Source organism: Amycolatopsis sp. NBC_01307 (assembly GCF_035975215.1).
Classification (GTDB): Bacteria; Actinomycetota; Actinomycetes; order Mycobacteriales; family Pseudonocardiaceae; genus Amycolatopsis.
The window spans coordinates 3,368,556-3,829,928 of sequence record NZ_CP108403.1 but is presented as its reverse complement, the minus strand read 5'-3'; the positions used below and the strand labels follow the sequence as shown (position 1 = coordinate 3,829,928).

Genomic DNA, 461,373 nt, shown 5'->3' with positions numbered 1-461,373 from the left:
CCTGCGCGCTGATCTGACACTGAGCGGGTTCCCGCAGGTCCTCATGCGCGTCGGGTACAGCAGTGAACCGGATCCGGCCGGGCCACGCCGGGCAGTGGAGGAGGTCCTGCACCAGCCCTGAACGTGCGCGCCGGGGTGGCGGCGTCCGTCGTCCGGCTCGCTCGCCGGCGAAGGTTCCCGAGGTGCAGGACGATCGTCAGGATCACCAGCGGGACGTGGATGGCCGGCAGGTTCCTGGCGAGCCAGGGCGGCAGGTAGATGTCGGTGACCGAGCCGTGGTCGTCGCCGAGTGACTCGGCGACGTCGGTCAGGGGGCAGCGCAGCCTGTTGGCGATGAAGACCGCGCATTCGGTGGTGACCACGGCGCCGGCGATCGCGGCGCGCCGGTCGCTGCGCTTCGCGAATCCCGCGTACAGCAGGTAGGCCACGCACGACTCGACGGACAGCCAGACGAGAGTGTGGACGACCTTGATCGCGGTGAGTGCCCGGCTGGTCCGTGCGGCGCCGGTACGTCTCGGGTGTTCCCGGTTCCCGGTTGTCGGCATCGTTTCTCCCTGCCCATCTTCGTCGGCGAGCATGCGTCTCGGTGGCGGATCAGGGGCCGAGGGATTCGGCCTCGTGGAGGACGTGGCGGACGCCCAGCGAGTCGTCGAGGACGAGCACGTCGGCTCGGTCGCCGGGGCGTAGGAGACCCATTCCGCGGTCGGGCAGGAACCCGGCGGGCGACACCGCCGGTCACCGTGAACTCGACCGAGCCCATCCGGTAGGTCCCGTCCGGGCACCCGCCCGCGGCGAGGTCGTCGGTGACGAGGACGACCCGGCCACGTGCCGTCCGGAAGGCGAGCCGGATCGCCTCGGGCGAGAGGTGACTGGGATCGGCGATCACCCCGACCGCGACGTCGTCACGGGTCAGTGCCGCGCCCACGATTCCGGGGTCGCGGTGGGTGAACGGCCGCATCGCGTCGAAGAGGTGGGTGACCAGCCGGGCGCCGCGTCGCTGTGCCCGCAGGAGACGCGGACCCCGGTTCGCACCAGGAACACGACCAGTTCCAACGCCCCGGGCAGCTCCGGCGCCAGCGTCACCTGAGTGATCGACCCGGCGGCCAGCAGCCGTTCGGTCAGCTCGGTGTCCGGGGCGCGCAGCAGCTCCGCAGGATGGGTTCCGGCCCGTTTCGGGGACAGGAACGGCCCCTCCAAGTGGACGCCCAGGATCCATGCCCAGCCCGGGCACGACCGGGCCAGGTCCGCCGTCGTGATCGCGGCGATCGTCGACGCCGGCGAACCCGTTGACCTGCAGGTCGATCAGGCCGGGTACAGCCAGCCCGGATCCGGGGGCCGCGACCCCGATCGCGCTCACCCGTCCGGTTTCCCGGTCCACCTCGACGTCGCCCTTCCGGTACTCGCCAGCGACCAGCGCACCCGCGACACCCAACCGCATGATGTGTCCCCTTTCGAGCGTGTTCAGGTCGCGGTGCTGTGCGCGCGGTGGCCGGTCCAGACGAAGTCCATCCGGTTGCGGACGTCCACGACGCCGGCGACCGCGCGGGTCATGCGTTCCGCGGTCGCCACGTCGGCCTCGTACTCGAGCCGGCCGGTCAGCAGGACCACCCCGTGCTCGACGCTCGCGCGCACGTTGTCCCGGTTGGCGTGCAAGGCTTCGTCGAACACGGTGCGGTCGACGTCGGACTGCAGGTCGTCGTCGGTGCGCAGGAAGCTCCGGAGCACGTCGCGTCGAGCGATGACGCCGACCAGCTTCTCGTCCTGCAGCACGAACAACCGGCGGACCCCGCTCCGCGTGAGCAAACGCGCTGCCGCGGGCAAGGTTGTAGCAGGTGAGGTGGTGTCGGATGCCGTGGACATCAGTGTCGCCGCGGTCTGACCGGCGGCTTTGCGCCAGTCCTCTTTGGTCAGATGACCGGCGAAGTGCGGGCAGCCGGCACCGGGTACGTCGTCTTCGTGCGCTTGGCGGCAGAGCAGGTCCGCCTCGGTCACCACGCCGATCACGGCGCCGTCCGGGGTCACCACCGGCACGGCGCTGACGCCGTGGGTGACGATCACCTGGACGAGGTCCTTGAACGGCAGCTCCGGCGCGACGGTGATCACCTCGCGGGTCATCACGTCGCCGACCGTTGTCATGGCTTGCACGGTGTTCTCCTATGGTGTCGCATTGTCCTTTGTGGAGTAAAGGGGTCGTGCTCAGCGGAGCCAGGGGGTGCGGCGGACGAGGTCCAGTTTCGCCCAGCGGTGGCCGAGGCCCCAGGTGTCACCCGCGGCGAAGGCGGCCAGGGCGATGAGGACGACGAGGTAGACGAGGTGGTAGTCGATCAGGGGGTTGGTCGAGGACGTGGCCGTGCCGGCCGAGGTGGACTGGGCGAGTGGCCATTCGGCGATCCACATGAGTGCGAGCAGGATGGTGCCGGCGGCGGCGGCCGGGCGCAGGGCCACGCCGAGCAGGAGGGCGATGCCGAGGCCGAGCAGGGCGAGCATGAACAGCCAGTCGGCCCAGCCGGCGCCGGCCCAGTCGCGCAGCGTCGACTGCATGGGGCCGACTTGGACGTGGCCGAGGAATCCCTTGGTCGGGGAGCCGCCGCTGATCCAGGCCTGTGCCGGGCTGGTGGAGTAGCCCAGTCCGAACAGTTTGTCGAGGAAGGCCCAGAGGAACGTCAGGCCCATCACGATGCGCAGGACGGCCAGCGCCGGGCCGCGAGCGGCGGAGCCCGGCTGGCGCCGTTCGGCTGTTCGCGCTGTCTGGCTGGGGATGAAGGGGGTGGTCGGGGACGGGCTGCGGTCCTGGACGGACATCGTGGGCTCCTTTCGGTTGTGCCCCGAGCATGGGCCGTCGTGCGGGCCGGGCACTGGTGCCGAAATTCCCGGATCGCGGTGACTTTGGTGTACCGTCCGGCCGGTCGCGCGCGGGAAGCAGGGAAGAAAGTCACCGGGAAACGCGGTGGAATCCTCTGGTGCCCGGCTTTCCCGGAGGAACAGGCTCGGGTTCCAACCAGTTCGTGACACTCGAGGAGTTCCTCTCATGGCCGACAACACAACCAGGCAGCAGATCATCGTCGGCGTGGACGGTTCGGCTTCGGCGCTGCAAGCCGCGCGCTGGGCGGGCGACGAGGCCGCGCGCCGGCATCTGCCGGTGCGGGTCGTGCACGCGGTGTCGATGCCCGCGCTGGCCTACGGCGCCGGCGTCCGCCCACGGGACGGATTCTCCGAGGTCCTGGAAACGCAGGGCCGCCAGTGGCTCGCCGACGCCGAGGCCGCCATCCGGTCAGGCCACCCCGACCTGGAGATCCACGCCGACCTGGCGACGGGTAGCCCGGTGACCGAACTGCTCGAGGCCGCGGCGGACGCCCGCCTGGTCGCGCTCGGCTCCCGGGGACTGGGCGGGTTCAGCGGCATGCTGACCGGTTCCACGGTGGTGGCGATGGTCGCGCGGGGCCGGTGCCCGATCGTGGTGGTCCGTGGCGGCGGCCGTGAGAACGGCCCGGTGGTGCTCGGCATGGACGGCTCCCCGGCGAACGAGCCCGCGATCGCGGTGGCCTTCGACGAGGCGTCGTCGCGGGGAGCGGATCTGGTCGCCGTGCACAGCTGGCTGTCGGTCTCCGCGGGCACCGCACACACCCTCGGCCAGCAGCTGCTCGACGACTTCGACGCCCTCGAGGGCAACGAACGCGAACTCCTGGCGGAACGGCTCGCCGGCTGGCAGGAGAAGTACCCGGACGTCACGGTTCGGCGCGTCGTCGCGCGGGACCACCCGGTGCGCTGCCTGCTCGACCACTCCGCCGACGCCCAGCTGCTCGTGGTCGGGAGCCGCGGCCTCGGTGGCTTCTCCGGCATGCTGACGGGGTCGACGAGCCAGGCGCTGATCCACCACGCCACCTGCCCGCTTCTGGTCGTCCAGTCACCCACACCGTGAACTGAGCAGACCTCGAAGGCCGCTCACCGCGTCGCCGCCGGAACCAGGGGTTCCGGCCGGTCGGCGCGGTGCCGGCGTCCGGGGCGCCAGAGGAACTTGTCGACCTCGGCGACCAGGAACGTGGTGACGGCGAGGCCGAGCACCAGCAGCCACCCACCGACGGTCAGCGGCGCGGTGTGGAACAGCTCGTTCATCAGCGGGACGTAGAGGATCGACACCTGCAGCGCGATCATGACGGCGACGCCGCCGAGCACCCAGGGGTTCCAGCCCGTCGGCCGGAACCGGTCGAGGGACCGGCAGCTGAACAGGTACGCGATCTGCGCGAACACGAACACGGTGATCGTGACCGAGCGTGCGTCGGTGACGGACGCGCCGGCGCGCAGCTGCCAGGTGAACACCGCGAACGAACCCGCGACGAGGATGACCGAGACGAGCGTGATCCGCCTGAGCAGGTCGGTGGTCATCAGCGCCTGCCCCGGCGGACGGGGCCGGCGAGCCATGATGCCCGTTTCCTTCGGTTCGAAGGCCAGCGAGAGGCCGAGGAAGACCGCGGTGGTCATGTTGATCCACAGCACCTGGACCGGGAGCATCGGCAGCTGCGCGCCGAGCACGATCGCGACCAGGATGACCAGTCCTTCGGCGATGTTGGTCGGCAGTGTCCAGGCCATGAACTTGCGGATGTTGTCGAACACGGCCCGGCCTTCTTCGACGGCGGCCTCGATGGTCGCGAAGTCGTCGTTCGCCAGCACCATGTCGGCGGCCTCCTTGGCGACTTCGGTCCCGCTGCGCCCCATCGCGATCCCGATGTCGGCCTTGCGCAGAGCGGGCGCGTCGTTGACCCCGTCGCCGGTCATCGCGACCACGTCGCCGCGCTCCTGCAGGAGGGTGACCAGCCGCAGTTTCTGCTCCGGGGAAACGCGGGCGAAGACGTCCACGCCGGCGAGGGTGTCGTCCGGGGTGACGGCGATTTCGGCCCCGGTGAGGACTTTCGGTTCCCCGTCGGCCAGCGCGAAGGTCCGGGCGATCGCGCGTGCGGTTTCGCCGTGGTCGCCGGTGATCATCTTGACCGCGATCCCGGCCCGCCGGCACGCCGCTACGGATGCCACCGCGGCCGGGCGCGGCGGATCGTGCATGGCCTGGAAACCGACGAGGGTCAGTCCTTCCGGCGACGCCTCGCCGGGAAAGGCGTCGTCGCGCGCGGGGGTGAACGTCGCGAAGGCCAGTACCCGCAAACCTCGGCGGGCGAAGGTTTCCGCGGTCTCGCGTTGCGCACTCGTCGCCAGCGGCTCGACGGTCCCGTCATCCCGCAGCTGGTCGTGGCACAGTGCGAGGACCGTTTCGGGAGCCCCCTTCAGGTATCCGGTCAACCGGCCGTCGGCGGTCCGGTGCACCGTCGCCATCAGGTTCCGCCCGGACTCGAAGGGCAGCACGTCGACGCGCGGGCGGGCGGACCGTTCCGCGCCGATGTCCAGCCCGGCTTCCCGCGCCGCGGTGAGCAGGGCGGTTTCGGTCGGGTCGCCGATGGCCGCGGCGGTGCCGTCGGCCGGTTGCGCGTCGTTGCACAGCACCCCGGTGAGCAGGCACTCCCGCAGCGCAGGGGGGAGCGGGGCGTCGCCGGTCCACTGGTGGGTGCGGCCGCCGGCGAACACGGTGGTCACAGTCATCCGGTTGGTGGTGAGGGTGCCGGTCTTGTCGGTGCAGATGACGGTCGTGCTGCCCAGCGTCTCGACGGACGGCAGCCGCCGGACGATCGCGTCGCGCCGGGCCATCCGGACGACGCCGATCGCCAGCACGATGGACACCGCGGCCGGCAGGCCTTCGGGAATCGCGCCCACCGCCATCGTCACCGCCGCGGTGAACATCTCCCCGGCCCGGTAGCCCCGCAGCAGCCCGATGACGAACAGGACGACCGCCAGCGCCACGACGCCGACCGAGAGCCGGCGGCTGAACCCGGACAGCTTGCGCGTCAACGGCGTGGTCGGCACGCCGGTGGCGGTCATCAGCTGGTTGATCAGTCCCAGCTCGGTGCCCGCGCCGATCGCCACGACGACGGCCGCGCCCTCGCCCCGGGTCACGACGGTGCCCGCGTGCGCGATGTTCCGCCGATCGGCGAGCGCGGTGGCCCGGGGGAGCGCCCCGGGTGTCTTCGTGACGGGCGCGGCCTCACCGGTGAGCGCGGATTCGTCGATCTGCAGCTCGTGTGCCGACAGCAGCAGGTAGTCGGCCGCGACCTTGTCCCCGGCGCGGAGGTGCACGAGATCCCCGACGGCCAGCTTTTCCGTCCGGATCCGGACGGGGACACCGTCGCGCACCACCCGGACCTCAGTGGCCACCATGCCGGCCAGCGCGGCGAGCGCGTGCTCGGCCCGCGATTCCTGGAGCAGTCCGACGACCGCGTTGAGCAGCACGACGGCGAAGATCACGCTCGAGTCGACGAACTGGCCGAGACTCAGGGTCACGCCGGCCGAGACGAGCAGGACGTAGACGAGCGGATCGTTGAACTGGCGGAAGAACCGGCCGAGCGCGGAGGTGGCCCGGCCGGTCGGGAGCACGTTCAGTCCGTTGTGGACATTCCGTGCGGTGGCCTTGGCTTCGGTCAAACCGGTTTGCTCGTCGGTCTCGAGCAGGGTGATCGTCTCGGCCGCTTCGATCGTGTGCGCCGGCGGCCGGATGGCGGTGTCGATCACGGGGCGCACGGCCTGAGAGGTGTCGGCACTCGCATGATCGTGTCCCATCAATGGTGTGGCGAACATTCCATCCCGATTGTCCAGGTCGTCGCGTCGCCGGGCACAGGGCCGAACTGCTCCGCAGCCGTGGACAGAAGACCTCGTGTGCCTCGGCCGGCGGTGGCGTCGACGCGTCGCCTGACGCAGAAAGGACCGGGAGACCTGCTCCCGAGGGACCAAGGACTCTTCAGCCACCAGGGCGTCCGGTCGCAGAGTCCGGTCATGACTCTTGCCGAACGCCGGGGTACCCGGACCGGCAGGCCCGACGGACCGGTCCTGCGCCAGGCCGCCCTACCTCATGTCCGGCGCGCTCGCCACCGTGGCCACGGCCGTCGCGGTCGTGAGCTTGACGCTGCCATCGTTGTTGTCCGGAGTCGAGGCCGCCAAAGGAGACGACCATGACGGCTCATCACGATGATGCGGTGACAGCAAGGAAAGACCGGCTGTGGGTGGCCGGCGCGCTCGGTGTGTTGTTGCTCGCGGTGCCGGCCCTCAGGAAGTGGCAGCTGCGTTGGGGCGCCGACCATCACGAAGTCATCGCGGCCCTGGCCGGGGACGATCTCATCGCTGAGCCCGATCTCGTGGCGACCCGTGCCATCACGATCACCGCGCCCGCGTCACAAGTGTGGCCGTGGCTCGCTCAGCTGGGCCAGGCACGCGGCGGGTTCTACAGCTACGACGTCCTGGAAAACCTGGTGGGCTGCGACATCCACAGCGCCGAGCGCATCGTCGCCGCATGGCAGCACGTCGAGGTGGGCGACGAGGTGAAGCTCCACCCGGACGTCTCGATGGCCGTCGCCGGCCTCGAGGAAGGTCGGGCCCTGGTGCTGCGAGGCGCTGTGCCGATGGGAAAGGCCGCGGCGCCCTACGACTGCACCTGGGCTTTCGTCCTACGCGACCGACCGGACGGCTCGACGCGGCTGGTGATGCGCGAACGATACGGCTACTCGCGCCGCTGGGCGGGCTTGCTGATCGAGCCGGTCGAGGCGGTCAGCTTCGTGATGAGCCGGAAGATGCTCATGGGGATTCGGGACCGCGCCGAAGCCGGGCGCGCTCAGCACGAAACGACGAGGACGGGAGGCCGGCATGCGGGCGCATGACGACGAGAGCCGGCGACGGAGCACGCTGATCATCCCGATCGTGGACGTACTGCGGCAGGTGTCGCTGCGGATCGTGACGATGCCGATCCAGTCCCAGGGGATCATCACGCGGGGCAATGTGAGCGTCGACGTCTCGGCTGTCGCGACTTCCGCGTGGTCGATGTGACCAAGTCGGTCGTCGCGATCGAGAACGTCTATTCGCCGAGGCGCAGGGTCCGCAGGGGTGCTGTCCCGGTGCCGGCGGAGGTGCGGCGCAGCCGGGCGAGGAGTTCGTCGAGTTCGACGGGCTTGGGCAGGTGGTCGTCGGCGTCGAACCCGGCGACCCGGTCGGCGGTTTCGACGCGGGCGGTGAGCATGGGGATCGGTGTCTGGTCGCCTTCGGCGCGCAGGACGCACCGGCGGTGATCAGGGGAGATTACGATCTGACTGTGGGAGATCGGTGGCCAGATCGACGCGTCCTGCCGGCTTGAAACGATCATCGTTTCGAACGTTTTGTTGTCGACAACGTTGTCGCGATCAAGAACCTCGTAGCAGCCACCTGCTCAGTGCCCTGGACGGCAACGGCGTCAAACATGAATGTGTTGTTGGCATAGGGAGAACTAGAAGACGCCTTCCGGGTGGCGGCTCACTTCACTGTTCACTCGTTCGAGTGGATCACGGTCGCGACGAGTTGCAATGACGTCGTGTGAGTAGCTCTAATGGCTGATCCACACCGTTCGGGAGGTTGGCCGATGAGTATTCCTGGACACGTATTCCCAGCCATGCAGAATCGCGTGTCCCGCCAGCGGCCGATTCGCGCAGCTGATCGGAATCGCTTTCTTCTGTATGCTTTGGTCGTCCTGGCCGTGGTCCCGGCCGACGACAGCGGCACTGCGTGGGCGATGGTCGGGCTCGTCGCCACCGTGGCCCTGCTCTCGGTGGCTCGCCGGACGCTGCGCCGAGCCTCCGCGAAGATCGACGCGGCTCTGACGGACGAACTCGACACCCGGTGATCGCGCAGGCGCAGCCCGGCCCTGAGCCGGGACGGTCGCCGCGTCGAGCCGACGTGGCTACAGGTCGAAGTGGACTGTGCGAATCCGACAAGGTGCGCCTCGTCGCCGATCATGAGTACCGGTGATGCTGTCGACGTACTGCCATCAGCTCACAGACGGTGCTGAGGAGTGTCCCTTCAGGAGCTTGGACTCGGCCCTGGGCGACCGGCTTCCGCTCGGACCGGCCGCCGGGCGAGCCCGCCGCGGACTCGGCACCCGCACGCGCGCCGCCGGAACCTCCTCGTCCCCATCCGCTGGGCCGAGTGATGGCTTGCCGGTCTCGGTCGACTCGACCTCGGCCCGTTTCCGATGTGCCCGCGTGGTGGGTGCGTCGAGTACCGCCTCGATCCGGTCCAGCCGCCGCAGCAGGCGATCCAGCATCTCCCGGGACCGCGCCACCAGCTCGACGCGTCGCCGGATCTGCTCGGCAACCTTGGTCCTCAGTTCATCGGCCCGATCCCTGACGCGGGCCACCTCGTCCCGCCGATCACGCTCATCGGACTCGTTGTCACGGGCGTCAGCCGCAGCCTCACGCCGGCTCGGAGACTGAAACCTCGCCAGGTCTCGCTCTGGCTGGTCCATCCCATGACGGTACTGGTACGCCAGCCTGACCAGAAGGGTGGAAATCCGGCCGACCGTCGCCCGAGGCGAACTTGGCTCAGTAGGTACGGCAAACCGTCAAGCGCGTTCGCGGTTCCAGCCGGCCGGGTCGTGTCCAGCACCGTCGGGTGACAACCGCGCGGGCCATCTCGACCAAGGGCAAGCAGGCGGAATCGTCATGGCCCAAGAGAATCGTCCGCGCCTGCGTCGGAAGCAAGCGAGCCACAGCCACCTGAGGCCGGCGCTGTGGATGCCGCTCGGCGACACCACCGGACTCGCCACCCGCCATCAGCTTGAGTCGGGCACCCACCGAAGGCCGAATCGGCCGGATCAAGGCCCCTGCCTCATCCCGCACCTCCGGCGCGGCTCCTTCAGCCTCCCGGCGTGGTGGGTGTCACGCAACACGTCTCGTCAGGGGGTCCCGGCGCGCGGCAGGCAGGCACGTCGGGTTCGAGTCGTGGCTGAGCGGCGATCCGCAGCGGTCCAGGCCGCTGCTCGGGCTCACCCGGAGCTGTGGGCGGACGTGACGAAGTGCGTTGGAGGCGAGCCGCCACGGCGCTGCCGTTGTTGCGGTCACGGCTCCTGGCTGTGCTAGCGGCTCTGGCGACGACCGGCGGGGCGGCCTGAACGCTTGCCGGGCTGGTTGCGTACTGGCCTGGGCGCCGGCTCGGTCCAGTCCTCCGATGACACGCCGACGGACGGGGGCGGCGCGAGGAACAAGCTCCCGTAGCGATCATTCTGCGCTGTGGGATGAACCTGGGCCCGGGACTGCTGGACGACAGGGTGGCTGAACAGCGAACTGTCCGTTGTGGGAGTACTGATAGATAATCCTTTCGAGAAACGATGCAGGCCGGTGGCTGCCGCCTCCCCGGTCGAGCCGGAAGCGACGAGCGGTGTGCAGGACCTGCGGGACTGCGAGCGGCACCGGGGATCCCGGCCGGCAACACTGTCCTCGACCGCTGACACAAGTCGAGCCGGCCGGCGGAGACGACGCGGGTTGAGCGACCGCGTACGAATGCCTCCGAGTCAGACCCATGGTACCCCTAAGAGCCCTGTGGTGACGACTCAGCCGGCTGTGTTCGGTGTCGCGCCCGGGCTACGCGTCCGGACGTCGGACGGCGTGGTCGGTCCGGTTTCCGGCATCGAGTGCTTCGCCGACGGTGTGGTACAGCCGCAGCACGACATCGAGACCGGTGACTTCGATGGGGCGGATGACGGGGCTGTTGGAGTCCACGACGATGCGCAACGGTTTCCGGTGCGCATCTGCGTGTGTGTTGGCCGCGAGGAGCGCGGCGAGCCCGGCCGAGTCGAGGAAGCCGACCTGCGTCAGATCCAGGACGCAGGCGTCACCGGAGGTGCTGTCGATCGCGGTGGTGACCGCTGTCCGCAGGTGCGCCGCGGTTTCCCCGTCGATTTCGCCGGTCACCGTGACCACACAGGTGCCGTTCACGGCACGGTCGACGATGCCCAGCCCAGGCGGTGGCGCCTCGGCCGGCGGCCGGCTCGCGGTTGCGAGCGGTACCGGGCGGGCGAGGACGCGCCTCGCCTCACCGCTGCGGTATCCGACGCGCTCGGAGGACACGTCAGCGGGACCAGTCTTGGGCCGTGGCCAAGTGGGGAGCGTTGCCCGCGCGGTCCAGGGCGAGTTCGGCCCAGACGGTCTTGGTGTGGGCGTGGTGGGTCACTCCCCACGCCGGGGCGAGCCGGTCGACCAGCATCAGCCCGCGGCCACCGGTCTCGTCCGCGGTGCGGATGCGCGGCTGGTGCGGGGAGGCGTCATCCACTTCGACGCGGAGGGATCGACCCCGGCCGCCGAACGTGAGGCGGCAGGTGCGCGGCGACTGCCCGTGCTGGTGGGCGTTGCTGACCAGTTCGTCGATCACCAGGACCGCGTCGTCGACCGGGATCCCGCGGTAGCTCGCGAGCAGGTCGCGGACGTGCCGGCGAATCTCCCTGGTGGCGGTCGTGTCGAGGTCGTAGGTCGCGTCGCTCGTGCTGGACGTGCTGTGCTCGGATTCCCCCGGTTGCGCGGACATCCGTCCCACCCACCTTCGTCATGGCCGACACGGGCTTGTCGCGCCATGTGGCGCAGGTACCCACTGGTCGGAGGTGACCAAACGTCCGCGTCGTGGACGTCTCCGGCAGGCCGGTCGGGCTTGATCGCCCGCATCCGGCGGAGCTGCAGCTGAGCAGCGGCGTTTGCCGGCGGGTCCGCTCAGAAGTGGTCGCGCTCGGCTTCCCGGGCGACGACCTCGTCGAGGTCGGCCAGCCGGCGCAGGCCGTTCAGCGGCTGCCGCATCCGGTGGTTCCCGCGCAGCCGCTCGGTGTTGCGGTCGAGGAACGCCCAGTAGCCCGCGGTGAACGGGCACGCGCGCGGCCCCGTCCGCTGCTTCGGGTCGTAGACGCAGCCGCCGCAGTGGTCGCTCATCCGGTGGATGTACGCGCCGCCGGCGGCGTACGGCTTGGTCCCGACGATGCCGCCGTCGGCGTACTGGCTCATGCCGATCACGTTGGCGGGCATCACCCACGGGAAGCCGTCGACGAACGCCGTGGCGAACCAGGCGTTCAGCTCGGCCGGGTCGTACCCGCGCTGCAGTGCGTGGTTCCCGAGCACCATCAGCCGTTCGATGTGGTGGGCGTAGCCCCGGTCGCGGACGCCGGCCAGCGCGGTCCGCAGGCAGGCCGCTTCGACGGCGTCCGCGTCCAGTTGCCACCACCAGTCCGGTAGTTTGCGGCGGGCCTGCAACGCGTTGCGGCGCAGGTAATCCGGGCCCAGGTGCCAGTACAGGTGCCACACCCACTCGCGCCAGCCGAGCACCTGGCGGACGAAGCCCTCGACGCCTTCGAGCGGCGCCGTTCCGTCGCGCCACCGCGCCTCGGCCTGGCGCACGACGTCCAGCGGGTCCAGCAGCCCGAGGTTGAGCGGGACCGACAACAGGGCGTGCGCCATCGCCCAGTCGTGGGTCAGCATCGCGTCCTGGTGCGGGCCGAACGCGGCCAGGCGGTGGTCGAGGAAGCGGCGGAGCGCGCGCTGCGCCTCGTCGTGTCCGACGGCGAACCGGCGCGGGCCGTCGACGCCGACGGGGTGGATCGTTCCGGCGCGCTCGGCCTGGTCGAGTTCGGCGCGGACTCGCTCGTCGATCGGATTCTCCCGCGGCTGCCACGGTGCGGGGACGTCGAGGCGGGTGGTCTTCGGCGGCGGCTCGCGGTTGTCGCGATCGTAGTTCCAGTGCCCGCCCGCGGGCGAGCCGTCCGGTTCCAGGAGTATCTCGAACCGGCTGCGCTGGTCGCGGTAGAAGTCCTCCATGACGAACCGCTTCCGCCCGGACGCCCACTTCGCGAAGTCCTCTTTGGACCGGACGAACCCCGGTGTGGGCAGGATGGCCTCGACGACGCCTTCGTCCCGCAATCGGCGGACGAGTGCGTCCGCGGCGTGGGAGTTCGGCTCGTGCACCACCACCGGCCGCCCGAAGCGGCGCAGCCCGGTCCGGTAGTCCGGGGCGTCGAGCAGGGTGACGCGGTCGCCGAGGTCCTCGGCCAGCCGGTACAGGGCGGCCTGGACCAGGTGCAGCTTCTGCCGGTGGAACGGTTTCGCGGCGAACGCGGTGGCCGACCGGATCAGCAGCACCTCCCGGTCGTGGTGCTCCGGCGTGCTGTGGAAGTGGGGCCCGAGCTGATCGGCGAACAGCCACAAGGCCGCCTGTCCTCGCATACAGCGAACCCTAACGCGCACCGCGCGGCCGCGACGCTCCAGCCGGTTCGGACAAGCCCGCCAAACGGCACGAGCGGCGCGGCCGCCGGATGCGAGAGCACCCTGCAGCGAGCTGGTGTACTGGTGGTCGCCGCAGGCGTAGGTGCCGTCACCCAGCCCGACCGCGCGGCGAATCCCGTGCAGTGGGCGGGCAGGCCGTGGGCGATCTCGTCTCGCCGCCCGTCGTCCGGACGGAACCGGACGGCAGCCGCACGGCGCGGAACGCAGGAAGCTGTCTCCGGCCACGGGCCGGTCACCACCGTCGCGGATGGTGTCCCGGTCAGACGGAGATCTGCGTCGCTGCTGTGGCGACGAGGTTGCGCAGGTAGCGGTGTTCGGGATCGTCGTCGTGGATCGGGTGCCACCACATCGCCTCGAGCAGCGGGCTCACCTCGAACGGGCACTCCAGTGCCCGGACGCCGAGGGTCGCCGGGATCCGGTCCGCCAACCGCCGCTGCAACAGCGCCACGCGGCCGGAACCGGCGACCAGTCCGGGAATCGCGAGGAAGGACTCGGTGACGATCTGCACGCGCGGCTCGATGCCCAGCATGCGCATCTGCCGAGCGGCCGGCGTCGACGCGGTCGGTCCGTGGTAGGTGACCACCCACGGCATCGTTTCGAGCTGCCCGGCCGTGAGGGTGTCCCCGACCTCGGGGTTGTCGGCGGCGACGAGGCAGACCCACTCGTCGGTGTAGAGGTCCTGGTGCCGCAGCCCGTGGACGAAGCCGTGCGGCAGCAGCAACAGGTCGATCCCCGTCAGGACCTGTTCGGCGGTGTCGACCAGCCGCGGGGTGTTGGCCAGCATGCGCAGCTGCGCGCCGGGTGCCGCGGTGTCGAGCAGCGTGGCGAGGGCCGGGCCGAGCACGGCGGCGCCGTAGTCGCTGACCACGAACGAGAACTCCCGGGTGGTGGCGGCCGGGTCGAAGTCGGCCGCCGCGGTGAAGACCCGGTCCACCCCGGCCAGGGCGACCCGGACGCGTTCTTTCAGCTGGACCGCCAGCGGCGTGAGGCGGGACGTGTTGCCGACCCGGGTGAGCAGCTCGTCGTGGAAGTGCCGGCGCAGCCGCCCGAGCTGCGCGGAAACCGCCGGTTGGCTGAGGCCCACCTGCTCGGCCGCGCGGGTGACGCTGCGCTGCTGCAGCAGTGCGTCCAGCGTGACCAGCAGGTTCAGGTCCAGCGTGGCGAGATTCACCGCCGCAGGATATCCATGACGCTGATGTGGCGCATCAGCTGATTCGTCTTCCCGGATGGCGATCGAGGCCGCACAGTGAACGACGTGGAACGAAACGATCCCGAAGGCGCGATCGCAGCGGCGGCGAAACGATGCTCGAACCGGGGCCGCTGGGGGCCGGACGACGTGCTCGGCACGCTGAATCACCTGGACGCGGCCAAGCGCGTGGAAGGCGCCACGTCGGTCCGGCGCGGCGTGAGCTTCTCCCTGGCCCAGAGCTTCGACGCGAACGGCCCGCAGAAGGGCTGGCGCCGGCGCACGAACCCGGTGCACACCATGCTCGACACCGGCGTGGACGCCGAGCGCGGCACGCAAGGTTTCCCGCACGGGATCGGCGGCGCCGACGACGTCGTGTTCATGCCGCTGCAGGCCTCGACGCAGTGGGACGGGCTCGGGCACATCTTCGACCACGGCAGCGCGTACAACGGTCGCCGCGCCGGTGACGTCGTGACCAGCGAAGGGGACCAGGTCACCGGCATCGAGACGACGGCCGGGCTCATCGCGGGCCGCGGTGTGCTGCTCGACGTGGGACGGGCAGTCGGCGCGGACGGCGAGCTGCCGGACGGGTTCGCGATCACCGTCGACCACCTCGAAGCCACGATCGCCGCCCACGGCGACACGGCCCGGGTCGGCCGCGGTGACCTGGTCCTCGTGCGGACCGGCCGGCTCACCCGGGCGCGGCGCGAAGGCTGGGGCGACTACGCGGGCGGGGACTCACCCGGCCTGTCCTTCACCACCGCGCAGTGGCTGCACGACACCGACATCGCCGGGATCGCCACCGACACCTGGGGCGTGGAAGTGCGGCCGAACGAGTTCGACGTCGCCTTCCAGCCGCTGCACCAGGTCGCCATCCCGCACATCGGCCTGTTCCTCGGGGAGATGTGGGACCTCGACGCCCTCGCCGAAGACTGCGCGGCGGACGGCGTCCACGAGTTCTGGCTGACCGCCGCCCCGCTGCCGGTCACCGGCGCCGTCGGCGCGCCGGTCGCCCCCATCGCCGTCAAGTGACCGTCCGCTGAGGACAAAGGAGTCGTCGTGCCAGCCGTGAACAACGTCCTCGTCGTCGGCGGGGGATTGGCCGGATCGGCCACCGCGATCCACCTCGCCGCGCGCGGGATCGCCGTCGACCTGATCGACGTCATGCCCGACGTCGCGGTCCTCGGATCGGGAATCACCCTGCAGGGCAACGCCTTGCGTGAACTGCACCGCCTCGGCGTGTGGGAGCGGGTGCGGGAGGAGGGCTACAGCTTCGACAGTGTCGGCTTGCGTGCCCCGGATGGCACGCTGCTCGTGGAGATGCCCGATGCCCGCACCGGCGGACCCGACCTGCCGGCCGCCATGGGGATGCCGCGGCCCGCCCTGGCGCGGATCCTCTTGGAGCGGGCCGGGGAGGCCGGCGCCGAAATGCGGTTCGGGCTCGCCGTCACCGCGCTGGAGTGCGATCCCGCCGGTGTCGACGTGAGCTTCTCCGACGGATCGACCGGCCGGTACGACCTCGTCGTCGGGGCCGACGGCATCCGCTCGACGGTCCGGCGCCTGATCGGCGTCGAGACCGGCATCCGGGCCACCGGTATGGGGATCTGGCGGGCTTTCGGCCCGCGTCCGGCGTCGGTCACGCGGACCGATCTTTGTTACGGCGGGCCGTGCTACATCGCCGGGTACTGCCCGACCGGGGAGGATTCGCTCTACGCCTACCTGGTCGAGGACGCCCGGAACCGCGGCGCGCTCAGCGCCGGAGAACGCCTCGAGACGATGCGGGAGCTCGCGTCGGCCTACCACGGGCCGTGGGACGAGATCCGTGCCGCGCTCGATGATCCGGAACGCATCCACTACACGTGGTTCGAGACCCACGTCCTGCCGCCGCCCTGGCACCGCGGCCGGGTGGTGCTGGTCGGCGACGCCGTGCACTCCTGCCCACCGACCCTCGCCCAGGGCGGCGCCCAGGCGCTGGAGGACGCCGCGGTCCTGACCGAGCTGCTCGACAAGCACGACCGCGTGGACGAGCAGCTGTGGACCGCGTTCACCGACCGCCGCCACGCCCGCGCCAATGCCGTCGTCGAGGCGTCCAACCAGCTGGGGCAGTGGCTGCTCGACCGCGAGCAGGGCGACGTCCCGGGGCTGATGCGCCGGATCGCCGAACTCGTCTCCCAGCCCGCCTGACCCTCCGGAGGACTCCGTGACCGATCGCCTGATCACCCACCTGCGGCACGTCGACCTCGCCGTGCCCGACTTCGCCCGGCAGCAGGACTTCTTCACCGGCGCCTGGGGCCTGAGCACCGAACACGCCGACACCGGCATCGCCTTCCTCGCCGCGGAAGGCTCACCCGAGCAGTACGTCGTCCGGCTGCGCCAGGCCGACGACAAGCGGATCGACCTGATCGCCTTCGGCGCCGCCACTCCCGCGGACGTCGACACCCTCGCCGCGCGGCTGGCCACGTCCGGCGTCACCCTCGTGCACGAGCCGAAAACACTGGACACCCCCGGCGGCGGTCACGGGTTCCGGTTCTTCGACAACGAGGGCCGCACGATCGAGGTCAGCGCCGATGTCACGGTCCGCGCGCACCGCAGGATCGAGGCCGGGGAGTCCGTCCCCGTGCGACTGTCGCATGTGGTCATCAACTCCGCCGACCCGGAAGGCACCCGCGCGTTCTACGAACGCCACCTCGGGTTCCGCCTCTCGGACACGCTCATGCACCCGCGCATGGGCGAGATGATGTGGTTCCTGCGCATCAACGCCTGGCACCACAGCCTCGCGATCGCCCGCGGCCCGCACCCGTCGCTGCACCACGCGTCCTTCGAACTGCGTGGGCTCGACGAGTACATGCGGGGCACCGGCCGGCTGTTGCGCGCCGGAGTGGAGAAGATCTGGGGCCCCGGCCGGCACCTGGCCGGGAACAACACCTTCAGCTACTTCCTCGACCCGCACGGCAACACCCTCGAATACACCACCGAACTGGACGAGGTCGACGAGGACACCTGGCACCCGCACCTCTACGACTTCGGCAAGCCGGAGGTCTCCGACCAGTGGGGGACCGCGAACGCGATGAACGAGTTCGTCGCGCGGAAGTCGTTCAACGACCCCGACAAGGGCCTGTTCGTCGCACCGCCGGTGTGAGGCGGTCATGCGATTCGCCACCTACGAGAACAACGGAGCCGTCCACGCCGGTGTGGCCGGCGAGGACGGCCTGCACCCGTTGCCGGAGAACACCACCGTGCTCGACGTCGTGCGCACCGGGCTGCCCGCCGCGCTCGAAGCGGGCGCGGAAGCCCTGCGCCGTCCGGCCGTGCCGTTGGCCGGCGTGCGGTTGCTGCCGCCCCTGGCTCCGCCCACCGTCCGCGACTTCGTGGCCTTCGAGGAACACGTCGAAGGCGTCGTCGCGAGCGTGTCCGGCGGGGCCGGGGTGCCCCCGGAGTGGTACGAGGCGCCGACGTTCTACTTCACCAACCCCTACGCCCTGCTCGGCGCCCACGACGACGTGCCGGTGCCGCCCGGTTGTGAGCTGTTCGACTTCGAGCTGGAGGTCGCCGCGGTCGTCGGCCGCGACGGCGCGTCCCTGAGTCCCGAGCAGGCGCGGCAGGCGATCTTCGGCTACACGATCCTCAACGACTGGTCCGCCCGCGACCTGCAGCGTCGCGAGATGAAGGTCCAGCTCGGCCCGGCCAAGGGCAAGGACTCCGCCACGACGCTCGGGCCGTGGCTGGTCACCGCCGACGAACTGGCGGCGCACCACGACGAGGACGGCTTCCTCACCCTCGAGATGAGCGTCTCGGTCAACAGTGCGCGGATCGGGCACGACCTGCTGTCCAACATGGGCTGGCCGTTCGCCGAACTCGTCTCCTACGCCTCACGCGGTACCTGGGTTCGCGCCGGTGACGTCCTCGGCTCCGGGACCTGCGGCAACGGTGGCTGCCTGGCCGAGCTGTGGGGCCGCGGCCGGGACATTCCGGCCCTGGCGCCGGGTGACGTCGTCGAGATGACCGTCGAGGGACTGGGCACGATCCGAAACACCGTCGTCACCGGCACCACGCTGCCGCCGGTTCCCGCCGCCCGCCCGCGTTCGGGACGGCGAACGCGATGACAGTCCGCAGCACTTTCCCGACGAGAGGACGAACGTGTTCGAGTACTTCCCCGCGAACTACCCGTGGAGCCTGGGGGTCGTCGCGACCCTCAACAGCGGTGGGCTCATCGACGAGGTCGACCGGGCCTGCCGTCCCATCCGAGAAGCCGCCACCCGCGGCGAGGACGCCGGCACTCCCGACTTCCTGCACGCCTGGACCGCGTTGACCGACCAGCTCGTCAGCCAGGCGGAAGAGGCCGAGAAGGAGGGGCACCGCCGCACCGCCGGACAGCTCTACGCGCGCGCCACCAACTACCTCGCCCAGGCCGAACGCCTGCAGAGCGCGTCGGCCGCGGGACGGCTCGACAGCTACCGCCGCGTGCTCGAGCTGCAGCAGAAGGCGTTCGACCTCAAGGATCCCGGCCTCAGCCGCGTCGAGGTCCCGTACGAAGGCACCACGCTGCCCGCCTACTTCAGCGCCGCGGGCGAGAACGCCCCGGTGATGATCCTGTGGAACGGGCTGGACTCGACGAAAGAGCACATGTACGCCTCCGGGCACTGGGCCGAGCTGGCCGCGCGCGGGATCTCGTGCCTGATGGTCGACTGCCCGGGTTCCGGTGAGGCGCTGCGCGTGCAGGGACTCACCGCCCGGGTCGACACCGAGGCCTGGGCGAGCGCGTGCGTCGACTACCTCGAGTCCCGCGACGACGTCGACCCGGCCCGGATCGGGCTGGTGGGCTGGTCGCTCGGCGGTTACTACGCCCCACGGGCCGCGGCGTTCGAGAAGCGCCTCGCCCTGGTTGTCGCGTGGGGAGCGAACCACGACTGGGGTGCCGTGCAGCGGCGGCGCCTGGAACGCGAAGGCGAGCGCCCGGTCCCGCACTACTGGGAGCACGTCCTGTGGGTGTGGGGGCACGAGAACCTCGACGAGTTCATCACCTTCGCCGACCAAGTGAACCTCGACGGCGTCGTCGAGCACATCACCGTGCCGTTCCTCGTCTGCCACGGCGAGCGCGACCGGCAGATCCCGCTGGAGTACGCGCACCGCTCCTACGACCAGGCCGTGCACAGTCCCGAGCGGAAGCTGCGCGTGTTCACCGCCGGGGAAGGCGCCAGCGAGCACATCGGGCTGGACCACCTCGGCCACGTCAGCACCTACATCGCCGACTGGGTGAGCGACGTGTTCGCGGCGACGCGCTGACCGACGCAGCACCCGGTGGCGGAACTCGGCCGGTGCGCATGCCGGCAGCGCGTGCCCGCAGGAGGAGATGTGCACCGGCAGCCGCCCGGCGATCTGCGAAGTCGTCGTCCACTGTGGACACGACCGCACCCGCCGCGCCCGGCCGGCAGGGCGGCGTGGACGAGCTGGAAGCTGCGTGCTGGTGGTTCGCCCCGGACCGGCCGGCCGGATGCAGTGCCGGGCGTTCTTTCCGGATCCCGTCGCCCGCGCATCCGCAGCGCCATCGCCGGACGTAGTCCCTTCAGCCGGCACTCTCGCTGCCCGGTCCACGAGCACCAGCCGGGAGCCGACGATGCTGATGACCGAAGGTGTCGCCCCGCCGCCGCCTGCGGCTAGGGTGTCGTCCGTGTCCGACGATGGCGCGCCGAACGACCCGGCCGACGATCTCGGCCGGCGCTTCGCCGCCGGCGAGCCGGGGACCCTGCGCGCGGTGTTCGACCGCTACGGCCCCGCGGTGCAACGGCTGGCCCGGGCCGGTCTGCGCGACTCCGCCGACGTCGACGACGTCGTGCAGGCCACCTTCGTCTCCGCGTGGAGCGGCCGGCGGACCTACGACCCGGACAAGGCCGGGTTGCCGGCCTGGCTGCTCGGGATCGCCCGCCACCGGATCGTCGACCTGCTGCGGGCGCGGGGTCGCCGGCAGCGGGACAGCGACGCGATGGCCGCCGTCGCCCCGGCCGAGGAGGTCGTCGCCGAATCGCCGGACCGCGTCGTGGACCGCCTGGTCGTCGCCGACGGGCTGACCCGGTTGCCGGACGCGCAGCGGGAAGTGCTCCAGCTCGCCTTCTATGCTGATCTGACCCACACTCAGATAGCCGAGCGGACCGGACTGCCCCTGGGCACGGTGAAGAGCCACCTCCGCCGCGGGATGCAGAACCTGCGTTCCCAGCTCGACCGCACGCCGGAGGAGGTGAACGATGTCGCACCCGGACCCCGATCGTCTCGTGCTGCTCGCCCTTGACGAAGAACGTCCCGGCCCGGCCGACACCGCCCACCTCGATCACTGCGCCGACTGCCGGGAAGAGCTCGCCGCGCTGCGCGAGGTCGCCGGGCTCGGCCGGGAGACGAAGACGGAGACGTCGTTGCCCCCGGTGCGGGAAGCGGTCTGGGAGCGGATCGCGGCCGAAACGGGCCAGGCGACCGACGGGGGACAGGTGCGCCCGGGCGGCGAACCGGTTGGCACGCGGGGACTTTCGCGCGGAGTCCGGTACGCGATCATCGCGGCCGCCGCGGCCGCGGTCGGCGCGGCCGGCACCCTGATCGCCGTCGGCACGGGTGGCGCGGACGCCCGGATCGTCGCGGAAACCCGGCTGAACCCGCAGCAGTCCGCGCCCGCCGGCGCGGCCGGGAAGGTCCAGCTCATCGACACGGGCGCGGGCTCGTTGCGGCTCAAGGTCGAGCTGACCGGCATGCCCGCCCCGGCCGGGCTGTACGAGATCTGGCTCTACGACGGCGGCAAGACCATGATCCCGCTGGGGGTGACGGCCGGCAGCGAAGCCGATGTCGCCGTTCCGCCGAACATCGCGCTGAGTGGCTACCCCGTCGTCGACGTCTCCGTGCAGCAGCTGGGGCAGCAGGAGCACGGCGTCAGCATGCTGCAAGGCACTTTCGGCGCCTGAGCGGCCGGTTTCCTTTTCCTGCATCCGTTCGCTCGTCTTCCCGCGTACCCCTGGTGTCCGGGAAGCAACGAGAACGGAGTCATCTCATGCGTCTTCGCATGTTGGGGGTGTCCATCGCGGCCGCGGCGGTCATGGCCGGTGCCGTCGCCGCGCCCGCCCAGGCGGCCCAGTCGGTGAGCGCTTCGTCGCACACCGTCTCGCACCACCACTGGTACCACTTCGGCAAGGGGCGCACGGATCTGACCTTGGACGCCGCGGCCGGGGCGGCGCTCACGTCGCTGGGCGTGAAGGTTTCGCCGGTGCTGGCCAGGGTCAGCCATCCCGCGGGCAAGACGGTGTTCGGCTTCACGATCGTCGGCAACCCGAATGACGGGACGATCGAGCACGTCGGCGGCCTGGTGCTGCGCGCCGGCGGCAAATGCCTCTACCTGACCGGTTACACGATCGACCTCAAGCGCGGTGTGCTCAGCGGCCGGATCGACTTCGGGGCGCGTGCCGACCTGTTCACGATCGGCGCGGCCACACCCGACGGTGTCACCCTGGCGCTCACCGCGCCCGCGGCGGCCCTGCTGAACAAGACGTTCGGCGTCACCGCGTTCACGCGAGGGTTGGTCATCGGCTACGGCAACCCGATGATCCGCAAGTAGGGATCGGCGGGACGGCGAATGGCCGGTGGGGCGGCCGGAGGTTCGGTCACCCCCACCGGCCATTCGCCCGGATCCGCCGCGTATGGGTGGCGTCGGGGTGTCAGGCGGGCTCGGGAGTGGTGTCTGTTGCCGGGTCGACGGCGGCGACCAGGGACTGGGTGAGCCGGCGCACGGCTGTCTCGACGTCCGGCACGATCGTGATGTCGCGGTCCAGTCCCAGCAGGGTCAACGGTCGCAGCACCACGTACTGGCTGGTGGCCACCAGCATCTGCCGGCCGTCGCCGGTGATCCGCCGCCCGGCGGCCGGCAACTGCCCGAGGACGCACGAGCCGCAGAACGTCACCTCGGTCAGGTCGACCACGACCGGTCCGGCCGCGGCATCGGCCAGGGCCAGGGTCGCGCCGAGCAGCGGGTCGGCGGCCAGGTCCGGCTCGTCGCTGCCGCGCACCTGATTGTGACCTCCTGCTTCCGGAGAGTGGCCCTTCGGCGCGAGACAAGGCGTCGGTGCAGCCGGCTGCGGGAAGCGATGCCTCCGGCCGGCTCGACACGCACGCCGAGCCGTATTCCACAGTGGACTCCTCGGCGAGACCCGGACGATCGTGCTGCGGGAGAACGGAAGGCCACCGTCGTTTCGGGAGATCGCACCGAAGGTGGTCAGCGAGCCGTGTCCTGGCCGCTCTGCTCGACCAGCCACATCGCGACGGCGTGGAGTTTGAGGTTGGCGTGCTGTGAGGTGCGCACCAGCATGGAGAAGGCGTCCTCGACGCTGATCCGGTGGCGTTCCACGAGGATGCCCTTGGCGATTCCGATCGTGTCGCGGTGGCGGATCGCAGCCTGCAGGTGGTGTTCGGTCTGGGCTCCGACGAGTGCGACAGCGGCGTGGCTGGCGAACAGCAGCCCTTCGCTTTCCGCCTCGGCGCTGAAGGCGTCCGGTCGAGATGAGTACAGGTTGAGGGCGCCCAGGGTGGTGTCGGTGACGAACAACCGGTACGCCAGCATCGACCGCACTCCCAGACTGACCGCGGCCGGGCCGAACCGTGGCCAGCGCCGCTCGTGCTCCAGGTCTCCGGTGCGGTAGGTCTGGTGCTCGGCGATGGCGCCCAGGCATGGTCCTTCCTGGAAGCGGGCCTGCAGCTTGTCCACTGTGACCACGAGCTCGTCGGTCGGCGCCATGGTGCGGATCACGCCGTTCTCCCGCAGGCTCAGACCGGCCGCGTCGCCGCCGATGTGCTCCACGGCGGCGCGGGTGATCGCTTCCAGCGTCGATTCGACGTCGGGCTCGGCCTGCAGGGTGCGGGCGACCTCGCTGAGGATCGCGGCCAGCCCACCCGCGGCGGCAGGGCCGTCTCTTGTCGGGCTCATCCTTCTGGCTACCCCGTACGGCGGCCGGTCAAGCGGGAGCAGCGGCCGATCAGGCGTGTGCCGCCGCGATGGGCGGCAACGCCCGGTCGGTCTCGGCGACCTGTGTGAGCTTGGCCGTCAGCGGTGCGAGCTTCGGCGAGGTGAGAGCTTTGTCGAGCAGGCGGCGCAGGGTCAGGCCGAAGCGGGTCTGGGGGTAGGCGAAGGGCACGATCCACCGGGGGAGGTTCTGGACGTCGTCGACGAGGGGACGCATCCACTGCTCGTAGGCGGCGAGCGCGGCATCGAGCCGGTCGGGCTCGGTGGTGGACAGGGAAGCGGCGAGGACGTATCCGCTGACGAGTGCGAGTGAGGCGCCGCCGCCACCCATCGGGGTGACGCACCAGCCCGCGTCCCCGGCGAGGCACACCCGCCCGCGGTGCCAGGTGGGCATGCGGATCTGGGTGAGGTTGTCGATGTAGACGTCCTCGGAGCGGTCGAAGCCGTCGAGGATCCGGTTGGTTTCCCAGCCGGCGTCGGCGAAGCGGTCACGGACGCGGGCCAGGGCGTCGGCGCGGTCGAGCCGGCCGAGGTCTTCGGCCCGGGCGTAGGCGAGGATGGCGCGGGTGGTGCCGTGGTTGTCGGGCCGCAGGTGGACCTGCCGGCCGCCGACGGTGGTGAACCAGCGCCACCGGTCGTCGTCGCCGGTGGTGCGGGGGATCGTGCCGAAGACCATGGCGATGCCGAGGTCGCGGCGGTCGACCAGGTCACCGAAGAGCCGGTCGCGGGTGGCGGAGCGGACCCCTTCGGCGATGACCAGCAGGTCAGCGCGCAGGACACGCCCGGATGCGGTGGTCACCGTGACCGCGTCGGTGTCGTCCACGACCTCGGCGATGGGATCGCCGTAGCCGATCTCGACTCCCGCGGGCAGGTGCCGCAGGATCGTGCGGGCGAAATCGCCGCGCAGCACCTCGAGTTCGGCGGTCGCGCCGTCCGGACCGGAGGGCAGTTCCGCGGTCACCTTGCCCGAGGCGTCGACCAGAACCGTGCCGGTCTCGGTGGTGTTCTGCGCCCTGATCGCCTCGGTGAGCCCCATCCGTTCGAGCACGTCGCGGGCGACGCCGCGGACGTCGACGTTCTGCCCGCCGTCGCGGAACGCGCCGGACCGTTCCAGCACGGTCACGTCCCAGCCGGTGCGGCGCAGCCAGAAGGCGGCGGAGAGGCCGGCGATGCTCGCCCCGGAGATCACGGCGTGTCGCGTGGTCATGACTGCTCCTCTGCCTTGATTGCTTTATAGTAAAGCTACTATGGAGTGAAGGAGTTCGCATGGTGGACGTCGACCCGCTGTCGGTGGAGTGGACGGCGGCCCAGGTCGAGGTGATGCACCGCCTCCGCGACTGGGCGGTCGGTTTCACCGAGCTGAACCAGCACCTGGCGGCCTGGATGCGGCTGCCCGGGTCCGATGCCAACGCGCTGGGGCAGATCGTCTGGGCGGACGAGGCGGGCGCGCCGCTTTCGCCGGCGGAGCTGTCCCGGCTCATCGGCATGACCACGGGCGCGACGACCGTGCTGCTGAACCGCCTCGAGACCGCGGGCCACGTCCACCGCAGCCGCGAGAGCGCCGACCGCCGGCGGGTGACCCTGCGGCCGACTCCGGCGGCACGCGATCGGGCGCGTGAGTTCCTGGCGTTCGCCGGCGTCGAGATCGCGCAGACCTTGGGTGCGGCCGACCCCGACGAGCTCCGCGTCGCCATCGGTTTCCTGGCGAAGATCACCGCTGCCGCCGCGGCGGCCAACCACCGCCTCGGCCACACGAGGCGGCGCTGAGCGAAGCGGGAGTGTGCGGTGGCCGGCCGGTCCGGGTGCGTGTCGCCCGGCTCGGAGGAGCGTACCGATGTCCGGCTACGTCGGTCAGGACGGCGGAGCCGGGGCGACATCGGTCAGGGGGTCCCGAACCGCAGCAGGACCTTGCTCGACCGCTCCGGACGGCTCGCGACGGCCAGCGCCTCCGCCGCTTCGTCCACTGTGTACTCCGCGGAGACGATCGGGGCGAACAACGCCGGGTGCGCCGCGATCGTGGCCAGGGTTTCGGCCATCCCGCCCGCGAACCGGCTGGAGCCGGCGAACGTCAGCTCGCGGGGGACCGTGAGGTGCCACGGCCCCGCGACGCCGTCACCGGGCAGCTGGCCCACCTGGACCAGGGTGCCGCCGGGGAGCAGGGCGCCCAGTGCCGTCGCCACCGCCACCGGGGCGCCCGACGACTCGAACGCGACGTCCACCTGAGGCAAGGGCTCGCCGGCGGTCAGGGTGCCGGTCGCGCCGACTCGCCGCGCCACCGCCAGGGGCTGGGGGTGCAGATCGGTGACCGTCACCGCCGCCGCACCCTCGAGGTGCGCCAGGGCCACCACCAGCAGGCCGATCGGGCCCGCGCCGGTCACCAGGACGTGGCGGCCGCGCACCCCGCCGGCCAGCGCGGCCATGCGGGTCAGCGCGTGGCGGGCGACGGACGCCGGTTCGGCCAGGGCCGCCGTGCGCAACGGGAGCCCCGCCGGCACCGGGACGAGCCGGTGGCCGGGCACCAGCAGCCGGTCGGCGAAACCGCCGTGGGTGTGCGGGCGGCGGGCCGCGCTGCCCAGGTAGCGCAGGTGCGGGCACAGGTTGTCCCGGCCTTCGCGGCAGCGCGGGCACTCCCCGCAGGTCTGGGCCGGGTGGACGGCGACCGGCGTGCCGGCGGGCGGGCCCGAGCCGTCGGCGGCCGCGGTGCGGACCGTGCCGACGACTTCGTGGCCCAGCACCATCGGGTCGGCCAGCACGGACTCGCCGACCTCGCCCCGCTGCCAGTAGTGGACGTCGGAGCCGCAGACGCCGCCGTAGGAGACGTCGACCACCGCGTCGCCCGCGCCGGGGGAGACGTCCGGGAAGTCCTGTGTGGACAGCCGGCCCGCGCCGAGCACCGTCACGGCCCGGCCCATCGGGAGCACGGTCACTCAGATCACCGCCGTCAGGCCGCCGTCGACGTAGACGACCTGGCCGTTCACGAAGTCCGACGCGGCCGACGCCAGCCACACCGCCGGGCCGGTGACGTCCTCGGGGCGGCCCCACCGGCCGGCGGGCGTGCGCTGGGTGATCCACGCCGAGAACTCGGGGTCCGCCACCAGGGACGCGTTGAGCTCGGTGTCGAGGTAGCCCGGCGCCAGGCCGTTCACCTGGATCCCGTGGCCCGCCCACTCCGCGCACATCGACCGGGTCAGCCCGGCGAGCCCGGTCTTGGCCGCGGCGTACGGCGCCGTCGTCGGCCGGACCAGGTGCGTCTGCACCGAGCAGATGTTGATGATCTTCCCGCTGCCGCGTGCGATCATCCCGCGCGCCAGTGTCCGGCCGACGACGAACGCGCTCGTCAGGTCGACGTCGACGACCCGGCGCCAGTCCTCGACCGGCAGCTCGGTGAGCGGGCCGCGGACCTGGATCCCGGCGTTGTTCACCAGGATGTCCGGACACCCGTGCTCGGCCACCAGCTGCTCGAGGGCCGCCTCGGCCGCGTCGCTGTCGGAGACGTCGAAGGCGCAGGTGAGGACGCCGTCGCCCAGCTCGGCGGCCGCCGCGGCGAGCTGATCGGCGTCCGGGCTGTTGAGCACCACGCGGGCACCGGCGGCGAGGTAGGCCTCGGCGATGGCCCGGCCGATGCCGCGTCGAGAGCCGGTGACCAGCGCGAGCTTCCCGGTCAGGTCGAAGGACGTCACGTCAGTTCTCCTCTTCGGAAGCAGTGCCGAGGACCTCGGCCCGCGCCTCGCGCACGAGCGCGCGGGACGCCGCCTCCGCCGCGGCCTGGTCGCCGGCCGCCACCGCGTCGACCAGCTCGCGGTGCCGGTCGAGCGACACCGCCGTCTCGTCGTTGAACGAGCGGTGCCCGGTGTAGCGGGCGTGCAGAGTGGCCAGCACGGTCTGCACGAGCTGGCTGAGCACGTCGTTGCGCGCGCCGCGCAGCAGGGCTTCGTGGAACGCGGTGTCCGCGGTGGCGAAGTCGTGCGGTTTGCCGTCCTCGAACGCGGTCGTCATCCCGGCCAGGGCTTCGCGCAAGGTCGCCGTGGTCTCGTCGTCCCGGCCGGCCGCGGCGCTGCGCGCGGCCATCGGTTCGAGGGCCTCGCGCAGGGTGAGCAGCTCGCCGAGCTGGCGCCGGGAGTCGGGTCCGGCCGCGCGCCAGGTGATCACGCGCGGGTCGAGCAGGTTCCACGCCGCGACGGGCAGCACGGTGGTGCCGACGCGGTGGCGCGGCTGGACCATCCCGAGCCCGGTGAGCGTGCGCAGGACCTCCCGCACCACCGAGCGCGACACCCCGTGCTCCTGCTCGATCCGTTCCGTGGACAGCACCGATCCGGGGACCAGCTCGCCCGTGGCGATCCGGCTGCCGATCGCGTCGACCACCTGTGCGTGCAGGCCGCCCGGTCCGCTCAGCGGGTTCACTTCGCCTCCCATTTGAGTATGATAAATCATACTCTAGCGAAGGAGCGGGTATGCGGGTGACCGACGTCGAGACTTTTCTCGTCGCGCCGCGGTGGATGTTCGTCAAGGTCTCGACGGACGCCGGGATCCACGGCTGGGGCGAGGGCGGGCTCGAAGGATCGGCCGACGTCACCGCGGCGGCGGTCACGGCCCTGGCCGAGCGGGTCGTCGGCGAGGACCCCCGCCGCATCGAAGACCTCTGGCAGCGGCTCACCAAGGGCGGGTTCTACCGCGGCGGCCCGGAACGCTCGTCGGCGATCGCGGCGCTCGACCAGGCCCTGTGGGACATCGCCGGCCGGCGGCTGGGCGTGCCGGTGTACGAGCTGCTCGGCGGTCCGGTGCGCGACCGCGTCCGGGTGTACGGCTGGATCGGCGGCGACTCGCCGCACGACGTCGCCGCCGCGGCCACCGCGCAGCGCGAGGCCGGGATGACGGCGGTGAAGATGAACGCCACCGCGCAGTTCCCGCCGATCCCGAGCGCGCGCGACGTCGCGGCGGCGGTCGACCGGGCCCGGCAGGTGCGGGAGGCGCTCGGCCCGGACCGCGACTTCGCCGTCGACTTCCACGGCCGGGTGAGCGTGGCCGCCGCGCCACGCCTGATCGAGGCGCTGGAACCGTTCGACCCGCTGTTCATCGAAGAACCCGTGGTCCCGGAGCACAACCACACGAACCTGCGACGGCTCGTCGAGAGCACCAGCCGCCCGATCGCCACCGGCGAACGCCTCTTCTCCCGCGGCGACTTCCTCCCGGTGCTGGAGGCCGGCGTCCGGGTGGTGCAGCCCGACCTGGCCCACGCCGGGGGCATCTCGGAGGTGCGCCGGATCGCCGCCCTCGCCGAGACGTTCGGCGCGGTCCTCGCGCCGCACTGTCCACTCGGGCCGCTGGCACTGGCCGCGTGCCTGCAGGTCGACTTCGCCACCCCCAACTTCCTGATCCAGGAACAGTCGCTGGGGATCCACTACAACCGCACCGCCGAGCTGCTCGACTACGTCGTCGACCGGGAGGTCTTCACGTTCACCGGCGGGTACGTCGAACGCCCGCCCGGTCCCGGCCTCGGCGTGGAGATCGACGAAGACGCCGTCCGGAAGGCCCACGAGCACGGGATGCGCTGGCGCACGCCCGTGTGGACGCACGCGGACGGCTCGTTCGCGGAATGGTGATGTGCAGAGGGCGCAACAAAGCCACCGATTCGGCCCGGAAATCTTGACAGGAAAGGGGGCCCGGCGCAGTCTTCCGCGCTAGACGTGCTCACTGCGCACACGGGTGTGCAAATCGCGCAACAAAGGAGTTCGCCATGACCGTCAGCCGCGTCCTCATCACCACGACCGCACTCGCCGCCGCGACGGCACTCACCCTTTCCGGCTGCACGTCGGCGACCGACGACGCGAAACAGCAGTCCGGCCAGGCGGCCGCGAAACTGGCCGGCTCGACCGAGTTCAACGACGCGAAGCTGGGCGAGCTCGCCGGGAAGATCAAGCAGGCCGTGCAGGCCAAGGGTGCCGGCGGCGTGCGCGTCGCCATGGTGATCAACAGTCCGTCGGCGTACTGGACCGAAGGCCGTACGGGCATGGAGAACGCGGCGAAAGAGCTTGGTGTGCAAGCGAACTTCCAGGCTCCGGCGGGCGGTGACCTCAGCGCCCAGTTGTCCATCCTGGACACCCTGCGCTCGGACAAGGTGGACGGCTACACGGTCTCGGCCGTCGACCCCAAGGCCGTCGTCGGCTCGGTCGGCGCCGCGCAGAAGGCCGGGATCGGCGTGGTCGCGATCGACTCCCCGCTGTCGGGGACGCCGGATCCGGTCACCTACCTCGGCACCCCCAACACCGACGCCGGGCAAAAGGCCGGCGAATCGATGAAAACGCTGCTCGGCGGTTCCGGAAAGGTCGCCATCCTCACCGGTTCGCTGACCGCCGCGAACGCGACGCAGCGCATCGCCGGATTCAAGAAAGCGATCGAGGGATCCGGTATCCAGGTCGTCGACACGCTCAACGACGATTCCGACCCGTCGAAAGCGTTGTCGAACGCGCAGACCGTGCTGCAGGCGAATCCGGACCTCGCCGGGATCTACACCGTGTGGTCCTACGACGGCCCGGCGGCCGGGCAGGCGGTCAAGGCGGCGGGCAAGGCCGGCGCGGTGAAGGTCGTCGCCGACGACGCCGAGCCGAAGACCGTGGAGTTCGTGCGCGACGGCGTCGTCCAGGCGATGGTGCTGCAGCGGCCCTACCAGCAGGGCTACCTCGGGGTGTACCTGCTGACCGCGCTGAAGGTGCTCGGCAAGGACGCGACGGACCAGCTCCTGCGGCCGTACCTGGCCGAGAAGGACGGCGTCAGCACGCTGAGCTCCGGCATCGGCCTGGTCACCGGCGACAACCTGCAGACCTACCTGGACGACCTCAAGAAGCTGGGGGTCACGCAGTGACCGCCGTCCACGTCGAGGCGGCCGGTCTGCGCAAGCGGTACGGCACCGTCGAAGTGCTCAACGTCGACCGGCTCGCGTTGCGCGGCGGCGAGGTCGTCGCCGTGCTCGGCGAGAACGGCGCCGGCAAGTCGACGCTGATCCGGGTGCTGACCGGCGCCACGGCCGCCGACGAGGGCCGGGTGACCATCGGCGGTACGCCGTTGCGCAACGGCGACCCGGCCCACGCCCAGGACCTCGGCGTCGCGACCGTGTCGCAGGAGTTCCCGCTCGTGCCCGAGCTGTCGGCGGCGGAGAACCTCATGCTGGGCCGGCGGGCCGGCAGCGGACGTGTCGTGTTCGATCGCCGCGGGACCGAACGTGCCGCCCGCGCGATGCTCGCCCGCATCAACGCCGACATCCCGGTGCGCCGGCCGGTCGTCCGGCTGTCGGTGGCGCAGCGCCAGCTCGTGGAGATCGCGAAGGCGCTGGGCCGGGACCCGTCGGTGCTGGTGCTCGACGAGCCGACCTCGGCGCTCGGCCCGGTCGAGGCGCGCCGCGTGCTGCAGTGCGCGCGGGACCTGGCCGCGCAGGGCAAGGTCGTGCTCTTCATCGGCCACCGGCTCGACGAGGTGCGCGAGATCGCCGACCGCGTCCTCGTACTCCGCAACGGCCGGCTCGTCGCCGATCTGACGCCGGAGCAGGCGACGCACGAGGCGATGATCCGCGCGATGGCCGGCGACGAGGCCGAGGTCCTGGTCGACGGCGACCCGCCGCCGCCGGGCGACGAGCCGGTGCTGACCGTGCGGGCGCTGGAAGCCGCCGGGATCGGGCCCGTCGACTTCGAGGTGCGCCGCGGCGAGATCCTCGGCGTCGCCGGCCTGATGGGCTCCGGACGCAGCCGCCTGGTGCACGCCCTGATGGGCGCCACCCCGGTCACCGCGGGCTCGATGCGTCTCCACGGCCGCCCGTACGCGCCGAAGCACCCCGCCGACGCCGTCCGCGCGGGCGTCGGCCTGGTCCCGGAAGACCGCAAGCACCAAGGGCTGCTGCTCGACGCCCCGGTCCGCTGGAACATCTCGCTCGCCTCGCTGCCCCGGCTGGCGAAGCACGGCTTCTACCTCGGCCCGCGCGCGGAAAAGGCGTTCACCGACGAAGTGCGGCGCTCGGTGCGGGTCCGCTGCGCCACCCAGGAACAGCCGATCGGCACGCTCTCGGGTGGCAACCAGCAGCGCGCGATCTTCGGCCGCTGGTTCGCCACCCGCCCGAAACTGCTGCTGCTCGACGAGCCCACCCGCGGGGTCGACGTCGGCGCGAAGGCCGAGATCTACCACCTCGTCGAGTCCTTCGCCGCGCAGGGCATGGCCGTCGTGATCGCCTCCTCCGAACTGGAGGAGCTGATGCGGCTGACGCACCGGACCGTCGTGCTCGCCGGCGGCCGGCTCGCCGCGACCGTCCCGCGTTCGGCCTACAGCAAGCAGGCCCTGATGACCGCCGCCAACGACGTCCCGGAAGGAGTGGCTCCGTGACCGCCACGCAAACCGAACCGGCCCCGCCGGACACCGTGCCCGAGCGGGGCGGTCCCTCGTTCCTGCGCGGCAAGGAGATCGGCGTCGTCGGCGCCGTCGTGGTGGTGTTCGCCGTGTTCGCGCTCGGCAACGCCAACTTCGCCGGCCTGTCGAACCTGCAGACCATGGGCGTCGACCTGGCCCAGTACGGCCTGCTCGCGCTCGGCGTCAGCTTCGTCATCATCACCGGCGGCATCGACCTGTCGGTCGGCTCGGTGGTGGCGCTGTCGGGGGTGTGGTCGGCGTGGCTGAACGTCCACGCGGGCCTGCCCGACGCCGTGGCCATCGCCGTCACGCTGGTGACCGGCGCGGCGATCGGGCTGGTGCACGGCTTTTCGGTGACCATCCTCGGCGTACCGCCGTTCGTGACGACGCTGGTCACGCTCGTCGCGGCCCGCGGCGCGGCCCTGGCGCTCACTCAAGGCTTCCCGATCGACGGGGTCGGCGCGACCTTCACGAGCGTCGCGCAGTACCGGATCGCCGCGATCCCGGTGCCGGCGCTGCTGTTCGTCGGAGCGTGTGTGCTCGCGTGGTTCTTCCTCGAACGCACCCACGTCGGCCGTCAGCTCTACGCGGTCGGTGGCAACGCCGAAGCGTCCCGCCTCGCGGGGATCCGGACGCGGCGGCGCGTGGTGCTGGCCTACGTCGTCAGCAGCGTCCTCGCCTCGGCGGTCGGCGTCCTGGTCACCGCGCGGCTCACCGTCGGCCAGCCCAGTGTCGCCACCGGCTGGGAGCTCAACGCGATCGCGGCCGCGGTCATCGGCGGGATCAGCCTGAGCGGGGGAGTGGGCCGGGTGATCGGCGTCGCGTTCGGCGCGATCCTGCTGGTCTGCATCAACAGCGGCTTGGTGATCCTGCACGTTTCGCCCTACTACCAGCAGATCGTGCTCGGGGCGGTACTCGCCGTCGCCGTGGTCACCGACCGGTTGCGGGCCCGCCGGTCCGAGCGGAACCAGAGCTGAGGAGCCACCATGAGACGTCTCCTGTCCGCGGCGCTGGCGCTCGCGCTGGCCGCGACCGTCCCCACTGCCGTCCGCGCCGAAGCCGCGGACACCACGTTCACCATCGTCGAGGCGCAGAGCGGCAACGCGCTGGGCCTGACGCGCACCGGGACCGACCCGGTCGTCACCGTCGACCCCTACGCCGGGAACCGCGACCAGCTCTGGCGGCTGGTCGACCTCGGTGACGGCTACTCCGAGATCGTCAACGACGGGACCGGAAAGGCCTTGTCGACAGTGGACGGTCATGCCGACGACGGCGCCGTCGTGCACCTGTGGGACTACCTGGGCAGCTACCCCGACCAGCACTGGCGCGTCGCCGACGCGGGTGGCGGCACGGTCACCATCGCCAACCAGGGCACCGGAAACCGTCTCCTGTCCACCAAGGACGGTCAGACGGCGGCCGGCACCGAAACGCAGCTGTGGAGCCCGGTCGGCGGCCGCGCCGGGCAGACGTGGAAACTGGTCCCGACCACGGTTCAGCGCGTCGTCACCGTGCACGCCGACGTCGTGAGCCAGGCGCCGCGGACCGACGTCGCGACCGGTCTGGAGGACGTCAACCACGAGATCTACGGCGGCATCTACAGCCAGCTGCTGTTCGGTGAGGCGTTCCAGGAACCCGAGCACGACGCCGGCGTCAGCGGCATGTGGCGGCCCACCGCGTCCGGCGGAGCGCGGGGCACCTACGCCCTCGACACGACCACGCCGTTCAAGGGCCGCCAGGACCAGCGGATCACCTTCGTCTCCGGACGCGGCAGCGTCGGTGTCGAGAACCGCGGCCTCAACCGGCAGGGCATCGGGGTCGTGGGCGGCAAGCCGTACGAAGGCAAGATCACCCTGCGGACGACGCAGCCCGTGAGCCTCGCCCTGCAGAACGCGGACGGCACCAAGACCTACACCCGGACGTCGGTGCGTACGCAGGGCGCCGGCTGGCGCACCTACTCCTTCGCGATGACGCCGTCGGCGACCGACGCGCACGCGCGGTTCACCGTCGACCTCACCGAGCCCGGCAGCGCCGACGTCGGGTACGCGTTCCTGCAGCCCGGCGCGTGGGGCCGGTTCCAGGGCCTGCCCGTCCGCAAGGACGTCGCCGACGCGATGGTGCAGCAGGGCCTGCGCGCGATCCGGTTCGGCGGCTGCGCCAACAGCGGCTGCGGCGACGTCTCGGACTACAAGTGGAAGACGATGATCGGCGACCCGGTCACGCGGCCGGTCACCCGGGGCTTCTGGTACCCGTACGAGTCCAACGGCTGGGGCATCTTCGACTTCCTGCGCCTCGGCGAGGCGATGGGCATCGACGCCGTCCCGTCGCTGAACATCGACGAGACCCCGCAGGACATCGCCGACCTGGTGCAGTACCTGTACGGAGCCAAGACCACGACGTGGGGCGCTAAACGCGTCGCCGACGGCCATCCCGCGCCGTACACCGTGCACCGTCTCGAACTCGGCAACGAGAACGCCGTCGACGAGACGTACTGGACGAAGTTCAAGGCCCTGGCCGACGTCATCTGGGCCTACGACCCGACGATCAAGCTCGTCGTCGGCGACTTCACCTACAGCGACGTGATCACCGACCCGTTCCACTTCACCGGCGGCGGCAAGGTGAACACCCTGGCCGCGCACCAGAAGATCCTCAACCTGGCGAAGCAGTACGGGTCCCAGGTCCAGTTCGACATCCACCTGTGGACTCAGGACGCGGCGGGCGTGCCGTCCCAGCTCCGGGCGCTCGACAGCTACGTCGACCAGCTCGGCCGGATCGCCCCGGGTGCGGACTACAAGGTGGTCGTCTTCGAGCTGAACGCCGACAGCCACGACCTCGCCCGGGCCATCGGCAACGCCTACGCGATCAACGCCCTGCAACGCCGGCCGAAGGTCGACGTCGTCTCCTCGGCCAACGCGCTGCAGGTGGACGGCCAGAACGACAACGGCTGGGACCAGGGCCTGGTGTTCCTGAACCAGAACCAGGTCTGGGGCCAGCCGCCGTACTACGTCCACCGGATGAAGGCGGCGTCGTGGCAGCCCGGCGTCCTGCGCACCGATGTCACCGGCGGCGACGAGCTGTTCGACGTCACCGCGCTGGCGAGCGGCGCCAAGCTGTCGATCGACGTCGTCAACGCGTCGGATGCGCCGCTGACCTACACCCTCCGGCTCGACGGGACCCGGGGCAAGGCGGCGGTGAGCGTCCTGGAAGGACGGCCGAACGCCGTGAACACCGCCGGCAACCCGCGGAACACCCTCCCGGAAGAGTCCACTGTGGATTTGTCTGTCGGCTCGGTGACCCGGACATTTCCCGCCCATTCCTACACCTCCTTCCGGATCGGCTGATGCGTACCTACCAAGCTCAGGTCGCGTTCGACGAGCGTGCCGACCACGCGGAGGGCCCGCTCTGGGACGACGTCCGCGGCGAGCTGCTGTGGGTCGACCTCGACGCGGGGCTCGTCCGCCGCGCGACCTGGGATTCTCCTCGGCTTTCCTTGGTGGCGACGTATTCGCTGGGGGAGGCGGCCGGCGCGGTCGTGCCGTGCGCCGACCCGGCCGACGGCTGGGTCGTGGCGAGCGAGTTCGGCTTCGCCCGGCTGGGCACGGACGGCTCGCTGCGGAAACTCACCGAGCCCGAACGCGGCCGCCACGCCCGGATGAACGACGGCGCGGCCGACCCCCGTGGCCGGTTCTGGGCGGGCAGCATGGCCCGGGACCGCGCGCCGGGTGCGGCTTCGCTGTACCGCCTGGAGGGGACCGAAGCCGTCCGGGTGCTGGCGGACGTGACGATCTCGAACGGCCTCGCCTGGCGGAACCCGGACGAGTTCTACTACATCGACACGCCCACCCAGCGCGTCGACCTGGTGACCGCGGACGGCCGCCGTGAGCCCGCGTTCGCCATCGACCCGGGGCTGGGCGCACCGGACGGGATGACCATCGACGCCGAAGGCGCGCTCTGGGTGGCGCTGTGGGACGGCTCGGCCGTCGTCCGGTTCAGCCCGCGCGGCGAGGTGCTCGCCCGCGTTGACGTCCCGGCCACCCAGGTGAGCAGCTGCTGCTTCGGCGGCCCCGACCTGACGACGTTGTTCGTCACGACGTCTCAGGAAGGTTTCACGCCCGAGCAGTCCGCCGCGGAACCCCACGCGGGCAAGCTCTTCGCCGTCGAAACCGACGTCACCGGACTGCCCGCGGACCGGTACCGCCCGGAAGGAGAACGTCCGTGACCCGAGTGGCACTGGCCGGGTGCGGGGCGATGGGCGAGATCGTCGCCCGCACCGTCTACCCGGCCCTCGGCGGCCTCGCCGCCGCGATCGATCCCGACCCGGCGCGCGCCGCCGCGGTCGCCGAGCTGACCGGCGCCCGGCCGTTCACCTCGCTGGCCGAAGCACGGCGGGAAGCCGGGATCGACGCGGTCGACGTCCGCGTGCCCCACCACCTGCACGCGGCCGTGGTGCTCGAGGCGCTCGCGTCCGGGTGTCACGTCCTCGTCGAGAAGCCGTTCGCCACCACGCTGTCCGACGCCCACGCCATGGTCGCGGCGGCCGATGACGCCGGGCTCGTCCTGGCCGTCGCCGAGAACTACCCGCACCTGCGTGCGGTGCTCGACGCCCGGACGGCCTTGGCCGCGGGCCAGATCGGCGACGTCGTCGCGCTGCGCTCCACCCGTGCGTACCAGGTGGGCGGGGTGTGGGTGCGCGACGGCTGGCGCCACGGCGGCGGCCCGTCCGGCGGCATCCTGCTCGACCAGGGCACCCACCAGGTGAGCCTGCTGCGCCGCCTCGGCGGACCCGTCGCGGCGGTCGCGGCCGCCGGGGACGACGACACCGTCGCCCTCACGCTGCGGATGGCGAGCGGCGTCACCGCCCAGTCCCTGCTCACCTGGTCGGTCCCAGGGGCCGCCGCCCAGGCCGAGGCCACCGTGCTCGGCACCGGCGGCCGGCTCGACGTCGTCGTCGACTACGACGCCGACGAAGGCGGCTGCCACGTCTGGACCCCGGCGGGGAGCGAGCACACGGGCAAGGAGAACTACTACGACAGCCACCGCCTGATGGTCGAGGACTGGCTCGCCGCGATCCGCGCCGGCGCCGAACCCGTGGTGCCCGGCCGGGAAGGCCGTGCCGACCTCGCCGTGGTGCTCGCCGCCACGGAGTCCCTGGAGCGCGGCGGCGGCTTCGTGGAGGTCCCGTGACGCGGCCGGACGTCGTCTGCTTCGGCGAGAGCATGGCCCAGCTGCTGCCCGCCGACGGCGAACCGCTGCGCCACGCGACGCGGTTCACCCTCACCACCGCGGGCGCGGAGTCCAACGTGGCCCGGGCGCTCGTCCAGCTCGGCACCACCGCGTCCTGGGTGAGCCTGGTCGGCGACGACGCCCTCGGCGCCCGGCTGCTCGACGAGGTCGCCGCGGCCGGCGTCGACGTCTCGCTGACCCGGCGCCGCCCCGGACGGACCGGCTTCTTCGTCAAGGACCCGCACCCGGGCGGCTCCGCGGTCACCTACTACCGCGACGGCTCGGCGGCCTCCCGGCTCGGCCGCGCCGACGTCGACCGGGCGCTGACCGCGCGGCCGCGGCACCTGCACCTGTCCGGGGTCACGCCCGCGCTGTCGGAGTCGTGCCGCGACGCGGTCGGGTACGCGCTCGACGGCGACGTCGTGACCAGCTTCGACGTCAACCACCGTCCCGCGCTCTGGCCGGACACCGGCGAAGCCGCGACTGTCCTTCGTGGACTGGCGCGCCGCGCGGACGTCGTGTTCACCGGGCTCGACGAAGCGGCGGCGCTGTGGGGCGCCGAGACCGCCGCCGACGTGCGCGAGCTGCTGCCCGAGCCGCGTGTCGTGGTCGTCAAGGACGGCGGCACCGCGGCAACGAGCTTCACGGCGGACACCTCGTGCACCGAGCCCGCGCTGCCGGTGGACGTCGTCGAGCCGGTCGGCGCGGGCGACGCGTTCGCCGCCGGCTGGCTGCACGGGATGCTGACCGGCCTGCCGCACCCGGCCCGGCTGCGCCTCGGGCACCTGCTGGCCGGCGCCGCGCTGACGTCGCTGTCCGACCACTTCCCCCTCCCGCGCCCGTCCGCCGACCTGATCCGGGCCGCCGTCGCGCCGATCCCAGGGAGCTGAGATGTCCCAGTCCGTCGACCGGGCCGCCGTCATCCTCGACGCCTGCGCCCGCGGGCCACGCCGGCTCTCCGAGCTCGCGCAGGAACTCGACGTGCACCGCTCCACCGTGCTGCGGCTGCTGCAGACGATGGAGCGGCACCGGCTGGTGCGCCGGCTCGACGACCTCACCTGGGGCATCGGGTTCGGCCTGATCGGGATGGCGCTGGAGTGCCTCGACGCGATGGACCTGCGCACCGCCGCCCGGCCCCGGCTGGAACGGCTCGCCCGCGAAGCCGGCCACACGATCCACCTGGCCGAGCTCGCCGGCACCGACATCGTCTACGTCGACAAGGTCGAAGGCCACGGCGCGGTCCGGATGGCCTCGCGGATCGGCGCGCCGGTCCCGGTGCACACCGCGGGTGTCGCCAAGGCCATCCTGGCCGGCCTCGCGCCCGACCGGCGTGACGCGATCCTCGCGACCACGACGTTCGAGAAGTTCACCGCCTCGACGATCACCGGCCCTGGCGACTTCGCCGCCGAGCTGGCCCGGGTGCGCAAGCAGGGTTACGCCGTCGACGACGGCGAGTACGAAAGCTTCCTGGCCTGCATCGCGGTCCCGGTGCGCGACCACACCGGCGCCGTGCACGCCGGTGTGTCGATCACGGCGTTGTGCGCGATCGAACCGCTCGAGCGCCTCCGCCGGCACCTGCCGCTGCTGTGGGAACTGGCGTCGGAGATCTCGCAGAACCTCGGCTGGGACGGCACTTCGGGGGTGCGCCGCCATGCCGGCTGACGACTTCTTCGCCCGCCGCTTCACCGCGCTGCCGGTCATGGTGATCCTGCGCGGCCACGATCCCGCCACCACCGTGCGGCTCTGCCGCGACGCCAAGGCGCTGGGCGTCGAGCTGATCGAAGTCCCGTGGCACGGCGAGGAATCCGCGCGGTCGCTGGCGGCCGCCGTCGCGTGGGCGCGCGACGAGCCGGGCGCGTGCGTCGGCGCGGGGACCGTCACCACGCTCGACGCGCTCGACGCCGTGTGGAGCCTGGGCGCCGGGTTCACCGTCGCGCCGGGCTTCGACGCGCGCGTGGCCCGGACGAGCGTCGGGCACGGCCTGCCGCACCTGCCCGGCGTCGCCACCGGCAGCGAGGTGGGGGCCGCGCTCGCCGCCGGTTTCCGCTGGCAGAAGGTGTTTCCCGCGAGCGTGCTGACACCCGGCTGGATCTCCGCGCTGCGGGCGCCCTTCCCCGGCGTGCGGTTCGTCGCGACCGGCGGGATCGACGCCGGCAACGCGGCGGCGTTCCTCGGCGCGGGGGCCCGCGCCGTCTCCTTCGGCAGTTCCTTCACCGCGGCGGCCGTCCGCTCGGTTTCGACCCACGAGAACGGAGAACAATGATGTCCCAGCACTCTCGTCGTGTCTTCCTCGGTGCCGGCGCGGCGTTGGCCGCGGTGCCGCTGCTCCCGGGGGTGGCCGTGGCCGCACCGGCGCCCCGGCCCCGGGCCGGTGCCGAACTCCTGCGCGACACGTTCGGCCCAATCAGCGGCTGGGAGCGCCGCGGGACGGTGATGACCCAGACGTTGTCGTGGGAGACCTCGCTGCTGCAGGACCCGTGCCTGGTCTACAACCAGGGCGGTGGCCCGCGGTTCAAGATGTGGTACGGCTCGCTGTACTACGTCGGGTACGCCACCAGCGAGGACGGCGTCACCTGGACCAAGACGCCGGACCCGGTGCTCAGCCGCTCGATCGACACCGACCACAACAACCTCAACCAGCCCAGCGTCGTCTACCTCGACGGCACCTGGCACATGACCTACTTCGGCATCGACGCCGCCGGCAAGGGCCGCGTCCACTACGCGACCGCGAGTGCGCCGGCCGGGCCGTGGACCAAGCACGGCGTCATCCTCGAATCGACGATGCCGTGGGAGGACGATTACATCTACAACTCCGCGCTCTACTACGACCCCGCCGAGCGCACGTGGAAGATCTGGTACACCGCCGGGAAGATCGCGTCGGCGGGCGGGGAACCGGAGTACATCTGCTACGCCACCGCGAAGAACCCGGCCGGGCCGTGGACGAAGTACGCGGGCAACCCGATCCTGCGCCCGATGCGCGACGGCGGCTGGGCGTCTCTCGGCATCGGCGGCCCGAACATCCGCCGCACCGCCGACGGCGGCTACGAGATGCGCGTCGTCGGCTGGCAGGCCGACTACCCGTCCCGCGGCGGGAAGCTGCTCTCCCGCGACGGGATCCGCTGGGAGCTGACGCGGGCGAACCTGGAGCTGGACCTCGGCGTGGCCGGCGGCCCCGAGGACGCGATGGTGTACCGCCAGTTCGTCGTCACCCACAACGGCGCCGACCACGTCTTCTTCAACGCCAAGAACAACCGCCCCGGCTGGAACGAAACGATCGAGCTGGCGATCCGGCGCACCGGGCTGCAGATCGTCGACCCGGCGAAGTGGACGATGACCCAAGGCACGGAGATCCCGAACGGCGCGTCGTTCCAGGTCAGCGGCGGCCGCGCGACGACGCTGGGCAACGCGGTCGCGACCCAGACGTTGCAGGGCAGCGTGCCGATCCGCACGCTGGACTACGACCTGGCGGCCGAGGTGACTCCGCACAGCACGGCGCTGAACGACCGCGACGCGGTCCTGACGACGAGGTTCACCACCCGAGACAGCTACTACTACGCGGGCATCGCGTCCTGGGGCCAGAAGTACGCGATCGGTGTCGTGGACGCCGGGGTCAACACGAAACTGGCGGGCACGGGCGCGGCGGCGGACATCAAGCCGGAGGAGACGCACGCACTGCGCTTCGCTGTCCAGGCTCGAAGCTGACCCTCTACGACAGCGGCCGGGAGGTGCTGTCGGTGGTGGACCCGACGCTGGTCCCGGCGGAGAGCTTCGTAGGCCTGCAGAGTTCGACGGCGACGGGAAAGACCTCGTTCGGGAACGTGTCCGTACACGCTTTGTGAGTCGAACCCACGAGACCCGGATCGCGGTGGTGAGCCCGCAGTTCGCGTCGCACGCGCGTCCACCCGCGACGGTCGGCGCCGCGCTCGCGTTCGGGGACAACGCCGACACCGGCACCCGGTAGGAAGCTGTTGGAGCGGCCCGGCCGGCCGACGTGTTGCCCGACACCGGCGCGGAAGTTTCGACGACCGGTTACGGCCGGCTCGGTACCTTGTGGACCAGCCGGCCTACGCCGTCACCCTGGCGATCCACGGTCTGAGCGGCGTACTGCCCCGGTCACCCCGGCTACGTCCTGGAAGGTCCCGGGCGCTTCTTCGGGCTGCCGCCGTACTGGCCGGACGCGATCCGTCCCGACGCCGGGGAGCTGGCTCTGGCGGCCGCGACCGAAGTGAGGTTCTCGACGATGGCGCGGACGGCGGAGACCGTGGTCAGCGCCAGGGCATGTGCTGCAGGCACCAGGTGTTGCCGTCGGGGTCGGCGAAGTAGGCGTAGAACACGCCGCCCATGTCCTCGACGGCGCCGACCTCGACGCCACGTTCGACGAGCTGGGCGCGTGCCTGCTCGATGTCCGCGACTACCAGGTGCAGCCCGCGCACCGTTCCCGGCGGCATGGTGAGGGCGGGCACTCCCTCGGTGAGGGAGATCGAGCAAGCCGAGCCCGCCGGGGTGAGCTGGACGATGCGCACGCCGTCCACCGGGCGGACGTCCACGTCGAGGGCGAAGCCGAGTGCGTCGCGGTAGAAGCCGATGGCGCGGTCGATGTCCGTGACCGGCACGGGGACGAGTTCGAGCAGGTACGCGCCGGGGAGCACGGGCGGGTTGCCGGGATCGGCGGCGACAGCAGTCGGGTCGGCGGGGATTTCGGTGACGGGGTCGTTCATGAGTGGTCTCGTTTCTCGTGGTCGAGCAAGGATGCGAGGCGGTCGTACGCTTCGCCGGCGCCGCGCCGCATCGGGCTGCGCACGACCTGGTCGCGGATTTCCGGTGACGGGTACTGCGCGGTGACGGTCATCGTGGTGTGGCCGCCGGTCTCGGTCAGGACGGTGGTGACGAGCGCGGCGCCTTCGGGCCAGCCGCGGTGGATCTCGGTCTGTACGAGACGTACGGGTGGCTCGACTTCGCGGAACACGCCGTACATCTCCATTTCCGCGCCGTCGGGACCGTGGGAGACGAAGCGCCAGGCGCCCCCGGGGCGGAGGTCGACGTCGCAGCCGGTCAGGTGCCAGCCGTGGGCGCCGTGCCAGCGGCGTAGCAGCTCGGGCTGGGTGAGAGCGGCGTAGACGAGATCGGCGGGAGCGGCGAATTTCCGGGTGAGCACGAGCCCGGCGGCGCCCGCCTCGGTGACCTGAAGTCCCGGGAGGGTCATGGTTGCAGGTCTTTCAGGAGGTCGTCGAGTTGCTGGTAGCTGGCTTCCCAGTAGTCGCGGTAGCCGGCCAGCCAGGCTGTGGCGGCCTTGAGTGGTTCGGCCACCAGGTGGCACGGCCGCCGCTGGGCGTCCCGGCCACGTTTCACCAGCCCGGCCCGCTCGAGCACGCGGAGGTGTTTCGACACGGCGGGCTGGCTCATCGCGAACGGGACGGCCAGCTCCGTGACGGTGGCGTCGCCGGTCGCGAGCCGGGCGAGGATGGCTCGCCGGGTGGGGTCCGCGAGTGCGGCGAACGTCGCGTCCAGGGTGCCGCTCGTGCCCATACATAACCTCCTGGTTCTGTAACCATGTGGTTTATATAGGCTGTTCAGGGCCGCGTCAAGCGGCCTCGTCCACCGCTTCGACCGCGGACCTGGCGCCGCCGACATGAAACCCGCCGGTCAGGTCGGGGGCCTCGGCTCTGTCAGGCCCAGGTCGTAGGCGAAGATCACCGCCTGGACGCGGTCCCGGGCGCCCAGCTTCGCCAGCACCCGGCCGACGTGGGTTTTGACCGTGGATTCCGACAGCACCAGGCGTTCGGCGATCTCGCCGTTGGTCCACCCGTTGCCGATGGCCACGAGGATTTCCTGCTCGCGTTCGGTCAAGGACAGCCAGCGCGGATCCGTCCGGGTCGGCGGATCGGGCGCGTCGGCCGGGAGCCGCTGGGCGTAGGTGTCGAGGAGCCGCCGGGTCAGCGCGGGTGCGATGACGGCGTCGCCGCCCGCGACCGCCCTGATGCCGGCGAGCAGTTCTTCGGGGTGGGCGTCTTTGAGGAGGAACCCGCTGGCTCCGGCGCGCAACGCGGCGTAGGCGTACTCGTCCAGGTCGAAGGTGGTCAGGACGAGGACGCGGGATCGGCCGCCGGTGGCGAGGATCTGCCGGGTGGCTTCGATGCCGTCCATGCCGGGCATGCGGATGTCCATGAGGACGACGTCGGGACGCAGTTCCGCGGTCCGGCGCACGGCTTCGGCACCGTGCGCGGCTTCGCCGACGACGTCGGTGTCGGGCGTCGCGTCGAGCAGCATCCGGAAGCCGAACCGTTGCAGGGGCTGGTCGTCGACGATGAGGACGGTCGTCACAGCGCACCGCCGGGCGAGACGGGGATCGGGGTGAGGTCCAGGACGGCCTGTACGGCCCACCCGCCGCCGGCGGTGGGGCCGGCGGTGACCGTGCCGCCGTAGAGGGCCGCGCGTTCCCGCATCCCGGCGATCCCGTGCCCTTCTTCGACAGGCGGCTCGGGCGGCGTGACGGCGTCGGGCGGGCCGGTGTCCTGGACGCGGATGCGCAGCGCCGGACCCTCGACGGCGATCAGGACGTCGACCCGGGTGCGCGGACCGGCGTGCTTGAGCGTGTTGGTGAGCGCCTCTTGGACGATCCGGTAGGTCATCAGCTGCACCCCGCGATCGAGGGCGTCCAGCTCACCGGCGGACCGGAGGAGGATCTCCGGTCCGGCGGCGCGGATCCGCGTGCACAACGCCTCGACGTCGCCGATTCCCGGTTGCGGGGTCAGCTCCGGGGCGTCGGCTTTCTCCCTCAGAACACCCAGCATGCGCCGCAGTTCACCCAGGGCTTGGCGGCCGGTGTCGCCGACCAGCTCGAGTGCTTGCTTGCTGCGTTCGGGGGTGCGGTCGGCCGCGTAGGCGCCGCCGTCGGCCAGTGTGATGATGACCGACAGGTTGTGGCCGATGATGTCGTGCATCTCGCGGGCCATCCGGGTGCGTTCGGTGACGGCGGCCAGCTTGCTGCGCTGGTCCCGCTCGATCTCCCGCTGCCGCGCGCGGTCGCGCAGGCTCGCCAGCTGGGCCCGGCGGATCCGGACGGCCAGCCCGAGCGCGACGGCCGCGGTGACGGCGGTGAGCAGGAAGAACAAGGCCTCCCAGAAGGACACCGCGCGCGAGACCCGGGCCGCCACGGGGAGCAGGAGCGTGACCACCCCCGCACCCGCCCACGGCAGGTGCCGCAGCCGGGCGTGCAGGGTGACGCTGTAGAGCGCGACGAGCAGGGCGACGTCGGCGCGCAGGAAGACGTCGAGCGACCACTGGACGACGAACGCCGCCGCGGTCAGGGCCAGCGCGACCGAGGGGGCCCGGCGCCGCCAGAACAATGGCAGCAGCAACCCGGCCTGCAGCGCCAGCGTGCCGGCCGCCGGCAGGTGGGTGAACGTGAGCAGCAGCTCCTCGGGACCGTGCCCGTCGTCGCCGTCCGGGACCAGGTCCGGCGCGCAGAACAGCAGGAACAGCCCGGCGATCACCGCCAGGTCCAGGACCCACGGGTGGCGCCGGTCCCACTGCCGCAGCCGCTGGCCGTACCCCGTCAACCGGGCGACCAGCGGGGATCCGGTCCACGACGGCGTCGCGGCTTGGTCGTCGTGCACGGGTCTCACCTGCTCATCGTCGCGGAAAACCGCCGGCGCGGCACCAAGGCCGCACCGGCGGTGAGGCATCAGGCGTCGGACCGCGCCAGCCGGTAGGCGGCGCCGCCCAGCGCGAGGACCGTCCAGCCGACGAAGACCAGCATCCCGGCCGTCGGCGCCAGCGTGGTGGCGTCGCGGGTCAGCGCGAACATCGCCTGACCCGCGTTGCTGGGCAGGTACGGGCTGATGTCGCCCTGCCACGACTTCGGCAGCAGCGAGATCAGGCCCGGGATCAGCATCAGCGCGGCGACGAGGACCGAGATGCCACCGGCGACCGAGCGCAGGAGCGCACCGAGCGCCACCCCGATCACGCCGACCAGACCCAGGTAGAGCCCGGTGCCCAGCAGGCTGCGCAGCACGCCCGGGTCCGACAGCGACATCGCCGCGGGCGTCCCGGCCACGATGGCGTTGCCGAAGACGAAGGCGAGGAACGCGCCGACCGTGCCGACGAGCAGCGCGACGACGCCGAACACGGCCGACTTGGACCACAGCACCGGCAGCCGGCGCGGGACCCCGGTCAGCGTCGAGCGGATCATGCCGGTGGAGTACTCGCCGGCGGTCACGAGCACGCCGAGCACACCCAGCGCCAGCTGCGCGAAGTTCGTGCCGAAGAGCGACAGGCTCAACGCGGTGGCGCCGGCGAAGTCCGGGTCCATCGGCTGGCCCGAGCCGATGTTCGACTTGTACCGCGCGGCGGAGATCAGCCCGAACGCGACCAGGAACACCAGGCCGAGGCCCAGGGTGATCCAGGTGGAGCGCAGGGACCAGAGCTTGGTCCACTCCGAGCGCAGGACGTGGCGCCCGGTGACCCGGTAGACCGGGCGGACGGTGCGGGCGGGGGCTTCCGGGGTCAAGGTGGTCATGCCGCCCTCCCGAGCGCGTCGATGCCGGTGGTGACGCCGTGGTACTCGACGGCGTCGCGGGTCAGGTCCATGAAGGCCTCCTCGAGGGAGACGGTCCGAGCGGACAGCTCGAACAGTGTGATGCCGTGTTCGGCGGCCTTGGTGCCGATGACGCGCGCCGAGAGGCCCTTCACCTGCAGCTCCTCGGAACCGGTGCGGCCGGCGATCTCGACGCCGGGACCGGCCAGGACCTCGCGCAGGCGCGCCGGGTCCGCGGTGGCCACCTGGACGGTGTCGCCGCCGGCGTCGCGGACGAGGTCGTGCACGGTGGTGTCGGCGAGCAGCCGGCCCCGGCCGACGACGATGAGGTGCTCCGCGACCAGCGCCATCTCGCTCATCAGGTGCGAGGAGACGAACACGGTGCGCCCGTCGGCCGCGAGCCCGCTGAGCAGGTTGCGGATCCAGAGGACGCCCTCGGGGTCCAGGCCGTTGACCGGTTCGTCGAGCATGATCGTGGCCGGGTCGCCGAGCAGGGCCGCGGCGATCCCGAGCCGCTGGCCCATGCCGAGGGAGAAGCTCCCCGCGCGCTTCTTCGCCACGGACTGCAGCCCGGTCATCTCGATCACCTCGTCGACCCGCCGTCGCGGGATGCCGTGGGTTTGGGCCTGGGCGAGCAGGTGGTCGAACGCCGACCGTCCACTGTGGACGGATTTCGCTTCGAGCAGGACCCCGACCTCCTGCAGCGGCGAGGTGTGCTCGGCGTAGCGGCGGCCGTTGACCTTGACCGAACCGCTGGTCGGGGCGTCCAGTCCGACGATCATCCGCATCGTGGTGGATTTGCCCGCGCCGTTGGGCCCCAGGAACCCGGTGACGGTGCCCGGCCGGACGGTGAAGTCGAGGTGGTCGACCGCCGTCTTCTCCCCGTACCGCTTGGTCAGCTGGTGTGCCTCGATCATCGTTCATCCCCTGGATCCGCGGACCGGTCGCCCCGGGCCGTACTTCCTCAACGGTAGGAGGGGACTCGGGCCGCGACGTGGTACCGCGGGAGGCAATCCGGCGCGGCGAGTAGTACCGCGGTACGACAGCGCCGCACCGCCGGCTGTGCGACGTCAGGCACCGAACCGGCGTTGCCGCCCCGCGTAGTCGCGCAGGGCGCGGAGGAAGTCGATCTCGCGGAAGGCCGGCCAGTAGGCGTCGCAGAAGTGGGCGGTGACGTCATCGACGGTCAGAGTGTCCGCGACCTCCGTGAGCGTGCTGCCCGAGGTCGCGCGTTCGATGAGGAGGTCGCGGAGGCCGTCGACGATCTCCTGGCGGCCGCCGTAGCCTGCTTGCGCAGGCGTCGGGTGTACAGGTCGTAGAGGGGAGCGGTGGCGGGCCGCGGGTGTCCTCGACCGTCAGGTGTGCGGCGAACCAGCCGATACCGGTCACGATCACCGCCATCGCGGCCACCCGGGCCTGGCGCTGGGCGACCGAGCGGGCGGGCCGGACGGCGGGGTGCAGCCACACGTCGGCCGCGCTCGTGAGCAGGTTCGGCCACGACCGGGGGTGGTTCCGGACCTCCGCCGTCAGGTCGGCGCCCCAGCGGTCCCGGAACGCTCGCGGGTAGAGCCGGACCAGCCACTGGGCGACGGTCATGCCGGCCGGATGCCGAGCCGCCGGAGTCCGGCGTCGGCGACCCGGGCCATGGCGCGCAGTTCGCGCTCCAGGACGGTGCGTCCCTGATCGGTGATCTGCACCGGGCGCTGACGCCCTTCCCCGTCGAGGGCTTCGATCAGCCCTTTCGCCTCCAGGCGGGCGAGGGCGCCGTAGAGGCTGCCCGGCCCCAGCCGTTCGCCGGTCCGGTCGTCGATCGCGGTGTTGATGGCGTAGCCGTGCAGCGGGCCGTCGGTCAGCGCGTAGAGCACGAGGATCTGGGCGTCGTTCGGCATCCACGGCACACTGCTACGCGTCGAGTAGTACGCGCAGCGTAGTAATGGGGGATCAGTCGGACTGGTGCCCCGTCTGCGCCGATTCGATGGTGCTGCCCGCCACGTTGGGCAGGCCCCGCCGCCACGGCGACGAGTTCGCTTTCGGTGACCCGGCCACCTGGGGGCAACCCGACGTCGTCACCGAAACCACGACCCGGCTCTACGGTCCCGCGCTGATCCGGGCCTGGGACCGACTTCACCCGCGGCTGACCCACCGCATCGCCTGGGCCGGCCACGACGGTGCCCTGCCGATCATCGAAGGCACCGTGATCCGGCTGCAGGTCGAGCGCCTGCCCTCCGGCGCGACCGGCGAAACCCGTGTGGCTTTGGCACTCCCGAACCCTGGACCATCCCGAAACTTCGCTCGCCCGAGGCAGCCGACCGCTGGACCTGGCTGCTGCTGACCGCCTACACCCAGCTGCGTCTGGCCCGTGATCTCACAGCGGACCTGCGCCGCTCCTGGGAGAAACCCCGACCAGCCCACCGGCTCACCCCGGCCAGGGTTCGTCGAGGGTTTCGGAACCTGCGTCCACCGCTCGCCTGTCCGGCCGGTGTCCGAACCTTCACAGCCCGGCCCCGGCCGTCCCGCCGGAACACCCAACCAACGGCCCGCGTCACGCCATGACGTCCATACCGTCACCAGTACGAACACCCGAAAACCTAGGCGCAGCAAGAACACCAAGTCGAGCAACCCACGCCCCCGTCGAACGGGTTGAAACTCAAGCTAGCCGCGCCACGGTGATTCCACGCCTATCCGCAACATCGACATGTGACCGGCTGGGTGCGGGGGCACGCGCCGGTAGACCGGATCGGTGAGGTATCGGGCCGTGTAGATCGCGCGCGTGTGGGCCGCCCGACGCCGAGAGCGAAATTCTGGGTGTGCCTGCTCGAGGGCGTGGGCGACCCGTTTCACCATGGTCACCGGGCCGGCCGGATCACGCGTGCCGGGACCAGGTACTCGCATCCCAGCCAGGACAGCAGCGTCGGGGAGTTGTGCTCAGCCGAAGGAGTGGCAGCACCAGTCTCGCGGTCGGGACGCGTTACGGCCGTTCCTCCCAATTTCAGTCAGTGTGAGGCCGTCAGGCGCTGTGTTCCGTCGGATACGGCTGCAGGGCTAGGGCGGCGTAGGCGAGGTCTTGCAGGGCGATGCCGACCGAGTTGAACAGGGTGATCTGCTCGTGGCCGGTCCGTCCGGGTGCCAGCCCGGCCAGTACCGCGCCGAGTTCGTGCTGGAAGTCCTCCTCGGTCGTCGCGCCGTCGCGCAGCGACAGCAGGGCTTCGCCGGACTTGTGCAGCTGGATGGCGGTGCTGTCGACGAAGACGTCCGCGCGGGCCATGCCCTCGGAGTCGATCTCCCGGTGGTCGGGCCGGGGTGGCGCGCCGACGGCGTTGACGTGCAGTCCCGGCCGGAACCACGCGCCTTCGACGACGGGGACCCGGGACGGCGTCAGGGTGCAGAGCACGTCGGCTGTTTCGACTACCTGGCGCGGCCCCGAAGCCGTGATCACGTCGAGGGCCGGAACGCCGTCCGCGTGTTCCCGCCGGAGCAGCGCGCGGCGGAACTCGGCGACCCGGGCCGCGGAGCGGGACCAGACGACGACGGTGTCGATCGCCCGGACCGTGCGGATGGCGGCGACGTGCTCGACCGCGAGGGGCCCGGCGCCGACGAGTCCGAGAACCCGGGAATCGTTGCGGGCCAGCGTGTCCGTGGCCACGGCGCTGGCGGCCGCGGTCCGCATCCGGGTGCCGGTCCCGCCGTTCATGACGGCCAGGCGGGCGCCGGTCCGGGAGTCCAGCACCACCACGGTGGACTGCTGGGCCGGACCGTCGCCGTCCCGGTTGCCGGGTGCGTCGGTGAGGACCTTGACGACGGTCAGCCCGAGGCGGTGGGAGGTCGCCACCATCGGGAGCACGATGGTGGCGCCTGCCGTGGTGCTGATCGCCGGGATCGGCTGTTCGGCGAGCCCGAGAGCCAGGTCGACGTGCGCGGTGCGGACGGCGTCGATCAGGTCGCCGAGGTCGACGAGCCCGGCCAGGTCGTCGTCCGGCAGGACCGCGGTCACCGGTAGGCCTTCATGAAGCTGTCGTCGGCCAGGTCGTCGTAGGCCGGGACCCGGGTGAGCATCGCGCTTTCGGCGAGCATCCGCATCCACCGGTCGCTGCCCGCGGGATCGATCGCGACCGTTGCCCAGACCGCGCTCGCGGCCATCTGGGCGGTGGCGTCACGCAGGATCGCGAGGTCCTTGCCCGGCCAGCGCGCGGCGAGGATCCCGTCGATCGTCGCTGCTGGTGTCGAGGGAAGGTTCTTCATGGCCGCGTCGATGCAGCCGACGAAACGAGTGAACCGCTCTCGGAGCTCCTCGACCCGGTCGGTGCGGCAGTAGTAGACGCTGTTGGGCATGATCCCGCCCTGGTCGAGGTTGCGGAACACGATCCGTCCCTGGCCGGTGGCTTCGAGTTCGAGTGCCGAGACGAGGTCCAGGATGATCGCGTCGCCCAGCCCGGCGCCGAACAGCTCGACCAGCATCGGTGTCGAGAGGTCCCGGACGAAGGTGACGTCGTCCGGGTCGGTGCCCGCCTCCCGGATCAGCCCGGCGGTGACCGCGTAGGGCGCGCTGCCGCCGATGCCGGGGGCGAGGACGACCTTGCCGGTCAGGTCGGCCAGGGTGAAGCTTTCGGGCGCGCCGCGGTGCACGATGGCCTTGGGCGCTTGGTGGTTGAGCTGGCAGACCACCGTCAGCGCGCGGCTGCTGCCGGCGTACATGCCGGGCACCCACAGCCCGCCCAGCGCGAGGTCGGCCTCGCCGGAAGCCAGGTCGTCCAGGACACCGGTCCACGGGTCGCAGGCGCGGGCGGTCACCGCCAGGCCCGCGTCGCGGAACAGGCCGGTCGTGTCGGCGAGGTATTCGGGCAGGTAGTTGAGACCGTTGGCGGTCGCGGAGATGCGCAGGGTGTCCAAGGGGTTTCTCCTTCTCGGGTCAGGCGACGGCGGCGGGGACGTCTTCGTTGATCTCTTCCAGCGTCCGGTCCCGGGTCTCGGGCGCGAACCGGGAAGCCAGGACGAGCAGGGCGTACATCACCGCGACCATGCCGAAGACCCCGGCGAGGCCGAACGCGGCGAAGAGGGCGACGGCGAGGAACGGCATGACCGCGCCGGCGATGTTGCCGATGCCGTTGACGATCGAGGTGCCGGTCGCGCGGATCGACGTCGGGTACAGCTCGGGCGACCAGACCGCGAGCGTCGTGTTGGTGATCATCGTGAAGAACTGGAACAGGGCGCCGAGAACGAGGATCAGGACCGTCGAGTCCCCGAAGGCCGCGAACGCCGCGGCGGTGACGCAGCCGAGCGCGCCCGCGCCGCCGACGGCAGAGCGCCGGCCGACCCGTCCGGCCAGCAACGCGGCGGCGCAGGCGCCGAGCAGCGACCCGACGTTCATGATCATGGTGAAGAGCAGGCTGTCCGAAATGGAGTATCCGCGCTCCACGAGCAGCGTCGGCATCAGGAAGTTGAGGGTGACCTGCGCGCCGAAGGCCATCCAGGACGCGGCGCCGATCGAGAGCGTGCGGGGCAGGACGGCGCGGGCGAACACGGCCGCGGGGGAGGACTTGAGCTGGCGAGCGGGCACGTCCGCCATGGTCAGCGGGCCGCCGACCGGCGTCGCCGCGGTGCGCTTCAGAGAGCGGGAAGCCAAGATCGCGAGCGAGTGGTTGGCGTCCTCGACGCGGCCCTTGGCGAGCAGGAACCGCGGCGTCTCCGGGAGGCGGCGCCGGTAGAGGACCACCAGCAGCGCGGGGAGCGCGAGGAACAGGAAGGTCCAGCGCCACACGAGGTGGTCGCCGCCGAGTGCCGGGGCGAGCGGGCCGAGGAGCAGGAAGAACAGCCCGTAGGACAGGAAGTTGCCGACGCCGCCGGAGCCGATGTTGAGCGTCGCGACCAGCGCGCCCCGGTGCCGGGTGGCGACCATCTCGGCGAGCATCGCGATGCCGATGGTGAACTCGCCGCCCAGTCCGATGCCGACGACGAAACGGCTGGCCAGCATCATCTCGTAGTTCACGGCGGCCGCGCTGAGCAGCCCGCCGAGGGTGTAGAGCAGCAGGTTCAGCGACAGCGCCGCGCGGCGGCCGTACCGGTCGGCGAGCCACCCGCCGGCGAGCCTGCCGACGAGCCCGCCGAGCACGGTGGCGGTGTTGATCGCGGTCAGCTGGGTGTCGGTGATCCCGAGCGCGAGCTTGAGGTTGGCGCCCATCGCGCCGACGGAGTTCTGTTCGAGGGTGTCGAAGAACATCCCGGCGAGGATGAGCATGAGCACCCAGAACTGGGCGCGGCTGAAGCCGATGCGGTCGAGGTGCAGGGCGAGGGTGCCGGGGGTGGCGCGCTCCGGGGTGTGGGTCGAGGTCATGGGCTGAGCTCCCATCGGGAGAGACGGCCAAGCAACGAACCCCTGTTTTGTATACGAGACTTATTGCCGCGACGTTACCACGCGTGCCAGCGACGTGAACTAGTCGAACTGTGGAGATCTTTTGTATACGAGTCAGTCTGACGAGATGCTCTGACGGCGGTAGATCATCTCGTCCTTGAGGATGTGCTCGCCCATCAGGTAGCCCGCCTGGACCGGGGACCCGCCGAGGATCGCGGTGGCGATCGCGGCGTGGTCGGCCCACGACGTGTCGATGCGGTCCTCGATCTCGAGCTCGAATCCCCACGAGATCCGGCGCAGCAGCTCGTCGAGCATGCGGGCCAGCTCGGCGTTGCCCGACGCGCGGGCGACCACCTCGTGGAACTCCATGATCAGCGGTGGGAGCTCATTCACGGCGCCGTCCTCGCCGGCCTGGCGCCCGCGCGCCACGACCGCCCGCAGGTGCTCGGCCTGATCCCTGCCCCGGGCTTCCGCCGCGAGGGTGGCGGCGAGGACTTCCAGGCCGCGCCGGATCTGCATCAGCTCGACGACGTCGTGCTGGGACCGGGCGGAGACGGTCGCGCCCTTGTACTTCTCGGTGTTGATGAAGCCTTCGCTCTCGAGCTGGAGCAGGGCTTCGCGGATCGGGACGCGGGAGACCCCGAAGCGGGTGGCGATGGCCTCTTCCTTCAGGCGCGTCCCCGCGGCGATCGTGCCGTCGATGATCTCCGCACGCAGCACCGTCACGACCGAATTCGACTTGGCGACCACGAAACGAGGATAGGGGAACCGGTGAACTCGCGCTGCCGGCCCAGGTGCAGCGTCGTTCGTGGTCGCGTTGGCCAGGAGAAAGGTCCCGCACGAGTGATCCGGTTCGACCGCCTGAGGCGTCGACCAGGACGGTTCGGAGTGGCCGCCGTTGGCGAGTCTGGTGTCGCCATTGGCGGGGTTGATGCGGGCCGGCAGCACGGTCGCCATGAGGCCGGGCGTGATCGCGGCGAGGGCGTGGGTGATCAGGTCGGGGAAAAGTGGTAGTCGATCAGTTGCGTAGAGTTGGTGGCTGATCGAAGGTCTATGTCCACGATTCGCGATGAGCACAACGAGGAGATTCCCCCCAGTGGCTGAACACAAGTGGTGGGTCAGTGTCAATGCGGCCAACTTCAACGACGCACGTAAAGACGTTGAGGCGAACACCGACACGCTGATGTACCTGCCCTACGTCGCACTGAGTGAAGACCGTGAGATCGAGGACTTCCACACGCGCTTCCCCGAGGTGGACTGGATGGCACTCGACGAGTGTCTCCAGGACAACGAGGTCAGCGGCGCTGAGCTGTGGTTCGCCGAAATTGCGCCGTCGGAAAACCCTGGCGACCCGGTCAACAAAAGTGACCTTCGCCCTTACCTTGAGGTCTCGGGCGGCGTGGTCCTTCGTATGAAAGCCGCGCGGACCTCCCGCGTCATGCGCTACCTCGCCACCGTGGTCTGATCTCACCTCGCGGTGAGACCCCGCACATCCCACCTCCCGAGACGGTTGACCCGGCGAGCCCGCCACGGGTGCGCCGCATCGCGTCAACCGTCTCGGGAGGTGGCGCGGGTGATGCTGTCGGCCGGCAGCGCGTGCCCGCGTTCGCTCAGCTGGGTGGTTCCGTCTCCCCGGCACTCTCCTCGACATCCTGGGAGTCGGGCTCTTTGCGTTCGGCTCCCGGTACGTCGACGTCCAAGTCGACGTCAGGGCTGCCGGGAGTGCGGGGTACGTCGGGGGTGATGGGTCCGTCGTCTGTTTCGGTCATGCAGGGGGACTACCCGAAGAGCACCTGGGGCACGCGTCAGAGACGGCAGGGGGCTGAGGACCAGGTCTTCTCAAGCCGGCAGTCGGCAGAGCCACGGCATCGCGGACGATGCCGGGTGCGGAACCCTTCCTGGCTTCATCGGCCAGCCGGGCTCGACCGTCCGGTCGCCGGCGTCTTGGCGAGCGGCTTCCGGAATCGACGCGCCCAAGAACAACGCCGAGTGGCTGGATCGGCCAGCACCGCGCGCGGTACTTCCAGCGCAGTGTGTGCCGTTCACCGTCCACACAGGCCAGCAGGATTGGCGGGCGGTTACTGATGGGGGACAGGATGCGGTGCAGGGCCACGGCGATGGCCCAGGAAACCCGAGGACGAGGTTGATACAAGGGGCGGCGTCCGGCCCGCCGGGGGCATCGAGCGCAGGTCGGCAAAGCCGGTCCCAGGTCTCTGGCGAAAGTCACCGGCGGGCGCACCTTGCTCGGGAGTGGCTACCGCCGAGGACGAGTTCCGCCATGGGGCCGGGTCATCCCTGCGGTTGCTTGGGCTTCTCCGCCTTTTTCGATTCTTTCGCAGCCTGCTTTGACTCTTTCGCAGCCTGCTTTGCTGCCCGCTTCGCTGCTTGCTTGTCCGTCGCGGCTGTCCCACCGGCGCTGGTGGTCCCGGTCTGTTGCCCTGCCGCCGCGTCGCCCACGGACGACGACTCCGGCGTGGGTGGCACCGACGTGAGCTGCGCCTCCGACGAGGACCGCCGTTCACCGCCGGCCGGTACGTCCACCGTGGGCCGCGTTCCCACCGGTTGCGAGGTCGAGCCTTCGGCACCAGTCGCCGGAGGCGCGGGCGCGCTGTCGGACGTGCTCGCGCCGATCGCGACCGTCGTGACGAGCGCCGCGCTCGCGGCCGCCATCTTCGTCGCCGTGGCCCACGAAAGCGCGGAGGCCCCGGTGCTCGCGGCCGCTCCGGACGAGGCGACGGAGCCGGAAGCCGTCAGCCAGTGCGTTACGACCGGGATACCCAAGATGAGCGGCGCGACGGCGACGGGCAGTTCCTGATTGAGCTCCCGGAGGCCGGCGGCCAGCTTCCGGCAGTCCGGGCAGCGATCGAGATGGGTCGTGATCCGGTGCGCCTTGCGGTCGCCGACGGCGTCGCGCACCCAGCGGGCGAGCTGGCCGGAGACGACCCGGCAGGTGCGCCGCCGCACCTCGGGGAGGTGCTGGCCCAGGTACGCCTGCCGCAGTCCTTCCCGGGCGCGGTAGGCCAGCGCGGCGACGCCGTTGGGCGTCATCCCGAATTCTTCGGCGATCTTGGCCAGCGACTCGCCCTCGATCTCGGTTCGCCACAGCACCGCCCGCCACCGTTCCGGCAAGCTCGCGAACGCCCCTGCGGCGACGGTGCCGTGCATCCGGCTGTCCACCGGCTCGTCACTGCCTTCGCTCGGCAGAACGTCCGGCACCTCGGCGACCAGCGAGAGCACGGAGTCGCGCCGCCGCCAGCTGATCAGCGTGTTCCGGATGGTCGTGAGCAGATACGACCGGAATTCCTCGTCCGGGCCCTCTCCCGACCGCAGGATCCGCAGCACGCGGGTGAATCCTTCGGCGACGAGGTCGTCCCGCTCCGCCTCGCCCGACGCGATCGTGGCCGCCACCCGGCGGGCCGCGACCAGGTGCCGGTCATAGAGCCGGCCGTACGCGGCGTTGTCCCCGCCGCGCACCGCCCGGATCAAGACCGCGTCACTCGGGACGTCCACCGTCCCAGCGGTCGCCGGTGCCACCTCGGTCACCCCCAGCCTCGCTCGTGCGCTTGCACGTGCACAACGATCCGCGATCGTCGTACAACGGGAGCCCCGGCGCAAGGTCTCGGCCGTGAAAGGCCCCTTTCTTCCGCGATGAGCGTCCCTGACCCGTGTCTTGTCAGGTGACCGAGCACTCCGGCGCGGTTTCCGCCGTGTCGTTGCCCGTCGTGACCGGGCGGGTAGAGACCCAGTGCGGTGACCACTGCGCACGTGTTCGTTGGCGCGACGTCGGCGGCCGTTGTCCGGCCTGTTGGCCGCTCAGCTCATCTCGGTGCTGGGCACGTCGATGTCGGCGTTGGCGATCCCCTGGCTGGTGCTCACCTCAACTCGGTGCCCGTCGAATCTACGTACTGGGCAACGCCGCCGCAGCGTCGCGATATGCGCCATTCCGGCGCTTTACGCCGTCGACCTTCTCCCCTGGGGTGCACTCACCGGCTTGGTGGCCGCCGCCGGCGCGGTTCGGGGCCTCGCCGACTGCGCTGGGCAGGTCCTGGTGCCCGGCACTGCAGGTCTCGGGCGATAGCCCTGGAACGCGCCGCCGGGCTGCACGGCAGCGTGAGCCAGACCGGCCTGTTCGTAGGCGCCCCGGCGGCCGGGGTCTTGGTCACTGTCCTCGGCGCACCGACGGTCGTGCTCGTCGACGGCATCAGCTTCGCGCTCGCCGCCGTACTCGTCGCCCTGCTCGTCCCCGTGGCCGCTCAGCCACAACAGGCGGAACGGCAACTGCTTTCTCGTCCGCGCCGCCACTGCGCGCGGGGTCTACGAAAGCCTGCCGAAGGCCGTCCGCGGCGCCACCTGCACCCCGCTGAACGCGCGTGGCCGGAAGCGGCCGGCGGCGGCGAAGTCACGGCGTGGCGGGCGGTCCGCCCGCCGTTGCCGTGTCGTAGTTGCCGCTCAAGGAGCTGTGGTCACCGGCCCCCAGCGATCGACGACGAGCACGACTGCCCGCTACAAGGGGAGCGTCGCCGCCGGGCGCTGAGCGCTACCAGAGCCGCCGACCACGTCAGCGTGCCCTGGCGGCATCGAGCCCAGCAGTCGATGGCGTAGGTGCTCTACGGAACAGGCCTCGCTCGGCGCGTACACACTGTCCGGGTATACCGAAGCCGAGGACGCGAGCGGAACTTGCGCTTCACCAACTCCGTCTGCAACAGGTTCGGCGGCACGGATCAGGGAATGGTGGCCGTCAGGAAGTGGATGGCGTTGTCGATCTCCAGGTCGATCAACCGCTGCGCCTCGATGGTGCGGTTGTCGAAGATCCCGGTGAGCTCGAGACTGACGATCCCGTGGATCCGCGTCCAGATCACGATGGCGGCGGTCGCGGCGCGGGGTGCGGTGTCCGGCCGCTCCTGCGCCTGCGCCCATTGCCGCAGCTGCCCGTCGAGGGTGCGGTCACCGGTGGTGCTTTCGGCCGGTGCGGTGTCCTGGATGGCCACCAGCAGGTCGACGAGCAGGGCCATCGCCTGGTCCAGTGGAGTCTGTGCGGGTGTCTTCCCGGGCACGTCGTCAGTGCGCTCGGCGAAGAGCATTCCGTAGCGTCGTCGGTGGCTCAGTGCCCAGTCGCGGTAGGCGGCGACCAGGAGCCGTACTCGCGTGCGCGGCGCTCGCCGGGTGCCCTCGGCGGCTTGGCTCATCGCGGTGGCGAGCTGCTGGTAGGACAAGGTGACCAGGTGCGCGATCAGCGCGTCCCGTGAGGGGAAGTAGCGGTACACCGCCGGAGCGGACATCGCCATGCTGCGGGCCAGCGCGGCGATGGTCAGCGCGTGCACGCCCTCGGCGTCGATGATCGCGAACGAGGAGTCCTCGATCTCCTGGAACGTCTGGGCCCGGAGACGTTCACGCCGGTTCAGCGCCGGCGGCTGGTTGGTCATCATCGCATCGTAACGGACCGTATCTAGGTCGACGGGTAGTCCAATCTGTTATGGGTAGTCACGCTGTGGCGCCGTACCGGTGGCGCAGGCTGCCCAGCATCGCTTCGATCTCGGTCCGGTAGAGCAACGCGGTGTCGATCCCGGTGGCGGCCAGGTGGCCGCCCAGTTCGAGGCTGATCAGGCCGTGCAGCCGACTCCACCAGACCAGCCCGAAGTGCAGGATGCCGGCCGGGAGGGAGCGCTGGTCGCCGCCGTTCCAGCGCCGGATCTGCTGGTCCAGTGCGGCCGGGAGCGGCAAAGCGGGTGGCTCCCCGGCTTCGGCCACGACGCCCAGGAACACGTCCATGCACCGTTGCGCGGCCGACGCGATGCGGTCGGCGGCCTGATCGCGGGCCGAGCCGTAGGTCGTCTCATAGGCCAGGTGGTAGGCGTGAGGCTGGGCCAGCGCCCAGTCGCGGTAGGCGTCGGCGACCGCGCCGACCCGCGCCGAAGCGCACCTCTCCCGGGCGGAGGCGGCTTCGAGGGCATCCGCGAGGGCCAGGTGGATATCGACCGCCAGGTCGGCCAGGAGTTCGTCGCGGCCGGCGAAGTAGCGGTACAGCGCCGGCGCTGACATCGCCATGCTGCGCGCGATCGCGTTGAGCGACACCGTCTCCGCGCCACCCTCGCGCAGCTGGTCCATGGCGGCGGCCTTGATCTCGGCCACCGTCTGGAGCCGGTATCGCTCGCGCCGGGTCGGCTCCTGCTCGGGCATCGTGCAGCACCTCGTCTCATGCTATGGGTTGACGCAGTATGACATAGCAATGCATAGTTACGACCATTAACAGAGCAACTGAGCGTCGCACTACCTTCAGGAGTCAGCCATGACCGAGACGAACATCCCCATCGAGGCCACCGTGACCACCACCGAAGTGGTGCTGCCGGGCAAGGTCGACCCGTCCGGGTTCCAGGTGCTCCAGCGCTCACTGCCGGCGCCCGCGGCCGGCCAGGCCCTGGTGCGCGTCGAATCCACTGCGGTTTCCTTCGCGGAGAGCGCGATGCGCCGCGGCCGCTACTACGGCCAGCCGGAATTCCCGTTCGTGCCCGGGTACGACCTCGTCGGCGTCGTCGAGGCGGTCGGCCCGGACGTGGACCGCGCCCTGATCGGCAAGCGATTCGCCGCCCTGACCAAGACCGGCGCCTGGGCCACCGCCGTCCTGCTGCCCGCCGCCGACCTGGTGCCGGTCCCCGACGGCGTGAGCGCCGACGAGGCGGAGACACTGACGGTCAACGGGCTGACCGCCTACCAGATGCTGCACCACGTCGCGAAGGTGAAAGCCGGGCAGACCGTGCTCGTGCTGGGCGTCGGCGGAGGCGTCGGCACCCTGCTCGCCCAGCTCGCCCGCCACGCGGGAGCGCGGGTGATCGGCACGGCGAGCCCCCGTCACCACGAGGCCCTGCGTGAACTGGGTGTCGAGCCGGTCGACTACCGGGATCCCGACGTGTCCGCCCGGATCCGCGAACTCGTTCCCGACGGTGTGGACGCCGTGTTCGACCACCTCGGCGGGGCGAGCATCTCCCGCTCCTACCGATTGCTCAACAGCACCGGGACCCTCATCTGTTACAGCATCGCGAGCAAGCTCGACGACAGTACTCCCGTGGTGCTCAGCTTCCTGCACGTGCTGACAAAACTGACGTTCTGGAACTACCTGCCCACCCGCAAGCACGCGAGCTTCTTCGACGTGTGGGCGGGCGCGGGCAAGCCGGACTCGGCGAAGCGCGAGGCGTTCCGCATCCGGATCCGCACCGATCTCACCCACGTCTTCGGGCTTCTGCGCGACGGGGTGCTCACCGCGAAGATCGCCGCCCGCTATCCGCTCACCGAAGTGGCGACGGCCATGGAACTCTCCGAGTCCTCCGGCCGGACCACCCTCGGCAAGATCGTCCTCGTGCCGTGAAAGAGCCCGTAGTCACCCGGCAGCGGACCAGAACGTCAGCGGCGCCGGCGGGGGTTGCCGTCACGCTCGTGCTCAGTGCGCTGGTGTACGCGATCAGCGAGACCGTCACCGCTCGCGCCTGGTCAACACCGGTCTACAGCTACAGCGCGAACTACATCAGCGACTTGGGAAACCCGCAATGTGCTCTGTACGACGGGCGGACAGTCTGTTCTCCGTTGCACGCACTGATGAACTGGGGGTTCGTCGCCCACGGACTGCTGCTGGCCTGTGCCGTGCTGCTGGTCGGCCGGGTGGTTCGGGGCCGGACGCGAGCGGCGGTGCTCGGCATCGGCGCGGCGACCACCGCGGGCTTCGTGCTGACCGGAGCTACGCACAGTTCCCCCGATTCGGTGGCGCAGGGCACGTTGTGGCTGCACTACGCGGGCGCGACGATGGCGATCCTCGGCGGCAACGTGCTGGCGATCGTCCTCAGCCGTCAACGGCGCCGGCTGAGGATCCCCAGGGCCGTCGGCGTGGCGGGCGTCGTGCTGGGTGCCGCGGGCATCGTTGCCGCCTTGACGTGGTTGGCGACGTTCGGTGTGGTTCCACCAGGCATCCCGGAACGGACCGCCGTGTACGCCTTCGTGCTGTGGCAGCTCCTGGTCGGCGGGTTTCTCCTGCACGTCACCCAACCGTTTCGCGCCCTGCTCTCCCGGCCATCGCGTGCTGACAGCTGACCTTTCCCTTCACCCGCAAGGAATCCAGTGCCATGAAGATCATCGTGTCCGGCGCGTCCGGTCTCATCGGCGGCCGGCTCGTCGCGCGCCTGCGAGCGCGCGGCGACGACGTGACGACGCTTTCCCGTTCCGCGAGCACCGTCCCGTCCGTGTCACAGTGGGATCCGCTTTCCGGACCCGCCTCGATCGAGGCGCTCGCCGGCCGGGACGCCGTCGTCCACCTGGCGGGCGAACCCCTCGGCCAGCGCCTGACCGACGAGGTCAAGGACCGTGTCCGGCGCTCGCGCGTGTCCGGCACCCGCAACCTGGTCGAAGGCCTGCGGGCCACTCCCGAATCGGAACGGCCCCGGGTCCTCGTCTCCAGCTCGGGCGTCGCCTACTACGGTCCGCGCGGCGATGAGGAGGTCACCGAGGAGGCGCCGCCGGGGGAGACGTTCCTCTCGAAGGTTTCCCTCGAGTGGGAGCGCGAAGCGGCCAAGGCGGCCGAGTTCGGTGTCCGCGTGGTGAGGATGCGCACCGGTGTCGTCCTCGACGCCTCGGGCGGGACCCTGAAGTCACTGCTCGCGACCTACCGCGCCGGTTTGGGTGGGCCGATCGCGGGAGGTGCGTTCGCTGTGCCGTGGATCCACCTCGACGACATCGTGGGGTTGTACATCAAGGCGATCGACGACGCGTCGTGGAGCGGCGCCTACAACGGCACGGCACCCGAACCGGTCACCCAGCGGGAGTTCTCGAAGGCGCTGGGACGGGCACTGCACCGGCCCGCCGTGGTGCCGATGCCCGGATTCGCGCTCAGGATGGCGCTCGGCGAGATGGCGGACATGGTGACCACGGGCCAGCGCGCCGTTCCCCGCCGGGCACTCGATGGCGGTTACGTCTACGCGTACCCGCAGTTGGACGCGGCGTTGACGGCGGCGTTGAACCCTCCGAAGGAAAAGTCATGACGACCGCCGCGCTTCAGACGTCATCGACCCCTTCTCGACAAGCGCACGAAGGCGGTGTTCGACCGCGAGCAGGCGGCGGTGCGGCACATCCCGTCGGTGCTGGCGATCGACGCGGTCGAGACCCGCTCGGACGGCAGTCAGGTGCTGCGGCGTGAGCAGTGCCCGCAGTCGCTGGCCGAGCTGGTCACCCGCGGCGGTCCGCTGTCCGCGGCGGACGCGGTCGTCCTGGGCCGGACGCTGGCGACGGCGCTGGCCGGCATGCACAAGGCGGGCGTCGTCCACGGCGGTGTGAGCCCGCACAACGTGCTGTTCCGCGCTTCGGGCGAGCCGGTCCTGGTCGACGGTGGCCTGGTGCTGCGGCACATGTTCCCCCGTGATCCGTTGCACGCCATCGAGTTCCGCGCGCCCGAGGCGGCGCGCACGGAAGTGTTCGACGAGGCGAACGACATGTACGGCCTGGGCGCGGTGGTGCACTTCGCGCTGACGGGCGGTTGGCCGCACCCGGGCAAGCTGGGGGAGCGGCAGGGCGAGCGGGTGCTGCGGGTGCTGCGCGAGCCGGTGCCGGCGATCCACCGCGAGGACGTCCCGGTGGCCGTTCGCGAGTCCGAGGCACAGCGCGACGCCGCCGGTGCCGGCGGGGCCGGGTTCGAGGGTGGCGTGGGCGAGGCTGGCGTTGATCTCCGGTTCGCGGATGTGGACGCCGAGGCGGCGGGCGTCGGCGACCGGAGACTGCGAGCTGTAGAAGCCCATCGGCATCCGCGGCACTGTCCGCCGACCGTGGTTTTGGTTGATATCGCGACGCGAAGGCCGGGTCGACCGTCTGCGCCTGTTCCTTTCGGCGAACTGACGACCACTGCCGTGCGGTGTGGCTCCGCGCAGCACGCGCGCAATCCGACCCACTCATTCCCTTTCACCGCGCGGTTTGCGGGTCGGTGGCGATGGACGCGCGGTGCGAGTCGCCCGGCCGGGATCGGCGCTTCGCCGCCTGCGCGGCTTCAGCCGTTGCGCACGATTCGCCAGCGGGTGGCGGCCGCGCCGTTGTCCGGGCCTTGGACGGCGAACGCGCCGGTGGCCGTCGAGTTGTTCTCGATGGTCAGCAGCTTGCCGCTGTTGACGTTGCGGATCTTCGTCGTTCCGTCGCCCTGGTCGAGGACGGTCCAGCGGTGGTCGGCCGTGCCGTTGTCCGACCACTGCAGGACGCGGGCGTTGTCCGCCGTCGACATGTCCAGGACGCCGAGCACCTTGCCGCTGTTGGCGTTGCGGAACCGTACAGCGGTCCCGTCCGTGATGACCTCCCAGTTGTGGTCGGCCGTGCCGCTGTCCGACCACTGCAGCGCGCGGCCGCCGTCCGCGGTGGACATGTTCTCGATGCCCAGCACCAGCCCGCTGCCCACGTTGACCAGCCGGCTCGTCGTCCCGCCGGAGCCGCCCCCGGTGTTCCAGTAGACCGTGTAGTTGAAGCCCTGCGCGTCGTGGAACGGCACCAGGTTGACCGACGAGCCGTTGGCCTTCGCGCTGAAAGCGAGCGCGGTGGTGCTCGTCCGCGTGACCGAGTTCGGGTCGAGGGACGGCAACGCGCCGAGCGTGCTGCTGCCGTAGTTGCCGGCCAGGACCACCGGCCCGTAGGTCACCGCGGCGACGTTCGCGTTGTCGTTGGCCGCCTTAAGGGCGACCTTCATGGGCAGCCGGACGGTGACCGTGTCCCCCGAGGCCCACGACCGCGACAACGTCGCGTAACTGCCGGGCGTGGCGGTCACGTTCTGCGCGACGCCGTTGACGGAGATGGTCGCTCCGGTGGCCCAGGCCGGAATGCGGATGCGCATGGCCCAGGTGCCACTCACGCTCCCGCCGACCGTCAGCGTGGTGATGTCACTGGCCGGGTACGACGTCGTCTGCGTGACGGTGATGCCGCGCTGGGTCCAGGTGAGCACCGAAGGCAGGAACAGGTTCACGATCAACGTCGTGTCGCTGTAGAAGTAGATCGAGTCCGCCAGCTTCGTCTGGGTTTCCAGCCCGCTGCCCTGGCAGCACCAGAACGAGTTGTAGTCGGTGCTCCACGTGCCGCCGCCCCACGCCGGGCCGAGACCGCGCCGGCCGCCCGGGTTGAGGGAGCTGAAGTAGGTGACGTGGCCGTGGCTGTCGGCCGGGTTCTGCTGGCCGATCATCTGGTTGAGCAGTGCCCGCTCGTAGTAGTCGGCCAGGTCGGCGCGATCCGGGTAGAGCGCGATCAGTTCCCGGGTCAGCTTGAGCATGTTGTAGGTGTTGCAGCTCTCGCACGTGTCCTGGTTGAGGTACCCGGCGATGGCGTTGGGCGCGCGGAAGTGCTCGGCCTGGCTGTTGCCGCCGATGGCGTAGGTGTGCGCGCCGACGGTGATGTTCCACGCGTTGGTGGCGATGTCGCGGTAGCGCGTGGTGCCCGTGGCCTTGTACTCCCGCGCCGCGCCGATCCACTTGGGAATCTGGGTGTTGGCGTGCAGGCCGCTGAGCTGATCCCGGTTCGCCGCCAGCGGGTCGAACACGGCGGCGTGGTCGAACCGCTGCGCGACGGTCAGCCATCGTGCGTCGCCGGTGTACTGGTAGAGGTCGGTCAGCACCGCGTTCATGCCGCCGAACTCGGTGCCCAGCACGGATTGCTGCTGCGCATAGCTGAGCCGGCCGGTACGCCGGTCGACCCACGCCGCCAGGCTCAGCACCACGTCACGGGCTTGGGTGCTGTCGACGTACCGCCAGACGTCGAGCAGGCCCGCCATCGTCTTGTGGATGCAGTAGTACGGCACGTTACCGTTGGACAGGCGCCCGGCCTCGAGGTTGTCGAAGTCCGACTCGGGGAAGCCGGACAGGTACCCGGCGGTGAACCCGGCGGCGCCGTTGTTGGCCTGGCACTTGGCCAGTTCGGCGACCATGGAGGTGGCCTTGTCCCGGCACGTCGTGTCCCCGGTGACCGCCCACAGCTGCGCCCACGCCGTGAGGAAATGTCCCTGCACGTGGCCGCGGAACGGGAAGTTCGGCGCGTCCCAGCCCCCGTTGGTCGCGGCGCCGCCGGTGGAGAGCCGGTGGTTGGCCCGGAAGTTGTAGAGCAGCCGGCCGACATCGACGAACCGCAGGTAGTTCTGCGTCCGGTTCTGGTTGTCCAGCCACCGGCTCGCGGTCAGCCGCACCTGGCCGAGCTCGAACGGGAACGCGGACACCCCGGCCTCCGATCGGACCGGACCGGTGGCGGCGCCGGCGGCGGGAGCCCACCCGAAGGCGGAGCCGGCCGCGGAAACGAGGGCGCCGGCGCCGGCGGCTTGCAGCAACCGCCGCCGGGTGAAGGATGAGGTCACCGGGTTCTCCGTTCGGCAGGCATGGGAACGGAGGCGGACGTTAGTGCTGACATTCGTGTCTGTCACATACTGCGCGGCCGCTCGTGCTCCTGCGGGCCGACGATTACCGGCTCGTTCGCTGTTCAGGCGCGGTGACCACGGCAGGACAGGTCCGCAGCGGCGGGTGAAACTTACCCGGGCCGAAGCAGGCGCTGCCCACCGCACGCCCGCCTCCGCTCCGGCGGGCGTGCACGGTCCGCGGGACCGGCTGTCGATCCAGCTCACCCCGTCGCTGCTTCGTGGTCGACGCCCGCCCGCCGCGCGCCGGCGCGGGTTCACCCGGTGCCGCGGGGCAGACGCGGCTGCCCGTCGGTGAGCGTGCGGACGCTCCCGCCCAGCAGCAGACTGCCCGCCTTGTCGAGGACCGCAGTGGCCAGGCGCTTCGGCGGAGCAGTCAGAAGGTGTGAACGTAGACGCTGAGTTGCTGGAGCGGGCACGGTGTGAGGATCGGCGGCATGCGCGCCCGGGCACGATAAGCAGGGTCGCGGGAGGCGCTACGAGTTCGTGCTAGGCCCCCAGGGCCGGACGCCGTCGGGGCTGGTCCGCATTCACAGGACCAGCCCACGTCGTCACGGTGGTGGAGGACGTCCGCGACGTCGGCGACCTGCTTGAGGAACGCGTCGGATGGGCGGCCTTTGATCGGGTCGGTTCGGCGATGACGACCAGCTTCCCGTCCAGCCGCGACCGGTAGTGCTTTCCGGTGAAACGAAAGCCGCCCGCTTCGAGAATCTCCGTTGCGAACGGAGCCACGCAGGAAGAACTGCTGAACCTGTCCGAACGACTGGACGGCGCACCGCAGATCGTTCTTGATCTCCTTTTGCCGGAACGGGAGCCGGCGGAAAACTGTGAGCACCTTTCCTGCACCGGTTCGCGTACCCGGCCGGCGCGGTGCCGCTCCGGGGCCGATGGCACCGTGGCCCGGTACGCCGACTCTCGGGCGTGCACGTGCTCGGCTTGACGGATTGCCGCCGTTGATCACACGACGGGAAGGTCTGCCGGTCAGCACCCGCGCTCGGTGACAAGCGTGGTAGCAGGCCGATCGGCTGGCAGCAGGTGCTGGGGGACGGCCTCGGTGACCTCGATGAAACGGTAGCGCCAGGACCCTGACGCGCTGCCGTCGTGCCTCCCCGGCCGGCTGGGCGCTGAGCTACGGCCGCAGGACGAGCTTCCCGCCGGCGTGACCGCTCGCGCTCAGCTCCTGCGCCTTCGCGGCGTCCTCCAGCGGAAGGCTCTGCGCGACGCGCACCGTGAGCTTGCCGTCGGCTGTGAGGCGGGCGTACTCGCCGAGGCGGGAACCGAACGGGGCGCCGGGGCCGGAGAAGGTGACGCCCAGCTCGGCGGCCTTCGTATCGGCGATGGTGATGATCCGGTCGGTGCCGCCGCGCAGGTCGATCGACACCTCCAGGTCGCCTGCCCCCGCGGCGTCGTACACGGCGTCGATGCCCTGCGGTGCGGCCTCGCGGACCCGGTCGGCGAGGCCGGCGCCATAGGCGACCGGGATCGCGCCCAGCGAGCGCAGGTAGCCGTGGTTGCCGGGGGAGGCGGTGCCGATGACCGTGGCGCCGCGGGTGACCGCGAGCTGAACACCGACGGCGCCGGTCACACCCGCGGCTCCGTGCAGCAGGAGCGTGTCGCCTTCCCCGACGCCGAGGGCGTCGAGCACGCGGACCGAGGTCTCGACGGCGACGGGCACTGCCGCGGCGAGGTCCCAGCCGAGGTCTGCGGGCTTCGGGCCGAAGTCGACGGCCAGCGCGTGCTCGGCGTACGCGCCGGTGACGGTCCAGCCCAGGACCTCGTCACCCACCGCGACGCCGGTCACGCCTTCGCCGACCTCGTCGACGACGCCGGCCGCCTCCAGGCCGGGGATCACCGGGAACGGCGGCGTCACCTGCGGCCGCCACCCGTTGCGGATCTTGGAGTCGAGCGGGTTGACCCCTGCCGCCACGACCTTCAGCCGCACCTGCCCGGGTCCGGCGTGCGGCTCGTCGACTTCCTCGATGCGGAGGACTTCCGGGCCGCCGAACTCGGTGTAGGTGATCGCCTTCATGTCCTGCTCCAGTGCTCGTCGCTCTAGGTGGAAGATCAACTTGGCCGGGACCGGCGGCGGCCGCACCGGCACTTCGACCAGTTCCGGCTCGGAGGCTCAGGAACCCGCCACGGTCGTGGGCGCGGTCCAGCCGGTGGATCGGATCCACGCGGCCAGGTCGAGGGTGGCCGGCTCGATCGCCCGCACCACCGCAAGATCCGACGGGTGTTCCGCCGCCTTCGCGAACTGGCGGAACATCGCCCTGTCGAGGTCGCTGGGAAGCACGCTCAACGGGATGGCCTCGTACCGTGCCGGGAGCCCGGCGCGCGCGCCGAACGCCGCGGCGATCTGGGGGCCCGTCAGCTCGTCGCCGACGAGCTCGACGGCTCCGCCGGGTGCCTCCGCGGTGTCGAGCAGGAGCGCGGCGGCAACCCGGCCGACGTCCCTGAGCGAGATCATCTTCAGGGCGACGTCCTCCGGCAGCGGCAGCTTCACCACGATCTCGCCGTGCTCCAGGCTCGGTACCACTTCCTCCATGAAGGGGGTTGGACGAACCATCGCGGCCCTGAGGCCGGACTTCCTCAGGTGCTCCTCGATCGAGTGCTTCGAGTCATGGTGTGGCACACCCCGCTCCCGGTCCGCGCCGAAGACCGAGTTGAACACGACATGCGGGACGCGTGCCTCGACCGCCGCGTCGACGAGCGCGGTGCCGATGCGGATCTCCGTCTCGACCTCTTCGAGGCTGTTCGCCTCCGGGGTCATGAAGGAGAACCCCTCGACCGCCGTCAGCGCGGCGGCCAACGACGCCGGGTCGTCGGTCCGGATGGCCGCCAGCTCGACGCCGCGGGCGGCCAGCGCCTGAGCCCGGTCGGACTGCGGGTTGCGGACCAGGGCCCGCACCGGGGCCTGGTGGGCCAGCAGCGCGTCGAGCACCGCCCCGCCCTGTCGCCCCGTCGCGCCGAAGACCGCGATCGTGCCGGTCGTCTGTGCGCTCATCGCTGCCACCCTTCACTCAGGGCGTGAGCGAAGTGAGCACGAGTCCGGTGTTGACCTCGGCGGTCGGGGGAGGACGACGCGGGCGCGGCGTCCTCGAGCTTGATCTGTTGTGCCATGTCTCCACGATGCGTCTGCGGCCCCAGGCTTACCACCGGTATCGCGCCAGGTTCTCCCGATAACCCGCCAGTGTCGGGTAGCGTCGATCGCGTGTCCGACCCCAGCGGCGAGCCGAGCTTCTGCACCGACGATGCGCCGTTGTCGGCGCCGCTTGCCCATGGCTCCGAGGTGACCGCGCACTTCCACGACCACGGCCAGCTCCGCTACGCCGCGCGTGGAGCCCTGGTCACAGCCACCCAGGTGGGCACCTGGGTGGCGCCGGCCAGCCGGATCATGTGGGTGCCGCCCTTCGCGGTGCACAGCAGCAAGGCGTACGGCGAGACGGAGATCCGGGTGCTGTCGCTGCCCGTGACGCTGACCGGACAGCTGCCGGCCGAGCCGTCGGTCTTCGTGGCGAGCGCGTTGCTGCGCGAGGCCTATCTGGCGCTGATGAGCGAGGGCGAGCCGCTGGAGAGCCCCCGTGCGCGGCTGCTGATCGACGTCGTACTCGCCGAGCTCGCCCGCGCCGCACAGGAGCCGCTGCGCCTCCCGGAGCCGAGCGACCGGCGTCTCAAGGCGGTCACCGACCTGCTCCACGTGGACCCGGCAAGCCCGGCGACCCTGGCCGAGCTGGGCCGCCGCACCGGCGCCGGCGAACGCACCCTGAGCCGGCTGTTCGGCAGCGAGCTGTCGATGAGCTTCCACCAGTGGCGCACCCTGCTGCGCATCCAACGGGCGCTGGTCGAGCTCAGCGACGGCGCCTCGGTCACCGCCACGGCGATCCGGCTGGGCTGGTCGAACCCCAGCAGCTTCATCGACGCCTTCACCGAGCTGGTCGGCCAGACACCCGGGGGCTATCGCTCATCGGCTCGGTCCTCCGCAGCTCCCACGGGGGAGAGGTTGGCGGGGTAGCCGCAGTTCCTGGCACCAGCACCCGGTGGATCTCGGGCGGAGCGCCCTCGACGCGCAATGCGGTCAGCCGGTCCCGCGCGCTGTGCACGACGCGCGCTCGCCTCGGCAGGCTCGTTGACCTGCACGGACGTGCGTCCGGCGAACGAGCCGCTCGCCGAGGCCGCCACGAGGAGTTCGACGTCTTGGACGGGGGTGACGTGCAGGCGGGGCGTCTCCCCGTCCGGGGACCGGTGCGGCGGGCGGGAAGTCGCCGGCCGGGCGGATCGTCACGGTGACCAGCGGTGGCCACGAGATGGGGCGGCTGCACCTCGACGACCTCGCCTTCGCGAACCGGCGCTACCGCCGCTGGCGCGCCTACGCGCAGACGAAGCTTTCACGGTCGAACTCCAGCGGCGGCCGCGGGAGCACTCGCGATCGCGGTGGCCGCGCACGCCGGTGCCGCGGCACCGAATTCGGCCGCGACAGCGGGGGTCTCATGCGGGTGCTGTCCGCGCGACCCCTGCGGTGGGTGCCGGCGCCGCTCGTCACCACCGCGGCCGAGGGCGCGTTGCCCACCCTGCGGGCCGCGGTCGATCCCGAGGCGCGAGGTGGCCACCTGTACGGGCCCGCCGGGGTGCACGGCGTCAAGGGCCGGCCGGAACGGGTCGAGGTGTCCGCCGCGGCCCGCGACGAGGTGGCGGGCGCGACGCTGTGGGAGCGGTGCGAACAGCTCACCGGCGTGCGCTACCCGCTGCCGTGACCGGGAACTAGGACTCGCCGTCGAGGCGGTACTCCGCGTTCACCAGCTCGAGGAGCTCGGCCACCGAGGTGTCCGCGGACCGCCGGTCGAAGGTGATTTCCCCGTGCTGCAACAGGTTCACCCGGTCGCAGACGTCCATCACCTGCCCGTAGTTGTGGGCGATGAGGATGATCGCGATGTCGCCCCGCTGCTTCAGTTCCCGCAGCAGGCGCAGGATCACCGCGCTCTCCTTGGCCCCCATCGCGGCGAGCGGCTCGTCGAGCAGCAGCAGCTTCGCGTTCGAGTACACCGACCGGGCCACCGCGATTGCCTGCCGCTGGCCACCGGACAGCATGCCGACTTCGGCGGTCACCGACGGGATGTTGATGCCGATCGAATCCAGGGTCTCCCGGGCGCGGCGCTTCATCTCGCGGCGGCGCAGGAACGGCAGCGGACGGTGCGTCAGTTCGCGGTTCAGGTGCAGGTTCAGGTAGACGGGCAGGTCGTTGACCATCGCCAGGTCCTGGAACACCGTCTCGATGCCCAGGGACCTCGCGTGCACCACCGACTTCAGCGTGATCGGTTCGTCCTCGAACAGGATCCGCCCGCCGTCCGGCTGGTGGTAACCGGTGAGGATCTTGATCAGCGTCGACTTGCCGGCACCGTTGTCCCCGATGAGCCCGAGGATCTCGCCCCGCCGCACGCGCAGGGTGACGTCGGTGAGCGCGTCGACCGGGCCGAACCTCTTGCTGACGCCCTCGATCCGGATGACCTCGCCGGTCATGTCAGCTCCCGGGATCCGACGCGGTTGCGGGCGACGATCAGCGTCACGTTCAGCACCATGGCACCGAGGATGGCGGCGCCGAGCACCAGGTTGAACGCGTTCGCGCTGACGCCGGTGAGGTTGAACCCGTCGAACACGATGCCGAGCAGCAGCGCGCCGAGGAACGCGCCGACCACCGTGCCGGACCCGCCGAGCAGCGCCGTGCCGCCGATCACGGCCGCCGCCACCGCGAAGAACATCGTGGTGAACCCGCCGTTCGTCGGGTCGTACGAGCCGACCCGGGTGCCCTGCAGGATGCCGGCGAGCCCGGCCAGGGTGCTGGTGACCGCGAAGTTGACCACCGTCACCCGGTTGACCGCGATGCCGGACTCCGCGGCGCCGACCGGGTTGCCGCCGGTGGCCTGGGTGTGGATGCCGAACCGGGTCGCAGAGAGCACCACCTGCATGAGGACGACCACACCGACGGCCCACAAGAACTCGCTCCAGCGCGACCCGCCGAACACCTCGACCACCCAGCCGTCCTTCGGCGCACCGACCGGGCGGGCGTTCGAGATGATGAGAACCAGGCCCTGCAACAGGAACGCCATGCCGAGAGTGGTGATGAACGACGGGATCTTCAGCACCGTCCGGATCAGCCCGTTCACCACGCCGATCAGCGCGCTCACCACGATCGCGCCGAGCAGCGCGAGCCACAGCGGCCAGCCGTTGACGGAGAACAGCGTCAGCAGGAACGGGGAGAGGGTGAACACGAAGCCCGCGGACAGGTCGATCTCCCCGCAGATCAGCAGCATCACCTGCCCCGCGGCGATGATCGACCACGGCGCGACGTACTGCGCGATCGTCTGGTAGTTGTCCAGGGAGTTGAACGCGTCACTGGTCGCCGTGAAGTAGATCCCCGCGGCGATCGTGACCAGCAGGATGCTCAGCTCCTTGACCCGCATCACACCGAGCAGCAATGACCTCACCGGTATCGCCCGCTACCGGCTCAGCACCGACGCCGGCGGCAACGGGATCGAACCCGGCATGGCGATCACGTCCTTGTTGTCGCCGCCTTCGAACCTGCTGCGAGCCGTCGCGTACGGGCCGACGTTCTCCTTCGTGACGAACGTGAGGCCGGTGTCGGTGACCGGCGGCGCGACCAGCGTGCCGGACAGCCGGAACAGGTAGAGGTAGAGCACCGACAGGAACCCTTGCAGGTACGGGGACTGGTCGATGGTGAAGTCGAGCGCGCCGCTTTTCACCCCGGTGACCGTGTCGTCGAGCAGGTCGAACCCGCCGCCGCCGATCTTGCCGGACAGGCCGCGGTCGGCGATCAGCTTCGCGCACGCGGCGGTGCTGCCGGCGTCGACCGCGTAGATCCCTTTGACCCCGGTGTTCCCGGTGTACGCGGCGGTCATCGCGTTGAGCTCGCCCGCCTGCTCGGCGCCGGTGTTGACCGACCGGACGCGCACGCCCGGCGCGGCCTGCTTGAGCGCGTCGGTGATGCCGTCGAGCCGCGGCTGGACGTTGTTGCCGCCCGGCTGGGAGATGCCGACCAGGATGTCGCCGGAGGTGACCTTCTGCCCGATGCGCTGTCCCATCCGGAAACCGGACAGGTACAGGTCCTGGCCGACGTAGGTGAGCGGGTAGTTGCCGGCGGCGTCGGCGTTGTAGGCGAGCACGGGAATGCCCTGGCCCAGTGCCCGCTTGGTGAGGTCGACGAACGCGTTGTCGTCGGTCAGCGCGACCGCGATCCCGTCGGCCTTGCCGGTGATCGCGGTCTCCATGGCGCTCGCCATCTGGGCGACGTTGCCGTTTTCGGAGCCGGTCCACTGTGGCTCGGGGACCCCGAGCAGGGCCGCGGCGTCGGCGAGCCCGGTCCGCGTCGGCACGAAGAACGAGTTCGTGGTGACGTGGTTGACGAACACGAACCGCCAGCCCGGCGTGCCCGGGAAGGGGCCGGCGTGACCGCCGTTCTGGGCTTCCTGGACGCCGGTGCACGCCGCGAGCAGCGTGCTCGCGGTGATCGTCGCGCCGCCCGCGCCCAGGTACCTGAGCGCGGTCCTCCGGGAAGTGGTGCCGGTTCCAGCTCTCATCGTGACCCCGCATTCATCGCAGCGGCAGTGCTTCGTACGACGGGTCTCTCGTGGTGAGGCATCGACGACGGTAGCAGACGTATGATGTCTCGACTAGGTTCTCGCGGATCTGACCCCGCTTCTGGACTTTTCGGCGGCAAAAGCGTAGCCATACGTATGTTGTCTCATCGTTCGCTTGGTGAGAGGTGGCGGACTTGCCCGAAGTGATCAGCGCGATCGAGGCGCTCGACGTCCGCTTTCCGACGTCGCTGGACCTGGACGGTTCGGACGCGATGAACCCGGAACCCGACTACTCCGCCGCGTACGTCACCATCCGCACGAGCGCGGGGGCGGAGGGGTACGGCCTCGCGTTCACCGTCGGGCGCGGCAACGACGTGCAGGTCGCCGCCGTCCGGGCGCTGGTGCCCCTGGTCGCGGGCATGCCGGTGGACGACGCCCTCGCCGATCTCGGTGGCTTTTCGCGGCGCCTGACCGGGGACAGCCAGCTCCGGTGGCTGGGCCCCGACAAGGGGGCGATCCACATGGCGGCGGCCGCGATCGTCAACGCCGTGTGGGATCTGCGGGCCCGCCGGGAAGGCAAGCCGGTCTGGCGGCTCCTCGCCGAGCTGCCGCCGGCCGAGCTGGTTGACTTGATCGACTTCCGGTACCTGAAGGAAGCGCTTACCCGCGACGAAGCGCTGGACATCCTCCGGCGCGCCGAACCGGGCCGGGCGGCTCGCCAGGCGGACCTGCTCGCGTCGGGCTATCCGGCCTACACCACCACTCCCGGCTGGCTCGGTTACTCGCCGGAGAAGCTGGCTGCGCTCGCATCGGCGGCGGTCGCGGACGGGTTCACGCAGATCAAGCTCAAGGTCGGGGCCGACCTCGACGAGGACGTCCGGCGGCTGCGGCTGGCGCGCGAGGTCGTCGGCCCGGACGTGCGGATCGCGATCGACGCCAACCAGGCGTGGGGCGTCGAACAGGCCATCGCGTGGATGCGGCCGCTGGCTGAGTTCGACCCGTACTGGATCGAAGAACCGACCTCGCCCGACGACGTGCTCGGCCACGCCGCGATCCGCCGTGCCGTGGCGCCGATCAAGGTCGCCACCGGCGAGCACACGCACAACGCCGTGATGTTCAAGCAGCTGCTGCAGGCGGAGGCGATCGACATCCTCCAGCTCGACGCGAGCCGGGTCGCCGGCGTCACCGAGAACATCGCGATCCTCTTGCTGGCCGCGAAGTTCGGCGTGCCGGTGTGCCCGCACGCCGGTGGGGTCGGGCTCTGCGAGATGGTGCAGCACCTGGCGATGTTCGACTTCGTCGCGGTGAGCGGGACCCGGGCCGACCGGGTCATCGAATACGTGGACCACCTGCACGAGCACTTCGTCGACCCGGCACGCGTCGAGCGGGGGAGGTACCTGGCGCCGTCCCGGCCGGGCCTCGGCGCCCGCCTGCACCCCGAGTCCCTGGCGCGCTACCGGTACCCCGACGGTCCGGTCTGGCGCGCGGGAGCGGTGGTGGTCGCGTGACCACCGGCCCGAGAGTCCTTCCGCAGCCTGTCAATGAGGAGAGGTCATGAAGATCCGCTACCTGTGCTCGGCCGCGCTCGTCGCGGCCGGCGTGCTCGCCGGTTGCAGCGGCGGGGGCACCACCGCGTCCGGCGGCACCGTCATCGGCGTCGACTACCCCCGCTCGGACACCGACTTCTGGAACGCCTACATCAAGTACGTGCCCCAGCTGGCCGGTCAGCTGGGACTGGAACTCAAGACCACGAACTCGCAGAACGACGTCGCCACCCTGACCGCCAACGTGCAGACGATGATCAGCCAGGGCGTCAAGGGTGTCGTCATGGCGCCGCAGGACACCGCGGCGATCATCCCGACGCTGCAGCAGCTGGCCGGGAAGAAGATCCCGGTCGTGTCCGTCGACACCCGCCCCGACCAGGGCGACGTCTACATGGTCGTGCGGGCGGACAACCGCGCCTACGGGGAGAAGGCGTGCCGGTTCCTCGGCACGAAGCTCGCCGGCCAGGGGAAGGTCGTGATGCTGCAGGGCGACCTCGCGTCGATCAACGGGCGGGACCGCACCGACGCCTTCAACGACTGCATGAAGCAGAACTTCCCCGGCATCACGGTCTTCGGTGAGGCCACCAACTGGGACGCCGGCACCGCGGCCCAGAAACTCCAGACCAGGCTGACCGCGAACCCGGACATCAAGGGCGTCTACATGCAGTCCAGCTTCGCTCTCGCGGGGACGTTGCAGTTGCTGAAGCAACGGGGCCTGCTCGTGCCGGCCGCTGACCCGAAGCACGTGTTCATCGTGTCCAACGACGGGATTCCCGAGGAGCTCGAGAAGATCCGCGCCGGCGAGATGGACGCGACGGTCTCCCAGCCCGCGGACCTGTTCGCCAAGTACGCGCTGCAGTACGTCAAGGACGCCATCGCGGGCAAGAAGCCGGTGCCGGGCAAGACCGACCACGACAGCACCATCGTGGCCATCCGCGACGGCCTGATGGAGGACCAGCTGGCCGCGCCGCTGGTCACCGCGGACGGGGCCACCTTCGGTCCGGTCGCGAGCGTCAAGGTCGACGACAAGTCCCTGTGGGGCAACAGCAAGAGCTGACCGTGACCGGCTTCGGAGTGGAGGTGGACATGGGTACCGTGCCGGTCGTCGAAGCGCGGCAGGTGGTCAAGCGCTACGGCGCCACCGTCGCGCTGGACCACGCCGACCTCACCGTCCTACCGGGACAGACGCACGCGCTCGTCGGCCGCAACGGTGCCGGGAAGTCGACGCTCGTCTCCGTCCTCACGGGACTGGGTCAACCGGATTCCGGCTCGCTGAAGATGAACGGCGAGCCCGCGCCGGGACGGTCCGATCGGGACGCCTGGCGGTCGCTGGTCGCCTGCGTGTACCAGCACTCGACGATCATCCCGGACCTGTCGGTGGCGGAGAACCTGTTCCTGAACCGGCAAGAGACCGTACGCGGCTTCGTCCGCTGGTCCGCGGTGCGCCGGGCGGCCACCCAGCTGCTCGAACGCTGGTCGGTCGACGTCGACGTCCGCCGGCCCGCGGGTGAGCTCGGGGTCGAGCAGCGGCAGTTCGTCGAGATCGCGCGGGCGCTGTCCTTCGGAGCGCGGTTCGTCATCCTCGACGAGCCGACCGCGCAGCTGGACGGCGGCGCCATCACCCGGCTGTTCGGGCACATCGCCGACCTGCAGCGCCAGGGCGTGACGTTCCTGTTCATCAGCCACCACCTGCAGGAGGTGTACGAGATCTGCGACACGGTCACGGTCTTCCGCGACGCCCGGCACGTCCTGACCGCGCCGGTCGCCGAACTGCCGAAGGCCGCCCTCGTCGCGGCGATGACGGGGGAGAACGCCGTCGTGGCCGAAGAACGCGCGTCCTCGGCCCGGCTCGGGGTGCCGCCGGTGCTCCGGGTGCGCGGGCTGAGCCTCGCTCCCACGTACGAGGACGTCTCCTTCGACGTCGCGCCGGGGGAGATCGTCGGCCTGGCCGGGGCCGGCGGCAGTGGCAAGACCGAGGTCGCCGAAACGCTGACCGGGCTGCGAAAGGCCGGTTCGGGAACCATCCTCGTCGGGGAACACCGTCCTCGCCCCGGCGACGTCCCGGCGGCGCTCGCCGCCGGGATCGGCTTCGTCCCGGAAGACCGCCACCGCCAGGGACTCGTGCCCGAGATGTCGGTCGCGGACAACACCACCCTGTCCGTCATGGACCGGCTCGGTCCCGGCGTCTTCGTCCGGGCCGGTCTTCGCGACCGGCTGGCCGGGGCGCTGATCGACCGGCTGGAGGTGAAGACGCCCGGGCCGGAACTGGCGGTGTCGGCGCTCTCCGGCGGCAACCAGCAGAAGGTCGTCATGGCCCGGGCCCTGGCCGGCGATCCCCGGGTGCTCGTGCTGATCACCCCGACCGCGGGGGTGGACGTGCGGTCGAAGGAGTTCCTGCTCGGCAAGGTGGCCGAGGCCGCCGCCGGGGGCACCGCGGTGCTGATCGCCTCGGACGAGCTGGACGACCTGCGCCTCTGCGACCGCGTGCTCGTGCTGGTCCGCGGGCGGCTCACTGCGGAAATCCCCGCCGGCCGGCCGGACCACGAGGTCGTGGCCGCCATGGAAGGAGTCGATCTCGATGCCGGATAGCCCTGTCGCCGTGCGTGCCGAGGCACGGACCGAACCCGCCGCCACCCGGCCGCCGCGGCGGATCGCGCTGGCCCGTGTGCGCGACTTCGCGCTGGTACCCGGGATCGTCGCGATCGCCGTGGTCGGCCAGCTGGTGAACCCCGTGTTCCTCCAGTACGACAACGTGATCAACATCCTGCAGACCATGTCGGAGATCGCCCTGCTCGTGCTGGCCCAGACGCTGGTCCTGGTCGTCGGCCGGATGGACCTGTCGCTGGAGTCCACGTTCGGCCTGGCTCCCGGCGTGGCGGCCTGGCTGACGATCGACGGCGGACATTCGCTCGGCCTCCTGCCCGCGTGGACGGCGGTGCCGCTGGTGCTCGTCGTCGGAGTCCTGGTGGGTGCGCTCAACGCCCTGCTGATCGTCCGGTTCGGGCTGAGCGGGTTCGTGGTCACCCTCGGCATGCTGATCGTGCTGCGCGGCCTGCTGACCGGGATCTCCGGCGGCCAGACGTTCTTCGGCATGCCCGACGCGATGCTCTACCTCGGCACCACGCTGTGGGCCGGGATTCCGGCGTCCATCTGGATCTGCGTGCTGCTGTTCGCCGGCGGCGTCGTCCTGCTCGGCCACACCCGGTTCGGCCGCAGCCTCTACGCGATCGGCGGCAACGAAGACGCGGCGAAGGCGGCGGGCATCCGGACCGATCGGGTCGTGTGGATCGTCCTGATCGGGGCGAGTGTGCTGGCCGCGCTCGGCGGGCTGCTGCTCTCGGGCCGGCTCGCGTCCGTGGCCGCGGGGCAGGGCAACGGCTACATCTTCACCGTCTTCGCCGCGGCGGTGATCGGCGGGGTCAGCCTGAACGGCGGCCGAGGCACGCTTTTCGGGGCTTTCACCGGGATCCTGCTGCTGTACATGATCCAGAACGTGCTCACGCTGGCCGGGGTGCCCGCGCAGTGGATCGGGGCGCTCAACGGCACGATCATCCTGGTCGCGCTGGTGATGTCCCGGATCACCAGCGGCAAGCGGCAGAGCTGAGCCGCTACTGCTCGCCGAGGATCGGCAGCTCGGCCAGGTGGGCGCGCAGCCAGCGTTCGGACGTGTCCACGTGCATCAGCGCGGCCGCGGTGGCCACGGCGGGGTCGCGCCCGGCCAGGGCGTCGTAGATCGCCTTGTGCTGCGCCAGGGTCACGTGCGTGACGCCTCGGTCGACGGTGCCGCGCCAGATCCTCGCCCGCAGCGTGCGCGAGGAGATGCCGTCCAGCAGCGCGGTCAGGGTTTCGTTGCCCGACGCGGTGACCACCGCTCGGTGGAACGCGGCGTCGAGCACCGTCAGGCGCTCGACGTCCTCGACCGCCTCCTGCATCGCGTCGAGCAGTTCGGCGACGGTGCGGAGCTGGGCGTCGGTGATCCTGGTGGCGGCGACGCCGGTCGCGGCGGGCTCCAGGAGACGGCGCACCTCGGTCAGCTCGAGCACGCTGCCTTCCATCAGCGACACCGCGTTGCCCAGGCCTTCCAGCAGCAGGCTGGGCGCGAGGCTGGTGACGTAGGTGCCGTCACCGCGCCGGACTTCGAGGACCCGGGCCAGCTCCAGTGCCTTCACGGCTTCCCGGGTGGGGCTGCGGGAGATGCCCAGTTCGGTGGCCAGTTCGTGCTCGGGCGGCAGCCGGGAGCCCGCGGGGAACCGCCCGGACCGGACGAACTCCCGGATCCGGTCGATCGCGTCGTCGGTCAGAGACCTCGCCATGGTGCTCCTCGGGCAGTGAACTGCCCGAGATCCTAACAGCCATATGATGAATGTCGCGAGAGTAGTGAGTTTTTCGCCTGATTCGACGAGAACAAGGCGACTGGCTCGCTCACGGTTGCCGAGACATGTGATGTTCCATCAAGCCGGCGCTGTGGCGATCCACTCGCGGAGTGCCGCCGCCTTGTCCGGGTCCGCGTCCGGCACGGGCACGCCGTTGATCGTCGCGACCAGGGTCTGGTATCGGATCAGCAGCTTCACGCCGGCCGGCTCCGCAATCCCGGCGACTGGACCGTCCCGGTGAGCATCATCATTTCAGTTGGGCGTTGGGCTCGAAGAAGTTCCACCCGGCAGCACAAACTGCGATGGATGAAAGGGGGTCGCCCTGTGTCCGCCAAGGTCCGTAGTAGTTGGAGTAGTCGAAGCTGCCACTGGGAGTCAGGTACCGACAGCGGGCCACTGCTCGGAACTGCGTCCCCGAAGCTGACGCGTAGCAGTAGGCCGTCGTCCCGTTGTTGTACTTCGAGGCGCTGCAGTAGTTGGGAGCTGCGGATGCCGGCGACGCCAGGGGAAGGGACAACCCGGCAGTCGTGAGTGTCGCGGCGATCATGATCTTTGCGGTCCAGGATTTCATCGTTCCTGCCTTCTGGCGTAAGGACAGCTGCACGGCGTTCACTCCATCGGAAACAGGCTGGTTGAGTCGCCGGCCGGAACATCACACAGATGGACTAGTGCCCGATGGGCTCGGCGGCGACACTCCGCGTCAGGGCGGCGCGGCGACTCTTCGGAATTCTGCGGCGACCAACGATGTCCGCGTCGCCGCCGAGCGTCGACGTGCCGCCCAAACGACGACAGGTCGTAGGGTGTGTAGTCCAAGCTCAATGTGGTGAACGCGGTTCCCTCCGCGCGCCTGGTCGAGTTGGGCGGCGATACCAGATCTGGCTCGGAACTCGGGTCTGCGCGTACCGTCCGTCACGACAATTCATCCCGTGTCGGTCTCCTGCCTCCGTGAACAGCACGATTACGGGGACGAGCCAATCGGTCGGCAGCTTGCTTCCACCGCGCCCCTGCACCGCCTTCAGCATCGAGCGATCCGAGTAGGCGCAGGAGGCCGACGATGCGTTGGATTGCGGCAGCGGAGGCGGGTTGCAGGAGCCGACGGAGGTCCTGAAGACTCACTGGCGTAAGCGCATGCCGACGTCAGATGCCGGCTTCCGATCGCAGCTTTGAGGTGCTGGATGTAAATCGGGCCGAGCGGGCGAACCCAACCCGAGAGGAAGCCGGCGTCGTCGCTTCGCGCGATGTAACCTTCGGTCTCCACCCTGTTGATCAAGCCGGGCGCGATGGTCTGCCCCGTCCAAAGCTCCAACCATCGTCGGGCGATCGCCGGCCACGTGTTGAACTGGTCACCGAAGTAACTCGACCAGCGGGCTAGGTCCTCGAGGCTCTCTGTGGACGCTCGTCAACGGGCGTCATCTGGAGCAGGTGCTGGCCGAGTACGTCGATCACTTCAACCGGCATCGACCTCATCGCTCGTTGGGCCGACGACCGCCCGACCAGGTGCTGGTTCCCGTGCGGATGGCTGGCGTCGGGCGGGTTCGTCGGCGTGATCGGCTCGGTGGACTGATCCACGAATATCAGCAGGTCGCATGATGTGACAAAGTTTTCGGCACCCACAGGATCGACTTCGCGGGGCCCTGCCCGCCGCGGCCGGCCCAGCCCAGCCGCCGTCCGACGGCCGGAAGACCAAGGAGACCACGCCCACCGCCGCGACAGCCGGAACCCCACCCCACCGATCAGCACCGACCAAGGCAGCCGGGCGGGACGGACCGACGTCAAGCGCGAATCATCGAGGCTGGGACGCCCTGATTCACGGCTGCCCTAATTTGGTCGCGGCTTGTACGGCGCGCCCGAGAAGAACGGGACGGGATTGGTAAGCCTGGGTTGCCAGTGGGGAGTACCGACGTCTGCCCCGTCCACTCCCAGTACGCCGAGTCGCTCCAGCCGCCGGATGGCGGTCCTTCGTGGATCGGTGTCCGCCGAGGCGACCCAGTCCCGCCACGTCGTCCACTTCTCGTGGTCGTAGGAGTGTCCTGAGTAGTCACCGGTGAACAAGATGGCGTCCCGTACCATCTCGCCCTGTTCAGTGCCGCTCAGGGAGGGATTGAGGAAGTAGGAGGTATCCCACGCCAACCTGAGGTTTCCTCCTGCGGACGCATGCAACAAACCCGAGTGAAAGGCGACCACGTCGCCCGGCTCCGTTCCAATCGAATAGGAGGGTACGGGCCAATCGCGCCACCCTATCGGCAAGCCCTGCCGGTCCGGGTCCTGGCCCATGTGCTCCCAGAAGGCGGCCTGTGTCGGAATCAGGTGCGATCCGGGCATCACCTGGAGTTGACCCGATTCAGGAGAGCACGCATCCAGGTAAATCATGAACTTGACGCCCTGCACATCGGCGGCCATGTCGGCGTGCCACCTCGTGTTGGCGCGGTAGCACACCGCTGCGCTGTTGGTCGGGACGGTTGGCCCTCCCAACAGATAGTGCGATGCCTGCCAGAACCTGGGGTCGTCGGCCACGAGACTCGCGGCCAACGGAGTATCGGCGTTCATGGTGGGAATCACATAAGCGGGCACCGCGGCGACCTCGGCCTCGGTGCCGCCCCGCCAGACTTGATCGCCGTACCCGCCCGTCAGGGCCTCGACGGATTCGGCGCGAAGCTGCGCCGCCTCGGCCTTGGTCAGCAGCCCGCGGAGTACGACGAACCCGAAGGCCTTGAAATGCGACACGTACTTATGATCGATCATTGGGCTTCACCATGATCCCTTCGGCGAAATTCCGGTACCTGGCACCGACCCCGCTTCATCAGATCGGGTCAGAGGTCGAGCAGTTTCATCTGTGCTGGGGAGTAGCGATCTCCCAGTACGTACTGGTCGAGGTCCTCGAGCTGGGCGAGGAGCTCCGCCGGAACGGTCAGCTGTGCGGCCTGGACGTTGTCGCGAAGATGCTTGAACTTCGTGGTACCGGAGATCGGGACGATGTCCCGATCTCGGCTCCACAGCCATGCCAACGCCAACTGGGCGGGCGTGCACCCCGCAGCCTCGGCGATCGAGCGGACGCGCTCGGACAGCTTGAGATTCATGCGCAGGTTGTCTTCGCTCCACCGTGGACTTTGACGGCGATAATCAGACGGGCGCAAGGCTGATGGTGTGGAGAACTGCCCCGTGAGAAGACCGGCGCCGAATGGACGATAGGCGGCGATTCCAATGTTCAACTGCCGGCACACGCCCAGCAGTTCCCGTTCGGCGAAGCGGGTAAGCAGAGAGTACTCGATCTGGACCACGCTGATGGGGTGGATGGCGTGCGCGGAGCGCACGGTCTGGCTATTGACCTCGGACAGACCGATGTGCCGGACGTCACCGCGCCGCACGAGTTCTGCCATCGCGCTCACCGTTTCCTCGATCGGAATGTCGGCGTTCCGCCGGTGCAGATAGTAGAGATCCAAATAATCCGTGCCCAAGCGCTGCAGAGAATCGTGGCAGGCCTGTCGCGCCCATTCGGCGCTGCTGTCGACGCGGATGGCGCCCTGCTGTCCGAAACGAAGCCCAAACTTGGTAGCCACGACGATATCGCTACGCCGTGTGATTGCGCGGCCGACGAGACGTTCGTTCTCGCCGAGCTGGGCACCGTAGACATCGGCGGTGTCCAGCATTGTGACACCTAGCTCGACCGCCCGAGCGACATACCGCCGGACGCTGCGCGCGCCGGCGATTCCTCGAGCGGTAAGGCCGGCACAGCCGAGCCCGAGAGCTGACGTGGACAGTCCTGACCCCAGGATGGTGGTCCTCAATTTCGCACCCGCTCAGGAGAGGTAGTCCGCGGCCTCGGAGCCTTCGCGAACCGTGTCGAGTGTGAAGCAGTGCAGCCCACCGCCGAAGAGGCGTCGATGCCGGTGCCGGAACGTGCCGACAGTGAAACCGTGCCTTTCAAGTGTGCGGACGAGTTCCGGGTTGGCCTCGTTGGCCAGAACCGTGTCCGGGCCGACCGACAGGACGTTGAGGTCGATGTACTTGGTGGTGAGTACGAGGTCGTCGTCGTCGTACGTCGGGAAGTTGTTCTCCTGAGGTTCAGGTGCATAAATGACATCCCATTTCTGCAACTCATCTGGGAGCGCGTTGAAAATGGCCGGGGTTCGCACCAGTAACAGGCCAGGCCGAAGTGGAAGAATCATGCTGTCGATGTGACTGTCGGCCAGTGCGTAGACCGGCAGGATCGTGAAGCGATCGGCCAGGTGACGACGGAGCCAATCGCCGGCCATGCGGTGGTTCGCTGTGGTCATATTGACCAGGATGTGTTTGCCCAGTCGCACGCACTGTGCGGCGTCGAACATCATCTCGAAACCAACGTCTAGCGGGCCTGGTTGGGGATCGCGCACCAGTTCGACCAGGCCACCCTTGACATAGGAGGGATCGAACGACGAGTCGGTCATCAACGGTCGAGGCATCACCGTCCAGCGCGCCCCCTCGTTGAAGTACTTGTGGAAGATCGGCTTGAGGAACTGGGTCTCGAAATATCGCGACCGCAGCATGGGGGGAGTTTCGATGATCTCGTCGCCGAGAACCAGGGTATTGTCGCGGACGTTGAGCGGAGGTACTACGGACGCCGTCCAGGCTGGTGTCCGGACCTCGATATTGTCGTCCACTGCCAGCGGACGGTGCACCGTGACGCCCAACCCTGTCAACAGGTCTGCCATCCCCTCGACGTCTTCGTTGAGCTCTTCGACGTACTGCCTCTTGATGGGGAAGCGAGGGGGCGCTTCGGACTCGGCTTGCCCGGACAAGGGCGTCAGCCGGGGGTAGTACATGTGGTCGTAGAAGGACTTCTGATCGGCCAGCTGATCGTAGAAGAACATGTCGAAGGACAGGTCTCGCTCATGCATGGTGTAGTTCTGGGCAGAACCCAGGACAACTTCTTTGAGTGGGGACCATTCGTCAAAGCTATTGAGCTTCATATTTCTCCATTTGCATGCTGGTGACTGTGTCCGGAGGTTCGTCCCGTGTTTTCTCGATGATGGTTACCAACATCACGGCAGCGTTCACATATGCATTCTGGCCGCCGAACGATGTCGGTGTCAGCTGTGCTCTGCCGCCTCGCCCGGGGCGTCGACGGGGCGATCATCGCCGGTGAAATCGCGCAGTTCGCGGCTGAGCGCGGCGACGACTGCGGTCAGCACGAGCACGCAGCCGAGGACGATCAGTGCGTTCGCCCCGCCGATGGCCGCCGCGAGGAAGCCGCCGAGGGGTGGGCCAAGAGGTGCCAGCGACCGTTCGCACACGGTGAGCACGGCATCCATCCGGCCGAGCATTTCCTTGGGCACCAGTTGAACGAACACTGCGCCCATCACGACATTGAGCGCCGGTGTTGCCAGCGACAGACAGATCAGCGGGACCGTTGGCCACCAGGGTCCCAGCGGCAGCGCCATCGTGGCAAGGCAGGCGCCGAACGTCCCCAGGACTGCCAGCAGCAACTTCCCGGGCGGCAGGATGTTGCCGGTGCGGGGCGCTGCGATCGCGCCCACCAGCCCCCCGATCCCGATCCCGGCCAGCACGATCCCCGTGGCCACGTCACTGCCGCCGCGTTCCTGGACGAGCACGATGACCGGAAGCAGGAACGCGCCGCCGATCAGGTTGAGGATCAGCACCGCACCGGTGATGTTGCGCAGACCGCGCTGCCGCCAGATCCAGGTGAACGCTTCGCCGAGTTCCGCTCGCATGCTCGGCTTCCTGGCTTCCTCGGCGGAGCTGGCGGAGGAAGGTTCGGATGTCAGAACCGGGCGCCGGGGTACTTTGGCAAGTACGGCACAGATTGTGGCGGCGAGGAACGTGACCGCGTCGACGAGGAAGGGTATCGTGCGCCCGAAACTGTACAGGAGCCCGCCCAAGGGCGGCCCGACGAGCCGGGCGGCGAGGCTGCGCGCCTCTTCCTGCGCGAATGCCTGGCGGAGCTGCGGCGGAGGCACCACGCTACCGATTGCGGTAGTCCGAACCGGCCCAACGAAGCAGCTGCAGATCCCGTCCACCACCGCGAGCGGAACGAACGCCCAGATCCATTTCTCGCCACCAAGGACCGCCACCGCCAGGACTGCGGCCGTGCCGGCCTGAACCGCCTGGCTGGTTACCAGCGTTCTGCGGCGGTCCCATCGATCCACCCACACGCCGGCGGGGATCTGTGCGAGGAGAGCCGCCGCACTACGTGTTCCGGCGACCACGGCTGCCAACACCGCGGACCCCGTCGTCGCCAACACCAGCAGTGGCGTGGCCAGGCGGGTCAGTTCCGTGCCCACCGAGGAGATCGCACTACCCGCCCACAGCAGCTGGAACGTGGTGTTGCGGCGCAACGGAACGAGCTGAGTCATTCGACCATTCCCATCGCTCATGGCTGTTGCAACCTGGGCAGTGGGCTCGGCGACGTCGCCGACGGCGCGTCCGATGCGAACTCGGCGATGATGGCTGCCGAGTCCCGCTTGCCCGACAACGTCAACGGGAGCTGGTCCACTACGCGATAGAGTCCAGGGACCATGTACGCAGGTGCCGTCTGTCGCAGGTCGTCGGCGACCCGTGCGACCACGTCGGTGGCCACCAGCTCGGCCGCCACGATCATGGCGGCCAAGGTTGTTCCCAAGTGGGTCTCCACCGCAACGACCGCTGCCTCGCGCACCAACGGGTTCATCTGGAGAATGGTCTCGACCTCCTGCAGTTCGATCCGATATCCACGTACTTTGACCTGCTGGTCGACTCGCCCCACATAGTCGAGCTCGCCATCGGGCAGCACCCTGACCAAGTCGCCGGTGTGGTAGCAGCGGGTGGGTTGGCCGCCGCCACCGACGGGCAGCTTCCGAAAGCGTTCGCGGGTCAGGTCCTCCTGGTTGAGGTAGCCGGTGATGACGCTCGGACCCGACAGCCACAACTCGCCGACCGTCCCCCGACCGGTCGGCCGTTGGCGTGCATCCAGTACGTGCACGCCAACATGTGGCAGGCCACCTCCGATCGGGGATGCCGCAGCACCCGCCAGGGTGCCCGCATCCAGCCGTTTGAAGGTCGAGTGCACCGTGTTCTCGGTGATCCCGTACATGTTGATCATCGAGGGAGCGGCGGGGCCGAGCCGCGCGACGAAGGCGTCGACGACATCCATAGAGACCTTCTCGCCGCCGAAGATCAGGTATCGAACGTCCGCCGGGCGATCATCGGTCGCCATCCACTCCTGCGCCAAGTAGCGGAAGACCGAGGGGACCTGATTGAGGATCGTTATCCGATTCTCCTTCAGGAAGCTGACGAACGTCCTAGGGGCGAGGATCGTCTTCCACGGCGCCAGTACGGCGGTCGCGCCCGTGGACAGTGCCCCCCAAAGCTCCCACACCGAGAAGTCGAAGCAGAACGAGTGGACCACCGCCCATCGGTCGTGCGGTGAGAAGTCGAACAGGTTCAGTGCACCGTCGAGCATGGCGAGGACGTTGCGGTGGGTCACCACGCACCCCTTGGGTGTTCCGGTGGAACCGCTGGTGTATATGACGTATGCTGCGCTGTCACCCGCCGGGGGGTCGAATCGATCGACACAGGTCGGATCGGCGGCGGCGGCGTCCGCGTCGCAGTCAGTGAACCGATGGTCATGCAGTCCCACCGCTATCGCGGTGCGCCGTGCACCCACGATGTGGGTCATCTGGGCGTCTTCGGCGATGAAGTTCAACCGACGCCGGGGATAGCCCGGATCAAGGGGGACATACGCCGCGCCGCACTTCAGAATGGCCAGGAGAAGAACGATTGTGTCCATGTCTCGATCCGCCAGCAAGCCGACGAGTTCGCCTGGGCGCACCCCGGCACGAAGCAGGCGACGTGCCGCGGCGTCGCTCGCCCGGTCCAGATCACTGTAGGTCGCCTGGTCGTCGCCGCTGACCACGGCGATCGAGGCGGGCGCCTCGACGGCACGGCGGCGCAGCAGGTCTGTCAGAGATTCCATACTCGCGATTTTGGTTCTTGGCTCGGAAACGGCAAATCCGTCGGTGACCGTCGACGCATCGACTTCTGCGGTGCTCACAGGCGCGGAGAGGTATCAGTCTGCGCGGGGTGGGGGGATGCCTGCTGGACGGTTGCGTCACACGAGTTAAGGATGCACTCCACGACACCCCGCACACTCCTCCCATGGAATACGAAGTCATAGTCGAAATCTATGCCTTGGGCTTGTATGGCTTGGGCCAGTTGTACGACGAGCAGGGAATGCCCTCCGAGCAAGAAGAAATCATCGTCGCCGCGCACCGTGTCCACCCGTAACACCCGGGCAAACTCCTGTCCGACGAGCGTCTCCAATTGTTGGCGGTTGTACACCACGGTTACGTACCCCCTGTCGCTACGCAGCTACCGTGTGCCGACGACGAGCGCGCTGTCCGACCGTCTGTCGATCCACACTCGACGATCCGTCAAGCCCCAGCGATGTGTCTATCCGGGGAGTGTACCCGGAGTCTGCCCGAGGAGCATACCCGTGACCAGCAGGATTTCGGTCTGTTGATAGAAGGGCGAGCCAATCGCGCCCATGCTGGGACGTAAACGTCCGTGAAGGTTCCTGCAGGCGTGGACCGGCTGCGTTCTGGCCACCCTGGGTGACCACGGCCACCACGGGGAGCACTTTCTGTAGCCGCATAGCGCCAATGGTCCGCGCATTCCGGCCGGGGCGTCGTTCAGAAAATCATCGTGATGGACTATTGACTGTGCGGGAACACAACTACTCTGCGAGTGATCCTCTTGACATGCAAAGTTGACTGCTATACCGTCAAAAACGCTCCTTAAACAGTAATATGAACGGTGAGGGAGGAGGTGGACCATGCGGTCGATTCGTTTTATCGCTCGTGCTGCGGGGTTTGGTCGTCTTATGCGCAAGAACCCCACTGGTCGTTTCCACTACCACTACAGTTAGGCCACTCTTGCTTTCGGCTGACGAAGTGCGACGCCTGAGTGTGCTTCGTTTTTGATTAACTGCACGACGGGATGGCAGGTCGTCAGCGAAGTCCTGCGTGGTCGGCGACAGGGTGGCGGGTGCCCAGGGAATTCGTTCGGGGGTCATCTCGACAGTACAGCCGTGAAAGATGTTTCGCGGTCGATGGGGGATGGCCGGGCAGCGATCCGGCGGCGGTGTGCCCTGCGTCGATGGTTCGCAGTGGCCGTGACGACAGACCGGGCCCCGCCACTTCTTCAGGTGCGCGCGGTATCGCGCTCGACCTCCATGGGTTGCCGGCAAGGGGCAGATGTCGTTGCGGTGCGCGTAGTGCGACCGGTCCACGCAGTGAACCAATGCCACCAATCACAGGGCTACCGGTGACACCGACGCAGGCCCACCAGGGCGGCCATCACCCGCAGCTCATGGCCCTGCCGGAGTCGACCGGCCGTGTCGCCGGTGGACCCCGGGGCGAATCGAACTCGGCCACCACGGGCCGCAGCCACCTCGATGACAAGCCTTCGACTCGCCACTCCGTGACCACGGTGGATCGCTCCAGCAAAAGATCATTCCACCAGGTGGCCACAGCCATGCACGAAATCGGGTGGTACTTCGCGACTGTCGACCAGGCTCGGACGGCCCGCGTCGGAGCCTCTCGTACGCCGTCCCACCTGCCGTCGAGCAGCTTGTTTCTCCAGCGTCGAGCAGCCTGTTTCCGGCTCGCCGCGCGATTTCGGGGCATCCGTTACGCTCGCCGAAGCCACCCTCACCCGGGTCACGACCCGCATGGCGGCGCCGAACTACGCCGTCGTTGCCGGTGCCGTGGCGCCCACCGGCCGGCCTACCGGCCAGGCCGACCGTCGGTGCTACGCCGCCAGACACCGCCGCCACGGCGGCTGCGTCCGGGTCATCGGGCGGTGAGCTCGACGCGATGGAGGGGACGGACGGCGAGTGAACTCATTCGCCTTCCCGCAGCCTGTACCGCTGCAGCTTGTTCGTGGCGGTCCGCGGTAGCTTCTTGATGAAGTCGATGTGCCGCGGGTGCTTGTAGGCGGCGATGGAGCGCTTGACGTGGTCCTGCAGTTCCGTCGCCAGCTCCGCGCCAGGAAGGTGGCCGGTCCGGATGACAATGTAGGCGGCCACCACCTGGCCGAGCTCATCGTCGGGTTTACCGACCACCGCAGCCTCGGCGACTGCCGGATGAGTGAGCAGGACGGACTCGACCTCGACGGCGGAGATGTTGTGACCGGCGGAGATGATCATGTCGTCCGACCGGCCCTGGTACCAGAAGTATCCGCCGGCGTCCCGGACGTAGGTGTCGCCCGTGATGTTCCAGCCGTACTTGACGTACTCGGACTGACGGTCGCCATACAGGTAGCGGCAGCCGATCGGGCCGCGAACGGCGAGCCGACCCGGCGTCCCGTCGGGCACCTCTTGCCCGTTCTCGTCCACGACCTTGGCCAGCCAGCCGGGGACCACCCGTCCGGTTGCGCCGGGCCGGATGTCGTCGTCGGCGGCCGAGATGAAGATGTGCAGCAGTTCGGTTGCGCCCAACCCGTCGATGATGCGGAGACCGGTTGCTTCGTACCATGATTGCCAGGTCCGCACGGGTAGATGCTCACCAGCCGAGACGCATCGGCGCAGGGAGCTCAGATCCACGTCCGCGATGTGGTCGAGCAGTGCGCGGTAGGCCGATGGTGCCGTGAACAGTACCGAGATGCGGTGCTTGGGAATGGCCTCCAGCAGGCCGGCCGGCCCGGGGTAACTCGGGAAGACGGTGCGCGCTCCGGCCCGAAAGGGGAACAGTACCAGGCCGCCCAGGCCGTAGGTGAAACCTAGTGGTGGCGTGCCGGCGAACACATCGGTCGACCTCGGCGCCAGCACCTGGGTGCTGAAGGTGTCGCAGACGGCCAGCACGTCTCGGTGAAAGTGCATGCATCCTTTGGGTGAACCGGTCGTGCCCGAGGTGAATGCGATGAGGGCAACGTCGTCAGCCGCGGTCGGAACGCCGGCAAATCCGGGCTCCGCGCGGCGAGCCAAGCCACACAGGTTCTCTGGGTCGTCGTCGCCGAAGCAGGCGAGGGTCATTCCGGCGACACCGGCCGCGAGCACTTCGGACCTGCCCCCTGCGTCGCACAGGGCAAGGCCAGCCGAACTGAGCCCGGCGATCGTGGCCAGCTCCTTGCTCCGGAGGTCCGGCGCGACCGTCACGGCCACCCCGCCTGCCATCACGGTCGCGAACCAGCACGCGACCAGCCAAGGCGAGTTGGATCCGTAGAGTAGAACGCGATTTCCCGGAACCAATTCGTAGACCTCGGTCAGTACCCGGGCGAGCCGGTCGACGGTGTCGGCGAGCTCGCCATAGGTCCACGTCCCGGCATCGTCCACCATGCACACTTGCTCAGCCCCGAACCGCTCCACCGCTTCGGTCAGGAGGACGCTCGCACAATTGAGGACGTCCGGGTACGACGGCGAGGTGTCGAGTAGCTCCGGCCAAGTTTCCCGGGCCGGCAGGTGGTCTCGGGAGAACGAATCGACGTGAGCGGAGTGGCCATAGGCCATAGCTACCATCCTCAACGGGATACAGGAGGTGTGTGTGCGGCGAACTGCGGTCTGGCCATCCAGCCCCCGATCCAAGCACGTGAGACGCGGCCGTGAACCCCACGTTTCGGCGCGGACCTTCGATGATGTCCTACCCGTTCGGGATCGGCCTGTCCACCCGCACCCGCAGGCGACCCCATCCGGCCGAGCCGCCGCCCTCGGGCTTGTCACGCAACTTCATCGCGGGACCAGCCTCTCCTGCCGACAGTGAAGATCACTCACCGCATCGAGGTTACGAGAAGAGTCACTAGGTCGGACTAATGCGTAGAGGAGGGCCACTCTTGACACACAAAATTGTTCAGTCTAAAGTAAATAGAGATATCAGTGCCAGGTTAAATGGGGGAATGGGTCATGCGGTCGATTCGTTTCATGGCTCCCATCATGGGGGGCGACCAGAGTCTGCGCTGGAATCTGGTGCCACTGTTTCCTGTCGATACTCCTAGGGCGAGCAGGCTTCGACTGGCAAGGGTCAGCGACTAGATGGTGCGCCTGCTTTCTCATCCTGACAACCTCTGGAAAGAGATGGTTAGGATCGAGAAAAAATGCTACGGCAAGATGGCATATCGCACCATCTCCGGCGAGATTGTCGTGTGTCATCCGGAACTTGCTCGCTCGGTGTTGGCCGAACGAGGGGAGTCGGTGGCGCGCACGCCGCCCTTCTGGCGTAGCGGTCTGGGGCCACTTCCTGACGAGGCTCGGAGGGCACTGAACCGGTGGGTGGTGCAGCGGCTCTACGAGCAGGATCCGGTGGAGTCTGCGGAGATCGCCCTGCGGCGTGTCCTCTCTGCCGACGGGGATCTGCATGCGACCTGCGTTCAGAGCCTGGTTGACGGTCTCAAGGTTCCCATGGGTTGCGGGGAAGATCCAGAACTCGAGCGTGTCGTACGCACCTTCTTTGAGAGCGTGTTCCTGCCGACGATCCTGGGCACCATCACGAAACGCCGGAACGAGCGACTGTTCGAGAACTGCTCGGTAGCAGCAGGAAAGTGTATAGCGAACTCCTGGCCCGAACTTTTTCCAGCGAATCTGGGCTTCGAAGACGAGCCGGACTTTCTGGCTAGAATCGGAGACCTGTACCTGCGCCGGACGGCGGCATTCGTGGCTTCCACGTCCATCGCCCTGGCCTGGCTGTTGACAGTGTTGTTCTCGCAGGACCAAGTATCTCTGCGCGGGCCGCTGCCGCGCTCGGAGCTTGACGAAGTCGACCCCCAGTGGATTGCGCTGGAGTGCCTACGGCTGTGGCCCCCTTCGTGGCGGCTCCGACGCAATGTGACGAGTGATCAGGTGATCGGGCCAATCTCGGCCTTGGCCGGCGATAATCTCCACGTACTCTTGTATGCGATTCAGCGTCACTCGGACTTCTGGGCTGACCCTCATTCGTTCAAGCCTGCTCGCTGGCAGGATACTTCTCCGCGAGAGCTGCTGGCCTTCGGGAGTGGGCCAGGATCCTGCGTCGGTGCGCGGTTCGCCACCGAATGGCTCACCGCCGCCGTGTCCATGCTGCGCAGGGAGCACCTGAAGGTCTCCCAAATCGGCCGCCGCCCGCATGTGACGACGAGCTTTTCTCCGCCCATATCCCATGTGAGCCGTGGCTAGTGGATCGGCATCCGTCGACAACAACGTCAAGTATGCGAAACGGAGACTACGGGACACCAGCCGGGTCGACGGCGTACCCCTGGCGCTGATCGATGAGCATTAAGGAAGGAATCCCCGAATGGTCGATCATTCCGACGCCCGATCGTCCCTCGCAGTGGAGATCCAGACCCAGCTTCGCCGCCATCCGACCGTGGCGCAGGCGGCGGTGACGGTCAAGTCCTCTTCCGGCAGCGGGCAGGCCTCCGAACTCAAGGCCTATGTGGTGCCGGTCGTAGAGCAAGGCGTCGATACCGAAGAATTGTACCGGTACCTACGGGAGCGCCTGCAACCCGGACATGTCCCATCTCGGATACACGTCGTCGATCTGCTGCAGCGCGACGAATCAGGCCACATCGACTGGGAAGCGCTCGAGCGCCATGTGCAGTCGACGGCGCCGGTCGACGAAATACCCGACATCCGGACGGATGTCGAGGAGCGGTTGACCAGGATCTGGGAGTCACTCCTCCGTCGATCCAACGTGGGCCTCGACGAGAACTTCGTCCGGCTGGGGGGCGACTCGTTGCAGATGTTGCGGATGATCACCCTCGTTCGTGAGGAGTTCGGACAACGGCTGAAGGTTGAAGATGTGCTTCGGGAGCCAACGATCCGAAACGTCGGACAATTGCTGAAAGACGCCGCTGAGGCCACGCCCTGACATGACGAAACTCCTCATCGGAAACGACTTCATCGACGAGATCAGAAGCGACGACGCGTCCACCGGTTGGTGGGTACAGCGTATAGCATGGTTCGCCGAGCACGGTGACGTGCTCGTGCTGGGCGAACCTCCCGACTGGGACTTCCTGCGGTATGTGGGGCGGATGCTTCGTGTCGAGCCGCGCTCGTGGACAGTTGTCGTGGTACAGGACTACCTGCCGGGCACGGCAGAGGTCTCCGGCGAAACCCTGCTGCATCCAGACGTCGTCGCGGCGTTGCGGACCGCCGTCGAGCGGGCCGGGGTCGACCGGATGGTGCCGGTGTGGCCCGATCCGGCGGTCGGCGTGCTGGCCGAGATTCTGGGTCTTGAACATGCACTGCCGGGCTATGGATTCATCAGGCAGTCCGGAGGCCGGTACGGCTCCAGCAAAGCTCTGTTTCGCGCCGCTGCCGCCGGCTGCGGAGTCCCGATCGCGCCCGGTGCGATCTGCACGACGCGCACCGACATGATCCGTGAAGCACGCCGGTTGTTGGAACAGTACGGCGTGGTCATGTTCAAACACGAGTTGATCCAGGCGGGCAGAGGAAATGAGATAGTCAGTCTGGGAAAGCGGGTCCAGCCCATCGGAGCTCCGCGAGTCGTGGAGCTGTCCCACGATTCCGAGATCGACGCGTACGTCGCGCAAAGATGGGACTGGCTGAGCAGCGGAGGACGGGCCCGCTCGATTGTCGAGCGGTACTATCCGGGAAGTACCACTTTGATCGCCGAGTTCGAGTGTACCGATGAGGGCGTTCGATTCGACTGCGACGGAGAGCTGCTCCTGGCTCCGCTGATGGCCGGACAGGTACTGCCGGCGCAAGACCTCGAAGACTCCGTGCGTGCGGATCTGTTCGATGGGGCCGACCGTCTGGCGCATGCTCTGCAAGCGCTCGGCTATCGCGGAACGGTGTCGCCCGACGCCATTGTCAACGACCACCGCGAAGTCATCTTCACGGAATGGAATGCGCGCATCACGGGGTCGACGCACCTCCACGCCGGAATAGGTCGGAGAGTGGTGGGCGACGCCTTCGGCAAGGACAGGTTGGTCATGGAGAGACTCTGGCCATCTGGTTGGTCGGTGACCTCGTTCAGCGACGCCAGCCAGCGCCTGGAAGCCTCCGGGCTGGCGTATGACGACCGATCCAGGGAAGGTGTCGTTCTCAACACCGCGTTCGATGGGCGAGGCGGCCTGATCTATTCCGTGGTGGCCGAGGACGTCGACCGATCATACGATCTCGACCGGTCCCTCAAGAATGTGTTCGGGAGATGAGCGTCGTGCCGTCGGCCGACAGCGCGTTCTACCGGCCGGCATCCCCGGCACAACGAGGCATGTGGCTCAGCTGGACGTTGAAGCCCGACAAGTCGATGTACGTCAACGTGTATGCCTATCTGCTGTCCGGACCGATCGACATCCGGGTGCTGGATGAAGCCTTTCGCGATCTGCTGCTGGAACACGAGGTGCTGCGCACCGGACTGCTCCAGGTTGAGGGTTCCGTCGTTCAGTACACCAAGGCGCCGACCGACGAATCCGCCTTGGACGTCGAGGACTGGAGCCGGCGACCGGTGACAGCGGCGGATATCGACACTTGGATCTCTGAACAGCGAAATACACCCTTCGACCTTTCGGACCCCCCACTCGTCCGCGCTGCCCTGCTGCGGCTCGACGCACAGCGTGCCGTACTGGCGGTTCGGCTGCATCATGCCGTGACGGACGGAGAAAGCCACAGAATGCTGTGCACAGAACTGACTCGCCTGTACCGGGACTGTGCAGCGGGCAGACGGAGTACTGCCGCCACCTATGCACTGCCGATGCGCCGAGTCGAACAAGAGCGACGCTGGCTGGGGTCAAAGGAGTACGTTGAGGCGCTGACTCATCGCCTCGCGGAACTGAGGCGAGCCGACATCATCGAGTTCCCGGCGCCGACGGATGAGAGTCCGCTCGTGGGCAGCTCCGTCATTTCCATTCCGCGCCGGCAGGTCGGCGCGCTTCTGGAGCACGCTCAAAGCATGGGCGTAACGCCCTTCAGCACACTGCTCACGGTAGTGTCCGGCGTGTTGTACCGGGTCTCCGGGAAGGACCAGTACATCGTCGGACTGGCGATGAGCACTCGCGACGAATCTGTCGAGAACCAATTCGGATATTTCGTCAATCTGGTTCCGGTAGCACTGTCCTTCGACGAGGACATGACAGCAGAGGATCTCTTGTTGTCGACGAGCGGCAGCGTGATGTCGGGCATTATGGTGCGGTCGATCCCGTTCGAGGAACTCGTGGCGTCGCTGCCGGAGTTGCGGCCGGTCGGCCGACCGCCGGTCGTGCAGGTCGTCTTCGGCGTCGACGACGCATCCGACCGGAACCATCGGATCTCGATCGAGGGTGTGAGCAGTGAGAACATTCCGGTCACCGGGTCCGCGTTGGAGTTCGACCTCGAGTGCGCATGCACACTCACTGCCGAGGAGTTGGTCGTCAGGCTCTACTGGTGCAACGCTCTGGGGGATTCCCACGTCGCGTCACTTCTCAACGAGATCGACCGAACTCTCCGGTGGCTCAACACGCACCTCGGCTCGCTCGTACGTGAATGGCCTGTCGAGTTGCGGTGGGAGAGGTAGCCGGTAGTGCGGGTCGAGCATCTCACCGACATCGAGCTCCAGGGCTGGCTGACACTGTTCTGGATGGGGCAGGACGGTCAGGATGTCGTGCTGCGGGAGGAATGGGACCTGGATGTACGGTCCAGTGCGTCGGACGTGCTCGACGGGGTAGCGAGACTATGCGCGCGCCACGAGATTCTACGCTCGAATTTCGGCATCGATTCCTCCGGTGATCCGGTGCGGATGGTGACGGACCCGATCGACTTCACGCCACCGGTCACCATCGTCGACAGCGGCTCGCCGGAGTTCGCCCCGGAAATCGGCGGCGCGGTATCGGACGGTCGCTACTTGTGGCAAATGGTGTTGGCCGTCGACGGTGGGGCCGTGTCGTCGGTGCGGTTGTATCTGCGACATATCCTGGCGGACGCGTTCGGAATGGCGGTGTGGCGCACGGATCTGAGCTCGGCGATCCTTGACCCGGAGTGGGATCCGCCGCTACCGGTGGTCGGTCGTCAGTTCACGTTGACGGGGGAGACCGGCCGGACCGGCAACGAGCAACGTACGGCCGGGTGGGCCCATGCGCCGCAGGCCGTGGTGCCCGCTGTCCGGTCAACGGTACCTCATTCCCACTACTGCGCCGCTACGGCGGTGCCGGGGCTGGGCACTGAACTCGAGGTCCTCGGAGATGACGCGGGTGTCGGTAGCACAGTCTGCGCGAAGTTCGCGGTGGCGTGGGCAATGTCGCAGTTGTCCGGCCAGTCGAATGTACTTCTGGCCAATGTGGTGTACACGGACAGCTTCGAAAGCAGGGAGATCGCCTGCCGGACCTTCAATGTTCGAGAATCGATCAGCATTCGAGCCGAGGACACGTTCCTGTCCGCACTGCGGGAAATGCGCCGAAATTCATTGGACGCCTACATGGCCTTGATGGAGTGTGGCTTCTCGTCCGACATCGATCGCGATGCGCTGATCCTGCAGCGGCGCGGAATCGGCGGTGCCGCTCCGACATATTTTGACTATATCCCACTGCAACAGATGGCGGCCGAGGTGACCGAAATTGTGGAGGGGCAGAAACAAGCTGTCAGCTCCATTGGCCAGAACATGGTCGACTGCCTGTCCCCGGTGTTCATCTTGGAGCAACTCAACGACAGTGATGTTCGAATGAATATCTTGGCGGACGACAAGGTGATTTCCCGTGATTTGGCGCTGGAATTGCCGTTCATTGTGTATCGGTTTGTGCGGCTGGCCAGGCGGTTGTCGATGCGGGTGGCGACCGCGCGGGAGTTGTTCCGCGACAGGGACCGGCTTCATGTAGGCAGCCGGCTCGTCGCGAACAGGTGGGTGCAGACCGATGTGCTGCGGTCGTGCCTGGTGGATGCCCCGGGCGTCCTGGACGCCACCGTGACGGTGACGGAGGACAGGGTCCGTGCCGATGTCGTTCTCGCCGACGGCGCAGCTGTATTCGATGTACACGAGTTCATCACGGCGCACGTCTTCGCGGACCGCAGGATTTGCGCACCGGATGTCTATCGATGGAGGACGGCGCAGTGTCAGGTTTCGAATGAATGGTTTCCCGGCAGCGGTGCGGTGCCGCGGCTGCCGTGCCGGACGAGGAACGAAGAGGTCCTAGTCGAGGTCATGGGCGAGCTGCACCAGGAGAAGGTCTCGAACCTGGCTCTCACGTATCTTGGTGCGGGAGGGCGCCTCCGAAGGGCGCCGGCAGTCGTGGAGCGATTGCGGCTGCGCGGGTTGGCTGGACTGCGTAGAGAACATTTCGAGACGACGTTCTCTCTGCGGATGCTCGGCACGCTACTGCGTCCGATCGATGTGGTAACCCCGTACTCCTAATCTCGGGAGGTTGACGTGGTGAAGAGGATGCGCATCGCTGTTGTCGGGGGTGGTCCGGGTGGTCTCTTCTTCGCCGCTGTGGGTAAGAAGTTGGAGCCGCACTGGCATATCGATCTGTGGGATCGCGGGCCCGTCGGGGGAAGGGACGGCTTCGGTGTTGTGTTGCCTGCTGGTCTTCTCGGTGACGTAGGCGGCACCGACGGGTCGTCGTTTTCGGCGCTTGAGGCACGAATGTCGTGTTGCTCGGACATCGATATCCGTGTCGACGACCGGCAGGTCACGTCGCATGGTCACAGCTTTGCGGCGATGGGTCGGCGACGGCTGTTGGACACTCTGCGGGAGCGTTGTGCAACGCTCGGGGTCACGCTGCATCTGAATCGGGACGCCGCGTCGATCGATTTTCTTTCCGAAAGTTACGATGTTGTGGTCGCCGCGGACGGTGCGAACTCGGCGGTCAGAAAGGCACGCGCGGACGCTTTCGGCACGCACCTGTCGTGGGGGTGCAACAAATACATCTGGCTGGGTACCGACCGCGAGTTCAGGGCGTTTCAATTCGCTTTCGTCCGTACTCCGCGCGGGATCGTGCACTTGCACGGATACCCGTACGGTGAATCCGCCTCGTCGATTATCGTGGAGATACCCAGGTCGCTGTGGGAAGACGTGGGCCTGCCCGATGCCGATTGGATCTCGGACACGTTCGGGGCGGTGCTGAGAGGCCATCGAATCGTTCTCGGAAACTCGCGATGGCTCGACTTCGCGACAGTTGCCAACCGTACGTGGCGGGACGGCAACATCGTACTGCTGGGGGATGCGGCGCACACCACGCACTATTCCGTCGGGTCCGGAACACATCTGGCGATGGCGGATGCACGCACTCTGGCGTACTGCCTGAAAGAGCACGGCGACATTTCGGCCGGTCTGGCCGACTACGAGACGCTGCGACGTCGTGTCGTCGCCAGTGCGCAGCAGGTGGCCCGGGCCAGCCAGGAATGGTTTGAGAACGTCGCTGACCACTGGGGTCAGGACATCGACGAGTTCGCTTTCGGCCTGTTGACCCGCGGCGTCCGTTGACTTGACGTGCATGTCCCAATGGTTGTGGTTGTCGGGCTGGTCGAGCCAGACGCGGTGCGGGCGGCTGGGGTACACGGTGAGGCCGAGTCGCTCCCGGCCTGGTCGGCCGAGCCGGGTCCAGGCGTGGATGGTGCGTTTGAGGTCGGTCAGCCGGAGGTCGCCGGGGCGTAGTTGGTCGGCCCAGGCCCTGTGGGGTTCCATAAGTCGGTTCGTGGATCTGACCTGCGGTGGCGGGCGCGTTCAATGGGCAGAGCGTGATCGCCAGCCATGGCGCTGCGTTTGCTCTACCTGATCTTCCTCCGGCTGGTGAGCCTGCTGGTGTTGCTTGGGCGCTCGTCGGCGTCGAAGGACGTCGAGCTGCTCGTGTTACGCCACGAGGTGGCCGTGCTGCGCCGAGGCAACCCGAAACCTCGCCTGAACTGGGCTGACCGGGCTGTTCTCGCCGCGCTGGTTCGGCTGCTGCCCACCGGGCTGCGGACACACCGGTTGGTCACCCCGGGCACGATCCTGCGCTGGCACCGGCGCCTCGTCGCCGGGAAGTGGACCTACTCATACCGAGCCGGCCGTCCGCCCGTCGACGAGGCGCTCACCGACCTGATCGAACGGATGGCCTGGGAGAATCACCACTGGGGATACAAGAGAATTCAGGGTGAGCTGGCCAAGCTTGGTCACCGGGTCGGTTCCTCGACGATCCGGCGGATCCTGAAGCGTGCGCGGATACCACCCGCTCCGGACCGGCAGAACAACACGACCTGGCGGCAGTTCTTGCGCACGCAGGCGGCGACGGCGCTGGCGTGCGACTTCTTCCACGTCGACTGCGCGTTCACCCTGAAGCGGATCTACGTGTTCTTCGTGCTGGAGGTCGGCAGCCGCTACGTCCACATCCTGGGAACGACCACGAATCCGGACGGCGCGTGGACTACGCAGCAGATCCGCAACCTGGTGATGGATCTCGGCGATCGAGTCGGCGAGTTCAGGTTTCTTGTCCGCGATCGGGCTGGTCAGTTCGCGGTCTCGTTCGACACTGTCCTGGCCGACGTCGGCGTCGAGACGGTAAAGATCCCTCCGCGCTGCCCGCGGGCGAACTGCTACGCCGAGCGGTTCGTGCTCACAGTCAGGACCGAGCTCACCGATCGCATGTTGATCGTGAGCGAGCGGCATCTGCGCGCCGCGCTCGCCGAGTACCTCCGGCACTACAACGGTCGACGGCCGCACCGGTCCCGCGAGCTTCGCCCACCCCGCCCGACCTACCCCATGGCAAACCACGGCTCTCAGCGGATCAAGCGACAGCGACTCCTCGGAGGCCTGATTAGCGAGTACAAACGGGCCGCGTAAAGCTACTGGTCAGGGCAGGTGACTGCCTTTTTGGAACCCCACAGGCTGCGGTCGCTGGCGTCGCTGTACCCGGGGGAGCGGGCGAAGCTGGTGTCCTGGTTCCCGCACCTACGGTCTGGGAGGGCCATCCGGGCGCTGGGTGCCGTCGCCGGATCGTCGCCGACTGACGCGTAGAAGCCCTGCCCCTCCGGGGAGGGACAGGGCTTCTGACCTGCAGTTTCAGGTGGTGCGCGATACTGGGATTGAACCAGTGACCTCTTCCGTGTCAGGGAAGCGCTCTCCCGCTGAGCTAATCGCGCGAGGTGGAGACGGGATTCGAACCCGTGTACACGGCTTTGCAGGCCGTTGCCTCGCCTCTCGGCCACTCCACCGTGCCAGGCCTCGAGAAGCCTACCGAGCGGATGACGGGATTCGAACCCGCGACCCTCACCTTGGCAAGGTGATGCGCTACCAGCTGCGCTACATCCGCACTCCGCAGCTTCGGGGCCTTGAGGCTGTGCGCCTCACCCCGTCGCCGTGGTGTGCAAAAACCATATCGAACCCCGCAAACGGCTTTGACACCGGGGTGTCACTTGGCCGTTGCGGCGCCGTGATCAGGCCAGATCGTGCGGAATGAGGTGGGTCAGGGCGTCGTCGACGTCCACCCACAGGTGCTCGTTGCCCGGCAGCACCACGTCGTAGGTGCGGTCGAGGAAGTCGGCCAGCTCCTGGGCGGACGCCTCGAACATGGCGTGCCCGGACGGCGAGTTCAGCTCGATGAGCACCGATTCCGGGTCCTCGACCGACGGGCGGATGCGGACGTCGCCGTCGCCCGCGTCCGCCAGGAGGCCGTCCGCGAGGAGGTCGCGGGCGTAAACCCACTCGACCCAGCCGGCGCGGCCGGTGCGGAAGGCGGCGACGACCGCGTACGGGTCGCGTGTGTCGTAGCGCAGCTCCACCTTCACCGGAACCGCGGGCGTCCGCGGCGCCAGCAGGTCGAAGACCGCCGTCGAGCGGAGCGTCACGTGATCGTTGCGCATCGTCCTACCCCTCGTCTCCCTTCCCGGCCCGGCCTGGCCGAGGGCGTCACCACTGGGACGCACCGGGAGGCCGATTCCGTCGCGGGTAAGCCGCAGATCACCCGTCCGGGCGCATCGGCCCCTGTCTGTCGTCCGTGGTTCACCTGCGGCACGCAGTACGACGGACGCGCCCGCGAGGGTCCCACCTGTCCATACTGCGCGGTTTGATCGCCGCGTGGTAGCACCGTCGCACGGATGTCGAACGTCGTGTCGGGCGGCCCCCGGGCCCCGCAACCCCGGTTAGCTCGGGGTTGTTCGTTCCGTACTCGCCGGTAAGCGGAGTGTGGTCGCTCAGGACCACCCGTTTGCAGGCGTTCTGAAGTCGTGCGCTACAGTTACCCCCAACACCCCGAGCGGGCGATTAGCTCAGGGGGAGAGCGCTTCGTTCACACCGAAGAGGTCACTGGTTCGATCCCAGTATCGCCCACCCGAATCGCGGAAGAGCCCTGTTTGCGGAAACGCAGGCGGGGCTCTTCTCGTTGTGTCCGGTGGCGACCACGCTCCGCTGAGGCGGGTCCCGGACCCCCAGCGTGTGGTCACTTTTCGCGGTGGCCTCCGGAGTGCGGCCATCCCCCGCGCGGGTAGGCGTGCGATCCGGAGTGAACTGTCCCCGCGACTGCGCCGTATGAGCTGTCAACAGAGCTTCGGGCCCGGTGTCGCGGGCCCGGTGGGACTTTCTTCCGGAAACCGCCGTGTCGGTGGCTTTCTGTCGAACCGGGCCACGCTGGGAGGTGGTGGTGTGATCCTCGGCACGCGACGGCGGCGCGATCGCGCCGGGCCGTCCCGCTGTGACCGCGTGGTCACGGTGCGCAGCCGGTGGATCACCGGCTCGGCCGCGTTCGGGCCGTGGTCCGCTCGCGCAGGGTGATCCGTGACGGAAACCGGCACGAGTGACGACTTGGCGACGAACGTCACCGCGTGATCACCCGGCGGACCGCCCGGGCCCGGCACGGCGCCGTTCGATCCATTGTGGACCGCCGGTCCCTCGCGATGTCCACAGTGGATTCCGCCGGCCGCTCGGCCGTTCGGGCGGGCGGCGTCCACCCGGGTGCGGGTATCGCATTTTTGGCTACATTGCGTAGTTTTCCTCGGGATACGCGCTATTACCCATCGTCATCATCTTGTTATCTTGCGGCCATTTTCTGGCGGGGAAGACGCACAGCATGTGGCTCGAAATCGTTGTAACGATGCTGAGAGAGTCGCCGATACCTTGCCTTGTGAAGCTTCCGCGGCCCCAGCGCGACCACCGAGTTTGCCATCACTCTCCGAAATCACTCTCGGTGACGCAGTGTGCCCGCGGTTACAACTCCGATTCCTGTTTCCGGGAGGTCTGATGGAAGAGTCGGTGCGGCCTTCGTACACGGTGGCCCAGCCACCGCCGCACATCGACCTCCAAGCCATCCCGCGACCCGCCAAGCGGGACGGGGCCCCGGCCGTAGATCCGGCCGGAACCCCGCCACCCAAGGCGCTACCGGCGGCCTGGGAGGCCAGATACAGAGCCTGGGTCATCGGCAGCGACGTCTTCGTGACGCTGCTGGTGATCGCGATCAGCGCGTTCGTCATCGACCGCGTGGCTCCGCACGACATGCACGCGTTCGGCACGATCCTCGCGATCTTCGTCTCCCTGCCGGTGAGCCGGGCGTGGAGCCCGCGCGTGCTCGGCGAAGGAGCGGAGGAGTACCGCACCCTGGGCCGGGGCTTCATCACCGCGGCCGTCCTCGTGGCGCTGGGCGGGCTGCTGTTCGGCGCGCTCGAGGTCCAGGTATGGGTGTTCGTCGTCGTCCCGGCGATCGCGCTCGTCGCGTTCCCGCAGCGCTACCTGCTGCGCCAGGTGCTGCACCGCAAGCGCGCCAAGGGACTCTGCCTGCTGCCGGTGATGGCCGCGGGCAGCCCCGAGACCGTCGCGGACCTCATCGCCCGTACGCGGTCCGAGGTCCACGTCGGCTGGCGCGTCGAGGCGGCCTGCACGTTCACCGGGCACGGCGCCGACCGCGACAGCGGGGAGATCGACGGCGTCCCGGTGGTCGGGCGGCTGGAAGAGCTGTCCCGGCACGTGCGCCGCGGCGGCTACCGCGTCGTCGCGATCACCGCCGACCAGTACTGGAGCCCGAAGCGCCTGCAGCGCCTGGCCTGGGACATGGAGGGCACCGGCGCCGAGATGGTCGTGGCGCCCGTGCTGATGGAGGTGGCCGGGCCCCGGCTGAACGTCACCGGGGTGCTGGGGATGCCGCTGCTGCGGGTCACCGCGCCGATGTTCACCGGCGGGCGTCGCGTGGTGAAGGAGATCGTGGACCGCGCCGGCTCGGCGTTCCTGCTCACGATGATGTCCCCGCTGCTGCTCGCGATCGCCGTCGCGATCAAGCTGAACGACCGCGGCCCGGTGATCTACCGCCAGCACCGCGTCGGGCGTGACGGCGCCGTTTTCACCATGCTGAAGTTCCGGACGATGGTGACGAACGCCGACGAGATCCGCAAAAAGCTCCAGGCTGAGAACGAGGGCGCGGGCCCGCTGTTCAAGATGAAACGGGATCCGCGTATCACCCGTGTGGGTGGTTTGCTGCGCCGGTATTCGCTCGACGAGCTGCCCCAGCTGTTCAACGTCGTATCCGGGAAGATGTCGCTCGTCGGGCCCCGCCCGCCGCTGCCGGAGGAGACCGCGCAGTACGCGCCGGACGCGCGCCGCCGGCTGCTCGTGAAGCCGGGCCTGACCGGGCTGTGGCAGGTGAGCGGGCGCTCCGACCTCACCTGGGCCGAGAGCATCCGGCTCGACCTGCGTTACGTCGAGGACTGGTCCCTCGCGCTGGACCTGGTGATCCTCTGGAAGACGTTCCGCGCGGTGATGGGCGGTCAGGGCGCCTACTGACCCGTCCGGTTTCCCACCGCGCTTTCCGCGCCACGGCCGCCGATCCCCGCCGCGGGGGATCGGCGGCCGTGCCTGTTCCCGGGTCTGGTGATCCACTTCACCGGCGCAGGATGGCCGAGCGCGAAATAGTTCAACGCTCAATCAGGTTGGACGGGATGACCGACCCACGGAAGGAACCCCGCGCATGACCACCTTTGCCGAGCAGGATCAGGTCCTCGAGCTGCCCGCGGATGTCCAGAACCTGCTGTTCCGCGAGGCGCGCACGGCGAACAGCTTCAGCTCCGAGCCGGTGACCGACGAGCAGGTCCGCGCGATCTACGACCTCGTCAAGTGGGCCCCGACGTCGAAGAACACCCAGCCGCTGCGCGTGCTGGTGCTCCGGACCGCCGAGGCGAGGGCCCGCCTGCTGCCGCACATGGCCCCGGGCAACCGCGGCAAGACCGAGGCCGCGCCGCTGACCGTCGTGCTCGCCGCCGACGTCGACTTCCACGAGAACCTGCCGCAGGTCTTCCCGCACGCCCCGGGAGCGAAGGACAGCTTCTCGGACGAGGAGGGCCGCGTCGAGTTCGCCAAGCTGAACTCGCTGCTGCAGGTCGGCTACTTCATCATCGGCGTCCGCGCCGCCGGGCTGGCCGCCGGCCCGATGACCGGTTTCGACGCCGCCGGTGTCGACAAGGAGTTCTTCGACGGCAAGCCGCTGCGCTCGCTGGTCGTCGTCAACGTCGGCAAGCCCGGCGAGAACCCGTGGTTCGACCGTTTGCCGCGGCTGGACTTCGACCAGGTCGTCGAGACCCTCTGAACTGACTAACCCGATCGGGCGGGCCGCCTCCGGCGTGGAGGCGGCCCGTCCGGCATTCCCGGACGCGGGTGAGGCGCGGACCGGCCGCCGACTAGCATCGTCGGAGTCGTCTTTGTCACTCCAGTTCGAGGAGCCGATCGTGTCGCAGCCGTCCCCCGTTTCCCCCGTGGCCGCCTCCCGCGTGGTGGTACCGGCGGGCACTACGGCGGGGTCGGCGGTCCGCGAAGCGGGCCTGCCAACCAAGGGCGCGGACACGGTCGTCGTCGTGCGCGACGCCGAGGGCAAGCTGCGCGACCTCGCCTGGGCCCCGGAAGCCGACGCCGAGGTCGAGCCGGTCGCCGCGAACACCGAGGACGGCCGCAGCGTCATCCGCCATTCGGCGGCGCACGTGCTCGCCCAGGCCGTGCAGCAGCAGTTCCCGCAGGCCAAGCTCGGTATCGGCCCGCCGGTGAAGGACGGTTTCTACTACGACTTCGCCGTCGAAACCCCGTTCACCCCGGAAGACCTGCAAGCGCTCGAAAAGCGCATGAAGCAGATCGTGAAGGGTGCCCAGCAGTTCTCGCGGCGCGTTTTCGACTCCGTGGACGAGGCGAAGAAGGAACTGGCGGACGAGCCGTTCAAGCTCGAGCTGGTCGACCTCAAGTCCGAAGTGGACACCTCCGAGGTGATGGAAGTGGGCGAGGGCGAGCTCACCATCTACGACAACCTCGACCCGCGCACCAAGGAACGTGTCTGGAGTGACCTCTGCCGTGGTCCGCACGTGCCGACCACCAAGTTCATCCCCGCGTTCAAGCTGACCCGCGTCGCCGCCGCGTACTGGCGGGGGAGCGAGAAGAACCCCCAGCTGCAGCGGATCTACGGCACGGCGTGGGAGTCGGCCGAGGCGCAGGACGCCCACCTGGAGCGCATCGCCGAGGCCGAGCGCCGCGACCACCGCAAGCTCGGCGCCGAGCTGGACCTGTTCTCCTTCCCGGAGGAGATCGGCTCCGGCCTGCCGGTGTTCCACCCCAAGGGCGGCATCATCCGCCGGGAGCTGGAGAACTACTCGCGCCGCCGCCACGAGGAGGCCGGCTACGAGTTCGTGAACACCCCGCACATCAGCAAGGGCGAGCTGTTCCACACCTCCGGCCACCTGCCCTACTACGCGGACACCATGTTCCCGCCGGTGCAGTTCGACGAGGAGAACTACTACCTCAAGGCCATGAACTGCCCGATGCACAACCTGATCTTCCGCTCGCGCGGGCGGTCCTACCGCGAGCTGCCGCTGCGGCTGTTCGAGTTCGGCACGGTGTACCGCTACGAGAAGTCGGGCGTGGTGCACGGCCTGACCCGCGTGCGCGGCCTGACGATGGACGACTCCCACATCTACTGCACCAAGGAGCAGATGCCGGGCGAGCTCCGGTCGCTGCTGAAGTTCGTGCTCGACCTGCTGGCCGACTACGGCCTCTCCGACTTCTACCTCGAGCTGTCCACCCGCGGCGACTCGGCGAAGTTCATCGGCGAGGACTGGGAGTGGGAGGAGGCCACTGAGACGCTGCGGCAGGCCGCCGTCGACTCCGGCCTCGAGCTGGTCCCGGACCCGGGCGGCGCGGCCTTCTACGGCCCGAAGATCTCGGTGCAGGCCAAGGACGCCATCGGGCGCACCTGGCAGATGTCGACCATCCAGCTGGACTTCAACCAGAACAAGCGCTTCGAGCTGGAGTACACGGCGCCGGACGGCACCCGGCAGACGCCGGTGATGATCCACCGCGCGCTGTTCGGCTCGATCGAGCGCTTCTTCGGCGTGCTGACCGAGCACTACGCGGGCGCGTTCCCGGCGTGGCTGGCGCCGGTGCAGGTGGTCGGCATCCCGATCACCGCCGACCAGGTCGGCTTCCTGCGGGACGTCGAGAAGGCGTTGCGCGCCAAGGGGATCCGCGCCGAGGTCGACGCCAGCGACGACCGGATGCAGAAGAAGATCCGCACGCACACCACGCAGAAGGTGCCCTTCATGCTGCTGGCCGGCGCGAAGGACGTCGAGGCGGGCGCGGTGTCGTTCCGCTTCCGCGACGGCGGGCAGATCAACGGCGTCCCGGTGGCCGACGCCGTCGCCGCCATCGCCGGCTGGATCGAGGGCCGCGAGAACGCGTCGCCCTCGGCCGACGCGCTGGCGGCGGTCGTCCGGTGAGCGACGGTCCCGAAGCCGGTCCCGACCTCGTCGAGCAGCAGGGCGTCGGGGTCCAGGACACGTTCCACCGCCTCTGGACCCCGCACCGGATGGCCTACATCAAGGGCCACGACAAGCCGGACGGCGACGAGGAGCCCGGCTGCCCGTTCTGCCGGATCCCGTCGATGGACGACAAGACCGGCTTGATCGTCGCGCGCGGCGAGGTCGTGTACGCGGTGCTGAACCTCTATCCGTACAACCCGGGGCACCTGATGGTGGTGCCCTACCGGCACGTCGCGGACTACACCGACCTGACGCCGGAAGAGACGCGCGAGGTCGCGGAGTACACCCAGCACGCGATGAAGGTGATCCGCGTGGTGTCGGGTGCGCACGGGTTCAACATCGGGCTGAACCAGGGTGTCATCGCGGGCGCCGGGATCGCCGCGCACCTGCACCAGCACCTGGTGCCGCGCTGGGGCGGCGACGCCAACTTCATGCCGGTGATCGGCCAGACGAAGGTGCTCCCGCAGCTGCTGGGCGAGACGCGCGACCTGCTGGCCGACGCCTGGTGAACCGGTAACCGGCAACCCCTGGTTGAGGGTTCAACCAGGGGTATGCTGGGGGTATGTCCGATACTCGATGGCTCAGTGACGACGAGCAGCGCGTCTGGCGTGAATTCAACCTGGCCACGCGCATGCTCAGCGCGCACCTCGAGGCTCAGCTCCAGCACGACTCGGGCATGCCCCACACCTACTACGAGGTGCTCGTCTCGCTGTCGGAGGCGCCCGGCCGCCGGCTGCGGATGAGTGAGCTCGCCGACGCGCGCCAGGCGTCGCGCAGCCGCCTCTCGCACGCCGTCGCGCGCCTGGAGGCCAACGGCTGGGTCCGCCGCGAGGCCTGCCCGACCGACAAGCGCGGCGCGTGGGCCGTCCTGACGAAGGAAGGCTTCGCCGCCCTCGAAGCCGCGGCCCCCGGACACGTCGAGGCCGTCCGGGAGAGCCTGTTCGACCCGCTGACGCCGGAGCAGGTCGCCGCGCTCGGCGAGATCAGCGCCGCGATCCGCAACGGGCTGTCGCCGAAATGCGCCGCGGCGCAGGCTGCCGAAGAAGCTCGCGAGTACCCGGGCGAGGTCGTCCGGCTGCCGAAATCGGGCTGACGCGGGGCGGCGCGTCGGGTTCACCGGGGCGGGTCGATAGGCTGCCATCGCCCACCCGACCCTCGTAGCCAGGTGCCTCAGACGAACCGATGCTCAATATCTTCGCGCGTGCCTCCGTTTCCCGCGTCACCGATCCGATCGGCCAGGCGCTGGTCCGCGCCGGGCTGACCCCGAACGCGATGACCGTGCTCGGCACCGCCGGCGCGATCGCCTGTGCCCTGGTCTTCTTCCCGAACGGCTTCCTGCTGTGGGGCACCTTCACGGTGTGGGGCTTCGCTATGCTCGACCTGCTCGACGGCGCCATGGCCCGGGCCCGCGGCTACGGCACCCCGTTCGGCGCGGTGCTCGACGCCACCTGTGACCGGCTGGTCGACGGCGCGCTGTTCGCCGCGATCGCCTGGTGGTGCTTCGTGGTCGACGACAACCACCCCGCCGCCGCGGCGGCCCTGCTGTGCCTGGTCCTCGCCCAGGTCATCTCCTACGTCAAGGCTCGCGCCGACGCGTCCGGCCTGCCGGTCGACGGCGGTCTCGTCGAACGCGCCGAGCGGCTCATCATCGCGCTGGTCGGCACCGGGCTGCACGGCCTCGGCGTGCCGTGGACCGTGGACATCTCGCTCTGGCTGCTGGCCGTGCTGTCGGTCATCACGCTGCTGCAGCGCTTCGCCGGCGTGGCGAAAGCGGCCCGTGAGGCCGCCGCCGGGGAGCAGCCGGTATGAGCAAGGTGTCCGGCAGGCTCAGCGAGTTCGGGTACGCCGCCGCGTGGCGGCTGGCCGGCTGGCTGCCCGCCGGGTTCGGCGGCACCGTGTTCTCGCTGGGGGCGGACCTCGCCGTCCGCCGCGACGCCGGGGGCGTGCGGCAGCTGCGCACGAACCTCGCCCGCGTGGTGCCGCAGGCCGACCCGGCCGAGCTGGACGAGCTGACCCGGCGCGCGATGCGCTCGTACGCCCGCTACTGGCACGAGACGTTCCGGCTGCCGTCGATGGACCAGAAGCAGGTCAGCGGCAAGGTCGCGGCCTCGATCACCGGCGTCGAGAACCTCGACGCGGCCCTCGCCGAGGGCAACGGCGCCGTGATGGCGCTGCCGCACAGCGGCAACTGGGACATCGCCGGCGTCTGGCTGGCCGACTACCTCGGCGGGTTCACGACCGTCGCCGAGCGTCTGAAGCCCGAGTCGCTCTACCGCCGCTTCGCCTCCTACCGCGAGTCGCTCGGGTTCGAGATCGTCCCGCTGACCGGCGACAGCTCCGCGATGCGCGTGCTGCTCAAGCGGCTGCGCGAGAACAAGGCCGTCTGCCTGGTGGGCGACCGCGACCTGACCGACAACGGCATCCCCGTGAAGTTCTTCGGCGAGCCCGCCCGGATGCCCGGCGGCCCGGCGCGGCTGGCCGCGACGACCGGGGCCGCGCTGATCCCGGCGGGCTGCTGGTTCACCGAGGACGGCTGGCAGGTCCGGCTGCACCCGCGCATCCGCGTCACCGCGCGGGCCGAGGTCCCGGCCGCGACGCAGGCGCTGGCCGACATCTTCGCCGGCGACATCGCCGCGCACCCCGCCGACTGGCACATGGTGCAGAAGTTCTGGCCCGCGGACATGGAGGCCGCCGAGCCGGGCAGCCTCGAAGAAGCGAGCTGAGCCGTGACCGCGCGACCGATGCGGATCGGGATCGTGTGCCCCTACTCCTTCGACGTGCCCGGCGGCGTCCAGGGGCACGTGATCGACCTGACGAAGGCGCTGATCTCCCGCGGGCACCAGGTGTCCGTGCTCGCCCCCGCCGACGACGACGCGGACCTGCCCGAGTTCGTGCACCCGGCCGGCAAGGCCCTCGGGATCCGGTACAACGGCTCGGTCGCGCGGCTCCAGTTCGGCCCGGTGTCCTACGCCCGCGTGCGGCGCTGGATCCGCGAAGGCGACTTCGACGTCCTGCACCTGCACGAGCCCGCCGCGCCGAGCCTGTCGCTGCTGGCGCTGCTCATCGCCGACGGCCCGATCGTCGCCACCTTCCACACCGCGACGACCCGGTCGCGCACCCTCTCGGCGTTCCAGCCCGTGCTGCGGCCGCTGCTGGAGAAGATCACCGCGCGGATCGCGGTGTCCGCGCTGGCCCGCCGGGTCCAGGTGGAGCACGCGGGCGGCGACGCCGTCGAGGTCCCCAACGGCGTCGACGTCGAGTTCTTCTCCTCAGCGACGCCGTTGCCGGGCTACCCGCGGGCCGGCGGCACGGTCGGGTTCGTCGGCCGGTTCGGCGAGCCCCGCAAGGGCATGGGCGTGCTGCTGGAGGCGCTGCGGCGGATCCTGCCGGAGTTCGAGGACCTGCGGCTGGTGGTCGTCGGCCGCGGTGACGAGGACCAGCTGCGCCGCGACGCCGGTCCCGAGCTGGCGCCGCACCTGGAGCTGCTCGGCCAGGCCACCGACGCGGTCAAGGCCCAGGCCCTGCGCAGCGTGGACGTCTACTGCGCGCCCAACACCGGCGGCGAGAGCTTCGGGATGATCCTCACCGAGGCGATGGCCGCGGGCACGCCGGTGCTGGCGAGCGGCCTCGACTCGTTCCGCCGGGTGCTCGACGACGGCCGGGCCGGGATGCTCGTCGAGACCGGCGACCCGGGTGCGCTGGCCGACGGGCTGCGCGAGCTGCTCGGCGACCCCGCGCGCCGGGCGTCGCTGGCCGCGGCGGCGGGGGAGCGCGTCACCATGTTCGACTGGTCCGTGGTGGCCACGCAGGTGCTGCGCGTCTACGAGACGGCCGTCGCCGCCGACCCGCGGCGCGTCGCGGCGCCGGAGCGGGAGTTCGCCCGGTGAGCGTGCTCGGCTGGCTGCTGCCGGTGCTGGCGGTGATCGTCGTGCTCGGCGGGCTGTTCCTGGTGGCGACGGCGAACCGGCTCGACCGGCTGCACGTCCGGATGGACGCGGGCTGGGCGGCCCTCGACGCGGCGCTGGCCCGCCGCGCGGTGGTGGCCCGGGCGGTCGCCGTGGTGCTGGGCGACGCGGAGCTGCGGACGTCGGCCGAACGCGCCGAAGCGGCGCCCCGGCCCGACCGCGAGACCGAGGAGAACGAGCTGACCCGGGAGCTGAGCCGCGTCGACCGGGCGGGCCTGCTGCCCGAGCTGGCCGAGGAGCTGACCGACGCCGAGCACCGGGTGATCATCGCGCGGCGCGTCCACAACGACGCCGTCCGCGACACCCTGCGGCTGCGTCGGCGCCGGAAGGTCCGGTACTTCCGGCTGGCCGGGACCGCGCCGGTGCCGGAGTACTTCGAGTTCGCCGAGCCGGAGGTCTGACGCCGTGAGCTGGTGGGTCGTCGTCGAAGAGCAGCGCGGCACCGGGGACGGCCGGAGCTGGTCGCTGTCGGAGACCTTCCCGTGCACCGACCAGCAGACCGCGGAGGCCGAGGCGCTGCGGCTCGCCCGCGAGTACCAGCCCGCCTACCCGTGGTCGCCGAAGTCGCGGCGGGTGCTGCGGGTCGCGGGCGGCTACCTGGTGATCGTCGACGGCCGCACCTCGACGTTCCACTTCCGGCTGACGGTGGGTGAAGAGATCTGAAACGGATCGGCGCCCGCCCGCGTCGAAGGGGCATGAGTTCGATCTGGTGGGTGGTCGTCGAGGAGCAGGGCGGTGCCGGGGACGCCCGGGGCTGGTCGGTCGCGGAAGCGGAGCGCTACCCCGACCGCGAGAGCGCGGAGGACGAGGCGTACCTGCTGGCCAAGCAGCACCGGCCGGCGCGGCCGTGGTCGCCGCAGGGCCGGACGGTGCTGCGCGTGGCCGGCGGGTACCTGGTGCTCGTCAAGGGCAAGACGGACACGTACCAGTTCCGGGTCTCGCTGGGCGAGGAAGTGCGCTGAGCGGGGGCACAATGGCGGCATGAGTGAACCCGAGGCCTGCGAAGTCGCCCACGGCGCCGCCGAACCGGACGCCGGCGTGCGGACCCTGGTGGCCGTCTTCGCCTCTCCGGTGGCGCGGTACCTGCTGAAGTTCGCGCGGGACCTCGGGTTCCACGTCGCGCTGGTCGACCCGGACGCGGCGCGCGCGACCGACGTCCCGGACGGGTTCGAGGCCGCGACGACGTTCCCGCCGCTCGACGGGTCGGCCGACGTCGTCGTCACCGACCACCACCGGCCGGAGCTCGGCGCGGTGCTCAAGGCGGCGCTGGAGGAGAAGCCGCGCTGGATCGGCGTGCTCGGCAACCCGCGCCACCCCGGCCCGCACCTGGCCGCGCTGCGCGGCCTCGGCGTGCCGGACGCCGAGATCGCCCGGGTGCACCGCCCGGTCGGCCTGAACATCGGCTCGCGCACGCCGCCGGAGATCGCGATCGCCACGCTCGCCGGCCTGCTGGCCGACCGCAACAACCGCCCGGGCGGCTTCGACTTCTGAGGGCCCAGACCCGTCGTGAGTGTTTAGGGCGGTTCTAACCGCCCTAAACACTCACGACCGGCCGCGGCAGACCCGGCTAGTGGACCGCCATGCCTTCCGGCATCGGCTCGAAGCGGGCGTGGTGGCGGCTGAACGTCGCCGTGCCCGAGGTCATCGAGCGCAGGTCGATGAGGTAGCGCAGCAGCTCGGTCGCCGGGACCTCGGCCTTGATCATCGTCCGGCCGCCGTCGCCGGCTTCCGTGCCCAGGACACGGCCCCGGCGGGAAGACAGGTCGCCGAGCACCGTGCCGAGGTGCTCGTCCGGCAGCCGGATCGCCACCTCCTCCAGGGGCTCGAGCATCGTGATGTGCCCGTTCGCCGCGGCCTCCCGCAGGGCCAGCGCGCCGGCCGTCTGGAACGCCGCGTCGGAGGAGTCGACGCTGTGCGCCTTCCCGTCGACGAGCGTCACCTTGATGTCGACCACCGGGTGCCCGTCGCCGAGCCCGCGTTGCAGCTGGGCCCGCACGCCCTTCTCGACGCTCGGGATGAACTGGTGCGGCACCGAGCCGCCGACGACCTTGTCGACGAACTGGAACCCGCCGCCGCGCGGCAGCGGTTCGACCTCGATGTCGCAGACGGCGAACTGGCCGTGGCCGCCGGACTGCTTCACGTGCCGGCCGTGGCCCTTGGCGAGCTTGCCGAACGTCGAGCGCAGGCTGACCTTCACCGGCTCGGTGTCGACGTCGGCGCCGCCCGCGCGCAGCCGGGACAGCACGACGTCGGAGTGCGCCTCGCCCATGCACCACAGCACCAGCTGGGCGGTCTCGGCGTTGCGGTCCAGCCGCAGTGTCGGGTCGCCGGCGACGAGCCGGGACAGGTTGCGGGCGAGGGTGTCCTCGTCGCTGCGGGTCTTGGCGACGACGGCCACCGGCAGCAACGGCTCCGGCATCGTCCAGGGTTCCATCAGCAACGGCTCTTCGGGGGACGACACGGTGTCGCCGGTCTCCGCCGAACCGACCTTCGTCAGCGCGCAGAGGTCGCCCGCGACGCAGTAGGGCACCTCGCGCAGGTTCGCGCCGAGCGGGGAGTAGAGGTGTGCGACGCGCTCGTCGGCGTCGTGGTCCTCGTGCCCGCGCTCGGCGAGGCCGTGCCCGGACACGTGCACCGGCCGCTCGGGCCGCAGCGTCCCGGAGAACACCCGGACGAGGGAGACGCGGCCGACGTAGGAGTCGACGGCCGTCCGGACGACCTCCGCGGCGAGGGGGCCCGCGGGGTCGGCGGTCAGCCCGGCGTGCGGGTCGCCGTCGGGTGTGGTGACGTCGGGCGGGGCGTGTTCGAGCGGGGAGGGGAACGCCCGGACGATGCCGTCCAGCACCTCGGCCAGGCCGGTGCCGGTGGTCGAGCAGACCGGGATGACCGGGTGGAAGGTGCCGCGCGCGACGGCCGTCTCCAGGTCGGCGATCAGCGTCTCCTCGGCGATCTCCTCGCCGCCGAGGTAGCGCTCCATCAGGGTTTCGTCTTCGCTTTCGGCGATGATCCCTTCGATGAGCTCGTTGCGGGCCTCGGCCAGCCGTTCGAGGTCGGCCGGGTCGGGTTCGCCGAGCTTCGGCGGATGCCCGCCGGAGTAGTCGAAGTACCGCTGGGTGATGAGCCCGACGAGGCCGTCGGCCGCGGGCAGGTAGAGCGGCAGCACGCCGGCGCCGAAGGCGGCCTGGCAGGCGGCGATCTCGGCCATCGGGTCGGCCCGGTGGTGGTCGAGGCGGGAGACGACGACCGCGCGCGGCATGCCGACGGCGGCGCACTCCTCCCACACCGCGACGGTCGCCGCGTCGACCCCTTCGGCCGCGCAGACGACGAACAGCGCCGCGTCGGCCGCGCGCAGCCCGGCCCGCAGCTCGCCCACGAAGTCCGCGTACCCGGGGGTGTCGATCAGGTTGATCTTGTGGCCCTGGTGCAGCACCGGCGCCACCGAAAGGCCGACCGAACGCTGCTGGCGGACCGCCGCCGGGTCGTGGTCGCACACCGTCGTCCCGTCGACCACCGAGCCCGCGCGCGACACCGTGCCGGACGCGGCCAGCAGGGCCTCGGTGAGGGTCGTCTTCCCCGAGCCCGACGGGCCGACGAGCACCACGTTGCGGACCTTGGCGGGGTCGTTCACAGCGACGGCGGCCCCGGTGTCGGCGTTCTTGGCTTGTCGGTCGGCCATGACGGCTCCTCGGCGAACGGCGGACGTACGAGATGTGTCCTCGATCACACACCCGCTACCCTGGTCACGGCAAGGCACGGGTCCCGGGACCAGCCGAATGCCCGGGGGAGCGGGGCAGGGGGAGTTTCGATGACGGTGAACCGGCGGACTTTTCTGCGGATTTCGGGGGCGGTTCCGGTGGCCGGTCTGGCCGGCGGGCTGCCGGGAGACGAATGGGACCGACTCCGGCGGAAACTGGCCGGACCGTTGTTCCGGCCGGGCGATCCGGGCTACCCGGAGGCGAAGCAGGGCTACTTCACGATGTACGACTACCGCGTCCCGGCGGCCGTCGTCGGCGCGACGCGGATCGAGGACGTCCAGGCCGCCGTGGGCTTCGCGGCCCGGCACGACCTGCCGATCGCGGCGCGCAGCGGCGGCCACAGCTATCCCGGCTATTCCACAGTGGACGGCGGGATCGTGGTCGACCTGAGCCGGTTGGCGGGCATCGAGGTCCGCCCCGGCGGCCGCGCGGTGATCGGCGCCGGGGCGCGGCTGGGACCGATCGCCACGACGCTCGCCGCGGCCGGCCGGGTGCTGCCCGCGGGCAGCTGCGACACGGTCGGCATCGCCGGGCTCGCCCTCGGCGGCGGCGTCGGGGTGCTGGACCGGAAGTACGGCCTGACGTGCGACCACCTGGAGGCCGCGCGGATCGTCACGGCGGACGGCCGGGCGCGCACCGTCTCGGCGACGGCGGAACCGGACCTGTTCTGGGCGCTGCGCGGCGGGGGTGGCGGCAACTTCGGGATCGTCACCGCGTTCACGTTCCGGACCGTGCCGATCGCCGACGTCGCCACCTTCCAGCTGTCCTTCCCGGTGGGCACGCAGGCCGCGCTGTTCGCCGCCTGGCAGGAGTGGCAGCCGGCGATGCCGGACGAGCTGTGGTCCGGGATGGGCCTCGGCGACGACCACGCCAGCCTCGGCGGCACGTTCCTCGGCCCCGAAGCCCGGCTGAAGGAGCTGCTCGACGACCTGATCCGCCGGGTCGGCACGCCGCCGGCCGAGCAGCGGCGGCGGACCACGGACCACCTGTCCGCGATGCGCTCGTTCGACGACCGGGAGGCCCGACCCGGCGCGGTCGCCGCCCGGGCGGCCTACGTCGGGACCTCGCGGATGCTCACGCGGCCGGCCGCCGACCCGGCCGCGGTCGTCGACGTGCTGATCCGGGACCCGGGCGTCGACACCATCATCGACGCCGGCGGTGGCGCCATCGACCGCGTCGGCGTCCGGGACACGGCGTTCCCGCACCGGCACGCACTGGCGAGCCTGCAGTTCCTGCACAGCGCCGAACCGGGCGAGGGCGGCGAGGCCGGGGCCCGGCGGTCGCTGGCGGCCGTGCGGGACGGGCTGGGGCCGGAGTTCGGCACCACCGGGTACGTCAACTACCTCGATCCCGAGCTGCCGGACTGGCCGGTGGCGTACTACGGGCCGAACCTGCCGCGGCTGCGCGCGGTCGCCCGGAAGTACGACCCGCGAGGAATTTTCGCTTTCCCGCAAGGACTTTCCGAGCCCCACTCGACTGTCCACAAGGGAGCGCTCTAACCTGGAGCCGTTCCGGCGGCAGGAGGCAGCGTGCTCGACCTGGCATTCTCCACAGAGGACCTGGCCCACACCCGGTTCGCGTTCTCGCCCGCGTGGGAGATCGTGGCGAGCGTCCGCGTCTTGAACCGGCCGGGGGAGCACGCCCTGCACCTGCCGTGGGTCAAGCGGGCCACCGCGGCACTCGGCGAGGCCGGGCTGGACATCTCGCTCCTGCGCGAGCTGGTGCCCGTCCGGCACCTCCCGGGCTTCCTGGCGGGCACCCCCTCGACGCCGGTGCCGGAGCTGGCCGACGAGCTCGCCGACCTGCGCGACGTGCCCGCCCGCTTCGTCCGGCGGGAGCTGGACGCGATGACCGGGCCGCGGTCGCTCGCGCTGAACCGCTTCCACCGCGACCCGGAGGCGGGCCTCGACCGGCTCGCGACGCTGATGGAGCGGTACTGGGAGCTCGTGCTGGCCCCGGAGTGGCCGCGGATCCGCGCCCTGCTCGAGGCGGACGTGCTGCACCGGTCGCGGCTGCTGGCCCGTGGCGGCGCGGCCGAGCTGTTCAACGACCTCACGCCGATGGTCCGCTGGCAGGGCGGCACGCTCACGGTGGCGCACCGGCACCTGCACGCCGCCGTCCCGCTCGACGGGCGCGGCCTGGTGCTGGTGCCCTCGGCGTTCGTCTGGCCGCGGGTGTTCTCCAAGACCGACCCGCGCTGGCAGCCGGTGCTGCGGTACCCGCCGCGCGGGATCGCGACGCTGTGGGAGGCCGGCACCGCCGTCGCGCCGGGCGCGCTGGCCGCCGTGGTGGGCCGCGGCCGGGCGATGCTGCTGGCCGAGCTGGCCGCACCGGCGTCCACTTCGGAGCTGGCCCGCCGCACCCGGCTGAGCGCCGGGGCGGTGTCGCAGCACCTCGGTGTCCTCAAGGCCGCGGGCCTGGTCAGCGGGCACCGTGCCGGACGTCACGTGCTCTACACCCGCACCCGGGCGGCCGAGGTCCTGGTCGCGGGCGCGGGCGAAGTGGACTGCTGAGATACCCGTGTACTGGCCTGCCTGAAGAGGCCACCGCCGACCTACGCTCGGATGCGCAACCACCCGATCTCGTGTCGAAAGGCCTCGTCGTGCCCGAGCAGCAGACCACCCCCCAGAACGGCTCCGTCCAGTCGGTCACCGGCACCGCCAAGGTGAAGCGCGGCATGGCCGAGATGCTCAAGGGCGGCGTGATCATGGACGTGGTCACCGCCGAGCAGGCGAAGATCGCCGAAGACGCCGGCGCGGTCGCGGTGATGGCGCTCGAGCGCGTGCCCGCCGACATCCGCGCCCAGGGCGGCGTCGCGCGGATGAGCGACCCGGACCTGATCGACGCCATCATCGAGACCGTCTCGATCCCGGTCATGGCGAAGGCCCGCATCGGCCACTTCGTCGAGGCGCAGGTGCTGCAGTCCCTGGGCGTCGACTACGTGGACGAGTCCGAGGTGCTGACCCCGGCCGACTACGCCAACCACATCGACAAGTGGGCGTTCACCGTCCCCTTCGTCTGCGGCGCGACCAACCTCGGCGAGGCCCTGCGCCGGATCACCGAGGGCGCGGCGATGATCCGCTCCAAGGGTGAGGCCGGCACCGGCGACGTCTCCAACGCCACCACGCACATGCGCAAGATCCGCGGCGAGATCCGCAAGCTGACGTCGCTGCCGGAGGACGAGCTGTTCGTCGCGGCGAAGGAGCTGCAGGCGCCGTACGAGCTGGTCAAGGAGGTCGCCGCGAACGGCAAGCTGCCGGTGGTGCTCTTCACCGCGGGCGGCATCGCCACCCCGGCCGACGCCGCGATGATGATGCAGCTCGGCGCCGAGGGCGTGTTCGTCGGCTCCGGCATCTTCAAGTCCGGCAACCCGGCCCAGCGCGCGGAGGCGATCGTCAAGGCCACGACGTTCTACGACGACCCCGACGTGCTGGCGAAGGTCTCGCGCGGGCTGGGCGAGGCGATGGTCGGCATCAACGTGGAAGAGATCCCCGAGCCCCACCGCCTCGCCGACCGCGGCTGGTGACTTCCTAGATGTACTCGGAGATCTCGACGCCGTAAGTGCCCGGCTCGAGGGCTTCGAAGAGGTGCGGGACGTCGCCGGGGTAGGAGATGTAGTCGCCGGGGAGCAGTTCCTCCGGCTCCTCCTGCGGGCCCACCCTGGCGCGTCCCGCGCACAGCACGATGTGCTCCATCACGCCGGTCATGTGCGGGTCGGACCGCCGCGGCGTGCCCGGCTCGCCGCGGATCACGTAGATGTCCCGGCGGGCCGACGGGGGACACGCCGACAGCAGCGTGCACGCGTAGTCGGCGTGTTCGGCGAACACCGTGGGCCCGTTGCCGGCCCGGATCACCCGGACCTTCGGCCGTTCCGGCTCCACGAGCCGCGAGAACGGCACGTCGAGCGCGACGCCGAGCGCCCACAGCGTCTCGACGCTCGGGTTGCCGGTGCCCGACTCCAGCTGCGAGAGCGTCGACTTGGCCAGGCCGGCGCGGCGCGCCACCTCGGTCAGGGACAAGCCCGCTCGGTTCCGTTCGCGGCGCAGCGACGCCGCGATGATCTCCAGCGGCGCGCCGGTGGTTTCCTGCGACATGCCGTTCGCTCCATCGGTCTGTCTGTTCGCCTTGACGAACACGGGTGCGGCTGTTCACTATAGAACACATGCGTTCGATATGGCGAACACTCGATCGGGCTCTCGCCCGGGACATCGGCCTGGTCTGCCTGGCCGATTGTCTCGTGGGGGTGTCCTACGGCGCGATCGCGGTGGGTTCCGGCTTCCCGGTCTGGGCGCCGATGGTGATGTCCCTGCTGGTCTTCGCGGGGGCGTCGCAGTTCATGTTCGTCGGCATCGTGGCCGCCGGCGGCAACCCGTTCGCCGCGGTGCTGGCCGGGCTGCTCGTCAACACACGGCACCTGCCGTTCGGGTTCGCGATCGGTGACGTCTTCGGAAAGCGGTGGGGCGCGCGGCTGGCCGGCAGCCACCTGATGAGCGACGAGACGGTGGCGTTCGCGCTGGCCCAGGACGAGGTCCGGCGCCGCCGCGCGGCCTACTGGGCCTGCGGGCTGGGGATCTTCGTCTGCTGGAACGCCGGCGTGCTGGTCGGCGCGTTCGCCGGGTCGGCGATCAGCGACACCGACGTCTTCGGCCTGGACGCGGCGTTCCCCGCCGTGCTGCTGGCGCTGGTCCTGCCGTCCCTGCGTGACAAGGCGGCCCGGCTGCCGGTGCTGCTCGGCGTGCTCGCCGCCCTGGTCGCGACGCCGTTCCTGCCCGCCGGCCTGCCGGTGCTGCTCGCCCTGGTCGGCGTGCTCGCCGGGGCCGCGGCGCGCGAGCCCAAGCCCCAGCCCGAGCCCGAGCCCGAGCCCGAGCCCGAACCCGAGCCGCAGGAGGCCTGCTGATGGACGGCACCGAACTGCTCATCGGCACGATCGTGCTGGCCGTGGGCACCTACGCCTTCCGGCTCGCCGGCCCGCTGCTGCGCGAGCGGGTGAAACTGTCGCCGCGCGCCGAACGGCTGATGGTGCTCGGCGCGGTCGTGCTGCTCGCGGCGCTGGTCGCGGTGAGCGCGCTGACCGAGGGCCACTCGTTCGCGGGCTTCGCCCGGCCGGCCGGGGTGCTGGTCGGGGGAGTGCTGGCCTGGCGCAAGGCCCCGTTCGTGGTGGTCGTCATCGCGGCCGCCGCGACGGCCGCGCTGCTGCGCCTCGCCGGCGTCCCCTGACCCACCGATCGTGCCGGTTCGGGCGTCGGACGCCCGCAAGGTGGCCCTGACGGCGGTTCGACCGGGCTGACCTGCCGCTCCGCCGCCGCGGGTCTGCGTCTAGGCTGGTGGGAAGGGTCTTTCGGGAGGTTGGGTGTCGTCGAAGCCGGTCGTCGGTGTGCTCGCCCTGCAGGGTGCCGTGCGCGAGCACGTCGCGATGCTGGAAGAAGCGGGCGCGCGGGCGGTGCCGGTGCGCCGGGCCGCTGAATTGTCCGAAGTGGACGGTTTGGTGCTGCCCGGCGGCGAGTCGACCACGATGTCGCGGCTGCTCGAGACGTTCGAGCTGCTGGAACCGCTGCGCGCGCGGATCGCCGGCGGGCTGCCCGCGTTCGGGTCGTGCGCCGGGATGATCCTGCTCGCGCGGCAGACCCTCGACGGGCGGCCGGACCAGCAGCAGCTCGGCGGGCTCGACGTGGTCGTCCGGCGCAACGCCTTCGGCAGGCAGGTCGACTCCTTCGAAGCCGACCTTGCCTTTGCCGGGGTCGACGGTGGCGGCGTGCACGCGGTGTTCATCCGGGCCCCGTGGGTCGAGAAGGCCGGTGACGGCGTCGAGGTGCTCGCCACGGTCAGCGGCGTGCCCGGCCTGGGAGACGAGGCCGCTAGGATCGTCGCGGTCCGGCAAGGGGCGGTGCTGGCGACCGCGTTCCACCCGGAACTGACGCCCGACGTGCGGGTGCACCGGTTGTTCGTCGACCTCGTGCGCAAGGCTGCTTGAGACGCGGTGCCCGGCCGGGGTACGGAACAGATGGAGGAGAGATGAGCGGCCACTCCAAGTGGGCCACCACGAAACACAAGAAGGCCAACCTGGACGCGAAGCGCGGCAAGCTCTTCGCTCGGTTGATCAAGAACATCGAGGTGGCCGCGCGGACCGGCACCGGTGGTGGCGACCCGGACGGCAACCCCACGCTCTACGACGCCATCCAGAAGGCGAAGAAGAACTCGGTTCCGCAGGACAACATCGAGCGCGCCCGCAAGCGCGGTGGTGGTGAAGAGGCCGGCGGCGCCGACTGGCAGAACATCACGTACGAGGGTTACGGCCCCAACGGCGTGGCGGTGCTGATCGAGTGCCTCACCGACAACAAGAACCGCGCCGCGATGGAGGTCCGCACCGCGCTCACGCGCAACGGCGGCTCCCTCGCCGACCCGGGCTCGGTGGCGTACATGTTCACCCGCAAGGGTGTCGTGATCATGCCGAAGGCCGACGCCACGGAGGACGACGTCCTCATGGCGGTCCTCGACGCGGGTGCCGAGGAGGTCAACGACCTCGACGAGACCTTCGAGATCGTCTCCGAGGGCGGCGACCTGGTCCCGGTGCGCAAGTCGCTGCAGGAGGCCGGGTTCGAGTACGAATCGGCGGAGCTGACGTTCCTCCCGTCGGTCAGCGTCCCCCTGGACGTCGACGGCGCGAAGAAGGTCTTCCGGCTGATCGACGCGCTCGAGGACTGCGACGACGTCCAGAACGTGTACGCCAACTTCGACGTGTCGGACGAGGTGCTGGCCGAGGTCGACTGACCGGCGACAGCGAAAGGACATGCGCCGCGGGTGATACTCGCGGCGCATTTCTTTTCCCTTGCCCCGCAACACATCCCGGTCCGATCCGGCGACATTCGGGGCCCGGGTACTGGGCTGCGGCGGGCTCGTCGGGCACAATGTGGGCCGTGACCTCGACGACGCCCGCCGCCTCCGCCGAAATCGCCGCCGACCTGACGGCGGACGAACAGCGCCTGGTCGAATGGATCGAGACGCAGGCCAAGGAACGCGGCAACGCCGTCGTCACGGTCGCCGGCGATGACGAGGGCGCCGGCTACTGCTTCACCGCCTGCGCGTGGGCGCTGCACAACGTGCCCGAGGCCGTCGTCGTCGGGCTGCCCGACCAGATGGGCCAGGTCCTGCTCGACGCGTACGTCGACCGGGCCGCCAACGGCGAGATCTTCGAGGTCGGCCGGCGCTACGACAACTTCTTCGACGGCGTCCCGGTGGTCCTCGAGCGGGTCGCCAAGGGCCACTACCCCGAGTACTTCGGCACCGCGTTCCTCATCTACCCGGACGGCGACTTCCCGGCCCTGCAGCTGATCGTCGCCACGCCGGAAGGCAAGTTCCCGTGGCACCCCGACGCGCCCGAGGGCTTCGCGAAGTGGCAGCTCGTGCTCACCGAGAGCGGCGACCCGGAGAGCTGGACCCCGGGCGTCGACGGCCCCTGAGTCAGAACTTCCGCAGGTCGGCGGCCGCGGCCGGGTACTCCACCGCGAGATCGGCCGCCGCGGCGAACTCGATGCAGTCGTCTGTGTAGGGCGGCACCACGACCGTGCCCAGCAGGCTCCACGCGCCCAGCGTGACCGTCGCCTGCCACGTCCCCGCGGGCACCACGACCTGCGGGCGTTCCCCGGCCGCGACGTCGGTGCCGAGCACCGGCCGCTCGACCGAGCCGTCCGGGTGGAGCAGCAGCATCGCCGCCGGCGCGCCCGCGTGGTGCGCGTACACCTCCACCCGGTCCAGCCGGTGCGGCGCGGAGAACTCCGGCGCGACGAGCAGGTAGTAGATCGCCGAGCCGGTGGCGGAGCGCCAGCTCTGCGCCCACCGCCCGCCTTCGACGGGCAGCGGCCGCAGGCCCAGGTGGGTGACGAAATCCGATGGCTCCGGCATGTCAGCCATCCTGCCGCAGCCGTGCCCAGTAGCCTCAGGCTCGAACTGATGTTCGCGGCGGGAGGGAAACGGCGTGCGGGTGCTCGGGGTCGACCCCGGATTGACCAGGTGCGGGCTGGGCGTGGTCGACGGCGGCAAGGGCCGGGCCGTCCGGTGCGTGGCCGTGGACGTCGTGCGGACGCCGCCCGACGCGGATCTGGCGCACCGCCTGCTCGGCATCTCCGACGAGGTCGAACGCTGGCTGGACAAGTACAAGCCGGCCGCGGTCGCCGTCGAGCGGGTCTTCGCGCAGCACAACGTCCGGACCGCGATGGGCACCGCCCAGGCCGGCGGCGTCGTCGCGCTGGCCGCCGCGCGCCGGGGCCTGCCGGTCGTGTTCCACACCCCCAGCGAGGTCAAGGCGGCCGTCAGCGGCTCGGGCCGGGCGGACAAGGCCCAGGTCACAGCCATGGTCATGCGGCTGCTGAACCTCGAGGTCGCCCCGCACCCCGCCGACGCCGCGGACGCGCTCGCGCTCGCCATCTGCCACCTCTGGCGGGAGCCGATGCGGGCCCGGCTCGCCGAGGCCGAAGCCCGCGCGGCCGAGATGGCCCGCACGCACAAACTGCGGCTGGCCGCGGCCGCCAAACAAGCCACCGTCAAGAAGCCGGCGGTGAAGCCCGCCGTGAAGAAGCCTGGAGCAGCACGATGATCTCGTCGGTACGCGGAGAAGTCCTGTCGGTCGCCCTGGACCACGTCGTGGTCGAGGTCGGCGGGGTCGGCTTCGCCGTGCAGGCCACCCCGGCGACCCTGGCCACCCTGCGCCGCGGCGAGGAAACCCGGCTGCACACCGCCCTGGTCGTGCGCGAGGACTCGCTGACGCTGTTCGGGTTCGCCGACGTCGACGCGCGGGAGCTGTTCGGGCTGCTGCAGACGGTGTCCGGCATAGGGCCGCGGCTCGCGCTGGCCACCCTCGCCGTCCTCGACCCGGGCAAGCTGCGGGGCGCGCTGGTCGAAGGCAACATCACCGTGCTCACCTCGGTGCCCGGCATCGGCCGCAAGGGCGCCGAGCGGCTCACCCTGGAGCTGCGCGACAAGGTCACCGCGCTCGGCTCCGGCGACGCCCCGGCCGTGACGGCACCCGGCGCGTTGCGCGCGGAGGTCGTCGAGGCGCTGGCCGGGCTCGGGTTCCCGGCGAAGCAGGCCGAGCTGGCCGTGGACAAGGTCCTCGCTGACGGCGACGACCACACGACGGCCAGCGTGCTGCGCGCGTCGCTGACCACCCTCGGCCGGAAGCGGTAGGACGCCTTGATGGACCATGACGCCGTGACCGAGGAAGAGGACGACGCCCTCTCCGCGTGGGCCCAGACCGGCGAAGAGAACGTCGAGGGCACGCTGCGGCCCCGGCGGCTCGACGAGTTCGTCGGCCAGCCGCGCGTGCGCGAGCAGCTGGAGCTGGTGCTGGAGAGCGCGCGGCGCCGCGGGGTGCCGCCCGACCACGTCCTGCTGTCCGGCCCGCCCGGGCTGGGCAAGACGTCGATGGCGATGATCGTCGCGGCCGAGCTGGGCGCGGCGCTCAGGATCACCTCCGGGCCGGCCCTGGAACGGGCCGGCGACCTCGCCGCGATGCTGTCCAACCTCGCGCCCGGCGACGTCCTGTTCATCGACGAGATCCACCGGATCGCCCGCCCCGCCGAGGAGATGCTCTACCTGGCGATGGAGGACTTCCGGGTCGACGTCGTGGTCGGCAAGGGCCCGGGCGCCACGAGCATCCCGCTGGAGATCGCACCGTTCACGCTGGTCGGGGCGACCACCCGGTCCGGCTCGCTGACCGGCCCGCTGCGCGACCGGTTCGGCTTCACCGGCCAGATGGAGTTCTACAGCGACACCGAGCTGGAGCTGATCGTCCGGCGGGCCGCGACGATCCTCGACATCCCGATCGACCGCGACGGCTGCCAAGAGATCGCCGGCCGCTCGCGGGGCACACCCCGGATCGCGAACCGGCTGCTCCGCCGGGTCCGCGACTACGCCGAGGTCCGCGCCGACGGCAAGGTGACGGTCGGGATCGCCCGGGCCGCGCTGGCCGTCTACGACGTCGACGAGCTGGGCCTCGACCGGCTCGACCGGGCGGTGCTCACCGCGCTGACCAAGTCGTTCGGCGGCGGGCCGGTCGGCATCTCGACGCTGGCGGTCGCCGTGGGGGAGGAGGCGACCACCGTGGAAGAGGTGTGTGAGCCCTACCTGGTGCGCGCCGGTATGCTCGCCCGCACCCCGCGTGGCCGGGTCGCCACCGCGACCGCGTGGGAACACCTCGGTCTGGTGCCCCCCGCCGACCACCCGGGGCGCCCCGACCAGGGCGGATCGGCGCCGTTCCAGCAGGACTGAGCGGCCCGTACCGGCGGGTGGGTGCTGGCGTCCGCGCCGGTACCTGGCACACTCGACAGGAGCACACCACCCAAAAACCGGACATTTCGGCTGGGCCCGGAGTCCGTCGAACGGAGAATCATGCAAAACCTTTTGCTGCCACTGCTGCTCGTGCTCGTCCTCGCCGTGCCGCTGGTGATGAGCTCGCGCAAGCAGAAGAAGCAGCAGGCGGCGCAGCAGGACCTGCAGAGCAGCCTGGCGCCCGGTGACCGCGTGATGACCACTTCCGGTCTTTACGGCACCGTCGCCGACACCTCGGGCGACAACACGATCGACATCGAGATCGCCCCCGGCGTCGTCACCACCTGGCTGCGCCTCGCGGTCCGCGAGAAGGTCGAGCCGGTCGTCGAGACCGACGAGACCCCGGCCGACGAGCTGTCGTCGGACGCGCCGGCCGAAGAGTCAATCATCGAGTCGGGCTCCGGCATCAAGGACGACGAGCCGGCCACGACCGCGCAGGTCGCGCCCCCGCTGGAGCACGGCAAGAAGTAAGGCCCCGCGGCATCCCCGGGCAGGGCGCGAAACCCCCGACGAAAGTCGGTGTGGCCGCAACGCCGGGCTCACGCAGCACCGAGTAGTGTCTCGGTGCTGCGTGCGTGTCCGCCGTCATACCCGTGCCCGGGAGTGAATCGCACACAGTCCCGGCCCGGAAACCCTCCGGGCGGGCACCGCAACGTCGGGGTTCCCACCCAGTCCGAGGAGACCGAAGCACCGTGGCAGCATCGGCCGGGCATCTCCGCCCGGGACGCTATCTCGCCCTGTTCGCCTTGATCGTGATCGTGCTGTACGCGCTGGTGTTCCTCACCGGCAACCACAAGCCGACCCCGAAGCTGGGCATCGACCTGCAGGGCGGCACCCGGGTCACGCTCACCGCCCGTACCCCGGACGGTGGCCAGCCGACCCGGGAGTCCCTGAACCAGGCGCGCCAGATCATCGAGCGCCGCGTCAACGGGATCGGCGTCGGTGGCACCGAGGTCCTCCTCGACGGCAACAACGTCGTGATCACGGTCCCCGGCGAGCAGGGTGACCAGGCGAAGAACCTGGGCAAGACGGCCAAGCTGGGCTTCCGGAAGGTCGTCGCCAACGCGACGCAGCCGGTCGTGCCCCCGCAGACCACGCCGCCGACCGGCGTCCCGACCGGGACGCAGGCCCCGACGTCGGGTGCTCCGAGCACGCCCCCGGCGTCCTCCGGCGCACCGACGGCCGGTTCGAGCGTCCCGCCGTCCAGCCCGGCCGCCGGTGGTGGCGGTGCCCCCGCCGCCGCGCCCGCGCAGGCGCCGAGCACCACGCCGGCCCCGCCGAGCAGCAGCACGCCGCCGCCCGCGACGAGCCAGGCGCCGGCCCCGGTGGACGGTTCGGTCGACGCCGACACCGCGAAGCAGATCCAGGCCGCGAAGGCCGTGCGGCAGAACCCGCAGATGATCGGCGCCGACGGCAACCCGAACCAGGAGCTCGTCGCCCAGGCGATGGCGTCGATCACCTGCGCGCCGAACGCCAAGGACCCCCTCGAGGGCAACGACGACCCCAAGCTGCCGCTGGTCGCCTGCGGTGACCACGACACGTACAAGTACCTGCTGGAGCCGGAGTTCCTGCCGGGCACCGAGATCGCCGACTCGAGCTCGGGCTACGACCAGCAGCGCGGCCAGTGGGTGGTGAACCTCAGCTTCAAGAGCGAGGGCACCAAGATCTGGGCGGACTTCACCTCGAAGAACACCAACCAGCAGGCCGCGTTCGTGCTCGACACGCAGGTCGTGTCCGCGCCGAACATCCAGGTCGCGATCCTGGACGGCAACACCCAGATCACCGGCAAGTTCACGCAGACCGAGGCGAAGGACCTCTCGGACATCCTGAAGTACGGCTCGCTGCCGCTGTCGTTCGCTTCCTCGGACGCGACCACGGTGTCGGCCACGCTGGGCCTCGCGTCGCTGCAGGCCGGCCTGATCGCCGGCGGCATCGGCCTGCTGGTCGTCTTCATCTACTGCCTGTTCTACTACCGGCTGCTCGGTGTGCTCACCATCCTGTCGCTGGGGCTGTCGTTCTCGCTGGTGTTCGCGGTGCTGGTGCTGCTCGGGCGCTGGATCGGCTACACGCTGGACCTGGCGGGCATCGCCGGCCTGATCATCGCCATCGGCATCACGGCGGACTCGTTCGTCATCTACTTCGAACGAATAAAGGACGAGATCCGGGAGGGCCGGACGTTCCGGTCCGCGGTGCCGCGCGGCTGGACCCGTGCCCAGCGCACGATCCTGGCCTCGGACGCGGTGAGCTTCCTGGCCGCGGCGATCCTGTACATCATCGCGGTCGGCGACGTCCAGGGCTTCGCGTTCACCCTGGGCATGTCCACGGTGCTCGACCTGGTGATCGTCTACCTGGTGACGCACCCGCTGGTCGCGATCGCGTCCACGTCGAAGTCGAAGTTCCTGTCCAATCCCAAGTACCTGGGCCTGGGTGCCGTGCAGCAAGTGGGTTCGCAGCGCAAGTCGACCTCGGTCGGCCGCGCGAACGTGAAGGAGGCCTGACGTGGGCGTCGAAGAACTGGGCAGGGACGCCGACGGCGACATGAAGGTCGCGGCGAAACCCGGCAAGAAGGACAGCATCTTCCGCCGTCTCTACGTCGGCAGCGGTGCGTTCGACGTCGTCGGCAAGCGCAAGCGCTGGTACATCTTCTTCTCCGCGCTGGTGCTCGTGTGCCTCGCGTCGATGATCTTCCGCGGCTTCAACTACGGCATCGAGTTCGAGGGCGGCACGCAGCTGCAGATGCCGGCCAACGGCATCCACGGCGTGATCACCGAAGACCAGGCCAAGGCGTCGTTCGAGAAGGCCCTCGGCCACCCGGCCGCGGAGACGCAGAAGGTCGGCACGGGTGACGCGTCGACCATCCAGATCCGCACCGAGACGCTGGACGCGGCGGACGTCGCCAAGCTCAAGCAGACCCTGTTCCAGGATCTGGGGCCGATCGGCAGCAACAAGCAGCCGAGCGTGCAGGCGATCAGTGACAGCGCGGTCAGCGCGTCCTGGGGTGGGGAGATCTCGCAGAAGGCGCTGATCGCCCTCATCGTGTTCCTCGTCGCGGTGGTCATCTTCCTGGCGATCTACTTCGACCTGCGGATGGCGTCGGCGGCCCTCGTTTCGCTGCTGCACGACATCTTCGTCACCGCGGGTGTGTATTCGCTGATCGGTTTCGAGGTCACGCCGGCGACGGTGATCGGCCTGCTGACGATCCTCGGGTTCTCGCTCTACGACACGGTGGTGGTGTTCGACAAGGTCCGCGAGAACACGCGCGGCCTGCTCGGGCTGACCCGCCGGACCTTCGGCGAAGCCGCGAACCTGGCGCTGAACCAGACCCTGATGCGATCGTTCAACACCGCGTTCATCGCGCTGCTGCCGATCCTCGGCCTGCTGATCGTCGGGTACGTGCTGCTCGGCTCCGGCACGCTGCAGGACCTGGCGCTCGTGCAGCTCACCGGCACGATCGTCGGCGTCCTGTCGTCGGTCGCACTGGCGACGCCGCTGCTGGTCGACTTCAAGATGCGCGACCCGAAGTACCGGCAGCAGGCCGAGCGGGTCCAGCAGCGCCGGGCCAACCAGGAGCGCAAGGCCGCGAGCGGCGACTTCGACGCCTCGGACGACGACGCCCTGGCGGCGGAGCTGCGCAAGGAGAAGGCGTACGCCGCCGCGTCGAGCGTGCCCGCCCGGATCCAGAAGCAGCGTCCCGCGGGCAAGCCGGCCGGGAAGCGGAAGCGCTGACGTGGAGCTGGAGAAGGCCCTCGGCCTGATCGCCGAGGTGCCGGACTTTCCCGAGCCCGGCGTGCTGTTCCGCGACCTGAGCCCGATGTTCGCGGACGCCGGCGCCTTCAAGGCCGTGACCGACGCGCTGGCGAGCACCCTCGACCCTGGGGTCGAGGCGCTCGCCGGCGTGGAGGCCCGCGGCTTCCTGCTCGCCGCGGCCGTCGGGTACGCCCGCGGCCTCGGCGTGGTGCTGATCCGCAAGCCGGGCAAGCTCCCGCTGGTCGCGGGCCGGGTGGACTACGCGCTGGAGTACGGCACGGCCACGGTCGAGCTGCCGGCGGGCGTGGTGCACCCCGGCCAGCGCGTCGCCATCCTGGACGACGTCCTGGCCACGGGCGGCACGGTCGCGGCGACCGGCAAGCTCCTGGAAGACGCGGGCGCGGTCGTCGACAGCGTCTCGGTGGTCCTGGAACTGGCGGCCCTCGGGGGCCGTCAGGTGCTGGGGGACCGGAAGATCCACGCCCTGCAGGTCTGCTGAACCTGCCTGCCGCCGCTGGTCGTGAGTGTTTAGTAGGGTTCTAACCCGACTAAACACTCACGAGGGCGGCGACGAGAGCGGAACTCCCTGGTCAGGGCGTTGTGATCACCCTCAATGGGCGCACCCGGCGGGGTCGCAGGACCGAGCGGCTACCCTGGGGGTTCGAAGGCCGCACGAGCAGCAGGAGGTGCGGGTGAGCCAGGAGCTCGACGCCGCGGTGCCCGCTCAAGAGGGCGCCCCGCAGAACGGGCAGGCGGCGGCACAGCCCGCGTCGCCGAAGCCGAACGGCGCGGCGCCGAACCCGTCCGCCACCCGGCGGGTGCGCGCCCGTCTCGCGCGGCGGATCACCGCCCAGCGCGCCGCCCCGGTCAAGCAGGTCCTGGAACCCCTCGCGGTCATCCACCGCGAGCTGCACCCCAACGGCGACCTCGGGCTGCTGCAGCGCGCCTACGACGTCGCCGAGGAGCTGCACCGGAGCCAGCGGCGCAAGTCCGGCGACCCGTACATCACGCACCCCCTGGCCGTCGCCACGATCCTCGCCGAGCTGGGCATGGACACCACGACGCTCGTCGCGGCACTGCTGCACGACACGGTCGAGGACACCGGCTACGCCGTCGAGAGCCTGAAGGCCGACTTCGGCGAGAAGGTCGCCGAGCTGGTCGACGGCGTCACGAAGCTGGACAAGGTCAAGCTCGGCACGTCCGCCGAGGCCGAGACCATCCGCAAGATGGTCATCGCGATGGCCAAGGACCCCCGGGTGCTGGTCATCAAGCTCGCCGACCGGCTGCACAACATGCGCACGATGCGCTTCCTGCCGCCGGAGAAGCAGGCCCGCAAGGCGCGCGAGACCCTCGAGGTCCTCGCCCCGCTGGCCCACCGCCTCGGCATGGCCACGGTGAAGTGGGAGCTGGAGGACCTCGCGTTCGCCATCCTGCAGCCGAAGAAGTACGACGAGATCGTGCGCCTGGTCGCCGACCGCGCGCCCTCGCGCGACATCTACCTGCGCTCGGTCATCACCGACCTGACCAGCAACCTCGTGTCGTCGCGGATCACCGCGAAGGTCGAGGGCCGGCCGAAGCACTACTACTCGATCCACCAGAAGATGATCGTCCGCGGCCGCGACCTGGACGACATCCACGACCTGGTCGGCGTGCGGATCCTGGTCGAGGACGTCCGCGACTGCTACGCGGCGATGGGCGTCGTCCACGCGCTGTGGCAGCCGGTTCCCGGGCGCTTCAAGGACTACATCGCGCAGCCGCGGTTCAGCGTCTACCAGTCGCTGCACACCACGGTGATCGGCCCGGACGGCAAGCCCCTCGAGGTGCAGATCCGCACCTACGAGATGCACCGCACCGCCGAGTACGGCATCGCCGCGCACTGGCGGTACAAGGAAACCAAGGGCACGCACAACGGCAACGCCGTGGACGTCGACGAGATGGCGTGGATGCGCCAGCTCCTCGACTGGCAGCGGGAAGCGGCGGACCCGGGAGACTTCCTCGAGTCGCTGCGCTACGAGCTGGCCGCGCGCGAGATCTTCGTGTTCACGCCGAAGGGCGATGTGATCACGCTGCCCGTCGAGTCGACGCCGGTGGACTTCGCCTACGCCGTGCACACCGAGGTCGGGCACCGCTGCATCGGCGCCCGCGTCAACGGCCGCCTGGTCGCGCTGGAACGCAAGCTGGAAAACGGCGAAGTCGTCGAGATCTTCACCTCGAAGGCGGAGAACGCCGGCCCGAGCCGCGACTGGCTGCAGTTCGCGGGTTCGCCGAAGGCGCGCGCGAAGATCCGGCAGTGGTTCGCCAAGGAACGCCGCGACGAGGCGATCGAAGGCGGCAAGGAAGCGATCACCAAGGAGATCCGCAAGGTCGGCCTGCCGATCCAGCGGCTGGTCTCCGCGGAGTCGATGGGCTCGATCGCCACCGAGCTGCGCCACGCCGACATCTCGTCGCTGTACGCGGCGGTCGGGGAGGGCCACACCAGCGCCAAGCACGTCGTGCAGCGCCTGGTCGCGCTCATCGGCGGCGTCGACGCGGCGGAGGAGGAGCTCGCCGAGCGCGCGACGCCGTCCACCGTCACCCGGCGCCGCGGCTCCAACGACGTCGGCGTCGTGGTCAAGGGTGCGAGCGACGTCTGGGCGAAGCTGGCCCGCTGCTGCACCCCGGTCCCGGGCGACGAGATCCTCGGTTTCGTGACCCGCGGCGGCGGTGTTTCGGTGCACCGCACCGACTGCACCAACGCCGGCGACCTGCAGTCCCAGCCCGAGCGGCTGGTCGAGGTCGAGTGGGCGCCGTCGGCGTCGTCGGTGTTCCTGGTGGCCATCCAGGTCGAGGCCCTCGACCGGCATCGCCTGCTCTCGGACGTGACGAAGGTGCTGGCGGACGAGAAGGTCAACATCCTGTCGGCCTCGGTGACGACGTCCCGCGACCGGGTCGCGGTCAGCCGCTTCTCGTTCGAGATGGGCGACCCGAAGCACCTGGGCCACGTCCTCAAGGTGGTCCGCGGCGTGGAAGGCGTCTACGACGTCTACCGCGTGACGTCGGCGTCCTAGCGCGCGCTCACGACCGGAGCGGCAGGGCCGCCGACCCTCCTGGACTGTCCACAATGGACATGCTGTGATCTCGTCGGCCGGGCGCGAAGAAATTGTCGAATGTCGATCCGGCCCATTCCCGGAATCTGCGACCGCGCCCATTCCCGGCGGGTTTCCGGAACGGCCCGGGAAATACGGTGCCGCGTTCTTCGAGTGCATGCTACGGTCGGCAAATTGCAGGTGAGGGAGCCGTCCGGAAGCGGTGCGCCCGGCCTCGACCCTCCGGAAACGCGAGGGAGCAGCAATGTCCCCAGGCACGGCCGACGACACCACGCGCTACCTGTGCGCGGCGTCCTACCTCGACCCCGGTTACAGCAAACGGGCGATCACCGAGTTCCTCGTCGAGCCCACCCGCCCGGTGCCGCCGTCGACGGGGCTCGACGCGGGCCGCGTGCTCACGGAGGCGGTGCGGGCGCGGGCCCGCCGGAAGAACTACGACGGCCTGCTGGTGCTGCTGATGGCCATCGTCGTCGGGCTGTCGTGGGACAACCCGCTGCTCTACGGCTGGATCCTGCTGTCGGCCATCCTGGTGGTCGCGCGTTCGGGGAAAGCCGGGTACGGGGCCCAGCGGTCGATCAACCCGAAGATCGTGATCGGCTTCGGCCTCGCCGTCCTGGCCGTGGCGGTGCTGCTGCCCTATGCGGGCGAGTTCTTCGATTCCGGGAGCCGGTCCTCCTCCCGGTACTACGACGACTACGAGCCGTCGTCGACGGGCGGTGACACCGCCCGGACCGTCATCGGTGTCGTGCTGGCACTGGTCGTGCTGGTGATCGTCACGCTCGAGCGCTGGTCCCTGTGGAACCTGCTGACGACGCGCTTCAAGCGCCACGCCGCCCCCGCGGCCGACAACGGAAGTCTCACCGGGCTGTTCACCGAGGACTTCCGCGACCAGCTCGCCCGGTACCAGCGCGGTGACGAGTTCGCCGGCGTGCCCGGCGCGCCGCTGGTGGTCTACCGCGGCTACAACCCGTTCGTGGGGGCCGGTTTCCGGCGCGACGCCTGGTCGATGGCGATCCCGCTGGAGCGGCTGGAGGACGACGAGAGTGATCCGGCGACGCGCCGGGAGCTCACCACCGAAACGCTGTACGAGGGGATCCGCGAGGCGATCGGGAACCTCCGCCGGTCGGGTTCGCTATCGCCGGATCAGCGGCTGGGCGGGCTGACCGTGACCGAGGCGGTGTTCACCCCGGCCGCCGAGCTCGTCGACCACCTGACCGAGCCGGAGGCCGCGGCGTACCTGCCCGACATCGAGTACCCGCCGCACACCCGGCTCACCGAGGCCGACGTCGACCGGCTCCGGATGGAGCCGAAGGAGTGGGCGCGCTACTACCTGTGCTTCCAGGTCGAGACCTGGGACCGGGATCTCGTGCTCACGACGTTCCTGCACGTAGCGGTCGACGAGACGACGTTGTACGTCGAGTGGACGCCGTTCATGCTGCCGCCGATCCGGGCCGAGTACCGCGTGGTGGACAAGATGCGGCCGGACTCGCTGCGCCCGCTCGGCCAGGGTTTCCTGGCGTGGCTGGAGATGCCCGCGAGCCTGCCCGGCCGGATCGCGAACCTCGCGTCCTGGATCCGGCGGCCGAAGCGCGAGCCCGGCGTCCTCGACCCGGACCGCTACGGCGCCTCGAGCACCCTGCGCGAGCTCGCGTCGGTCAACCTGTTCACCGACTACTTCCAGCTCGTCGACATCGAGCGGTACGAGAAGATCATCGAAAGCCGGCTCCTGCCGGCGATCGGTCGCCTGCTCGGCGACGCCGGGTTCTCGACGGCGAAGTTCGAGGAGCAGGCGGCCGTCGTGATCAACAACGACATCACCATCGGCGGCGACAACCGCGCCCCGATCACCCAGACCGGGCAGCGCGGCCCGCGGCCGCGCCCGCCCCGCGCGCCCGGCCGCCTGGCCCGGACGGAGGCCTGATGGAACCCCGCATCACGAACAAGGTCAGCATCGGCCGGGACAACTCCGGGCCGATCACCCAGACCGGGATCGACGGCGGTGGTGCGGACACCGCCCTGCCCGCGCTGCTCGGCCTGGTCGAGCGGCTGGCCGCCGACGTGCGCGGCCAGGACCTGGCCAAGCAGGAGGTGCTGGAGGACACGCTGGACGACCTGGCGGCCGACCTGCGCGCGGGCGACGCCGCGGAACCGGCCGTGGTGCGCAGCCGCTGGGAGAAGGTCAAGGGCCTGCTGGGCGGGGTGGTGCAGTTCTCCGAGCTGGTCGCGAAGATCTCCGACCAGGTGCAGAAGATCTTCACCTGAGCCGCCGGGTCAGAGCACCTTCCGCAGCAACGCGGTGACGTCGTCGGGGCGCTCGAGCATGGGGAGGTGCCCGGTGTCGGGGATCTCCACCAGCTCGGCGTCCGGCAAGGATTTCGCGATGTGCTGGGAAAGCTCGATCAGCCCGAGCGCGTCCGACAGGCCGATCACCACCTGGGCTGGAATGGTGATCTCAGCCAGCCGGTGCCGGGTGTCCGGGACCCGCTCCGTCCACTGTGGAGCGGTCGACAGGCGGTGGTACACCTGCTCGCACATCTCCCGGACCCGCGCGAGCATCGCCGGCGGCAGCACGGACACCTCGCGTGCGGGCCCGGCGACCAGGTACCGGACGTTGGCCTCGGACATGGCTTTCACGTCCGCCGGGTCGACGTCGCGGGTCAGCTCGGCGATGTCGGCCTGCATGTGGTCCGGCCAGGTGTGCCCGCTGAGGCCGGAGCCCAGCAGCACCAGCCGGGTGACCCGCTCCGGCGCGGCGAGCGCGGTGTCCAGCGAGACCGCGCCGCCCATCGACGCCCCGACCAGCGCGGCCTGCTCGATCCCCCGGGCATCGAGCAGGGCCAGCAGGTCCTCGTGGTGGGCGAACTCGCCGAGGCCGTCGGCGGACTCGCCGAAGCCGCGGCGGTCGTAGCGGATCACCCGGTGCGTGGCGGCGAGCGCGGTGAACTGGGCGTCCCACATCCGGCGGTCGCCGATGGCCGCGTGCAGCAGCACGACCGCGGGCCCCTCGCCCGCTTCGTCGTACCCGAACGTCGTCCCGTTCAACTCGATCGTCGCCATGGGCCCAAGCTAGCGCCGCGACCGCGTCACACACCCGGGGTTTCGCTCAGGGCGAGAAGCTAGGGTGCCGAGCATGACCGACGGATTCGACTTCACGCGTGACGGCGAGGTGGCGCGGCTGACCTTCGCCCGGCCGGCGAAGATGAACGCGATCACCTACGGCATGTGGTCGGCGATCCCGGACGTCGTGGCCGACGTCGAGGCCGACGCCACGCTCAAGGTGCTCGTGCTCGCGGGCGGCGGCAAGCACTTCTCGGCGGGCGCGGACATCAGCGAGTTCGGCGAGCTGCGCACTACCGCCGAGGGCGCGGCGAGCTACGACAAGGCCGTCGAAGGCGCGGTGGCCGCGCTGACGTCGATGCGGAAGCCGTCGGTCGCGATGATCCAGGGCAACTGCATCGGCGGCGGCTGCCAGGTGTCGGTCGCCTGCGACTTCCGCTTCGCCGCCGAGGGGTCGCGCTTCGGCATCACGCCGGCGAAGCTCGGCATCGTCTACCACTTCGACTCGACCCGCCAGCTGGTGTCGCTGGTCGGGCCGGCGCACGCGAAGTACTTCCTGCTCTCCGGCGAGCTGATCACGGCGGCCCGGGCGCGCGAGATCGGCCTGCTCAACGACGTCTTCCCGGCCGACGACCTGGAAGCCTCGACGCTGGAGTTCGTGCGGACGCTGTGCTCGCGTTCGCAGGCGTCGGTCCGCGGGATGAACCGGATCATCGAGAAGATCGTCGCCGGCCAGGAGAGCCCGGACGCGGAGGTCGAGGAGCTGCGGTCCGAAGCCCTGCACGGCGAGGACTACGCGGAGGGCGTCGCGGCGTTCCTGGACCGGCGCCCGCCGAACTTCACCTTCCGCTGACGTGGTCGTGAGTGTTCAGGGCGGTTAGAACCGCCCTGAACACTCACGAGGTCAGGCGCAGGTGAGCTTCGCGTCCGCCCAGTCGCCGTGGTCGGAGTCCTTGTCGTCGCCGCCGTCGGTGACCTGCAGGGTCAGGCGCCGGACGCCGGTGACGTCGGCCGTCAACGGGTGGGCGCCGTCGGCCGGGCGCAGCACCGGCGTCTCGGCCAGTGGCTCGCCGTCGTCGCCGAGGACGCGGAACGCGACCGAAGCGGGCGCCTTCACCTCGTCGTCGACGCCGGTGACCGCCGAGAACGCCGTGCACGCGCCGCCGAGCCACACCGTCACGGAGCTGGGCGCGTTCGTGCCGAGGCCGTGCGCGTAGACCGTGCCGCCGATGGTCAGCGGGTGGCCGTCGCCCTCGGCGGTGTCGCCGTTGGACTGGTCGCGCTCCACCGGGCCCCAGCCGTTCGACGACGCCAGGAACGGCAGCGCGCTGACCTGCGTGGTCCCGGTCGGCACCGGCGGCGGGACGAACACGCTGGTCGCGCCCTCGACGTGGACGGCCTGGCCGCGGAAGCGGTAGGTGGCCGCGACCGGCAGATCGGTCGTGCCCGGCGCGGCCGCGGCGGTCGCCGTGAACCGCCAGGTGCCCGACACGGGCTGTCCGGCGAACAGCACCGGCCGGAAGACCGGGCGCCCGGTCACCGTCCAGCCCGCCGGGGCGACGGGCCCGAGTTCGACGTCGAGCAGCGGTGCTCCGGCCGGCAGCCGGAAGGTGGCCTCGACCTCGACGGTCGTGCCGGGGTGCGCCTCCGCCGTCGCCGGGGTGACGCTCAGGCTGGTCGCCGGCACCTGCCGGATCTCCGCGTCGCAGGTCGTGCGGCCCGGCCACGCGGGGCAGAGGACCGTGACGAACCCGCCGTTCTTCGCGACCGGCACGCTCAGCCGGCCGCCCGCGGTGACCGCCGACTTCTCGCGCAGCAGGCCGGCCGGGCCGTCGCGCAGGGTGTCGGCGAGCCAGCGCCCGTGGCCGAGGAAGTCCAGCGGCGCGTCGACGGTCTTGGCCGGGCCCGCCGCGATGCCGCCGACGAACCAACGGTCGCCGGAGCGCTTGGCGAACACCGCCTCCTGCCCGGGGCGGCCGGACAGCAGCCGCGTCTCGTCCCACACCGTCGGCAGCTGGTCGAGCGTGTGCAGGGCTTCGGGGCGGGCCTCGTAGTTCTCCGGCTTGTCCGCGCCGTGCTGCCAGCCGGACTCGTAGACGAAGAACGTCGCCACCTCGTGCGCGTCGGTGGTGTCCCGGTCGGCCACGACGAACGCCGTCGGCGTGTAGTCCATGCTGCCGACGACGTTGCGGGTGAAGGGGGAACATCGTGTTGGTCGACGCCCGCGTCTTGAACTGCTCGGCGCCGCGCACGGCCTCGAAGCTCATCACGTGCGGCCAGGTCCGCTGCAGGCCGCGGGGGATGGTCGCGCCGTGGAAGTTGATCATCAGCCGCTGCTGTGCGGTCGCCGCCGCGATGTCGTCGTAGAACCGGAACCGCGCCTGGGTGTCGGAGTCCATGAAGTCGACCTTGATCCCGGCCGCGCCCCACGACTTGACCAGCGGGAGCCACTTCGCGCGCTCGGCCGCCGTGTCGAGGGTGGTCCAGCGGAACCACAGGATCACCTCGACGCCGCGGGCCCGCGCGTACCGCACGACGTCCGGGACCCAGGACGCGTCCCAGCCCTCGTCGATGAGCAGGTACGGCCAGCCGTTGCGGGCCGCGAAGTCCGCGTACTGCTTCTGCCGCACGGGATCGCTCGGACTGTCGTGTTCGGACAGCCACGACCACGCCACCTTGCCGGGCCGGATCCAGGAGGTATCGGCGAGCTTCGACGGCGGCGCGAGGTCGTCGACCAACGTGGACGCGGTGACCGTCGCGAGGTCGCCGGTGATCGCGACCCGCCACGGCGTCGCGAACGGCCCGGTGGCGGTGATCGAGGCGTCGGCCAGCTTGATCGTGTAGTCCGCGCTGCCCGCCGCGTGCGTCAGCCGGGCACCGGAATACCGACCGTCCACATCGGACTCGGTGAGCAGCGTGTAGCTCCCGTCGCCGGTGTCGAACAGCGACGGAAAGCCGTAGTCGCCCGCCTTCGCGCTGCTCGCGGTGGTTTCGACGCGGACGTTCTCGTAGTTGGGGGAGTAGGGCAGCAGCCAGGCGGGCGCGGCCGCGGGCAGGGTGAACGCCGACGCCTCGCCGGTGATCGTCACCGGCCCGGCGCCGGGCAGCACGTACCGGTAGGCGACGCCGTCGGCGGCCGCGCGCACGACGACGTCGAGCCGGGTTTCGCCCGCGCCGGTGAAGGACAACGTCGTCTCCGCCGCCCGTGCGTGGCGGCGCAGCTGCTTGCCGGTCGTCATCGTGTAGCGCTCGTCGACGATCCGGTCGGTGCGGCGCAGGAACCGCAGGTCGCGGGTCAGGTCGGCGGTCTTCGTCCGGACGCCCAGCGGCGCGGGCGCCAGCACCGCGGTGGCGCCCCGGGTGGCCGAGAAGGTCAGCCCGCCGTCGCCGGTGCGGGCGACCGCGGCGGTCACCGCACCGGTCAGGCTGACCGTCCAGCGGTCGGCGGCGTCGGCGGGCATCGTGGTGACCAGGGTAGCCGTCACGGCCAGGACCAGGCCCGCGGCGGCGCGCCTCATCGCCCGGCCCCGGCCAGCTGCTCGTTGAGGTAGAGGAACGCGCCGAGGCCGTGGAAGTCGTTGGTGGCGCGCGGCCGGTCGAGGTAGTAGCGGCCGTTGCCGACGTTGGTCCCGACGCTGATGTCCGTGATGGCGGTGGTCCCGTCGGCGGCCTGGGAGACCTTCGCGAGCACACCGGCGTACCCGCGGGCGATCACCGGCCGGTACTCCGGGCCGACGTACCCGCGCTGCACCGCGCGGGACAGCGTGTAGGTGTACAGGCTGGAGCACGACGTCTCGGTCCAGTTGTCGGCGGCGGTGGGCTTGACCGTCAGCTGGAACCACCGGCCGGTCGCCGGGTCCTGCCAGCGGCGGAAGCCCTGGGCGAGGTACCGGACGATGCCGACGAGGGCGCCGCGCTGCGGGGCCGCCGCGGGCAGCGCGTCGAGGACGTCAACTGTGGCCGCGCCGAACCAGCCGACCGCGCGGCACCACACGTCCGGGGACAACCCGGTCACCGGATCGGCCCAGCTCTGCTTCCGGCGCTCGTCGTACGCGTGGTACAGCAATCCGCTCGGGTGCCGCAGATGAGTGAAATAGGTGACGAGTTGTCCGGCCGATTCGGTGGTGCTCGCGGCGTCGCCGACGGCCTTTCCGTACCGGGCCAGGAATGGGTCGAGCATGAATGCGCCGTCGGCCCACAGCTGCCCGGTCAATCCCGTGTTGTGAATGAATCCGCCGTCGGTGGTCCGCGGGTACGTCGCCAGCCGGTCGTGGATCCGCCGCGCGGCCAGCGAGTAGCGCGCGTCGCCCGTTTCGGTGGCCAGCACGAGGAAGACGTTGCCCGCCAGCATGCTGTCCAGGTCGTTGTACGGGTTGCCGGTGCCGCCGTCCGGTCGCACCTTCGCCGCACCCCAGGTTTCGAGGTAGGTCAGGTACCGGACGTCGTGCGTGCGCTGGTAAACGCGGTACAGGCCCAGCAGGAACAGGGCGTCGGTGTAGCCGAGCCCCAGCGACGCGGCGGGGTGCGCGGCGATCGTGGAATCGGCGACGGCGCGCGACCAGTCGGGTGGCGCGGCTTCGGCGGGTCGCCCGAGCAGGGTCAGTCCGAGAACGGCGGCGAGGACGACGCGAAGTGTTTTCCGGAACGCCAAAGAACCCAGCCCCTTTGCTGCGCGGAAAGAGCGGCGGCGGTGTCGGTCATCGATCTTGCGCGACCGTTCCGGAGCCGGTCAACCGCCCGCGGGGGGAAATGGCCGGACAACGCGGGACTAATAATATCGTCAGGCGTCCAGGTAGCCGCGGAAATGCTCGGCGACGACGTCGGTGACGCCGGCGGGACCGAGCCGTCCGTCGATCTCGATGACCCGGATGCCCAGCTCCCGCGCGGACCGCACGGCCTGCGCGGCGAGCATCCGGTCCCGCGTCAGCACACTGCGCTGCTCCGGGATCGCGGGCTCCTCCGGCCGGTGCCGCAGCTGGTGCTGGCGGAACAGCTCGGTCGGCACGAGCACGACCATCCGGCCCGGCGAATCCACCAGCGGCGCGACCAGCTCCGGGCGCAGCCCCCAGCCCTCGGCGACGATCGGCCGCGGCGACGTCAGCACCCGCAGATCGGCCAGCGCGCAGTCGAACCCGTGCCGCACCTCGGTCATCAGCTGCTCGCCGGCGGAGACGTCGCCGCCCGGGGCGGGCCGGGTCCGGTGGTCGTGGTGGTAGGTCGTCAGGCCGTGCCGCTCGGCGAGCAGCCGGGCGACGGTGGACTTCCCGGTCCACGGGGCGCCGCCGATCCACAGCGCCTTCCGCAGCGTGCCGAAGGGATCCCAGGTCATCAGACGACTATCGCGGGCCCGGCGGGCCGATGGCCAGTGTTCCGGCGCCGGTTGATCCGTTCAGCGCAGAGTGACGCGGCCCGCACGCACGCGCCGGCGTCACTCGCTTTCGTCGTCCACGACGAGCACGGTGGCGCCGTCCGGCTCGCGGGCGGGGCCGAGCCGGAACCGGAACTGCGAGCCGGGCCGGATCGCGGCGATCACCTGGGTGTCGGCCGTGTCGAAGAAGATGATCGAGTGCTCGGCGGTGATCGGCTCCTGCCGCAGCACCACCGGCAGCCGGTCGGACGACTGGTCCGGCCGCGGCAGCGGGACGACCACGGGGATCGGGAGCGTGCCGCTGACCGAGCCGGACCCGTCGTCGTAGTCGTAGTCGTCGGGCTCGGGCCAGCGCGGCTCGAACCGCTCGACCGGTTCGAACGACTCGCGAGGCTCGGCCGGCTCGAACGGCACCGGCGGGACGACCCGCGGCCGCCGTCGCCACCAGAGCCCGGCGATCAGCCCGGTGAGCAGGCCGCCGGTGCCGCTGACCGCGGACGCGAGCCCGGCCCCCAGCCCCGGTTCGGCCGGCTGGGATGCCGCCGCCCGGGCGGGCGGGGCGGCCACCGGGGTGGCCGGGAGCGGCCCGAACTTCACCGCGGGGTCGCGGGCGTCGTCGGGCAGCTGGAGGACCTGGCCCGGCTCGATCGCCGTGGGGTCGTCGAACGGCGTGCCGTCCGGGCGTGGCCGGCCCCGGTTGAGCGTGAAGATCTCCTGGAACCGGTTCCCGTCGCCCAGCGCCTGTTCGGCGATCTTGAACAACGTGATGTCGTCGGGGTTTGCGGCGTGGGGGACGACGAAGTACTTCACCGACGGCGGGGGCGGCGGCGCGGACTGGGCCAGCGCGGGCCCACCGGCCAGCACGGCGAACAGGGCACTGGCACAGGCGGCCTGGCCGGTGCGCCCGAGGACGCGGCGCACCGCGGGAACCCGGTTTTCGGCCATCGTCGCCCACCCTCTCCCCGGTGGCACAAACGGCCCCGGTGTTCCCCTCTACACGGGGCGGGTGGGGGCGTGGTTCAGATTTCGTCCCAGGGCACGGTTTCGTAGGCCTCGGCGAGGAGCCGCACGGCGCGGTCCGCGGACGGCAGTACGAAGTCGTCGACGGAGGTGACCGGACGGCCCGGGGTCTCGGAGTTGGTGACGAACATCGCGTCGAACCCGGGCAGGTCGGCGGGCCGGACCTCGCGCGTCTCCTGCGGGACGCCGAGGCGTGCCAGCGCTTCCCGCTGCACGAGCATCGTGATCCCCGGCAGCACGGCCGCGTCCGGCCAGACGACCGTGTCGCCGGCCAGGAAGCCCGCGTTCCAGATGGACGCCTCGCTGATCCGGCCCTGGTGGTCGACGAACAGCGCGTCGTCGTAGCCCGCCAGCTCGGCTTGGCGGGCGTGGTGGATCAGGCCGAAGGTGCCGAGGTGCTTGACCTGCGGCAGGTCCCGCTCGTACCGGACCGTCCCCAGGCGCAGCGGCGCCGGGTCGACCGGGTGCGGTGGCAGCGTCCGGACCAGGATCTCCGGCTTCAGCGGCTCGTCGAAGGACCGCGTGAGCACCATGACCCGCACGGACAGCGCCGCTTCGTCCGCGATCGCCCGCCGGACGTAGGAGCGCACCAGGTCCGTGTCGAGCTCCGCGCCGAACAGCAGGCGGGTGCTCGAGGTCAGCCGGTCCAGGTGGTGGGAAAGACCGCGGACCCGCCCGTCCCGGACCTGCATCGCGGTGAAGTGACCGTAGGAGGTCATCCCCGCGACGAAGGCGCCCGGGCCGAGCGGGTCCCCGTTCAGCTCGATGCGGTGCGGCACTACTGGACGGTGACGCCCGTGAACTTCACCTGCTTGGTCGGCGCACCCGTGCCGTCCTGCGGGTTCGGGTTCGCGATGCCGGCCTTGGCCACCGCGTCCAGCACCTTCAGGCCGTCGTCGCTGATGCTGCCGAACACCGAGTAGTCGGCCGGCAGGCTCTCGGCGTCGCCGTAGACCATGAAGAACTGGCTGCCGCCGGAGTTCGGGGCCTGCGTCTTCGCCATCGCGAGGATGCCGCGGCCGTACTTGATCTCCGGGAACGCCTCGTCCGGCATCGTGTAGCCCGGGCCACCCTGACCGTCGTTCGTCGGGTCGCCGGTGGCCGAGGGGTCACCGCACTGCAGCATCTGCAGGCCCTCGGTGCCGAGCCGGTGGCACATGGTGTCGTTGTAGAAGTTCTGCTTCGCGAGGCTGATGAAGCTCTGCACCGCGCAGGGCGCGAGCGCCCGGTCGAGCGTCAGCGGGATGTCGCCCGCCGTGCTCTTCAGCGTCACGTTCACCGTGCCGGTCGACGGGACGTTCTTGCCGTCGGGCGGGTTCACCTTCTTCGGCGTCTTGCCCGTCGTGTCCGCTTTGAAGTCGCACGTCGTCGGGTTCGGCAGCGCCGTCGTCCGCTTCGGTGTCGCCGCGCGCTGCGTCGGGATCTGGACTTCGGTCGGCGGCGGGGCGGCCGAGGACGACGCGGCCGGATCGGCGGTGCTGTCACCGCCGTTGGCGCTCACGATCCACACCACCACGCCCGCGACGACGAGAACAGCTACGCCGACGACACCAGCGCCGATTCTCCTGCGTCGCTTCTGCTGCTCCAATCGGCGCTCGAGTTGCCTCTCGAGCTTGCGCTTCGCAGCTTCGCGGCGCTGCTGGTTGGTCGCCACCCCGTACCCTCCCAGGTTTCCGCTCGTGTCACACGTCTGAGGTAGCGGCAGTGTATGGGCACAGCCTGTGAGGACCATGTACAGGGCCCGCTAGTCTCAACCTGATCGTGATCGGCGCCATCCGGCGCGGATGTCCGGGAGGCGTTCGGTGCTCGTCGTCGGCTTCGGCAGCGGCCCGCTGCAGGCCAACTGCTACCTGCTGGCGGAGGCCGCCGGCGGGCCGTGTCTGGTCGTGGACCCGGGGCAGGAGGTGGCCGCGCCGCTGGCCGCCGCGCTCGCCGGGCACCGGCTGGTCCCCGCGGCGCTCGTCGCCACCCACGGCCACCCCGACCACGTGGCGTCGGCCGCGTCGCTCTCGGCCGCCCACGGCGTCCCGCTGCACCTGCACCCCGCCGACGCCCCGCTCTACGACGGCGAGAGCGTGCCGCTGGAGGCGGGCACCCACCGCCTCGCCGGGCTCGACGTCGACGTCCGGCCCGCGCCGGGGCACACGCCGGGTTCGGTCGTCCTCGCCCTGGAGACGGCGGAGGGCGGCCGGCTCGCCTTGACCGGCGACACGCTGTTCGCCGGATCGGTCGGCCGCGGGGACGTCGAGGCGTCGCTGCGGGACCTGCTGGCGGGCTTCCCGGACGACACGGTGGTGCTGCCGGGCCACGGCCCGGCGACGACGATCGGTCGGGAACGCGCGGGCAACCCGTTCCTCGCCGGGACGGGGGCGTGAGCATGGCGGAAGAGACGCCGGAACGGCTGCCGCTGTTCGAGGAGGACGCGCGCGGGCGCCGTCGCCGCGGGATTTCCGGGCTGATCGGCGTGGTGATCGTCGCCGCCGCGTTCGGCGGGGTCGCCGGGCTGATCGGCGGCACGGTGATCGGCCTGGTCGTCGCCCTCGTGATCGCCCTGCCGCTGGCCTACGTGATGGCGGTCAGCATCCGGCGCCGCGTCTGGCTCGAGGGCTCGACGCTGATCGTGCGCACGTGGGGGCTGCGGCGCGTCGACCTCGTCACCGCCACTCGCCTCGACCTCGTGATCGGCGACGTCCGCGGCACCCGCACGGTCAGCCTGCTGGTCAACGCGGGCAACCGGCGGCAGGTGGCGAAGGTCGACCTCGCGGTGTTCTCCGGCACGGGCGGGCGCGAGCTGGGCGTGCTGCAGCTGCGGAAGCTGGCCAACGCGCTGATGAACAACACCGAGGCGAACGGCCTCGTCTTCGGGGAGCTGCTGGTCTCCGAGCTGAAGGCCGAGGCCCGCGGCGGCGGCGTCGCGGACCGCCCGCTCTACCGGCTGGCGTCGGTGGCGCCGTCGGGCAAGTACGTGCAGCGGTTCACGATGGAGGCCGTCAGCCGGTTCGTGGCGACTCTCGACTGACGTCGCTGTCCGGCTCACGGAGCTGTTCGAGCTGGTAGACGAGCTCCGGGACCTCCTGTGCGATGTACGCGGTGAGGCGTTCGACCTGGTGCAGCGTCGCCCGGACGTCGTCGAGGGCGGTGGCGATGCGCGGGATCGACTCGACGGCCTGGACGGTGGCCGTGACCAGCCGCAGCACGCCGCGCACGAGCTGGCGGGGGCAGGCGAGCACGGACATGGCGTCTCCCGGGTCGGGTACCGCCTTCCTACCGCGTGCGGGCGCCGCTGTCGCGGCGGGGGCCCGCCGGTGTTACGGGTGGGACGGAACGGCTTTCGTGGTGCTGCTGAGGTACGTCGCGGGCTCGCGGGAAGCGATCAGCGCGGCGAGGACCGTCGTCACCGGGACGGCCGCCACGATGCCGACGCTGCCCGCGAGGGTGCGGATGATCTCCTGGGCGATCTCCTCGCTGCCGAGCAGCGCGCCCAGCCCGACCCCGGAGATCGACGAGTACAGCAGCACCGGCAGCGCGGCGCCGGCGTAGGCCATGACCAGGGTGTTGACCGCCGAGCCGACGTGGTCGCGGCCGATCCGCAGGCCCGAGCTGTACAGCTCCCGCCAGCTCAGGTCGGGGTTGGCGCGGCGCAGTTCCCAGACGGCGCTGGTCTGGGTGACGGTGACGTCGTCGAGCACGCCGAGGGCGCCGATCACGACGCCGGCGAGCAGCAGCCCGCGCGCGTCGATGCCGTGGCCGAGCGAGCCGATGAGCGTCGAGGTGCTGTCGTCGAGCCCGGTCAGCGACGCCGCGGCCGAGAAGATCGCCGAGAGCACACCGATCAGCGCGAGGCTGACGAGCGTGCCGAGCACGGCGGCGGACGTTCTCGCCGTCAGCCCGTGGGTCAGGTACAGCGCGATGAACATGATCGCGCCCGCGCCGACGATCGCCACCAGCAGCGGGTTTTCACCCGAAAGGACGGCCGGAAGGATGAACAGCGCGATCACCGCGAAGGACAGGCCGAGCGCGACGAGCGCGGCGAGGCCCTGCCAGCGGCCGAGCACCAGGACGGCGACGGCGAACAGCGCGGCCAGCACGAGCAGCGGGGTGCCGCGCTGGAAGTCGACCAGCTGGAAGCTCGACGGGTCGGCCGCGTTCCCGCCGTTGTAGGCGAGCACGACCGCGTCACCCGCGGCGAACCGCGGGGTGCTGGGCTCGATCGGCACGGTCAGCTGCAACGGTTTCCCGGTGGCCGGCCCGTCGGTCATGGTGAGCGCGACGGTCAGGCACGGCTTCGCGTTCGGGTCGCTCTGGTCGCCGACCTGGACCTGACCCTGAGCGAGGCACGGCCCGGTGGCGGTGGTGGTGATGGACGCTTTCACCGGCGTGCCCTGCGGAACGACACTCGTCGGCGACGGCTTGCCCCACGGGTACAGCACGAGCATCCCGACCACGGTGGCGAGCGCCAGGGGAGCGAGCATCCAGATCAGCAGCAGCCGGACCCGCCGCGACGCCGGGGCGGCGGGCCCGTGGCCGTGCCCATGACCATGACCATGGCCGTGCCCGGCGTCGGGTTCGGATTTCGGTGCTGCGGCACGACTTGCGGGGCGTGCACGCCCATCGGCGACCCGCTGGGGCCCGGTGTCGCCACGCTTGGCGGCTCGTTGGGGCCCGGTATCACCCCGTTTCGCCGTTCGCTCGGGTCCGGTGTCGTCACGGTTTCCGGGGACTCGCTGCGGCCCGGTGTCGCCACGCTGAGCCGCTCGCTGGGGCCCCGTGTCGCCTCGTTTCGCCGCTCCCCGCGAGGAGTCGGCGTCGGCGGGAGCCGCCGGAACCCGCTGGGCTCCCGTGTCGGCCGGCCTGCGGGGGATTCGCTGGGCGCCGGTGTCCGTCGGCTTCCCGGGAATCCGCTGGGCGCCGCTGTCGGTCAGGTTCCCGGAGGTTCGCTGAGACCCGGTGTCGGCAGGCTTTCGTGGCACCCGCTGGGTTCCCGTGTCGGTCGGCTTCCCGGGGACCCGCTGCGCTCCGGTGTCGGTGCGTCGGCGCGGGGCCGCGGGCGTTCCGTCCGGTGGCGTCCGGCGGGCCGGTTTCCGGGGCGTGCCCGGCGTTCCGGAGGTCCCGCGGGCCGGGGAAACGGGCACCTCGTCGGTGACCCGGCGAATCGGGCCGGTTTCGTCGTCGAGGTCGGGGCGGTCCACTCGCACATCCTGACAGCGGGAGCCCCCGGCCCACGCAACGGGCCGCCGACGGCCCGGTTCGTCCGGATCCGCCGTGTCGACCCCTCAATCACGCGTGTCGACCTGCTGATCACGCGTGTCGACCCTTCGATCACGACCGCCGACCGCCCCGGCCCACGCGATCCGGAGCCGACTCGCGTGATCAGAGAGCCGACACACGTGATTGGAGAGCCGACTCGCGTGATTGAAGGGTCGACACACGTACACAGGTGCACGACTCGCGTGCCCGGAGGGTCGACTCACGTACATGGGGGGTCGGCTTGCGTGTCTGGAGGGTCGGCTGGCGTGTCTGGGGGGGTCGGCTCGGCGTTAGCTGTAAGCCTGGCGGACGTGGACCCGGCGGTAGGCCGACGGTGGGGTGTCGAAGTGGTCCAGGAAGGCCTGGCGCAGGGTTTCCGTCGAGCCGAAGCCGCAGCGGCGGGCGATCGTGGCCAGCGGGAGGTCCGTGCCCGACAGCAGGCGCGCGGCGTGCTCGGTGCGGATGGTGCGAACGTAACGGCCGGGCGTGGAGCCCAGGTGGGCGTCGAAGAGGCGGGTCAGCTGGCGGGTGCTGATCCCGGCGCGGGCGGCCAGCGCGGGGGTGCCGAGGTCGTCGTCGAGGTGCTCGGCGATGTACGCCGTGAGGTCGCGGACCTCGCGGTGCTCCGGCGGCGGCCCGGCCAGGAACAGGCTCACCTGCGCCTGGTTGCCCGGCCGCTGCAGGTACGTCACCAGCGCGCGGGCGGCTTCGCGGGCCAGCGTCGGGCCGTGGTCGGCCTCCACCAGCGACAGTGTCAGGTCCAGCCCGCTGGTGACGCCGGCCGCGGTGTAGACGTTGCCGTGGCGGACGTACAGCGGCACCGGGTCGACCGTCACGCTCGGGTAGTCCGCGGCCAACTTCGCGGCGTACCGCCAGTGCGTCGTCGCGCGCCGGCCGTTGAGCAGCCCGGCCGCGGCGAGCACCTCGGCGCCGGTGCACACCGACGCGACGCGGCGGCTCGTCCGGGCGAGCCGGCGGATGTGGGCGAGGACGCGCTCGTCGGCCGCGGCGGCCGTGCTGCCCCAGCCGCCGGCGACGACCAGGGTGTCCAGGTCCGCGGCGACCTGGTCGAGCCGCAGGTGCGGCTGCAGGATCAGGCCGGAGGCGGTGTGGATCGCCTGGCCGTCGAGGTTGGCCAGGCGGATTTCGTACGGCGGCCGGGCGCCGAGCCGGTTGGCGGCGTCGAACACATCGGCGGGGCAGGCGATGTCCAGCAGTTCGGCGTCGGGAAAACCGACGATCACGACCCGTCTGGGTGACCCTGGCATGGTCGGACGCTAGCACCCCGGCTGGCGCTCGGACGCGGTTCGCAGGATTCCGGACATCACGACTCCGCCGCCGCGGTGTCCCCGCCAAGGTGGGGGACATGACCGATGAGCAGAAGACCCTCGCTTTCGTCGTCTACCCCGGGCTGACGCCGCTCGACCTGGTGGGCCCGCTGCAGGTGCTGAGCGCGCTGGCCCAGATCGACCCCACCTACCGGACGGTGGCCGTCGGCGCCACCACGGACCTCGTCCCGACGGACACCCCGCTGCGGATCGCGCCGAGCCACACGTTCGACGAGGTGCCCGCGCCGTTCGCGGTGCTGGTGCCCGGCGGCGGCGTGCCGACGATTCACGCGATGGCCGACGAGCAGCTGCTGGCCTGGTTGCGCACCGCGGCCGCCGGAGCGGAGCTGATGACGTCGGTCTGCACCGGCTCGCTCGTCCTCGGCGCGGCCGGGCTGCTGGAGGGGAAGCAGGCGACGACGCACTGGATGTTCCGCGACCTGCTGCCCGGCCTGGGCGCGACGCCGGTCGCGCGGCGGTGGGTCGAGGACGGTGACGTGATCACCGCGGCGGGCGTGTCGGCCGGCATCGACCTCGCCCTGCACCTGGTCGAACGGCTGGCCGGGCGCGAGGTCGCGAAGACCGTCCAGTTCGGCATCGAGTACGACCCGGAGCCGCCGCAGGGGGCCCTGGACTGGGACAACCCGCCTTACGGCGACCTGAAGCCGCTTCGCGAGCTCACGCTGCGCGAAGGCCTCGCCGAGCACCCGAAGCTCCTGGAAAGGCTGCTCGCGCACGCCTGAGGCGAACGGCGTCGGCCATCCGGGTGAGTGGTCTTCCCGGATGGCCCCGGACGGCTAGGGTCAGCTCGCTCGATCAGGTGATCTCGCGGGTGGGGTGTTAAGCCGTGCGGTTCCAGGTCCTCGGCCCTCTGACGGCCGCCGTCCCGCTGCCTTCGGCGGCCCAGCCCCGGCGGCTGCTCGCCGTGCTCCTCGCGCGGGCCGGCCAGTACGTCGGCCGCGACACGCTGGTCGACGAGCTGTGGCCGGACGGCGCGCCGTCGAGCGCCGCGGCGATCGTCCAGGTCACCGTGTCCAAGCTGCGCAAGACGCTCTCACCCGGCCTCGGCGCCGCCGAGGCCGGGCAGCGCCTGCGCTCGGGCCCGCGCGGCTACGCGCTGGTCGTCGAGCCCGGCGAGCTGGACGCCGACGACTTCCTGACGCTGCTGTCCGCCGGCGCGGACGACCGCGCGCAGCGCCGCCGCGCGCTCGAACGGGCGCTGGCGTGCTGGCGGGGTGACGCCTTCGCCGACGTCGCCGGCGGGCCGCTGCTGGAGGCCCACAAGCTGTGGCTGGAGGACCGGCGCTCGGCGGCCCTGCTGCAGCTGGTCGAGCTGGAGCTCGCCGACGGCGACGGCGGGGCCGTGGTCGAACGCCTGGATCCGGTCGTCGCGGCCCGGCCCGCAGACGAACGCTTCGCCGGGCGGCTCGCGGACGCGCTCGGCGCTGTCGGCCGCCGCGAGTCGGCCCTGGAGGTGCTCCGGCGGACGCGCCGCGCGCTCTGGGAAGAGGCCGGTGTCTGGCCGAGCGCGGACCTCGTCGACGTCTACCGCCGGATCGCCGGCACGGAGTGGACGACGCCGGGGCCGCCCGCGCAGCTGCCGCCCGCCGTGCCCGACTTCACCGGCCGGACCGCCGAACTCGCCGACGTCGCCCGGGCCCTGCGCGGGCCGGCCCCGGTGGTGCTGCACGGCGCGGCCGGCGCCGGGAAGTCCGCGCTCGCCGTCCAGGCCGCCTGGCGCGCCCGCCGCCGCTTCCCCGACGGGCAGCTGGTCGCCTCGCTCGGCGGCCCGGCCGACCCGGCGACCGTGCTGACCGGGTTCCTGCGCCTGCTCGGCGCGACGCCGGCGGAGCTGGCCGACCGGGCGGGCCTGCCCGGGCTGTGGCGGTGCTACACCGCCGATCGGCGGCTGCTGGTGCTGCTCGAGGACGCCGCGTCGGAGGCCCAGGTCCGGGCGCTGCTGCCGAGCGGGCCGGGCTGCGCCACCGTCGTGACGTCCCGCCGCGCGCTGCCCGGGTTGTGCGGCGCCCACGCGGTCCCGGTCATCGGACTGTCCACAACGGACGCCCGGACGCTGCTCGCGGCGATCGCGGGGGAGCCGCGACTGCACGGGGAACCCGAAGCGACACAACGGCTTCTCGGCCACTGCGCGGGCCTGGCGCTCGCCGTCCGGATCGCCGGGGCCAAGCTCGCCGGCCGGCCGCGGCAGCGCGTCGCGGAGTTCGCCGTGCGGCTGGCCGACGACCGCCGGCGCCTCGACGAGCTGGCCGTCGGGGACCTGAGCGTCCGGACGGCCGTGACGGCGGCCCTGCGGGAGCGGCCCGCGGCCGACCGGTACCTCCTGCGGCTGCTGAATTCCTTCGACGGTCCCGTCCCGGACTGGTGCGTGGCCGCGTTGCTGGACAAGCCGATCGGCGAGGCGCGCGACCGGCTCGACGCGCTGGCCGCCGGGCACCTGCTCGTCCCGGCCGGCGCCCGCTGGGCGGTGGCGCCGTTCGTCCGGCTCGTGCTGGCCGAGGGGACTCCGCCGGAGACCGACCAGGTCGCATTGCGCCGGGCGTGCGAGGTGACGCTGACGCTCGCCGAGCGGGCCCGCGGCCGGCCGGCACCCGGTGGGGCGAAGCCGGATCCGGCGACGGCGCGCCGCGTCGCGGCCGACCCGGCGGGCTGGGCGGCCGAGGAGTCCGGCCACATCGCCGCCGCCGTCCGGCTGGCCGGCGCGCACGGCTGGCACGAGCTGACCGGCGGGCTCGCCGACGCCTGCACCGACCTGGCGGCCACGCCGTGGCTCGACCACTCCGCCCGCGCCGTGTCGGTGCTCGGGCTGGCCGCGGCGCGGCGGCGCAAGGACCCGCACGCGGAGGCCGAAAAGCTCTTCACCCTGGGTTCCGTGCACTGGCAGCAGGGGCGGTGGCGGCAGGCGCGCACCTACTTCGTGATGGCCGAGAACCGTTTCCGGGTGCTCGACGACCCGAGCGGCACCGCCGCGGTGCTGGCCGCGCTCGCCGACGTCCACCTCGACAACGGCAACGCCCGGGCCGCGGAGACGGAGCTGCGGGAGGCCCTCGGCCTGCTGCGCGACTGCGGCGACCGCCGCGGTCAGGCGGCCGCGGCGGCGCAGCTTGGCTCGCTGGCCGAGGACGTCGGCGACGTCCGGGGCGCGGTCGAGAGCTTCGAGGTGAGCATGCTGCTCGCCCGCGAGTGCGATGACGGGCGCTGGCACGACCAGGCCGCGAAGCGCTACGCCGACGTCCTGCGCCGCCACGGCGGCAGCGACCAGGCGGCCGACCTGCTCACCGGCGCCCTCGGCGGCGCCGTCCGCACCCGCGAGCGGCACTGGGAGGCGCACGTCCTGCGCAGCCTGGGCGACCTGCACGCCGAGGCGGGGGAGCTGGCCGATGGCGAACGCTGCCTGACGCGCTCGCTGGACCTGTTCGAGCAGATCGGGCACCGCCACGCCGCCGCCTACACCCACCGCAGCCTGGCCGACGCCCGCCGCCGGGCCGGTGACGCCGCCGGCTCGCGACGGCACCTGCGGCTGGCGATGGGCGTGTTCCGCGAGCTGCGCGACCGCCGCGGCGCCGGCTACGCGCTGCTCAGCCTCGGCCGGACCCAGGCCGCCGACGACGCCGGGCCGCAGGCGGTCCGGCTGCTGCGGACCTCGGCCGACGTGTTCCGCGACCTCGGTTTCCCGTTGTGGGAGCTGCGCGCGCTGCACGAGCTCAACGCCGTCACCAGCACGTCACCGGAGCGGGAGCGAACTCGTGAAGTCTTGACGAAGATCAGGACCTGACCCGCCCGCGCCCGCCGCGCGTCCGCCCGCGTTTGGCGAAGTTATGGTCGGGACCTTTTGGCTGCCGCCGTCGGAACGACGTACCGAGGAGGCAAGTCATGTCGGGACAACGGATGCTCGTGCGGGCGGCGGTGGGGCTGACCGCTTCGGCCGCGGTGGTGTTCGCCACCATCGGAACCGCTTCGGCGGCGGTCGAGGTCACCAAGCTCAGCCAGTCGGCGGCCGCGTCACAGCTGTCCGCGGCCGGGGTGACCCACTCGTCCAGCGGCGGCTGCACCACCAGGTCGAACTCGACCTGCACGTCCTACGAGCAGATCAACCAGACCACCGTCACGGGCGTGATCACGCTGAAGCGCGCCAGCGGCTGCGCCGTCAACATCACCGGCGGCACCGAGGTCGGGCACGCGTCGGGCACCTACAGCCACTACAACGGCTACAAGGTGGACATCGCGCACAACAGCTGCCTCGACAGCTACGTCAAGAACACCTTCAGCTACGACGGCCTCCGCGGCGACGGCTACCCGCAGTGGAAGGCCGGCTCCGGCAACCTCTACTGCGACGAAGGCAACCACTGGGACGTCACGTACTACACCTGCGGCTGCTGAACTTCCCGGCCGGCGCCTGCCCGTGATGAGGGCTGCGGGCAGGTCCCGGCCGGGCACGATTACCGGGAGCGACACCCGGGTACCTCTCCGGAAGGAGGTGCCTGATGACGTCGCACCGCATCGCCCCCGCACCGGGCGTGGCCGCGGGAGTCGTGCTGCTGGCCGGGGTGTACCTGGTCCTGGCGCCGTGGCTCGCCCACTTCGGCGGGGCCGGGGTCCTGGCCTTGAGCAACACGGTCACCGGGCTGGTCCTGGTGGCCCTGGCGATCGCCCGCACGGCGACGCCGCGGGTGCGCCGGCTGACCTGGGTCGTCCCGGTGCTGGGCGCGTGGGCCGGGATCTCGCTCGTGGCGCTGCGGCCGACGTGGGTGACCTGGCCGTCGGCGGCCGCGATCGTCGGCAACGTCGTCGCCGCCGTGGTCGCGGTGCTGGCCGGAGTGGCGCTGACCCGGGCCTGAGCATGTTCCGAGTGGACGTCCTTGGCCCCGAGGGGCAGGCTCGACGCCGGTAACGCGCGGGTGGACCGCCCGCCGCCGACCGGCCGAGGGAGGCCCGGTGGACCCCGACGAGATCACCACGTCGAACCCGGACAAGATCTTCTACCCCGAGGCCGGGCTGACCAAGGGCGACGTGGTCGGGCACTACCGGACCGTCGCCGAGGTGATGGTGCCGCACCTGCGCGGGCGGCCGCTCACCCTGCGCCGCTACCCGAACGGCATCGCCGGCCAGACCTGGTACCAGAAGGAAGCCAGCCCGAAGCTGCCCTCCTGGATCCGCGTCGAGGCCATCCCGCAGCGCGCGACGAGCGACGTCCGGCACGTCATCTGCGACGACCCCGCGACGCTGGTGTTCCTGGCCAACCAGGCCGCGATCGAGTTCCACATCTGGTCGTCCACTGTGGACGATCTGGAGCACCCGGACACGGTGCTGATCGACATCGACCCGCCCGACGACGTCACCGTCGCCGACCTGCGCGCCATCGCGCGGCTGGTCAAGAAGGTGTACGAGGCCGCCGGGCTCACCGCGTACCTGCAGGCCACCGGCGGGCGCGGGTTCCACGTCGTCGCGCCGATCGAGCCCAGCGGGACCTACGACGAGGTCCGCGACCTGGCGAAGGCGGCCGCCGAGGTGCTGGTGCGGCTCGACCCCGACCGGCTGACCACGGCGGTGCGGAAGGCCCAGCGCGGCGACCGCGTGTACCTCGACATCCTGCGCAACGGCTACACGTCGACGTTCGTGGCGCCCTACTCACTGCGGGCCCGGCCCTCCGCCGGCGTCGCCACCCCGCTCGACTGGCGCGAGCTGGGCAAGGCGGAGCCGGCCGGCTGGACGCCCAAGCGCATCAAGGACCGCTTGGCGCGCAAGGGGGATCCGTGGGCCGGGATGGCCGACCACGCGGCGTCACCGGTCAAAGCGTTGAAGCTGCTGGAGAAGCTGTAGTCAACGGGGCGGGCCGGGTCACGTCTCGATGTGGCGCCAGGTCCCGTCCGCCTCGCCGGGGGCGTACTCGCTGTCCGCGCGCTTGGCGTAGATGCCGCCCAGCCCGTGCTCGCGCGCCGCGCCCAGGACGGCCTCGCCGTTGCCCTGGAAGTACTGGGGCACCTGCCACGTGCCACCCGAGAGCCCGAGGTCCGAGAGCAGCGACCGGCGCTCGACGTAGGGCAGGTCGAGCGTCGGACGGCCGTCGTGGTGCAGCACGTCGTAGGCGAAGAAGAACGCCGGCTTGTGCTTCATGATCCGCTTCGCGTCGTAGCCTTCGAAGCGACTGCGTTCCTTCAAGCCCTCGGGGTCTGGGCGGCCGTCGCGGACGACCACGATCTCGCCGTCCAGCAGGACTTCCGTCGAACCCAGGCTCTCGCCGAGCTTGTGCAGCTCCGGGTACCGGCCGGTGACGTCGGCGCCGGAGCCGTCGTGCGCGGTGATGCGGCCGCCCGACACGCAGAGCATCGTGCGGTCGCCGCCCCAGGCGAACTCGTACGCCCAGTCGGCGTCGTCTTCGGGCTCGGGCAGTTCGCCCGGGATCGCCGTCATCGGCTCCAGGAACTCGGGGGCGTCCTCGTGGCCGTCCTCGGCCGGGTCGAGGCGGCGCAGGGTCCAGTCGCCCTCGTCGTCCGGGTTGTGCCGGTTCTGGAACAGGTACTTGCCGCTCGCCCGCGCGCCGTGGAAGACGACCTCGACCTTGTGGTTGTTCCAGTGCAGCGTCTCGTAGCGGCCGGTGTCCCAGATCGCCATCCAGCCGCCGCCGTACTCGCCCGCCGGGATCTCGCCCTCGAAGGAGAGGTAGTCCATCGGGTGGTCTTCGGTGTGCACCGCGAGCCGGTTGACGCCAGGGGAGAGCGGCAGGCCTTTCGGCACCGCCCACGACACGAGCACGCCGTCGCGCTCCAGCCGGAAGTCCCAGTGCAGGCGGCTGGCGTGGTGCTCCTGGATCACGAACAGGTCGTCACCACCCGGCTCCGGGGCGCCGTCCGGCCACGGCTCGGGCGTCCGGGAACGGTCGCGCTTGCGCCGGTACTCGTCGAGTCGGTCGGCCATCGCGGGACCGGCACCCCCACTTCGCTCGGAGGGCACCAGGTTACCGTCCGCCACACCGGGTCCCGCCTCCGGTCGTGCCCTCCCGGAGCGCGCCGGCTCCGGGAGGGCACGCGCGTCACTCCGTCTCGGCCATGGCCTCGGCGAACTGCGCCGCGTACAGCCGGGCGTAGGCGCCACCGCTGCCCAGGAGCGTTTCGTGGTCACCGTGCTCGACGATCTGCCCGTGCTCCATCACCAGGATGACGTCGGCGTCGCGGATCGTGGAGAGCCGGTGCGCGATGACGAAGCTGGTGCGGCCGGAGCGCAGCTCGTTCATCGCCCGCTGGATGAGCACCTCGGTGCGGGTGTCGACCGAGCTGGTCGCCTCGTCGAGGATGAGGATGACCGGCTTGGCCAGGAACGCCCGCGCCACCGTGATCAGCTGCTTCTCACCGGCGCTGACCGTGCCGCCCTCGTCGTCGAGGATCGTCTCGTAGCCGTCCGGCAGGGTGCGCACGAACCGGTCGACGTAGGTCGCCGTGGCCGCCTCGATGACCTCCTCGCGGGTCGGGTCGTCGGCGCCGTAGGCGATGTTCTCCGCGATCGTGCCGCCGAAGAGCCACGCGTCCTGCAGCACCATGCCGGTCTGGTCGCGCAGCACCTCGCGGTTCATCTTCGCGATGTCGACGCCGTCGAGCGTGATCCGCCCGCTGTCGAGCTCGTAGAACCGCATGAGCAGGTTGACCAGCGTCGTCTTGCCGGCACCGGTCGGGCCGACGATCGCCACCGTCTGGCCGGGTTCGACCGTCAGCGACAGGTCGTCGATGAGCGGCTTCTCCGGCAGGTACCGGAACGACACGTCCTGGAACTCGACGCGCCCGCGCACGACGTCCGGGCGTTCCGGGTTCGCCGGCTCCGGGCCCTGCTCCTCGGCGTCGAGCAGCGCGAACACCCGCTCGGCCGAGGCGACGCCGGACTGCAGCAGGTTCGCCATGCTGGCGATCTGCGTCACCGGCTGGCTGAACTGGCGCGAGTACTGGATGAACGCCTGCACCTCGCCGAGCGTCAGGCTGCCGGACGCGACGCGCAGCGCGCCGATCACGGCGACCAGCACGTAGCTCAGGTTGCCGATGAACATCATCGCCGGCTGGATCATCCCCGAGATGAACTGCGCCCGGAAGCTCGCCTGGTACAGCGTCTCGTTCTGCTGGTCGAAGATCGCCGCGGACTCGTCGCGCCTGCCGAACACCTTGACCAGCGAGTGGCCGGTGTACATCTCCTCGACGTGCGCGTTGAGCTTGCCCGTGGTCGCCCACTGCTTGATGAAGTTGGGCTGGGCCCGCTTCCCGACCTTGCCCGCCACGACCGCCGACAGCGGCACCGTGACCAGCGCGATCAGCGCGAGCAGCGGCGAAATCAGGAACATCATGATCAGCACGCCGATCACGGTCAGCAGCGACGAGACGATCTGGGACAGCGTCTGCTGCAGCGACTGCGCCAGGTTGTCGATGTCGTTGGTGACGCGGGACAGCACCTCACCGCGCGGCTGGCGGTCGAAGTACTTCAGCGGCAGCCGCGCGAACTTCTCCTCGACCTGCTCGCGCAGGCGGTACACCGCGTGCTGCACCAGGGTTGTGGTCAGCCTGGCCTGGATCAGCCCGAAGAACGACGCAATGACGAACAGCGCCAGCACGGTCAGCAGGATCTGGCCGACCTTGTCGAAGTCGATGCCCACCCCGGGCACCAGGTCGACGCGGCCGTAGATGTCGGCGAGCGTGCCGTTGCCCTGGGCGCGCAGCCCCGCGACGACCTGTTCCTTGGTGACGCCCGGCGGCACCGCCTTGCCGAGCACGCCGGCGAGGATCGCGTCGGTGGCCTGGCCGAGGATCTTCGGCCCGATCACGGTCAGCGTGACGCTCGCCGCGCCCAGCACGAGCACGCCGATGAGGGCGGCCCGCTGCGGCGCCAGCAGGCGCAGCAGCCGTTTCAGCGACCCCTTGAAGTCCAGGGCCTTCTCCGGCGGCGCGCCGCCGGCCATCATGCGTCCCGGCCCCGCGGTCGCGGCGCCGGTGTTCCGGTGCCGCTGGGCGGTGGGCCGTTCCCCGGCCTCGGTGACGGCGGGTTTGGCGGACTCTTCCGTGGTGCTCACGCCGCCTCCTGTTCGGTCAGCTGGGACAGCACGATTTCCCGGTAGGTTTCGTTGCCGTCCATGAGTTCGTGGTGGGTGCCGGTGCCGACGACGCGGCCTTCGTCGAGGACGATGATCCGGTCGGCGCCCCGGATGGTGCTGACCCGCTGCGCGACGATGACGACCGTGGCCTCGGCGGTTTCCGGGACCAGCGCGCGGCGCAGGGCCGCGTCGGTCGCGTAGTCGAGTGCGGAGAACGAGTCGTCGAACAGGTAGATCTCCGGTTTGTGCACCAGCATCCGGGCGATCGCGATCCGCTGCCGCTGCCCGCCCGAGACGTTCGTGCCGCCCTGGGCGATCGGCGCGTCCAGGCCCTCGGCCATCGCCGCGACGAAGTCCTTGCCCTGCGCCACTTCCAGCGCGTGCCACAGCTCTTCGTCGGTGGCGTCGGGGTTGCCGTAACGCAGGTTGCTCGCCACCGTGCCGGCGAACAGGTACGGCTTCTGCGGCACCAGCCCGACCGTGCGGGCGAGCAGGGCCGGGTCGAGGTCGCGGACGTCGACGCCGTCGACCTTCACCGTGCCCTGGGTGGCGTCCATCAGCCGGGGGATCAGGTTGAGCAGCGTGGTCTTGCCGGTACCCGTGGAGCCGATCACCGCTGTCGTCTCGCCCGGCCGCCCGACCAGCGAAATGTCGCACAGCACCGGCTTTTCCGCGCCGGGGTAGCGGAACTCGACCCCGGACAGCTCCAGGTGCCCGTGCACCTTGCCGGGCCGGATCGGCGTCACCGGCGGGCGGACGCTGGACTCGGTGTCGAGCACCTCGCTGATCCGCTCGGCGCTGACCTCCGCGCGCGGCACCATCATGAACATGAAGGTGGCCATCATGACCGCCATCAGGATCTGCAGCAGGTAGGACAGGAACGCCGTCAGGGCCCCGATCTGCATGCTGCCGGAGTCGATGCGCTGCCCGCCGAACCACAGCACCGCGACGCTGGAGACGTTCATCACCAGCATCACGATCGGGAACATCAGGGCCATCAGCCGGCCGACCCGCAGCGAGACCGTCAGCAGCTCGTCGTTGGCGACGTCGAACCGCGCGCGCTCGTGGGAGTCGCGGACGAACGCGCGGATGACGCGGATGCCCATGATCTGCTCGCGCAGCACCTTGTTGATCCGGTCCAGGCGGACCTGCATCAGCCGGAACGCCGGGCGCATCCGGGAGATGATCAGCCCGACCGAGACGGCCAGCACCGGCACGATGACCAGCAGCAGCGAGGAGAGCGGCACGTCGAGGTTGAGCGCCAGCACGATGCCGCCGATGCACATGATCGGCGCGGACACCATCAGCGTCAGCGTCATCAGCACCAGCATCTGGACCTGCTGGACGTCGTTGGTGGTGCGGGTGATCAGCGACGGCGTGCCGAACTGGCCGACCTCACGGGCCGAGAAGTCCTGCACCTGGTGGAAGATCCCGCCGCGGATGTCCCGGCCGACCGCCATCGCGGTGCGGGCGCCGAAGTAGACCGCGCCGATCGAGCCGGCGATCTGGGCCACGGTCACCGCGAGCATCACGCCGCCGATGCCCAGGATGTAGTCCATGTCGCCCTTGATCAGCCCGTTGTCGACGATGTCGGCGTTGAGCGTGGGCAGGTAGAGCATGGCGATCGTCTGCACCAGCTGGAGGACGACGATCACCCACAACGTCTTCGTGTACGGGCGCAGGTAGGCGCGCAGGAGCTTGACTAGCACAACGGTTCCCCCAGAGTGGTGGTGTTCGGTTCGGGATTCGGTGCGGTGCCGGCGCCGGTCAGGGCCGGCATGCCGGTGGCGAGCTCGTCCAGCAGCCGTTCCAGGGTCGGCAGGAACGGTTCGCCCTCGCTCATGAACCAGTGGACGAAGGCGACCCGGACCGCGCTTTCCACCGACGAGGCCATCAACCGGCACAACAGCAGGTCCGCGCCGCCCGCCCGCTTCGCGATGGTTTCGGCGAGGACGCGCTCGACCGCCGCGTGGGCGTTGAGGAACTCCCCGCGCAGCATCAGCTGCCCCATCAGCTCGCGGAGACGCACAACATACGCGCGATCCGGCTCGCCCTCACGTGAATATTGCTCGACCACGGCCTGCTTGACGGCCTCCCACAGCGGCTCGCCCTCGGGCCGCCCGAGCAGCGCCTCGTGCATCCCCTCGTGGCGGTCGACGACCATCGAGCAGACCGCTTGCTCCTTGCTGGAGAAGTAGTTGTTGAATGTCCGCGGGGACACCCCGACCTCGGTCGCGATGTCCTCCACCTTGACGTTCTCCAGTCCCCGGTCCAGAGCGAGCCGCAACGCGGCCTGGGCCAGGGCCCGGCGGGCTTCGCGCTTCTTGCGCTCCCGCAGGGTCAGCTTGGGTGGGTCGTGCGACGGCATGGGCGGAGTGTAGCGAAAAAGTTGCGTGCCCCGCAAAAAAGTGCGGGCTACGCAAAATCCGGACGAACCGGGCGTCGCCCACCGGTCAACACGCTGTCCGGAGTGGTCGACGGTGACGACCGGGCGTGTTCGCCATTCTGGGGCAGTGTGCGGCCGCTCCGGGCAGCGTGTCGGTCATTGCGGGGCTCGCCGGTGCCTCTGCTGGGGTGTGGCGGCCCGGTTGCCCGGGTATCGGCGCCCGTCGTGCTGTCCTCCGGAATCCGCGGTGCGAGCCCGGCCGGGCCGCCTTATCGGCCGCCGTGTGCGGGGTGTCGCATCGTGCAACTTGCAAAATTGCACCGAATGGCCTAGTCCACTGCCCTCACCAGGACCAACGCCGCCGATCCGTGCTCACTGGACGCGATCGCGCGGGTACGGCTTGTGGACACATAACGAGCCTTTCTGCTTCCATGTCCGTCGTCGCCGCCGGGGGTCGGCCACGTCACACCGAGACCAGACCTGAGCAGGAAGAGTGGGACCACATGGCGAGCCGGGCCCGGGAAATCCTGGATCGATCACGCGTTCTGCTGGACCGCTCGCGGGTCGCCGCCGCGCAGTACCTCACGGCGCCGCCGAAGCACCCCCAGGCCGACGCAACCGTGTATGTCCCGGACGAGTACGCGGCCGGCCCGGCCATCGCCGCGCTGTCGCGGCCCGAGCCGACGTCCGGGACGAGTCAGCCCGTGCTGGCCGAGATCTGCGCCAGCGTCGCCCTGCGTGACCTGAACCTGGTCGACCAGCTGCTCGCACGGCTGGAGGAGCTGGAGGCGGGGGAGGAGGACCACCACCGCCTCGCCGAGCTCTACCAGCTCGACCACCTCGCCACCCGGCTGCGCCGCAACGCCGAGAACCTGCGCGTGCTGTCCGGGAACGACACCGGCGACGAAGCCGCGCGCGCCACGTCGATGCTCGACCTCATGCGCGAGGCGATGTCCTCGATCGACCACTACGCCCGGATCACCATCGGCCGGGTCGTCGCCCTCGGGGTCGTCGGCTTCGCCGCGGAGGACCTGGGCCGGGTGTTCGCGGAGCTGTTCGACAACGCCGCCAACCAGTCGTCGCCGAGCTCCCCGGTGCACGTCAGCGCCCACCTGACCGAACAGGGCAGCGTGCTTGTCCGGATCGAGGACGAGGGCATCGGCATCCCGCCCGAGCGCGTCTCGGGCCTCAACACCCGCCTGGCCGCGGGCGGCGACCTCGACGACGGCGCCGCGCGGCACATGGGCCTCGCCGTCGTGGCCCGGCTCTCGGCCCGTCACGACGTCACCGTCCGCCTCGACCGGCGCAGCCCGCACGGCACGGTCGCCACCGTGCTGCTGCCCACCGGCATCGTCACCGAGCTCGCCGAACGCGCGTGGTCGGGCACCCGCACCGTCACCGCCGAGCCGGTCGAGCCCGAGGGCACCGGCGAGCCGGTCGCCGCGGGTGGGCTGCCGCGCCGCCGTCCGGGCGCCTTCCCGCGGGAGGAGCCCGCCGCGCCGCTGCCGCGCAAGCCCGCGCCCCGGCCCCGGCCGGTCGAGCACGACGGCGGCACCACGACGAACGGCCTGCCGCGCCGCGTGCCCGGCAGCATCCGCGGCGCCGCGCCCGAACCGCCGCCGCCGGTCACGGAGCCCGCGTCCGCCGGTCACGACAAGCTGCTCGCGGACCTCGGCGCGTTCGCCGACGGCGAGCGGGCCGCGCTGAGCGAGCGCCGGCGCGATCGCACCCCGCACGACGAAACGCCCGGAGGACCCACCTCGTGAGCGCACCGCACCCGGCCCCGGCGAACTTCGCCTGGCTGCTCGACGACTTCGTGCGCAAGGTCCACGGCGTCAGCCACGCGCTCATCATGAGCGTGGACGGCTTCCCGCTCACCGCGTCCGACTCCGTCGGCGAGGCCGAGGCCGAGCAGCTCGCGGCCATCGCCAGCGGGCTGCTCTCGCTGGCCGGCAACAGCGCGGCGCTGTTCGGCAAGGGCGCTTGCGAGCAGATCATCATCCGGCTCACCCACGGCTACTTCCTGTTCATGGGCATCGGTTCCGGTGCCGGGCTGGCGGTGCTGACCGCGGGCGAGGCCGACATGAAGGTGGTCGCCTACGAGATGACCCAGTTCATCACCAACGCCGGCCACGCGCTCACCCCCGAGGTGCGCGCCGAGCTGCGCCAGGTGCTGTCCGCGCGCCGGCCCAGGGTGTGACGGCGGTCGTGCCCCACGAGGATGTGATGCCAGTGTCCACACGGGACAGTCCCGCTGACGCCCCGCTACCGCGCCGCAGCCGCCGGATCCGCGCGTACGCGCTCACCGGCGGCCGGACCAGCACCCGCCACCAGCTGCTGGTGGAGACGCTGGTTTCGGTGCCCCGCTACGACCCGTCGCTCGGTGACACGCTCATGCCGGAGTCGCGCGCGCTCTACGAACGCGCCCGGGTGCGGTGCTCGATCGCCGAGCTGTCGGTCGGGCTGGACCTGCCGCTGGGCGTGGTGCGCGTGCTGATCGGCGACCTCGCGTCCCAGGGCGCGGTCTTCGTCCACCCCACGGCGCACGCCTACCACCACGACACGAACGTGCTCGAGAGGATCCTTGATGGGCTCAAGCGGCTCCCCGTCTGAGGGCGGACTGCTGACGATCTCCGCGAAGATCGTCGTCGCCGGGGGCTTCGGTGTCGGCAAGACCACCTTCGTCGGCGCGGTGTCGGAGATCCCGCCGATGAGCAACGAGGCGTGGATGACCGAGGCCGGCGAGGGGATCGACGACGTCCCGCCCGGCGGCAAGTCGACCACGACCGTCGCGATGGACTTCGGCCGCATCACGCTGCGCCCGGACCTGCTGCTGTACCTGTTCGGCACGCCGGGGCAGGCGCGGTTCTGGTTCCTCTGGGACGACCTCAGCCGTGGCGCGCTCGGCGCCGTCGTGCTGGTCGACACCAGCCGGATCGACGAGTCGTTCGCGGCGATCGACTACTTCGAGAACGACTCGGAGCTGCCGTTCGTCGTCGCGGTCAACCAGTTCGAGGGCATGCCGGTGCACGACCTCGACGAGGTGCGCGACGCGTTGGCCCTCGATCCGAGCGTCCCGCTGATCACCTGCGACGCCCGCGACCGCGCCTCGACGATCGCCGCCCTGACCGACCTGGTCGGCCACACGCTGTCGCTGGCCGTCCTGTCGGGCCCGCGCGAGCTGGCCGGCAGCACCCCGCACGCCTGATCGTGACCGACTGGAGGAGAAGAGCCGCATGCGCAAGGTCCTGATCGTGGGCGCCGGGCAGTCCGGGCTGCAGCTGGCCCTCGGGCTGCTGGGCAAGGACTACGACGTCACGGTGATGTCCGCGCGGACCCCGGACGAGATCCGGTCCGGGCGCGTGATGTCGACCCAGTGCATGTTCCACGACGCGCTGCGGCACGAGCGCGAGCTCGGCGTGAACCTCTGGGAAGCCGAGACGGTGGACGTCGAGGGCCTCGGCGTGTCGGTGGCCGCGCCGGACGGCGACCGCGCGCTCGACTGGTTCGCCGAGCTGGACGACGTCGCCCAGTCGGTCGACCAGCGGGTGAAGATGGCCGGCTGGCTCGAGCTGTTCGAGGAGCGCGGCGGCAAGCTCGTCATCCACGGCGTGATGACGTCCGAGCTGGACGCCCTGGCGCGGCTCTACGACCTGGTCATCATCTCGGCCGGCAAGGGCGAGCTGGTGCAGCTGTTCGACCGGGTGCCCGAGCGTTCGCCCTATACCCAGCCGCAGCGCGCGCTCTCGCTGGCCTACGCCCACGGCGTGCACCGGCGCCCGGAGCACCCGGAGAAGGCGGCGGTGCGGTTCAACATCGTCCCCGGCGTCGGCGAGCTGTTCATGATCCCGGCGTACACGCTGAGCGGGAACTGCGACATCCTCTTCTTCGAGGGCGTCCCCGGCGGCCCGCTGGACTGCTTCGACGACCGGCCGGACCCGGCCGCCCACTTCGCGCGCATCCTCGACCTGATGAAGCGGTTCGTGCCCTGGGAGTACGAGCGCTGCCGGGACGCCGAGCTGACCGACGCCAAGGCGACGCTGGCCGGGGGCTACACGCCCGTCGTGCGCAACCCGGTCGGCACGCTGCCCGGTGGCGCGACCGTGCTGGGCATGGCCGACGTCGTTGTGGCGAACGACCCGATCACCGGCCAGGGTTCGAACAACGCGAGCCACTGCGCGGCGACCTACCTGGACGCGATCGTGGCGCACGGCGACCGGGCGTTCGACACGGCGTGGATGGACGCCACGTTCGAGCGCTACTGGGAGTACGCCCGCTACGTCACCGAATGGACCAACGCGCTGCTCCAGCCGCCGCTCCCGCACGTGCTCCAGATCCTGGGCGTCGCGGGGCAGAATCCGGCCGTGGCCCGGCGGTTCGCCAACGGATTCACCGATCCGACCGACTTCCGGCACTGGTTCATGGACCCCGCACTTTGGGAGAAATACCTGGCAGAGGTCTAGATCGTCGTCCCCCCGGGCTGTCGCCGCCGGGCATTTCGGGCTACGGTTGTTACGTAGCGTGAGTGCGATCGGGAGGTGCGTGGCATGCGGGCGATGTGGAAGGGCTCGGTCTCGTTCGGGCTGGTGTCCATCCCGATCCAGATGTACGCGGCCACGGAGAACAAGAACGTCGCGCTCCGGCAGGTGCACGAGGCCGACGGCGGCCGCATCCAGTACAAGCGGTTCTGCACCGTCGACGGCGCCGAGGTGCCCTACGCCGAGATCGCCAAGGGCTACGAGCTGCCCGACGGCGAGATGGTCGTGATCACCGACGCCGAGATGGCCGAGCTGCCGCTGTCGTCGCAGCGCACGATCGACGTGCTCGAGTTCGTCCCGCTGGAGTCGATCGACCCGATCCAGTACGACCGGACGTACTACCTGGAGCCGCAGAAGAACGCGGTGAAGCCCTACATCGTGCTGCGTGACGCGCTGCACAAGTCGAGCCAGGTCGCCGTCGCGAAGGTCGCCGTGCGGCAGCGGGAGAGCATGGCGGTGCTGCGGGTGCACGCCGACGTCCTGGTGATGACGACGATGCTGTGGCCCGACGAGGTCCGCGAGCCCGACTTCCCGTTCCTGCGCGACGACCCGCCGCAGATCCGGCCGCAGGAGCTGTCCATGGCCGGCTCCCTGATCGATTCGCTGGGCGAGCCGGTGTTCGAGCCGGAGAAGTACCGCGACCACTACCGCGAGGCCCTCGAGGAGATGATCGAGGCCAAGGTCGCGGGGGAGCAGACGACCAAGCCCGCGGCGGTGACGGCCAAGGCCGACGTCGTCGACCTGATGGCGGCGCTGCAGGCCAGTGTGGACGCGGCGAAGAAGTCCCGTGAACCCGCGAAGCCCGCGAAAGCGTCCAAGTCGGCGGTGTCGAAGGCGGCAGTGTCCGAAGAAGACACCGAGGACGAGAAGCCGGCCAAGAAACCGGCCGCGCGCAAACGTGCCCCGAAGAAGACCGCCTGACCCGGCGGAGAGGCGGGCTCGACCGTCCGAACGGGATTCTTCCCGCGTGCGAAGACGCGCCGCGATGTAACCCGATCGTGTATGCATCTGTGTACACGGCCGGGGCGATGTGCTAACACTAACGAGGTCCTTCGGCTCTCCCTCCCCCTCGGAGCCGGAGGACCCTTTTCGTTCCCAGGGCAGTCCGTTGTGGATACGCCGGCTACGTCACGGCGCAAGCCGAGCTGGTGCCGCGGCGTAGCGGCCCCGGACGGCCGAACGGCCCGGCGCGGTCAGCATCGCTGCTGACGCGCGCCAGGCCGTTGGCGGGGGTCATGGGATCAGTACCAGTGCGCGCGGCCGCCGATCTTGCGGCCCGTGCCACCGAGGATGGCCAGCGCCACGCCGGCCACGGCCAGCACGATGCCGATCGTGTACAGCACCGGAATACCGACAATGAACCCGATGACCAGCAAAATAACACCGAGGACGATCACTTGACACACTCCTTCGCACGAGACCCGGCCCGGCTCCGTGCCGTCCGGGCGGATGCGCTCTCGAGGAGAGGATGGCCAGTTTCCGGGTCTCCCAAACTGCGGCAAATGGAGCAACTCTGAAAAAGGTCAGTATCGGTAGTGGTCGAGCTTGTACGGGCCCTCCACATCCACGCCGATGTACTCGGCCTGAGCCTTGGTCAGCTGGGTCAGCCGCACCCCGAGGGCGTCCAGGTGCAGCCGGGCGACCTTCTCGTCGAGGTGCTTCGGCAGCCGGTAGACCTCGACGGGGTACTCGCCGGGCTTGGTGAACAGCTCGATCTGGGCGATCGCCTGGTTGGTGAAGGAGTTCGACATCACGAACGAGGGGTGCCCGGTCGCGTTGCCGAGGTTCATCAGGCGGCCCTCGGAGAGCACGATGATCGCGTGGCCGTCGGCGAAGGTCCACTCGTGCACCTGCGGCTTGATCTCGTTCTTGACGACGCCGGGCAGCTTCGCCAGGCCCGCCATGTCGATCTCGTTGTCGAAGTGCCCGACGTTCGCCACGATCGCGTTGTGCTTCATCCGGATCATCTGCGCGGCGGAGATGATGCCGAAGTTGCCGGTGGTCGTGATGAAGATGTCGGCGGTCTCGATGACGTCGTCCAGCTCGACCACGTCGAGCCCGTCCATCGCCGCCTGCAGCGCGCAGATGGGGTCGATCTCGGTGACCGACACCCGGGCGCCCTGGCCGCGCAGCGCCTCGACCGCGCCCTTGCCGACGTCGCCGTACCCGCAGACGAGGACGCGCTTGCCGCCGATCATCACGTCGGTGGCGCGGTTGATCCCGTCCACCAGCGAGTGCCGGATGCCGTACTTGTTGTCGAACTTGGACTTCGTCACGGAGTCGTTGACGTTCATCGCGGGGAAGAGCAGCTCGCCGTCCTTGGCGAGCTTGTAGAGCCGCTTGACGCCGTTGGTCGTCTCCTCGGTGACGCCGCGGATCTCCTTGGCGATCCGGGTGAACCGGTCGCCGTCCTTGGCGAGGCTGGCGCGCAGCGTCTCCAGGACGATCCGGTACTCCTCGGGGTCCTCTTCGGACGGTTGCGGGACGGCGCCCGCCCCCTCGAACTCGACTCCCTTGTGGACGAGCATGGTGGCGTCACCGCCGTCGTCGAGGATCATGTTCGGCGCCTTGCCGCCGGCGAAGGCGAAGAGCTGGTCGGTGCACCACCAGTACTCCTCCAGCGACTCGCCCTTCCAGGCGAACACGGCGGTGCCCGACGGCGCGTCGACCGTGCCCTCGGGGCCGACGACGACCGCGGCGGCGGCCTCGTCCTGCGTGGAGAAGATGTTGCAGGACACCCAGCGCACCTCGGCGCCGAGGGCGACCAGGGTCTCGATCAGCACGGCGGTCTGCACGGTCATGTGCAGCGAGCCGGCGACGCGGGCGCCCTTCAGCGGCTGCGCGGCGGCGAACTCGCGGCGGATCGCCATCAGGCCGGGCATCTCGTGCTCGGCCAGCCGCAGCTGCGTCCGGCCGGCGTCGGCCAGCGCGAGGTCGGCGACGGCGAAGTCGAGTCCGTTGCGGCTCTGCAGTTTCTCGCTCATTCTTGCGTTCTCTCCGGAATCGGTGTGTTTCGACAAAAGGGCAGCACGAATTACGGCACGGCGAGTGCCGGGAAATGGTGTGGCGGCGGGGCTAGCCGCGGCCGCGCGGGACCGGGTTTCCTTGCCGGACGAACAAAAAAGGCACCTCCCGTGGTGGGAGGCGCCCTTGGGTCCGTGATCCCGGGCCGAGCGTGGCGGAAGAAGTTCCGTCGCAGCGCCTCTCGGCCCGGAAACGCGCCGAAGGCCGGCGCACGCGGTTTCCGTCGTCCAGGATGGCAAAGGCGCCGGGAGCCTGTCAAGCGAGCGCGCAGGCCATGAGAAGGTCGTCGACGTACTCGCCGCCGAGCAGGAATTCGTCCTGGAGCACGCCTTCCACGGCGAACCCGCAGCTCGCGTAGAGCCGGCGGGCGCCGGTGTTGTGACCGAGCACGCGCAGGCTCAGCTTGCGCGCCCCGCGGCGGCGGGCCTCAGCGACCGCGGCGTCCACCAGGAGCCGGCCGATGCCGAGGCGGCGCCGGTCCGGATCGACGGCGAGCCCGCCGATCACCAGCACGTGCCGGTGGGCGGCGATGCCGAACCCCTCGTCCAGCCGGACGTACCCGGCGACCACGCCGTCGTGCTCGGCCACCATGACGTCGTCGGGCCGGCTGCCGTCGTCGAAGAACGGCGTGCCGGGCGGGGGAGCGGGCACCGGGGAGGTCTCCGGGCTCCAGGTCCGCTCGTCGAGCTTCGCCAGGGCGCCGTCGTCGGCGGCCGTGGCCGCGCGGGTCTCGATCACCGGCTCAGCGCCGTCCACGCCTCTTGGACGATCGCGGCGAACCGCGCCGGGTCCTGCGCGTTGTGGGTGGTGGTGTTCTGCAGCTGGACGGTCAGCCCGCCGCCGGTGCGCTGGCAGTTCGTGACGACGGACTGCTCGGGGTCGACCGGCTGACCGAGCGGGGTGGTGCCGTTGCGGACCAGGCACTGGACGGCGCCGATCCGTTTCAGCTCGGTCGTGGGCACCGCCAGGCCGAGCGCGGCCGTGTCCTCGTACTGGACGAGCAGCTCGGGCGAGTCCGCGCGGACCGCGGCCACCTGGAACGTGCTCTCCAGGCCCGCGTCGCTGTAGGACCGGAACACGGCGGCCGCGCCGTCGTAGGCCGCCGAGATCCGCGAGGCGTTCTCGCCCTCGGCCTTGTCGGACCGCTCGATCTGCGACTTCCCGGCTTCGCGGCCGTCGGCGATCTTCGTGACCGCGGCCTGCGTGGTCGTGAACCCGCCGAGGGTGTCCGGCAGCGTCAGCGGCTGGGCGCTCGGCCCGCCGAGCAGGCCGATCACCAGCCACGGCACGCCGACCACGAAGGCACCCACCACGAAGCCGATCACGGCCGTGAGGGCCGGGCGCGCGAACAGCGGACGACGCCGAGGTGCCTGAGGTGCGGCCGGCAGCATCGGTTGCTGCCACGGCTCCTGCTGCGCGGGCGGCTGCGGCTCGGGTCCGGGCGGGAACTCTGTGGTCACCCGGAGAATCCTGGCGGAACCGGGCATCCGGCGTGAAGGGAATTCCGCGGACAGGGGCTCAGATGAGATGCGCGCGCCGCCAAATGCCCTCGGAACGGCCGCCGATCAGCCCCGCTTCACGCAGGAACGGCACGATCTTCTCCGCCATCCACCGGCGCGTCTCCTGGAAGTGCGGGTTCGCCAGCGCCGCGGCGCGCCCCTCGCGCGGGGCGATCCCGACGCTGCGGTAGATCCGCGGGTCGACCATGCTGTCGACGACGCCGAAGGCCACCAGCGCCGTCCGCAGCCGGTGGCGCTGCAGGCCCGCCTTCGACAGGTTCGGCGTCTCCCGCAGCACTTCCTCCTTGGCGAAGCGGACGTGCCGGGCCTCCTCGACGACGTGGATCCGGTTGACCGAGCGGATCAGCGGCTGGATGCCGTCGTCGTCCATCATCGAGCGCTGCAGCCGGTCGGTGGTCTCCTCGGCGACGAGCACGCTGGCGAACATCGACGGCCCGGCCGCGGTCGCGCCGAAGATCTTCGCCGCCCGGTGCACGGCGTTCGGCACGCCGTAGCGCGGCACGCCGAGCCGCTCGGCGGTGCGGGCGAACATCACCGAGTGCCGCGTCTCGTCGCCGATCTCGGTCATCGCGTACTGCGCGTGCTCGGTGCGCGCGTCGAGGTCGAAGACGTACCGGGCGAGCAGTTGCATCAGCACGATCTCGAACCACAGGCCGACGCTCATGATGCTGGCGATCTCGTGCTTCGACAGCTCGATCCGCTGCTCCGGCGTCAGCTTCGCCCACAGGTCGGTGCCGTAGAGGGAGACGCGCTCGAGCGGCATGTACGCCTTGCCCTCGGCGAGCGGCGCGGCCCAGTCGATGTCCACGTACGGGTCGTAGGAGTTCTTCGCGGAGCTCCTGAGCAGGCGAGCCGCGGTGATGTCCCGGTTCTGGGCCTCGACGCCCATAGCGGCCTCCGGAAAGTAGGGGGTACGCGATGTACTAGATACTTCGGTAGCGTACACGGGCCGGTGGGTCCTGAGTAGGCTTTCGCCGTGACCAAGGTCGACGGGCGGGCGGCGCGCTGGGCGGGCCAGCAGGAACGGCGGCGCGCCGAGTTCGTCGACGCCGCGCTGGAGGCCATCGCCGAGCACGGCCCGGACGTCTCGACCGAGCAGATCGCCGAACGCGCCGGCGTCGCCCGCACCCGGCTGTACCGGCACTTCGACGGCGCCCCCGACCTCCAGCGGGCGATCGCGCAGCGCGCGGCCGAGCTGGTGACGGCCGATCTGCAGCCGCTCTGGCACCCGTCGGGGTCACCGCGCGAGATGATCGACGCGGCGATCTCGACGCACCTGCACTGGCTGACCGAGCACGCCCAGCTGCACCGCTACCTGGTCCGGACGCTGCCGAGCCTGCCGGAGGCGGGCCGCACCGACGTCCGCGGCGCGATCGCCCGGCACCTCAGCCGCCTGTTCACCGGCTACCTGGCCGCGTTCGGCCTGGACCCGGCCCCGGCGGACACGATCGCGTTCGGCCTGGTCGGCTACGTCGAATCGGCGACGACCCGCTGGCTCGACCACCCGGGCTCACTGAGCCTGCCGCAGCTGACCGCCCAGCTGACGGGCACGATCTGGGCGATGCTGGACCACACGTTGCGGGCAGGCGGGGTCGAGCTGGACGCGGACAGCCCGCTGCCCCTGCCGGACGGCCTGTCGTGAGTGTTTAGGGCGGTTCTAACCGCCCTAAACACTCACGACAATCCGCGACGAGCGTCAGTCCTCCCGCAGGAACTCCGCGCGGACGCCGAGCAGGCGCACCGCCCGGGTCAGCTCGAACATCCCCAGCACCTCGTGCGCCGCCCGGTCCAGCTCGACCGGGTCGGACGTCGGCGACGGCAGCGTCACGCTGTGGGTGTGGGTCGTGAACGGCACGAACCGGACCTTCACCGCGACCCGCGCCGCCGGGCGCCCTTCCTCCAGGACGTCCTGGGCCACGCGCTTCGCGAGCGCCGACACCTCCGCCGCCATCGCCGCGGGGTCGGTGAGGTCGCGCTGGAACGTCGTCTCGCGGCTGCGGGAGCGCGCCACGTACGGCGTCGCGCTGACTTCGGCGTCGCCGATGCCGCCACCGAGCAGGCGCAGCCACGGGCCCGTCCTGGGGCCGAACCGCGCCGCCAGCACCGCGACGTCCGCGCCGGCCAGGTCCAGGACGGTTTCGATGCCCAGCTCGGCGAGCTTCCTGGTCGTCTTGCCGCCGATGCCCCACAGCGCGTCGGTCGGCCGGGAAGCCATGACCTCCCACCAGTTCTCCTGCGTCAGCCGGAAGATCCCGCCCGGCTTGCCGAAGCCGGTGGCGAGCTTGGCGCGCAGCTTGTTGTCGCCGATCCCGACCGCGCACGACAACCCGGTGTCGCGCCGGACCGCCGCGCGCAGGTCCGCGGCCAGGGCTTCCGGGTCGTCGGCCGTCGCGCCGACGAACGCCTCGTCCCAGCCCATCACCTCGACGACCACCGGGAAGTCCCGCAGCGTCGTCATCACGTGCTCGGAGACCTCGAGGTAGGCCGGGGGATCGGAGGGCAGGAAGACCGCGCCGGGGCAGCGTTTCGCCGCGATCCGCAGCGGCATGCCGGAGTGGACGCCGAACTCGCGGGCCTCGTAGGACGCGGTCGCCACGACGGCGCGCTCGGTCGGGTCGCCGGAGCCGCCGACGACCACCGGCTTCCCGCGCAGCTCCGGGCGCCGGGCGATCTCGACCGCGGCGATGAACTGGTCGAGGTCGACGTGCAGGACCCACTTCACGGCCCCAGTCTGCCTCAGGGACCTCAGACGCGGTGGCGCGCCACGTGGGTCCAGACCGCGCCGGTCAGGGCGAGGATCCCGCAGAGGGTGACCCCCGGGTCGGGCAGCACCAGCCCGACGACCAGGAGCAGCACGGCGGCGACGTCGAGGGCGAGCAGCAGCGCGGTCTTGAGCGCGCGCGGTTTCCGGCTCCGGCCTTCGCGCAACGCGATGGCCAGGTCGGGGTCACTGAGCTCGAGGTTGCGCTCGATCTTCTCGAGCTCGGTTCGTTCGTGGTGACTGAGCATCGGGGTACTCCTTCGGCGCCGAACCCGCCGTTCCGGAGAGCAGATACCCAATCGTCCTCCGGGCGAACCGCCGAACGACGTCTTATTTCGTGCTTTTGGTTGCGCCGACCGGGTGATCTCCGATCCGTGACGGCTCATGGTCACGTTAGGTTTCCTTCGAACGTGGCCGGTCACGGCCCGGACGACGAACTGGGGCGCTCGGCAGACGGGCGGTCGTGGGGCGGGCGGTGACCGCTGCCTACTGTCGTGCGGGCGGGGGCCGGCCGGCATCTCGAACAGCTGGAGGCCTTTGATGACCCTGCCCACCGAACCGATCGGCAGCATTCCCCGCCCCGGCTACCTTCTCGCGGGGCTCGGGGACTTCGCCGCCGGCCGGATCGACGCCGCCGCGCTCGCCGAGCTGGAGGGCCGCGCGCTGGCCGACACGATCAGCCGGTTCGAGGAGACCGGCTCGCCCGTGCTGACCGATGGCGAACAGGGCAAGCCGAGCTTCGCGACGTACCCGCTGGCCGGCCTCACCGACCTGGCGCCGGACGGCGTCGTCATCCCGTTCGCCGACGGGCACACCCGGCAGCTGCCGCGGCTGACCGCCGGGCCGTTCCGCTACGCGACCCACGCGGACGAGTACCTGACGCGCGCCAAGGCGCTGACGGACAAGCCGATCAAGCAGGCCGTGATCGCCGCGTCCGCGGTCTCGCTCGTCTACCCGGGCGACGGCATCGAGGGCTACTCGCAGGAGCAGTTCGTCGCGGACCTGGTGAACGAGGCCGAGGCGGACATCCGCCGCAGCTTCGACGCGGGCGCGGACAGCGTCCAGATCGACTTCACCGAGGGACGGCTGTCGCTGAAGCTCGACCCGTCCGGCGGGCTGCTGCGGCAGTTCATCGACCTGAACAACGCCGTCCTCGACCGGTTCACCGCCGAGGAGCGCGCGAAGATCGGCGTCCACACCTGCCCGGGTGGCGACCAGGACTCGGTGCACAGCCTCGACGTCGACTACGCGGGCCTGCTGCCGGCGCTGTTCGACCTCAAGGCGGGCAACTTCTTCGTCCAGCTCGCCAGCGAGGCCGACCCGTCGCACGCGCTCGAGGTGATCAAGGGCGTCCGCAAGGCCGAGCAGCGGGTGTTCGTCGGCGTGATCGACCCGATCGACCCGCGCGTCGAGACGGCCGAAGAGGTCCGCGACCGGGTGCTCGCCGCCGCGCAGTACATCCCGGCCGACCGGCTCGGCACCTGCGACGACTGCGGGTTCTCGCCGTTCGCCGACGACACGTCGACCTCGCGCGACATCGCGTTCGCGAAGATCACCGCCCGCGTCGAAGGCACGAAGCTGGCCGCCGAGAAGCTGGGCTGACCGCGGTGCCGGGGGCTGCCGTGGCGGCGGCCCCCGGCGTCACGCGGTGCCGACGGCGACCCGGACCCCGAGCGTGACGAGCACGGTGCCCATCACGGCGTCCAGCCCGCGGCGCACCCGGCCGGAGCTGAAGAAGCGCCGCAGCGCGCCGACCACGACGGCCAGGGTGACGAACCACAGCACGGTGCCGGCGGTGGCGATCGCGGCCAGTTCGAGCGTCTGCAGGGTGGAGCCGTCCGCGGGCAGGAACTGGGGGAGCAGCGCCAGGAAGTACACGGCGACCTTCGGGTTGAGCAGGTTGGTGAACAGCCCCTGCCGGAACGCCGCCCAGGCGCCCTTCGGCTTCACGGCGGGCGTCTCGCCGAGGTCGCGGTACTCCCCGCGCCGCACGGCCAGCCACGCCCGGATCCCGAGCACCACCAGATAAGCCGCCCCGACGAGCTTGACGACGGTGAAGGCCACCGCGGACGCGGTGAGCACGGCCGCCACGCCGAGCGCGATGGCGACGACCCAGGCGAAGACGCCGAGCGCGATCCCGGCCCCCGCGGCGATCCCGGCCCGCCGCCCACTGGTGAGCGAAGACCGCGTGACGACGACGAAGTCGGGCCCGGGCGACATCGCCCCGAGGATCACGACGAGCAGGAACGAAGCGGCGGTGGCACCGGGGATCATGCGCCGAGAATACGATCCCGCCGCCACCGGATTTCCGCGGTCCGGCGCCGTGTCGACCTCCTGATCACGCGTGTCGACCCTCCGATCACGCGTGTCGACCCTCCAGTCACGCCTGAGCGGTGCAAGGGTCCTCGGCGCACAGGTGCGCGCAAAGTCCGTCGACCCCGGCGGCCAGCGCGGTGAACTGTTCCGGGTTCAGCCCGTCGACGAACAAGGTCCGGACCAGTTCCGCGTGGCCCGCCGCGGCCGCGCGTAGGCGGGCGTGGCCCTCTTCGGTGAGGTAGGCGATGACGCCCCGGTCGTCCGAGGGGCACGAGCGGCGGCCGACCAGGCCGGCCTTTTCCAGCTGGGCCACCTGGTAGCTCAGGCCGCTCTTCGACGTCAGCGCGGCGCCGGCCAGTTCGGTCATGCGCAGCTCGCCGTCCGCGGCGGACAGGCGGGCGAGGACCTCGTACTGCGGGTGCGACAGCCCGGCGTCGTCACGCAGCTGCTGCTCGACCTTGCGGGTCAGCAGCGTGCCCGCCATCAGGAATCCCTGCCACGTCTTCAGCTCGCGCTCGGTCAGCCACCGGGGATCGCCCATGCGTCCATGGTATCAAGATTGTTCGAATTTGAACTTCGTGTAGGGTCGATCTTGTGGGCGACTCCAGGGGAGACAGCATGACGGCTGAGGTGCGGACGCGGGTGCGGATCCCGCTCCGGCTGGGCGGCGACGTCACGGTGGACGCCGAGGCCGTCACGTTCCGCGGCCTGGCCGACGACGGCGAGCACCTGGCGTTCGTCCTGGGCACGCCGGGTGAGGTCCCGCTGGTGCGGCCGCATTCCGAGTGCCTCACCGGCGACGTCTTCGGGTCGGCCCGCTGCGACTGCGGGCCGCAGCTGGCCGAGGCCGTCGCGCGGATCGCCGAGGCCGGCGGGTACCTCCTGTACCTGCGTCAGGAGGGCCGGGGGATCGGGCTGTACAACAAGCTCGACGCGTACGCGCTGCAGGACGGCGGCCTCGACACCTACGCCGCGAACGCCGCGCTGGGCCTGCCCGAGGACGCCCGCGACTACACCGTCGCCGCCCAGATGCTGGGCGCGCTGGGCGTGGACCGGGTGGACCTGCTGTCGAACAACCCGGACAAGGCCGCCCAGCTGCGCGCGGCCGGTATCGCGGTGCGCGACCAGATCGCGACCGGCGTGTACGCGACGGAGAACAACGTCCGGTACCTGCGCGCGAAAGCCGAGCAGACCGGCCACACGCTCAGCCTCCCCGGCATCGCCAGCTGACCCGGCGTACCCGGCTGCCGAAGTCCGTGAATGCCACATCGAGGGACATAGTGTCCGTGAATGTGGCATCCACGGACTTCGGCTAGGTCAGGCGGGGGGCGTTGGCCGCGGCGGGGCCGGTGGTGAGCTTCTCCAGGAGTCCGATGAGGACGGTGCGTTCCTCCGGCGTCAGCGAGGCGGCCCAGGCCTGCTCGCGTTCGTTGTGGGCCTGGTAGGCGTCGGTGACGGCCGCGTGGCCCTTGTCCGTGATCGCCAGGCTGACCGCGCGGCGGTCGTGCGGGACCTGGGTGCGGGTCACCAGGCCGTCCCGTTCCAGGGTTTTGACCAGCGCCGACACCGCCGCGCGGCTCATTCCGGCCAATCGGGCGACGTGGCGTGACTCCAGCGGGCCGGCCAGCCAGAGCACGAACAGCACCCGGAACCCCGCCCAGCTGAAGCCGCGGGGGCGGTGGACCGTCGACTCCCAGTCGTAGACCAGCGCGCCCGTCAGGCGGTGCAGGGTCAGGCCGAGGCGCATCGCGACCGGGTCCGTCGAGGGCAGCTCGGCCTGCGTCCTGCCGATCGCGTAGTCGACGAACGAGAGGTAGTCGAGGTCGGCGGGCTGGTCGGTCATGCGGGTCAGGTTAGGCGACGAGGGGTTCCGCGCGGGCGTCCGCCGGGTTAGCCTGGCCGCGGCCGATGGTCAAACCTTTGATCACAGGAGCGCTCGTCGTGACGAAGAAAGCCTTTGCCTCCTCGGCGGACCTGGCCGAGAAAGCGCAGACCCTGGAGGTCCTCGCGGACGGCGTCTACGCGCTGACCGCGGAGGGCGACCCGAACATCGGCGCGATCGAGGGCGAGGACTTCCTCGTCTGCTTCGAGGCGCTGGCGACGCCCGTCGCGGCGCGCGAATGGCTCGCGAAACTGCGTGAGCACACCGGCAAACCCGTGCGGTACCTGGTGTTGAGCCACTACCACGCCGTCCGCGTGCTCGGCGCGTCCGCGTTCGACGCCGAGGTGATCGTCGCGCACGAGAACACCCGCGCCCTGGTCGCCGAGCGCGGCAAGGAGGACTGGGCGAGCGAATTCGGCCGGATGCCGCGGCTGGCGAAGAACGCGGAATCGGTGCCCGGGCTGACCTGGCCGACCCTCACCTTCTCCGACCGGCTCACCATCGACCTCGGCGGCGACCGCGGCGACCTCGTGCTCCAGTACTGCGGCCGCGGCCACACCGAGGGCGACCTCGTGGCCTGGCTGCCGCGGCAGAAGATCCTCTACGCCGGCGACCTGGTCGAGGCCGAAGCCGCGCTGTACACCGGGGACGCATTCCACCGCGACTGGTCGACGTCCACTTTGGACCGCGTCGCCGAGTTCGGGGCCGAGACGCTGATCGGCGGCCGCGGCGGGGTGAGCCGCGGCGCGGACGCCGTCGACGCCGCGATCGCGCAGACCCGGCACTTCCTGACGACGATGCTGCGCGAGGTCGGCGCGGTCCGCGACGCCGGCGGCACGCTCAAGCAGGCCTTCGAGCGCACCCACGCGGCGCTGGTGGACCAGTACGGCCACTGGCCGATCTTCGAGCACTGCCTGCCCTTCGACGTCTCCCGCCTGTGGGACGAGCTGGGCGGGATCGAGCGGCCGGTGGTGTGGACCGCCGAGCGCGACCGCGAAGTCTGGGACCAGCTGCAGGACTGACGATGACCGTCGCCGTCCTCGGCAGCGGCCCGGTCGGGCAGACGGCCGCGCTGCTGCTCGCGCGCTGGGGCGTGCCGGTCGTGCTCCTCGACGAGCAGCCGGTGCGCGATCCCGCCGGGTCCAAGGCGATCTGCCAGCAACGGGACACCCTCGACGTCTGGGCGTCGCTCGGCGCCGGCTGTCTCGTCGAGGAAGGCCTGACCTGGACGACCGCGCGGACGTTCCACCGCGAGACCGAGCTGTTCGCGCTGAAGCTGCCGGACGGCGGGTCCGCGCTGCCGCCGTTCGTCAACCTCTCGCAGGCCCGCGTCGAGGAGGTCCTGGACGGGCTGATCGCCGAGCAGCCGCTGATCGACGTCCGCCGCGGCCACCGCGTCACCGGCCTGACCCAGGGCGCTTGCGTCGAGGTCAGCTGCGAGACCGCGGCCGGGCCGCGCACGATCGAGGCCGACTACGCGATCGCGTGCACCGGCGCGCGCGGTGACGCGGTGCGACGCGCCCTCGGGCAGCGCCTCGAAGGAGTGTCCTTCCGGGACCTGTTCCTGATCTGCGACATCCGGGCCGACCTGCCCGGCTGGGCGGCGGAACGGCGGTTCTACTTCGACCCGCCGTGGAACCCGGGCCGCCAGGTGCTGATCCACCCGTGTCCCGGCTCGCAGTTCCGCATCGACTGGCAGGTCCCCGCCGACTACGACCTCGCCGCCGAGGAAACCGGTGGTGCCCTGGACAAGCGGATCCGGGCGATCCTCGGCGACCGGCCGTACGAAGTGGTGTGGCGGTCGGTCTACCGGTTCCACACGCGGCTGGTCGAGCGGATGCGCGTCGGGCGCGTCCTGCTGGCGGGGGACTGCGCGCACCTGGTCGCGCCGTTCGGCGCCCGCGGGCTCAACTCGGGGGTCGCGGACGCGGAGAACGCCGCGTGGAAGCTGGCCTGGGTCCTGCGCGGGCACGCGGGGGAGGAGCTGCTGGAGAGCTACCACACCGAGCGGCACGCGGCCGCCGTGGAGAACGCCGAGGTGACGACGGCGACGATGGACTTCCTGGTGCCCCAGGACGAAGCCCGGCGCGAACACCGCGCCCGGGTCCTGGCCGGGGGCGTCCACGCCGACGTCGACTCGGGACGGCTCGCCGAGCCGTTCTGGTACGCGGACTCGCCGTTGACGACGCCGGATCCGCGCCGTCCGTTCGCCGGACGCCCGCCGCGCGGCGCGCTGCCGCCGCCAGGGCCGGGTGTGCTGCTGCCGGACGTCACCGTCGCGAGTGGACGGTTACGTGACCTGGCCCGGCAGGGGTTCCTGCTGCTGACAACACCGGGCGTCGAAGCCGGGGGAGTGCGGTCGGCGGAGATCCCGGTGGGTGGGGCGCTGGGCGCGCGCCCGGGCGAGGCCTGGCTGGTCCGCCCGGACGCCTACGTCGCCGCCGTGGTGCCCGACCCGACCGCGCCGGAGGTCGCCATTGCCCTCCGGCGCGGCTCAGGCGGCACTTTCACGTGAAAGTGACCACCTGGGGGCGGCACTTTCACGTGAAAGTGCCGGTCCGGGTCACGGGTAGTTGTTCAGCGGGCTCACCTGGTTGGCCTGGTTCGCCGCCGCGCCCGTGTCGTTGATGACGTGGCTGATCGTGCCCACGCCGCCGAGCGAGACCGAGACCAGGTTGTGGAACCGGACCCCGCTGTTGTTCGGCACCTCGAACGAATGACTGGCCACAATGGACGGATTGGTCTGGAAGAAGCAGTAGCTGCCCACCCCCCAGGCCTCGTGGCTGGTCACCGAGTCGGCCACCTTGTACGCCGCCCAGCCCTGCCTGCCGCCACCGCTGGACCAGGACGCCTGGTCCGGCGGGTCGTACGGCATCTCGTTCTGGAAGAAGTACGTCCGCCCGCCGTTGCCGTTCCAGAGCACCTCGTACTGCTGGTAGTGCTCGACGAACAGGCCGTACATCGTCACGTTCGTGCCGTTGACGACCAGGCCGTTCGCCGCGGTGTTGACGTTCCAGCCGACGCCGTTCGAGTGATCACCGCGCCACAGCCACATGTGGTCGCCGATGACGTTGTTCGAGTTGATCACGAGCGTCTGCGTCGCCCGGCCGACGGCGGCGCCGCCGATCCGGAAGAACACGTCGTGCAGCGACGTCGGGTCGGCCGCGTGGTTCGCGGCCGAGCCCGGCTGCCCGATCTGCATCAGCACCGGCGAGTTGACCGCACCGGCGTCGATCAGCAGGCCGCCGATCTTCACGCCGTCCACATCGGACACCGTGATGGCCGCGGTGCCGTTGGTGGGCTGCAGCGTCGCCAGGCCGAGGCCGAGCACCACGGTGTCCGGGCGGGTGACGTTCAGCGCCTGGTCGAGGTGGTACACACCCGGGGTGACGAGCAGGTTCTTGCCCGCCGCCAGCGCGGCGTTGATCGTCGCGGCCGAGTCGGACGGCTTGGCCACGTAGAACTCGCTCAGCGAGATCGACGAGCCGGCCGGCGCGCCGTGGCCCCAGCTGGTGCCGACGGAGTTCTGCCGCAGCGCGGGCACGAACACGTTGTAGCTGCCCGAGCCGTCGACGTAGAGGAACGGCTTCTCCCGGCTCACCGGCGTCTGGTTGACGACGGTCTCCGGCGGGTTCGGGAACGACGCCGCCGGCGTGCCGGTCGAGCCGACGAACACCATGTTCCAGACGCCGCCCGCCCAGCTGCCGAGCTCGCTGTTGCGGGTCAGGAACTGCTGCTGCGACCCGGAGACGGCCTGCCCGTCGATCTTGCTGTCGGCGATCAGGCCGCCACTGGCCCAGCCGTCACCGCCGTTCCACAGCTGGATCTGGCTGCCCTTCAGGTGCATCCGGCGGTACGGCGCGGCCTGCGCGACCGCCCACCGCTCGACCTGCCCGGCAGGCAGCGTCACCGACAGGTTCTCCGCGGAGCGCCAGAAGTTCTGCGTCGCGTTGCCCTTGTTGGCCGGGTTGTCACCCTGCTGCAGCCAGTCCGCTTCGACGCGGACGTGCCCGTTGAGGTTGACGTCGTCGGGGGAGAGGCCCAGCCCGGCGACCTGCTCGTAGAACCCGAGGTTGACGTCGGCGTTGTAGCTGCCCGGCTTGAACAGCACGGCGTAGCGCTGGTCGCCGAACTGGTTGGTGTGCTGCTGGTTCGCGATCTGCGTCAGCCGGTCCTGGATCGTCGACGCCGGGGTCGACGGGTCGAACACCGACACGTTCGGCCCGAGGTCCGGGTTGCGCGGGTCGGTCGGCGGGATCGTGGTGCCGCCGCCGGTGCCGTGGGCCGCGACCTCCCACAGTGAATAGCCGTACCCGGTGGCCCGCTGGGTGCCGTTGATCCGCAGGTAGCGGGCCGTGCCGGTGACCGGCACGGTCTGCGTGCCGCCGGTGCCGGTGGTGGTCGAGTAGGCGTCGGTCCAGCTCGTGCCGTTGCTCGAGAGCTGGACGGTGAACGCCTTGGCGTACGCGGCTTCCCACGTCAGCACCACGTCACAGAGCTGCTGCGACGAGCCCAGGTCGACCTGGAGCCACTGCGGGTCGCTGAACGCGCTGGACCAGCGGGTGCCCGTGTTCCCGTCGACCGCGTTCGACGCGGGGGTGCCGCCGTTTTCGGTGGACGACGCGGTCGCCGCGGCGCCCTGGGCGAGGTTCGTGGTCCCGCACGCGGCGGCCTGCGCCGGTGTGGAACCGAGGACGGTCGCCGTGGCGAACGCGGTGAGGAGGGTGGTGGAGACGGCGAGGAACCGCCGTCCCCGGGAGAACGTCGTTGATCTCATCTGCCTGCCTGATCGGTCGGAGAGACTCCGGCGGGCCGCGCTCGAGGCGCGGCGGCGTGCCGGGCGGGCCCCACTGCCCGCGCCGGCGTCCGGGTGGTGCGACGGGTCCGCGGCCGGGGCGTCCGCCGGGCCCCGTGAGCCGGGGAGCGGGGCGAAGCGGGCAGCGCGAGGAGCGAACCAGTCAGCCCGAAGGGGTGGAATCGATCCAGGTGGCGGCCGCGGAACCGGTTCCGTCGAAGCGAGGAGCAGTTAACATCCCGCGCCGGGCAAGCGTCAAGGTTCCGGGCGGGATTCCTTCTCCCGGCCCAGTGTTCCGGCCGTTCCGGGACCACCCGGCGCACCGCCGTTGACATTTTCACGCTCTTTATTTATATCTTGAACTAAGAGCGTACCGAAGAGCGGGCCCCACACCCGCGCCGAGGCCACGTGAGCCGATCCGCGCCGGGGCAAGGACGTCCCGGCGCCGGTCCCCGTGGAGGTTTCCCATGCACCGACGCATGAAGCGACCCCGAGCCCGCTCGGGCGTGCTCGCCGTCCTCACCCTGGTCCTGGCCGCGCTCATCAGCGCGCCCGCCGCCCAGGCCGCGCCCGTCCTGCTCTCCCAAGGCCGTCCTGTGACGGCGTCGTCCACCGAAAACGTCGGCACTCCGGCGTCGAACGCGGTCGACGGCGACGGCGGCACCCGCTGGTCGAGCGCGTTCAGCGATCCGCAGTGGCTGCAGGTCGACCTCGGCTCCACCCAGCAGCTGTCCCAGGTCGTGGTGAACTGGGAAGCCGCCTACGCCAAGGCGTTCACGATCCAGGCGTCCACCGACGGCGCCACCTGGACGTCGCTGTACTCGACGACCACCGCCACGGGCGGTAACCAGACGCTGAGTGTCACCGGCAGCGGCCGGTACGTCCGGCTCACCGGCACCCAGCGGGCCACCCAGTACGGCTACTCGCTGTGGGAGTTCCAGGTCTTCGGCGGGGGCGGCACCACACAGCCCGGCGACGTCCTGCTGTCGTACGGCAAGTCCGGCTCGGCCTCGTCGTTCCAGGACGACGGCGCCTGCCCCGGCTGCCTCCCGGCGAAGGCGTTCGACCACGACCCGGCGACGCGCTGGGCGACGAGCGCGACCACCGGCTGGGTCGACCCGGGCTGGATCACCGTCGACCTCGGCGCCACCGCGAACGTGCACCAGGTCGTCCTGCAGTGGGACCCGGCCTTCGCGGTCGCTTACCAGATCCAGGTGTCGAACGACAACGCGAACTGGACGTCGCTCTACTCGACGACCACCGGCAAGGGCTTCAAGGAGACCCTGACGGTCAACGGCAGCGGCCGGTACGTCCGGATGTACGGCACCGCGCGGTCCAACGGCTACGGCTACTCGCTGTGGGGCTTCGACGTCTACGGTACCGGCGGCAACCCGACCACCGTGCCGCCCGCGCCGCCGGCCCCGCACTTCCCGGGCACGCTCGTCTGGAGCGACGAGTTCAACGGCGCTTCGGGCGCCGGCCCGGACGCGAGCAAGTGGACGGCCGAGACGGGCGCCGGCGTCAACAACGAGCTCGAGTACTACACGAACAACAACAACGCCAAGCAGGACGGCCGCGGCAACCTGGTCATCCAGGTCCGCCGCGAGGCGACGCCGGGGTCGGCGTGCCCGGTCGACCCGATCAGCGGCAGCGGCACCTGCCAGTACACCTCGGGCCGGATCAACACCGCCGGCAAGTTCAGCTTCACCTACGGCCACGTCGAGGCCAACATCAAGGTGTCCGGTACGCAGGGCCTGTGGCCCGCGTTCTGGTTGCTGGGCGCCAACTTCTTCAGCGGCACGCCGTGGCCCAACTGCGGTGAGATCGACATCATGGAGCACGTCGGGAAGTCGCCGAACCTGGCCTACTCGACCATCCACGCCCCGGCCTACAACGGCGCCGGCGGCATCGGCGCGCCCCTGGACCTCGGTCAGGACGTCGCCGCCGGGTTCCACAAGTTCGGCCTCGACTGGGACGCCTCGCACATGACGTTCTACGTCGACGGCAACGCGTTCGAGACGATCAACCGCGACACCGTGGAGAGCACGCGCGGGCCGTGGGTCTACGACCACCCGTTCTTCCTGATCCTCAACAACGCCATCGGCGGCGACTTCCCGGGTCCGCCGGGAGCGGGCACCGTGCTGCCGCAGGACATGGTGATCGACTACGTGCGGGTCTACCAGTGAGAGCCGGGCTCCGGCGGCGGCTGGCGCTCACCCCGCGGGACCTCGCCCACCGGACGGGCTCCTGGACGACCAACGCGGGCCAGTACGTCACCTGAGCGCTCGGTGCCAGTTGTCGTGAGTGGTAATGAGGGTTCTAACCCTCATTACCACTCACGACGGCCGTAGACTCGCGGATCACCAGGGTTGTCGGCACCACCAGGGGTGCGCTCGGTGACGGCGCTCCGGCCAGCTGGGCGATCAGCTGCCGGGCTGCCGTCTCGCCCATCGCGCGGAGGGGCTGGCGGACCGTCGTCAGCGGGGGCTGGGTGTGCGCCGCGAGGGGGATGTCGTCGAAGCCGATCACGGCGACGTCCGCCGGCACCGCGCGCCCGGCCTTCCGCAGCCCGCTCAGCACGCCGGCCGCCGTGAGGTCGTTGTGCGCGAAGACCGCGTCGAACTCCGGGCCGCTCTCCAGCAGCTGCAGGATCGCGGCTTCCCCGCTTTCACTGGTGAAGTCGCCCTCGATGATCAGCCGCGGGTCGAGGTTCCGGCCGGCTTCGAGGATGGCGTCGCGGAAGCCGTTGAGCCGGTCGCTCGTGCAGCCGAAGTCGCGGGGCCCGGTCACGGTGGCGAGCCGGGTGCGGCCGGTTTCGAGCAAGTGCTTGGCCGCGTCGACGCCGCCCTGGCGGTTGCTCGTGCCCACCGACGGGAACGCGGGCCGCCGGCCGCGGTCGTCGATCACCACGACCGGCAGCCCGGAGTCGCGCAGCACCCGCAGGTGCCGCACCGCGTCCGGCGGTTCGACCAGGAGCAGCCCGTCGAACGCCTTCGCCGACACCTGCCGCGAGAACTCCTCCAGGGAGTCCGCGCCGCGGTTCGCGGTCGACAGCAGGAGGCCATAGCCCTTCGACTCCACGACGTCGGCGACGCCTTGGAGCACCTCGCCCATCCACGGCCAGGTCAGCCCGGGCACCAGCATCCCGACCGTGCGGGTCACCCCGCGCGCCAGCCCGACCGCGCCGGCACTGGGGATGTAGCCGGTCGCGGCGATCACCTCGCGCACCCGGATCGCGGTCGCGGCGTCGACGTCGGCCTTGTTGTTGAGCACCCTCGACACGGTCGTCTTGCTCACCCGCGCGCGGCGGGCGACCTCGGCGATCGTGACGCGCATGCGACCTCCCGGCGGTGCCTTGTGTGGTGCCAAGGTACTCGCCCCGGCCACCGTAGGAAATCGATCAGGTCCGGACGGACAGCCGCGTGAGGCTCGCGTCGCTGCTTCGCCAGTCGAGCGTGCGTACCGCGAGGTAGCGCACCTGACCGGTGACGGCGACGGTCGTCGTGCGGTTCCGGGCCGGCTTCGCGGCGGTCGTGTAGGTGACGCCGTCGGTGCTGGTTTCGACGGCGCAGGCCGGGACGCGACCGGACGTCCAGGCGAGCTCGGCCGTGGAAACCGGCCGTACCGCACCGAGATCCACGACCAGCCGGCCGTCCGGGCCCGGCCGCCACGCCGTCGCCGGGTCGTCGTCGACCGCCGCGGACGGACTGGACATCCCGGCCGGCAGCGGCTCCGCCGGGAACGTGACGGCGCCGAGCGCGAGGTCGGCCAGCGGGTACGGCCGGACCTCCGGGACGAGGACGGGCACGGTCCGGCCCGGGATCAGCAGGACCGGCCGCGGGAGGCCGCCGTCGGGTTCCACCGTGATCAGGACCGGGAGCCCGGGCGCGGCGGTGAGGTCGACCCGGCCGGCGTCGCGCACGACCGCCTTGAGCCCGGTCGGGATCGCGCGGCCGAACGTGCCGCGCAGGGTGAACCGCGGCGGTTCGATCCGGCCTTCGGCGGCCGCGAGCGTGAAGGTGAACGCGGTGCCCGCCGCGGTGACGACCTGCTCGCCGCGGTACAGCCGGAGCGCCGAACGGTCCTGCGGGAGGTTCGCCGTTCCGGTCGTCGCGGCGGCGGAAAGGTTGGCCAGCACGAGGAATCCGTCGGTGACGCTGGCGCGGACGGCGGCCGCGGTGGTGCTCGCGCGAGCGCGGCCGGCGAGCTTCGCCAGGCCCGCGGTGCCGGGGTACAGCTCGGCCAGCAGCGGCGCGGCGGGGCCGTCCGAGAGCGTGACGCTGGTGCCGACGACGGTGAGCGGGTTCGGCCCGGACACGACCAGCCCGGCCCGGCCGTCGACGTCGAGCCAGCCGCGGGTGCTGCTCAGCGCGGGCTTCGGGTAGCTCGCCACCGGCGTCCAGACCGAACCGTCGGCGGACGTCTCGACGCGGTAGCCGCGTCCGGCGGCCGCTTCCCAGCTCAGGACGACGCGGTCGAACGCCTTCGCCGCGCCGAGGTCGACCGCGAGCCAGCTGTCCGCGCGCGGCCGGTCCGATGTGGACACCGCCCAGCGGGTGGTCGCATTGGCGTCGATGGCGTATTTCGCCTCTTTGCCCGCGGTGGCCGAAGACGCCGACGCGGTGCCGGCGAGCGCGAGGTCCGGGCCGGTGCCGTCGTGGACCTCGAAGGCGTACAGCGAATAGCCGTACGCCGGATCCGGGCGGACGCCGAGCATCCGGACGAACCGGGCGGTGACGGGCGCGAAGCTCAGGTCGTCGGTCCGGGGGCCGCCGGCCGGCGCGTCCTGCGCGGACACCGTCACCTTGCCCTCGGCCGCGGTGTAGGTGCGGTCGCCGTCCAGTCCGGGAACGCCGGGCATGGCCAGGTTGTAGACGGTGAACGCGCCTTCGCCGCCGCCGATGCCGGTGCTCGCGTACACCGCGGCACCGGTCGGCAGGGTGGCGAACGCGGCGTAGCCGGTGTCGAAGCGCAGCACGCCGAAGGTGCCGTCGAAGCCGTCCCGGACCCGCGTCCACGTCGTGGCGTGACGCTCGCGGACGGCCAGGTTCGACGCGGGCAGCAGCATCGGCGTCGCACCGCCGAGCGCGAACAGCCAGTCGTCGTGGTGGGGCTGCCAGGCGAACTTGACGAAGCCCGCCTTGCTCACCGTCGCGGCCCAGGCGGCGGGGGAGCGGTGGGCGAGCAGCCCGGGCCCGGCGCCGAAGTCGGCGACGCCGGCGGCGTGCGCGTCGAACTCCGTCCCGCTCACCGGGACGACCGGGCCGCCGTGCGCGGCGCGCCACTCGTGCAGCAGGTAGCTGATGGCGACCTCGGCCCGCGCCTCCGGCTCGTACTTCGGTTCGCCGGAGAACTTCGTGATCCGGTCGGCGGGCGCGTAGGCCTGGTACGGCTCGAGCCGCGCGGCCAGGTCGGTCTCGGCGCGGGCGGCGTACCGGTCGCCGAGCACCTGCGCGCGGAAGGCCAGCGGGATGACGTCGCGGCCGTAGAGGTGCTCGCGGTCGGCGACCATCGGCATCAGCGGCTCGCCGGCGTCGCTGGTCATCAGCAGCATGGTGCGCCAGAGCAGTTCGCCGTTCGGCTGCGCGGTGAGCACCTCGGGCAGCGGCTTCCCGGCGAGCAGGAAGTGCATCGAGTTGCGGCCGGACGTGCGCCACAGCTCCTCTTGGTAGTGCGGGCCGAAGGAGCCGTGGTTCTCGACGAGGAACGTGTCGTAGAGGTTGGTCGCGGTGTTCGCGTTGATCGGGTGACCGTCGACGAGCCGCGGGTTGGCCAGGTCGGCGGCCGGCAGCCCGCCTTCGTTGCGGCTCCACGACCCGAAGGCGTCCCGCCAGGCGGCGGCGCGGGCGTCACCGGGGGCCCAGGCGAGGGCGGGGGCGAGGGACTGGGCGTAGACGCCCATCTCCTCGAGCTTGGTGTCGCCGACGTGCCCGCCGAGCAGGCCGTTGGGCGTCCAGCCGCCGGACGTCGGGTCGTCCTTGGTGCCCAGCGCGGTGGTGTAGGCGGCCTGTTCGGTGGTGATGCGCTCGACGTTCGCCCGCGTGGCCGCGTCCAGGTCCGTCCACAGCAGACGCGAGGCGAGCAGGAAGTACGACTGGAAGGTGGTGTCGAAGAACAGCCGCCGGCCCCACTCGGTCCCGCCGGTGAGCAGGTTCGACGCGGCGAAGTGCTTGATCGTGTCGAGGGTGTGCGTCTTCAGGGTGGCCTGGTCGACCCCGGCGACGGCGGCGTCGTAGCCGTCGCGGGTCAGCAGCAGGGCGTTGCCGAGGACGACAGCGAAGGTGAAGTCCGTGGCCGGGTAGATCCCGGCCGTCTTGTCGAACTGGGCCTCGGCCCAGCGCGTGTGCCGGAGCAGGACCCGCAGGTAGGTCGCCGCGACGGCGTCCGGCGGGCCGCTCTTCGGTGCCCCGCCCGCCGGGCCCGCCTCGGCGACACCCGGCAGCAGCCCGGAGGCCAGCACCGCCGCCGCACTGCCCGCACCCAGCAGGCCGAGGGCCCGTCGCCGGTTCAGCTCGCCCATGGTCCGGCCTCCGCTCTCTGACAACCTTGTCATCGCGGCGATTCTGGGACGGCCCGGCCGCCGAGGGCAACCCCGGCGGCCGATCTCGTCCGGTTTCGGACAAGGCCTAGGTAATTCGTATAACGCCCTATACTCGCGCCGCTCGGTCGCGGGTGACCTGGGAAGTCCGTGAATGCCCCATCGAGGGACCAAGTGTCCGTGGATGGGGCATTCACGGACGTGAACGGTGGGAGCAAGCTCACCGCCGGGTGCGGGCCGGGGCGTGTTGAGATGACAACGTGATCACGGACCCCGGCGTGCTGCTCCTGCTCGTGCTCGCCGGGGTCGGTGCCGGGCTGACCGGGGCCACCGCCGGGCTCGCGTCGCTCGTGTCCTACCCCGCGCTGCTCGCCGCCGGGCTGCCGCCCGTCGTCGCGAACGTGACCAACACCGTCGCCATGCTCGGCACCACCGCGGGCGGGGCCGCCGGGGCGCGGCCCGAGCTCGCCGGGCAGCGCGAGCGGATCCTCCCGCTCTGCGTCATCACCACGATCGGCGGCGCGGTCGGCGGCGTCGTGCTGCTGGTGACGCCGGCCGACGCCTTCACCGTGATCGTGCCGTGGCTGATCGGCGGGGCGTCGGTGGTGCTCATGGTGGGCCCGCGGCTGCGCCGGCTGGCCGAAGGCGCCGAGCACCACGGCCTCAGGCCGGTGACCGGCGCGTTCGCCTTCGTCATCGGCATCTACGGCGGCTACTTCGGCGCCGCCGCGGGCGTGCTCATGCTGGCGCTGCTGGTGTCGGTGTGGAGCCAGCCGCTGGCCCGGACCAACGCGGCGAAGAACCTGGTCACCGGGTCGGCGAACCTGCTCGCCGCGCTCGTGTTCGCGGTGACCGGCAAGGTCGACTGGACGGCCGCGCTCGCCGTCTGCCTCGGCTCCCTCGGCGGGGCGTGGCTCGGCGCGACGATCGTGCGGCACCTGCCCGCGACGCCGTTGCGGATCGGGATCGGCGTCGCCGGGCTCGTGCTGGCGGTCGTCCTCGGCTGGCAGGCCTTCGGTTAGATCCATGCTGCCGCCGGACCGCCGGAGAGGGCATGATCGGGCGGGTATCGGCGAGCAGGAGACCAGATGAGCATTGTCGGGACCAGGGTGGTCCGCCAAGAAGATCAGAACTTGATCACCGCGGGCGGGACCTACGTCGACGATCTGCGGGAGGAAGCGCTTTCCGGTGCCGCACACGCGGTGTTCGTGCGCAGTCCCATCGCGCACGCGCGGATCGGCGGCATCGATGTCAGCGAGGCGCTCGCGGCGCCCGGGGTGCTCGGCGTGTTCACCGCCGCCGACCTCGGGCTCGCGCCGCACGACGCCGGACCGGTGAAGGAACCGTGGCTGGCCGACGGAATCGTCCGTTATGTCGGCGAACCCGTCGCGCTCGTCCTCACCGAGGAGCGCTACCAGCTGGCCGACGCGGCCGAGCTGGTCGACATCGACTACGACCCGCTCGACGCCGTCGCGACCATCGACGCCGCGCTGGCCGGGGAAACGCTGCTGTACCCGGAAACGGGCAGCAACGTCATGCAGGTCCACGGCGCCGAGGAGTTCGACGACGCCCTCTTCGACGGCTGCGACGCCGTCGTCACGCAGACGATCGTCAACCAGCGCGTCGCCCCCGCGCCGCTCGAGGTTCGCGGCGCGTCGTGCGTGTGGGGCGAGGACGGCAGGCTCACCGCGTGGCTGTCCACGCAGAACGCCCAGATCGCCCGGTCGCAGCTGGCCGGCAGCCTCGGCGTCGGCGAGGAGTGGGTGCGCGTCATCGCCCCGGACGTCGGCGGCGGGTTCGGCGCGAAGATCGGCGCGGACCCCGAGGCGACCGTCCTCGGCTGGGCCGCCAAGCGGATCGGCCGCGCGGTGCGCTGGATCGAGACGCGCAGCGAGAACCTGACGTCGATGACCCACGGGCGCGCCCAGCAGAACACCGTCACCATCGGCGGCAAGCGCGACGGCACGGTGCTCGCGTACCGCCTCGACGTCGTCCAGGACGCCGGCGCCTACCCGCGGACGCTGTTCCTGCCGACGCTCACCGAGCTGATGGCCGTCGGCGTCTACCGGTTCCCCGCGGTCGAGACGCGCAGCCGCGGCGTCGTCACCAACACCACCCCGATCGCCGCCTACCGCGGCGCCGGCCGCCCGGAGGCGACGGCCGCGCTCGAACGGGCGATGGACGTCTTCGCCGCCGAGATCGGGCTGGACCCGGCGGAGGTCCGCCGGGTCAACTTCATCCGGCCCGAAGAGTTCCCGTACCAGACGCCGACCGGCGCGTCCTACGACTCGGGTGAGTACGCGACGGCGCTGGACAAGGTGCTCGAAGCGGGCGGCTACGCCGAGCTCCGCGCCGAGCAGCAGCGACGGCGGGACGCCGGCGACCCGGTCGAGCTGGGCCTCGGGATCGCCGCGTACGTCGAGATCACCGGCGGTGACGGGGGTGGCGAGAGCGGCCGCGTCGACATCCACCCGGACGGCTCGGTCGTCGCCTGGACCGGCAGCTCGCCGCACGGGCAGGGCCTCGGCACGTCGCTGGCGATGCTGCTGTCGGACCGCCTGGGCGTGCCGCTGGAGAAGATCACGGTCCGCCACGGCGACACCGACGAGGTGCCCAAGGCGATCGGCACGTTCGGCTCCCGCTCGCTGCAGCTCGGCGGGTCGGCCATCCGGCAGGCGGCCGACGAGGTGATCGCCGAGGCCCGCGAACTGGCGGCCGACCTGCTGGAAGCGTCGGCCGACGACCTGGAGCTGGACGTCGAGCGCGGCGTCTGGCAGGTCCGCGGCGCGCCGTCGAGCGCGGTGCTCAGCTGGGCGCAGGTCGCCGAAACCGCCGGGGACGGCAAGCTCACCGCGGACGTCTGGTTCGGCGGCGGCAAGCCGACGTTCCCGTTCGGCGCGCACCTCGCCGTCGTCGAGGTCGACACCGAGACCGGCAAGGTCGTGCTGCGGCGGATCATCGCCGTCGACGACGCCGGCCCGATCGTCAACCCGCTGACCTTCCGCGGCCAGCGCCACGGCGGGCTCGGCCAGGGCGCCGCGCAGGCGCTCATGGAGGTCGTCACCTACGACGAGGACGCCAACCCGACCACCGCGACGCTGGCGGACTACTCGTTCATCACGGCCGTCGAGCTGCCGGACTTCGAGCTCGTCGACATGGCCACCCCGACCGACCGGAACCTGCTGGGCGTCAAGGGGATCGGCGAGGCGGCGACGATCGGCTCGACGCCGGCGGTGCACAACGCCGTGGTCGACGCGCTGGCCACGCGCGGCGTCCGGCACCTGGACATGCCCACGACCCCGATCCGGGTCTGGGCCGCTATCGAAGACGCGCGCAAGGAGAACGAACGGTGAAGGTCTCGATCGAGGTCAACGGACGGCCGGTGGCCGAGGAGGTGCCGGACCGGACGCTGCTGGTGCACTTCCTGCGCGACACGGCCGGGTTCACCGGCACGAACATCGGCTGCGACACGACGTCGTGCGGCGCCTGCACGGTGCTGCTGGACGGCGAGTCGGTCAAGTCGTGCACGGTGCTGGCCGCGCAGGCCGACGGCCACGCCGTCACCACCGTCGAAGGACTGGCCGGCGCGGACGGCGAGCTGCACCCGGTGCAGCGGGCGTTCCGGGAGCAGCACGGCCTGCAGTGCGGGTTCTGCACCCCGGGGATGATCATGGCGTCGGTGTCGCTGCTCGCGGACAATCCGAAGCCGACGCGCGAAGAGGTGCGTGTCGGACTGGAAGGGAACCTGTGCCGCTGCACGGGTTACCACAACATCGTCAGCTCCGTGATGGACGCTTCGGGTCAGGAGGTGGACCGGTGATCCCCGCCGAGTTCCGCTACGAGCGCGTGTCCACAGTGGACGAGGCGCTGGCCCGGCTGGCCGAGCACGGCGACGACGCCAAGGTCCTGGCCGGCGGGCATTCCCTGCTGCCGCTGATGAAGCTGCGGCTGGCCGCGCCGGAGTACCTGGTGGACATCGGGCCGGTCGACGAGCTGCGTTACGTCCGGCTGGACGGCGGCGACGTCGTCATCGGCGCCCTCACGCGCTACAGCGACCTGGAGCAGGACCCGGTGCTGCGGGAGCACGCGCCGCTGCTGGCGCACGCGTCGGGGGAGGTGGGCGACCGCCAGGTCCGCCACCGCGGCACCCTCGGCGGTTCCCTGGTGCACGCCGACTCCGCGGCCGACCTCCCGGCGGCGATCCTGGCGTCGGACGCCGTGCTGGTCGCGCGCGGCCCGGCGGGCGAGCGCCGGATCCCGGCGTCGGAGTTCTTCCTCGGCCCGTTCACGACGCCGCTGGAGCCGGACGAGCTGCTGACGGAGATCCGGCTGCCGCGTCAGACGGGTCTCGGCTGGGGCTTCGAGAAGTTCACCCGCCGCGCGCTCGACTGGGCGATGGTCGGCGTGGCCGTGGTCGGCGGCAAGGTGGGCCTGGTCAACATGGCCGGCGTCCCGCTGCGCGCGTCGGCGACCGAAGCGGCCTTGGCGTCCGGCGCGTCCATCGAGGACGCGGCGGCCCTGGCGGCGGAGGACACGAACCCGCCGGACGAGCCGCACGCGACGGCGGAGTACCGCCGCCACCTCGCGCGCGTCCTCACCCGCCGCGCCCTCACTCAAGCTGCGGCCCGCTCCTGACGGTCAAGTCCGTGAATGCCACATCGAGGGACACAGTGTCCGTGAATGTGGCATTCACGGACTTCGGGCGTGGGTGATCGCGACGGCCGATTCCCGCCAGCGTGGGGAGTGGGCCGGGCGGGACGATGGACGGCGTGAAGACGGAAACCCTTGCGCATTCAGCCATCGAGCCCGGAATCCTCTACTTCGGCACCCCCGTGGTGCTGATCTCCAGCTCCAACGAGGACGGCTCGGCCAACCTCGCCCCGATGTCGTCGGCGTTCTGGCTCGGCTGGCGCGCGATGCTCGGGCTCAGCGCGCGCTCGCACACCACCCACAACCTGCTGCGCACCCGTGAATGCGTGCTCAACCTGCCCTCCGACGCGCTCGCGGCGCACGTCGACCGGCTCGCCATGACCACCGGCTCGGACCCCGTGCCGCCCGGGAAGCGGCAGCGCGGCTACTTCCACCTCGCGGAGAAGTTCGAGCGGGCCGGGCTGACGCCGGTGACGTCGGAGACCGTGGCGCCGCCGCGCGTCGCCGAATGCCCGGTGGCGATGGAGGCGGTCGTCGAGGCCGTGCACCCGGTCGCGGACGCCGACGAGCGGCAGCGCGGCGGGATCGTCGCGATCGAGGTGCGAGTGCAGCGCGTGTTCGTGCACGACGACATCCGCCTGCCCGGCGGCGACGACCGCATCGACCCGGACGCCTGGCGGCCGCTCATCATGAGCTTCCAGAAGCTCTACGGCCTCGGCCCGCAGGTCCACCCGTCGACGCTGGCCCGGATCCCGGAACGGCTCTACCGCGGCCCCGACATCGACCGCGCCCGTGACGTCACGTCGCGCTCAGCTGCTTCAGCAGGGGAGCGAGCGTCGTGATCCCCGCGGTCACGGCGGCGCGGCCCTTCGCCGAGCCGACCGGCGGCTGCCGGGTCAGCAGCACGACGACGTAGCGGTCGTTGACGACGCCGGTGGTGTTCAGGACCAGGGCGTCGCGCAGGATCATCCAGCCCTGCTTGACCTGCCACGACGTCCCAGGCAGCCCGTCGGGGATGCCGAAGTACTGGTCCCAGCCGTCGTCGGCGGGGTTGCGGGCGTCACCGAGCGCGGTGAGCAGCGGCTGCGCGACGTCGTCGGGCACGGTGTCCTCGAGGAACTCGTAGGTCGCGACGACGTCGGCGGCGCTCGTCTTCGCCATGCCCCACTGGGTCGGGTCGGCCGGCGGGGTCGTGTGCGTGAGACCGATCAGGCCCGCGGTGCGGGTGACGATCTCGTTGCCGCCGTTGCGTTCCCAGAGTTCCGACGCGATCGCGTCGTCGCTGCCGGCGAGCATGTCGGTCAGGTCGTCGACCGTGCCGGCGTCGGGGAGCGCCCAGCCGCCGTCGGTGCCGCGCACCTCGTCGATGGCGATCAGCAGCTTCACCACCGAAGCCGTGTAGTACGGCGTGTCACGGTCCAGCGAGGCCAGTTCCTTTCCGGACTCCCGGTCGAAGAGGACGAACCCGACATCGGTGCCGCGCGAGGCGGCGGTCACGGCGTCCGCGACCCCGCCCGCGACGCCGGAGAGGTCGGGGTAGGGGACCGCGGTGGTGCTCGGCGCCGGTGGCCCGACCTCGGTGTCCTGCGGCGGATCCGGGGCCGTCGTGGTGCTCTGCGCGGCGGGCGTGACCACCTGGCCGCAGGCCGCCACGAGCAGGGTCGCGGCGAGCGCGGCGGCGAGGCCCAGGTCCCGGATCGGTCTTCCCATGCCTGGTCAACGCCTCGCGGGGCCCGTTCGGCAGCGGATTCCACCTGTCCGTTCGCTGTGTCTTGCTGTGCGGACGCTGTGGCCGCCGCGCCGGCGGGTTGCGTGGTGACAGCGGGTCACCGTCACGGAATCCGGGCTCGGCCGGGTCCGCGACTGCGGTTTACGGGGTCCGGCGCGGTTCGCGTGGCGAAGCGAATTGCCCGGCCGCCGGAAATGGTGCGGCGGGCCGGATCACCGCACCTGCGAGGCGCGCCGACCGGCCGGGCCGCGGGGGAGCGGTGTGGCGAGTCCCACCGCCGGCCACCCGTCGGGATGGCGGCGGCCCGGCACCCGCGCGGCGTAGCGTCGTGGGCGTGGACGACGTGCGGATCCTGGTGGTGGGTGCCGGTGCGACCGGCGGGTACTTCGGCGGCCGGCTGCTGCAGGCGGGCCGGGACGTGACGTTCCTCGTCCGGCCCGGGCGGGCGAAGCTGCTGCGGCAGCGCGGGCTGCGGATCGTCGGGCTCGGCGAAGAGACCGTGCTCGACCCGCCGCTGGTGGAAACCGGGGCCCTGGAAGAAACCTACGACCTCGTGCTGCTCGCGGTGAAGGCCACCGCGCTGACGAGCGCCATCGACGATTTCGCGCCCGCAGTCGGCCCGGGAACGCTGATTCTGCCGTTCCTCAACGGGATGGCGCACATCGACGCCCTCGCCGCGCGCTTCGGTGACGCGGCGGTTCTGGGCGGTGTCGCGAAAGTCGTGACCACGGTGGACGACGACGGCGACATCCGGCGGCTCGGGCCGCTGCAGAACCTGACCTACGGCGCGCGCGTCGAACCCGTCCCGCCGCGATTGTCCGACGTGGACGCGGCGCTGACCGGCGCGGGCTTCCCGGCGGCCCGCGACGACGCGATCACCGGGGCCATGTGGGCGAAGTGGGTGTTCATCGCGTCGATCGGCGGGGTGAACAGCCTGATGCGCGGCACGACCGGTGACGTCGTCGCGGTGCCCGGTGGCGCGGCGTTCGCCGAGGCCGTCGTGGCGGAGGCCGCGGCCGTCGCCGAAGCCGCCGGATATCCCGTGCCCGCTGCGGATCTGGCGGCGACACGCCGAACGGTGACCGACCCCGGAACGGGTGGTTCTTCGCTGTATCGCGACCTTCTCGGCGGTCACTCGGTCGAGGGAGACCAGATCTTCGGCGATCTCACCGCGCGTGCCCGTGAGCTGGGCGTTTCCGTGCCCCTGCTGGATCTCATCACTCTGCAGCTCCGCGTGCACAACCACCGCATCGGGTGATACGGCCACTGTGGGCCCCTTGCCCGCCCAGGACAGGGATCGTGGTCTTTCGGGCATCCGGGTGGCGGTGCCGAACCGCGATCATGCGGCACTGCTACTCTTCGTAAGGGAACTTGCTTGAAGGTTTGACGTCTTGGATGTCCGGCGTTTGCGGTTGACTGAGTGGAATCAGGCGAGGGGAAATGGCGGACAGGTTCGAGTTCGTCCTCGAGGTCGTGGAAGCCCTGGTGGTCGGGCAGGCGACCGGTGGCGACGTCCGGCGGTACCCACTGCGGGCCGGGTACCTCCCGGCCGATCCGGTGCGGTTCGTCCACGTCGCCCGGCAGGTCTACGACGCGCTCGAGGAGCGGCGTCTTTCGGTGTCGGGTGAGCTGCACCCGGGCGTGCGCACGGCTTTCGAGCTGCTGGCCAGCCCGCGCGTGTCGGTCGCGGTGAGCGGGATCGACGGCCTCGGCGCCGACGTCGCCGTCCTCGTGGTCACCGACGGCGCGCAGGCGCTCGGCATCACCCAGGCCCCGGACACCGACGAGCTGCTGTTCTCGCTCTTCGCGGACGAGGACCTGGTCGAGGTCGTCACCGGCGTGCTGCCCCCGGCGCCCGCCGCGACGACCGGCAGGCACGTCGTGCACCGCGCCGCCGGCCGCGAGGTCTCGGCGATGACGGCCAAGCGGCGCGCCGACGCGGAGTTCGACGAAGAAGAGACCGACGCCTTCGGCATGATCGAGGTCAAGGCCGTGGTGCGGCCGGGCCGCCGCCCTCCGGCCCGGCCGTCGTCCGACGTCGCCGTGCTGGAGCGCGTGCTCGCCGAACCGCGCCTCGGCGGCGGTCACATCGCCGTCACCGCGCAGAGCCGTCGCGGCGAGCGGCTCGCGGGCGACCCGCTGAGCTGGCTGGACACCGCCGACGGCCGCTACCTCGTGCGCACCAAGAGCGGCGACGCCGGTGAGCTGACGGCCGAGTACGTGCCCGCGGGCCGCGCCGAGCTGGCCCGCGCCATCCGCGACGCGATCGCTGCGGTCTACTGACCCGGGAAGGAACCCTCCTGATGACCGACGAAGTGACGGCGGCGACCACCGACGCGCTGCAAGCGACCCAGCAGTTCCAGGCCGCGGAGACCCCGCAGCTGCAGGCGATGTCCGCGGTCCGCGTCGGCCTCGCCGGCGCCCAGCTGAAGCGGCTCGCCGAGAGCGGCAGCTTCGCGGTCGACGACACCACCGGCAACCGGCTGATCGAGTCGCTCGAAGGCGTGCTCGAGTCGCTGGAAGCGCGCTGGTCGGCGCTGCAGCGCCTGCACGACAAGCCGGCGCTCAGCCGGACCGCGGTCGGCCTGTGGGTCTCCGGCCACATGGTGAACACCGCGGCCGACGACCACGGCCTGGTCACCCAGCTGCAGGCCGCGCGGCAGGAGTTCCCGACCTACATCGAAGCGATCAAGCTGGCGAAGCAGAACTACAAGACGCGGGAAGAGGAGACACGGGCCACGCTCGTCGCACTCCCGTCCGCCGACCAGAGCTGAGGGAGACCGTGGCACCCACCGCCGAGTCCGTGTCGGACCCGTCGTCCCCGGACTACAACCGGCGCAGCCCGCTGTACGACCCGACGGCGGACTCGTCGTCGAAGTACTACGTCGGGCCGCTGAAGACCGACGACACGCCCTCGGGCGACGAGATCCGCGCGATGGCCACCCAGCAGATCGACGACGAGATCCGGGCCGGCTGGCTCGGCCCGGCCGTCGACCCGGTACTGCGCGACCAGAAGATCCAGGAGCTGTACCAGCAGCACCTGGACAACTCGAAGAACGGGCTCGACGAGGGCCTGTCCATGCGCGAGACCGGCGAGCCGCCGCACATGCTGTGGAGCAACGCCAGTCACGAGCAGATGAACGATGCCATCACGCTGGACGCCAACCCGGCGACCGTCGCGGAGACGTCGGAGGAGTGGGTGCAGGTCGGCAACGACCTCGGCACCCACCAGAAGAACCTGGCCGACTCGATCACCGCGAGCACGAGCAACTGGCAGGGCGACGCCGGTGACGCCGTCCGCGAGCACCTCGCCGGCGTCGGCAAGTGGCTGGGCGCGACCGCGCAGGGCGCGACGCTCGCCGGCCGCCAGCAGGAGATCCACTCCCAGGCGCTCAACGAGACGCAGCGGCAGATGGGCGCGAACCCGCCGGTGCAGTTCGACCTGCAGGCCACCAACCAGAAGCTGCAGTCGATGACCGACCCGGTGCAGTACGCGTCGGCGGCCGGCGAGGCGATCCAGACCTACCGGGCGCAGCAGGTCGCGCGCGAGCACGCGGCGCAGATCATGACCCAGTACGACCAGACCATCGCCGGCGCGGTCGCGACGCCGAAGTTCCCGGCTCCGCCGAAGCTGCCGACCGCGACGGCGAGCGCGCGCACCCTGGGCACCCCCCAGTCGTCCGGCGGGTCGTCGCAGGGCCTGATGGGCCGCACGCTCCCCAACGGGCAGCTGGACCCGAACGGCAGCACCGACCCGTCGCTGGCGCGCCTCCCGGCCGCTTCGGCCAACGGCGCGCCCGCCATCGACCCGGCCACCGGCTTCCCGATCGACCCGGCCACCGGCCTGCCCATCGACCCGGCCACCGGCCGGCCGATCGGCGGCGGAGCGGGCGGCAGCGGGGCCGGCGGCAGCGGCGGGTACGGCGGCGCGGGCATCCCTGGCGGCGGCTCCGGCTCGGGTGGCTCCGGCTTCTCCGGCGCGGGCATCCCGGGCGGTGGCGGCAGCGGCAGCGGCGCGGGCGGGTCAGGCAGCGGTGGCGGGAGCTTCACCCCGCCCAACTTCGACATGCCGGAGACCCCCGGCGGCGGCAGCTTCAGCGGCGCGGGCATCCCCGGCTCCTCGATCCCCGGCGGCGGCGACTCGACGTCGTCGTCCGGCTTCACCCCCTCGGGCATCGGCGGTGGTGGCGGCACCGGCGGCGGCAGCGGGTACACCCCGCCGTCGTTCTCCGTGCCCGACATCCCGGGCGGCGGCAGCGGTGGCATCCGCGGCGGCGGCCTGGGCGGCGGCTTCACCCCGCCCGGCATCGACCCGATCACCGGCCTGCCCACGGGCGGCGGGCTCGGCGGCAACGGCATCCCGGGCGGCGGCTCCGGCGGCAGCGGCGGGCTCGGCAAGATGCCGACCATCGGCCGCGGCGGCGGGATCAACGGCGAGAGCATCGCGAGCCGCCTCGGTGGCCTTGGTGGCATCGGCGGCGGTTCCGGCGCCGGGGGCGGGTCCCTCGGCGGGATCGGCGGCTCGGGCACCGGCGGTGCCGGGGCCGGCGGCGCGGGCCTGCGCGGCACCGGGGCGGGCAACCTCAGCGGCGGTGCCGCGTCGGGTGCGGCCGCCGAGGCCGAGGCGATGGCGGCGCGCAACGCGGCGGCCGGCGGCAAGGCCGGGGCGCCGGGCTCCCCGGGCATGGGCGGCATGGGCGCCGGTGCCAAGGGCGGCAAGAAGGAAGACGACAAGGAACACAAGTCGGCCGACTACGTCGAGAACGACGACCCGAACTTCTTCGACGGCGAGCAGGTCGTGGCGCCGCCGGTGATCGGCGACTGGAAGAACCAGGATTGGAAGTGAGCACATGACGGCGGGCGGCTTCGAGGTCGAACCGGACGACCTGGTCGCGCACGCGAGTCACGTCGACGGCCTGGTGGACCGGCTGAACACGGCGGTCTCCGCGTCCGACTCGGCGATGTCGGACCACGCGTACGGGCTGCTGTGCGCGTTCCTGCCGCCGATCATCCGTCCGACGGGTGAGCAGGCGCAGGACACGCTGAAGGCGTCGGTGGAGGGTGTGCAGGGCCTTTCGGACAACGTCCGGACGGCCGCGCAGTCCTACCGCGACGGTGAAGAGGGCAACAAGCAGCCGTTCGAGCGTCAGCTCGCGGCCGCGCCGCGAGAAGCTGAAGCGAGGGTGAATTGATGACGAGCCCGAACGGCTCGAACGGGCTCGGGGACCTGATGCGGGACCCCGACGAGACGATCCGCCGGATGGACGACTGGGCGGCCGGGTTCGCGGCCAAGGCCGAGCGCTACCAGGCGGCCCAGGCGGAGACCGAGCGGCTGCGGCTGACCGCCACGAGCGGCGACGGCGCGGTCAGCGTCACCGTCGGCGCGGACGGCACCGTCACCGACCTGACGTTCTCGAACAAGGTCAAGTCGTTCCCCCTCGAAGAGCTGTCGCGGGCGATCCTCACCACGATGCGCCGCGCGCAGTCCGGCATCGCCGAGCGCGTGGCCGGCGTGATGGCCGAGAACCTCGGCGACGAGGACCGCGACACCCGCACTCTCATGCTCGACTCGCTCCGCGGCCGGTTCCCCGACCCGGACGAGCCCGACGACCCGGCCGCGCCGCCGGCTCCGGTCCCGCCGCCCGTGCCGCCCGCCCCGGCGGCCGGCGGCACCGGCACCCCGCCGGCGCCGCCGGGCCCGCAGACCTCGCCGCCGCCGGGCCGCCGGCCGGGCGCCGACCCGGACGAGCAGGACAACAACCCGTGGTGAACTGATTCGCCCCTGGACACGAGGAAGGTCACTCAGTGGCGAACCCGCTGGTCGCGGAGACGAAGGACTCGACCAAGGCCTACTCGGGGGTGTCGCTGCTGGAGTCGGCGGCCGATCTGAAGTCCGCGATCGAGTCGGGTGACTGGGCCTCCGTCGCGATGGGTGCCGTCGGGACCGCGCTGGACGCGTTGTCGATGGCGATGGACCCGTTCGGGGCGGTCCTCGCCGCCGGTGTCGGGTGGCTGATGGAGCACGTCGGCCCATTGAAGGAAGCGCTCAACGGGCTGACCGGCAACGCGGATGAGATCGCGGCGCAGTCGGAGACGTGGAAGAACATCGCGACCGAGCTGGGCAGCATCGGCGAGGACTTGACCGGGATGGTCAAGGCCGACACCGCGTCCTGGACCGGGCCCGCTGGCGACAGCTACCGGCAGCGCGCTGATGACACGGTGACGTTGCTGAACACGGCGCAGAAGGGTTGTGAAGGCGCTTCCAGTGGCGTGAAGACCGCCGGTGAGGTCGTCGCCGCGGTGCGGGCGTTGGTGCGGGACATCATCGCGGAGCTGATCGGGCACTTGATCAGCTGGGCGCTCCAGGTCGTGTTCACGCTGGGTATCGGGCTCACCTGGGTTGTGCCGCAGGTGATCGGTGCGGTGGCGAAGACGGCGTCGAAGATCGCGGATCTGGTGAAGCGGCTCGTCACGGCGTTGAAGGCGCTGGTTCCGTTGCTGAAGCGGGCGGGTGATCTGTTCTCGGATGCGGCGAAGGCGTTGCGGAAGATCAAGCCGGGTAAGGCTTCTCCGCCGCCGAACAAGATCGACATCAAGGGGAATCCGAAGGATCTGGGTGGTCCGAAGGGTAAGGGTGGGCCGGATGCGCCGCCGGCGAAGACGGATCCGCCGCCGGCGCCGAAGGGTGATGGGAACACGTCGCCGTCCGGTGCGAAGGGTGACGGCGACGGTACGCATTCCTCGGGTGCGGACGCGCCGCCGGCCAAGACCGATCCGCCGCCCGCGTCCAAGGGTCCGGACAACACCCTGAAGAGCCCCGACCCGACGCCCGACGGCCCGACGGGGTCGCGCGGGGTGGACGGCCCCGGCTCGGGTGGCAAGGGCGGTGGCAAGGGCACCGACAGCCCGCCGCCGCTGAAGGACGAGAAGCCCAACCCCCGGCCGCCGGACAAGCTGCGCTGCGAGAACGACCCGATCGACGTCTCCACCGGCCAGATGGTGATGAGCGAGGTCGACGCGGAGTTCCTGGGCGTGCTGCCGCTGCTGGTCGAGCGGGCGCACTTCTCGGCCCGCCGGGCCGGACGCTGGTTCGGCGCGAGCTGGGTGTCCACAGTGGACCAGCGGCTCGCCGTCGACGACACCGGCCTCACCTTCGCCGCGGCCGACGGCACGATCCAGAAGTACCCGCACCCGACGGTCGGCACGTGGACCACCGCCACCGAGGGACCCGAGCGGCGGCTGACCCGCGCCGACGACGGCGGCTACCTGCTGGAGGACTACGGGCAGGAGCTCGTCCTCTACTTCGCGCCGGGGGCGGCGGAACTGCCCCTGCGGTCGGTCACCGACCGGGGCGGGAACCGGATCGAGTTCGTTCACGACGAGCACGGCGTGCCCGCGGAGATCCGGCACAGCGGCGGACACGCCGTCCGGCTGGAGACCGCCGACGGCCGGGTCACGGCGCTGCACGCGGTCGCCGCGGACGGCACCGAAGTCGAGCTGATGCGCTACGCCTACACCGACGGCCGGCTGACGGCGGTGACCAACGCCTCCGGGCGCGCGTTCCAGTACACCTACGACGGGGCCGGGCGGATCACCTCCTGGACCGACCGCAACGGCGAGTGGTACCGCTACACCTACGACCGGCACGGACGCTGCGTTCGCACCGAAGGTGCCGGCGGGTTCTTCACCGGCACGATGGAGTACGACACCGCGAACCGCGTCACCTACTCGACGGACTCGCTGGGGCACCGCACCGCGTTCCACCTGAACGACGCCGGCCAGGTGGTCAAGGAGGTCGACCCCCTCGGCGGCACGATCGTCAACGAGTGGGACGCCCGCGACCGCCTGCTGCGCCAGACCGACGCGCTGGGCCGCACCACCGCCTACACCTACGACGACGCCGGCAACCTCGCCACCATCACCCGGCCGGACGGCGCCGAGACCGGCTTCGAGCGCAACCGGTTCGGCCTGCCGCTGACGATGTCCGAAGCCCCCGGGGTGATCACGCGCTGGGAGTACGACGAGCGCGGCAACGTCACCGCGGTGATCGACCCGACCGGCGCCGTCCGCCGCTACGCCTACGACGACCGGGGCAACACCGCCGCCGTCACCGACGCGCTGGGCAACACCCTGCGCGTCGAGACGGACTCCAGCGGCCTGCCCGTCGCGACCACGGACCCGCTCGGCGGCGTGACGCGCTACGAGCGCGACCTCTTCGGCCGCGTCAGCGCCGTCACCGACCCGCTCGGCGGTGTGGAGCGCTTCGGGTACACGGTCGATGGCCGGCTCGCCTGGCACCGGCACGCGACCGGCGCCGTCGAGCGCTGGGTCTTCGACGGCGAGGGCAACAACCTCGTGCACACCGACGCGGCCGGGGCGGTCACCCGTGGGGAGTCGACGCACTTCGACCTGCCCTCGGCCGAGATCCGCCCGGACGGCACCCGGGTGGAGTTCGCCTACGACACGCGGCTGCGGCTCACCGCCGTCACGAACGAGCAGGGGCTCGTCTGGCGCTACGAGTACGACGCGGCCGGGAACCTGGTGCGGGAGACGGACTTCACCGGGTCCACAGTGGACTACCGCTACGACGCCGCCGGCCAGCTGGCCGCCCGGACGCACGCGGGGGAGACGACGACCTTCCGCTACGACCTCGTCGGCAACCTCGTCGAGCACACCTGCGGCCCGGTCACCACGCGGTACACCTACGGCACCCTCGGGCACCTGCTGGAGGCCGACGACGGCCGCGGCCGGGTGACCTACCAGCGCGACCCCGCCGGCCGGATCACCGCCGAGACCGTCGGCGGCCGCACCGTGGAATCGAGCTACGACGCGCAGGGCCGCCGGGTCCGGCGCCGGACCCCCTCCGGCGCGGAGAGCGTCTGGGAGTACACCGCGCTCGACCGGCCGCTCGCCGTGCACACGCCCGGCCGGACACTGCGCTTCGACCACGACGCCGCCGGCCGCGAGGTCCGGCGCACGCTCGACTCGGGCGCGGCGATCGGCCGGACGTGGACGCCGGACGGGCGGCTGCAGTCCCAGACGATCACCGGCGCGGCGGGGCAGCTCGGCCAGCAACGCACCTACGCCTACCGGCCCGACGGCGCGCTGACCGGCGTCCAGGACCGGCTCACCGGCCCGCGCGGCTTCACCCTCGACCAGCGCGCCCGCGTCGTCGGCGTGCAGGCGCCGCGCTGGTCCGAGCGCTACGCCTACGACGTCGCGGGCAACGTCACCGACGCGGTGTGGCCGACCACGGCCGACCAGGACGCGCTCGGCCCGCGGTCGTTCACCGGCTCGGTGGTCCAGTCGGCCGGGCGGACCCGCTTCACCCACGACGAGCGGGGCCGGCTCGTGCTCCGGGAGAGCGCCGGCGGGACCTGGCAGTACACCTGGGGCCCGCAGGACCGGCTCGCCGGGGTGCGCACCCCGGACGGCGTCCGGTGGCGCTACACCTACGACGCGCTCGGCAGGCGGATCGCCAAGGAACGGCTCGAGGCGGACGGCACCACGGTGGCCGAACGCGTCGAGTTCACCTGGGACGACCAGGTGCTCGTCGAGCAGTCCCACTCGGACGCCGCCGGCACCCGGGTCACCGTGTGGGACTACGAACCGGGCACCCACCAGCCGCTCATCCAGCGGGACCGGCTGCTGCGCTCGCCGCAGGAGCTCGCCGGCGAGCAGTTCCACCTCGTCGTGGCCGATCCGTCGGGCGCACCCACCGAGCTCGTCGACGACCGCGGCGCCGTCGCCTGGTTCGCGCGGCTGAGCCTGTGGGGCAAGACCGTCGAGGAGACCCGCACGGCGGCGGGCACGCCGTTGCGGTTCGCCGGGCAGTACGCCGACGCCGAGAGCGGGCTGCACTACAACTTCTTCCGCTACTACGACCCGGCCACCGGGCGGTACGCCAGCCCCGACCCGATCGGCCTCGGCGCCGGGCCCAACCCGCACGCCTACGTCGGGAACCCGCACGCGTGGGTCGACCCGCTCGGCCTCGGCCCGCAGAGCTGCACGGGCAACGGCGGCACCAGCACGCAGGGCGCGAGCGGCTCAGGGTCCGGCGGGAAGCCGAACCTGAAGATCAACACGAACGTGCCGGGCAACGTCGTCACCGAGCATTCCCCGGGCGGCCGGCTCTACCAGCAGATGTCGCCGGCTGGGAAGTACGGTGCGAAGAAGCCCACCGGGGCGCAGAAGTACGACCGGCGGACCGCGGCCGGGTACGAGAACCCCAAGCACGAGCACGGCAACATGCTCCCGCTGTGGAAGGACGCGGCGCTGTCGCCGGTCCCGGCCGGGAAGAAGCCGGACAAGAGCTGGCTGATGCACCCGGACCGGCGCTTCGACACGAAGCAGCCCGGGGAGTCGTACAACGGCACGTCCGGGAACGAGATCAAGGGGCACAAGAACGGCGTGCTCGGGCACGACGAGGCCGCGGGCTCGAACTGGAACCGGGAGGGGATGGGGCGGACCCGCAAGGAGAACCTGGAGCACAACCGCCAGGAGAGCACCTACCACGGCATCGAGTCCAAGGAACGCTCCAACGCCAGTGGCGCGCACGAGGACCGGTACAAGAGCCCGCACCCGAGCGACAACGCGGATCGCGCCTACTGGGACCGCAACGACCCCGGGTTCGCCAAGCAGGGCGGCCCGTGGCACTCCTGGGAAGAGGTCAAGCCGGCTCCGGGTGCTCCGCAAGCCGCGCCGCCCGTGGCGGGCCCGTCCGGCTCGAAGCCGGTGCACTCGCCACTGGACTCCCCGGACGACTCCCGGCCTTCGAAGCGCCCGCGGCAGGGTTCCGACGTCGACATGGACGACTGACGGCGGTACCGCCCGGCCGCCAGCCGGGCGGTGTTGCTCGACAGTGGGCGCCCGGGGGTCGACACTGGGCCGATGACCGGCCTGATCACCGGAAGCCGTGTCCGGCTGCGGCCCGCCGCAGTCACGGACGCCGCCCGGTTCGAGGAGATCCTGTCGCATCCCGATGTCGCCCGCTGGTGGGCCGACGCCGAGGAGCCGGTGGCCGCCCAGGTGTCCTATCTGCTGGACCCCGACGAGGGCACCACGACCTACGCCATCGAGCTCGACGACCGCACGGACACCGTGATCGGCGTCGAGCTCGCCTTCGAGGAAGCCGACCCGCAGTACCGGCACGCCGGGATCGACATCGCCGTGCACCCGGACTTCCAGGGCCACGGCCTCGGCTCGGACGCCATCCGGGCGCTGGCCGAGCACCTGTTCACCGTGCGCGGGCACCACCGGGTCGTGATCGACCCGGCCGCGGACAACAAGTCCGCGATCAAGCTCTACCAGGCACTCGGCTTCCGGCCGGTCGGCACGATGCGCTCCTACGAGCGCGGGCCGGACGGCAGCTGGCACGACGGCCTGCTGATGGACCTGCTCGCCGAGGACCTGGTGCCGGTCGCCGCGATGGCCGGCTCGTGAGCACGCAGGCGGTGCCCGCCGCGCCCGGGCAGCTGCGGCGGGTCGCCGTGGCCAGCGCCATCGGGACCACGATCGAGTGGTACGACTACTTCATCTACAGCACGGCGACCGCACTGGTCTTCGGCAAGCTCTTCTTCACGACGCTCTCGCCCGCGTCCGGCACGCTGGCCGCGTTCGCGACGCTCGGGGTGGGCTTCCTGGCCCGCCCGGTCGGCGGGATCCTGTGGGGTCACTTCGGCGACCGCATCGGCCGCAAGGCGATGCTCGTGCTGTCGCTGGTCCTGATGGGCGTGGCGACCGTCGGCGTCGGCCTGCTCCCGACGTACAGCGCGATCGGCGTGTGGGCCCCGATCCTGCTCCTCGTGCTGCGGTTGCTGCAGGGCCTGAGCGCGGGCGGCGAGTGGGGCGGCGCGGCGCTGATGGCCGTCGAGCACGCGCCGGAGGGCCGGCGGGGCCGCTACGGCGCGTTCTCGCAGATCGGCGTCCCAGCCGGGTTGATCCTCGCGCAGCTGGTGTTCTTCGTCCTCGGCAAATCGCTGACCGACGCGCAGTTCGCGGCGTGGGGCTGGCGGGTGCCGTTCCTGCTGAGCATCGTGCTCGTCGGCGTCGGCCTGGTGATCCGGCTGCGGATCGAGGAAAGCCCGGTGTTCGCTCAGCTGCGGGACTCGGCAGCACGCAGCCGGCGGCCGATGGTCGACGTCTTCCGCGAACGGCCGCGAGCGCTGCTGGTGGCGTCGGGGAGCTTCATCGCCAACACCGCGATCGGCTACATCTTCCTCGCGTACCTGTTGTCCTACGGCACTTCCGTGCTGAAGATCGACCGCACCACGTTGCTGGTGGTGGTGATCGTCGGCAGCGTGACGTGGCTGGTGAGCATCCTGGTGACGGCGGCGTGGTCGGACCGCGTCGGCCGCAAACCGGTGTACCTCTGGGGTTCGGTGCTGCTCGTGGTGTGGCCGATCCCGTTCTTCCTGCTGGTCGACACCCGCCAGACGGTGTGGCTGATCGTCGCCGTGGTGGTGCTGAACATCGGCCTCGGCGCGACGTACGGCCCCCAGTCGGCGTTGTTCGCGGAGCTGTTCGAGCCGCGCTTCCGCTACAGCGGCGCGTCCTTCTCCTACGCCGTGGGCGCGGTACTGGGCGGCGGTTTCGCCCCGTTGATCGCAACGGCCCTGCAGACCGCGACGGGCACGTCGTTGTCGGTATCGCTCTACCTGGTGGGGGTGGCGGTGCTCAGTCTCGTGGCGGTGGCCTTCATCCCGCGTGAGTGATCACAGCCGGTCGAGGCGGACCGCGGCGGCCATCCGCTCGTAGCCGGCGTCGCCGGGGTGGCCGGGGTGGCTCGGGGTTGTCGGAGTAGCGCGGCGGGTCGGCCGGGTCGTAGGCCTGCCGCGGTGGAGTTGTTTGTAGGGCGGGGGTTCTGCCGCTGCTTGTTGTGGGTGTCGGTCCTTGTCGTGCGCTGGTGATGACAGCCGATGGGCCGAAGGCCGCGCCGAGGTCGTGTGCGGTGGTGTGGCTCGGATCCAGTGGCCGTCATCCTGCATGATCACAGCCGGTCGAGGCGGACCGCGGCGGCCATCCGCTCGTAGCCGGCGTCGCCGGGGTGGAGGTGGTCGCCGGAGTCGTAGGCGGGCAGCATCCGGAGCGGGTCGGCCGGGTCGCGGACCGCCGCGTCGAAGTCGACCACGGCGTCGAAGACGTTGCTGGTGCGGATGAACCGGTTCACCGCGGTGCGGGTGGCTTCGAGGGTCTCGTTGTAGACGCCCCAGCCCTTGAACGGCGTGAGCGTGCCGCCGATGACCCGGATGCCGCGGGCGTGGGCCTGCGCGACCAGCTGGCGGTAGGCCGAGGTGATCGCGTTCGGGTCGGTCTGGTGCGGGTCCTGCTGGATGTCGTTGATGCCTTCCAGCACTATCAGCGTCCGCACGCCGCCGACGCCGAGGACGTCGCGGTCGAACCGGGAGAGCGCGTTCTGGCCCGCGCCGCTGCCCGGGACGTCGAGCAGCAGCCGGTTGGCGCTGATGCCGGCGTTCTGCACGCCGAAGCGGCCGTGCAGCCGGTCGGCCAGGTAGTCCGGCCAGCGGTGGTTGGCCCCGGTGGTGGAGCCGACGCCGTCGGTGATCGAGTCGCCGAGCGTCACGACGGTGGCTTCGGCGCCACCCTGGACGTCGACGCCGGACACGTAGTGCCACACGGACGTCTGTTCGGTGTAGGGCGCGCCCGACTCGCTGGCGGTGAAGTCGCCGGCGCGGGTGAAGTACGACGTCTGCGCCGCGGCCGGGTGGTAGGTCACCGGCCCGGACTTCGCCGGCACGTAGGTCGTCACGAGCAGGTTGGCGTCCGCCGGCACCCGCAGGCCGACCGGGTCGCTCAGCACCTCGGCGCCGTTCGGGACGACGACGCTGGGCGCACCGCCGAACGTCAGCGACCGCAGCGTGCCGGGGACGGCGTCGGCCCCGGTCGCCTCGACCGCGACGGTGACGTGCCCGAAGGTCACGGCGCTGGTGCCGAAGGCGTTCGAGAGGTGGATCCGGGCCCGCCCGCCGCCGACGCTGGTGTGCACGACGTTGCGGATCGAGTAACCCGGGTAGCCGTCGGGTGTGTTCGGCACGCCGGACGCGGGAGCCGCGGCCCAGGTGCCGGCCCAGCCGCCGACGGACTGTTGAGCGAGGGCCGGGACAGCGCTTTCCGGGTTCGCACCACCGGACGTCGTGAGGATGGCCAACCCCGCCAGGACGGCCGTGCTCACGGCCAGGAAGCGTCGCATGCCCCACACGGTCGCGTCTGTCACTCGAACCAGCGACCGCTGATCAGGTGAGCGAACCGGACAAGATCCCGGACAGTAACGGCAAGTTGCTGTTTCCCCGGCAGTTTCCCTAGGGTTCCCCTGGGCGGACCCGCCCGGGATTCTGGGGATGCCGGGCGGGCCCGCGCGAGGTGGCCGTTGCCGCGACGGCCGCTCGCCGGAGTACCCCGGTCCCGATCCGAAGCGGAGGCTGGCCCGGATCGTTGCGTCGGGGCAACCCCGGAGGGCGTGTGCGAGAACGCCCTCACCCCCAAGCACGGCCGCCGACCCGGCCCGGTTCACCCAGGCCACCGAATTTTGTTCCGGGAGCGGCCGATGACCCCGCGGACCCGGGCCCGCGGGAATGACGAAAGCCGTGAATGGCACATCGAGAGACCTCAAGTCCCTCGATGTGCCATTCACGGCTTTGGATCAGAAGGCTCAAGCGGCGGCGGGGACCACGTCCAGTGCGCGGTGCCCGGCGTCGGTCAGTTCGGCCGGCGTCCACTGGCCGGGCGCCGCCAGGACCGCGGCGCGGATCAGGCCGGCGCGGGCCAGGTCGTGGGCGGCGTTCTGGTCGCAGCACGACAGTCCGTCGACGCGGAGGTCGGGTTCGCAGCTGCAGCGGAGTTCGGCACGGCCCTCGCCGACCGCCTTGAGCATGGCGATCGCGCGGCGGCTCAGCGCGCTCGGGTGGGTGGACATGGTCTGGCCTCTCGGTCCGGCTGGGTCTGGTGCGAGTGCTGCAGCTCGTCACTGAGAACCACGCGCCGGACGTGAGCCCGGTTCACTTTGATCGACCCTCTTGACACGGCGAACCCGGACGAGCAGGGTCAGTCATCGGATGAATCAGCTCCAGCAACCACAGATCGGCCCACTGGGGGACCAGTCTGCCCGTACTCATCCGATCCCTGGAGGTTCAGTGACGACCTTCCCTCGCCGTCAAGCCCTCGGCATGGCCGCCGGCGCCGCCGTGGCGCTGAGTGCGGCCGGCCTGACGCCCGCCGCGGCCGCAGACACCGCGGACGCCGCCGGCGATGCACCCGACACCCCGATCGTGCCGCCCCCGCCGCCCGTCCCGGTCGCGCTCGACGCCTGGTTCTCCAACGACGGCATCGACAGCGCGGCCGCCACCGGCGGCGACTTCGACGGGTCCGGCTACACCTTCCCGGCCGAGCAGCTGCCGGTCGGGCGGACGGCGACCGTCGGCGGTGTCCCGTTCCTGCTCGGCTCCGCGGCCGCCGGGGCGAAGAACAACGTCGTCGCCACCGGCCAGACGATCGACCTGCCGAAGGGCCGCTACTTCGTCGCGTACTTCCTGGTCGCCGCCAGCTACGGCACCACCGGCGGCACGGCGACCGTGCACTACGCCGACGGCAGCACCAGCACCGGCTCGCTCGCCGGCCCGGACTGGTACACCGGCAGCGGCGCGCTGGTCTCGTCGTTCCGCTACGCGCCGGGCGGTGTCGTCGACGCCAACCCGGTTTCCCTGGCCACCGGCCAGGTCTGGGTCGACCCGGCCCGCGACGCCGTCGCGCTGACCCTGCCGACGACCGCGACACCGGCGCCGAACGTCTCCAGCCTGCACGTCTTCGCGCTCACCCTGCAGCCCGTCGCCGTCGGCCGGTCCGCGCTGGTGCTGGACGGCCGCTCGACGGCGAACCTGCTGACCGACGGCGGGCCGCAGGCCGCCGAGGCAACCGTGGTGAACGCCGGCACCGTCTGGCTCGGCGCCCGCGACCGCGTCACGGTGACCCTCGACATCCCCGGCGGCCGCACCACGGTCCCGGCGACCATCCGCGCGCTCGCACCGGGGGAGCAGGCGACCGTGCGGCTCGGCCTGGCGCCGAACGCGTCCGTCCCGCCCGGCACCACCACGAACGGCCAGCTCCGCGTGACGGCCGGGCGCGGCACGCTCGCCACCCAGCAGGTGCCGATCACCCTCGGCGTCCCGGACTTCCGGCCGACCGACGCGTCGCTCTCGACGCACCGCGCGCCGTACTGGTTCGACGACAGCAAGTTCGGCATCTTCATCCACTGGGGCGTCTACGCCGTACCCGCGTGGGCGCCGGTCGGGCAGCAGTACGCGGAGTGGTACTGGCAGAACCAGCAGGACCCCGACGGCGCGACCTACGCATACCACGCCCAGAAGTACGGCGAGAACTTCGTCTACGACGACTTCATCCCGATGTTCACGGCGAAGAAGTTCGACCCGCGCGCCTGGCTGAAGCTGATCGCGGACGCGGGCGCCGAGTACTACGTCCTGACGTCCAAGCACCACGACGGCTTCGCGTTGTGGGACACCAAGGTCAGCGACCGCAACTCGGTCAAGCTCGGCCCTCGGCGGAACGTCATCGCCGAGCTGTTCGCGGCGTCCCGCAAGTACACGCCGCAGCTGCGCAACGGCCTGTACTTCTCGCTGCCGGAGTGGTTCAACCCGGACAACCCGTGGATGGGCCACGCGCCGCGCAACCCGTACACCGGCGCGCCGGTGCCCTACACCGGGTACACCGCGGGCAAGGACTTCGTCCGCGATTACCAGGCGCCGCAGGTGCTGGAGCTGATCCACGAGTTCGACCCGGACGTCCTGTGGTTCGACATCGGCGGCGACAACGACAGCCGCGACGTGCTCACGGAGTACTTCAACCGCGCGAAGAACCGCCGGCACCCCAAGGACGTCACCTACAACGACCGCGGCGGCATCCCGGACCACGACTTCACCACGCCGGAGTACACGACGTACCCGAACACGGTGGTGGCGAAGTGGGAGGCGAGCCGCGGCCTGGACCCGTTTTCCTACGGCTACAACCGCGCGACCCCGGACGACAAGTACATGACGGCCGAGGAGGTCGTCCGCACGCTCGTCGACATCGTGTCGAAGAACGGCAACTTCCTGCTCGACATCGGCCCGGACTACGACGGCACCATCCCGGCGGTGATGCAGCAGCACCTGCGCGAGGCGGGCGCGTGGCTGAAGATCAACGGCGAGGCGATCTACGGCACGACGTACTGGTCGCGGATGGCCCAGCTCGGCGACCTGCGGTTCACGGTCAAGCAGAACGAGGCGTTCTACGTGCACTCGCTCGCCGCGCCGGGCAGCCGCCTGGTGGTCGACGCGCCGGTCCCGATCCGTTCCGGGGACCGCGTGACGCTGCTGGGCTACCGCGGGAACTTGCACTGGAGCGTCGAAAACGGCGCCCTGGTGATCGACGTCCCGGCGGCGGCCCGGCAGGCGGGCCGCTTTGCCTGGGTGTTCAAGATCGCCTGGAGCTGAATGCCGTGAGGGGCACCCTCAGGGACGTAAGAGCCCTGGGGGTGCCCCTCATGGCGGATCTTCCGCGAGCAGCGCCATGCGCCCGGGGGTAGGGAACCGGGCACATCAGTAAAAGCGCCGCAGTTGTGGCCACGCCGCCGACCACGGCCGGGTCAGCGTGTCGCACAGCGAGATCGTGACGCCGTCCTCGTCGTTGTCGACGCCTTCGGCGTTGTGGTGCGTCGCCACGGCGTGGCAGCCGGTGATCAGCCGCGACGCGGGGGAGCCGCGCTCGATCCGGCCGATGACCAGCACCGGCCCGACGAGCCGGTCCGGCGGCGGTCCCCAGTCGGCGTAGGACATGTGCGGCGAATACGGCTGCGGCAGCCCGCGTTCGGGCCCGTAGTACTCGAGCGCTCCGGCTTCGCCGTAGTTGTCGGTGAGGATGACGGCGGTGTCCTTGTCGGGGACCTGAGCCCACGCCGTCGCGACCGTGTCGGCGAACTCCGGCCAGCCGACTTGTTCACCGGGTTCCTTGTTCACCGCCAGCAGCACGCCGTTCAGCGCGGTGGCCGGCACCACCGGGAGTCCGATGAGGACGGACACGACCACGCACACCGCCGTCACCACGCCGATCGACGCCCGCAGCACCGTCCCGGTCCGCGCCAGCCACCGCAGCGCGGGTTCGGCGCCGAGGGCGACCAGCGGCAGCAGCAACGGCACCGAGTAGTACGGCTTCCCGCCCAGCGCCAGGAGTTCGACGCAGACCACGGGGTAGGCGATCGCGAGCGCGCGGGCCCAGCGCACCCCGGCGTCACGCCACGGCCGGACGAGCCCGGCGATCCACACCGGCACCAGCACCGGCGACAGGTAGACCAGCTGCATCGGCACGAACAGCACGCGGTTCTCGCTGCCGTCGTCGTCGCTGATCCCGCCCGCGACGGTGAGCATCGGCCAGCCGTGCGACGCCTGCCAGAGCACCACCGGCGCGGTGAGCACGGCGGCGACGCCGATGCCCGCCGCGAGCCACCACGTCCGGAAGACCCGGCGCGGCCCGGCGACGGCCACGCCGATGCCGAGCCCGGACAGCAGGAGCAGCACCAGCCACTTGTTCATCATGCCGAGCCCGGCCGCGGCGCCGACGGCGAGCCACCAGCGGCCGTCGCCGGTGCGCAGCAGCCGCAGGCCGGCGAACGCGATCAGCGACCACAGCAGCGTGTCGGCCGAGTTGGTCGCGAGCATGTGCGACACGACCAGCACGTACGTCGAGAGCGCCGTCGCCACCGCGGTGCACACCTGGACACCCCGGCCGCCGCCGAACTCGCGGGCGATCAGCACGACGACCACGACCGTCGCCATGCCCAGCAGGGTCGCGGCGACCCGCAGGCCCGTCGGGGTCTCGCCGAACACCGCCGTCGACGCCCGCGCGAGCCACGGCGTGATCGGCGGCTGGTCGACGTACCCCCAGGCCGGTCGCTTGCCCGCGGCGAGGAAGTACAGCTCGTCGCGGTGGAAGCCGTACCGGCCGGACAACAGTGTCAGCACCACGGCCTGGAGGGCGACCACGAGGCCGACCGGCACCGCGGCGAAACGTGGCAACGACCCGGAAACGCGACCGGCCCCCATGGCAGTCTCCCCTCGGCGTCCGAGGATCGTACGCTCTTGATCACCCGATCGGCAGCGCTCCGACGTATTCGCCGCCCGCGTCCGCGACCAGTTCGTCGAGGGACTGCGCCCGGCGGATCGGGGTGAACCGGACGTCGCCGGTCACGTCGATGTCGAAGCCGTGGACGGCCGGGCGCGGCAGCGTGTTGTAGGCGTAGTGCGCGCCGAAGTAGTACGCGCCGGTGTCGTGGGCGACGACGAGGTCGCCGGGCTCCAGCAGCGGCAGCGGCCGTTCCCTGGCGAGCAGGTCGCCGGCGAAGCACAGTGGCCCGGCGACGTCCTGCGGTACGTCGGGGCCGGTCTTCGGCACGCCCGCGGCGTCGTACGCGCTGAGCCGCAACGGCCAGTGCTCCGGCTGCAGCACCGTGCGCGCGGCCACCTGGGCCCCGGCGTGCGTCACCGCGATGTGCCGCCCGCCCGCGACCTTCGTGTATTCGACGGCGCTGACGAGGAACCCGTTCTTCGCCAGCAGGGACCGGCCGAACTCGGTGACGTAGGTGTAGCGCCCGTCGCCGAGCGCCGGGACCCGCGCGAGCAGCGTCTCGACGTAGTCCGCGTAGGTCGGTCCCGGCTCGTCGGAGTCGAAGTTCACCGGCAGCCCGCCGCCGAGGTCGATGCTGGTGACCTGCCGGTACCCGGCTTCGGCGTTGATCTCCTCGGCGAGCGCGTGCACCGCGGCGACGCCGTCGGCCATCAGCCCGGGCGGGCAGCCCTGCGAGCCGACGTGGACGTGCAGCCGGCTCAGCCACGGCCGGTGCGCGAACGCCTCGAGCAGCAGCGCGCGGTACCCGTGGTCCCGCAACGGGATGCCGAACTTCGACGCCGCCGTCGCCGTGCTCGTGTCACCGATCCGGCCCGCCCCGACCTGCGGGTTGATCCGCAGGCCGAGCACCGAGCGGGGCGGCGCCGCGCCGACGAGCCGGTCGAGCCGGGCCAGCTCCTGGAAGTTGTCGGCGTTGATCGCGGTGCCCTCGGCCAGTGCGTGGGCGAGCTCGCCGACGGTCTTGGCGGGGGAGTCGAGCACCAGCCGTGGCCCGCGGAGCCCGGCGGCCTCGGCGACCGCCGTCTCGCCCGGGCTGGCGACCTCGGCGTCGATCCCGAGGTCGCCGAGGAACCGCAGCAGTGGCGCGAGGCCGCACGCCTTGGCGGCGACGGTGTGCTGGACGTGCCCGAGCGGGGCGAAGGCCGCGGTCAGCTCTTCCACGGCCGCGCGGAGGCCGGCGAGGTCGACGAACCCGGCCATCGGGTCGACGAGCCGCCGGTCCGCCGCGGCGGTGAGGGCGAGCAGCCGGCGGTCGGTGCGGGCCGGGGAGGCACTGGTCGTGGTCATGCTTCAAGGACAGCAGCGCACCGCCGTGCCGGTCCAAGACGTGGTCCCGATGAAATCATAGGACGCGCCTATAATGGCGGGGTGGACCTGCGCCGCTGGCACTACTTCGCCGTGCTCGTCGAAGAGATGCACTTCACCAGGGCGGCCGCCCGGCTGTTCGTGTCGCAGCCGTCGCTGAGCCAGCAGATCCGCGCCTTCGAGGCCGAGCTGGGTGTCGCGCTGCTGGACCGGTCGGGCCCGCGGTTCGCGTTGACGGACGCGGGCCGCGTCGCCGCGACGGAGGCCCGGGAGCTGCTGGACCGGCTGGACCGGGCGCGGGGCGTGATCACCGCGGCCGGGCGCGGCGACTCGGGACGCCTCCGGATCGCGTACACGCGCTCGGCGCCCGGCCCGCTGGCCGGTGACCTGGTCGCGGCCTACCGCACCCGCCACCCGGGCGTCGAGCTGGCCCTGGAGACGGGCTGGACGAGCTTCAACCTGGCCCGCCTGGCCGCGGGCGAGATCGACCTCGGCTTCGTGCGCCCGCCGGTCACCCACCCGGGTGTCGCGGTGGCGGCGGTCGGGTCGGAGGAGGTGCTGATCGCGCTGCCGTCCGGCCACGACCTCGCCCGCCGCCGCGGCCGCCTGCGGCGGGCCTGGATCGCGGCCGAGCCGGTGGTCTTCTGGCCGCGTGAGAACGGCCCGGGCCAGTACGACGCGATCAGCGCCCAGGTCTGGCCGGCCGGCGTCCCGCCGATCGTGCGCGAGGAGCCGGAGGACGAGCAGCTGATGCGTGCGGTCGCCGAGGGCGCGGGCATCGCCGCGGTGCCGGAACACCGGGCCCGCGCGTTGCGCCGCAAGGGCGTGGTGCTGCGCCGGCTGGAGGAACCGGTGCCGCGCATCGACCTGGGCCTGGCCTGGCGCGCGGGGTCGGTGTCCTCGGTGGTGCGGGCGTTCGTGGACCTCGCCGCGGGAACGCCGTGAAGATCCGCCCACCGGCCGGCCGGGCTATGCTCTCGGAGGCTCCCGTCGAAGGGTATTCCATGGCAGGCCACGAGATCACCGACCGCATCGCCGACCTGATCGACGAAGAACACCGGCTGCGCACCGGCGCCCTCCACCACGGCGGGCTCACCGCGGACGACCGCGTCCGGCTCAAGGACCTCGAGCGCCAGCTGGACTCGGCCCTCGAGCTGCTGCACCGTCGCCAAGCCCTGTCCGCGTTCGACGACGAGTGACCGGAGTCTCGCCCGGCTAGACGTGGGGCAGCTCGGGGGAGTCCGTGTCCAGCGGCACCGAACGCGCGCGCACCAGTCCGAGCTGGACGGTCTGGCGGCCGGTCAGCGTCTCCAGGACCCAGTCGGCGACCGTGCGCACGCGGTTGCCCGGCATCGCGCTCAGGTGGTAGCCGCGCGTCACGGCCTTGGCCAGGCGGCCGGAGAGCGGGATGTGCAGCGGGTTCGCCGCCGCGGCCCCGGCGCCGAGGTCGACGACGAACCCGAGGTCGTGGTGGCGGTAGCTGCGGGTGCGGCCCTGGCCGAGTGACGCCGCGACGTTGCGCCCGGCGAGCTTGCCCTGGCGTTCGGCGTGCTGCGCGGTCATCGCGGTGTAGCGGCCCGGCCGGGTGAGGTCGGGCACCGCGGCCGCGTCACCGCAGGCGAACACGTCGTCGCGGCCCGGCACGGTCAGCTGGGCCGTGACGACGACCCGGCCCTTCGCGGTCTCCAGGCCCAGGTCCGAGACCAGCGGGTCGGGCCGGACGCCGACGCACCACACGAGGGTGCGGGTCGGCACCAGGTCACCGGTGGTGAGGGTGACGCCCTTGGCGTCCGCGTGGTCGACCGACGTCTTCGTCAGCACCTCGACCCCGCGCGAGCGCAGCACCTCGTCGGCCGTCTTCCCGAGCCGCCGGTCGAGCTCGGGCAGGACGCGCTCGGCGACGTCCACCAGCAGCCAGCGGATCCGCTGCCCGGCGAGCTCGGGGTGCCGCGCGGCCAGCGCGTCGGTGAAGGCCGGGCCCTGCGCGGCCACCTCGGTGCCGGTGTAGCCCGCGCCGACGACCACGAACGTGCAGCGCGCGTCGCGTTCGGCCGGGTCCTCGGCCGCCGCGGCCAGCTCGATCTGCCGGGTGACGTGGTCCCGCAGGTACAACGCCTCGGGCACACCGCGGAAGCCGTGCGCGTACTCCGGCACCCCGGGGATCGGCAGCAGCTTGTTGACGCTGCCCGCGGCCAGCACCAGCCGGTCGTACCCGATCCGGTGCTCTTCGTCCTCGGGATCGGTGTACGTGACGGCCCGCGCGTCGAAGTCGACCGCCGTCGCCTTGCCGAGCAGCAGCCGGACCCCCGGCAGCGTCTCCGGGATCGACACGGTCACCCGCCGCGGGTCGAGGATCCCGGCCGCCACCTCCGGCAGCAGCGGCAGGTAGAGGAAGTAGTCCGTCGGGTTGAGCACGACGATCTCGACGTCCTCGGCTTCCTTCCGCAGGCTCTTCGCCGCGTGGTACCCGGCGAACCCGCCGCCGACGATCACGACACGCATGGATCTCCTTCCGGGGCACCGATCTTGGTCCTGGCGGATTCCCCCAGGTCGGGGGAAGAAAACCCGCGGGGTTGACCTGTCGGCGCAGGGGCGTACGGTCGGGTGGGTTGGCTGTTGTTCAGACACGTGCTCCGGTCAGCGCCCCTGAAAGCCGCGAAGGGAGCGCCATGTACCACTTGTTCCGCACGATCGACGAAGCCGGCGGGTTGACCGTCACGACCACCGAACGCACTGGTGGGGTCCGCGTCCTCACCCTGGTGGGAGACATCGACGCCGCCACCGTCGGCGTCCTCGACGAGGCCCTCGCCACCGGTGACCGCCTGGTCGCCGACCTGTCGCGGGTCGGCTTCCTCAGCTGCGCCGGAGTCCGGTCCCTGCTCGAGGCGGACGACCGCGTCGAACTGGCCGTCGTCGCCGGCGGGCACGCGGTCACCCGGTCGCTGGAAGTGACCGGTGCCGACCTGTTGCTGAAGCTGCACCGCCGCACGGGCGACGCGCTCGCCGCGCTGGCGGCCGTGGGCCTGCCCGCCGCGGAAGCCGGCCCGGACGCGTGAGCGCACCGGCCCGGCCGTCCACTGTGGCCGGTCGAGCCCGGCTCAGTCGTCCGGCCAGTCGCCGGTCGCCTTGCGGTAACCGACCGCGCCGGCTCGTTCGGTAGCGGCCTTGACGGCACCGAAGATCGCGCCCTGGACGGCGGCCGCGATGATCACCTGGGTCCAGGTGTAGTCGCGGTCGATGGCGTCCGGGGCGTCTTCTTCGCCGGCCGCGCGCTTCCAGACCTGCTTGAAGACCTGGCCCGCGAGGAGCCCGCCGAGAGCACCGACGCCCCAGCTGAGCGGTTTGTAGACGACCTTGTTCACGAGTTCCTCCGTCGCGCGATCAGCCGGATCACGATCACCAGGCCCAGCACGCCCGCGAAGACCGGCAGCGGGTTGCTGCGGACGGCGTCGGCGCCTTGGCGGAACTTCACCGCGGTCGGCTCGTTCGTGACGTCGGCGACCTTCAGCGTGGCCTGGTCGAGCTTGCCGTCGATGTTCTCGGTGACCCGGGTCTTCACGTCGAGCTTCTGCCCGAGCGCGTCCAGGGTCTCGGTCAGCTCTTCACGGGTGGCGTCGCGTTCGAGCCGCGCCTCTTCCGCGTTCTTCGGGAAGTCCCCGCTCATGAGTGCACTCCCTGTTTCACGGTGTCCACGTCTTCGCGGACACCGGCGATGGCTTCCTCCGGCACCGGCGGCACCGCCTGCGTGACTTCCTTCTTGCCGACCAGGGCGGCGACCCCGGCGATCAGGAACAGTGCCACGGTGACGATCAGCGCCGCCAGCCAGCCGGGGACCACGAGCGCCAGCGCGAGGATCGCGGTGGCGACCAGCGCCCCGACGCCGAACAGCGCGCACAGCCCGGCGGCGCCGAACAACCCGGCGCCTAAGCCCATTTTCTTGCCCTTGTGCTGCAGCTCGAAGACCCCGAGCCGGATTTCGTCCCGGACGAGGCGCTTGACCTCGTCGGACAGGTCCGACACCAGCTCGCCGACCGAGCGTTCGGTCGCGGGCTTCTTGTTCACTTCTTCGATCACGGAACACCTCCTGGGGCCGGGCTACCCGCGTTCCGGCGTGGATAACCACGCCGGATTTGCCCGGGTCGCCGCGCTGTCCTGCGGAAGGTCACTCGGAAGAGTGAAACCGCGGGGTGGGTACCGGCCCGTGGCGTTTCGCGTCCGGACGCCTCGGGTAGGCCGGACGCATGACCACCACGACAGCCAATGTCCCCTCCGTGGAACTGAACAACGGCGTCCGGATCCCGCAGTTCGGGTTCGGGGTGTTCCAGATCCCGGCCGACGACACGGCGAGCGCCGTGCGGACGGCGCTGGACGCGGGCTACCGGCACATCGACACCGCGCAGATGTACCGGAACGAGGCGGGGGTCGGCGCGGCCATCGCGGAGTCCGGCCTGGCGCGCGAGGACGTCTTCGTCACCACGAAGCTCGCCAACGACGCCCAGGGTTACGACAACGCGATCACCGCGCTGGAGGGCAGCCTGCGGCGGCTCGGGCTGGACCACGTCGACCTGTACCTGATCCACTGGCCGCTGCCGAAGACCGGCAAGTACGTCAAGACGTGGCAGGGCTTCGAGGACATCCTGCGGGCCGGGAAGGCCCGCGCGATCGGCGTCTCGAACTTCCAGCCCGAGCACCTCGACCGCCTCGCCGAGGAGACCGGCACGGTGCCCGCGGTCAACCAGATCGAGCTGCACCCGGCGCTGCAGCAGGCGGAACTGCGCGAGTACCACCGCGCCCACGGCATCGCGACCGAGGCGTGGAGCCCGCTGGCCCGGGCCGAGGTGCTCGAGGACCCGGTGCTGACCGGGCTCGCCGAGAAGTACGACCGCACCGCGGCGCAGGTCGTCCTCCGCTGGCACATCCAGCTCGGGAACATCGTGTTCCCCAAGTCGTCGACGCCGGAGCGGATCCGGCAGAACATCGACGTCTTCGGCTTCGAGCTCGGCGAAGAGGACATGGCGGCGATCGGCGGGCTCGACGACGGCCGCCGCACGGGGCCCGACCCCGACACCTTCACCGGGTGACCGGCGCGTTTCCCTGCGCTACCCGCCGGGTACCTCTTCCGGAGAGGTCCCCCAGGAAGGAGCGTCCGGCATGAGCACGAACGCATACCTCGCGTTTCTCTTGATCGGCGCGCTGCTGGTCGTCGCGGACGGCCAGATCATCTACCGCAGCGGCCGCCGCTACCTCGAAAACTCCTACGGCGACCCGGCCGCCGGAGCCTCGATGGCCCGGCTGGTCACGGTGCTGTTCCACCTGGCGACGCTGGGTGTGCTGGCGCTCGTCTCGACCATCAACATCGGTGGTGACCTGCCCAGCATCATCGCCCGGATCGGCGTGCTGCTGCTGATCCTGGCGCTGGCCCACGCGATCACGCTCGGCGCGCTGGCCCGCATCCGCGGCGAGCAGGAGGTCGAAGCCGTCGTCCAGCGGGGCGGCCGGCAGCGGATCGAACCGGAGCAGCAAGGCCCCACGGTCACGCCGGTGACGGGCCAGGACGGCCGGTACCCGGACGTCAGCCCGTCGCTGGACCAGCGGCCGCCCTACACGGCGCCGTAAGCCCACGCCCGCACCGAAAGCGTCACTTTCACGTGAAAGTGACGCTTTCGGCGTGTCAGTGCCCCGGGACCGGCAGGTCCAGCTCGGTGTGGCGGGTCGCCAGGGTTCCGGCCAGGTCGGCCAGCTTGACGTTCAGGTCCTGCGAGGCCTTGCGCAGGACGTCGAACGCCTCGTCGGCGGTGATGCCGCGGCGCTGCATCAGGATGCCCTTCGCCTGCCCGATCACGTCACGGCTTTCGACCGCTGTGCGCAGGTGGGTCGCTTCGAGCTCGGCGGACACGACGGACTCGGTGTGGGCCAGGGCCAGGGACGCGTGCGTCGCGAGCAGCAGCGCGGAGTCGATGGCGGCGGCGTCGAACGCACCGGGCTTGCGCGAGTAGATGTTCAGCGCGCCGGACAGCCGGGGCGGCCGGGCGTCCGGGATCAGCGTGGTCGCCAGCACCGAGTGGAAGCCGTGCGCCGCGGTGCCGGGGCCGAACGACGGCCACCGCGGGTCCCGGCCGACGTCCTGCGACCAGCCGATCGCCGGCCCGTCCGGGCAGGCGGACTCGACGCAGGGGCCCTCACCGTGCTGGTACTGCAGCTCGTCGAGCGTCAGGGCGATCGGGTCGGTCTCGACCGGGGTGTGGAACCGGCCGTCCGGGTCGCGCAGGGTGATGCTCACCAGGTCGGCGTCCGGGATGATCTCGACGGCCGCGCCGACGACCAGCTTGAGCACGCCACCGACCGTCGGGGTCGCGGCGAGCAGCGTCCGCGTCAGGTCGGCGAACTGCCGCGCCAGCGGACCGGCCTCGGCCGGGCGCGGGTCGTCCACACCGAACCAGGTGCGCTCTCCGGCCCATTCGTCTTCGCCGACGCTCATTTCCCTCGCTGCCTTCGTCCCTCGTGATGCGGTCCTTCCCATTCAACCCGATCCCAGTGTGCACCCCGGCCGGGCCGGGCGTGATCCCCGTCGCGGGTGTCGTCAACCGGCGGTGGTGGTTCCCCCGGATGCCGGGTCGAGCGCGCCGCGGACCCGGTCGACGAACCCGGGGCCCGGCCGGAGCTGGTCGGCCTGGGGCATCCGGTCGGCCAGGCCCGGGTGCGGCAGGGTCGCCGCCGCCTCGCGGGCCTCGACCAGCTCGCGGCCGAGCTCGCCGCGGCGGTCCGGGGACCAGTCCCGCCGGATCCGCGCCACCGCTTCGGGGCCTTCGTCACGCACGTGCCGCCGGACGGTGCGGATCAGCCCGCCCAGCAGCCGCTCGAACCGCGTCTCCTGCGGCCCGGCCCCCTCCAGCTGCCGCATCAGCCCGTCCGCCTCGGCGAGATCGCCGGCCCCGTCGAGGTAGGGCTCTTCGGCGACGGTGTGGCGGACCAGCGCTCCGATGAGGTGATCGGCGAGATCCTTGCGGTTCTCCGGGCTGCCTTGGCCGAGCTCCAGCTCGGTGCACAGCCGCTCGAGCTCCCGGTGGTCGCCGTCGAGGACGGTGGTGAGGTCGGTTGCGGGCTGGCGGTGGTTCATGCACGCTCCTGGTCCGGATTCGATTTCTTCCGGGTTACCCGCTGCCCGTGCGCCGAATCCCGTGTCGGCACCGGGCCCGCCGGGTAGCCGGTGAGGAAACCCACCGCCACCAGGAAGGACGTCCATGACTGCGCCGTCGATGGTGATCGAGCGCGAACGCAAGTACGAGATCGTCCCGGGCAGCGGGGTGCCGCGGCTGCTCGGTGTCGCCGGGGTCGAGACACAGGACGATCCCGTGGAGCAGGTCCTCGACGCGTCGTACTACGACACCCGGACCTTCCGGCTGGCCCAGGCCGGCATCACCCTGCGCCGCCGGGTCGGCGGCCACGACGCGGGCTGGCACGTCAAGCTGCCCGTCTCGGCCGACGAGCGCCGGGAGATCCAGCTGCCGCTCGGCGGGGACGCCCACAAGGTGCCCGGCCGGCTCAAGCGCCTGGTGCGGGCCTACACGCTGGGGGAGAAGCTGGTGCCGATCGCGCACCTGCGCACCGACCGCTTCGCCCACCGCCTCGCCGACGCCGAGGGCCGGACGGTCGCCGTCCTGACCGACGACCACGTGACCGGCGAGGCCGGCGGCGAGTCCGCGCGGCTCGACGAGTGGCGGGAGCTGGAACTGGAGCTCGACCCCGGCACGGAGCCGGGCCTGCTGGCCGAGTTCGACCGGGCGCTGGCCGAGGCCGGTGCGACCGCGTCGCCGTGGCCGTCGAAGCTGCGGCGCCTGATCGGCGACCGCGTGCCCGGACCGCGCCGCGCCCGCAAGAAGCCCGCCGCCGCGGACGTCGTGCTGACGTCCCTGCGCGCGCACTTCGACGACCTGCGCCGCGCGGACGTCGGCGTCCGGCTGGACGTCGCGGACTCCGTGCACCAGATGCGCGTGGCGAGCCGGAAGCTCCGCAGCGCCCTGCGCACCTTCGGGTCCATTGTGGACGAAGAGGCGACGGCGCCGGTCGCCGCCGAGCTGAAGTGGCTCGGCCACGAGCTGGCGCCGGCCCGCGACACCGAGGTCACGCAGGACCGGCTCGGCAAGCAGCTGGACGGCTTGCCGCCGGAGCTGGTGCTCGGACCGCTGCGCCAGTACCTGACGCGCTACTTCGCGCGGGAGGAGGAGCAGGGCCGGACCCGGGCGCTGGAGGCGCTGACCGGCAAGCGGTACCGGAACCTGCTGCGGGCGCTCGACGCCGTGCTGGCGGAGCCGGCGCTGACCGACAGCGGGCGCAAGCCCGCGAAGTCCGCGCTGCGTAAGCCCGTCCGCAAGGCCGCGAAGAAGCTGCACCGCGCCCAGGCCGCGACCCGCGGGCTGAAGGGCGCAGACCTCGAGACGGCCCTGCACGACGTCCGCAAGAAGGCCAAGCGGGCCCGTTACGCCGCCGACACCGTGAAGCCGGTGTACGGGAAGAAGCTGCGCGCGTGGCGCAAGAACGTCAAGGCCGTGCAGCAGACGCTGGGCGCGCACCAGGACACCGTGGTCGGCCGGGAGGTGCTGCACCACCTCGCCGTCGACGGGCACGGCGAGGGCCAGAACACGTTCACGTTCGGGATCCTGCACGGCCAGGACGCCGCGAAGGCGGCGCGGCTGCGGGAGGAGTTCGCGGGACAGTGGCGGCGGCTCCGGAAGGGCGACCGCCCCGGCTGGCTCGGCTAGCCGTTCGCGCGTACCGGCGGCGGCTCGGCAGGGCCGCCGCCCGGGACGGCGTCAGGCGTCGCCGGTGAGCTTGCCGCGCAGCTGCTCCAGCGTCTGCGACAGCAGGCGGGAGACGTGCATCTGCGAGATGCCGACGCGGTCGGCGATCTGGGTCTGCGTGAGGCCGCCGAAGAAGCGCATCACGAGGATCGCGCGCTCGCGCGGCGGCAGCTCCTGCAGCAGCGGCTGGAGGGCCTCGTGGTTCTCCACCATGGCCATCTCGTGGTCCGGCTCGCCCATGGTGTCGGCCAGCGAGAGCGCCTCGGCGTCGTCGTGCACCGGCTTGTCCACCGACAGCGCCTGGTAGGCGTTCCCGGCGAGCAGGCCCTCGCGGACCTCGTCGACGTCCAGGCTCAGGTGCTCGGCCAGCTCCGACGGCGTCGGCGCGCGGCCGAGGCGCTGCGACAGCGTGGCGGAACCCTGGCTGAGCGACAGGTGCAGTTCCTTGAGCCGGCGCGGCACGCGGACGGACCAGCCGGTGTCGCGGAAGTGGCGCCGGACCTCACCCATGATCGTCGGCACCGCGAAGGACAGGAAGTCGTGCCCGCGCGCCGGGTCGAAGCGGTCGACGGCGTTGATCAGCCCGATCCGGGCCACCTGGACCAGGTCCTCGCGCGGTTCCCCACGCCCGGAGAACCGGGTCGCGATGTGCTCGGCCAGCGGCAGCAGCTCGGTCACGAGCCGGCCCCGGACCACGTCGCGCCGCGGGTCGTCCGCCGCGAACTCGCCCAGCTCCTCGAACAGCGGCTCGCAGTGGGCGTATTCGTCGGGGCGGTGGAGGAGGGTTTTGCGCTCGGCGCTCACGCGCTCGTTCCCGGGTTGAGCACCAGCTCGATCGTGATGATGCCCGCGCCCCCGCCCGGCAGGACGTCGCAGTGCGCGGTCACCGACCGGCTCAGGGTGGTCAGCACGTGCCAGCCGAAGGTCCGGTCGCTGGGCGGCCGGGGGTCGGTCGACCGGGCCGAGACGACGACGTGCAGCGCGTCGGGCGTCTGCCGGAAGCGGCAGTGCAGCTGGGTGCCGAGCTCCGCGAGCTGGACCAGCTGCGCGCAGGCCTCGTCGACCGCCATCTTGGCGTCGGCGATGGCGTCCAGCCCGAAGTCCGCGCGGGACACCATGCCGTGGGTGAGCATCCGGACCAGGGGGATCTGCTCGGCCATGGCGGGCAACCTGAGCTCCACCACCTCGTCGAGCAGGCCGTCGGTCGACGGCTGCCCGCCGGACGTGCCACTTCGTGTTTCTTCCATACCGGACTGTCTACCCATCTGGGGGAACCCTGACACTTCGCGATCCGGACTCGAGGACGCCGTCACCGGCCGAGGGCCCGTTCGAGCTCTTTCTTGGTCATCTTGGAGCGGCCGTCGATGTTCCGCTTCTTGGCTTCGTTGTAGAGCTGGTCCCTGGTCGGGCCGCCCGGGCCCTTGCCGTTCCCGGAGCGCTCACCGCCGCGCTCCTGCGGGGACTTGTCGTTCAGGGAGGACGGGCTCGCCTCACGCGATTCACCCGACTGGGCCCGGTTCTTGTTCACCGTGCGGGCGGCGATCTCTTTGGCCCGCTCGGTGCTCGCGCCGCGGTCTTCCTGCGCGTCCTTGATGTGCTCGTACTGACGTTCGCGCTTGCCGCTCCAGGCCTGAGGCATGATCGCTCCCTTCGATGATCGGCGGATACCCGGTCCGCGACCGGGCAAACGTCGCGGTTGATCATCATCGGGGCCGGGTAAGCGGCGCGGGACGAGAGGAGCTCCGATGCGGATCGGCTACACCCTGATGACCGAGCAGACGGGTCCGAACGACCTGGTGCGCTACGCCGCCGGCGCGGAACGAGCGGGCTTCGCGTTCGAGGTCATGAGCGACCACTATTCGCCGTGGCTGGCCGAGCAGGGCCACTCGCCGTACGCCTGGAGCGTGCTGGGCGCGGTCACGCAGGTCACCGAACGCGCCGAGCTGATGACGTTCGTGACCTGCCCGACCATGCGCTACCACCCCGCGGTGGTGGCGCAGAAGGCGGCGACGATCCAGGCGCTGTCCGGCGGGCGGTTCACCCTCGGGCTCGGCGCGGGCGAGAACCTCAACGAGCACGTCGTCGGGCGCGGCTGGCCGGGCGCGAACGTCCGCCACGACATGCTCGCCGAGGCCGTCCAGATCATCGGCGGCCTCTTCGACGGCGGCTACTTCAGCTACGAGGGCAAGCACTTCCGCGTTGACTCCGCGAAGCTGTGGGACCTGCCGGAGACCCGCACGCCGATCGGCGTCGCGGTGTCCGGCGCCCAGTCGGTGCGCCGGTTCGCCCCGGTCGCCGACGCGATGATCGCCGTCGAGCCGAAGGCGGCCCTGGCGCGGGAGTGGGACGCCGCCCGGCCCGGTCCGGCGTCCCGCAAGATCGCGCAGCTGCCGGTGTCGTGGGGTACCGACCGCGACGCCGCGGTGAAGCGCGCCCACGAGCAGTTCCGCTGGTTCGCCGGCGGCTGGAAGGTCAACGCCGAGCTGCCGGGCCCGGCCGGGTTCGCCGGCGCCACCCAGTTCGTCCGCGAGGACGACGTCGCCGGGTCGATCCCGTGCGGCCCGGACGTCGAGCCGATCGTGGAAGGCGTGCGCGAGTTCGCGAAGGCGGGCTTCACCGACGTCGCGCTGATCCAGATCGGCGGCGACCAGCAGGACGGCTTCCTCGACTTCGCCGAGAAGGAGCTGCTACCGGCCCTGGCGGGGGACACGGCCTAGTCGGGCGCCGGTCTGGCCGGCCTGGAGCGCGGCCCGGGTCAGCACCCGGAGGTCCGCGACGCCCAGGAAGTCCACTTCGGACAGATCGACGTCGACGCGCCGCGGGTGCGCCCGGAGCCGGTCGTCGAGCAGGGCGCCCAGGTACGGCGCGGTCGCGGTGTCGAGGTCGCCCCGCACGGTGACCAGCACTTCGTGCGGGGCGGGCCGGCTGGTGCGCAGCCGTAACGCGGGGGTGCCGGGTTCGGTCCGGGGTCCGTTGCTCCGAACGGACGTGCGGCGCGCGGAGGTGGTGACCGCTTGTGCCCGCCGCTGCGGGGATGCAGTAATCTCGCGCTGGACCCGTTAAAGCGCTAGCGGCCCACTGTGGCGCGCGCCCGGGTCCTCCCTGGTCTTAGAGCGCCCTTAGCACAAGAAGTAAGGGGCGTCACCAGGATGACGGGCGGGCATGAACAGCTCACCGCGCGGCTCGACGATGTGACGGTCGCGATGGAGTCGCTGACCGCGATGCTCGACACCGAGCTGGATCTGGGCCAGATGCTGCAGGCCGTCTGCGACCACGCCGTGCAGGTGGTGCCGGGGGCCGACATGGCGAGCATCACCCTGGTCCGGGACGGGGAACCGGAGACGGTCGCCAGCACCGACCAGCGGGCGGTCAACTTCGACCGCGAGCAGTACCGCATCGGGGACGGACCGTGCCTGCGCGCCGCCGAAACCGGGCAGCCGGTGCGCGTCGGCGTCGGCGCGGTCGGCGATCTGTGGCCGCAGTTCGTGACGAAGGCCGAGCAGCTGGGCGTCGCGAGTTTCCTCGCCGCGCCGCTGACGGTGGACGACGACATGTCCGGCGCGGTCAACCTGTTCGGGTTCGGCGAGCACGGGTTCAGCGAACTGGGCACGAAGATCCTCGAGCTGTACACCGCGACGGTGGTCCTCGGGCTGCGCAGCGCGCGCCGCTACTTCGCGGCGCAGGAGCTGATCGAACAGCTCAACCGCGCGCTGGAGACGCGCGCGGTGATCGAGCAGGCCAAGGGGATCCTGATGGCGGCGCACCGGATCACGGCGGAGGACGCGTTCCAGCGCCTGGTCAAGCGTTCCCAGGACGGCAACCGCAAGCTCCACGAGGTGGCCGCCGAGTTCGTCGCGGCGGTGGCGACGACGAGCAGCTGAGAGAGTCGTGAGTGTTTAGGAGGGTTCTAACCCCCCTAAACACTCACGAGGGCCGGGGCGGGCTAGCCGGCGGGGACCTCGTCCGGGGGCGCGTCGGCCTGGGGCACCGGGTCCGGCTGCCGGCTGCGCGTGCACGTCGTGCAGACCAGGGTGCGGCCGAGCACCCGGCCGTCGTCGGCGACGACCTGCGCGACGTGCATCGTGGGGAAGCCGCAGACCTCGCAGGGCAGCGAGCCGTCCTCGCGGCTGATGCGGATCTGAGTGCCCATGCGGCCTCCTGGTGTGACGTGGGTCTCACCTACCTTGCCGGGTCCGGCGCCGGAACCGGGTGATTTCACTCGTTCGGCGCAATGATCGGTGTCTCCGGCGTCCGGTCCGGTGACTCCTGTGTTCCGTCCGGTGATGCGGGGTAGCCGGGCTGGGGAAGGAACCGGGGAAAAGGGGAGCACGGGATGAGGGACAAGCGGAACGATCTGCGGCCGGTCGTCGACCTGCTGGTCGACGGCGAGGACACGCCGGAGCGGCAGCGGCTGCGCCGGAAGGCGGCGCTGGCCGTCGCCGCGGGGGCCAAGGACGCCGACGACTGCGCGTTGCTGCTCGAGATGCTGGGCCTGCACCGCGGCGACAGCAAGAGCACCGAAGTGGCCTGAGCGGTTTCGGGACACCCGCGCGCGGGTATCGGAGGCGCTGAGGAGGTCGTCATGGCCAGACCGGTATGGAGTGGTGCGCTGAGCCTGGGGCTGGTCACCGTTCCGGTGGAGCTGTACCCCGCGGTGGCGGACCACACGATCCACTTCCACCAGTTCGAACGCGGGACGTCCGACCGGATCCGCAACCGCAAGGTCAACGAGCGGACCGGCGACGAGGTCACCCGGGACGAGATCGTCAAGGGTTACGACGTCGGCGGCGGCGACCACGTGCTCGTCGAGCCGGACGAGCTGGACGAGATCGCGCCCGAGCGGTCGCGGCGGATCGACATCGAGCAGTTCGTCGAGCTCGACGAGATCGACCCGTGGTTCTACGACCGGACCTACTGGCTGAAGCCGGCGAAGGAAGACTTCGCCAAGGCGTACGGCCTGCTGCTGCAGGCGATGGACCGCAGCGAGAAGGCCGGCGTGGCGAAGTTCGTGCTGCGCGGCAAGGAGTACCTCTGCGCGGTCCGCGCGGGCGAGGACGTGATGGTCCTCAACACGCTGCACTTCGTCGCGGACCTCCGGAAGCCGAAGGACGTCATGGGCGCGCTGCCCAAGGTGCCCAAGGCCCGGCCGAAGGAGCTCGACATGGCGCTGTCGCTGGTCGACGAGATGACCGCGCCGTGGCGCCCGGAGGACTTCCGCGACGAGTACTCCGAGCGCGTCGAGGAGCTGATCAAGGCCAAGGAGTCCGGCAAGGAGATCGCCCACGAGCAGGAGCCGGAGCAGTCGGCCGACGTCGTCGACCTGTTCGAGGCCCTTTCGCGCAGCGTGAAGACCCGCAAGGGCGGCGGCAAGCCGGCGGCGAAGGGCAAGAAGAAGCCCACGAAGAAGCAGGCCGATCTGGGGGAGCTGTCCAAGACCGAGCTGGACAAGCTGGCGCGGGAGAAGAACGTCAAGGGCCGGTCGAAGATGTCGCGGACCCAGCTGGAGAAGGCGCTCAAGGCGTCCTGACGAGAACCGCCTCGGTGGTCCGGGACCACCGAGGCGGGGAAACGCGCTTCAGTGGGCGGCGGGCTCGGCGTCGCCGGTGGTGGCCTTGCGGGTCGTCTCCGAACGGGCGATGTGCCACGCCACCAGCGCGCCCGCGCTGACCGTGCCCCAGAGCACCAGCGAGGCGTCCCGGGCGAACAGGCCGACGACGAGCATCACCACCGCCGTGATGTCGCACAGGATGAGCAGGAGGCTCCAGCGCCGGGCTTGCCGCATGTCGCGACCGCTGAACACGTCGGCGAGCGTGGGGTCGCTCGCCAGCAGTTCCGCCTCGATCTCGCGAAGGGCATGACGTTCACGGTCCGGCAGCATCGGGGGTCCTCCTCGGCCTCGGCTTATCCCACAGGTACCCCCGCGACGCTGCTTCCAAGCAGCGCTTTCGGGGAACGTGCCGCGTTCGGGCACTACCGTCAGTGGTTGTCACGGGGGATCCCCTTTGTCGCCGCCACCCGTTGGTAGGCCACGGCCGGGCGCAGCACCATGCCGTCGCAGAGCTGGTCGACCATCGAGCGCTGGATCTCCTGCCACGGCGTCTGCGACTCGGGCACCCGGTACCCGCCCGCTTCGTCGAGTTCCTTGTGCCGGAGCGCGAGCTCGTCGTCGGTGATCAGGACGTCCGCGGTGCCCGCCGTGAGGTCGATGCGCACCCGGTCGCCCGTCCGCAGCACGGCGAGCCCGCCGCCCGCCGCGGCTTCGGGGGAGGCGTTGAGGATCGACGGCGAGCCTGAGGTGCCCGACTGGCGGCCGTCGCCGAGGCACGGCAGCTCGTGCACGCCGCGCTTGATCAGTTCGGCCGGCGGGCGCATGTTGACCACCTCGGCCGAGCCCGGGTAGCCGAGCGGGCCGGTCCCGCGCATGACGAGCAGCGACTCCTCGTCGACGCCGAGGTCCGGGTCGTCGATGCGGGCGTGGTAGTCCTCCGGGCCGTCGAACACGACCGCGGTGCCCTCGTACACCCCGCCCGCCAGGTAGCGGCGCCGGAACTCCGGCGAGATCACGCTGGACTTCATGATCGCGGCGTCGAACAGGTTGCCGTGCAGCACGAGGAAGCCCGCGTCGGCCACCAGCGCGGTGTCGAACGTCCGGATGACGTCGCGGTCGCCCGCCTCGGCGTCGCGGCAGTTGTCGCCGAGCGTGCGGCCGTTGACCGTGGGCGCGTCCTCGTGGATCAGCCCGTGCCGCATCAGCTCGTGCACCACCGCCGGCACCCCGCCGGCGCGGTGGAACTCCTCGCCGAGGTACTTGCCGGCCGGCTGCAGGTCGACCAGCAGCGGCACGGCGTGCCCGAGCCGCTGCCAGTCGGTCAGCGGCAGGTCGACGCCGATGTGCCGGGCGATCGCGGAGAGGTGGATCGGCGCGTTGGTGGACCCGCCGATGGCCGAGCTGACGACGATGGCGTTTTCGAAGGCCGCCCGCGTCAGGATGTCCGACGGCTTCAGGTCTTCCCGCACCAGCTCGACGATCCGCAGCCCGGTGCGGTAGGCCATCCGCGCCCGGTCGCGGTGCGGCGCCGGGATGGCCGCGCTGCCGGGCAGGCTCATCCCGAGCGCCTCGGCGAGCGCGTTCATCGTCGAGGCCGTGCCCATCGTGTTGCAGTGCCCGGGTGACGGCGCCGACGACGCGACCAGCTCCATGAACCCGGCGTCGTCGATCTCCCCGGCGGCGAGCAGTTCGCGCGCCTTCCAGACGATGGTGCCCGACCCGGTGCGCTCGCCGTTGTGCCAGCCGTTGAGCATCGGCCCGCCGGACAGCACGATGGCCGGGATGTCCACGGTCGCGGCGGCCATCAGGCACGCCGGCGTCGTCTTGTCACAGCCGGTGGTCAGCACGACGCCGTCGATGGGGTAGCCGTAGAGCGTCTCGACGAGCCCGAGGTAGGCGAGGTTCCGATCCAGCGCGGCGGTCGGGCGCTTGCCGGTCTCCTGGATGGGGTGCACCGGGAACTCGATCGCGATCCCGCCGGCCTCACGGATCCCTTCGCGCGTCCGATCGGCCAGCTGCAGGTGGTGCCGGTTGCACGGCGTGAGGTCGGAGCCGGTCTGCGCGATCCCGATGATCGGCTTCCCGGACTGCAGCTCTTCCCTGGTCAGGCCCCAGTTCATGTACCGCTCGAGGTAGAGCGCGGTCATCCCGGGGTCGTCGGGGTTGTTGAACCAAGCTTCGCTGCGCAGTCCCATACCAGCCAGTCTGTCACTCGCGCGCCCCGACGCGGTCGCGTGAACGCCGTGAGGGGCACCTTCAGGGCTTATACGTCCCTGAGGGTGCCCCTCACGGCGTGCCTCCTGGTGGTGCGGCCCGGAGGTGTCAGCCCAGGCCGTTGAGGCCGATCACCCGTGAGTACCAGTGGGCGCTGCGCTTCGGCGTCCGCGTCTGCGTCTCGTAGTCGACGTGGACCAGGCCGAACCGCTTGGCGTAGCCCTCCGCCCACTCGAAGTTGTCCAGCAGCGACCAGTAGAAGTAGCCCCGCAGGTCGACGCCGGCCGCCAGGGCTTCGTGCGCCGCGCGCAGGTGGGAGTCCAGGAAGGCGATGCGGTCGGTGTCGACGATCTCGCCGCCGTCGGAGACGACGTCCGGGTAGGCCGCGCCGTTCTCCGTGATGTACAGCGGGATCTGGCGGTAGCCCCGGTGGACCTGCAGCAGCGACTCCGTCAGCCCGGCCGGCTGGACCTCCCAGCCGGAGTCCGTGCGGGGCGCGGCCGGGTCCGGCACGAAGTGGACGTCGCCCGCGCCGACCCACTCCGGGCCCGCGGGCTCGCTGCCCGGCACCGGGCGGCCCGCGACGCGGTAGTCGCGGTAGTAGTTCACGCCGAGCCAGTCGACGTGCGCCGCGATGACCGCGCTGTCCTCCGGCCGCACGACCTCGCCGAGCCCGAACGGCGCGAGGTCCTCGACCAGGTCGTCCGGGTAGCCGCCGCGCAGGACCGGGTCGAGGAACAGCCGGTTCTGCAGGCCGTCGATCCGCCGGGCCGCCGAGACGTCGCTCGCGTTCGCCGGGTCGTGCGCGGCGACCGGGTACAGGTTGAGCGTGATCCCGGCCGGGACGCCCGGCGCGTGCCGCCGGATGAGGTCCATCGCCAGCCCGTGCCCCAGCAGCAGGTGGTGCGTGGCGGCGACGGCGGCGGTGTGGTCGGTGCGGCCTGGCGCGTGGATGCCGCCCGCGTAGCCGAGCATCGCCGCGCACCACGGCTCGTTGAGCGTCGACCAGCTGGCGACGCGGTCGCCGAGGCGGGCCAGCACGGTCTCGGCGTACTCGGCGAAGCGGTACGCGGTGTCCCGGGACGTCCAGCCGCCCTGCTCCTCCAGCGCCTGCGGCAGGTCCCAGTGGTAGAGCGTCGCCCACGGCTCGATCCCGGCCTCGAGGAGCCGGTCGACGAGCCGGTCGTAGAAGGCGAGCCCGGCGGCGTTGGCGGCGCCGCCGTCGGGCCGCACGCGCGGCCAGGCCAGCGAGAACCGGTAGGCGCCCAGGCCCAGGCGGCGCATCAGGTCGACGTCCTCGCCGTAGCGGCGGTAGTGGTCGGCCGCCGGGTCCCCGGTGTCGCCGCCCACGACCGCACCCGGACGGCGCGCGAAGACGTCCCAGACCGAGTCGGTGCGCCCGTCGGCCGTGGTCGCCCCCTCCACCTGGAACGCCGCGGTGGCGGCGCCCCAGACGAAGGCGGGCGGGAACATCAACGCGGTCTCCGCCCGAACGTTTTCCGCCCGAACGCTGTCGGGATGTACGGACATGTTCACCCTTTCACGGCACCTTGCATGATCCCGGCCACGATCTGGCGGCCGAGGAGGAGGAAGACGATGAGGATCGGGATGGTGGCCAGGGTCGTGCCGGCCAGCACCAGCGAATAGTCGACGTAGTAACCGCTCTGCAGCTTCTCCAGCGCCACCTGGACGGTCGGGTTGCCCGCGTCCAGGACCACCAGCGGCCACAGGAAGTCGTTCCAGGACGTCATGAACGTGAACATCGCCAGGATCGCCGCCGCCGGGCGCACCGCGGGCAGGCAGACGTTCCAGAAGATCCGGATCATGCTGCAGCCGTCGACGCGCGCGGCCTCGATCAGCTCGTACGGCAGCGCGTCCACTGTGTACTGCCGCATCCAGAACACGCCGAACGCGGTGACCAGGTTGGGCACGATCACCGACTGCAGCCCGCCGGCCCAGCCGAGCTTCGACATGGCGATGAACAGCGGGATGATGCCGAGCTGGGTGGGCACGGCGAGGGTGATGACGATGAACACGAACAGCCCGTTGCGGCCGCGGAACCGGAGTTTCGCGAAGGCGAACCCGGCCAGCGAGGAGAACAGCACCGTGGTGAGCGTGACCGTGCCGGACACGATGACGCTGTTGGCCAGCGCCTTCCAGAACGGCACGGTGTCGAACACCCGGGCCGCGTTGGCGAAGAAGTTCCCGCCGGGGAAGAACGGCGGGATGCGCTCGGTGAGCATCCCGTTGTCGCGGCTGGCGACCAGGAACGACCAGTAGAACGGGAACAGCGAGCCGAGCACGAAGATGGCGAGCACCCAGTAGGTCGCCTTGCGCGGCTTGCCGAGCGTCGCGACGCTCTTGTGGAGTCCACTGTGGATGGTGGTCATCTCTTCTTCACCGCCGGGGTGCGGGCCAGCCGGCCGGTGAGGAAGAAGTTCACCAGCGCGATGAGCACGATGATCAGGAACAGCACCCAGGCGATCGCCGAGGCGTACCCGAGGTTGAAGTTCTCGAACGCGGATTGGTACAGGTAGAGCGTCACGGTCTGGAACTGGTTGGTGGAACCGCCGTTGTTCGACCCGGGCATGGCGTCGAACAGCTTGGGCTCGGTGAAGATCTGCAGCCCGCCGATCGTGGAGGTGATGGTGACGAAGATCAGCGTCGGCTTCAGCAGCGGCAGCGTGACGGCGGTGAACCGCCGCCACATCCCCGCGCCGTCGATCAGCGCGGCCTCGTGCAGTTCCTTCGGGATGGCCTGCATCGCGGCCAGCACGATCAGCGCGTTGTAGCCGGTCCAGCGCCAGTTCACCATGATCGCGATCGCGACGTGGCTGCCGAAGCGGCTGGCCTGCCAGTCGACCGGGTCGAGGCCGATGGTCTGCAGCACGCCGTTGATCAGCCCGTACTTCGGGCCGAACAGGTTGGCGAAGATGATGCCGATCGCGACGAGGCTGGCCGCGTACGGCAGCAGGATGCCGACGCGCCAGCCGGTCGCGCCGCGCAGCCGGCCGCCGAGCAGCGCCGCGAGCGCCATCGCGATGATGAGCTGCGGGATGCTGGAGAGCAGGAAGATGCTGACGGTGTTGGCCAGCGCGTTCCAGAACTGCCCGTCGGCGAACAGCTCCTTGTAGTTGTCGATGCCGATGAAGTCCGGGTTGTCGTCCCCGGCCTTCCACTTGAACAGCGACACGTACGCGGTGTAGAGCAGCGGGAACAGCCCGACGACACCGAAGACGATGAAGAACGGTGCGACGTAGAGGTACGGCGATGCCTTGACGTCCCACCGGCTCAGCTTGTGCCGGAAGGTGGGCCGGGGAGACGTGCGCTCCCCGGCCTTGCTCCTTTCCGGCGCGATCTTGTCGATGACGGTCATGAGGTCAGCGCGTGATCTTCTTCGCCGCGTCGACCAGTTGCTGCCAGCCGTCCGCCGCCGGCTTGCCCTGCTCGACCGCCTGCAGGGCGGGGCTCGACGCGTTCTCCTGGATCTGGCCGTCGCCGGGGCCCTTGTACTGCGGCTTCTGGACCTTCTTGGCCTGCTCGGCGAACAGCTCGCCGACCTTGGCGTCACCGAAGTAGGCGTCGGTCTGGCTCAGCAGCGCGGGGTCCGAGAGCGCCTTGACCTGGCTCGGGAAGGTGCCCTTGGCCTGGAACGCCTTGATCTGCTGCTCCGGGGCGGTCAGCCAGGACGCGAGCTCGGCGGCCTCCTTCGGGTGCTTCGACTGCGTCGGCACGGTCAGGTACGACCCGCCCCAGTTGCCGCCGCCACCGGGGAAGGCCGCGGTGACCGCCCACTTGCCGGCGTTCTCCGGGCCGGCCTGCTCCTTGATCACACCGAGCATCCACGCCGGGCAGACCTTCGTGGCGAACGCGCCCTGCTTGAAGCCGGAGTTCCACTCGTTGCTGAACGCCGTCAGCTTGGCCGACTCGCCCTTGGCGACGGCGTCGGTGACCTTGGTCCAGGCGTCCTTGATGCCCTGGTTGCCCTCGACGGCGAGCTTGTCGTCGCTGCCGATGTAGCCCTGCGGGAGCTGGTTGACCATCGCGTTGAAGTTCTGCGCGGCGGAGTCGAACCAGGCCTTGCCCTTGCTCTTGCCCACGTAGTCGGCGCCGGCGGCGAAGTAGCTGTCCCAGGTGGCGAACAGCGGCTTGACCTGCTCGGGGTCGGTCGGCAGACCGGCCGCGGCGAACATGTCCTTGCGGTAGCACATGGCGAGCGGCCCGATGTCCGTGCCGTAGCCGATGAGCTTGCCGTCCTTGGTCTTCGCGGCGTCGTACTTCCAGCCGAGCCAGCGGTCGGGGGAGGCGTCGGCGGGGCCGATCTTGGTCAGGTCGTTGAACTTCGAGCCCTTGTCGAGGACGTCGGACAGGTGCCCCTCCTCGACCGCCGTGACGTCGGCGAGGCCCGAGCCCGCGGCCAGCTTGGTGATCAGGTCCTGGTGGTAGGGCCCGCCCTGGCCGGTCTTGCGGTGGGTGATCTTGATGTTGGGGTGCAGCCGCTCGTATTCCGGGATGAGTGCCTCGTAGCCGAACTCGGTGAACGTCGCCAGCGTCAGGTCGACGTGTTCGTTCGGGCCCGCCGCGGCCGGCGTCTCGTCACCGCCGCCACCGCAGGCCGTGGCGCCGAGCGCCGTCATCGTGATGCCCAGTGCGAGGACCAGGCCGTTCCGGATCGTTCTCACGTGTTCAACCACCTTGTTGACGGGAATGAGCGCTCTCACTGCTGGGAGCCGTTCTGGGAGCGCTCCCAGGTGTCGCAGAGTCTGCTTGGGGCCTCCAGCGGTGTCAAGGGGCTGTAACCGGAGCGTTTCCTGCGAGGAGCGCTCCCGGACCCTGGGACGCGCGGGCGATAAGCTGGGGGCGTCCGGGTGGGTGTGGTGAGCGAGGGCGGTGCCGTGGGGCCTCGAGCAGGGGATGAAGAGCGGCCGACGCTGGAGGACGTCGCGGCGTTCGCCGGCGTGTCGCGGTCGACGGCGTCGCGGGCGCTGAACGACGACGCGTACGTCAGCGCGGCGGCGCGGGAAAAGGTCCAGGCCGCGGCCCGTGACCTGGGCTATTCCCCGAACCAGGCGGCCCGTTCGCTGGTCACCCGGCGGACCGGGGCGATCGCGGTGGTGCTCTCGGAGCCGGAGGCCCGGCTGCTCGACGACCCGTACCGCACGGCCGTCATGCGCGCCGGTTACCGCGAGCTCGCCGACATCGGCCGGCAGATGGTGCTGATCTTCAGCGACACCCGCGAGGACCTGAGCAAGACCGTCCGGTTCCTCGAAGGCGGCCACGTAGACGGCGCGCTGGTCTTCGCCCCGCACCGGGCCGACCCGCTGCCCAAGGCGCTGCGGCTGCTGCGCATCCCGGTGGTGTTCGGCGGCCAGGCGGCGGGCATCCGCCGCGGCGTCCACGTCGTCGACTTCGACAACGAGGGCGGCGCGCGCTTGGCCGTGGAACACCTGGTCGCGTCCGGCCGTCGCAAGATCGGCACGATCGCCGGCCCCCAGGACCAGAGCGCCGCGATCGACCGGCTGGCCGGCTGGCGCAAGACCCTGCTCGACGCCGGCCTCGATCCCGTCGACCTGGCCGCGGAGGCCGACTTCACGCTCTCGGGCGGCGCGAACGCGATGTCCGCGCTGCTCGCCCGCCACCCGGACCTCGACGCGGTCTTCGTCGCGAGCGACATGATGGCGGTGGGCGCGTTGCGCACGCTGGACGCGGCCGGCCGCCGCATCCCGGCCGACGTCGCGGTGGTCAGCTTCGACGACAACGCCACCCTCGCCCCGGCCATGGACCCACCCCTGACGTCCGTGCACCAGGACCCGCGCGAGCAGGTCCACGCCATGGTCGAGACCATGCTGCAGCTCCTCGACGACCAGGCTTTGAAGCCCCGCCAGCAGGTCCTCCCGGTCTCCCTGGCCATCCGCGGCTCCAGCTGACCAACCCGTGTCGTCCAGGCACGCAACCCGACCCTGCAGGTACGCGTGCCGACCCCCTGGGTACGTGTGCCGCCTGCCCGCAGCGCCGTGTCGTCCCTTCGATCACGCGTGTCGACCTCCTGATCACGGGTGATGCCTCCCCAATCACGGGTGATGCCCCGCTGATCACGGGTGATGCCCCTTCCCGCACGGCCGGAAGGGGCGAACTCGCGTGCCTGGACGGTCGGTTCGCGTGTCTGGAGGGTCGGCTCACGTGTCTGGAGGGTCGACACGCGTGATCCGGGGGACGACACGACGCACCGGGACCGACGACACGCGCAGCGGGGAGGACGACACGGTGGCGAGTAGTGGGCCGTGGAGCCTGGGAGCGCTCCTAGTCCAGGTGTACGCCTTTGGCGCAAGCCGGTGCCCGAAACGCACGGCGGGTGACCGGGCGGCTGGGCCGGTCGGGTGACGGGGTGACGAACGGGTGGGGCCGTTCAGGAGTGTTCAGCGGGCTGACTACTCGCGGGTCGGCAACGTCGAGGCCGTCGATGACGGTGTGCTTCTGACTCGATTCTTTACAGGGGTGTTTCCCGCTGGCTACCGTCTGCGCCTGGAAGCGCTCCCAGATCGCTGGCTCCCTACGGACAAAGGAGTTCCGCAGCCATGCGTTCCCCTCATCCCATCCAGGCCGGCGTACTGCCGCTGGTCGCGAGTTCGGTGGTCTTGGCCGCCCTGCTCGTCCCCGTGCCACCGGCCCTCGCCGCCGACGTGGCCTGCTCCGTCACCTACACCACCAACGACTGGGACACCGGGTTCACGGCCAGCGTTTCACTGCGGAACGACGGCGCCGCGCTCGACAGCTGGCAGGTCGGCTGGACGTTCCCCGACGGCCAGAAGGTCCAGCAAGGCTGGAGCGCCACCTTCGCCCAGACCGGCGCCGCGGTCACGGCGACGAACCTCTCCTACAACGGCCACCTCGGGACGGGGGCCAGCACCTCCTTCGGCTTCAACGGCACCAAGGGGTCCGCCAACCGGCCGCCGACGGACTTCTCCGTCAACGGCTCCGCCTGCACCGGCGCCAACAAGGCCCCGACCGTCAGCCTGACGTCGCCGACGTCGACCGGCACCTACTACGCCCCGGCCACGATCCCGCTCGCCGCGACCGCGGCCGACACCGACGGCACCGTGGGCAAGGTCGAGTTCTACGCCGGGGACACGCTGCTGGCCACCGACACCGCCGCGCCGTTCGAGGGCAGCTGGGGCAACGTCCCCGCCGGGACCTACTCGATCACGGCCAAGGCCTACGACAACAAGAACGCGTCCACCACGTCGAACCCGGTCAGCGTCAAGGTGCTCTCCGGTCCGACGATCGTCGCCACCCCGGCGACCGCGCAGGTCAAGCAGGGCGGCACGACGACCTTCGGCGTCACCCTCGCCGGCGCCCCGACGAGCTCCGTCACCGTGGCGATCGCCAAGACCGGCAGTTCCGACCTGACGGCCACCCCCACGAGCCTCACCTTCACCCCGGCGAACTGGAGCACCGCCCAGAACGTCACCGTGAAGAGCGCCGACAACGGGGGAGCGCTCGGCAGCGCGACCTTCACCGCGAGCAGCAACGGCTACACCGCGGCGACGGTGACGGTCAGCGAGATCTCGGCGTCCACATCGGACTACCAGGTCGAGTTCCTCAAGCAGTACAACAAGATCAAGGACCCGAACAACGGCTACTTCCGCAAGTTCGGGAACATCCTGGTGCCCTACCACTCCATCGAGACGCTGATGGTGGAAGCACCGGACTACGGCCACGAGACGACGTCGGAGGCGTTCAGCTACTACCTCTGGCTCGAGGCCTCCTACGGGCAGATCACCGGGGACTGGACGCCGTTCAACGCGGCGTGGACGTCGATCGAGACCTACGCGATCCCGTCCGCGGCCGACCAGCCGGGCAACTCCGGCTACAACGCGAGCAAGCCGGCCACCTATGCGGCGGAGTACCCGAGCCCGAAGTCCTACCCCTCGCAGCTGCAGACCGGCGTGGCCGTCGGCAGTGACCCGATCGCGGCCGAGCTGAAGGCCGCCTACGGCTCGCCGGACGTCTACGGCATGCACTGGCTGCTCGACGTCGACAACATCTACAAGTTCGGCCACTGCGAGGACGGCACGAACACCGCGCCGGCGTTCATCAACACCTTCCAGCGCGGTTCGCAGGAGTCGGTCTGGGAGACGGTCACCCAGCCCAGCTGTGACGTCCTGAAGTTCGGCGGCAAGAACGGTTACCTCGACCTGTTCACCGGCGACTCGTCGTACGCGAAGCAGTGGAAGTACACCGACGCGCCCGACGCGGACGCCCGCGCTGTGCAGGTGGCGTTCCAGGCCGAGAAGTGGGCCGCCGCGCAGGGCAAGGGCTCGGACGTCGCGGCCGTCGTGAAGAAGGCGTCGAAGATGGGCGACTACCTCCGGTACTCGCTGTTCGACAAGTACTTCAAGAAGATCGGCAACTGCGTCAACCCGAGTAGCTGCCCCGCGGGCAGCGGCAAGGACAGTGAGCACTACCTCATCTCCTGGTACTACGCCTGGGGCGGGTCGATGGACTCGTCCAGCGCCTGGGCGTGGCGCATCGGTGACGGCGCGGCCCACCAGGGCTACCAGAACCCGCTGGCCGCGTACGCGCTGTCGGCCGACGCCGGCCTGAAGGTGACGTCGGCGACCGGCGCGAGCGACTGGGCGACCAGCCTCGGCCGGCAGATGGAGTTCCTGCAGTGGCTCCAGTCGTCCGAAGGCGGCCTCGCCGGCGGCGCGACGAACAGCTGGGAAGGCCAGTACGGCACGCCGCCGTCCGGCACGCCGACGTTCTACGGCATGTTCTACGACCAGGCGCCGGTCTGGCACGACCCGCCGAGCAACCAGTGGTTCGGCTTCCAGACCTGGGGCATGGAACGCATCGCCGAGTACTACCAGGCCACCAAGGACGCCCGGGCCAAGAAGATCCTCGACAAGTGGGTTCCGTGGGCCATCGCGGGCACCACGGTCGGGGCCGGCGGGAGCTTCCAGGTCCCGTCCGACCTGACCTGGAGCGGCGCGCCGGACACCTGGAACGCCACCAGTCCGGGCGGCAACACCGGCCTGCACGTCACGGTGAAGAACTACAGCACCGACGTCGGCGTCGCGGCTTCGCTGTCGAAGACGTTGCTCTACTACGCGTCCGGCTCGGGCAACGCCCAGGCCAAGACGGTGGGGGAGCAGCTGCTGACGGCGCTGTCGGCGAACGCGGACACCCAGGGCATCGCGGTGCCGGAGACCCGGACGGACTACAACCGGTTCGACGACGCCTACAACGCCACCACGGACCAGGGGCCCTACGTCCCGGCGGGCTGGACCGGGACCATGCCGAACGGCGACCCGATCAACGCGTCCTCGACGTTCACCTCGATGCGGTCCTTCTACAAGAACGACCCGCAGTGGCCGAAGGTCCAGTCCTACCTGGACGGTGGCGCCGCGCCGACGTTCACCTACCACCGGTTCTGGGCGCAGTCGGAGATCGCCACGGCGTTCGCCGCCCACGTCGCCCTGTTCGGCTGAAAGGCACTCGATGAAGCGACTGCTCGCACTCGCGGTCGCCGCACTGGTCGGGGGCGCCGTTCTCACGGCGTCCCCGGCCACCGCGGCCCCCGCCCCGGCACTTTCACGTGAAAGTGCCCACCTGGGGACGGCACTTTCACGTGAAAGTGCCGCTTTGGGCACCGGCACCGGGTACTGGCACGCGTCCGGCTCCCAGCTGGTCGACGCCACCGGCGCGCCGGTCCGGATGACCGGCGTCAACTGGTTCGGCGCCGAGACCGGCAACTACTCGCCGCACGGCCTGTGGAGCCGCAACTACAAGGACATGCTCGACCAGATGGCGAGCCTCGGCTACAACACGCTGCGGCTGCCGTACTCGAACCAGCTCTTCGACCCGGGCGTCAAGCCGAACAGCATCGACGCCGTCCAGAACCCGGACCTGCAAGGGCTTTCCGGGCTGCAGGTGCTCGACAAGATCATCGGCTACGCCGGCACCAAGGGCATGCGCGTGATCCTCGACCAGCACCGGCCGGACTCCGGCGCGCAGTCCGCGCTCTGGTACACCAGCGCGTACCCCGAAAGCCGCTGGCTGTCCGACTGGACGATGCTCGCCCAGCACTACAAGGGCAACACCACGGTGATCGGCGCCGACCTGCACAATGAGCCGCACTCGATCCAGGGTGGCGGCGGCGCGTGCTGGGGCTGCGGCGACACCGCGACCGACTGGCGCCTCGCCGCCGAACGCGGCGGCAACGCCGTCCTCGCGGCGAACCCGGACTGGCTGGTCATCGTGGAGGGTGTCGACTGCGTCAGCGGCACCGGCGACCCGCAGTGCGGCTGGTGGGGCGGCAACCTCTCCGGCGCGCGGCAGTTCCCGGTGCGACTGTCCAAAGCGGACAAGCTGGTCTACTCGGCGCACGAGTACGCGACGTCGGTGTTCGCCCAGCCCTGGTTCTCCGACCCGGCGTTCCCGGCGAACCTGCCCGCGCTGTGGGACCACTTCTTCGGCTACTTGCAGAAGCAGAACATCGCGCCGGTGCTGCTCGGCGAGTTCGGCACCACGCTCGCCGACCCGCGCGACAAGGTCTGGCTGCAGGAGCTGATGAAGTACGCCGGCACCGGAACCACCGGGATGAGCTTCACGTACTGGTCGTGGAACCCGAACTCCGGGGACACCGGCGGCATCCTCAACGACGACTGGACGACCGTCAACCAGGCCAAGCAGGCGATCCTGCAGCCGTACCTGATCCCGCCGGTCGGAGGCGGCGGCGGTGGCACGACGGATCCGCCGCCCGCGGTGAGCTGCGCCGTCACCTACCACGTCGACAACACGTGGCAAGGCGGCTTCGTCGCCTCCGTGACGCTGAAGAACACCGGCACCACCCCGCTGAAGACCTGGGCGCTCGGCTGGACCGCGGCGTCCGGGACGCAGATCACCGGCGGCTGGGGCGCCACCGTCACCCAGTCCGGCGCGCAGGCGACGGCGAAGGCGCCCACCTGGGCGCCCGACCTGGCCGGCGGCGCCTCGACGTCGATCGGTTTCCAGGCGACCGGTGCCTCGACCCCGAACCCCAGTGGCTTCGCCGTCGGCGCGACCGCGTGCACCACCTGACCCGTCAACAGAACAGAAGGAGCACACTCGATGAAGAGTGAATTCTGGTCCGCGAGGAGGAAGTCACGGCTCGCCGTGGCCTCCTCGGTGACGGCCGCGGCCGTCGTGGCCGGTCTGGTGGTGGCCGGCGGCAGCCCGGCGGTCGCCGCCACCGGCTGCAAGGTCACCTACACCGTCAACCAGTGGGACACCGGCTTCACCGCGAACCTCGCGGTGACCAACCTGGGCGACGCGATCACGTCCGGCTGGAACGTCGAATGGGACTTCGGCGGCAACCAGCAGGTCCAGCAGGGCTGGAGCGCGACGTTCAGCCAAAGCGCCAAGCACGTCAGCGCGAAGAGCCCGACCTGGGCCCCCACGCTGGGGACGAACGCGAGCGCGAGCTTCGGCTTCAACGGCTCCTACTCCGGCACGAACGCCGTTCCGACGTCGTTCTCGCTCAACGGCGTCCACTGCGACGGCGGCACGGGCACCCCGACCACCACGCCGACGACCCCGACCACGCCGACGACACCCACCACCCCGACCACCCCGACCACGCCGCCCCCGGCGGGCACGCACGTGGACAACCCGTACGCCGGGGCCAAGGGGTACGTGAACCCGGACTGGTCGGCGTCGGTGACCGCGGCGGCCGCGGCCAAGGGCGGCACGCTCGGCACCCAGATGGCCAAGGTGGCCAACACCTCCACCGCCGTCTGGCTGGACCGGATCGCGGCGATCGAGGGCACGTCGAGCGCCCGCGGTTTGCGCGGGCACCTCGACGCGGCGCTCGCCCAGAGCAGCGGCGGCACGCCGGTGACGATCCAGATCGTCGTCTACGACCTGCCCAACCGCGACTGCGCGGCGCTGGCGTCCAACGGTGAGCTGCAGGCGGGCTCGGGCGGTCTGGCCCGGTACAAGAGCGAGTACATCGACCCGATCGCCTCGATCCTGTCGGACTCGAAGTACGCGCCGCTGCGGGTCGTGGCGGTCGTCGAACCGGACTCGCTGCCCAACCTGATCACCAACACCGCGACGGCCAAGTGCGCCGAAGCGCAGTCGACCGGGGCCTACACCCAGGGCATCCAGTACGCGCTGAACAAGCTGCACGCGATCTCGAACGTCTACAACTACCTCGACATCGCGCACTCGGCGTGGCTGGGCTGGGACAGCAACTTCGGCCCGTTCGTCAACCTGGTCAAGCAGACGCTCCAGGGGACGACCGCCGGGGTGAACAGCATCGACGGCTTCATCAGCGACACGGCGAACTACACCCCGCTCACCGAGCCGAACCTGCCGGACTCGAGCCTCAACGTCGGCGGCCAGCCCCTCCGGTCGGCCACGTTCTACCAGTGGAACCCGTACTTCGCCGAGGTGCCGTTCGCCACGGCGATGTACAACGCGTTCGTCGCCGCGGGCCTGCCGAGCGGCATCGGCATGCTGATCGACACCTCCCGCAACGGCTGGGGCGGCTCGGCCCGGCCCACCGGCGCGTCGGGGTCCACTGTGGACAGCTACGTGAACTCCGGCCGGATCGACCGGCGGCTGCACCGCGGCAACTGGTGCAACCAGAGCGGGGCCGGCCTGGGCGTGCGGCCCACCGCGTCGCCCGCGGCGCACTTCGACGCCTACGTCTGGGTCAAGCCGCCGGGTGAGTCCGACGGCGCGAGCCAGCAGATCCCGAACGACGAGGGCAAGGGCTTCGACGGGATGTGCGACCCGGCCTACCACGGCAGCGACCAGGCCAACGGCGGGAACCTGACCGGTGCCCTGCCGAACTCGCCGCTGGCGGGCAAGTGGTTCGAGGCCCAGTTCGAGCAGCTGGTCCAGAACGCCTACCCGGCGGTGCAGTAACAGATCTCCCGGGCCGGGCGGTGCCTGCGCAGCCGCCGTCCGGCCCGGGTTTCCACCTGTCCGCAACCCGGAAGGAGTCTCCATGAACAACCGGCTACGAGCCACAATGGCGTCGTTCGGAGCCACGGCCGTGCTGCTGTCCGGCGGTGTCGTGCTCACCGCCCCACCGGCGGCCGCGGACACGCAGCTGTGCGACAAGTACGGCTCGCTGCGCATCCAGGGCGGCCGCTACATCGTGCAGAACAACAACTGGGGTGACGACACGACCCAGTGCCTCTCGGTGTCGGCCACCGGCTTCAGCGTGACGACGGCGTCGCACAACCGGCCGACGAACGGCGCCCCGGGCAGCTACCCGTCGGTCTACGCCGGCTGCCACTACGGCAACTGCAGCACCGGCAGCGGCCTGCCCCGCCAGGTCCGCTCGCTCGGCTCGCTGACGTCCCGGGTGGACTACGCGACCGTCCAAGCCGGACAGTGGGATGCCTCCTACGACGTCTGGTACGACCCGGCGCCCAACCCGGCCGGGCAGAACACCGGCGCCGAGGTGATGATCTGGGGCAACCACCGCGGGGCCCCGCAGCCGGTCGGCAGCGTCATCGGCACCGCGCAGCTGGCGGGCGCGACGTGGAACGTCTGGTTCGGCAACATCGGCTGGAACGTCATCTCCTACGTCCGGACCAGCGGCACCGACAGCCTCGGCGTCAACCTCACGGAGTTCACCCGCGACGCGGTGAACCGGGGCAAGATCAGCGACGCCTGGTACCTGACGAGTGTCCAGTTCGGCTTCGAGCCGTGGCAGGGCCAGACCGGGCTGGGTGTGAAGACGTTCAGCCTGTCGGGCTGAGGTCCTTCCGGAACGTCATCCGGTCCAGCCCGGGCCCGTCGTAGTCGGGCTGGACCGGCCGCCCTTCGAACTCCGCCGGCCCGGGTTCGGTGACGAACCCCATCCTGGTGTGGAACGCGTGCGAACCACTGTTCCGCGGCGACGTGATCGCCCGGACCACCGTGCGTCCGTGCGCCCGGCTGTGGGCGAAGAACCGCTCGTAGAGTTCCGCGCCCAGCCCGCTCCCGCGCTCCGCGGGGTCGACGCCGACGAAGTGGATGTAGCTCTCGTCCGGCCGCGACTGCGACAGGAACCCGATCAGGAACGCGACGATCCGCTCGTCGGCCGTCACCAGGAAACTGCTGTCGCCGAAGTGCTGGAACATCAGCTTCGGCAGGAGGAGGGCCCGTTGCCGCATGCCCTCCTCGCCGCCGAGGCCGCCCCACCAGTCGTCGAGGACGGCCAGCACGGGCAGGTGGTCGGCCGGGCCGGGACGCCGGATCCCGAGGTGCGGCCAGGGCGCGGGCAGGGGAGTCGTCATACCCGGCACCCTGCCCGCTCCGGTGCGTGCGTTCCACCGGATTTCCGGTCAGGGCACGACCTGGGCCGCACCCAGCTTCACCTGCTGCCAGACGGCGGCGGGGTCCGCACCCTGCTCGACGGCCTTGAGCGCCGGCGCGACGACCGTCTCCTGGATCTTCCCGTCACCCGGGCCCTTGTACTGCGGCTTCCCGACCTTGCGGGCCTGCGCGACGAAGACCTGCCCGCTCAGCGCGCCGCCGAAGTAGCCGTTCATCTCGCTGAGCAGGTCGGGCGAGGTGAAGGCGTCGACCTGGCTGGGGAAGTTCCCGCTGGCCCGGAACGCGTGCAGCTGCTGCTCCGGCGCGGTGAGCCAGGCGGCCAGCGCGGCGGCCTCCTTCTGGTGCGGGCTGGTCGCCGGCACCGTGAGGTAGGAGCCGCCCCAGTTGCCGCCGCCGTCCGGGAAGGCGTCGGTGATCGCCCACTTGCCCGCGTTGGCCAGCCCGGCCTGCTGCTCGATGGCGCCGAGCATCCACGAAGGACAGACCTTCGTCGCGAACGTCCCGGCGCGCAGACCGGCGTTCCCGTCGTCGGCGAAGGCCGTCAGCCCGGCCGACTGGCCCTGCCGGACGGCGGTGGTGACCTGGTTCCAGGCGGCCGCGAGCGCGGTGTTCGTCTCGAACGTCGGGCGGTCCTGCCGGTCGAGGTAGCCGACCGGGAGCTGGTTGACCATGGCGTTGAAGTTCTGCGCGGCGGAGTCGAACCACGCCTTGCCCTTCGAGCGCTTGACGTACCGCTCGCCCGCCTTGAAGTAGCTGTCCCAGGTCGCGAACATCGTCTTCACCGAGCCGGGGTCGGTCGGCAGGCCGGCGGCCTCGAGGAGGTCCTTGCGGTAGCACATGGCGAGCGGGCCGATGTCGGTCCCGTAGCCGACGAGCTTGCCGTCCTTGCCGATCCCGGCCTCGTACTTCCACTCCAGCCAGCGCCCGGGCTTGACGTCGGGCGGGCCGATCGCGGCCAGGTCGGCGAACTTCGCCGACTGCGCGAGCACGTCGGCGAGGTGGCCTTCCTCGACGGCCTGGACGTCGGCGAGGCCCTGCCCGCTCTGCAGCTTGGCCAGCAGGTCCTGGTGGTACGGGCCGCCCTGCTCGGTCCGGACCTGGCGGATGGTGAGCCCGGGGTGGGTGAACTCGTACCCCGGGATCAGGTCGTCGTAGCCGAACTGCCCGAACGTCGCCAGCGTGAGCGTGAAGCGCTCGGGCGTGGCGGGGCCGCAGCCCCCGGTCAGGACCAGCAGGACGGCGGCCGTGGCGGCCGCCAGTGTTCTTCGGATCTTCCTCACGTGTGCGCACTCCCGATTCGCGACTCGCGCTCGCACACGAGGGTGGGAGCGCTCCCGTGGCGAGTCTTGTTTCCGTGGCCGACGGGTGTCAAGGTGGGCGACTGCGGGTGTCCGGACGGACACGGGTACGCGATGAATCGGTCAAGCCCTGGCGTCGAGTTCTTGTGGCGCAACGGGTCCAGTGGAGGAGCGCGATGAAGCGTCCGACGATCACCGACATCGCCCGCGAGGCCGGGGTGTCCAAAGGGGCCGTTTCCTACGCCCTCAACGGCCGCCCCGGCGTCTCGGAGGCGACCCGGCACCGGATCACCGCGATCGCCCGGGAGCTGGGCTGGGCGCCGAGCGAGACCGCGCGGGCCTTGTCCGGCGGCCGGGCCGGTGCGGTCGGGATGGTGCTGGACCGGCCCGCGGACGTCCTCGGCGTCGAACCGCTCTTCCTGGCCCTGCTCACCGGGATCCAGCGCGAGCTCGGGCCGGCGTCGCTGATCCTGCAGGTCGCGCCGGACCACGCCACCGAGCTGGAGGTCTACCGGCGCTGGCACGGCGAGCGCCGGGCCGACGGCGTGCTGCTGACCGGCCCGCGCCGCGACGACGACCGGATCGCCGAGCTGCTGCGGATCGGCCTGCCGGCGGTGGCGCTGGGCGGCCCGCTCGGCCGCCCGGGCGTCCCGTCGGTGCGGGTGGACGACACCGCCGCGGTCGGCGAGGTCCTCGGCTACCTGGCCGCGCTCGGGCACCGCCGGGTCGCGTGGGTCACCGGGCCGGCGGTGCTGGTGCAGACGCGGGTGCGGGCCGAGGCGTTCGCCGCGGCGGCGGAGCGGCTGGGCCTGCCCGCCGCCCGGACCGTCCACACGGACCACTCGGCCGAGGCCGGCGCGAGTGCCACCACCCGGCTGCTGGCCGCGGCCCGGCCGCCGACCGCGCTGCTGTTCGACACCGACGTCCTCGCCGTCGCCGGGCTCGCCGCGCTGCGCGAACGGGGCCTGGCCGTGCCGGGCGACGTCTCGGTGGTGGCGTGGGACGACTCGGTGCTCTGCCGCCTGGTCCGCCCGGCGCTGACGGCGGTGCGGCGCCCGGTCGCGGAGTTCGGCGCGCTCGCGGTGTCGGCGCTGCGGGACCTGCTGACGGGCGGCGACGCGGGCGACGTCCGCACGGCCCCGCCGGCGCTGATCACCCGCGGCAGCACCGGCCCGGCCCCGTCGAGTCCGTGAATGCCACATCGAGGGACACTACGTCCCTCGATGTGGCATTCACGGACTTCGGCGTCAGGTGCCCTGGCAGGTGGGCGACGGCTGGGCCGGGTTGGTGCCGGTGGTGTTGACGACCAGGCCGAAGGTGGTCTCGCCGTCCGGTGGGATCCGGCCGTTCCAATCCGCGTTGCGGACCGTGACCACCGAGCCGGACTGGCTCAGCGTGCCGTTCCAGACGCTGCCGACCGTCTGGCCCGTGGGCAGCGTCCAGCCCGCCTGCCAGCCGGAGTACGCCGTGGTGCTGTGGTTCATGATCGTCACCGTGGCCTGGTAGCCGCCGCTCCAGGTGTTGGTGATCTCGTACATCGCCATGCACGAGCCGCCGGTGGGCGGGGGCGACGTCGGGGTCGTCGGCGTGGTGGTCGGGGTGCCCGGGTCGTGCACCCCGGTGACCTCGCCGTGCCCGCCGTCGAACGTGACGTCCGAGCAGCCGTAGAACGTCTCGGCGCTGTCGGAGCGCTTCCAGACCGAGTAGATGACGTGCCGGCCCGACTTGCCCGACGGCAGCGCGCCGGTCCACTTGTACTGGCCGTCGACGGTCCCGACCTGCCCGGTCACCGCCGGGTGGTCGACGGTCAGGAACGGCTGGTCTTCCAGCGAGTCCCAGGTCAGCGGCAGGCTCGGGTCCCAGCCGTCCTTGGTCACGTAGGTGTAGAACCAGCCCGGGTGGGCGGCCCACGCGTTGTAGGAGAAGTCGAACGCCGACCCGGCGGTGAGGTGGGTCAGCGGCCAGTCGCCGACCTGGTCGAACCCGGCGTAGTTCGGGTTCCCGCCGGAGCACAGCTTCCCGTCCGGGATGAAGCCGCGGGTGCGGCCGGCGCCGTCGGAGCGCAGCACGGCGAACCAGTTGTACAGCGAGTTGGCGCCGCTGGTGGCCACCGCGGCCGAGCAGGCGGGGTTCTGAGGGATGATCTGGCCGGTCGAGCTCAGCCCGTCCTGCCAGCACAGGAACGTCCGGCTGCCCGGTTTCATCAGCGCGCCGTGCGCTTCGGCGGTGCCCGTGGTCAGCAGCACGGCGGTCAGGCTCGCCAGCAACACGGTGACGGCGGCGAGGATCGTACTTCGTCTCCTGGTCACGTCGGTCCCTTCGTCGGGTACGTGCGTCGAAGACTGGGAGCGCTCCCATTACAGGGTACGCGGTGGCGGCGGCTCGCGGAACATCCGGCGAGGGGGCGGGTGACCCGCGCCCGAGCTTTGGCATACCTTGGGAAAGGCGGCCGATCACCCGGGCCGGCCGGTCGAGAAAGGCAAGGTTGTCGGAAAGTGGACATTCCGTCTTCGGTTCCCGCCTGGGTGCGGGCCGAACCCGCCCGGCTGCTCGGTTTCGCCGCTCCGGCGGCCCACCCCGCGGGCGGCTTCGCCTGGCTCGACGACAGCGGGCACCCGGTCCTCGACCGGCCCGTCGAAACGTGGATCACCTGCCGGATGACGCACGTCTTCGCGCTCGCCGCGTTGCAGGGCGTGCCGGGGGCGGCCGCGCAGGTCGCGCACGGCGTCGCGGCGCTGACCGGGCTGCTGCGGGACCCCGAGCACGGCGGCTGGTTCGCCACGGCGACCGCGGCCGGCCCGGTGGACGCGGAGAAACGCGCGTACGAGCACGCGTTCGTCGTGCTGGCGGCCACGAGCGCGGTGGCCGCCGGAGCCGACGGAGCGGACGCGCTGCTGGCCGAAGCCCTCGACGTCGTCGACCGCCGGTTCTGGGAAGCGGGGCCTGGCCGGGTCGCCGACGTCTGGGACCGCGGCTGGACGCACCTGGAGACCTACCGCGGCGCCAACGCCAACATGCACACCGTCGAAGCGCTGCTCGCTGTCAACGATGTCACCGGCGACCCGGTCTGGGCCGCCCGCGCGTTGTCCATTGTGGAGCACCTGGTGCACGGCGAGGCCCGCGCGCACGGCTGGCGCCTGCCGGAGCACTACGACGCGGACTGGCACGTGCGGCTGGAGTTCAACCGGGACGAGCCCGCGCACCCGTTCCGCCCGTTCGGGGTCACCATCGGGCACCTGCTCGAGTGGTCCCGGCTGGCGGTGCACCTGAAGCGCGCGCTCGGCGCCGCGGCACCCGAGTGGCTGCTGCCGGACGCGGAGGCGTTGTTCGCCACGGCGGTGCGGGACGGCTGGGCCGTCGACGGCCACCCGGGCTTCGTCTACACGACCGACTTCGACGGCGTCCCGGTGGTCCGCAACCGCCTCCACTGGGTGGTGGCCGAGGCGATCGCCGCCGCCTGGACGCTGCACCAGGAGACCGGCGACCCGGAGTACCTGGCCCGGTTCGAAGAGTGGTGCGAGCACGCCGAAGCGTGCTTCGTCGACCGCGAACGCGGGTCCTGGCACCACGAGCTGGACCCGCGCAACCACCCCGCCGCGACGGTCTGGGCGGGGAAGCCGGACGTCTACCACGCCTACCAGGCGACGCTGCTGCCCGTGCTGGCGCCGGGGGTGTCGTTCGCCGGGGCGCTGTCCCTCGACCGGGGCGCGGTCGCCGAAGGAAGCTGATCACGCCCGTAGACTGCGGGAGCCTTTTCCCTCCCGACAAGGAGAACCATGTCGCCTTTCGCCGCCGCCGGAGACCGCTACGCGGGCATGCCGTACCGGCGGGCCGGGCGCAGCGGGCTCAAGCTGCCCGCCGTGTCGCTCGGCCTGTGGCACAACTTCGGGGACGACAAGCCCCTCGACGTCCAGCGGGCGGTGCTGCGGCGGGCGTTCGACCTCGGGGTGACGCACTTCGACCTGGCCAACAACTACGGCCCGCCGCCGGGCGCGGCCGAGGCGAACTTCGGCAGGCACTACGCGGCCGACTTCCGGCCGTACCGCGACGAGATCCTGGTGTCGTCCAAGGCGGGCTACCTGATGTGGGACGGCCCGTACGGCGAGTGGGGTTCGCGCAAGAGCGTCCTCGCGAGCCTGGACCAGAGCCTGGCCCGCACCGGTCTGGACCACTTCGACATCTTCTACTCGCACCGGCCGGACCCGGACACCCCGATCGAGGAGACCATGGGGGCCCTGGACACGGCGGTGCGGTCGGGGAAAGCGCTCTACGCCGGCATCTCCAACTACTCGCCCGAGCAGACGGAAGCCGCGCTGCGGGCGTTGCGCGAGCTCGGCACGCCGCTGCTGATCCACCAGCCGTCGTACTCGATCCTGAACCGCTGGGTCGAGGACGGCCTGCTGGACACCCTGGCCGAGCACGGCGTCGCCTCGATCGCGTACTCGCCGCTGAGCCAGGGCCTGCTGACGGACCGCTACCTGGACGGCATCCCGGCCGACTCCCGCGCCGCGGGGGCCAGCCCGTTCCTGACCCAGGACCGGATCACCGAGGAGACCCTGGGCCGGATCCGCGCGCTGAACGACGTCGCCAAACGGCGTGACCAGTCGCTGGCGCAGCTGGCGATCGCCTGGATCCTGCGTCGCGGCCGGGTGACGTCGGCGCTGATCGGGGCGAGCAGTGTCGCGCAGCTGGAGAACACGGTCGCGGCGGTGGCGAACCTGGACTTCACGGACGAGGAGCTGGCGGAGATCGACCGCATCGTGGCTTAGCAGCCGATCCGGGCGGGGCCGGTGGCGACGTCGTCGAACCACAGCGTGTCGGGGTCGGTGCCGTAACTCTCCCAGCCCAGGCGCAGGTCGGTGAGCGACGGGTGCCAGGCCCGGGCGAGCCACTGCTGGTCGACGTCGGGGGTCGGCACGCCGTCGACGACCAGGCCGGGTACCTCGGCGCCGTCCAGCCAGGTGCGCAGCTGCCCGCCGGGGCCGTCGACCTCGAACTCGAAGCACGACCAGGTCCCGGTGGCCAGCGGCACGCTCTGGGCGACGCCGGCCGGGCTCTGCGCGGGCAGGGTCGCGTCGTCGGACTCGCGGTTCCACTGCAGCGCCCGGTTCTGGCCGCCGGCCCGCAGGTCGCGGCCGCCGTCGGCGGTGTCCCGCATGGCCAGGAACGCGACGTGCCCGGCCGGCAGCGGTGTCGTGTGGCGGACCCAGAACCGGCCGTACCGCACGCTCCCGGCGGCCAACGTCGTGCCGAGGAAGGCGTGGTTGCAGTACCCGCCCTGCCCGGTGACCTTGACCGAGCGGGTGCCCGAGTGCGCGACCGTGCTGTCGACGGTGACCGTGCCGGTGCCTTGGCAGTTCGCCGCGCCGACGGTCCACCGGCCGCCCGGTGTCGTGCCGGTCTGCTGCTCGAAGTCGTCGCAGACGTCGGCGCACCCCGCGGGCGGCGGCGAAGAAGTGGTGGTGGTGGTGGTCGAAGTGGGCGGGGCGTCGCCACCGCACGAGACGCCGTTGAGCGCGAAGTCGGTGGGCACCGGGTTGGTACCGGAGTAGGTGCCCTGCAGGCCGAACGTCACGGTGCCGCCGGCGGGCAGGGACGCGTTGTAGGACAGGCTCTCCGCGGTCGCGGCCGTGCCGGACTGGTGGACGGTGGCGTTCCAGGCCGACGTCACGGCCTGCGTGCCCGCGTAATGCCAGGAGAGGGTCCACGACGAGAGCGCGGTGGCGCCGTTGGTGACGGTGACCTGGGCGGTGAACCCGGTCGCCCACTGGTCGACGCGGTAGTCGACGCCGCAGGCGGGGGCGGCGGCGGCCGGACCCGCGGCGAGGACCGCGGAGGTGCCCGCCGCGGCGAGGCAGAGCCCGGCCAGGGCACCGGCGAACCTCTTCATCGGGCTTCCTTTCCCGGTGAACGGGACAGCGGACACGAGCAGGGGCGCCGTAGCGGAAGCCACGGCGCCCCTGGTGTTTCGTGGTCACGGTCTGGTGATCGTGACCTGGCATGGGAGCGCTTCCAGCCGACGAGAAGGTAACCCCGCCGTATCGTCGTTGTAAAGCGCGACCCGGACGCGGCCCGACCCGGTGGACGGCTTTCCGGGGCCGTTTCCCCGGGATCGGCCACTGAACACTCCTGAACGGCCGAACCCGTTGGCGGCAAAGAAATGTCTCCGTCGCGCTGCGCCACCGGCGGGAGCGGGCGGATGCCGCCGTTGGAGTGGATTCCGGGTTGTTCGCGGGCGTTCGCCACGAGGTTTACAGCCGCCGGGCCGCGCGGTAGCGTCCACCGGTGCTGGGAGCGCTCTCATATCCAGGTCGTGCACAAAGGAGTGATCGATGCGTTCCGGACCAGCACTGCTCGGCGCCCTCAGCGCGCTCGCCGTCGTCGGCGCGACGACGGCCTTCACCCTCGGCACGCCGTCGCCCGCTTCGGCGGCGACGGCCTGCGAAGTCGGCTACACGGTCAACGACTGGGGGAGCGGCTTCACCGCCAACCTCACCCTGAAGAACCTCGGGACGGCACCGCTGTCCGGCTGGCAGATCAGCTACGCCTACACCGGGAACCAGCAGCTCCAGCAGGGCTGGAACGCCACCTGGGCCCAGACGGGCAAGACGGTCACCGTCACCCCGGCGGGCTGGAACGGCACCGTCGCCCCCGGCTCGTCGATCACCGCCGGGGCCAACTTCGGCTACAGCGGCACCAACACCGCGCCGGCGTCGATCAGCGTCAACGGCGCGCCGTGCGGCGGCACGCCACCCCCGACGACGACCCCGCCGCCGACGACCGTCACCACCACCCCGCCACCGGCCGGGGGCGCGCCCGCGCTGCACGTCGCCGGCAACCGGCTGGCCGACTCCGCGGGCACGCCGGTCACCCTGCGCGGGGTGAACCGCTCCGGCGGCGAGTTCGCCTGCGTGCAGGGCAACGGCATCTTCGACGGCCCGATGGACGCCGCCTCCGTGGCCGCCATCAAGAGCTGGCACGCGAACGTCGTGCGCGTGCCGTTCAACGAGGACTGCTGGCTCGGCCTGCCGAACGTCGAGCCCGCCTACGCCGGCGCGACCTACCGCACCGCGCTCAAGTCCTATGTGGACCTGCTGCACCAGAATGGACTCGTCGCGATCCTCGACCTCCACTGGACCCAGGGGGTCTACACCGGGAACTCCTCGGCGTGCACCGACGTCAACTCGACGTGCCAGAAGCCGATGACCGACGCCGCACACGCGGTGGACCTGTGGACGTCGGTCGCGACCGCGTTCAAGGGTGACGACGCCACGATCCTGGACCTGTTCAACGAGCCCTACCTCGACCGCGCGGTCTCCGGCTCGGCCGCGGCCTGGACGTGCTGGCGCGACGGCGGGTCGGCGTGCACCGGCATCAGCTACGCGGTGGCGGGCATGCAGACGCTGGTGAACGCCGTCCGCGCGACCGGCGCCACCAACGTGCTCATGCTCGGCGGCCTGGCCTACTCCAACGACCTCACGCAGTGGCTGCAGTACAAGCCGAGCGACCCGGTGGGCAACCTCGTCGCGTCGTGGCACTCGTACAACTTCAACACCTGCGGCTCGTCCTCCTGCTGGGACGCCCAGCTCGCCCCGGTCGCGGCGGCCGTGCCCCTGGTGGCCGGCGAGATCGGCGAGAACGACTGCGCGAGCGGGTACGTCACCGGCCTGATGGACTGGCTCGACCGCCACCAGGCGTCCTACCTCGGCTGGACCTGGAACACCTGGAACTGCTCGACCGGGCCCGCGCTGATCTCGGCCTACGACGGCACGCCGACGGCGTTCGGCGCCGGCGTCCGGCAGCACTTCCTCGCCGCGGGCTGACCCGCGTCCACCGAAGTGTGAGAAGTTCGTCCGGCGCTGCGCGCGGACGTCCGCACATGCATAATGGCGGAGGCGGGTTCGCCCGCCCCGTGGTGCCGGCCGATGACCCCCAGGTCGGCCGGCATCACCCTTTTCCTGCCTCGTTCCGCCCCTGACGGCGATTTCAGGACGTGAGCCGCACCTTTGTCACATCGTGGGCCGTAACGGTCACGCTGCGGTACTGTCGACCGGTGCACCAGTACTCCGGAAATCGTTGGATGAACGATGAGTCGACAGGTCAAGCCAGGGAGTAAGCCCTACCGTGCACAGCTGCGCGATCGCTTGGCCGCCCTGGGGTTTCCCGACGAGGTGATCCCGGCGCGCGTGGCGGAGAACCTGATCGTCGAATGCCGGGTCCCGCCCCGCACGGCGTGGCGGCTGGCGTCCGAGTTGTCGCTCGACGTGGCGGCGCACCAGTACAACACCCTTACGGGTGACCCCCGCGCGGGTATGCGCGGGACCCGTATCTGGGAGTACGAGCAGTGGCCCGACCGCGGCGTCCGGCCCACGTTCGCGGCGCTGCGCGTGCTGGCCCAGGTGTACGGCACGAGCTGGAAGTCCCTGCTCGGGCTGCGCGACCTCGAACAGCTCCCGCCGAAGGACCTCGCCGAGTACCACGCCGACGTCGAGTCGGTGGAGCAGGTGGCGCCGGTCGCGCCCGTGGCCGTCGTCCCGGTCGCCGCCAAGGCCGCGGCACCCGTGCTGAGCTACCCGATCCGCTCGATCGTCCACGTCGACCCCGGCGCGGACACCGAGGTCGGGGTGACCTCGCTCGACGACGCCATCCTGCTCACCACGACCAACGTGGACGAGGTCCAGCTCGACGACCTGTGGTCGGACCTCAACTTCCTGGGCAGCGCGTACACGCGGACCGCCCCCGACTCGGTGCTGGGCCAGCTCGCCGTCGTCGAGGAACGCACGGCCGCGCTGCTGAAGGGCCGGCAACGGCCGAAGCAGACCCAGGACCTGCTCATGGTCGGGGCGAAGTGCGCCGCGATGATGGCGTGGATCGCGGGGGACCTCGGGCGCTACCGGCTTTCGCGCGAGCTGAACTCCGCCGCCTGGCTCTACACGCAGTACGCCGACGACTTCCTCGCCCGGCGCTGGGTCCGCACGTCGCAGGCGCGGGTGGCGTTCTGGGCCGGCAACGGCGTGGAGTCCGCGAAGCTCGCCGCCGACGGGCTCAACTACCAGGTCGGCGGGCGGCTCACCGACGCGCCGCTGATCCTCGCCGAGGCGCGCGGGTGGTCGTCCGTGCGGGCCGAGCCGCAGGTGCTGGACGCGATCGCGCGCTGGACCAGCATCGAGGACCCGGAGCTCGGGGCCGGCGGCGAGGACCAGTTCTTCAACATCACGAAGGACCGCCGGCACTACATGGCCGGCACGTCGCTGCTCTCGGTCGGCCAGGCGTCGGCGGCGTTGCGCGAGTTCGGGACCGCCCGCGAGGCCTACGAGCGGCTGTCGCTCGAGAACCGCTGGGAAGCGATGGACCCGATGATCCGGATCGACATGGGCCGCGCGCACCTGCTGCTCGACGACCTCGAGGGCGCCGCCGCGCAAGTGGAACCGCTCTTGATCGCGGATGTGAGCAGACAGCCGGACATGGTGCGTGCCATGCTCAAGGTCCTCGCCGCCGAGCTGTCCGGTCCGCGCTGGCGCTCGGTCCCGACGGCCCGGAACCTCGCGGAGGCCCTTGTGGACGCGCAGGCGTCCACGCGGGAGTGACGCTCGACCCGATCCCGGATGGAGGTGCCGATGGCAGGACCTGATGGTTCTGCGTGCCGGGCACCCCACGACAGTCCTGCCGAACCGGCCGACGCCGCCCCCGACTGGGCGTTGCACGGCCGGACACGCCGGCAGGTCGTGGTGGTCGCCGACCGCTTCGCCAGGTTCGCCCGCGGTGACCAGGTGTTCACGGTGTCGGGGCTGCTGGCCCTGATGACGTCCGACGGCCCGGAGGTGGCCGGCTGCAGCTGGGTCGTGCACCCCGGCCAGGGCATCGACGGGACGGACTGCGACCTGCTGGAAGCCGCCGCCGAGAAGAGCGGCGCCACCGTGTTCCTGGCGGACCCGGACGCGTTCCGGCCGCTGCCGGTGGCCCCGGCGATCGTCCACAAGCACCGCGCCGAGAACGTCCTGCTCGCCGGCGTGCACAGCCCGGAGGTCACGCTCTGTCAGGCTGACCTGCGTGTCCACCGGGACAACGAGCTCGTCCTCGATCACCACACCGGCGAACACGTGCAGGGCATCGTGATCATCGAGGCGATGCGCCAGATCTGCATCGCGCAGTTCGAGACCGCGGTCCGCCCAGCCTTGACCTCGGCGGGCTACGCGGGGGTGTGGAAGCGGATCGACATGTCCTTCGAGGACTTCCTGTTCCCGCTCCCGGCCACGGTCGAGTCGCGCATCGAGGAGTCCGACCTCGAGCGGGCGCACCACCTGAAGTTCCGGGCCACCGCGGTGGTGCGCCAGCACGGGCGCACCGTCGCCACCGCCGGCATCGACTACGCGATGATCCGGCTGGAACGCATCGACACCCTGGAACGCCGCAAGGCCGACCAGGCCACCCGGGCCTACCTGGGCTGAGTCAGGCACCAAACACCACTGCGGAAGGAACCCCACAACGATGTCCGACGTGCCGGAGCAGGACCGCGCTGCCGCGTCCTTCGCCCAGGGATTGGAACTGATCCAGCAGCTCGGCGGGGTGGACCGCCCGGCCGTGCTGGACCTGTTCGAGAGCATCGGCGAGGCGGAGTTCGGCGAACAGTGCGTCGGGTTCATCTACGGCGACGTCTACCACCGCCCCGGCCTCCCGCTCCCGGACCGGCAGCTGGCCACGGTCGCCGCGCTCATCGCGCTGGGCTACGCGGGCTCGCAGCTGCAGTTCCACGCCAAGGCCGCGCTGAACGTCGGCTGCACCCGCCGTCAGCTGGTCGAGACGGCCATCCAGATCAGCTCGTTCGCCGGGTTCCCGGCGACGCTGAACGCGCTGGGGGAGCTGAAGACCGTGTTCGCCGCCCTGCCGGCGGAGGAACCCCCGACGGGGGAGGCGGCCGACGTGCCGTGGGCCGGCATCGAGGACCGCTACGAGCGCGGCCTGGCCGCGATGAAGGCCGTCGACGGCGACGCGGGGGAGAAGGTCGCCCAGGCGCTCGAAGACATCGCGCCCGACCTGGCCCGGTACATCGTCGAGTTCACCTTCGGCGAGATCTACACCCGGCCGCACCTGACCCTGCGGCTGCGCGAGATCGTCACGATCGCCGCGTGCGTGGCGCTCGGCACCGCGACCCCGCAGCTGAAGGTGCACCTGCACGCCACGCTCAACGTCGGCGGCACCGAGAAGGAGATCGTCGAGACGATCCTGCACCTGGCCTTCTACTGCGGCTTCCCGGCCGCGCTCAACGCGATCGCGGCCGCGCGGGAAGTGTTCGCGCAGCGGTGAGCGCCCTGCGCAAGCTCCGCGTGGTCGCCCTCGACTGCGACGGTGTGCTCATCGACGACACCTACCTGGACGTGATCGCCCGGTTCGTCACCGACCACGGCGGGGTGTACGACGCCGAGGCCGAGCGGGACGTGATCGGGCTGCGCGACCTCGTCGTCGCCGAGAAGGTCACCCGGCTCTGCGCACTGGACCAACCGGCCGAGGAGACGCTGAAGCAGCTCTGGGCCGCGCGGCAGGAGTACCTGCGGGAGCACCCGATCCGGGTGGCCGAGGGCGTCCAGGACTGCCTGACGGCGTTGAGCGGCCTGCCCGTGCGGCTGGTCTGCTACGGCGGGCGCACCCGGGAGCACACGTTCGACCGGTACCTCGGCGACTTCACCGCGCTGCTCGACGCCGAAGTGCCGTACGTGAGCATCAACGAGCACCGGCCGGGTGTCGAGCACATCGCCCGCACGGTCTTCGACGTCGCGTTCGACGAGATCGTGTTCGTCGACGACGTCAGCCGGGTGGCCGCCGACGCCCGCGAGCACGGCGCCGGCTTCCTCGGGTTCCCGTCGAGCCCGGCGCACGCGCGGCAGCGGGAGTTCATGGCCGGGCTCGGCGTCCGGCACCTCCCGGCGTCGCTCGCCGAACTGACCCCGGATCTTCTCGTGATGGTCGACGAAGAGCTGGCGACTTCGACACACTGGCCCTGTTGATGGGTTTCCCACCTCCTTGGAGCCGCTGTGAAGTACTTTTCCCTGCCGCGTCCCGGCGCCGGACTCGTCCTCGGCGAGCGTGACGCCCCCGAACCCGGCCCCGGCCAGGTCCTGGTCCGGTTGCACGGCTGGGCGGTCAACGCCCGCGACCTGATGATCCTCAAGGGCTTCTACCCGAAGCCGGTCAAGCCGGACGTCGTCGCGCTGTCCGACGGCGCGGGCGAGGTCGTCGGGGTCGGTGACGGCGTGCGCGCGTGGTCGGCGGGCGACCGGGTGGCGGCGACGTACTTCCCGAACTGGCTCGCGGGGCCCGGCACGCCGGAGAAGACGGCGGACGACCTGTTCGGCTCGCTCGACGGGACGCTGGCCGAGTACGCCGTCTTCCCGGAGGACGCGCTGGTGGCCGTCCCCGCGCACCTGGACTACGCCGAGGCCGCGACGCTGCCCAGCGCCGGCGTGACGGCGTGGCGCGCGGTCGTCGAGGAGGGCGGGGTGTTCCCCGGCCAGACGGTGCTCACCCTGGGCAGCGGCGGCCTGTCGACGTTCGCCCTGCAGTTCGCAGCGCTCGCCGGCGCCCGCGTCATCGCGACGTCCAGCTCCGACGAGAAGCTGGCGCGGCTGCGTGAGCTCGGCGCGGCCGAGACGATCAACTACACGACCACCCCGGAGTGGGGCCTCGCCGCGGCGGAGCTGGCCGGCGGCGGCGTCGACCACGTCGTCGACGTCGGCGGGGGCGGCACGATCGGCCAGTCGATGCTCGCCGCGCGCGTCGGCGGGCACGTCAGCGTCGCTGGCGTCCTCACCCACGAAGGTGCCGCGGACCCGGTGCTCGTGCTGGTCAAGCAGCTGACCCTGCGCGGGCTCACCAACGCCTCCCGCGAGACGTTCCAGACGATGAACCGCGCGATCGAACGCACCGGCCTGCGGCCCGTCATCGACCGCCGGTTCGCCTTCGACGACGTCGCGGCCGCCTTCAAGCACCTGGAGTCCGGCGCCCACGTCGGCAAGGTCGTGCTGGAAAGCGCGTGACCGGGTAATTTTTGCCGGCCCGGCTGGGTAGTTCTGCACCTCGATCTACGATTTCCGCAGCTCAAGCGGGGTGCGCGGGGCCGAAAAACTGCCCTCCGGGCAGGAATGGCGGCGGATGCCGGTACCGAGGAAAGTGGTACCCGACAGACATCGGACATCGCCCGAGCAGGCTGCGGCTGCTCGGCCCGACGGTCCGGTCTGGGGGCGCGGAGGGGGTTCAACCACCTGGGGGTGGGTTGAACCCCCTCCTGCTGCGTCCGGACCCCTTCTGCCCTCGCCCGGCGTATAACGCCGAATACGTCCGGTTGCCGCCCACCGGTTCCGGGAGCGCTTTCACAAATCGCGTCCCGCATTTGTCCACTGTGGATCTTTGCACCGTCTTCCGCGTCGATCCGTGTCCACTGTGTACCCATTCGAGGTTGTGAATGAAGGGTCGGCGTACGGAGCAATGCCGTGCGCCTTACGCTGTCACATATGTGAATGGCGATCACGTTTCTGAATCGTTATCAAGGACTGTCTTGCCCGGTTTTTTCCGGCGTGTGAGTGTGGTGGCCGCTGGCTGGACTGGACCTATGAAAGAGGCGACCCGGCAATGACGCAGACGGCCCCGCCACGGCAAATCAGCCGAACAACTCTGTACTTCTTCGGCGCACTCGGCGGAATCCTGTTCGGATACGACCTCGGGGTGATCTCCGGTGTGCTCCCGTTCATCGGGAAAGCGTGGTCGCTGACCGCCTGGGACAAGGGCGTGATCACCGCCAGTCTCTCGGTCGGTGCCATCGTGGGCGCGCTGTTCTCCAGCCGCATCAACGAAGCACTCGGCCGGCGGCGCACCATCATGGTCGCCGCGGCGATCGTCATCGTGGGCACGCTGGCGGCGACCTTCTCGCCGACGTTCGCGTTCCTGGTGATTTCGCGGCTGGTCATCGGGCTCGGGATCGGGCTGTCGTCCTCGACCGTCCCGACCTACCTCTCCGAGCTGGCGCCTGCGCGATTGCGCGGCGCGATGGGCGCGCTGAACCAGATCTTCATCGTGCTCGGCATCCTGATCGCGTTCCTGACCAGCTACTTCCTCGGCCCGATCTCGGCCTGGCGCTGGATGTTCGCCGGCGCGATCGTGCCGGCGGCGATCCTGCTCGTCGGGCTCGCGTTCCTGCCGGAGACGCCACGCTGGCTGGTCAAGAACGGCCAGGAGGAAGAGGCGCGGCGGGTCCTGGCGAGCGCACACGGCAACACCGTGAACCTCGACGAGGAGATCGCGACCATCCGCGACGTCATCCAGATGGACACCGAGGGCAAGCCGCGGTTCCGCGACCTGTTCTCCGGTTTCGTGCGGCCGATGATGATCGTCGCCGCGCTGCTCGCGATCGGGCAGCAGTTCAGCGGGGTCAACGCGATCAACGCGTACTTCCCGACGATGCTGATCGGCCTCGGGTTCGCCACGCAGGCCGCGCTGCTGTCCGGCGTGCTGCTGGGCGTGACGAAGTTCCTGTTCACCGCGTGGGTCGTGTTCGTGGTGGACCGCTGGGGCCGCAAGCCGCTGCTGCTCATCGGCAACGTGATCATGGTGATCACGCTGGTGGCGGCCGGGCTCGTGGTGCTGAACGTCCACGACACCGGCACCCGCGGCATCCTGATGCTGGTCATGATGGTGCTGTACCTGGTCGGTTACGAGCTCGGCTGGGGCGCGGTCGTCTGGGTGATGATGGCCGAGGTGTTCCCGCTCAAGTACCGGGCGGCGGGCATGGGCGTCAGCAGCGTCATTCTCTGGGCGGCGACGGGCATCGTGAGCGCGGTGTTCCCGCTCATCTCCGCCGTGGGCTCGCTCGGCATCGGCGGTTCGATGTTCCTGTTCGCCGGGATCAACGTGGTGCTGTTCGTGCTCACCAAGTGGATCGTCCCGGAGACGAAGGGCCGTTCGCTGGAGCAGATCGAGCTGGACCTGCGAGCGCGCCAGGGCGTGGCCGCCAAGAGCTGATCTTGGTGGTGTGAATGGCGGGGGTGCGGGAAACCGCACCCCCGCCGTTTCGCGTTCCCGAACCCTTGCGCTGCAGCCGGACCAGCGTTCGGCTACCGACACCGCCGGCCCGCCGTTCCGGCGACCACATCGCCGCAGGCCAACCCCGCCGCACCAGAAGCCGCACGCGCCACACCGGTACCGGTCGTGAGTGTTTAGGAGGGTTAGAACCCTCCTAAACACTCACGACCCCCAGCCGCAACGCCCCACGAGTCCCGGCAGCCACGCAAGCCTCGGCGGTTACCGTGGGCGGCCGAAGCCGACCGGAGAGGCCGACGCGGCGACCGGGGTTGCCGGGGTGCGTGGTCAGGCGGCGGGGCGTGGTGAGGCCGAGTTTCCCGGTCAGCCGCCCGATCCGGGCCGACGTGGCCACCGGGGTTGCCGGGTAAGTGGTCAGGCGACGGGGGCCGTGGTCAAGCCGAGCTTCCCCGCCAGTCGGCCGATCCAGGCCGAGACTTCGTCGGGGGAGCGGTCCGGGAGGCCGAAGATCACCTCGGTGACGCCGAGTGCGTCCAGGTGCGCCAGCCGCGGTGGGTCCGGGCGTTCGCCCAGCGCGTGGATCGACGGGGCCCCGGAACGTCCCTCGTCGTGCCAGATCTCCTTCAGCAGTGCGACGTGGCCGTCGAGGTCGGTGTCCGCCGGTGTGGTGATCCAGCCGTCCGCGTGGCGGGCGATCCAGCGGAACGTCTTCTCCGTCGGGCCCGCGCCGAGCAGGACCGGGATGTGCGCCTGGACCGGTTTCGGCCACGCCCAGCTGGGGCCGAACGAGACGAACTCCCCGTCGTAGGCGGCTTCTTCCTCCGTCCACAGTGCACTCATCGCCTCGAGGTACTCGCGCAGGGCCGTGCGGCGGCGGTTGCCGGGTACGCCGTGGTCGGTCAGCTCGTCGACGTTCCAGCCGAACCCGGTGCCGAGCGTGACGCGCCCGCCGGAGAGGTGGTCGAGGCTGGCGATCGTCTTGGCGAGCGTGATCGGGTCGCTCTCGACCGGCAGGGCCACCGCCGTCGAGAGGCGGATCCGCTCGGTGACCGCCGCGGCCGTCGCCAGGGCGACCCACGGGTCGAGCGTGCGGCTGTACCGGTCGTCGGGCAGGGACGCGTCCCCGGTGCGCGGGTGCGGTGACTCGCGTTTCACCGGGATGTGCGTGTGCTCGGGCACGTAGAAGGTGGCGAACCCCGCGGCTTCCGCGGCCTGCGCCGCGGCCGCCGGGGTGATGCCTCGGTCGCTGGTGAACAGCACGATTCCGTAGTCCACGCGAGGGACTGTATTAGAACGTGTTTCAGTTTTCAAGCGGCCGCCGTCCCGCATTGCGGGACCGGCGGGGGTGGCCGATCTCGCGTTCGGTATACCTGTGCGCACAGTGCGTGACCGGATCGAGCGTCGATCGAGTGTTGCTGGACGCCGCCCGGGTAAGCAGACGGGGAGCAGAGCGCCGACATTCGCCGGGTCATAGTGGGTGAGCCCGGGAACGGCCGGTCGGAACGGGGTGGTGGCGAGTGGAGCCGACGATCCATTGTGGACGCGCGTGGGTGGCGTCCCAGCCAGTGGACGGACCCGTGGGGCGGGATGGTGTGCCGGGCCGGGGTTCCAGTACCCTGGATCGAAGGCCGAGAGGCGCTGCAACGGGCCAGGGGGCCCGCCACGCTCGGCCGGGACCAACCACCCAAGGGCGCCTCCCGATTGAGGGAGGCTGCCGGTGAACCCGATCACCCCGCACGAATCCGAGGCCACCGCGCGGCTGCGCGAGCTGCTCAGCCAGCGGGTGGCGGTTCTCGACGGCGCTTGGGGCACCATGCTGCAGGGCGCCGGGCTCACCCCGGCCGACTACACCGGTGACCGCTTCGGCGACCACACCCACGACGTCACCGGCGACCCCGACCTGCTCAACATCACCCGGCCGGACGTCATCCTCGACGTGCACCGCCAGTACCTCGCGGCCGGCGCGGACATCACCACGACGAACACCTTCACCGCCACCAGCATCGGCCAGGCGGACTACGGCCTGCAGGCCCACGTCCACGAGATGAACGTGCGCGGCGCGCAGCTGGCCCGCCAGGCCGCCGACGAGTTCGGCGGCCGGTTCGTCGCCGGGTCGATCGGCCCGCTCAACGTCACCCTCAGCCTGTCGCCGAAGGTCGACGACCCGGCGTACCGCGCCGTCACGTTCGAGCAGGTCAAGGCCGCCTACGCGGAGCAGATCGCCGGTCTCGTCGAAGGCGGCGTCGACCTGCTGATGATCGAGACCATCTTCGACACGCTCAACTGCAAGGCCGCCATCGCCGCCGCGCGCGACGTCGCGCCGGAGCTGCCGCTGTGGATCTCGGTCACCATCGTCGACCTGAGCGGGCGGACGCTCTCGGGGCAGACCGTCGAGGCGTTCTGGAGCTCGGTCGAGCACGCGAAGCCGCTGGTCGTGGGCGTCAACTGCTCGCTGGGTGCCGAAGAGATGCGCCCGCACGTCGAGGAACTGTCGCGGATCGCCGACGCCTACGTCGCCTGTCACCCGAACGCCGGGCTCCCGAACGCGTTCGGCGGGTACGACCAGACGCCGGACGAGACCGCCGGGCTGATCGGCGGCTTCGCCCGCGACGGCCTGGTCAACCTGGTCGGCGGCTGCTGCGGCACCAGCCCGGCGCACATCGAGAAGATCGCCGCCGCCGCGAAGGGCGTCACCCCGCGTGAGGTTCCCGCGCCGCCCGCGTTCACCCGGTTCAGCGGCCTCGAGCCGTTCGGCATCAACGCCGACACCGGGTTCGTGATGATCGGCGAGCGCACCAACGTCACCGGCTCCAAGCGGTTCCGCCGGCTCATCGAGTCCGACGACCACCAGGCCGCCGTCGACGTCGCGCTGGAGCAGGTCCGCGGCGGGGCGAACCTGCTGGACGTCAACATGGACGCCGACCTGCTCGACAGCGAGGAGGCGATGACGACGTTCCTCAACCTCATCGCCACCGAGCCCGAGGTCGCCCGCATCCCGGTGATGGTCGACAGCTCGAAGTGGACCGTGCTCGAAGCCGGCCTGCGCTGCATCCAGGGCAAGGGCGTCGTCAACTCGATCAGCCTGAAGGAGGGCGAGGAGCCGTTCCTCGCCCAGGCCCGGATCATCCGCAACTACGGCGCCGGCGTCGTCGTGATGGCCTTCGACGAGCAGGGCCAGGCCGACACCGCCGACCGCAAGGTCTCCATCTGCGGCCGCGCGTACGACCTGCTGACGCAGAAGGCCGGGTTCGCCGGCGAGGACATCATCTTCGACCCGAACGTGCTGGCCGTGGCCACCGGCATCAGCGAGCACAACGGCTACGCCAAGGCGTTCATCGACGCGCTGCCCCGGATCAAGGAGCGCTGCCCCGGCGTCCACATCAGCGGCGGCATCTCGAACCTGTCGTTCTCCTTCCGCGGCAACGACATCGTCCGCGAGGCGATGCACTCGGCGTTCCTGTTCCACGCCGTCCAGGTCGGCCTCGACATGGGCATCGTCAACGCCGGCCAGCTCGCGGTCTACCAGGACATCCCGCCCGAGCTGCTCGAACTGGTCGAGGACGTGCTGTTCGACCGCCGCGAGGACGCCACCGACCGGCTGGTGAGCTTCGCCGAGAACGTCAAGGGCAGCGGCACCAAGCGCGTCGTCGACCTGTCCTGGCGCGAAGGCACGGTCGAGGAGCGGCTGTCGCACGCGCTCGTGCACGGCATCGTCGACTACATCGAGGACGACACCGAAGAGGCGCGCCAGCTCAAGGCCCGGCCCCTCGAGGTGATCGAAGGCCCGCTGATGGACGGCATGAAGATCGTCGGCGACCTGTTCGGCGCGGGCAAGATGTTCCTGCCGCAGGTGGTCAAGAGCGCGCGCGTGATGAAGCGCTCGGTCGCCTACCTCGAGCCGTTCATGGAGGCCGAGAAGGAAGCGGCCCGGCTGGCGGGCAAGGCGGCCGTGTCGAACGGCCAGGGCAAGGTCGTGCTCGCCACGGTCAAGGGCGACGTCCACGACATCGGCAAGAACATCGTCGGTGTGGTGCTCGGCTGCAACAACTACGAGGTGATCGACCTCGGCGTGATGGTGCCGGCGGCGAAGATCCTCGACATCGCGGTCACCGAGGGCGCCGACGCGGTCGGGCTGTCCGGGCTGATCACGCCGTCGCTCGACGAGATGGTCAACGTCGCCACGGAGATGCAGCGCCGGGGCCTGAAGATGCCGCTGCTGATCGGCGGCGCGACGACGTCCCGCCAGCACACCGCGGTCCGCATCGCCCCGGTCTACGACAACGCGACGGTGCACGTGCTCGACGCGTCGCGCGTGGTCGGCGTGGTGTCCGACCTGCTCGACCCGGACCGCTCGATCGTGCTGGCCGAGAAGAACCGGGCCGACCAGGAGGTGCTGCGCGAGCAGCACGCCAACAAGCAGCGCCGGCCGATGCTCAGCCTCGAGCAGGCGCGCGCGAACCCGGAGACGGTGTCGTTCGCCGACCTGCCGACCCCGGAGTTCACCGGCGTCCGCGTCGTGGAGCCGAGCATCACCGAGCTGCGCGAGATGGTCGACTGGCAGTTCCTGTTCCTGGCCTGGGAGCTCAAGGGCAAGTACCCGGCGATCCTGGACCAGCCGGTCGCGCGTGAGCTGTTCGACGACGCGAACACGCTGCTCGACCAGATCATCGCCGAGGGCGGCTTCACCGCGAAGGGCGCCTACGCGTACTGGCCGGCGCACACCGAGGGTGACGACATCCTGCTCGACGGCGAGTTCTCGCACATCGGGTTCCCGATGCTGCGGCAGCAGACGTCGAAGCCGGAGGGCCGCGCGAACCGCTCGCTCGCCGACTACATCGCCCCCGAGGGCGACCACCTCGGCGGCTTCGCGGTCGCCATCCACGGGGCCGAAAAGCTCGCGGCCAAGTACGAGGCCGAGCAGGACGACTACCGCGCGATCATGGTCAAGGCGCTGGCCGACCGGCTCGCCGAGGCCTTCGCCGAGTACATCCACCTCAAGGCGCGGCGCGGCTGGTTCGAGCCGGACGCCGACCCGAAGCTGGAGGACCTGCACGCGGAGCGCTTCCGCGGCATCCGCCCGGCGCTCGGCTACCCGGCGAGCCCCGACCACAGCCAGAAGCGCGAGCTGTTCGAGCTCCTGGAGGCCGACGAGCTGGGCATGGCCCTGACCGAGTCGTTCGCGATGACGCCGGCGGCGAGCGTGTCCGGGTTGATCTTCGCCCACCCGGACTCGAAGTACTTCACCATCGGACGGCTCAACCGCGACCAGATCGAGGACTACGCGCGCCGCAAGGGCGTCGAGGTCGCCGAGGTCGAGCAGTGGCTGCGGCCGAACCTGGCCTACGAGCCCAAGGCGTAGCCGGTCAGCTCGGGTAGTCCTTCAGCTCGATGTCGGTGGCGAACTTGTCGGTGGCCTTGAGCATCATGCGGAGCAGGATGCGGGACTTGAACGTCCAGTCCCGCATCCTGATCCGCAGCGGGGACGGCGGCGCGAGGAACGGGCCCGCGCTGCCGCGCTGCGAGATCTTGGCGTAGCCCCGGAACTGCTCCTCGTAGCGGGCGAAGGCGGCGCGGTGGTCGCCGCCGGCCGCGAGCAGCTCGCCCGCCAGCACGTACGCGCCGACGATCGCGAGCCCGGTGCCGAAGCCGCCGAGGGTGTTGCCGTAGGCGGAGTCGCCGAGCAGCACGACCCGGCCGCGTGAGTAGTGGTCGATCGTGACCCGGGCGAGCGAGTCCAGGTAGAACTCGCGGGCCCGCGGCACCTTCGTCAGCAGGTCGGGCACCCGCCAGCCGACGCCGCGGTAGGCGTCGATCAGCAGTGCGCGCTGCCGCTCGACGTCCGTGCGGTCGAAGTCGAGCTCCGGTGAGGCGAAGACGAAGAACGCCGACGCCTTCGGCCCGCCGACCGCGGCCATCCGGCCGGGCTCGTTGTACATCACGGCCTCGCCGCCGTCGACCTGCTCGCCGAGTTCCGCGAGGGCGTAGTAGTGACCGAGGAACTTGACGTAGTCGTGCTCCGGGCCGAAGGCCAGCCGCCGGACGTTCGAGTGGATGCCGTCCGCGCCGACGACGAGGTCGAAGCGACGCGGCGCGGCGTTGGCGAAGGTGACGTCGACGCCGTCGGCCGTCTCGGTCAGCGACGTGATCGTGTCGCCGAAGACGTACTCGCAGTCCGCGGCCGTGCGCTCGTACAGCAGCTCCGCCAGGTCGCCGCGGCGGATCTCGATCTCGCCGCCGGTGAACTCGCCCGGGATCACCGCCTGGGGCCGCCCGGCGGCGTCGACGACCGTCTGGTCCTGCCCGCCGGTCGCCCGCTTCCGGACCTCCGCCAGGATCCCCATCCGCTCCAGCACGGTCCGGTGGGTGGGGCCCTTGAAGTCGACGGCCTGGCCGCCGGGGCGCACCGAAGCCGCGCGTTCGACGAGGGTGACGGTGCAGCCGTAGCGGGTCAGCCAGTGGGCGAGGGCCGGTCCGGCGATGCTCGCGCCGGAGATCAGGACCTTGAGGTTCTTCATGGCGTCGTTGGTCATGGGGCAGAGCTTCGCCGCCGGGCCTTACCGGTCGCTGGCGAAGCGCTGACGGCCACCGTCAGCACCCGGTGCGTCACCGTCGAGAGTGGACGGTGACGACGGAAAATTCCCGGCGGGGAGGCCGGTTTGCGTGGTGGTTTTCGCTTGTTGACCTGCTTCGGCTCCGGGAGGACCATTCTCGCGGGGGAGAGGGGGCGCACGGTGCTGGGGATGGAAACGCCGCTGGTGACGACCGGGGTCGGCGAGCTGCTGAGCCGCGGTGAACACGCGCTGGAAGCCGACGGGGACCTGCGTGCGGGCCGGGAGTGGTTCGACCGGGCCTACCGCGCGGCGGATCAGGAGTGCGACGGCGCCGGGATGGCCCGCGCGGCGCTGGGCCTGGCCGGGTTGTGGGTGCACGAGCACCGCGGCGCGCCCGCGGCGGCGTTGCTGCAGGCGCGGTTGCGCAGCGCCCGGTCCGCCGTCGACCCGGGTTCTTCGCTCGCGTTGCGGCTGAAGGCACGGCTGGCGGGCGAAGCGGACTACGTGGCGGGGGAGAGCAACCAGATCCTCGCCGTGCTGGAGGAAGCCAAGCGCGCGGGCGACCCGGTCGCCTGGGCCGAAGCCGCCAGCCTGGCCCACCACTGCCTGCTCGGGCCGGACCACGGCGGGCAGCGCCGGGCGCTGGCCCAGGAGCTGATCACCGAGGGCTTCCGGACGTCGCGGCGCAGCGACCTGCTGATGGGCCTGCTGTGGCGCACCGTCGACCTGTTCCTCGACGGCGACACGCACGCCCAGCGCGGGCTCGCCGACCTGCGGAGCCTGCTGGCCGAGCAGGACCACCTCGCGGTCGGGTTCGTGCTCGACGCGATCGACGTCATGCTCTGCATCCGCGCGGGCCGGTTCGCCGAGGCCGAGCAGCGGGCCGCGGCCTGCGCCCGGCGCGGTGAGCTGGCGGGCGACGCCGACGCGACCGGCTGGTACACCGCGCAGCTCGGCGCCATCCGCTGGTACCAGGGCCGCGTCGCTGAACTGCTGCCGGTGCTGCGCGAGACGGTGCATTCGCCGACGCTCAGCGCGGTCGACAACGCGCTCGTCGCCGGGCTGGCCGTCGCCGCCGCTTCGGCCGGGGACGAGCGCGAGGCCGCCGGGGCGCTGGCGCGGCTGCGTGGCCGCGACCTGGCGCTGCTGCCGCGGTCGAGCAGCTGGCTGGTGTCGATGTACGGCATCGTCGAGTCCGCGTGCCTGGTCTCGGACGTCGAATCCGCGCTCGCCGCGTACGCGCTGCTGACGCCGTTCGCGCGGCTGCCGATGACGGCCAGCCTCGCCGTCGCGTGCTTCGGTTCGGTGCAGCACGCGCTGGGCGTCGCGATGCTGACCGCGGGCGAGCCCGAGCGGGCCGTCACGCACTTCCGGGCGGCCGTGCGGGACAACCTGGCGCTGGCGCACTGGCCGGCCGTCGCGCTCTCGCGGGCCCGGCTCGCGCAGGCCTTGGCGCTGCTCGGTGCCCCCGAAGCCGCCCGGGAACTGGCGACGGCGACCCGGGAGGCGACGGAACTCGGGATGACGCTGCCCGCCGCACCGGCGCGCCCGGCCGGGCGGGTCACCTGCCGCCGGCAGGGCCGGCAGTGGCTGTTCGCGCTGGGCGGCCGGTCGGTGCTGGTCGAGCACAGCGTCGGCATGGGTTACCTCGCGACGCTGCTGGACAACCCGGGCTACGAGCTGTCGGCCGTCGACCTCGCCGCCGGCCCCGGCGTGACGACCGCGACGACGTCCGGGCAGCCGGTGCTGGACCCGGCGGCGACCAGCCACTACCGCAAGTGGCTGGCCACCTTGGAGGCCGAGCTCGACGAGCACGAGGCCAACCACGACGACGGCCGCGCCGAGCGGGTGCGCTCCGAGCGCGACTGGCTGGTCGGCGAACTCTCCGCGGCGGCCGGGCTGGCCGGGCGCGTCCGCGAGTTCGCCGGCGCCGAGGAGAAGGCCCGGATCGCGGTGGGCAAAGCGATCCGCCGCGCCCTGACCCGCATCGCGACGGCCGACGCGGTGATCGGCGACGCCCTGCGCGACGGCGTCCAAACGGGCAACCGCTGCTGCTACCGCCCCGGCTGAGCGACCCCGGTAAAGCCGTGAAGGCCTCCTTCCCGGCCATAAGAGCCGGTAAGGAGGCTCGGAGTCATGGAGTCGTTGCAACACCGCCCAGCGAAGGGTGGAACTGCGATGACACGGGTACGAACCCATCGGTGGCTACCACGCTCGGCGCAGCTGCTGTTCTGGCAGCAGATCCGGGCAGGCCTGACCGCGAAACCGGCCGCGCAAGCGGCCGGTTTCGCCCCCGCCACAGGCGGGCGGCTGTTCCGCCAAGCTGGCGGGGTGATCAGCAACGCACCCCACCAGCCCGGGCCGGTCCGGCTGACCATCGCCGAGCGGGAAGAGATCGCCTGTCTGAAAGCCGCAGGTCACGGCCCACGCGCCATCGGCAGAACGATCGACCGGCCGGCCTCGACAGTGTCACGGGAGCTGGCCCGCAACACCGGCCTGACCGGCCACTACCGGGCCAGCAGTGCCCAGCACGCGGCCGAGGAACGCGCGAAACGACCCAAACCGGCGAAGCTGCGCGCCGATCCGGCGTTGCGGGCGGCGGTGCAGGACGGGCTGACCCGGAAGTGGTCGCCGCGGCAGATCTCCGAGAGACTGGTGCTGGACTTTCCCGACCGGCCGGAGATGCGGGTGTCGCACGAGACGATCTATCAGTCGCTGTATGTGCAGGGCCGGGGCGCGTTGCGCCGGGAACTGACCGCGGCACTGCGGACCGGGCGGGCGTTGCGGATGCCGCGGCGGCAGGCCCAGACCCGGCGGGAACGCCCGTCGGGCGGGATCCAGGACATGGTCAACATTTCCGAGCGGCCTGCCGAGGTCGCCGACCGTGCGGTGCCGGGGCATTGGGAAGGCGACCTGATCCTGGGCCAGGACAATCGGTCCGCGATCGGGACGCTGGTGGAACGCTCGACCCGGTTCGTGATGCTGCTGCACCTGCCCCACGGGCGGGACGCAGCCACCGTCGCCGCGGCGATGACCGAGATGATCCAGACGTTGCCGCCGCTGCTGCTGGGCTCGCTGACCTGGGATCAGGGCAAAGAAATGGCCCATCACCGGAAGATCACCCTGGACACGGGGTTGCAGATCTACTTCTGCGATCCGCATTCGCCCTGGCAGCGCGGCAGCAACGAGAACACCAACGGTCTGCTCCGGCAGTACTTTCCCAAAGGCACCGACCTGTCCCAGCACAGCGCGGATGATCTGGTGCGGGTGGCGGAGGAGCTGAACGGGCGGCCTCGGGAGACCCTCGGCTGGCGGACACCAACCGAGGCCCTCACGAAGCTACTGTCAGATCAACAAACACCAGGTGTTGCAACCACTGCGTGAATCCGCCAGGCCTTCACGGCTTTTCGTTACTGGACCGCGCCGTTCTGGGTGAGCAGGGTGTCGTACCAGGCGTCGTACGGGTGGTTGGACGCCGGGTAGCTCGCCAGGGGCGTCGTCGCGTCGCCCGCCGAGTCGAAGTCCCAGCCGCGCACCAGCTTGCCCGACTGGCGGGCCGCGGTGATGAACGCCGACTCCGTCGCGGGCGCGCCGTAGAACAGCGCGCCGTCCTGCAGTTCCGCGCTGTCGCCCTTCTGGAACTCGTCGAAGGCCACCTGGCGGTAGCGGATCCGGTCGCCGGTCACGCCGGGCGTGTCCGCCCGCAGCGTTTGCGCCGGGGTCGGGCCGTCGGCCGCGGTCCGGACCGTCACCGTCCGGCCGCCGCTGGTGGCCGTGGCGATCGGGAACCGCGCGTCGGACGTCTTGGCGTTGCCGGACCACGCGACCGTCGTGCCCGAGAGCGTGCCGTTCCAGCTCCAGTTCTGGCTGCTGCCCTGGCTCCGGTGGATCTCGCGCAACTGCGTGCCGGACGAGCTGGTGAATGCCAGGCTCGGCAGCACGCCGTTGTCGTACTGGTGGCTGGCCTGCCAGGTGATCTCGCCGTCCGCACCGAGCTTGCCGACGCGGTACCAGAGCGTGGTCGCGGTCTGCGACTGGTGGACCTCGACGAGGTCGCCGTTGTCGTTCAGCGCGACGGCCGGGGTCTGCCCGTTGTCGTACTTCCCGTGCCGCAGCCAGGTGATCCGCCCGTCGGCGCCGTAGGTCCCGGTCCAGTACCAGAGCCCGCCCCCGCCGGAGTCGTGCACCTCGACGACCTGGCCGCGGCCGTTCAGCGCGACCGCCGGGTGGTAACCGACGTCGCGCTTGTACTCCGCGCGCGTCCCGGCATCGCCGGAGAGCAGCGGCAGCACACGGCCGCGCAGCGCGTCCACGGTCGGCTGGCCCGCGGGGTAGTCCTTCGCCTGCAGCAGGCGGCCGCCGAAGACCGACTCCAGCTCCTGGTTCAGCGCGGTCAGGTTGCCCGCCGCGAAGTTCGGGTTGTCGGTCAGGTCGTCCTTCAGGTCGAGCATGACGACGATCGGCGCGGCGGCCGGGTGCGCCGCCGACCACGTGTTGACCGTGGCCAGCCAGTCGCGCAGGTTGTTCGACGCCGGGTTGCCGCCGCTGTGGTCGACGAGGTTGCCGGGCGAGTCGTGCCCGACGCCGTAGTCGTGCGAGGTGGCGTAGCCGTTGTCGTGGATGTCGAGCTCGATGAACCGGACGCCGTGGTCGAGCTGGTAGGCCAGGGCGTTCTTGGCGCCGTCGACGTTGCCCGAGTAGCTGTTGTGTGTGGCCCGGAAGACCGAACCGGTGAACGGCGGGCTCGCGGCGTGCGCCGTGCCGCCGGTCAGGAGCGCGGAAGCCGTCAGAACGGAGACGGCCAGGGCGGGCAGACGGGTCATCCTCGGGTCCTCACCTCGGGTACGGGGAGCCGTCCCATCCTGGCGGGCCGGTGCGGGCGCTGTCTCGAACTTCGGGTGGAACGTGGTGGAACGGCATGGAACGCCCAGGAGGTGACAGCAGGTTCCCGAGGGAGGAAACGTCATGACCCAGGCAAACGGACCCCAGTACCCGGAGCCGACCGGGCCGGTGCCGCCGCAGGCCGGGATGCCCGGCCCGCCGCCGCCCGGCGGTGCGCCCCAGCCCCAGGCGAAGAACCCGAAGCGGCGCCAGAAGATCGTGCTCACCATCTTCTTGATCGTGGTCGCCGCGATCCTCGCGCTGGTCTGGGTGGCCACCCGGTCCAACGGCGAGAACGCGCAGGTCGGCAACTGCGTCACCGAAAGCGGCGAGAACTACGTGAAGATCGTCGACTGCGGCGACAGCACCGCGACGCTGAAGGTCGTCGCGCGCGTCGAGGACAAGACGCAGACCGAGGCGCAGGTCAGCGCGTGCAGCGCCTACCCCGACGCCGACCAGGTGTTCTGGGAGGGCAAGGAAGGCGAGACCGGGGTCGTGTTGTGCCTGGCGAAGACCGGTAAATAACACGATGGCGGCCGCGAAGTTCGCGTTCACCGGCTCCGGCGAACTGCGGGTCTCCAGCGGCGGGCGCACGCTCGCCGCCGCGGGCGACGTGATCGCGATCGGCGACCGGGTGTTCCGGCTGGGCGAGGTGGACCGGGTCGCCTACCACGCGGCGGCCCGGCTGCACCGGGCCAGTTACTCACTCGGCCTGGCCAGTGGCCTCGTGCGGTGCCGGTTCGGGTTCGACGCCGCGCCGGGTGAGCTGGACGACGCGCGCGAAACCTGGCGGCGGCTGGTCGAGCTGGTGGAGTCGGCGGCCTGCCCGCGGATCGCGTCGACCATGGCCGAAGCCATCACGGCCGGCGGGACGGCCCGCTTCGGGGGAGGCGGGCAGCCGCGGATCGACGCCGACGCCGGCGGGCTGCGCGGGCACCGGTTCTTCGCCGGGAAGGTGCCGTGGGGCCGGGTGCTGGGCAGCGACCTGCGGGCGGGGCAGGTGCGCGTGTGGACCGGCGGCCCGGAACCCGGGCTCGTCACGGGGATGGCGGGCTGGAACGCCGTCGTCCTGCCACGGGTCGTCGGGATCATGGTGTGCCGGGAAAAGAATCACCGGGAAACCATTGATCACGATGTCGGGAGAATGCTCGGGAAATGCTCACGGAGTAGCGGAATTGTTGTCCGTTCTGTCGCATTTGCCGGGCCGCTCGGAGATTTATGCGAAATTGTCGTGCGAATCCGGTACTTGAGCGCCCCCGGCGTCGTCATTATCCGGAGAAGAGGTGTGCGCGGACACCGGAAAGCCGCGCGAGGGGTGGGGAGGCAGCACGCGTGGGCATGGACTGGCCGCTGGTCGGCCGAGAACGGGAGCTGGCGTTCGCACGCCGGGCGCTGGGTGACGCCGAGGTGTGCGGGCTGCTGCTGACCGGGCGGGCCGGCGCCGGGAAGACCCGGCTGGCCAAGGCTTTGCTGGCCGAGCTGGAGGCCGGGGGCGCCCGCACGCACTGGGTGCGGGCGATGTCGTCGGCCTCGACGATCCCCTTCGGGGCGTTCGCCCACCTGCTGCCCGGCGGCGCGACCGGCACCGCCGACCGGGCGCACCGGCTCAACCAGGTCGCCGCGCACCTCACCCGCGGCGCGGAAGGCAGGCGGCTGGTGCTCTGCGTCGACGACGCGCACCTGCTCGACGATTTGTCCGCCACTCTCGTCCACCAATTGGCGGCGACGGCGGCCGCATTCGTGCTGGTGATCGCGCCGCACGGGGTGAGCGTGCCCGATCCGGTGTTCGCGATGTGGAAGGACCGCGTCGCGGAACGGCTCGACATCGGGGAACTCACCCGCCAGGAAACACGGGAACTGTTCACCGCGGCGCTGGGCGGGCGGCTCGACGACGGCGCGGAGCACCGGCTGTGGCACCTCTCCCTCGGCAACCCGCTGTTCCTGCGCGAGCTCGTGCAGGGCGGGCTCGACAGCGGTTCGCTGTCGGCCGAGGACGGCGTCTGGCGCTGGAGCGGGGCGCTGCGCGCCACCCCGCGCCTGGTCGAGCTGATCGAGACCCGCACCGACCGCGTCGACGCCGACGAGCGGCGGCTGCTGGAACTGCTGGCCTTCGGCGAGACACTGGGCAGCGACCCGCTGGTGCGGCTCGGTGCCGGGCGCGTCCTCGCGTCGACTGAGCAGGCCGGGCTGGTCGTGTCCGAACGCACCGGGCGGCGCCTCGAGGTCCGGCTCGCGCACCCGCTCTACGCCGAGGTGATCCGGCGGCGGACGTCGCCGCTGCGCCAGCGGGAGACGTTCCGGATCCTCGCCCAGACGCTCGACATGACCGGCGCGCGCCGGGCCGAGGACAAGCCGAGGCTGGTCCGGTGGCGGCTCGCGGCGGGGCTGCCGACCGACCCGCAGCTGGTCCGCGCGGCGGCGGAGACGTTGCTGCGCAGGGACTTCCCGCAGGCTGAGCAGCTGGCGAAGGAGGCCGTCCGGCTGGGCGGCGGGTTCGCCGCGAAGTTCCTGCTGGCCCAGGTGCGGATCGCCGGCGGCAGGCACGCCGACGCCGACACCCTCCTGGCCGAGCTGGCTGGCGAGACGGTGTCGGACGTGCAGCACGCCCGCGTCGCCGCGACCCGCGCCCGGAACCTGGCGTTCGGCCTCGGCCGCGCCGAGCAGGCCGAAGCGGTGCTGGACACGGCGGAGACGGCCGTGTCGTCCGGAGTGGACGAGCTGGCGACGGCCCGCGCGGCCTTGCGGGCGGCGTCCGGGGCGGCCGGCGCCGCGCTCGACCTGCTCGGCCCGGTGCTGGACCGCAACCGCCGCGGCGACCCGCTGCGGCTCGCGGCGCTGGTCGTCGCGGCCGGGGCCCTGGCGGAGAGCGGGCGCGTCGAGGCGTGCCTCGGCGTCGTCGACGAGGGACTGGCGCTCGCCGGCCGGATCTCCGACGCCGACGCGCCCGGCGCGCGGGCCCGGCTGGAGCACGCGCGGATCGTCGCGCTCTGCGGGGCGGGGCGCGTCGAAGAGGCCGAGGACCTGGCCGGTGACGGCTACCGCGACGCGATCCGGGACCGCTGGGGCCCGGCGCTGGCCGGCGCGTCGGCGTCGCTGGGCACGGTCGCGCTGGCCTACGGCAACCTCCGCGGCGCGATCCGCTGGCTGCGCGAGGCCCTCGCGACGGAGGCACACGACCAGCCGCACGCCTTCCGCCCCGCCGTGGTCGCGGCGCTGGCCCGCGCGACGGCGATGACCGGCAAGGTCGCGAACGCGCCCGACGTTCCGGGGCCGCTCGGCACGTGGGCCCACGCCTGGGTCGCGGCCGCGCGGGGCGAGCTGACGCGGGCGGCCGACCTCGCTGCTTCGGCGGCCGCCTCGGCTGTTGCCGAGGGCCGGCTCGCGCTCGCGGCGGAGATGCGCCACGACGTGCTCCGGTTCGGCGCCGAGGTCGTTCCGGTGGATCTGGAGGGGCGACTCCCGTCGTTGTACGCGGAGCACGCGCGCGCGTCGGACGCGGCTTCCCTGGACGAGGTCGCGACCGGCTTCGCCGACGCCGGGGCCCGGTTGCTCGCCGCGGAGGCCGCGGCGCAGGCAGCGCGGGTGTACCGGGCGGAGGGGAAGCTCGGCAGCGCGGGGACGTCGGCGCAGCGGGCGCGGTCGTGGCTGGGGTCCTGTGAGGACGCCGCGACGCCGGCGTTGGCGTTGCTGGAGACGCCGCTGGACCTGACGGACCGGGAGCTGGAGATCGCGCGCCTGGTGGCGACGGGCCTGACGAGCCGCGCCGTCGCCGACCGGCTCGTGGTGTCGGTGCGGACGGTCGACAACGTGCTGCACGGCGTCTACGCGAAATTGGGTATCTCCGGGCGCCGCGAGCTGGCTTCGGTGGTGGGCCGGCCCGAGGTGGGGAGTAGTCCCGCCGACGCCCCGTAGGTAGTCCGCGCGGTCCCCGGCCGGGAAGCCGAGTAGCCCGCTACTCATGACCGGCGGCCGGTTCGCCCCAAGACTGGTGACAACGGAGGGGCACGGGCTTCACCGATCCGAATGTCAGGAGTGCACGAGATGACGACTTCGTCGGGCGACGTTTTCCAGAACGAGCAGGGTTCCGGTGGCGCCAACCAGTTCAACGAGCAGGCCTCGGCCGGTGGCTCGGGCGGCATCTTCCAGAACGAGCAGGGTTCGGGCGGTTCCGGGGGTGACCAGTTCAACGAGCAGGCCTCGAACGGCGGTCGCGGGGACATCTTCCAGAACGAGCAGGGCTCGGGTGGGCACGGGGGCGACCAGTTCAACGAGCAGGCCTCGAACGGTGGCTCGGGCGGCATCTTCCAGAACGAGCAGGGTTCGGGCGGTTCCGGCGGGAACCAGTTCAACGAGCAGGCGTCCAACGGTGGCCGCGGGGACATCTTCCAGAACGAGCAAGGTGCCGGACGTGGCAACCAGTTCAACGAGCAGGCTTCGGCCGGCCACGGCGGCGACGTGTTCCAGAACGAGCAGGGCGCGGGCGGGCACGGCGGTGACCAGTTCAACGAGCAGGCCTCCACCGGCGGCGGCATCGGCGGCGCGATCTTCCAGAACGAGCAGGGCTCCGGCGGTTCCGGGGGCAACCAGTTCAACGAGCAGGCCTCGAACGGCGGCCGCGGCGACATCTTCCAGAACGAGCAGGGTTCCGGTGGGCACGGTGGGAACCAGTTCAACGAGCAGGCCTCCACGGGTGGTCACGGCGGCGACGTGTTCCAGAACGAGCAGGGCTCGGGCGGGCACGGCGGTGACCAGTTCAACGAGCAGGCCTCCACCGGCGGCGGCATCGGCGGCGCGATCTTCCAGAACGAGCAGGGCTCCGGCGGTTCCGGGGGCAACCAGTTCAACGAGCAGGCCTCGAACGGCGGCCGCGGCGACATCTTCCAGAACGAGCAGGGTTCCGGTGGGCACGGTGGGAACCAGTTCAACGAGCAGGCCTCCACGGGTGGTCACGGCGGCGACGTGTTCCAGAACGAGCAGGGTTCCGGCGGTCACGGCGGCAGCCAGTTCAACGAGCAGGCGTCGACCGGTGGTCACGGCGGGGGCATCTTCCAGAACGAGCAGGGTTCCGGTGGCCACGGCGGGAACCAGTTCAACGAGCAGGCCTCCACGGGTGGTCACGGCGGCGACGTGTTCCAGAACGAGCAGGGTTCCGGTGGGCACGGTGGGAACCAGTTCAACGAGCAGGCCTCCACGGGCGGCCACGGTGGCGGCGACATCTTCCAGAACCAGCAGGGCTCGGGTCACGGGGGCAGCCAGTTCAACGAGCAGGCGTCGACCGGTGGTCACGGCGGCAGCATCTTCCAGAACGAGCAGGGTTCCGGTGGCCACGGTGGGAATCAGTTCAACGAGCAGGCCTCCACGGGCGGCCACGGCGGCGGCGGCGACATCTTCCAGAACCAGCAGGGTGCGGGCCACGGGGGCAGTCAGTTCAACGAGCAGGCCTCCACAGGCGGCCACGGCGGCGGCGGCGACATCTTCCAGAACGAGCAGGGCTCGGGCGGTCACGGCGGCAACCAGTTCAACGAGCAGGCGGCCACCGAGCACCACGGCCACGAACACGAGCAGCACCACGACGCCGCGCAGCACGATCACCACGTCGATCACCACCACGACGTCGACCACCACATCTGAGCCGGCTTGAGGGAATGGGAGCGGTCATGCAGGAGCCGAGCGGCGGGGGGCGCATCGCCCTCGACACCCTCGACCTCGCGGTCAAGGGCGCCAAGGCCTACGGACGGGAAGACCTCGTCCAGCGCCTCACCGACGCCCGGCGCCTGCTGTCCGAGCCCGACATCACCGTCTACGTCGTCGGGGAGTTCAAGCAGGGCAAGAGTTCTCTCATCAACGCCCTGCTCACCGCCAAGATCTGCCCGGTCGACGACGACATCGCGACCGCGGTGCCGACGGCCGTTCGGTTCGCGCCGGAGTCCGGGGCCCTGGCGACCTACGAGCCGGCCGATCCGTCGTCGCCGCCGTGGACCGAGCGGATCTCCCTCGAAGACCTGCCGTCTCACGTGAGTGAAGCCGGGAACCCGGGCAACGTCCGCAAGCTCAAGTCCGTCACGGCGTCGATCAGCCGCCAGCTGCTCTCCGGCGGGCTGGTGCTGGTCGACACCCCCGGCGTCGGCGGCCTCGGCTCGCTGCACAACGCCGTCACCGTCAGCTCGCTGCCGCGGGCGCACGCCGTCCTGTTCCTCTCCGACGCCTCGCAGGAGCTGACCGCCGCCGAGCTGCGGTTTCTCCGGACGGTGAAAGAACTCTGCCCGTCGGTGTTCTTCGTCCTCACCAAAACCGACCTCTACCCGCACTGGCGCCGGATCCTCGAGCTCAACGCCGGCCACCTCGACGCCTGCGGCATCACCATCGACACCATCGCCGTCTCGTCGGAGCTGCGGACGGTCGCGGCCCGCTCGGCCGACCAGGAGATGAACGTCGAGTCCGGCTTCCCGCAGCTGGTCAAGCACCTCCAGGGGGTGGTCGGTGACGCCGAACGCTCGGCGCTCAACGCCGTCGGCCTGCACGTCGGGTCCGCCGTCGGCCAGCTGCACGCCGCGCTGCGGTCGCGCCGCACCTCGCTGGCGCACCCCGAGCAGTCCGCCGCGCTGATCGCGGAGCTGACCCGGGTCAACGACCGCGTCGACGCGCTGCGCAGCCAGTCTTCCAAGTGGCAGCAGCTGCTCTTCGACGGGTTCGCCGACATCTCGTCCGATGTGGACTACGACCTGCGCGCCCGGTCACGCGGTGTCCTGCACGAGGCCGAAGAGGCCATCGAAGAGGGTGACCCGGCCAAGAACTGGCCCGAGTTCGAGAAGTGGCTGCGGCAGCGGCTGGCGAACGAGACCCTGGAGAACTACGCGACGTTCATCAAGCAGGCCCGCGGACTGGCCGGCCGGGTCGCCGAGCACTTCGAGCTCGCCGAGTCGCAGGCCGTGCTGCCGCGCGAGGTGCAGGCGCCCGTCACCGTGGTCGAAGAGATCGACATCGACTCGTCGTTCACCGGTGTCAAGACCCGCGGCACCACCGGGATGGCCGCGTTCCAGAAGGCCTACAGCGGTTTCTTGATGTTCTCGATGCTCACGAAGATGGCCGCGCTGGCCATCCCGACGCCGTTCGGCATCGCGGCCGGCCTGCTGATGGGCCGCTCCGGGTTCCTCGACGAGCGCAAGCGGCAGCTCGAGAAACGCCGCGGCCTGGCCAAGACCGCGGTCCGCCGGTTCGTCGACGAGTTCAACCTCCAGGTGGGCAAGGACTCCCGCGACGCGATGCGGACCGTCCAGCGAGAACTCCGCGACGCCTACAGCGCGCGCGTCGAAGAACTGCAGCGCTCCCTGACCGAGGCGCTGGCCGCGGCGAAGAAGGCCGTGGTCGAAGACGAATCGGAGACAGGCGAGCTGAACCGGCTGGAGGCCGACATCGAAGCCCTCGAGGTGCTCGGCCGCCGCGCCGACGAACTCACTCTGCGCAGCACGCCCAAACCGGTAGCGGCGGTGACGCGATGACCACGCTGTACGTCCAGGTCCGCGGCTTCGTCGCCCGCGCGTGCGCCGGGTACGCCGGCACGCCCGCCGAGCCGGCGCTGCGCCAGATCGCCGGCCGGCTGGCCGAGCCGCTGCGCGTCGCCATCGCCGGGCGCGTCAAGGCCGGGAAGTCCACTCTGCTGAACGCGCTGGTCGGGCAGGAACTGGCCGCGACGGACGCGGGGGAGTGCACCCGCGTCGTCACCTGGTACCGCAACGGCCCGACCTACCGGATCATGCTGCACCCGGTCCGCGGGATGCCGCGCCAGCTGCCGTTCGGCCGGCTCAGCGGCACCCTCGGCCTCGAGCTCGGCATGGCGCCGGACGACGTCGACCGCCTGGTCGTCGACTGGCCGTCCGCCGCGCTGCGGGCCATGACGCTGATCGACACGCCCGGGCTGGGCTCGGCGCGGCCGTCGGTCTCCGAGCGCACCGAGGTCGCGCTGGTCCCGGACCGCGACGGCGTCGGCACCGCGGACGCCGTGATCTACCTGATGCGGCACGTGCACGGCGACGACGTCCGGTTCCTCGAGGCCTTCCACGACGACCCAGCCGAACGGCGACCGGTCAACACGATCGGCGTGCTGTCACGGGCCGACGAGGTCGGGCACGCCCGCACGGACGCGCTGGACTCCGCGGCGAAGGTCGCCGCCCGCTACGCCCGGGACCCCCGCGTCCGCGGGCTCTGCCAGACCGTCGTGCCGGTGGCCGGCCTGCTGGCCGGCTCCGCCGCGTCGCTGAAGGAGGCCGAGTACCGCGCGTTCGGGCTGCTGGCCGCCGCGCCGCCGGCCGAGCTGGCGCGGCTGCTGACGTCGGCGGACCGGTTCGCCCGGGCAGAGTCCACAGTGGACGTTCCGGCGATGCAGCGCGCGGACCTGCTCAACCGCTATGGCCTCTTCGGCGTCCGGCTGGCCGTCGAGCTGACCGGCGGCGGCCTGGTGACCGGCGCGCGGGCGCTGTCGGGGGAACTGCTGGCCCGCAGCGGCCTGCACCGCCTCCGGCAGCTGCTGACCACCCAGTTCGCCGCGCGGGCCGACGTCCTCAAGGCCCGTTCGGCCCTGCAGGCGGTGGAACTGGTGCTGCGGGCCTACCCGGACCGCACCGGCGGGCTGCTGCACGAATGGGAACGCATCGTCGCCGGCGCGCACGAGTTCGCCGAGATCCAGCTGATCGACTCGATCCGGCTCGGCGTCGTGCTGTTCACCACCGACGAGGCCCGCGACGCGGAACGCCTGCTCGGCGCGGCCGGGGTGGACGTGCCGAGCCGGCTGGGCCTGCCGGCCGACGCCGGCCGCGCGGCGATCCGGCAGGCGCTCGGCGCGCAGCTGCTGAGGTGGCAGCGGCGCGCCGAGCACCCGGCCTCGCCCCGCGACGTCCGCGACGCGGCCCGCGTCCTCGTGCGGACCTGCGAGGGAATCCTGCTCAGCGAAGCCCGGGCGGAGGTCCTGTCGTGAGCGACCACGTGCAAGGGAAGATCAAGAAGGCGGTCGCGGCCGTCGCCGGCGCCACCGTCTCCGAGGTGCTGGGCAACGCGCTCACGCCGGGGTCGCCGAGCGCGCCGCCGCCACAGCCGGAACCGGCTGCGGCCGAGACGGCGCAAGACGCGTCCGGCCACGAGTACGTGCCGCACGTCGAGACGACGACCGTCACCCGCGGCGAAGACGGTTCCGTCGAGGCGCAGACCGGCACGACCTGGCACCCGGAGACCACCGACGGCACACCGCTGGCGGACCTCCCGACGGTCGAGGAGTTCGAGCAGATCGACGTCCACGAGGACGCGTTCGGCAACTTCGTCATCGACGCCACCGAACGGTTCGTCGTCCACAACCACGGCCACGACGAGGTCTACGTCGACCACCAGCACCTGGTCGTGCCCGGCGACGGCACCCCCGGCGACACGGACATCGACATCTTCCAGGACGCCGACGTCGTGGTGCACGAGAACCCGGACGGCACGATCAGCGTCGAGCACCAGGGTTCGCTGAGCTACGCGCTGACGCCCGACGCGCCGGGGCACGGCGACATCGAGGTGTTCCAGGAGGAGACGGTCGCGCTCGACGCGGCCGAGACCGGCCCGCCGGGCATCGAGGTCGGGATCACCGCCGACGAGAAGGCGACCGCCGAAGATCCCTTCGGCGAGCCGGCCGGGCCGACCATCCACCAGACCGAGACGGTCGGCGACCGGGCCCGCGGGACGTCCGTGACGACGTCGGTCACCGCTCCCGCGCCGTCGGTGCCCGGACCGCCGTCGGCGCCGGTCGTCACCTTCAGCCGTCAGCCGTCCACAGTGGACGCTCCGGCGGCCGCGCCGGTCGCCGTCGAGACGACGACGCTGGCGACGTCGTCCGCGCTCGCCGACCACCCGGCGTCGAAGCCGCTCAGCTTCGCGAACGAGCCCGAGCGGGCGCACCACGACGCCGGGGAAGTGACCGGTTCGCGGCCCGAACCCCGGGAAGAGCACCCGTTCGAACCGCCGAAGGACCACCACCACGAACCGGAGCCGGCGGACCCGGCCGGCGAGCCGCCGGAACCACCCGGCGAGCACGACCGGCACGACCCGCGGCCGCTGGAGCCACCCGGCCCGCCGGACCACGAGCAACCGCCCGAGGAACCGCAGCCGGTTCCGGACGCGGACGAGCACCACCACTTCGATCACCATGCGCACGCGGACGGCGGAGGCTGACAACAATGGGCTACGGACTGGGCATCGACCTCGGCACGACCTTCACGGCCGCCGCCGTCGACAGTGCCGGCCACGTCGAGATGGTGTCGCTCGGCGACCGCACGGCGGCCATCCCGTCGGTGGTGCTGCTGCGGGCGGACGGCAGCGTGCTGGTCGGCGACGCGGCGAACCGGCGGGCGGCTGTCGAGCCGGACCGGGTGGCACGGGAGTTCAAGCGGCGTCTCGGCGACCCGACGCCGGTGCTGCTCGGCGGCGCGCCGCACTCGGTGGCGTCGCTGATGGCGCACCTGCTCGGCCACGTCGTGCGGACGGTCGCCGGGCAGCAGGGCGGCCGGCCCGATCGGATCACGCTGACGCACCCGGCGAACTGGGGCCCGTACAAGCGGGAGCTGTTCGAGCAGGTGCCCAAGCTGACCGGGATCGACCGCGTCGGCCTGATCACCGAGCCCGAGGCCGCGGCCGCGCACTACGCGGCGCAGGAACGGCTGGAGGACGGCGCCGTCGTCGCGGTGTACGACCTCGGCGGCGGCACGTTCGACGCGACCGTGCTGCGCAAGCGCGGTGGCGGTTTCGAGATCCTCGGCACCCCCGAGGGCATCGAGGGATTGGGCGGCGTCGACTTCGACGAGGCCGTGTTCGCCCACGTCGACCGCGCGCTCGACGGCAAGCTGTCGCAGATCGACCCGGACGACCCCGGCGCGGTCGCCGCGGTGGTGCGGCTGCGCCAGGAATGCGTGCTGGCCAAGGAAGCCCTCTCCGCCGACACCGAGACGGCCGTGCCGGTGCTGCTGCCGTCGGTGCAGACCGAGGTGCGCCTCACACGTGGTGAATTCGAGGAGATGATCCGCCCGTCGATCACCGCGACGATCGGTTCACTGCACCGCGCGCTGCGCTCGGCGAACCTCCAGCCCGCCGACCTCGGCGCGGTGCTGCTGGTCGGCGGCTCGTCGCGGATCCCGCTGGTGTCGCAGCTGGTGTCGGCCGAGCTGGGCCGCCCGACCGCGGTCGACATCCACCCGAAGTACGGCGTCGCGCTCGGTGCCGCGGCGCTGGCGTCCGGCCGGTCCGGCCTGGTGCAGGCGACGCAGGCCCAGCTGCCGCTCCCCGGAGTGCCCCGGCCACCGGCACCGCGCACGCCGCCGAACGGCCTCGCGGTGCCGCGAACGCCGCCGAACGGGCTCGAGGTGCCGCGGACACCGCCGGCCGGTGTCCCGGCGCGACCCGACGCCCGGCGGGCGCCCGCACCGCGTGAGGAGACGCGCGCGATGGCCACCCCCGGTGTGGGCGCGCCCCCGCCGTCGCTAGGCCGCGGCAAGGGCGAAGGCGCGAGCCCGGGACGCCGCGCGTCGCGCCGCGGAGTCGTGATCGGCCTGTGCGCGGTCGCGGTGGTGGCGATCGGCGGGGTGGCCGTGGCGGTGAGCAGCTCGGGCGGTGGCGGCTCGGCCGGCGACCCGACGTCGGCGCCGGCATCGACGAGCGACACGCCGACGCTGGTCAGCATCCCGTCGCCGTCGGACACACCGGAGACGACCCACGCGACGGTGGCCCCACCGCACACGAACCCACCGGCCACGACGCACCGCAAGACCCCGCCGCGGACCACGACCCCGACACACACCACCACCCCGACGACGACCACCAGCTGGACGACCACCACGAGCGCAAAGCCCACGCCCTGAGCCAGGGGGAGCCCGAAAGGGGCGCGGGCCGTGCACCGTCGGGGGGCACGGCCCGCGCCCAGGCCTCCGCGCCCCGGCTCCGGGCCGGGCGGCGTGTCGTCCCTGCAATCACGCGTGTCGACCCTGTAATCACGCGTGTCGGCGTGCCGATCACACGAACCGACCGAGGCCGATCGGCTGGCGTGCCGCGGTCCCGGTGCCGCCCTCGGGCCGCTGCTCGGCGCACTGGCGATGAGCCGTCGCCGGTAGCCTCGCGGGCATGGTGGCAGAGCACGTGATCGTGACGACCACGACCGACTCCGAGGCTGCGGCTCGTGAGCTGGCCGCGCAGGCGATCGAGGCGCGGCTGGGCGCGTGTGCGCAGATCGTCGGGCCGGTGACCAGCGTCTACCGCTGGGAAGGCGCGGTCCAGACCGACCAGGAGTGGCGCGTCGAGATCAAGACGACGGCCGACCGGGTGGCCGCGCTCACCTCGCGGATCGCGCAGCTGCACCGCTACGACCTGCCCGAGGTGATCGCCACGCCGATCGAGGGCGGCAGCGCGGCCTACCTGGCCTGGCTGACCGCGGAAACCCGTGGCTGAGCGCGCCGTTCGCTGATTAGGGTCAGGGAATGGACGATCTCAGGCAGCGCTTCGCGACGCTGACCACCGCCCACCTCGCGGACGCCTGCGTCCGCGCCGGGCTGCCCGTGCGCTGCGCCCCCGCGCCGACCCGCGCGGTGGTGCCGGGCAGCCGCCTGCTCGGGCCGGCGGTCCCGGCCCGGCACGTCGGCAGCGTCGACGTCTTCCTGGAGGCGTTCGAGCACGCCGTCCCCGGCGGCGTGCTGGTCGTCGACAACGGCGGCCGCGTCGACGAAAGCTGCGTCGGTGACCTCGTGGTCCTCGAAGCACGCGCCGCCGGGCTCGCCGGGGTGGTGATCTGGGGCCTGCACCGCGACACCGCCGACATCCGCGAGATCGGCCTGCCCGTGTTCAGCCTCGGCTCGCTCCCGACCGGGCCGCTGAACCTCGGGCCCCGCGTCGACGGTGGGCTGGCCGAAGCGATCGTCGGTGTGTGGCGGATCGGGCCGTCGGACCTGGTGCTGGGCGACGACGACGGCGTCCTGTTCGTCCCGGCGGACCGGGCGGAGGAGCTGTTCGCCCTCGCCGAAGGGATCCGCGACACCGAACGCCTTCAGGCCGACCGGATCCGGGCGGGGGAGTCGCTGCGCGAGCAGGTCCGGTTCGCGGACTTCCTCGCCGCGCGGGAAACGGACCCGGCGCTCACCTTCCGCGCGCACCTGCGGGCCGTCGGCGGTGCGATCGAGGAGTGACTCACCGGGCGGACGAGAGGCTTTCCGTCGGCAGCAGGGCGAACAGCCGCCGGACGGCGCGCGAGCCCTCGGCGTCGATCGTGAGGCGGGCGCCCGCGGTGTCGGCGAGGAGCCGGGCCCGCATGAGCGAGTTCAGCCCGGCGACGGAGAAGAACGTGATGTCACCGAGGTCGACGATCACCTCGTCGATCTCCGGGGCCACGCGGGCCTGCAGCACCTCGTCGAGCTTGCGCGCGGTGCTCAGGTCGATCTCGCCGGCCACCCGCACGAGCACGGTGCGCGGCCGGGGGTGGTGGACGTCGATCGAGAGCCTGCCGTGGGCGTCCACCCAGGCGGTGGCGAGTTCGTGGTCGGCCGGTCGTGGTTCGGGAACCATCGCGGCACACCTTTCCTCGGGGCTGCGGAGAGCCGTGAAGCTCGGCTCAGCCGTTAATCGTCATCGTACTGCACTCGATCTTCGTGAACCACTGCCGCCAAATTCGCTGGACAGGGTGCACGGGTACCCGCTGTGATCGGCCGTGCCCGCCGTACCCCGGCCGGGCGTGCCGAATGGGGGACGTCCTTCGTGGTCACCGGTGATCTTTCCTCGGCCGAAGCGACGATCACGGCCGCCGTGGTCCGCCGCCTCGTCGAGACGCAGTTCCCGCGCTGGGCGGGACTCGCGGTGGAGCCGGCGCCGGCCCAGGGCGTCGACAACGCGACCTACCGCCTCGGGCCGGACATGTCGGTGCGGCTGCCGCGGTTCGCGCGGTGGACCGGGCAGGTGACGCGCGAACAGGAGTGGCTGCCGAAACTGGCGCCGCACCTGCCTTTCCCGGTCCCGGTCCCGCTGGCCGAGGGCAAACCGGGCGCGGGCTACCCGTTCCCGTGGTCGGTCTACCGCTGGCTGCCGGGCGAAGCCGTCGACCCGGACCGCGTCGACGGCGTCGCGGCCGACCTCGCCGCGTTCTTCACGGCGTTGCGCGGCGCGGACACCACCGGCGGCCCGCCACCGCAGTGGAGCAACGGCTTCCGCGGCGTCTCGACGACCGACGAACGCGACTCGGCGATCGCGCCGGCCCGGCTGGCACCGCGCATCGAAGCCCTGGCGGGCCTGGTGGACCTCGACGCGGTGGCGGCGGTCTGGGAAACGGCCCGCGCGGTGGCGCCGTGGGAGGGGCCGCCGGTCTGGGTCCACGGCGACCCGGCCCCGGCGAACCTGCTGTCCCGCAACGGCCGCCTGAGCGCGGTGATCGACTTCGGCACCCTGGTGGTGGGCGACCCGGCGTGCGACCTGATCGCCGCGTGGTCGGTCCTGTACGCCGACGGCCGCGCGGAGTTCCGCAAGGCCCTCGACGTCGACGACGCGACGTGGGCCCGCGGCCGCGCCTGGGGCCTGACCGCGGTGCTGCCGTCACGGGCGGAGCTGACCGGCCCGGATCCGGCGCGGGTGACCGCGGCGCGGCGGCGGCTGGACGAGCTGGTGGCGGACCACGCGTCGGCGTCCCGATGAGACGGTGCCACGCCGCGGTCATCGCGGAAATCGCAGATCACGGGCCGTAACGAAACGCACCCCCTGGGCGAGTAATCTGACACGAGGGGGTGGTCGACGGGTGGCCGGGCAACGACACGGCGGGTTCGATCAAGCGGAACTTCCGGAAGCGCACCGGATCAGGTGGTGGCTCGCGGCGGTGACGGCGGGTCTCGTCGCGGCCGGTTTCGCGATCGTGCCTTACCTTCCCTTCTTCCAGGAGCTGACCTTCATCCGCGACCCGAAGGTCGCGAGCGTCATCACCTGGACCGTCCTGCAGACGTCGGTGGTCGTCATCTCGGCCGTCCTGACGCTGTACTTCACCGGCAAGGCCCGGCTCGAAGCCGCGGCGTTCCGGGCCAACCAGATCGACATCCGCCTCTTCGCCGACGAGCGCCCGGACGCCAGCCACGACCGCGAGATCGACTCCGCCGTCGAGCTGACCGCCGCCTTCAAGCGGATCCTGAACGATTCGCGGCTCTACACCCCGACTTCCGTGCCGGGCGTCGGCGGTTCCTACGACTTCATCCAGATCGTCGAGAACGCCGGCGAATCCGCGGACGGCTGGTGGAAGGCCGCGACCAAGCTGATCCGGCTCGCGCAGCCGCCCGCCGCGTTCACCGTCACCGGCACCGTCCGGCCCGGCAACACCTCCGGCCGCTACCAGCTGATCCTGGAGCTCGTACGGTGCCCGCGCTTCGCCGCCAGCCCGCTGGTGATCGAGGACGAGAGCTGGCCGCGCGTGCTGCACCGCGCGGCCAACGCCGTCGCCGCGCTCGTCATCCCGCGCAGCGCCTACGTCCGCACGAACATCCACTGGGCCGCCTGGCGCGACGCGAAGATCCCGTACGAGCTGTTCGACGCCTACCAGCGCGCCAACCACTTCATCACCTACCGCCGCTACGACGAGGCCCTCGCCGAGTACTACCGCGCGCTCAGCCTCGACCCGTCGAACGTCTACATCAGACTCGAGATCGCCGCCCTGCAGGAGCAGCTGGACCTGCACCTCGACGCGCTCGCCACCTACGACGACGTGATCACCCTGTGCAGCAGGGGAAAGCCGAAGCTGGCCCGGTGGTGGATCGGCGAGGACTTCGCCCGTCAGCCGCGCCACGCCGGCCGCAGCCGCGACGTCGCGCTGCTGATCGCCCGCTACCGGCACGCCCTGGTCCTCGGCCACGGCGACTCGGTCGCCGGCTCGTGGTGGGTCCGCCGGACCACCGCGGGCGTCCCCGGCGACGCCCGGGCGCTGCGCCGCGCGGAACTGCGGGCCGCGCTGGAGCTGCGGTTCCGCCGCTACGTCGAGCTCGACGTCCGGACCCGGCCGTACGCGATCCCGCGGGAGAAGCGGCTCGAACTGCACCGGCGCGTGATGCGCGTGTCGGTGCCGGAGCTGGTCGTCCAGGACGCGACGCTCGAGCAGCTGGCGGAGTACAACCAGCGCGCCGCCGAGATGCGGTCGTACTTCTGCGCGCTGTCGCAGTACGAGATCGAGCGGCTCGTCGCGGACTACCGGAACTTCGGCAGGCGCTGGCGCCGCAGCTGGGAGCAGCTCACCAACCGCGCGCTCGACCTCTCGCTGGTCTGGGCGGTGCTGCGGCGGGCGATGGCGGACGTCGAGCCGATGTCCGGCGCCGTCCCCGAACCCCGCCCGGCCTACCCCGGCAGCCGCGTCAAGCTGGCCGACGTCTGCCCGGACCGGCGCTGGCCCCCGGATCCGCAGGCGCTCGACGACACCGTCGAAGCGGCGGGGCCGCGCAAGTCGTGGGAAGAGTGCTACAACGCGGCGAGCGTGTACGCCGTCGCGATGCTCGAAGTCGGCCCGCGCGGCGAGCGCGACCTGCGTGACCGCGCCCGGAACCCGCGCCTGACCGGGGAAACGCGCGACGAGGTGGCCCGCCGCGCCGTCCGCGAGCTCTACCACGCCGCCACGATCAGCCACAGTGGACGGTTGCCCGAGCGCCGGTCGTGGGTGATGGGGGAGGACCCCGACCTCGCCGCGTTGCGCGGGCACGAGCTGTTCCGCGTGTTCGAGATGGTCACCTTCTCACCGGACCGCGCCGCGCCGCTGCGCCCGCAGCGCGCGCACGTCTGGGAACAGGTCAGCTACGTCCGCCAGCTCGTCTGCGAGATCGCCAGCTGCCGCGCGCACTTCTGGCGGCTGCGGGCCCTCGACCCCGCCCCGGTCCAGGACGGCCGGGTGCTCGACCGCTGGCGGTCCACCGACCGCGACGCGTGGCGCCGGCTGGCGGACCTGGCCACCGGGAAGCAGGACTGGTACACGCGGTACCAGGCGATCAGCGCGTTCCGCGAGTGGTCGACCGACTGCGGCTACCCCGGGGCCATCAGCGGTTTCCCGCTGTACAACGAGGAACGCCTGCACGCCCAGCTGCGCGGCGCGGCGGGCGCGAAGGGCCGGACGGGCATGGACGCGAACATCGTCGTCCGCGAGTACGTCCGCCTCTGCGACCTGCGGCTCGACCAGCTCGTGGCCGACATCGCCGAAGTCGAGCAGACCCAGGACGACTTCGCCGCCCGCGCGGACCTGTGGGACGCGCTGTGCTCGTGGTTCGACGACGACATCGCCGACGGCTCGTCGTCCGACGAGCGCCGCGAGCGCTTCCGCAAGCTCGTCAAACCCTAGGACGGCCGCGTGTAGCGGTGCTTCACCCCGGCCGGGAAGTACTCCGGGTCGCCCGCCGGGCGCAGGACGACGTCCGGCAGCTGCCGCTCGGCCGGGACGTAGTGCGCGTACTCGCTGTTGAGCCGCAGCAGCTGCTCGCGCACCGACTCCGCGATGCGGCCCGCGTCCGCCGTCGCGTTCGGGGCCGTCTCGACCGTGATGCGCAGCCGGCGGTCGCGGTCTTCGTCCTCCACCGACTCGATGACGAACTTGCCGGTCACCGTGGCGCTGATGCCCGGCTGCTCCAGCCCGACCGTGACGTTCTCCGGGTAGACGTTCGCGCCGAAGAACGACACCGTGAACAGCGACCGGCCGAAGACGTACACGAACGGCAGCTCCGGGCCCTCGGGCGGGGTGAAGCCGTGCTGGGCGCAGTAGGCGAGCAGGTCGGCGTGCGGCAGGACGCCGCCGTCGTCGGCGATGTGGTAGCGGATCAGCGGGATCCCGCCGTCCGCGGTGAAGACCAGCGTGCCCTCGTGCACCTCGAAGAACCGGCTCGCCGGGTCGTACTGCACCAGCGTCGGGAGCCGCGCGTCGCCGAAGACCTCGCGCGCCAGCTCGGGCCGGTCCGCGAAGAACCGGCGGATGCCCACCGAGACCGGGGTTTCGGTGCCGAGCACGCCGGCGTCGGCGGTGCCGTAGAGCGACGCGATGTCGCGGACCGGGTCGGCGACCCCGGCCCGCTGCGCGACGAGGTCACGCCACTGCTCGCTGAACACCTCGCCCGCCAGCACGAGCTTGATCGCGTACGCGGGCCAGTCGACGCCCTCGGCCACGCCGGTGTCGACGACGTCCTTGACGAACGGCGGGTAGCCGAGCAGCACGACCTGCTCGAAGTGCGGCGCCAGCTCGGGCAGCACCCGCAGGATCTCGGCCTTGTTGTTGCCCGGCGCCACGACGGTGATCGGGCTGCCCTTGGCCGCGAGGTGGCGCACGCACGCCGTCGTGAACAGGCCGCCGACCCAGGTGCCGAGCGGGAAGCAGACGACGGCGAGGGTGCTGCGCTCGTCGGCGTGGAAGCCGTCGACCATGACCTGCTCGAACCGGCGGGCGACGTGCAGCTCGTCTTCCAGCGCGCGCGGCCAGATGGTCGGGTGCCCGCTGGAGCCGGAGGAGACGGCGATCATGTCGAGGCCGGCGAACGTGCCGTCGCGGCACAGCTCGGGCAGCGGGTACTTCCGGTGGTAGCCCGCCTTGTCGACCAGCGGCAGCCGCCGGAAGTCCTCGAGCGTCGTCACCGACTCCGGCGTGATCCCGTGGTCCCCCAGGAACTTCCGGTACGCGGGCACGGTCTCCGCGGTCCGGCGGAACAGGTCGAGAACCTGGTCCGCGGGCGCCGGCCCGGGTGCTGCGAAGAAGGTGTCGAACGCCTGGCGCACGCGGGCCTGCCGACCGTGGTCCATGATCGCAGCATAGCGTCCGGCCGGCACCGCCCCGAGGTGCCATGATGGGCGCGTGAGCACCTCCGCGGAGCAGCCCGCCACCGGCGCGCCGTTGACCCTGTACCTGGTCAAGCGGCTGGAGCTGGCCATCCGGGCGTTGCTGGACGACGCCCTGCGGGAGCTCGGGCTCACCACGCTGCAGTACACCGCGCTCACCGTGCTGGAGGCGAGCGGCCCGCTGTCGTCGGCCCAGCTCGCGCGCCGGTCGTTCCTGCGGCCGCAGACGATGCACGAGATGGTGCTGGCGCTGGAGAAGCGCGGCCTGATCGAGCGGACGCCCAAGCCGGACAACAAGCGCGTCCTGCTGGCCAGCCTCACCGCTACCGGGCGGGCCCTGCTCGCCGGCTGCGCGCCCGCGGTGGGGGAGGTCGAGCGGGAGCTGCTCGCCGACCTGAGCCCGGGCCAACGCGCGACGTTCCGTGAAGGACTCCAGCACGGCGTCCTGGCCCTCGGTTCACTGGCGGAGTCCCGGCGTCAGGACCCCTGACGGGTGGTGGATCGGGCTCGGCCGACTGGCGGGTCAACCCGTGCTGCCGGCCCGAAAGAACTAGGCCGGACGAGTGGAAGCGGCCTGCGGTGCGTGGCGTACGGCGTGGCTGGGTACGTCCAGATTCGGTCCCGCATCTGGAGGTTCGCCGACCGTGACTGGGCACGCAGCGACGCTCCGACGGCCGTGCGAGCCGGAAGGCCGGGCCCGGTCTGGTGGCTTCCGATCTCTCGCGTCGTCGAGCGCCGACCTCGGACAACTGGGTGAAACACACGCGTGGAAGAGGACGGAATGCAACCGAAGGTGTTCGACCTGGGGAAGGTACGAAGAGACGCGGTGGTCACCATCCGGCTGGCCGCGATGGCCAACGTCAGGCTCCTGACGGCGGTCAACTTCGAGGCCTACCGGCGCCGGCAGTACTACCGGATGCACGGCGGGGTGGCCACCGCACCGATGTTCAAGATCCACATCCCGGCCAACGCGCACTGGTTCCTGGTGCTCGACGTCGAGGGGCTGGAAAGCCTGCCTCTGCACCCGCGGGTGAGCGTCGTGCCCTGAGCCCGCACGCCTCGTGGACGCACCGGCCGCCGCTGATCGCGACCTTCGTGGCCCCGATCTCGCTTTCGGGGCCCTCGAAGGGAACCCGTGCGCGTCGAGCATCGTGACGTGCTCGCGCAGTGCCACCGGGTCGACGAAGCTCAGTCCACTGTGGTCACCGCCAAGCTAGGGCCGCTGCATCGCCGCCGTCCGGTTCTCGGCCACGCCGTCCTGCATGACCTTGACGCTCTCCGCGCGGAAACCCCTGTCGCGCAACGACTCCCGACGGTCCAGGAGGTCTGGGAGCTGCTCGGGGCCGCGCGCCCGGCCCGGCCGCCGTGATCCGGTGACGGTCACGGACCCGGCCGCGAGCCGCGTCCGCGGTGTGCGCCGGCCCGCCGGCGAAGACGAGGTCGGCGGGGCGGCCGGGCATGGTCCGATCCTGCCCGGAGTGGACAGGAACCGGCCAGACAGCGATCCGCGCCGAACGACCCGGGGCGAGCTGTCCGGCGTGCGGTCCGCGGCGGCCCCGAACCACTGTCCGGCCAGGTCAGCGCCGACCGAACGGCGGGCTCGGGTGGCACCGGACCAGAGCGCAGCGTGGTCCGTTCGGCACCCGGAGCAACCGGAGGCGCCGACCATTGGCGGATTTACAACGTTGTATCAACGATGTAAAAGTGTCCCTGCGTTGTTCGTCGCTCCGGTCACACGCCGTAGAAGGGGCCATCGATGTCCTCCCGTGCACGCGATCACCTGTCCCGCCGCGACCTCCTGCGGCTCGCCGGCGGGACGGCCGCCGCGGTCGCCGCCGCCCTGTGGCTGCCCGGTGTGGCGGCCGCCGCCGGCACCTTCAGCCCGCTCCGGCCGCCGGCCACGCCGCTGATCGTCCGCTCGCCGTACCTGTCCGCCTGGCAGCCGTCCGACAACCTGCCCGGCACCTGGGCGAGCTTCTGGAACGGGCACACCACCGCGCTGTGCGGCCTCGCCCGCATCGACGGCGTGGCCTACGTCTTCGCCGGCTCGCCCGCCCTGCCGTCCGGGCCCGCGCTGACCCCGATGACGCAGGTGAGCCTGCAGGTCACCGGCACCCGCTCGACCTACGTCCTCGGCGGCGGCGGGGTGAACCTGACCGTCACGTTCTTCTCGCCCGTCGACCCGGCGAACCTGCAACGCCAGTCCGTGCCGTTCGGCTACGTGACCATCCAGGCCACCAGCACCGACGGCCGCGCGCACGCCGTCGACCTGCACTTCGACACCTCGGCCGAGTGGGTGCACGGCAACACCGCGACCCCGGTCACCTGGACACAGCAGCAGTCCGGCGGCCAGACCCTGCTGAGCTGCACCCCGGCGAGCCCGGGCGTGCTGCAGGAGAACGGCGAACAGGCCAGCTGGGGCTCCCTCGTGGTGGCGGCCCCGACCGCCGGGACGACCTGGCAGATCGGGCAGGACACCGTCGTGCGCGCCGCGTCCGCCGGGCAGGGCACCCTGCCGAACACCAGCGACACCGCGCAGCCGCGCGCGATCAGCGACCGCTGGCCGGTGCTCGCGTTCAACAAGAACCTCGGCACGATCGCGGCCGGCGGGACGTCGGCGCCGTTCACGCTCTCGATCGGCCACGTCCGGACCCCGGCCGTGCGCTACCTCGGGGCGGAGCTGAAGCCCTGGTGGACGCACTACTGGGGCAGCTGGCAGGACATGGCCGTCTGGTTCGCGGCCGACCACGCGGCCGCGCTGTCGGCGGCGACGGCGATCGACCAGCGGCTGCACGACGACGCCGTGGCCGCGGCCGGCGGCGGCACCACCGGCGAGCACTACGCCGGGATCTGCGCGCTCGCCCTGCGCCAGGCGTTCGGCGGCACCGAGCTGGTCGACCGCGGCGGCGCGCCGTGGGCCTTCCTCAAGGAGATCTCCTCCAGCGGCAACATGTCCACAGTGGACGTCACCTACCCGGCGTTCCCGGCCTACCTCTACCTGTCCCCGGCCTACCTGCGGCTCATCCTGGAGCCGCTGCTCGACTACCCCGAGCACGGCGGCTGGCCGATGCAGTTCGCCGAGCACGACGTCGGCACGCACTACCCGGACGCGACCGGGCACAACGACGGCAACGAGGAGAGCATGCCGGTCGAGGAGTCGGCCAACATGCTGATCATGGCCGCCGCGCTGGTGCAGCGGCTGCCGGCGGCGGAGGCGAGCGCCTTCGCCACCACGCACTACCGGATCCTGCGGCAGTGGGCCGAGTACCTCGTCGGCAACACCCTCGACCCGGGCTTCCAGAACCAGACCGACGACTTCACCGGGTTCATCGCCCACAGCGCCAACCTCGCGCTCAAGGGCATCGTCGGCGTCGGCGCGATGGGCGTCATCGCGAGCGCCACCGGCAACACCGCCGACGCCCAGCGCTACCGGTCGGTCTCGCGCAGCTACGTCAGCCAGTGGGTGACGCTCGCGCAGGACACGTCCGGCCAGCACCTGAAGCTCGCCTACGACCAGCCCGGCACGTGGAGCCTCAAGTACAACGGCTTCGCCGACCGCGTGCTCGGCCTCGACCTGGTCCCGCTGGGCGTCGCCGCGCAGGAGGCGGCCTGGTACCAGGCCCGCGCGGGCGCCCACGGCGTGCTGCTCGACCCGCGCAACAACTACACGAAGGCCGACTGGGAGCTGTGGACCGCGGCCTGGCTCACCGACCAGCCGAACATCCGGAACACCATGGTCGAGGGCGTCTACAGCTTCGCGAACAGCACGCCGCAGCGCGTGCCGTTCACCGACTGGTACGTCGTGGCCGACGCCACCCAGCGCGGCTTCCAGGCCCGCCCGGTCGCCGGCGGCTACCTGGCGCTGCTGACCCGCCCCGCCGGCTCGGCGACGGTCTGGCTCAAGCTCCAGAACCAGCGGTCGGGCAAAGTCCTCGCCGTGTCGAACATGTCACTGGCCGACACCGCCGAGGTCACCCAGTGGAGCGACAACGGCAGCGCCGACCACCTCTGGGCGGTGGTCGACAACGGCGACGGCACGGCCCGGATCGTCAACCGCAACAGCGGCAAGATCCTGGCCGTGCACGACCAGAGCCTCGACAACGGCGCGCACGTGCAGCAGTACCAGGACAACGGCACCCCGGACCACAACTGGCGGATCGTCGACGCCGGCGGCGGCTGGTCGAAGGTCGTCAACGTCCGCAGCGGCAAGGTCATGGCGGTCGACCAGCAGTCCACCGCGGACGGCGCGCAGGTGACGCAGTGGGACGACAACGGCTCCCCGGACCACCTGTGGCGGTTCGTCTGACGCCGTTTGCAAGACTGGCGGCGTGTGCGCCGACTTCAGCCGGATCCGCCGGTTCCTCGACGAGCGGGATCCGCCGACCCCGTGCCTCGTCGTCGACACCGACGTCGTCGCGGCCCGGGCGGCGGAGTTCCGCGCGGCGTTCCCCGGCGCGCTGATCCGCTACGCGGTCAAGGCCAACCCGGCCCCACCGGTGCTCGACGCGCTGGTGGCGGCCGGGATCGGCTTCGACGTCGCCGGGCCCGCCGAGGTCGCGCGATGCCTGGAGCGCGGCGCCGACCCGGCGGACCTCGCCTACGGCAACCCGATCAAGAAGGCCCGCGACATCGCCTTCGCCTACGAACGCGGGGTCCGCGAGTTCACCTCGGACGCGCCGGCCGACGTCGACAACCTGGGCCGCCACGCGCCGGGGTCGGCCGTGTCGATCCGCGTGGTCCTCGACGCGCCCGACTCGGTGACGCCGTTCGGCCGCAAGTTCGGCTGCGACCCGGCCGAGGCCCTCGACCTGGTGCTGCGGGCGGCTGAGCTGGGCCTGCGGCCCGGCATCGCGTTCCACGTCGGCTCGCAGCAGCCCGACCCGCTCGCCTGGGAGATCGGCATCGCCACGGCGGCGAAGCTGTCCGCCGAGGCCGCGGCCCAGGACGTGCCGGTGACGCGGCTCAACCTGGGCGGCGGCTTCGCGACGGCCCACCGCACCGGCGTCCCCTCGCTGGCCACCTACGCGGCGACGATCGCGTCGGCCCTCGACACGCACTTCCCCGAGGAGCGGCCCGAGCTGCTGCTCGAGCCGGGCCGGGTGCTCGTCGCCGACGCCGGTCTGCTGCGCACCGAGGTCGTGCTGGTCGCGGACCGGGGCGAGCGGCGCTGGGTGTACCTCGACATCGGTCGCTACAACGGCCTCGCCGAGGCCGAGAACGAGGCGATCGCCTACCGGTTCGAGCCGATCGGCCGGGCCGCCGGGCCCGCCGGGCCGGTGGTGCTCGCCGGGCCGACCTGTGACGGCGACGACGTGCTCTACCAGCGGACGCCCTACGAGCTGCCGCTGTCGCTGTGCGCGGGTGACCGCCTCGACCTGCCCGGGACCGGCGCCTACACGGCGTCGTACGCCTCGGTGGAGTTCAACGGGATCGAGCCGCTGCGCACCTACTGCCTGGGGAAGTGGGGAGATGCCTGAATTCGGCCGGTTCACCGGACGGCACGTCCTGGCCGAGCTGCACGGCGTCGACCCGGGCCTGCTCGACGATGCCGCGAAGCTGGGGGAGCTGCTCCGCGCCGCGGTGACGGAGGCGGGCGCGACGGTCGTCGACGTCGTCGCCAAGAGCTTCGCGCCGCAGGGCGCCACCGTGATCGCGCTGCTCGCCGAGTCGCACGCGTCCGTGCACACGTACCCCGAGCACGGGTCGCTGTTCGCGGACGTGTTCACCTGCGGCGAGCGCGCCGACCCCGAGCACGCCGTGCGGCTGCTGGCCAAGTCGCTCGACGCCGCTTCGGTCCACCTGTCCGTCGTCCGCCGGGGAGAAGCCTGATGCCCGCGATCCACGAACCACTCGGCCCCGGCCTGACCCGCGTCTGGGAGGTCGACGACGTCGTGTTCAGCGCGCGCACGGCCTACCAGGAGGTGCTGATCGGGCGCACCGCGCAGGGCGTCTCGCTGTTCTGCGACAACGAGCGCCAGAGCACCGAGGCGAGCCAGCTGCTGTACCACGAGGCGCTGATGATCCCCGCGCTCCTGCTCGCCGACCAGGTGCGCCGGGTGCTCGTGATCGGTTCCAGCGAAGGGGTCGCCTGCGAACTGGCTGTGGCCGCCGGCGCCGAGGTCGTCGACCACGTCGACATCGACGAGCAGGCCGTCCGCGCCTGCGCCGAGCACCTGCCGTACGGCTACACGACGGCCGACCTCGCCGAAGCCGAACGCGGGTCCGGCCCGGTCCGGCTGTCCTTCGCGGACGGCTGGGCGTTCCTGGCCGCAGCCGAAGAGCGCGGCGACACCTACGACGTCGTCGTGATCGACCTGCCGGACGAGAACACCGACCCGGACGCGCAGCACAACCGCTTGTACGGCACGGACTTCCTCGGCCGCTGCGCCCGGCTGCTGGCCCCCGGCGGCGTGGTGACCTGCCAGGCGGGCTGCCCGACGCTGTGGCGCAACGAGACGCTGCTGGCGTCGTGGCGACGGTTCCGCGAAGTGTTCGGCACCGTGCTGTACTTCGGCTCCGACGAGCACGAGTGGGCGTTCCTCTCCGGGCGCGCGGACCGCGTCGACGAGCCGGGCGCGCTGGTGGCGCGACGGTTCGGTGAGCGGGGGAGCAAGGCCGTGACGGTGGACGCGGAAGCGTTGCTCGCGGGTGCGACACCTCCGTTTTCGCTGCGGCGCGATGACGGCGCGGGCCAGTGATGGCCTGCGTTTCGCTGCGGGGCGATACCGGCCAGTGGTGAACCGCGCTTCGCTTCGGGCGTGAGATAGGTGCAGGGCGGTAATGGCCTCCGTTCGGTGAAGCCGGTTCTGGCGAGCGCGAGCGGGCGTTGCCCAAGCGCGCGGACCGCGTGGACGAGCCGGGCGCCGTGGTGGCGCGACGGTTCGGTGAGCGGGGGAGCAAGGCCGTGACGGTGGACGCGGAAGCGTTGCTCGCGGGCGCGACGCCCCCGTTCTCACTGCGGCGCGATACCGGCCACTGACCGCTGGAGAAAGGCCCGCCCACCGGCAGCACCGGCGGGCGGGCGTTCACTCAGACGTGCGTGACCAGCAACGTCACTCCCGCTTCGCCGCCGCAGTCGACGAACACCGGACCCACGCCGTTGCCGATTTCTTCGGACAGCGTGGCTTTCGCCTCGAATTCGTCCGGGCCGGCCTTCAGGATCCGGATGTTCTCCAGGACCGGGTGCTCGGGGATGCCGCCGAGTACGGACTTCAAGCCCGTGCCGCCGCCGCAGTTTCCGGTGATGGTCACTTCTTCGCCGCGCCTGGTCGTGGGGTTCGGGCTCACCTGAACAGTGGCGCGCGCCCCTTTCGGCGGCTTCTGGTGTGCTTCGGTCATGGTTTTCCCCTCCGTGGTCCCGGAATCGGCCGACGCCCCGCCGGCGATCCCGATGCTCGTGGCCGTGATCAGCCCGGCCGCGAGGGCCAGGCCGAGCACTGTCCGCTTCGGCTTCGTGGTGCCGCGCATGGTGATCTCCTCCCTTGACCCGGTGTCGCCGGATCTACCCCGTAAGTCGCGAGGGGAGGAGCGGAGGTTCTCGAAGAGGTGTGGATCACTCGAAAGGGTGAACGCGAAAGGCCTGGCACTTTCGCGGGAAAGTGCCAGGCCGCAAGGAAATCCAGGTCAGTTGCCGACCGGTGGTCGTTCGGCTTTCGCGGTGGGCACGAGGGTGCATCGTCGCTCGAACCGCTCCATCAGCACGGTTGCGATCAACAGGGCGACTGGGGTGCTCACCGCGATCCACATGCCTGCTCAGTTACCCAGCCCCGGTTGATCTCAATCGCCCGCCGACAGACCGCCGATCAAAGAGAGCAACCGCGCGCGGAAGGCGTCGTCGTCCCCGAGGCCGCCGAGCAGGGCCGGGTCTTCGCGTTCGGCGCGCACCGCGCGTTCGTGGACCGTGCGGCCGCGCGCGGTCAGCCGCGTCAGGTGGCGGCGGGCGTCGGCCGGGTCCGGCGTGCGGGTGACGAAGCCGGCCTTGGCGAGCCGGTCGAGGGTGCGGCTCATCGTCTGGTCGGTCACCTGGCAGCGCTGGGCCAGCGCCCGCTGGGGGAGTGGCCCCTCGCGCAGGGTGTGCAACGCGATCAGCCCCGCGTGGGTGAGGCCCATGCCGGCCAGCACGGCGACCCAGCGCTGCTCGACCAGCCGCGCGGCCACGGCCAGGAGCCGGCCGGTCGGCCACGTGCTCAGGTCCGGTTCGGGGGCTGTGCTCACCGTCACTCCCGGTCGTCGTGCAGAATGTTCAGCCTGCTGAACAATTGGGCGTGTTCGCGCTCGAAAGGACTTTAGCGACCATGAACAAGACCGCCCCACGCCGTCTTCGCTGGCTGATCCCGGCCCTCCTGGTGATCGGCTGGCTCGCGATCGGCGGGTTCGGCGGGCCGTTCGCCGGGAAGCTCAGCGAAGTCGCGAAGAACGACAACGCCGCCTTCCTGCCCAGGTCGGCCGAAGCCACCGAAGTCTCCGACGAGCAAAAGGCGTTCACCCCGCGCCAGGTGCTGCCCGCCACCGTCGTCGCCGAGCGCACGAGCGGCCTGACCGGCGAAGACCGGCGGTTCCTCGCGGACAAGGCCCGGCAGCTGGGTACCGTGCCCGGCGTCGTCGGCCCGCTCGGCCAGCCGCAGCCCGCGCCGCGTGACAACCAGGCCGTGCAGCTGGCCGTGCCGATCCTCGCCGACGGCAACCCCGCCGACGTCGTCAAGGAGGTCCGCGCCCAGCTCGCCGGCGCGCCGGACGGCCTGACCGTGCTGGTCACCGGCCCGGCCGGGCAGATCGCCGACCTGGTCACGGCGTTCGGCGGCATCGACGGCATCCTGCTGCTCGTCGCCGGCGGTGTGGTCGCGCTGATCCTGATCGTCGTCTACCGCAGCCCGCTGCTGCCGTTCCTGGTGCTGCTCTCGGCGGTGTTCGCGCTCGGGCTCGCGAGCCTCGTCGTCTACCTGCTGGCGAAGAACGACATCCTCGCGCTCAACGGCCAGAGCCAGGGCATCCTCTCGATCCTCGTGTTCGGCGCGGCGACCGACTACGCCCTGCTGACGGTCGCGCGGTTCCGCGAGCAGCTGCGCGACACCCCGAGCCGCTTCGACGCGCTGCGGATCGCCTGGCGCGCCACGCTCGAACCGATCGCCGCGTCGGCGGGCACCGTCGTGCTCGGGGTGCTGTGCCTGCTGTTCAGCGACCTGAACTCCAACAAGGGCCTCGGCCCGGTCGCCGCGATCGGCATCGGCGCCGCGCTGCTGGCGTCGACGACGTTCCTGCCAGCCGTGCTCGCGCTGTGCGGCCGCGGCGCGTTCTGGCCGTTCAAGCCCGCGCTCGGCTCGCCGCACCCGGAGACCGCCGGGATCTGGGGCCGGGTGGCCGGCCTGGTCGGCAAGCGGCCGCGCACGGTCTGGGTGGTGACGGCGCTCGTGCTCGGCATCGGCGTCGCGTTCCTGCCGCAGCTCAAGGCGTCCGGCACCGCGCAGTCGGACGTCTTCCTCACCCAGGTCGAGTCCGGGACCGGCCAGGACATCCTCGGCCGGCACTTCCCGGGTGGCCTCGGCGCGCCCGCGATCACGATCGCCGACGCCGGCGCGCTGCCCGCCGTGCTCGCGGCGTCCAAAGTGGACGGTGTAGCCCAGTCGCTCCCGCTGCCCGGCCCCGACGGGCAGCCGAAGGTGGTCGGCGGCCGGGTGCAGATCCTGTCCGTGCTGAACGACCCGGCGGACTCCGAAGCCGCCGTCGCGACCGTCGGCCGGCTGCGCGACGCCGTGCACGCGGTGCCCCGCGCGGCCGCCAAGGTCGGCGGCCCGACGGCGATCCAGCTCGACACGCAGCAGACGTCCGTGCACGATCGGGAGCTGATCATCCCGATCGTGCTGCTGGTGATCTTCCTCGTGCTGGCCCTGCTGCTGCGGTCCCTGCTCGCGCCGCTGCTGCTGATCGCGACGGTGGTGCTGTCGTTCGCCGCGACGATGGGCGTGTCGGCGCTGGTGTTCAACCACATCTTCGGTTTCCCGGGCGCGGACCCGGTGGTGCCGTTGTTCGGGTTCGTGTTCCTGGTGGCGCTGGGGATCGACTACAACATCTTCCTGATGACGCGCGTCCGCGAGGAAGCACTGACCCGGGGCACCCGCGCCGGCACGCTACGCGGGTTGTCGCTGACCGGCGGCGTGATCACGTCGGCCGGCGTCGTGCTGGCCGCGACGTTCTCCGCGCTGTCGGTGATCCCGATCCTGTTCCTGGCCCAGATCGCGTTCATCGTCGCGTTCGGCGTCCTGCTGGACACGTTCCTGGTGCGGTCGCTGCTGGTCCCGGCGCTGACCGTGGACGTCGGCCGCCGCATCTGGTGGCCGTCGAAACTGGCCCGGGCGGACGACTAGGGGTCAGGAGTCGGCGCGAGCGCGGGCGATCGGGGCCTCGCCGGTCAGGTGGGCGACGGTGCCGGTCAGCGCGAGCAGCCGGTCGAGGGCGGGCCGGCGGTTGTCCAGGTGCAGCCGACGGCCCGCGTCCGTGACGGCCGTGTGGACGCGCAGCAGCGCCGAGAGCCCGGAGGAGTCGCAGAAGCCGATGCCCTCGCAGTCGAGCCGCACGTCCCGGACGCCCGGTGCGGCCGCCAGCCGGTCGCCGATCAGCTTCGGCAGCAGCGCGGCCGTCGTGTACTCCAGGTCGCCGGTGACGACGATGCGGGCCGTGTCCGGCCGCGGCGAGGTCCAGGTGCAGGTCAGTGCGCCGCTCATGCGGACGGCCCCGATCCGGCGGCCCGGGCCGCCAAGTGCGTGTGCGCGGTGCCGAGCAGCTCGGTGGCCCGGGGGAAGTCGCGGAGCTCCACCTCGAGCAGGTCGAGGGCGGGCACCAGCGAGACGGCCGGGACGCCGCGCGCGGTGAGGATGTCCGCCGTCCAGGTCAGGAACCCGGTGAACAGCTCGCTGTCGCCGACGTAGAGGGCGGTCGCGAGGAAGTCGACGATGTGCGCGATGTCCTCGGCGGTGTGCTGGCGCTGCAGGTCCGTGTAGGACCGCATGGCCGGGATCCGCTCCTCCAGCCCGGCGAGCACCGCCTTCACCAGGTTGCCCGAGCTGCGCGTGACCAGCGTGTACTCCTGGTCGGCCAGGTGCGGCAGGTCGTCGAGCGGCTGGTGGCCGATCTGCGGCCGGGGGAGCGGCTCGGCCAGCTTGTCGGCGGCCGTGCGCGCGTCCGGGGCCCACGCCTCGGCGCCGAGCAGCCGCGCGTACCGGCCGTCCGGGCCGAACGCGGCGCCCCCGGCGATGACCGGGGTCGCCGCCGCCTGGCACGCCGTGATCGTCGCGTGCGCCGTCGGCAGCCGGGTGGCGATGGAGCTGGACAGGGCGACCGCGTCCGGCCCGGTGCGGTGCAGGTGGGCGACCAGGTGCGGCGCCGGGACCTGCGCGCCCAGGTAGTCGACGTGGAACCCGCGCAACCGCAGGACCTCGGCCAGCAGCCGGGCGGGCATCGCGTGCCACTCGCCGTCCACGCAGGCGACGGTGACGCGGCCGAGATGGGGCTCGGGGCGTTGCAGGACGTACCCGAAGGTCGCGATGACGCGGTCGTTGATCGCCGTCGCCGCGTGCTCCTGGGCGACGGTCAGCCGGTTGGCCGCCCACTCCCGGCCGACCTTGCGCTGCACCGCGCCGATCACGTCGAGCAGCACGCTCTCCGGGTCCAGGCCCTGGCCCAGCGCCTGGACGACGACGTCGCCCGCGGTGTACTCGTCGCCGGTGGTGACGGCGGCCCAGAGCAGCTCGGCGTGCTCGGCGATCCCGGCCGGGCCGGTCCGGGTCGAGGCGCTCACGCGGTGTACCTCCCGCGGCCGTGCCCGCCGACCGCGGCGAGGTGCTGCCCGCGCGGGGCGGTGATCGCGAGGACCGCCATGTCGTCGTGGTTGCCGCGGCCGATCCACTGCGCCGCGAGCATGTGCACCCGTTCGACGACCGCGTCGGCCGGCATGTTCGCACACTCGGTCAGCGCCTGCCGGAGCCGGTCCTCGCCGAACATCGCGTCCCCGAGCGGGCCGCCCTTGGCCTCGACGATGCCGTCGGTGAACATCAGGCAGGTCTCGCCGGGGTCGAGCGTGATGTCCGCGCTCGTCGACTCGATCTCGGGCAGGACGCCGATCAGACTGCCGTGGGTGTCGGCCTCCTCGACCCGCCCGTCCGCCCGGACGATCAGGGGCGGCGGGTGGCCGGCGCAGGTGACGCGCAGCCGGACCGTGTTGCCTTCGCGCCGCGCGGACGCCAGCACCAGCGTGACGAAGCGGGCGTCGCGACGGTCGGCGAGCGTGGCGTTCAGCTGCCCGAGCAGCCGCTGGTGGTCGCCCGCCATCGGCAGCAGCGCCCGCAGCGTCGTGCGGATCTTGCCGGTCAGCACGGCGGCGTCGAGGCCCTTGCCGCAGACGTCGCCGAGCACGGCCAGCGACTCGTCGCCGTCGATCGCGGAGTGCACGTCGTAGAAGTCGCCGCCGATCCGCTCGCCGTCGAGCGCCGGGCGGTACCGGCCGGCGAACTCGACCCCGCCGGCCTGCTCGAGGGTCGGCGGGAGCAGCTCCCGCATCAGCGTGTCGGTGATGGACGCCTGCAGCGCGAACACCCGCGCCGCCGACATCGCCGCCCCCGCGCGCGCCGCGAAGAGGCGGGCGAAGAGCTCTTCCTGCTCGCTGAACGACGCCCGGTCGCCGGTGCGCAGCAGGACCAGCGCGCCGGCGGGTACGCCGTGGCCGGGCAGCGGCGTCACGACGATGGAGCCGACCGGCCCGAATCCGGCCGGCAGCAGCCAGCGGGGCGCGGCGTCCGGGTCGAGCCAGCGCGACGGCACCGGCGGGAAGCCCTGGAGGGCCTCGCCGAGCCCGGGCAGCTCGTCCGGGTCGACCTCCAGCCGGCCACGCGACGGCTCGCCGCCGCGCACGCAGGTGACGGCGGGGAACGCGCCGGTCGTCGCGGGCGCCAGCACGAGCGCGGCGTCGGCCAGGTGCTCCGCGGCGAGCCGCGCGGCGACCTCCATGCAGCGTTCGAGGTTCAGCGAGCCCAGCAGCGCGGCGGAGGCCTCGCTGAGGAACGCCGTGCGCTCCTGCTCGTGGGCCAGCGCGTCCTGGGCGGTGCGGATGTCGGTCTCGTCGACCAGCCACCACGTCACGGCGTCGCCGTGCGGGACCGGGTGCGCGGCCAGGAACCGGGCACCGGCTTCGCCGCGGGTGATCTCGCTCGTGCGCAGGTCGTGGGCCTCGGCCAGCCAGCCGGCGACCGTGCCGGCCAGGGGACGGCCGGGGGCGACGCCGGGGAAGAGCAGGCGAGCGGCCTCGTTCAGGGCCCGGACCACACCGGCGCCGTCCGCGACGATGGCCGCGGCGGGCGCGGCGTCCCAGCCCCGGTCGCCGGTGATCAGGGTGACGGGGGCCGTGTCGACGCGTTCAGCCATGGGTCCCCGGGTCCGTCGCCAGCTCGGCCCACAGGGTCTTGCCGGTGGGCCGGCCGAGCTGGCCCCACGCGGCCGCACAGCGTTCGACCAGCAGCAGCCCGCGGCCGCCCTGGTCGGACGGCGTCCGGCGCCGGGCGCTCTCGCCGCTGCCGTCGTCGACCTCGATGCGGACCTTGGCCGCGCTGGGCAGCAGGCGCACGTGGTAGGGCGCGTGGCCGTGGCGCAGGGCGTTGGAGGTCAGCTCGTCCACCACCATGACCGCGGTGGTGACCACACTCGCCGGGAAGCCGCCGAGCACGGTCCGGACCCAGCTGCGGACCTTCGCCAGCTCGGAGAGGTCGGCCGTGATGCCGATTTCGTGCCTGTCGAAGCGCAGGTTCACGTCCGCCTCCTTCACCGTGCCGGGCCCCGAAGGGATGTCGTCCCCTTCTTCATGCCCCGAACCGGGCTCGCCCACACGGGTGCCGGACGTCGTCATGCGCTCTCACCCCAGGAAGCGCGTGCCGCGTCGACGGTCGGGTGCAGCGGCATGACCGCGCCGAGGCCCAGCAGCTCGACCGGCCGGACGACGGCGGGGACGGTGGTCGCGATGGCGAAGCGGCCGCCCGCGTCGTGCAGCCGGTTGCCCAGCCGCAGCAGCACCTGCAGGCAGCTGGAGTCGCAGTAGGTGACCTCGGTCATGTCCAGCACGATCCGGCCGGTGCCGGGGTCGGCGGGCAGCAGGTTCTCGAGTTTCACCGAGACGGCCAGGTCGAACTCGCCGCGCAGGACGTAGACGGTCGCGTCTCCGGCGTCGTGCTTGGCCAGCGACCAGCCCTCACCGGAGGAGCGCTGCCGAGGCCGCGTTGCGTCGGTGCTCATGGGTTGTCGCTCCTGGAGGGGACGGGCTTCGTCTGACAGCGGGCTGGCGGTTCAACCCGTGCACGCAAATCTACCAGCGGCGCCTGACACGGGCAGCGCAGTGGTTGTGCCGTCCTCAAAGGACTTCCTTGGCGCGGGCGGGCGCGGGTGCCGGTTCGACGGGGGTGATCGCAGGTGGGGGCACGATCGCGACGTTCACGGTCCGGGTCAGCCGTTCGTAGGGTGCGCGGTGCTCGTCGTCGAGCAGGACGGCCAGCGGTGTCCACACCAGCACGACGAAGGCCGACGCCGCCAGGGCGAGGGGCAGCAGCAGCTGTTCGGGGTGTTCGCCGAGGTCCCAGTGGTCCAGGTCCAGCAGCAGCCAGGTCAGCCAGAGCGGGGACAGCAGGACGCCGTTGCGGACCAGCAGCGAGATCGGTCCGGCCCGGCGGCCGCTGCGCCGCGCGACCTTCAGCAGCATCGCCCGCTTGCCCGGCGTCGACCCGGTGACCGCCGGCAGCACCACGAACCACACGAGCGCGAGGATGACGACCGGCGTGTCGCGGTGGCGCATGTCCTCGCCGAACAGGGTCAGCAGGCCGAACAGGAACCCGAGCAGCACGGCGAACCCGAGCAGGTCGGTGGCCAGCGCGAACAGCCGCCGGGTGAAGGTGACCTTCGTGGCGTAGCGACGGCGGTCGTGGTCCGGCTGCAGCGCGGGCAGCACCCGGCCGAGCGGGCCGGCGATCAGCCAGCCGAGCGCGGCGCCGGCGGTGTTGAGGATGAGGTCGTCGACGCTGAACAGGCGGTACGGGCACGGGTAGACGAACCACAGCCCGGTGAGCTGCGTCAGCTCGAACAGGAGGGAAAGGCCGAACCCGGCCAGGATCGTCGGCACCGCGCGCATCCGCTGGGCGTAGCGCAGGAAGAGGCCGAACGGGACCAGCATCGCGACGTTGAGCGCGGTGGTCCAGACAGCGGGGTTGTGCAGGATCGCGCTCGGGCTCCAGTGGCCGCGGGCGCGTTGCGAGACGACTTCGACGAAGTAGAACGGCCGCAACTGGGGCGAGCTGGCGTAGCTGCTGCCGGCGCAGAAGTTCGCGTTGTCGGGCAGCGGCAGGATCGTCTGCGTCGCGATCGCCAGGAGGTAGAAGACGAAGGTGTAGAACACGACCGTCGTCCACCCGCCCGCGCGGCCTCGGCGGCGGTAGCTGACGAACGCCGCCGGCAGCATGACGACCAGCGCGATGAGCGGGAACAGGTAGAGGGCGGTCCGGACGGGGACGAGGTAGGTGGCGACCACGGAGCCGGTGGTACCCAGCCGGGGCCCGGTCGAAGCGTGCTTCGCCCGGACGGCTGGGCAGTCACCGGCGTCGCGTCACTGCGGGGGCGCGTCCTGCTGGCCGCCGCCCTGCTTGTGCAGGAAGTCCTTCACCTTGTCCGAGCCCTGGTCGATCTTGTCGGAGTGCTCGCCGAACCGGCCCTTGGCGGCTTCGGCGGCCTTGTCGACACCCTGGTCGGCCTTGTCGGGGTTGTTGCCCAGGGCCTCTTTCGCCTTGTCGAAAAGACTCATCGGTAGGGCTCCATTCGGAATAGCGGGGCTTCGGTCTTCCCGAGCAAAACACCCGGCCGACCGGGCCGCAACCGAACGGCCGCATTCCTTCCCCGGTAGGGGGTATCGCGGCTCTTTCGTGGGTGAAAGACGGAGTACGGGGGTTTGAGACCACGGGCATCGGGTAACGGCGATTTCCGTTCGGATCCGCCCGATCGCCGGGAATCCGGAAAGGTGCCGCCGCACGAAATGGACGACCCGGACCCGGGTGGGTGGACGATGCCCCGACCCGGGCGCCGGGCGGCCGATCGTCCGGATCGTCCCGGAACGGGGGACCTCCGGGCGCCGGCGTCGCGGTGCGTGAACCGCGCGCCGCCGTTATCCGTATATGCGGTGAGGATCGCCGTCCCCGCCGCACGGGCCCGGCGATCGCCCCGTGAACTGTGATGTGAGGCCGCGCCATGATGGGAACCACCGGTCTGCCGCTGTCGCGGCGAGCCCGCCGCCGCACTCCGGACGGAGGGACGGCAGGGACGGCAGGGACGGTGCTGCCCGACTTCGGGCTGCCCCGGGCCGCCCGGCGGCACGCCGTCGCGGGCGTGGTGCTCACCGTCCTGGCCGCGCTGCTGGTGCTGTTCGCGCTGCTAGCGCCGGACGACCTCAACTCGTTCGCGCCGGAAGCGCTGGTCCGGGTGCCGGTGGAAGGCCTGATCGTGGCCGCGTTCGTGCTGGTCCTGCCGCCGCGGGCGCGCCGGGTCGTCGCGGTGCTGGTCGGGCTGGTGCTGGGCCTGCTCGTCGTGATGAAGGCGCTCGACACCGGCTTCTACGCGACGCTCGAGAAGCCGTTCGACCCGGTCTACGACTGGAGCTTCTTCAACGCCGGTCTCGAGTTCCTCGCCGGGGAGATCGGTGACGCCGCCGCGTACGCCGTGCTGGCCGGCGCCGTGGTGCTCGCGATCGCCGTCGTCGTGTTCATGGTGCTCGCGATGCTGCGGCTCACCCGGATCGCGGCCGGCAGGCGGACCGGCGCGACACGCGTGGTGGCCGTGCTCGGCGTGATCTGGATCGTCTGCTCGGTGTTCGGCGTCGAGATCGCGCCGGGCCAGCCGGTCGCGGCCCAGAACGCCGCCGCCCTGGCCTACGACGACCTGCGCCAGGTCGGCACGGACCTGCGGGAGCAGCAGCCGTTCAGCGAGCTGGCCGCCGACGACGCGTACCGGAACACCCCCGGTGACCAGCTGCTGGCCGGGCTGCGCGGCAAGAACGTGGTGCTCACGTTCGTGGAGAGCTACGGCCGCGTCGCGCTCGACGACCCGGAGTTCGCGCCGAAGATCGGCGCGACGCTCGACGCCGGCACGGCGCAGCTGCGGGCGGCCGGCATCGGCGCGAAGAGCGCGTTCCTGTCGTCCTCGACGTTCGGCGGCGGCAGCTGGCTCGCGCACTCGACCGTCGAGTCCGGCATGTGGATCGACAACCAGCAGCGCTACAACAACCTCCTCGACAGCGACCGGCTGACCCTCGGCGGCGCGTTCCAGAAAGCGGGCTGGAAGACCGTCTGGGACGTGCCCGCGCACACGAAGGACTGGCCGGAGGGCCAGCGGTTCTACCACCCGGACGCCTACTACGACTTCCGCAACATCGGCTACAAGGGGCCGGGGTTCGCCTACGCCACGATGCCGGACCAGTACACGTTCTCGATGCTGCAGCGCAACGAGCTGGCGAAGTCGGCCCAGAAGCCGGTGATGGCGGAGGTGGACCTCGTCTCCAGCCACGCGCCCTGGTCGCCGCGGCCCTGGCTGGTCGACTGGAACCAGGTCGGCGACGGCTCGGTCTTCGCGCCGCAGCCGGGCGCGGGGGAGGCGCCGGAGTCGGTCTGGAAGGACCCGGCGAAGATCCGCGACGCCTACCGCGACGCCACCGACTACTCGCTGAAGACGCTGATCTCGTTCGTGCAGCACTACGGCGACGACAACCTGGTGCTGGTGTTCCTCGGTGACCACCAGCCGCCCGTCGTCACCCCGCAGGGCGCGGTCCACGACGTGCCGATCACGATCGTGGCCAAGGACCCGAAGGTGCTGGACCGGATCTCCGGCTGGGGCTGGACCGACGGCCTGCACCCGGCCGCGCAGGCGCCGGTCTGGAAGATGGACTCCTTCCGCGACCGCTTCCTGACCGCGTTCGCCCACTGACCCGGCCCCTCAACGTCCACTGAGGACGCTCCCGTCGCACCGGGTTCCGGCCATCTCGGAGTGGCACGCGCGGGCGGCGGGCGAGCTGAGCCGGGCGGCCCGCGTCGATCGGGGTCGCGGACAAGGCCGTCTCCGCGGTGAAGAGGGCGGGTCGCGGCCGCGTTTGTCTCGGTGGTCGGAGAAACGCCCGCGGGCGTCACCCCTCCGCGAGCCGCCCGGGGGCCCGCGCTCGCCCGGATGGAGCAGTGTCGTGACTTTCCGCTGCGCGGAATTCACTTGCCCGATGAATTGCCGGTAATTCTCCCGCACTTCTACGCTTCGTCAGGTCGGGGTTCTCCGCGCTGAGGAGTGGTCATGCGAAGGAAATTGGCGGTTCTCGCCGTCGCTCTTTTTTCCCTGTTCGGTCTGACGGTCGGTACCGCGGCCGCGGCCGGCAGCGATTTCGCGCCACCCGGTTGCTTCGGGGAGCGGTACGGCGTGCTTTTCGGTCAAGGCGTCTCGGTCACCTGTTTCCCCGGTGAGGGTTACGGCTACCGGGTGATCGCGCACTGCGCGAGCGGCAACGCCTTCTGGTACGTGGTCGGCGACTTCGTGCCGTACGGCTTCGGCCCGGCCGTCGCGGAATGCACCGGCGCGTTGCTGGTGCCGGCCAGGCTGGTCACCTACCAGGTCGACGAAATCTGATTCCGGCGCCTTTCCGCCCGGCCGCCCATTCGGGTGGCCGGGCGGAAGTGCGCGCTCAGGAAACGCGGCGGTCGTCCATCGCGTCGCGGTCCCAGTCGATTCCGAGACCGGCGGTTTCCGGTGGCACCGCACAGCCGTTTTCCACGGTCATTTCCGTGCGTGTGATCGCCCGCAGCTGCGGGATGTGCTCGACGTACCGGCCGTTCGGGACGGCCGCCACGAGGCTCACGTGCAGTTCCATCAGGAAGTGCGGGCAGACGTCGACGTTGAAGGCCTCGGCCAGGTGGGCGACCTTGAGCCAGGGCGTGATGCCGCCGATCCGGGCGACGTCGGGCTGCACGATCGAGGCCGCGCCGCGGTGCAGGTAGTCGCGGAACTGCGCGATCGAGTACAGCGACTCTCCGACGGCGATCGGCACCGGCGTCGAGGCGGCGAGCCGGGCGTGCCCGGACACGTCGTCGGCCGGCAGCGGCTCTTCCAGCCAGCACAGGTCCAGTGCGGCGAACGCGGCCGCGCGCCGGATCGCCTCCGCGGCCGTCATCGACTGGTTGGCGTCCACCATCAGGTCGAACCGCGGGCCGACGGCCGCGCGGACCGCGGCGAGCCGCTCGACGTCTTCGGCGGCGGTGGGCTTGCCGATCTTGACCTTGACGCCGCCCCAGCCGGCGGCCTCGGCGGCCTTCGCCCCCGCGACGAGCTCCTCGGTGCCGAGGTGCAGCCAGCCGCCTTCGGTGTCGTAGAGCGGAACCCGCGCGCCGAACCCGCCGGCGACGCGCCACAGCGGCTCGCCGGCCCGGCGGCACTTGAGGTCCCACAGTGCGGTGTCGACGGCGGCGAGCGCGAGCGAGGTGATCGCGCCGACGCTCGTCGCCCGGGTGGCGGCGAACAGGTCCCGCCAGATCGCTTCGACCAGCCGGGAGTCCTGCCCGACGAGCCGGGGGAGCAGGTGGTCCCGCAGCAGGGCGACGACGGAGCTGCCCCCGGTGCCGATCGTGTAGGAGTAGCCGAGCCCGCTCCCGCCGTCGTCGGTGGTCAGCTCGACGAAGACGGTCTCCTGGGACAGGAACGCTTGCACGGCGTCGGTGCGGGCCTGCTCGACCGCGACGTCGACGAGAAAAGCTCCGGCCCGCGTGACGACAGCCACCGATCCCCCTGATGCAGAATCCTATAGGAAATAGGATTCTGTCGCGGTGGTGGCCGGTCTGTCAACGAGCCGGGGTGAGGGCCGCCGGGGCGGCCGGGTTCCGGATTCGCGCCGGGCCGGGGGACGGTCATGCACGTCTGGTGCCCTGCCGTCCCTGGTTCCTGGTCCCGGACGCGAGGGCGTGTTGTACTTGGTTCAGACCTTTTACAACGTTGTAATGGAGGTTGGCGAGCGCGCGCCGCGAACGGCCGGGAGCCGGGTCGCGCTTCTTTGGTGCGTGCGAAACATGTTGTAACGCAACATATCGAAGCGTTCAGTCTGTTGTGGACAGTCGTTCGCTCCCGCTAATTCCGGACAGAAAACCGGACAATTCTGGACCTGCCGCGGACCCGCCCGCACACTCGGCCCACAGTGTGTTTCTTTCCCCCGGCCTCGGAGGAGTTCCTCATGCGTCGAAGAATCGCCCTGGCTCTCGGCGGCGCCGCCGTCCTCACCGCCAGTCTCGCCGGCAGTGCCCTCGCCCCCGCCGTCGCGCAGGCCTCACCCGGCCTGATCGCCGCCATGCAACGGGATTTCGGGCTGACCGCCGCCCAGGCCGAAACCCGGCTCGGGCAGGAGATGACCGCCTCGCGGGTGCTGCCGGACGCGCAGCGCGCCGCCGGCGCCGCGTTCGGCGGGGCCTGGTTCGACCCCGCGCTCGGCAAGCTCGTCGTCGGCGTGACCGACCCCGCCGCGGCCGCCGCCGTCCGCCAAGCGGGGGCCGAGCCGACGACCGCCGCCGTCAGCGCGGCGAAGCTGGACGCCGCGAAGGCCGCTATCGACTCGGCGGCCAAGGCGCACCCCGCCCCGGCCGGCGTCAGCGGCTGGCGGACCGACGCGCGCTCCGGCAGCGTCGTGGTCACCCTCCGGCCCGGCGCGCAGGGCGCCGACGTCGAGGCTTTCGTCGCGCAGGCCCGGAAAGCCGGCCCCGTCACCGTGACGTCGGCGCCGAAGGCCGAGACGCTTTCGGCCGGCACGGTCGGCGGCGACCCGTACTACATCAACGGCAACACCCGCTGCTCGATCGGCTTCTCGGTGAACGGCGGGTTCGTCAGCGCCGGGCACTGCGGCGGCGCCGGCAGCTCGGTCGTCGGCTGGGACGGCTCGGCGATGGGCACGTTCGCCGGTTCTTCCTTCCCCGGCAACGACTACTCCTTCATCCGCATCGGCAACGGCTGGTGGACCGCGCCGGTCGTGCTCGGCTGGGGCACGGTCAGCGACGCGATCGTGCGCGGCTCCTGGGTCGCGCCGGTCGGCACCTCGGTGTGCCGCTCGGGGTCGACGACGCACTGGCACTGCGGTGTCGTGGAAGGGCTGAACGAAACCGTCAACTACTCCCAGGGCGCCGTCTACCAGGTGACCCGCACCAACGTCTGCGCCGAACCCGGCGACTCCGGCGGCTCCTTCATCACCGGTGACCAGGCGCAGGGCGTCACCTCCGGTGGCTGGGGCAACTGCAGCTCCGGCGGCGAGACGTGGTTCCAGCCGGTGAACGAGATCCTGCAGACCTTCGGCGTCGGGCTCGTCACGGGCTGACGGCCGGACGCGACGCCGGTCGCGGGCACCTAGGCTGGGCCGATGACCCCGCCACCGCTGCCCGCGATCGGCGTCGTGCGCACCGCCCGGACGGAGCTCGAGCACACCCCCGTCCAGGCGGCCGCGAACCGCGCCGAAGAAGGCACCATCGAACTCGACGACCGCTTCGCCGAAGGGCTGGCCGGGCTCGCCGGGTTCGACTACGCGTGGCTGCTGAGCTGGCTGGACCGGCCCGACCGGCCGGGTGGGCTCACGCAGGTGCCGTACCTGCTGCGCCGCGAAGGCCGCCGGATGGGCATCTTCGCCACCCGCGGCCCGCGCCGGCCGAACCCGATCGGGCTGAGTCTCATCCGGCTGCTCGACGTCTCCGGCACCACGATCCGGTTCGCCGGCGTCGACCTGCTGGACGGCACGCCGGTGCTCGACGTGAAGCCGTACGTCACCCGGTTCGACCGGCCGCCCGGCGACCCCGCCTGCGGGTGGTTCGACGCCGTGGACGTGCCCGAAGGCGTCACCCCGGCGCGGCTCGCCGAGGAACCCGGCTAGGTCTTCAGGAGGCTGGCCAGCCACGCGCCGAGCACCTGCTGGACGTCGGCGCGGGTACGCGCGGGATCGTCCGCCGCGGCGATCATCCGGGCCGCCTCCATCACCGCGCTCAGCACCAGCTGCGCCAGCGCGGGCACGGGCAGCTCGACGATCAGGCCGTCCACTTTGGCCTGCTCCAGCACGCTGACGATCAGCCCCAGGCCGTACTCCGCCTCGATCTCGCGCCAGACCTCCCAGCCGAGCACGGCGGGCGCGTCGGTGAGGGAGATCCGGCGGACGTCCTCGCGCAGGCACGCGTCGAGGAACACGCCGAGGCCGAGCGTCATGCCGGTCAGCGGGTCCGCGGCCTGGGTGAACGCAGCCGCGACCTCTTCGGTCAGCTCGCGTTCCAGCTCCTCGACGACCGCCCGGAACAGGCCCTGCTTGTCGGCGTAGTGGTGGTACAGCGCGCCGCGGGTGACGCCCGCCGCGCGGGTGATCTCGTCCGCCGGCACGGCCTGGTAGCCGCGGGTGGCGAACAGCTCGCGCGCGGCGGCGACCAGGGCGGCCTTCGTGTCGGCGGAACGGTCCTGCTGGGTACGTCGCACCCGCCTAATCTGCCATGACGCCCGCGAACTCGACGACGTGGCGGGCCAGCACGGCGGGCTGGTCCTCGGAGACGAACGTGTAGGAGTCCGCGATCTCGACGAGCTTCGCGTCCGGCAGCAGCGCGGCGAGCCGGTGGGCGAGGGCGATCGGGAACAGCTTGTCCTCGCTCGCCCAGGCGAGCAGCACCGGCCGGTCGAAGGTCCGCAGCGCCGCCGCGGCGGCCAGGGTGTGCCGCGGGTGCACGTCCCGCAGCAGCTTGCGCAGGTCGCGCCGCACCCCGGCGGACTTGCGCAGCGGCGCGAGGTAGGCCTGCGCGACGGCATCGGGCAGCGGCCGCTTGACCACCCAGCCGAACAGCACCGGCAGCGGGTAGAGCGCGCGGATGCGCAGGAGCTGGCCGAGCACGGCCATCGACCCCGGGATCCGCGCGATCGCCGGCAGCGGCTTGAAGATCGGCGGGAAGAAGTACTCGAAGCAGTCGGACGGCGTGAGCACGACCCGCCCGACCCGCTCCGGACGCCGGCTGAGCAGGATCTGCGTCAGCGCGCCGCCGGTGTCGTTCGCGACCAGCGTGACGTCGCGCAGGTCCAGCGCGTCCAGGAAGTCCGCGAGCACGTCGGCGGCGCCCGCGGGGGAGAGGTCGGCGTCGGCCCGCATCGGGAGGTCGTGCGAGCCCAGCGGCAGATCCGGGGCCACACAACGGAATCCGGCCGCCGCGACGTCCGGCACCACCTTCCGCCACAGCTCGGCGTTCGTCAGCACGCCGTGGACGAACACCACCGGCGCGCCGCTGCCCCGCTCGAAGTACCGCACCTCGCCGGCCGGCAACCGGACCCGGCGTTCCCGGCCCAGGGATTCGCTTCTCGTCATGCGGCTCATGATTACATACATACGCCATGTATGTAAATGGATCGGCTCAGTACATCGTGACCGAGCGTGAGACCGGGTGATCGTCAAGGATTCACGGGCTACGTGCCGGTCGAGGCGGATTCCGGCGCCGGGTCGCCGGGGTGTTGGCCGATGTTTGGCCACCCGGTGTCTCCTGCGGGCCCGTTCGCCGAGCACTCCGGAGGCCTCGATGAGCCCGTTCCGCCCGTCCGCCGGTTTCGACCGCCGCACCCTGCTCAAGGCCGCGGCCGGGACCGGGGTCGCCCTGGCCGGCGGCCTCGCCGCGATGACGGCGTTCCCCGGGGTCGCGGCGGCCTACACGTGGCCGTCGTCGCTGCGGTCCGGCTCGACCGGTGCCGCGGTGACGGAGCTGCAGATCCGCGTCGCGGGCTGGGCCGCCGACGGCCCGAAGCAGACCTACGTCGCCGTCGACGGCGACTTCGGTCCCGGCACCGAGGCGGCGCTGAAGCGGTTCCAGGCCGCGAACCACCTGACGGCCGACGGCGTTGCCGACGCGGACGACTTCGCGGCCCTCAACGCACTGGAATCCGCCGACGGCTCGACCGCGCACTTCGAATTCAGCGAGTTCACGTCCAATGACGGTACGGGTTTCGGGGGCGGCAAGGTCGGTTCGGCGACGGTCAAGGAGAACGTCCGGCGGCTGATGTACAAGCTCGAAGCCCTGCGGACGAAGGCGGGCAACCGGGCGATCACGATCTCGTCGGGCTTCCGCAGTGTCGCGCACAACAAGGCCATCGGCGGCGCGTCGAACAGCATGCACGTGTACGGCACGGCGGCCGACTGCTACGTCAGCGGCCTGAGCACGCGCCAGGTCTACGTCCTCGCCGAGGCCTGCGGGTTCTCCGGGCTGGAGCGCTACACGCTCTCGGACGCCCACCAGCACGTCGACAGCCGTGTCGAGTACGCCTACGGCTCGCAGAGCTGGTGGTGGGAGAGCGGCACGGTCAGCTGAGCTCGAGGGTGATCGAGTGTGAGGGTGATGCCCCCGGGCGAGGCTTCGGGGAAAGGTCGGATCCAGGGGCATCACCGCCCGCGGGACAGCTGACACGATGTCCCGCGGTGCAACCACCCTACGAACTCCCGGGCCGTCCGACCAGGGCCTCGATACGGTGTCGAAGGTTTGTCGCCCGGTCGGTCGCAGGACCCACAGAGAGTGGTTCTTCCGGGTGATCGAGGGGTGCTTGTGCTCGCTTGACCGTTTGCTCGTTCGCGCCTAGCCTCAAGTTGAAACTTCAACCTATTCGCGCGCGCAGCAGCACGGGCCAGGAGAGCCGATGTCGATCTTTCGCCTGAACCACGCCGTGCTGTACGTCCGGAACGTGGCCGAGAGCGTCGCGTTCTACCGGGACCTGCTGGGCTTCGACTACATCGAGGGCGGCGACGCGCACCGCGGCGCGGCCTTCCTGCGGGCGCCCGGCTCGACCAACGACCACGACCTCGGCCTGTTCGAGCTCGGCGCGCACGCCGAGGACTCGGGCGCCGGGAAGACGTCGGTCGGTCTCTACCACCTCGCGTGGGAGGTCGACACCCTCGGCGACCTGGACCGCCTCGCCGGCCGCCTCGAAGCGGCCGGCGCGCTCGTCGGCTCGTCCGACCACGGCACCACGAAGTCGTTGTACGCCAAGGATCCCAGCGGGATCGAGTTCGAGGTCGTCTGGATCATCCCGCGCGAGCTGCTGACCGACGCCGACCGTGACCCGAGCAAGGCCACGGGCCGGCTGGACCTCGCGCGCGAGCTGGCGAAGTACGGCGCCGACGCCCGTAGCGGCGTCGGCATCTCGCGCCCCTAGGACGCGAGCTCGGTCGCCCGGAGGTGATCCGGCGCCGAAACCGCTTGCCGGGCAAGGAGGTTGCTCAGCGCGAAGCGGCCGGGGCCGATGAACGCGACGGCCAGCAGCGTCCAGCAGAACAGGGCCGCGTCCTCGCCGCCGTTCTGGATCGGGAGCAGCGCGACCGGCAGGTGCACGGTGAAGTAGGCGAACGCCATCGAGCCGGAGCCGAGCACAGCGGCGACCCGGGTGCCGATCCCGACGCAGACCAGTGCGCCGCAGCCGAGCTGGATGATCGCGGCCCACCACTGCGGCCAGACGCCGACGGCGACGGCGGACTTCGCGCCGAAGAGGCCGAACAGCGCCTTGACGCCGTGGCAGGCGAAGAGGAAGCCGATGACGATGCGGAAGAGCCCGATGACGTGTTCGCGGGCCGGGGCCAGGCGGTGCATGGTTCCTCCGGGAGGCGGGGTGCGGGCGGCATCCGGCCGGCCGGCGCGCGGGGCCCGGCCATTGCGGATTCGGTAGCACCAGATATACCGGCCTGCCGGGATGCGGCACACCGCCGAAAGTCGCATGCGGAAATCTTCCAGGGAAAACACCGAACCTGGTTCGGTTGAGTCCGCGTTACCGCAGGTCGCTTTGTCAGGCAAGAGAAAGCCCGGAAGTCTGGGGTATTTCTCCTGTCTGGTCCAGACCAGTTAGCGCACTGGTCCGCGCTGGGTTTCGAGAATGTTTCCGGTTCTTTTCGGAAACGGCGCGGACTGGGCCTGCCGGATCAACGCGGCGACCCGTTCGGCGTCCGGGATCGCCCACAGCTCCGGCACGAACGGCGCCCAGGCGCCCTCGTGGTTCTGATTGGCCACGCGCCAGCGGGCCGCGAAGCTCGTCCCGAAGATGACCGTGTCGGCGCCGGTCTTCACCTGAGCCGGGCCCAGCCGGTTCAGCCACGCCCAGCGGAACTCCGCGCCGGTCGGCCACTGCGCCACGAAAACGACGCGCCGGTCGGTGACGAAGTAGGTCTCGACGTCGAGGCGGGCCCGGCGGTTGGCCAGCCGCCGGGACCAGAAGATGCCGAACCCGAACAGGAGAATGGTGAACAGTCCGAGGTACTGCGCGTTCCGCCGGTCGACGACGATGGCGGTGGCGACGGCCGCGACCACCAGCAGGGCGCCGAACAACCGCACGTGGTGCTCGCGAAGCCAACGTCGGCGTCGCGTCGGTGCTCCCGACCAGAGCACTCGCTCGCCGTCCTGCAGTGGGTACGGTGACATGGCGTCCTCCCCGGGCGTCGAGCACTACACGCCCGAGGACCGCGGTCGGTTGCACCGCCGCGCGATGGGCCCTTTGCGCGGTCCCGGCCGAGGACTAGCGTGATGGCCATGAATCCGAGGGCGCGGTCGCGCCGTCCGGCCGGTGCCCGTGCCTGAGGGCATCGGGCTCGAGCTGCGGAACCGGGAGGCGAGCGCCCTGGTCCGCGTGACCGGGCGGCTCGACATCACCGGCTACCCCTTCCTGCGCGACGGTCTCCTCAAGATCGCCGCGGACAGCCCGCCGGGGGTGATCGCCGACATCGACGGGCTCGTTCTCGAGCGGCACTCGCCCAGTCTGTTCCCGTTCGTCGCCACCCGGCTCGAGCGCTGGCCGGGCATCCCGTTCTCGCTGGTGACGCGGCAGTCCACGCACATCGAAGCGTTCGACGCGTTCGGTCTGGACCGGTTCGTGCCGGTGCACGCCGACGTCGAAGCCGCCGAGAAAGCGCTGCCCCACCCGATCCGCCGCCGTGCCGAGCGGACGCTCGCGCGCGGGGACGACGGCATCGCCCAGGCTCGCGCGTTCGTCCGCGCGCGGACCGGTGAATGGGGGGTGCCCGCCCTGGAGTACGACGGCACGCTCATCGCGGCGGAGCTGGCCGACAACGCGTCCCGGCACACGACGTCGCTCCCGCGGCTGCGGCTGGAGCTGCGGCGGGAGCTGCTGACGATCGCCGTGAGCGACGACGATCCGCGGCCCGCGGTGCTGCTGGAGCGGCCCGACCTGCTCGAGCCCGGCCTGGGCCTGCGGATCGTGGCGCAGACCGCCCGGGCCTGGGGGAGCAGCAAGCGCTGGACGGGTGGCAAGGTGGTCTGGGCCGTCCTGGCCACGCCGGAACGCCGCCGGCCGCGGACCCTCGGCCCCTGATTCCCGTATCGCCGCCTCCGTGGCTGTGACCGGCGCCATACGAACATGTTCGTTCCGAACGTGCTCGTAACGAACATGTTCGCTACAGTGGACGCATGGACCGGAACAGCACCCCCAGCCGCCGCGAACGCCCGGCGAAGCCGGCGCTGACCCGCGCGGGCATCGTGGCGACGGCCGTCGACGTCATGCGCGCCGAAGGCGTCGAGCGCGTCACCATGCGCCGGCTGGCCAAGGAGCTCGACACCGGCCCCGCTTCGCTCTACGTGTACGTCAAGGACACCGAGGAACTGCACGCCGCGATGCTCGACGAGCTGCTCGCCGAGGTCGAGGTCGACCTCGGCGACGGCGGCACGGGGGAGTGGCGCGACCGGCTCTGGGCGGTGCTGGGCTCCTACCGCTCGGTGCTGTTCGCCCAGCCGAGCCTGGCCCGGGTCGCGCTGGTGACCCGGCTGAGCGGGCCGCACTACCTGGCCGTCGTCGAAGCGGTGCTCGCGCTGCTCGACGAAGGCGGGATGCCGCCGGGCCAGGCCGCGTGGGCCGTCGACGTCCTGCTGCTGATCGCCACCGCGACCGCCGTCGAAACCGGCGGCCGCCAGGAGAAACCCGGCGCCGAGCGCGAGCACGACGTGCTGGTGGAGTCGCTCGCCGGCCTCTCCGCCGAAACCCACCCGTACATCGCCGCGCTGGGGCCTGACCTCGTGTCCGGCCCGGGCCCCTCCCGTGTGCGGTGGGCGTTCGACGTCCTGCTGAACGGCGCGCTGAGCACCGCGCGCCCCCCGACCGAGGAGCAACGATGACCACTACCCCCGTCACGATCGTCGGCGGCGGCCTGGGCGGCCTCACGCTGGCCCGCGTCCTGCACACCCGCGGGATCGCCGCGACCGTCTACGAACTCGACGCGTCCCCGGCCGCCCGCGACCAGGGCGGCACCCTGGACCTGCACGAGGAGTCCGGTCAGCACGCGCTGGCCGAAGCCGGCCTGACCGGCGAATTCCGCGCGATCGCCCGTGAAGAGGGCGAGGCGCTGCGCATCCTGGACCAGCACGGCGTCGTCCGGTTCGAAGAGACCGCCGACGCGAGCGGCGGCACCCGGCCCGAGGTCGACCGCGGCGCGCTCAAGCGGATCCTCGTCGGCTCCCTGCCGGACGGTGTCGTCCGCTGGGGGACGAAGGTGACCGCGGTGGCGCCCGGCCGGATCACCCTGGACACCGGTGAGGTCGTCGAGTCCGGCCTGGTCGTCGGCGCGGACGGCGCCTGGTCGAAGGTCCGGCCGCTGCTGTCGGATGCCGTCCCGGTCTACTCGGGACTGTCCTTCGTGGAGGCTCACCTGTCCGATGTGGACACCGCGCACCCGGCAGTGGCCGCGCTGGTCGGCACCGGCTCGATGTTCGCGCTGGCCGACGGGAAAGGCCTGATCGCCCAGCGCAACGGCGGCGGCCGGGTCCGCGTCTACGCCGCGGTGCAGGCCCCGGCCGAGACGGTGACCGGCCTCGTCGACCCGGCCGACCCGGCCGGGACCCGCGCGCGGCTCCTCGACGTGTTCGCCGGCTTCGACGCCGGGCTGCGCGCGCTCATCGCCGAGAGCGACGAGACCCTGATCGCGCGGCCGATCCACGCCCTGCCGGTCGGGCACCGGTGGGCACGGGTCCCGGGCGTGACGCTGCTCGGTGACGCCGCGCACGTAATGTCGCCCTTCGCCGGCGAGGGCGCCAACCTCGCGATGCTCGACGCCGCCGAGCTGGCCATCGCGCTGGCGGACCACGACGACGTCGAAAGCGCTCTCTCGGCCTACGAGACCGCGTTGTTCCCGCGAGCGGAAGAAGCCGCGCGCGGGTCGGCGGACAACCTCGTCGAGAGCTTCCGGCCGGACGCGCCCGCCGCGATGGTCGACCTGATGCTCTCGCACTGAAACCCTTACCCGAAAGGCACCACCATGACCGAGAAGATCCTCCGGCCCGACCCGGAACTGGAACTGCACCTGACCGACACCGGTGGTGCCGGCCGTCCCGTGCTCGCCCTGCACGGCGGCGCCGGACCCCGGGGCGTCGCGCCGGTCGTCGAGCACTTCGCGCCGGAGAACCGCGTGCTCGCGCCGACCCACCCGGGCTGGGGCGGCACGCCGCGCCCGGAGTGGTTCACCGGCGTCGACAGCCTCGCCGTCACCTACCTCGACCTGCTGGAGGACGAAGACCTCTCCGACGTCGTCGTCGTGGCCAGCTCCTTCGGCGGGTGGGTCGCGGCCGAGATGGCCGTGCGCGACCGCGGCCACCGGATCGGCGCGCTGGTCGTGCTCGACGGCATCGGCCCGCAGATCGCGGGGCTGCCGGTGTCACTGCCGCAGCCGCCGCCCGGCGCGCCCGGGCCCGGGCGTGGGCCCGCGCCCGCCGACCTGGCGGCGATGCAGGTCTACACCGGCACGACGATGGGCGACCCGAAGCTGCTGCGCCGGCTGGCCCGGGTCCGGATCCCGGCCCTGCTGATCTGGGGCGAGGACGACACGGTCGTCACGCCGGCGTTCGGCGCGGCCTACGCCGCGGGGTTCGCGGACGCCCGGTTCGAGGTCGTCGCCGGCGCGGGACACATGCCCGCGGTGCAGAACCCGGCCGCGACGTTCGAACTCATCGACGAGTTCCTGGTGAAAGCATGATCGTTCCCCTCTAGAGTGGCTCCATGGTGGACGAAGAAGTCGTCTCGGAGCGGATCCGGCAGGTCGCCGCCTCGCTGGCCGACCGGGCCGGTGATCTCACCGGTGAGCTGGTGCAGCTCTACGCCGCCGAACTGCCGCAGCTGGTCCACGACGACGAGCGCATGGTCAGCCTGCTGACCGCGAGCGTCTACCAGAACATCGAGACCGGCCTGCAGATCCTCCAGCACAGCATCGACCCGGCCCACGTCGAGGCGCCGGCCGCCGCGCTGGAGTACGCGCGGCGGCTGGCCCAGCGCGGCACCCCGGTGTTCGACCTGATCCGGGCCTACGACGTCGGGCAGGCCGCGATGCTCGACTTCGGGTTCCAAGAGTGCACCCGCCAGGTCGGCGACGCCGAGCTGCTGGGGGAGATGATGCGGCGGCTGCTGAAGGTCGTGTTCGGGTTCGTCACCCGGGTGACCCGCCAGCTGATCGCCGTCTACCAGGACGAACGCGACCGCTGGCTGCTCAACCGGAGCGCCGCGCGGGCGGCCAAGGTGCAGGACCTGCTGGCGGAGAACCGCGGCCCGCTCGACGCCGCGTCCGTCGACGCGGCCGAGGCCGTGATCGGCTACCGGCTGCGCGGCACGCACGCCGGGATGATCCTCTGGCACACGGCCGAGGCCTCCGTGGGCGACGTGCTGTCGGTGCTGGAGTCGGTCGCGGCCGCGGTGCTCGGCCGCGTCCAGGACCACGGCCGGCCGCTGTTCGTGCCGCGCGACGAGGCCAGCGCGTGGGTGTGGCTGCCGCTCGGCCCGGAAGTCACGATCGGACGCGCCCTGCTCGACGACGTCCTCGCGACGGCCGGACCCGGCGTCCGGGTGACCGTCGGCGACCCCGCGACCGGCGTCGACGGCTTCCGCGACACCCACCACCAGGCCCTGCGGGTGCACGCGCTGGCCCTCGCGGCCGGCGAGCACTGCGACCGCGTCCTGACCTTCCGCGAGGTCGGCACGATGGCCCTGATGACGTCCGACCTCAACGCGGCCCGGCTGTGGGTCACGAGCACCCTCGGGCCGCTGGCCGCCGACGAGGAGAACTGCGGGCGCCTGCGCGAGACCCTGCACGTCTTCCTCGCCTCCGGCGGCAGCTACACCGCTGCGGCGGCCGAGCTGACGATGCACAAGAACTCCGTGCAGTACCGCGTCCGCAAGGCCCAGGAGCTGCTGCCGCGCGAGCTCGGGACGAACCGGCTGGACGTCGAGCTCGCGCTGAGCCTCTGCCACCGGCTCGGCCGGGCGGTGCTCTGAGGCTTTGGTGTCGTGGACCACACCCGGCGAAGATCGTTGGGTCCCGGACACGAAGTCTTCCCGCCGTTTCCGGCCTACCTTTCGATCATGGGTGAAAACGGTGGGATGCTCGCACTGGTGCGGCTACGCCGAGGCGTCGTCGGCGAGAGCAGACGCGTCTGTCACCTGATCCCCGTCCCCGAAGCCGGCGCGGTCCCCGAGTGCCTGACGGCCCTGTGCGGGGAGTCGATCTTCCCCGGCGAGGCCGAGGTGCTGGACGGCCTGCGCGGGATGCCGTGCCACGCGTGCCTGATGGCGAACACGCCCGCGGGCGGCGGGCTCCTGGCGAACGCGGGTTAGCGCGTTCTGGATCGATTTCGTGAAATTGCCACTCCGCGCCGTGCGGGAACTCGTTTTCCGCGGCCGGAGTCGGTGAATATCCGACCGCGTGAATGACTTTCCGGCATTGTTGCAGTGAGTAGTCGATCAGATGTCCACTGTGGTCGGCAGCGCGACATAAGCCGACGTTCCGGACGCGCCGCGCTGACGATCACGTGGGAAAACCCCATGTCGGAACCCGGATCGATAGTCCATTCGGACCAACTCTGCGGATTACGTATCCCCAGGCGACGTCCTGAGCTTTAACCTTGCGTGATTCTTCGCCATGAATCGCACTGGGGAGTGAGATGAAGTCGACGTCACCGCTGTGGTTGCCGCGCGCCCATTCACGGCCGGAACGAGCCCACCTACAGCGATGACGCGAGCCGGCTGCATCAGACGCTTCGAAGGAGTCGTCCGGCGCTCGCCCGATCGGATCGCCGTCGTCGAGCACGACGCGGTGGTGAGCTACGCCCGGCTGGCCGGGCTCGCCGGCGGCCACGCCGCGCGGCTGCTCGACGCGGGCGTCCGGCCGGGTGAGAGGGTCGGGCTCGTCACCGGGCACGGCACCCGGGCGATCGCCGCGATCCTGGGCACGCTCGCCGCGGGGTGCGCGTACGTCCCGCTGGACCCGACGTTCCCGCGCGAGCGGCTCGCGCACCAGGTCGACGCCGCGCGCGTGTCGGCCGTGCTGGCCGACGCCGAGCACGTCGACCTCGCGGAAGCCTTGTGCCACAACGGGTCCGCCCGGGTCGTCCCGGTCGGGTCGGAGACCGCGCCGCTGCCGGTGCCCGATCCGGACCCGGACAGCCCGGCCTACGTGCTGTTCACGTCGGGCTCCACCGGCACGCCGAAGGCCTTCGCGCAGACCCACCGCAACCTGCTGCACGTGGTGGACAACCAGATCGCGAGCCTCGGCATCACCGCGGCGGACCGGCTGAGCCTGCTGGCCTCCTTCGGCTTCGACGCCGCGATCCCGGACCTGTACCCGGCGCTGCTCACCGGCGCCGCCGTGGTGCCGGTCGACCTGCGCGTGCACGGCGTCGCGCACGCCGTGCGGGAGCTGGCGCGGCACGAGGCGACCGTCTACCACTCGACGCCGACGGTCTACCGCTACCTGCTGGACAGCTTCGACGGCGACCTGCCGTCGGTGCGGACCGTGCTCCTGGGCGGCGAACCGGCGACCTACGCCGACGTCCGCCGCGGCCGGTTCGCGCCGGACGCCGTGTTCGTCAACGGCTACGGCGCGACCGAGGTGACGTTCGCCGCGCACCACCGGCTGACCAGCGCCGACGTCGACCCCGGCGCCACCGGCCCGCTGCCGATCGGCACCGCGCTCCCGGGTTACGAGCTGACCGTGCTGGACGGCGGCGAGCTGGAAGTCCGAAGCGAGTTCCTGGCCGCGGGCTACCTCGACCGGCCGAGCCCGGCCTTCGGCACCACCGAGGAGGGGCTCCGCACCTACCGCACCGGCGACCTCGGCGAAGTGCTGCCGGACGGCACCCTCGTCTGCCTCGGCCGGCTGGACCGCCAGGTCAAGGTGCGCGGGTTCCGCGTCGAGCTGACCGAGATCGAGGCGAAGCTCGCGGAGCACGCCGAGGTGGCGGAAGCGCGAGCCGTCGTCCGCGACGGCGAGCTGCTGGCCTACGTGGTCCCGGCGCTCGACCCCGGACCCGACCCGGCCGCGCTGCGGGCCGTCTTGGCCAACGCCTTGCCCGATTACGCGGTGCCGTCGGCGGTGCTCGTCGTGGCGGCGTTCCCGCTGACCGTCACCGGCAAGCTCGACGAGGCAGCGCTTCCGGGACCGCGTCCCGCTGCGCCGGCCGAGATCCCGCCGATGACCAAGGCCGAACAGCGGGTTCACGCGATCTGGTGCGACGTCCTGGGTCACGCGAGCTTCGGCGTCACCGACGCGTTCTTCGACGTCGGCGGGCACTCCCTGCTGCTGGGGCGCGTCCAGCAGCGGCTCGCCGCTGAGTTCGACACGGACATTCCGCTGCTCGGCCTGCTGGAACACCCCACCGTCGCGGCCCAGGCGGCGTACCTCGGCGAGTCCGTTTCGGACCGTCCGCGGGCCGTCGAGCCGCTGCCGGACGAGGGTGGCAGTGACCTGATCGCCGTCGTCGGGCTCGCCTGCCGCTTCCCGGGCGCGCCCGACGCGCCGGCGTTCTGGTGGAACCTGTGCGCCGGGGTCGACTCGATCCACGACCACACCGACGACGAGCTGGCCGCGCTCGGCATCGGCCCCGGCCTGCGCGGCGACCCGGCGCACGTCCGCGCCGGCGGGCGCCTCGACGGCGTCGAGGACTTCGACGCGGAGTTCTTCGGCTTCACCGCCGACGAGGCCGCCCGCACCGACCCGCAGCACCGGCTCTTCCTGGAGACGGCGTGGCGGGCCCTGGAGGACGCGGGCCGCGACCCGGCGCGGGAGACCGGCCCGGTCGGCGTCTTCACCTCCGCCGGGGTGAACCGCTACTTCCTGTTCCACCTGTTCGGGAACCCGGCCGTGACCGGCGACGTCGACCCCGACGACTGGGAGGGCCGGCTGCTCGGCCGCCAGCTCACCGACCACCTGCCCGGCCAGGTCGCCTACCGGCTCGGCCTGACCGGACCCGCGATCGCCGTCCAGAGCGCCTGTTCCAGCTCCCTCGCCGCGGTGGGACTCGCGGCGCAGAGCCTCGCCGAATACCGCTGCGACCTGGCGCTCGCCGGTGGTGTGAGCGTCACGTGGCCGCGGTACCGCAGTGGCGGTCTCGCCTCACCGGACGGCCGCTGCCGCGCGTTCGACGTCGCGGCCGAGGGCGCCGGGTTCGGCTCCGGCGCCGGGGTCGTCGTGCTGCGGCGGCTGGCCGACGCGCTCGCCGACCACGACCACATCCACGCCGTGCTGCCCGGCTGGGCGATGACCAACGACGGCCCCGACCGTGCGGGCTACGCCGTGCCGGGGCCGGCCGGGCAGGCCGCCGCCGTCGCCGAGGCGCTGGCCGTCGCCGAGGTTCACCCGGCCGAGGTCCGGCTGGTCGAGGCGCACGGCAGCGGCACGCCCCTGGGCGACGCGATCGAGGTGGCGGCGCTCAACCGGGTGTACGGCGACCTGCCGCCGGGGACCTGCGCGCTCGGTTCGGTCAAGACGAACATCGGGCACCTCGACGCCGCCGCCGGGGTGGCCGGGCTGATCAAGACCGTGCTTTCCGTGCGCCACGGCGTGATCCCGCCCAACCTGCACTTCACCGCGCCGCACCCGGAGGCCGATCTGGCCGGCGGCCCCTGGTACGTCCCGGTGAAGGCCGCAGACTGGCCGGACCCGGAACGCCGGGTGGCCGGGGTCAGCTCGTTCGGCATGGGCGGCACCAACGTCCACGTCGTCGTCGAGGAGGCACCGGCCGCCGGGCCGCGGGTCACCGCCGACGGTCCGTACGTGCTGCCGGTGTCCGCGCGGGATCGGAAAGCGTTGCGCGAGGCGCTTTCCCGGCTGCGTGACCGGCTCGCCGACGACCCGCCACCGCTGGCCGACGTCGCCTACACCCTCGCCGTCGGCCGCCGGGAGTTCGCGGCCCGCGCCGCCGTGGTCGCCACGACCGCGGCGGAGGCCGTCGAAGCCCTCGACGTCCTGCTCGCCGACGGCGTCGACGTCGCCGGGCCGCCCGGTGCGGCTCACGAACTGGCCGCTCGCTGGGTCGGCGGCGGCGACGTCGACTGGGCCGCCCGGCACGACGGCGCGGACCCGGGCCGGGTGCCGTTACCCGGCTATTCCTTCCAGCGCAGCAGGTTCTGGATCGACCCGCCGATCACGGGTGACCACCCGTGACCCGCACCAGCCCGGCCGCCACCGCGGTCCCGGGCAGCAAACCGAACTGGGGAGTTCACCGTGACCGACACGCTGCCCGTCGCGGGCACGCACGGCCCGCCACTGTCCCATCCGGACACCACGGTCGCCGGGCTGGTCCTGGAGCAAGCACGCCGGACGCCGGACGCGCTCGCCGTGCGGCAGGGCGGTACCCGGCTCACCTACGCTGAGCTGGTCGCCGCCGCCTGGGGTGTCGCGGCGCTGCTGCGCGAACGCGGCGCGGGCGTCGAAACCCGGGTCGGCGTGTGCGCCCACCGGCGTCCCGCGCTGGTGGCGACGGTCCTCGGCGTCCTGCTGTCGGGTGGCTGTTACGTGCCGCTGGAGCCGGGCGGGCCGCGAGCCCGGTTGACCGGGATCGCCGCCGACGCCGGCGTCACGCTCGTCATCGGCGACGCCGCCGTCGCGGAATTCGGCGCGGTGGCAGGGATCGACGCCCTCGACGTCCCGCCGCCCGGCGAGCCCGGCGGCTGTCCGGCCACCCCGGACAGCACCGCGCACGTGCTCTACACGTCCGGCTCGACCGGCCGGCCGAAAGGCGTGCTCACCAGCCACCGCAACGTCGTCGCGTTCGTCACCGGCTTCGCCGCCCGCCTCGGCGTCGGCCCGGGCACCCGCGCGCTCGGCATCTCCTCGCCCGGCTTCGACGCGTTCACGATGGACGTCTTCGTGCCGCTGGCCCACGGCGGCTCGGTGCAGCTGGCCGGCTCGGCCGACCGGGCCGATCCCGAGCGGCTGCGCCGGTTCGTGGTCGAGCACGACGTCGACTGGGGTTTCATCACGCCGACGCTGCTCGCCACGCTGAACCCGGCGGACGTGCCGGGCTGGCGGACCGTGGCCTGCGGCGGGGAGCCGGTGCCCGCCGGACTGGCCGCCCGCTGGCTGCCCGGCCGCCGCTTCTTCACCGTCTACGGCCCGACCGAGACGACCGTCGTCGTGGTCACCGACGAGGTGACCGGCCGGCCCGCCGACCCGCTGCCGCTGGGCACGCCGACGCCGAACCACCGCGCGTACGTCGTGGACGCCGACCTCCGCCCGGTCCCGCCGGGCGAGGTCGGCGAGCTGCTGATCGGCGGCCCGGGGGTGGCCGCCGGGTACCTCGGCCGCCCGGAGCTGACCGAGCGGACGTTCGTCGCCGACCCGTTCACGCCGGGGGAGCGCGCCTACCGCACCGGCGACCGGGCGCGCGTGCGGCCCGACGGCCGGCTGGAGTTCGCCGGCCGCGCCGACCGGCAGGTCAAGGTCCGCGGCCAGCGCATCGAGCTGGGCGAGGTCGAGGCCGCGCTGGCCACGCACCCGCAGGTGGGCGCGGTCGCGGTGGAAGCAGTCCCGGGCCCGGGCGGCACCCGGCTGGTCGCGTTCCTCACCCCGGCTTCGGTGCCGCCGGGTGTCGATGTCGCCGGTTCGGGCGGCGTCCGGGCGCCGTCCGGCGAGGTCGCGCCCGGTCCCGCGGCCTCGCTGCCGTCCGACGAGGATGTTCAGGCTTACGCGGGTGACCGGCTCACCGAGGCGATGCGGCCGGCCGTCATCCGGCGGCTCGACGTGCTGCCGGTGAACCCGGTGACCGGCAAGATCGACCGGCCCGCCTTGCGCGCGCTGGCCGAACGCGCGGCGCCGGCCGACCTCGGCGAGCCCGACACGCCGGTGGCCCGGGCGGTCGCGCAGGTGTGGCGGAAGGTGCTCGGCGCCGGCGCGGGCACCGACTTCTTCGCCGCCGGCGGTGACTCGATCACGGCGATGCGGCTGGTCGCGGCCCTGCGTGCGGACCTGGCCGCCGACGTCGCCACCGAGGACGTCCTGGCCGGGCGGACCCTCGACGGCGTCGCCCGGCGGGTGGCCGCGGCCGCGCCGCTGACCGGGCCGGGCCTGACCACCGGGCACGCACCCACGCTGTCGCCGCCGCAGCGGCGGCTGTGGTTCCTGGACCAGCTCGCCCCGGCCGCGGCGCCGTACAACATCGCGATGGCCTTCCGGCTGACCGGCCCGCTCGACGTGGAAAAGCTGCGTGCCGCTCTGCGCGCGGTGGCCGAACGGCACGACACCCTGCGCTGGCGGATCCGCTCGATCGACGGCGTCCCGCAGGCCGAATGCCTTGCGGTAGAAGACATTCCGGTGCCGATGACCAGCCTGACCGAGCCGTTCCTCGCCGACCGGCTGGCCGTCGACGCGGCGACCCCGGTGCACCTGGACCGCGAGCCGCCGTGGCGGGTCCGGCTGTACGAGCTGGGGCCGGACGAGCACGTGCTCGGCTTCACGCTCCACCACGCCGTGTTCGACGGCTGGTCCCAGGACCTGCTGTGCGCCGACCTCTCCGCGGCCTACGCCGGGGCGTCGCTGCCGCCGCTCGCCGCGTCCTACGCGGACTACGCGGCGTGGCGCGCGGACCGCGACCGCCGTCGCGAAGCCGTCGACCTCGCCTGGTGGACCGAACACCTGGCCGGGGCTCCGTCCACAGTGGACTTACCGCGCGATCGACCACGCCCCGCCGTGCAGACCTACCACGGCGCGAGCGTGCACCAGGTGTTCCCGGACGGCGCCCCCGACGCCGTCCGGGAGCTGGCCGCGCGGACCGGCACCACCCAGGCCGGGGTGCTGCTGGCCGCGTTCGGGCAGCTGCTGCACCGGCTCACCGGCGCGGACGACCACCTGGTCGCCACCGTCGTCGCCGACCGGCAGCTGCCCGAGACCCAGGACGTCGCCGGGTTCTTCGTGGACATCGTGCCGGTGCGGCTGCGCGCCGGCGACGACGCGGACTTCGCGACGCACGCCCGGCGCGGCGGGGCCGAGCTGCTGGCCGCGACCGCGCACCCGGCGGTGTCGATCGAGCGGCTCGTGACCGCCCTCGGCGTCGACCGCGATCCCGCTCGGGCGCCGCTGGTGCAGGTGATGGTGAACGTTCTGAACTTCACCGAGCCACGCCTGGAGCTGCCCGGGGTGCGTGCGGGCTGGCTGCCGGTCGCCAAGCCGGGGTCGCCGTTCGACCTGACCGTCTACGTCCTCGGCCACGGCGTCGAGCTGCTCTACAACCCGGACCTGTTCGACGCCGCCCGGATGACCGCGCTCGCCGCGGACTACGCGGACCTGCTCGCCGGGCTGGCCGCCACGCCCGACCGGCCGGTCGGGACGTGCCTGCCCGAGACCCCGCGGCCTTCGGTGCGCACCGCCGCGCCGGGCGCGATGACCCGCGCCCGGCCGGCACCCGCTCCGGTCGTCACCGACGTCGCCGCGCTCGCCGCGACCGAGGCGGTGATCGCGCAGGCCTGGCGAGACGTGCTCGGCGTCGAAAGCGTGGGTGTCACCGACAACTTCTTCGACGTCGGCGGCCACTCGCTCGCCCTGATGCAGGTGCACGCCCAGGTCACCGCCCGGCTCGGCCGCCGCATCCCGGTCGTCGAGCTGTTCAGCCACCCCACCGTCCGCGCCCTCGCCGCCCACCTGCACGCGGCCGCCGGCGCCAAGCCCGACACCGCGCTGGCCCGCGCCGCCGAGCGGGTCGCCGCCCGCCGCGGGCGCACCCCGTCCGGAAGACCCCGCCGCCCGGCCGCCACGACCGGCCACGAACAGGAGCGCCACCAGTGACCCACTTCGAGACCGGCGAACCCGGCACCGAACCGATCGCGATCGTCGGGATGGCCGCCCGCGTCCCCGGCGCCGGCGACCTCCGGCAGTTCTGGCGCAACCTCGTCGACGGCGTCGAGTCGATCAAGCCCGCCACCCCCGAGGAACTGCTGGCCCGCGGCGCCGACCCGGAAACGCTGGAGGATCCCAGCTGGGTCAACGCCACCACGGTCGTCGACGGCTTCGACGAGTTCGACGCCGAGCTGTTCGGCATGACCAGCCGCGAAGCGGAGATCACCGACCCGCAGCACCGCGTGTTCCTCGAGGCCTGCCACTCCGCGCTGACCGACGGCGGCTACGACCCGGCCCGCTACCGCGGCGCGATCGGCGTCTACGGCGGGTCCGGCCGGACCGGCTACCTCATCGAGAACCTGCTGCGCAACGAGCGGATCATGGCCTCGCAGCACGGCGGCATCGGGATGTCGACCGGCAACCAGCCGAGCTACCTGACGACGTCGGTGTCCTACAAGCTGAACCTGCGCGGCCCGAGCCTGGCGCTGCACACGGCGTGCTCGACCTCCCTGGTCGCCGTGCACCTCGCCTGCGAGGCGCTGCGCAACGGCGAGTGCGAGATGGCGCTGGCCGGCGGCGTGAACCTGGAGATGCCGCACGGCATCGGCTACATGGGTGTCGAGGGCTTCACCTCGCCCGACGGGCACGTCCGCGCGTTCGACGCCGAGGCCAACGGCACGGTGTGGAGCAGCGGCGTCGGCGTCGTGCTCGTCAAGCGGCTGGCCCAGGCCATCGAAGACGGCGACCACATCCGCGCGGTGGTGCTCGGCAACGCGATCAACAACGACGGCGCCACCAAGGTCGGCTTCTCGGCGCCCAGCGTCGCCGGCCAGACCGAGGCGATCGCCCAGGCCGTCGGCATGGCCGGGGTCGACCCGCGCACGATCGGCTACGTCGAGGCGCACGGCACCGGCACCGCGCTGGGCGACCCGATCGAGGTCACCTCACTGTCCACTGTGTACGGCCACGGCGTGCCGGACACCGCCTGGTGCGCCATCGGCTCGGTCAAGTCGAACATCGGCCACCTGTCCCAGGCCGCCGGGGTGGTGGCGCTGATCAAGACCGTCCTGGCCATGGAACACGGCCTCATCCCGCCGACCATCAACTACGACGAGCCCAACCCGGGCATCGACTTCCCGAGCAGCCCGTTCTACCCGGCGCGCACGGTGACGAAGTGGGAGGCGGGCGACGCCCCGCGCCGGGCCGGCGTCAGCTCGTTCGGCGTCGGCGGCACCAACGCCCACGTCGTGCTGGAGGAGGCGCCGGTACCGCAGCGCCGTCGCCTGCCGCGTCCCGCGCACCTGCTGCGGGTCTCGGCGAACACGCCGGACGCGCTCGCCGTCGCCGTCGACCGGCTGGCCGACCGGCTCGCGGGGGACATCGACCTCGACCTCGCCGACGTCGCGCACACCCTCGCGGCCGGGCGCACCGAGTACGCACACCGCGCGGCCGTCGTCGCCCGCGACAGCGAAGACGCCGTCGAGGGCCTCCGTGACCCGCGTCGCCTGGTCACGGCGAAGGCCGACGAGCTGAAGGTCGCGTTCCTGTTCTCCGGCCAGGGTTCCCAGTACGCCGGGATGGGCGTCGAGCTGTACCGCAGCGAGCCGGTGTTCGCCGCGGCCGTCGACGAGTGCTGCGCGCTGGCCGGTATCGCGGGGTTGAAGGAGCTGATCCTCGACCGCGGCGGCGACGCGAAACTGCGCGAGACGCGGTTCACGCAGCCCGCGCTGTTCGTCGTCGAATACGCGCTGGCCACGCTGTGGCGCAGCTGGGGCGTCCGGCCCGGCGCGATGATCGGCCACTCGATCGGCGAGTACGTCGCCGCGACCGTGGCCGGGGTCTTCGCACTGGCCGACGCGCTGAAGCTGGTCGTCCGGCGCGGTGAGCTGATGCAGTCGATGCCGTCCGGCGCGATGCTCGCGATCCAGCTCGACGAAGACGCGGTGACGCAGCGGCTGCCCGAAGGCGTCGCGATCGCCGGGGTCAACGGGCCGGGGACGTGCGTCGTCGCGGGCCCGGCCGACGTCGTGGCCGACTTCGCCGCGCGGCTCAAGTCCAGCGACGTGCAGTGCCGCGAGCTGGTGACGTCGCACGCGTTCCACTCGCCGATGATGGACCCGATCCTGGCGGAGTTCACCGAAGCCGTCGCCGCGGTGCCGCGCTCGGCGCCGTCGCTGCCGTTCCTGTCGAACCTGACCGGTGGCTGGATCACCGACGCCCAGGCCACCGATCCCGGCTACTGGGCCGCGCACCTGCGCCAGGCCGTCCGCTTCGGTGAGTGCGTGCGGACGCTGTTCGCCGGCGGCGAGCGGTGGGCCCTGGTCGAGTGCGGCCCCGGCCACCAGCTGGCTGGGCTCGCCCGCGGCCAGGTGCCGAAGGGCCTGCCCGCGCCGCAGCCGAGCCTGCCGGGCCGTAACGACCGCGAGGGCGACGTCGAAACGCTCTACGCGGCCGCCGGTCTCCTGTGGACACACGGCCTGACGCTGGAAGCGGTGACGTCCGGACTCCGCGTGCCGCTGCCCGGCTATCCCTACGCGCGCAAGCGGTACTGGGTCGACCCCGACCCGGCGGGCACGGTCGCCGAGCCGGTGAAGCCCAGCGGGCCGTTGCCGCTCGAAGAGTGGTTCGCCGTGCCGTCGTGGCGGCAGGCCGGGCCGGAGGTGCGGCGCGAGCCGTTCGCGTCCTGCCTGGCGTTCGTCGACGACGACGTCCTGCCCGGTCTCCTGCGCGACGCCGGTGTCGCGGTCACCGAGGTCCGGCCGGGTGCGCGGTTCGCCGCCGTCGACGGCGGGTTCACGGTCCGGCTGGGGGAGCGCGCGGACTACGACGACCTGGTCGCCGCGCTCGGCACCCGGCCCGAGCGGGTCGTGCACGCGTGGGCGCTGGGCGGCACCGAGACCGGGATGGCGGCCCAGGACCGCGGGTTCTTCAGCGTGCTCAGCCTCGTTCAGGCGTGGGCCGAGCCGCTGCGGATCGACGTCCTGAGCGCCGGCACCGCTGACGTCACCGGCACCGACCTGACCCGCCCCGAGCACGCGACGCTCGCCGGGATCGCCCGCGTGCTGCCCCTGGAGCAGCCCGGCACGGTCGTGCGCCGGATCGACGTCGAGACGCTCTCCGCCGACGTCGTCGCCGAGCTGTCCGCGCCGGCGGACGCCCACGCCGAGGTCGCGCTGCGCCGCGGCCGCCGCTGGGTGCTCGACCACACGCAGCTCACGCTGCCCGAAGCCGCGACGCCGGTCCTGCGCGACGGCGGCCGGTACCTGATCACCGGCGGCACGGGCGGCATCGGCATCACCCTCGCCGAGGACTTCGCCCTGCGCGTCCGCGCGAAGCTCATCCTGCTGTCCCGCAACGGTTTACTGCCACGCGAGGAGTGGGACGCGCACCTGGCCACCCAGGGCGGCACCGACCGGCTCGGACGCGCGATGCTCGCCGTGCGGCGGATGGAAGCGGCCGGCGCGGTGGTGCACGTGCTCGCCGCCGACGTCACCGACCCGGCGCGGCTGCGGGAGGTCCGGGAGCTGGCCGAGCGCGAGTTCGGCGGCCTCGACGGCATCGTCCATGCCGCCGGACTGCCTGGCGGCGGCGTCGCCGAGGTGAAGGAGCGTTCGGCCGCCGAAGCCGTGCTCGCCCCGAAGATCGGCGGTACCCTCGCGCTGGCCGACGCGTTCTCGGACCTGCCGATGGACTTCGTCGCACTCTGCTCGTCGGTCACCTCGGTGTCCGGGGACTTCGGGCAGGTCGACTACTGCGCGGCCAACAACTTCCTCGACGCCTACGCCCGCGGCGACCACGGCTGGCAGGCGCGGGTCGTTTCGCACGACTGGGGTGGCTGGGACGAGGTCGGCATGGTCGCCGAAGTCGAAGCACCGTCCTTGATCCGGTCGACGCGCGAGCGTGCGGACGGCCCGGTCGCGCACCCGGTCCTGACCACGCGCTCCGCGGGCGGCGTCCACGGGCTCGTCTCGGCGGCCGGGCACTGGCTGCTCGACGAGCACCGGATCGCCGGTGTGCCGGTGGTGCCCGGGACCGGGCACCTGGAGACCGTCCGGGCCGCCGTCGAAGCGGCGCTGCCGAAGCCCGCCGACGGCCACGTCGTCGAACTGCGCGATGTCGCTTTCTTGGAGCCGTTCTCGGTGCCGGAAGGTGCGGTCGCGGAGTACCGCGTCGGCTTCGACGGCGACGGGTTCACCGTGACCAGCCGCCTGGCGGGTGTGACCAAGACGCACGTCCGCGGCTCCGCGGGCTGGGTTCCGACGCCGACTGTGTCCACTGTGGACCTCGACGGCATCCGCGGCCGGACCGCGGTGCTCGACGACGGCCACGGCTTCGGCACCGGCCGGACCAGCATGGTCACCTTCGGCCCGCGCTGGGCCGCGCTGCGGACCCACCACCTCGGCGAGCACGAGGAGCTGGCGTCGATCGTCACGCCGGACGCGGCGGCCGGCGACACCGGCTGGGGACTGCACCCGGCGCTGCTCGACATCGCGACGGCGTTCGGCCGCGGCCGGGGCAGCGGCACCTACCTGCCGATGAGCTACGGCCGGGTGGTCGTGCACGACGTCCTCCCGGCGAGCTTCCACAGCCACCTGCGCTACCGCGACGCCGGTGGTGACCAGGTGATCGCCGCCGACCTGACGCTTTGCGCCGACGACGGCCGCGTGGTGGCCGAGATCGAGGACTTCGTGCTGCGCCAGGTCGACGAGAACGCCGTCAGCGGCGGTCTCGCCAAGAAGCCTTCCGCGGTCGCGGCGACGTCGGCGGGGATCCGGCCGGTCGACGGCGCCGAGGCTTTCCTGCGCGCGCTGACGCCGGGGCTCGGCGGCCAGGTCGTCATCAGCACCCGCCCGGTGCGGGACCTCTTCGACCGCCGGGTGACGGCCGAGGCGTTGGTGGAGACCGAAGAAGTCGCCGAACCTGCGGCCACCCCGCTGGCCCAGGACGACTACGTCGCCCCGCGCACCGACCTCGAAGCGGAGATCGCCCGGCAGTGGGCCGAAGTCCTCGGCGTCGAACGCATCGGCGTCCACGACGACTTCTTCGCCCTCGGCGGCAACTCCCTGGTCGCCATCCAGCTCATCGCCCAGGTCCGCAAGACCACCGGCGCCCGGCTGGCCATGAAGACGCTGTTCGAATCCTCCACGGTGGCCACCCTCGTCGAGCGGATCGAGGAACTGCGTGCCGACGCGGCTCCCGCCGAAGAACCCGCCGCCACCACCATCCCCAAGCTCGAGCGCTGAAGCAGGAGACATGACCGACACGAAGGAATGGACGTTCCCGGCCTCGTTCGGGCAGGAGCGGATCTGGCTGTCGAACCAGCTCGACCCCGCCTCGCCGGTGTACAACCTGCCGTGCCAGGTGCGGCAGGACCTGCCGCTCACCGAGTCGCAGTGGCGGGCCGCGATCGGCGTGATCGTCGGCCGGCACGAGGCACTGCGCACCGCGTTCCGGATGGCAGACGGCGCGCTCGTCCAGGTCGTGCACGAGCACGTCCCGATCGAGCCGGAGGTGCACGACCTGCGTGACCTCCCGGCCGGCGAGCGTGAACCGCGCGCCGCCGAGCTGGCCCAGGCGATCGCCCGCCGCCCGATCCCCCTCGACACCGCGCCGCCGTGGCGGGCCCAGCTGTGCCGCCTGGCCGACACCGACTGGCTGCTCACCTTCGTCGTGCACCACACGGTGTTCGACGCCGGGTCCGTGCCGGTGCTGTCGAGCGAGCTGAACGAGGCCTGCGACGCCGTCGCCGAAGGGCGGCTGCCGAAGCTGCCCGACCTCGCCATCCAGTACCCGGACTACTCGGCCTGGCAGCGCGGCCAGCTGCCGCTGGTGCGCGCCCAGCTGGCGTACTGGCGCGAGCGGCTGGCCGGGCTCCCGCCCGTGCACAGCCTGCCCACCGACCGGCCGCGGCCCGCCGAGTTCGGGTTCGCCGGCGACCAGGTCGACTTCGACCTGCCCGCCGGCCTGCTCGCGCAGGCCGGCGCGGTCGGCCGGGAGCTGTCGGCGTCGCCGTTCATGGTGCTGCTGGCCGGGTACACCGCGCTGCTGTCCCGGCTGTCCGGCCAGGACGATGTCGTCGTCGGCGTGCCGGTCGCCGGGCGCGACCTGCCGGAGCTGGCGCCGCTGATCGGGATGTTCGTCAACCAGCTGGCCATCCGCGTCGACCTCGGCGGTGACCCGTCGTTCGCCGACCTGGTCGGCCGGGTCCGCACGGCGGTGCTGGACGCGATCGAGCACGGGCGGGTGCCGTTCCAGCTGGTCGCCGACGCCGTCCGTCCCGAGCGTGACCCGGCGGTGCAGGCGCTCTACCAGATCGGGTTCAACTTCATCCCCGACTCGGGCATCGAGCCGGTCCGCTACGCCACCGCCAAGGACGACGTCGCGATCGACCTGACCGCGGTCGACGGCCGCCTGCTCTACCGCACCGACCTGTTCGACCGGGCCACGGCCGAGTCCATGGTGGCCCGGTTCCTGGGCCTGCTCTCGGCGGCGGTCGCTGATCCCGCGACGCCGGTGGCGGACCTCCCGCTGCTCTCGGACGCCGAGCGCGTCCAGGTGCTGGAGTGGAGCGGAACGTCCACTTCGGACGCTCCGCCGGTCGTCGCGCGCTTCGAGGAGCAGGTGACGCAGACCCCGGACGCGGTGGCGGTCGACCTGGGCGGCGTGCGCCTGACCTACGCCGAGCTGAACGCGCGGGCCAACCGCGTCGCGCACCGCCTCGGCACCGGTGGTGTGGTCGGCGTGTGCGCGCCGAACTCGGCCGACCTGGTCGTGGGCATCCTGGGCGCGCTGAAGAGCGGCGCCGCCTACGTTCCGCTCGACCCGGCCAACCCGGCGCAGCGGCAGGCCCTGGTCCTGGCCGACGCCGGGGCCCGCGTCGTGCTCACCAGCGGCGTCACCCTCGACGCCGAGACCCTGGACCTGAGCGACCCGGCGGTGTGGGCGGACTCGTCCACGGAGAACCCGCCCGCGCCGGCCGGCATCGCCTACGTCATCTACACGTCCGGCTCGACCGGGCGCCCCAAGGGCGTCGAGGTCGGGCACCGCGCCCTGGCCACCTACCTGGGCTGGGCGCGCGAGGCGTACCCGAGCCTGAGCGGCCGGGCGCTGCTGCACACGTCGGCGTCGTTCGACCTGACCGTGACGACGCTGCTCGGCCCGCTCACCGCCGGCGGGTCCATTGTGGACTCCGGGCGGCCGGACTTCGTCAAGGCGACGCCGACGCACCTCGCCGTGCTGCCGGAGGAGTCGTACCCCACCGGTGACCTGGTGCTCGGTGGTGAGGCGCTGATGGGCGAGGTCGTGCGCGACTTCGCCGCGACCGTCACCAACGAGTACGGCCCGACCGAGGCGACCGTCGGCTGCGTCGCCCACCGGCTCGACGGTCCGGTCGACGGCCCGGTGCCGATCGGCCGCCCGATCCCCGGCACCCGTGTCTACGTCCTCGACGACCGGCTGCGGCCGGTGCCGCCGGGCGTCGCGGGCCGGCTCCACCTGGCCGGCGCGCAGCTCGCCGACGGCTACCTCGGCCTGCCCGAGCTGACCGCGGAACGCTTCCCCGACGGCCCGTTCGGCCGGATGTACAACACCGGCGACCTCGCCCGCTGGCGCCGCGACGGCACCCTCGAGTACCTCGGCCGCACCGACGACCAGGTCAAGCTGCGCGGCTACCGCATCGAGCCCGGCGAGGTCGAAGCCGCGCTCCGGCAACTGCCGGACGTCCGGGACGCGGCCGTCGCCGTCCGCGAAGGCACCCTCGTCGGGTACGTCGTCGGCATCGCCGAAGGCGCGGCGGAGATGTTGCGGGCGAGCCTGCCGGAGTACCTGGTGCCCACGCTGTTCGTCACCCTGGACGCCTTGCCGGTCGCGGCCAGCGGCAAGCTCGACCGCGCCGCGCTGCCCGATCCGCAGCTCGGCGCGGAGACGGAGTACGTCGCCCCGAGCACCGCGGCCGAAGAGCTGGTCGCCGAGGTGCTCGGCGAACTCCTGGGCGTCGAGAAGCTCGGGGTGCACGACGACTTCTTCGCCCACGGTGGCAACTCGCTGCTGGCCATCCGCGCGATGGCCCGGATCCGCAAGCAGGTCGGCGTCGAACTGCCGGTGCGCGGGCTCTTCTCGTTCACCACGGTGGCGGGCCTCGCGGCCGAGGTCGAACGGCGGCTGGAAGAAGACCTCGACCAGCTCAGCGACGAAGAGGTCCGGGCCCAGCTGGCCGAAAGCGAGCAGGCGTGACGACGATCGACGAGACCAGCAGCGCCGCCGCGCGCCGGGCCCTGCTGGAACGACGGCTGCGCCGGCGCGCCGAACCGGCCGCGACCATCACCCCGCGCCCGGACGGCGACCCGGTCCCGCTGTCCTACCAGCAGGAACGCGTCTGGTTCATGGAGCAGTTCGCGCCCGGGACCACGTCGTACAACATCCCGATCCCGATCCGCCTCACCGGCCGCGTCGATCAGCGGCAGCTGCAGGCCGCCCTCGACGCCCTCCCGGTCCGGCACGAGGCGTTGCGGATGCGGTTCCCGGCGGGGGAGGACGGGCAGCCGTCCGTGCGCCTCGAACCGGTCGCCACCGTGCCGCTGTCCCTTGTGGACGCCGGCGACGAGGAAGCCGCGCGGGCCGCGGTCGACGCCGCCGCGGCCGAGCCGTTCGACCTGGTCGACGGCCCGCTGCTGCGCGCCACCTTGGTCCGGATCAGCGACGACGAGCACCTCCTCGCGGTCTGCACGCACCACATCGTCGGCGACGGCTGGTCGGTCGACCTGCTGCTGCGCGACCTCGCCGCGCACTACCACGGCACCGCCGCCGGCCTGCCCGCGCTGACCATCGGCTACGGCGACTTCGCGCACTGGCAACGCCGGACGCTCACCGGCACCGAACTCGACCGGCAGCTGGACCACTGGCAGGAGACCCTCCGCGGCGTCGAGCCCCTGGAGCTGCCGACGGACCGGCCGCGCCCGGCGACCCAGACGTTCGACGGCGCCATCCACGAGTTCTTCGTCGAGAAGGACCTGGCCCGGGCACTCGGCGAGCTGAGCCGCGAACACGGCGTCACGCTCTTCATGACGCTCCTCGCGGCTTACCAGCTGCTGCTCTCGCGGTACTCCGGGCAGGAAGACTTCGCGGTCGGGTCGTCGTCGGCCGGGCGCGGGCTGCCCGAGCTGGAAGGCGTCATCGGCATGTTTATCAACATGCTGCCGCTGCGCGCCCAGCTGGCCGGCGACCCGAGCTTCGCCGAGCTGCTGGACCGGACCCGGCGGCACGTGCTCGACGCGTTCGACCACGCCGACGTCCCCTTCGAACGCCTGGTCAACGCCCTGGGCGTGCCGCGGGACGTCAGCCGCTCGCCGGTGTTCCAGGCGATGTTCGCGCTGCAGAACTACGAGATGGGCCGGATGGCCGCGGCGGGTGAGTCCGCAGTGGACTTCCGCTGGCTGCCGATGGACCTGCCCGCCACCCGGTTCGACTTCGAGTTCCACGCGATCGAGATCGAGTCCGGCCTGATCGGCAAGTTCGTCCACAACACCGCGCTGTTCGCCGCGGAGACCGTCGCCGGGATGGCCGACCGCCTGGTGACGCTGCTGCGCTCGATCGTCGCCGACCCGACGCGGGCGGTGTCCGAACTGGATCTCCTGGGTGACCAGCGGGACCTGGTGCTGAACCGGTGGAACGACACGGCGGGGGAGATCCCGACGGGCACGCTCCACGGCCTGGTCGAGGCGCAGGTCGCCCGGACGCCGGACGCGCCCGCGCTGACCTTCCGCGACGAGTCCCTGTCCTACCGGGAACTGGACGCGCGCGCCAACCGCGTCGCGCACCGCCTGCGTGAGCTGGGCGTCGGCCCGGGCGCGCTGGTCGGCGTCTTCGCGAACCGGTCGTTCGAGCTGGTCGCGGGCCTGCTGGGGGTGCTGAAGGCGGGCGGTGCGTACGTTCCCCTCGACCCGGAGTACCCGGCCGACCGGCTCGCGTTCATGCTCGACGACGCGGCCGCGCCGGTGGTCCTGACCCAGGCCGCGCTGCGCGACACCCTGCCGCCCGGCGACGCGACCGTCGTCGTCCTCGACGATCTGACCGGCCCCGAGTCCACACTGGACGCGCTAGCCGGGCCGGATGATCCGGCGTACGTCATCTACACCTCGGGCTCCACCGGACGGCCGAAGGGCGTGCCGAACGGCCACCGCGGCATCGTCAACCGCCTCGACTGGATGCAACGCGCCTACGGCCTCGACGGCACGGACGCGGTCCTGCAGAAGACCCCGGCGAGCTTCGACGTCTCGGTCTGGGAGTTCTTCTGGCCGCTCACCGCCGGCGCCCGGCTGGTGCTGGCCGAGCCGGGCGGCCACAAGGACGCGGCGTACCTGCGTGACCTGCTGGTTTCCGAGCGCATCACGACCGCCCACTTCGTGCCGTCGATGCTGACGCTGTTCCTCGCGGAGCCGGAGATCGACTCGGTGACGTCGTTGCGTCGCGTGGTCTGCAGCGGTGAGGAACTGCCCTTGGTCACGGCCCGGGAGTTCACCACCCGGCTGCCGCACTGCGAACTCCACAACCTCTACGGCCCGACCGAAGCCGCGATCGACGTCACGGCGTGGCACTGCACCCCCGAGGCGCTGGCCGACGTCGCGTCGGTGCCCATCGGCGCGCCGATCCGCAACCTGCGGATCTACGTCCTCGACCAGCGCGGAAACCCGTGCCCGGTCGGCGTCCCCGGTGAACTGCACATCGCCGGTGTCGGCCTGGCGCTGGGCTACCACAACCGGCCCGAGCTGACGGCCGAGAAGTTCGTCCCGGACCCGTTCCACAGTGGACGGATGTACCGCACCGGCGACCTCGCCCACTGGCGCCCGGACGGCACGGTCGCCTTCCTCGGCCGCATCGACCACCAGGTCAAGCTCCGCGGCCTGCGCATCGAACTCGGCGAGATCGAGACGGCGTTGCGTGAGCAGGACGGCGTCCGCGACGCGGTGGTGCTCGTCCGCGAGGACACGCCGGGGGACAAGCGCCTGGTCGGGTACGTCGTCGGCGACGCGGACGCCGGGACGCTGCGGACGGCGTTGAAGCTCACCCTGCCGGACTACATGGTCCCGCCGTCGTTCGTCACCCTCGACGAACTTCCGTTGACCCCCAACGGGAAGCTCGACCGCAAGGCCCTGCCCGCGCCGGTCGCGAGCCGCGACGCGAGCACGGAACTCGTCACCCCGTCGACGCCCCTGGAGATCCTCCTCGCGGACATCTGGCGCGACGTCCTCAAGGTCGACGAGCTGGGTGTCGACGACGACTTCTTCGACCTCGGCGGCCACTCGATGCTGGCCACCCAGGTGGTCGCGCGGATCGCGAAGGCCGGGCACCAAGCGGGCGTGATGGACCTGTTCCAGCACCGGACCATCCGGGAGCTGGCGGCGTTCCTCGACGGCGACCGCGACGACTCCGGGCACCTGCTCTACGAGCTGACCAAGCCCGTCAAGCAGCGGACGCTCGCCTACGTCTGCTTCCCGTACGGCGGCGGCAGCGCGATCGTCTACCAGCCCCTCGCGGACGCGCTGCCCGCCGGGTATTCGCTGTACTCGGTGGCGATCCCGGGCCACGACGTCGGCCTGACCGAGGAGGCCGTGCCGTTCGACGACCTGGTCGAGCGGCTGGCCGACGAGGTCCTCGAGCGGATCGACGGGCCCCTCGCCATCTACGGTCACTGCGGTGTCGGCAACGCGCTCGCCGTCGGCGTCGCCCGCCGGCTGGAGGAACGCGGCCGCGAGCTGGAGGTCGTCCACATCGGCGCGATCTTCCCGTTCGCGCGGATCAAGGGCGCGGTCGGCACCCTGCGCACGAAGCTGGAGAAGCTGCGCAGCAACCGGTACTACGCGGACTGGCTCAAGGGCATGGGCGTCGACACCGAGGAGCTCGACCCGGACCAGGCCGACCGGATCATCAGCAACATGCGCGCCGACAGCCGTGCCGCCGAGGAGTACTTCAGCGGCCTGCTCGACGCCCGCGTCGCCAAGCTGCGCGCGCCGATCATCTCGGTCGTCGGCTCGGAGGACCCGGTCACCGACTACTACGCCGAGCGCTACCGCGAGTGGGAGTTCCTCACCGACCGCACCGCCCTGGTCGTGCTGGACCAGGCCGGGCACTTCTTCCTCCGCTACCGCGCGGACGAACTGGCCGAGATCATCACCCGCGTCCACCCCGCACTGGACGACCCCGGCGACCTGCACGTCTCGAAGCGGGGCGAGGACGCGGGCTGGGCGGTGCACGACACGCACCAGGCCGACGTGGACGAGAAGCCCGTGGTGCCGCCGAGCATGGCCCGGTTCGTCACGGTCACCATCGGCCAGCTGGTCTCCTCGACGGGTTCGGCGCTGACGTCGTTCGCGGTGCCGATCTGGCTCTACACCCGCACCGGCTCGGTCACCGACCTCGGCCTCCTCTGGGCCCTCGCGCTGATGTGCGGCGTGCTGATCCTGCCGGTGGCCGGCGCCCTGGTCGACCGCGGCGACCGCCGCAAGATCATGATCGCGGCCAGCGCGGTCGCCGGGCTCATCCAGCTCGTGCTCGCGTTGCTGCTGGTCGCGGACAACCTGCAGCTCTGGTTCATCTACGTGCTGATCCCGCTCGGGTCGGTCGCGGGATCGCTGCAACGGATCGCCTACCAGTCGTCGGTCGCCCAGCTCGTGCCCAAGCAGTACCTCGGCCACGCGATGGGGCTCGCGCAGCTGTCCAACGGCTTCGCGCAGCTGCTCATGCCGGTGATCGCCGCCGGCCTGCTCGCCGCGATCCAGCTGTCCGGGATCCTGGTCCTCGACATGGTGAGCTACGCCTTCGCCATTGTCAGCCTGCTGTTCGTCCGGTTCCCGGACCTGCTCGGCTGGCGTCCGCGCGAACCGCTGCTGACGGCGATCGCGGGCGGGCTGAAGTACTCGTGGAACCACCGCGGTTTCCGCACCATGCTGCTGTACTTCGCGCTGGCCAACGTCTTCCTGGCGCCCGCGCTGGTGCTCGTCTCGCCGCTGGTGCTCTCGTTCGGCACGGTCACCGACGTCGCGCAGGTCGCGCTGGCCGAGGCCGTCGGCGCGGTGGTCGGCGGCATCGGGATGGCGCTGTGGGGCGGGCCGCGCAAGCGGCGGATGGTCGGCGTGCTCGCGGGCAATGTCGGCATCGCGCTCGGCTGCCTGGTGATGGGCCTGCGGCCGTCGCTGATCGTCGTCGCCGCCGGGGTGTTCCTGCTGGCCGCGGCGATGGCCGTGTCCCAGGGCATCTACGCGACGCTCGTGCAGGTCAAGGTGCCGCAGCGCTACCACGGCCGGGTGTTCGCGATCAACCAGACGATCACCTGGTCCACCCTGCCGATCGGGTTCGCCGTGCTGGCACCGCTGGCCGTCGGCTGGTTCTCGCCGCTGCTGGCTCCCGGCGGCGCGCTCGCCGGATCGGTCGGCTCGGTGCTCGGCACCGGCGAAGGCCGCGGGGTCGGGCTCGTGTACGTCGTCTACGCGCTGATCCTGCTGCTGATCAACGTCGGCGGGTTCGCCGTCAAGCTGCTGCGCCGGTTCGACACCGAGGTGCCGGACTCGCTGCCGGACGACCTGGTCGGCGCGCAGGTACGAGAGCGGAAGCTCGCCGGGAAGGAGACGGCGTGAGTGTCGTGGTGCTGATCAGGGAAGCGCGCGGGCACTGGGTCGGCGAGGTCGCCGCCGCGGTGCACGCGGCCGGCCACCGCGCGGTCCTGCTCGCCCCGCCGGTGGACGCGGCGGAGCGGACGTCGCTCGCCGCGCTGGTGGACGACGTGGTGGCTGTCGACGACGTCTACGACGCCGAAGCCGTCGCCGCCAAGATCCGGGAGATCACGTCCGCGCCCGCGGCGGTGCTCACCGGCTCCGACGGCGCCATCGAGAGCACCGCCCGGGTCGCCGAGCTGCTCGGCGTGGCGCGTGGCCCGGCGTCGGCGTTCACCCGGTGCGCCAGCAAGTACGCTGTCCGGGAAGCCCTCGCCGCGGCCGGGCTGCCCGGACCGCGGTTCGCGCTGATCTCGTCGGCGTCCGATGCCGCCTCTGTTGCGGCCGAGGTCGGGCTTCCGGCGATCGTCAAGCCGGTCAACGGCGCGGGCAGCAACCTCGTGCGCACGGTGTCCACAGTGGACGAGCTGGCCGCGGCGTACGAGCTGCTGGCGTTACGGCTGCCCGAGTCCGCCGACCCGCGCTACCACCGCCCGCTGGGCGCGCTGGACCCGGCGAAGACGTTCCTCGTGGAAGGGTTCCTGCGCGGCCCGGAGTACGCCGTCGACGTGCTGATCCGCGACGGCGTCCCCGAGCCGGTCGAGATCCTCGACAAGCCGTTGATCGACGAGCGCAAGTTCGAGCTGGTCCTGTCCTGCCCGCCCGCCGGGCTCACCGACGAGCGGGCCGCGCTGGTCAGCGAAGCGGCGTCCGCCGCGGTGACAGCGCTGGGCCTGGACAACACGGTCGCGCACGTCGAGATCATCGACGACGAGCGGCGCGGCCCGACGATCGTCGAGGTCAACGCGGGCCGCCCGGCGGGCTCGATCATGCCGCTGCTGGCCAAGCTGCGGACCGGCGTCGACGTCTTCGCGGAGCTGACGGCCTTGGCCCTCGGCGCGCCGCCGCCCGCGCGGGAACCGGCGAAACTGCCGATCCCGCTGGGGATGCTGATCCTCTACGCCACCGGCTCCGGCACGCTGACCGGCATCGGCGGGCTCGACGAGGTCGCCGCGCTGCCTGAGGTTGTCGACGTCGTCACCACGGTCTCGCCCGGCCAGGTGCTGACCGACGAGCAGGAGACGTACGCGGTGAACCTGGTCGTCGCCGGGTTCGCCGGCCACGACGACCTCGTGGCGCTGCACGCCGAGGCGAGCAAGCTGATCCGGCTGGAGGTCTCGTGAAGACCGCGTTCGTCGTCCGCGAGACCCGCGGGCACTGGATCCAGGACGTCGTCGCGGCCGTGCGCCGGGAAGGCTTCCAGGCCGAACTGGTCACCGAGGCCCTGGACGACGCCGAGCGCGCCGAGCTGACGGCGATCGTCGACGGTTTTGTCATCGTCGACGACGTCCGGGACGCGCCGGCGGTCGCCGAGGCGATCCGGGCACGCGACCCCGAACCCGGGGGAGTGCTCACCTCCGCCGAGGGGATCATCGCGAGCACCGCCCGGGTGGCCGAGCTACTTGGCGTCGCCCGCTGCCCGGCCGACGTCTTCGTCGTGGCGCACAACAAGTTCGCCGTCCGGAAGGCCCTGGCCGAGGCGGGGTTGCCCGGCCCGCCGTGCGCGTTGTTCGCCGACCCGGCCGACGCCGCGAAGATCGCCGAAACGGTCGGGCTCCCGGCGATCGTCAAGCCGGTCAACGGCGCGGCCAGCACCCTGGTCCGCACGGTGTCCACAGTGGACGAGCTGGCCGCGGCCCACGACCTGCTCGCGACCCGGCTCCCGCGGTCGCCGGACGCGCGTTACCACCGGACTCTGCCCGGATCGATCGACCCGCTGCGGGTCTTCCTGGTCGAGGGCCTGCTGGAAGGTCCCGAATACGCGGTGGACGTGCTGATCCGCGACGGCGTCGCGGAGGCCGTCGGGATCGTGGACAAGACGCTGATCGACGAGCGCAAGTTCGAGCTGGGCATGGTCTGCCCGCCGCTCGACCTGCCCGAAGAGCGTGCGGCGGCGATCAAGGCAGCGGTGCTCGACGCCGTTCGCGCGCTGGGCCTCGACAACACCTGCGCGCACGTCGAGATCATCGACGACGCGCGGCGCGGCCCGACCGTCGTCGAGGTGAACGCCGGCCGCCCGGCCGGCGGCGCGCAACCCGCCCTGCTCAAGCTGGCCACCGGCATCGACGTCACCGCCGAGGCCGTCTCGCTCGCCCTCGGCACCCCGCCGCCCGCGCGCGGCCGCGGCCTGCCGGTGCCGGTGGGCTACCTGGTCGTCTACGCCGACGGCGCCGGCCGGCTGGTGCGCGTCACCGGCACCGACGATGTCGCCGCCCTGCCCGAAGTCCTCGAAGTCGTCACCATCGTCACGCCCGGCCAGGTGCTCAGCGGCGACCAGGAGGTCTACGCCGTCAACATCTTCGCCGCCGGGTTCGCCGACGCCGACGACCTGGCCGCGCTGCACGCCGAGGCCACCAAGCTGATCCGCATCGAACTGGAGGAGTCATGACCGCCGATCTCGCGGCGCCGCTGGGGCAGCTCGAAGGCAACGAGCACACCCGCATCGCCGTCCACCGGGTCCCCGACCTCGCGTGGGTCGAGGCGCACCTGCCGCAGTTGCAGGCGCACCTGCGTGACCACGGCGCGATCCTGCTGCGCGGCCTGCCGGTCGACCTCGACCTGTTCAACCGGGTCACCGAGACGATCGGCGGCGCGCTGCTCACCTACACCGAGCGCTCGACGCCGCGTTCGGCGGTGGCCGGCAACATCTACACCTCGACGGAGTACCCGCCCGCCGAGTCGATCCCGATGCACAACGAGAACTCCTACTCGGCGCACTGGCCGGCCCGGTTGTTCTTCCTGTGCGACACCCCGGCCGCGACCGGCGGCGCCACGCCGATCGCCGACAGCCGGGCCATGTTCCGGCTGCTGCCTGCCGACCTGCGTGAGCGGTTCGCGGGCGGCGTGGCCTACACCCGGGCGTTCCGCGAAGGCCTCGGGCTCACCTGGCAGGAGGCGTTCCAGACCGACGACCGCGCGGCCGTCGAGGAGTACTGCGCCCGCAACGGCCAGACCCTGGAGTGGACCGACGAAGGCCTGCGCACCCGGCACGTCCGGCCGTCCTTTGTGGACGAGCCGCACACGGGCGAGACCGTGTGGTTCAACCAGGCCAACCTCTTCCACGTCTCCAGCCTCGGCGACGAGGTCAGCGAGGCGCTGCTGGAGCTGTACCCGGAGGCCGACCTGCCGCGCAACGCCTACTTCGCCGACGGCCGCCCGATCCCGGTCACGGACCTGGAGAAGATCCGTGAGGTCTACGACGAGGTGAGTTACGCCTTCCCGTGGCAGGCCGGCGACGTGATGGTGGTCAACAACATGCTGGCGGCCCACGGCCGCGAGCCGTTCACCGGCAAGCGCCGCATCCTCGTCGCGATGACCGGATGACCGCGGCGTCCGCCCGGCCGGTGGTGGTCCTGCTGGCCCACCCCCGGCCGGGCAGCTTCAACCACGCGCTCGCCGACCGGGTACGGGCCGCGCTGGCCGCGGCCGGGCGGCCGGTGCGGTTCCACGACCTCTACGCCGAGGGCTTCGACCCGGTGCTCACCGCGGAAGAGGCCTACACCAGCGGCACCGGCGCCGAAGACTTCCTCGCCGCCGAACCGGATCCGCTGGTGCGCCGCCACCGCGAGGAGCTGCGCGACGCCGCCGGGCTCGTCGCGATCCACCCGAACTGGTGGGGCAAACCGCCGGCGATCCTGAGCGGCTGGCTCGACCGGATCCTGGTCCCCGGCGTGGCCTACCGGCTCGACGACGCGGGCGGCGCCCCCGAGTCGTTGCTCGCCTTGGAGCACCTGTTCGTCGTCAACACCTCCGACACCCCCGAGGACCGCGAGCGGACCCTGTTCGGCGACCCGCTCGACGCCATCTGGCGCCGCTGCCTCGCGCCCTACCTCGGCGAGCCGGCGGTGACCCGGCTGGTGCTGCGGGTGGTCGCGGACGCCCGCGCGGACCGTCGCGCGCGGTGGCTGGACGACGTCGAAGGCGAGGTCACGCGGCTGTTCGGCGGTCGCTGACCGGTTCCGGCCAATTCCGGTGAAGACCTTGAGCGGCTTTCGCGCGGCGTGCGACTCTCGGGCCGTCCGGCAACCGGATTCACCGAGGGGGAACCGTGAGCAAACTCGAGCGTATGGCCGAAGAACGTCGTCGTCGTCAGGGGAGCACGCCGGAAGCGCCGGCCGGCCGGCAGTGGGGCACCTGCGTCAGCGTCCGGGAAACCGGTGACCGGCGCCGCCGGGTCGCCCGCGTGCTGCTGGCGAGCGGGCTGGTGATCACCGCCTACCTGCCGCTGAGCGTGGTCACGCCCGCGGTCGACGCACCGGTGCTGGTCCAGACCAACGCGATCGGCGACGGGCCCAAGGGCGACTCGGTCGTCGTGTCGGCCGGCGGCGACCAGTCGGGCCACGGCACCATCGTCGTGTCCTGACGGTGGCCGACGTGCGCACCGTCTCGATGGTCACCTTGGGCTGCGCGCGCAACGAGGTCGACTCCGACGAGCTGGCCGCGCGCCTGGACGCGTCGGGGTGGCGCTTCGCCGAACCGGGCGCCGAAGCCGACGTCGTCGTCGTGAACACCTGCGGCTTCATCGAAGCCGCGAAGAAGGAGTCCATCGACACGGTCCTCGCCGCCTCCGGCAAGGGCGCGAAGGTGGTCGCCGTCGGCTGCATGGCCGAGCGCTACGGCCGTGAACTCGCCGACGCGGTGCCCGAGGCCGACGCCGTGCTCTCCTTCGACGACTACCCGGAGATCGGCGCCCGCCTCGAGGACGTCGTCAACGGGCGCGTGCACCCCGCGCACACCCCGCAGGACCGCCGGCTGCTGCTGCCGATCACGCCGGTGCAGCGGCCCGCCGCGGTGACCGCGTCCGTTCCCGGCCACGGTCCGGCCAGCGGGCCGAGGCCGTTGCGGTACCGGCTCGGCGGCGGTCCGGTCGCCCCGCTCAAGCTGGCGTCGGGCTGCGACCGGCGCTGCACCTTCTGCGCCATCCCGAGCTTCCGCGGCGCGTTCGTGTCCCGGCCGCCGGCCGAGATCCTCGCGGAGGCCGAATGGCTGGCCGGCCACGGCGTCCGCGAACTGGTGCTGGTGAGCGAGAACTCGACGTCGTACGGGAAGGACCTCGGCGACCTGCAGGCCCTGGAGAAGCTGCTGCCGCGGCTCACCGCCGTCGTCGACCGCGTGCGGGTGAACTACCTGCAGCCCGCCGAACTGCGCCCGAGCCTGCTCGAAACGATCGCCGGGACACCCGGCGTCGCGCCGTACTTCGACCTGTCGTTCCAGCACGCCAGCGGGTCGGTGCTGCGCCGGATGCGCCGCTTCGGTGACCGGGAACGGTTCCTGCAGCTGCTGGAGAAGATCCGCGCGGTCGCGCCGGAGGCCGGCGTGCGGTCCAACTTCATCGCGGGCTTCCCCGGCGAGACCGACGCCGAGTTCGCCGAGGCCAAGCGCTTCCTCGAGGAGGCCAGGCTGGACGTCGCCGGCGTGTTCGGCTACTCGGACGAGGACGGCACCGAAGCCGTCGACCTTCCGGGCAAGGTGCCCGCCGACGTGCTCGCGGCGCGCGTCGAGGAGCTGTCGCTCCTGGCGGAGGAAACCGGGAGCCGGCGCGCGGCAGAGCGGATCGGCTCGGTCGTCGAGGTGCTGGTCGGGCCCGCCGAACGCGGCTGGGCCGCGCACCAGGGACCCGAGGTCGACGGGACCGTCACGTTCGCCGGGACGGCACCGGCGGCGGGCGAGCTGGTCCGGGCCGAGGTCGTCGGCGCCGACGGCCCCGACCTCGAAGCGCGGCTCCTGTCGGCGTAGGGGCCTCAGACGGGCTCGCCGCGCTCGCGGTGCCGGGCCGAGGTCAGGACCGCCCAGACGACCTTGCCGCCGGACCACCGGCGGCTGCTGCCCCAGACCGTCGCCGCGTGCGCGACGATGGCGAGGCCGACACCCGGGCTGCGCACGTCCGGCCGCTCCAGCAGCACCGCGGGCCGCGGGTCGTCGTCGGCGACCGCCACGGTCAGCAACCCCCGGCGCAGGTCCAGCCGCACCTCCGGGATCGACGACGTGTGCCGCACGGCGTTGTCGGCCAGCTCGCCGGCGATCAGGGTGCCGTCGTAGACCAGTTCGGGCACGTTCCACCGCCCGGCCAGCTCGCGGACGAACGAGCGGGCCAGCGGGGCGGCACCTGCTGTGCGGGGCAAGGTCCGGGCCACCCGGTGCCGGATCGGCGTGCTCTGGTGGTGCTCGGCAGTCTCCACGTCCGGGTGCACCGCGACGAAGCGGTCGATGCCCGAGGCGCGCAACAACCGCGCGTGCGCCCGCCGGTTCGTGACCAGGGACAGCGGGATGCCCGGCCAGCCGTCGATGCGCCGGGCGACCAGCGGGAAGACGCTGGCCGGCGCGAGCTCGTCCATGGTCAGCGCGCTGACGTCGGCGACGATGCCCGGCGGCGTGTCGGCCGCGACCTTGAGCAGGCCGTCCCGCAGGGACGCGTAGCCGGGCAGGTCCAGCTCCCCGCTGACGGTCACCAGGGCACTGCCGGGCCGCGACGTCAGGCGCAGCGTCAGTCCGGAGGGCACGAAGTCCGTCAGGCCCGCCCGGCGTGTCGTCGCACTGCGCTCGCCCCAGGGGACCCCACGGATGACTCCATGAAGCCACGCTAGTCGTGATCGCGGTGCCCGGTTTACTCCGTAACGACGAACTCGGGTTGCCCCTCACCGCGATCGGCTGCTGCACAAGGGAACTATCCCCGCCAGATTGGGTGTCCTCACCGCGGATTTCGTCAGACCGCGGCGTACCGGATCACCCGGCGCAGCCGGCGGATCGCGCGGAACTGGGTCACCCGCACCGCTTCAGGGCTCGGCATGCCGAGCAGCTCCGCCGTTTCCCCGGCGGAATAACCCAGCAGCACCCGCAACGTCACCACTTGGCGGTAGTGCCGCGGCAGCCGGTTCAGTACGCGCCGCACCTGCAGGTGCTCTTCGATCGCCGCGAAGTCGTCGGCCGCCGCCGGGAGGCGCCAGGCCGGGTCGGTCGCCGCTTCGGGGTCGGGGAGCGGGGTGAAGCGTTCGTGGCTGCGGTTGCGGTCGCGGTGCACGTCGGCGGTCTTGTGCGCCGCGATGCCGAACACCCACGACAGGAACTTGTCGGACCGGTAGGGGTAGCGCGGCAGGGCCACGAGCACGGCGAACAGCACTTCCTGGGTGCAGTCCTCGGCCGTCGTCGTGGCGTTCTCGCGGCCGAGCCGCTTGCGGCAGTAGGCGAGCACGATCGGCCGCAGCAGCCGGAAGAGCTGCTGCACCGCCTCGTGGTCGCCGCCGAGCGCGTCCCGGACCAGCACGATGTCCGGCGGCGGAGCTGGTCCCACGGTGGTCTCCCGGGTCGGCGCCGGGACGGAAGACCCCGGCGCGCTCGGCCATCGGGGTCCGGGACGGCTCGCGTGGTCCCGTTCAGCGTAACGGAAGATCGACCTTCGAGTCCTTTGTGGACCGTTCAGCGCAGGCTGTCGAGGGCGAGCTTGGCGGCGGCCGCGATCAGCCGGTCGTCGGACTTCGCGTCCGGCGTCTTCCGGTCCGACAGGACCACGAGCACGATCGGCGCCCGCCCGGGCGGCCAGACGACGGCGATGTCGTTGCGCGTGGCGTAGGAGCCGGTGCCGGTCTTGTCGGCGACGGCCCAGCCCGCCGGCGCACCCGCCCGGATCAGCGCCCCGCCGGTGGTGTTGGCCCGCATCATGCCGGTCAGCACGGTCCGCTTCTCCGGCGGCAGTGCCGAGCCGAGGGTGAACGCGCGCAAGCTGGCGGCCATGGCGCGCGGGGTGCTGGTGTCGCGGATGTCGCCGGGCGCGAGGTCGTTGAGCCCGGGCTCGGTCCGGTCGACGTGGGTGGTCGTGTCGCCGATCCCGCGCAGCGCGGCGCCGAGCCCGGCCGGCCCGCCGAGTTCGCGGAACAGCAGGTTGGCGGCGGTGTTGTCGCTGTAGCGCAGGGCGGCGTCCATCGCGTCGCGCAGGGAGATGCCGGTGTCGACGTGCTTCTCGGTGACCGGCGAGTACTCCTGCAGGTCGGCCTTGGTGTACTTGAGCACCTTCTCGAGCCCCGGCAGGCTGGTGCGCTGCAGGACCGCGCCCGCGGAGAACGCCTTGTGCGTCGAGGCGTACCCGAAGCGGTCGTCGGCGTGGCGCGTGACTTCGCGGCCGGTGCCGGTGTCGACCGCGTAGACGCCGAGCCGGGCGTCGAACTGGGCTTCGAGCGGCGCGAAGTCCGGTTGCGGCACGACCTGCGGTGAAGCCGGTCGGGACGACGGCGTGGGCGCCGCGGGTGCGGCTTCCGGAGCGGCGCAGGCGGTCAGTGCGACGAGCACCATCGCGGCGAGCGCGGCCTTCCTGACGTGGGGGAACGACACGGCACTTCCTTTCGGTCTTGATCGGCTACCGCAGTCTCGCCGCGTCCGTCCATGCTGTCCAAGACGGAAATGAAGGGTTTGATGCCACAATCGCATAGAGTGTGGTCGTGGACCTGGTCGGCGGCTGCAGAGCGTTCGTGAGCGTGAGCGAGGCGGGGAGCTTCACCGCGGGCGCGGCGCTCGCGCGCATCCCGCAGCCGGTCGCCAGCCGCCGCATCGCCGCGCTCGAACGCCACCTCGGCGAGCGGCTCTTCGACCGGTCGACCCGCCGGGCGACGCTCACCCCGTTCGGCCGCGACATGCTGCCCCCGGCGAAACGCCTCGTCCGGCTGGCCGAGGCGATGGAACACGACGCCCGGCGCGCGCGGCTGCGGCCGATGCGGGTGGCCGTCCCGGACACGTGCGGCGTCCGGGACCTCGCCGAACTCGCCGCCGAAGCCCGCGCGCTGGAGGTCCACCTGGAGTTCCGCGCGGCGGCGCCGGGGGAGCGGGCCGAGCTCGTCCGCACCCAGGAGGTGCGCGCCGCGCTCGTCGCGGTCCCGGCCGAGGAGGGCGCGTGGGCCGTCCCGCTGGGCCTGGCCGGCGTGGCGACGCCGCCGGCGAGGGTCGTGCACCTGGAGACCCTGCGTGCCGGCCGGTCGGGTGGCGCGCGGCGGCGCGTCTGGCTGCAGCCCGAGGACGACGTCCCGCACGTGCGCGACCGCGTGCTGCGGACCCGCGACGCTGTGGGCCTGCAACCCGCCCAGGTCGCCGTGGCCGCGTCGCTGACCTCGGCGGCGGCGGACGTCTACGGCTCGGCGGACCTGCTGCTGTGCTCGGCCGCGCAGGCCGCCGACCTCGGGCTACAGTGGCGGCCGATCGGGGAGATCGACCTCGCGCGCGGCTTCGACGTCACCGCCGCGCTGGGAGAGGACGCCGACCGGCTGCGCACCGGGCTGTGGGCGGCGGTCGGGCGATGTCTCGGCGCCGCCGGGATCTGAGGGGGCGGGGTTGAGCACCGAAACGCTGGTCCGGGAGCTGCGGGCCGATCTGGCCGACGGTGGGCTCCGCGGCTCGTTCCTGGTCCGCGACCTGACGTCCGGGCAGGAGCTGGGGATCGACCCGGACCGGGTGTTCCCGATCGCGTCGCTGGTCAAGGTCCCGCTCGCGGCGGTGACCCTGGAGCGGATCCGCCGGGGCGAGCTCGACGGCGCGACCCAGGTGGAGGTCGAGCCCGGCGGCGTCACCACCCCCGGCCCGATCGGACTGACGCGGTTCCGCCATCCGGCCCGCGTCGCCGTCGACGACCTGGTCTACCTGAGCACGTCCCTGAGCGACGGCGCCGCAGCCGACGTCCTGTTCGAGCTGACTCCGCCGGCCGAGGTCACCCGGGTGCTGGACGAGTGGGGTGTGCCCGGCATCGCCGTGCGTCACCTGATGCGCGACCTCATCGACACCCCGGCCGAGCGCTTCGAGTCCGGCGACGTCGACCTGGCCCACGCACTGGCCATCGGCGCGGCCACGGCGGGCCAGGGCCACCGGCTCGCGCAGCTCGACGTCACCCGCGCGAACTCCGCGTCCGCGCGGGCGCTGCTCGACCTGCTGCAGGCCCTGTGGACGCCGTCGAAGATCGACCCCGCGGTGGCGGCCGGCGTCCGGGAGCTGATGGGCCTCAACGTCCTGCGGCACCGCTTGACCCCCGACTTCGCCACGGACGCGTCGAAGTGGTCGTCGAAGACCGGCACCCTGCTGAACCTGCGGCACGAAGCGGGCGTCGTCGAGCACGCCGACGGCCGCGCGTTCGGCGTCGTCGCCCTCACCGAGTCCCTGGTCCCGGCCGTGCTCCAGCCCGAGGCGGAGGTCCTGATGTCCCGGGTGGCGCGGGCGCTGCGGGACCACCTGCGCGCGGCCGGAAAACCGGTTGGGCGCGGGATTTCCGGCGCCTAGGCTCCGCGGGTGTCCTCCTTCACCAGACCCGAACCGCCGTACTACGCCGTGATCGTCAGCAGCAAGCTGGACGCCGACCACCTCGACGGTTACGCGGCGATGGACGACCGCATGACCGAGCTGGGCCGCGCCCAGCCGGGCTACCTGGGCCGCGAGTCCACGACCGACGCCGACGGCCGCGAGCTGACGGTGCTGTACTACCGCGACGCGGAGTCGATCGCGGCGTGGAAACAGCACCCGGAGCACCTCGAAGCCCAGCGGCGGGGCCGGGAGCAGTGGTACGCGGACTACCGCATCGAGGTCGCCAAGGTGGAGCGCGCCTACGGCTTCGAGCGCGAGTGAGGGCAAGCCGCCGCGCGCGTCAGACCGAGCCGCGTCAGACTGTGGCCTTCACCCCGAAGTCCACCTCCTCGGTCTTCAGCGTGCCCGCGGTCCGGCCCGGCGCTGTCTGGTACTGCCAGTACAGGTTCGTGTGCGCGATGACCTGCCCGGGCACCGGCGCGCCGTAGGCCGACAGGTCTTCGGTGGTGTGCGCGTCGGCGACCAGCGTCGCGTCGTAGCCGCGGACGATCGCGCCGTGCAGCGTCGAGCGGATGCACGCGTCCGTCTGCGCACCCGCGACCACCAGCCTGCCGACACCGCGTGAGGCCAGCACGGCCTCGAGGTCGGTGGCCTCGAACGAATCGCCGTACGTCTTGTGCACCAGCGGTTCCGCGTCGCGGCGGACGAGTTCCGGGATGTACTGCCACGTCTCGCTGTCGCGCGGCAGCTCGTCGCTGGTGTGCTGCACCCACACGACGTCGACGCCGGCCGAGCGCGCGTTGTCCACCAGCGCCGCGATGTTGGCGACGACGGCCTCCCGGTCGTGGGCTTCCCGCATCACGCCGTTCTGCACGTCGACGACGAGCAGCGCGGTGTTCGGACGGTCGGTGAGTGTGGTCATGGTCCCTCCCGGAGCTTGGTCGCGACCACTCTAAGCGGGACCACCGACATTTTCGCGCGCTTTCCGCTCGGTGTGCGAAGTCCGGGGGAGCGGCCACGAAGACGACGGTTCGGGTTCCTGCTCCAGTCCGGTCAGCACGGCCCCGATCAGCCGCTCGGCCTGGCGATCGATCGCCCGCGGGCCGTCGAACCGGACGAGGCCGTCGACCAGGAGCGTGGCCAGGCCGTGCATCGCCGACCAGACGACGATCTCCGCCCCGGGCCGCGCCGACGCGGGCAAACCGCCTTCTTCGGCCAGCCGGTCGAGTTCGGCCGCGAAGACGTCGTGCGGGTGCGGCGAGACCGGCTCGCCGGGTTCGGCGCGGTGCGCCGCGAAGATCAGCCCGGCGACCGCGGGATCCTCGATCGCCCAGCGGACGTAGTCGCGCGCGGCCGCGACGAGCCGGTGCCGCGGGCCGCCCCGGGCCCGCGCGGCGGCCCGGCTCATGCGTTCACCCAGCCGGGCGACCAGCCGGTCCGACAACGCGCGGACCAGCGCGTCCCGCGACGCGAAGTGGTGGTAGGCGGCGCTCGGGCTGACCCCGATCCGCACCGTCGCCTCCCGCAGGCTCCAGCCGTCGGCCCCGCGCTCGCGGACCAGCGCTTCGGCGCCGTCGAGCAGCGCGCCGCGCAGGTCTCCGTGGTGGTACCGCTCCCGGGTCATGACGTCGATCTTAACACCGCTCAGAATCTGTACTATGTTCAGATCAGAAACTGAACACCGATCAGATGGGAGCCCGGACATGACCGCAGACCTGCCCGATGTGACGAAGGCGGCGCCGCCGATCGTGGGCGGTGAGCCGGTCGAGGTGGCCGACGGCGTCTTCGTCCTGCGCGACAACCGGGTGCCGCTCGTGCCCAACATCGGCTTCGTCGTCGGCGACCGGGCGACGCTGGTCGTCGACACCGGCCTCGGCCGGCGCAACGGTGAATACGTGCTGGCGCAAGCGAAGCAGCTCGCCAAGGGACGGCCGCTGTACCTGACGACAACGCACTTCCATCCGGAGCACGGCTTCGGCGCGGAGGTGTTCGCGGGCGCGGCGACGATCGTCGCCAACCGCGCGCAGCGCGACGAGCTGGCCCGCAAGGGCGCCGGGTACGTCCGGAGGTTCAGCGGCCTCGGCCCCGCCATCGCCGCCGAGCTGGACGGCGTCACCTTCGTCGACCCGGACGTCGTCTACGAGGGCCGGGCGGAGCTCGACCTCGGCGGCCACCGGGTGGTGCTGCGGGAGTGGGGCCCGGCGCACAGCGCGGGCGACCAGACGGTGCTCGTCGACGGCCGCGTGCTGTTCACCGGCGACCTCGCGGAGACGCGGATGTTCCCGATCGCGCCGTACTTCCCGCCGCACGACACCGATTTCGACGGCGCCCGCTGGATCGCCGCACTCGGCGGGATGGCGGAGCTGGCCCCGGAAGTGGTGGTCCCCGGGCACGGTGAAATCGCCGACGTCACGTTGCTGCACGAGATCCGCGGTTACCTGGAGCACGTCCAAGCCGAGGTGACGCGGCTGAAGACCGCCGGCGCGTCCGCGGCGGAGACGGCGGCGAAGGTCGACGAGGACGCGCGGGCCCGCTGGCCGGAGTGGGACAATCCCGAGTGGATCGCCCTGGCGGCCACGGCCTTCCACTCGGCGGGCTGAAAGCTCCACGCGGCCCGGCGCGGCTCCGTACGATGTCCACCATGGACTACACGCTGCTGGCCGTCGTCGTGCTCGTCGCGGCCGTCGCCCTGGGCGCCTCGGCCAACGACCGCCGGATCAACCGCCTCGAGCGCCGCCTCGCCCGGATGGAACTGAAGCTGGACGCCATCGCCGGGCACCTCGGCGTCGCCGTCGCGGAGCCGGCTCAGCCGCAGCTGGCCGACCTGCCCGACGTGCGGCAGTTCCTGCTGGAGGGCAAGAAGATCCAGGCGATCAAGGCCTACCGCGAGCACACGGGCGTGGGGCTCAAGGACGCGAAGGACGCCGTGGAACGGATGGCCTAGGCGGTGTCCTGCGAGTCTGCTCGATGGGCTTCGTGATCCAGGTGGTTCCTGGCGGCGCGGGCGGGTCACCCTCGTACTGGGCCGTACTCGGGTGATCCCGCCCGTGCCGTCAGGGGCCGCCTGGGCGCGAAGACCGCGAGCTTGACTTGTAGGACACCGCCTAGCCGCCGAGGGCCGGCGCGGCGTGGCGGACGCGCAGGACGTCCGCGATCACGGTGTCGGCCACCAGGCGCTGCTCCTCGTCGAGCGGCGCGCCGGGGGCCGTGATCGGCGAGCCGCCCAGCGCGAGCGCGGCCGTCGAGGTGAACTCGGCCATCGGCGTCGGGCCGCCGCGCAGCAGCAACGCGCCTGCCGACGCCGCGAGTCCGCGCAGTCCTTCGGCGGCCGCGTCCAGCGCGGCCTGCTGACCGGGCTCGGGCGGCTTGCTCCCCGGTTCCGGCGCCCGCAGGTCCTGCTGGGCGCGGGCCGCGGCCCGGAACCTCGGAGCAAGCCGCGCTCGCGGTGCGCCGTCCAGCGCCCCCGCGACCTCGGCGAGCAACGCCCGGGTCGTGTCCACGGCCTCGGCGAACCGCTCGGCCAGGGACGGCTTCCGCACCCCCGGCACGGCGGCGAAGCCGAACAGCAGCGCGATCACGACGGCCAGCACCATCAGCAGCACGTACTCCACCAGCAACGTCCGCGCGTCGAGGTGCTTCGTCGCCGAGTTCATCCCGACGCTCATGAGCACCATGCACCCGTTGAACACCGTCGGCCGGCTCCGCATCAGCGGGAACCCGGCCAGCAGCGCCACCAGTGCGAGCGGCAGCAACGCGCCGGGCGGCAGCAGCCACAGCACCAGCGCCAGCACGACCGCGCCGCCCAGGGCGCCACCGACGCGCTGCCACGCCTTGCTCAGCGTGTCCCGCCACTCCGGCTGCAGCACGGCGAACGTCGTCATCAGGAACGACACGGTGAGCGGGTCGCCCGGCCGGAACCGCGCGACGACCAGGGCGAGCAGCATCCCGATCGCGCAGCGCACGGCGTGCCGCAGCTGCGCGGAACGCCAGGAGAGCGCGCCTTCGGCCTCGTGGCGCAGCGCCGCCCGCACGGCCGCGCGCGGGATGTCCACAACGGACTCGTCGCGGGTGAGCACGGCGTCGCGGACCGCGTCGACGCCGGACCACAGCTCGTCGACGAGCCGCCGCGTTTCGCCGGGCAGCCCGGCACCGGGGTCCGGCCGCTCGGCCGCGGGCAGGTCGTCCGGGGCGTCCTTGGCGCGGACGGCGTCGGCGAGGCCGGCCAGCTCCGCCTCCGCCGCGTCGAGGATCGTGCGCAGCGCGCCCGCCTGGTCTTCGCCGAGGGCCCGCCGCCGGTCGTCGAGGATCGCGGCCGTGGCGCGCGCCCGCACACCGGCGCCCAGCACCCGGGTCTGCCACTTCCGCGGCCGGTCGGCCAGCCACAGCCGCACCGCGCGTTCGGCGGTGTCCTGGCCACCGCCCGCGAGCGCGTCGGCGAGTGCCTCCCGGGTGGGCTTGCCGGGGTCGCCGACGCCGAGCAGGAGCCGCAGCACGATCGCCACGCCGACGGCGAGCGCGGGCGCGCCGATGATCTGCCCGGCGCTCGCGGTGCCGGTCAGCTGGAAGCCGTAGCCGAACACCGACGCCATCCCCAGGCCGAGCCCGACCGTGACGAACCGCGACCCGAGCGCGGGCAGCAGCGCGGCGACGAACACGACGACGGTGAGCAGCGCGATCGCGGCGACGTCCGACACCGCGCCCAGCAACCGCGGACCGGCCACGCCGGCGACCACGAGGGGCGCGTAGCAGGCGAGCAGCACGAGGTCGGACCGCAGCGGCCCGCCCGTGGCGGCGATGAAGCAGAACAACGCCGTGAGCCCGGCCAGGACCACGGTGTTCCCGAGGCCGACCGCCACCCCGATGCCCGCCGTCGCGCCGACGACGACCACGACGAACCCGAGCATCCCGACGCTCTTGATCAGGCCTTTCACCACACCAACCCCTCGCCGCGCGCACTGCCCCGATCATCCTGGCGCACGGCGGACAGCACTGTGGGTCCGGACAGCAAAACCGCCGCACCCCGGAAGCCGGGGTGCGGCGGTCGCGAAAACCTCAGGTCAGTCCTTGACGCCCTTGATGGCGTCCTTGATCTTCTCGCCGGCCTGCTTGAGGGAGCCCTTGGCCTGGTCGGCCTTGCCCTCGGCCTGCCACTGCTCGTTGCCGGTGGCGTCGCCGACGGCCTCCTTGGCCCGGCCCTTCAGCTCTTCACCCTTGTTCTCGATCTTGTCGTTCACGGGCTGCACCTTTCGTCAGGCGACATTTCCGGATCGGCCTGTCACCACGAGGGCCTTGCTATATGGCTACCCGCTCAGCGCCGACGTACACCTTTTCTGAGCCATCCGGGTGACGTGAGGGCCGTCACGCCACCCGGACGTGTGCCGGGTCCGAACAGGACGGCCGGCTCCGGAAGCCGGGTAGCGTGGACCGGGCAACCGCCGAGGAGGCTGTGTGACGACGAACGGTGCCGGACGGCTGACCGCACCCTGCCGGTTCTGCGGGCGGCCCCCGCGACCGCGGGACACCCGCGTGCCCGGTCCGTCGGGCCCGATCTGCGTGGACTGCGTGCAGGCCGGTCTGTGGGTGGTGCGCGACCGCGAGGAGCGCCCGAACGAGGCCGGCGAGACCTTCGAAGCGGTCAGTTCACCGCAGGCGCCGGTCTGCGAGTTCTGCAGCCGCCGTGAGCGCCGCACGTTCCTCGGCTTCCGCCGACCGCTGGTCCGCGTGCGCTGCGTGCCCCGCGACGCGGTGATCTGCGGGGACTGCCTCGACCACGCCGGCGACGCCCTGAACCTGGCGCTGCGGCATTAGCCCGGTCACGACGCCGGGACGTGCCACGGGAAGCCGTCCGGATCGGCCTTCGCCCGCGCGGTCAGTTCCGCGTCGTCGTGGCCGTGGACGTCGTCCCGGAACGGGAAGTCGGCCGGCTCGACCGTGAGCTTGGCGAGCGGCCGCACCGGCACCGGGCCGGCGGCCTGCATCGAGCGGGCTTCGCCGGTCGGCGGCTCCAGGTCGAAGGTGGCGGCCGGCAGGAGGTACACCGTGCCGCTCCGCCACGGCTGCCGCGCCAGCGCGGGCGCGCTGATCGAGAAGTGGTACCGCGCTTCGCCGCCCACGCGCGCACAGCCGTTGCACATCGACAACGGCCCGCTGTCGCGGTCGAGGACGGCGTAGAACATCGGCCAGATGCCGTCCGCGGCCGCGAAGACCGCGAGCCGGCTGCCGAACTCGGTCATGTCGGGCGGCCGGCGTGGGGTGAACTCCGTGATGCCGGGCCGGCCCGAGCCGTGCAGCACGTGGTCGCCGCGGTCGGCGGCGTGGCACAGGAACTGCCACTTCGGCGCGTCGAGCCGGTAGTCGATCGGGTGCTCCGGGCCGGCCGCGAGCGCTTCGTCCAGCAGGGCGTCGAACCGGGCGCGCAGCGAGTCCGACGTCGGCGCGGCCGGTCGGCGTAGCCAGTAGCCGGGCAGGTCCACGCAGCCGACCCTAACGGGCCGGTGCCGCCGCGGACAGCGACGGCACCGGCCCGCGGGCTCACGCGGGCGCGGTGAACACGTACGACCCGGCGGGCACGAAGTACGTCCCCGCCGCCGAGGGCACCGCCTCGGCCGGCGCGTTCACGGCGCCGGTCTGCGACGTCGGGACCCGGACGGTCGCCGAAGCGCCCGCCGGGACCGTCACCCGCAGGGTGAGCGTGCCGCCGCTGATCGACCAGTCGCTGACCGCGCCGCCGAACGGCGTCTCGTACGTGGCCTTCGCCGACGTCAGGCCACCGCCCGGGCGAGGCGCGATGTCCAGCGCCGCGTACCCCGGCGCCGCTGGCGACAGGCCGCCGACCGAGCGGTACAGGAAGTCGCCGACCGAGCCGAGACCGTAGTGGTTGAACGAGTTCATCCCGGGATCGTTGAACGAACCGTCGGTCTTGATGCCGTCCCAGCGTTCCCAGATCGTCGTGGCCCCGCGGCCGATCATGTAGCCCCAGCCGGGGAACCCAGGCTGCAGCAGCACCTGGTACGCGACGTCGGCGTGCCCGTGGGCGGCCAGCACCGGCAGCAGGTTCTCGACGCCGAGGAAGCCGACGCTGAGGTGGCCACCGCTCGCCGCGACCTTCGCCGCGAGCTTGTCGGCCGCGGGCTGCACCCGTGCCGCCGGCAGCAGCCCGAACGCCAGCGCCAGGACGTACCCGGTCTGCGTGTTCGCGCCGACCGTGCCGTCCGCCGCCGAGAACTTGTTCGCGAACGCCGCGGCGATCTGGTCGGCGAGCGTCCCGTACTTCGTCGCCTCCGCGGTGTGCCCGGTGGCCGCCGCCATCCGCGAGACCAGCCGCGACGAGTACGCGAAGAACGCTGTCGAGATCAGGTCCTGCGCGGTGTTGTCGTTGACGTTGAGCCAGTCCCCGAACGTCTGGTGGTCGCGGATCAGGTCCGCGCCGGACGTCGAGCGCAGGTACTCGACCCACTTGACCATGGCGGCGAAGTGCTCGTTGATCACGCCGGTGTCGCCGTAGCGCTGCCACAGGGTGTAGGGCACGATGACGCCCGCGTCGCCCCAGCCCGCCGTGCCCGAACCGTCGAGCACCCCCGGCGCGACGTCGGTGAACGAGCCGTCGGCGTGCTGGGCGTCGGTCAGGTCGTCGCTGAACTTGCCGAGGAAGTTCGCGACGTCCAGGTTGAACGTCGACGTCCCGGCGAAGATCCCGATGTCGCCGGTCCAGCCCAGCCGCTCGTCGCGCTGCGGGCAGTCGCTCGGCACCGACAGCATGTTGGAGCGCTCACCCCAGAGGATGTTGTGCTGCAACTGGTTCACCATGGTGTTCGACGACGTGAACGTGCCGGTCTGCGCGCCGGTCGTCCACATCGCGCGGCCGGTGACCGTGGTCGCGGTCGGCGCGGAGGGCAGCCCGGTCAGCTCGACGTACCGGTAGCCGTGCACGGTGAAGCGCGGTTCGTACGTCTCGACGCCGCCCGTGCCCGCGAGGGTGAACCGGTCGGTCGCCTGCGCGGCCCGGAGGTTGTCGGTGTAGATCGTGCCGTCGGGGTTGAGCACCTCGGCGTGCCGCAGCGTCACCGTGGTCCCCGCCGGTCCGGTCACCGAAAGCCGGTCAACGCCGCCGAAGTTCTGGCCCATGTCGGCGACCCACACGCCCGGCTTGGGCTGGGTGATGGCGACCGGGTGGAACTCCTGCTGCACGGTGACGCCGTTGTCCACCTGGGCCACCAGGTTCGGCTTGGCGTCGGTGCGCACGCCGGGCGCCTGCCACGCGCTGTCGTTGAAACCGGGCTGGTCCCAGCCCGCGGGGGCGAGCCGCGCGTCGTAGTTTTCGCCCTGGTAGAGGTCGTCGGCGCGGATCGGGCCGTCGCCGGTCTTCCAGGTGCCGTCGGTGGCGACGGTCGAGCTGGTGCCGTCGGTGTAGGCCAGCCGCAGCTGCGCCGAGTACCACGGCTTGGTGCCGTAGCGCTGGCTGCCGGCGATGCCGATGCTGCCGGAGTACCAGCCGTTGCCCAGCAGCGCGCCGATCGCGTTGTCACCCTGGCGGATCTGGCCGGTGACGTCGGAAACCCGGTACTGCAGCCGTTTCGTGTAGTCGGTCCAGCCGGGTTCGAGGACCTCGCCGCCGACCTTGGTCCCGTTGAGCCGGGTCTCCTGCAGGCCGAGCGCGGTGGTGAGCAGCCGGGCGCTGGCGACCGGCTTGCTGACGGTGAAGCTCTTGCGCAGCAGGGGAGCGGGCGACGCGACGACGACGTTCGACGCCCACGGCCCGGTGCCGTACGCGGTCAGCGCCCGCGCCGCGGTCCAGGCGCTGTCGTCGAACGTGCGCTGCTGCCAGCCGGACGGCCCGGTCTGGTTCGCCTTCCAGGACGCGTCGGTGACGACCGTCGGCCCACCGGTGACAGTGAGCTTGGCGATCATCCCGGCCGGGCTCTGCATGGTGTTCTCGCTGCTGATCGCGATGACGTTCGCGCCGGTCGTGAGCAGCGGCCCGACGTCGACGACGGCGGCCTGCTTCCACGAGTCGGTGGAGCGTGGCGACGAACTGACCTGGGTGCCGTTGACCCACACGGTCGCGGTGTCGTCACCGGTCACGACGAGCGTGGCCTTCGACGGCGCCGCGCTCAGCTGCACGGTCTTGCGGAAGTACCGGGTCGCCGGCGGGATCCCGCCGGCCGGGTCGCCCTCCGGGTACCAGACCCAGCTCGCGCCGGCAAGGTCCGGGCCGGCCGCCGAGCGCCCGATGAACGCGCCGGTCCACTCGGTCGCCGGGGCGCGCAACGCCGTTTCGAACCGCTGCACCGGGCTCCAGCCGCTCGCGCGGCCCTGGGCGTCCCAGACCCGGACGCGCCAGGTGTAGGCCGTCAGCGAGCCGAGTGCGGGCCCGCCGTACGCGACGTCGGCCTGCTGCCCGGACGCGACCTGCCCGCTGTCCCAGACGTCGGATCCGTTGGCGGACACCACGATCTGGTAGGCCGACTGCCGCTGCTGCGACGTCGACGACGTCAGCTTCCAGCCGAACCGCGCCTGCGCCGGGTCGACGCCGATCGGGTTGACCCGGGTGCCGACCGTCGCGCTCGCCACGGAAAGGGGGGCCGCGGCGGTGGAGTCCGGGGTGGTGACGCCGGCGCCCCAGGGTGCCGCGCCGTAAGCGCCGAGATCCGCGGCCGCGGGCCAGGACCCGTCGGCGAAGCCCGGCTGCTCCCAGCCTTCCGGCGCGGTCTGCGCGCTCTTCCAGCCCGCTCCGGTGGTCAGGTCGGTGGTGCCCGACGCGGTCGCGACGTGCAGCCGGCCGAGCAGCCCGGCCGGGCCGCCGGCGTTGCGGACGGCGACGGCGAGGGTGTTGACGCCGGGGACGAGCGCGGGCCGCAGGTCGACCGGCAGCCCCGTCTTCCAGGAGTCGGTGACGCGGGCCGAGGACGCGAGGGGTTTGCCGTTGAGCCAGACGTCGGCGGTGTCGTCGCCGGTCACGGTGAACCGGGCGTCGCTGACCGCGCCGCCGGCCACGGTGAACGTGGTGCGGAAGTACCGGGTCGCGGCCGGGGCGGACACCCGTGCGTCACCCTCGGGGTACCAGATCCAGTGCGCCCCGGAGATGTCCGGTGGGGGCGCGGCGCCCGCCGGGGGAGCGGCGGCGCCGGAGAGCACCAGGGTCGCGGCGAGGGCGGTGGTGGTGGTCGCGCGCCAGAGCTGGGATCGCGGCATTGCGGCTCCTGGATGACGGGGACGGGGCTGCGGAACGTTAAAACGTTTCAATCCAGTGTGATATGTGACTGTAATCAGAGGATCACGCAACCGCAATACTCCACCGGGTGCAGCGGCGATCGTCCGTGCTTGTCCGGTGGCCAATGTGTAAATCGTTTTAGGTCACTTCATCCGACGCCTTTGCCGAATCACGAGCACGACCCCGGCCACCCCGAGGAGAACGAGCCCGGCGGGGACGGCCGTGGGCCACCACGGCCACGCCGGGCCGTCGAAGACGACGTCGTACGCGGCGGCCCAGCCGAGTCGGCGCACCCGGCCGAAGCCGGCCCGGGCGGGCCCGGTCAACCGCCTCGCCGCCGGGAAAGCGCTGTCTGTTCGCGCGGCGTTTCGGTGACCGGGCCACGTAGGGTGGAGCGGACACCGCAGTCGAGAACGGGAGCCCGTCATCGATGTCAGTGCTCTGGGGCGTGTCCTTCGACGGAACTCCGCTGTCCGGGGTGGTGGTCGAGTTCCTCAAGACGGCGGCCCGGCTCTCCGCCCGGGGCCACCGCGTCCACCTCGATCTCGGGTACGACATCAAGGCCGACAAGGGCGCGTTCTTCCGGCCCTACCGTGACGAGGCCGGGCTGCTGCCGGACTGGGTCGTCCTCGACCGGATCGACGGCGTCGAGCAGGTCCGCGGCTACGACCGGCCGTTCGTCGAGCGGGTGCTCACCGAGGTCGTCCAGCGGGAGGCCGGCGCGGCGCTGCGGCCGGAGATCGACCGGATCGCCGGCGAGCTGGCCGGCCGGATCACCGCCACCTGGGAACGCCTCGGCGTCACGATGGTGATGGTCGAGAACGGCACACTGCCGGAGAACCCAACCTACACCGAGGCCCTCTACCGCGCGATCGACCGCTACGGCGCGCGGCACCGGCTCGGCCGGTTCGTGTTCTGGCGCGACCACGACCTGATGTGGCAGAGCGAACCGGGGATCGCCAAGTACGGCCGGTTCCCGTACCGCGAGACCCCGGCGCCGCGGAACTCGCCGTACATCCACTACTTCGCGCTGCACGAACAAGCACGGGCGCGGACCCTCGAGTGGGTGCCGGGCCTGCGTAACCTCGACGTCCTGCCCAACACGTTCCCCATCGCCACGGCGGAGATCGACGCGCGCAACGCCGGTTTCAAGCGCGACTACGGGATCCCCGAGGACGCTCCGCTGTTGGCCCGGATCACGCGGATCATCCCGCAGAAGCGCGTCGACCGGGACCTGCACCTGCTGGCGCTGCTGCCGGACGCGTGGCTGTTCGTGGCCGGCGACGTCGAAGAAGCACCCGCGGAGTACGTCCACCTCACCCGGCTGGCCGAACGGCTCGGGGTGCGCGACCGCGTCGTCTTCGGCGGCTGGCTGACGCCGTACGACACGACCACACCCGGCCGATACTCCGTCCGGGACCTCCTGGCGCACGCGAGCGTCGTGTCCTTCCTGACCTCCTACGACTACGAGAGCTACGGCAACCCGGTCAGCGAGGCGATCGCCTCCGGGACGCCGTACGTGACCAGCGGCTACGAGCTGTATAACGCCGTTTACGGCAGCGCCGGGTTCCGGGCGCCGGTGCTGGACATCCAGGCCAACGACCTGCCGGACGCGGCGTTCGCGCGCGAAGTGGCCGAACTGATCACCGACGAGGGGAAACGAGCGGAAGTGGTGCGGGTGAACCAGGAACTCGGGCGGGCGCGCTTCGGCACCCAGGTCGTCGACGACCTGGTCGACCGGCTGTACCCGCCGCCGATGGGCGCCGGGACGCGGCTGAGTGTCGTGCTGCCGGTGTACAACGAGGCCGCGAACCTGCGGTCGGTCCTGCGGACGCTGTACGACCAGCAGTCGCTGGACAAGGACAGCTACGAAGTCGTCCTGGTCGACAACAACTCGACCGACGACACCGTCGCGCTGGCCCGCGAGTTCGCGGCCGCGCACCCGGACCTGGCGGTCCACGTGATCCACGAGCCCGAGCAGGGCGTCTCGTGCGCGCGCCGCGCGGGCATGGACTTCGCCGCCGCGCGCAGCCGGAACCGGCCCGACACCGATCCGGCGCAGCGGTTCTACCTGGTCTCCGCCGACGCCGACTGCCAGGTCGACGCTCACTGGCTGAGCGAGCTCCTGGACGCGATGGAGACGACCAAGGCCTCGATCGGCGTCTGCGACTACTACTACAACGCGGACCACTTCACCGGCCGGCCGCGGCTCTGGGACGCGATCCAGCGGACGCTGCGCTGCCGCGCCGTGACGTTCGCGCTGTTCGGCGGCTTCCCCGACGGCAAGGGCTTCGCGGTCGAGCGCGACGCTTACGAGCGCGCCGGCGGCATCGAGATCTTCTACCAGCTGCAGGACGGCAAGTTCGTCAGCCACCTCTCCGACGACTGGGACTTCGGGATCAAGGTCGCCGGCGGGGGCGACGCGATCACGTACGCGCCGCGCTCGCGCGTCGAGATCAACCCGCGGCGCGTCGACCACGCCATCGACGAGGTCATCGCCGGCCGCGCCTACGGCTCCGGCGGCACCATCGTCATGCGCGACATCCGCCCCTCCGCGCCGGCCGTGGAGACCGACCTGACCGAGGCGGAAGCCCTGCAGGCGTGGGAGTTCTCCATCAAGGACTTCACGCCGAAGAACACCATCCTGCCGGTGCTGCTGACCCCGGCCCTGCTGGAGGACGACGCCGTCATCGGGTTCTTCGGCGCGGACCTGGCCGCGCGGCTGGGCGAGCGGATCGCCGAGATCCGCGCCGGGATGCGCGTCGTCGACTTCACGCCGATCCACGCGTACAAGACGCCGTCGTACCGGCTGTACCTGGAGTTCGCCGACGAGCTGTTCGCGTGCCTGCGCAAGCACGTCGGCGAGGACATCGGCGCCCCGCCGCCGCTGCCACCGTGTTTCGCGGACGTTCCGCCGGAGCGGTTCGCGGAGTTCGTCCACTACTACTGCGAAGACCGGGAATCCGGAGAAGCCCACAACTACTTCGGCAACGGAGGGGTGTTCTGATGACACTCGCCTACGAAGAGGCGATCGGCTCACTGCACGGTCTCGACCCCGCGTGGCCGCGCCCCGCGGTGCTCGACGTCCTGGAGGCGCCCGAAAACCGGCACCTGCTCGACTACGTGCAGGAGGACCCGTTCGGGGCGCACGTGTTCCCGGGCAACGTCCCCGGCTACGCGCCCGCGGACTTCCTGCGTGACCTCGACGCGCAACTGGCGTCCAGCGCCCCGATCCACCTGTGGTCCTACATCCCGACCTGCGCCTACCGCTGCCGGTTCTGCCAGTACCCGGTGGTGCTGGTGAAGGGCAAACCCGAGGTCACGTACGAGAAAGCGAAGCACTGGGTCGACCTCAACATCCGCGAAGCGCGCATGTGGCTGGACGCCGTCCCGAATCTGGCGGGCGCCGAGGTCGGCGAGTTCAACGTCTTCGGCGGCACGCCGTCGCTGCTGCCCGAGCCGGAGATCCGGCGGCTGCTGGACTTCTACCGGGAAGAGTTCGGGTTCACCGCGGACACGACCATCCGGTTCGAGGGCGACCCCAGCACGTTCACGCCGGCGAAGCTCGAGCTGCTGCGGGACCTGGGCTGCACCAAGCTGTCCAGCGGCGTCCAGTCGTTCGACGACCACGTCCTCGAGCTGTGCGGGCGCGAGCACTCGGCGCGGATGTGCGTCGACTTCGTCCGCAACGCGCAGCGCCTCGGCTTCGAATGGGTCAGCATCGACCTGATGTACGGCCTGCTCGACCAGACCCTCGACAGCGTCCGCCGGGACCTGGACGTCGTGCTGGAGAACGAGATCACCGCCGTCGTGTGCACGAAGCTGCACCTGGCCTCCTACAGCGACACCCGCACCGGCGTCACGGGCGAGAAGCCGGCCGCGTGGCAGCTGCCGTCCTACCGGGACAAGCTGGTGCGCGACGGCCACCGCTGGCCGACGCTCGGTGAGCAGTACCAGATGCGGGAGCTGCTCACCGACGGCCTCCGCGCCGCGAACTACACCGAGCACCCGACGATGTACTTCGCGCGCGACGGCCTCGGGCCGGAGAAGTGGAAGTCCATCATGGTCGACCAGGAGAAGCAGGAGGCCGAGGTCGCGATCGGGCTCGGCGGCAGTTCGAGCTGCCGCGCGTCGGAGGCGATCACCGACGTGAACTCCAAGCGCTACATCGAAACCGTCGAAGCCGGCCGGATCCCGCTGGGGTCGGCGACGCGGTTCACGCCCGACGGGCAGGAGGCGCGGGCGGTGAAGATGGCGCTGACGACGTTGCAGCCGTTGCGCGATTCCGTGCACGCTTCGCGGTTCCCCGGGCGGTCGCTCTTCGCGGAACCGTGGCTCGGCAAGTTCCGCTCCCTGGCCGATCGCGGCCTCGTCCGGCTGGATTCCGGGGCGGGGAAAGTGGAATTGACCCGGACGGGAGAAGTCCTGGTGGAGGCCATCATCACGACCGAGCTCTGAGGACCGAGATCACTCCGACGGGTGACAGAAGTCTCGCGGGGACCGGTACGGGCGTGCAGCATGGGTCCAGCACCGTACGGCCGTACCGAGATCGGAGCCCAGATGAGCCGAACCGTTCCCGGACCCCTGGCGAAGCTGGCCGGGGCGGGCGCGCTCGCGGCGTTCGCGTCGGTGGTCGTCGTGCCACCGGCGCACGCCGCTCCGGACTACTCGCACGCGGACACGAACTTCGCGGGCACGCAGATCGAAGCGCACGAAGGCGTTCACGGGAGCCCGCTCACCTCCCGCGCCGACGTCGCCGACCAGACGCTCGGGCACGACGTGAGCGGGCACACGGGTCCGGTCGACTGGGGCGCCGCGGCCGCCGGCGGGGCGAAGTTCACCTACGTCAAGGCGACCGAGGGCACCGGGTTCGTCAACCCGCAGTACACCCAGCAGTACGACGGCGCGCACGCGGCGGGCCTGATCCGCGGCGCGTACCACTTCGCCCGCCCCGACGTCTCCAGCGGCGCCCAGCAGGCGGACTACTTCATCGCGAACGGCGGCGGCTGGCGCGGCGACGGCACGACGCTGCCGGGCGCGCTCGACATCGAGTACAACCCGTACGGCGACGTCTGTTACGGCAAGAGCCCGGCCGACATGACGGCCTGGATCGCCGACTTCACCCGCACCTACCTCGCGAAAGCGCACCGCAGCGCGCTGATCTACACCAGCACGGCGTGGTGGAAGACCTGCACCGGCAACGCGAACGGGTTCGGGAACACGAACCCGCTGTGGCTGGCCCGGTACGGCGCGGACGTCGGCGAGCTGCCGGCCGGCTGGGACAAGCAGAGCATCTGGCAGTTCGCCCGCGGCGGCGGCCTGCCGGGCGACCAGAACTACTACAACGGCCCGATCGGCCGCGTCGAAGCGCTGGCGAAGGGTCAGGCGGCCTAGCGCGTCCTCCGGATGACGACGTCCGGCCACGGCGGCTTGCGCAGCACGGCGAGGGTGCCGAGCGTCGCGGCCATCAGGCCGGTCATGGCCCCGATCAGGAGGACGCGGGTGGTGTCGACCGCGGCTTCCCACTTGACGTGGCCGTCGTGGATCACGAACACCCCGACCGGGTTGCTCACCGGGATGACCGTCGTCCCGTCCGGCGTCTCGTAGGGGTCGCCGAAGAGGGCGCCGTCCGGCTTCACGGTGTCACGCACGGCCCGCAGTTTCACCTTGCTCATCGGTCCATCGAACCGGAACCGGCGGCGCCGCGCCAGGCCCGGGGCGAACTCCCGTACGCGCGGGAGAAGGCCCGGCTGAACGCGGCCTCCGAGGCGTAGCCGACGCGGGCCGCGATCCGCCCTGCCGGCTCGCCCGTCGAGCGCAGCAGGCGGGCCGCGTGGTCCAGCCGTCGCCGCTGGACGTACGCCCCGGGCGGCTCGCCGACGGACTCGGCGAACCGGGCCGCGAAGGCCGAGCGCGACAGCGACGTCAGCCGGGCCAGCTCGTCGACAGGCCAGTCACGGCCGGGGTCGCGGTGGATCGCGGTGAGCGCGGGTCCGAGCGCCGGGTCCATCGCCGCGGTCAGCCAGCCGGGGTGCGCCGCGTCGCCGGAGGCCGCCCACGTCCGCAGCGAGCGGATGAAGAGCAGGTCGAGCAGCCGCGACACCATCACGCGGGCGCCGGGCTCGGGCCGGGTGACCTCGGACAGGAGCAGGTCCCGGCTCAGCGGGAGCCACGCCGCCGTCCCGGCGTCGCCGCGGATCACGATCGCCGCGGGGAGAACACCGAGCAGCGGCGCGGCGACCACGGTTTCGACGAGGAACTCGCCGGTCACCCAGTCCGCGGCCGGCGCCGGTCGGACGACGTGCGCGTCACCGCGGGCGAGCAGCGCCATGTCGCCGTGGTTCAGCTCGACGGGTGCCTCGCCCTCGACGTCGAGGCGGACGCGCCCGGAGCCCACGAGGTGCAGCGACCGCGTCCCGGCGGGATAGCGCTCGACGACGTCGGTGTGCCGGCGCACGTCGCCGCCCTGCAGGTGGATGGCCTGCAGGACGTCGGAGAGGGCGTCCTGCTCGCCGTACGCGGGCAGCGGCGGTGAATCGGCAAAGTTTTCCGGTCTCTGGGCCATGGTTCTTGCTCGAACCTCCTCATAGGCTGCGAAGGCAGTATGCGCGAGCGAGTCCGCACGAGCGGACCCGGCGCGCCTGATCGAGGAGGAAACCCCATCATGTCTGCCAAGCCGACGGTGGTGCTGGTCCACGGCTTCTGGGGTGGCGCCGCGCACTGGGCGAAGGTCATCGGAGAGCTGGACAAGCGCGGTTTCGGGTCGCTGCACGCGGTCGAGAACCCGCTGACGTCGCTGGCCGCCGACGCGGCCCGCACCCGGCAGATGGTCGCGCAGGTCGACGGGCCGGTGCTGCTGGTCGGCCACTCGTACGGCGGCGCCGTCATCACCGAGGCCGGGACGCTGCCGAACGTGACGGGCCTGGTGTACGTCGCGGCGTTCGCGCCCGACGCGGGGGAGAGCCTGGCGACGGTCAGCGAGGGCCACGACGCCCCGGGCGGCGCGAACATCGCGCCGGACTCCGACGGCTACCTGTGGATCGCGCAGGACAAGTTCCACGAGAGCTTCTGCCAGGACCTGCCCGAGGACGAGGCCCGGGTCATGGCCGTCACGCAGAAGGCGCCGGTCGGCTCGACGTTCGGCGACCCGGTGACGGACCCGGCGTGGAAGCGGAAGCCGTCCTGGTACCAGGTTTCGGCCCAGGACCGGATGATCGCCCCGGACAACCAGCGCCGCATGGCCGCCCGCATCGGCGCCCGCGAGACGATCGAGCTCGAGTCCGGGCACGCGTCGCTGGCGTCCCAGCCCGTCGCGATCGCCGACCTGATCGAGCGCGCCGCCGGCTGACAAGATCGGACAGGACCGCCCCCGCGCTGTTGTCCGCGCGGGAGCGGCTCCCTATTCTCGGTACTGTCACGGTTTTCGTTTCGTCCTTTGTGGACTACGGAGGTGCCTGTGCGCGGCAAGGTGGCGGTTCTGGCGGCGGTTTCGGCCCTGGCGTTCGCGGCGGCGCCGGTCGCCGCGGGAGCCGGACAGGCGTGGTTCACCTCGTGGGCCCAGTCGCAGGACGGCCGCGCGGACACCCCGTTGAACGCGCAGTCCCTGCGGATGATCACCCACCTGAGCCAGGGCGGCGACGCGATCCGCGTCCGCCTGCAGAACACGTTCGGCACGGGCCCGCTGTCGGTGGCCCACGCCACGGCGGGCGTGAGCGCGGGTGGAGCGGCGGTGACCGCGCCCCGCGACCTCACCTTCGCGGGCGCCCGCGCGGTCACCATCCCGGCCGGGGGAGAGGCGTGGAGCGACGAGCTGCGCCTGACCACCAGGCCGGACACGAACCTGGCCGTGAGCATGTCGGTACCGGGCACGGCGGTGGTCGGCCGCCACGGCGCGGCCCTGCGCGACAACTACCTGACGGCTGCCGGCGCGGGGGACCACACTGGTGACGCCGGCGGTTCGGCATTCGCGCAGACGGTGGGCTCCACTTACGTCGTCAGCGCGGTGGACGTGCACAACACGGCGCTGAAGGGCACGGTGGTCCCGTTCGGCAGCTCGGTGGTCGACGGAATAGGCAGCACGAACTGCGGCCCCGGCTGCACCCAGCTGGGCGCCGACCGCCGCTGGACGGACGACCTGGCGCGTCGAGCCGCCAGTTCGGGCCTGGCCGTCGCCAACGCGGGAGTCTCGGGAACGACGAGCGCTCCTACGTGCCCGAACATCCCGCCGGGGGTAGTCGGCCTGGACGCCGCGAGCCGCCTGGACCGCGACGTCCTGGCCCTGCACGGCGTCAAGTCGGTGATCTACTACTACGGAACGAACGACCTGGCGTACGGCTGCGACGCGACGGCGGTCCTGGACAGCTACCGAGCGGTCTTCGCCCGCCTCCGCGCGGCGGGTATCGCTGTCTACGTCACCCCGAGCACCCCACGTCCGGGCTACAGCGACAAGAACAACCTGGATCGCCACGAGATAGCACTGTTCGTAGAACGCTGGAACACCTGCGGCGGCCTGTGCACGGGCATCCTGGACTTCGACGAGGTCCTGAAGGACCCGCTGAATCCGAACAGCATCAACCCGGCGTACGACAACGGCGACGGAATCCACGCGAACGCGGCAGGCCAGCAAGCACTGGCGGACTTCATCTCGATCCCGATGCTCACGGCCGGGTCAACTTCCCACACGAAGGGGTGAAAGGGCGAGTCGCAACGCCTTTCATGTGCGGGTCGCTGAGCAAAGTACGTCGCGTGATGAACAACTCGATGGACGACGCGGGGTGCTGCCTGCTGTCGGTGGCCTGGAACATAGCCCCGCTGCTGGAACCATCGCCGACATCCCGCCGCTCCACCCTGCGCGCGACGATCGAGGAGACCTGCCGCTTGACCGGCCACGCCGCCCGCTCGTGGGCGTCCTGCCACGGCACCGGGACGGAGCCGGAGTACCGCCCGTTCCTGCAGCTGGCGGACGTAGCGTACGAGATAGCCACGTTACTGCTGTTGGTAGGCGACTCCCTGGTCCCGGATCTGGAGCGAGAACACCGCCGATGGGCGGAAATCGAGGGTTTGATGTCCCGCCTGGAGGAACTGTCGGGCTGGACGTCATCGTTCCTGGGTTCACTGACCTTGTCAGGCCACGCCTGACGCGTTTCGCAATGCGCGGCGGCAAGCACCCTGGACGCAAAGAGATTCTGCTCTGGGAATGACCCCGTCAGTCGGCATGGGAACGTTCTCGGCGAGTGAGCCGCAAGCCGCCCGACGGCGGCCTGTGGCACACAACGAGCCGGATCAGCCGGCGGCCACCGTGAAGTGCAGCGTGCCGATGATCGGCGTGCCGGCGCACTGCAGGGTCGCGGTGTAGGTCCCGGGAGTAGCGCCGGCGGTGGTCTTCCCGCTGAATCGCCCGAAGTTCCCGCCCGTGGTGAATTGCAGCGGGGCGGCGAAGCCGGGCGAAGTAACGGGCCCGACCGGCCCGCCGGGGCACCCGCTGATGATGTCCGACCCACCCCAGATCTCCCCGCCGGGCTGCACGTCGATCGGGGAGAGCCACCAGGACGGCGGCTGGTGGGGAAGAACCGTGAAGGTGGTGGTCAAGACCTCGGAATCACAGGTCGCGGTCACGGTGTAGGTCCCCGGCGTGCGAACGGCGTCGCCGGTCGCCCACAATTCGTCGGGATTCCCGGCCAGCTGAACGGGCGCGGCGAACCCATCCGAGGTGACGTCCGAGTAGGTCTCGCACACGCCACGGATACCGGTCCCGAAGATGGCCCCGGGTCGCACCTCGGTCGGATAGACCTCGAGACTCGCGCCTTCCTGAGCGGTAGCAGCAGGAGCAAGTCCCAGTCCCAGAGCGATGACGGCCAGCAACGTCGCGGCGATCTTGGTCATTTCGTGTCCTCCCCATCCACCACGCGCCTTCAGCCGCGCGGTTCCCTGCACCCCACACGCCCGACTCCCGCTCCCGGTTGAGTCGTCGCGACAGTTGGACGCGGTCGCACGGATCCCGCGTGCTGTTTTGACGCCCGGCAGCGTCGATGGCGCGCCAGGCGTCAGTATTTCGTCCAGGGATGGGTCGTCTTCCACGCCTCGTCACCGACGGCGAATCCGTCGAAGACGGCCATGACCTCGTCGAGGGTGCCGACGAGGACGCGGTAGTGCAGATCGGGTTCGCCCTCCCGGTACTCCACCGCGAACTTCCCCGGGGGCACGTTCCCGGCGTACTGGCCGATGCCGACCTGCACGAACCAGCCAGGCCGGCGTTCCAGAGTGGCGTGCCAGTTCTCCGCGGAGAGCCGGCGAAGGTGCAGGTGCAGATCATCCCGGCTGGGATCGTCGATCCGGCTGCCGTCACAGCACTGCAGCCGCAGACCGCCGGCTGCGGCGGTCTGGGGGTTGTGGACCCGCTGGCTCTGCGGGTCGAAGCAGACCAGACCATGCCGGCCGGCGAGCTCGAGGACGAACGACACGGCCCCATCGAGACGGGACCAGCTCATGCAGAGGATCACCCGACGCGGCGTCGCATCCGGGCTCATGGCCCAGGGCGAGGACTCGAGCTCGTCGACACTGAGGCTTTCCAGGTCGGGAAAACGGCCTGCCAGTTCGTCGCGGAAAGCCAAGACCCGGGCGTCGGGATCGACCACGTCATCGCGGCCGTCCCCAAGCTGCCGACAAAGCTCGGCGGCGCGCTCATCGGTGATCGGGTGCCGTTCCCGCCAGATGTAGAGATCAAAACTCATGGGGTGGCAGCCTCCCTCGGGCCCGCCGCGCGGAGCACGCCGACGACGGCTGAAACGAGCGTGGACATGAAAAAGGCCACCTCTACCTGCGTAAAGGTGGCCGATCCGGTCGGGCTGACAGGATTCGAACCTGCGACCCCTTGACCCCCAGGACGGGGGAGTCGGGGTTTTCGCAGCTCAGGGCCCGTGCGCGTGATCAACTGGCGTGTCAGAAATGCCTGGTCGTTCACCGGCAGGCACGACGTGTGGTCCCCTGGTGGTCCCCAAGGTCGGGCTTGGCCGATTAGATCGCGATGATCTGCTCCGGGGTTCTTCTGCATCTCGGCGTCTCTGCCTCTTAGGTACGCTGAGCTGCGGTTTGTCTGTCATCAGTTCTCGCGGTTGCCCGCCTCTTCCTGACCTCTGACGGCCTGGCGGACCCCAGCCATACCCTGCCCTGCATCCCGATACGAAGCCAGCACGCGGCCGGTGGCGCCGGGTCAAGACACGCTTTCCCGTCTTGACGCGGTGCTACCGGCCGTTGTCACGATCAGGCTTCGGGATGGAGGTCCCTAACGACGGTGCGTAACGGAGATCGACTCCCAAGCGACCCGAATGTCACACCGCTCGTAGCTCGTCGAGGAGGCCGGGATCGCTCAGGGACTCGTATGCCGCCGCGCGGCGCTGCGCCAGGTGACCCGCTGGCGGCCGCACCGCCCGGCCGGCGGGCGAAGCGGAGCGGCAGCCCGCCGTGTCGGAAGCGGATGCGGCTGCCCAGGCGAGGGGCTACATAGGCGACAGGCGCGCCGCCACCGGCGGCGCGCCCTTGATCCCATAGAGCCAAATTCGGCAAATATATCGACCGGAGCAGGTAAAGATTATGTCTGAGTCGTCCGAAAGTGTAGATGTTAAAAAGCCTTCCCCGAATTTGGGGGTTAAGAGAGGTCTTCCCGCGGTAGGCCTCCCTGAGGCAGAGTCCATGGCCAAAGACCTCTGGCGCGTTGCGCGTCTTGCAAAGACATCAAAAGCAGCATTCGCGAAGGAGATGGGGCTGAAGAGTGCTTCGGGAGGTGGATGGGATCGAAAGATAGCGGTGCTAAAAGGCTTTCAGTTGATTGATCGTGACGGAGATCAGATTGGACTTAGTTCCCTCGGGCAACAGCTTGTGAATGAATCTAATCCTTTGGGGCAAGAGCAAGCGCGGCGTGTCGCCCTAATGAACCTGAAAGCTTATAAGGAGCTTGTTGACGCGTTCGAGGGTACGACTGTTCCTGAGGTTGGCAGTCTCGCCTCTCGACTTCAGTTCGACTATGGCAAGAAAGAAGATTTTGCCAAGATTGCTGCGTCCGCGTTCATCAAGTCGCTTGTGCATGCAAAGATGATCGACGAGAACAATATTGTTCATGCTAGTAGTGGCGGTAGTAAAGCCGACGTTACGGAGATGTCTGGTCAAGATTCCCGGCTCGACTCTAATGAAGGTGATCTTGACGACGAAGCTGAGATCGATGCGGCCTTTGCCGAGGAGGATGAAATTGCTGAGGTGAACGAGGACCTCGTCGGCGGTGAAAGTGAAGGGCGATCCGATGGTGAGGCGATCACTTTACGGAAGCGTCTGCCGGGCGACTTCAAGGATCGGGACTTGACGACTGAGGGGGCGGGTAATATCTCGCTATCTATTAGTCTTGATTTGTCAAAGTATCGTGCCGACGAAGTTATCTCAATCCTCCATGCTCTGGGAATTGCTCGATGATCGAGGACTCCCTAGATGACAGCGTCATTATCAACTATCCCATTGATGCAATTCTTGACTCGGTTAGGGATGTGGCGGTCGGGGAGACGATTGGGCAAAGCTCGTCTTTTATCTTGACTAGAAGCGGCCTATATGACGCAGGCGAGTTGACATCTGCTGGGCAGGCATTATTTAAGCTTCGGTGGGTGTTGGGGCGAAAAGAAGACTCTCTAAAGGAGTTGGCCTCCGCTCTTCGTCGGTTTAACCCAATTCAAGTGGTAGAGCAAGAGTTGAAGGGGCTCGGGCCAGTTCCGGAGTCTGGCGTGCTGGATCTTCTGCTGCAGCACCGCTGCGTATCAATTGGCACAAGGATTGAAGACTTGCGTCCGTTCTTTAGCTGGATGAACCAGTTAAAGATTATCGCTTACTCAAAGAAGATGAAGACAATTCGACTGCTTAGTGTTTCGGCGGACGCTCCGCTGGCGGGTGAGATTGACGCGATCGCAGCAATGATCTCGCCGAAGACTCCTTTTCTTAATGTTGTGAGGTTGCGTCGAATCATTAGAACCCTTAGCGGGGTTGTCTGGTGGGCGGATCCGCATTTTCATGTGCGAGCGCTTGAGGAGCTAGCCGAAGAGTTAGAATTTGAAAGGGTCGTTGAGATTCGCATCCTTTCCGGCGACTCGGAAAGTGTTCTGACGGACCGCTCTATGAAGGACTTTCGGCGTTTTCAAAAAGAACTTGACGGCGTGTCTATTAGATCTGAGTGGCGCGTAGATTCAAGGAAGGAGCGCGACTGGCATGATCGCTGGCTTGCGGGCGACAAATCGACTTGGAATGTGCCTCCGATAAATACTCTTTTCAAGAACGACTACTCTGAAATATATCACTCAAACGAGCGGCCGCCTTTGAGTGAATGGTGGGTGAGAAGTGTTGAAAGGTCATAGAGTTCTGTTGTAGAGATATAGTTGCAGATTAGACTAATTGATTCCTATCTTAGCGCATGCGGGTCCAAGTCATTCCTGTTAACCTGAGGTCATGCGTGGCGCGGGTGACCAGCTCAGCATCGGTGAGCGGATCGCGTTCTACCGGCGGCGGCGTGGGCTGTCGCAGGCGGTTCTTGCTGACCTGGTGGGCCGTACCGAGGACTGGTTGAGCAAGATCGAGCGCGGTGAGCGGGACATCCGCCGCTTGGACGTGCTGGCCGACCTTGCGCGGGCGCTGAGGGTGACCCTGGGTGACCTGCTCGGCGAACCCGTGCTGATGGAAGAGCAGGACAAGCGCGACGACGTCCCGGCGATCCGAGACGCGCTGATGGCTCCCCGTCGGCTGTCGCGGACGCTGTTCTCCTCGGCGATGTCGCCCGAGTACATCGACCCGCAGCCGGTCCGCCAGTTGGTGGAAGGTGCCTGGTCGAGCTATCAAAAGGGTGACCTCGGGCGAGTTGTCACCGCGCTGCCCGGGCTGATCAAGACGACGCAGGCGATGGAAGCGGCCTCGTCGGACGACTCAGGGTACAAGCGGACCTGCGCGGCAATCTCGGCGCGGGTGCACCACCTGGCCGCAACCACGCTGAGCAAGATCGGTGAAGCTGACCTTGCCTGGATCGCGGCCGAGCGAGCCATGCAGGCTGCGGACGACTCTGATGATCCGCTGGTCTTGGCCTCGGCTGCGCGGTCCGGCACGCACGCGCTCTTGGCCGTGGGTCGGTTCGATGATGCGCTTGAGCTGGGCGACGTCGCGGCGAGGTGGCTGCTGCCGAGGATGGCTGAGGGTGATCCGGCTGCGCTGAGTCTGTACGGGATGCTCTACCTCCGCACGGCTGTCGCGGCGGCGCGACACCAGGATCGAACCACTGCGAACGACCTCCTCGGCCACGCGAAAACCGCCGCTGACCAGCTGGGCGTGGACGCCAACCACTGGCAGACCGGGTTCGGGCCGGCCAACGTCGAGCTCCACCGGCTGTCCGCCGCCCTGGACCTCGGCGACGTTAGCCAGGTCATCGAGACCGCGCCGCGCGTCAACGTCGATCACTTGCCGGTGGAACGCCAGGTCACGCATCTGATCGACTTCGCCCGAGCACTGAGTCTGCTCGCCAAGGACGACGACGCCCTTCAAGTCCTCCTGCAGGCCGAGCAGAAGTCGCCGACCATCGTCCGGCACAACACCATGGTCCGTGAGGTCGTGCGGTCCATGTACCGGCGTGCCCCGGCCACGGCCAGCAAGTCCTCGGCGCTGCTCGCGCTGGCTGAGCGCTGTGGCGCGGTGAGGTAGCCGTATGTCGCGAGTTCTCGGGCTGGTCGCCTCCGGGGCCGGCGGGGTTGAACACCTGCTTCCGCGTCTGATCAAGCCTGCCCAGAAGGAGGGCTGGACGGTCGCGGTCACCCTGACGCCCACCGCTGGCCGCTGGCTGGCCGAGACCGGGCAGCTTGACGAGATCGAGCAAGCCACTGGCTACCCGGTGCGGGTCGAGCCCCGGTCGCCGTCGCAGAAGAGCCCACACCCCGCTCCGAGCTGTTACCTGGTGGCGCCGGCCTCGGCGAACATGGTGGCGAAGATGTCTCTCGGCATCGCCGACAATCAAGCGTTGACACAGGTCAACGAGGCGATCGGGACGCTGAATCTGCCGGTGATCGTGTTCCCGCGCGTCAACGCGGCCCACGCACGCCAGCCGGCCTGGACCACGCACATCGAGAACCTCAAGAGGGTCGGTGTGGACCTGCTCTACGGTGAAGATGTCTGGCCGCTGCATGAACCGCGGTCTGCTCCTGGTCGGGATCTGCCCTGGTCAGTCATGCTGGACGCGATCGAGAAGGCCGTTCCGGCCGACCGCTAGAACCGACCCGGACAGTTTGTCCGGGTGATCTTCCTTACCCGGGTGTCTCCTGGTCTCAGCGCGCCCAATCGGACGCGCTCAAGCCGAGACATCGGGAGCGCACACATGGGCATTCACGTGGTGATTCAGCCCCTCGTCGGATACGACGCTGCCGTCGTATCGCCTTCCCCGGGAGTCCGCCAGCTGGTGGCCGGGGGCGATGAAACCGCGATCATGATCCAGGTACCGGCTCGGATCGGCGGCCTGATGGACACCGCACGGTTCGCGCGGAGCCTCGCCGTGGCCGCAAACGAGTTCGGCGAGTGGTGCGAGACGCAAAATCGCACCCGCACCTACTCCTCTCCTGTCGGCGACCAGTGGTCGGAAGAGCGCGACTAAGCGCAAGAAACCCATACGAGCAAGGGAATTCAGCATGGCTATCGACAAAGGACACCGGTTCGGCATCGACTTCGACGACGCGTTCACCCAGGGCCTCGTCATGGTGGGCGAAGTGTCGCCCGACAACGAGTACCAGTCGCGTGAGGACCGGGCCGCCAACCGTCCGGTGCGGCAGCGGGTTGACGAGGTGACCGGTAAGCGCCAGTGGAAGGTCATGGTCACCGACCCGGCCGAGACCCGCGCGAAGCGGGCATCGTTCGAGATCACGCTTCTCGCCGACGTGCAGCCGGTCCCGACCACGACGGAGGCGCTGCCGGGAATGCGGCCGATCGAGCTGGACGGCCTGACGGCGGAACCGCGCGTGGCGGGGCAGGGCGAGTTCAAGTACCAGTCCTACGTGTTCCGCGCGACCGGGTTCAAGCAGGCCGCGAGCAAGGCGTCCCGGTCCGGTGGGTCCGGTGAGACGCCGAAGGCCGCGTGACCGCGATGGGCTTCCGCGAGCGAGTCGAGGCGTGGGAGCGGGCGTATCGGGACTACATGGCCGCGTGGGAACACGGGCGTGCGGTCCTGTCGCCGATGAGTGCCACCAACACGGCCAATGCTGCTCGGCGGGTGTCGCGGGCGTGGCACGAGCTGGCGCAGGCGCGTGGGTTGCCGTGGTGGTGTGTGGCCGCGTTGGAGTCGGCGGCCGAGGGGTTCGCCGAGTTGGCAAGGGATTGGGCGAGTGAAGCAGGACACGGCGGTGATGGACGGGCTGGGCGTCCGCTGGGCGGTGGGTCCGGGTATCGAGGTGACGGTGGAGGAGACTGGCCCGGATCTGTCGGCCCCGCCGGTTCTGGTGCTGGCCGGCGCGCCCTTCGTGCTGATGTTGGTGCCGCCGCAGGACCGGGAAGCGTGGCCGGATTGCGTGGTGTTCCTGCGCCGGCTCCGCGACCACGCCGAGGACCTGGCGGCGCTGCTGGAAGCCCGCGCGGAGAGGCGTGATCGTGAGGAAGGCTGAGCCGAAGACGCTGCGGGAAGCGCACGAGGTCGTGATGGACCGCCGGCCAGCGAACAACGCGAGCCCGTCGGTCTGGCTGGCGTTCCGGCTCGGCAACGCGCGGTTGTACAAGATGATCGCGGACGTCGACCGGGGTCATCACCACGAGGCGCTGTACTGGGCCGGGTACGAGGAGCGGCAGGCGGGTGAGATCTCGGCGGAACTTCAGGCGGAAGGGAAGTCCACTGACTAGTCGCATGTAGACGACCGGAAAGTCAACAGTATCAGCGAAAAACGCACGCTATGACGTGCGGCGTTGAAGCACGTCCTGATGTGGGTGCGTGTGATCCGTAAGGCGCAGAAGCGGAACCTGGCTACCAACCTTGCCGCTCCTGCGCTGTCCACAACCAGCGGAAGTGAACAATGACAACGCTAAACGATGACAACGGGCGAGCGTCAACGGGGGTCACCCGAACGCGCTGCGCCTCCTGCAAACGATTCGCCAAATTGCTGCCCGGCGAGACGCAGTGCGCTCCCTGCTTAGGAATGCTGCCGCTGGACCTCGACGTGAAGCGGGGTGGTCGGTGATGTCTCCCGGCTTCGCGGTAGTGGCCCTGGCCGGGCTGGGGCTCGGTGTGTGGGTGCTGCACAAGGTCGGCCGCGCCTTGGCGTCCGTGGTGGAAACTGTAGCTGCGGCGGCCGTGGTGTTCGTGGCGCTGTGGTGGCTGTGCAAGGCCGTGCTCTGGATGCTCGCGCAAGTGCTGACGCGGTGGCGGACCAGCCTCACCGTGATCGCGGTGTTCGTGTGGTGCCAGCTTCTCGGCTGGCTCTCTCTGGCGATCATCGTTGGCAGCATCGCGGTGGTCCTGGTGACGTGGCGGCTCATCGACGCCGTCTCCTTCGACCAGTGGTGCTGGCGGTTTCTGCGCTCCTGGTGGGCCCGGTGGGCGGTCTACGGACGGAAGCTGCCGGAGTGGCTGCACGCCTGCGGCCTGTCGGTGCGGGACGAGGCGCTGCCGGTGGTGGTGAACGTGAACCTCGTCGGCCGTCGACGCGCACTGTCCCGCTCGACGTCGAACCGGGCGAGCGCGCGGCTGCCCAAGGTGCTCGGCGTCCGTTCCGGCGCGTCGTGGGATGAGGTGCGCGTAGAGCTGGTGGCAGGCCAGAAGCCGGAGGACTTCGACGATGCTGCTCGGGCGCTGGCTGTGGCGCGGAAGGTTGCTCGCTGCCAGGTTCGTGAGCTAGCCCCCAACGTTGTGTCGATCGACTTTCAGCGCCGTGACCTGCTTGGCGGTGGGGTGGCCGGCCCGCAGGTCCCGGACGGCGTCGACTCATCCGGTGTGGACCTGCGTAACGTGTGGGCGGGGCGGACCGAGTACGGGCGTGATTGGCGTGTCCCGCTGCTCGGCTCTGGCGCGCACTGCCTGACCGCCGGTGCCTCCGGGGCGGGCAAGAACTCAGTGATGTGGTGCCCGCTCGTCGCGGCAGCGTCGGCGATCCGGGCTGGGGTGGTACGGATGTCCGGGATCGACCCGAAGGGCATGGAACTGGCCTACGGGCGCGGGATCTTCTCCCGCTACGCCGTGGGCGGTAAGGACGCGGTCGAGCTGCTTGACGGCCTGGTGGAGGAGACGGAATCGCGCAAGCGCGCGTTCGCTGGTCGGCTCCGGACCATTCCGGTGTCGACGGAGTATCCGTTGGAGCTGCTGGAGTTCGATGAGATCGGCGCACTCACGAAGTACACCGACCGCAAGACCCGTGAGGCCATTGTGGAGCGTGTCGCGCTGCTCACCACCCAAGGCCGGGCACTAGGGATCTCGGTCCGCGGCTACGTCCAGGAGCCCACTAAGGACACCGTCCCCGTGCGGGAGCTGTTCACGCGTCGTGTGTGCCTGCGTGTGACCTCGAAGACGCACGTCGGGATGGTGCTCGGTGACGGCGCGTACGAGCGCGGGGCGTGGGCGAACCGCATCGGCGACTCGGAGGCCGGCGTGGGCTACGTCTGGGGCGAAGGCATCCGCGAACCGCTGCGCATCCGCGCAGGCTGGGTCTCCGACAGCACGGTCAAGGCGCTGGAGGCGTACGTGACCAACGGGGGTGTCGCGGATCTGCGACACGGCGGTGAGGGGGTAGCCGCGTGAACCGGCTGATGATCTTCCTCGACGCCATCCGTGACCACCTGGACTCCCACCAGCTGCCGCCGGCCGCGTCGGTCGACGTCAATGCCTGGTCCAGTCCGATCACGGTTCAGCTCGACGTGGACGGGCTGCCGGAGGTCGCGCACGCGTTGCTGGTGTGGACGCAGACGCTCGAGGACGTCTCGGCTCGGCTGTGGCGGCTGGTCGACGGGCGGTGGGTGCACCTGTCGATCAGCGGCCGGACGCCGTGCGGCATCCCGGTCGTGGTGTTCGGCGTGGTGCGGTTTGAGCCGAGCACGTTCCCGGACCTCCCGGCCGGAGCGAAGCAGGACATGCCGGTGTTCCTTCTGCGGGGTTGGTCCTCGCCGGGGGAGGTGGCGGCCTGATGGGTGAGACACGTGCAGAGCGGATGCGGACGCCGCTGGCTGCTGACGTCATCCGGGCGACAGCGGAGAAACACGGGGTCTGTGTCCGTCCATTCACGATGGAGGTGGGGGACACTACGACCGGCGAACTTCGGTACGTCCCGGTGCCCTGTGGGTCCACTGTCGAGTCGGTCTGTCTGCCCTGCGCTCGGAAGGCGAAGGCGCTGCGGCAGGTCCAGTGCCGCGAAGGCTGGCACATGACCGAAGAACCCAGCCTCACAGCCGAGCCGCCATCGGAGGACCACAAGGAGCTGCTGACCTACCGCGCGGACCTGGTCGCGGCCTACCGGGAGGTGGTCGAGCACGACCAGGCCGAGGCCGAGGAGCTGCGGGAGGAGGTCGCCGGGGTCGATGCGGAACTTCGGCAACTCGGGATGCGGGGCCGACTGCCCGTCCTCGATGTCCCGGCCAAACCTGCCGTGAAGCGGTCGACCAAGCGCAGGCAGGACACGCCGAATCTTCCTCGGCGAAAGGTCGCGAAGACCACCGTGGGCCGGGAGTACGCGGGGAAGTTCCGGCCGTCGATGTTCGTGACGCTGACCTGCGACACCTACGGGCCAGTCCGCGGTGACGGTGCTCCGGTCGACCGGTCCCGGTACGACTACCGGCGGGCCGCTCGGGATGCGGTGCACTTCGCCGCGCTGGTGGATCGGTGGTGGCAGAACCTGCGCCGGGTCGTCGGCTGGGACGCGCAGTACTTCGCCACCGTCGAGCCCCAGCGTCGGGCCGCTCCGCACCTACACGCCGCTATCCGGGGCTCGGTGCCGCACGACGTGATCCGCCAGGTCACCGAAGCCACATACCACCAGGTCTGGTGGCCGGCACATGACGAGATCGTCTACACCGACCGCCTGCCGGTCTGGGATGGCCCGGAGGCTGGCTTCGTCGACCCGGAGACGCGTCGGCCGCTGACCCGGTGGGACGACGCGGTGGAGGCGGTCGAGCGGCCGGCGCACGTCGTCCGGTTCGGGCGTCAGGTGCACTCGAAGGGCATCCTCGGCGGCACCGAAGAAGCCGGCCGCCACATCGGCTACCTGACCAAGTATCTGACGAAGTCCACCGGGGAAGTCGTCGAGGCAGACAGCGCTGCCCAGGCCGATCATCACGACCGGCTATATGCCGAGCTGTCGGTCACGCCATGCTCGCCGCGCTGCGCGGTCTGGTTGCTCTACGGCGTCCAGCCCAAGGGCGTCACGGGCAAGACCACCCCGGGGCGTTGCAAGGGCCGGGCTCACCGCCGGACCACGCTCGGTCTGCCTGGCCGCCGTGTCCTGGTCTCGCGGAAGTGGTCGGGCAAGACGCTCCTCGATCACAAAGCCGACCGGCGGGCGTTCGTGCTCCAGGCGCTCGCGGCGGTCGGGATCGAGAAGCCGGAGGCCGACCGAACACAGCAGGTCTGGCGCAAGGTCGAGCCCGGAGACCCGCAGGTCCCGCCTCGGTCGCACCTGGTGATGCGCGCGATCGCGGAGCGGATCACGTGGAAGGCCGAGTACGACCGGGCGCTACTGGCGGCGGAGAGACCTCCAGAAACTTCGGCAACCGAGCTCGCGGCCTAGGAGGGGAGCGGACGTGGAACTGCGACTGGTGGATGGGCGGTGGCTCACGACTGAGGAGTTGGGCGCCCTGCTCGGCGTTGATCCGTCGACGGTGCGGAGGTGGCGAACGTCCCGGCCTCCGCAGGGACCGCCCTTCGTTCAGCTCTCCGAACGGGTGACCGTGTATAGCGCGTCGGACATCGAAGCGTGGCTACGGAGTAGGCGCGTTGATCCAGGTCAGGCGGCCGCGTGATGGCCGGCGATGTGCGGCTTCCGCTCGGCGTCTCGTTGTCATCTGATGTCGAGTACCGGCCTGGGCGGGCGAGTCCGTACCGCGCTCGGGTGCGGTGGGTCGACCCGGTGACGAAGAGGCGTCCGAGCAAGTCGGAGGCGTTCGCGTCCGAGGACGAGGCGCGCGACTGGATCACCCGGATGGAGCGTGCCGCAGCTCAAGGCGTCGATCCGAACACGGCGACGATGAAGCTGGCCGACTACGGGACAACGAACATGACGTTCGCTCTGCGGGGGCTGGAGGCCAAGACCACCGATCCGTACTTGGCCGGCTGGCGGAAGCGGGTCGTCCCGACGCTGGGGCACCTGCCGGTCAGCATGATCACGAACGGGGCGGTCGACCGGGCGGTTCACGCGTGGATTGCGGATGAGTGCAGCCGGTCGACGGTGAAGAACAGCATCGCGGTGCTGGTCAGGGTCATGGAGCAGGCGCTTCGGGACGGCATCATCGACAGGAACCCGGCCCGGGTGACCGGCTGGCAGCAGGAGTACAAGCGCGCCGAGGACGAGTTGGACGATCCGCGGTCGTTGGCGCTGCCTGACTGGGTCTCGCTCACGACGCTGGCGGACGCCCTGGTGGCGCGGTCGTCGGGGGAGTACCGGGGCTGGGGTGACGTGGTGCTGTTCGCTGCCTGCACGGCGGCCCGGATCGGAGAGGTCTCGGGTTGCCGGGTGAGCGACATCGACACCGAGTCTTGGACGTGGACGGTTCGGCGGCAGACGACGCCGTCGCCTGGCGGGCTGGTGGACAAGGGGACGAAGGGGAAGCGGGCTCGGACAGTGCCGCTGATTGAGGACATCCGAGAGTTAGTCGCCCGTCGTATCGTCTCTGCCGATCGCGACCCCGATGGCCGACTATTCCGAGGCCCACGTGGCGGCCGCATTACCACGGCAGTCCTCCGCGACGCGACTTCGTGGGACGAGGTCGTGTCGAAACTCGGCCACGACCATCTTCGGCGTCACGACTTGCGGCACACTGGGCTGACTTGGATGGCGGACGCTGGCGTACCGTTACACCACCTCCGGAAGATCGCGGGCCACGGATCGCTTACGACGACGCAGCGTTATCTGCATCCTGACGAAAGTCGGTTACTTACGCTGGTGAACTTTTGACAGATCACCTTAGGTTGCCGTGTCATGCTCGGATTCGAGCGATGTAAGGGTGTGAGGAGTTCGGTAGCGCGCGCGGCGAGTGTCTGCGTTCTGTGGCCTATCGCGAACTCGAATTCGCCTGGGTTTGTGGCTGAGCTTGAGTGTCGTTGTTGGCTAGCGGAGCTGTGAATAGCATGTAAGAATGGATCATTCTAATCAAAGGTGTCGGGCTCGTGTAAGCGTGAAACTCATAAGTCAGGGCGCAATTCGGGAAGTTTAACTTGGTTCAAAGATTCAATAAATTCTGCTGCCGCAGCTTGCCCGTCTTCGGTTTCCTTCAACCATGTATTAAGGGTAGCGTGACGAAACGCGGCGACTGCAAGTCCTGCATCAGATGCAATCGCAAGAATGGCATCATGAGGGTTTTCTCCCTCATGTGCGGCAAGCATCTCTTGTGCCTTAGACCTGGCGATGCCGTTAATCTCGATTGACTCACTTGTCAGTGTGTCCAGTATGACTTGTTCGGGACTCACCTTTCCCGGCAGAAAAATAATGTTCCCCTTGGCCTTCGCTTTTTCTCGCTCGTCTCCGTCGAGCACTCCCCAGATTGACATCGTCGCGCCTCTGCATTTATCGGGAAATAGAGCAGCCTGGCGGACCTTGCTCGAGTCGCCCGCTATCCAAATGTCAACGAGTTCGAGGTGTGGGAAATCGAAAGAGCGAAGGAGAAACGTTAACCATTGCCTTGCTGCTTCGTCTTCTACGACGAAGAGGATAGCTTTGGGGGCGGCCAGTCGGAGAGTCTTCCAGAGGGTCCTTTCATCTGAATTCCGAAGCTGCACCATTCCGGGACTTGAAGGGTGAAGAAGAACTAAATGTTCCTTGGGTACCGCTGCGAGTCCAAGATATGAATGTGAGGTGACTAGGCAGGGTGCACGATTCTTATCAACGTAAAAAGCAACGACGTCGAGGCTTCTCTTCGATGATAGTGGTGACATGAATGTCTCGGGTTCGTCGATTATGATAATCGAGGACTTGTTGACCTGTCTCATTGCCCAAATTAGCGTGAGCCCGGCAAGTTCACCTTGGCTAAGGTCCAGTGAGGTGAAGTCCTGACCGTTCCTTCGCGTAACAAAGTACGGAAGGGCATCGCTTCGGAAAGTTAGAGCTCGATGTACCGTCGATGTTTCATGAGACTCTTGTTCAATTTCATTGGTATCATCGGTGGATTCGAGTTCGGCCAAGTCGATTTTCTCGTACTGACGCCCCAGTAGGTAGGACGCCAGCCGAACCTCGGGTGCTCTAAATGATGTGAAGCCAGCTTGTTGAATTCGATCATCAAGAGATTGATCTGTGCCAAAGGAGATACGTTGTCGCTGAAGTAGCCAGAACGTATCGATGTAAGCAACTTCAGTCGGCTGTTCGCTGGTCTCTACGTGAACCTTGCTTGAATCGCCATTTTCGACAGAATCGGCAATCGCGCCAAGTAGGCGCGACTTTCCGGAGCCGTTGACGCCGCAAAGAAGGGAGAGTCCCCCTGTAAGCTCAACTTTTCCAGGTTCGATTCCCGGCATGTCTCGAATATCTAGTTCGACGATTCTGAGGGTCTCGCGCCAGTCTGACCCAACGTGTCGCCAAACGTCGTTACGTTCTGCCTGCTTCACGCGAGATCTCCCCAGATTTGTGGGGACTCAAGAATATGAAGTGTCTCACGTTCAATTTCAGGGGGGTTGGACTCGATCTTGCCTAGCTTTCCCACAAGGTTATTAATCTGGTCATTTTGAAGCACGCGATCGTCAAAGAATGCAGCGAGCCTCCAAGCTACGGCATCTCGAGCTATCACCGAAAGAACGTCGGTTACTCGAAGGCTAGCCCGATCGTTGTAGAGTTCTAGGTACGCTTCAACAACTGCGCGGGGTCCTGCAAGTGAATCGTCGAAGATCAATGAAGGGCGGCGGACGGAGACGCGACCGCGTTCAACCAGTACGAGAAGGCGTCCGAGATCAACCTGACGTAGACTCGAATTTAGCTCTGCGCGACAAAGAATAAGAATCCAGGTAAGGAGGGTCGCTTTGTTTAGTCGAAACCCGTCACGAGGGCCATCGACGGCGCGCCCAATGCCTGAAATTGATGCGGCTACAACGTTAATTGTTGCGCTTGAAAACCCACCGTCTTTGCGGTATTGAGCTTCCAGCTCTGACGCATTCAGGGAAGTGCGCAGACTGCGGCTTTCAACATACGCGCAAGCCCGTGCAATGGTGTCATCATACGCTAGGCGAGCATTCTCAAAACCGATTGTTTCCATTCGCCAGCCTGCCGATTTCGCCAGCGCTACGAGGTCCTTGATTTGCTTCCTGCTATCTCCAATTAAGGCATTTCTCTTTTCCGCCTGAGTAAGCCCGGTTGGTAGATTTAGGCGGAAGAAGAGTTCGTACGGCTCGTCTGGCTTGTACTCATACAGCCGGTAACAAGAAATCTTGTAGTTGTGTATTCGACGCTTCACGGTATCCGGAAGTTCGTCGAATGTGAGACCTTTTAGAGAGCGAACGAAATCATCGAAAGGGTCAAATGATCCGACTTTGAGATTTCCGGCAATAAACTTCTTAATAGCGCGCAGTCGTTGCTGTCCGTCAAGAACGGCTAGTTTTTCGTCTGGTAGCACAAGAATATGCAGGGGTGGAATTGACCATTGACGAAGAATGGTGTCAATAAGCCTTTGCTGTTTGACTGTGTTCCACGCTAGCCCACGCTGAAAGTCGGGCTGTAGGTCGAGTTCGCCTTCCTCCTGGCGAGCGATGAGGGTACGGAGGTCTGGCTCCCAGGGCTCTAGTTTCACAACAACTCCGCTGTCGGGTCCTTGTAATGCAGTGTTGAAAGCGAGTCGACCGGATCAGATTACAGGTCTCGCTGCACTTGGCGGGGAGCGTCCCTTCGTAGCGTGTCGACGTGCGGCCGGCAACGCTAGACCTGATGGTGAGGATTCGCGAGGCGAAGCTCCTCTGGGCAACTGCTCCACAACTGCGCATCAGCTAGGGGGCGGCGCTTCGCGGTCCACGAGCGGTCCCCATGTGGTCCCCGACATCCATGGTGTCAACAGCCGCGCCAGGTCAAGGGCATCGTAAAGAAGCCGCCCGACCTGGGCTTTCACCCAAGTTGAGCGGCTTCTGTGTCCGTCGGGCTGACAGGATTCGAACCTGCGACCCCTTGACCCCCAGTCAAGTGCGCTACCAAACTGCGCCACAGCCCGGACCCGCACTTCTCAGTGCGTGTGAGTACTCTAGCGCGCCCTCGAAACGGCTCTGTAACCAGGGTGCCTTGCCCGCCTGACCTGCGGAAACCCAAACATCCAGGGCAAAGCAGAGGCAGGCGGGCAAGGGTCAGGTCACGCTGGGTTGTTCGCGTGGGTCAGGGTCTGCCACGCCACGAACAACGCGTTCGTGCCCGCCGGGCGCTTGCTCTCCGTCAGCGTCTGCGTGTTGGCCATTGCGATGCCCAGGCGGCCGTGGAGTGCGTTGAAGCCCACCTCCGTCACCGGGCCCAGGCCTCGCTTCACGCTGCCGCCGCAGAGCCAGGATGGGACCGCCGTGCCCAGTTCGTACTTCGACTGGAAGCCCAAAGCCTGGCGCAGGCGCTCGCCGACGTCCGTTCCGTAGACGTCCTGGCCCTGGATGCGCAGGGTCTCCGCCACGTCCGCGATCGCCGCTATGCCGTAGCCCGTGTGGACGAAGTCGCGGCATGTCTCCTGTGTGAGGCCGTCCACGAACGTGCCCTGGCCCTGCCAGTAGCCCACGATCTGGTCGCGTGTGGACAGGCCGCTGCCCGGGACCGTCTTCGGCAGGGCGCCGTCCGAGGTGAGGTAGACGTACGCCGCGACGCGGTTGCGGTAACGCGTTACCGCCTTGTCGTAGTTCGTCTTGTCCTCCAGGAAGACCGAGATGCCCACCGCGGCCTCCATCATGGACAGTTCCCAGTTGCCGTTGCTGTTGCTGCCGTTGATGATTTTGTTCAGGTAGACGTTGCGCAGCATCGTGCCGAAACGACCCGAGTTCGGCCAGCTCGTGTACGTGTACTTGATGATCTCCGCCGCGCGGGGCCACGACGAGCCCGCCCAGCCCGTCTGCAGGGGTGCGTTGCTGTTGGTGTGGTTGGTGATCGTCGCCGACCACGCGTCCATCAGGGCGATCGCCTTCTGCGCGTAGCGGGCGTCGCCCGAGATGTACCAGATCAGCGCGTCCGTGTACGCCGCGATCGCGTCTTCCCGCTCATCGGTGCAGCCGAGGTTCGGGTCCGAGTACGGGCCGCATTCGACGACCGAACGCGGTTTCGGCGTGCGCGAAAGTGATGCGTACGTGCTCGCTTTGGCTTGGTCGTAAGCGGCTTTCCACGGCTGGGCGCCGGCGTTCACCTGCGCCTTCACGAAGTCCAGCTGCGGACGGCTGACCAGCACACCCGGGTGGGTGAACGTGGCCGGCGCCGCGGGTGCCGGGGTGGCGATCAGGCCCAGTGCGAGCGGGACGGCGGCGGCGAGCGTGACGACTTTCCTCCAGCGGGATGCGGACATGGCTCTCCTCGGGACGACGATGTGAGGTGGATCACCAGCGCGCTGTCCCGACAGTTTTATGGTCCAGACCACCGTCAGTCAAGAGCGGGCAATGCCTTTCTTCGTGTCGTGAAGGAAAGAAAGAGCGAAATGTTCAGCCCGCTGAACGGAAGGCGATTTCCGTTCAGCGGGCTGAATAGCCGTTCCGTTAACCGAGACCCGCGCTCACCGCGTTCATCAGCGCCCCGGTGTCACCCGACATCTCCCACGCCATCACGCCGAGCAGGCCGCGCGACTTGAGCCAGGTGGTCTTCAGCCCGATCGACCACGCGTCGTCGAACGTCCACCACTGGCCGCCGTTGCCCGTGTAGCAGGACGTCGCGACGGCCGCTGTGTCGTGGTAGACCGTGCACCCGGGGACGCTCGCGAGGAGGTTCGAGTACCCGCGCGTGCCGGCCTCCTCGGGGAACTGCCCCGGCGCCGCGCCGGTCGCCGACTGCCACTCGCCGTTCTTCCCGCCCGCGGCGACGCCCTGCCAGCCGCGGCCGTAGAAGGCCAGCCCGAGCGTCAGCCGCCGTGGATCGACGCCCGCGTTCGTGTACGCGTTGATCGCCGCCTCGGCGCTGAAGTGGAAGTTGTACGGGTCGTCCGCGTCGGCGTACAGGTTGCCCTGGTGGCCGGTGCGGTTCGGCTCCCACGAGTTGTCGCTGCCCGACCCGTGGAAGTCGTACCCCTGCACGTTCGCGACGTCGAGGTAGCTGAAGATCTTCGACAGGTCCCACCCGGCCGTGACCTTGGCCGGGTCCGCCGGGGTGAAGGCCTGCAGCTGGTACCGCTTGCCGGTGGTCGCGCCGTACGCGTCGAGCTGCGTGCGGAACTCGGCCATCAGCGCGGTCAGGTTGTTCTTGTCGTTCGGGCTCCAGTGGTTGCCGGGGTGGCCGTCGGCGCTGGCGGGCCACTCCCAGTCGATGTCGATGCCGTCGAAGAGCCCGGCCGCGGTGCCCGGGCCGCCGGCCCCGCCGTAGGACGCCAGGTTGCCCTTGATCCAGGTGTTGACGCACGACGAGACGAACTTCTTGCGCGACGCGTCGGTGGCCGCGACGTCGGAGAAGTACTTCGAGTACGTCCAGCCGCCCAGGGAGACCAGCACCTTCAGGTTCGGGTGCTTCGCCTTGAGCTTCTTGAGCTGGTTGAAGTTGCCGCGCAACGCTTCCCAGCCCGTGTCGGCCACGCCGTCGACCGACTGGGCCGCCGCGAACGGCCGTGAGTAGTCGGCCTCGGCGTCACCGGCGCCGTCGCCCTGGCTCGGGTCCTGCGGGTTCGCCGTGGTGCCCTTCGTGACGCCGGAGAGGCAGGTCAGGTTCACCGGGTCGATGTTCTCGAACGCGTACAGCAGGTGCGTCAGCTTCGCGGCCGCGCCGGTCGTCTCGAGGTTCTTGACGAAGTACTGGCGCCCGTAGATGCCCCACTGCACGAAGTAGCCGACCTTCGCGTAGCCCGAGACGATGTCGCCGGTCTTCGCGGTGACGGCGGCACTCGGCGCCGACACGTTGTCGTAGCCGTCCCGGGCGCGCACCGTGAACGTGTACGAAGTGGACGGTGACAGGCCGGTGACGACGGCGGCGGTCGTGGTGACCGTCGTCGCCAGGGTGCTCCCGCGGTAGACGTCGTAGCTGACGACGCCGGTGTTGTCGGTGGACGCGGTCCACGTGAGCGACACCGAAGCCGCGTCGGCCGACGTCGACCGCAGACCGCCGGGCACCGTGGGTGCCTGCGTGTCGTTGGCCGGGTTGTTGGTCGTGACGGCCAGCGCCGCACTCGCCGGCGACGCCGTGCCCTTGGCGTCCTTGGCCTTCACGGTGAACGAGTACGCCGTGTTCGGCGTCAGCCCGCTGATCGTGGCGCTGGTGCCGGTGACGGACGTGGCGAGCGTCCCGTCCCGGTAGACGTCGTAGCCGGTGACCGGCAGGGAGCCGGCCGTCGACGCGTTCCAGGCCAGCGCGGCCGTGGTCGTCGTCTTCGCGACCAGCCGCAGGTTCGCGGGCGCGCCGGGTGGCGTGTCCGGTGACCCGTCGCAGTTGGCGTTGTCGACGCGGCACTGAGTCGGGGTCGCGGCCGCGCTGAGCCGGAACGTCGGGTTGTACGGGTAGGTGCTGCGGCCCGGCGCCAGCGTCGCGATGTAGTACGCCGGGGTCAGCGTGACCTGGGTGCCGTTCTGCGTCACCGTGGCGTTGTCGCCGGTGCCGGCGGTGACGCCGGCGGGCAGCGTGAAGGTGATCGCCCAGTTGCTGACCGAGGCGGTTCCGGCGTTGGTGACGGCGTAGGTGCCGGTCGTGCCGCTCAGGGCGAGTGAGGCGGTCAGCGAACCGGCCGCGGCGGCGGGCGGGGCCAGCGCCGCGACGCCGCCTGCTGCTATCAGCAGTGCGGCGAGCGCGGAGCGTAGTCGTGCGGGCGTGCGTCTCATGGCGGTTCTCCAAGCGACACGAAGCAGACGAATATGGTGGTCTAGACCAAATTCGAATGTAGCCCGGAGCGGGACGATCCGCGCACGCCCGAACGGCGGAAACCGTTGTCCGAACGGACTGTTAACGTCCGGAGAACGTCGCCTTGCCCGGGCCGTCCGCGAGGAACGACTTCACGGCGCCCCGGAGGTCCTCGGTCTCGAACAGCGCCGCCGCGATCGTCGTGATGTGCGCGTTGGCCTCCGGGACGCCGCCGGCGGAGAAGTGGTCCAGCACGCGCTTGGTCGCCGCGTGGGCGCGGGTCGGGCCGTCCGCCAGCCGCTGGGCGAACGCGCGGGCCGCGGCGTCGAAGCCCTCGTCCGGCAAGACGCGGTTGACGACGTTCCAGCGCTCCATCGTCGCCGCGTCGTAGGTGTCGCCGGTCATCACGAACTCCTTGGCGCGCCCGACGCCCGCCCGCGCGGCGAGCCGCTGGGTGCCGCCCATGGTCGGCGTCAGCCCGACGACCTTCTCGACCAGCCCGAACTTCGCGCGCGAGGCGGCCAGGATGAGGTCGCAGGCCACCGCGACCTCGAACGCCCAGGTCAGGCACAGGCCGTGGGCGGCGAACACGGTGGGGAAGGGCAGCGCGGCGATCCGGTCCGGCACCGCGAGCATCTCGTCGAACAGCACCTTCGCCTCGGCGGGCGAGCCCTGGGCGTCGAACAGCGAGACGTCCACGCCGCCGCTGACGATCTTGCCCTCGGCGCGGATCAGGAGCGCTCGGGCGGGGGTGTCCTCCAGCGAGCCGATGGCGGCGGCGAGGTCGGCCTGCAGGGAAGCCGTGTAGAGGTTCAACGGCGGCGCGTCGACGGTCAGGACGGCGAGCCCGCCGTCACGGTCGAGGCGGACCTGGTCAGTCATGCTCACCCTGCTTCTTCGGCTTCGACGATGTCGTCCCAATACTGCTGGGCGTCGGGGCGCCAGTCGACGTGTATGTGATGGAACAGCTCCCCGGCTTTCGTCCCGCTCCACTTCGCCGGCAGGAGCTCGGCGGGCAGCTGCGGGTCGAGGAACGGGAACCGCCGCCACTCGTGGACGAGCTCGGTCTGCGCCCGCAGCACCGCGCGGCCGCCGGTCGGGTTCAGGCCGGTGAAGCGGTCGATGAAGTCCTCGTAGCGGTCCTTCAGCTCGGTGAGGTCCCACGATCGGGCGACCATCGTCTCCTGCTCGCCGACCTCGCCGTAGGTCGACGTGAACGACATGGCCTGCGCTTCGAGGCCCAGGTCGGTGACGATCTGCTGGGCCTCGCGCTGGCGGCTCAGGTCCGGGCTGACCCAGACGCCGGCGACCGGTGAGCCGAAGCCCGCCCAGGTCAGGCGCGTGCGCAGCCGGTGGCGCAGGTCGCGCTTGGCCTCCGGCACGGACACGATCAGCATCAGCCACTGGCCGTTCCACGGGCGGGCCTCGCGGCCGAACGCGTAGATCCGGTCGGCGCCCTCGGTCAGCAGCCGGCGCCCCGGCGGCGTCAGCGACCACCGCACCCGGCGGCCGACGCGCTCGGAGACGACCCAGCCCTCGGCGGCGGAGCGGGCCAGCGCCTGCCGCGCCGACTTCTCCTCGATGTCGAGGATCCCGAGGACCTCGACCAGCATCGACGTCCAGACCGGCTTGTCGCGGGGGAGCGCGTACTCGCCGAGCACGGTCATCAGGAGCGAACGCGCGCTCGCGTGGCTCACCTCGCGACGGCGGCTGACCGTCGGCCGTGGCGCCGACGCGCGGCCTTCCCTCGCCTTCGGCCTTCGGCCGAGGGTGACCGGGGAAGCGGGCTCGCCCATTCTGTGTTCACCGACCTCACTGCTGCGGGGTATCGACAACCGAACAGGTTACCCACACTGAGTGATCAAAGCGCCACCGGACACACACAGGCGGTGTCATTGACCTTGATCTGACAGTTCACCACGTGCCCGTAGACTCGGCTACCTCATGAGCGCAACTCTCGTCGCGAAGGACCTGGCCGCGGGCCACGGCGATCGCCTCCTCTTCTCCGGTCTGGACCTGGTCGTCGCGCCCGGCGACGTCGTCGGCCTGGTCGGCGTCAACGGCGCCGGCAAGTCGACGCTGCTGCGGACCCTGGCCGGCCTGGCCCGCCCGGACGACGGCGAGGTGCGGCTGAACCCGCCGACCGCCACCGTCGGGCACCTGCCGCAGGAGCCCGAACGCCGCGAAGGCGAGTCGGTGCGGGCGTTCCTGGCGCGCCGCACCGGCGTCTCGGCGGCGCAGGCGGACCTCGACGTGGCCACCGAGGCGCTCACCGCGGGCGAGGACGGCTCGGACGACCTGTACGCGACCGCGCTCGACCGGTGGCTCGCCCTCGGCGGCGCCGACCTCGACGACCGTGCCGCGGAGGTGGCCGCCGACCTCGGGCTGGCCATCGACCTGGACCAGCTGATGACGTCGCTCTCCGGTGGCCAGGCCGCGCGCGCCGGGCTGGCGTCGCTGCTGCTGAGCCGCTACGACGTCTTCCTGCTCGACGAGCCGACCAACGACCTCGACCTGGACGGCCTCGCCCGGCTGGAGCGGTTCGTCACCGGCCTGCGCTCGGCCACGGTGCTGGTCAGCCACGACCGCGAGTTCCTGGCCCGCACGGTCGACCGCGTCGTCGAGCTGGACCTGGCGCAGCAGCAGGTCAACACCTACGGCGGCGGGTACGACGCCTACCTGGAGGAGCGCGAGGTCGCGCGGCGGCACGCCCGCGAGGACTACGACGAGTTCGCCGGCACGAAGGCCGCGCTCGAGGCCCGCGGGCGGATGCAGCGGGGCTGGATGGAGAAGGGCGTCAAGAACGCCCGCCGGAAGGCACCCGACAACGACAAGATCGGCCGCAAGTTCCGCAGCGAGGCCACCGAGAAGCAGGCGTCGAAGGCGCGGCAGACCGAGCGGATGATCGAGCGCCTGGACGTCGTCGACGAGCCGCGCAAGGAGTGGGAGCTGCGGATGGAGATCGCCGCGGCCCCGCGGGCGGGCGCGGTGGTCGCGACCCTGCGCGGCGCGGTCGTCCGCCGCGGCGGGTTCACGCTCGGGCCGGTCGACCTGCAGGTGGACTGGGCGGACAAGGTCGCCATCACCGGCGCGAACGGCGCCGGGAAGTCGACGCTGCTGGCGCTGATGCTCGGCCGGCTGTCCCCGGACGAAGGCGATGCGGCGCTCGGCTCGGGCGTCGTGGTCGGCGAGGTCGACCAGGCGCGCAAGCTGTTCCTCGGCGACGGCCCGCTCGCGGACGCCTTCGCGCGTGAAGTGCCGGAGCTGCCCGACGCCGACGTCCGGACGTTGCTGGCGAAGTTCGGGCTCAAGGCCGCGCACGTGCTGCGGTCCGCCGCGACGCTGTCGCCGGGGGAGCGCACCCGCGCGGCGCTGGCGCTGCTGCAGGCCCGCGGCGTCAACCTGCTGGTGCTCGACGAGCCGACCAACCACCTGGACCTGCCCGCGATCGAGCAGCTCGAGGCGGCCCTGGACCGCTACCCGGGCACGCTGCTGCTGGTGACGCACGACCGCCGGATGCTCGACGCCGTGCACGTCACCCGCCGCTTCGAGGTGACCGGCGGCAAGGTCCGCGAGCTGTGAACCTCCGCGAGGCGACTCGCGACGACGGCGACTTTCTGGCGGACATGCTCGTGGCGGCCGTCAACTGGTCGCCGGAGGGGAAGAAGAAGAGCCGCCGCCGGGTGTTGCTGGCCCCCGACACCGCGCACTACGTCGCCGGGTGGCCGCGGCCGGACGACCTGGGCGTGGTCGCCGAGGCGGACGGCGAACGCGTCGGCGCGGCGTGGCTGCGGTTCTTCACGGCCGACGACCCGGGGTACGGGTTCGTCGCCGCCGACGCCCCGGAGTTGTCGATCGGCGTGGTGGCCGCCTGGCGCGGCCGGGGTGTCGGCCGTGCGCTCCTGCGGGCCGCCGCGGACCGGGCCCGCGCGGCGGGTGTCGAGCGGATCAGCCTCAGCGTCGAGCGGAAGAACTTCGCCCGGCGGCTGTACCTCGCGGAGGGCTACGAAGTCGTGGGAGCGGGTTCCGCGAACGCCGACACCATGGTCAAGATCCTCGGCTGATCCAGTACCGACAGCCGATGTAACGGTGCCCAGTACGCCGCCGACCTACCACCCGTTCGGCGAGCGAGCGGATGGGCGGAGACATGGCGGTCAATCGGGGCGGCGTTTCGGACACCGAGTCCCTGTGGCATATATCGGGCAAGCTCGGCCCCCTTTCGATCGGCGTGGGGATCCCTTACCGGCCAGGGCTGATCGCCGACATCATCCGGGCCGAGATCGCGGACCCGCTGACCTTGCTGCTGCAGAAGGTGCTCCACACGACCGACTTCGTCGGCGGTACACCGTCGTCGGTGCCTCGCCGGGACCGGCTGCCCAAAGTGCTGGACGTCGACCAGCTCCGGGCCCGGCTCGGTCCGTCGTCCCGGCCGCCGCGGCACCCCGAACCGGTGCGCGTCACCGGCGTGTTCTCGCCCGCCGTGCTGCTCAACGCCGGCTGGTGGGAACGCGCCAGGGGCGGCTCGGATCCGGTGCACGGCAACGGAATCCAGCAGTGGACCTACGCGGGGTTCGAGGAGTGGGCGCCGTCGTGGGACTTCACGAGCGAGGACGGGCCGGACCGGTCCCGGTTCTTCCTGGGCCAGCTCGGCCGGGGCGACGAGGCGAACTCGATCCTCGTGGCCGCGGTCGGCGAGAAGGGCCGGGCCATCCGCAGCGGGATCATGCCGATGTTCCGGGAACGCGGGGTCGGCGCGCTCAAGGCCGAGGTCACCGCGCTGCTCTGCCACCGGTCCCACCTGATGACGCGCAACCCGGCGCTGGGCGCCGCGGCCGAGCGGTGGCAGGGCGAGTTCGACTACTGCCTGCTGCTGGATTCCGAGCAGCACCGGCTCGACCCGCTGCTCGAGATCCCGGACTACTACTCCGCCTACGTCTGGCAGTGCTGGTGGGCCACCGACGACGCCCCGGAGGACCAGCCGCCACGGCTGGGCGACTGCTACCTGCTGTGGGAGCACACGGACCTGACCAACGTCGACGCGATCGGGTACAACCTCGACAGCCTGGCGCACAAGGCCGCGTACGTCAGCGAGCGCCACGGCAAGCTCGAACTGCTGCAGAAGTCCGGCTTCCTCGTTCCCGGGGAACCGGCGCTCGGCTCGCGGGACTTCCAGCGGCTGCTCGGCACGATCAGCGGAGACAGCCGGCAGTGATCACCTTCCGCGAGCTCACCGGCGCCCCGGACGACCTCTCCGTGCTGGGCGGGTTCCACGGGACCCTTTACGTCAGCCTGTTCCCCGATCCGGACGAACGCGAGTCGCTGGAGAACATGGCCGGCTACCTGCGGCTGAAGGGACACGGCTGGTACGGCGAGAACAACTACCACATCGTCCTCGCCTTCGACGGCGAGCTGCTGGCCGGCGCGGTGATCGCGGACTACCTGGCCGAACCCGCCACGGGGGTGATCGAGTACCTGCTCGTTTCGCCCGACGTGCGCGGCCGGGGCGTCGGCCGGGCCCTGATGGACCACATCGAAGCGGTCCTGGCCGCCGACGCCGCCGGCGGCGGGCGCGAACTCGCCGGCGTAGTGGCCGAGATGAACGATCCCCGGGCGGTGTCGGCACTCGCCGACAACCTCGACCCGGTCGCGCGGGCGCTGATCTGGCACCGGTACGGCTACGCCGGCCTCGACTTCCCTTACCGGCAGCCCGCTCTGTCGCCGGGGCAAGCTCCGGTGACCGGGCTGATCCTGATCTGCAAACCGCTGTCGGCGGCCTGGCGGGATCGCGTCCCGGCCGCCGCGATCACCCTCGTCGTCCGGGAATACCTGCGGCTGGCCATGCGGATCGACCGTCCCGAGGACTCGCCCGAGTACCGGCGCATGGCCGCGCACCTGAGCGCGCGGGACGACGTCGGCCGGCTGCCCCTGGACCGCTACACCGGTCGCGAGGCCGCCCGGCCGCTCGACGTCCACGCGGTGACCGGCCCGGACGACCGGGACTTCGCCGGCACCCTGGCGGTCTACCGCGGTGCGTTCCCGCCCGGCCCCACCGCCGTCGGCGAGGACGAGTTCCGGCACGCGGTCGCCGAGCCGGGCTACCACCTGTGGGCGTTGCGCGCGGCCCCGGCCGACCCGGAGCCGTCGGGGATGGCGTCGTTCCACACGCTGACCGCGGCCGCGCTGCTGGGCTACGTCACGTTCGCGGTCCCCCTCCGCGGTTCGGGCCGGTTCCCGGCGCTCGTCGCCCGGCTCGAACAGCGGCTGCTCGCCGACCGGCCCGAGATCCGCGGCTGGTACGCCGAACTCGGCCCCGGCACCGACTGTGCCCCGTTCCTCCGCGTCGGCTGCCGCGAACTGGCCGTCGACTACCGGCAGCCCGCCCTCGGCCCGGGCGAGGACGTGCCGTGCCGCCTGTTCTTCAAGCCCCCCGGCCGGATCTACGGGCCACCGGAGTTGTCCGGGCCCGACCTGCTGACCGACCTGGCCGAGGTGCTGGCGGCCGTGTACGGCGTGGCCACGCCACGGGAACACCCCGTTCACCGCCGGATCGCCGGGACGCTGACCGACGGCGTTGTGCCGCTGCGCTAGTCCTTTGTCGCGCCGCCGGTCGCTGTCGGCGAATCCAGCCTCCGCGGTCTGCCACGGCCCTCGTGAGTGTTTAGGGCGGTTCTAACCGCCCTAAACACTCACGACCAGCCGCGGCAGACCGCTCACCGGCGCTTCGCCACGAATTCGCCAACAGCACCACTCGGCGTCTCAGGGCCGGTCGGTCAGGTACCCGCCCATGGTCGTGAAGTAGTCGGCCGCCGGGAGTTCCGTGCCGTCCGCTGTGCGGACTCGTTCCACCAGCAGGCCGGGGGACTGGCCGCGGCGGGCTTCCGGGCCGGCCACGATCACCACGCCGTCGGCCTCCTTGATGAAGATGCGGCCCGGCGTGCCGCCGTAGTGGCCCTGCGAGACCGACGCCTTCGTGATGCGCAGCTCCTGGCCGCGGTGGTAGGCGAACGCGTTCGGGTACGGGTCGGACTGGGCGCGCACCAGGCGTTCGATGTCCTCGACCGGCCACGTCCAGTCGATGAGGCTGTCGCGCGCGGCGCGCTTGTGGAAAAAGCTCGCCTTCGACCGGTCCTGCGGCACCGGCGTGTAGCCGGTCTCGATGAGCTGGATCGCCTCGGCCGTGATCGGCGCGATGAGGTCGACCGTGCGGTGGAACAGGTCCGTCGTCGTGTCGGCCGGGCCGACCGGGATCGCGCGCTGCAGGACGATGTCGCCTGCGTCCAGCTCGCCGTCCATCATGTGGGCGGTGACGCCGACCTCGGGCTCGCCGTTGACCAGCGCCCAGATCAGCGGGGAGAACCCGGCGTAGGACGGCAGCAGCGAGTCGTGGATGTTGAGGGTCCCGTGGCGCGGCAGGTCGAAGATCTCCGGCGGCAGCCACGTGCGCCAGTTGTTCGCCACGATCAGGTCGAGCTCGGCCGTCTTCAGCTCGGCCAGCAGCTCGTCGTCGTCCGGGCGGTTGCGCAGCAGGACGCGGATGCCGTTCGCCTCGGCGAGATCGGCGACGGAGTCGGCCCAGATCCGCTCGTACGCGTGGTCGCTCTTCGGGTGGGTGACCACCAGCGCGACCTCGTGGCCCGCGTCGATGAGCGCTTGGAGGGTCCGGTGCCCCCAGGTCTGGTAGCCGAACATCGCCACGCGCATTCGAGAATGCCTTTCCGTAGTCGGGGGACGAACATCACCACGAACGTACTAGGCGAGGCTCGCCTAAGTTAGGTTAGGGTTCCCTGAACGTTACCGGAGTGTGCGAGGGAGCGACATGACTGCAGAGGCCGGCGAACAGGTCCCGATCTACGACGTCGTCGGGGTGGGTTTCGGACCTTCGAACCTGGCCCTCGCGATCGCGCTGGCCGAGCACAACGCCGGCGCGGGGAAGCCGGTGACCGCGCACTTCCTGGAGCGGCAACCCCGCTTCGGCTGGCACCGCGGGATGCTGATCGACACCGCGACGATGCAGGTCTCCTTCCTCAAGGACCTGGTCACCATGCGGAACCCGACCAGCGAGTTCACCTTCCTCAACTACCTGCACGCCGCCGGGCGGCTGGTGGACTTCATCAACCACAAGAACCTCTTCCCGCTGCGGGTCGAGTTCCACGACTACTTCGAGTGGGCGGCCGCGAAGGTCGACGACGTCGTCTCGTACGGCACCGAAGTCGTGTCCGTGAAGCCGGTCTACGACGGTGCGGAGGTCGAGTTCTTCGACGTCCAGATCTCCGACGGCACCTCGCTGCGGGCCCGGAACCTGGTCATGGGCACCGGGTTGCGGGCGCAGCTGCCCGAAGGCGTCACCGCGGGCGAGCGGATCTGGCACAACAGCGAGCTGCTCTTCCGCGTCGAACGCCTGCGCGGCACCGAGCCGAAGCGGTTCGTCGTGGTCGGCGCCGGGCAGAGCGCCGCCGAAGTCGCGGCCCTGCTGCACGACGAGTTCCCGCACACCGAGATCTGCGCGGTGTTCGCGCGCTACGGCTACAGCCCGGCCGACGACAGCTCGTTCGCCAACCGGATCTTCGACCCGGAGGCCGTCGACCAGTTCTACGGCGCGGGTGAGCCGGTCAAGGACCGCCTGATGCGCTACCACGGCGCGACGAACTACTCCGCCGTCGACGTCGAGCTGATCGACGAGCTCTACCGCCGCGTCTACCGCGAGAAGGTGCTGGGCGTGGAGCGGCTGCGGCTGTTCAACGTCTCCCGCCCGGTCGAGGTGACCGACACCGGCGCGGCCGTCTCGGCGACGGTCGAGTCGCTCACGACGGGCGAGCGCACGGTGCTGGAAGCCGACGCCGTCGTCTACGCGACCGGCTACCGCCCCGCCGACCCGACGCCGCTGCTCGGCGAGCTGGGTCCGCAGTGCGCGCGGGACGACGAGGGCCGGCTGCGTGTCGAGCGCGACTACCGGATCACGACGGAACCCGCCCTGCGCGGCGGCATCTACCTGCAGGGCGGGACCGAGCACACGCACGGCATCACGTCGTCGCTGCTGTCCAACACCGCGGTGCGGGTGGGCGAGATCCTGCAGTCCATTGTGGACCGCAGGGTGGTTGCGGCGCCGGAGGGGGAGTACGCGGTCAGCGCGCGGTGAGCTGCTCCCGGAGGATGTCGCCGTGCCCGGCGTGGCGGGCGAAGTCCTCGATCAGCAGCAGGTAGACGAACCGGAGGTTGACCTCGCCGAGGACGTCGTGGGTCCAGGTGTCGTCGAGGTCGAAGCGGGCCGCGATCTCGCGTGAGCGTGCGGCGGCCCGCTCGAACTCGGCGATCACGTCGTCGAGGGTTTCGCTGTCGGCGACGACGAAACTGGCGTCGCCGGGGGTCGTGGGCCCGTCGCAGTCGGCCTCGTCGAGGCCCAGCAGCAGGAGCTGGAACCAGCGGCGTTCGGCCATCGCGGCGTGCTTGACGAGGCCGATCGGCGTGGTCGACGACGCGACGAGCCGCGTCCGGACGTCGGTGTCGGACAGGCCGCGCGCGGTGTCGGCGACCGCGCGGCGGTTGCGGTCCATCGTCGCCTCCAGCAGGAGACGCTCGGATCCGGTGGTGATTTCGGGCAGCACGAACATGGCTCTGCTTCCTGGAGGGGAGTGGCCGGACGGTCCTCGGGGACGTGACGTCCGGAACCGAGGAGGGCCGCGCCCAGGATAGCGCCGGTTCTACGGTGCCGGGTGGTGGCGGCTGATCGGGATCACCATCGGCGTGCCGCTGATCGGGTCCGGGGTCACCTGGCAGCGGACGTCGAAGACCTCCTCGACCAGCTCCTCGGTGATCACCTCGACGGGCTTGCCCGCCGCCACGATCCGGCCCGCCTTCATGGCGATGACGTGGTCGGCGTAGCGGCACGCCTGAGGGAGGTCGTGCAGCACCATCACCACCGTGCGGCCCTCGTCGCGGTTGAGGTCGACGACCAGGTCGAGCACGTCGATCTGGTGCGCCAGGTCGAGGTAGGTCGTCGGCTCGTCCAGCAGCAGCACCGGCGTGCCCTGCGCGACGGCCATCGCGATCCACGCGCGCTGGCGCTGCCCGCCGGACAGCTCGTCGACGGGCCGGTCGGCCAGGTCGGTCAGCTCGGTGGCCGCCAGAGCGGCCCGCACCGCGCCTTCGTCCGAAGTGGACCACTGGCGCCACCAGCTCTGGTGCGGGGCGCGGCCGCGGCCGACGAGGTCGGCCACCGTCATGCCCTCCGGCGCCACCGGCGACTGCGGGAGGATGCCGAGGCGCTGGGCGACCTCGCGGGTCGGCAGGTCGTGGATCGACCGGCCGTCGAGGTACACCCCGCCCGCTTTCGGCGTCAACAGCCGGGCCAGGGTGCGCAGCAACGTCGACTTCCCGCAGGCGTTCGCGCCGATGATCGCCGTGATCTCACCCGGCGGGATGTCGAGGTCGAGGCCGTCGATGACCACCCGGTCGTCGTAGGCGACCCGGAGCTGCTCCACCCGCAGCGAGGGGGCGTCGGATGTCATGTGTCAGCCTCCGGAACCGGATCGGTTGGCCCTGGCCAGCAGCCAGAGCAGGAGCGGGGCGCCGAGGATGCCGGTGACGATGCCGACCGGCAGCGCGGACGCGGTGATCTCGCGCGCGATGATGTCGCTGCCCAGCACCACGACCGCGCCGGTGAGCGCGGACGCCGTGATCGGTGGCGACGAGAGCCGCGCGAGCCGTTGCGCGATCTGCGGTGCCGTCAGGGCGACGAACGAGATCGGGCCCGCGGACGCCGTCGCGAACGCGACCAGGCCGGCGCCGGAGAGCAGCAGGCCCAGCCGCACCGGCTGCACCGGTGTGCCGAGCCCGGCCGCGACCTCGTCGCCGAGCAGCAGCGTGCTCATCCATCGCGACAGCGCCAGCACCACCGGCAGCAGCACGCAGAGCGCGCACAGCAACGGGATGACGTGCTCCCAGCCGCGGTTGGCGAGGTTGCCGACCATCCAGCCGATCGCCGCCTGCGCCTCGGTGATCTGCGCGCGGCTGAGCAGGTAGTCGGTCAGGCTGGTGCACATCGCGAAGATCCCGATGCCCACCAGCAGGATCCGGTAGCCGGTGGTGCCGCGCCGCCAGGCGAGCGCGTACACCAGCACCGCCGTGAACAGCCCGCCGAACAGGCCCAGCGTCGTCGTGCCGAGACCGCCGCCGAAGCCGAACGCGATCCCGGCGACGACGGCGGTGGCCGCGCCCGCGTTGATGCCGATCATGTCCGGGCTGGCCAGCGGGTTGCGCGTGATGGTCTGGAACACCGCGCCGGACGCGCCGAACGCGATCCCGGCCAGCAGTCCGGTGAGCGCCCGGGGCAGCCGCAGTTCCTGCACGATGTAGCCGTTTCCGCTGTCGCTGCCGCCGAAGAGGCCGGACAGGACGTCGGACACGCTCATCGGGACGTCGCCGATCGTCATGCCGACGCAGAACAGCACGAACGTCAGCACGGCGAGCACGAGGCAGACGATCAGCAGCCGCGGCCGGAACCGGCCCGACACCGGCGGTGTCGTGAGCCGGAAGGTGCGTCGCGCTTGGAGCAAGGCCATGTCAGGTCTCCACGAGCTTGCGCCGGCGAACCAGGTAGATGAAGAACGGCGCGCCGAGGAACGCGACGATCACGCCGGCCCGGATCTCGCTGGGCCGCGCCAGGATCCGGCCGAGGATGTCGGCGGCCAGCAGCAGGCACGGCGCGAGCACCGCGGTGTAGGGCAGCAGCCAGCGGTGGTCCGGGCCGATGACGAACCGCACCGCGTGCGGGACGATCAGGCCGAGGAAGACGATCGGCCCGGCGACGGCGACGGCCGCACCGGTCAGCAGGGTGATCGCGAGTGCGCCGCGCAGCCGCAGCGGGCCGAGCTTGCGGCCCAGCGCGATCGCGACGTCGTCGCCGAGGGCGAGGCTGTTCAGCGCCGGGCCGCTCGCGATCGCCAGCACCACGCCGATCACGAGGAACGGCAGGACCTGCAGCAGCGCGCTGCTGTCGACGCCGGCCAGCGAACCCGCCGACCAGAAGCGGTAGCGGTTGAGCGCCACCGGGTCCGACAGCACCATCGCGCTGGTGAACGAGGCGAGCAACGCCGTGACGGCGGCGCCGGCGAGCGCGAGCTTGACCGGGCTCGACCCGGCACGGCCGCGGGTGCTGAGGAAGTAGACGACGGTCGTCGCGGCCAGCGCACCGGCGAAGGCGAACCAGATGTAGCCGTAGGCCGAGCTGACGCCGAGCACGGTGATCGAGAACACGATGGCGAACGCGGCCCCGGCGCTGACGCCGAGCAGGCCCGGGTCGGCCAGCGGGTTGCGGGTCAGCGCCTGCATCACGCAGCCCGCGAGCCCGAGACCGGCGCCCACCAGCACCGCGAGGAGCGTCCGCGGCATCCGGACACTGTGGATGATCACGGCGTCGGCGGAGCCGTCGTTGTGCCACAGCACCTGCCAGACGGCGCCGAACGAGATCTCCTTCGACCCCAGCCAGATGCTCAGCAGGCACAGCAGAACGAGGACCGCGAGGGCGGCGAGGAACCCGATCGCGCGGCCCGTGTGTGGCGGGCGTCGCGTGAGAGCGATACCTCCGGGGTCTGTTCGCACCGCACCTCCGACTGGTACCAATTTTAGGTAAGGCTAACCGATGGTACAGGAGTGCATCCTCACCCTCGGTTTGTTAGGTTCACCTAAGTTCGCGCCCCGTTCGGGGCGCCGCAAGCAGCGGGAGGCTGGTCTACCGGTGAGCAACGGTGACGCTGTGCAGCAGGTCGCGGACCTCGGGTTCTGGCGTGATCGCCTCGCGTCGGCGCCGAAGGAACTGCCGCTGCCGGTCGACCGGCCCTACCCCGCGGAGCCGGCGCCGCCGCGCGACCGGCTGACCCGGGAGCTGCCGCTGTCGCTGGGCGACGACGCGGACCTGCTCGTGCTGTCGGCCTTCGTCGTCCTGCTGCACCGGTACACCGGCACGGCCGACGTCGTGCTCGGCATCGGCTCGCTGGTTCCGCTGCGCGTCGACCTGGGCGGCGCGCCCGGCTTCGACGACATCGTCGCGCGCGTGCGGGCGGCTCGCGAGGAGGCCGTGGCGCACGAGGTGCCGTTCGACGACCTGGTCGGCGAGCTGCAGCCAGAACGCGGTCGTGGCGGCTCGGTGCTGGTCAACGTCGGCTTCGCCGCCGAGACGACCTTGCCGCTCGACCTGGTGGTCGACCTCGGTGACGGCGTCCTCGAGGCGCGCTACCGCGGCGACGTCCTCGAAGAGTCCACTGTGGACCGCATGCTCGGCCACCTCGAACACCTCCTCGTCGCCGCGCTGGAACGTCCACAGTGGCCGGTCGCGCGGCTCGACCTGGTGCCGGAGCCGGAACTGCGCCGGATGCTCGACGACTGGAACGCCACCGACCTCGACACGCCGCTGTCGACGCTGCCGGAGCTGTTCGCCGCCCGCGTACGTGAGGCGCCAGGCTCCGTCGCGCTGGTCTTCGAGGACGTCGAGATCACCTACGCCGAGCTGGACGCGCGGGCGAACCGGCTCGCGCACGTCCTCATCGGCCGCGGCGCCGGGCCCGAGCGCGTGGTCGCGCTGGCCGTGCCGCGGTCGGTCGAGATGATCGTGGCGGAGCTGGCCGTCCTCAAGGCCGGCGCCGCCTACCTGCCGCTCGACCAGGACTACCCGGCCGAGCGGATCACGTTCATGGTCGCCGACGCCGGCCCGGTGTGCGTGGTGACGACGAGCGAACTGGCCGACCGGTTCGACGGCGACGTCCTCCTGCTCGACGAGACGTCCCTGGCCGACGCGCCGGCGACGGACCCGGGCGCGGCGATCGTCCCGGCCAACGCGGCCTACGTCATCTACACGTCCGGCTCCACCGGGCGGCCCAAGGGCGTCGTCGTGTCGCACGCGGGTGTCGCGAAGCTGGTCGCGACCCAGACCCAGCGGTTCGGGATCGGTCCGCGGAGCCGGGTGCTGCAGTTCGCGTCGCCGAGTTTCGACGTCGCGTTCTGGGACCTCTGCCTCGGGCTGCTGTCGGGCGGACGGCTCGTGGTCGTCCCGGCCGAGCGGCGCGTCCCCGGCCCGGAGCTGGCCGACTACGCGAACGCGCACGGCGTCGACTTCATGATCCTGCCGCCCGCGCTGCTCGCCGAGTTCCCCGAAGACTGCGACCTGCCCCGCGACAGCGTCCTGCTCGCCGGCACCGAGCGCGTCTCACCCGAACTGGTCCGGCGGTGGGCGCCGGGCCGGCGGATGTTCAACGCCTACGGCCCGACCGAGGCCACGACCAACTCGACGCTCGGGCTCTGCGACCCGGAGATCACGCCGGGCTCGGCCGTCCCGATCGGCGTCCCGGACCCCGGCACCCGCGCGTACGTGCTCGATGCGTTCCTCGCGCCGGTCCCGGTCGGCGTGGTGGGGGAGCTGTACCTCGCCGGCTCCGGCTTGGCGCGTGGCTACCTGGGCCGCGCCGGGCTGACGTCGGAGCGGTTCGTGGCCGACCCGTTCGGTTCGGGCGGACGGCTCTACCGCACCGGTGACCTGGTGAAATGGCTGCCGGACGGCCGTCTCGTGTTCCTGGGCCGGGCCGACGACCAGGTCAAGATCCGCGGCTACCGCATCGAACTCGGCGAGATCGAGTCCGTGCTGGCCGAGCACCCGCGCGTCGGCCAGTCGGTCGTCGTCGCGCAGGACGGGCAGCTCGTCGCCTACGCCGTGCCGGTCCCGGACCGCGCGGCCGAGCAGGGCCACGTCGCCGAGTGGCACGACGTCCACGAGGAGATGCTCGCCGGCTCCACCGGCATCGAGGAGAACTTCGCCGGCTGGAACTCCAGCTACGACGGCTCGGACATCCCCCTCGACGAGATGCGCGAGTGGCACGCGGCGACCGTCGAACGCATCCGCGCGCTGCGGCCGAAGCGGGTCCTCGAGATCGGCGTCGGCAGCGGGCTCATCCTCTCCCGGATTGCCCCGGACGCCGAAACCTACTGGGGCGTCGACCTTTCCGAGAGCGCCGTCGAGAACGTGCGGCGCGAGGTCGCCGCGATGCCGGAGCTGGCGGGCAAGGTCCACCTCGCCGCGCGGCCCGCGCACGACCTCGGCGAGCTGCCGGACGAGCCGTTCGACACCGTGATCGTCAACTCGGTCGCCCAGTACTTCCCGAGCGCGGACTACCTCGCCGACGTCGTCCGGACCGCCGCCGGGTTCCTCGCCCCGGGCGGCACGATCTTCCTCGGCGACATCCGCAACCTCCGCTCGCTGCGCGCGTTCCGGACCGCCGTCGAGCTGCGGCACGACCGCGGTGACGTCGCCGCCGTGGACCAGGCGATCGCCCGCGAAGGCGAACTCGTCCTCGATCCCGACTTCTTCCCGGCCCTCGCCCGCGGGCTCGACGGCTTCGAGGACGTCGACCTGTGGGCCAAGCGCGGCGACGCGCACAACGAGCTGACGCGGCACCGCTACGACGTCGTCCTGCGCAAGGCGCCACGGCCGTCGCCGGCCGAGGAGCAGGTCATCGCGTTCGGCGATCTCGCTGCGGTGGAAGGGTTCCTGACCGCCGAGACGCCGGAGCGGCTGCGCGTCACCGGCGTGCCGGACGCGCGGCTGTCCGGCGAGCTGGCCGCCGTTCGCGCCCTCGACGAAGGTGACCCGGCGGCGGTGCGGGCCTTGGACGTGCGTGACGGCGTCGACCCGGAGGACCTGCACCAGCTCGCCGAGCAGGCCGGCTACCGCGTCGCGGTCACGCCCGCGTCGGCCGGCGAGCTGGAGGCCGTCTTCAGCCGGTCGGCACCGGACGCGGCCTACCGGCCGGTGCGGAGCACGGGGGCCCCGGGGTCGAACGCCAACAACCCGGCCGCCCGGCGCGAGACCGGCGCGCTGGTGGCGTCGCTGCGGTCGCACGTGCGGGACCGGCTGCCGCAGTACATGGTGCCCACGGCGTTCGTCGTGCTCGACAAGCTGCCGGTCTTGGCCTCCGGCAAGCTCGACCGCAAGGCCCTCCCGGCGCCGGAGCGGTTCACCGCCGGGCCGGGCCGCGCGCCCCGCAACCCCGTCGAGCAGCTGCTGTGCGAGCTGTTCGCCGACGTCCTCGGCGTGCCGCGGGTCGGCCCGGACGACGACTTCTTCGCCCTCGGCGGGCATTCCTTGATGGCCACGCGGCTGATCCAGCGGATCCGCGCGGCCGTCGGCGCCGACATCCCGGTGCGCGCGGTCTTCGACGCGCCGACCGTGGCCGCCCTCGCGGACCTCCTGGCCGGTGCCGCGTCGGGCACCGAACGACGTCCGCTCGAACGCTTCGAGGAACGGCCGGAGCGGCTCCCGCTGTCGTTCGCGCAGCAGCGGCTGTGGTTCCTGCACGGTCTCGAAGGCGGGTCGGCGACCTACAACGTCCCGCTCGTCATGCGGCTGTCCGGTGAGCTGGACGTCGAGGCGCTGCGGACCGCGTTGCACGACGTCCTCGGCCGCCACGAAGCACTGCGGACGGTGTTCCCGGTCGCGGACGGCGTGGCCTACCAGCACGTTCTGCCCGACAGCGAGGTCGACCTGGCGGTGCGGACGGTCGCCGAGTCCGCGGTGGACTCCATTGTGGACGCTCTCGTGCGCGAGGTCTTCGAGCTCGGCGCCGGGGTGCCCGTCCGTGCCGAGCTGCTGACGATCGACCCGCGCCGGCACGTCCTCGTGCTCGTCGTGCACCACATCGCCGCCGACGGCTGGTCGCTGTCGCCGCTGTGGCGTGACATCGCCACGGCGTACGGCGCCCGCCGGCAGGGCGAAGATCCACAGTGGACGCCGTTGCCGGTCCAGTACGCCGACTACACCCTCTGGCAACGCGAACTCCTCGCCACCGAGGAGACCGCCCAGCTCGACTACTGGCGCGCGACCCTGCGCGACCTGCCCGAGCGGATCAGCCTCCCGCTCGACCGGCCGCACCCGGCGGTGTCCGCCTACCGCGGCGGGTTCTTCACCTTCGCTTGGGACGCCGGCCTCCAGGCCGGGCTCGGCGACCTGGCGCGCGCGTGCGGCGCCAGCCCGTTCATGGTCGTCCACGCGGGCCTGACCGCGCTGCTGTCGCGGCTCGGCGGCGGCACCGACATCCCGGTCGGCACACCCATCGCCGGCCGGTCCGACCAAGCCCTCGACGACCTCGTCGGCTTCTTCGTCAACACCCTCGTCCTGCGCGTCGACACCGGCGGCGACCCGACGTTCCGCGACCTCGTCGCGCGCGTCCGGGAGCGCAGCCTCGACGCCTACGCCCACCAGGACGTTCCGTTCGAGCGGCTCGTCGAGGCGCTCAACCCGGCGCGGTCACTGGCGCACCACCCGCTGTTCCAGACCATGCTGGCCTGGCAGAACACCCCCGGCTCCGGCGTCGAGCTGCCCGGGCTGACGGTGACCGAGCAGCCTGTCGGCACCGGCACCGCGAAGTTCGACCTCTGGTTCTCCCTGACCGAGCACGCCGACGGCATCACCGGCCAGGCCGAGTTCAACGCCGAGGTCTTCGACCGCTCCACTGTGGACGCGCTGCTCGCGCGCCTGGAAGTCCTGCTGCGCCAGGTGGTCTCGGCCCCGGACCGCCGGCTCGGGTCGCTGGACGTGCTGACTGAGGCGGAGCGCGACGGACTGGACGCCGTCTGGTCCGGCGCCGTCGAGGACGTCCCCGCGATCACCGTGCCTGAGCTGTTCGCCGCGCAGGTCGCGCGGACACCGGACCACCCGGCCCTGGTCTTCGAGGACGACCGGCTCACCTACGCCGAGCTGGACGCCGCGTCGAACCGCCTGGCCCAGGCCCTCGTCGCACGCGGCGCGGGACCCGAGAAGGTGGTCGCGCTCGCACTTCCGCGCTCGACGCACCTGGTCACGGCCATTCTCGCCGTGCTCAAGGCGGGCGCCGCTTACCTGCCGCTCGACCCCGGCTACCCGGCCGAGCGGATCGCCTTCATGCTCGAAGACGCCCAGCCGACCTTGGTACTGGCCACGACGGAGACCGCTGTCCCCGGCGCGCTGCTGCTGGACGAGCCCGTGACGGCGGCCGGGTTCCCGGCCAAGGCCCCGGACGTCGCGCTCCGGCCGGAGAACCCGGCCTACGTCATCTACACCTCCGGCTCGACGGGCCGGCCCAAGGGCGTCGTCGTGCCGCACGCGGGCATCGTCAACCGCCTGCTGTGGATGCAGCACGAATACGGCCTGACCGGCGACGACCGGGTGCTGCAGAAGACGCCGTCCAGCTTCGACGTCTCGGTCTGGGAGTTCCTCTGGCCGCTGCTCACCGGCGCCACCGAGGTCGTGGCCCGGCCCGACGGCCACAAGGACCCGGCCTACCTCGCGCGGCTGATCCGCGAGCACGACGTCACGACCGTCCACTTCGTCCCGTCGATGCTGCAGGTCTTCCTGCAGGAGCCGGCCGCGGGGGAGTGCACGAGCCTGCGGCGGGTGCTGTGCAGTGGTGAGGCGCTGCCGCCCGAGGCCGTCGCGCGGTTCGGGCAGGTCCTGGCCGCCGAGCTGCACAACCTCTACGGCCCCACCGAAGCCTCGGTCGACGTCACGTCCTGGCGCACCTCGTCCGACGAGACGACCGTCCCGATCGGACGTCCGGTGTGGAACACCCGCACGTACGTCCTCGACGCGGCACTGCGACCGGTCCCGCCGGGCACACCCGGTGAGCTGTACCTCGCCGGGGTCCAGCTCGCCCGCGGCTACCTGGGACGTCCCGGGTTGAGCGCCGAGCGGTTCATCGCCTCGCCGTTCGAGCCGGGGGAGCGGATGTACCGCACCGGCGACGTCGCCCGGTTCCGCGCCGACGGTGTGCTGGAGTTCCTCGGCCGCGGCGACGAGCAGATCAAGATCCGCGGCTTCCGCGTCGAACCGGGCGAGATCGCCGCGACGCTCGCCGCGCACGACGACGTCGCCCACGCCGTCGTCGTCGCCCGCGAGGACCGGCCGGGCGACGTCCGGCTGGTCGGGTACGTCGTGCCCGCCGAAACCCCCGCGTCGGCCACGGACGAGACCGAGCAGGTCGGCGAGTGGCGCGAGCTGTACGACTCGATGTACTCCGGCGCCACCGACGAGTTCGAAGGCTGGAACTCCAGCTACACCGGCGAGCCGATTCCGCGCGACGAGATGCGCGAGTGGCGCGACGCCATCGTCACGCGGATCCGCGAGACGCGGCCGCGGCGCGTGCTGGAACTCGGCGTCGGCACCGGCCTGCTGCTGACCGAGCTGGCCCCGCACTGCGAGTCGTACTGGGGCACGGACTTCTCGGCCGAGGTCATCGCGTCCCTCGGTGACCGGGTCGCGGCCGACCCCGCGCTCGCGGACTACGTCGAGCTGCGCACCGGCGACGCCGCCGACGTCTCCGGCCTGCCGACCGGGTACTTCGACACGATCGTGCTCAACTCGGTCGTCCAGTACTTCCCCAGCGGGACGTACTTGGTCGATGTGCTGCGGAAGGCGCTCGGTCTCCTCGCCCCGGGCGGGACCGTGTTCGTCGGCGACGTCCGCGACCTGCGTCAGGTCCGGGCGTTTCACACCGAGGTCGCCCGGCAGCGCGGGGGAGACGTCGAGCAGGCGCTGTTGCGGGAGAAGGAACTCCTGGTCGCTCCGGAGTTCTTCGCCGGGCTTGAGGGCGTCACGGCGGACATCCGCGTCAAGCGCGGGCGTGGCGTCAACGAACTCACCCAGTTCCGCTACGACGTCGTGCTCCACACTTCGCCCATCGAAGCGCCGACGGTTAGGACATTGACCTGGGGCAACGAAGTGTCCTCAGTGGACGACGTCGTGCTCGACGGTGGTGTCCGGATCAACGGCGTGCCGAACGGGCGCACCACCGACGGCGTCAATCCGCAGGACTGGTACGACCTGGGCGACGCCCACGGCTACACCACGGCCGTCACCTGGTCGGCCGAAGGTGACGGCTCGGTCGACGTCGTGTTCACGACCGGCTCGGTCGCGGGTGCCTTCCGGCCCGGAAGCGAGCCGCTGCTGTCCTACACCGGCAACCCCGGCCGCTTCCGCCGGATCAGCACCCTGTCCGCCGACCTCCGCGCGCTGGCTGCCGAGAGCCTGCCCGAGCACATGGTCCCGTCGGCGATCGTCGTGCTCGACGCGCTCCCGGTGACGGCCAACGGCAAGCTCGACCGCCGCGCCCTGCCCTCGCCGGACCCTGTGGCGCCGACATCCGACCGCGAGCCGCGCACGCCCGTCGAACGGCAGCTGTGCGAACTGTTCGCCGACGTCCTGGGCCTGCCGCGCGTCGGCCCGGACGACAGCTTCTTCACCCTCGGCGGCCACTCGCTGCTGGCCACCCGGCTCATCGCCCGCATCCGCACGACCCTGAATGCCGAGCTGGAAGTCCGGTCGGTGTTCGAGACGCCGACCGCCGCGGGCCTGGCCGAGCTGGTCTCCGCCGGCAGCGGACCCGCCCGGCCACCGCTGGTCCCGGTGGACCGGCCGGCGCTGGTCCCGCTGTCGGGCGCCCAGCAGCGGCTGTGGTTCCTGCACCACCTCGAAGGCCCTTCGGCCACCTACAACGTGCCGCTGATCATGCGCCTCGACGGCGACCTGGACGTCGACGCGCTGCGGGCCGCGCTATCCGACGTGGTCGAGCGCCACGAGGCGCTGCGGACCCGGTTCCCGCAGCACGACGGCGTGCCCTACCAGGACATCCTCCCGCCGTCCGCGGTCGACCTGCCGGTCCGTGAGGTCACCGACCTCGACAGCGCCCTGACCGGTCTCGTCCGGGGCTCGTTCGACCTCGAACAGCACGCGCCGATGCGCGCGGAACTGCTGCGACTCGACGACGGCGAGCACGTGCTGGCCCTCGTGTTCCACCACATCGCCTCCGACGGCTGGTCGATGGCGCCCCTGTGGCGTGACATCGCGGCGGCCTACACCGCGCGCCGCGCCGGCGAGCGTCCCGGGTGGACGCCGCTGCCGGTGCAGTACGCGGACTACACGCTGTGGCAGCAGAACCTGCTCGGCCGCGAGGACGACCCGGACAGCGTCCTGTCCGCCCAGCTCGACTACTGGCGCGACACCCTCGACGGCCTGCCCGACCGGATCGAGCTGCCCCTCGACCGGCCGCACCCGTCCACCGCGACCTTCCGCGGCGAACTGCACACCTTCACCTGGGACGCCGACCTCCACAGCGGACTGTCCACTGTGGCCCGCGAGTGCGGTGCCAGTGTGTTCATGGTCGTGCACGCGGCCCTCGCCGCGCTGCTGACGCGGCTGGGCGCGGGCCCGGACGTCCCGATCGGCTCACCCATCGCCGGGCGCACCGACCAGGCCCTCGACGACCTCGTCGGGTTCTTCGTCAACACCCTGGTGCTGCGCGTCGACACCGCGGGCGAGCCGACGTTCCGCGACCTGGTCGGCCGCGTCCGCGAGCGCAACCTCGACGCGTACGCCCACCAGGACGTCCCGTTCGAGCGCCTGGTCGAGATCCTCAACCCGGCGCGTTCGCTGTCGTACCACCCGCTGTTCCAGGTGATGATCGCCGGGCAGAACAACACCCGCGCCGAGGTCACCCTGCCCGGTCTGACCGTCACCGAGATCCCGGTGACCACCGGGACGTCGAAGTTCGACCTCTCGATTTCGCTGACCGAGCGCGAAGCCGGGATCGACGGCGTCCTGGAGTTCAACGCGGACGTCTTCGACCACCCGGGTGCCGACGCCATCCTGCGCCGTCTCGAAGTCCTGCTGCGCGCGGCCCTGGCCGAGCCCGACCGTGCGGTCGGCGCCCTGGACCTCCTCGAAGGCGACGAACGCGATCTGGTGCTGACCCAGTGGGCGGGCAGCCTCGAACCCGCGGGCACGGAGACGTTCCCCGGGATGTTCGCCCAGCGGGTCCGGGAGGCCCCGGACGCGGTGGCGCTGGTATTCGAGGACGTCGAGCTGACCTACGCCGACCTCGACGTGCGGGCCAACCAGCTCGCGCACCTGCTGATCGAGCGCGGGGCCGGGCTCGAGAAGGTCGTCGCGCTGGCCGTGCCGCGGTCGGTCGAGATGATCGTCGCGGAGCTGGCCGTGCTCAAGGCGGGTGCTGCCTACCTGCCGGTCGACGTCGACTACCCGGGTGACCGGATCGCGTTCATGGTCTCCGACGCCAAGCCGGTGTGCGTGGTGACCACGCGCGAGATCGACGGCAAGCTGCCCGCCGACGTGCCGCGCGTCTTCCTGGACGACCCGGCGCTCACTTCGATGTCCACTGTGGACCCGGCCGTGGCGGTGATACCCGAGAACGCGGCGTACGTGATCTACACGTCCGGCTCGTCCGGCCGTCCCAAGGGCGTTGTGCTGCAGCACTCCGGCGTCGCGAAGCTCGTCGCGACGCAGGTCGAGCGGTTCGGGATCGGCCCGCACAGCCGCGTGCTGCAGTTCGCGTCGCCGAGCTTCGACGTCGCCTTCTGGGACCTCTGCCTCGGCCTGCTCTCCGGCGGCCGCCTGATCGTCGTCCCGGCCGAGCGCCGGGTCGCCGGACCCGCGCTGACCGAGTACGCGCACGAGCACGGCGCGGACTTCATGATCCTCCCGCCCGCGCTGCTCGACGCGATGCCGGCGGACTGCGACCTGCCGCGCGACAGCGTCCTGCTCGCGGGCACCGAGCGCGTGTCGCCGGAGCTGATCCGACGCTGGGCGCCGGGCCGGCGGATGTTCAACGCCTACGGCCCGACCGAGGCGACCACCAACTCGACGCTCGGCGAGAGCGACCCGGTCGAACTCGCCGACGCGACCGTCGTGCCCATCGGCATCCCCGACCCGGGGACGCGGGCGTACGTCCTCGACGCCGGACTGCGGCCGGTCCCGCCGGGCGTGGTGGGGGAGCTGTACCTCGCCGGCTCCGGCCTGGCCCGCGGGTACCTGGGCCGTGCAGGGCTGACGTCGGAGCGATTCGTCGCCGACCCGTTCGGTTCGGGCGGGCGGCTCTACCGGACCGGTGACCTGGTGAAATGGCTGCCGGACGGCCGTCTCGTCTTCCTGGGCCGGGCCGACGACCAGGTCAAGATCCGCGGTTACCGCATCGAACCGGGTGAGATCGAAGCCGTCATCACCGAGCACCCGGCCGTCGCGCAGTCCGTCGTGCTGGCCCAGGACGGGCGGCTCATCGCCTACGCCGTCCCGGCCGCGAGCCGCGACGAAGAAGCCGAGCTGGACCACGTCGGCGAGTGGCGCGAACTGCACGAGAACGTCTTCGACGACGCCGCGTCCGGCGGCCTGGAGGAGAACTTCACCGGGTGGAACTCCAGTTACGACGGCTCGGAGATCCCCCTCGGCGAGATGCGCGAGTGGCACGCGGCGACGATCGAGCGCATCCAGGCGCTGCGGCCGAAGCGCGTGCTCGAGATCGGCGTCGGCAGTGGGCTCATTCTCTCCCGGATCGCGCCGGACGCCGAGGCGTACTGGGGCGTCGACCTGTCCGAGAAGGCGATCGCCAACCTGCGCCGCGAGCTGGCCGGACGCCCCGACCTGGCGGGCAAGGTGCACGTCGCGGCCCGGCCGGCGCACGACCTCGGCGAGTTGCCGGACGAGCAGTTCGACACCGTGATCGTCAACTCCGTCGCGCAGTACTTCCCGAGCGTCGACTACCTCGCCGAGGTCATCCGGACCGCCGCCGCGCGCGTCCGGCCCGGTGGCGTGCTCTTCCTCGGCGACATCCGCAACCTGCGCTCGCTGCGGGCGTTCCGCACGGCGACCGAGCTGCGGCACGGCCGCCGGAGCGTCGCCGCGGTCGACCAGGCCGTCGCGCGTGACGGCGAACTCGTCCTCGACCCGGACTTCTTCACCGCGGTGGCCCGCGAGCTGGACGGCTTCGACGACGTCGACCTGTGGTTCAAGCGCGGCCACGCGCACAACGAGCTGACCCGGCACCGCTACGACGTCGTCCTGCGGAAGGCGCCGAAACCGGCTCCGGTCGACGAGCAGGTCGTCACGTTCGAGTTCGTCGCGGAGCTGGAGCGGCTGCTGACCGAGGGTCCGGCCCGGCTGCGCGTCACCGGGGTGCCGAACGCCCGCCTGTCCGGCGAGCTGGCCGCCGTCGCCGCGCTGGCCGCGGGCGACGCGGACGCGGCGTTGTCCGCTTTGGATGGTGAGCCGTCCGGTGTGGACCCCGAGACGTTGCAGGAACTGGGCTCGCGTCTGGGTTATCGGGTGTACCCGACCGTTACGGCGCAGGAGGGCGCGCTGGAGGTCGTGTTCACCACCGGCGACCCGGTGCGGATCCATCGCGCCCGCCCGGTGCGGGCCTCGCTCGGCACCCTGGGCAATCACCCGGCGGGCCAGCGCGACACGAGTGCGCTGGTGGCGGCGCTGCGGGCGCACGTCCGCGACCGGCTGCCGCAGTACATGGTGCCGTCGGCGTTCGTCGTGCTGGACCGGCTGCCGCTGCTCGCCTCCGGCAAGCTCGACCGGCGTGCGCTGCCGAGCCCGGACAAGCAGGAAGCCACCGCCGGACGCGCCCCGCGCACCCCGGTCGAGGAAGTCCTGTGCGGCCTCTTCGCTGAGGTAGTCAACACTGTCGCCATCGGCGTCGACGACGACTTCTTCGCCCTCGGCGGCCACTCGCTGATGGCGACGCGGCTGGTCGCGCGGCTGCGCGCGGTGTTCGGCGTCGAGCTGCAGGTGCGGTCGGTGTTCGAGACGCCGACCGTGGCCGGGCTCGCCGCCCTGCTGTCCACACTGGACTCGTCGGTCGCCCGGCCCGCCCTCGTGCGCGCCGACCCGCGGCCCGACCTCTTGCCGCTGTCGTTCGCCCAGCAGCGGCTGTGGTTCCTGCACCGGCTGGAAGGTCCGTCGGCGACGTACAACATGCCGACCGCGGTCCGGCTCACCGGCGACCTCGACGTCACCGCCCTGCAGGCCGCACTGTCCGACGTCGTCGAGCGGCACGAAGCCCTGCGGACCGTGTTCCCGGAGATCGACGGCGAAGCCCGCCAGCTGATCCTCGACGACGTCGAGATCCCGCTGCACACCCGCGACGTCACCGAAGCGAACCTCGCCGACGCGGTGTCCGAAGTGGCCCGGACGGTGTTCGAGCTGGAGTCGGAAGTCCCGTTGCGCGCGGAGCTGCTGCGGCTGGGTGCCCGGGAACACGTCCTGGCGCTGGTCTTCCACCACATCGCCTCGGACGGCTGGTCGACCGCGCCGCTGTGGCGCGACCTCGCCACGGCCTACACCGCCCGCCGTGCCGGCGAACGTCCCGAGTGGACGCCATTGCCGGTGCAGTACGCGGACTACACGCTGTGGCAGCGCGACGTCCTCGGCGAGCAGGTCATCGAACCGCAGCTGGCCTACTGGCGCGAGACGCTCGCGGACCTGCCGGAACGCATCGAGCTGCCGACTGACCGGCCGCACCCGGCGGAAACGTCCTACCAGGGCGAACAGTTCTCGTTCGGCTGGGACGCCGACCTCCACAGCGGACTCGTCGACCTGGCCCGCGCGTGCGGCGCCAGCGTGTTCATGGTCGTGCACGCCGGCCTCACCGCCGTCCTGACGCGGCTCGGCGCGGGCACCGACGTCCCGATCGGCACGTCCATCGCCGGCCGCACCGACCAGGCCCTCGACTACCTCGTCGGGTTCTTCGTCAACACCCTGGTCCTGCGCGTCGGCACCGACGGCGACCCGTCGTTCCGCGACCTCGTCGCCCGGGTGCGCGACCGCAGCCTCGACGCCTACGCGCACCAGGACGTCCCGTTCGAACGCCTGGTGGAGGTGCTCAACCCGGTCCGCTCGCTGGCGTACGCGCCGCTGTTCCAGACGATGCTCGCTTGGCAGAACAACGCCGTCGCCGACCTCGGGCTGCCGGGCCTGACCGTGGAGGAGGAGCCGGTCCGCACCGGCACCGCCCGCGCCGACCTGACGCTCTTCGTCGGCGAGCGGCCCGGCAACCAGACCGGGATCCGCGGCACCGCCGAGTACAACAGCGACGTCTTCGACCGCTCCGGCGTCGAAGCGATCCTGGGGCGGCTCCGCGCGTTGCTGCGCGCGGCCGTCGCCGACCCGGACACCCGGATCGGCGCGATCGACCTGCTCACCGACGCCGAGCACGAGCAGCTCGGCCACGCCGAGATCGCCACGCCACTCCCGGCCGGGACGACGGCCGGGCTGTTCGCCGCCCAGGTGGCCCGCACCCCGGACGCCACGGCGCTGATCTTCGGCACGCAGCACCTGACCTACGCCGACCTGGACGCCCGGGCGACGGCGTTTGCCCGTGCGCTGCTCGCACGGGGTGCCGGGCCGGAGCGGGTCGTGGCCGTCGCGCTCCCGCGGTCGGTCGAGTTGGTGACCGCGCTCCTGGCGGTCCTGAAGACCGGCGCCGCCTACCTCCCGCTGGACCTGAATCACCCGGCCGAGCGTGTCGAGCTGATGCTCACCGACGCGGCACCGCACCTGGTCGTCGCCCACGACGGGTTCGGCAATCGCCTGGTGCGGCCCGACGAGACCGCGGCGGAACCGGCCGCGTGGCCGGAGATCAGGCCGGACAATCCGGCGTACGTGATCTTCACGTCCGGCTCGACCGGACGGCCGAAGGCGGTCGCGGGCACCCAGCTGGCGCTGGCCAACCGGCTGCACTGGGGTCGGGACCTCGCCCCGGGCGTGCGCGTGGCGAAGAGCGCGTTGACGTTCATCGACGGCTCGACCGAGCTGCTCGGCGGGCTCGTCGCGGGCGAGCCGGTGGTCCTCGCCGACGACGTGACGGCCACCGACCCGCACGCCCTCGCCGAACTGGTGCGCCGCAGCGGCGCCCAGGTGCTGACCGTGGTGCCCAGCCTGCTCGACACCTTCGTGGAAGACGTGGAAGACACCGCCGTCGATTCGGTCACGACCTGGATCACCAGCGGTGAGCCGCTTTCCGCGGCGCTGGCCGAGAAGGTGGCCCGGCGCTGGCCGTCGGCGAAGCTGGTGAACCTGTACGGCTGCTCGGAAGTCGCGGGCGACAGCCTGGCGCAGGTCTGCGGGCCTGTGGCCATCGGACGGCCCGTCGCGAACACCCGCGCGCACGTCCTCGACGCCGCGTTGCGGCCGGTGCCGCCGGGCGTGCGGGGCGAGCTGTACCTGGCCGGGGCCGGGCTCGCCCGGGGCTACCTCGGCCGTCCCGCGTTGAGCGCGGAACGGTTCGTGGCCTCGCCATTCGAGCCGGGGGAGCGGATGTACCGCACCGGCGACCTCGTCCGGCGACGTCCGGACGGCGCGCTGGAGTTCCTCGGCCGCGCCGACCAGCAGATCAAGATCCGCGGCTTCCGCGTCGAGCCGGGCGAGGTCGAAGCCGTGCTGACGGCCGACCCGTCGGTGGCCCGCGCGGTCGTGATCGCCCGCGAGAACCGCCTCGTGGCCTACGTCGTGGGCGACCGCCCCGACCCGGCGGCCCTGCGGACCCTGGCCGCCGCGCGGCTGCCGGAGTACCTCGTGCCCTCGGCGATCGTCGTGCTGCCGGAACTGCCGGTGAACGCCAACGGCAAGCTCGACCGCCGCGCCCTCCCGGCCCCGGAGGCCCGCACCACCGGCCGCGCCGCGCGGACCCCGGCCGAGCAGGCGCTGTGCGCACTCTTCGCCGACGTCCTCGGCGTCGGGTCGGTCGGTCCCGACGACGGGTTCTTCACCCTCGGCGGCCACTCGCTGCTGGCGACGCGCCTGGTCAGCCGCATCCGCGCGCTGCTCGGCGTCGAGGTGCCGATCCGGGCGGTGTTCGACGCGCCGACCCCGGCCCGGCTCGCCGAGCTGCTCGATCCCGGCCGCAGCAGCCGTCCGGCGCTGGTGCCGGTGTCGCGGCCGGAGGTCCTGCCGCTGTCGTTCGCCCAGCAGCGCCTGTGGTTCCTCGATCGCCTGGACGGCCTGTCCGCGACCTACAACATCCCGTGGGCGTGGGAGCTGACCGGCCCGGTCGACGCCGACGCGCTGCGGGCGGCGCTCGGCGACGTCGTGGCCCGCCACGAAATCCTCCGGACGGTCCTCGCCGAGGACCACGGCACGCCGCGGCAGATCGTGCTGAACGCCGGCGACGAACGCGCCCGCCCGGTGCTGGTCACCGAGACGGTGGCCGAAGCGGACCTCGCGGACAGCGTCGTCGCGGCGGCGTCGTACTGCTTCACCCTCGACGCCGAGATCCCGGTGCGGGCCACGCTCGTCTCCGCCGGGCCGGAGCGGCACGTGTTCGTGCTGCTGGTGCACCACATCGCGGGCGACGGCTGGTCACTCCCGCCGCTGAAGCGCGACCTGGACACCGCGTACGCCGCCCGTCGGCGCGGTGAGCGTCCACAGTGGACGCCGTTGCCGGTGCAGTACGCCGACTACACGCTGTGGCAGCGCGAGATGTTCGGCCGTGCCGACGACCCGGACAGCCTGCTCGGCCGGCAAGCGGCGTTCTGGCGCGACACCCTCGCCGGCATCCCGGACGAGCTGGCCCTCCCGGCGGACCGGCCCCGCCCGGCGCGCTCGACCAACCGCGGCGCGGCGGTGCCGTTCACCGTGTCCGGCGAGGTGCACCGCGGCCTGCGCGACCTCGCCCACGGCAGCGACACCAGCACGTTCATGGTCCTGCAGGCGGCGCTGGCCGCGTTGCTGACCCGGCTCGGCGCGGGCACCGACATCCCGCTCGGCACCCCGGTGGCCGGCCGGATGGACCACGCACTGGAGGACCTGGCCGGGTTCTTCGTCAACACGCTCGTGCTGCGCACGGACACCGAGGGCGACCCGACGTTCCGCGAGCTGCTCGCCCGGGTCCGCGAGGCCGACCTGGCCGCGTACGCCCACCAGGACCTGCCGTTCGAGCACCTCGTCGAGCTGCTCAACCCGGCCCGGTCCCTGGCCCGGCACCCGCTGTTCCAGGTCATGCTCGCGGTCTACCACTCGGGTTCCGAGCCGGAAAAGCTGCTCGGGCTCGACGCGGCCTACCGCGACACCGGGCTGCGGCAGGCGAAGTTCGACCTGTCGTTCGACCTGGTCGAAACGCCCGACGGCATCGAGGGCGACCTCGAGTTCAGCCTCGACCTGTTCGACGAGCCGACCGCCCGGACGCTCACCGAGCGCCTGGTGCGGCTGATGAGCGCCGTCGTCGCCGACCCGGACCGGCCGCTGAGCCGGATCGACGTCCTGGAACCGCTTGAGCGGCAACGGATCCTCGGCGAGTGGGGCACCGGCGCGCCGGTGACCACGGCGGCGCCGACGGTCGTCGACCGGCTGGCCGCGCAGGTGGCGGCGACCCCGGACGCGACGGCGCTGAGCGACGCGCACGAGAGCGTCACCTTCCGCGAGTTCGCCGCGCGGACCGACCGGCTGGCTCGCCGGCTGGCGGCGCACGGTGCCGGGCCCGAGCGGGTGGTGGCCCTGGTGCTGCCGCGCTCGGCGGCGGTCGTCGAGGCGATCTTCGGCGTGTTCAAGTCGGGCGCGGCGTACCTGCCGGTGGACCCGGACCAGCCGGCGGACCGGATCGCGGCGGTCCTCGCCGACTCCGGTGCGACGCTGGTCCTGACCAGCCGATCTCTCGGGTCTCGCATCCCGGGGGAGGGGGTGTTGTTCGTCGAGGACATTGTGGACAGTGCGGCTCAGCTGATCCCGCCGGCACCCGCGAACCCGGCGTACGTGCTGTACACGTCCGGTTCGACGGGCAAGCCCAAGGGCGTCGTCATCCCGCACTCCGGGCTGGTGAACCTGTTCCACAGCCACCGCGAGACGCTCTACCGCCTGGCCGTCGCCGCGGCGGGCGGACGGGCGCTGCGGATCGGGCACGCGTGGGCGTTCTTCTTCGACGCGTCATGGCAGCCCCAGCTGTGGATGCTGGACGGCCACGAGGTGCACGTCGTCGACGACGACACCCGCCGCGACCCGGACCGCCTCGCCGCGGTGGTGCGCGAGCGCGGCCTCGACTTCCTCGAGCTGACGCCGTCACACTTCGCGCAGCTGGCGGCGGCCGGGGTGGTCGAGGACGGTTCGTGCGCCCTGGGCGTGGTCGGTGTGGGTGGTGAGGCGGTTTCCCAGTCGCTGTGGGAAGAGCTGCGGTCGTTCCCGGGCACCGAGGCGTACAACCTGTACGGCCCGACGGAGGCCACCGTGGACGCCCTGGTCGGCCGGGTCGCGGACAGCGAGCGGCCGGTGGTCGGCCGTCCGGTGCACAACGCCCGGGCCTACGTCCTCGACGGCGGGCTCACCCCGGTCCCGGCCGGCGTGCCCGGCGAGCTGTACCTGGCCGGCGCCGGGCTCGCCCGCGGCTACCACGACCGGCCCGCGCTCACCGCGGACCGGTTCGTCGCGGACCCGTTCGGGCCGCCGGGGGAGCGGATGTACCGCACCGGCGACCTGGTGCGCTGGCGCCCGGACGGCCAGCTCGAGTACCTCGGCCGCACCGACGACCAGGTGAAGGTCCGCGGCTTCCGGATCGAGCCGGGCGAGATCGAGACGGCGCTGACCCGGCACGACGACGTCGGCCAGGCGCTCGTGATCGTCCGCGAGGACCGGCCGGGGGACAAGCGGCTGGTCGCGTACACGACACCGGCGTCCGCGGATCCCCGGCGGCTGCGGGAGTTCGTGGCCCGCACGCTGCCGGAGTACATGGTGCCCGCGGCGATCGTCCCGCTGGACGCGTTCCCCGTGACGCGCAACGGGAAGCTCGACAAAGCGGCCCTGCCGGTGCCGGAGCTGGAGGCCCGCGGCCGGGCCCCGGAGACGCCGCTGGAGAAGACCCTCTGCGAGGTGTTCGCGGAGGTCCTGGACGTCGGCACGGTCGGTGCCGACGACGACCTGTTCGCCCTCGGCGGCCATTCGATGCTGCTGGTGGTCCTGCGCAACCGGATCACCGAACGGACCGGGACCGAGCTCCCGATCGCCGAGTTCTTCCGCACCCCCACCGCGGCCGGGCTGGCCGCCCTGCTGACCGAGACACATACCGAGACGCGAGGAAACTGATGCACCGCACCCTGATGAACGCCAAGATCCACCGCGCCACGGTGACCCAGGCCGACCTGCACTACGTCGGCTCCCTGACCATCGACGCGGACCTGATGGCCGCCGCGGACATCGTCGAAGGCGAGCAGGTCCAGATCGTCGACATCACCAACGGCGCCCGCCTGGAGACCTACGCGATCACCGGCGAGCCCGGGACCGGCGTGATCGGGATCAACGGCGCGGCCGCGCACCTGGTGCACCCCGGCGACCTGGTCATCATCATCACCTACGCCCAGGTCCACGAGACCGAGCGCGCCGGGCACCGGCCGCGGGTGGTGCACGTCGACGCCGACAACCGCCAGGTCCACCTGGGACACGACCCCGCCGAGCCGGTTCCTGGCGCGGAAGCCCAGTTGTCCGGTCGGAAGTGACGCAGGTGGGCGTGGACACAGGTAGGCCACGGCGGTTGCGTTAGACAGGCTCGCCTAAATAAGGTGTGCCTACCCTAAAGGTTTGGCGAGAGGTTCTCATGTCGGTGTTTCAAGGCGGTGCCGGTCTCACCCGGCGTGGATTCCTGATCGGGACCGGCGGTCTCGCCGCGGCCGCGGCGCTCACCGCCTGCGGCAGCGGTGACGACAAGCCGGCGGCCGCCGCCTCCGGGCCGTGGGAGTTCACCGACGACCGCAACCAGAAGGCGGCGCGCGACCAGCGTCCGTCGCGCGTCGTGGCCTACGCCAGCTCGGCCGCCGCGCTCTGGGACTACGGCGTCCGCCCGATCGGCGTCTTCGGCCCGCAGAAGACGGCCGACGGCGCCAAGGAGATCCAGGCCGGCAACATCGACCTGAACGCCGTCACCTCGATCGGCAACGCGTGGGACGACTTCAGCATGGAGAAGTTCGCCGCGCTGAAGCCGGACCTGGTCGTCACCGGCCTCACCGGCACCAAGCCGACCGACCTGTGGGTGCTGAAGGACGACCTCGGCACCAAGGTCCAGGTGATCGCGCCGATCGTCGCGCTGTCGGAGTACAAGGTCACGCTGCCGAAGGTGATCGAGCGTTACGAGCAGCTCGCCGTCGCCCTCGGCGGCGACGCGAACTCCGACGCGATCAAGAAGGGCAAGGACGACTTCCAGAAGGCGTCCGACGACCTGAAGGCCGCGATCAAGTCGAAGCCCGGCCTGAAGGTGCTCGTGGTGTCCAGCGACAAGGACAACCTCTACGTCTGCAAGCCGGAGTTCTTCGCCGACCTCGCGTACTACCGCGACCTGGGCCTGGACATCATCAACGGCGCCGGCGCGGACGACTACTTCGAGACGCTCAGCTGGGAGCAGGCCGGCAAGTACCCGGCCGACCTGATCCTCAGCGACAGCCGCACCTTCGCCCTGTCCCGTCAGCAGCTGGCGGCGATCCCGACGTGGGCGCAGCTGCCCGCGGTCAAGGCGAGCCAGCTCGCCGACTGGTCGACCGAGCCGCGGTTCAACCCGGTGCTCGCGGCCCCGGTCATCCAGAAGCTGGCCGAAGTCGTGAAGGGCGCCCGCACCGACATCACCGCCTGAGGAGGCGCACCGTGACCAACCCGTTCGAAGACCCCGAAGGCACGTACCTGGTCCTGGTCAACGCCGAGAACCAGCACAGCCTGTGGCCCGAGTCCGTCGACGTCCCGGCCGGCTGGAGCGTCACTTTCGGCCCTGCCGCCCGCCAGGAATGCCTGGACCACGTGGAAGCGAACTGGACGGACATGCGCCCCAAGTCCCTGGCCGACGCCATGGACAACTGACCCTTCCCCACAACGACACGCCGGGAGCCGCGATGGCTCCCGGCGTGTCGTGTTTCGTCAGCGCAGCACGCGGTAGGTCAGGTGCGTGACGGAGCCCGCCGCGCGCACTTCCACCTGCTCGAGGTTCAGCGGCGGGACGCCCTCGAACAGCCGGGTGCCGGCGCCGAGCGTGAACGGCGCGACGTGGATCCGCAGCTCGTCGATCAGGCCCGCGGCGAGGTACTGGTTGACGGTGGTCGCGCCACCGTGGATGGAGATACCCCCGTCCCCGGCCGCTTCGCGGGCGCGCTCGAACGCGGCACCGATGCCGTCGGTGACGAAGTGGAACGTGGTCCCGCCCGCCATCGGCTGCGGATCGCGCGGGTGGTGGGTGAGCACGAAGACCGGGCCGTGGTACGGCGGGTCGTCACCCCACCAGCCCCGCCACGGCCGGTCCCACTCGCCGCGCACCGGGCCGAACATGTTGCGCCCCATGATGAACGCCTTCGCCGTCAGCATCCTGGCGAACTCGGCCGGGTGCTCTTCGGGACCTTCGGAGAACCAGGCGTGCAGCTTGTCGCCCCAGCCGTCGCCGCCGTCGTCGCCGAACGGGCGCTCCTCGGTCTGGTTGAGCCCGGCCGCGAACCCGTCGACCGAGATCGTGAGGTCGCACGTCACCTTGCCGTCCGCTGTGGTCATCGCTCTCTCTTCCGTTGCGTGAACACCAGCATGGGCGAGCGGACGCATGACGTCCAATGCCAGAATCGCGCTGGACCCATTGATATCCTTGATGAATGCTCAACCTGGTCCACCTCAAGGTCCTGGCCGCGGTGGCCCGGCACGGGTCGGTCACCGAAGCCGCGCGGGAGCTGCACTATTCGCAGCCGTCCGTGAGCCACCACCTGGCCCGGCTGGAGGTGACCACCGGCGTCAAGCTCGTCCAGCGGGTCGGTCGGGGAATCCGGCTGACACCGGAAGGGCGGTTGCTGGCCGACCGGGCCGCCGAGATCGTCGGTCGGGTCGACGCGGCGACCAGCGAGCTGGCCGCCCAGGCCGGGCTGCAGGCCGGAAGGGTCCGCCTGGCCGCCAACGCCTCCGCTCTCGGCACGATCGTGCCGGCGGCGGCCGGCTTGCTGGCCCGGGCCCACCCGGGACTCGAGCTGAGCCTCTTCGACCGGCACCCGGTCGAAGCGCGGCAACTGCTGAGGCACGGCGAGATCGACGTCGCCCTCGTCTTCGGCCACGGCGACGTTCCGGTGCCGGAGGAGGGCTTCCGGCTCCGGCACCTCGCTGACGACACGATCCACCTCGTCAGCCGCCACCCCGGCGACAGTCTCGCGAACCACCGCGACTCCGCCTGGATCGGCGGGTGTGCCCAGTGCCGAGCCGAGCTGGACGCCGTGTGCCGCCGGGAGGACTTCACGCCGCGGATCGGCTCGTTCAGCGACGACATGGTCGTCGTGCAGTCCCTGGTCGCCGCCGGGATCGGGGTCGCCATCCTGCCCGGCCTCGCGCTGCGGGCGCACCGCCGGGCGGACGTCCACACGACCGAGCTCACCGGGTTCCGCCGCCGGATCCACGTCGCGACCTACGGCGACCCGCCCGACCCGCCGGCCGTCGCCGCTGTCCTGGACGCGCTGACCGAAGCCGCCGTGACAACCGCCTGACAAGCGCCTGACGGGCGTCGTCAGGCGCGCTGGCCGGACCAGGCCGCCCAGAGCTTGGCGTACTGGCCGTCCGCGGCCACCAGCTCGTCGTGGGTGCCCGACTCGACGACCGCGCCCGCGTCCAGGACCACGATGCGGTCGGACGCCGCCGCCTGGGTGAGGCGGTGCGCGACCACCAGCGCCGTGCGGCCTTCGAGGGCCGCCGCGGCCGCCGACTCCAGGACGCGGGAGCCCGCGCTGCCCGCCTCCGCCGTGGCCTCGTCGAGGATCGCGATCGGCGGGTCCGCCAGCACCAGCCGGACCAGGGCGAGCTGCTGCGCCTGCGTCACCGTCAGCTGGTGGCCGCCTTCGCCGACGACCGTCGCGAGGCCCTCCGGCAGCGCTTCCGCCCAGGTCAGCGCCCCGACCTTGGTCAGAGCGGCCCGCAGGTCGTCGTCGGACGCCGACGGCCGCGCCAGGCGCAGGTCCTCGGCCAGCGGGCCGGCGAAGACGTGGACCTCCTGGCTGATCAAGGCCACCGTGCGGCGCGTGGCCTCCGGGCCCAATTCGTCCAGGGGGACGCCGCCGAGCGTGACCGAGCCCGAGCCCGGCCGGTGGATCCCGGCGATCAGCTTGGCCAGCGTCGTCTTCCCGGCGCCGCTCGCGCCGACCAGCGCCACCCGCTCGCCGGGGGCGACGCCGAGGTCGATCTCGCGCAGGACCGGGTGACCGTCCACATAGGAGTAACCCGCGCCTGCGGTCTTCACCGACGCGTCGAGCGGTCGCCCCGGCTGCGCGGGCTGGGCCTCGGCGGGCAGGTCGGCGACGCCGATCAGGCGCGCGAGGCTGGCCGCGGCCGCCTGGGCGTCGTCGACCAGCGCCAGCGCCGTCGTGATCGGGCCGAACAGGCTGTGGAAGTACAGGGCCGCCGCCGTCGCCACGCCGACCGTGACCGCGTCCGCGCCGACCAGCAGGAAGCCCATCGCCAGGATCGCGGACAGCCCGACGAACTCGGCGAGGTTGAGCCGCGCGTAGAACCGCGTCACCAGGCGGATCCCGCGCAGCGCCAGCTCGACGGCGCTGTCGGAGCGCTTGCGCACCCGCTCGATGTGGGCGTCGCCCATGCTGAACGCGCGGACGGTCTTCGCGCCGCCGATGGTGTCCAGCAGCTGCTGCTGTTGCGCGCCGACGGCCTCGCGTTGGCTGGCGTACAACGGCTTCGCGCGCGGGACGTACCAGCGCACCGTCCAGAGCTGGATCGGCACGGCGATCAGCGCGGCCAGGAAGAACCGCCAGTCGAGCACGGCCAGCGCGCCGAGAGTGAGGACCACCGTCAGCACCGAACGGCCCAGCTCGGGCAGCGCCTCCCGGACGCCTTCCGCGACCACGGAGACGTCGTTCGTCACGCGCGCGGTGAGATCGCCGGAGCCGGCGCGTTCCAGCTGTTCGAGCGGCAGGCCGAGGGCCCGCTCGACGAAGCGTTCGCGCAGCTCGGCCAGGATCGTCTCGCCGAGACGCGACACCATGGACACACCGAGCGCGGTCGCGACCGCCTGCGCCAGCGCGACGAGCACCAGCGCGACCACCGGCGTGACGAGCTCGGTCGCCGGCTGCTTCGACGCGACCAGGTCGACGACCCGGCCGAGCAGGGGAGCGGTCAGCAGGCCGATCGCGGTCGCCGCGACCAGCATGGTGAACGCGGCCGCGGCGCGGCCCTTGGAACGGCCGATCAGCTCGCCGACGACGGCGCGGATGCGCCGCCCGTCGGCCACGGGGAGGAGTTCACGGGTCATGACAGCACCGCCGCCCGGTAGTCGGCCCGGCCGGCCAGCTCGGCATGACTGCCCTGGCAGGCGATGCGCCCGTCGTCGAGCAGCACGACCCGGTCGGTCGCGGCGAGCAGGGCCGGGCTGGTGGTCACGAGGATGGTCGTGCGGCCGCGTCGCAGCTGCGCCAGGCCCGCGGCGATGCGGGCCTCGGTGACGGTGTCGACGGCGGTCGTCGGGTCGTGCAGCACGAGCACCGGCGCGTCGACGGCCAGCGCCCGCGCGAGGGCGACGCGCTGGCGTTGCCCGCCGGAAAGCGATCTCCCGCGTTCGCTGACGGCGGTCGCGACGCCGTCGGGCAGCGCGCTGGCCACCTCGTCGACGGCGGCCGCGGTCATCGCCTCGGCGACACGGGGGCCGGGCTCGACGTTCTCGGCCACGGTGCCCGCGAACAGGTCCGCGTCGTGCGCGGCGACCAGCACGACCTCCCGGATCCGCCGCGGGTCCACAGTGGACAGGTCGACGGAGTCGACCGACACCGACCCGGTGGCCGGGTCCGCGGCGCGGCCGAGGCAGTCGAGCAGGTCGGTGGCGGCGGCCGGGTCGGTGGCGACCACGCCGAGCAGTTCCCCCGGCCGGGCTTCGAAATCGACGTCGCGCAGGGCGCCGCGGCTGAGCGCGGACAGCCGCACGTGCCCGGCCGCCGGCTCCGGCAGCGTCGCGGTGCCTTCGCCGACCGCGGGCGGCGCGTTGAGGACGTCGGCGATCCGCCCGGCCGACGCCCGGCCCTGGGCGAGCTCGCCGTTGACCCACGCGAAGATCGAGAACGGCGTGATCAGGTACTGGGCGAGCCCGACCGCGGCGACCAGGTCGCCGATGGTGATGTCGCCCGCCGCGGCGAGGTTGCCGCCGACGAGCGCGACCAGCGCGATGAAGATGCCGGTGAGCGCGAGCAGCGCGCCGTTGTGCCAGGCCTGGGCGCGGGCCGCGCGCAGCGTCGCCTTCAGTGAGTCCTGGCTGGTGCGGCGGTAGCGGTCGACGGCCGCGCGCTCGGCGCCGACGCCCTTGAGCACGCGCAGGCCGGCGACGAGGTCCGTCGCGATCCCGGAGGCGAAGGCGGAGCGTTCCTGCTCGGCCTCGCTGCGGCGTTCGAGGGGCTTTCCGATGAGGTGCGCGAGGTACAGCATCGGCGGCGTGCCGAGCAGCACCAGCAGCCCGAGCGGGATCGACATGGTGAGCAGCACGACGGCGCTGACCAGCAGTCCGGCCAGGCCGGCGACACCGAAGGGCAGCACGCCGTTGAGCTGGCCGACGCGCTTCGCGTCCGACGTCCCGATGCTCACCAGCTCGCCCGCGAGGTTGCCGGCTTCGGCACCGCCGCCGGGGTGCAGCACGCGGCGGCCGAGGTCGAGGCGCAGGTCATGGGCGGCGCGTTCCGCGGCGCGCTCGCCGGAGCGGGCGCCGAGCCGGTAGCTGGTCGACAGGCCGGCGAAGAGCACGCCCAGCACCGCCAGCCACAGCAGCAGGGTCCAGACCGAGCCGCCCGCCACGGCCTGGTCGATCACGACGCCGATCACCACCGGGACCAGCGCCTCACCGCCCTGGTGGCACGCGGTCAGCGCCGACGCGAGCGCCACCGACCTGCGTTGCCCGGCGATCGAACGGCGGAGGACTTCCCGTCCGGTCGTGCTCACCCGCGCCTCCCTGTCCTGTCGTGGGATAGGTAAGGCTAGTCTAAGTAAAGTACGTGCGGGGAAACGGTCGGCTTCGTCTCAGTTCAGTTCGCGGCTGCTACGGGATCCGTTGCCGGTTCCCCGAACCGGGCCAGCGCGAGCGCGGCGGCGACGGCCAGGACGAACCCGGCGAGCGCGACCACCACGAACCCGGGCCGGGTGCGGTCGCCGAGCACCAGCACGCCGACCAGCGACGGGAACACCGTCTCGCCCAGCACCATCATCGCGGTCGACGTCGTGACGCTGCCGCGCTGCAACGCCGTCGCGTAGAACAGCATCGCCATCCCGCCCGCGACCGCGACCGTGTAGGTGGCCGGGTCCTTGAGCAGGTCGAGCGGCGCGAGGCTGGGGATGATCCGCCCGGCGATCGCGACGACGCCGAAGCACAGCCCGGCGACCAGCCCGAGCGCCGGCGTCCGCACCCGGCGGTTCGCCTTCCCGGCGACGATCCCGGCGCCGGCCAGCACGACGACCGCGCCGATCAGCACCAGCCGGAACCCGAGCCCGACCGGGTCGGAGCCCTCGCTTTCGGCGGCCGCGCCGAGCAGGCCCAGGCCGGCGCACACGACGACGATCGCGCCCCACTCCCGCTTGCCCAGCCGGACGCCGAGGAACCGCGCGGCGACGGCGGTCACGGCGAGGCTGGCCGCGAGCGCGGCCTGCACGACGAACAGCGGCAGGACGTGCAGGGCGACGATCTGCGCGACGAACCCCAGTACGTCCAGCGAGAGGCCGAGCACGAACTTCCACTGGCCGAGCACGCGCACGAGCAGTTTCGGGTCGAGGCCGTCGGCCCCGGTGTCGGTCGCGCGCGCGGCGACCGACTGCATCACCGAAGCGACGCCGTACGCGCACGCCGCGCCCAAGGCGCACAGGAGTCCCCACCACATGTCGCCCACCCTATGACCGCCGCGGGCGGGAGCGCTGTGCGTGCGGTGCGTCGGGGCTCATGATCACGAGTCTGGCACGGTCCCCGGAAATTGTCGGACCCTCGCGCTAGGTTGCGTTCATGTCGAACACGAGTTCGAAGACCCGCCGGTCCTGGCCCGCTCGCCTGGCCTGGGAGGAGCTGCGCCTGCAGCTGGACTTCCTGCAGTTCCTGCGCGCCACGGCGGTGAACAAGGTCGCCGGGCTGAGCCGCGCGACCGCCGCCGCGACACCGCTGCCGACGTCACCCCGGCTGAGCGTGCTGGGGGTGGTGAAGCACCTGACCGCGGTCGAACGCTGGTGGCTGGCCATCGAGGCTGGCGGCGCGGACCTGCCGTCGTTGTGGGCGGGCTCCCCGGACCCGAGCTGGGACCTGACCGAGGACGACACCCCGGCGTCGGTGGTCGCGGCGTACAAGGCGGAGTGGGCACGGGTGGAGAAGGCGTTGAGCGGCCTCGGCCCGGACGACCGCACGAGACGGCGGTCGGAGTTCACCGTGCGGTGGGTGGTGGCGCACGTGGTCCAGGAGACGGCGCGGCACGTCGGGCACCTGGACGTCCTGCGCGAGCTGGCCGATGGGGAGGTGGGCGAATGAGAGCAGGGTGACACGTGGGTTGGCGTCGGCGTGCTGCCGTTGTCGCGGCCGTTGCCGTTATCGTGGGGAGCCGTGGGCTTTTGCTGGTGCCAGTGGGTTCCGGCGCCTCGGTCGGTTGAGCTGCGCTTGATGTTCGCTTGATCGGCTTCGGCAGGGCCGCGGACCGACCCCGTAGGGTGGGCCCATGACGGATCGGCTCTACTTCCGGCAGCTCCTGGCCGGCCGCGACTTCGCGGTCGGGGACCCGGTGGCCACGCAGATGGTGAACTTCGCCTACCTGATCGGCGACCGCGAGACCGGTGACGCGGTGATCGTCGACCCGGCCTACGCCGTGCGGGATCTGCTGGACGTGCTCGCCGCCGACGGGATGCGGCTCACCGGCGTGCTCGCGACGCACCACCATCCGGACCACGTCGGTGGCGAGATGATGGGGTTCTCACTGCCCGGGATCGCCGAGCTGCTCGCCGTCGAGCAGGTGCCGATCCACGTCAACGGCGCCGAGACCGAGTGGGTGCGGCGGGTCACCGGCGTGTCGGCGACCGACCTGCGCGCGCACGACCACGACGACGTCCTCGAGGTCGGGTCCATCCCGATCCGGTTGCTGCACACCCCCGGGCACACGCCGGGCAGCCAGTGCTTCCTCGTCGAGGACAAGCTCGTCTCCGGCGACACGCTGTTCCTCGAAGGCTGCGGCCGCACCGACTTCCCGGGCGGGGACGCCGAGGAGATCTACCGCAGCCTGCAGGCCCTCGCCGGGCTGGCGGGCGACCCCGTCGTCTACCCGGGCCACCAGTATTCGGCCGAAGCGTCGGCCGCGCTGTCGGAAGTGAAGCGCACCAACTTCGTCTACCGGCCGCGCTCGCTCGACGAGTGGAAGGTCATGTTCGGCGGCTGACGCCGTCGTTCCACGCACTGGAACGCCCGGATTTCACTCACTGAGACCGGGCGTCCACGGATTGACTTCACCCGTTCGTGGCTCGAAGCTCGGGACCATGCACCAGGACGCGCTTCTCGTGCGCCGCCGGCACGTCGATCTCCGGCGGCAGGCGAGCGCGGTGTGTCCGTTCGCCTAGCCCTGCGCGAAAGCCCGAATACCGAAGTTCCCGGGAGAAATCCGTGTCGATTTCCACCACGGGCGTGCTGGCGCGCGCCGAACCGGCCGCCGAAGGGCCGCCCCGCAAGACGCCCACCCGGCGCCGCCCCGACCTGCGGCGCTGGATCAGCCCGGTGGTGCTGGTCGCCGTCTGGCAGATCGCCAGCGGCACCGGCCTGCTGCCGCCCGACAAGCTCAGTTCACCGTGGACGGTCCTGCAGGCCGGCGTGGAAGTGGCGCGCAGCGGCGAACTCGGCGACGCGTTCGTCGTGTCGCTCGGCCGCGTCGGTGCCGGGTTCGCCATCGGGGCGATCGTCGGGGTCGTCCTCGGCATCGTCTCCGGGCTGTCGCGCTGGGGCGAAGCGCTCGTCGACCCGCCGGTGCAGACGCTGCCGTTCCTCGGCCTGATCCCGCTGTTCATCCTGTGGTTCGGCATCGGCGAGGAGACAAAGATCGTGCTGGTCGCGCTCGGCGTGGCCTTCCCGCTCTACCTGAACGTCCACTCGGGAATCCGCGGCGCCGACCCGAACCTCGTCGAAGCCTCCCGCGCGCTCGGGTTCAGCCGCGCGGAACGGCTCTGGCACGTCGTGCTGCCCGGCGCGCTGCCGCAGGCGCTCGTCGGGCTGCGGCAGTCGCTCGGCCTGGCGTGGCTCGCGCTGATCGTCGGCGAGACGGTCAACGCCGACGCCGGCGTCGGTTACCTCATCAACAACGCACGGGAGTTCCTGCGCACCGACGTCGTGGTCGTCGGCCTGATCCTCTACGCCCTGCTCGGCCTGGTCACCGACGCGCTGGTCCGGCTGCTGGAACGGAAGGTGCTGCGGTGGCGAACCCGGTAGCGGACGTCGCGAACCTGACCAAGCGGTTCGGCGACCGGACCGTCCTCAGTGGACTCGACCTGACCATCGGCCGCGGCGAGTTCGTCGCCCTGCTGGGCCGCAGCGGCTCCGGCAAGTCGACGCTCCTACGGGTGCTGGCCGGCCTCGACGGCGCCGTCGAAGGGCAGGCCGACGTTCACGGCACCGTCTCGGTCGCCTTCCAGCAGCCGCGGCTGCTGCCGTGGCGGAAGGTCTGGCGCAACGTCGTCCTCGGCCTGCGCCAGGACGGCGTCTCGAAGTCCCGCAACCGGGCGCTGGCCGACAAAGCGCTGGCCGAGGTCCACCTCGCCGAGCACGCCGACGACTGGCCGCTGACGCTCTCCGGTGGTGAGGCCCAGCGCGTGTCGCTGTCCCGCGCGCTGGTGCGCGAGCCGGACCTGCTGCTGCTCGACGAGCCGTTCGGCGCCCTCGACGCGCTCACCCGGATCGCCATGCACCGGCTGGTCGAGGATCTCTGGCGCCGGCACCTGCCGGGTGTGCTGCTGGTGACCCACGACGTCGACGAAGCCCTGCTGCTCGCCGACCGGGTCCTCGTCCTCGACGGCGGCCGCATCATCGCCGAACACCGGCCGGGCGGCTCCCGGCCGCGCAACCCCGCCGACCACATCGACGTCCGCCGCCGCGTGCTGGCGGACCTGGGAGTGACCGAAGATGCGCCTGTATAAGGGAATTGCCGTCGTCGCGGCGGCACTGGTCCTGGCCGGGTGCGGCTCGGCCACCGGCGCGAACCCCGGGCCGGCCGCGGTGCCGCAGGCGGTGAGCGCGGCCGACCTGGCGAAGGTGACGCTCAAGGTGGGCGACCAGAAGGGCGGCGTGAAGTCGCTGCTCACCGCGGCGAAAGGGCTCGACAACCTGCCGTACAAGATCGAGTGGTCGACGTTCACCTCCGGGCCGCCGCTGCTCGAGGCGGCGTCGGCGGGCGCGATCGACATCGGCCGCGTCGGCAACACGCCGCCGATCTTCGCCGCCGCCGCGAAGGCGAAGATCGCCGTCGTGAGCGTCTCGAAGAGCAACGTCGAACGCGAGGCGATCCTCGTCCCGGACGACTCGCCGCTGAAGGACGTCGCATCGCTGAAGGGCAAGACGGTCGGCGTCGCCAAGGGCAGTTCCGCCCACGGCCAGCTGCTGAACACGCTGCACAACGCCGGACTGTCGACCAAGGACATCAAGGTGACGTTCCTGCAGCCGGCCGAGGCCTACGCCGCGTTCACCCAGCACACGATCGACGCGTGGGCGATCTGGGACCCCTACACCGCGCAGGCCCAGATCGAGGCCAAGGCGCGGGTGCTCGCCGACGGCCGGGGTGCGTCCAACGGCCTGAGCTTCCAGACCGCGAGCACCGCGGCGCTGGCCGACCCCGGCAAGAACTCGGCCATCCGCGACTTCGTGGTCCGCGTGGTCAAGGCGCAGAAGTGGGCCGACGCGCACCGTCCGGAATGGGCGGCGGCGTGGGCGAAAGAGACCGGGCTGAAGCTCGAGGTGGCGCAGAAGGCCGTCGACGCCGGCCGGGACCTGCCGGCTCCGCTGGACGACTCGATCGTGAAATCGGAGCAACAGCTCGCGGACGCGTTCACCGACGACAAGACTCTGCCGGGGAAGGTGGACTTCGCCGCGTACGCCGACCGGCGGTTCGGCCCTGACCTCGAAACGGCTAGGAGCAACGGATGAGCATCAGGCTGCACTGGTTCCTGCCCACCAGCGGCGACGGCCGCACGATCGTGGAACGCTTCCACGCCAACCGGTCCGCCGGTCCGGCGGCGCAGCGCGACCCCGATCTCGACTACCTCGCCCAGGTGGCCCGCGCGGCCGAGCGGCAGGGTTTCGAGGGTGTGCTGACGCCGACCGGCACGTGGTGCGAGGACGCCTGGCTGACCACGGCCGCGCTGATCCGCGAGACGACCAAGCTGAAGTTCCTGGTCGCCTTCCGGCCCGGCGTCATCTCGCCGACGCTGGCCGCGCAGATGGCCGGGACGTTCCAGCGGCTGTCGGAAGGCCGCGTGCTGCTGAACATCGTCACCGGCGGCGACGCGGTCGAGCAGCGCCGGTTCGGCGACTGGCACGACCACGACGCCCGGTACGCGCGCACCGACGAGTTCCTGACGATCGTCCGCGGCGTGTGGTCGGGGAAGCCGTTCACCTTCGAAGGCGAGCATCTGAAGGTCGAAGGCGCGACGACGCTGGCCGCGCCGGACCCGGCGCCGCCGATCTACTTCGGCGGCTCGTCCCCGGCCGCGCTGCCGGTCGCCGCGAAGCACGCCGACGTCTACCTGACCTGGGGCGAGCCGCCCGCGCAGGTGGCCGAGAAGATCGCCAAGGTCAAGGCGCTGGCGGGGGACCGGGACATCCGGTTCGGCGTCCGGCTGCACACGATCTCGCGCGACACGTCGGCCGAGGCGTGGGCGGAGGCGCAGAAGCTGCTGGACGCGCTGAGCCCGGAGCAGGTCGCGAAGGCGCAGGCGCAGCTGGCCGCCAGCGAGTCCGTCGGGCAGCAGCGGATGGTCGCGCTGCACGGCGGCCGCACCGACGGCGGCGTCCGCGGCCTGGAGATCCACCCGAACCTGTGGGCCGGCGTCGGCCTGGTCCGCGGCGGCGCGGGTACGGCGCTGGTGGGCAGCCACAGCGAGGTCGCCGACCTGATCGAGGAGTACCACTCGGTCGGCGTCAGCGAGTTCGTGCTGTCCGGCTACCCGCACCTGGAGGAGGCGTACTGGTTCGGCGACGGCGTCCGGCCGGAGCTGGCCCGGCGCGGCCTGCTGGCCGGCGTCGAGGCGCTGCACCGCCCGTCCCACCCCGAACGCAACGTGGCCGCGCTTTAACTCCAGCTGGTGGAGGCGTAGACGACGATGTTGTCGCGGTAGGAGCGTTTGGCCGCGTCGAAGCTGCCGCCGCAGGTGATGAGCCGCAGTGCGCTGCCCGGTGCGGGGCCGTAGACCGCGTCGGTGGGGAAGGCGTTCTTCGGGTAACGCTGGACGCGGTCCACGACGAACCGCGTCTCCTGGCCGTCGGAGCGGGTGACGAACACTTCGTCGCCGCCCTTGAGGTCGCGCAGCCGGAAGAACGGTGCCGGGCCGGCCCGCGAGTCGACGTGCGCGGCGATCACCGCGGGGCCGGGGTCACCCGGCACCGGGCCGGCGGCGTACCAGCCGACGTCCTCGAACTTCGCGGGCGCCTCGAGCTGGTGGTCGGGGCCGAGCCCGAGCGGGACGAGCGCGGGCGCGTCGACGGCGATCGCCGGGATCCGCAGGTGCACCGGGCGGACTTCCGGGGCCGTCGGCAGCGGCTGCGGGCCGGCCGCGGCCGCCGGGGTGGCGGACGAGGTCACCGTCGGCGGCGGGGTGGCCGGGGCCGCCGTGGAGCAGCCCGCGACCACCAGCGCCGCGACGAGCAGCGCGCCGAGCTCAGCGCGCACGAGCCGCCCGGCGCCGTCGCAGCACCGGCCACGCCGCGAGCGCGGCCAGGAGCGCGACCACCGACGCCGCCGGCCAGATCGGCGAGCCGGTGGACATCGGCGCCGTGCCGCCACCGCCGGTCTCGACGCCGAACTTCGGCGGGTCGGGCAGCGACGCGCCGTCGGAGATCGGGTTCGCCTTGAGCGCCCCGGCGTCCTCGGTGACCAGCAGCGTCGTGGACGTCCCGGCCTTGACGTCGACGTCGGCGGTCGACTTCACCGAGCCGCCGCTCAGCTGCAACGGCCAGCGGCCCTGCGGGACGTCGACGTAGTTGGACGTCATGCCGTAGGCCGCGTCCTTGGCGATCGCCATGCCCTGCGGGCCGTCGACGGTGACCGGCGCGATGGCCGCCGACCCCTCGACGACGCGGACCCGGCCCTGGCCCGGCCCGGGCGGGGTCAGGTCGTCGGTGACGAGCTGGCCGTGCAGCGTGCCGTCCGGGCCGTTCGCGAAGACCAGCAGGGAGTAGGCGTTGCGCTCGGCGACGTCGATGGTGGCCGTCAGCGCGGGCGGGGTGGTCGAGGCGGCGTCGGCCGCGCGCATCGAGAGGGTGTACTTGCCGGGGGCGAGCGAGGAGTACGGGGTGACCGCGCCGTAGCCGGCCTTGCGGATGACGACCTTCTCGGCCTGCCCGAACGGCGCGAAGTAGATGTCGACGGGCGGCACCTTCGGGGACAGGTGCCCGACCCGGATCCAGCCGACGCCCGGACCGGGCGTGGTGGCGGCGGCCGACGCGGGCAGGGGCGTCAGCGCGCCGATCAGCAGGGCCGCGGCGATCAGCCCGGCGGGTCTGAGCAGGAGCCTGGTGCGCATGACAGGACCTTTCGAGGGGATTCAGGGGGAGGAGAACGGGACGAGCAGTCCCGAGGGTGCGAACAACGGGTAGGTGACGAGCACGCCGTCGCGGGTCCGGGCGACGGACGAGGGGCGGAACAGGTCGCGCTGGCCGGTGTAGAAGGCGGCCACGCCGTCCTCGCCGCCGGCGAACTGCACGCGGCGGCGGGGCTGTCCGGCGGATTCTTCGCCGGGGACTTCGGGGAACGCCGTGATCCGCACCGGCTGCAGGGCGGCCAGCGCGGCGATCGTGGCGATGAGCCGGGGGTCGACGCGGCCCGCGCGCAGCTCGGCGGCGGCGTCCGGGCTGACGGCGAGCCGGGTGGACGCGGCCAGCGCGGCCCCGGCGTGGGCCCGGGCCGAGTCCTCCGACGACGCGCCGGGGTCGGCCGGGGGCAGGTCGAGGCGGGACACCGTGACGCGCTGGTCGCCGGAGCCGAACACGGCCACCGTCCCGGCGTCGGTCAGAGCGCTGTCGAGAGCGGGGTAGCGCTGCCGGAGCTCGGCGCCGTCCCCGGCGAAGACCGCCCACTCGGCGGTCGGGCAGACGGCCGCGCACGCGGCGGGCGCGGCCATCATCCCGGTGGGCCAGCCGGCGTTCGCGAGCTCGGCCCAGGCCGCGTCGTCGACGAGCAGCCGGGCGCTGGAAGCGTTGTCCCGCAACCATCCCTGCGCGTCGGTCAGTGGTCCGCTGCGGTCGGGGGCCGGCTTCAGCTCGGTGAACCCGTACGCCCAGCCGACGCCCACGACCAGGACGAAGGCGGTCGCGGCCACCACGAGCCCGGTCCGGCTGCCGCCCGACGCGTGGTGCGCGGCCCGGCGCTGCCGGGTGACGGCCTGGGCGATCCCGGCCACCAGCAGCGGGGTCACCGGCAGCAGCAACGCGAGCACCGCCGTGTCGGGCACGCCCGGGACGAGCAGCATCGCGACGAGCAGCAGGCCGGATACGGCGAACGGCCGCAGCGCGGCGACCGCCAGCGCGGCGACGAGCGCGAAGGCCGACAGCACCGCCCACGCCGGGTCCAGCGCCACCCAGTCGGCGACGGACGGGCGGCTCGCGGCGGCGAGGTGGGGCCGCAGCACGGCGGCGGCCGGGCCGAACGCGACACCCAGCCCGAGGTTGAGCAGCACGCCCACCAGCGCCGCCCGGACCGGTGACCGGCGGATGAGCAGCCAGCCGGCGGCGGGCAGCAGGAAGAGGGCCAGCGGTGAGGTGAGCACGGCCGCGAGCAGGCACACCGCGGCCATCACGTCGTGGCGGACCTTGGCCTCGGGGGTGGTGATCAGCACCAGCGCGCCCAGCGCCCACACCGCCGCCAGGTGCTCGACGACGACCAGCCGCTGCAGGCCCAGGGCCAGTGGTGACACGGCGACCAGCAGCACCGCGGCGGTGGCCGCCCAGCGCGTCAGGCCGAGGCGGCGGGCCAGGAACCAGAGCAGGACCGTGCCGATGACGGCCGCCACGAGCATCGTCTCGCGGACCGCCGCCAGCGCCGTGGCCGAGCGGCCGAACGCGTCGGAGACCATCGTGTAGGCGGACAGCTGCAGCCAGCCGAACCGGCTGAGCCCGGCGCCGCCCGCGTCGGTGAACGGCGTGAGGTGGCCGAGCGCGTACGCGTGGGCGACGGTCGCCGCCTCGGACGGCAGGGCCGGTGCGGTGGCGGCCAGGTAGAGCACGCGGAGGCCGCCGGCCAGGGCCAGCAGCGCCAGCACGATGTCGAGGGACAGCAGGCGGTGCGCGGCCGAGGCACGCGTGCCGGGCTGCTCGGAAAGGGTCGCGGGGGAGCGGCCCGAGAACGTCGTCCCCCAGCTGTGCTGGGCCATTGGACGGATCGTAGTCGCCGCGGATGGCCCGTACAGCTCGGGGAGGTCACGTCATCCGGACGGCCTAGAGATCTTCGCGGAGATCAAAAAGCCTTGTCCTGCAAGATTATTTCCGACTGTCCGCTGTGGAGGCCGACAGCGTCCGGGTCAACGCCAGTGCGACCGTGCGGACGGCGGGAGCAACCCGTTCGGTCCGCATCCGGTTGGCCCAGCCCGAAATCGACACGGCCGCCACCGCGACGCCGCGCGCGTCGAGCAGCGGGCTGGCCGCGCACACCACGCCGACGCCCGATTCCTCACGTTCCAACGCGATCCCTTCTTCGCGGATCCGGGTGAGCTGACGGCGCAGCAGCCCGGGCGCGGTGATCGTCTTCGGGCTCATCCGGGGCAATCCGGCGTCGATGACCTTGTTCACGACGGATTCCGCGGAAAACGCGAGGATCGCCTTGCCGACGCCGGTGGCGTGCGCGGGGAACCGGCCGCCGATGCGCGAGGGCAGCGTCGGCGCGTCCGGCCCGCGCAGGACGTCGAGGTAGACGACTTCGGTGCCCTCCAGGATCGCGAGGTGGACGGTGTTGCGCGTCGCCTCCCGGAGATCGGCGAGGTACGGCCGGGCCGCTTCGACCAGTCCTCTCCGGGGCGAGGCCAGTTGGCCGATTTCGAACAGCCGCAGCCCGAGCCGCACGGCGCCGTCCTCGCGCGTCAGCAGGCCGGTGTCGGCGAGGTGGCCGACGAGGCGGTGGACGGTCGTCTTCGCCAGCCCGGTCCGCCGGGCCAGTTCGGACACGCCGAGTGACTCGTCGCCCGGCCGGAAAGCTTCGAGGAGCGCGGCGAGCCGGGCGGCGACGAGGCCGTCGCCGCTCGCGCCGTCGTTCCGCCCAGCGGTACGCATGGGTTGAGTGTGCCCGATCTTCGCGGGACTGTCAGCGGGCGGAGGTGAGGCCGGTGGCGTCAGCGGGCCAGGTCGTCGGCGCCGAGCACGAGTTTCACGCAGTGCGCGACGAGCCGCTCGCGCGAGACCTTCAGCGAGCCGTCGAGGTAGGCGATGAAGACGTTGCTCAACGCGCCGACAAGCCCGACGGCGACCAGCTGCCGTTCGGTCTCGTCACCGCGGGAGAGCTGCTCGCCGACCACGGCGGTGAACACCGGCAGCAGGTGCAGGCCGCGCCGGGTCAGCGCGGGATCGGTCAGTGGGGCCAGCAGCAGGACCCGGCCCTTGCGGGGGTCGTCGACGATCAGCTCGACGAACGCGCGCACGGCGTTCTCGGCGCGCGAGGTGGGGCTCGGCGCGTCCCGCACCGCGTCGACCAGGGCCTGGCGCGCCTGCTCGCCGACGTGCTCGTAGACCGCCGCGACGAGCTCCTCGCGGTCGGCGAAGCTCTCGTAGAAGTAACGCTCGGTGAGCTTCGCGTGCCGGCAGACCGCGCGCACGCTGGTGGCGGCCGAGCCCTCGGTGCCCAGCAGCGCGAGGCCCGCGGCGACGAGCTGCTCGCGCCGGAGCGCCTTCCGGTCGTCCAGCGTCGTGCCCGCCCAGGTCCGGCCCGGCATATCCGCTCCTCGGTTGACTACGTGTGTTGTCAGATCTTAGCCTGACAACAGCCGTAGTCAGTTGAGACTCGACGAGGAGCCGCCGATGAACCCCCAACCGCTGAGTCCCGAGTCTCTGACCTGGAAGTACTTCGGCGACTGGCGTGGCCTGCTGATCGCGCTGTGGGCCGGGTCGATGCAGAACATGCACCCGGGCCTCGGTGCCGGCGTCGAGCAGCACTCCCGGTTCTTCGAGGAGCGCTGGCAGCGCCTCTTCCGCTCGCTCTACCCGATCGGCGGGGTCGTCTACGACGGCCCGCGCGCGCACCGGACCGCGCTGGAAGTCCGTGGTTACCACGACCGGATCAAGGGGATCGACGCGCTGGGCCGTCGTTATCACGCGCTCGACCCCGACACCTACTACTGGGCGCACTCGACGTTCTTCGTCAGCACGATCCTCATCGCCGACCACTTCATGGGTGGCATCGGCGAGGCCGAGAAGCGGCGGCTGTTCGACGAGCACGTCACGTGGTGGCGGATGTACGACATGACGATGCGGCCGGTGCCGGAGAGCTGGGAGGACTTCCAGCGCTACTGGAAGCGCATGTGCGCCGACGTCCTGGAGGACAACAAGGCCACCCGGGACGTCCTCGACCTCGCCGGGATCGCGAAACCGCCGTTCCTGCCCTGGCTGCCGGACGCGCTCTGGCGGCCGGTGAGCGTGCTGGTCGCGCGCAACTTCGTCTGGCTGACGACCGGGCTGTACGACCGCGAGATCCGCGACCGGCTCGGCCTGCGCTGGTCCGAGCGCGACGCGCGCCGCCACCGCCGGGTGGGGAAGCTGATCAACGCCGTGTTCACGCTCGTGCCGCACGACCGGCGTTACCACCCGCGGGCCCGGGCCGGCTGGCGCCGCGTCCGCGGCGAGGTGGCTCCGGACGCCGCCGTGGTCGAGACTCCACCCAGGAACCTGCCGCCGCTGTCCGAGCGCGGCAAACCCGAGCACTACGCGCCGAACGTCTAGGAGGTCTTCGTGAAGCTGGGATTCCACGTCGGGTACTGGGGCAGCGGGCCCACCCCGGGTGCGCTGGAGGCGGTCCTCAAGGCCGAGGAGCTCGGCTTCGACTCGGTGTGGACGGCGGAGGCCTACGGCTCGGACGCGTTCACGCCGCTGGCCTGGTGGGGCTCCTCGACCAGCCGGATCCGGCTCGGCACGAACATCGTCCAGATGGCCGCGCGCACCCCGACGGCGACGGCGATGAGCGCGCTGACCCTGGACCACCTGTCCGGCGGCCGGTTCGTGCTCGGGCTCGGCGCGTCCGGCCCGCAGGTCGTCGAGGGCTGGTACGGCCAGCCGTACCCGAAACCCCTGGCGCGCACCCGCGAGTACATCGACATCGTGCGGCAGGTGCTGGCCCGCGAGGCGCCGGTGACCCTGGACGGGCAGCACTTCCAGCTCCCCTTGAAGGGCGGTGCCGGGCTGGGCAAGGCGCTCAAGCCGACCGTGCACCCGCTGCGCGCCGACGTCCCGATCCACCTGGCCGCGGAGGGCCCGAAGAACGTCGCCCTCTCCGCCGAGATCTGCGACGGCTGGCTCCCGCTGTTCTTTTCGCCCAAGAGCAACGACTTCTATAAGGCCGCGCTCGAAGAGGGCTTCGCGCGCCCGGGCGCCCGGCACACGCTGGAGACGTTCGAGGTGCCCGCGTCGGTCCCGGTGATCGTCCACGACGACGTCGAAGAAGCGGCGAGCTGGATCAAGCCGTCGCTCGCGCTCTACATCGGCGGCATGGGCGCGAAGAGCGTGAACTTCCACCACGACGTCTTCGCGCGGCTGGGCTACGAGGACGTCGCGGACAAGGTCCAGGAGCTGTACCTGGCCGGGCGCAAGGAGGAAGCCGTCGCGGCGATCCCGACGTCCCTGGTGGAGGACACCTCCCTGATCGGGCCGGCGGCGAAGATCCGCGAAGAGCTGAAGGCGTGGGAAGACACGGTGGTCACGCAGCTGCTGCTGCGCGGCGACGCGGCGACCCTGGAGAAGATCGCCGACGCCCTGGGCTGAAAGCCGTGAAGGCCTCCTTCCCGGCTCTTACGGCCGGGAAGGAGGCCTTCACGGCTTTCCGTGGCGGCACTTCTGCCGGGTTGCCGAGGTGGCGGGGGTCACGTACGGTCCCGAACTAACGCGAATCACGTTCACGTTAGTCGGGAGATCGTATGCGGGTGAGTCGTCGTCACGTCCTGGCCGGAGCCGCCGCGCTGCCCTTCGCCGCTCTGCCCTTCGCCACCGCGGTCGCCAGACCGGCCGCGGCCGCCGAGGCCGCGCTCAGGGTCGGCGTCGGGCTCGGCGACGTCACCGGGCCCGCCGCCGAGAACGGCATGATGGGCTACTCGCTGCCACAGCAGCAGACCGCCGGTATCCACCTGCGGACCTGAGCGCGCGCGTACGTCGTGGACGACGGGACCAACCGGATCGTCTTCGTCACCGCCGAGCTGGGCGCGTTGTTCCAATCGGTCCACCAGGGTGTCCTGCGTGAGCTGGCGCGGAAGTACGGGAACACCTACACCGAGCAGAACGTGCTGCTCAACGCCACCCACACGCATTCGGCGTGCGGTGGCGACTCGCACTACGCGGCCTACGACCTGTCGATCCTCGGGTTCCAGCAGCAGACCTACGACGCCGTCGTCGCCGGGATCGTCGAGGCGATCGGCCACGCGCACGACACCCTCGCGCCCGGCGAACTGACGCTCGGCCGCACCGAGCTGACCGAGGCGAGTGCCAACCGATCGAGGGTCGCCTTCGAGCTGAACCCGGACAAGGGCCACTTCCCGCTCTCGATCGACCCGGCCGTCACCGTGCTGCGGTTCCGGCAGGGCGGCAAGGACGTCGGCGCGATCACCTGGTTCGCCACGCACGGCACGTCGATGAGCAACGGCAACCACCTGATCAGCACCGACAACAAGGGCTACGCCGCCTACACATGGGAGCACGACCACGCCGGCGTCCGCTACCTCGACGGCCCGCCGGGGTTCGTCGCCGCGTTCGCCCAGACCAACTCCGGCGACATGACACCGAACCTGAACCTCCAGCCCGGTACGCCCGAGACGGAGTTCCAGAACACCCAGCGCATCGGCGAACTCCAGTTCCAGGCGGCGAAACGCGCGTTCGACGCCGCGAGCGAGTCCGTCACCGGCGGCGTCGACCACCGCATGACCTACGTGGACATGTCCGCCGTCGACGTCGACCCGAGGTTCACCCCGGACGGCCGTCCGCACCGGACGTGCACCGCGGCCATCGGCGTCTCGATGCTGGCCGGTAGTACTGAAGACGGGCCGGGACTGCCGCTGCCCGAGGGCGTCAAGAACCCGTTCATCGACTGGCTCGGCGGCATCGACGCGCCGATCCCGCAGGCCCTCGCCGACGCGCAGGCGCCGAAGGTCGTCGCCGTGCCGTTCGGCGCGATGAAGCCCTACCCGTGGGCGCCCGAGGTGCTGCCGCTGCAGATCGTCCGGATCGGGCAGCTGCACCTGGTCGCCGGGCCCGCGGAGTACACGATCGTGGCCGGCCTGCGGATCCGGCAGACGGTCGCCGCCGAACTCGGCGTCCCGCTGGAGAACGTCCTGATGCAGGGCTACTCCAACGCCTACAGCCAGTACGTCACGACGCCGGAGGAGTACGACTCGCAGCAGTACGAGGGCGCGTCGACGCTCTTCGGCCGCTACACGCTGCCCGCGTACCAGCAGGAGTTCGGGAAGCTGGCCGCCGCGATGAAGGCAGGCTCGTCAGTCCCGCACGGGCCGGTCCCGCGTGACCTGCGCGGCAAGCTCATCAACTTCCAGCCCGGCGTCGTCTTCGACAGCGCGCCGCTGCTGAAGAGCTTCGGCGACGTCGTCACCGACGCGAAAAGCAGCTACCGGCGTGGCGACCAGGTAGCGGTCGCCTTCGTGACCGGCCACCCGAAGAACGACCTGCGCCGCGACGGCACGTTCCTGGAGATCCAGCGGTACGTCGACGGCCGCTGGGTCCGCTACGCCGACGACGGCGACTGGGCGACGAAGTTCCGCTGGACCCGGACGTTCGTGTCCGAGTCGCGCGCCGAGGTCACCTGGGACATCCCGGCGAACACGCCGGTCGGCAAGTTCCGCGTCGTCCACTTCGGAGCCTGGAAGCACGGCCTCACCGGCGCCATCGCCCAGCTCAGCGGGACCTCCCGCGCCTTCGTCGTCTCCTGAACCTCCCGAAAGGACCGCTGTCGTGCGGAGAACCGCCATTCTCGCCGCTGTCGTCTGCGCTTTCCTCGCTCTCGTGACCGCGCCCGCTCAGGCCGCGCCCGCGAGCGTGTCCGTCCTGAGCTTCAACCTGTGGCAGCTGCCGTGGATCGCCAACCCGAACACCTCGGACAAAGAAGCCCGAGCCCAGGCCGCCGAACGCGTCATCCGAGCCAAGGCCGCCGACGTCGTCGTGCTCGAAGAAGCCTTCAGCTCCCAGGCCGAGGGGCTGCGCGACCGGCTCATCGACGCCTACCCGTTCCAGACGCCGCTGGTCGGGCAGTCCTGCTCGACGTCGCCGGGCTGGACGTCGGTGAGCGGCAACTGCTCGAACTCGCCGATCGTCGTCAACGGCGGCGTCACGGTGCTGAGCAAGTACCCGATCACCGAGAAGCACCAGCTCGTCTACCGCAGCTCCTACTCCGGCACCGCGGACTACCTGTCCAACAAGGGCGCGGCGCTGGTCCGGATCTTCGCCCACGGCAAGGTGCTCTGGCTGGCCGGCACACACCTGCAGGCCGACGAAGCCCCCGACACCCTGCCGAAGGCGCACCAGATCCGGATGGCGCAGCTCGGCGAGCTGCGCGACCTGGCCGCCGCGCACGTCCCGGCAGCCGACCCGGTGGCGATCGCCGGTGACCTCAACATCGAGTACTGGGCCGGGCAGGGCCGCCGTGACGCCCTGGGCCGCTCCCAGTCCGAGCAGGGCGAGGCGGTGCTCGGCGGGACACTGCGCACCGCGGGAGCGGGGGAGTACAGCTTCGACGCCGTCACCAACCCGGACGCGGCGAAGTCCGTCCCGGCGACCTACCGCGATTCGCTGGACTACGTCGGCTCGCTGCGACGCGCCGAGGTCGGGCCGGTACAGCTGGTGCATTACGACGGTGGCACGATTCCCTCCGACCACTACCCGGTGCTGGCCGAGATCCACTACTGATCGCCTCATCGGAATCCGCTTTTCGAGGAGGACCATGACGACGCTGTCCGGCCGGACGCGGTTCAGGTATTCGCTCGGCTCGTTCGTCACCGGGTCCTTCGGCACGGTCCCGGGCCTGATCTTGGTCAAGTACCTCACCGACACGATGGCCGTGCCCGCCGCGGCGGCGGGTGTCATCGTGTTCGTCCCGAAGGCCTGGGACGTGCTGTTCAACCCGATCGCCGGGCGGATGTCCGACGCGAACCTGCTGAAGACCGGCAGCCGGCGCCGGTTCCTGCTGATCGGCGGCATCGGTGTCTCGATCCTCTTCGCGCTGATGTTCGCCCACCCGGGCTTCGGGTCGCCGTTGCCGGACGCGCTGTACGTGGCGATCCTGTTCACCGCCTGCGCGACCGCCTACGCGGTGTTCCAGGTGCCGTTCAACGCGCTGCCGGCCGAGCTGACCGAGTCCGCCGACGAGCGGACGAAGCTCACCAGCGTGCGCATCGGCGTCCTGGCCGTGACGATCCTGATCTGCGGCGGCGGCGCCCCGGCGATCACCTCCGGCATCGGCGGGGTCGCCGGCTACCGCGTGATGGCCATCGTGATCGGGCTGATCGTGCTGGCCGCGACGCTGCTGGTCTACTTCGGGCTCAAGGGTGCGCCGGTCGGGTCGCTGCGGCCGAACACGGTGAGCTTCAAGGACCTCTCGCGGACCATCGCGCGGTGGCGGCCGTTCCGCTGGCTGCTGGGCACGTACTTCATTCAGGCGCTCGGCATCGGCACGGTGCTGGCGGCCATCCCGTTCTTCGCCCAGCGCATCCTCGGCAGCGAGGGCTACGGCACGGTGATCTTCGTGATCTTCGTCGGCCCGGCGCTGCTGACGATGCCGCTGTGGCCGCGCCTCGGTGCCCGCGTCGGCAAGCTCAACGGCTTCCGCATCGCGACGGCGGCGTTCGCGATCGGCCTGCTGGGCCTGATCCTCGCCCAGTCGCTGCCGCTCGTGATCATCCTCGTGTTCGTCGCGCTCTGCGGCGTCGGCTACGCGGGGATCTCGGTGTTCCCGCTGGCCATCCTCCCGGACCTGATCACGGCCGAGGAGGAGCGCACCGGCGAGACCCGCGCGGGGATCGCGGCCGGCGTGTGGACCGCGGGGGAGACGCTCGGCCTCGCGCTGGGCGCCGGGCTGTGGAGCGCGATCCTGGCGTTCGGCGGGTACGTCTCGAGCACCGACGCGACGACCGACCAGCCGCACAGCGCGATCGTCGCGATCCTGCTCGGCTCGTCGATCATCCCCGGCGTGCTGATCGCGCTGGCCCTGCCGCTGCTGCGGCGTTCGGTGCTGGAGCCCCGGGAACCGCTGGAGCCGCGTCATGAACCCGCCTGAGGACGTCCTCGCGGCGCTGCGGGAACTGCGCGCCGGTGACCTGCCGACGCACGGCGGCCGCACGCTGGCCTACGTCTACGACAGCGGACTGTCCGAAGTGGACTCCCTGGGGGCCGCCGCGCACGCGCTGGCGTCGTCGGCCAACGGCCTCGACCCGACGGCGTTCCCCAGCCTGCTGCGCATGGAGAACGACCTCGTCGCGGCGGCGTCCCGGCTGCTCGGCGACGTCCCGGGCGTCGTCGGTTCGGTGACGTCCGGGGGCACGGAGTCGTGCTTGCTCTCGGTCCTGGCCGCGCGCGACGCGCACCCGGAGATCGCCGCGCCGTCGATCGTGCTGCCGACCACCGCGCACGCGGCGTTCCACAAGGCCGCGCACCTGTTCGGGCTGCGCCGGATCGACGTCCCGGTCGACCCCGTGACGTTCCGCGCGGACCCGGCCGCGATGGCTGCCGCGATCGACGACTCGACGGTGCTGGTGGTGGCGAGCGCGCCGTCGTACGCGCACGGCGTCCTCGACCCGGTTCCCGAGATCGCGGCCGCGGCGGCTGCCCGGGGCGTCCGGATGCACGTCGACGCCTGCATCGGCGGCTGGGTCCTGCCGTACTTCGCGCGCCTCGGCGCCGACGTCGCGCCGTTCGACTTCCGCGTCCCGGGCGTCACGAGCATCTCGGTGGACCTGCACAAGTACGCGTACTGCCCGAAGGGGACGTCGGTGCTGCTGCACGCGTCGGCGGAGCTGCGGCGGACGCACTACTTCGCGAGCGCGGGCTGGCCGGGCTACACGATGCTGAACACGACGATCCAGAGCACCCGCTCGGGCGGCCCCCTGGCCGCGGCGTGGGCGGTGGTCCGCCACCTGGGCGACGACGGCTACCTTCAGCTGGCCGCTTCGACGCGCGAAGCGGTGTCGCGGATCCGGGCTGGTGTCGCGGAAATCGCGGGCCTGCGGATCCTCGGTGACCCGGTGTCGACGCTGATCGCGTTCACCGGCGACGACGGCTTCGACCTGTTCACGGTGGCCGACGAGATGAAGACGCGCGGCTGGTACGTCCAGCCGCAGTTCGCTCATGAGGCGTCCCCGGCGAACCTGCACCTCACGGTCACGGCGGCGAACAACGGCAGCGAGAAGGAATTCCTCACGGACCTGGCCGCGTCGGTGGACGCGGCCCGCGCGTCAGGCCCGGTGCTGATCGACCCGGCGGTGGCGGAGTTCGTCGCCGCCCTGGACCCGGCAACCTTGACGTCGGAACAGTTCGCAGGCCTGCTGGCGGCCGCAGGCCTAGGCGGCGCCTCAGGCCTCCCGGAGCGGATGGCGCCGATCAACGCGCTCCTCGCCACGGCCCCCGCCCCGCTTCGCGAGCGCCTCCTCCTGGAGTTCCTGGGCGCCCTCTACACGCCGTGAAAGCCGTGAAGGCCTCCTTACCGGCTCTTATGGCCGGTAAGGAGGCCTTCACGGCTTTGGGCTACTGGTTGCGGGAGGCGAGGCCCGCGGGGGCGGACTTGACCGCGGCGACGATCGCGTCCGCCAGGGCCAGGGCGTCTTCTTCCGTCAGCTCCAGAGCGACGCGGGCCGACGCGCCCAGGTCCGGATTGCGGAAGTCGATGTTGACCGTGTGCGCGTACGGCGCGTGGACCGGGTGGTCGACGTAGACCGTGCCCTCGTTCAGGCGGAACCAGCCGCGGGCGCCCTTGCCGCTGCCTTCGAGGGCGAACTTCTCGGTGAGGTAGGTGCACATGGCGGGTCCTCTCAGGCGCTGAGCGTGCGGGCGTAGAAGTCGAGGATGCGTTCCCAGCCGTCCTTCGCGGCTTCCGGCCGGTAGCTCGGCCGGTCGACGGCGAAGAACGCGTGGCCCGCGTCCGCGTACGTGTGGAACTCGTGCTCCTTGCCGAGCTTCTCCAGCTCCGCCGCGAGCACGGCGACCTCGTCCGGGCTCGGGAACTTGTCGTCGGCGCCGAAGATGCCCAGCAGCGGGCAGGACAGCTCCGAAGCCTTGCCCAGCAACGGCTTCATGAACTTCATGGCCTCCGGCGGGTCGTTGACGACGAACGCGCCGTAGCAGTCCACCGCCGCGTCGACGTCGATCGAGCAGCCGACGAGGAACGCCTGCCGCCCGCCCGAGCAGTGCCCGATGACCCCGACGCGGCCGTTCGCGTTCTCCAGGGCCTTCAGGTAGTCGGCCGCGCCGGAGACGTCGCCTACCAGGCGGTCGTCCGGGACGCCGCCGGCCGCGCGGACGGTGGCGGCCGCGTCGTCCGGGTCCGCGCCCGGTGCCTCGCGGGTGTAGAGGTTGGGGCAGATCGCGTTGTAGCCCTCGGCGGCGAAGCGGCGCACCATCTCCTTCGTCGACGCGTCGTAGCCGGGCATGTGGTGGATCACCACGACCCCGCCGCGCGTCGCGGCGTCGGTGGGCCTGGCCGCGTAGGCCTCGATCTCGTCGCCGCCGTTCCCGGTGATGGTGACGGTTCCGGCGATGAGTTCGTCGGTCATCGGTTCTCCTTCGGTGCTTCGAGGGTCTGGGGTTCGGGGGTCTGGTGGAAATAACGGGCGCCGCGCGAGGCCGACGCCACCGCGGCGACGACGGCCATCACCGCGGCGGCGGTGAACACGATCACGAGGCCGTGGTGGAACGGCCCGGAGATCAGCTGGGGGAAGAAGTCCCCGCCGGTCAGCGTCGCCCGGTCGGCCGGCGCCAGTCCGGCGAGGACGTCCGGGCCGAGCAGGTGCCCCACCGGGTTGCTGCCGAGGAACGCCGCGAAGAGCGTGCTCACCGGCGGCAGCTGGGCGACGCCGTCGGCGACGTTCGCCGCGACGCCGTGGGCCTGCAGGCCGCTGGTGAGCGTCTGCGGCAGCGACCCGGCGAGCCCGGCGATCATCAGCGAGAAGAACACGCCGATCGACAGCGACGTCCCGGAGTTCTGGAACGTCGCGCGCATGCCGGAGGCGACGCCGCGTTGCTCGGTCGGGACGCTGCTCATGATCGCCGAGGTGTTCGGCGCGGAGAACATGCCCTGGCCGATCCCGCTGACCACGAGCAGCGCGGCGAACGCCGGGTACGGGAAGTTCACCGGCAGCGCCAGCAGGCCCAGGAACGCCGCCGCGACCAGCAGCAGCCCGCCGGTGGAGAACAGCCGGGCGCCGAACCGGTCGGACAGGTACCCGGACACCGGGCCGGCGAGGAGGAACCCGACCGTCAGCGGCAGCATGTAGATGCCCGCCCACAACGGCGTCCGCTCGTAGTCGTAGCCGTGCAGCGGCAACCAGATGCCCTGCAGCCAGATGATGAGCATGAACTGCATGCCACCCCGCGCCACCGACGTCAGCAACGCGGCGATGTTGCCCGCGGCGAACGCGCGGATCCGGAACAGCCCGAGGTGGAACATCGGCGCGGCGACGCGGGTCTCGATGAGGCCGAACGCCACGAGCAGCAGCACCCCGGCGCCGATGCCGCCCAGCACCAGCGGGTTGCCCCAGCCGGTCGCGGCGCCGCCGTAGGGCTGGATGCCGTAGGTGATCGCGGCGAGCAGGATCGCGGTGCCGGCGGCGAAGGTGATGTTGCCGCCCCAGTCGACCTTCGCGCGCTTCGGCGTGCCGACCTCGCGGAGGCTGCGGATCGACCAGATCGTGCCGAGCAGCCCGAACGGCACGCTCACCCAGAACACCGCGCGCCAGTCGATCTCGGCGAGCAGCCCGCCGACGACCAGGCCGAGGAACTGCCCGGCCAGCGCGGTGATCTGGTTGACGCCCAGCGCCATGCCGCGTTGCTCGGTGGGGAAGGCGTCGGTGAGGATGGCCGCGGAGTTGGCCGTCAGCATCGACCCGCCGACGGCCTGCACCACCCGCCAGCCGATCAGCCACAGCGCACCGCCGCCGGCGTGGAACGGGTCGAACGACAACGCCACCGAGGCGACGCTGAAGACGACGAAGCCGAGGTTGTACATCTTGACCCGGCCGAACATGTCGCCGAGCCGGCCGAGCGTCACCACCAGCACGGCCTGCACCAGCAGGTAGCCGAGGATCATCCAGAGCAGGTAGCCGATGTTGCCCGGGGCGAGGGGATCGAGGCCGATGCCGCGGAAGATCGCGGGCAGCGAGATGATCACGATCGAGCCGTCGAGCGCCGACATCAGCACGCCGAGCGTGGTGTTCGACAGTGCGACCCACTTGTAGCGGTTCGCCTGGGTTCCGGTGCCGGTCACAGGGCGTCCGCCAGCCGCTCGACCAGCGGGATCGCGGCGATCAGCTTGCGCTGCTCGGCCGCGGTGAACCGCTCGGCCAGCGCGGTGGCCATCCGCTCGGTGGTCACCGACCGCCGGTCGGTGAGCAGCCGGACGCCGGCGTCGGTCACCGACATGAGGACCTTGCGGCCGTCGCTGTCGTCCTTGCGGCGCTCGACGAGGCCGCGTTCGACCAGCCCGGCGAGCGTGACGCCCATGGCCTGCGGCTTGACCCGTTCGAGGTCGGCGAGGCACCCCGGCGTGGCCGGGCCTTCCCGGTCGAGCCGCGAGAGCACCGAGCGTTCGGGCAGGGTCAGTTCGCCGACGACGTAGCCCTGACGCAGCCGCCGGACCAGCCGGCCCAGGGCGACGCGCAGGTCGGTGCTCGCCTGGAGCAGCTCCTCGTCCGTCACGTTCGTCAACCTAGACTGATAAACCTGGGTTGATCAACTCGGACCTATCGGGTGAGCCGGGAGCTTTCGCCCGGTCATCGCGGTCACCCGGTGTTAGCGTCCGAAGTGGACATATGCAGCCGAACGCATTCCCCGGAGGAACCGCCGATGACGATCCCGCACGTCGAGCACGCAGGCCACGACCACGTCCACGCCGAAGGCTGCGGGCACGCCGCGGTCCCGCACGGCGACCACGTCGACTACGCGCACGAGGGGCACCTGCACCGCGCGCACGACGGGCACTTCGACGAGTGCGAGATCGCCGGCCACGTGCCGCACACCGGCCACGACCACGTCCACGGCGAAGGCTGCGGCCACGTAGCGGTCCCGCACGGCGAGCACGTCGACTACCTCCACGACGGCCACCGCCACGTCCCGCACGAAGACCACTACGACGACCACTGAACGCCCGGCCGCCTCGTCGTGAGTGTTTAGGAGGGTTAGAACCCTACTTACCACTCACGACAAGCCGCGGCAGAAGGCTCAGTGGACGTGGACGGGTTCCCACTCCGGGAACGGGTCCGGGCCGCTCGCCACGTCACCCAGGCACTCCCGCAGCGCGCCGAGCAGTGCGTCGCCCGCCAGGTCGACGCCGATGAACACCAGCTCCTGCCTCGGTTCCGGCGCGACGCCCTGGGGTTCGAACCGTGCCACCGTCCCGGCCTGGGACCACAGGCCGGTCACCCCGGGCCGGGACGCCAGGGCGAAGAAACCCTTGGAGCGCAACACCGTCCCGAACTCGCCCGAGTCGAGCCGCCGGGCGACGAAGTCCCACAGGCGCGGCGGATCGAAGGCCCGGGACGCGCGGAACACCACGCTCGAGATGCCGTACTCCTCGGTCTCCGGCACGTGGTCGCCGTTCAGCTCGGCGACCCAGCCCGGTGCCTCCTGCGCGCGCAGGACGTCGTAGCGGCCGGTGCCGAAGACCCGGCCGAGCGGCACCTTCCCGAAGCTGCTGGTCACGACGTCGGCCGCCGGGTTGAGCCGGCGGAGCACCGCCACCAGCAGCGCGGCCTCGTCCGGCGACACGAGGTCGGTTTTGTTCAGCAGCAGCACATCCGCGAACTCGACCTGGTCCATCAGCAGGTCGCTCACCGTCCGCTCGTCGCCCGAGTACTGGTCCAGCCGGCGCTCCACGAGGGAGTCGCCGGTGGCCAGCTCGCGGGCGAAGTTCGCCGCGTCGATGACCGTCACCATGGTGTCGAGGCGAGCCACCTCGTCCAGGAACGTGAACGTCGCGGCCACCGGCATCGGCTCGGAGATCCCGCTCGACTCGATGAGCACGTGGTCGAACCGGTCGTCCGCGCACAGCGCCGCCACCTCGTCGAGCAGGTCTTCCCGCAGGGTGCAGCAGATGCACCCATTGGTCAGCTCGACGAGGCGCTCCTGGGAGCGCACGAGCGCGGCGTCGATGTTGACCTCGCTCATGTCGTTGACGATCACCGCCACCCGCAGGCCGTCGCGGTTGGCGAGGATGTGGTTGAGCAGTGTCGTCTTGCCCGCGCCGAGGAAGCCCGACAGCACGGTGACCGGGACGCTCACGCGTGGAAGTGGCGGATCAGCCGGCGGGGGACGAGCTTCGTCTCGCCGTCGACCTTGATCGGGACCAGGTCCACCGCGGCGGCCTTCCACTGGGACCGCCGGGCGCGCGTGTTGCTGCGTGACTTCTTCCGCTTGGGGACGGCCATCAGCGCGTACCCCGCTTCCCGTAGCGGCGGTGGAACTTCTCGACCTGGCCGGCGCTGTCCATGATCCGCTGGGTGCCGGTCCAGAACGGGTGCGACCACGCGCTGATGTCGACCGTCACCAGGGGATAGGTCTGCCCGTCGGACCACTCGATCGTCTTGTCCGACGTGGCGGTGGAGCGGGTCAGGAACGCGTCGCCGGTGGACGAGTCCTTGAAGACCACGGGGTGGTAATCGGGGTGGATGCCTGGTTTCACTGGTCTTCCTTTCGGTTCGCCGCGGTCGCGTCGTGCCGCGCCGGGTCGGGTTCGGTGTCTTCGCAGGGTTCTTCGTGCCAGTCCCCGAACGGATCGGGGTAGCGCTCCCAGGCCTCGGGGCCGGCTGTCAGTTCCTCGTCAGTCAGTAGAGCGCCGCGCAGGGCCGCGTCGATCTCGTCGGGCGTTGTCTGGTCCGTCACCACGACGAGCTCCTGCGCGCGGTCGCCGTGCACCGGGTGCCAGCGCAGCGACGCCAGGGTGCGGCGCTCGGGGGAGACGTCCGTCCACTCCGGACCGTCCGGCGAGGCGAGCCACGGCCCGGCGTGCCCGATGCCCAGCCCGCCGCCGGCCGACTCGATCCAGAACGCGACGTCCGGCCGGCTCGCCACCCAGGCCCGGCCGCGGGTGCGGACGACGCCGTCGAGCAGGACGTCGAGCGCGTCGTGCAGCCGCTGCGGGTGGAACGGCCGCTCGGCGGTGAAGGTGACCAGCCCGATGCCGCAGTCGGCGTGCAACGGCGGCTGGCCGCGCAGCAGGGCGCCGTGCATGTCGGTGACCTCGCCGCGCCGCGCGTCGGCCGGGACGGCGTCGAGCACGCTGTGCCCGTCCACGCGGCTCAGCTCGACCCGCGGGGTCGACGGCGCGACGCGGTCGAGGACGGCGGACGCCTTGGCCGCGCCCCACGCGTCGGTCGCCGCGCCGGCCAGCACGAGGACGTCGGCGAACTCGACCTGGGACAGCGCCACCTGCGCGACGGTCCGGTCGTCCTCCGGGCTGGCCTGCAGGTTTCGCTCGGCCAGGGCGTCGTCGCCGGTCGCGTCGGCGAGCCAGGTCGCGCAGCCGACGACCGTGAGCACCGCGCGCAGGTCGACGTCGTCGTGCACCGGGTGGTCGCCGACCAGGACGTTGCGGATCGCCCAGCTGACCGGCTCGGGCTCCATCGCCTCGTCGAGCCGGACGACGATCCGGCGCACCTGCGGCATCCGGGCCAGCCGCCGCAGCAGCGGGAGCAGGTCCTCGCGCAGGGTGCAGGACACGCAGCCGTGCGCCAGTTCGAGGACGGTCAGCTGGTCGCGCTGCTCCAGGCGCAGGCGGCGGCGGACGACGCCGGAGTGGATGTCGCGCAGGTCGTGGTGGACGACGGCGGTGCCGGGCTCGGCGACGCGCAGCAGCTCGGCGAGTTCGGCGTTCGGTCCCGGGGCGAGACCGCTGACGAGGACGAGCGGGACGCGGGGTGGGTGGGTCACATGGGCTCCAGGAATACGGGCGGGGTACGGTGCGTAGAGTAGATGAAAACGACAACCACTATCAACTCGGGAGGGTCCGTGTCCGCCGTGTGCCAGGTCACCGGCCGCAAGCCGGGGTACGGCAAGCAGGTCTCGCACTCGCACCGCCGTACGTCCCGGCGGTGGGAGCCGAACCTGCAGAACCGCCGCTACTTCGTGCCCGGCGAGCGCCGCTGGGTGCGGCTGCGCGTCTCCGTCAAGGGGATGAAGACGATCGACAAGCGCGGGATCGAGGCCGTCGTGGCCGAATTGAAGGCGAAGGGGATGAAGTTCTGATGGCGAAGAGCACCGACATCCGGCCGGTCGTCAAGCTGCGGTCGACCGCGGGGACCGGCTTCACGTACGTCACGAAGAAGAACCGCCGCAACAACCCGGACCGGATGGTCCTGCGCAAGTACGACCCGGTCGCGCGCAAGCACGTCGAGTTCAAGGAAGAGCGCTGATGGCGAAGAAGTCGAAGATCGCGAAGAACGAGCAGCGGAAGGTGATCGCGGCCCGGTACGTCGAACGCCGTCGCGCGCTCAAGGCCGTCATCGCGTCGCCGTCGTCGTCCGCCGACGACAGGGGAGCGGCGGTCGTCTCGTTGCAGAAGCTGCCGCGCGACGCGAGCCCGACGCGGATCCGCAACCGGGACGTGGCCGACGGCCGCCCGCGCGGGTACCTGCGCAAGTTCGGGCTGTCCCGGGTGAAGATGCGCCAGGCCGCCCACCACGGCGAGCTGCCCGGCGTCACGAAGTCGAGCTGGTGAGCCGGATGCCGAAGCCGACCCGGGACCGCCCGGGCAAGCGCAAGGTGAACCTGCTGCACGCGCACCGGATCACCCACGTGGACTGGAAGGACGTCGACCTGCTGCGGAAGTTCGTCTCCGACCGCGGCAAGATCCGCGCCCGCCGGGTGACGGGGTTGACGCCGCAGCAACAGAAACAGGTCGCCACGGCGATCAAGAACGCGCGGGAGATGGCTCTGCTGCCTTACCCCGCTTCGGGACGCGCCAGCTGAAAACCAGGTGCGCTCGGCTGGGCGGCGCGCGATCATGAGCCTGCGAAAGGGGGCGTCACACGGGATGTCCTGACATCAGGAGGTCCGCGTAGTGCACGCCCAGCTCACGGTCACGCCCGCCCAGCTGCCCGAAGTCCTGCTCGCCGCCGCCGTCGTGCGGCCGGTGTTCCTGTGGGGCGCGCCCGGTATCGGGAAGTCGTCCCTGGTGCGGGAATTCGCGGCGTCGCTCGGTCTCGACTGCGTCTCGCTGCTCGGTACCCAGCTCGCGCCGGAGGACCTGATCGGCGTCCCGCAGATCGTCGACGGCCGCAGCCGCTTCTGCCCGCCGGAGCAGATCGCCCGCGACGAGCCGTACTGCCTGTTCCTCGACGAGCTGAACGCCGCCGCGCCCGACGTCCAGAAGGCGTTCTACTCGCTCATCCTCGACCGCCGGATCGGCTCGTACGAGCTGCCGGCGGGCTCGGTCGTGATCGGCGCCGGCAACCGCGCCACCGATCAGGCCCTCGCGCGCCCGATGGCGTCCGCGCTGGTCAACCGGCTCGTCCACGTGCACCTGCGCGCCTCGCCCGCCGACTGGCTGACCTGGGCGACGGGCCACGACATCCACCCGTCGGTCGTCGACTACCTGACCCAGCGCCCGGACCACCTGTGGAGCCCGCCGCCGAAGACCGAAGAGCCGTTTTCGACGCCGCGGTCCTGGCACATGCTCTCGGACCTGCTGCACTCCTACGGCGACGCCGCCGGTGACGAGACGATCGCGCTGCTGGCGTACGCGACGCTCACCCCGCAGCACGCCGGCTCGTTCCGCGCGTACCTCAAGGTCGTCCGGCACGCCTTCGACCTCGAAGCGATCCTCAAGGGCGACGCCCGCTGGCCCGCCGAGCCCGGCGATCGTGACCTGCTGTACTTCCTGGCCGAGACGTTCCGCGCCCGGCTGGTCAAGGACCTGCCCGCGGACAAGCGGCACGCGTCGGCCGCGGTGCGCCAGTTCGCGTTCCGCGCGAAGAGCCTGCTCGTCGAGCTGGCCGAGATCTCCCTGGAGATGGCCCAGCTGGTCATCGCCGACGACGAGGCGGGCCACCCGCGGCTGCCGTCGTGGTTCCTGGTCGAGGCCGCCCGCGACCTGCCGCGGCTCGTGGACGCGCGCGCGTGAGCACCGCGCAGGCCGAGGCCAAGCGCCGTGAACGCCGGACCAAGGCGATCGACGCGGGCTGGGCACTGGCCCGCGAGCACACCGTGCTCGACCACCTGACGCGCGGCGCGAGCCTCGGCACGCAGAGCCTGACCGGCGTCGGCAGCTGGGCCGTCGTCAGCGAGCGCGGGGTGATCACGGCGAACCGCGCCCGCGACGCCGAGCCCGTGGAGTGGGCGTGGGTCTTCGCCCACCTGCTGCTGCACCTCGGCCTCGGCCACCTCGACGAGGAGACGCTGACCGACGCCGAGGCCGTGACGCCCGGCCGCGAGATCGACGCGTCCTACGGCGCCGCCTGCTGCGTGGCCGTCCACCGGTTCGCCGAGGCGGTCCACGTCGGCGAACCCACCGTGCTGCTCCCGGAACTTCCGGGCGGCGACGAACTCTCGTTGACCCGCGCGTGGCGCGAAACCGGCGTCCCCGGTGCGTTCACGGGGCTCGGCACCGGCGGCGCGCGGCCGTGCCTGCGGCTCGGACCACCCCAGAGCCGCTGGCACGTCCAGTACAACGGCAAGCCGGAGCCGTGGACCGAGCGGTTCGCGCGCGGCCTGATCGCCTCGGCCACCGAGGCGATGGAACGCGCCGCGGACGCGCGTGGCCAGACCCGCCACCGGCGGGCGCTGGGGGAGTGGGACCGCGCGCTGGCCTGGTTCGTCTCGTCGTTCCCGCTGCTCGGCGCGATGGCCGCGGGTTTCACCCTGATCGCCGACGCCGAGGTTGTCCGCGCCTGGGACATCGCCGTGGCCGCGGTGGACGCCGAGCACGGCGAGATCTACGTCAACCCGCACGCGCCGCTGACCGCCGGGGAGTGGCGGTTCGTGCTGGCGCACGAGATGCTGCACGCCGCGCTGCGCCACGACCGCCGCGCGCTCGGCCGCGACCCGTACCTGTGGAACGTCGCCTGCGACTACGTGATCAACGGCTGGCTGGTCGCGATGGCTGTCGGTGTATTGCCCGAGGACGCCCTGCACGACCCGCAGCTGACGGGCCTGTCCGCCGAGTCGGTCTACGACACGCTCACCACGGACCTCCGGCGCGCCCGCAAGCTGCAGACCCTGGGCAGCCGGGAAGCCGGTGACGTCCTGGGCGACTGGCTCACACAGCCCGAAGCGACACAGCGCCGGTCGTCCCGGCGCGCCGAGCCGCGGCCGATGCCGTGGACGGACCGCGTGCAGGGCGTCGACCTCGACGAGTTCTACCGCCGCGCGCTCACCCAGGGCCTGACCTACCACCACAACCAGGGCCGCGGGTTGCTGCCGGCCGGGCTGGAGCAGGAGATCCGGGCCCTGGAGCACCCGCCGCTGCCCTGGGACGCGCAGCTGGCCCGCTGGTTCGACGAGCACGTCCGCGTCGAGCTGCCGGTGCGCAGCTACGCGCGGGCGTCGCGCCGCCAGTCGTCGACGCCCGACATCCCGCGCCCCGGCAAGGTACGGCCCGAGCAGCTCGACCGGCGCGTCACCTTCGGCGTCGTCCTCGACACGTCCGGCTCGATGGACGTCGAGCTGCTCGGCAAGGCGCTGGGCGCGATCGCGTCCTACGCCGCCGCGCGCGACGTCCCGGCGGCGCGCGTGGTGTTCTGCGACGCCGTCGCCTACGACGCCGGCTACCTCGCCGTCGAGGACATCGCGGGGCGGGTCAAGGTGCGCGGGCGCGGCGGCACGATCCTGCAGCCCGGCGTCGACCTGCTGCAGCGCGCGCCGGACTTCCCGCCGGACGGCCCGATCCTGATCATCACCGACGCGCTGTGCGACCACGTCCGGCCGCGGCGCGAGCACGCGTACCTGGTGCCCCGGGGCGCCCGGCTGCCGTTCGTCGCGCGCGGGCCGGTGTTCCGGGTTTCGTGAGAGCCTCACCGCATGAGTGACGACGAGATCACCCCGGAGATGCTGGCGCTGTGGGCCAAGATCTTCGGGTTCGCACGCGAGGGCCGGACCGCGGAACTGGCCGCGTACGTCGACCGGGGAATCCCGGCGAACCTCACCAACGACAGCGGCGACTCGCTGGTCATGCTGGCCGCCTACCACGGCCACGCCGAGACGGTCGCCGCGCTGATCGAGCGCGGCGCCGACCCGAACCGCGAGAACGACCGCGGCCAGAGCCCGCTGGCGGGCGCCGTCTTCAAGAACGAGCCGGCCGTCGTGCGCGCCCTGCTCGACGGCGGCGCCGACCCGCGCGCCGGGCAGCCGTCGGCGATCGACACGGCGAAGATGTTCGGCAACACCAACCTGCTCACACTGCTCGAACGGTGACTCTTCGCACGCCCGGCTGGTGCTGACCCACCCCGTCAATAAACTCCCGCGAATGGACGACCCGCACTACCTCTCCGGCCTCCAGCTGACGGGCCGCCGCGTCGTGATGTTCGGCGGCGGTTCCGTGGCCCAGCGCCGGCTGCCCCGGCTCATCCGCGCGGGCGCGCGCGTGGAACTGGTGTCCCCGCACACGACGCCGTCGGTGCAGGGCATGGTGGACGCGGGCGAGCTGGTCTGGCACGAACGCCGCTACTCCGAAGGCGACCTGAAGGACGCCTGGTACGCGCTGGCCTGCACCGACGACGCCGAGGTCAACGCGGCGATCTGCGCCGAGGCCGAGCGCGAGCGCGTGTTCTGCGTCCGCGCGGACGAGGGCGAGTCCGGCAGCGCCGTGACCCCGGCGTCCGGCCGCCACGGCGGGCTGCTGGTCGGCGTCCTCTCCGGCGGTGAGCCCCTGCGCTCGGCCGCGGTCCGCGACTCGATCCTGGACGGCCTGCACGCGGGCACGGTCGAAGACGGCCGCCGCCCGCACCCGGACGGCACCCTGCCCGGCGTCGCGCTGGTCGGCGGCGGCCCGGGCGACCCGGAGCTGATCACCGTCCGCGGCCGCCGGCTGCTCGCGCGCGCCGACGTCGTCGTCGTCGACCGGCTGGCGCCCCGCGAGCTGCTCGACGAACTCGCGCCCGAGGTGGAGATCGTCGACGCGGCGAAGATCCCGTACGGCCGCGCGGCCAGCCAGGACGTCATCAACAGCACGCTCATCGACCGCGCGAAGGAGGGCAAGTTCGTCGTCCGCCTCAAGGGCGGCGACCCGTACCTGTTCGGCCGCGGCTTCGAGGAGGTGCTGGCCTGCGCCGAGGCCGGCGTCCCGGTGACGATGGTCCCGGGCATCACCAGCGCGTTCGCGGTCCCGGCGGTCGCCGACGTCCCGGTGACCCACCGCGGCGTCGCCCACGAGGTGGTGGTCGTCTCGGGTCACGTCGCCCCGGGCGACGACCGCTCGCTGGTCGACTGGGACCTGCTGGCCCGCATGCGCGGCACGATCGTCCTGATGATGGGCGTCGAGCGGCTCCCGCAGTTCGCCAAGGCCCTGCTCGACGGCGGCCGCCCGGCCGACACCCCGGTGGCGATCGTCGAGGACGGCACCATGCGCACCCAGCGCGCCCTGCGGTCCACATTGGACACGGTGGTCACCGACGCGGCCGCGTCGGGAGTCCGCCCGCCCGCGGTGATCGTGATCGGCCCGGTCGCGGGTCTGCCGCGGCCCTCGTGAGTGGTAATGCGGGTTCTAACCCTCATTACCACTCACGACCCGAGCCTCAGTCCTCGTAGCAGCTCGCGGCGAAGTCGCGGATCGCGTCCGACAGGCGGGTCGGGTCGAACCTCAGCTCGACCGGGCTGCGGGCCTGGACGAACTCCGCGTCCGGCATGTCGACGGCCAGGGTGTCCGCGTCACCGAAGGGGTGGATCGGGTCGCCCTGGTGGCCGATCACCAGGGCGCGGGTCGTGATCTTGCGGCGCACCGACTTCGGCGGCGCGATCCGGCCGAACAGGACCCCGTGCAGCAGGGCCGCCATCGGGGCCGGGCGCTGCGAGAGCGTGTCGGTGATGACGTCGACCCACTGGTTGCCGTGCGGGACCAGCGAGGCCCCGAAGGC

404 protein-coding genes, 5 tRNA genes, 4 pseudogenes and 2 riboswitches (2 of these 415 running past the window's edge) are annotated in these 461,373 nt (G+C 71.2%); of the genes and pseudogenes, 241 read left to right on the top strand and 172 right to left on the bottom strand.

Annotation, left to right across the window (positions count from 1 at the left end; all coding sequences use genetic code 11):
* Window positions 1-121 carry the end of an Acg family FMN-binding oxidoreductase gene (locus OG439_RS16010; protein ID WP_326950146.1) on the top strand. It extends 857 nt beyond the left edge of the window, so 121 of the gene's 978 nt are visible here — the last part of the coding sequence; its start codon lies beyond the left edge, outside the window; the stop codon is at window positions 119-121.
* Here the strand turns inward: OG439_RS16010 and OG439_RS16005 are convergent.
* The 5 genes from OG439_RS16005 to OG439_RS15985 form a co-directional block, all read right to left on the bottom strand.
* The gene (locus OG439_RS16005; protein ID WP_326950145.1) at window positions 42-578 is read right to left on the bottom strand and encodes a hypothetical protein; all 537 of its coding nucleotides are present in this window, start codon (window positions 576-578) and stop codon (window positions 42-44) included. The two genes, OG439_RS16010 and OG439_RS16005, sit on opposite strands and share 80 nt — an antisense overlap.
* Before the next feature lie 16 nt (window positions 579-594).
* A complete protein-coding gene (locus OG439_RS16000; protein WP_326950144.1) occupies window positions 595-729 on the bottom strand; it encodes a hypothetical protein in 135 nt (44 codons plus the stop codon).
* Between the two features lie 180 nt (window positions 730-909).
* Window positions 910-1,197 (bottom strand): hypothetical protein, encoded by a 288-nt coding sequence (locus OG439_RS15995; protein ID WP_326950143.1) that lies wholly within the window; start codon window positions 1,195-1,197, stop codon window positions 910-912.
* 264 nt (window positions 1,198-1,461) lie between these two features.
* A complete protein-coding gene (locus OG439_RS15990) occupies window positions 1,462-2,136 on the bottom strand; it encodes a CBS domain-containing protein (RefSeq protein ID WP_326950142.1) in 675 nt (224 codons plus the stop codon).
* A 60-nt stretch (window positions 2,137-2,196) separates the two neighbouring features.
* Window positions 2,197-2,802: a DoxX family membrane protein gene (locus OG439_RS15985; protein WP_326950141.1), complete on the bottom strand. Its 606-nt coding sequence runs from the start codon at window positions 2,800-2,802 to the stop codon at window positions 2,197-2,199.
* 226 nt (window positions 2,803-3,028) lie between these two features.
* Between OG439_RS15985 and OG439_RS15980 the strand changes: the two genes are divergently transcribed.
* The gene (locus OG439_RS15980) at window positions 3,029-3,919 is read left to right on the top strand and encodes a universal stress protein (RefSeq protein ID WP_326950140.1); all 891 of its coding nucleotides are present in this window, start codon (window positions 3,029-3,031) and stop codon (window positions 3,917-3,919) included.
* A gap of 23 nt (window positions 3,920-3,942) precedes the next feature.
* Here the strand turns inward: OG439_RS15980 and OG439_RS15975 are convergent, their stop codons facing one another.
* A complete protein-coding gene (locus OG439_RS15975; RefSeq protein WP_326950139.1) occupies window positions 3,943-6,606 on the bottom strand; it encodes a cation-translocating P-type ATPase in 2,664 nt (887 codons plus the stop codon).
* Window positions 6,607-7,043: 437 nt separating this feature from the next.
* Here OG439_RS15975 and OG439_RS15970 point away from each other — a divergent pair, with 437 nt between their 5' ends.
* Window positions 7,044-7,745 (top strand): SRPBCC family protein, encoded by a 702-nt coding sequence (locus OG439_RS15970; RefSeq protein ID WP_326950138.1) that lies wholly within the window; start codon window positions 7,044-7,046, stop codon window positions 7,743-7,745.
* Entirely contained in the window at window positions 7,732-7,911 is a 180-nt protein-coding gene (locus tag OG439_RS15965) for a hypothetical protein (protein WP_326950137.1), read from the top strand. The genes OG439_RS15970 and OG439_RS15965 overlap by 14 nt, the downstream gene beginning before the upstream one ends.
* 28 nt (window positions 7,912-7,939) lie before the next feature.
* Here the strand turns inward: OG439_RS15965 and OG439_RS50275 are convergent, their stop codons facing one another.
* Window positions 7,940-8,101 carry a hypothetical protein gene (locus tag OG439_RS50275; protein WP_442792307.1) on the bottom strand — a complete coding sequence of 54 codons (162 nt, stop codon included), beginning with the start codon at window positions 8,099-8,101 and terminating at the stop codon, window positions 7,940-7,942.
* A gap of 474 nt (window positions 8,102-8,575) precedes the next feature.
* Here OG439_RS50275 and OG439_RS15955 point away from each other — a divergent pair, with 474 nt between their 5' ends.
* The gene (locus tag OG439_RS15955) at window positions 8,576-8,737 is read left to right on the top strand and encodes a hypothetical protein (protein WP_326950136.1); all 162 of its coding nucleotides are present in this window, start codon (window positions 8,576-8,578) and stop codon (window positions 8,735-8,737) included.
* Between the two features lie 144 nt (window positions 8,738-8,881).
* On the opposite strand, the gene OG439_RS15950 is transcribed toward OG439_RS15955, so the two are convergent.
* The 5 genes from OG439_RS15950 to OG439_RS15930 all read right to left on the bottom strand — a co-directional run bounded on the left by OG439_RS15950 (window position 8,882) and on the right by OG439_RS15930 (window position 14,319).
* Window positions 8,882-9,358, bottom strand: a complete 477-nt coding sequence (locus OG439_RS15950; RefSeq protein WP_326950135.1) for a hypothetical protein — start codon at window positions 9,356-9,358, stop codon at window positions 8,882-8,884.
* 1,114 nt (window positions 9,359-10,472) lie between these two features.
* On the bottom strand, window positions 10,473-10,958 hold the full coding sequence (locus tag OG439_RS15945) for an STAS domain-containing protein (protein WP_326950134.1): 486 nt from the start codon (window positions 10,956-10,958) through the stop codon (window positions 10,473-10,475).
* A gap of 1 nt (window position 10,959) precedes the next feature.
* A complete protein-coding gene (locus OG439_RS15940; protein WP_326950133.1) occupies window positions 10,960-11,412 on the bottom strand; it encodes an ATP-binding protein in 453 nt (150 codons plus the stop codon).
* Window positions 11,413-11,591: 179 nt separating this feature from the next.
* Window positions 11,592-13,088 carry a cryptochrome/photolyase family protein gene (locus tag OG439_RS15935; RefSeq protein ID WP_326950132.1) on the bottom strand — a complete coding sequence of 499 codons (1,497 nt, stop codon included), beginning with the start codon at window positions 13,086-13,088 and terminating at the stop codon, window positions 11,592-11,594.
* 319 nt (window positions 13,089-13,407) lie between these two features.
* Complete coding sequence (locus OG439_RS15930) at window positions 13,408-14,319, bottom strand: LysR family transcriptional regulator (RefSeq protein ID WP_326950131.1); 912 nt, start codon at window positions 14,317-14,319, stop codon at window positions 13,408-13,410.
* Window positions 14,320-14,403: 84 nt separating this feature from the next.
* Here OG439_RS15930 and OG439_RS15925 point away from each other — a divergent pair, with 84 nt between their 5' ends.
* The 8 genes from OG439_RS15925 to OG439_RS15890 all read left to right on the top strand — a co-directional run bounded on the left by OG439_RS15925 (window position 14,404) and on the right by OG439_RS15890 (window position 21,922).
* Window positions 14,404-15,366: a cyclase family protein gene (locus tag OG439_RS15925; RefSeq protein WP_326950130.1), complete on the top strand. Its 963-nt coding sequence runs from the start codon at window positions 14,404-14,406 to the stop codon at window positions 15,364-15,366.
* A 27-nt stretch (window positions 15,367-15,393) separates the two neighbouring features.
* Window positions 15,394-16,518 carry an FAD-dependent oxidoreductase gene (locus OG439_RS15920; RefSeq protein ID WP_326950129.1) on the top strand — a complete coding sequence of 375 codons (1,125 nt, stop codon included), beginning with the start codon at window positions 15,394-15,396 and terminating at the stop codon, window positions 16,516-16,518.
* 16 nt (window positions 16,519-16,534) lie between these two features.
* Window positions 16,535-17,473 (top strand): VOC family protein, encoded by a 939-nt coding sequence (locus tag OG439_RS15915; RefSeq protein WP_326950128.1) that lies wholly within the window; start codon window positions 16,535-16,537, stop codon window positions 17,471-17,473.
* 7 nt (window positions 17,474-17,480) lie between these two features.
* A complete protein-coding gene (locus OG439_RS15910) occupies window positions 17,481-18,437 on the top strand; it encodes a fumarylacetoacetate hydrolase family protein (protein WP_326950127.1) in 957 nt (318 codons plus the stop codon).
* Between the two features lie 34 nt (window positions 18,438-18,471).
* Window positions 18,472-19,617, top strand: coding sequence for an alpha/beta hydrolase family protein (locus OG439_RS15905; protein WP_326950125.1), 1,146 nt, complete (start codon window positions 18,472-18,474; stop codon window positions 19,615-19,617).
* A 385-nt stretch (window positions 19,618-20,002) separates the two neighbouring features.
* Window positions 20,003-20,617, top strand: a complete 615-nt coding sequence (locus OG439_RS15900; RefSeq protein ID WP_326950124.1) for an RNA polymerase sigma factor — start codon at window positions 20,003-20,005, stop codon at window positions 20,615-20,617.
* On the top strand, window positions 20,574-21,275 hold the full coding sequence (locus OG439_RS15895) for an anti-sigma factor domain-containing protein (RefSeq protein ID WP_326950123.1): 702 nt from the start codon (window positions 20,574-20,576) through the stop codon (window positions 21,273-21,275). The genes OG439_RS15900 and OG439_RS15895 overlap by 44 nt, the downstream gene beginning before the upstream one ends.
* Before the next feature lie 86 nt (window positions 21,276-21,361).
* Entirely contained in the window at window positions 21,362-21,922 is a 561-nt protein-coding gene (locus OG439_RS15890) for a hypothetical protein (RefSeq protein WP_326950122.1), read from the top strand.
* 100 nt (window positions 21,923-22,022) lie between these two features.
* Here OG439_RS15890 and OG439_RS15885 read toward each other — a convergent pair whose 3' ends face one another.
* The 3 genes from OG439_RS15885 to OG439_RS15875 all read right to left on the bottom strand — a co-directional run bounded on the left by OG439_RS15885 (window position 22,023) and on the right by OG439_RS15875 (window position 24,527).
* On the bottom strand, window positions 22,023-22,370 hold the full coding sequence (locus OG439_RS15885) for an STAS domain-containing protein (protein WP_326950121.1): 348 nt from the start codon (window positions 22,368-22,370) through the stop codon (window positions 22,023-22,025).
* Between the two features lie 206 nt (window positions 22,371-22,576).
* On the bottom strand, window positions 22,577-23,284 hold the full coding sequence (locus OG439_RS15880) for a GAF and ANTAR domain-containing protein (protein ID WP_326950120.1): 708 nt from the start codon (window positions 23,282-23,284) through the stop codon (window positions 22,577-22,579).
* A 49-nt stretch (window positions 23,285-23,333) separates the two neighbouring features.
* On the bottom strand, window positions 23,334-24,527 hold the full coding sequence (locus OG439_RS15875) for an FAD-dependent monooxygenase (RefSeq protein ID WP_326950119.1): 1,194 nt from the start codon (window positions 24,525-24,527) through the stop codon (window positions 23,334-23,336).
* Between the two features lie 59 nt (window positions 24,528-24,586).
* Here OG439_RS15875 and OG439_RS15870 point away from each other — a divergent pair, with 59 nt between their 5' ends.
* Entirely contained in the window at window positions 24,587-25,087 is a 501-nt protein-coding gene (locus tag OG439_RS15870) for a MarR family winged helix-turn-helix transcriptional regulator (protein WP_326950118.1), read from the top strand.
* Between the two features lie 113 nt (window positions 25,088-25,200).
* On the opposite strand, the gene OG439_RS15865 is transcribed toward OG439_RS15870, so the two are convergent.
* From OG439_RS15865 to OG439_RS15855, 3 genes are read right to left on the bottom strand one after another with little or no spacing between them, the layout of a single operon-like run.
* The gene (locus tag OG439_RS15865; RefSeq protein WP_326950117.1) at window positions 25,201-26,247 is read right to left on the bottom strand and encodes an alcohol dehydrogenase catalytic domain-containing protein; all 1,047 of its coding nucleotides are present in this window, start codon (window positions 26,245-26,247) and stop codon (window positions 25,201-25,203) included.
* Window positions 26,248-27,000, bottom strand: coding sequence for an SDR family oxidoreductase (locus OG439_RS15860; RefSeq protein ID WP_326950116.1), 753 nt, complete (start codon window positions 26,998-27,000; stop codon window positions 26,248-26,250). It lies immediately after the preceding gene.
* A gap of 1 nt (window position 27,001) precedes the next feature.
* Window positions 27,002-27,733, bottom strand: coding sequence for a FadR/GntR family transcriptional regulator (locus OG439_RS15855; RefSeq protein ID WP_326950115.1), 732 nt, complete (start codon window positions 27,731-27,733; stop codon window positions 27,002-27,004).
* A 38-nt stretch (window positions 27,734-27,771) separates the two neighbouring features.
* On the opposite strand from OG439_RS15855, the gene dgoD reads away from it, so the two are divergent.
* The 12 genes from dgoD (at window position 27,772) to OG439_RS15795 (ending at window position 40,889) form a co-directional block, all read left to right on the top strand.
* Complete coding sequence (gene dgoD, locus OG439_RS15850) at window positions 27,772-28,920, top strand: galactonate dehydratase (RefSeq protein ID WP_326950114.1); 1,149 nt, start codon at window positions 27,772-27,774, stop codon at window positions 28,918-28,920.
* Between the two features lie 134 nt (window positions 28,921-29,054).
* On the top strand, window positions 29,055-30,179 hold the full coding sequence (locus OG439_RS15845) for a substrate-binding domain-containing protein (protein ID WP_326950113.1): 1,125 nt from the start codon (window positions 29,055-29,057) through the stop codon (window positions 30,177-30,179).
* Window positions 30,176-31,684 carry a sugar ABC transporter ATP-binding protein gene (locus OG439_RS15840; RefSeq protein ID WP_326950112.1) on the top strand — a complete coding sequence of 503 codons (1,509 nt, stop codon included), beginning with the start codon at window positions 30,176-30,178 and terminating at the stop codon, window positions 31,682-31,684. The genes OG439_RS15845 and OG439_RS15840 overlap by 4 nt, the downstream gene beginning before the upstream one ends.
* Window positions 31,681-32,685: an ABC transporter permease gene (locus OG439_RS15835; RefSeq protein ID WP_326950111.1), complete on the top strand. Its 1,005-nt coding sequence runs from the start codon at window positions 31,681-31,683 to the stop codon at window positions 32,683-32,685. The genes OG439_RS15840 and OG439_RS15835 overlap by 4 nt, the downstream gene beginning before the upstream one ends.
* A 9-nt stretch (window positions 32,686-32,694) precedes the next feature.
* Window positions 32,695-35,046, top strand: a complete 2,352-nt coding sequence (locus OG439_RS15830) for an RICIN domain-containing protein (protein WP_326950110.1) — start codon at window positions 32,695-32,697, stop codon at window positions 35,044-35,046.
* Complete coding sequence (locus OG439_RS15825) at window positions 35,046-35,924, top strand: SMP-30/gluconolactonase/LRE family protein (RefSeq protein WP_326950109.1); 879 nt, start codon at window positions 35,046-35,048, stop codon at window positions 35,922-35,924. Before OG439_RS15830 ends, OG439_RS15825 begins: the two co-directional genes overlap by 1 nt.
* Entirely contained in the window at window positions 35,921-36,889 is a 969-nt protein-coding gene (locus OG439_RS15820; RefSeq protein ID WP_326950108.1) for a Gfo/Idh/MocA family protein, read from the top strand. The genes OG439_RS15825 and OG439_RS15820 overlap by 4 nt, the downstream gene beginning before the upstream one ends.
* The gene (locus OG439_RS15815; RefSeq protein ID WP_326950107.1) at window positions 36,886-37,818 is read left to right on the top strand and encodes a sugar kinase; all 933 of its coding nucleotides are present in this window, start codon (window positions 36,886-36,888) and stop codon (window positions 37,816-37,818) included. Before OG439_RS15820 ends, OG439_RS15815 begins: the two co-directional genes overlap by 4 nt.
* Before the next feature lies 1 nt (window position 37,819).
* The gene (locus OG439_RS15810; RefSeq protein ID WP_326950106.1) at window positions 37,820-38,590 is read left to right on the top strand and encodes an IclR family transcriptional regulator; all 771 of its coding nucleotides are present in this window, start codon (window positions 37,820-37,822) and stop codon (window positions 38,588-38,590) included.
* On the top strand, window positions 38,580-39,191 hold the full coding sequence (locus OG439_RS15805) for a bifunctional 4-hydroxy-2-oxoglutarate aldolase/2-dehydro-3-deoxy-phosphogluconate aldolase (protein WP_326950105.1): 612 nt from the start codon (window positions 38,580-38,582) through the stop codon (window positions 39,189-39,191). Before OG439_RS15810 ends, OG439_RS15805 begins: the two co-directional genes overlap by 11 nt.
* On the top strand, window positions 39,191-40,630 hold the full coding sequence (locus tag OG439_RS15800) for a hypothetical protein (protein WP_326950104.1): 1,440 nt from the start codon (window positions 39,191-39,193) through the stop codon (window positions 40,628-40,630). Before OG439_RS15805 ends, OG439_RS15800 begins: the two co-directional genes overlap by 1 nt.
* Window positions 40,631-40,763: 133 nt before the next feature.
* Entirely contained in the window at window positions 40,764-40,889 is a 126-nt protein-coding gene (locus tag OG439_RS15795) for a hypothetical protein (protein WP_326950103.1), read from the top strand.
* 304 nt (window positions 40,890-41,193) lie between these two features.
* Here OG439_RS15795 and OG439_RS15790 read toward each other — a convergent pair whose 3' ends face one another.
* The 9 genes from OG439_RS15790 to OG439_RS15750 form a co-directional block, all read right to left on the bottom strand.
* Window positions 41,194-41,646, bottom strand: coding sequence for a VOC family protein (locus OG439_RS15790; RefSeq protein ID WP_326950102.1), 453 nt, complete (start codon window positions 41,644-41,646; stop codon window positions 41,194-41,196).
* Window positions 41,643-42,131, bottom strand: coding sequence for an SRPBCC family protein (locus OG439_RS15785; protein WP_326950101.1), 489 nt, complete (start codon window positions 42,129-42,131; stop codon window positions 41,643-41,645). The genes OG439_RS15790 and OG439_RS15785 overlap by 4 nt, the downstream gene beginning before the upstream one ends.
* A complete protein-coding gene (locus OG439_RS15780; RefSeq protein WP_326950100.1) occupies window positions 42,128-42,454 on the bottom strand; it encodes an ArsR/SmtB family transcription factor in 327 nt (108 codons plus the stop codon). Before OG439_RS15780 ends, OG439_RS15785 begins: the two co-directional genes overlap by 4 nt.
* A 117-nt stretch (window positions 42,455-42,571) precedes the next feature.
* Complete coding sequence (locus OG439_RS15775; protein ID WP_326950099.1) at window positions 42,572-43,249, bottom strand: response regulator transcription factor; 678 nt, start codon at window positions 43,247-43,249, stop codon at window positions 42,572-42,574.
* The gene (locus OG439_RS15770) at window positions 43,246-44,544 is read right to left on the bottom strand and encodes a sensor histidine kinase (protein ID WP_326950098.1); all 1,299 of its coding nucleotides are present in this window, start codon (window positions 44,542-44,544) and stop codon (window positions 43,246-43,248) included. The genes OG439_RS15775 and OG439_RS15770 overlap by 4 nt, the downstream gene beginning before the upstream one ends.
* A gap of 68 nt (window positions 44,545-44,612) precedes the next feature.
* On the bottom strand, window positions 44,613-45,446 hold the full coding sequence (locus OG439_RS15765) for an ABC transporter permease (RefSeq protein WP_326950097.1): 834 nt from the start codon (window positions 45,444-45,446) through the stop codon (window positions 44,613-44,615).
* A complete protein-coding gene (locus OG439_RS15760; RefSeq protein WP_326950096.1) occupies window positions 45,443-46,381 on the bottom strand; it encodes an ABC transporter ATP-binding protein in 939 nt (312 codons plus the stop codon). Before OG439_RS15760 ends, OG439_RS15765 begins: the two co-directional genes overlap by 4 nt.
* 153 nt (window positions 46,382-46,534) lie before the next feature.
* The gene (locus tag OG439_RS15755) at window positions 46,535-46,654 is read right to left on the bottom strand and encodes an undecaprenyl diphosphate synthase family protein (protein WP_326951558.1); all 120 of its coding nucleotides are present in this window, start codon (window positions 46,652-46,654) and stop codon (window positions 46,535-46,537) included.
* 402 nt (window positions 46,655-47,056) lie between these two features.
* Window positions 47,057-47,353: a PadR family transcriptional regulator gene (locus OG439_RS15750; RefSeq protein WP_326950095.1), complete on the bottom strand. Its 297-nt coding sequence runs from the start codon at window positions 47,351-47,353 to the stop codon at window positions 47,057-47,059.
* A gap of 44 nt (window positions 47,354-47,397) precedes the next feature.
* On the opposite strand from OG439_RS15750, the gene OG439_RS15745 reads away from it, so the two are divergent.
* A complete protein-coding gene (locus OG439_RS15745) occupies window positions 47,398-47,796 on the top strand; it encodes a hypothetical protein (RefSeq protein WP_326950094.1) in 399 nt (132 codons plus the stop codon).
* 675 nt (window positions 47,797-48,471) lie between these two features.
* Here the strand turns inward: OG439_RS15745 and OG439_RS15740 are convergent.
* The 4 genes from OG439_RS15740 to OG439_RS15725 all read right to left on the bottom strand — a co-directional run bounded on the left by OG439_RS15740 (window position 48,472) and on the right by OG439_RS15725 (window position 52,560).
* Entirely contained in the window at window positions 48,472-49,455 is a 984-nt protein-coding gene (locus tag OG439_RS15740) for an ornithine cyclodeaminase family protein (RefSeq protein ID WP_326950092.1), read from the bottom strand.
* Complete coding sequence (locus OG439_RS15735; RefSeq protein WP_326950091.1) at window positions 49,452-50,351, bottom strand: ABC transporter substrate-binding protein; 900 nt, start codon at window positions 50,349-50,351, stop codon at window positions 49,452-49,454. The genes OG439_RS15740 and OG439_RS15735 overlap by 4 nt, the downstream gene beginning before the upstream one ends.
* A gap of 19 nt (window positions 50,352-50,370) precedes the next feature.
* A complete protein-coding gene (locus OG439_RS15730) occupies window positions 50,371-51,792 on the bottom strand; it encodes an MFS transporter (protein WP_326950090.1) in 1,422 nt (473 codons plus the stop codon).
* A 132-nt stretch (window positions 51,793-51,924) separates the two neighbouring features.
* Window positions 51,925-52,560 (bottom strand): GntR family transcriptional regulator, encoded by a 636-nt coding sequence (locus OG439_RS15725; protein WP_326950089.1) that lies wholly within the window; start codon window positions 52,558-52,560, stop codon window positions 51,925-51,927.
* 346 nt (window positions 52,561-52,906) lie between these two features.
* Between OG439_RS15725 and OG439_RS15720 the strand changes: the two genes are divergently transcribed.
* A complete protein-coding gene (locus OG439_RS15720; protein WP_326950088.1) occupies window positions 52,907-53,275 on the top strand; it encodes a hypothetical protein in 369 nt (122 codons plus the stop codon).
* 824 nt (window positions 53,276-54,099) lie between these two features.
* Here the strand turns inward: OG439_RS15720 and OG439_RS15715 are convergent.
* The 3 genes from OG439_RS15715 to OG439_RS15705 form a co-directional block, all read right to left on the bottom strand.
* Entirely contained in the window at window positions 54,100-55,353 is a 1,254-nt protein-coding gene (locus OG439_RS15715; protein ID WP_326950087.1) for a sigma-70 family RNA polymerase sigma factor, read from the bottom strand.
* A gap of 1,178 nt (window positions 55,354-56,531) precedes the next feature.
* Complete coding sequence (locus OG439_RS15710) at window positions 56,532-57,233, bottom strand: TetR/AcrR family transcriptional regulator (protein WP_326950086.1); 702 nt, start codon at window positions 57,231-57,233, stop codon at window positions 56,532-56,534.
* A gap of 58 nt (window positions 57,234-57,291) precedes the next feature.
* Window positions 57,292-57,987 carry a TetR/AcrR family transcriptional regulator gene (locus OG439_RS15705; protein ID WP_326950085.1) on the bottom strand — a complete coding sequence of 232 codons (696 nt, stop codon included), beginning with the start codon at window positions 57,985-57,987 and terminating at the stop codon, window positions 57,292-57,294.
* A gap of 109 nt (window positions 57,988-58,096) precedes the next feature.
* Between OG439_RS15705 and OG439_RS15700 the strand changes: the two genes are divergently transcribed.
* The 4 genes and pseudogenes from OG439_RS15700 to OG439_RS50270 all read left to right on the top strand — a co-directional run.
* Window positions 58,097-59,170, top strand: a complete 1,074-nt coding sequence (locus OG439_RS15700; protein ID WP_326950084.1) for a medium chain dehydrogenase/reductase family protein — start codon at window positions 58,097-58,099, stop codon at window positions 59,168-59,170.
* Window positions 59,171-59,238: 68 nt separating this feature from the next.
* Window positions 59,239-59,886 (top strand): DUF998 domain-containing protein, encoded by a 648-nt coding sequence (locus tag OG439_RS15695; protein WP_326950083.1) that lies wholly within the window; start codon window positions 59,239-59,241, stop codon window positions 59,884-59,886.
* 32 nt (window positions 59,887-59,918) lie between these two features.
* Window positions 59,919-60,830: a TIGR01777 family oxidoreductase gene (locus OG439_RS15690; RefSeq protein WP_326950082.1), complete on the top strand. Its 912-nt coding sequence runs from the start codon at window positions 59,919-59,921 to the stop codon at window positions 60,828-60,830.
* Window positions 60,831-60,884: 54 nt separating this feature from the next.
* Window positions 60,885-61,316, top strand: a pseudogene (locus tag OG439_RS50270) (protein kinase domain-containing protein); the annotation flags it as partial.
* A gap of 509 nt (window positions 61,317-61,825) precedes the next feature.
* Here the strand turns inward: OG439_RS50270 and OG439_RS15680 are convergent.
* The 3 genes from OG439_RS15680 to OG439_RS15670 all read right to left on the bottom strand — a co-directional run bounded on the left by OG439_RS15680 (window position 61,826) and on the right by OG439_RS15670 (window position 67,214).
* Window positions 61,826-64,153 carry a beta-L-arabinofuranosidase domain-containing protein gene (locus tag OG439_RS15680; protein ID WP_326950080.1) on the bottom strand — a complete coding sequence of 776 codons (2,328 nt, stop codon included), beginning with the start codon at window positions 64,151-64,153 and terminating at the stop codon, window positions 61,826-61,828.
* 1,186 nt (window positions 64,154-65,339) lie between these two features.
* Complete coding sequence (locus OG439_RS15675; RefSeq protein WP_326950079.1) at window positions 65,340-66,239, bottom strand: NADP-dependent oxidoreductase; 900 nt, start codon at window positions 66,237-66,239, stop codon at window positions 65,340-65,342.
* 96 nt (window positions 66,240-66,335) lie between these two features.
* Window positions 66,336-67,214, bottom strand: coding sequence for an NmrA/HSCARG family protein (locus OG439_RS15670; protein WP_326950078.1), 879 nt, complete (start codon window positions 67,212-67,214; stop codon window positions 66,336-66,338).
* Window positions 67,215-67,421: 207 nt separating this feature from the next.
* On the opposite strand from OG439_RS15670, the gene OG439_RS15665 reads away from it, so the two are divergent.
* Together OG439_RS15665 and OG439_RS15660 are read left to right on the top strand one after the other, a co-directional pair.
* Window positions 67,422-68,222 carry a helix-turn-helix transcriptional regulator gene (locus OG439_RS15665; protein ID WP_326950077.1) on the top strand — a complete coding sequence of 267 codons (801 nt, stop codon included), beginning with the start codon at window positions 67,422-67,424 and terminating at the stop codon, window positions 68,220-68,222.
* A 271-nt stretch (window positions 68,223-68,493) separates the two neighbouring features.
* A complete protein-coding gene (locus tag OG439_RS15660; protein WP_326950076.1) occupies window positions 68,494-68,961 on the top strand; it encodes a hypothetical protein in 468 nt (155 codons plus the stop codon).
* A gap of 7 nt (window positions 68,962-68,968) precedes the next feature.
* On the opposite strand, the gene OG439_RS15655 is transcribed toward OG439_RS15660, so the two are convergent.
* The 3 genes from OG439_RS15655 to OG439_RS15645 are packed head-to-tail and all read right to left on the bottom strand — an operon-like array spanning window position 68,969 to window position 71,799.
* A complete protein-coding gene (locus tag OG439_RS15655; RefSeq protein ID WP_326950075.1) occupies window positions 68,969-69,724 on the bottom strand; it encodes an ATP-binding cassette domain-containing protein in 756 nt (251 codons plus the stop codon).
* Window positions 69,721-70,689, bottom strand: a complete 969-nt coding sequence (locus OG439_RS15650; protein WP_326950074.1) for an ABC transporter permease — start codon at window positions 70,687-70,689, stop codon at window positions 69,721-69,723. Before OG439_RS15650 ends, OG439_RS15655 begins: the two co-directional genes overlap by 4 nt.
* A 12-nt stretch (window positions 70,690-70,701) precedes the next feature.
* A complete protein-coding gene (locus OG439_RS15645; protein ID WP_326950073.1) occupies window positions 70,702-71,799 on the bottom strand; it encodes a substrate-binding domain-containing protein in 1,098 nt (365 codons plus the stop codon).
* A gap of 185 nt (window positions 71,800-71,984) precedes the next feature.
* On the opposite strand from OG439_RS15645, the gene OG439_RS15640 reads away from it, so the two are divergent.
* Genes OG439_RS15640 through OG439_RS15625 form a run of 4 tightly spaced genes read left to right on the top strand, consistent with a single transcriptional unit; the run spans window position 71,985 to window position 76,947 of the window.
* On the top strand, window positions 71,985-73,307 hold the full coding sequence (locus OG439_RS15640; RefSeq protein WP_442792306.1) for an enolase C-terminal domain-like protein: 1,323 nt from the start codon (window positions 71,985-71,987) through the stop codon (window positions 73,305-73,307).
* A gap of 46 nt (window positions 73,308-73,353) precedes the next feature.
* Window positions 73,354-74,400: a sugar ABC transporter substrate-binding protein gene (locus tag OG439_RS15635; RefSeq protein WP_326950071.1), complete on the top strand. Its 1,047-nt coding sequence runs from the start codon at window positions 73,354-73,356 to the stop codon at window positions 74,398-74,400.
* A gap of 29 nt (window positions 74,401-74,429) precedes the next feature.
* The gene (locus OG439_RS15630; protein WP_326950070.1) at window positions 74,430-75,932 is read left to right on the top strand and encodes a sugar ABC transporter ATP-binding protein; all 1,503 of its coding nucleotides are present in this window, start codon (window positions 74,430-74,432) and stop codon (window positions 75,930-75,932) included.
* On the top strand, window positions 75,922-76,947 hold the full coding sequence (locus OG439_RS15625) for an ABC transporter permease (protein WP_326950069.1): 1,026 nt from the start codon (window positions 75,922-75,924) through the stop codon (window positions 76,945-76,947). Before OG439_RS15630 ends, OG439_RS15625 begins: the two co-directional genes overlap by 11 nt.
* A gap of 4 nt (window positions 76,948-76,951) precedes the next feature.
* Here the strand turns inward: OG439_RS15625 and OG439_RS15620 are convergent, their stop codons facing one another.
* Window positions 76,952-77,656, bottom strand: coding sequence for a FadR/GntR family transcriptional regulator (locus tag OG439_RS15620; RefSeq protein ID WP_326950068.1), 705 nt, complete (start codon window positions 77,654-77,656; stop codon window positions 76,952-76,954).
* 1,446 nt (window positions 77,657-79,102) lie between these two features.
* On the opposite strand from OG439_RS15620, the gene OG439_RS15615 reads away from it, so the two are divergent.
* A complete protein-coding gene (locus tag OG439_RS15615; RefSeq protein ID WP_326951557.1) occupies window positions 79,103-79,306 on the top strand; it encodes an integrase core domain-containing protein in 204 nt (67 codons plus the stop codon).
* 228 nt (window positions 79,307-79,534) lie between these two features.
* Here OG439_RS15615 and OG439_RS15610 read toward each other — a convergent pair whose 3' ends face one another.
* The 7 genes from OG439_RS15610 to OG439_RS15580 form a co-directional block, all read right to left on the bottom strand.
* Window positions 79,535-80,458 (bottom strand): phytanoyl-CoA dioxygenase family protein, encoded by a 924-nt coding sequence (locus tag OG439_RS15610; RefSeq protein WP_326950067.1) that lies wholly within the window; start codon window positions 80,456-80,458, stop codon window positions 79,535-79,537.
* 68 nt (window positions 80,459-80,526) lie between these two features.
* Window positions 80,527-81,501, bottom strand: coding sequence for an aldo/keto reductase (locus OG439_RS15605; protein ID WP_326950066.1), 975 nt, complete (start codon window positions 81,499-81,501; stop codon window positions 80,527-80,529).
* Window positions 81,502-81,513: 12 nt separating this feature from the next.
* Window positions 81,514-82,662, bottom strand: a complete 1,149-nt coding sequence (locus OG439_RS15600) for a glycine amidinotransferase (protein ID WP_326950065.1) — start codon at window positions 82,660-82,662, stop codon at window positions 81,514-81,516.
* A 120-nt stretch (window positions 82,663-82,782) separates the two neighbouring features.
* The gene (locus OG439_RS15595; RefSeq protein WP_326950064.1) at window positions 82,783-84,066 is read right to left on the bottom strand and encodes an MFS transporter; all 1,284 of its coding nucleotides are present in this window, start codon (window positions 84,064-84,066) and stop codon (window positions 82,783-82,785) included.
* Between the two features lie 17 nt (window positions 84,067-84,083).
* Window positions 84,084-85,742, bottom strand: coding sequence for an amino acid adenylation domain-containing protein (locus OG439_RS15590; protein WP_326950063.1), 1,659 nt, complete (start codon window positions 85,740-85,742; stop codon window positions 84,084-84,086).
* The gene (locus OG439_RS50265; protein ID WP_442792335.1) at window positions 85,739-85,960 is read right to left on the bottom strand and encodes a phosphopantetheine-binding protein; all 222 of its coding nucleotides are present in this window, start codon (window positions 85,958-85,960) and stop codon (window positions 85,739-85,741) included. The genes OG439_RS15590 and OG439_RS50265 overlap by 4 nt, the downstream gene beginning before the upstream one ends.
* A 1,630-nt stretch (window positions 85,961-87,590) precedes the next feature.
* Window positions 87,591-89,195: an AMP-binding protein gene (locus OG439_RS15580; protein WP_326950061.1), complete on the bottom strand. Its 1,605-nt coding sequence runs from the start codon at window positions 89,193-89,195 to the stop codon at window positions 87,591-87,593.
* Between the two features lie 519 nt (window positions 89,196-89,714).
* Between OG439_RS15580 and OG439_RS15575 the strand changes: the two genes are divergently transcribed.
* The 7 genes from OG439_RS15575 (at window position 89,715) to OG439_RS15545 (ending at window position 98,403) form a co-directional block, all read left to right on the top strand.
* On the top strand, window positions 89,715-90,830 hold the full coding sequence (locus OG439_RS15575; RefSeq protein ID WP_326950060.1) for a cytochrome P450: 1,116 nt from the start codon (window positions 89,715-89,717) through the stop codon (window positions 90,828-90,830).
* A 154-nt stretch (window positions 90,831-90,984) separates the two neighbouring features.
* Window positions 90,985-91,524 (top strand): phosphopantetheine-binding protein, encoded by a 540-nt coding sequence (locus tag OG439_RS15570; protein ID WP_326950059.1) that lies wholly within the window; start codon window positions 90,985-90,987, stop codon window positions 91,522-91,524.
* Between the two features lies 1 nt (window position 91,525).
* Window positions 91,526-92,833, top strand: a complete 1,308-nt coding sequence (locus tag OG439_RS15565) for a peptide ligase PGM1-related protein (RefSeq protein WP_326950058.1) — start codon at window positions 91,526-91,528, stop codon at window positions 92,831-92,833.
* The gene (locus tag OG439_RS15560) at window positions 92,830-94,170 is read left to right on the top strand and encodes a condensation domain-containing protein (RefSeq protein WP_326950057.1); all 1,341 of its coding nucleotides are present in this window, start codon (window positions 92,830-92,832) and stop codon (window positions 94,168-94,170) included. Before OG439_RS15565 ends, OG439_RS15560 begins: the two co-directional genes overlap by 4 nt.
* A 6-nt stretch (window positions 94,171-94,176) precedes the next feature.
* Window positions 94,177-95,997 carry a hypothetical protein gene (locus OG439_RS15555; RefSeq protein ID WP_326950056.1) on the top strand — a complete coding sequence of 607 codons (1,821 nt, stop codon included), beginning with the start codon at window positions 94,177-94,179 and terminating at the stop codon, window positions 95,995-95,997.
* 27 nt (window positions 95,998-96,024) lie between these two features.
* A complete protein-coding gene (locus OG439_RS15550) occupies window positions 96,025-97,068 on the top strand; it encodes an FAD-dependent monooxygenase (RefSeq protein WP_326950055.1) in 1,044 nt (347 codons plus the stop codon).
* 267 nt (window positions 97,069-97,335) lie between these two features.
* The gene (locus OG439_RS15545; protein ID WP_326950054.1) at window positions 97,336-98,403 is read left to right on the top strand and encodes an integrase core domain-containing protein; all 1,068 of its coding nucleotides are present in this window, start codon (window positions 97,336-97,338) and stop codon (window positions 98,401-98,403) included.
* A gap of 224 nt (window positions 98,404-98,627) precedes the next feature.
* Here OG439_RS15545 and OG439_RS15540 read toward each other — a convergent pair.
* The 4 genes from OG439_RS15540 to OG439_RS15525 form a co-directional block, all read right to left on the bottom strand.
* Window positions 98,628-98,702 (bottom strand) — tRNA-Val (locus tag OG439_RS15540).
* Between the two features lies 1 nt (window position 98,703).
* Window positions 98,704-98,774, bottom strand: a tRNA-Cys gene (locus OG439_RS15535).
* A gap of 25 nt (window positions 98,775-98,799) precedes the next feature.
* Window positions 98,800-98,872, bottom strand: a tRNA-Gly gene (locus OG439_RS15530).
* A 124-nt stretch (window positions 98,873-98,996) separates the two neighbouring features.
* On the bottom strand, window positions 98,997-99,422 hold the full coding sequence (locus OG439_RS15525; protein ID WP_033293569.1) for an SsgA family sporulation/cell division regulator: 426 nt from the start codon (window positions 99,420-99,422) through the stop codon (window positions 98,997-98,999).
* 394 nt (window positions 99,423-99,816) lie between these two features.
* Between OG439_RS15525 and OG439_RS15520 the strand changes: the two genes are divergently transcribed.
* The 13 genes from OG439_RS15520 (at window position 99,817) to OG439_RS15460 (ending at window position 110,788) form a co-directional block, all read left to right on the top strand.
* Window positions 99,817-99,888, top strand: a tRNA-Val gene (locus OG439_RS15520).
* A gap of 906 nt (window positions 99,889-100,794) precedes the next feature.
* Window positions 100,795-102,324 carry a sugar transferase gene (locus OG439_RS15515; RefSeq protein WP_326950053.1) on the top strand — a complete coding sequence of 510 codons (1,530 nt, stop codon included), beginning with the start codon at window positions 100,795-100,797 and terminating at the stop codon, window positions 102,322-102,324.
* 184 nt (window positions 102,325-102,508) lie between these two features.
* Complete coding sequence (locus OG439_RS15510) at window positions 102,509-103,123, top strand: malonic semialdehyde reductase (protein ID WP_326950052.1); 615 nt, start codon at window positions 102,509-102,511, stop codon at window positions 103,121-103,123.
* Between the two features lie 139 nt (window positions 103,124-103,262).
* Window positions 103,263-105,290 (top strand): threonine--tRNA ligase, encoded by a 2,028-nt coding sequence (gene thrS / locus OG439_RS15505; protein ID WP_326950051.1) that lies wholly within the window; start codon window positions 103,263-103,265, stop codon window positions 105,288-105,290.
* A complete protein-coding gene (locus OG439_RS15500) occupies window positions 105,287-105,841 on the top strand; it encodes an HIT family protein (RefSeq protein WP_326950050.1) in 555 nt (184 codons plus the stop codon). The genes thrS and OG439_RS15500 overlap by 4 nt, the downstream gene beginning before the upstream one ends.
* 53 nt (window positions 105,842-105,894) lie before the next feature.
* Complete coding sequence (locus tag OG439_RS15495; protein ID WP_247052280.1) at window positions 105,895-106,425, top strand: MarR family winged helix-turn-helix transcriptional regulator; 531 nt, start codon at window positions 105,895-105,897, stop codon at window positions 106,423-106,425.
* An 89-nt stretch (window positions 106,426-106,514) separates the two neighbouring features.
* Window positions 106,515-107,141, top strand: coding sequence for a phosphatidylinositol phosphate synthase (pgsA, locus tag OG439_RS15490; protein WP_247052279.1), 627 nt, complete (start codon window positions 106,515-106,517; stop codon window positions 107,139-107,141).
* Entirely contained in the window at window positions 107,138-108,055 is a 918-nt protein-coding gene (locus OG439_RS15485; protein ID WP_326950049.1) for a phosphatidylinositol mannoside acyltransferase, read from the top strand. The genes pgsA and OG439_RS15485 overlap by 4 nt, the downstream gene beginning before the upstream one ends.
* A gap of 18 nt (window positions 108,056-108,073) precedes the next feature.
* Window positions 108,074-109,219, top strand: a complete 1,146-nt coding sequence (locus OG439_RS15480) for a glycosyltransferase family 4 protein (RefSeq protein WP_326951556.1) — start codon at window positions 108,074-108,076, stop codon at window positions 109,217-109,219.
* Complete coding sequence (locus tag OG439_RS15475; protein ID WP_247052277.1) at window positions 109,216-109,698, top strand: NUDIX hydrolase; 483 nt, start codon at window positions 109,216-109,218, stop codon at window positions 109,696-109,698. The genes OG439_RS15480 and OG439_RS15475 overlap by 4 nt, the downstream gene beginning before the upstream one ends.
* Before the next feature lie 4 nt (window positions 109,699-109,702).
* The gene (locus tag OG439_RS15470) at window positions 109,703-109,960 is read left to right on the top strand and encodes a hypothetical protein (protein WP_326950048.1); all 258 of its coding nucleotides are present in this window, start codon (window positions 109,703-109,705) and stop codon (window positions 109,958-109,960) included.
* Window positions 109,961-109,992: 32 nt separating this feature from the next.
* On the top strand, window positions 109,993-110,259 hold the full coding sequence (locus OG439_RS15465) for a hypothetical protein (protein ID WP_326950047.1): 267 nt from the start codon (window positions 109,993-109,995) through the stop codon (window positions 110,257-110,259).
* 19 nt (window positions 110,260-110,278) lie between these two features.
* A complete protein-coding gene (locus OG439_RS15460; protein ID WP_326950046.1) occupies window positions 110,279-110,788 on the top strand; it encodes an XdhC family protein in 510 nt (169 codons plus the stop codon).
* 76 nt (window positions 110,789-110,864) lie between these two features.
* Here the strand turns inward: OG439_RS15460 and OG439_RS15455 are convergent, their stop codons facing one another.
* Window positions 110,865-112,973: an elongation factor G-like protein EF-G2 gene (locus OG439_RS15455; RefSeq protein ID WP_326950045.1), complete on the bottom strand. Its 2,109-nt coding sequence runs from the start codon at window positions 112,971-112,973 to the stop codon at window positions 110,865-110,867.
* Window positions 112,974-113,102: 129 nt separating this feature from the next.
* Between OG439_RS15455 and OG439_RS15450 the strand changes: the two genes are divergently transcribed.
* The 3 genes from OG439_RS15450 (at window position 113,103) to pdxS (ending at window position 116,578) form a co-directional block, all read left to right on the top strand.
* Window positions 113,103-114,551 (top strand): FAD-binding oxidoreductase, encoded by a 1,449-nt coding sequence (locus OG439_RS15450; RefSeq protein WP_326950044.1) that lies wholly within the window; start codon window positions 113,103-113,105, stop codon window positions 114,549-114,551.
* 30 nt (window positions 114,552-114,581) lie between these two features.
* Window positions 114,582-115,565 (top strand): ArsR/SmtB family transcription factor, encoded by a 984-nt coding sequence (locus OG439_RS15445; protein WP_326950043.1) that lies wholly within the window; start codon window positions 114,582-114,584, stop codon window positions 115,563-115,565.
* A gap of 89 nt (window positions 115,566-115,654) precedes the next feature.
* Window positions 115,655-116,578, top strand: coding sequence for a pyridoxal 5'-phosphate synthase lyase subunit PdxS (pdxS, locus tag OG439_RS15440; RefSeq protein WP_326951555.1), 924 nt, complete (start codon window positions 115,655-115,657; stop codon window positions 116,576-116,578).
* Window positions 116,579-116,582: 4 nt separating this feature from the next.
* On the opposite strand, the gene OG439_RS15435 is transcribed toward pdxS, so the two are convergent.
* Entirely contained in the window at window positions 116,583-117,146 is a 564-nt protein-coding gene (locus tag OG439_RS15435) for a helix-turn-helix domain-containing protein (protein WP_326950042.1), read from the bottom strand.
* A gap of 68 nt (window positions 117,147-117,214) precedes the next feature.
* On the opposite strand from OG439_RS15435, the gene OG439_RS15430 reads away from it, so the two are divergent.
* From OG439_RS15430 to OG439_RS15410, 5 genes are all read left to right on the top strand, one after another.
* Entirely contained in the window at window positions 117,215-117,949 is a 735-nt protein-coding gene (locus tag OG439_RS15430; protein WP_326950041.1) for an AzlC family ABC transporter permease, read from the top strand.
* Window positions 117,949-118,269, top strand: a complete 321-nt coding sequence (locus tag OG439_RS15425) for an AzlD domain-containing protein (protein ID WP_247052268.1) — start codon at window positions 117,949-117,951, stop codon at window positions 118,267-118,269. Before OG439_RS15430 ends, OG439_RS15425 begins: the two co-directional genes overlap by 1 nt.
* 133 nt (window positions 118,270-118,402) lie before the next feature.
* Window positions 118,403-119,023, top strand: coding sequence for a pyridoxal 5'-phosphate synthase glutaminase subunit PdxT (gene pdxT / locus OG439_RS15420; protein ID WP_326950040.1), 621 nt, complete (start codon window positions 118,403-118,405; stop codon window positions 119,021-119,023).
* Between the two features lie 41 nt (window positions 119,024-119,064).
* A complete protein-coding gene (locus tag OG439_RS15415; RefSeq protein ID WP_326950039.1) occupies window positions 119,065-119,820 on the top strand; it encodes a YebC/PmpR family DNA-binding transcriptional regulator in 756 nt (251 codons plus the stop codon).
* A 137-nt stretch (window positions 119,821-119,957) separates the two neighbouring features.
* Entirely contained in the window at window positions 119,958-120,509 is a 552-nt protein-coding gene (locus tag OG439_RS15410) for a DUF4262 domain-containing protein (protein ID WP_326950038.1), read from the top strand.
* Between the two features lies 1 nt (window position 120,510).
* On the opposite strand, the gene OG439_RS15405 is transcribed toward OG439_RS15410, so the two are convergent.
* Window positions 120,511-120,951 (bottom strand): cupin domain-containing protein, encoded by a 441-nt coding sequence (locus tag OG439_RS15405; protein ID WP_326950036.1) that lies wholly within the window; start codon window positions 120,949-120,951, stop codon window positions 120,511-120,513.
* A 73-nt stretch (window positions 120,952-121,024) separates the two neighbouring features.
* Between OG439_RS15405 and ruvC the strand changes: the two genes are divergently transcribed.
* The 10 genes from ruvC (at window position 121,025) to OG439_RS15355 (ending at window position 132,470) form a co-directional block, all read left to right on the top strand.
* Window positions 121,025-121,642, top strand: a complete 618-nt coding sequence (ruvC, locus tag OG439_RS15400; protein WP_326950035.1) for a crossover junction endodeoxyribonuclease RuvC — start codon at window positions 121,025-121,027, stop codon at window positions 121,640-121,642.
* The gene (gene ruvA, locus OG439_RS15395) at window positions 121,639-122,232 is read left to right on the top strand and encodes a Holliday junction branch migration protein RuvA (RefSeq protein WP_247052263.1); all 594 of its coding nucleotides are present in this window, start codon (window positions 121,639-121,641) and stop codon (window positions 122,230-122,232) included. Before ruvC ends, ruvA begins: the two co-directional genes overlap by 4 nt.
* A gap of 9 nt (window positions 122,233-122,241) precedes the next feature.
* The gene (ruvB, locus tag OG439_RS15390; RefSeq protein ID WP_326950034.1) at window positions 122,242-123,315 is read left to right on the top strand and encodes a Holliday junction branch migration DNA helicase RuvB; all 1,074 of its coding nucleotides are present in this window, start codon (window positions 122,242-122,244) and stop codon (window positions 123,313-123,315) included.
* 120 nt (window positions 123,316-123,435) lie between these two features.
* Window positions 123,436-123,846 (top strand): preprotein translocase subunit YajC, encoded by a 411-nt coding sequence (gene yajC, locus OG439_RS15385; RefSeq protein WP_247052261.1) that lies wholly within the window; start codon window positions 123,436-123,438, stop codon window positions 123,844-123,846.
* A gap of 221 nt (window positions 123,847-124,067) precedes the next feature.
* Window positions 124,068-125,873 carry a protein translocase subunit SecD gene (secD, locus tag OG439_RS15380; protein WP_326950033.1) on the top strand — a complete coding sequence of 602 codons (1,806 nt, stop codon included), beginning with the start codon at window positions 124,068-124,070 and terminating at the stop codon, window positions 125,871-125,873.
* 1 nt (window position 125,874) lies between these two features.
* On the top strand, window positions 125,875-127,101 hold the full coding sequence (secF, locus tag OG439_RS15375) for a protein translocase subunit SecF (protein WP_326950032.1): 1,227 nt from the start codon (window positions 125,875-125,877) through the stop codon (window positions 127,099-127,101).
* A 1-nt stretch (window position 127,102) separates the two neighbouring features.
* The gene (locus tag OG439_RS15370) at window positions 127,103-127,621 is read left to right on the top strand and encodes an adenine phosphoribosyltransferase (RefSeq protein WP_326950031.1); all 519 of its coding nucleotides are present in this window, start codon (window positions 127,103-127,105) and stop codon (window positions 127,619-127,621) included.
* Between the two features lie 193 nt (window positions 127,622-127,814).
* Window positions 127,815-130,169: a RelA/SpoT family protein gene (locus tag OG439_RS15365; RefSeq protein WP_247052257.1), complete on the top strand. Its 2,355-nt coding sequence runs from the start codon at window positions 127,815-127,817 to the stop codon at window positions 130,167-130,169.
* 283 nt (window positions 130,170-130,452) lie between these two features.
* Window positions 130,453-132,129, top strand: a complete 1,677-nt coding sequence (locus OG439_RS15360) for a hypothetical protein (RefSeq protein ID WP_326950030.1) — start codon at window positions 130,453-130,455, stop codon at window positions 132,127-132,129.
* Entirely contained in the window at window positions 132,129-132,470 is a 342-nt protein-coding gene (locus tag OG439_RS15355; protein ID WP_326950029.1) for a hypothetical protein, read from the top strand. Before OG439_RS15360 ends, OG439_RS15355 begins: the two co-directional genes overlap by 1 nt.
* A 9-nt stretch (window positions 132,471-132,479) precedes the next feature.
* Here OG439_RS15355 and OG439_RS15350 read toward each other — a convergent pair whose 3' ends face one another.
* A complete protein-coding gene (locus OG439_RS15350; protein WP_326950028.1) occupies window positions 132,480-133,265 on the bottom strand; it encodes an alpha/beta fold hydrolase in 786 nt (261 codons plus the stop codon).
* A gap of 73 nt (window positions 133,266-133,338) precedes the next feature.
* On the opposite strand from OG439_RS15350, the gene OG439_RS15345 reads away from it, so the two are divergent.
* Window positions 133,339-134,118 (top strand): enoyl-CoA hydratase-related protein, encoded by a 780-nt coding sequence (locus OG439_RS15345; RefSeq protein ID WP_326950027.1) that lies wholly within the window; start codon window positions 133,339-133,341, stop codon window positions 134,116-134,118.
* A 51-nt stretch (window positions 134,119-134,169) separates the two neighbouring features.
* Here the strand turns inward: OG439_RS15345 and OG439_RS15340 are convergent, their stop codons facing one another.
* From OG439_RS15340 to OG439_RS15310, 7 genes and pseudogenes are all read right to left on the bottom strand, one after another.
* Window positions 134,170-135,438: an NPCBM/NEW2 domain-containing protein gene (locus OG439_RS15340; protein ID WP_326950026.1), complete on the bottom strand. Its 1,269-nt coding sequence runs from the start codon at window positions 135,436-135,438 to the stop codon at window positions 134,170-134,172.
* Between the two features lie 97 nt (window positions 135,439-135,535).
* Window positions 135,536-136,726, bottom strand: a pseudogene (locus OG439_RS15335) (glycoside hydrolase family 97 N-terminal domain-containing protein); the annotation flags it as partial.
* A gap of 53 nt (window positions 136,727-136,779) precedes the next feature.
* On the bottom strand, window positions 136,780-137,916 hold the full coding sequence (locus OG439_RS15330) for a glycoside hydrolase family 88/105 protein (protein ID WP_326950025.1): 1,137 nt from the start codon (window positions 137,914-137,916) through the stop codon (window positions 136,780-136,782).
* Window positions 137,917-138,045: 129 nt separating this feature from the next.
* A complete protein-coding gene (locus OG439_RS15325; RefSeq protein WP_247052249.1) occupies window positions 138,046-138,594 on the bottom strand; it encodes a hypothetical protein in 549 nt (182 codons plus the stop codon).
* Window positions 138,595-138,693: 99 nt separating this feature from the next.
* Window positions 138,694-139,578 carry a LysM peptidoglycan-binding domain-containing protein gene (locus OG439_RS15320; RefSeq protein WP_326950024.1) on the bottom strand — a complete coding sequence of 295 codons (885 nt, stop codon included), beginning with the start codon at window positions 139,576-139,578 and terminating at the stop codon, window positions 138,694-138,696.
* A gap of 74 nt (window positions 139,579-139,652) precedes the next feature.
* On the bottom strand, window positions 139,653-140,432 hold the full coding sequence (locus OG439_RS15315) for an aminotransferase class IV family protein (RefSeq protein WP_326950023.1): 780 nt from the start codon (window positions 140,430-140,432) through the stop codon (window positions 139,653-139,655).
* Complete coding sequence (locus tag OG439_RS15310) at window positions 140,432-141,307, bottom strand: peptidylprolyl isomerase (protein WP_326950022.1); 876 nt, start codon at window positions 141,305-141,307, stop codon at window positions 140,432-140,434. The genes OG439_RS15315 and OG439_RS15310 overlap by 1 nt, the downstream gene beginning before the upstream one ends.
* Before the next feature lie 148 nt (window positions 141,308-141,455).
* Here OG439_RS15310 and OG439_RS15305 point away from each other — a divergent pair, with 148 nt between their 5' ends.
* Both OG439_RS15305 and OG439_RS15300 read left to right on the top strand, forming a co-directional pair.
* The gene (locus tag OG439_RS15305) at window positions 141,456-142,028 is read left to right on the top strand and encodes an MBL fold metallo-hydrolase (RefSeq protein ID WP_326951554.1); all 573 of its coding nucleotides are present in this window, start codon (window positions 141,456-141,458) and stop codon (window positions 142,026-142,028) included.
* Window positions 142,029-142,030: 2 nt separating this feature from the next.
* The gene (locus OG439_RS15300) at window positions 142,031-142,672 is read left to right on the top strand and encodes a hypothetical protein (RefSeq protein ID WP_247064347.1); all 642 of its coding nucleotides are present in this window, start codon (window positions 142,031-142,033) and stop codon (window positions 142,670-142,672) included.
* Here OG439_RS15300 and OG439_RS15295 read toward each other — a convergent pair.
* From OG439_RS15295 to OG439_RS15285, 3 genes are all read right to left on the bottom strand, one after another.
* Window positions 142,644-142,889: a hypothetical protein gene (locus tag OG439_RS15295; protein WP_326950021.1), complete on the bottom strand. Its 246-nt coding sequence runs from the start codon at window positions 142,887-142,889 to the stop codon at window positions 142,644-142,646. The genes OG439_RS15300 and OG439_RS15295 overlap by 29 nt on opposite strands.
* A gap of 72 nt (window positions 142,890-142,961) precedes the next feature.
* The gene (locus OG439_RS15290) at window positions 142,962-144,125 is read right to left on the bottom strand and encodes a YibE/F family protein (protein ID WP_326950020.1); all 1,164 of its coding nucleotides are present in this window, start codon (window positions 144,123-144,125) and stop codon (window positions 142,962-142,964) included.
* 1,065 nt (window positions 144,126-145,190) lie between these two features.
* Window positions 145,191-146,168: a GlxA family transcriptional regulator gene (locus OG439_RS15285; protein WP_326950019.1), complete on the bottom strand. Its 978-nt coding sequence runs from the start codon at window positions 146,166-146,168 to the stop codon at window positions 145,191-145,193.
* Window positions 146,169-146,266: 98 nt separating this feature from the next.
* Between OG439_RS15285 and OG439_RS15280 the strand changes: the two genes are divergently transcribed.
* The 5 genes from OG439_RS15280 to ligD all read left to right on the top strand — a co-directional run bounded on the left by OG439_RS15280 (window position 146,267) and on the right by ligD (window position 152,066).
* Window positions 146,267-146,971: a DJ-1/PfpI family protein gene (locus tag OG439_RS15280; RefSeq protein WP_326950018.1), complete on the top strand. Its 705-nt coding sequence runs from the start codon at window positions 146,267-146,269 to the stop codon at window positions 146,969-146,971.
* Window positions 146,972-147,075: 104 nt separating this feature from the next.
* Entirely contained in the window at window positions 147,076-150,021 is a 2,946-nt protein-coding gene (locus OG439_RS15275) for an AfsR/SARP family transcriptional regulator (RefSeq protein WP_326950017.1), read from the top strand.
* A gap of 98 nt (window positions 150,022-150,119) precedes the next feature.
* Window positions 150,120-150,626, top strand: a complete 507-nt coding sequence (locus OG439_RS15270) for a hypothetical protein (RefSeq protein WP_326950016.1) — start codon at window positions 150,120-150,122, stop codon at window positions 150,624-150,626.
* A 104-nt stretch (window positions 150,627-150,730) separates the two neighbouring features.
* Entirely contained in the window at window positions 150,731-151,084 is a 354-nt protein-coding gene (locus OG439_RS15265) for an SPW repeat protein (RefSeq protein WP_326950015.1), read from the top strand.
* Window positions 151,085-151,181: 97 nt separating this feature from the next.
* Window positions 151,182-152,066: a non-homologous end-joining DNA ligase gene (gene ligD / locus OG439_RS15260; protein WP_326950014.1), complete on the top strand. Its 885-nt coding sequence runs from the start codon at window positions 151,182-151,184 to the stop codon at window positions 152,064-152,066.
* A gap of 18 nt (window positions 152,067-152,084) precedes the next feature.
* Here ligD and OG439_RS15255 read toward each other — a convergent pair whose 3' ends face one another.
* From OG439_RS15255 to OG439_RS15240, 4 genes are all read right to left on the bottom strand, one after another.
* The gene (locus tag OG439_RS15255) at window positions 152,085-153,161 is read right to left on the bottom strand and encodes a DNA polymerase ligase N-terminal domain-containing protein (protein ID WP_326950013.1); all 1,077 of its coding nucleotides are present in this window, start codon (window positions 153,159-153,161) and stop codon (window positions 152,085-152,087) included.
* 115 nt (window positions 153,162-153,276) lie between these two features.
* On the bottom strand, window positions 153,277-155,178 hold the full coding sequence (locus tag OG439_RS15250; RefSeq protein WP_442788340.1) for an ABC transporter ATP-binding protein: 1,902 nt from the start codon (window positions 155,176-155,178) through the stop codon (window positions 153,277-153,279).
* A gap of 107 nt (window positions 155,179-155,285) precedes the next feature.
* Window positions 155,286-157,019 carry an ABC transporter ATP-binding protein gene (locus OG439_RS15245; RefSeq protein ID WP_326950012.1) on the bottom strand — a complete coding sequence of 578 codons (1,734 nt, stop codon included), beginning with the start codon at window positions 157,017-157,019 and terminating at the stop codon, window positions 155,286-155,288.
* Window positions 157,013-157,678, bottom strand: a complete 666-nt coding sequence (locus OG439_RS15240) for a TetR/AcrR family transcriptional regulator (protein WP_247052235.1) — start codon at window positions 157,676-157,678, stop codon at window positions 157,013-157,015. The genes OG439_RS15245 and OG439_RS15240 overlap by 7 nt, the downstream gene beginning before the upstream one ends.
* A 521-nt stretch (window positions 157,679-158,199) precedes the next feature.
* Here OG439_RS15240 and OG439_RS15235 point away from each other — a divergent pair.
* From OG439_RS15235 to ku (OG439_RS15210), 6 genes are all read left to right on the top strand, one after another.
* Window positions 158,200-159,462 carry a sensor histidine kinase gene (locus tag OG439_RS15235; RefSeq protein WP_326950011.1) on the top strand — a complete coding sequence of 421 codons (1,263 nt, stop codon included), beginning with the start codon at window positions 158,200-158,202 and terminating at the stop codon, window positions 159,460-159,462.
* Window positions 159,459-159,896 (top strand): roadblock/LC7 domain-containing protein, encoded by a 438-nt coding sequence (locus OG439_RS15230; RefSeq protein ID WP_326950010.1) that lies wholly within the window; start codon window positions 159,459-159,461, stop codon window positions 159,894-159,896. Before OG439_RS15235 ends, OG439_RS15230 begins: the two co-directional genes overlap by 4 nt.
* Window positions 159,897-159,922: 26 nt before the next feature.
* Window positions 159,923-160,309, top strand: a complete 387-nt coding sequence (locus tag OG439_RS15225) for a DUF742 domain-containing protein (protein ID WP_326950009.1) — start codon at window positions 159,923-159,925, stop codon at window positions 160,307-160,309.
* Window positions 160,284-160,904 carry a GTP-binding protein gene (locus OG439_RS15220; protein ID WP_247052231.1) on the top strand — a complete coding sequence of 207 codons (621 nt, stop codon included), beginning with the start codon at window positions 160,284-160,286 and terminating at the stop codon, window positions 160,902-160,904. The genes OG439_RS15225 and OG439_RS15220 overlap by 26 nt, the downstream gene beginning before the upstream one ends.
* A 28-nt stretch (window positions 160,905-160,932) precedes the next feature.
* The gene (locus OG439_RS15215; RefSeq protein WP_326950008.1) at window positions 160,933-162,159 is read left to right on the top strand and encodes a styrene monooxygenase/indole monooxygenase family protein; all 1,227 of its coding nucleotides are present in this window, start codon (window positions 160,933-160,935) and stop codon (window positions 162,157-162,159) included.
* A gap of 84 nt (window positions 162,160-162,243) precedes the next feature.
* Window positions 162,244-163,155 (top strand): non-homologous end joining protein Ku, encoded by a 912-nt coding sequence (gene ku, locus OG439_RS15210; RefSeq protein WP_326950007.1) that lies wholly within the window; start codon window positions 162,244-162,246, stop codon window positions 163,153-163,155.
* A 320-nt stretch (window positions 163,156-163,475) separates the two neighbouring features.
* Here ku (OG439_RS15210) and OG439_RS15205 read toward each other — a convergent pair whose 3' ends face one another.
* The 5 genes from OG439_RS15205 to OG439_RS15185 form a co-directional block, all read right to left on the bottom strand.
* Window positions 163,476-163,631 carry a hypothetical protein gene (locus tag OG439_RS15205; protein ID WP_247052228.1) on the bottom strand — a complete coding sequence of 52 codons (156 nt, stop codon included), beginning with the start codon at window positions 163,629-163,631 and terminating at the stop codon, window positions 163,476-163,478.
* A 126-nt stretch (window positions 163,632-163,757) separates the two neighbouring features.
* On the bottom strand, window positions 163,758-165,218 hold the full coding sequence (gene ahcY / locus OG439_RS15200; RefSeq protein WP_326950006.1) for an adenosylhomocysteinase: 1,461 nt from the start codon (window positions 165,216-165,218) through the stop codon (window positions 163,758-163,760).
* A 151-nt stretch (window positions 165,219-165,369) separates the two neighbouring features.
* Window positions 165,370-165,447, bottom strand: a riboswitch (S-adenosyl-L-homocysteine riboswitch).
* 66 nt (window positions 165,448-165,513) lie between these two features.
* Window positions 165,514-166,014 carry a GNAT family N-acetyltransferase gene (locus OG439_RS15195; protein WP_326950005.1) on the bottom strand — a complete coding sequence of 167 codons (501 nt, stop codon included), beginning with the start codon at window positions 166,012-166,014 and terminating at the stop codon, window positions 165,514-165,516.
* A complete protein-coding gene (locus tag OG439_RS15190) occupies window positions 165,993-166,718 on the bottom strand; it encodes a hypothetical protein (protein WP_326950004.1) in 726 nt (241 codons plus the stop codon). The genes OG439_RS15195 and OG439_RS15190 overlap by 22 nt, the downstream gene beginning before the upstream one ends.
* A 58-nt stretch (window positions 166,719-166,776) precedes the next feature.
* Window positions 166,777-167,667, bottom strand: a complete 891-nt coding sequence (locus tag OG439_RS15185) for an AurF N-oxygenase family protein (protein ID WP_326950003.1) — start codon at window positions 167,665-167,667, stop codon at window positions 166,777-166,779.
* 87 nt (window positions 167,668-167,754) lie between these two features.
* Here OG439_RS15185 and OG439_RS15180 point away from each other — a divergent pair, with 87 nt between their 5' ends.
* The gene (locus OG439_RS15180) at window positions 167,755-168,420 is read left to right on the top strand and encodes a TetR/AcrR family transcriptional regulator (protein ID WP_326950002.1); all 666 of its coding nucleotides are present in this window, start codon (window positions 167,755-167,757) and stop codon (window positions 168,418-168,420) included.
* Between the two features lie 54 nt (window positions 168,421-168,474).
* Here the strand turns inward: OG439_RS15180 and OG439_RS15175 are convergent, their stop codons facing one another.
* Window positions 168,475-169,500 carry a DNA polymerase IV gene (locus OG439_RS15175; RefSeq protein ID WP_326950001.1) on the bottom strand — a complete coding sequence of 342 codons (1,026 nt, stop codon included), beginning with the start codon at window positions 169,498-169,500 and terminating at the stop codon, window positions 168,475-168,477.
* Window positions 169,501-169,523: 23 nt separating this feature from the next.
* Window positions 169,524-169,787 (bottom strand): DUF3040 domain-containing protein, encoded by a 264-nt coding sequence (locus OG439_RS15170; protein WP_326950000.1) that lies wholly within the window; start codon window positions 169,785-169,787, stop codon window positions 169,524-169,526.
* A gap of 292 nt (window positions 169,788-170,079) precedes the next feature.
* Between OG439_RS15170 and OG439_RS15165 the strand changes: the two genes are divergently transcribed.
* Window positions 170,080-171,141, top strand: a complete 1,062-nt coding sequence (locus OG439_RS15165) for a cobalamin-independent methionine synthase II family protein (RefSeq protein ID WP_326949999.1) — start codon at window positions 170,080-170,082, stop codon at window positions 171,139-171,141.
* 39 nt (window positions 171,142-171,180) lie between these two features.
* Here the strand turns inward: OG439_RS15165 and OG439_RS15160 are convergent, their stop codons facing one another.
* Together OG439_RS15160 and OG439_RS15155 are read right to left on the bottom strand one after the other, a co-directional pair.
* On the bottom strand, window positions 171,181-171,813 hold the full coding sequence (locus OG439_RS15160) for a LysE family translocator (protein WP_326949998.1): 633 nt from the start codon (window positions 171,811-171,813) through the stop codon (window positions 171,181-171,183).
* A 106-nt stretch (window positions 171,814-171,919) separates the two neighbouring features.
* A complete protein-coding gene (locus OG439_RS15155; RefSeq protein ID WP_326949997.1) occupies window positions 171,920-172,396 on the bottom strand; it encodes a MarR family winged helix-turn-helix transcriptional regulator in 477 nt (158 codons plus the stop codon).
* Window positions 172,397-172,473: 77 nt separating this feature from the next.
* Here OG439_RS15155 and OG439_RS15150 point away from each other — a divergent pair, with 77 nt between their 5' ends.
* Window positions 172,474-173,085 carry a GTP cyclohydrolase II gene (locus OG439_RS15150; protein ID WP_326949996.1) on the top strand — a complete coding sequence of 204 codons (612 nt, stop codon included), beginning with the start codon at window positions 172,474-172,476 and terminating at the stop codon, window positions 173,083-173,085.
* An 82-nt stretch (window positions 173,086-173,167) separates the two neighbouring features.
* Here OG439_RS15150 and OG439_RS15145 read toward each other — a convergent pair whose 3' ends face one another.
* Window positions 173,168-173,698, bottom strand: coding sequence for a MarR family winged helix-turn-helix transcriptional regulator (locus OG439_RS15145; protein ID WP_326949995.1), 531 nt, complete (start codon window positions 173,696-173,698; stop codon window positions 173,168-173,170).
* Window positions 173,699-173,796: 98 nt separating this feature from the next.
* On the opposite strand from OG439_RS15145, the gene OG439_RS15140 reads away from it, so the two are divergent.
* On the top strand, window positions 173,797-174,759 hold the full coding sequence (locus tag OG439_RS15140) for an MBL fold metallo-hydrolase (protein WP_326949994.1): 963 nt from the start codon (window positions 173,797-173,799) through the stop codon (window positions 174,757-174,759).
* 2 nt (window positions 174,760-174,761) lie between these two features.
* On the top strand, window positions 174,762-176,252 hold the full coding sequence (locus OG439_RS15135) for an FAD-dependent monooxygenase (RefSeq protein ID WP_326949993.1): 1,491 nt from the start codon (window positions 174,762-174,764) through the stop codon (window positions 176,250-176,252).
* Between the two features lie 48 nt (window positions 176,253-176,300).
* On the opposite strand, the gene OG439_RS15130 is transcribed toward OG439_RS15135, so the two are convergent.
* Window positions 176,301-178,514 (bottom strand): discoidin domain-containing protein, encoded by a 2,214-nt coding sequence (locus tag OG439_RS15130; protein WP_326949992.1) that lies wholly within the window; start codon window positions 178,512-178,514, stop codon window positions 176,301-176,303.
* Window positions 178,515-179,011: 497 nt separating this feature from the next.
* On the opposite strand from OG439_RS15130, the gene OG439_RS15125 reads away from it, so the two are divergent.
* Window positions 179,012-180,718 (top strand): discoidin domain-containing protein, encoded by a 1,707-nt coding sequence (locus OG439_RS15125; protein WP_442792305.1) that lies wholly within the window; start codon window positions 179,012-179,014, stop codon window positions 180,716-180,718.
* A 133-nt stretch (window positions 180,719-180,851) separates the two neighbouring features.
* Here the strand turns inward: OG439_RS15125 and OG439_RS15120 are convergent, their stop codons facing one another.
* Window positions 180,852-181,868: a LacI family DNA-binding transcriptional regulator gene (locus OG439_RS15120; protein WP_326949990.1), complete on the bottom strand. Its 1,017-nt coding sequence runs from the start codon at window positions 181,866-181,868 to the stop codon at window positions 180,852-180,854.
* A gap of 64 nt (window positions 181,869-181,932) precedes the next feature.
* Window positions 181,933-185,085, bottom strand: a complete 3,153-nt coding sequence (locus tag OG439_RS15115) for a discoidin domain-containing protein (protein ID WP_326949989.1) — start codon at window positions 185,083-185,085, stop codon at window positions 181,933-181,935.
* A gap of 245 nt (window positions 185,086-185,330) precedes the next feature.
* Between OG439_RS15115 and OG439_RS15110 the strand changes: the two genes are divergently transcribed.
* From OG439_RS15110 to OG439_RS15090, 5 genes are all read left to right on the top strand, one after another.
* On the top strand, window positions 185,331-186,092 hold the full coding sequence (locus OG439_RS15110; RefSeq protein WP_326949988.1) for a sulfite exporter TauE/SafE family protein: 762 nt from the start codon (window positions 185,331-185,333) through the stop codon (window positions 186,090-186,092).
* Between the two features lie 66 nt (window positions 186,093-186,158).
* The gene (locus OG439_RS15105; protein WP_326949987.1) at window positions 186,159-188,423 is read left to right on the top strand and encodes a xanthine dehydrogenase family protein molybdopterin-binding subunit; all 2,265 of its coding nucleotides are present in this window, start codon (window positions 186,159-186,161) and stop codon (window positions 188,421-188,423) included.
* Window positions 188,420-188,890, top strand: coding sequence for a (2Fe-2S)-binding protein (locus tag OG439_RS15100; RefSeq protein WP_326949986.1), 471 nt, complete (start codon window positions 188,420-188,422; stop codon window positions 188,888-188,890). The genes OG439_RS15105 and OG439_RS15100 overlap by 4 nt, the downstream gene beginning before the upstream one ends.
* Window positions 188,887-189,705, top strand: coding sequence for an FAD binding domain-containing protein (locus OG439_RS15095; protein ID WP_326949985.1), 819 nt, complete (start codon window positions 188,887-188,889; stop codon window positions 189,703-189,705). The genes OG439_RS15100 and OG439_RS15095 overlap by 4 nt, the downstream gene beginning before the upstream one ends.
* 134 nt (window positions 189,706-189,839) lie before the next feature.
* Complete coding sequence (locus tag OG439_RS15090) at window positions 189,840-190,562, top strand: flavin reductase family protein (protein ID WP_326949984.1); 723 nt, start codon at window positions 189,840-189,842, stop codon at window positions 190,560-190,562.
* Here OG439_RS15090 and OG439_RS15085 read toward each other — a convergent pair.
* On the bottom strand, window positions 190,519-191,430 hold the full coding sequence (locus OG439_RS15085; protein WP_326949983.1) for a hypothetical protein: 912 nt from the start codon (window positions 191,428-191,430) through the stop codon (window positions 190,519-190,521). The two genes, OG439_RS15090 and OG439_RS15085, sit on opposite strands and share 44 nt — an antisense overlap.
* A 353-nt stretch (window positions 191,431-191,783) precedes the next feature.
* Between OG439_RS15085 and OG439_RS15080 the strand changes: the two genes are divergently transcribed.
* The 9 genes and pseudogenes from OG439_RS15080 to OG439_RS15040 all read left to right on the top strand — a co-directional run bounded on the left by OG439_RS15080 (window position 191,784) and on the right by OG439_RS15040 (window position 204,205).
* Window positions 191,784-192,707 carry a ketopantoate reductase family protein gene (locus tag OG439_RS15080; protein ID WP_326949982.1) on the top strand — a complete coding sequence of 308 codons (924 nt, stop codon included), beginning with the start codon at window positions 191,784-191,786 and terminating at the stop codon, window positions 192,705-192,707.
* Between the two features lie 182 nt (window positions 192,708-192,889).
* A complete protein-coding gene (locus OG439_RS15075) occupies window positions 192,890-193,732 on the top strand; it encodes an ESX secretion-associated protein EspG (RefSeq protein WP_326949981.1) in 843 nt (280 codons plus the stop codon).
* 20 nt (window positions 193,733-193,752) lie between these two features.
* Window positions 193,753-194,223 (top strand): hypothetical protein, encoded by a 471-nt coding sequence (locus OG439_RS15070; protein WP_326949980.1) that lies wholly within the window; start codon window positions 193,753-193,755, stop codon window positions 194,221-194,223.
* An 8-nt stretch (window positions 194,224-194,231) separates the two neighbouring features.
* On the top strand, window positions 194,232-196,295 hold the full coding sequence (locus OG439_RS15065; protein ID WP_326949979.1) for a hypothetical protein: 2,064 nt from the start codon (window positions 194,232-194,234) through the stop codon (window positions 196,293-196,295).
* Between the two features lie 4 nt (window positions 196,296-196,299).
* Window positions 196,300-196,641, top strand: coding sequence for a type VII secretion target (locus OG439_RS15060; RefSeq protein ID WP_326949978.1), 342 nt, complete (start codon window positions 196,300-196,302; stop codon window positions 196,639-196,641).
* Complete coding sequence (locus OG439_RS15055) at window positions 196,641-197,219, top strand: YbaB/EbfC family nucleoid-associated protein (protein ID WP_326949977.1); 579 nt, start codon at window positions 196,641-196,643, stop codon at window positions 197,217-197,219. The genes OG439_RS15060 and OG439_RS15055 overlap by 1 nt, the downstream gene beginning before the upstream one ends.
* A 35-nt stretch (window positions 197,220-197,254) precedes the next feature.
* Window positions 197,255-202,267, top strand: a complete 5,013-nt coding sequence (locus tag OG439_RS15050; protein ID WP_326949976.1) for an RHS repeat-associated core domain-containing protein — start codon at window positions 197,255-197,257, stop codon at window positions 202,265-202,267.
* 72 nt (window positions 202,268-202,339) lie between these two features.
* Complete coding sequence (locus OG439_RS15045) at window positions 202,340-202,891, top strand: GNAT family N-acetyltransferase (protein WP_326949975.1); 552 nt, start codon at window positions 202,340-202,342, stop codon at window positions 202,889-202,891.
* Window positions 202,888-204,205, top strand: a pseudogene (locus OG439_RS15040) (MFS transporter). The gene OG439_RS15045 and the pseudogene OG439_RS15040 overlap by 4 nt, the downstream one beginning before the upstream one ends.
* Before the next feature lie 232 nt (window positions 204,206-204,437).
* Here the strand turns inward: OG439_RS15040 and OG439_RS15035 are convergent.
* Window positions 204,438-205,658, bottom strand: a complete 1,221-nt coding sequence (locus OG439_RS15035) for an SGNH/GDSL hydrolase family protein (protein ID WP_326949974.1) — start codon at window positions 205,656-205,658, stop codon at window positions 204,438-204,440.
* Window positions 205,659-206,117: 459 nt separating this feature from the next.
* Window positions 206,118-206,381: a hypothetical protein gene (locus OG439_RS15030; protein ID WP_247052192.1), complete on the bottom strand. Its 264-nt coding sequence runs from the start codon at window positions 206,379-206,381 to the stop codon at window positions 206,118-206,120.
* A gap of 217 nt (window positions 206,382-206,598) precedes the next feature.
* On the opposite strand from OG439_RS15030, the gene OG439_RS15025 reads away from it, so the two are divergent.
* Window positions 206,599-208,950 carry an alpha-L-fucosidase gene (locus tag OG439_RS15025; RefSeq protein ID WP_326949973.1) on the top strand — a complete coding sequence of 784 codons (2,352 nt, stop codon included), beginning with the start codon at window positions 206,599-206,601 and terminating at the stop codon, window positions 208,948-208,950.
* A 105-nt stretch (window positions 208,951-209,055) separates the two neighbouring features.
* Here the strand turns inward: OG439_RS15025 and OG439_RS15020 are convergent, their stop codons facing one another.
* Entirely contained in the window at window positions 209,056-210,555 is a 1,500-nt protein-coding gene (locus OG439_RS15020) for an ArnT family glycosyltransferase (RefSeq protein ID WP_326949972.1), read from the bottom strand.
* A gap of 40 nt (window positions 210,556-210,595) precedes the next feature.
* Entirely contained in the window at window positions 210,596-211,924 is a 1,329-nt protein-coding gene (locus OG439_RS15015; protein ID WP_326949971.1) for a diaminopimelate decarboxylase, read from the bottom strand.
* Window positions 211,925-212,005: 81 nt separating this feature from the next.
* Between OG439_RS15015 and OG439_RS15010 the strand changes: the two genes are divergently transcribed.
* Window positions 212,006-212,887 (top strand): LysR family transcriptional regulator, encoded by an 882-nt coding sequence (locus tag OG439_RS15010; RefSeq protein ID WP_326949970.1) that lies wholly within the window; start codon window positions 212,006-212,008, stop codon window positions 212,885-212,887.
* Window positions 212,888-212,946: 59 nt separating this feature from the next.
* A complete protein-coding gene (locus OG439_RS15005) occupies window positions 212,947-213,141 on the top strand; it encodes a DUF2630 family protein (protein WP_326949969.1) in 195 nt (64 codons plus the stop codon).
* A 16-nt stretch (window positions 213,142-213,157) separates the two neighbouring features.
* Here the strand turns inward: OG439_RS15005 and OG439_RS15000 are convergent, their stop codons facing one another.
* Window positions 213,158-214,444 (bottom strand): NAD(P)/FAD-dependent oxidoreductase, encoded by a 1,287-nt coding sequence (locus OG439_RS15000; protein ID WP_326949968.1) that lies wholly within the window; start codon window positions 214,442-214,444, stop codon window positions 213,158-213,160.
* 167 nt (window positions 214,445-214,611) lie between these two features.
* Here OG439_RS15000 and OG439_RS14995 point away from each other — a divergent pair, with 167 nt between their 5' ends.
* A complete protein-coding gene (locus OG439_RS14995; protein ID WP_326949967.1) occupies window positions 214,612-214,998 on the top strand; it encodes an STAS domain-containing protein in 387 nt (128 codons plus the stop codon).
* Window positions 214,999-215,040: 42 nt separating this feature from the next.
* On the opposite strand, the gene OG439_RS14990 is transcribed toward OG439_RS14995, so the two are convergent.
* The 3 genes from OG439_RS14990 to OG439_RS14980 are packed head-to-tail and all read right to left on the bottom strand — an operon-like array spanning window position 215,041 to window position 216,016.
* Complete coding sequence (locus tag OG439_RS14990) at window positions 215,041-215,304, bottom strand: DUF4235 domain-containing protein (RefSeq protein ID WP_247052183.1); 264 nt, start codon at window positions 215,302-215,304, stop codon at window positions 215,041-215,043.
* Window positions 215,301-215,606: a DUF3618 domain-containing protein gene (locus tag OG439_RS14985; protein ID WP_326949966.1), complete on the bottom strand. Its 306-nt coding sequence runs from the start codon at window positions 215,604-215,606 to the stop codon at window positions 215,301-215,303. The genes OG439_RS14990 and OG439_RS14985 overlap by 4 nt, the downstream gene beginning before the upstream one ends.
* Window positions 215,603-216,016: a phage holin family protein gene (locus OG439_RS14980; protein WP_326949965.1), complete on the bottom strand. Its 414-nt coding sequence runs from the start codon at window positions 216,014-216,016 to the stop codon at window positions 215,603-215,605. The genes OG439_RS14985 and OG439_RS14980 overlap by 4 nt, the downstream gene beginning before the upstream one ends.
* 167 nt (window positions 216,017-216,183) lie before the next feature.
* Between OG439_RS14980 and OG439_RS14975 the strand changes: the two genes are divergently transcribed.
* Both OG439_RS14975 and OG439_RS14970 read left to right on the top strand, forming a co-directional pair.
* Complete coding sequence (locus OG439_RS14975) at window positions 216,184-217,023, top strand: aldo/keto reductase (protein ID WP_326949964.1); 840 nt, start codon at window positions 216,184-216,186, stop codon at window positions 217,021-217,023.
* Between the two features lie 70 nt (window positions 217,024-217,093).
* Window positions 217,094-217,558, top strand: a complete 465-nt coding sequence (locus tag OG439_RS14970) for a hypothetical protein (RefSeq protein WP_247052179.1) — start codon at window positions 217,094-217,096, stop codon at window positions 217,556-217,558.
* A 55-nt stretch (window positions 217,559-217,613) separates the two neighbouring features.
* Here OG439_RS14970 and OG439_RS14965 read toward each other — a convergent pair whose 3' ends face one another.
* A complete protein-coding gene (locus OG439_RS14965) occupies window positions 217,614-218,420 on the bottom strand; it encodes a GAF and ANTAR domain-containing protein (RefSeq protein WP_326949963.1) in 807 nt (268 codons plus the stop codon).
* 102 nt (window positions 218,421-218,522) lie between these two features.
* The gene (locus tag OG439_RS14960) at window positions 218,523-219,059 is read right to left on the bottom strand and encodes a hemerythrin domain-containing protein (RefSeq protein ID WP_326949962.1); all 537 of its coding nucleotides are present in this window, start codon (window positions 219,057-219,059) and stop codon (window positions 218,523-218,525) included.
* 124 nt (window positions 219,060-219,183) lie between these two features.
* Here OG439_RS14960 and OG439_RS14955 point away from each other — a divergent pair, with 124 nt between their 5' ends.
* Window positions 219,184-220,701 (top strand): CYTH and CHAD domain-containing protein, encoded by a 1,518-nt coding sequence (locus OG439_RS14955; RefSeq protein WP_326949961.1) that lies wholly within the window; start codon window positions 219,184-219,186, stop codon window positions 220,699-220,701.
* A gap of 51 nt (window positions 220,702-220,752) precedes the next feature.
* Here OG439_RS14955 and OG439_RS14950 read toward each other — a convergent pair whose 3' ends face one another.
* The 3 genes from OG439_RS14950 to OG439_RS14940 form a co-directional block, all read right to left on the bottom strand.
* Window positions 220,753-221,544 carry a SigB/SigF/SigG family RNA polymerase sigma factor gene (locus OG439_RS14950; protein WP_326949960.1) on the bottom strand — a complete coding sequence of 264 codons (792 nt, stop codon included), beginning with the start codon at window positions 221,542-221,544 and terminating at the stop codon, window positions 220,753-220,755.
* Window positions 221,541-221,987 (bottom strand): ATP-binding protein, encoded by a 447-nt coding sequence (locus OG439_RS14945; protein WP_326949959.1) that lies wholly within the window; start codon window positions 221,985-221,987, stop codon window positions 221,541-221,543. Before OG439_RS14945 ends, OG439_RS14950 begins: the two co-directional genes overlap by 4 nt.
* A 62-nt stretch (window positions 221,988-222,049) precedes the next feature.
* Window positions 222,050-222,379, bottom strand: coding sequence for a plasmid stabilization protein (locus OG439_RS14940; RefSeq protein WP_326949958.1), 330 nt, complete (start codon window positions 222,377-222,379; stop codon window positions 222,050-222,052).
* 106 nt (window positions 222,380-222,485) lie between these two features.
* Here OG439_RS14940 and OG439_RS14935 point away from each other — a divergent pair, with 106 nt between their 5' ends.
* The gene (locus OG439_RS14935) at window positions 222,486-223,457 is read left to right on the top strand and encodes a TIGR03557 family F420-dependent LLM class oxidoreductase (RefSeq protein ID WP_326949957.1); all 972 of its coding nucleotides are present in this window, start codon (window positions 222,486-222,488) and stop codon (window positions 223,455-223,457) included.
* Here OG439_RS14935 and OG439_RS14930 read toward each other — a convergent pair.
* Window positions 223,428-223,634: an STAS domain-containing protein gene (locus OG439_RS14930; protein WP_326949956.1), complete on the bottom strand. Its 207-nt coding sequence runs from the start codon at window positions 223,632-223,634 to the stop codon at window positions 223,428-223,430. The genes OG439_RS14935 and OG439_RS14930 overlap by 30 nt on opposite strands.
* A gap of 255 nt (window positions 223,635-223,889) precedes the next feature.
* Between OG439_RS14930 and OG439_RS14925 the strand changes: the two genes are divergently transcribed.
* Window positions 223,890-224,621, top strand: a complete 732-nt coding sequence (locus tag OG439_RS14925) for a GAF and ANTAR domain-containing protein (protein WP_326949955.1) — start codon at window positions 223,890-223,892, stop codon at window positions 224,619-224,621.
* 62 nt (window positions 224,622-224,683) lie between these two features.
* Here OG439_RS14925 and OG439_RS14920 read toward each other — a convergent pair whose 3' ends face one another.
* Window positions 224,684-224,890, bottom strand: coding sequence for a hypothetical protein (locus OG439_RS14920; RefSeq protein WP_326949954.1), 207 nt, complete (start codon window positions 224,888-224,890; stop codon window positions 224,684-224,686).
* 183 nt (window positions 224,891-225,073) lie between these two features.
* On the opposite strand from OG439_RS14920, the gene OG439_RS14915 reads away from it, so the two are divergent.
* Window positions 225,074-225,271, top strand: a complete 198-nt coding sequence (locus OG439_RS14915; RefSeq protein WP_247052170.1) for a hypothetical protein — start codon at window positions 225,074-225,076, stop codon at window positions 225,269-225,271.
* 51 nt (window positions 225,272-225,322) lie between these two features.
* Complete coding sequence (ku, locus tag OG439_RS14910; RefSeq protein ID WP_326949953.1) at window positions 225,323-226,267, top strand: non-homologous end joining protein Ku; 945 nt, start codon at window positions 225,323-225,325, stop codon at window positions 226,265-226,267.
* Between the two features lie 48 nt (window positions 226,268-226,315).
* On the opposite strand, the gene OG439_RS14905 is transcribed toward ku (OG439_RS14910), so the two are convergent.
* The 6 genes from OG439_RS14905 to OG439_RS14880 form a co-directional block, all read right to left on the bottom strand.
* Complete coding sequence (locus OG439_RS14905) at window positions 226,316-226,618, bottom strand: DUF3040 domain-containing protein (RefSeq protein ID WP_247052168.1); 303 nt, start codon at window positions 226,616-226,618, stop codon at window positions 226,316-226,318.
* A gap of 98 nt (window positions 226,619-226,716) precedes the next feature.
* The gene (locus OG439_RS14900) at window positions 226,717-228,483 is read right to left on the bottom strand and encodes an IlvD/Edd family dehydratase (protein WP_326949952.1); all 1,767 of its coding nucleotides are present in this window, start codon (window positions 228,481-228,483) and stop codon (window positions 226,717-226,719) included.
* A 127-nt stretch (window positions 228,484-228,610) separates the two neighbouring features.
* Window positions 228,611-230,032, bottom strand: a complete 1,422-nt coding sequence (locus tag OG439_RS14895; RefSeq protein WP_326949951.1) for a GH1 family beta-glucosidase — start codon at window positions 230,030-230,032, stop codon at window positions 228,611-228,613.
* 2 nt (window positions 230,033-230,034) lie between these two features.
* Window positions 230,035-230,892 (bottom strand): carbohydrate ABC transporter permease, encoded by an 858-nt coding sequence (locus OG439_RS14890; RefSeq protein ID WP_326949950.1) that lies wholly within the window; start codon window positions 230,890-230,892, stop codon window positions 230,035-230,037.
* Window positions 230,889-231,878 (bottom strand): carbohydrate ABC transporter permease, encoded by a 990-nt coding sequence (locus tag OG439_RS14885; RefSeq protein ID WP_326949949.1) that lies wholly within the window; start codon window positions 231,876-231,878, stop codon window positions 230,889-230,891. Before OG439_RS14885 ends, OG439_RS14890 begins: the two co-directional genes overlap by 4 nt.
* Window positions 231,879-231,882: 4 nt before the next feature.
* The gene (locus OG439_RS14880; RefSeq protein ID WP_326949948.1) at window positions 231,883-233,184 is read right to left on the bottom strand and encodes an ABC transporter substrate-binding protein; all 1,302 of its coding nucleotides are present in this window, start codon (window positions 233,182-233,184) and stop codon (window positions 231,883-231,885) included.
* Between the two features lie 249 nt (window positions 233,185-233,433).
* Between OG439_RS14880 and OG439_RS14875 the strand changes: the two genes are divergently transcribed.
* From OG439_RS14875 to OG439_RS14855, 5 genes are all read left to right on the top strand, one after another.
* Entirely contained in the window at window positions 233,434-234,429 is a 996-nt protein-coding gene (locus tag OG439_RS14875; RefSeq protein WP_326951552.1) for a LacI family DNA-binding transcriptional regulator, read from the top strand.
* Between the two features lie 648 nt (window positions 234,430-235,077).
* A complete protein-coding gene (locus tag OG439_RS14870) occupies window positions 235,078-237,993 on the top strand; it encodes a glycoside hydrolase family 48 protein (protein ID WP_326949947.1) in 2,916 nt (971 codons plus the stop codon).
* A 154-nt stretch (window positions 237,994-238,147) separates the two neighbouring features.
* Window positions 238,148-239,584: a cellulase family glycosylhydrolase gene (locus OG439_RS14865; RefSeq protein ID WP_326949946.1), complete on the top strand. Its 1,437-nt coding sequence runs from the start codon at window positions 238,148-238,150 to the stop codon at window positions 239,582-239,584.
* A gap of 30 nt (window positions 239,585-239,614) precedes the next feature.
* Window positions 239,615-241,417 (top strand): glycoside hydrolase family 6 protein, encoded by a 1,803-nt coding sequence (locus OG439_RS14860; RefSeq protein ID WP_326949945.1) that lies wholly within the window; start codon window positions 239,615-239,617, stop codon window positions 241,415-241,417.
* 82 nt (window positions 241,418-241,499) lie between these two features.
* Window positions 241,500-242,261, top strand: a complete 762-nt coding sequence (locus OG439_RS14855) for a GH12 family glycosyl hydrolase domain-containing protein (protein ID WP_326949944.1) — start codon at window positions 241,500-241,502, stop codon at window positions 242,259-242,261.
* On the opposite strand, the gene OG439_RS14850 is transcribed toward OG439_RS14855, so the two are convergent.
* Both OG439_RS14850 and OG439_RS14845 read right to left on the bottom strand, forming a co-directional pair.
* Window positions 242,245-242,781, bottom strand: a complete 537-nt coding sequence (locus OG439_RS14850) for a GNAT family N-acetyltransferase (RefSeq protein ID WP_326949943.1) — start codon at window positions 242,779-242,781, stop codon at window positions 242,245-242,247. The two genes, OG439_RS14855 and OG439_RS14850, sit on opposite strands and share 17 nt — an antisense overlap.
* Before the next feature lie 48 nt (window positions 242,782-242,829).
* Window positions 242,830-244,101, bottom strand: coding sequence for an ABC transporter substrate-binding protein (locus OG439_RS14845; protein ID WP_326949942.1), 1,272 nt, complete (start codon window positions 244,099-244,101; stop codon window positions 242,830-242,832).
* Between the two features lie 194 nt (window positions 244,102-244,295).
* On the opposite strand from OG439_RS14845, the gene OG439_RS14840 reads away from it, so the two are divergent.
* Window positions 244,296-245,312 (top strand): LacI family DNA-binding transcriptional regulator, encoded by a 1,017-nt coding sequence (locus tag OG439_RS14840; protein WP_326949941.1) that lies wholly within the window; start codon window positions 244,296-244,298, stop codon window positions 245,310-245,312.
* Between the two features lie 54 nt (window positions 245,313-245,366).
* On the opposite strand, the gene OG439_RS14835 is transcribed toward OG439_RS14840, so the two are convergent.
* A complete protein-coding gene (locus OG439_RS14835) occupies window positions 245,367-246,428 on the bottom strand; it encodes a lytic polysaccharide monooxygenase (RefSeq protein WP_326949940.1) in 1,062 nt (353 codons plus the stop codon).
* Between the two features lie 186 nt (window positions 246,429-246,614).
* Between OG439_RS14835 and OG439_RS14830 the strand changes: the two genes are divergently transcribed.
* Both OG439_RS14830 and mgrA read left to right on the top strand, forming a co-directional pair.
* Entirely contained in the window at window positions 246,615-247,847 is a 1,233-nt protein-coding gene (locus OG439_RS14830) for an AGE family epimerase/isomerase (protein ID WP_326949939.1), read from the top strand.
* Between the two features lie 48 nt (window positions 247,848-247,895).
* Window positions 247,896-248,888, top strand: a complete 993-nt coding sequence (gene mgrA, locus OG439_RS14825) for an L-glyceraldehyde 3-phosphate reductase (RefSeq protein ID WP_326949938.1) — start codon at window positions 247,896-247,898, stop codon at window positions 248,886-248,888.
* Here the strand turns inward: mgrA and OG439_RS14820 are convergent.
* Entirely contained in the window at window positions 248,885-250,009 is a 1,125-nt protein-coding gene (locus OG439_RS14820) for a cellulose-binding domain-containing protein (RefSeq protein ID WP_326949937.1), read from the bottom strand. The two genes, mgrA and OG439_RS14820, sit on opposite strands and share 4 nt — an antisense overlap.
* Before the next feature lie 442 nt (window positions 250,010-250,451).
* Between OG439_RS14820 and OG439_RS14815 the strand changes: the two genes are divergently transcribed.
* The 7 genes from OG439_RS14815 (at window position 250,452) to OG439_RS14785 (ending at window position 259,128) form a co-directional block, all read left to right on the top strand.
* Window positions 250,452-251,942 carry a cellulase family glycosylhydrolase gene (locus OG439_RS14815; RefSeq protein ID WP_326949936.1) on the top strand — a complete coding sequence of 497 codons (1,491 nt, stop codon included), beginning with the start codon at window positions 250,452-250,454 and terminating at the stop codon, window positions 251,940-251,942.
* A 321-nt stretch (window positions 251,943-252,263) separates the two neighbouring features.
* The gene (locus tag OG439_RS14810; protein WP_326949935.1) at window positions 252,264-253,706 is read left to right on the top strand and encodes a hypothetical protein; all 1,443 of its coding nucleotides are present in this window, start codon (window positions 252,264-252,266) and stop codon (window positions 253,704-253,706) included.
* A gap of 30 nt (window positions 253,707-253,736) precedes the next feature.
* Window positions 253,737-254,567 (top strand): AfsA-related hotdog domain-containing protein, encoded by an 831-nt coding sequence (locus tag OG439_RS14805; RefSeq protein ID WP_326949934.1) that lies wholly within the window; start codon window positions 253,737-253,739, stop codon window positions 254,565-254,567.
* Between the two features lie 40 nt (window positions 254,568-254,607).
* Complete coding sequence (locus OG439_RS14800) at window positions 254,608-255,423, top strand: carboxymuconolactone decarboxylase family protein (RefSeq protein ID WP_326949933.1); 816 nt, start codon at window positions 254,608-254,610, stop codon at window positions 255,421-255,423.
* The gene (locus tag OG439_RS14795) at window positions 255,420-256,121 is read left to right on the top strand and encodes an HAD family hydrolase (RefSeq protein ID WP_326949932.1); all 702 of its coding nucleotides are present in this window, start codon (window positions 255,420-255,422) and stop codon (window positions 256,119-256,121) included. Before OG439_RS14800 ends, OG439_RS14795 begins: the two co-directional genes overlap by 4 nt.
* Before the next feature lie 27 nt (window positions 256,122-256,148).
* The gene (locus OG439_RS14790) at window positions 256,149-257,150 is read left to right on the top strand and encodes a zinc-dependent alcohol dehydrogenase family protein (RefSeq protein WP_326949931.1); all 1,002 of its coding nucleotides are present in this window, start codon (window positions 256,149-256,151) and stop codon (window positions 257,148-257,150) included.
* Window positions 257,151-257,742: 592 nt separating this feature from the next.
* Complete coding sequence (locus tag OG439_RS14785) at window positions 257,743-259,128, top strand: sugar porter family MFS transporter (RefSeq protein WP_326949930.1); 1,386 nt, start codon at window positions 257,743-257,745, stop codon at window positions 259,126-259,128.
* Window positions 259,129-259,560: 432 nt separating this feature from the next.
* Here the strand turns inward: OG439_RS14785 and OG439_RS14780 are convergent, their stop codons facing one another.
* Window positions 259,561-260,421, bottom strand: a complete 861-nt coding sequence (locus OG439_RS14780) for a TIGR03619 family F420-dependent LLM class oxidoreductase (protein WP_326949929.1) — start codon at window positions 260,419-260,421, stop codon at window positions 259,561-259,563.
* 349 nt (window positions 260,422-260,770) lie between these two features.
* A riboswitch (S-adenosyl-L-homocysteine riboswitch) is annotated at window positions 260,771-260,849 on the top strand.
* A gap of 14 nt (window positions 260,850-260,863) precedes the next feature.
* On the opposite strand from OG439_RS14780, the gene metH reads away from it, so the two are divergent.
* Window positions 260,864-264,505: a methionine synthase gene (metH, locus tag OG439_RS14775; protein ID WP_326949928.1), complete on the top strand. Its 3,642-nt coding sequence runs from the start codon at window positions 260,864-260,866 to the stop codon at window positions 264,503-264,505.
* A gap of 4 nt (window positions 264,506-264,509) precedes the next feature.
* On the opposite strand, the gene OG439_RS14770 is transcribed toward metH, so the two are convergent.
* Window positions 264,510-265,661 (bottom strand): FAD-dependent monooxygenase, encoded by a 1,152-nt coding sequence (locus tag OG439_RS14770; protein WP_326951551.1) that lies wholly within the window; start codon window positions 265,659-265,661, stop codon window positions 264,510-264,512.
* 225 nt (window positions 265,662-265,886) lie between these two features.
* On the opposite strand from OG439_RS14770, the gene OG439_RS14765 reads away from it, so the two are divergent.
* Both OG439_RS14765 and OG439_RS14760 read left to right on the top strand, forming a co-directional pair.
* A complete protein-coding gene (locus tag OG439_RS14765; protein ID WP_326949927.1) occupies window positions 265,887-267,767 on the top strand; it encodes a hypothetical protein in 1,881 nt (626 codons plus the stop codon).
* A gap of 108 nt (window positions 267,768-267,875) precedes the next feature.
* Window positions 267,876-269,081: an IS30 family transposase gene (locus OG439_RS14760; RefSeq protein WP_326949926.1), complete on the top strand. Its 1,206-nt coding sequence runs from the start codon at window positions 267,876-267,878 to the stop codon at window positions 269,079-269,081.
* Window positions 269,082-269,107: 26 nt separating this feature from the next.
* Here the strand turns inward: OG439_RS14760 and OG439_RS14755 are convergent, their stop codons facing one another.
* Window positions 269,108-270,520 carry a hypothetical protein gene (locus tag OG439_RS14755; RefSeq protein WP_326949925.1) on the bottom strand — a complete coding sequence of 471 codons (1,413 nt, stop codon included), beginning with the start codon at window positions 270,518-270,520 and terminating at the stop codon, window positions 269,108-269,110.
* Window positions 270,521-270,662: 142 nt separating this feature from the next.
* Here OG439_RS14755 and OG439_RS14750 point away from each other — a divergent pair, with 142 nt between their 5' ends.
* The 10 genes from OG439_RS14750 (at window position 270,663) to OG439_RS14705 (ending at window position 283,771) form a co-directional block, all read left to right on the top strand.
* A complete protein-coding gene (locus tag OG439_RS14750; RefSeq protein ID WP_326949924.1) occupies window positions 270,663-271,103 on the top strand; it encodes an LppU/SCO3897 family protein in 441 nt (146 codons plus the stop codon).
* 4 nt (window positions 271,104-271,107) lie between these two features.
* Window positions 271,108-272,004, top strand: coding sequence for a hypothetical protein (locus OG439_RS14745; protein ID WP_326949923.1), 897 nt, complete (start codon window positions 271,108-271,110; stop codon window positions 272,002-272,004).
* Window positions 271,917-274,490 (top strand): AAA family ATPase, encoded by a 2,574-nt coding sequence (locus OG439_RS14740; RefSeq protein ID WP_326951550.1) that lies wholly within the window; start codon window positions 271,917-271,919, stop codon window positions 274,488-274,490. The genes OG439_RS14745 and OG439_RS14740 overlap by 88 nt, the downstream gene beginning before the upstream one ends.
* A gap of 129 nt (window positions 274,491-274,619) precedes the next feature.
* Window positions 274,620-276,209, top strand: a complete 1,590-nt coding sequence (locus OG439_RS14735) for a hypothetical protein (protein ID WP_326949922.1) — start codon at window positions 274,620-274,622, stop codon at window positions 276,207-276,209.
* 26 nt (window positions 276,210-276,235) lie between these two features.
* Window positions 276,236-278,077 (top strand): dynamin family protein, encoded by a 1,842-nt coding sequence (locus OG439_RS14730; protein WP_326949921.1) that lies wholly within the window; start codon window positions 276,236-276,238, stop codon window positions 278,075-278,077.
* A complete protein-coding gene (locus OG439_RS14725) occupies window positions 278,074-279,549 on the top strand; it encodes a dynamin family protein (protein WP_326949920.1) in 1,476 nt (491 codons plus the stop codon). Before OG439_RS14730 ends, OG439_RS14725 begins: the two co-directional genes overlap by 4 nt.
* A complete protein-coding gene (locus tag OG439_RS14720) occupies window positions 279,546-280,778 on the top strand; it encodes a hypothetical protein (RefSeq protein WP_326949919.1) in 1,233 nt (410 codons plus the stop codon). The genes OG439_RS14725 and OG439_RS14720 overlap by 4 nt, the downstream gene beginning before the upstream one ends.
* A gap of 5 nt (window positions 280,779-280,783) precedes the next feature.
* Window positions 280,784-282,457, top strand: coding sequence for an Hsp70 family protein (locus OG439_RS14715; protein ID WP_326949918.1), 1,674 nt, complete (start codon window positions 280,784-280,786; stop codon window positions 282,455-282,457).
* A 259-nt stretch (window positions 282,458-282,716) separates the two neighbouring features.
* Complete coding sequence (cutA, locus tag OG439_RS14710) at window positions 282,717-283,040, top strand: divalent-cation tolerance protein CutA (protein WP_326949917.1); 324 nt, start codon at window positions 282,717-282,719, stop codon at window positions 283,038-283,040.
* 29 nt (window positions 283,041-283,069) lie between these two features.
* Window positions 283,070-283,771: an RraA family protein gene (locus tag OG439_RS14705; RefSeq protein WP_326949916.1), complete on the top strand. Its 702-nt coding sequence runs from the start codon at window positions 283,070-283,072 to the stop codon at window positions 283,769-283,771.
* Window position 283,772: 1 nt separating this feature from the next.
* On the opposite strand, the gene OG439_RS14700 is transcribed toward OG439_RS14705, so the two are convergent.
* A complete protein-coding gene (locus tag OG439_RS14700) occupies window positions 283,773-284,147 on the bottom strand; it encodes an STAS domain-containing protein (RefSeq protein WP_326949915.1) in 375 nt (124 codons plus the stop codon).
* Between the two features lie 132 nt (window positions 284,148-284,279).
* Here OG439_RS14700 and OG439_RS14695 point away from each other — a divergent pair, with 132 nt between their 5' ends.
* Window positions 284,280-285,263 (top strand): aminoglycoside phosphotransferase family protein, encoded by a 984-nt coding sequence (locus OG439_RS14695; RefSeq protein ID WP_326949914.1) that lies wholly within the window; start codon window positions 284,280-284,282, stop codon window positions 285,261-285,263.
* Window positions 285,264-285,363: 100 nt separating this feature from the next.
* Entirely contained in the window at window positions 285,364-287,925 is a 2,562-nt protein-coding gene (locus OG439_RS14690; RefSeq protein WP_326949913.1) for a hypothetical protein, read from the top strand.
* Here OG439_RS14690 and OG439_RS14685 read toward each other — a convergent pair.
* Complete coding sequence (locus OG439_RS14685) at window positions 287,922-289,367, bottom strand: phenylacetate--CoA ligase family protein (protein WP_326949912.1); 1,446 nt, start codon at window positions 289,365-289,367, stop codon at window positions 287,922-287,924. The two genes, OG439_RS14690 and OG439_RS14685, sit on opposite strands and share 4 nt — an antisense overlap.
* Before the next feature lie 52 nt (window positions 289,368-289,419).
* On the opposite strand from OG439_RS14685, the gene OG439_RS14680 reads away from it, so the two are divergent.
* From OG439_RS14680 to OG439_RS14645, 8 genes are all read left to right on the top strand, one after another.
* A complete protein-coding gene (locus OG439_RS14680; protein ID WP_326949911.1) occupies window positions 289,420-289,893 on the top strand; it encodes a MarR family winged helix-turn-helix transcriptional regulator in 474 nt (157 codons plus the stop codon).
* Window positions 289,894-290,184: 291 nt separating this feature from the next.
* Window positions 290,185-290,451 carry a DUF1883 domain-containing protein gene (locus tag OG439_RS14675; protein ID WP_247052126.1) on the top strand — a complete coding sequence of 89 codons (267 nt, stop codon included), beginning with the start codon at window positions 290,185-290,187 and terminating at the stop codon, window positions 290,449-290,451.
* Between the two features lie 87 nt (window positions 290,452-290,538).
* Window positions 290,539-290,772, top strand: a complete 234-nt coding sequence (locus tag OG439_RS14670) for a hypothetical protein (RefSeq protein WP_326949910.1) — start codon at window positions 290,539-290,541, stop codon at window positions 290,770-290,772.
* A gap of 387 nt (window positions 290,773-291,159) precedes the next feature.
* Entirely contained in the window at window positions 291,160-293,709 is a 2,550-nt protein-coding gene (locus OG439_RS14665; RefSeq protein ID WP_326949909.1) for a glutaminase domain-containing protein, read from the top strand.
* Window positions 293,710-293,731: 22 nt separating this feature from the next.
* Window positions 293,732-294,880 (top strand): type III PLP-dependent enzyme, encoded by a 1,149-nt coding sequence (locus OG439_RS14660; RefSeq protein ID WP_326949908.1) that lies wholly within the window; start codon window positions 293,732-293,734, stop codon window positions 294,878-294,880.
* Window positions 294,873-295,232, top strand: coding sequence for an adenosylmethionine decarboxylase (speD, locus tag OG439_RS14655; RefSeq protein WP_326949907.1), 360 nt, complete (start codon window positions 294,873-294,875; stop codon window positions 295,230-295,232). The genes OG439_RS14660 and speD overlap by 8 nt, the downstream gene beginning before the upstream one ends.
* Window positions 295,232-296,101 carry a spermidine synthase gene (locus OG439_RS14650; protein WP_326949906.1) on the top strand — a complete coding sequence of 290 codons (870 nt, stop codon included), beginning with the start codon at window positions 295,232-295,234 and terminating at the stop codon, window positions 296,099-296,101. Before speD ends, OG439_RS14650 begins: the two co-directional genes overlap by 1 nt.
* A gap of 128 nt (window positions 296,102-296,229) precedes the next feature.
* Complete coding sequence (locus OG439_RS14645; RefSeq protein WP_326949905.1) at window positions 296,230-296,382, top strand: hypothetical protein; 153 nt, start codon at window positions 296,230-296,232, stop codon at window positions 296,380-296,382.
* A 50-nt stretch (window positions 296,383-296,432) separates the two neighbouring features.
* Here OG439_RS14645 and OG439_RS14640 read toward each other — a convergent pair whose 3' ends face one another.
* Window positions 296,433-296,870, bottom strand: coding sequence for a hypothetical protein (locus tag OG439_RS14640; RefSeq protein ID WP_326949904.1), 438 nt, complete (start codon window positions 296,868-296,870; stop codon window positions 296,433-296,435).
* A gap of 309 nt (window positions 296,871-297,179) precedes the next feature.
* On the bottom strand, window positions 297,180-297,623 hold the full coding sequence (locus OG439_RS14635; protein ID WP_326949903.1) for a MarR family winged helix-turn-helix transcriptional regulator: 444 nt from the start codon (window positions 297,621-297,623) through the stop codon (window positions 297,180-297,182).
* A 74-nt stretch (window positions 297,624-297,697) separates the two neighbouring features.
* Here OG439_RS14635 and OG439_RS14630 point away from each other — a divergent pair, with 74 nt between their 5' ends.
* Window positions 297,698-299,764, top strand: coding sequence for an MMPL family transporter (locus tag OG439_RS14630; protein WP_326949902.1), 2,067 nt, complete (start codon window positions 297,698-297,700; stop codon window positions 299,762-299,764).
* 3 nt (window positions 299,765-299,767) lie between these two features.
* On the opposite strand, the gene OG439_RS14625 is transcribed toward OG439_RS14630, so the two are convergent.
* The 7 genes from OG439_RS14625 to OG439_RS14595 all read right to left on the bottom strand — a co-directional run bounded on the left by OG439_RS14625 (window position 299,768) and on the right by OG439_RS14595 (window position 305,226).
* On the bottom strand, window positions 299,768-300,121 hold the full coding sequence (locus OG439_RS14625) for an STAS domain-containing protein (protein WP_326949901.1): 354 nt from the start codon (window positions 300,119-300,121) through the stop codon (window positions 299,768-299,770).
* Window positions 300,118-301,194 (bottom strand): cobalamin B12-binding domain-containing protein, encoded by a 1,077-nt coding sequence (locus tag OG439_RS14620; protein WP_326949900.1) that lies wholly within the window; start codon window positions 301,192-301,194, stop codon window positions 300,118-300,120. The genes OG439_RS14625 and OG439_RS14620 overlap by 4 nt, the downstream gene beginning before the upstream one ends.
* Complete coding sequence (locus OG439_RS14615) at window positions 301,191-302,813, bottom strand: PP2C family protein-serine/threonine phosphatase (RefSeq protein WP_326949899.1); 1,623 nt, start codon at window positions 302,811-302,813, stop codon at window positions 301,191-301,193. The genes OG439_RS14620 and OG439_RS14615 overlap by 4 nt, the downstream gene beginning before the upstream one ends.
* Complete coding sequence (locus OG439_RS14610) at window positions 302,806-303,195, bottom strand: ATP-binding protein (RefSeq protein ID WP_326949898.1); 390 nt, start codon at window positions 303,193-303,195, stop codon at window positions 302,806-302,808. Before OG439_RS14610 ends, OG439_RS14615 begins: the two co-directional genes overlap by 8 nt.
* A gap of 92 nt (window positions 303,196-303,287) precedes the next feature.
* Window positions 303,288-303,674, bottom strand: coding sequence for an STAS domain-containing protein (locus OG439_RS14605; protein WP_326949897.1), 387 nt, complete (start codon window positions 303,672-303,674; stop codon window positions 303,288-303,290).
* A 115-nt stretch (window positions 303,675-303,789) separates the two neighbouring features.
* The gene (locus tag OG439_RS14600) at window positions 303,790-304,956 is read right to left on the bottom strand and encodes a VanZ family protein (protein WP_326949896.1); all 1,167 of its coding nucleotides are present in this window, start codon (window positions 304,954-304,956) and stop codon (window positions 303,790-303,792) included.
* Window positions 304,957-305,031: 75 nt separating this feature from the next.
* Complete coding sequence (locus OG439_RS14595; protein ID WP_326949895.1) at window positions 305,032-305,226, bottom strand: antitoxin; 195 nt, start codon at window positions 305,224-305,226, stop codon at window positions 305,032-305,034.
* 440 nt (window positions 305,227-305,666) lie between these two features.
* Here OG439_RS14595 and OG439_RS14590 point away from each other — a divergent pair, with 440 nt between their 5' ends.
* The gene (locus tag OG439_RS14590; RefSeq protein ID WP_326949894.1) at window positions 305,667-307,394 is read left to right on the top strand and encodes a sulfatase; all 1,728 of its coding nucleotides are present in this window, start codon (window positions 305,667-305,669) and stop codon (window positions 307,392-307,394) included.
* 354 nt (window positions 307,395-307,748) lie between these two features.
* Window positions 307,749-308,078: a hypothetical protein gene (locus tag OG439_RS14585; protein ID WP_326949893.1), complete on the top strand. Its 330-nt coding sequence runs from the start codon at window positions 307,749-307,751 to the stop codon at window positions 308,076-308,078.
* Between the two features lie 55 nt (window positions 308,079-308,133).
* On the opposite strand, the gene OG439_RS14580 is transcribed toward OG439_RS14585, so the two are convergent.
* Complete coding sequence (locus OG439_RS14580) at window positions 308,134-309,222, bottom strand: mandelate racemase/muconate lactonizing enzyme family protein (RefSeq protein ID WP_326949892.1); 1,089 nt, start codon at window positions 309,220-309,222, stop codon at window positions 308,134-308,136.
* A 447-nt stretch (window positions 309,223-309,669) separates the two neighbouring features.
* Between OG439_RS14580 and OG439_RS14575 the strand changes: the two genes are divergently transcribed.
* Entirely contained in the window at window positions 309,670-310,797 is a 1,128-nt protein-coding gene (locus tag OG439_RS14575; protein ID WP_326949891.1) for a S1 family peptidase, read from the top strand.
* Window positions 310,798-310,839: 42 nt separating this feature from the next.
* On the top strand, window positions 310,840-311,343 hold the full coding sequence (tsaA, locus tag OG439_RS14570) for a tRNA (N6-threonylcarbamoyladenosine(37)-N6)-methyltransferase TrmO (RefSeq protein ID WP_326949890.1): 504 nt from the start codon (window positions 310,840-310,842) through the stop codon (window positions 311,341-311,343).
* On the opposite strand, the gene OG439_RS14565 is transcribed toward tsaA, so the two are convergent.
* Window positions 311,340-311,930: a TetR/AcrR family transcriptional regulator gene (locus OG439_RS14565; protein WP_326949889.1), complete on the bottom strand. Its 591-nt coding sequence runs from the start codon at window positions 311,928-311,930 to the stop codon at window positions 311,340-311,342. The two genes, tsaA and OG439_RS14565, sit on opposite strands and share 4 nt — an antisense overlap.
* Before the next feature lie 4 nt (window positions 311,931-311,934).
* Window positions 311,935-312,801 carry an alpha/beta fold hydrolase gene (locus tag OG439_RS14560; protein ID WP_326949888.1) on the bottom strand — a complete coding sequence of 289 codons (867 nt, stop codon included), beginning with the start codon at window positions 312,799-312,801 and terminating at the stop codon, window positions 311,935-311,937.
* Between the two features lie 208 nt (window positions 312,802-313,009).
* Between OG439_RS14560 and OG439_RS14555 the strand changes: the two genes are divergently transcribed.
* Window positions 313,010-313,792 carry a D-Ala-D-Ala carboxypeptidase family metallohydrolase gene (locus tag OG439_RS14555; RefSeq protein ID WP_326949887.1) on the top strand — a complete coding sequence of 261 codons (783 nt, stop codon included), beginning with the start codon at window positions 313,010-313,012 and terminating at the stop codon, window positions 313,790-313,792.
* A gap of 322 nt (window positions 313,793-314,114) precedes the next feature.
* Window positions 314,115-314,630, top strand: coding sequence for a VOC family protein (locus tag OG439_RS14550; RefSeq protein WP_247052102.1), 516 nt, complete (start codon window positions 314,115-314,117; stop codon window positions 314,628-314,630).
* Here the strand turns inward: OG439_RS14550 and OG439_RS14545 are convergent.
* Both OG439_RS14545 and OG439_RS14540 read right to left on the bottom strand, forming a co-directional pair.
* Window positions 314,627-315,061 (bottom strand): DoxX family protein, encoded by a 435-nt coding sequence (locus tag OG439_RS14545; protein WP_326949886.1) that lies wholly within the window; start codon window positions 315,059-315,061, stop codon window positions 314,627-314,629. The genes OG439_RS14550 and OG439_RS14545 overlap by 4 nt on opposite strands.
* A 249-nt stretch (window positions 315,062-315,310) precedes the next feature.
* A complete protein-coding gene (locus OG439_RS14540; protein WP_326949885.1) occupies window positions 315,311-315,883 on the bottom strand; it encodes a hypothetical protein in 573 nt (190 codons plus the stop codon).
* Window positions 315,884-316,025: 142 nt separating this feature from the next.
* On the opposite strand from OG439_RS14540, the gene OG439_RS14535 reads away from it, so the two are divergent.
* The 17 genes from OG439_RS14535 to OG439_RS14455 all read left to right on the top strand — a co-directional run bounded on the left by OG439_RS14535 (window position 316,026) and on the right by OG439_RS14455 (window position 348,056).
* Window positions 316,026-316,790 (top strand): ATP-binding protein, encoded by a 765-nt coding sequence (locus OG439_RS14535; RefSeq protein ID WP_326949884.1) that lies wholly within the window; start codon window positions 316,026-316,028, stop codon window positions 316,788-316,790.
* Window positions 316,791-316,885: 95 nt separating this feature from the next.
* Window positions 316,886-317,587 (top strand): TetR/AcrR family transcriptional regulator, encoded by a 702-nt coding sequence (locus OG439_RS14530; protein ID WP_326949883.1) that lies wholly within the window; start codon window positions 316,886-316,888, stop codon window positions 317,585-317,587.
* The gene (locus OG439_RS14525) at window positions 317,584-318,699 is read left to right on the top strand and encodes an FAD-dependent oxidoreductase (RefSeq protein ID WP_326949881.1); all 1,116 of its coding nucleotides are present in this window, start codon (window positions 317,584-317,586) and stop codon (window positions 318,697-318,699) included. The genes OG439_RS14530 and OG439_RS14525 overlap by 4 nt, the downstream gene beginning before the upstream one ends.
* A 24-nt stretch (window positions 318,700-318,723) precedes the next feature.
* Entirely contained in the window at window positions 318,724-319,437 is a 714-nt protein-coding gene (locus tag OG439_RS14520) for an alpha/beta fold hydrolase (protein WP_326949880.1), read from the top strand.
* A 23-nt stretch (window positions 319,438-319,460) separates the two neighbouring features.
* Window positions 319,461-320,726 carry a PucR family transcriptional regulator gene (locus OG439_RS14515; protein ID WP_326949879.1) on the top strand — a complete coding sequence of 422 codons (1,266 nt, stop codon included), beginning with the start codon at window positions 319,461-319,463 and terminating at the stop codon, window positions 320,724-320,726.
* Between the two features lie 87 nt (window positions 320,727-320,813).
* Window positions 320,814-321,065 carry a hypothetical protein gene (locus OG439_RS14510; RefSeq protein ID WP_326949878.1) on the top strand — a complete coding sequence of 84 codons (252 nt, stop codon included), beginning with the start codon at window positions 320,814-320,816 and terminating at the stop codon, window positions 321,063-321,065.
* 394 nt (window positions 321,066-321,459) lie between these two features.
* Window positions 321,460-324,891 carry a beta-ketoacyl synthase N-terminal-like domain-containing protein gene (locus OG439_RS14505; protein WP_326949877.1) on the top strand — a complete coding sequence of 1,144 codons (3,432 nt, stop codon included), beginning with the start codon at window positions 321,460-321,462 and terminating at the stop codon, window positions 324,889-324,891.
* 60 nt (window positions 324,892-324,951) lie between these two features.
* Entirely contained in the window at window positions 324,952-328,506 is a 3,555-nt protein-coding gene (locus OG439_RS14500) for an amino acid adenylation domain-containing protein (protein WP_326949876.1), read from the top strand.
* A complete protein-coding gene (locus OG439_RS14495; protein ID WP_326949875.1) occupies window positions 328,503-333,800 on the top strand; it encodes a type I polyketide synthase in 5,298 nt (1,765 codons plus the stop codon). Before OG439_RS14500 ends, OG439_RS14495 begins: the two co-directional genes overlap by 4 nt.
* Window positions 333,801-333,810: 10 nt before the next feature.
* On the top strand, window positions 333,811-336,789 hold the full coding sequence (locus OG439_RS14490; RefSeq protein ID WP_326949874.1) for a non-ribosomal peptide synthetase: 2,979 nt from the start codon (window positions 333,811-333,813) through the stop codon (window positions 336,787-336,789).
* Window positions 336,786-342,185: a non-ribosomal peptide synthetase/MFS transporter gene (locus OG439_RS14485; RefSeq protein WP_326949873.1), complete on the top strand. Its 5,400-nt coding sequence runs from the start codon at window positions 336,786-336,788 to the stop codon at window positions 342,183-342,185. The genes OG439_RS14490 and OG439_RS14485 overlap by 4 nt, the downstream gene beginning before the upstream one ends.
* The gene (locus OG439_RS14480; protein WP_326949872.1) at window positions 342,182-343,444 is read left to right on the top strand and encodes an ATP-grasp domain-containing protein; all 1,263 of its coding nucleotides are present in this window, start codon (window positions 342,182-342,184) and stop codon (window positions 343,442-343,444) included. Before OG439_RS14485 ends, OG439_RS14480 begins: the two co-directional genes overlap by 4 nt.
* The gene (locus OG439_RS14475) at window positions 343,441-344,709 is read left to right on the top strand and encodes an ATP-grasp domain-containing protein (RefSeq protein WP_326949871.1); all 1,269 of its coding nucleotides are present in this window, start codon (window positions 343,441-343,443) and stop codon (window positions 344,707-344,709) included. Before OG439_RS14480 ends, OG439_RS14475 begins: the two co-directional genes overlap by 4 nt.
* Window positions 344,706-345,644, top strand: a complete 939-nt coding sequence (locus tag OG439_RS14470; protein ID WP_326949870.1) for a TauD/TfdA family dioxygenase — start codon at window positions 344,706-344,708, stop codon at window positions 345,642-345,644. Before OG439_RS14475 ends, OG439_RS14470 begins: the two co-directional genes overlap by 4 nt.
* Window positions 345,641-346,273, top strand: a complete 633-nt coding sequence (locus OG439_RS14465) for an NAD(P)H-dependent oxidoreductase (RefSeq protein WP_326949869.1) — start codon at window positions 345,641-345,643, stop codon at window positions 346,271-346,273. Before OG439_RS14470 ends, OG439_RS14465 begins: the two co-directional genes overlap by 4 nt.
* A 113-nt stretch (window positions 346,274-346,386) precedes the next feature.
* Complete coding sequence (locus tag OG439_RS14460; protein ID WP_326949868.1) at window positions 346,387-346,683, top strand: hypothetical protein; 297 nt, start codon at window positions 346,387-346,389, stop codon at window positions 346,681-346,683.
* Between the two features lie 26 nt (window positions 346,684-346,709).
* Entirely contained in the window at window positions 346,710-348,056 is a 1,347-nt protein-coding gene (locus OG439_RS14455; RefSeq protein WP_326951549.1) for a MiaB/RimO family radical SAM methylthiotransferase, read from the top strand.
* 5 nt (window positions 348,057-348,061) lie between these two features.
* Here OG439_RS14455 and OG439_RS14450 read toward each other — a convergent pair whose 3' ends face one another.
* The 3 genes from OG439_RS14450 to bla form a co-directional block, all read right to left on the bottom strand.
* Window positions 348,062-348,820, bottom strand: coding sequence for an ATP-binding protein (locus tag OG439_RS14450; protein WP_326949867.1), 759 nt, complete (start codon window positions 348,818-348,820; stop codon window positions 348,062-348,064).
* Window positions 348,821-349,023: 203 nt separating this feature from the next.
* The gene (locus tag OG439_RS14445) at window positions 349,024-349,608 is read right to left on the bottom strand and encodes a sigma-70 family RNA polymerase sigma factor (RefSeq protein WP_326949866.1); all 585 of its coding nucleotides are present in this window, start codon (window positions 349,606-349,608) and stop codon (window positions 349,024-349,026) included.
* A 125-nt stretch (window positions 349,609-349,733) separates the two neighbouring features.
* Entirely contained in the window at window positions 349,734-350,603 is an 870-nt protein-coding gene (gene bla / locus OG439_RS14440) for a class A beta-lactamase (protein WP_442792334.1), read from the bottom strand.
* A 140-nt stretch (window positions 350,604-350,743) separates the two neighbouring features.
* On the opposite strand from bla, the gene OG439_RS14435 reads away from it, so the two are divergent.
* From OG439_RS14435 to OG439_RS14425, 3 genes are read left to right on the top strand one after another with little or no spacing between them, the layout of a single operon-like run.
* Complete coding sequence (locus tag OG439_RS14435; RefSeq protein ID WP_326949864.1) at window positions 350,744-351,622, top strand: LysR family transcriptional regulator; 879 nt, start codon at window positions 350,744-350,746, stop codon at window positions 351,620-351,622.
* A 10-nt stretch (window positions 351,623-351,632) separates the two neighbouring features.
* On the top strand, window positions 351,633-352,568 hold the full coding sequence (locus OG439_RS14430; RefSeq protein WP_326949863.1) for a serine hydrolase: 936 nt from the start codon (window positions 351,633-351,635) through the stop codon (window positions 352,566-352,568).
* Between the two features lie 9 nt (window positions 352,569-352,577).
* Window positions 352,578-352,910: an antibiotic biosynthesis monooxygenase family protein gene (locus OG439_RS14425; RefSeq protein ID WP_326949862.1), complete on the top strand. Its 333-nt coding sequence runs from the start codon at window positions 352,578-352,580 to the stop codon at window positions 352,908-352,910.
* A gap of 34 nt (window positions 352,911-352,944) precedes the next feature.
* Here OG439_RS14425 and OG439_RS14420 read toward each other — a convergent pair whose 3' ends face one another.
* Together OG439_RS14420 and OG439_RS14415 are read right to left on the bottom strand one after the other, a co-directional pair.
* A complete protein-coding gene (locus OG439_RS14420; protein ID WP_326949861.1) occupies window positions 352,945-353,511 on the bottom strand; it encodes a cysteine hydrolase family protein in 567 nt (188 codons plus the stop codon).
* Window positions 353,512-353,541: 30 nt separating this feature from the next.
* Window positions 353,542-354,213 (bottom strand): TetR/AcrR family transcriptional regulator, encoded by a 672-nt coding sequence (locus tag OG439_RS14415; RefSeq protein ID WP_326949860.1) that lies wholly within the window; start codon window positions 354,211-354,213, stop codon window positions 353,542-353,544.
* A 79-nt stretch (window positions 354,214-354,292) separates the two neighbouring features.
* Between OG439_RS14415 and OG439_RS14410 the strand changes: the two genes are divergently transcribed.
* Both OG439_RS14410 and OG439_RS14405 read left to right on the top strand, forming a co-directional pair.
* Entirely contained in the window at window positions 354,293-355,189 is an 897-nt protein-coding gene (locus OG439_RS14410; protein WP_326949859.1) for an MBL fold metallo-hydrolase, read from the top strand.
* Window positions 355,190-355,230: 41 nt separating this feature from the next.
* Window positions 355,231-355,533 carry a ribosomal protein L7/L12 gene (locus tag OG439_RS14405; RefSeq protein ID WP_326949858.1) on the top strand — a complete coding sequence of 101 codons (303 nt, stop codon included), beginning with the start codon at window positions 355,231-355,233 and terminating at the stop codon, window positions 355,531-355,533.
* Between the two features lie 160 nt (window positions 355,534-355,693).
* Here the strand turns inward: OG439_RS14405 and OG439_RS14400 are convergent, their stop codons facing one another.
* Together OG439_RS14400 and OG439_RS14395 are read right to left on the bottom strand one after the other, a co-directional pair.
* A complete protein-coding gene (locus OG439_RS14400; protein WP_326949857.1) occupies window positions 355,694-357,520 on the bottom strand; it encodes an FUSC family protein in 1,827 nt (608 codons plus the stop codon).
* A 126-nt stretch (window positions 357,521-357,646) separates the two neighbouring features.
* Window positions 357,647-357,823, bottom strand: coding sequence for a CsbD family protein (locus OG439_RS14395; RefSeq protein ID WP_247052075.1), 177 nt, complete (start codon window positions 357,821-357,823; stop codon window positions 357,647-357,649).
* Window positions 357,824-358,037: 214 nt separating this feature from the next.
* On the opposite strand from OG439_RS14395, the gene OG439_RS14390 reads away from it, so the two are divergent.
* A complete protein-coding gene (locus OG439_RS14390) occupies window positions 358,038-358,397 on the top strand; it encodes a hypothetical protein (protein WP_326949856.1) in 360 nt (119 codons plus the stop codon).
* 5 nt (window positions 358,398-358,402) lie between these two features.
* Here the strand turns inward: OG439_RS14390 and OG439_RS14385 are convergent, their stop codons facing one another.
* The 3 genes from OG439_RS14385 to OG439_RS14375 form a co-directional block, all read right to left on the bottom strand.
* Entirely contained in the window at window positions 358,403-359,062 is a 660-nt protein-coding gene (locus tag OG439_RS14385; protein ID WP_326949855.1) for a hypothetical protein, read from the bottom strand.
* Window positions 359,063-359,120: 58 nt separating this feature from the next.
* Entirely contained in the window at window positions 359,121-362,780 is a 3,660-nt protein-coding gene (locus OG439_RS14380; protein ID WP_326949854.1) for a family 78 glycoside hydrolase catalytic domain, read from the bottom strand.
* Between the two features lie 162 nt (window positions 362,781-362,942).
* A complete protein-coding gene (locus OG439_RS14375) occupies window positions 362,943-363,125 on the bottom strand; it encodes a hypothetical protein (protein WP_326949853.1) in 183 nt (60 codons plus the stop codon).
* 104 nt (window positions 363,126-363,229) lie between these two features.
* On the opposite strand from OG439_RS14375, the gene OG439_RS14370 reads away from it, so the two are divergent.
* From OG439_RS14370 to OG439_RS14360, 3 genes are all read left to right on the top strand, one after another.
* Entirely contained in the window at window positions 363,230-365,806 is a 2,577-nt protein-coding gene (locus OG439_RS14370; protein WP_326949852.1) for a glycosyltransferase, read from the top strand.
* A complete protein-coding gene (locus OG439_RS14365) occupies window positions 365,806-367,257 on the top strand; it encodes a radical SAM protein (RefSeq protein WP_326949851.1) in 1,452 nt (483 codons plus the stop codon). Before OG439_RS14370 ends, OG439_RS14365 begins: the two co-directional genes overlap by 1 nt.
* 102 nt (window positions 367,258-367,359) lie before the next feature.
* The gene (locus tag OG439_RS14360; RefSeq protein ID WP_326949850.1) at window positions 367,360-368,193 is read left to right on the top strand and encodes a GH25 family lysozyme; all 834 of its coding nucleotides are present in this window, start codon (window positions 367,360-367,362) and stop codon (window positions 368,191-368,193) included.
* On the opposite strand, the gene OG439_RS14355 is transcribed toward OG439_RS14360, so the two are convergent.
* Together OG439_RS14355 and OG439_RS14350 are read right to left on the bottom strand one after the other, a co-directional pair.
* Entirely contained in the window at window positions 368,190-368,474 is a 285-nt protein-coding gene (locus OG439_RS14355) for a hypothetical protein (protein WP_326949849.1), read from the bottom strand. The two genes, OG439_RS14360 and OG439_RS14355, sit on opposite strands and share 4 nt — an antisense overlap.
* Entirely contained in the window at window positions 368,471-369,364 is an 894-nt protein-coding gene (locus OG439_RS14350; RefSeq protein ID WP_326949848.1) for an AraC family transcriptional regulator, read from the bottom strand. Before OG439_RS14350 ends, OG439_RS14355 begins: the two co-directional genes overlap by 4 nt.
* A 99-nt stretch (window positions 369,365-369,463) precedes the next feature.
* Here OG439_RS14350 and OG439_RS14345 point away from each other — a divergent pair, with 99 nt between their 5' ends.
* The 3 genes from OG439_RS14345 (at window position 369,464) to OG439_RS14335 (ending at window position 371,937) form a co-directional block, all read left to right on the top strand.
* Window positions 369,464-370,147 (top strand): alpha/beta hydrolase, encoded by a 684-nt coding sequence (locus OG439_RS14345; RefSeq protein ID WP_326949847.1) that lies wholly within the window; start codon window positions 369,464-369,466, stop codon window positions 370,145-370,147.
* 108 nt (window positions 370,148-370,255) lie between these two features.
* Window positions 370,256-371,491, top strand: coding sequence for a GDSL-type esterase/lipase family protein (locus OG439_RS14340; RefSeq protein ID WP_326949846.1), 1,236 nt, complete (start codon window positions 370,256-370,258; stop codon window positions 371,489-371,491).
* A 56-nt stretch (window positions 371,492-371,547) separates the two neighbouring features.
* Complete coding sequence (locus OG439_RS14335; protein WP_326951548.1) at window positions 371,548-371,937, top strand: hypothetical protein; 390 nt, start codon at window positions 371,548-371,550, stop codon at window positions 371,935-371,937.
* A gap of 144 nt (window positions 371,938-372,081) precedes the next feature.
* Here the strand turns inward: OG439_RS14335 and OG439_RS14330 are convergent, their stop codons facing one another.
* Together OG439_RS14330 and OG439_RS14325 are read right to left on the bottom strand one after the other, a co-directional pair.
* Window positions 372,082-372,681, bottom strand: coding sequence for a hypothetical protein (locus OG439_RS14330; RefSeq protein ID WP_326949845.1), 600 nt, complete (start codon window positions 372,679-372,681; stop codon window positions 372,082-372,084).
* A 161-nt stretch (window positions 372,682-372,842) separates the two neighbouring features.
* Complete coding sequence (locus OG439_RS14325; protein ID WP_326949844.1) at window positions 372,843-373,529, bottom strand: hypothetical protein; 687 nt, start codon at window positions 373,527-373,529, stop codon at window positions 372,843-372,845.
* Window positions 373,530-374,487: 958 nt separating this feature from the next.
* Here OG439_RS14325 and OG439_RS14320 point away from each other — a divergent pair.
* The 13 genes from OG439_RS14320 (at window position 374,488) to OG439_RS14260 (ending at window position 384,932) form a co-directional block, all read left to right on the top strand.
* On the top strand, window positions 374,488-375,258 hold the full coding sequence (locus OG439_RS14320) for a hypothetical protein (protein ID WP_326949843.1): 771 nt from the start codon (window positions 374,488-374,490) through the stop codon (window positions 375,256-375,258).
* Window positions 375,255-376,184 (top strand): hypothetical protein, encoded by a 930-nt coding sequence (locus OG439_RS14315; RefSeq protein WP_326949842.1) that lies wholly within the window; start codon window positions 375,255-375,257, stop codon window positions 376,182-376,184. The genes OG439_RS14320 and OG439_RS14315 overlap by 4 nt, the downstream gene beginning before the upstream one ends.
* A gap of 91 nt (window positions 376,185-376,275) precedes the next feature.
* Entirely contained in the window at window positions 376,276-377,511 is a 1,236-nt protein-coding gene (locus OG439_RS14310; protein ID WP_326949841.1) for a helix-turn-helix domain-containing protein, read from the top strand.
* 4 nt (window positions 377,512-377,515) lie between these two features.
* Window positions 377,516-378,073 carry a flavoprotein gene (locus OG439_RS14305; protein WP_326949840.1) on the top strand — a complete coding sequence of 186 codons (558 nt, stop codon included), beginning with the start codon at window positions 377,516-377,518 and terminating at the stop codon, window positions 378,071-378,073.
* A gap of 105 nt (window positions 378,074-378,178) precedes the next feature.
* Window positions 378,179-378,451, top strand: a complete 273-nt coding sequence (locus OG439_RS14300) for a hypothetical protein (RefSeq protein ID WP_326949839.1) — start codon at window positions 378,179-378,181, stop codon at window positions 378,449-378,451.
* 34 nt (window positions 378,452-378,485) lie between these two features.
* Window positions 378,486-378,932: a hypothetical protein gene (locus OG439_RS14295; RefSeq protein ID WP_326949838.1), complete on the top strand. Its 447-nt coding sequence runs from the start codon at window positions 378,486-378,488 to the stop codon at window positions 378,930-378,932.
* A gap of 243 nt (window positions 378,933-379,175) precedes the next feature.
* Entirely contained in the window at window positions 379,176-379,451 is a 276-nt protein-coding gene (locus OG439_RS14290) for a hypothetical protein (RefSeq protein WP_326949837.1), read from the top strand.
* A complete protein-coding gene (locus OG439_RS14285) occupies window positions 379,438-379,683 on the top strand; it encodes an AMED_5909 family protein (RefSeq protein ID WP_442792304.1) in 246 nt (81 codons plus the stop codon). The genes OG439_RS14290 and OG439_RS14285 overlap by 14 nt, the downstream gene beginning before the upstream one ends.
* 334 nt (window positions 379,684-380,017) lie before the next feature.
* Window positions 380,018-381,571, top strand: coding sequence for an FtsK/SpoIIIE domain-containing protein (locus OG439_RS14280; protein WP_326949835.1), 1,554 nt, complete (start codon window positions 380,018-380,020; stop codon window positions 381,569-381,571).
* Window positions 381,568-381,954 (top strand): hypothetical protein, encoded by a 387-nt coding sequence (locus OG439_RS14275; RefSeq protein WP_326949834.1) that lies wholly within the window; start codon window positions 381,568-381,570, stop codon window positions 381,952-381,954. Before OG439_RS14280 ends, OG439_RS14275 begins: the two co-directional genes overlap by 4 nt.
* Window positions 381,954-383,549, top strand: coding sequence for a replication initiator (locus OG439_RS14270; RefSeq protein ID WP_326949833.1), 1,596 nt, complete (start codon window positions 381,954-381,956; stop codon window positions 383,547-383,549). Before OG439_RS14275 ends, OG439_RS14270 begins: the two co-directional genes overlap by 1 nt.
* A 13-nt stretch (window positions 383,550-383,562) precedes the next feature.
* Window positions 383,563-383,781 (top strand): helix-turn-helix transcriptional regulator, encoded by a 219-nt coding sequence (locus tag OG439_RS14265; protein ID WP_326949832.1) that lies wholly within the window; start codon window positions 383,563-383,565, stop codon window positions 383,779-383,781.
* Between the two features lie 89 nt (window positions 383,782-383,870).
* Window positions 383,871-384,932: a tyrosine-type recombinase/integrase gene (locus OG439_RS14260; RefSeq protein WP_326949831.1), complete on the top strand. Its 1,062-nt coding sequence runs from the start codon at window positions 383,871-383,873 to the stop codon at window positions 384,930-384,932.
* Window positions 384,933-385,159: 227 nt separating this feature from the next.
* Here OG439_RS14260 and OG439_RS14255 read toward each other — a convergent pair whose 3' ends face one another.
* The 7 genes from OG439_RS14255 to OG439_RS14225 form a co-directional block, all read right to left on the bottom strand.
* Window positions 385,160-386,575 carry an AAA family ATPase gene (locus OG439_RS14255; protein WP_326949830.1) on the bottom strand — a complete coding sequence of 472 codons (1,416 nt, stop codon included), beginning with the start codon at window positions 386,573-386,575 and terminating at the stop codon, window positions 385,160-385,162.
* Window positions 386,572-387,747, bottom strand: coding sequence for a DUF262 domain-containing protein (locus OG439_RS14250; protein WP_326949829.1), 1,176 nt, complete (start codon window positions 387,745-387,747; stop codon window positions 386,572-386,574). The genes OG439_RS14255 and OG439_RS14250 overlap by 4 nt, the downstream gene beginning before the upstream one ends.
* 337 nt (window positions 387,748-388,084) lie before the next feature.
* Window positions 388,085-388,158, bottom strand: a tRNA-Pro gene (locus OG439_RS14245).
* A gap of 135 nt (window positions 388,159-388,293) precedes the next feature.
* Window positions 388,294-389,472: an alginate lyase family protein gene (locus OG439_RS14240; protein WP_326949828.1), complete on the bottom strand. Its 1,179-nt coding sequence runs from the start codon at window positions 389,470-389,472 to the stop codon at window positions 388,294-388,296.
* Window positions 389,473-389,659: 187 nt separating this feature from the next.
* Window positions 389,660-391,915, bottom strand: coding sequence for a glycosyl hydrolase family 18 protein (locus OG439_RS14235; RefSeq protein WP_326949827.1), 2,256 nt, complete (start codon window positions 391,913-391,915; stop codon window positions 389,660-389,662).
* Between the two features lie 121 nt (window positions 391,916-392,036).
* On the bottom strand, window positions 392,037-392,816 hold the full coding sequence (locus tag OG439_RS14230; protein WP_326949826.1) for an enoyl-CoA hydratase/isomerase family protein: 780 nt from the start codon (window positions 392,814-392,816) through the stop codon (window positions 392,037-392,039).
* A gap of 2 nt (window positions 392,817-392,818) precedes the next feature.
* Window positions 392,819-393,730 carry a PaaX family transcriptional regulator gene (locus tag OG439_RS14225; RefSeq protein ID WP_256474818.1) on the bottom strand — a complete coding sequence of 304 codons (912 nt, stop codon included), beginning with the start codon at window positions 393,728-393,730 and terminating at the stop codon, window positions 392,819-392,821.
* A gap of 148 nt (window positions 393,731-393,878) precedes the next feature.
* Between OG439_RS14225 and OG439_RS14220 the strand changes: the two genes are divergently transcribed.
* From OG439_RS14220 to OG439_RS14205, 4 genes are all read left to right on the top strand, one after another.
* Window positions 393,879-395,516: an ABC-F family ATP-binding cassette domain-containing protein gene (locus tag OG439_RS14220; protein ID WP_326949825.1), complete on the top strand. Its 1,638-nt coding sequence runs from the start codon at window positions 393,879-393,881 to the stop codon at window positions 395,514-395,516.
* The gene (locus tag OG439_RS14215; protein WP_326949824.1) at window positions 395,513-395,998 is read left to right on the top strand and encodes a GNAT family N-acetyltransferase; all 486 of its coding nucleotides are present in this window, start codon (window positions 395,513-395,515) and stop codon (window positions 395,996-395,998) included. The genes OG439_RS14220 and OG439_RS14215 overlap by 4 nt, the downstream gene beginning before the upstream one ends.
* 164 nt (window positions 395,999-396,162) lie before the next feature.
* The gene (locus OG439_RS14210; protein ID WP_326949823.1) at window positions 396,163-397,146 is read left to right on the top strand and encodes a hypothetical protein; all 984 of its coding nucleotides are present in this window, start codon (window positions 396,163-396,165) and stop codon (window positions 397,144-397,146) included.
* A complete protein-coding gene (locus tag OG439_RS14205) occupies window positions 397,143-398,522 on the top strand; it encodes a GNAT family N-acetyltransferase (RefSeq protein ID WP_326949822.1) in 1,380 nt (459 codons plus the stop codon). Before OG439_RS14210 ends, OG439_RS14205 begins: the two co-directional genes overlap by 4 nt.
* A 168-nt stretch (window positions 398,523-398,690) precedes the next feature.
* Here the strand turns inward: OG439_RS14205 and OG439_RS14200 are convergent, their stop codons facing one another.
* Window positions 398,691-399,635, bottom strand: a complete 945-nt coding sequence (locus OG439_RS14200) for a methionyl-tRNA formyltransferase (RefSeq protein WP_326949821.1) — start codon at window positions 399,633-399,635, stop codon at window positions 398,691-398,693.
* A gap of 115 nt (window positions 399,636-399,750) precedes the next feature.
* On the opposite strand from OG439_RS14200, the gene OG439_RS14195 reads away from it, so the two are divergent.
* Entirely contained in the window at window positions 399,751-401,070 is a 1,320-nt protein-coding gene (locus OG439_RS14195) for a lysine N(6)-hydroxylase/L-ornithine N(5)-oxygenase family protein (RefSeq protein WP_326949820.1), read from the top strand.
* Here the strand turns inward: OG439_RS14195 and OG439_RS14190 are convergent.
* From OG439_RS14190 to OG439_RS14175, 4 genes are all read right to left on the bottom strand, one after another.
* Window positions 401,057-401,542 (bottom strand): DinB family protein, encoded by a 486-nt coding sequence (locus OG439_RS14190; protein ID WP_326949819.1) that lies wholly within the window; start codon window positions 401,540-401,542, stop codon window positions 401,057-401,059. The two genes, OG439_RS14195 and OG439_RS14190, sit on opposite strands and share 14 nt — an antisense overlap.
* 90 nt (window positions 401,543-401,632) lie before the next feature.
* A complete protein-coding gene (locus tag OG439_RS14185; RefSeq protein WP_326949818.1) occupies window positions 401,633-402,439 on the bottom strand; it encodes an ABC transporter ATP-binding protein in 807 nt (268 codons plus the stop codon).
* A gap of 3 nt (window positions 402,440-402,442) precedes the next feature.
* Window positions 402,443-403,492 (bottom strand): FecCD family ABC transporter permease, encoded by a 1,050-nt coding sequence (locus tag OG439_RS14180; RefSeq protein ID WP_326949817.1) that lies wholly within the window; start codon window positions 403,490-403,492, stop codon window positions 402,443-402,445.
* Between the two features lies 1 nt (window position 403,493).
* The gene (locus OG439_RS14175) at window positions 403,494-404,531 is read right to left on the bottom strand and encodes a FecCD family ABC transporter permease (RefSeq protein ID WP_326949816.1); all 1,038 of its coding nucleotides are present in this window, start codon (window positions 404,529-404,531) and stop codon (window positions 403,494-403,496) included.
* Between the two features lie 136 nt (window positions 404,532-404,667).
* Between OG439_RS14175 and OG439_RS14170 the strand changes: the two genes are divergently transcribed.
* The 4 genes from OG439_RS14170 to OG439_RS14155 all read left to right on the top strand — a co-directional run bounded on the left by OG439_RS14170 (window position 404,668) and on the right by OG439_RS14155 (window position 424,563).
* Window positions 404,668-422,808 carry a non-ribosomal peptide synthase/polyketide synthase gene (locus tag OG439_RS14170; protein ID WP_442792333.1) on the top strand — a complete coding sequence of 6,047 codons (18,141 nt, stop codon included), beginning with the start codon at window positions 404,668-404,670 and terminating at the stop codon, window positions 422,806-422,808.
* Window positions 422,808-423,218, top strand: coding sequence for an aspartate 1-decarboxylase (panD, locus tag OG439_RS14165; RefSeq protein WP_326949814.1), 411 nt, complete (start codon window positions 422,808-422,810; stop codon window positions 423,216-423,218). Before OG439_RS14170 ends, panD begins: the two co-directional genes overlap by 1 nt.
* A gap of 98 nt (window positions 423,219-423,316) precedes the next feature.
* Entirely contained in the window at window positions 423,317-424,342 is a 1,026-nt protein-coding gene (locus OG439_RS14160; protein ID WP_326949813.1) for an ABC transporter substrate-binding protein, read from the top strand.
* Window positions 424,343-424,353: 11 nt separating this feature from the next.
* Window positions 424,354-424,563 (top strand): MbtH family protein, encoded by a 210-nt coding sequence (locus tag OG439_RS14155; RefSeq protein WP_326949812.1) that lies wholly within the window; start codon window positions 424,354-424,356, stop codon window positions 424,561-424,563.
* 57 nt (window positions 424,564-424,620) lie between these two features.
* Here OG439_RS14155 and OG439_RS14150 read toward each other — a convergent pair whose 3' ends face one another.
* The gene (locus OG439_RS14150; RefSeq protein WP_326949811.1) at window positions 424,621-425,241 is read right to left on the bottom strand and encodes a dihydrofolate reductase family protein; all 621 of its coding nucleotides are present in this window, start codon (window positions 425,239-425,241) and stop codon (window positions 424,621-424,623) included.
* A 95-nt stretch (window positions 425,242-425,336) separates the two neighbouring features.
* Between OG439_RS14150 and OG439_RS14145 the strand changes: the two genes are divergently transcribed.
* The gene (locus OG439_RS14145; protein ID WP_326949810.1) at window positions 425,337-426,209 is read left to right on the top strand and encodes a LysR family transcriptional regulator; all 873 of its coding nucleotides are present in this window, start codon (window positions 425,337-425,339) and stop codon (window positions 426,207-426,209) included.
* A 20-nt stretch (window positions 426,210-426,229) separates the two neighbouring features.
* Here OG439_RS14145 and OG439_RS14140 read toward each other — a convergent pair whose 3' ends face one another.
* The 3 genes from OG439_RS14140 to OG439_RS14130 form a co-directional block, all read right to left on the bottom strand.
* Window positions 426,230-427,981 (bottom strand): ABC transporter ATP-binding protein, encoded by a 1,752-nt coding sequence (locus tag OG439_RS14140; protein ID WP_326949809.1) that lies wholly within the window; start codon window positions 427,979-427,981, stop codon window positions 426,230-426,232.
* Complete coding sequence (locus OG439_RS14135; protein WP_326949808.1) at window positions 427,978-429,648, bottom strand: ABC transporter ATP-binding protein; 1,671 nt, start codon at window positions 429,646-429,648, stop codon at window positions 427,978-427,980. Before OG439_RS14135 ends, OG439_RS14140 begins: the two co-directional genes overlap by 4 nt.
* Before the next feature lie 83 nt (window positions 429,649-429,731).
* On the bottom strand, window positions 429,732-430,577 hold the full coding sequence (locus OG439_RS14130; RefSeq protein ID WP_326949807.1) for a hypothetical protein: 846 nt from the start codon (window positions 430,575-430,577) through the stop codon (window positions 429,732-429,734).
* Window positions 430,578-430,696: 119 nt separating this feature from the next.
* On the opposite strand from OG439_RS14130, the gene OG439_RS14125 reads away from it, so the two are divergent.
* The 7 genes from OG439_RS14125 to OG439_RS14100 all read left to right on the top strand — a co-directional run bounded on the left by OG439_RS14125 (window position 430,697) and on the right by OG439_RS14100 (window position 435,996).
* A complete protein-coding gene (locus tag OG439_RS14125) occupies window positions 430,697-431,209 on the top strand; it encodes a DinB family protein (RefSeq protein ID WP_247052012.1) in 513 nt (170 codons plus the stop codon).
* 184 nt (window positions 431,210-431,393) lie between these two features.
* A complete protein-coding gene (locus OG439_RS14120) occupies window positions 431,394-432,104 on the top strand; it encodes an MBL fold metallo-hydrolase (protein WP_326949806.1) in 711 nt (236 codons plus the stop codon).
* A 97-nt stretch (window positions 432,105-432,201) separates the two neighbouring features.
* On the top strand, window positions 432,202-432,282 hold the full coding sequence (locus OG439_RS50260; RefSeq protein ID WP_442792332.1) for a putative leader peptide: 81 nt from the start codon (window positions 432,202-432,204) through the stop codon (window positions 432,280-432,282).
* Window positions 432,283-432,325: 43 nt separating this feature from the next.
* On the top strand, window positions 432,326-433,141 hold the full coding sequence (locus tag OG439_RS14115; protein ID WP_326949805.1) for an ABC transporter permease: 816 nt from the start codon (window positions 432,326-432,328) through the stop codon (window positions 433,139-433,141).
* Window positions 433,126-433,845 (top strand): ABC transporter ATP-binding protein, encoded by a 720-nt coding sequence (locus tag OG439_RS14110; RefSeq protein ID WP_326949804.1) that lies wholly within the window; start codon window positions 433,126-433,128, stop codon window positions 433,843-433,845. Before OG439_RS14115 ends, OG439_RS14110 begins: the two co-directional genes overlap by 16 nt.
* Window positions 433,832-434,848 (top strand): ABC transporter substrate-binding protein, encoded by a 1,017-nt coding sequence (locus OG439_RS14105; protein ID WP_326949803.1) that lies wholly within the window; start codon window positions 433,832-433,834, stop codon window positions 434,846-434,848. Before OG439_RS14110 ends, OG439_RS14105 begins: the two co-directional genes overlap by 14 nt.
* Complete coding sequence (locus OG439_RS14100) at window positions 434,845-435,996, top strand: LLM class flavin-dependent oxidoreductase (protein WP_326949802.1); 1,152 nt, start codon at window positions 434,845-434,847, stop codon at window positions 435,994-435,996. Before OG439_RS14105 ends, OG439_RS14100 begins: the two co-directional genes overlap by 4 nt.
* Here the strand turns inward: OG439_RS14100 and OG439_RS14095 are convergent.
* The 5 genes from OG439_RS14095 to OG439_RS14075 form a co-directional block, all read right to left on the bottom strand.
* Complete coding sequence (locus OG439_RS14095) at window positions 435,993-436,589, bottom strand: class F sortase (RefSeq protein ID WP_247052006.1); 597 nt, start codon at window positions 436,587-436,589, stop codon at window positions 435,993-435,995. The two genes, OG439_RS14100 and OG439_RS14095, sit on opposite strands and share 4 nt — an antisense overlap.
* Window positions 436,579-437,442: a DUF4397 domain-containing protein gene (locus OG439_RS14090; protein WP_326949801.1), complete on the bottom strand. Its 864-nt coding sequence runs from the start codon at window positions 437,440-437,442 to the stop codon at window positions 436,579-436,581. Before OG439_RS14090 ends, OG439_RS14095 begins: the two co-directional genes overlap by 11 nt.
* A gap of 21 nt (window positions 437,443-437,463) precedes the next feature.
* Entirely contained in the window at window positions 437,464-439,287 is a 1,824-nt protein-coding gene (locus tag OG439_RS14085) for a glycosyl transferase (RefSeq protein ID WP_326949800.1), read from the bottom strand.
* A gap of 106 nt (window positions 439,288-439,393) precedes the next feature.
* A complete protein-coding gene (locus OG439_RS14080; protein ID WP_326949799.1) occupies window positions 439,394-440,179 on the bottom strand; it encodes an IclR family transcriptional regulator in 786 nt (261 codons plus the stop codon).
* A 59-nt stretch (window positions 440,180-440,238) separates the two neighbouring features.
* A complete protein-coding gene (locus OG439_RS14075; RefSeq protein ID WP_326949798.1) occupies window positions 440,239-440,835 on the bottom strand; it encodes a TetR/AcrR family transcriptional regulator in 597 nt (198 codons plus the stop codon).
* A gap of 85 nt (window positions 440,836-440,920) precedes the next feature.
* Between OG439_RS14075 and OG439_RS14070 the strand changes: the two genes are divergently transcribed.
* From OG439_RS14070 to OG439_RS14040, 6 genes and pseudogenes are all read left to right on the top strand, one after another.
* Window positions 440,921-441,838: an oxygenase MpaB family protein gene (locus tag OG439_RS14070; protein ID WP_326949797.1), complete on the top strand. Its 918-nt coding sequence runs from the start codon at window positions 440,921-440,923 to the stop codon at window positions 441,836-441,838.
* A 9-nt stretch (window positions 441,839-441,847) separates the two neighbouring features.
* On the top strand, window positions 441,848-442,873 hold the full coding sequence (locus tag OG439_RS14065; RefSeq protein WP_247052000.1) for an LLM class F420-dependent oxidoreductase: 1,026 nt from the start codon (window positions 441,848-441,850) through the stop codon (window positions 442,871-442,873).
* A gap of 152 nt (window positions 442,874-443,025) precedes the next feature.
* Window positions 443,026-445,041 (top strand): annotated as a pseudogene (locus tag OG439_RS14060) (neutral/alkaline ceramidase).
* Between the two features lie 22 nt (window positions 445,042-445,063).
* Complete coding sequence (locus OG439_RS14050; RefSeq protein ID WP_326949796.1) at window positions 445,064-446,014, top strand: sphingomyelin phosphodiesterase; 951 nt, start codon at window positions 445,064-445,066, stop codon at window positions 446,012-446,014.
* A gap of 34 nt (window positions 446,015-446,048) precedes the next feature.
* Window positions 446,049-447,380, top strand: a complete 1,332-nt coding sequence (locus OG439_RS14045; protein ID WP_326949795.1) for an MFS transporter — start codon at window positions 446,049-446,051, stop codon at window positions 447,378-447,380.
* The gene (locus tag OG439_RS14040; RefSeq protein WP_326949794.1) at window positions 447,367-448,782 is read left to right on the top strand and encodes a pyridoxal phosphate-dependent decarboxylase family protein; all 1,416 of its coding nucleotides are present in this window, start codon (window positions 447,367-447,369) and stop codon (window positions 448,780-448,782) included. The genes OG439_RS14045 and OG439_RS14040 overlap by 14 nt, the downstream gene beginning before the upstream one ends.
* A gap of 61 nt (window positions 448,783-448,843) precedes the next feature.
* On the opposite strand, the gene OG439_RS14035 is transcribed toward OG439_RS14040, so the two are convergent.
* The 4 genes from OG439_RS14035 to OG439_RS14020 are packed head-to-tail and all read right to left on the bottom strand — an operon-like array spanning window position 448,844 to window position 452,008.
* Window positions 448,844-449,116 carry a DUF6295 family protein gene (locus tag OG439_RS14035; RefSeq protein WP_326949793.1) on the bottom strand — a complete coding sequence of 91 codons (273 nt, stop codon included), beginning with the start codon at window positions 449,114-449,116 and terminating at the stop codon, window positions 448,844-448,846.
* Between the two features lie 11 nt (window positions 449,117-449,127).
* Entirely contained in the window at window positions 449,128-449,868 is a 741-nt protein-coding gene (locus tag OG439_RS14030; protein WP_247051994.1) for a dienelactone hydrolase family protein, read from the bottom strand.
* Window positions 449,865-451,577, bottom strand: a complete 1,713-nt coding sequence (locus OG439_RS14025; RefSeq protein WP_326949792.1) for an MFS transporter — start codon at window positions 451,575-451,577, stop codon at window positions 449,865-449,867. The genes OG439_RS14030 and OG439_RS14025 overlap by 4 nt, the downstream gene beginning before the upstream one ends.
* The gene (locus tag OG439_RS14020; protein ID WP_326949791.1) at window positions 451,574-452,008 is read right to left on the bottom strand and encodes a MarR family winged helix-turn-helix transcriptional regulator; all 435 of its coding nucleotides are present in this window, start codon (window positions 452,006-452,008) and stop codon (window positions 451,574-451,576) included. The genes OG439_RS14025 and OG439_RS14020 overlap by 4 nt, the downstream gene beginning before the upstream one ends.
* 147 nt (window positions 452,009-452,155) lie before the next feature.
* On the opposite strand from OG439_RS14020, the gene OG439_RS14015 reads away from it, so the two are divergent.
* Window positions 452,156-452,452 carry a hypothetical protein gene (locus OG439_RS14015; protein WP_326949790.1) on the top strand — a complete coding sequence of 99 codons (297 nt, stop codon included), beginning with the start codon at window positions 452,156-452,158 and terminating at the stop codon, window positions 452,450-452,452.
* Between the two features lie 78 nt (window positions 452,453-452,530).
* Here OG439_RS14015 and OG439_RS14010 read toward each other — a convergent pair whose 3' ends face one another.
* The 4 genes from OG439_RS14010 to mrf are packed head-to-tail and all read right to left on the bottom strand — an operon-like array spanning window position 452,531 to window position 455,236.
* A complete protein-coding gene (locus OG439_RS14010) occupies window positions 452,531-453,589 on the bottom strand; it encodes a GTP-binding protein (protein ID WP_326949789.1) in 1,059 nt (352 codons plus the stop codon).
* Entirely contained in the window at window positions 453,586-453,735 is a 150-nt protein-coding gene (gene rpmF / locus OG439_RS14005) for a 50S ribosomal protein L32 (protein ID WP_326949788.1), read from the bottom strand. The genes OG439_RS14010 and rpmF overlap by 4 nt, the downstream gene beginning before the upstream one ends.
* Window positions 453,735-453,989 carry a type B 50S ribosomal protein L31 gene (locus OG439_RS14000; protein WP_247051989.1) on the bottom strand — a complete coding sequence of 85 codons (255 nt, stop codon included), beginning with the start codon at window positions 453,987-453,989 and terminating at the stop codon, window positions 453,735-453,737. Before OG439_RS14000 ends, rpmF begins: the two co-directional genes overlap by 1 nt.
* Window positions 453,986-455,236: a ribosome hibernation factor-recruiting GTPase MRF gene (gene mrf, locus OG439_RS13995; protein ID WP_326949787.1), complete on the bottom strand. Its 1,251-nt coding sequence runs from the start codon at window positions 455,234-455,236 to the stop codon at window positions 453,986-453,988. Before mrf ends, OG439_RS14000 begins: the two co-directional genes overlap by 4 nt.
* A 78-nt stretch (window positions 455,237-455,314) precedes the next feature.
* On the opposite strand from mrf, the gene rpmB reads away from it, so the two are divergent.
* The 8 genes from rpmB (at window position 455,315) to cobA (ending at window position 460,988) form a co-directional block, all read left to right on the top strand.
* Window positions 455,315-455,551, top strand: a complete 237-nt coding sequence (rpmB, locus tag OG439_RS13990; RefSeq protein ID WP_326949786.1) for a 50S ribosomal protein L28 — start codon at window positions 455,315-455,317, stop codon at window positions 455,549-455,551.
* On the top strand, window positions 455,551-455,718 hold the full coding sequence (gene rpmG, locus OG439_RS13985) for a 50S ribosomal protein L33 (protein WP_326949785.1): 168 nt from the start codon (window positions 455,551-455,553) through the stop codon (window positions 455,716-455,718). Before rpmB ends, rpmG begins: the two co-directional genes overlap by 1 nt.
* A complete protein-coding gene (gene rpsN / locus OG439_RS13980) occupies window positions 455,718-456,023 on the top strand; it encodes a 30S ribosomal protein S14 (RefSeq protein WP_326949784.1) in 306 nt (101 codons plus the stop codon). The genes rpmG and rpsN overlap by 1 nt, the downstream gene beginning before the upstream one ends.
* The gene (gene rpsR / locus OG439_RS13975; protein ID WP_326949783.1) at window positions 456,020-456,274 is read left to right on the top strand and encodes a 30S ribosomal protein S18; all 255 of its coding nucleotides are present in this window, start codon (window positions 456,020-456,022) and stop codon (window positions 456,272-456,274) included. Before rpsN ends, rpsR begins: the two co-directional genes overlap by 4 nt.
* A gap of 91 nt (window positions 456,275-456,365) precedes the next feature.
* Window positions 456,366-457,427, top strand: a complete 1,062-nt coding sequence (locus tag OG439_RS13970; protein WP_326949782.1) for an ATP-binding protein — start codon at window positions 456,366-456,368, stop codon at window positions 457,425-457,427.
* A complete protein-coding gene (locus tag OG439_RS13965; protein WP_326949781.1) occupies window positions 457,424-459,310 on the top strand; it encodes a vWA domain-containing protein in 1,887 nt (628 codons plus the stop codon). The genes OG439_RS13970 and OG439_RS13965 overlap by 4 nt, the downstream gene beginning before the upstream one ends.
* Window positions 459,311-459,322: 12 nt before the next feature.
* Window positions 459,323-459,715 carry an ankyrin repeat domain-containing protein gene (locus tag OG439_RS13960; protein ID WP_326949780.1) on the top strand — a complete coding sequence of 131 codons (393 nt, stop codon included), beginning with the start codon at window positions 459,323-459,325 and terminating at the stop codon, window positions 459,713-459,715.
* 52 nt (window positions 459,716-459,767) lie between these two features.
* Window positions 459,768-460,988 carry a uroporphyrinogen-III C-methyltransferase gene (cobA, locus tag OG439_RS13955; RefSeq protein ID WP_326949779.1) on the top strand — a complete coding sequence of 407 codons (1,221 nt, stop codon included), beginning with the start codon at window positions 459,768-459,770 and terminating at the stop codon, window positions 460,986-460,988.
* A gap of 46 nt (window positions 460,989-461,034) precedes the next feature.
* Here the strand turns inward: cobA and OG439_RS13950 are convergent, their stop codons facing one another.
* Window positions 461,035-461,373: the 3' portion of an alpha/beta fold hydrolase gene (locus tag OG439_RS13950; protein ID WP_326949778.1), read on the bottom strand. It continues 540 nt past the right edge of the window; 339 of the gene's 879 nt are visible here — the last part of the coding sequence; the start codon falls outside the window, past its right edge; the stop codon is at window positions 461,035-461,037.

Coding starts and splice junctions, on each gene's coding strand:
- OG439_RS14235 (WP_326949827.1), bottom strand. CDS start 391,915: ATGAGACGCACGCCCGCACGACTACGCTCCGCGCTCGCCGCACTGCTG.
- cutA (WP_326949917.1), top strand. CDS start 282,717: ATGGTGGCAGAGCACGTGATCGTGACGACCACGACCGACTCCGAGGCT.
- OG439_RS15450 (WP_326950044.1), top strand. CDS start 113,103: ATGACGGTGAACCGGCGGACTTTTCTGCGGATTTCGGGGGCGGTTCCG.
- OG439_RS15825 (WP_326950109.1), top strand. CDS start 35,046: ATGCGTACCTACCAAGCTCAGGTCGCGTTCGACGAGCGTGCCGACCAC.
- ku (WP_326949953.1), top strand. CDS start 225,323: ATGGCCAGACCGGTATGGAGTGGTGCGCTGAGCCTGGGGCTGGTCACC.
- OG439_RS14525 (WP_326949881.1), top strand. CDS start 317,584: ATGACCACTACCCCCGTCACGATCGTCGGCGGCGGCCTGGGCGGCCTC.
- OG439_RS15580 (WP_326950061.1), bottom strand. CDS start 89,195: ATGGCCTATGGCCACTCCGCTCACGTCGATTCGTTCTCCCGAGACCAC.
- OG439_RS15875 (WP_326950119.1), bottom strand. CDS start 24,527: ATGACCACGCGACACGCCGTGATCTCCGGGGCGAGCATCGCCGGCCTC.
- OG439_RS14230 (WP_326949826.1), bottom strand. CDS start 392,816: ATGACTGACCAGGTCCGCCTCGACCGTGACGGCGGGCTCGCCGTCCTG.
- OG439_RS15705 (WP_326950085.1), bottom strand. CDS start 57,987: ATGCCCGAGCAGGAGCCGACCCGGCGCGAGCGATACCGGCTCCAGACG.
- OG439_RS15980 (WP_326950140.1), top strand. CDS start 3,029: ATGGCCGACAACACAACCAGGCAGCAGATCATCGTCGGCGTGGACGGT.
- OG439_RS14080 (WP_326949799.1), bottom strand. CDS start 440,179: ATGCGTACCGCTGGGCGGAACGACGGCGCGAGCGGCGACGGCCTCGTC.
- OG439_RS15015 (WP_326949971.1), bottom strand. CDS start 211,924: ATGACCACGACCAGTGCCTCCCCGGCCCGCACCGACCGCCGGCTGCTC.
- panD (WP_326949814.1), top strand. CDS start 422,808: ATGCACCGCACCCTGATGAACGCCAAGATCCACCGCGCCACGGTGACC.
- OG439_RS14100 (WP_326949802.1), top strand. CDS start 434,845: ATGAGCATCAGGCTGCACTGGTTCCTGCCCACCAGCGGCGACGGCCGC.
- OG439_RS14860 (WP_326949945.1), top strand. CDS start 239,615: ATGAAGAGTGAATTCTGGTCCGCGAGGAGGAAGTCACGGCTCGCCGTG.
- OG439_RS14665 (WP_326949909.1), top strand. CDS start 291,160: ATGTCCTCCCGTGCACGCGATCACCTGTCCCGCCGCGACCTCCTGCGG.
- OG439_RS14955 (WP_326949961.1), top strand. CDS start 219,184: ATGACTGCGCCGTCGATGGTGATCGAGCGCGAACGCAAGTACGAGATC.
- OG439_RS14200 (WP_326949821.1), bottom strand. CDS start 399,635: ATGCGCGTGGCGATGTTCGGCTACCAGACCTGGGGGCACCGGACCCTC.
- OG439_RS15990 (WP_326950142.1), bottom strand. CDS start 2,136: ATGACAACGGTCGGCGACGTGATGACCCGCGAGGTGATCACCGTCGCG.
- OG439_RS15185 (WP_326950003.1), bottom strand. CDS start 167,667: ATGGGCGTCGAGGCCCAGAACCGGGACATCACCGCGGCTCGCCTGCTC.
- pgsA (WP_247052279.1), top strand. CDS start 106,515: ATGCTCAATATCTTCGCGCGTGCCTCCGTTTCCCGCGTCACCGATCCG.
- OG439_RS15405 (WP_326950036.1), bottom strand. CDS start 120,951: ATGCCGGAGCCATCGGATTTCGTCACCCACCTGGGCCTGCGGCCGCTG.
- OG439_RS15340 (WP_326950026.1), bottom strand. CDS start 135,438: ATGGACTACACGCCGACGGCGTTCGTCGTGGCCGACCGGGACACCACC.
- OG439_RS15575 (WP_326950060.1), top strand. CDS start 89,715: ATGGTGCGCCTGCTTTCTCATCCTGACAACCTCTGGAAAGAGATGGTT.
- ruvA (WP_247052263.1), top strand. CDS start 121,639: ATGATCTCGTCGGTACGCGGAGAAGTCCTGTCGGTCGCCCTGGACCAC.
- OG439_RS15940 (WP_326950133.1), bottom strand. CDS start 11,412: ATGTCCGCGCAACCGGGGGAATCCGAGCACAGCACGTCCAGCACGAGC.
- OG439_RS14595 (WP_326949895.1), bottom strand. CDS start 305,226: ATGAGTCTTTTCGACAAGGCGAAAGAGGCCCTGGGCAACAACCCCGAC.
- OG439_RS14325 (WP_326949844.1), bottom strand. CDS start 373,529: ATGAGTTTTGATCTCTACATCTGGCGGGAACGGCACCCGATCACCGAT.
- OG439_RS14415 (WP_326949860.1), bottom strand. CDS start 354,213: ATGACCCGGGAGCGGTACCACCACGGAGACCTGCGCGGCGCGCTGCTC.
- OG439_RS16005 (WP_326950145.1), bottom strand. CDS start 578: ATGCTCGCCGACGAAGATGGGCAGGGAGAAACGATGCCGACAACCGGG.
- mgrA (WP_326949938.1), top strand. CDS start 247,896: ATGTCGCCTTTCGCCGCCGCCGGAGACCGCTACGCGGGCATGCCGTAC.
- OG439_RS14730 (WP_326949921.1), top strand. CDS start 276,236: ATGCAGGAGCCGAGCGGCGGGGGGCGCATCGCCCTCGACACCCTCGAC.
- OG439_RS14960 (WP_326949962.1), bottom strand. CDS start 219,059: ATGAACCACCGCCAGCCCGCAACCGACCTCACCACCGTCCTCGACGGC.
- OG439_RS15895 (WP_326950123.1), top strand. CDS start 20,574: ATGTCGCACCCGGACCCCGATCGTCTCGTGCTGCTCGCCCTTGACGAA.
- OG439_RS15830 (WP_326950110.1), top strand. CDS start 32,695: ATGAGACGTCTCCTGTCCGCGGCGCTGGCGCTCGCGCTGGCCGCGACC.
- rpsN (WP_326949784.1), top strand. CDS start 455,718: ATGGCGAAGAAGTCGAAGATCGCGAAGAACGAGCAGCGGAAGGTGATC.
- OG439_RS15655 (WP_326950075.1), bottom strand. CDS start 69,724: ATGACCGGCGAGGTCATCCGGATCGAGGGCGTCAGCAAGAGGTTCGGC.
- OG439_RS14750 (WP_326949924.1), top strand. CDS start 270,663: ATGACCCAGGCAAACGGACCCCAGTACCCGGAGCCGACCGGGCCGGTG.
- OG439_RS14755 (WP_326949925.1), bottom strand. CDS start 270,520: ATGACCCGTCTGCCCGCCCTGGCCGTCTCCGTTCTGACGGCTTCCGCG.
- OG439_RS15320 (WP_326950024.1), bottom strand. CDS start 139,578: ATGGCCGAAAACCGGGTTCCCGCGGTGCGCCGCGTCCTCGGGCGCACC.
- OG439_RS14075 (WP_326949798.1), bottom strand. CDS start 440,835: ATGCCGGGCCGGACCTGGGCGGGCACGACGCTGGACGACCGGAAGGCG.
- OG439_RS14630 (WP_326949902.1), top strand. CDS start 297,698: ATGAACAAGACCGCCCCACGCCGTCTTCGCTGGCTGATCCCGGCCCTC.
- OG439_RS15745 (WP_326950094.1), top strand. CDS start 47,398: ATGGGGGATCAGTCGGACTGGTGCCCCGTCTGCGCCGATTCGATGGTG.
- OG439_RS15435 (WP_326950042.1), bottom strand. CDS start 117,146: ATGTCGCAGGAAACCACCGGCGCGCCGCTGGAGATCATCGCGGCGTCG.
- OG439_RS15870 (WP_326950118.1), top strand. CDS start 24,587: ATGGTGGACGTCGACCCGCTGTCGGTGGAGTGGACGGCGGCCCAGGTC.
- OG439_RS14715 (WP_326949918.1), top strand. CDS start 280,784: ATGGGCTACGGACTGGGCATCGACCTCGGCACGACCTTCACGGCCGCC.
- OG439_RS15965 (WP_326950137.1), top strand. CDS start 7,732: ATGCGGGCGCATGACGACGAGAGCCGGCGACGGAGCACGCTGATCATC.
- OG439_RS14465 (WP_326949869.1), top strand. CDS start 345,641: ATGACCGCGGCGTCCGCCCGGCCGGTGGTGGTCCTGCTGGCCCACCCC.
- OG439_RS14295 (WP_326949838.1), top strand. CDS start 378,486: ATGGCTATCGACAAAGGACACCGGTTCGGCATCGACTTCGACGACGCG.
- OG439_RS50260 (WP_442792332.1), top strand. CDS start 432,202: ATGCACCAGGACGCGCTTCTCGTGCGCCGCCGGCACGTCGATCTCCGG.
- OG439_RS15760 (WP_326950096.1), bottom strand. CDS start 46,381: ATGATCGAGGCACACCAGCTGACCAAGCGGTACGGGGAGAAGACGGCG.
- OG439_RS14420 (WP_326949861.1), bottom strand. CDS start 353,511: ATGACCACACTCACCGACCGTCCGAACACCGCGCTGCTCGTCGTCGAC.
- OG439_RS14145 (WP_326949810.1), top strand. CDS start 425,337: ATGCTCAACCTGGTCCACCTCAAGGTCCTGGCCGCGGTGGCCCGGCAC.
- OG439_RS14935 (WP_326949957.1), top strand. CDS start 222,486: ATGCGGATCGGCTACACCCTGATGACCGAGCAGACGGGTCCGAACGAC.
- OG439_RS15005 (WP_326949969.1), top strand. CDS start 212,947: ATGGCAGGCCACGAGATCACCGACCGCATCGCCGACCTGATCGACGAA.
- OG439_RS15075 (WP_326949981.1), top strand. CDS start 192,890: ATGGCGGACAGGTTCGAGTTCGTCCTCGAGGTCGTGGAAGCCCTGGTG.
- OG439_RS15045 (WP_326949975.1), top strand. CDS start 202,340: ATGACCGGCCTGATCACCGGAAGCCGTGTCCGGCTGCGGCCCGCCGCA.
- OG439_RS14085 (WP_326949800.1), bottom strand. CDS start 439,287: ATGGCCCAGCACAGCTGGGGGACGACGTTCTCGGGCCGCTCCCCCGCG.
- OG439_RS14195 (WP_326949820.1), top strand. CDS start 399,751: ATGACTGCAGAGGCCGGCGAACAGGTCCCGATCTACGACGTCGTCGGG.
- OG439_RS14365 (WP_326949851.1), top strand. CDS start 365,806: ATGACACTCGCCTACGAAGAGGCGATCGGCTCACTGCACGGTCTCGAC.
- OG439_RS15430 (WP_326950041.1), top strand. CDS start 117,215: ATGCGTTCGATATGGCGAACACTCGATCGGGCTCTCGCCCGGGACATC.
- OG439_RS15060 (WP_326949978.1), top strand. CDS start 196,300: ATGACGGCGGGCGGCTTCGAGGTCGAACCGGACGACCTGGTCGCGCAC.
- OG439_RS15265 (WP_326950015.1), top strand. CDS start 150,731: ATGACGTCGCACCGCATCGCCCCCGCACCGGGCGTGGCCGCGGGAGTC.
- OG439_RS15240 (WP_247052235.1), bottom strand. CDS start 157,678: ATGCCGTCGCACGACCCACCCAAGCTGACCCTGCGGGAGCGCAAGAAG.
- OG439_RS15155 (WP_326949997.1), bottom strand. CDS start 172,396: ATGGGCGATCCCCGGTGGCTGACCGAGCGCGAGCTGAAGACGTGGCAG.
- OG439_RS15130 (WP_326949992.1), bottom strand. CDS start 178,514: ATGAGATCAACGACGTTCTCCCGGGGACGGCGGTTCCTCGCCGTCTCC.
- OG439_RS15290 (WP_326950020.1), bottom strand. CDS start 144,125: ATGCTCGCTCCCCTGGCGCTCGCCACCGTGGTCGGGATGCTCGTGCTG.
- OG439_RS15970 (WP_326950138.1), top strand. CDS start 7,044: ATGACGGCTCATCACGATGATGCGGTGACAGCAAGGAAAGACCGGCTG.
- OG439_RS14350 (WP_326949848.1), bottom strand. CDS start 369,364: ATGGCCCAGAGACCGGAAAACTTTGCCGATTCACCGCCGCTGCCCGCG.
- OG439_RS14545 (WP_326949886.1), bottom strand. CDS start 315,061: ATGCACCGCCTGGCCCCGGCCCGCGAACACGTCATCGGGCTCTTCCGC.
- OG439_RS14840 (WP_326949941.1), top strand. CDS start 244,296: ATGAAGCGTCCGACGATCACCGACATCGCCCGCGAGGCCGGGGTGTCC.
- OG439_RS14925 (WP_326949955.1), top strand. CDS start 223,890: ATGACGGGCGGGCATGAACAGCTCACCGCGCGGCTCGACGATGTGACG.
- ku (WP_326950007.1), top strand. CDS start 162,244: ATGCGGGCGATGTGGAAGGGCTCGGTCTCGTTCGGGCTGGTGTCCATC.
- OG439_RS14745 (WP_326949923.1), top strand. CDS start 271,108: ATGGCGGCCGCGAAGTTCGCGTTCACCGGCTCCGGCGAACTGCGGGTC.
- OG439_RS14685 (WP_326949912.1), bottom strand. CDS start 289,367: ATGGACCACGGTCGGCAGGCCCGCGTGCGCCAGGCGTTCGACACCTTC.
- OG439_RS15780 (WP_326950100.1), bottom strand. CDS start 42,454: ATGGGCACGAGCGGCACCCTGGACGCGACGTTCGCCGCACTCGCGGAC.
- OG439_RS15910 (WP_326950127.1), top strand. CDS start 17,481: ATGCGATTCGCCACCTACGAGAACAACGGAGCCGTCCACGCCGGTGTG.
- OG439_RS15215 (WP_326950008.1), top strand. CDS start 160,933: ATGCGCAAGGTCCTGATCGTGGGCGCCGGGCAGTCCGGGCTGCAGCTG.
- OG439_RS14310 (WP_326949841.1), top strand. CDS start 376,276: ATGCGTGGCGCGGGTGACCAGCTCAGCATCGGTGAGCGGATCGCGTTC.
- OG439_RS14190 (WP_326949819.1), bottom strand. CDS start 401,542: ATGTTCGTGCTGCCCGAAATCACCACCGGATCCGAGCGTCTCCTGCTG.
- OG439_RS14965 (WP_326949963.1), bottom strand. CDS start 218,420: ATGAGCGTCGGCGAAGACGAATGGGCCGGAGAGCGCACCTGGTTCGGT.
- cobA (WP_326949779.1), top strand. CDS start 459,768: ATGGACGACCCGCACTACCTCTCCGGCCTCCAGCTGACGGGCCGCCGC.
- OG439_RS14975 (WP_326949964.1), top strand. CDS start 216,184: ATGACCACCACGACAGCCAATGTCCCCTCCGTGGAACTGAACAACGGC.
- OG439_RS14280 (WP_326949835.1), top strand. CDS start 380,018: ATGTCTCCCGGCTTCGCGGTAGTGGCCCTGGCCGGGCTGGGGCTCGGT.
- OG439_RS15950 (WP_326950135.1), bottom strand. CDS start 9,358: ATGGACCAGCCAGAGCGAGACCTGGCGAGGTTTCAGTCTCCGAGCCGG.
- OG439_RS15160 (WP_326949998.1), bottom strand. CDS start 171,813: ATGATCCCCGGTGCCACCGCCGCTTCGTTCCTGCTCGTCGTGATCCTC.
- OG439_RS14490 (WP_326949874.1), top strand. CDS start 333,811: ATGACCGACACGAAGGAATGGACGTTCCCGGCCTCGTTCGGGCAGGAG.
- OG439_RS15790 (WP_326950102.1), bottom strand. CDS start 41,646: ATGAACGACCCCGTCACCGAAATCCCCGCCGACCCGACTGCTGTCGCC.
- OG439_RS15595 (WP_326950064.1), bottom strand. CDS start 84,066: ATGACTCAGCTCGTTCCGTTGCGCCGCAACACCACGTTCCAGCTGCTG.
- OG439_RS15890 (WP_326950122.1), top strand. CDS start 21,362: ATGCGTCTTCGCATGTTGGGGGTGTCCATCGCGGCCGCGGCGGTCATG.
- OG439_RS14035 (WP_326949793.1), bottom strand. CDS start 449,116: ATGTGCACCTACCTCACCGAGAAGTTCGCCCTCGAAGGCAGCGGCAAG.
- OG439_RS15115 (WP_326949989.1), bottom strand. CDS start 185,085: ATGACAAGGTTGTCAGAGAGCGGAGGCCGGACCATGGGCGAGCTGAAC.
- OG439_RS15675 (WP_326950079.1), bottom strand. CDS start 66,239: ATGAAGGCGATCACCTACACCGAGTTCGGCGGCCCGGAAGTCCTCCGC.
- OG439_RS15510 (WP_326950052.1), top strand. CDS start 102,509: ATGACCACCTTTGCCGAGCAGGATCAGGTCCTCGAGCTGCCCGCGGAT.
- rpmG (WP_326949785.1), top strand. CDS start 455,551: ATGGCGAAGAGCACCGACATCCGGCCGGTCGTCAAGCTGCGGTCGACC.
- OG439_RS14300 (WP_326949839.1), top strand. CDS start 378,179: ATGGGCATTCACGTGGTGATTCAGCCCCTCGTCGGATACGACGCTGCC.
- OG439_RS14355 (WP_326949849.1), bottom strand. CDS start 368,474: ATGAGCAAGGTGAAACTGCGGGCCGTGCGTGACACCGTGAAGCCGGAC.
- ruvB (WP_326950034.1), top strand. CDS start 122,242: ATGGACCATGACGCCGTGACCGAGGAAGAGGACGACGCCCTCTCCGCG.
- OG439_RS14130 (WP_326949807.1), bottom strand. CDS start 430,577: ATGTGGTGGGGACTCCTGTGCGCCTTGGGCGCGGCGTGCGCGTACGGC.
- OG439_RS14800 (WP_326949933.1), top strand. CDS start 254,608: ATGTCCGACGTGCCGGAGCAGGACCGCGCTGCCGCGTCCTTCGCCCAG.
- OG439_RS15785 (WP_326950101.1), bottom strand. CDS start 42,131: ATGACCCTCCCGGGACTTCAGGTCACCGAGGCGGGCGCCGCCGGGCTC.
- OG439_RS14120 (WP_326949806.1), top strand. CDS start 431,394: ATGACGGATCGGCTCTACTTCCGGCAGCTCCTGGCCGGCCGCGACTTC.
- OG439_RS14315 (WP_326949842.1), top strand. CDS start 375,255: ATGATCGAGGACTCCCTAGATGACAGCGTCATTATCAACTATCCCATT.
- OG439_RS15620 (WP_326950068.1), bottom strand. CDS start 77,656: ATGGCGAGGTCTCTGACCGACGACGCGATCGACCGGATCCGGGAGTTC.
- OG439_RS14805 (WP_326949934.1), top strand. CDS start 253,737: ATGGCAGGACCTGATGGTTCTGCGTGCCGGGCACCCCACGACAGTCCT.
- OG439_RS13960 (WP_326949780.1), top strand. CDS start 459,323: ATGAGTGACGACGAGATCACCCCGGAGATGCTGGCGCTGTGGGCCAAG.
- OG439_RS14555 (WP_326949887.1), top strand. CDS start 313,010: ATGAGCCCGTTCCGCCCGTCCGCCGGTTTCGACCGCCGCACCCTGCTC.
- OG439_RS14015 (WP_326949790.1), top strand. CDS start 452,156: ATGACGATCCCGCACGTCGAGCACGCAGGCCACGACCACGTCCACGCC.
- OG439_RS14040 (WP_326949794.1), top strand. CDS start 447,367: ATGAACCCGCCTGAGGACGTCCTCGCGGCGCTGCGGGAACTGCGCGCC.
- OG439_RS15325 (WP_247052249.1), bottom strand. CDS start 138,594: ATGACCTGGGATCCCTTCGGCACGCTGCGGAAGGCGCTGTGGATCGGC.
- OG439_RS15285 (WP_326950019.1), bottom strand. CDS start 146,168: ATGCCAGGGTCACCCAGACGGGTCGTGATCGTCGGTTTTCCCGACGCC.
- OG439_RS14335 (WP_326951548.1), top strand. CDS start 371,548: ATGAACAACTCGATGGACGACGCGGGGTGCTGCCTGCTGTCGGTGGCC.
- OG439_RS15030 (WP_247052192.1), bottom strand. CDS start 206,381: ATGTCCACCCACCCGAGCGCGCTGAGCCGCCGCGCGATCGCCATGCTC.
- OG439_RS15280 (WP_326950018.1), top strand. CDS start 146,267: ATGACCGATGAGCAGAAGACCCTCGCTTTCGTCGTCTACCCCGGGCTG.
- OG439_RS15170 (WP_326950000.1), bottom strand. CDS start 169,787: ATGCTCAGTCACCACGAACGAACCGAGCTCGAGAAGATCGAGCGCAAC.
- OG439_RS15565 (WP_326950058.1), top strand. CDS start 91,526: ATGACGAAACTCCTCATCGGAAACGACTTCATCGACGAGATCAGAAGC.
- OG439_RS14090 (WP_326949801.1), bottom strand. CDS start 437,442: ATGCGCACCAGGCTCCTGCTCAGACCCGCCGGGCTGATCGCCGCGGCC.
- OG439_RS14220 (WP_326949825.1), top strand. CDS start 393,879: ATGAGCGCAACTCTCGTCGCGAAGGACCTGGCCGCGGGCCACGGCGAT.
- OG439_RS15670 (WP_326950078.1), bottom strand. CDS start 67,214: ATGAGCGCACAGACGACCGGCACGATCGCGGTCTTCGGCGCGACGGGG.
- OG439_RS14785 (WP_326949930.1), top strand. CDS start 257,743: ATGACGCAGACGGCCCCGCCACGGCAAATCAGCCGAACAACTCTGTAC.
- OG439_RS14765 (WP_326949927.1), top strand. CDS start 265,887: ATGGAAACGCCGCTGGTGACGACCGGGGTCGGCGAGCTGCTGAGCCGC.
- rpmF (WP_326949788.1), bottom strand. CDS start 453,735: ATGGCCGTCCCCAAGCGGAAGAAGTCACGCAGCAACACGCGCGCCCGG.
- OG439_RS14185 (WP_326949818.1), bottom strand. CDS start 402,439: ATGACATCCGACGCCCCCTCGCTGCGGGTGGAGCAGCTCCGGGTCGCC.
- OG439_RS14530 (WP_326949883.1), top strand. CDS start 316,886: ATGGACCGGAACAGCACCCCCAGCCGCCGCGAACGCCCGGCGAAGCCG.
- OG439_RS15645 (WP_326950073.1), bottom strand. CDS start 71,799: ATGAGAGCTGGAACCGGCACCACTTCCCGGAGGACCGCGCTCAGGTAC.
- OG439_RS15125 (WP_442792305.1), top strand. CDS start 179,012: ATGAAGCGACCCCGAGCCCGCTCGGGCGTGCTCGCCGTCCTCACCCTG.
- OG439_RS14540 (WP_326949885.1), bottom strand. CDS start 315,883: ATGTCACCGTACCCACTGCAGGACGGCGAGCGAGTGCTCTGGTCGGGA.
- OG439_RS14240 (WP_326949828.1), bottom strand. CDS start 389,472: ATGTCCGCATCCCGCTGGAGGAAAGTCGTCACGCTCGCCGCCGCCGTC.
- OG439_RS14850 (WP_326949943.1), bottom strand. CDS start 242,781: ATGACGACTCCCCTGCCCGCGCCCTGGCCGCACCTCGGGATCCGGCGT.
- OG439_RS14640 (WP_326949904.1), bottom strand. CDS start 296,870: ATGCGCGGCACCACGAAGCCGAAGCGGACAGTGCTCGGCCTGGCCCTC.
- dgoD (WP_326950114.1), top strand. CDS start 27,772: ATGCGGGTGACCGACGTCGAGACTTTTCTCGTCGCGCCGCGGTGGATG.
- OG439_RS14305 (WP_326949840.1), top strand. CDS start 377,516: ATGTCGCGAGTTCTCGGGCTGGTCGCCTCCGGGGCCGGCGGGGTTGAA.
- OG439_RS15855 (WP_326950115.1), bottom strand. CDS start 27,733: ATGGGAGGCGAAGTGAACCCGCTGAGCGGACCGGGCGGCCTGCACGCA.
- OG439_RS15105 (WP_326949987.1), top strand. CDS start 186,159: ATGAGCATTGTCGGGACCAGGGTGGTCCGCCAAGAAGATCAGAACTTG.
- OG439_RS15295 (WP_326950021.1), bottom strand. CDS start 142,889: ATGTCCGTGCTCGCCTGCCCCCGCCAGCTCGTGCGCGGCGTGCTGCGG.
- OG439_RS14760 (WP_326949926.1), top strand. CDS start 267,876: ATGACACGGGTACGAACCCATCGGTGGCTACCACGCTCGGCGCAGCTG.
- OG439_RS15550 (WP_326950055.1), top strand. CDS start 96,025: ATGCGCATCGCTGTTGTCGGGGGTGGTCCGGGTGGTCTCTTCTTCGCC.
- OG439_RS14070 (WP_326949797.1), top strand. CDS start 440,921: ATGAACCCCCAACCGCTGAGTCCCGAGTCTCTGACCTGGAAGTACTTC.
- OG439_RS14870 (WP_326949947.1), top strand. CDS start 235,078: ATGCGTTCCCCTCATCCCATCCAGGCCGGCGTACTGCCGCTGGTCGCG.
- OG439_RS14160 (WP_326949813.1), top strand. CDS start 423,317: ATGTCGGTGTTTCAAGGCGGTGCCGGTCTCACCCGGCGTGGATTCCTG.
- OG439_RS15070 (WP_326949980.1), top strand. CDS start 193,753: ATGACCGACGAAGTGACGGCGGCGACCACCGACGCGCTGCAAGCGACC.
- OG439_RS14885 (WP_326949949.1), bottom strand. CDS start 231,878: ATGACCGTCATCGACAAGATCGCGCCGGAAAGGAGCAAGGCCGGGGAG.
- OG439_RS15560 (WP_326950057.1), top strand. CDS start 92,830: ATGAGCGTCGTGCCGTCGGCCGACAGCGCGTTCTACCGGCCGGCATCC.
- OG439_RS15410 (WP_326950038.1), top strand. CDS start 119,958: ATGTGGGCCGTGACCTCGACGACGCCCGCCGCCTCCGCCGAAATCGCC.
- OG439_RS14505 (WP_326949877.1), top strand. CDS start 321,460: ATGACGCGAGCCGGCTGCATCAGACGCTTCGAAGGAGTCGTCCGGCGC.
- OG439_RS14270 (WP_326949833.1), top strand. CDS start 381,954: ATGGGTGAGACACGTGCAGAGCGGATGCGGACGCCGCTGGCTGCTGAC.
- OG439_RS14770 (WP_326951551.1), bottom strand. CDS start 265,661: ATGAAGAACCTCAAGGTCCTGATCTCCGGCGCGAGCATCGCCGGACCG.
- OG439_RS14225 (WP_256474818.1), bottom strand. CDS start 393,730: ATGGGCGAGCCCGCTTCCCCGGTCACCCTCGGCCGAAGGCCGAAGGCG.
- OG439_RS14985 (WP_326949966.1), bottom strand. CDS start 215,606: ATGAGCGGGGACTTCCCGAAGAACGCGGAAGAGGCGCGGCTCGAACGC.
- OG439_RS15765 (WP_326950097.1), bottom strand. CDS start 45,446: ATGACCACCTTGACCCCGGAAGCCCCCGCCCGCACCGTCCGCCCGGTC.
- OG439_RS15415 (WP_326950039.1), top strand. CDS start 119,065: ATGAGCGGCCACTCCAAGTGGGCCACCACGAAACACAAGAAGGCCAAC.
- OG439_RS15235 (WP_326950011.1), top strand. CDS start 158,200: ATGGCGAGCCGGGCCCGGGAAATCCTGGATCGATCACGCGTTCTGCTG.
- OG439_RS14900 (WP_326949952.1), bottom strand. CDS start 228,483: ATGGGACTGCGCAGCGAAGCTTGGTTCAACAACCCCGACGACCCCGGG.
- OG439_RS14615 (WP_326949899.1), bottom strand. CDS start 302,813: ATGGCTGAACGCGTCGACACGGCCCCCGTCACCCTGATCACCGGCGAC.
- OG439_RS15055 (WP_326949977.1), top strand. CDS start 196,641: ATGACGAGCCCGAACGGCTCGAACGGGCTCGGGGACCTGATGCGGGAC.
- OG439_RS15985 (WP_326950141.1), bottom strand. CDS start 2,802: ATGTCCGTCCAGGACCGCAGCCCGTCCCCGACCACCCCCTTCATCCCC.
- OG439_RS15710 (WP_326950086.1), bottom strand. CDS start 57,233: ATGACCAACCAGCCGCCGGCGCTGAACCGGCGTGAACGTCTCCGGGCC.
- OG439_RS15350 (WP_326950028.1), bottom strand. CDS start 133,265: ATGGCGACGATCGAGTTGAACGGGACGACGTTCGGGTACGACGAAGCG.
- OG439_RS15935 (WP_326950132.1), bottom strand. CDS start 13,088: ATGCGAGGACAGGCGGCCTTGTGGCTGTTCGCCGATCAGCTCGGGCCC.
- speD (WP_326949907.1), top strand. CDS start 294,873: ATGCCTGAATTCGGCCGGTTCACCGGACGGCACGTCCTGGCCGAGCTG.
- OG439_RS14105 (WP_326949803.1), top strand. CDS start 433,832: ATGCGCCTGTATAAGGGAATTGCCGTCGTCGCGGCGGCACTGGTCCTG.
- OG439_RS15610 (WP_326950067.1), bottom strand. CDS start 80,458: ATGATCGATCATAAGTACGTGTCGCATTTCAAGGCCTTCGGGTTCGTC.
- OG439_RS15150 (WP_326949996.1), top strand. CDS start 172,474: ATGACGGCTGAGGTGCGGACGCGGGTGCGGATCCCGCTCCGGCTGGGC.
- OG439_RS15360 (WP_326950030.1), top strand. CDS start 130,453: ATGTCCCCAGGCACGGCCGACGACACCACGCGCTACCTGTGCGCGGCG.
- OG439_RS14030 (WP_247051994.1), bottom strand. CDS start 449,868: ATGACCGACGAACTCATCGCCGGAACCGTCACCATCACCGGGAACGGC.
- OG439_RS14585 (WP_326949893.1), top strand. CDS start 307,749: ATGCGAAGGAAATTGGCGGTTCTCGCCGTCGCTCTTTTTTCCCTGTTC.
- OG439_RS15600 (WP_326950065.1), bottom strand. CDS start 82,662: ATGAAGCTCAATAGCTTTGACGAATGGTCCCCACTCAAAGAAGTTGTC.
- OG439_RS14725 (WP_326949920.1), top strand. CDS start 278,074: ATGACCACGCTGTACGTCCAGGTCCGCGGCTTCGTCGCCCGCGCGTGC.
- OG439_RS14410 (WP_326949859.1), top strand. CDS start 354,293: ATGACCGCAGACCTGCCCGATGTGACGAAGGCGGCGCCGCCGATCGTG.
- OG439_RS14945 (WP_326949959.1), bottom strand. CDS start 221,987: ATGGAAGAAACACGAAGTGGCACGTCCGGCGGGCAGCCGTCGACCGAC.
- OG439_RS15480 (WP_326951556.1), top strand. CDS start 108,074: ATGCGGATCGGGATCGTGTGCCCCTACTCCTTCGACGTGCCCGGCGGC.
- OG439_RS15800 (WP_326950104.1), top strand. CDS start 39,191: ATGTCCCAGCACTCTCGTCGTGTCTTCCTCGGTGCCGGCGCGGCGTTG.
- OG439_RS15225 (WP_326950009.1), top strand. CDS start 159,923: ATGCCAGTGTCCACACGGGACAGTCCCGCTGACGCCCCGCTACCGCGC.
- OG439_RS14515 (WP_326949879.1), top strand. CDS start 319,461: ATGGTGGACGAAGAAGTCGTCTCGGAGCGGATCCGGCAGGTCGCCGCC.
- OG439_RS14045 (WP_326949795.1), top strand. CDS start 446,049: ATGACGACGCTGTCCGGCCGGACGCGGTTCAGGTATTCGCTCGGCTCG.
- OG439_RS14320 (WP_326949843.1), top strand. CDS start 374,488: ATGGCCAAAGACCTCTGGCGCGTTGCGCGTCTTGCAAAGACATCAAAA.
- OG439_RS15220 (WP_247052231.1), top strand. CDS start 160,284: ATGGGCTCAAGCGGCTCCCCGTCTGAGGGCGGACTGCTGACGATCTCC.
- OG439_RS15630 (WP_326950070.1), top strand. CDS start 74,430: ATGGGTACCGTGCCGGTCGTCGAAGCGCGGCAGGTGGTCAAGCGCTAC.
- yajC (WP_247052261.1), top strand. CDS start 123,436: ATGCAAAACCTTTTGCTGCCACTGCTGCTCGTGCTCGTCCTCGCCGTG.
- OG439_RS14905 (WP_247052168.1), bottom strand. CDS start 226,618: ATGCTGCCGGACCGTGAACGTCATGCCCTTCGCGAGATCGAGGCGGAA.
- OG439_RS15035 (WP_326949974.1), bottom strand. CDS start 205,658: ATGCGACGCTTCCTGGCCGTGAGCACGGCCGTCCTGGCGGGGTTGGCC.
- OG439_RS14705 (WP_326949916.1), top strand. CDS start 283,070: ATGGACGATCTCAGGCAGCGCTTCGCGACGCTGACCACCGCCCACCTC.
- OG439_RS14605 (WP_326949897.1), bottom strand. CDS start 303,674: ATGAGCACCGACGCAACGCGGCCTCGGCAGCGCTCCTCCGGTGAGGGC.
- OG439_RS15345 (WP_326950027.1), top strand. CDS start 133,339: ATGACCGACGGATTCGACTTCACGCGTGACGGCGAGGTGGCGCGGCTG.
- OG439_RS15485 (WP_326950049.1), top strand. CDS start 107,138: ATGAGCAAGGTGTCCGGCAGGCTCAGCGAGTTCGGGTACGCCGCCGCG.
- OG439_RS14360 (WP_326949850.1), top strand. CDS start 367,360: ATGAGCCGAACCGTTCCCGGACCCCTGGCGAAGCTGGCCGGGGCGGGC.
- OG439_RS14330 (WP_326949845.1), bottom strand. CDS start 372,681: ATGACCAAGATCGCCGCGACGTTGCTGGCCGTCATCGCTCTGGGACTG.
- OG439_RS14345 (WP_326949847.1), top strand. CDS start 369,464: ATGTCTGCCAAGCCGACGGTGGTGCTGGTCCACGGCTTCTGGGGTGGC.
- OG439_RS14940 (WP_326949958.1), bottom strand. CDS start 222,379: ATGCCTCAGGCCTGGAGCGGCAAGCGCGAACGTCAGTACGAGCACATC.
- OG439_RS15455 (WP_326950045.1), bottom strand. CDS start 112,973: ATGGCCGACCGACAAGCCAAGAACGCCGACACCGGGGCCGCCGTCGCT.
- OG439_RS15465 (WP_326950047.1), top strand. CDS start 109,993: ATGAGTTCGATCTGGTGGGTGGTCGTCGAGGAGCAGGGCGGTGCCGGG.
- OG439_RS15460 (WP_326950046.1), top strand. CDS start 110,279: ATGAGTGAACCCGAGGCCTGCGAAGTCGCCCACGGCGCCGCCGAACCG.
- OG439_RS14125 (WP_247052012.1), top strand. CDS start 430,697: ATGTCGAACACGAGTTCGAAGACCCGCCGGTCCTGGCCCGCTCGCCTG.
- OG439_RS14150 (WP_326949811.1), bottom strand. CDS start 425,241: ATGACCACAGCGGACGGCAAGGTGACGTGCGACCTCACGATCTCGGTC.
- OG439_RS15880 (WP_326950120.1), bottom strand. CDS start 23,284: ATGAGCCCGACAAGAGACGGCCCTGCCGCCGCGGGTGGGCTGGCCGCG.
- OG439_RS15255 (WP_326950013.1), bottom strand. CDS start 153,161: ATGGCCGACCGACTCGACGAGTACCGGCGCAAGCGCGACCGTTCCCGG.
- OG439_RS14735 (WP_326949922.1), top strand. CDS start 274,620: ATGACGACTTCGTCGGGCGACGTTTTCCAGAACGAGCAGGGTTCCGGT.
- OG439_RS15020 (WP_326949972.1), bottom strand. CDS start 210,555: ATGGGGGCCGGTCGCGTTTCCGGGTCGTTGCCACGTTTCGCCGCGGTG.
- OG439_RS15355 (WP_326950029.1), top strand. CDS start 132,129: ATGGAACCCCGCATCACGAACAAGGTCAGCATCGGCCGGGACAACTCC.
- OG439_RS14460 (WP_326949868.1), top strand. CDS start 346,387: ATGGCCGAAGAACGTCGTCGTCGTCAGGGGAGCACGCCGGAAGCGCCG.
- OG439_RS14890 (WP_326949950.1), bottom strand. CDS start 230,892: ATGACCACCATCCACAGTGGACTCCACAAGAGCGTCGCGACGCTCGGC.
- OG439_RS15525 (WP_033293569.1), bottom strand. CDS start 99,422: ATGCGCAACGATCACGTGACGCTCCGCTCGACGGCGGTCTTCGACCTG.
- OG439_RS14740 (WP_326951550.1), top strand. CDS start 271,917: ATGGACTGGCCGCTGGTCGGCCGAGAACGGGAGCTGGCGTTCGCACGC.
- OG439_RS14650 (WP_326949906.1), top strand. CDS start 295,232: ATGCCCGCGATCCACGAACCACTCGGCCCCGGCCTGACCCGCGTCTGG.
- OG439_RS15165 (WP_326949999.1), top strand. CDS start 170,080: ATGACCCTGCCCACCGAACCGATCGGCAGCATTCCCCGCCCCGGCTAC.
- OG439_RS15545 (WP_326950054.1), top strand. CDS start 97,336: ATGGCGCTGCGTTTGCTCTACCTGATCTTCCTCCGGCTGGTGAGCCTG.
- OG439_RS15690 (WP_326950082.1), top strand. CDS start 59,919: ATGAAGATCATCGTGTCCGGCGCGTCCGGTCTCATCGGCGGCCGGCTC.
- OG439_RS15145 (WP_326949995.1), bottom strand. CDS start 173,698: ATGACCGACCAGCCCGCCGACCTCGACTACCTCTCGTTCGTCGACTAC.
- OG439_RS14700 (WP_326949915.1), bottom strand. CDS start 284,147: ATGGTTCCCGAACCACGACCGGCCGACCACGAACTCGCCACCGCCTGG.
- OG439_RS14180 (WP_326949817.1), bottom strand. CDS start 403,492: ATGGCCTTGCTCCAAGCGCGACGCACCTTCCGGCTCACGACACCGCCG.
- OG439_RS15000 (WP_326949968.1), bottom strand. CDS start 214,444: ATGCGTGTCGTGATCGTCGGCGGCGGGTTCGCCGGGTACCACGCGGCG.
- OG439_RS14625 (WP_326949901.1), bottom strand. CDS start 300,121: ATGAGCGGCGCACTGACCTGCACCTGGACCTCGCCGCGGCCGGACACG.
- OG439_RS14470 (WP_326949870.1), top strand. CDS start 344,706: ATGACCGCCGATCTCGCGGCGCCGCTGGGGCAGCTCGAAGGCAACGAG.
- OG439_RS14820 (WP_326949937.1), bottom strand. CDS start 250,009: ATGAAGAGGTTCGCCGGTGCCCTGGCCGGGCTCTGCCTCGCCGCGGCG.
- OG439_RS14590 (WP_326949894.1), top strand. CDS start 305,667: ATGATGGGAACCACCGGTCTGCCGCTGTCGCGGCGAGCCCGCCGCCGC.
- OG439_RS14560 (WP_326949888.1), bottom strand. CDS start 312,801: ATGACGAGAAGCGAATCCCTGGGCCGGGAACGCCGGGTCCGGTTGCCG.
- OG439_RS15270 (WP_326950016.1), top strand. CDS start 150,120: ATGTCGGGACAACGGATGCTCGTGCGGGCGGCGGTGGGGCTGACCGCT.
- OG439_RS14855 (WP_326949944.1), top strand. CDS start 241,500: ATGAACAACCGGCTACGAGCCACAATGGCGTCGTTCGGAGCCACGGCC.
- OG439_RS14920 (WP_326949954.1), bottom strand. CDS start 224,890: ATGGGCACTCAGATCCGCATCAGCCGCGAGGACGGCTCGCTGCCCTGC.
- OG439_RS15625 (WP_326950069.1), top strand. CDS start 75,922: ATGCCGGATAGCCCTGTCGCCGTGCGTGCCGAGGCACGGACCGAACCC.
- OG439_RS14370 (WP_326949852.1), top strand. CDS start 363,230: ATGTCAGTGCTCTGGGGCGTGTCCTTCGACGGAACTCCGCTGTCCGGG.
- OG439_RS14520 (WP_326949880.1), top strand. CDS start 318,724: ATGACCGAGAAGATCCTCCGGCCCGACCCGGAACTGGAACTGCACCTG.
- OG439_RS15085 (WP_326949983.1), bottom strand. CDS start 191,430: ATGGGAAGACCGATCCGGGACCTGGGCCTCGCCGCCGCGCTCGCCGCG.
- OG439_RS14140 (WP_326949809.1), bottom strand. CDS start 427,981: ATGACCCGTGAACTCCTCCCCGTGGCCGACGGGCGGCGCATCCGCGCC.
- OG439_RS14380 (WP_326949854.1), bottom strand. CDS start 362,780: ATGCCGCGATCCCAGCTCTGGCGCGCGACCACCACCACCGCCCTCGCC.
- OG439_RS15515 (WP_326950053.1), top strand. CDS start 100,795: ATGGAAGAGTCGGTGCGGCCTTCGTACACGGTGGCCCAGCCACCGCCG.
- OG439_RS15425 (WP_247052268.1), top strand. CDS start 117,949: ATGGACGGCACCGAACTGCTCATCGGCACGATCGTGCTGGCCGTGGGC.
- OG439_RS14575 (WP_326949891.1), top strand. CDS start 309,670: ATGCGTCGAAGAATCGCCCTGGCTCTCGGCGGCGCCGCCGTCCTCACC.
- OG439_RS14405 (WP_326949858.1), top strand. CDS start 355,231: ATGGACTACACGCTGCTGGCCGTCGTCGTGCTCGTCGCGGCCGTCGCC.
- OG439_RS14915 (WP_247052170.1), top strand. CDS start 225,074: ATGAGGGACAAGCGGAACGATCTGCGGCCGGTCGTCGACCTGCTGGTC.
- OG439_RS15845 (WP_326950113.1), top strand. CDS start 29,055: ATGACCGTCAGCCGCGTCCTCATCACCACGACCGCACTCGCCGCCGCG.
- OG439_RS14510 (WP_326949878.1), top strand. CDS start 320,814: ATGGGTGAAAACGGTGGGATGCTCGCACTGGTGCGGCTACGCCGAGGC.
- OG439_RS14455 (WP_326951549.1), top strand. CDS start 346,710: ATGGTCACCTTGGGCTGCGCGCGCAACGAGGTCGACTCCGACGAGCTG.
- OG439_RS14675 (WP_247052126.1), top strand. CDS start 290,185: ATGCAACCGAAGGTGTTCGACCTGGGGAAGGTACGAAGAGACGCGGTG.
- bla (WP_442792334.1), bottom strand. CDS start 350,603: ATGGTGCTCGTCGCACTGACCGCCTGCGCCGCTCCGGAAGCCGCACCC.
- OG439_RS15120 (WP_326949990.1), bottom strand. CDS start 181,868: ATGCGCGTCACGATCGCCGAGGTCGCCCGCCGCGCGCGGGTGAGCAAG.
- OG439_RS14815 (WP_326949936.1), top strand. CDS start 250,452: ATGCGTTCCGGACCAGCACTGCTCGGCGCCCTCAGCGCGCTCGCCGTC.
- OG439_RS14895 (WP_326949951.1), bottom strand. CDS start 230,032: ATGTCCGTACATCCCGACAGCGTTCGGGCGGAAAACGTTCGGGCGGAG.
- OG439_RS15805 (WP_326950105.1), top strand. CDS start 38,580: ATGCCGGCTGACGACTTCTTCGCCCGCCGCTTCACCGCGCTGCCGGTC.
- OG439_RS15700 (WP_326950084.1), top strand. CDS start 58,097: ATGACCGAGACGAACATCCCCATCGAGGCCACCGTGACCACCACCGAA.
- OG439_RS15810 (WP_326950106.1), top strand. CDS start 37,820: ATGTCCCAGTCCGTCGACCGGGCCGCCGTCATCCTCGACGCCTGCGCC.
- OG439_RS14550 (WP_247052102.1), top strand. CDS start 314,115: ATGTCGATCTTTCGCCTGAACCACGCCGTGCTGTACGTCCGGAACGTG.
- OG439_RS14970 (WP_247052179.1), top strand. CDS start 217,094: ATGAGCACGAACGCATACCTCGCGTTTCTCTTGATCGGCGCGCTGCTG.
- OG439_RS14995 (WP_326949967.1), top strand. CDS start 214,612: ATGTACCACTTGTTCCGCACGATCGACGAAGCCGGCGGGTTGACCGTC.
- OG439_RS15750 (WP_326950095.1), bottom strand. CDS start 47,353: ATGCCGAACGACGCCCAGATCCTCGTGCTCTACGCGCTGACCGACGGC.
- OG439_RS15730 (WP_326950090.1), bottom strand. CDS start 51,792: ATGACCTCGACCCACACCCCGGAGCGCGCCACCCCCGGCACCCTCGCC.
- OG439_RS15495 (WP_247052280.1), top strand. CDS start 105,895: ATGTCCGATACTCGATGGCTCAGTGACGACGAGCAGCGCGTCTGGCGT.
- tsaA (WP_326949890.1), top strand. CDS start 310,840: ATGACCCCGCCACCGCTGCCCGCGATCGGCGTCGTGCGCACCGCCCGG.
- OG439_RS15635 (WP_326950071.1), top strand. CDS start 73,354: ATGAAGATCCGCTACCTGTGCTCGGCCGCGCTCGTCGCGGCCGGCGTG.
- ahcY (WP_326950006.1), bottom strand. CDS start 165,218: ATGAGCGAGAAACTGCAGAGCCGCAACGGACTCGACTTCGCCGTCGCC.
- OG439_RS15300 (WP_247064347.1), top strand. CDS start 142,031: ATGGCGGAAGAGACGCCGGAACGGCTGCCGCTGTTCGAGGAGGACGCG.
- OG439_RS15135 (WP_326949993.1), top strand. CDS start 174,762: ATGACCGTCGCCGTCCTCGGCAGCGGCCCGGTCGGGCAGACGGCCGCG.
- OG439_RS15250 (WP_442788340.1), bottom strand. CDS start 155,178: ATGGCCGGCGGCGCGCCGCCGGAGAAGGCCCTGGACTTCAAGGGGTCG.
- OG439_RS50275 (WP_442792307.1), bottom strand. CDS start 8,101: ATGCTCACCGCCCGCGTCGAAACCGCCGACCGGGTCGCCGGGTTCGAC.